427 protein-coding genes, 4 tRNA genes, 5 pseudogenes and 3 other annotated features (1 of these 439 only partly in view) are annotated in these 461,373 nt (G+C 49.8%); of the genes and pseudogenes, 350 read left to right on the top strand and 86 right to left on the bottom strand.

The window, feature by feature from the left end:
- The 4 genes from EV209_RS02720 to EV209_RS02705 form a co-directional block, all read left to right on the top strand.
- A protein-coding gene (locus tag EV209_RS02720; protein WP_130432811.1) for an asparaginase crosses the window boundary here: on the top strand, positions 1–402 show its 3' portion. The gene continues 624 nt to the left of window position 1, outside the view; 402 of the gene's 1,026 nt are visible here — the last part of the coding sequence; its start codon lies off the left edge, out of view; it ends in the stop codon at positions 400–402.
- Positions 399–1,964: a glycoside hydrolase family 43 protein gene (locus EV209_RS02715; protein ID WP_130432809.1), complete on the top strand. Its 1,566-nt coding sequence runs from the start codon at positions 399–401 to the stop codon at positions 1,962–1,964. Before EV209_RS02720 ends, EV209_RS02715 begins: the two co-directional genes overlap by 4 nt.
- Positions 1,965–2,227: 263 nt before the next feature.
- Complete coding sequence (locus tag EV209_RS02710) at positions 2,228–3,823, top strand: amidohydrolase (protein ID WP_130432807.1); 1,596 nt, start codon at positions 2,228–2,230, stop codon at positions 3,821–3,823.
- 17 nt (positions 3,824–3,840) lie between these two features.
- Complete coding sequence (locus EV209_RS02705; RefSeq protein WP_130432805.1) at positions 3,841–4,209, top strand: nuclear transport factor 2-like protein; 369 nt, start codon at positions 3,841–3,843, stop codon at positions 4,207–4,209.
- 162 nt (positions 4,210–4,371) lie between these two features.
- Here the strand turns inward: EV209_RS02705 and EV209_RS02700 are convergent, their stop codons facing one another.
- A complete protein-coding gene (locus EV209_RS02700) occupies positions 4,372–4,644 on the bottom strand; it encodes a spore coat protein (RefSeq protein WP_130432803.1) in 273 nt (90 codons plus the stop codon).
- A gap of 15 nt (positions 4,645–4,659) precedes the next feature.
- Complete coding sequence (locus tag EV209_RS02695; protein WP_130432801.1) at positions 4,660–4,845, bottom strand: hypothetical protein; 186 nt, start codon at positions 4,843–4,845, stop codon at positions 4,660–4,662.
- A gap of 144 nt (positions 4,846–4,989) precedes the next feature.
- On the opposite strand from EV209_RS02695, the gene hflX reads away from it, so the two are divergent.
- The 8 genes from hflX (at position 4,990) to EV209_RS02655 (ending at position 16,892) form a co-directional block, all read left to right on the top strand.
- Positions 4,990–6,237 carry a GTPase HflX gene (gene hflX, locus EV209_RS02690; RefSeq protein ID WP_130432799.1) on the top strand — a complete coding sequence of 416 codons (1,248 nt, stop codon included), beginning with the start codon at positions 4,990–4,992 and terminating at the stop codon, positions 6,235–6,237.
- 209 nt (positions 6,238–6,446) lie between these two features.
- The gene (locus tag EV209_RS02685) at positions 6,447–8,816 is read left to right on the top strand and encodes a ribonucleoside triphosphate reductase (RefSeq protein WP_130432797.1); all 2,370 of its coding nucleotides are present in this window, start codon (positions 6,447–6,449) and stop codon (positions 8,814–8,816) included.
- Between the two features lie 123 nt (positions 8,817–8,939).
- Positions 8,940–10,391, top strand: a complete 1,452-nt coding sequence (locus tag EV209_RS02680) for an NAD(P)/FAD-dependent oxidoreductase (RefSeq protein ID WP_130432795.1) — start codon at positions 8,940–8,942, stop codon at positions 10,389–10,391.
- A complete protein-coding gene (locus tag EV209_RS02675; protein ID WP_130432793.1) occupies positions 10,388–11,650 on the top strand; it encodes an NAD(P)/FAD-dependent oxidoreductase in 1,263 nt (420 codons plus the stop codon). Before EV209_RS02680 ends, EV209_RS02675 begins: the two co-directional genes overlap by 4 nt.
- Positions 11,650–12,015 carry a DUF1667 domain-containing protein gene (locus EV209_RS02670; protein ID WP_130432791.1) on the top strand — a complete coding sequence of 122 codons (366 nt, stop codon included), beginning with the start codon at positions 11,650–11,652 and terminating at the stop codon, positions 12,013–12,015. The genes EV209_RS02675 and EV209_RS02670 overlap by 1 nt, the downstream gene beginning before the upstream one ends.
- Before the next feature lie 3 nt (positions 12,016–12,018).
- On the top strand, positions 12,019–13,518 hold the full coding sequence (glpK, locus tag EV209_RS02665; protein ID WP_130432789.1) for a glycerol kinase GlpK: 1,500 nt from the start codon (positions 12,019–12,021) through the stop codon (positions 13,516–13,518).
- A 118-nt stretch (positions 13,519–13,636) separates the two neighbouring features.
- Positions 13,637–14,662 carry a zinc-dependent alcohol dehydrogenase family protein gene (locus EV209_RS02660; protein WP_130432787.1) on the top strand — a complete coding sequence of 342 codons (1,026 nt, stop codon included), beginning with the start codon at positions 13,637–13,639 and terminating at the stop codon, positions 14,660–14,662.
- Between the two features lie 16 nt (positions 14,663–14,678).
- Positions 14,679–16,892, top strand: a complete 2,214-nt coding sequence (locus EV209_RS02655) for an FAD-dependent oxidoreductase (protein ID WP_130432785.1) — start codon at positions 14,679–14,681, stop codon at positions 16,890–16,892.
- 75 nt (positions 16,893–16,967) lie between these two features.
- On the opposite strand, the gene EV209_RS02650 is transcribed toward EV209_RS02655, so the two are convergent.
- On the bottom strand, positions 16,968–17,234 hold the full coding sequence (locus EV209_RS02650; protein ID WP_130432783.1) for a hypothetical protein: 267 nt from the start codon (positions 17,232–17,234) through the stop codon (positions 16,968–16,970).
- Between the two features lie 26 nt (positions 17,235–17,260).
- Positions 17,261–17,881, bottom strand: a complete 621-nt coding sequence (locus tag EV209_RS02645; RefSeq protein ID WP_130432781.1) for a hypothetical protein — start codon at positions 17,879–17,881, stop codon at positions 17,261–17,263.
- A 227-nt stretch (positions 17,882–18,108) separates the two neighbouring features.
- On the opposite strand from EV209_RS02645, the gene EV209_RS02640 reads away from it, so the two are divergent.
- Positions 18,109–18,600 (top strand): dihydrofolate reductase, encoded by a 492-nt coding sequence (locus tag EV209_RS02640; protein ID WP_130432779.1) that lies wholly within the window; start codon positions 18,109–18,111, stop codon positions 18,598–18,600.
- Between the two features lie 62 nt (positions 18,601–18,662).
- Positions 18,663–19,727, top strand: a complete 1,065-nt coding sequence (locus EV209_RS02635; RefSeq protein WP_279387329.1) for a branched-chain amino acid aminotransferase — start codon at positions 18,663–18,665, stop codon at positions 19,725–19,727.
- A gap of 140 nt (positions 19,728–19,867) precedes the next feature.
- Here EV209_RS02635 and EV209_RS02630 read toward each other — a convergent pair whose 3' ends face one another.
- From EV209_RS02630 to EV209_RS02615, 4 genes are all read right to left on the bottom strand, one after another.
- Positions 19,868–20,476 carry a sugar O-acetyltransferase gene (locus tag EV209_RS02630; RefSeq protein ID WP_130432775.1) on the bottom strand — a complete coding sequence of 203 codons (609 nt, stop codon included), beginning with the start codon at positions 20,474–20,476 and terminating at the stop codon, positions 19,868–19,870.
- Positions 20,477–20,489: 13 nt separating this feature from the next.
- Entirely contained in the window at positions 20,490–22,157 is a 1,668-nt protein-coding gene (locus EV209_RS02625) for a glycoside hydrolase family 13 protein (protein ID WP_130432773.1), read from the bottom strand.
- A gap of 98 nt (positions 22,158–22,255) precedes the next feature.
- Complete coding sequence (locus tag EV209_RS02620) at positions 22,256–23,146, bottom strand: AraC family transcriptional regulator (protein ID WP_130432771.1); 891 nt, start codon at positions 23,144–23,146, stop codon at positions 22,256–22,258.
- Positions 23,143–25,086, bottom strand: a complete 1,944-nt coding sequence (locus EV209_RS02615) for an EAL domain-containing protein (protein WP_165388790.1) — start codon at positions 25,084–25,086, stop codon at positions 23,143–23,145. The genes EV209_RS02620 and EV209_RS02615 overlap by 4 nt, the downstream gene beginning before the upstream one ends.
- Before the next feature lie 242 nt (positions 25,087–25,328).
- Between EV209_RS02615 and EV209_RS02610 the strand changes: the two genes are divergently transcribed.
- Positions 25,329–25,727, top strand: a complete 399-nt coding sequence (locus EV209_RS02610) for a hypothetical protein (protein WP_165388789.1) — start codon at positions 25,329–25,331, stop codon at positions 25,725–25,727.
- A 145-nt stretch (positions 25,728–25,872) separates the two neighbouring features.
- On the opposite strand, the gene EV209_RS02605 is transcribed toward EV209_RS02610, so the two are convergent.
- The 3 genes and pseudogenes from EV209_RS02605 to EV209_RS02595 form a co-directional block, all read right to left on the bottom strand.
- Positions 25,873–25,954 (bottom strand) — tRNA-Leu (locus EV209_RS02605).
- 69 nt (positions 25,955–26,023) lie between these two features.
- A pseudogene (locus tag EV209_RS02600) lies at positions 26,024–26,611 on the bottom strand (ABC transporter substrate-binding protein); the annotation flags it as partial.
- A 51-nt stretch (positions 26,612–26,662) separates the two neighbouring features.
- Positions 26,663–28,234 carry a recombinase family protein gene (locus tag EV209_RS02595; RefSeq protein WP_130432764.1) on the bottom strand — a complete coding sequence of 524 codons (1,572 nt, stop codon included), beginning with the start codon at positions 28,232–28,234 and terminating at the stop codon, positions 26,663–26,665.
- Between the two features lie 374 nt (positions 28,235–28,608).
- On the opposite strand from EV209_RS02595, the gene EV209_RS02590 reads away from it, so the two are divergent.
- Together EV209_RS02590 and EV209_RS02585 are read left to right on the top strand one after the other, a co-directional pair.
- Entirely contained in the window at positions 28,609–30,138 is a 1,530-nt protein-coding gene (locus tag EV209_RS02590) for a DUF1538 domain-containing protein (protein ID WP_334295312.1), read from the top strand.
- Between the two features lie 23 nt (positions 30,139–30,161).
- Positions 30,162–30,848: a P-II family nitrogen regulator gene (locus EV209_RS02585; protein WP_130432760.1), complete on the top strand. Its 687-nt coding sequence runs from the start codon at positions 30,162–30,164 to the stop codon at positions 30,846–30,848.
- Here EV209_RS02585 and EV209_RS02580 read toward each other — a convergent pair.
- On the bottom strand, positions 30,802–31,323 hold the full coding sequence (locus EV209_RS02580; protein ID WP_130432758.1) for an ABC transporter substrate-binding protein: 522 nt from the start codon (positions 31,321–31,323) through the stop codon (positions 30,802–30,804). The two genes, EV209_RS02585 and EV209_RS02580, sit on opposite strands and share 47 nt — an antisense overlap.
- A gap of 147 nt (positions 31,324–31,470) precedes the next feature.
- On the opposite strand from EV209_RS02580, the gene EV209_RS02575 reads away from it, so the two are divergent.
- Both EV209_RS02575 and EV209_RS02570 read left to right on the top strand, forming a co-directional pair.
- Positions 31,471–31,842: a VOC family protein gene (locus EV209_RS02575; RefSeq protein WP_130432756.1), complete on the top strand. Its 372-nt coding sequence runs from the start codon at positions 31,471–31,473 to the stop codon at positions 31,840–31,842.
- An 11-nt stretch (positions 31,843–31,853) separates the two neighbouring features.
- The gene (locus tag EV209_RS02570; RefSeq protein WP_130432754.1) at positions 31,854–32,771 is read left to right on the top strand and encodes a magnesium transporter CorA family protein; all 918 of its coding nucleotides are present in this window, start codon (positions 31,854–31,856) and stop codon (positions 32,769–32,771) included.
- On the opposite strand, the gene EV209_RS02565 is transcribed toward EV209_RS02570, so the two are convergent.
- A complete protein-coding gene (locus EV209_RS02565) occupies positions 32,768–33,907 on the bottom strand; it encodes a metallophosphoesterase family protein (protein WP_130432752.1) in 1,140 nt (379 codons plus the stop codon). The genes EV209_RS02570 and EV209_RS02565 overlap by 4 nt on opposite strands.
- 159 nt (positions 33,908–34,066) lie before the next feature.
- Here EV209_RS02565 and EV209_RS02560 point away from each other — a divergent pair, with 159 nt between their 5' ends.
- Positions 34,067–35,011 (top strand): CehA/McbA family metallohydrolase domain-containing protein, encoded by a 945-nt coding sequence (locus EV209_RS02560; RefSeq protein ID WP_130432750.1) that lies wholly within the window; start codon positions 34,067–34,069, stop codon positions 35,009–35,011.
- A 93-nt stretch (positions 35,012–35,104) separates the two neighbouring features.
- On the opposite strand, the gene EV209_RS02555 is transcribed toward EV209_RS02560, so the two are convergent.
- From EV209_RS02555 to aroC, 3 genes are all read right to left on the bottom strand, one after another.
- Complete coding sequence (locus EV209_RS02555) at positions 35,105–35,941, bottom strand: HAD family hydrolase (RefSeq protein WP_130432748.1); 837 nt, start codon at positions 35,939–35,941, stop codon at positions 35,105–35,107.
- A gap of 145 nt (positions 35,942–36,086) precedes the next feature.
- On the bottom strand, positions 36,087–36,704 hold the full coding sequence (locus tag EV209_RS02550; RefSeq protein ID WP_130432746.1) for a DUF1836 domain-containing protein: 618 nt from the start codon (positions 36,702–36,704) through the stop codon (positions 36,087–36,089).
- Positions 36,705–36,800: 96 nt separating this feature from the next.
- Positions 36,801–37,913 (bottom strand): chorismate synthase, encoded by a 1,113-nt coding sequence (aroC, locus tag EV209_RS02545; protein WP_130432744.1) that lies wholly within the window; start codon positions 37,911–37,913, stop codon positions 36,801–36,803.
- A gap of 226 nt (positions 37,914–38,139) precedes the next feature.
- Between aroC and EV209_RS02540 the strand changes: the two genes are divergently transcribed.
- Genes EV209_RS02540 through EV209_RS02515 form a run of 6 tightly spaced genes read left to right on the top strand, consistent with a single transcriptional unit; the run spans position 38,140 to position 45,174 of the window.
- Complete coding sequence (locus tag EV209_RS02540) at positions 38,140–39,285, top strand: D-alanyl-D-alanine carboxypeptidase family protein (RefSeq protein WP_130432742.1); 1,146 nt, start codon at positions 38,140–38,142, stop codon at positions 39,283–39,285.
- A 17-nt stretch (positions 39,286–39,302) separates the two neighbouring features.
- Positions 39,303–40,397: a DUF3810 domain-containing protein gene (locus EV209_RS02535; protein ID WP_130432740.1), complete on the top strand. Its 1,095-nt coding sequence runs from the start codon at positions 39,303–39,305 to the stop codon at positions 40,395–40,397.
- A 26-nt stretch (positions 40,398–40,423) separates the two neighbouring features.
- Complete coding sequence (locus tag EV209_RS02530) at positions 40,424–42,175, top strand: ABC transporter ATP-binding protein (RefSeq protein WP_130432738.1); 1,752 nt, start codon at positions 40,424–40,426, stop codon at positions 42,173–42,175.
- Entirely contained in the window at positions 42,175–43,935 is a 1,761-nt protein-coding gene (locus EV209_RS02525) for an ABC transporter ATP-binding protein (protein WP_130432736.1), read from the top strand. Before EV209_RS02530 ends, EV209_RS02525 begins: the two co-directional genes overlap by 1 nt.
- A gap of 19 nt (positions 43,936–43,954) precedes the next feature.
- Positions 43,955–44,854: a mechanosensitive ion channel family protein gene (locus EV209_RS02520; protein WP_130434135.1), complete on the top strand. Its 900-nt coding sequence runs from the start codon at positions 43,955–43,957 to the stop codon at positions 44,852–44,854.
- Positions 44,851–45,174: a cupin domain-containing protein gene (locus EV209_RS02515; RefSeq protein ID WP_130432734.1), complete on the top strand. Its 324-nt coding sequence runs from the start codon at positions 44,851–44,853 to the stop codon at positions 45,172–45,174. Before EV209_RS02520 ends, EV209_RS02515 begins: the two co-directional genes overlap by 4 nt.
- A 118-nt stretch (positions 45,175–45,292) precedes the next feature.
- Here the strand turns inward: EV209_RS02515 and EV209_RS02510 are convergent, their stop codons facing one another.
- From EV209_RS02510 to EV209_RS02485, 6 genes are read right to left on the bottom strand one after another with little or no spacing between them, the layout of a single operon-like run.
- Positions 45,293–46,591 carry a M16 family metallopeptidase gene (locus EV209_RS02510; RefSeq protein WP_130432732.1) on the bottom strand — a complete coding sequence of 433 codons (1,299 nt, stop codon included), beginning with the start codon at positions 46,589–46,591 and terminating at the stop codon, positions 45,293–45,295.
- The gene (locus tag EV209_RS02505; protein WP_130432730.1) at positions 46,579–47,034 is read right to left on the bottom strand and encodes a pyridoxamine 5'-phosphate oxidase family protein; all 456 of its coding nucleotides are present in this window, start codon (positions 47,032–47,034) and stop codon (positions 46,579–46,581) included. The genes EV209_RS02510 and EV209_RS02505 overlap by 13 nt, the downstream gene beginning before the upstream one ends.
- A gap of 24 nt (positions 47,035–47,058) precedes the next feature.
- A complete protein-coding gene (argH, locus tag EV209_RS02500) occupies positions 47,059–48,432 on the bottom strand; it encodes an argininosuccinate lyase (RefSeq protein ID WP_130432728.1) in 1,374 nt (457 codons plus the stop codon).
- 2 nt (positions 48,433–48,434) lie between these two features.
- Positions 48,435–51,380, bottom strand: coding sequence for a YfhO family protein (locus EV209_RS02495; RefSeq protein WP_130432726.1), 2,946 nt, complete (start codon positions 51,378–51,380; stop codon positions 48,435–48,437).
- Positions 51,377–51,877, bottom strand: coding sequence for a GtrA family protein (locus tag EV209_RS02490; RefSeq protein ID WP_130432724.1), 501 nt, complete (start codon positions 51,875–51,877; stop codon positions 51,377–51,379). Before EV209_RS02490 ends, EV209_RS02495 begins: the two co-directional genes overlap by 4 nt.
- Positions 51,858–52,817: a glycosyltransferase family 2 protein gene (locus tag EV209_RS02485; RefSeq protein WP_130432722.1), complete on the bottom strand. Its 960-nt coding sequence runs from the start codon at positions 52,815–52,817 to the stop codon at positions 51,858–51,860. Before EV209_RS02485 ends, EV209_RS02490 begins: the two co-directional genes overlap by 20 nt.
- A 216-nt stretch (positions 52,818–53,033) precedes the next feature.
- On the opposite strand from EV209_RS02485, the gene EV209_RS02480 reads away from it, so the two are divergent.
- Positions 53,034–53,903: a peptidoglycan recognition protein family protein gene (locus tag EV209_RS02480; RefSeq protein WP_243647475.1), complete on the top strand. Its 870-nt coding sequence runs from the start codon at positions 53,034–53,036 to the stop codon at positions 53,901–53,903.
- 18 nt (positions 53,904–53,921) lie between these two features.
- A complete protein-coding gene (locus EV209_RS02475) occupies positions 53,922–54,503 on the top strand; it encodes an HdeD family acid-resistance protein (protein WP_130432720.1) in 582 nt (193 codons plus the stop codon).
- Between the two features lie 126 nt (positions 54,504–54,629).
- Here the strand turns inward: EV209_RS02475 and EV209_RS02470 are convergent, their stop codons facing one another.
- Together EV209_RS02470 and EV209_RS02465 are read right to left on the bottom strand one after the other, a co-directional pair.
- Complete coding sequence (locus EV209_RS02470) at positions 54,630–55,133, bottom strand: DNA-deoxyinosine glycosylase (RefSeq protein ID WP_130432718.1); 504 nt, start codon at positions 55,131–55,133, stop codon at positions 54,630–54,632.
- A gap of 1 nt (position 55,134) precedes the next feature.
- The gene (locus EV209_RS02465) at positions 55,135–56,163 is read right to left on the bottom strand and encodes a glycoside hydrolase family 88/105 protein (RefSeq protein WP_130432716.1); all 1,029 of its coding nucleotides are present in this window, start codon (positions 56,161–56,163) and stop codon (positions 55,135–55,137) included.
- A gap of 273 nt (positions 56,164–56,436) precedes the next feature.
- Between EV209_RS02465 and EV209_RS02460 the strand changes: the two genes are divergently transcribed.
- The 5 genes from EV209_RS02460 to EV209_RS02440 all read left to right on the top strand — a co-directional run bounded on the left by EV209_RS02460 (position 56,437) and on the right by EV209_RS02440 (position 61,658).
- Positions 56,437–57,831, top strand: coding sequence for an ABC transporter substrate-binding protein (locus EV209_RS02460; RefSeq protein ID WP_130432714.1), 1,395 nt, complete (start codon positions 56,437–56,439; stop codon positions 57,829–57,831).
- Between the two features lie 78 nt (positions 57,832–57,909).
- A complete protein-coding gene (locus EV209_RS02455) occupies positions 57,910–58,890 on the top strand; it encodes a carbohydrate ABC transporter permease (RefSeq protein WP_130432712.1) in 981 nt (326 codons plus the stop codon).
- Between the two features lie 2 nt (positions 58,891–58,892).
- On the top strand, positions 58,893–59,735 hold the full coding sequence (locus tag EV209_RS02450; protein ID WP_408609004.1) for a carbohydrate ABC transporter permease: 843 nt from the start codon (positions 58,893–58,895) through the stop codon (positions 59,733–59,735).
- A gap of 271 nt (positions 59,736–60,006) precedes the next feature.
- Complete coding sequence (locus tag EV209_RS02445; protein ID WP_165388788.1) at positions 60,007–61,230, top strand: M28 family metallopeptidase; 1,224 nt, start codon at positions 60,007–60,009, stop codon at positions 61,228–61,230.
- The gene (locus EV209_RS02440) at positions 61,227–61,658 is read left to right on the top strand and encodes an NUDIX hydrolase (RefSeq protein WP_130432705.1); all 432 of its coding nucleotides are present in this window, start codon (positions 61,227–61,229) and stop codon (positions 61,656–61,658) included. Before EV209_RS02445 ends, EV209_RS02440 begins: the two co-directional genes overlap by 4 nt.
- Positions 61,659–61,857: 199 nt before the next feature.
- Here the strand turns inward: EV209_RS02440 and EV209_RS02435 are convergent, their stop codons facing one another.
- Positions 61,858–63,075 carry an argininosuccinate synthase gene (locus EV209_RS02435; protein ID WP_130432703.1) on the bottom strand — a complete coding sequence of 406 codons (1,218 nt, stop codon included), beginning with the start codon at positions 63,073–63,075 and terminating at the stop codon, positions 61,858–61,860.
- 254 nt (positions 63,076–63,329) lie between these two features.
- On the opposite strand from EV209_RS02435, the gene argC reads away from it, so the two are divergent.
- The 4 genes from argC to EV209_RS02415 are packed head-to-tail and all read left to right on the top strand — an operon-like array spanning position 63,330 to position 67,688.
- Complete coding sequence (gene argC / locus EV209_RS02430) at positions 63,330–64,370, top strand: N-acetyl-gamma-glutamyl-phosphate reductase (protein WP_130432701.1); 1,041 nt, start codon at positions 63,330–63,332, stop codon at positions 64,368–64,370.
- A gap of 13 nt (positions 64,371–64,383) precedes the next feature.
- A complete protein-coding gene (argJ, locus tag EV209_RS02425) occupies positions 64,384–65,607 on the top strand; it encodes a bifunctional glutamate N-acetyltransferase/amino-acid acetyltransferase ArgJ (RefSeq protein WP_130432699.1) in 1,224 nt (407 codons plus the stop codon).
- A gap of 13 nt (positions 65,608–65,620) precedes the next feature.
- Positions 65,621–66,514, top strand: a complete 894-nt coding sequence (gene argB / locus EV209_RS02420) for an acetylglutamate kinase (RefSeq protein WP_130432697.1) — start codon at positions 65,621–65,623, stop codon at positions 66,512–66,514.
- Complete coding sequence (locus tag EV209_RS02415) at positions 66,501–67,688, top strand: aspartate aminotransferase family protein (protein ID WP_130432695.1); 1,188 nt, start codon at positions 66,501–66,503, stop codon at positions 67,686–67,688. The genes argB and EV209_RS02415 overlap by 14 nt, the downstream gene beginning before the upstream one ends.
- Before the next feature lie 223 nt (positions 67,689–67,911).
- Here EV209_RS02415 and EV209_RS02410 read toward each other — a convergent pair whose 3' ends face one another.
- Positions 67,912–68,763, bottom strand: coding sequence for an aldo/keto reductase (locus EV209_RS02410; protein ID WP_130432693.1), 852 nt, complete (start codon positions 68,761–68,763; stop codon positions 67,912–67,914).
- A 167-nt stretch (positions 68,764–68,930) separates the two neighbouring features.
- On the opposite strand from EV209_RS02410, the gene EV209_RS02405 reads away from it, so the two are divergent.
- From EV209_RS02405 to EV209_RS02360, 10 genes are all read left to right on the top strand, one after another.
- On the top strand, positions 68,931–69,362 hold the full coding sequence (locus EV209_RS02405) for a DMT family transporter (protein ID WP_330520627.1): 432 nt from the start codon (positions 68,931–68,933) through the stop codon (positions 69,360–69,362).
- 87 nt (positions 69,363–69,449) lie between these two features.
- On the top strand, positions 69,450–70,109 hold the full coding sequence (locus EV209_RS02400) for a helix-hairpin-helix domain-containing protein (protein WP_130432691.1): 660 nt from the start codon (positions 69,450–69,452) through the stop codon (positions 70,107–70,109).
- A gap of 14 nt (positions 70,110–70,123) precedes the next feature.
- Positions 70,124–70,810 (top strand): response regulator transcription factor, encoded by a 687-nt coding sequence (locus EV209_RS02395; RefSeq protein WP_130432689.1) that lies wholly within the window; start codon positions 70,124–70,126, stop codon positions 70,808–70,810.
- Positions 70,767–72,230: a sensor histidine kinase gene (locus EV209_RS02390; RefSeq protein ID WP_130432687.1), complete on the top strand. Its 1,464-nt coding sequence runs from the start codon at positions 70,767–70,769 to the stop codon at positions 72,228–72,230. Before EV209_RS02395 ends, EV209_RS02390 begins: the two co-directional genes overlap by 44 nt.
- 14 nt (positions 72,231–72,244) lie before the next feature.
- Positions 72,245–73,165, top strand: a complete 921-nt coding sequence (locus EV209_RS02385; RefSeq protein WP_165388787.1) for a GerMN domain-containing protein — start codon at positions 72,245–72,247, stop codon at positions 73,163–73,165.
- A 47-nt stretch (positions 73,166–73,212) separates the two neighbouring features.
- On the top strand, positions 73,213–75,585 hold the full coding sequence (locus EV209_RS02380) for a DNA internalization-related competence protein ComEC/Rec2 (protein WP_279387335.1): 2,373 nt from the start codon (positions 73,213–73,215) through the stop codon (positions 75,583–75,585).
- Between the two features lie 89 nt (positions 75,586–75,674).
- Positions 75,675–76,094, top strand: coding sequence for an HIT family protein (locus EV209_RS02375; RefSeq protein WP_130432681.1), 420 nt, complete (start codon positions 75,675–75,677; stop codon positions 76,092–76,094).
- An 18-nt stretch (positions 76,095–76,112) separates the two neighbouring features.
- Positions 76,113–77,108, top strand: coding sequence for a DNA polymerase III subunit delta (gene holA, locus EV209_RS02370; protein ID WP_130432679.1), 996 nt, complete (start codon positions 76,113–76,115; stop codon positions 77,106–77,108).
- Position 77,109: 1 nt separating this feature from the next.
- Positions 77,110–78,042, top strand: coding sequence for a GDSL-type esterase/lipase family protein (locus tag EV209_RS02365; protein ID WP_130432677.1), 933 nt, complete (start codon positions 77,110–77,112; stop codon positions 78,040–78,042).
- 18 nt (positions 78,043–78,060) lie between these two features.
- The gene (locus tag EV209_RS02360) at positions 78,061–78,645 is read left to right on the top strand and encodes a sugar O-acetyltransferase (RefSeq protein ID WP_130432675.1); all 585 of its coding nucleotides are present in this window, start codon (positions 78,061–78,063) and stop codon (positions 78,643–78,645) included.
- A gap of 194 nt (positions 78,646–78,839) precedes the next feature.
- On the opposite strand, the gene rpsT is transcribed toward EV209_RS02360, so the two are convergent.
- Positions 78,840–79,103: a 30S ribosomal protein S20 gene (gene rpsT, locus EV209_RS02355; protein ID WP_130432673.1), complete on the bottom strand. Its 264-nt coding sequence runs from the start codon at positions 79,101–79,103 to the stop codon at positions 78,840–78,842.
- A 206-nt stretch (positions 79,104–79,309) separates the two neighbouring features.
- On the opposite strand from rpsT, the gene gpr reads away from it, so the two are divergent.
- From gpr to EV209_RS02150, 40 genes and pseudogenes are all read left to right on the top strand, one after another.
- Complete coding sequence (gene gpr / locus EV209_RS02350; RefSeq protein ID WP_130432671.1) at positions 79,310–80,248, top strand: GPR endopeptidase; 939 nt, start codon at positions 79,310–79,312, stop codon at positions 80,246–80,248.
- 87 nt (positions 80,249–80,335) lie between these two features.
- Entirely contained in the window at positions 80,336–81,499 is a 1,164-nt protein-coding gene (locus EV209_RS02345) for a stage II sporulation protein P (RefSeq protein WP_130432669.1), read from the top strand.
- 57 nt (positions 81,500–81,556) lie between these two features.
- Entirely contained in the window at positions 81,557–83,368 is a 1,812-nt protein-coding gene (gene lepA, locus EV209_RS02340; protein ID WP_130432667.1) for a translation elongation factor 4, read from the top strand.
- Positions 83,358–84,518: a radical SAM family heme chaperone HemW gene (hemW, locus tag EV209_RS02335; RefSeq protein WP_130432665.1), complete on the top strand. Its 1,161-nt coding sequence runs from the start codon at positions 83,358–83,360 to the stop codon at positions 84,516–84,518. Before lepA ends, hemW begins: the two co-directional genes overlap by 11 nt.
- 83 nt (positions 84,519–84,601) lie before the next feature.
- The gene (locus tag EV209_RS02330) at positions 84,602–85,039 is read left to right on the top strand and encodes an AbrB/MazE/SpoVT family DNA-binding domain-containing protein (protein WP_130432663.1); all 438 of its coding nucleotides are present in this window, start codon (positions 84,602–84,604) and stop codon (positions 85,037–85,039) included.
- A gap of 10 nt (positions 85,040–85,049) precedes the next feature.
- Complete coding sequence (locus EV209_RS02325; RefSeq protein WP_130432661.1) at positions 85,050–86,012, top strand: D-2-hydroxyacid dehydrogenase; 963 nt, start codon at positions 85,050–85,052, stop codon at positions 86,010–86,012.
- Positions 86,013–86,091: 79 nt separating this feature from the next.
- Positions 86,092–86,763, top strand: a complete 672-nt coding sequence (locus EV209_RS02320; RefSeq protein ID WP_243647474.1) for a polysaccharide deacetylase family protein — start codon at positions 86,092–86,094, stop codon at positions 86,761–86,763.
- A gap of 205 nt (positions 86,764–86,968) precedes the next feature.
- Positions 86,969–88,363 carry a hydroxymethylglutaryl-CoA lyase-like TIM-barrel protein gene (locus EV209_RS02315; protein ID WP_130432659.1) on the top strand — a complete coding sequence of 465 codons (1,395 nt, stop codon included), beginning with the start codon at positions 86,969–86,971 and terminating at the stop codon, positions 88,361–88,363.
- Positions 88,364–88,499: 136 nt separating this feature from the next.
- Positions 88,500–88,964 carry a hypothetical protein gene (locus tag EV209_RS02310; protein ID WP_130432657.1) on the top strand — a complete coding sequence of 155 codons (465 nt, stop codon included), beginning with the start codon at positions 88,500–88,502 and terminating at the stop codon, positions 88,962–88,964.
- Between the two features lie 148 nt (positions 88,965–89,112).
- A complete protein-coding gene (locus tag EV209_RS02305) occupies positions 89,113–92,610 on the top strand; it encodes a PD-(D/E)XK nuclease family protein (RefSeq protein ID WP_243647516.1) in 3,498 nt (1,165 codons plus the stop codon).
- Positions 92,573–96,346 (top strand): helicase-exonuclease AddAB subunit AddA, encoded by a 3,774-nt coding sequence (gene addA, locus EV209_RS02300; protein ID WP_165388785.1) that lies wholly within the window; start codon positions 92,573–92,575, stop codon positions 96,344–96,346. Before EV209_RS02305 ends, addA begins: the two co-directional genes overlap by 38 nt.
- Positions 96,347–96,349: 3 nt before the next feature.
- Positions 96,350–97,072 (top strand): MBL fold metallo-hydrolase, encoded by a 723-nt coding sequence (locus EV209_RS02295; protein WP_130432651.1) that lies wholly within the window; start codon positions 96,350–96,352, stop codon positions 97,070–97,072.
- Between the two features lie 97 nt (positions 97,073–97,169).
- The gene (locus EV209_RS02290) at positions 97,170–97,484 is read left to right on the top strand and encodes a PadR family transcriptional regulator (RefSeq protein ID WP_130432649.1); all 315 of its coding nucleotides are present in this window, start codon (positions 97,170–97,172) and stop codon (positions 97,482–97,484) included.
- Positions 97,485–97,486: 2 nt separating this feature from the next.
- Positions 97,487–98,239 carry a DUF1700 domain-containing protein gene (locus EV209_RS02285; RefSeq protein ID WP_130432647.1) on the top strand — a complete coding sequence of 251 codons (753 nt, stop codon included), beginning with the start codon at positions 97,487–97,489 and terminating at the stop codon, positions 98,237–98,239.
- Entirely contained in the window at positions 98,236–99,015 is a 780-nt protein-coding gene (locus tag EV209_RS02280; protein WP_130432645.1) for a DUF4097 family beta strand repeat-containing protein, read from the top strand. The genes EV209_RS02285 and EV209_RS02280 overlap by 4 nt, the downstream gene beginning before the upstream one ends.
- Positions 99,016–99,041: 26 nt before the next feature.
- Positions 99,042–99,233: a PspC domain-containing protein gene (locus EV209_RS02275; RefSeq protein ID WP_130432643.1), complete on the top strand. Its 192-nt coding sequence runs from the start codon at positions 99,042–99,044 to the stop codon at positions 99,231–99,233.
- A 95-nt stretch (positions 99,234–99,328) separates the two neighbouring features.
- Complete coding sequence (locus tag EV209_RS02270; RefSeq protein WP_130432641.1) at positions 99,329–99,550, top strand: alpha/beta-type small acid-soluble spore protein; 222 nt, start codon at positions 99,329–99,331, stop codon at positions 99,548–99,550.
- Between the two features lie 243 nt (positions 99,551–99,793).
- Positions 99,794–101,860 (top strand): ABC transporter substrate-binding protein, encoded by a 2,067-nt coding sequence (locus EV209_RS02265; RefSeq protein WP_165388784.1) that lies wholly within the window; start codon positions 99,794–99,796, stop codon positions 101,858–101,860.
- A 184-nt stretch (positions 101,861–102,044) separates the two neighbouring features.
- Complete coding sequence (locus tag EV209_RS02260) at positions 102,045–103,016, top strand: ABC transporter permease (RefSeq protein WP_130432637.1); 972 nt, start codon at positions 102,045–102,047, stop codon at positions 103,014–103,016.
- A 17-nt stretch (positions 103,017–103,033) separates the two neighbouring features.
- Entirely contained in the window at positions 103,034–104,038 is a 1,005-nt protein-coding gene (locus tag EV209_RS02255) for an ABC transporter permease (RefSeq protein WP_130432635.1), read from the top strand.
- Positions 104,039–104,086: 48 nt separating this feature from the next.
- Entirely contained in the window at positions 104,087–105,208 is a 1,122-nt protein-coding gene (locus EV209_RS02250; RefSeq protein WP_130434127.1) for an ABC transporter ATP-binding protein, read from the top strand.
- Positions 105,198–106,175 carry an ABC transporter ATP-binding protein gene (locus EV209_RS02245; RefSeq protein ID WP_165388783.1) on the top strand — a complete coding sequence of 326 codons (978 nt, stop codon included), beginning with the start codon at positions 105,198–105,200 and terminating at the stop codon, positions 106,173–106,175. The genes EV209_RS02250 and EV209_RS02245 overlap by 11 nt, the downstream gene beginning before the upstream one ends.
- An 84-nt stretch (positions 106,176–106,259) precedes the next feature.
- Entirely contained in the window at positions 106,260–106,613 is a 354-nt protein-coding gene (locus tag EV209_RS02240; protein ID WP_130432631.1) for a hypothetical protein, read from the top strand.
- 572 nt (positions 106,614–107,185) lie between these two features.
- Positions 107,186–108,136 carry an AAA family ATPase gene (locus tag EV209_RS02235; protein ID WP_130432629.1) on the top strand — a complete coding sequence of 317 codons (951 nt, stop codon included), beginning with the start codon at positions 107,186–107,188 and terminating at the stop codon, positions 108,134–108,136.
- 13 nt (positions 108,137–108,149) lie between these two features.
- Positions 108,150–109,343 carry a DUF58 domain-containing protein gene (locus tag EV209_RS02230; protein ID WP_130432627.1) on the top strand — a complete coding sequence of 398 codons (1,194 nt, stop codon included), beginning with the start codon at positions 108,150–108,152 and terminating at the stop codon, positions 109,341–109,343.
- A gap of 2 nt (positions 109,344–109,345) precedes the next feature.
- Positions 109,346–111,865: a transglutaminase-like domain-containing protein gene (locus EV209_RS02225; RefSeq protein WP_165388782.1), complete on the top strand. Its 2,520-nt coding sequence runs from the start codon at positions 109,346–109,348 to the stop codon at positions 111,863–111,865.
- Between the two features lie 14 nt (positions 111,866–111,879).
- Entirely contained in the window at positions 111,880–112,908 is a 1,029-nt protein-coding gene (queA, locus tag EV209_RS02220; RefSeq protein ID WP_130432623.1) for a tRNA preQ1(34) S-adenosylmethionine ribosyltransferase-isomerase QueA, read from the top strand.
- Positions 112,909–113,407: 499 nt separating this feature from the next.
- Positions 113,408–114,238 carry a HipA domain-containing protein gene (locus tag EV209_RS02215; RefSeq protein ID WP_130432621.1) on the top strand — a complete coding sequence of 277 codons (831 nt, stop codon included), beginning with the start codon at positions 113,408–113,410 and terminating at the stop codon, positions 114,236–114,238.
- Positions 114,207–115,022 (top strand): DUF2442 domain-containing protein, encoded by an 816-nt coding sequence (locus EV209_RS02210; protein WP_130432619.1) that lies wholly within the window; start codon positions 114,207–114,209, stop codon positions 115,020–115,022. The genes EV209_RS02215 and EV209_RS02210 overlap by 32 nt, the downstream gene beginning before the upstream one ends.
- Positions 115,023–115,587: 565 nt before the next feature.
- Entirely contained in the window at positions 115,588–116,145 is a 558-nt protein-coding gene (locus EV209_RS02205; RefSeq protein ID WP_243647473.1) for an RNA polymerase sigma factor, read from the top strand.
- On the top strand, positions 116,142–116,879 hold the full coding sequence (locus tag EV209_RS02200; RefSeq protein WP_130432615.1) for a hypothetical protein: 738 nt from the start codon (positions 116,142–116,144) through the stop codon (positions 116,877–116,879). The genes EV209_RS02205 and EV209_RS02200 overlap by 4 nt, the downstream gene beginning before the upstream one ends.
- A 185-nt stretch (positions 116,880–117,064) precedes the next feature.
- Positions 117,065–117,730, top strand: a complete 666-nt coding sequence (locus EV209_RS02195; protein WP_130432613.1) for a response regulator transcription factor — start codon at positions 117,065–117,067, stop codon at positions 117,728–117,730.
- Positions 117,727–118,875, top strand: coding sequence for a sensor histidine kinase (locus EV209_RS02190; RefSeq protein WP_130432611.1), 1,149 nt, complete (start codon positions 117,727–117,729; stop codon positions 118,873–118,875). The genes EV209_RS02195 and EV209_RS02190 overlap by 4 nt, the downstream gene beginning before the upstream one ends.
- Before the next feature lie 149 nt (positions 118,876–119,024).
- A complete protein-coding gene (locus EV209_RS02185; protein ID WP_130432609.1) occupies positions 119,025–120,461 on the top strand; it encodes an ABC transporter permease in 1,437 nt (478 codons plus the stop codon).
- Positions 120,462–120,474: 13 nt separating this feature from the next.
- Positions 120,475–121,113 (top strand): ATP-binding cassette domain-containing protein, encoded by a 639-nt coding sequence (locus tag EV209_RS02180; protein ID WP_130432607.1) that lies wholly within the window; start codon positions 120,475–120,477, stop codon positions 121,111–121,113.
- The gene (locus EV209_RS02175; protein ID WP_130432605.1) at positions 121,110–121,355 is read left to right on the top strand and encodes a hypothetical protein; all 246 of its coding nucleotides are present in this window, start codon (positions 121,110–121,112) and stop codon (positions 121,353–121,355) included. The genes EV209_RS02180 and EV209_RS02175 overlap by 4 nt, the downstream gene beginning before the upstream one ends.
- A gap of 244 nt (positions 121,356–121,599) precedes the next feature.
- The gene (locus tag EV209_RS02165; protein ID WP_330520597.1) at positions 121,600–121,992 is read left to right on the top strand and encodes a TfoX/Sxy family protein; all 393 of its coding nucleotides are present in this window, start codon (positions 121,600–121,602) and stop codon (positions 121,990–121,992) included.
- 75 nt (positions 121,993–122,067) lie between these two features.
- Positions 122,068–122,790, top strand: a complete 723-nt coding sequence (locus tag EV209_RS02160) for a DUF5131 family protein (RefSeq protein WP_130432601.1) — start codon at positions 122,068–122,070, stop codon at positions 122,788–122,790.
- A 104-nt stretch (positions 122,791–122,894) separates the two neighbouring features.
- A pseudogene (locus EV209_RS16920) lies at positions 122,895–123,184 on the top strand (YdeI/OmpD-associated family protein); the annotation flags it as partial.
- A gap of 37 nt (positions 123,185–123,221) precedes the next feature.
- A complete protein-coding gene (locus EV209_RS02150) occupies positions 123,222–123,692 on the top strand; it encodes a GNAT family N-acetyltransferase (RefSeq protein ID WP_130432599.1) in 471 nt (156 codons plus the stop codon).
- A 66-nt stretch (positions 123,693–123,758) separates the two neighbouring features.
- Here EV209_RS02150 and EV209_RS02145 read toward each other — a convergent pair whose 3' ends face one another.
- Positions 123,759–124,676, bottom strand: coding sequence for an AraC family transcriptional regulator (locus EV209_RS02145; protein ID WP_130432597.1), 918 nt, complete (start codon positions 124,674–124,676; stop codon positions 123,759–123,761).
- 296 nt (positions 124,677–124,972) lie between these two features.
- On the opposite strand from EV209_RS02145, the gene EV209_RS16770 reads away from it, so the two are divergent.
- The 13 genes from EV209_RS16770 (at position 124,973) to EV209_RS02085 (ending at position 135,875) form a co-directional block, all read left to right on the top strand.
- Positions 124,973–125,101: a hypothetical protein gene (locus EV209_RS16770; protein WP_279387328.1), complete on the top strand. Its 129-nt coding sequence runs from the start codon at positions 124,973–124,975 to the stop codon at positions 125,099–125,101.
- A gap of 124 nt (positions 125,102–125,225) precedes the next feature.
- The gene (locus EV209_RS02140; RefSeq protein ID WP_130432595.1) at positions 125,226–126,455 is read left to right on the top strand and encodes a cache domain-containing protein; all 1,230 of its coding nucleotides are present in this window, start codon (positions 125,226–125,228) and stop codon (positions 126,453–126,455) included.
- Positions 126,446–126,886, top strand: a complete 441-nt coding sequence (locus tag EV209_RS02135) for a GGDEF domain-containing protein (RefSeq protein ID WP_130432593.1) — start codon at positions 126,446–126,448, stop codon at positions 126,884–126,886. The genes EV209_RS02140 and EV209_RS02135 overlap by 10 nt, the downstream gene beginning before the upstream one ends.
- A gap of 78 nt (positions 126,887–126,964) precedes the next feature.
- Positions 126,965–127,660: a VanR-ABDEGLN family response regulator transcription factor gene (gene vanR / locus EV209_RS02130; RefSeq protein WP_130432591.1), complete on the top strand. Its 696-nt coding sequence runs from the start codon at positions 126,965–126,967 to the stop codon at positions 127,658–127,660.
- Complete coding sequence (locus EV209_RS02125; protein WP_243647472.1) at positions 127,650–128,807, top strand: sensor histidine kinase; 1,158 nt, start codon at positions 127,650–127,652, stop codon at positions 128,805–128,807. The genes vanR and EV209_RS02125 overlap by 11 nt, the downstream gene beginning before the upstream one ends.
- Positions 128,808–128,954: 147 nt before the next feature.
- Positions 128,955–129,998, top strand: a complete 1,044-nt coding sequence (gene vanG, locus EV209_RS02120) for a D-alanine--D-serine ligase VanG (RefSeq protein ID WP_130434123.1) — start codon at positions 128,955–128,957, stop codon at positions 129,996–129,998.
- Positions 129,995–131,068: an acyltransferase family protein gene (locus EV209_RS02115; protein ID WP_130432589.1), complete on the top strand. Its 1,074-nt coding sequence runs from the start codon at positions 129,995–129,997 to the stop codon at positions 131,066–131,068. Before vanG ends, EV209_RS02115 begins: the two co-directional genes overlap by 4 nt.
- A complete protein-coding gene (vanT, locus tag EV209_RS02110) occupies positions 131,035–132,156 on the top strand; it encodes a serine racemase VanT catalytic subunit (protein ID WP_130432587.1) in 1,122 nt (373 codons plus the stop codon). Before EV209_RS02115 ends, vanT begins: the two co-directional genes overlap by 34 nt.
- A gap of 96 nt (positions 132,157–132,252) precedes the next feature.
- On the top strand, positions 132,253–133,716 hold the full coding sequence (locus tag EV209_RS02105; protein WP_130432585.1) for a UbiD family decarboxylase: 1,464 nt from the start codon (positions 132,253–132,255) through the stop codon (positions 133,714–133,716).
- Positions 133,717–133,727: 11 nt separating this feature from the next.
- Entirely contained in the window at positions 133,728–134,300 is a 573-nt protein-coding gene (locus EV209_RS02100) for a UbiX family flavin prenyltransferase (protein WP_130432583.1), read from the top strand.
- Positions 134,285–134,647: a prenylated flavin chaperone LpdD gene (gene lpdD / locus EV209_RS02095; RefSeq protein WP_130432581.1), complete on the top strand. Its 363-nt coding sequence runs from the start codon at positions 134,285–134,287 to the stop codon at positions 134,645–134,647. The genes EV209_RS02100 and lpdD overlap by 16 nt, the downstream gene beginning before the upstream one ends.
- 56 nt (positions 134,648–134,703) lie before the next feature.
- On the top strand, positions 134,704–135,444 hold the full coding sequence (locus EV209_RS02090; RefSeq protein WP_130432579.1) for a class I SAM-dependent methyltransferase: 741 nt from the start codon (positions 134,704–134,706) through the stop codon (positions 135,442–135,444).
- Positions 135,441–135,875 (top strand): DUF3788 domain-containing protein, encoded by a 435-nt coding sequence (locus tag EV209_RS02085; protein WP_130432577.1) that lies wholly within the window; start codon positions 135,441–135,443, stop codon positions 135,873–135,875. The genes EV209_RS02090 and EV209_RS02085 overlap by 4 nt, the downstream gene beginning before the upstream one ends.
- Positions 135,876–135,883: 8 nt before the next feature.
- Here EV209_RS02085 and EV209_RS02080 read toward each other — a convergent pair whose 3' ends face one another.
- The 3 genes from EV209_RS02080 to EV209_RS02070 form a co-directional block, all read right to left on the bottom strand.
- Positions 135,884–136,753 (bottom strand): DNA-3-methyladenine glycosylase family protein, encoded by an 870-nt coding sequence (locus EV209_RS02080; RefSeq protein WP_243647471.1) that lies wholly within the window; start codon positions 136,751–136,753, stop codon positions 135,884–135,886.
- Positions 136,753–137,346, bottom strand: coding sequence for a GNAT family N-acetyltransferase (locus EV209_RS02075; RefSeq protein WP_130432573.1), 594 nt, complete (start codon positions 137,344–137,346; stop codon positions 136,753–136,755). The genes EV209_RS02080 and EV209_RS02075 overlap by 1 nt, the downstream gene beginning before the upstream one ends.
- Before the next feature lie 102 nt (positions 137,347–137,448).
- Positions 137,449–138,009, bottom strand: a complete 561-nt coding sequence (locus EV209_RS02070; RefSeq protein WP_130432571.1) for an MntP/YtaF family protein — start codon at positions 138,007–138,009, stop codon at positions 137,449–137,451.
- A 159-nt stretch (positions 138,010–138,168) separates the two neighbouring features.
- Here EV209_RS02070 and EV209_RS02065 point away from each other — a divergent pair, with 159 nt between their 5' ends.
- The 6 genes from EV209_RS02065 (at position 138,169) to EV209_RS02030 (ending at position 148,365) form a co-directional block, all read left to right on the top strand.
- Positions 138,169–139,263 (top strand): 2-oxoacid:acceptor oxidoreductase family protein, encoded by a 1,095-nt coding sequence (locus tag EV209_RS02065; RefSeq protein ID WP_130432569.1) that lies wholly within the window; start codon positions 138,169–138,171, stop codon positions 139,261–139,263.
- Positions 139,263–141,491, top strand: coding sequence for a thiamine pyrophosphate-dependent enzyme (locus EV209_RS02060; protein WP_130432567.1), 2,229 nt, complete (start codon positions 139,263–139,265; stop codon positions 141,489–141,491). Before EV209_RS02065 ends, EV209_RS02060 begins: the two co-directional genes overlap by 1 nt.
- Before the next feature lie 178 nt (positions 141,492–141,669).
- Positions 141,670–143,568 carry a putative bifunctional diguanylate cyclase/phosphodiesterase gene (locus EV209_RS02055; protein ID WP_130432565.1) on the top strand — a complete coding sequence of 633 codons (1,899 nt, stop codon included), beginning with the start codon at positions 141,670–141,672 and terminating at the stop codon, positions 143,566–143,568.
- Positions 143,540–144,970, top strand: a complete 1,431-nt coding sequence (locus EV209_RS02050) for an MGH1-like glycoside hydrolase domain-containing protein (protein ID WP_130432563.1) — start codon at positions 143,540–143,542, stop codon at positions 144,968–144,970. The genes EV209_RS02055 and EV209_RS02050 overlap by 29 nt, the downstream gene beginning before the upstream one ends.
- Before the next feature lie 483 nt (positions 144,971–145,453).
- On the top strand, positions 145,454–145,633 hold the full coding sequence (locus tag EV209_RS02045; RefSeq protein WP_130432561.1) for a hypothetical protein: 180 nt from the start codon (positions 145,454–145,456) through the stop codon (positions 145,631–145,633).
- 1,436 nt (positions 145,634–147,069) lie between these two features.
- A complete protein-coding gene (locus EV209_RS02030; RefSeq protein ID WP_243647470.1) occupies positions 147,070–148,365 on the top strand; it encodes an MFS transporter in 1,296 nt (431 codons plus the stop codon).
- A gap of 72 nt (positions 148,366–148,437) precedes the next feature.
- On the opposite strand, the gene EV209_RS02025 is transcribed toward EV209_RS02030, so the two are convergent.
- Positions 148,438–149,301, bottom strand: a complete 864-nt coding sequence (locus EV209_RS02025; protein WP_165388781.1) for a prepilin-type N-terminal cleavage/methylation domain-containing protein — start codon at positions 149,299–149,301, stop codon at positions 148,438–148,440.
- Positions 149,302–149,627: 326 nt separating this feature from the next.
- On the opposite strand from EV209_RS02025, the gene EV209_RS02020 reads away from it, so the two are divergent.
- The 20 genes from EV209_RS02020 (at position 149,628) to EV209_RS01930 (ending at position 173,796) form a co-directional block, all read left to right on the top strand.
- The gene (locus EV209_RS02020; RefSeq protein WP_130432555.1) at positions 149,628–150,269 is read left to right on the top strand and encodes a GrpB family protein; all 642 of its coding nucleotides are present in this window, start codon (positions 149,628–149,630) and stop codon (positions 150,267–150,269) included.
- A 24-nt stretch (positions 150,270–150,293) separates the two neighbouring features.
- Complete coding sequence (locus EV209_RS02015; protein WP_130432553.1) at positions 150,294–151,163, top strand: type II secretion system protein; 870 nt, start codon at positions 150,294–150,296, stop codon at positions 151,161–151,163.
- A gap of 72 nt (positions 151,164–151,235) precedes the next feature.
- On the top strand, positions 151,236–159,737 hold the full coding sequence (locus EV209_RS02010) for a GLUG motif-containing protein (protein WP_165388780.1): 8,502 nt from the start codon (positions 151,236–151,238) through the stop codon (positions 159,735–159,737).
- Positions 159,734–160,345 carry a hypothetical protein gene (locus tag EV209_RS02005; RefSeq protein WP_130432549.1) on the top strand — a complete coding sequence of 204 codons (612 nt, stop codon included), beginning with the start codon at positions 159,734–159,736 and terminating at the stop codon, positions 160,343–160,345. Before EV209_RS02010 ends, EV209_RS02005 begins: the two co-directional genes overlap by 4 nt.
- Complete coding sequence (locus EV209_RS16205; RefSeq protein WP_165388779.1) at positions 160,345–160,662, top strand: type II secretion system protein; 318 nt, start codon at positions 160,345–160,347, stop codon at positions 160,660–160,662. The genes EV209_RS02005 and EV209_RS16205 overlap by 1 nt, the downstream gene beginning before the upstream one ends.
- Before the next feature lie 58 nt (positions 160,663–160,720).
- Positions 160,721–161,290 carry a PulJ/GspJ family protein gene (locus tag EV209_RS02000; RefSeq protein ID WP_165388778.1) on the top strand — a complete coding sequence of 190 codons (570 nt, stop codon included), beginning with the start codon at positions 160,721–160,723 and terminating at the stop codon, positions 161,288–161,290.
- Between the two features lie 143 nt (positions 161,291–161,433).
- On the top strand, positions 161,434–161,853 hold the full coding sequence (locus EV209_RS01995) for a type II secretion system protein (RefSeq protein ID WP_130432545.1): 420 nt from the start codon (positions 161,434–161,436) through the stop codon (positions 161,851–161,853).
- A 27-nt stretch (positions 161,854–161,880) separates the two neighbouring features.
- Positions 161,881–162,345 carry a hypothetical protein gene (locus tag EV209_RS01990; protein ID WP_130432543.1) on the top strand — a complete coding sequence of 155 codons (465 nt, stop codon included), beginning with the start codon at positions 161,881–161,883 and terminating at the stop codon, positions 162,343–162,345.
- A 56-nt stretch (positions 162,346–162,401) separates the two neighbouring features.
- Positions 162,402–163,175, top strand: coding sequence for a prepilin peptidase (locus EV209_RS01985; RefSeq protein WP_130432541.1), 774 nt, complete (start codon positions 162,402–162,404; stop codon positions 163,173–163,175).
- A 10-nt stretch (positions 163,176–163,185) separates the two neighbouring features.
- Positions 163,186–164,391 carry a type II secretion system F family protein gene (locus EV209_RS01980; protein ID WP_130432539.1) on the top strand — a complete coding sequence of 402 codons (1,206 nt, stop codon included), beginning with the start codon at positions 163,186–163,188 and terminating at the stop codon, positions 164,389–164,391.
- 15 nt (positions 164,392–164,406) lie between these two features.
- Positions 164,407–165,873, top strand: a complete 1,467-nt coding sequence (locus EV209_RS01975) for a pilus assembly protein PilM (protein ID WP_130432537.1) — start codon at positions 164,407–164,409, stop codon at positions 165,871–165,873.
- Positions 165,874–165,875: 2 nt separating this feature from the next.
- On the top strand, positions 165,876–166,538 hold the full coding sequence (locus tag EV209_RS01970; protein WP_130432535.1) for a hypothetical protein: 663 nt from the start codon (positions 165,876–165,878) through the stop codon (positions 166,536–166,538).
- 18 nt (positions 166,539–166,556) lie between these two features.
- The gene (locus EV209_RS01965; protein ID WP_130432533.1) at positions 166,557–168,230 is read left to right on the top strand and encodes a GspE/PulE family protein; all 1,674 of its coding nucleotides are present in this window, start codon (positions 166,557–166,559) and stop codon (positions 168,228–168,230) included.
- An 8-nt stretch (positions 168,231–168,238) separates the two neighbouring features.
- Positions 168,239–169,285 carry a type IV pilus twitching motility protein PilT gene (locus tag EV209_RS01960; RefSeq protein ID WP_130432531.1) on the top strand — a complete coding sequence of 349 codons (1,047 nt, stop codon included), beginning with the start codon at positions 168,239–168,241 and terminating at the stop codon, positions 169,283–169,285.
- Positions 169,282–169,974 carry a YjjG family noncanonical pyrimidine nucleotidase gene (locus EV209_RS01955; RefSeq protein ID WP_130432529.1) on the top strand — a complete coding sequence of 231 codons (693 nt, stop codon included), beginning with the start codon at positions 169,282–169,284 and terminating at the stop codon, positions 169,972–169,974. Before EV209_RS01960 ends, EV209_RS01955 begins: the two co-directional genes overlap by 4 nt.
- Positions 169,971–170,672, top strand: a complete 702-nt coding sequence (locus EV209_RS01950; RefSeq protein ID WP_130432527.1) for a DNA alkylation repair protein — start codon at positions 169,971–169,973, stop codon at positions 170,670–170,672. The genes EV209_RS01955 and EV209_RS01950 overlap by 4 nt, the downstream gene beginning before the upstream one ends.
- Positions 170,673–170,837: 165 nt before the next feature.
- Positions 170,838–171,152, top strand: coding sequence for a hypothetical protein (locus tag EV209_RS01945; protein WP_130432525.1), 315 nt, complete (start codon positions 170,838–170,840; stop codon positions 171,150–171,152).
- 25 nt (positions 171,153–171,177) lie between these two features.
- Complete coding sequence (locus EV209_RS01940; RefSeq protein ID WP_207220566.1) at positions 171,178–171,969, top strand: carbohydrate-binding protein; 792 nt, start codon at positions 171,178–171,180, stop codon at positions 171,967–171,969.
- Between the two features lie 16 nt (positions 171,970–171,985).
- Positions 171,986–172,861, top strand: coding sequence for an ROK family protein (locus EV209_RS01935; protein ID WP_130432523.1), 876 nt, complete (start codon positions 171,986–171,988; stop codon positions 172,859–172,861).
- Positions 172,858–173,796, top strand: coding sequence for a type I phosphomannose isomerase catalytic subunit (locus EV209_RS01930; RefSeq protein WP_130432521.1), 939 nt, complete (start codon positions 172,858–172,860; stop codon positions 173,794–173,796). Before EV209_RS01935 ends, EV209_RS01930 begins: the two co-directional genes overlap by 4 nt.
- Positions 173,797–173,820: 24 nt before the next feature.
- Here EV209_RS01930 and EV209_RS01925 read toward each other — a convergent pair whose 3' ends face one another.
- Positions 173,821–174,711: an AraC family transcriptional regulator gene (locus tag EV209_RS01925; protein WP_130432519.1), complete on the bottom strand. Its 891-nt coding sequence runs from the start codon at positions 174,709–174,711 to the stop codon at positions 173,821–173,823.
- Between the two features lie 167 nt (positions 174,712–174,878).
- Between EV209_RS01925 and EV209_RS01920 the strand changes: the two genes are divergently transcribed.
- From EV209_RS01920 to EV209_RS01910, 3 genes are read left to right on the top strand one after another with little or no spacing between them, the layout of a single operon-like run.
- Positions 174,879–176,030, top strand: a complete 1,152-nt coding sequence (locus EV209_RS01920; protein ID WP_130432517.1) for a Gfo/Idh/MocA family protein — start codon at positions 174,879–174,881, stop codon at positions 176,028–176,030.
- Between the two features lie 25 nt (positions 176,031–176,055).
- The gene (locus EV209_RS01915; RefSeq protein WP_130432515.1) at positions 176,056–177,060 is read left to right on the top strand and encodes a Gfo/Idh/MocA family protein; all 1,005 of its coding nucleotides are present in this window, start codon (positions 176,056–176,058) and stop codon (positions 177,058–177,060) included.
- Between the two features lie 14 nt (positions 177,061–177,074).
- Complete coding sequence (locus tag EV209_RS01910; protein ID WP_130432513.1) at positions 177,075–177,917, top strand: sugar phosphate isomerase/epimerase family protein; 843 nt, start codon at positions 177,075–177,077, stop codon at positions 177,915–177,917.
- 98 nt (positions 177,918–178,015) lie between these two features.
- Here the strand turns inward: EV209_RS01910 and EV209_RS01905 are convergent, their stop codons facing one another.
- Positions 178,016–178,936, bottom strand: a complete 921-nt coding sequence (locus EV209_RS01905; protein WP_130432511.1) for a recombinase family protein — start codon at positions 178,934–178,936, stop codon at positions 178,016–178,018.
- 181 nt (positions 178,937–179,117) lie between these two features.
- Between EV209_RS01905 and EV209_RS01900 the strand changes: the two genes are divergently transcribed.
- The 15 genes from EV209_RS01900 (at position 179,118) to EV209_RS01830 (ending at position 195,656) form a co-directional block, all read left to right on the top strand.
- The gene (locus EV209_RS01900; RefSeq protein ID WP_130432509.1) at positions 179,118–179,924 is read left to right on the top strand and encodes an alpha-amylase family glycosyl hydrolase; all 807 of its coding nucleotides are present in this window, start codon (positions 179,118–179,120) and stop codon (positions 179,922–179,924) included.
- Positions 179,925–179,957: 33 nt separating this feature from the next.
- On the top strand, positions 179,958–180,593 hold the full coding sequence (locus EV209_RS01895) for a CBS domain-containing protein (RefSeq protein ID WP_130432507.1): 636 nt from the start codon (positions 179,958–179,960) through the stop codon (positions 180,591–180,593).
- A 168-nt stretch (positions 180,594–180,761) separates the two neighbouring features.
- Entirely contained in the window at positions 180,762–182,045 is a 1,284-nt protein-coding gene (locus EV209_RS01890) for an aspartate aminotransferase type Ic (protein WP_130432505.1), read from the top strand.
- Positions 182,046–182,162: 117 nt separating this feature from the next.
- Positions 182,163–182,867: a LytR/AlgR family response regulator transcription factor gene (locus tag EV209_RS01885; protein WP_165388777.1), complete on the top strand. Its 705-nt coding sequence runs from the start codon at positions 182,163–182,165 to the stop codon at positions 182,865–182,867.
- 1 nt (position 182,868) lies between these two features.
- A complete protein-coding gene (locus EV209_RS01880; RefSeq protein ID WP_130432501.1) occupies positions 182,869–184,035 on the top strand; it encodes a sensor histidine kinase in 1,167 nt (388 codons plus the stop codon).
- 134 nt (positions 184,036–184,169) lie between these two features.
- On the top strand, positions 184,170–186,101 hold the full coding sequence (locus EV209_RS01875) for an ABC transporter ATP-binding protein (RefSeq protein WP_130432499.1): 1,932 nt from the start codon (positions 184,170–184,172) through the stop codon (positions 186,099–186,101).
- Positions 186,064–187,905, top strand: a complete 1,842-nt coding sequence (locus EV209_RS01870) for an ABC transporter ATP-binding protein (RefSeq protein ID WP_130432497.1) — start codon at positions 186,064–186,066, stop codon at positions 187,903–187,905. The genes EV209_RS01875 and EV209_RS01870 overlap by 38 nt, the downstream gene beginning before the upstream one ends.
- 94 nt (positions 187,906–187,999) lie before the next feature.
- Entirely contained in the window at positions 188,000–188,866 is an 867-nt protein-coding gene (locus EV209_RS01865) for an AraC family transcriptional regulator (protein ID WP_130432495.1), read from the top strand.
- Between the two features lie 61 nt (positions 188,867–188,927).
- Positions 188,928–189,536, top strand: coding sequence for a rubrerythrin (rbr, locus tag EV209_RS01860; RefSeq protein WP_130432493.1), 609 nt, complete (start codon positions 188,928–188,930; stop codon positions 189,534–189,536).
- Between the two features lie 86 nt (positions 189,537–189,622).
- On the top strand, positions 189,623–190,432 hold the full coding sequence (locus EV209_RS01855) for a Cof-type HAD-IIB family hydrolase (RefSeq protein ID WP_130432491.1): 810 nt from the start codon (positions 189,623–189,625) through the stop codon (positions 190,430–190,432).
- Positions 190,433–190,481: 49 nt separating this feature from the next.
- A complete protein-coding gene (locus EV209_RS01850) occupies positions 190,482–192,419 on the top strand; it encodes an NAD(+) synthase (protein WP_130432489.1) in 1,938 nt (645 codons plus the stop codon).
- Positions 192,416–193,798 (top strand): TldD/PmbA family protein, encoded by a 1,383-nt coding sequence (locus EV209_RS01845; RefSeq protein ID WP_330520552.1) that lies wholly within the window; start codon positions 192,416–192,418, stop codon positions 193,796–193,798. The genes EV209_RS01850 and EV209_RS01845 overlap by 4 nt, the downstream gene beginning before the upstream one ends.
- 12 nt (positions 193,799–193,810) lie before the next feature.
- Positions 193,811–195,166, top strand: coding sequence for a TldD/PmbA family protein (locus EV209_RS01840; protein ID WP_130432487.1), 1,356 nt, complete (start codon positions 193,811–193,813; stop codon positions 195,164–195,166).
- 19 nt (positions 195,167–195,185) lie between these two features.
- A complete protein-coding gene (locus EV209_RS01835) occupies positions 195,186–195,386 on the top strand; it encodes a hypothetical protein (RefSeq protein ID WP_130432485.1) in 201 nt (66 codons plus the stop codon).
- Positions 195,387–195,389: 3 nt separating this feature from the next.
- A complete protein-coding gene (locus EV209_RS01830) occupies positions 195,390–195,656 on the top strand; it encodes a hypothetical protein (RefSeq protein WP_130432483.1) in 267 nt (88 codons plus the stop codon).
- Positions 195,657–195,816: 160 nt separating this feature from the next.
- On the opposite strand, the gene EV209_RS01825 is transcribed toward EV209_RS01830, so the two are convergent.
- The 3 genes from EV209_RS01825 to EV209_RS01815 are packed head-to-tail and all read right to left on the bottom strand — an operon-like array spanning position 195,817 to position 199,098.
- Positions 195,817–197,028, bottom strand: coding sequence for an ABC transporter permease (locus EV209_RS01825; protein WP_130432481.1), 1,212 nt, complete (start codon positions 197,026–197,028; stop codon positions 195,817–195,819).
- A complete protein-coding gene (locus EV209_RS01820; protein WP_130432479.1) occupies positions 197,015–198,157 on the bottom strand; it encodes an ABC transporter permease in 1,143 nt (380 codons plus the stop codon). Before EV209_RS01820 ends, EV209_RS01825 begins: the two co-directional genes overlap by 14 nt.
- A gap of 11 nt (positions 198,158–198,168) precedes the next feature.
- Positions 198,169–199,098: an ABC transporter ATP-binding protein gene (locus tag EV209_RS01815; protein ID WP_130432477.1), complete on the bottom strand. Its 930-nt coding sequence runs from the start codon at positions 199,096–199,098 to the stop codon at positions 198,169–198,171.
- Positions 199,099–199,371: 273 nt separating this feature from the next.
- On the opposite strand from EV209_RS01815, the gene EV209_RS01810 reads away from it, so the two are divergent.
- Both EV209_RS01810 and EV209_RS01805 read left to right on the top strand, forming a co-directional pair.
- Positions 199,372–200,475, top strand: a complete 1,104-nt coding sequence (locus EV209_RS01810; protein ID WP_130432475.1) for a sensor histidine kinase — start codon at positions 199,372–199,374, stop codon at positions 200,473–200,475.
- Positions 200,472–201,143 (top strand): response regulator, encoded by a 672-nt coding sequence (locus EV209_RS01805; RefSeq protein ID WP_130432473.1) that lies wholly within the window; start codon positions 200,472–200,474, stop codon positions 201,141–201,143. Before EV209_RS01810 ends, EV209_RS01805 begins: the two co-directional genes overlap by 4 nt.
- Before the next feature lie 98 nt (positions 201,144–201,241).
- On the opposite strand, the gene EV209_RS01800 is transcribed toward EV209_RS01805, so the two are convergent.
- Positions 201,242–202,360 (bottom strand): glycoside hydrolase family 88/105 protein, encoded by a 1,119-nt coding sequence (locus tag EV209_RS01800; RefSeq protein ID WP_130432471.1) that lies wholly within the window; start codon positions 202,358–202,360, stop codon positions 201,242–201,244.
- A gap of 183 nt (positions 202,361–202,543) precedes the next feature.
- Between EV209_RS01800 and EV209_RS01795 the strand changes: the two genes are divergently transcribed.
- Genes EV209_RS01795 through EV209_RS01785 form a run of 3 tightly spaced genes read left to right on the top strand, consistent with a single transcriptional unit; the run spans position 202,544 to position 206,391 of the window.
- Positions 202,544–204,208, top strand: coding sequence for a glutamine--tRNA ligase/YqeY domain fusion protein (locus tag EV209_RS01795; protein WP_207220565.1), 1,665 nt, complete (start codon positions 202,544–202,546; stop codon positions 204,206–204,208).
- Between the two features lie 21 nt (positions 204,209–204,229).
- The gene (gene pdxR, locus EV209_RS01790; RefSeq protein ID WP_130432467.1) at positions 204,230–205,639 is read left to right on the top strand and encodes a MocR-like pyridoxine biosynthesis transcription factor PdxR; all 1,410 of its coding nucleotides are present in this window, start codon (positions 204,230–204,232) and stop codon (positions 205,637–205,639) included.
- Between the two features lie 17 nt (positions 205,640–205,656).
- Positions 205,657–206,391 (top strand): DUF6062 family protein, encoded by a 735-nt coding sequence (locus tag EV209_RS01785; protein ID WP_130432465.1) that lies wholly within the window; start codon positions 205,657–205,659, stop codon positions 206,389–206,391.
- 105 nt (positions 206,392–206,496) lie between these two features.
- Here the strand turns inward: EV209_RS01785 and EV209_RS01780 are convergent, their stop codons facing one another.
- Positions 206,497–206,844 carry a hypothetical protein gene (locus tag EV209_RS01780; protein WP_130432463.1) on the bottom strand — a complete coding sequence of 116 codons (348 nt, stop codon included), beginning with the start codon at positions 206,842–206,844 and terminating at the stop codon, positions 206,497–206,499.
- 295 nt (positions 206,845–207,139) lie between these two features.
- On the opposite strand from EV209_RS01780, the gene EV209_RS01775 reads away from it, so the two are divergent.
- The 8 genes and pseudogenes from EV209_RS01775 to EV209_RS01740 all read left to right on the top strand — a co-directional run bounded on the left by EV209_RS01775 (position 207,140) and on the right by EV209_RS01740 (position 215,873).
- The gene (locus EV209_RS01775; RefSeq protein WP_130432461.1) at positions 207,140–207,424 is read left to right on the top strand and encodes a co-chaperone GroES; all 285 of its coding nucleotides are present in this window, start codon (positions 207,140–207,142) and stop codon (positions 207,422–207,424) included.
- 28 nt (positions 207,425–207,452) lie between these two features.
- Positions 207,453–209,075, top strand: coding sequence for a chaperonin GroEL (gene groL, locus EV209_RS01770; RefSeq protein WP_130432459.1), 1,623 nt, complete (start codon positions 207,453–207,455; stop codon positions 209,073–209,075).
- Between the two features lie 185 nt (positions 209,076–209,260).
- A complete protein-coding gene (locus tag EV209_RS01765) occupies positions 209,261–209,761 on the top strand; it encodes a DUF6106 family protein (protein WP_130432457.1) in 501 nt (166 codons plus the stop codon).
- 104 nt (positions 209,762–209,865) lie between these two features.
- Positions 209,866–211,320 (top strand): IMP dehydrogenase, encoded by a 1,455-nt coding sequence (gene guaB, locus EV209_RS01760; RefSeq protein ID WP_130432455.1) that lies wholly within the window; start codon positions 209,866–209,868, stop codon positions 211,318–211,320.
- A 109-nt stretch (positions 211,321–211,429) separates the two neighbouring features.
- Positions 211,430–211,673: a binding site (T-box leader), on the top strand.
- A gap of 239 nt (positions 211,674–211,912) precedes the next feature.
- Positions 211,913–213,304, top strand: coding sequence for a TrpB-like pyridoxal phosphate-dependent enzyme (locus EV209_RS01755; RefSeq protein WP_130432453.1), 1,392 nt, complete (start codon positions 211,913–211,915; stop codon positions 213,302–213,304).
- A gap of 155 nt (positions 213,305–213,459) precedes the next feature.
- Positions 213,460–213,735 (top strand): annotated as a pseudogene (locus EV209_RS01750) (sigma-70 family RNA polymerase sigma factor); the annotation flags it as partial.
- Positions 213,736–213,818: 83 nt separating this feature from the next.
- Positions 213,819–215,168 (top strand): MATE family efflux transporter, encoded by a 1,350-nt coding sequence (locus EV209_RS01745; RefSeq protein WP_130432449.1) that lies wholly within the window; start codon positions 213,819–213,821, stop codon positions 215,166–215,168.
- A gap of 3 nt (positions 215,169–215,171) precedes the next feature.
- Positions 215,172–215,873 carry an ABC transporter ATP-binding protein gene (locus EV209_RS01740; protein WP_130432447.1) on the top strand — a complete coding sequence of 234 codons (702 nt, stop codon included), beginning with the start codon at positions 215,172–215,174 and terminating at the stop codon, positions 215,871–215,873.
- A gap of 8 nt (positions 215,874–215,881) precedes the next feature.
- Here the strand turns inward: EV209_RS01740 and EV209_RS01735 are convergent, their stop codons facing one another.
- Positions 215,882–216,991, bottom strand: a complete 1,110-nt coding sequence (locus tag EV209_RS01735) for an endonuclease/exonuclease/phosphatase family protein (protein WP_130432445.1) — start codon at positions 216,989–216,991, stop codon at positions 215,882–215,884.
- Positions 216,992–217,106: 115 nt separating this feature from the next.
- Here EV209_RS01735 and EV209_RS01730 point away from each other — a divergent pair, with 115 nt between their 5' ends.
- The 14 genes and pseudogenes from EV209_RS01730 (at position 217,107) to tsf (ending at position 231,584) form a co-directional block, all read left to right on the top strand.
- Positions 217,107–218,081 carry a recombinase family protein gene (locus EV209_RS01730; RefSeq protein WP_130432443.1) on the top strand — a complete coding sequence of 325 codons (975 nt, stop codon included), beginning with the start codon at positions 217,107–217,109 and terminating at the stop codon, positions 218,079–218,081.
- A pseudogene (locus EV209_RS01725) lies at positions 218,071–218,454 on the top strand (sigma-70 family RNA polymerase sigma factor); the annotation flags it as partial. The gene EV209_RS01730 and the pseudogene EV209_RS01725, both read left to right, overlap by 11 nt.
- Positions 218,455–218,499: 45 nt before the next feature.
- The gene (locus tag EV209_RS01720) at positions 218,500–219,105 is read left to right on the top strand and encodes an HAD family hydrolase (RefSeq protein ID WP_130432439.1); all 606 of its coding nucleotides are present in this window, start codon (positions 218,500–218,502) and stop codon (positions 219,103–219,105) included.
- 91 nt (positions 219,106–219,196) lie between these two features.
- Positions 219,197–220,711: a putative DNA modification/repair radical SAM protein gene (locus tag EV209_RS01715; protein WP_130432437.1), complete on the top strand. Its 1,515-nt coding sequence runs from the start codon at positions 219,197–219,199 to the stop codon at positions 220,709–220,711.
- A gap of 8 nt (positions 220,712–220,719) precedes the next feature.
- Positions 220,720–221,616, top strand: a complete 897-nt coding sequence (locus EV209_RS01710; protein ID WP_130432435.1) for a TIGR03915 family putative DNA repair protein — start codon at positions 220,720–220,722, stop codon at positions 221,614–221,616.
- A complete protein-coding gene (gene yfcE, locus EV209_RS01705) occupies positions 221,510–222,058 on the top strand; it encodes a phosphodiesterase (protein WP_130432433.1) in 549 nt (182 codons plus the stop codon). Before EV209_RS01710 ends, yfcE begins: the two co-directional genes overlap by 107 nt.
- A gap of 2 nt (positions 222,059–222,060) precedes the next feature.
- Entirely contained in the window at positions 222,061–222,762 is a 702-nt protein-coding gene (locus EV209_RS01700; RefSeq protein ID WP_165388776.1) for a MazG family protein, read from the top strand.
- 169 nt (positions 222,763–222,931) lie between these two features.
- Positions 222,932–224,476 (top strand): YifB family Mg chelatase-like AAA ATPase, encoded by a 1,545-nt coding sequence (locus EV209_RS01695; RefSeq protein ID WP_130432429.1) that lies wholly within the window; start codon positions 222,932–222,934, stop codon positions 224,474–224,476.
- Positions 224,473–225,558 carry a DNA-processing protein DprA gene (gene dprA / locus EV209_RS01690; protein WP_130432427.1) on the top strand — a complete coding sequence of 362 codons (1,086 nt, stop codon included), beginning with the start codon at positions 224,473–224,475 and terminating at the stop codon, positions 225,556–225,558. Before EV209_RS01695 ends, dprA begins: the two co-directional genes overlap by 4 nt.
- Before the next feature lie 36 nt (positions 225,559–225,594).
- Positions 225,595–227,664 (top strand): type I DNA topoisomerase, encoded by a 2,070-nt coding sequence (gene topA / locus EV209_RS01685; RefSeq protein WP_130432425.1) that lies wholly within the window; start codon positions 225,595–225,597, stop codon positions 227,662–227,664.
- A 124-nt stretch (positions 227,665–227,788) separates the two neighbouring features.
- Positions 227,789–228,583 (top strand): GTP-sensing pleiotropic transcriptional regulator CodY, encoded by a 795-nt coding sequence (codY, locus tag EV209_RS01680; protein ID WP_130432423.1) that lies wholly within the window; start codon positions 227,789–227,791, stop codon positions 228,581–228,583.
- Positions 228,584–228,791: 208 nt separating this feature from the next.
- Positions 228,792–229,703 carry a radical SAM protein gene (locus EV209_RS01675; protein WP_243647469.1) on the top strand — a complete coding sequence of 304 codons (912 nt, stop codon included), beginning with the start codon at positions 228,792–228,794 and terminating at the stop codon, positions 229,701–229,703.
- A gap of 168 nt (positions 229,704–229,871) precedes the next feature.
- Positions 229,872–230,630 (top strand): 30S ribosomal protein S2, encoded by a 759-nt coding sequence (gene rpsB / locus EV209_RS01670; RefSeq protein WP_130432421.1) that lies wholly within the window; start codon positions 229,872–229,874, stop codon positions 230,628–230,630.
- Positions 230,631–230,657: 27 nt separating this feature from the next.
- Positions 230,658–231,584: a translation elongation factor Ts gene (tsf, locus tag EV209_RS01665; RefSeq protein ID WP_130432419.1), complete on the top strand. Its 927-nt coding sequence runs from the start codon at positions 230,658–230,660 to the stop codon at positions 231,582–231,584.
- Between the two features lie 207 nt (positions 231,585–231,791).
- Here tsf and EV209_RS01660 read toward each other — a convergent pair whose 3' ends face one another.
- Entirely contained in the window at positions 231,792–232,385 is a 594-nt protein-coding gene (locus tag EV209_RS01660; RefSeq protein WP_130432417.1) for a cyclophilin-like fold protein, read from the bottom strand.
- A gap of 16 nt (positions 232,386–232,401) precedes the next feature.
- Positions 232,402–233,256 (bottom strand): DUF3737 family protein, encoded by an 855-nt coding sequence (locus tag EV209_RS01655; protein ID WP_130432415.1) that lies wholly within the window; start codon positions 233,254–233,256, stop codon positions 232,402–232,404.
- Positions 233,257–233,764: 508 nt separating this feature from the next.
- Between EV209_RS01655 and EV209_RS01645 the strand changes: the two genes are divergently transcribed.
- Entirely contained in the window at positions 233,765–234,643 is an 879-nt protein-coding gene (locus EV209_RS01645) for a LysR family transcriptional regulator (RefSeq protein ID WP_130432411.1), read from the top strand.
- A 36-nt stretch (positions 234,644–234,679) separates the two neighbouring features.
- Here EV209_RS01645 and EV209_RS01640 read toward each other — a convergent pair whose 3' ends face one another.
- Positions 234,680–236,041, bottom strand: coding sequence for an MATE family efflux transporter (locus tag EV209_RS01640; protein WP_130432409.1), 1,362 nt, complete (start codon positions 236,039–236,041; stop codon positions 234,680–234,682).
- Between the two features lie 174 nt (positions 236,042–236,215).
- Here EV209_RS01640 and EV209_RS01635 point away from each other — a divergent pair, with 174 nt between their 5' ends.
- The 5 genes from EV209_RS01635 (at position 236,216) to EV209_RS01615 (ending at position 240,454) form a co-directional block, all read left to right on the top strand.
- Entirely contained in the window at positions 236,216–236,899 is a 684-nt protein-coding gene (locus EV209_RS01635; RefSeq protein WP_130432407.1) for a dihydrofolate reductase family protein, read from the top strand.
- 43 nt (positions 236,900–236,942) lie between these two features.
- Positions 236,943–237,314 (top strand): DUF2500 domain-containing protein, encoded by a 372-nt coding sequence (locus EV209_RS01630; RefSeq protein WP_130432405.1) that lies wholly within the window; start codon positions 236,943–236,945, stop codon positions 237,312–237,314.
- 113 nt (positions 237,315–237,427) lie between these two features.
- Complete coding sequence (locus EV209_RS01625; protein ID WP_130432403.1) at positions 237,428–238,477, top strand: helix-turn-helix domain-containing protein; 1,050 nt, start codon at positions 237,428–237,430, stop codon at positions 238,475–238,477.
- Between the two features lie 51 nt (positions 238,478–238,528).
- Positions 238,529–239,950, top strand: a complete 1,422-nt coding sequence (locus EV209_RS01620) for an MFS transporter (RefSeq protein WP_243647468.1) — start codon at positions 238,529–238,531, stop codon at positions 239,948–239,950.
- Positions 239,951–240,058: 108 nt separating this feature from the next.
- Positions 240,059–240,454: a sporulation initiation factor Spo0A C-terminal domain-containing protein gene (locus EV209_RS01615; protein ID WP_130432399.1), complete on the top strand. Its 396-nt coding sequence runs from the start codon at positions 240,059–240,061 to the stop codon at positions 240,452–240,454.
- Between the two features lie 93 nt (positions 240,455–240,547).
- On the opposite strand, the gene EV209_RS01610 is transcribed toward EV209_RS01615, so the two are convergent.
- Together EV209_RS01610 and EV209_RS01605 are read right to left on the bottom strand one after the other, a co-directional pair.
- The gene (locus tag EV209_RS01610; protein ID WP_130432397.1) at positions 240,548–241,516 is read right to left on the bottom strand and encodes a Gfo/Idh/MocA family protein; all 969 of its coding nucleotides are present in this window, start codon (positions 241,514–241,516) and stop codon (positions 240,548–240,550) included.
- 14 nt (positions 241,517–241,530) lie between these two features.
- A complete protein-coding gene (locus EV209_RS01605) occupies positions 241,531–243,447 on the bottom strand; it encodes an ABC-F family ATP-binding cassette domain-containing protein (protein ID WP_130432395.1) in 1,917 nt (638 codons plus the stop codon).
- A gap of 191 nt (positions 243,448–243,638) precedes the next feature.
- On the opposite strand from EV209_RS01605, the gene EV209_RS01600 reads away from it, so the two are divergent.
- From EV209_RS01600 to EV209_RS01550, 11 genes are all read left to right on the top strand, one after another.
- The gene (locus EV209_RS01600) at positions 243,639–244,334 is read left to right on the top strand and encodes a redox-sensing transcriptional repressor Rex (protein WP_243647467.1); all 696 of its coding nucleotides are present in this window, start codon (positions 243,639–243,641) and stop codon (positions 244,332–244,334) included.
- 109 nt (positions 244,335–244,443) lie between these two features.
- Complete coding sequence (locus EV209_RS01595; protein ID WP_130432391.1) at positions 244,444–245,964, top strand: NAD(P)H-hydrate dehydratase; 1,521 nt, start codon at positions 244,444–244,446, stop codon at positions 245,962–245,964.
- Between the two features lie 43 nt (positions 245,965–246,007).
- Positions 246,008–247,237: an alanine racemase gene (gene alr, locus EV209_RS01590; protein WP_130432389.1), complete on the top strand. Its 1,230-nt coding sequence runs from the start codon at positions 246,008–246,010 to the stop codon at positions 247,235–247,237.
- Between the two features lie 66 nt (positions 247,238–247,303).
- On the top strand, positions 247,304–247,654 hold the full coding sequence (locus EV209_RS01585; protein ID WP_130432387.1) for a type II toxin-antitoxin system PemK/MazF family toxin: 351 nt from the start codon (positions 247,304–247,306) through the stop codon (positions 247,652–247,654).
- A gap of 133 nt (positions 247,655–247,787) precedes the next feature.
- Positions 247,788–249,128 carry a hemolysin family protein gene (locus EV209_RS01580; protein WP_130432385.1) on the top strand — a complete coding sequence of 447 codons (1,341 nt, stop codon included), beginning with the start codon at positions 247,788–247,790 and terminating at the stop codon, positions 249,126–249,128.
- A gap of 57 nt (positions 249,129–249,185) precedes the next feature.
- Positions 249,186–249,914: a YebC/PmpR family DNA-binding transcriptional regulator gene (locus tag EV209_RS01575; RefSeq protein WP_130432383.1), complete on the top strand. Its 729-nt coding sequence runs from the start codon at positions 249,186–249,188 to the stop codon at positions 249,912–249,914.
- A gap of 24 nt (positions 249,915–249,938) precedes the next feature.
- Positions 249,939–250,871 carry a hypothetical protein gene (locus EV209_RS01570; RefSeq protein WP_130432381.1) on the top strand — a complete coding sequence of 311 codons (933 nt, stop codon included), beginning with the start codon at positions 249,939–249,941 and terminating at the stop codon, positions 250,869–250,871.
- A 14-nt stretch (positions 250,872–250,885) separates the two neighbouring features.
- Complete coding sequence (locus EV209_RS01565; protein WP_207220564.1) at positions 250,886–251,257, top strand: RidA family protein; 372 nt, start codon at positions 250,886–250,888, stop codon at positions 251,255–251,257.
- Positions 251,244–251,822, top strand: a complete 579-nt coding sequence (locus tag EV209_RS01560; RefSeq protein ID WP_130432379.1) for a GNAT family N-acetyltransferase — start codon at positions 251,244–251,246, stop codon at positions 251,820–251,822. The genes EV209_RS01565 and EV209_RS01560 overlap by 14 nt, the downstream gene beginning before the upstream one ends.
- Complete coding sequence (locus EV209_RS01555; protein ID WP_130432377.1) at positions 251,794–252,789, top strand: DUF4003 family protein; 996 nt, start codon at positions 251,794–251,796, stop codon at positions 252,787–252,789. The genes EV209_RS01560 and EV209_RS01555 overlap by 29 nt, the downstream gene beginning before the upstream one ends.
- 16 nt (positions 252,790–252,805) lie before the next feature.
- Complete coding sequence (locus EV209_RS01550) at positions 252,806–253,426, top strand: NUDIX hydrolase N-terminal domain-containing protein (protein ID WP_130432375.1); 621 nt, start codon at positions 252,806–252,808, stop codon at positions 253,424–253,426.
- 332 nt (positions 253,427–253,758) lie between these two features.
- Here the strand turns inward: EV209_RS01550 and uxaC are convergent, their stop codons facing one another.
- Both uxaC and EV209_RS01540 read right to left on the bottom strand, forming a co-directional pair.
- Positions 253,759–255,165, bottom strand: coding sequence for a glucuronate isomerase (uxaC, locus tag EV209_RS01545; protein WP_130432373.1), 1,407 nt, complete (start codon positions 255,163–255,165; stop codon positions 253,759–253,761).
- Positions 255,166–255,190: 25 nt separating this feature from the next.
- The gene (locus tag EV209_RS01540) at positions 255,191–256,195 is read right to left on the bottom strand and encodes a LacI family DNA-binding transcriptional regulator (protein WP_130432371.1); all 1,005 of its coding nucleotides are present in this window, start codon (positions 256,193–256,195) and stop codon (positions 255,191–255,193) included.
- Positions 256,196–256,416: 221 nt separating this feature from the next.
- Between EV209_RS01540 and EV209_RS01535 the strand changes: the two genes are divergently transcribed.
- The 5 genes from EV209_RS01535 to EV209_RS01515 all read left to right on the top strand — a co-directional run bounded on the left by EV209_RS01535 (position 256,417) and on the right by EV209_RS01515 (position 262,528).
- Complete coding sequence (locus EV209_RS01535; RefSeq protein ID WP_130434112.1) at positions 256,417–257,898, top strand: UxaA family hydrolase; 1,482 nt, start codon at positions 256,417–256,419, stop codon at positions 257,896–257,898.
- A gap of 156 nt (positions 257,899–258,054) precedes the next feature.
- Positions 258,055–258,702: a bifunctional 2-keto-4-hydroxyglutarate aldolase/2-keto-3-deoxy-6-phosphogluconate aldolase gene (locus EV209_RS01530; RefSeq protein WP_130432369.1), complete on the top strand. Its 648-nt coding sequence runs from the start codon at positions 258,055–258,057 to the stop codon at positions 258,700–258,702.
- 38 nt (positions 258,703–258,740) lie between these two features.
- Positions 258,741–259,772 carry a sugar kinase gene (locus EV209_RS01525; protein ID WP_130432367.1) on the top strand — a complete coding sequence of 344 codons (1,032 nt, stop codon included), beginning with the start codon at positions 258,741–258,743 and terminating at the stop codon, positions 259,770–259,772.
- 101 nt (positions 259,773–259,873) lie between these two features.
- Positions 259,874–260,608, top strand: coding sequence for a DUF975 family protein (locus EV209_RS01520; RefSeq protein WP_165388775.1), 735 nt, complete (start codon positions 259,874–259,876; stop codon positions 260,606–260,608).
- 126 nt (positions 260,609–260,734) lie between these two features.
- Positions 260,735–262,528, top strand: a complete 1,794-nt coding sequence (locus EV209_RS01515; protein WP_130432363.1) for an L-fucose isomerase — start codon at positions 260,735–260,737, stop codon at positions 262,526–262,528.
- A gap of 49 nt (positions 262,529–262,577) precedes the next feature.
- Here the strand turns inward: EV209_RS01515 and EV209_RS01510 are convergent, their stop codons facing one another.
- Positions 262,578–263,903, bottom strand: a complete 1,326-nt coding sequence (locus tag EV209_RS01510; RefSeq protein WP_130432361.1) for an MATE family efflux transporter — start codon at positions 263,901–263,903, stop codon at positions 262,578–262,580.
- Positions 263,896–264,753, bottom strand: coding sequence for a GNAT family N-acetyltransferase (locus tag EV209_RS01505; protein WP_130432359.1), 858 nt, complete (start codon positions 264,751–264,753; stop codon positions 263,896–263,898). The genes EV209_RS01510 and EV209_RS01505 overlap by 8 nt, the downstream gene beginning before the upstream one ends.
- A 155-nt stretch (positions 264,754–264,908) precedes the next feature.
- On the opposite strand from EV209_RS01505, the gene EV209_RS01500 reads away from it, so the two are divergent.
- Entirely contained in the window at positions 264,909–265,391 is a 483-nt protein-coding gene (locus tag EV209_RS01500) for an MGMT family protein (protein WP_130432357.1), read from the top strand.
- A 61-nt stretch (positions 265,392–265,452) separates the two neighbouring features.
- On the opposite strand, the gene EV209_RS01495 is transcribed toward EV209_RS01500, so the two are convergent.
- Genes EV209_RS01495 through EV209_RS01485 form a run of 3 tightly spaced genes read right to left on the bottom strand, consistent with a single transcriptional unit; the run spans position 265,453 to position 267,669 of the window.
- Complete coding sequence (locus EV209_RS01495) at positions 265,453–265,734, bottom strand: GNAT family N-acetyltransferase (RefSeq protein WP_130432355.1); 282 nt, start codon at positions 265,732–265,734, stop codon at positions 265,453–265,455.
- A gap of 21 nt (positions 265,735–265,755) precedes the next feature.
- Entirely contained in the window at positions 265,756–266,457 is a 702-nt protein-coding gene (locus EV209_RS01490; protein ID WP_130432353.1) for an alpha/beta fold hydrolase, read from the bottom strand.
- 15 nt (positions 266,458–266,472) lie between these two features.
- Positions 266,473–267,669, bottom strand: a complete 1,197-nt coding sequence (locus EV209_RS01485; protein ID WP_130432351.1) for an MFS transporter — start codon at positions 267,667–267,669, stop codon at positions 266,473–266,475.
- Between the two features lie 133 nt (positions 267,670–267,802).
- Here EV209_RS01485 and EV209_RS01480 point away from each other — a divergent pair, with 133 nt between their 5' ends.
- The 6 genes from EV209_RS01480 (at position 267,803) to EV209_RS01455 (ending at position 273,277) form a co-directional block, all read left to right on the top strand.
- On the top strand, positions 267,803–269,293 hold the full coding sequence (locus EV209_RS01480; RefSeq protein ID WP_130432349.1) for an alpha-N-arabinofuranosidase: 1,491 nt from the start codon (positions 267,803–267,805) through the stop codon (positions 269,291–269,293).
- A 13-nt stretch (positions 269,294–269,306) separates the two neighbouring features.
- On the top strand, positions 269,307–269,570 hold the full coding sequence (locus tag EV209_RS01475; protein ID WP_130432347.1) for a DUF6171 family protein: 264 nt from the start codon (positions 269,307–269,309) through the stop codon (positions 269,568–269,570).
- A gap of 8 nt (positions 269,571–269,578) precedes the next feature.
- On the top strand, positions 269,579–271,138 hold the full coding sequence (cls, locus tag EV209_RS01470; protein WP_130432345.1) for a cardiolipin synthase: 1,560 nt from the start codon (positions 269,579–269,581) through the stop codon (positions 271,136–271,138).
- Positions 271,139–271,162: 24 nt separating this feature from the next.
- A complete protein-coding gene (locus tag EV209_RS01465; protein ID WP_130432343.1) occupies positions 271,163–272,212 on the top strand; it encodes an acyltransferase family protein in 1,050 nt (349 codons plus the stop codon).
- 80 nt (positions 272,213–272,292) lie between these two features.
- Entirely contained in the window at positions 272,293–272,703 is a 411-nt protein-coding gene (locus EV209_RS01460) for a VOC family protein (protein ID WP_130432341.1), read from the top strand.
- A gap of 94 nt (positions 272,704–272,797) precedes the next feature.
- Positions 272,798–273,277, top strand: a complete 480-nt coding sequence (locus EV209_RS01455) for a hypothetical protein (RefSeq protein ID WP_130432339.1) — start codon at positions 272,798–272,800, stop codon at positions 273,275–273,277.
- A gap of 284 nt (positions 273,278–273,561) precedes the next feature.
- On the opposite strand, the gene EV209_RS01450 is transcribed toward EV209_RS01455, so the two are convergent.
- The 7 genes from EV209_RS01450 to aroF all read right to left on the bottom strand — a co-directional run bounded on the left by EV209_RS01450 (position 273,562) and on the right by aroF (position 280,586).
- Positions 273,562–274,353 (bottom strand): hypothetical protein, encoded by a 792-nt coding sequence (locus EV209_RS01450; RefSeq protein ID WP_130432337.1) that lies wholly within the window; start codon positions 274,351–274,353, stop codon positions 273,562–273,564.
- Positions 274,350–274,910: an RNA polymerase sigma factor gene (locus EV209_RS01445; protein WP_130432335.1), complete on the bottom strand. Its 561-nt coding sequence runs from the start codon at positions 274,908–274,910 to the stop codon at positions 274,350–274,352. The genes EV209_RS01450 and EV209_RS01445 overlap by 4 nt, the downstream gene beginning before the upstream one ends.
- 231 nt (positions 274,911–275,141) lie before the next feature.
- Positions 275,142–276,050, bottom strand: coding sequence for a DUF3795 domain-containing protein (locus tag EV209_RS16460; protein WP_207220563.1), 909 nt, complete (start codon positions 276,048–276,050; stop codon positions 275,142–275,144).
- A 56-nt stretch (positions 276,051–276,106) separates the two neighbouring features.
- A complete protein-coding gene (locus tag EV209_RS01435) occupies positions 276,107–277,021 on the bottom strand; it encodes a helix-turn-helix transcriptional regulator (RefSeq protein ID WP_130432333.1) in 915 nt (304 codons plus the stop codon).
- Positions 277,022–277,195: 174 nt separating this feature from the next.
- Positions 277,196–278,473 carry a 3-phosphoshikimate 1-carboxyvinyltransferase gene (gene aroA, locus EV209_RS01430; protein WP_130432331.1) on the bottom strand — a complete coding sequence of 426 codons (1,278 nt, stop codon included), beginning with the start codon at positions 278,471–278,473 and terminating at the stop codon, positions 277,196–277,198.
- A gap of 8 nt (positions 278,474–278,481) precedes the next feature.
- Positions 278,482–279,573, bottom strand: coding sequence for a prephenate dehydrogenase (locus EV209_RS01425; protein WP_165388774.1), 1,092 nt, complete (start codon positions 279,571–279,573; stop codon positions 278,482–278,484).
- Positions 279,573–280,586, bottom strand: a complete 1,014-nt coding sequence (gene aroF, locus EV209_RS01420; RefSeq protein WP_130432327.1) for a 3-deoxy-7-phosphoheptulonate synthase — start codon at positions 280,584–280,586, stop codon at positions 279,573–279,575. The genes EV209_RS01425 and aroF overlap by 1 nt, the downstream gene beginning before the upstream one ends.
- Before the next feature lie 261 nt (positions 280,587–280,847).
- Here aroF and EV209_RS01415 point away from each other — a divergent pair, with 261 nt between their 5' ends.
- The 5 genes from EV209_RS01415 (at position 280,848) to EV209_RS01395 (ending at position 289,368) form a co-directional block, all read left to right on the top strand.
- Positions 280,848–282,923, top strand: coding sequence for an elongation factor G (locus EV209_RS01415; protein ID WP_130434108.1), 2,076 nt, complete (start codon positions 280,848–280,850; stop codon positions 282,921–282,923).
- 241 nt (positions 282,924–283,164) lie between these two features.
- Complete coding sequence (locus tag EV209_RS01410) at positions 283,165–284,910, top strand: DUF975 family protein (RefSeq protein ID WP_130432325.1); 1,746 nt, start codon at positions 283,165–283,167, stop codon at positions 284,908–284,910.
- A 48-nt stretch (positions 284,911–284,958) separates the two neighbouring features.
- Positions 284,959–285,170: a binding site (T-box leader), on the top strand.
- Between the two features lie 45 nt (positions 285,171–285,215).
- Positions 285,216–287,621: a leucine--tRNA ligase gene (leuS, locus tag EV209_RS01405; RefSeq protein ID WP_130432323.1), complete on the top strand. Its 2,406-nt coding sequence runs from the start codon at positions 285,216–285,218 to the stop codon at positions 287,619–287,621.
- Between the two features lie 345 nt (positions 287,622–287,966).
- A complete protein-coding gene (locus tag EV209_RS01400) occupies positions 287,967–288,818 on the top strand; it encodes a MerR family transcriptional regulator (protein ID WP_130432321.1) in 852 nt (283 codons plus the stop codon).
- A gap of 97 nt (positions 288,819–288,915) precedes the next feature.
- Complete coding sequence (locus tag EV209_RS01395; RefSeq protein WP_130432319.1) at positions 288,916–289,368, top strand: helix-turn-helix domain-containing protein; 453 nt, start codon at positions 288,916–288,918, stop codon at positions 289,366–289,368.
- A 127-nt stretch (positions 289,369–289,495) separates the two neighbouring features.
- Here the strand turns inward: EV209_RS01395 and EV209_RS01390 are convergent, their stop codons facing one another.
- Entirely contained in the window at positions 289,496–290,179 is a 684-nt protein-coding gene (locus EV209_RS01390) for a helix-turn-helix domain-containing protein (RefSeq protein WP_130432317.1), read from the bottom strand.
- 249 nt (positions 290,180–290,428) lie between these two features.
- On the opposite strand from EV209_RS01390, the gene EV209_RS01385 reads away from it, so the two are divergent.
- From EV209_RS01385 to EV209_RS01360, 6 genes are all read left to right on the top strand, one after another.
- Entirely contained in the window at positions 290,429–290,758 is a 330-nt protein-coding gene (locus EV209_RS01385; RefSeq protein ID WP_130432315.1) for a hypothetical protein, read from the top strand.
- An 86-nt stretch (positions 290,759–290,844) separates the two neighbouring features.
- Positions 290,845–291,927 (top strand): replication initiation factor domain-containing protein, encoded by a 1,083-nt coding sequence (locus EV209_RS01380; protein ID WP_130432313.1) that lies wholly within the window; start codon positions 290,845–290,847, stop codon positions 291,925–291,927.
- A gap of 4 nt (positions 291,928–291,931) precedes the next feature.
- Positions 291,932–292,111, top strand: a complete 180-nt coding sequence (locus tag EV209_RS16915) for a MerR family transcriptional regulator (protein WP_081445676.1) — start codon at positions 291,932–291,934, stop codon at positions 292,109–292,111.
- 82 nt (positions 292,112–292,193) lie between these two features.
- Positions 292,194–293,396: a site-specific integrase gene (locus tag EV209_RS01370; RefSeq protein WP_130432311.1), complete on the top strand. Its 1,203-nt coding sequence runs from the start codon at positions 292,194–292,196 to the stop codon at positions 293,394–293,396.
- A gap of 217 nt (positions 293,397–293,613) precedes the next feature.
- On the top strand, positions 293,614–294,093 hold the full coding sequence (locus EV209_RS01365; RefSeq protein ID WP_130432309.1) for a GNAT family N-acetyltransferase: 480 nt from the start codon (positions 293,614–293,616) through the stop codon (positions 294,091–294,093).
- Between the two features lie 48 nt (positions 294,094–294,141).
- The gene (locus tag EV209_RS01360; protein ID WP_130432307.1) at positions 294,142–294,606 is read left to right on the top strand and encodes a GNAT family N-acetyltransferase; all 465 of its coding nucleotides are present in this window, start codon (positions 294,142–294,144) and stop codon (positions 294,604–294,606) included.
- 91 nt (positions 294,607–294,697) lie between these two features.
- Here EV209_RS01360 and EV209_RS01355 read toward each other — a convergent pair whose 3' ends face one another.
- Positions 294,698–294,901 carry a cold-shock protein gene (locus EV209_RS01355; protein WP_130432306.1) on the bottom strand — a complete coding sequence of 68 codons (204 nt, stop codon included), beginning with the start codon at positions 294,899–294,901 and terminating at the stop codon, positions 294,698–294,700.
- A 295-nt stretch (positions 294,902–295,196) separates the two neighbouring features.
- On the opposite strand from EV209_RS01355, the gene EV209_RS01350 reads away from it, so the two are divergent.
- The 5 genes from EV209_RS01350 (at position 295,197) to EV209_RS01330 (ending at position 302,986) form a co-directional block, all read left to right on the top strand.
- Complete coding sequence (locus tag EV209_RS01350) at positions 295,197–296,600, top strand: Wadjet anti-phage system protein JetA family protein (protein WP_130432305.1); 1,404 nt, start codon at positions 295,197–295,199, stop codon at positions 296,598–296,600.
- Positions 296,597–297,292, top strand: coding sequence for a DUF4194 domain-containing protein (locus tag EV209_RS01345; RefSeq protein WP_130432304.1), 696 nt, complete (start codon positions 296,597–296,599; stop codon positions 297,290–297,292). The genes EV209_RS01350 and EV209_RS01345 overlap by 4 nt, the downstream gene beginning before the upstream one ends.
- Positions 297,273–300,650, top strand: coding sequence for an ATP-binding protein (locus tag EV209_RS01340; RefSeq protein ID WP_130432303.1), 3,378 nt, complete (start codon positions 297,273–297,275; stop codon positions 300,648–300,650). Before EV209_RS01345 ends, EV209_RS01340 begins: the two co-directional genes overlap by 20 nt.
- Complete coding sequence (locus tag EV209_RS01335; RefSeq protein WP_130432302.1) at positions 300,622–301,800, top strand: Wadjet anti-phage system protein JetD domain-containing protein; 1,179 nt, start codon at positions 300,622–300,624, stop codon at positions 301,798–301,800. Before EV209_RS01340 ends, EV209_RS01335 begins: the two co-directional genes overlap by 29 nt.
- 61 nt (positions 301,801–301,861) lie before the next feature.
- Positions 301,862–302,986, top strand: coding sequence for a glycoside hydrolase family 18 protein (locus EV209_RS01330; RefSeq protein WP_130432301.1), 1,125 nt, complete (start codon positions 301,862–301,864; stop codon positions 302,984–302,986).
- 4 nt (positions 302,987–302,990) lie between these two features.
- Here EV209_RS01330 and EV209_RS01325 read toward each other — a convergent pair whose 3' ends face one another.
- The 3 genes from EV209_RS01325 to EV209_RS01315 are packed head-to-tail and all read right to left on the bottom strand — an operon-like array spanning position 302,991 to position 305,214.
- Entirely contained in the window at positions 302,991–303,173 is a 183-nt protein-coding gene (locus EV209_RS01325; protein ID WP_130432299.1) for a DUF6472 family protein, read from the bottom strand.
- Between the two features lie 59 nt (positions 303,174–303,232).
- Entirely contained in the window at positions 303,233–304,540 is a 1,308-nt protein-coding gene (locus tag EV209_RS01320; RefSeq protein ID WP_130432297.1) for a sensor histidine kinase, read from the bottom strand.
- Complete coding sequence (locus EV209_RS01315) at positions 304,537–305,214, bottom strand: response regulator transcription factor (protein WP_130432295.1); 678 nt, start codon at positions 305,212–305,214, stop codon at positions 304,537–304,539. Before EV209_RS01315 ends, EV209_RS01320 begins: the two co-directional genes overlap by 4 nt.
- Before the next feature lie 210 nt (positions 305,215–305,424).
- Here EV209_RS01315 and EV209_RS01310 point away from each other — a divergent pair, with 210 nt between their 5' ends.
- The 27 genes from EV209_RS01310 (at position 305,425) to EV209_RS01180 (ending at position 333,841) form a co-directional block, all read left to right on the top strand.
- Complete coding sequence (locus EV209_RS01310; RefSeq protein WP_130432293.1) at positions 305,425–306,198, top strand: polyphosphate polymerase domain-containing protein; 774 nt, start codon at positions 305,425–305,427, stop codon at positions 306,196–306,198.
- Between the two features lie 19 nt (positions 306,199–306,217).
- Positions 306,218–306,880: a DUF4956 domain-containing protein gene (locus tag EV209_RS01305; RefSeq protein ID WP_408609003.1), complete on the top strand. Its 663-nt coding sequence runs from the start codon at positions 306,218–306,220 to the stop codon at positions 306,878–306,880.
- Positions 306,881–306,894: 14 nt separating this feature from the next.
- Positions 306,895–308,985, top strand: a complete 2,091-nt coding sequence (locus tag EV209_RS01300; protein ID WP_130432289.1) for a carbohydrate-binding domain-containing protein — start codon at positions 306,895–306,897, stop codon at positions 308,983–308,985.
- Positions 308,986–309,228: 243 nt separating this feature from the next.
- Positions 309,229–309,723 carry a YbaK/EbsC family protein gene (locus tag EV209_RS01295; protein ID WP_130432287.1) on the top strand — a complete coding sequence of 165 codons (495 nt, stop codon included), beginning with the start codon at positions 309,229–309,231 and terminating at the stop codon, positions 309,721–309,723.
- On the top strand, positions 309,720–311,942 hold the full coding sequence (priA, locus tag EV209_RS01290; RefSeq protein WP_408609002.1) for a replication restart helicase PriA: 2,223 nt from the start codon (positions 309,720–309,722) through the stop codon (positions 311,940–311,942). Before EV209_RS01295 ends, priA begins: the two co-directional genes overlap by 4 nt.
- Positions 311,943–311,965: 23 nt before the next feature.
- Complete coding sequence (gene def / locus EV209_RS01285; RefSeq protein WP_130432283.1) at positions 311,966–312,445, top strand: peptide deformylase; 480 nt, start codon at positions 311,966–311,968, stop codon at positions 312,443–312,445.
- On the top strand, positions 312,442–313,371 hold the full coding sequence (gene fmt, locus EV209_RS01280) for a methionyl-tRNA formyltransferase (RefSeq protein ID WP_130432281.1): 930 nt from the start codon (positions 312,442–312,444) through the stop codon (positions 313,369–313,371). The genes def and fmt overlap by 4 nt, the downstream gene beginning before the upstream one ends.
- An 11-nt stretch (positions 313,372–313,382) precedes the next feature.
- On the top strand, positions 313,383–314,108 hold the full coding sequence (locus EV209_RS01275; RefSeq protein ID WP_130432279.1) for a zinc metallopeptidase: 726 nt from the start codon (positions 313,383–313,385) through the stop codon (positions 314,106–314,108).
- The gene (gene rsmB / locus EV209_RS01270; RefSeq protein ID WP_130432277.1) at positions 314,095–315,390 is read left to right on the top strand and encodes a 16S rRNA (cytosine(967)-C(5))-methyltransferase RsmB; all 1,296 of its coding nucleotides are present in this window, start codon (positions 314,095–314,097) and stop codon (positions 315,388–315,390) included. Before EV209_RS01275 ends, rsmB begins: the two co-directional genes overlap by 14 nt.
- Positions 315,387–316,430 carry a dual-specificity RNA methyltransferase RlmN gene (rlmN, locus tag EV209_RS01265; protein ID WP_130432275.1) on the top strand — a complete coding sequence of 348 codons (1,044 nt, stop codon included), beginning with the start codon at positions 315,387–315,389 and terminating at the stop codon, positions 316,428–316,430. Before rsmB ends, rlmN begins: the two co-directional genes overlap by 4 nt.
- A 13-nt stretch (positions 316,431–316,443) precedes the next feature.
- Positions 316,444–317,169: a Stp1/IreP family PP2C-type Ser/Thr phosphatase gene (locus EV209_RS01260; protein ID WP_130432273.1), complete on the top strand. Its 726-nt coding sequence runs from the start codon at positions 316,444–316,446 to the stop codon at positions 317,167–317,169.
- An 11-nt stretch (positions 317,170–317,180) separates the two neighbouring features.
- Positions 317,181–319,529, top strand: a complete 2,349-nt coding sequence (gene pknB / locus EV209_RS01255; RefSeq protein WP_130432271.1) for a Stk1 family PASTA domain-containing Ser/Thr kinase — start codon at positions 317,181–317,183, stop codon at positions 319,527–319,529.
- Positions 319,530–319,956: 427 nt separating this feature from the next.
- On the top strand, positions 319,957–320,841 hold the full coding sequence (rsgA, locus tag EV209_RS01250; protein WP_130432269.1) for a ribosome small subunit-dependent GTPase A: 885 nt from the start codon (positions 319,957–319,959) through the stop codon (positions 320,839–320,841).
- On the top strand, positions 320,838–321,503 hold the full coding sequence (rpe, locus tag EV209_RS01245; RefSeq protein WP_130432267.1) for a ribulose-phosphate 3-epimerase: 666 nt from the start codon (positions 320,838–320,840) through the stop codon (positions 321,501–321,503). Before rsgA ends, rpe begins: the two co-directional genes overlap by 4 nt.
- Complete coding sequence (locus EV209_RS01240; protein ID WP_130432265.1) at positions 321,500–322,147, top strand: thiamine diphosphokinase; 648 nt, start codon at positions 321,500–321,502, stop codon at positions 322,145–322,147. The genes rpe and EV209_RS01240 overlap by 4 nt, the downstream gene beginning before the upstream one ends.
- A gap of 102 nt (positions 322,148–322,249) precedes the next feature.
- Positions 322,250–322,858 carry an ECF transporter S component gene (locus EV209_RS01235; RefSeq protein WP_130432263.1) on the top strand — a complete coding sequence of 203 codons (609 nt, stop codon included), beginning with the start codon at positions 322,250–322,252 and terminating at the stop codon, positions 322,856–322,858.
- 6 nt (positions 322,859–322,864) lie between these two features.
- Positions 322,865–323,488 (top strand): TatD family nuclease-associated radical SAM protein, encoded by a 624-nt coding sequence (locus tag EV209_RS01230; RefSeq protein WP_130432261.1) that lies wholly within the window; start codon positions 322,865–322,867, stop codon positions 323,486–323,488.
- A gap of 354 nt (positions 323,489–323,842) precedes the next feature.
- A complete protein-coding gene (locus EV209_RS01225; RefSeq protein WP_130432258.1) occupies positions 323,843–324,391 on the top strand; it encodes a TetR/AcrR family transcriptional regulator in 549 nt (182 codons plus the stop codon).
- An 18-nt stretch (positions 324,392–324,409) separates the two neighbouring features.
- A complete protein-coding gene (locus tag EV209_RS01220; protein WP_130432256.1) occupies positions 324,410–325,090 on the top strand; it encodes a hypothetical protein in 681 nt (226 codons plus the stop codon).
- A gap of 14 nt (positions 325,091–325,104) precedes the next feature.
- Positions 325,105–325,515 (top strand): DUF2871 domain-containing protein, encoded by a 411-nt coding sequence (locus tag EV209_RS01215; protein WP_130432254.1) that lies wholly within the window; start codon positions 325,105–325,107, stop codon positions 325,513–325,515.
- 494 nt (positions 325,516–326,009) lie between these two features.
- Positions 326,010–326,594 carry a hypothetical protein gene (locus EV209_RS01210; protein ID WP_130432252.1) on the top strand — a complete coding sequence of 195 codons (585 nt, stop codon included), beginning with the start codon at positions 326,010–326,012 and terminating at the stop codon, positions 326,592–326,594.
- Between the two features lie 320 nt (positions 326,595–326,914).
- Positions 326,915–328,168, top strand: a complete 1,254-nt coding sequence (locus EV209_RS01205) for an NAD(P)-dependent oxidoreductase (RefSeq protein ID WP_130432250.1) — start codon at positions 326,915–326,917, stop codon at positions 328,166–328,168.
- Positions 328,165–329,727 (top strand): NAD(P)/FAD-dependent oxidoreductase, encoded by a 1,563-nt coding sequence (locus tag EV209_RS01200; protein WP_130432248.1) that lies wholly within the window; start codon positions 328,165–328,167, stop codon positions 329,725–329,727. The genes EV209_RS01205 and EV209_RS01200 overlap by 4 nt, the downstream gene beginning before the upstream one ends.
- Complete coding sequence (locus tag EV209_RS01195) at positions 329,705–331,333, top strand: hypothetical protein (RefSeq protein ID WP_130432246.1); 1,629 nt, start codon at positions 329,705–329,707, stop codon at positions 331,331–331,333. The genes EV209_RS01200 and EV209_RS01195 overlap by 23 nt, the downstream gene beginning before the upstream one ends.
- Positions 331,333–331,944: a Maf family protein gene (locus tag EV209_RS01190; RefSeq protein ID WP_130434106.1), complete on the top strand. Its 612-nt coding sequence runs from the start codon at positions 331,333–331,335 to the stop codon at positions 331,942–331,944. Before EV209_RS01195 ends, EV209_RS01190 begins: the two co-directional genes overlap by 1 nt.
- Positions 331,938–332,807 carry an HAD family hydrolase gene (locus tag EV209_RS01185; RefSeq protein WP_130432244.1) on the top strand — a complete coding sequence of 290 codons (870 nt, stop codon included), beginning with the start codon at positions 331,938–331,940 and terminating at the stop codon, positions 332,805–332,807. Before EV209_RS01190 ends, EV209_RS01185 begins: the two co-directional genes overlap by 7 nt.
- A complete protein-coding gene (locus tag EV209_RS01180; protein ID WP_130432242.1) occupies positions 332,804–333,841 on the top strand; it encodes a peptidylprolyl isomerase in 1,038 nt (345 codons plus the stop codon). The genes EV209_RS01185 and EV209_RS01180 overlap by 4 nt, the downstream gene beginning before the upstream one ends.
- A 128-nt stretch (positions 333,842–333,969) precedes the next feature.
- Here EV209_RS01180 and EV209_RS01175 read toward each other — a convergent pair whose 3' ends face one another.
- Positions 333,970–334,626 (bottom strand): phosphatase PAP2 family protein, encoded by a 657-nt coding sequence (locus EV209_RS01175; protein WP_130432240.1) that lies wholly within the window; start codon positions 334,624–334,626, stop codon positions 333,970–333,972.
- Between the two features lie 139 nt (positions 334,627–334,765).
- On the opposite strand from EV209_RS01175, the gene EV209_RS01170 reads away from it, so the two are divergent.
- Complete coding sequence (locus tag EV209_RS01170) at positions 334,766–335,257, top strand: hypothetical protein (RefSeq protein ID WP_130432238.1); 492 nt, start codon at positions 334,766–334,768, stop codon at positions 335,255–335,257.
- A 165-nt stretch (positions 335,258–335,422) separates the two neighbouring features.
- On the opposite strand, the gene EV209_RS01165 is transcribed toward EV209_RS01170, so the two are convergent.
- Positions 335,423–335,496, bottom strand: a tRNA-Met gene (locus tag EV209_RS01165).
- 577 nt (positions 335,497–336,073) lie between these two features.
- Between EV209_RS01165 and EV209_RS01160 the strand changes: the two genes are divergently transcribed.
- The 12 genes from EV209_RS01160 (at position 336,074) to EV209_RS01105 (ending at position 352,049) form a co-directional block, all read left to right on the top strand.
- Positions 336,074–343,234 carry a rhamnogalacturonan lyase family protein gene (locus EV209_RS01160; protein ID WP_130432236.1) on the top strand — a complete coding sequence of 2,387 codons (7,161 nt, stop codon included), beginning with the start codon at positions 336,074–336,076 and terminating at the stop codon, positions 343,232–343,234.
- Positions 343,235–343,294: 60 nt separating this feature from the next.
- Positions 343,295–344,029: a hypothetical protein gene (locus tag EV209_RS16455; RefSeq protein WP_207220562.1), complete on the top strand. Its 735-nt coding sequence runs from the start codon at positions 343,295–343,297 to the stop codon at positions 344,027–344,029.
- Positions 344,030–344,194: 165 nt separating this feature from the next.
- Positions 344,195–344,839 (top strand): TetR/AcrR family transcriptional regulator, encoded by a 645-nt coding sequence (locus EV209_RS01150; RefSeq protein WP_130432234.1) that lies wholly within the window; start codon positions 344,195–344,197, stop codon positions 344,837–344,839.
- 163 nt (positions 344,840–345,002) lie between these two features.
- On the top strand, positions 345,003–345,953 hold the full coding sequence (locus tag EV209_RS01145) for an ATP-binding cassette domain-containing protein (protein WP_130432232.1): 951 nt from the start codon (positions 345,003–345,005) through the stop codon (positions 345,951–345,953).
- Entirely contained in the window at positions 345,943–346,716 is a 774-nt protein-coding gene (locus tag EV209_RS01140) for an ABC transporter permease (RefSeq protein WP_130432230.1), read from the top strand. The genes EV209_RS01145 and EV209_RS01140 overlap by 11 nt, the downstream gene beginning before the upstream one ends.
- Before the next feature lie 91 nt (positions 346,717–346,807).
- Positions 346,808–347,746, top strand: a complete 939-nt coding sequence (locus tag EV209_RS01135; RefSeq protein WP_130432228.1) for a diacylglycerol/lipid kinase family protein — start codon at positions 346,808–346,810, stop codon at positions 347,744–347,746.
- 26 nt (positions 347,747–347,772) lie between these two features.
- Positions 347,773–348,249 (top strand): 2-C-methyl-D-erythritol 2,4-cyclodiphosphate synthase, encoded by a 477-nt coding sequence (ispF, locus tag EV209_RS01130; RefSeq protein WP_130432226.1) that lies wholly within the window; start codon positions 347,773–347,775, stop codon positions 348,247–348,249.
- Between the two features lie 35 nt (positions 348,250–348,284).
- Positions 348,285–348,499, top strand: a binding site (T-box leader).
- Between the two features lie 109 nt (positions 348,500–348,608).
- A complete protein-coding gene (gene epsC / locus EV209_RS01125; protein WP_130432224.1) occupies positions 348,609–349,268 on the top strand; it encodes a serine O-acetyltransferase EpsC in 660 nt (219 codons plus the stop codon).
- An 11-nt stretch (positions 349,269–349,279) separates the two neighbouring features.
- Positions 349,280–350,686, top strand: coding sequence for a cysteine--tRNA ligase (gene cysS, locus EV209_RS01120; RefSeq protein ID WP_130432222.1), 1,407 nt, complete (start codon positions 349,280–349,282; stop codon positions 350,684–350,686).
- A gap of 14 nt (positions 350,687–350,700) precedes the next feature.
- Positions 350,701–351,150, top strand: a complete 450-nt coding sequence (locus tag EV209_RS01115) for a Mini-ribonuclease 3 (protein ID WP_130432220.1) — start codon at positions 350,701–350,703, stop codon at positions 351,148–351,150.
- The gene (gene rlmB, locus EV209_RS01110; protein WP_130432218.1) at positions 351,140–351,886 is read left to right on the top strand and encodes a 23S rRNA (guanosine(2251)-2'-O)-methyltransferase RlmB; all 747 of its coding nucleotides are present in this window, start codon (positions 351,140–351,142) and stop codon (positions 351,884–351,886) included. Before EV209_RS01115 ends, rlmB begins: the two co-directional genes overlap by 11 nt.
- 90 nt (positions 351,887–351,976) lie before the next feature.
- Positions 351,977–352,049: transfer RNA gene (locus tag EV209_RS01105), tRNA-Thr, on the top strand.
- Between the two features lie 99 nt (positions 352,050–352,148).
- Here the strand turns inward: EV209_RS01105 and EV209_RS01100 are convergent.
- The gene (locus EV209_RS01100) at positions 352,149–353,471 is read right to left on the bottom strand and encodes a tyrosine-type recombinase/integrase (protein ID WP_130432216.1); all 1,323 of its coding nucleotides are present in this window, start codon (positions 353,469–353,471) and stop codon (positions 352,149–352,151) included.
- Between the two features lie 200 nt (positions 353,472–353,671).
- The gene (locus tag EV209_RS01095; protein ID WP_165388773.1) at positions 353,672–354,193 is read right to left on the bottom strand and encodes a helix-turn-helix domain-containing protein; all 522 of its coding nucleotides are present in this window, start codon (positions 354,191–354,193) and stop codon (positions 353,672–353,674) included.
- A 158-nt stretch (positions 354,194–354,351) separates the two neighbouring features.
- Here EV209_RS01095 and EV209_RS01090 point away from each other — a divergent pair, with 158 nt between their 5' ends.
- From EV209_RS01090 to EV209_RS16200, 7 genes are all read left to right on the top strand, one after another.
- The gene (locus EV209_RS01090; RefSeq protein WP_130432212.1) at positions 354,352–354,543 is read left to right on the top strand and encodes a helix-turn-helix transcriptional regulator; all 192 of its coding nucleotides are present in this window, start codon (positions 354,352–354,354) and stop codon (positions 354,541–354,543) included.
- A gap of 12 nt (positions 354,544–354,555) precedes the next feature.
- Positions 354,556–354,738, top strand: coding sequence for an excisionase family DNA-binding protein (locus tag EV209_RS01085; protein ID WP_243647466.1), 183 nt, complete (start codon positions 354,556–354,558; stop codon positions 354,736–354,738).
- On the top strand, positions 354,735–355,067 hold the full coding sequence (locus EV209_RS01080) for a hypothetical protein (protein WP_130432210.1): 333 nt from the start codon (positions 354,735–354,737) through the stop codon (positions 355,065–355,067). The genes EV209_RS01085 and EV209_RS01080 overlap by 4 nt, the downstream gene beginning before the upstream one ends.
- Positions 355,012–356,397: a DNA primase family protein gene (locus tag EV209_RS01075; RefSeq protein WP_130432208.1), complete on the top strand. Its 1,386-nt coding sequence runs from the start codon at positions 355,012–355,014 to the stop codon at positions 356,395–356,397. The genes EV209_RS01080 and EV209_RS01075 overlap by 56 nt, the downstream gene beginning before the upstream one ends.
- Before the next feature lie 157 nt (positions 356,398–356,554).
- Entirely contained in the window at positions 356,555–356,782 is a 228-nt protein-coding gene (locus EV209_RS01070) for a hypothetical protein (protein ID WP_130432206.1), read from the top strand.
- Positions 356,772–357,002, top strand: coding sequence for a hypothetical protein (locus EV209_RS01065; RefSeq protein WP_130432204.1), 231 nt, complete (start codon positions 356,772–356,774; stop codon positions 357,000–357,002). The genes EV209_RS01070 and EV209_RS01065 overlap by 11 nt, the downstream gene beginning before the upstream one ends.
- A gap of 770 nt (positions 357,003–357,772) precedes the next feature.
- Positions 357,773–357,958: a hypothetical protein gene (locus tag EV209_RS16200; RefSeq protein ID WP_165388772.1), complete on the top strand. Its 186-nt coding sequence runs from the start codon at positions 357,773–357,775 to the stop codon at positions 357,956–357,958.
- A gap of 443 nt (positions 357,959–358,401) precedes the next feature.
- Here the strand turns inward: EV209_RS16200 and EV209_RS01055 are convergent, their stop codons facing one another.
- A complete protein-coding gene (locus EV209_RS01055) occupies positions 358,402–358,611 on the bottom strand; it encodes a cag pathogenicity island protein (protein ID WP_130432200.1) in 210 nt (69 codons plus the stop codon).
- 340 nt (positions 358,612–358,951) lie between these two features.
- On the opposite strand from EV209_RS01055, the gene EV209_RS01050 reads away from it, so the two are divergent.
- The 6 genes from EV209_RS01050 (at position 358,952) to EV209_RS01025 (ending at position 362,794) form a co-directional block, all read left to right on the top strand.
- Entirely contained in the window at positions 358,952–359,227 is a 276-nt protein-coding gene (locus tag EV209_RS01050) for a hypothetical protein (RefSeq protein WP_130432198.1), read from the top strand.
- Between the two features lie 109 nt (positions 359,228–359,336).
- Positions 359,337–359,555 (top strand): hypothetical protein, encoded by a 219-nt coding sequence (locus tag EV209_RS01045; RefSeq protein ID WP_130432196.1) that lies wholly within the window; start codon positions 359,337–359,339, stop codon positions 359,553–359,555.
- Positions 359,552–359,818: a hypothetical protein gene (locus EV209_RS01040; protein WP_130432194.1), complete on the top strand. Its 267-nt coding sequence runs from the start codon at positions 359,552–359,554 to the stop codon at positions 359,816–359,818. Before EV209_RS01045 ends, EV209_RS01040 begins: the two co-directional genes overlap by 4 nt.
- A gap of 91 nt (positions 359,819–359,909) precedes the next feature.
- Positions 359,910–360,689 (top strand): sigma-70 family RNA polymerase sigma factor, encoded by a 780-nt coding sequence (locus EV209_RS01035; protein ID WP_130432192.1) that lies wholly within the window; start codon positions 359,910–359,912, stop codon positions 360,687–360,689.
- Positions 360,690–361,173: 484 nt separating this feature from the next.
- A complete protein-coding gene (locus tag EV209_RS01030; protein WP_130432190.1) occupies positions 361,174–362,256 on the top strand; it encodes a hypothetical protein in 1,083 nt (360 codons plus the stop codon).
- Positions 362,225–362,794 (top strand): hypothetical protein, encoded by a 570-nt coding sequence (locus EV209_RS01025; protein WP_130432188.1) that lies wholly within the window; start codon positions 362,225–362,227, stop codon positions 362,792–362,794. Before EV209_RS01030 ends, EV209_RS01025 begins: the two co-directional genes overlap by 32 nt.
- Before the next feature lie 181 nt (positions 362,795–362,975).
- Here EV209_RS01025 and EV209_RS01020 read toward each other — a convergent pair whose 3' ends face one another.
- Positions 362,976–364,673 carry a glycoside hydrolase family 3 protein gene (locus tag EV209_RS01020; protein ID WP_165388771.1) on the bottom strand — a complete coding sequence of 566 codons (1,698 nt, stop codon included), beginning with the start codon at positions 364,671–364,673 and terminating at the stop codon, positions 362,976–362,978.
- Positions 364,674–364,833: 160 nt separating this feature from the next.
- Positions 364,834–365,310, bottom strand: coding sequence for an NUDIX hydrolase (locus tag EV209_RS01015; protein ID WP_130432184.1), 477 nt, complete (start codon positions 365,308–365,310; stop codon positions 364,834–364,836).
- A 441-nt stretch (positions 365,311–365,751) separates the two neighbouring features.
- Here EV209_RS01015 and EV209_RS01010 point away from each other — a divergent pair, with 441 nt between their 5' ends.
- From EV209_RS01010 to rhaB, 13 genes are all read left to right on the top strand, one after another.
- Positions 365,752–366,783, top strand: coding sequence for a LacI family DNA-binding transcriptional regulator (locus EV209_RS01010; protein ID WP_130432182.1), 1,032 nt, complete (start codon positions 365,752–365,754; stop codon positions 366,781–366,783).
- Positions 366,784–366,914: 131 nt separating this feature from the next.
- Positions 366,915–368,132: a cupin domain-containing protein gene (locus EV209_RS01005; protein WP_130432180.1), complete on the top strand. Its 1,218-nt coding sequence runs from the start codon at positions 366,915–366,917 to the stop codon at positions 368,130–368,132.
- A gap of 105 nt (positions 368,133–368,237) precedes the next feature.
- Positions 368,238–368,732 carry a hypothetical protein gene (locus tag EV209_RS01000; RefSeq protein WP_130432178.1) on the top strand — a complete coding sequence of 165 codons (495 nt, stop codon included), beginning with the start codon at positions 368,238–368,240 and terminating at the stop codon, positions 368,730–368,732.
- A gap of 294 nt (positions 368,733–369,026) precedes the next feature.
- Positions 369,027–369,617 carry a TetR/AcrR family transcriptional regulator gene (locus EV209_RS00995; protein WP_130432176.1) on the top strand — a complete coding sequence of 197 codons (591 nt, stop codon included), beginning with the start codon at positions 369,027–369,029 and terminating at the stop codon, positions 369,615–369,617.
- 85 nt (positions 369,618–369,702) lie between these two features.
- Positions 369,703–370,548, top strand: a complete 846-nt coding sequence (locus tag EV209_RS00990) for an ABC transporter ATP-binding protein (protein WP_130432174.1) — start codon at positions 369,703–369,705, stop codon at positions 370,546–370,548.
- Positions 370,545–371,225 (top strand): fluoroquinolone export ABC transporter permease subunit, encoded by a 681-nt coding sequence (locus EV209_RS00985; RefSeq protein WP_130432172.1) that lies wholly within the window; start codon positions 370,545–370,547, stop codon positions 371,223–371,225. Before EV209_RS00990 ends, EV209_RS00985 begins: the two co-directional genes overlap by 4 nt.
- Before the next feature lie 200 nt (positions 371,226–371,425).
- Positions 371,426–371,932, top strand: a complete 507-nt coding sequence (locus tag EV209_RS00980) for an Rv2686c family ABC transporter permease subunit (protein ID WP_243647465.1) — start codon at positions 371,426–371,428, stop codon at positions 371,930–371,932.
- Between the two features lie 202 nt (positions 371,933–372,134).
- Positions 372,135–373,328, top strand: coding sequence for a metallophosphoesterase (locus EV209_RS00975; protein WP_130432168.1), 1,194 nt, complete (start codon positions 372,135–372,137; stop codon positions 373,326–373,328).
- A gap of 21 nt (positions 373,329–373,349) precedes the next feature.
- A complete protein-coding gene (locus tag EV209_RS00970) occupies positions 373,350–374,768 on the top strand; it encodes an alanine/glycine:cation symporter family protein (RefSeq protein ID WP_243647464.1) in 1,419 nt (472 codons plus the stop codon).
- A gap of 112 nt (positions 374,769–374,880) precedes the next feature.
- A complete protein-coding gene (locus EV209_RS00965; RefSeq protein WP_130432166.1) occupies positions 374,881–375,858 on the top strand; it encodes a D-isomer specific 2-hydroxyacid dehydrogenase family protein in 978 nt (325 codons plus the stop codon).
- A 31-nt stretch (positions 375,859–375,889) separates the two neighbouring features.
- Positions 375,890–377,689, top strand: a complete 1,800-nt coding sequence (locus tag EV209_RS00960) for an aminopeptidase P family protein (protein WP_130432164.1) — start codon at positions 375,890–375,892, stop codon at positions 377,687–377,689.
- 12 nt (positions 377,690–377,701) lie between these two features.
- Positions 377,702–378,907, top strand: coding sequence for an A/G-specific adenine glycosylase (gene mutY, locus EV209_RS00955; protein ID WP_130432162.1), 1,206 nt, complete (start codon positions 377,702–377,704; stop codon positions 378,905–378,907).
- Positions 378,908–378,933: 26 nt separating this feature from the next.
- Positions 378,934–380,340, top strand: a complete 1,407-nt coding sequence (rhaB, locus tag EV209_RS00950) for a rhamnulokinase (protein WP_130432160.1) — start codon at positions 378,934–378,936, stop codon at positions 380,338–380,340.
- Between the two features lie 353 nt (positions 380,341–380,693).
- Here the strand turns inward: rhaB and EV209_RS00945 are convergent, their stop codons facing one another.
- Positions 380,694–381,614, bottom strand: coding sequence for a multicopper oxidase domain-containing protein (locus tag EV209_RS00945; RefSeq protein WP_130432158.1), 921 nt, complete (start codon positions 381,612–381,614; stop codon positions 380,694–380,696).
- A gap of 166 nt (positions 381,615–381,780) precedes the next feature.
- Between EV209_RS00945 and EV209_RS00940 the strand changes: the two genes are divergently transcribed.
- Positions 381,781–382,194 carry a GNAT family N-acetyltransferase gene (locus EV209_RS00940; RefSeq protein WP_130432156.1) on the top strand — a complete coding sequence of 138 codons (414 nt, stop codon included), beginning with the start codon at positions 381,781–381,783 and terminating at the stop codon, positions 382,192–382,194.
- A 140-nt stretch (positions 382,195–382,334) separates the two neighbouring features.
- Here EV209_RS00940 and EV209_RS00935 read toward each other — a convergent pair whose 3' ends face one another.
- Together EV209_RS00935 and EV209_RS00930 are read right to left on the bottom strand one after the other, a co-directional pair.
- On the bottom strand, positions 382,335–383,024 hold the full coding sequence (locus EV209_RS00935; RefSeq protein WP_130432154.1) for an HAD family hydrolase: 690 nt from the start codon (positions 383,022–383,024) through the stop codon (positions 382,335–382,337).
- A gap of 110 nt (positions 383,025–383,134) precedes the next feature.
- Positions 383,135–383,539 carry a GNAT family N-acetyltransferase gene (locus tag EV209_RS00930; protein ID WP_207220561.1) on the bottom strand — a complete coding sequence of 135 codons (405 nt, stop codon included), beginning with the start codon at positions 383,537–383,539 and terminating at the stop codon, positions 383,135–383,137.
- A gap of 268 nt (positions 383,540–383,807) precedes the next feature.
- On the opposite strand from EV209_RS00930, the gene EV209_RS00925 reads away from it, so the two are divergent.
- From EV209_RS00925 to EV209_RS00775, 32 genes are all read left to right on the top strand, one after another.
- Complete coding sequence (locus tag EV209_RS00925; RefSeq protein WP_130432152.1) at positions 383,808–384,731, top strand: ArsR/SmtB family transcription factor; 924 nt, start codon at positions 383,808–383,810, stop codon at positions 384,729–384,731.
- Positions 384,732–384,744: 13 nt separating this feature from the next.
- Positions 384,745–385,911, top strand: a complete 1,167-nt coding sequence (locus EV209_RS00920; RefSeq protein WP_130432150.1) for a galactokinase — start codon at positions 384,745–384,747, stop codon at positions 385,909–385,911.
- Positions 385,912–385,921: 10 nt separating this feature from the next.
- Positions 385,922–387,436 (top strand): UDP-glucose--hexose-1-phosphate uridylyltransferase, encoded by a 1,515-nt coding sequence (gene galT, locus EV209_RS00915; protein ID WP_130432148.1) that lies wholly within the window; start codon positions 385,922–385,924, stop codon positions 387,434–387,436.
- Between the two features lie 185 nt (positions 387,437–387,621).
- A complete protein-coding gene (locus EV209_RS00910) occupies positions 387,622–388,119 on the top strand; it encodes an HD domain-containing protein (RefSeq protein WP_130432146.1) in 498 nt (165 codons plus the stop codon).
- A gap of 1 nt (position 388,120) precedes the next feature.
- On the top strand, positions 388,121–388,570 hold the full coding sequence (locus EV209_RS00905) for an 8-oxo-dGTP diphosphatase (RefSeq protein WP_130432144.1): 450 nt from the start codon (positions 388,121–388,123) through the stop codon (positions 388,568–388,570).
- A gap of 623 nt (positions 388,571–389,193) precedes the next feature.
- Positions 389,194–391,272, top strand: a complete 2,079-nt coding sequence (locus tag EV209_RS00900; RefSeq protein WP_130432142.1) for a nucleoside-diphosphate sugar epimerase/dehydratase — start codon at positions 389,194–389,196, stop codon at positions 391,270–391,272.
- 56 nt (positions 391,273–391,328) lie between these two features.
- The gene (locus EV209_RS00895) at positions 391,329–392,612 is read left to right on the top strand and encodes a DegT/DnrJ/EryC1/StrS family aminotransferase (RefSeq protein ID WP_130432140.1); all 1,284 of its coding nucleotides are present in this window, start codon (positions 391,329–391,331) and stop codon (positions 392,610–392,612) included.
- Positions 392,613–392,623: 11 nt separating this feature from the next.
- On the top strand, positions 392,624–393,277 hold the full coding sequence (locus EV209_RS00890; RefSeq protein WP_130432138.1) for a sugar transferase: 654 nt from the start codon (positions 392,624–392,626) through the stop codon (positions 393,275–393,277).
- Positions 393,278–393,279: 2 nt separating this feature from the next.
- The gene (locus EV209_RS00885) at positions 393,280–393,885 is read left to right on the top strand and encodes an acetyltransferase (protein ID WP_130432136.1); all 606 of its coding nucleotides are present in this window, start codon (positions 393,280–393,282) and stop codon (positions 393,883–393,885) included.
- 8 nt (positions 393,886–393,893) lie between these two features.
- Positions 393,894–395,120, top strand: a complete 1,227-nt coding sequence (locus EV209_RS00880; protein WP_130432134.1) for a glycosyltransferase family 4 protein — start codon at positions 393,894–393,896, stop codon at positions 395,118–395,120.
- 96 nt (positions 395,121–395,216) lie between these two features.
- Complete coding sequence (locus tag EV209_RS00875) at positions 395,217–396,401, top strand: hypothetical protein (RefSeq protein ID WP_130432132.1); 1,185 nt, start codon at positions 395,217–395,219, stop codon at positions 396,399–396,401.
- Between the two features lie 16 nt (positions 396,402–396,417).
- Positions 396,418–397,191 (top strand): glycosyltransferase family 32 protein, encoded by a 774-nt coding sequence (locus EV209_RS00870; RefSeq protein ID WP_130432130.1) that lies wholly within the window; start codon positions 396,418–396,420, stop codon positions 397,189–397,191.
- Between the two features lie 5 nt (positions 397,192–397,196).
- Positions 397,197–398,222, top strand: coding sequence for an acyltransferase family protein (locus EV209_RS00865; RefSeq protein WP_130432128.1), 1,026 nt, complete (start codon positions 397,197–397,199; stop codon positions 398,220–398,222).
- 144 nt (positions 398,223–398,366) lie between these two features.
- The gene (locus EV209_RS00860; RefSeq protein WP_130432126.1) at positions 398,367–399,065 is read left to right on the top strand and encodes a polyphosphate polymerase domain-containing protein; all 699 of its coding nucleotides are present in this window, start codon (positions 398,367–398,369) and stop codon (positions 399,063–399,065) included.
- 7 nt (positions 399,066–399,072) lie between these two features.
- Positions 399,073–401,028: a CotH kinase family protein gene (locus EV209_RS00855; RefSeq protein ID WP_130432124.1), complete on the top strand. Its 1,956-nt coding sequence runs from the start codon at positions 399,073–399,075 to the stop codon at positions 401,026–401,028.
- On the top strand, positions 401,025–401,699 hold the full coding sequence (locus EV209_RS00850) for a DUF4956 domain-containing protein (RefSeq protein WP_130432122.1): 675 nt from the start codon (positions 401,025–401,027) through the stop codon (positions 401,697–401,699). The genes EV209_RS00855 and EV209_RS00850 overlap by 4 nt, the downstream gene beginning before the upstream one ends.
- A 51-nt stretch (positions 401,700–401,750) precedes the next feature.
- Positions 401,751–402,512, top strand: a complete 762-nt coding sequence (locus EV209_RS00845) for a GT-D fold domain-containing glycosyltransferase (protein ID WP_165388770.1) — start codon at positions 401,751–401,753, stop codon at positions 402,510–402,512.
- A gap of 1 nt (position 402,513) precedes the next feature.
- Positions 402,514–403,545, top strand: a complete 1,032-nt coding sequence (locus EV209_RS00840; RefSeq protein ID WP_165388769.1) for a glycosyltransferase family 2 protein — start codon at positions 402,514–402,516, stop codon at positions 403,543–403,545.
- Positions 403,546–403,552: 7 nt separating this feature from the next.
- Positions 403,553–404,572: an acyltransferase gene (locus EV209_RS00835; RefSeq protein ID WP_130432116.1), complete on the top strand. Its 1,020-nt coding sequence runs from the start codon at positions 403,553–403,555 to the stop codon at positions 404,570–404,572.
- Between the two features lie 3 nt (positions 404,573–404,575).
- Entirely contained in the window at positions 404,576–405,700 is a 1,125-nt protein-coding gene (locus EV209_RS00830; protein WP_130432114.1) for a glycosyltransferase, read from the top strand.
- A gap of 71 nt (positions 405,701–405,771) precedes the next feature.
- On the top strand, positions 405,772–406,521 hold the full coding sequence (locus tag EV209_RS00825) for a glycosyltransferase (RefSeq protein WP_165388767.1): 750 nt from the start codon (positions 405,772–405,774) through the stop codon (positions 406,519–406,521).
- Positions 406,512–407,393 carry a glycosyltransferase family 2 protein gene (locus EV209_RS00820; RefSeq protein ID WP_130432110.1) on the top strand — a complete coding sequence of 294 codons (882 nt, stop codon included), beginning with the start codon at positions 406,512–406,514 and terminating at the stop codon, positions 407,391–407,393. The genes EV209_RS00825 and EV209_RS00820 overlap by 10 nt, the downstream gene beginning before the upstream one ends.
- A 159-nt stretch (positions 407,394–407,552) precedes the next feature.
- Complete coding sequence (locus EV209_RS00815; RefSeq protein ID WP_130432108.1) at positions 407,553–408,890, top strand: glycosyltransferase; 1,338 nt, start codon at positions 407,553–407,555, stop codon at positions 408,888–408,890.
- A gap of 10 nt (positions 408,891–408,900) precedes the next feature.
- A complete protein-coding gene (locus EV209_RS00810; protein WP_130432106.1) occupies positions 408,901–410,121 on the top strand; it encodes a nucleotide sugar dehydrogenase in 1,221 nt (406 codons plus the stop codon).
- A 31-nt stretch (positions 410,122–410,152) separates the two neighbouring features.
- Positions 410,153–411,640, top strand: coding sequence for a lipopolysaccharide biosynthesis protein (locus EV209_RS00805; protein ID WP_130432104.1), 1,488 nt, complete (start codon positions 410,153–410,155; stop codon positions 411,638–411,640).
- 9 nt (positions 411,641–411,649) lie between these two features.
- On the top strand, positions 411,650–412,273 hold the full coding sequence (locus EV209_RS16765; RefSeq protein ID WP_130432102.1) for an acyltransferase: 624 nt from the start codon (positions 411,650–411,652) through the stop codon (positions 412,271–412,273).
- A complete protein-coding gene (locus EV209_RS00795; RefSeq protein WP_165388766.1) occupies positions 412,251–412,811 on the top strand; it encodes an acyltransferase in 561 nt (186 codons plus the stop codon). The genes EV209_RS16765 and EV209_RS00795 overlap by 23 nt, the downstream gene beginning before the upstream one ends.
- A gap of 9 nt (positions 412,812–412,820) precedes the next feature.
- A complete protein-coding gene (wecB, locus tag EV209_RS00790) occupies positions 412,821–413,933 on the top strand; it encodes a non-hydrolyzing UDP-N-acetylglucosamine 2-epimerase (RefSeq protein WP_130432100.1) in 1,113 nt (370 codons plus the stop codon).
- A gap of 289 nt (positions 413,934–414,222) precedes the next feature.
- Positions 414,223–414,462 (top strand): acyltransferase family protein, encoded by a 240-nt coding sequence (locus EV209_RS00785; RefSeq protein WP_130432098.1) that lies wholly within the window; start codon positions 414,223–414,225, stop codon positions 414,460–414,462.
- A gap of 2 nt (positions 414,463–414,464) precedes the next feature.
- Entirely contained in the window at positions 414,465–415,226 is a 762-nt protein-coding gene (locus EV209_RS16195) for an acyltransferase family protein (protein WP_165388765.1), read from the top strand.
- A 122-nt stretch (positions 415,227–415,348) separates the two neighbouring features.
- The gene (locus tag EV209_RS16555; RefSeq protein ID WP_243647463.1) at positions 415,349–416,107 is read left to right on the top strand and encodes a hypothetical protein; all 759 of its coding nucleotides are present in this window, start codon (positions 415,349–415,351) and stop codon (positions 416,105–416,107) included.
- A 162-nt stretch (positions 416,108–416,269) separates the two neighbouring features.
- Entirely contained in the window at positions 416,270–417,094 is an 825-nt protein-coding gene (locus EV209_RS00775) for an SseB family protein (protein WP_130432095.1), read from the top strand.
- A gap of 177 nt (positions 417,095–417,271) precedes the next feature.
- Here EV209_RS00775 and udk read toward each other — a convergent pair whose 3' ends face one another.
- The 3 genes from udk to EV209_RS00760 all read right to left on the bottom strand — a co-directional run bounded on the left by udk (position 417,272) and on the right by EV209_RS00760 (position 418,919).
- On the bottom strand, positions 417,272–417,880 hold the full coding sequence (udk, locus tag EV209_RS00770; protein ID WP_130432093.1) for a uridine kinase: 609 nt from the start codon (positions 417,878–417,880) through the stop codon (positions 417,272–417,274).
- An 88-nt stretch (positions 417,881–417,968) separates the two neighbouring features.
- Entirely contained in the window at positions 417,969–418,214 is a 246-nt protein-coding gene (locus EV209_RS00765) for an SRPBCC family protein (protein ID WP_243647462.1), read from the bottom strand.
- Between the two features lie 27 nt (positions 418,215–418,241).
- Positions 418,242–418,919, bottom strand: coding sequence for a phosphatase (locus EV209_RS00760; protein WP_130432091.1), 678 nt, complete (start codon positions 418,917–418,919; stop codon positions 418,242–418,244).
- 266 nt (positions 418,920–419,185) lie between these two features.
- Between EV209_RS00760 and EV209_RS00755 the strand changes: the two genes are divergently transcribed.
- The 20 genes from EV209_RS00755 (at position 419,186) to EV209_RS00660 (ending at position 436,453) form a co-directional block, all read left to right on the top strand.
- Positions 419,186–421,714, top strand: a complete 2,529-nt coding sequence (locus tag EV209_RS00755; protein WP_130432089.1) for a glycyl radical protein — start codon at positions 419,186–419,188, stop codon at positions 421,712–421,714.
- Positions 421,715–421,751: 37 nt separating this feature from the next.
- A complete protein-coding gene (locus EV209_RS00750) occupies positions 421,752–422,549 on the top strand; it encodes a glycyl-radical enzyme activating protein (RefSeq protein ID WP_130434091.1) in 798 nt (265 codons plus the stop codon).
- 4 nt (positions 422,550–422,553) lie between these two features.
- A complete protein-coding gene (locus EV209_RS00745; RefSeq protein ID WP_130432087.1) occupies positions 422,554–422,931 on the top strand; it encodes a BMC domain-containing protein in 378 nt (125 codons plus the stop codon).
- 3 nt (positions 422,932–422,934) lie between these two features.
- Positions 422,935–423,435 (top strand): EutP/PduV family microcompartment system protein, encoded by a 501-nt coding sequence (locus EV209_RS00740; protein ID WP_130432085.1) that lies wholly within the window; start codon positions 422,935–422,937, stop codon positions 423,433–423,435.
- Positions 423,436–423,558: 123 nt separating this feature from the next.
- Entirely contained in the window at positions 423,559–424,356 is a 798-nt protein-coding gene (locus tag EV209_RS00735; protein ID WP_130432083.1) for a class II aldolase/adducin family protein, read from the top strand.
- Positions 424,357–424,392: 36 nt separating this feature from the next.
- Positions 424,393–425,784, top strand: coding sequence for an aldehyde dehydrogenase family protein (locus tag EV209_RS00730; protein ID WP_130432081.1), 1,392 nt, complete (start codon positions 424,393–424,395; stop codon positions 425,782–425,784).
- A gap of 13 nt (positions 425,785–425,797) precedes the next feature.
- Entirely contained in the window at positions 425,798–427,003 is a 1,206-nt protein-coding gene (locus tag EV209_RS00725) for a zinc-binding dehydrogenase (protein WP_130432079.1), read from the top strand.
- Positions 427,004–427,024: 21 nt separating this feature from the next.
- Entirely contained in the window at positions 427,025–427,339 is a 315-nt protein-coding gene (locus EV209_RS00720; RefSeq protein ID WP_130432077.1) for a BMC domain-containing protein, read from the top strand.
- A gap of 24 nt (positions 427,340–427,363) precedes the next feature.
- Positions 427,364–427,639: a propanediol utilization microcompartment protein PduA gene (pduA, locus tag EV209_RS00715; RefSeq protein ID WP_130432075.1), complete on the top strand. Its 276-nt coding sequence runs from the start codon at positions 427,364–427,366 to the stop codon at positions 427,637–427,639.
- Between the two features lie 24 nt (positions 427,640–427,663).
- Positions 427,664–427,951, top strand: coding sequence for a BMC domain-containing protein (locus EV209_RS00710; RefSeq protein WP_130432073.1), 288 nt, complete (start codon positions 427,664–427,666; stop codon positions 427,949–427,951).
- Positions 427,952–428,098: 147 nt separating this feature from the next.
- Positions 428,099–428,377 (top strand): BMC domain-containing protein, encoded by a 279-nt coding sequence (locus tag EV209_RS00705; RefSeq protein ID WP_130434088.1) that lies wholly within the window; start codon positions 428,099–428,101, stop codon positions 428,375–428,377.
- A 144-nt stretch (positions 428,378–428,521) separates the two neighbouring features.
- On the top strand, positions 428,522–429,136 hold the full coding sequence (locus tag EV209_RS00700; protein WP_130434086.1) for a phosphate propanoyltransferase: 615 nt from the start codon (positions 428,522–428,524) through the stop codon (positions 429,134–429,136).
- A 26-nt stretch (positions 429,137–429,162) separates the two neighbouring features.
- Entirely contained in the window at positions 429,163–429,426 is a 264-nt protein-coding gene (locus EV209_RS00695; RefSeq protein WP_130432071.1) for a EutN/CcmL family microcompartment protein, read from the top strand.
- A gap of 6 nt (positions 429,427–429,432) precedes the next feature.
- Positions 429,433–430,776 (top strand): 4Fe-4S dicluster domain-containing protein, encoded by a 1,344-nt coding sequence (locus tag EV209_RS00690; RefSeq protein WP_130432069.1) that lies wholly within the window; start codon positions 429,433–429,435, stop codon positions 430,774–430,776.
- Positions 430,773–431,321: a BMC domain-containing protein gene (locus EV209_RS00685; RefSeq protein WP_130432067.1), complete on the top strand. Its 549-nt coding sequence runs from the start codon at positions 430,773–430,775 to the stop codon at positions 431,319–431,321. The genes EV209_RS00690 and EV209_RS00685 overlap by 4 nt, the downstream gene beginning before the upstream one ends.
- A gap of 214 nt (positions 431,322–431,535) precedes the next feature.
- The gene (locus EV209_RS00680) at positions 431,536–432,324 is read left to right on the top strand and encodes a DeoR/GlpR family DNA-binding transcription regulator (protein WP_130432065.1); all 789 of its coding nucleotides are present in this window, start codon (positions 431,536–431,538) and stop codon (positions 432,322–432,324) included.
- Positions 432,325–432,341: 17 nt separating this feature from the next.
- Entirely contained in the window at positions 432,342–433,235 is an 894-nt protein-coding gene (locus tag EV209_RS00675; protein WP_130432063.1) for a diacylglycerol/lipid kinase family protein, read from the top strand.
- Positions 433,236–433,335: 100 nt separating this feature from the next.
- A complete protein-coding gene (rpoD, locus tag EV209_RS00670; protein ID WP_130432061.1) occupies positions 433,336–434,460 on the top strand; it encodes an RNA polymerase sigma factor RpoD in 1,125 nt (374 codons plus the stop codon).
- A 75-nt stretch (positions 434,461–434,535) separates the two neighbouring features.
- Positions 434,536–435,156, top strand: a complete 621-nt coding sequence (locus tag EV209_RS00665) for an epoxyqueuosine reductase QueH (RefSeq protein WP_130432059.1) — start codon at positions 434,536–434,538, stop codon at positions 435,154–435,156.
- 106 nt (positions 435,157–435,262) lie between these two features.
- Positions 435,263–436,453 carry an acetate/propionate family kinase gene (locus tag EV209_RS00660; RefSeq protein ID WP_130432057.1) on the top strand — a complete coding sequence of 397 codons (1,191 nt, stop codon included), beginning with the start codon at positions 435,263–435,265 and terminating at the stop codon, positions 436,451–436,453.
- 63 nt (positions 436,454–436,516) lie between these two features.
- Here EV209_RS00660 and EV209_RS00655 read toward each other — a convergent pair whose 3' ends face one another.
- Positions 436,517–438,079: a sodium:solute symporter family protein gene (locus EV209_RS00655; protein ID WP_130432055.1), complete on the bottom strand. Its 1,563-nt coding sequence runs from the start codon at positions 438,077–438,079 to the stop codon at positions 436,517–436,519.
- Between the two features lie 181 nt (positions 438,080–438,260).
- Between EV209_RS00655 and EV209_RS00650 the strand changes: the two genes are divergently transcribed.
- The 9 genes from EV209_RS00650 (at position 438,261) to EV209_RS00610 (ending at position 449,668) form a co-directional block, all read left to right on the top strand.
- Positions 438,261–439,421: a M20 metallopeptidase family protein gene (locus EV209_RS00650; RefSeq protein WP_243647461.1), complete on the top strand. Its 1,161-nt coding sequence runs from the start codon at positions 438,261–438,263 to the stop codon at positions 439,419–439,421.
- 482 nt (positions 439,422–439,903) lie between these two features.
- Positions 439,904–440,506 (top strand): Holliday junction branch migration protein RuvA, encoded by a 603-nt coding sequence (gene ruvA / locus EV209_RS00645; RefSeq protein ID WP_130432051.1) that lies wholly within the window; start codon positions 439,904–439,906, stop codon positions 440,504–440,506.
- Positions 440,507–440,515: 9 nt separating this feature from the next.
- A complete protein-coding gene (gene ruvB, locus EV209_RS00640; RefSeq protein WP_130432049.1) occupies positions 440,516–441,517 on the top strand; it encodes a Holliday junction branch migration DNA helicase RuvB in 1,002 nt (333 codons plus the stop codon).
- A gap of 107 nt (positions 441,518–441,624) precedes the next feature.
- Entirely contained in the window at positions 441,625–442,167 is a 543-nt protein-coding gene (locus EV209_RS00635; RefSeq protein ID WP_130432047.1) for a cell division protein ZapA, read from the top strand.
- A gap of 34 nt (positions 442,168–442,201) precedes the next feature.
- Positions 442,202–444,400 carry a peptidase U32 family protein gene (locus EV209_RS00630; protein WP_130432045.1) on the top strand — a complete coding sequence of 733 codons (2,199 nt, stop codon included), beginning with the start codon at positions 442,202–442,204 and terminating at the stop codon, positions 444,398–444,400.
- Between the two features lie 13 nt (positions 444,401–444,413).
- On the top strand, positions 444,414–445,886 hold the full coding sequence (locus tag EV209_RS00625) for an FtsW/RodA/SpoVE family cell cycle protein (protein WP_130432043.1): 1,473 nt from the start codon (positions 444,414–444,416) through the stop codon (positions 445,884–445,886).
- Between the two features lie 4 nt (positions 445,887–445,890).
- The gene (locus EV209_RS16550; RefSeq protein WP_330520831.1) at positions 445,891–447,270 is read left to right on the top strand and encodes a peptidoglycan D,D-transpeptidase FtsI family protein; all 1,380 of its coding nucleotides are present in this window, start codon (positions 445,891–445,893) and stop codon (positions 447,268–447,270) included.
- A 16-nt stretch (positions 447,271–447,286) separates the two neighbouring features.
- Entirely contained in the window at positions 447,287–448,783 is a 1,497-nt protein-coding gene (locus EV209_RS00615) for a carboxypeptidase M32 (RefSeq protein WP_130432039.1), read from the top strand.
- A 57-nt stretch (positions 448,784–448,840) separates the two neighbouring features.
- Positions 448,841–449,668, top strand: a complete 828-nt coding sequence (locus EV209_RS00610; RefSeq protein ID WP_130432037.1) for an Mrp/NBP35 family ATP-binding protein — start codon at positions 448,841–448,843, stop codon at positions 449,666–449,668.
- 234 nt (positions 449,669–449,902) lie between these two features.
- On the opposite strand, the gene EV209_RS00605 is transcribed toward EV209_RS00610, so the two are convergent.
- The 4 genes from EV209_RS00605 to EV209_RS00585 form a co-directional block, all read right to left on the bottom strand.
- The gene (locus EV209_RS00605; RefSeq protein WP_130432035.1) at positions 449,903–450,811 is read right to left on the bottom strand and encodes a cation diffusion facilitator family transporter; all 909 of its coding nucleotides are present in this window, start codon (positions 450,809–450,811) and stop codon (positions 449,903–449,905) included.
- A 296-nt stretch (positions 450,812–451,107) separates the two neighbouring features.
- Positions 451,108–451,743, bottom strand: coding sequence for a uracil phosphoribosyltransferase (gene upp, locus EV209_RS00600; protein ID WP_130432033.1), 636 nt, complete (start codon positions 451,741–451,743; stop codon positions 451,108–451,110).
- Positions 451,744–451,745: 2 nt separating this feature from the next.
- Positions 451,746–453,098, bottom strand: coding sequence for a uracil-xanthine permease family protein (locus tag EV209_RS00595; RefSeq protein WP_130432031.1), 1,353 nt, complete (start codon positions 453,096–453,098; stop codon positions 451,746–451,748).
- A 199-nt stretch (positions 453,099–453,297) separates the two neighbouring features.
- Positions 453,298–454,143, bottom strand: a complete 846-nt coding sequence (locus EV209_RS00585; RefSeq protein ID WP_130432029.1) for a hypothetical protein — start codon at positions 454,141–454,143, stop codon at positions 453,298–453,300.
- A gap of 214 nt (positions 454,144–454,357) precedes the next feature.
- Between EV209_RS00585 and EV209_RS00580 the strand changes: the two genes are divergently transcribed.
- From EV209_RS00580 to EV209_RS00570, 3 genes are all read left to right on the top strand, one after another.
- Positions 454,358–455,404: an alcohol dehydrogenase gene (locus tag EV209_RS00580; protein ID WP_130434084.1), complete on the top strand. Its 1,047-nt coding sequence runs from the start codon at positions 454,358–454,360 to the stop codon at positions 455,402–455,404.
- Positions 455,405–455,409: 5 nt separating this feature from the next.
- Positions 455,410–455,793, top strand: a complete 384-nt coding sequence (locus EV209_RS00575; protein WP_130432027.1) for a rhodanese-like domain-containing protein — start codon at positions 455,410–455,412, stop codon at positions 455,791–455,793.
- Between the two features lie 80 nt (positions 455,794–455,873).
- Positions 455,874–455,955, top strand: a tRNA-Leu gene (locus EV209_RS00570).
- Between the two features lie 286 nt (positions 455,956–456,241).
- Here the strand turns inward: EV209_RS00570 and EV209_RS17035 are convergent.
- Positions 456,242–456,598 (bottom strand): annotated as a pseudogene (locus EV209_RS17035) (ATP-binding protein); the annotation flags it as partial.
- A gap of 336 nt (positions 456,599–456,934) precedes the next feature.
- Positions 456,935–457,822 (bottom strand): RES domain-containing protein, encoded by an 888-nt coding sequence (locus EV209_RS00560; RefSeq protein WP_130432025.1) that lies wholly within the window; start codon positions 457,820–457,822, stop codon positions 456,935–456,937.
- 318 nt (positions 457,823–458,140) lie between these two features.
- Between EV209_RS00560 and EV209_RS00555 the strand changes: the two genes are divergently transcribed.
- Entirely contained in the window at positions 458,141–458,383 is a 243-nt protein-coding gene (locus EV209_RS00555) for a hypothetical protein (RefSeq protein WP_130432023.1), read from the top strand.
- 66 nt (positions 458,384–458,449) lie between these two features.
- Here EV209_RS00555 and EV209_RS00550 read toward each other — a convergent pair whose 3' ends face one another.
- Complete coding sequence (locus EV209_RS00550) at positions 458,450–458,821, bottom strand: iron chaperone (RefSeq protein WP_130432021.1); 372 nt, start codon at positions 458,819–458,821, stop codon at positions 458,450–458,452.
- 136 nt (positions 458,822–458,957) lie between these two features.
- On the opposite strand from EV209_RS00550, the gene EV209_RS00545 reads away from it, so the two are divergent.
- Entirely contained in the window at positions 458,958–459,530 is a 573-nt protein-coding gene (locus EV209_RS00545; RefSeq protein WP_130432019.1) for an N-acetylmuramoyl-L-alanine amidase family protein, read from the top strand.
- A gap of 231 nt (positions 459,531–459,761) precedes the next feature.
- Positions 459,762–460,289, top strand: a complete 528-nt coding sequence (locus tag EV209_RS16540; protein ID WP_330520458.1) for a collagen-like domain-containing protein — start codon at positions 459,762–459,764, stop codon at positions 460,287–460,289.
- 27 nt (positions 460,290–460,316) lie between these two features.
- Here EV209_RS16540 and EV209_RS16760 read toward each other — a convergent pair.
- On the bottom strand, positions 460,317–461,373 hold a 1,057-nt coding region (locus tag EV209_RS16760; protein ID WP_207220560.1), incomplete at its 5' end, for a collagen-like domain-containing protein.

Below are 461,373 nucleotides of genomic sequence, written 5' to 3'. Positions count from 1 at the left end.
AAGCTGATTCCCGGGCTGAAACCGGAACTGCTGGCATACCTGTTTGAAAACTACAGATGCATCGTCATTGAGAGCTTTGGCGTCGGCGGGATTCCCGAGGGAATACAGCAGGAGTTCTACAGGCAGATGAAGGAATGGCATAAAAAAGGAAAGTTTGTGGTCATGGCCACTCAGGTGGTCAATGAAGGAAGCAATATGGCGGTATATGAGGTGGGACAGAAAGTAAAGAAAGATTTTGACCTGATCGAGGCTTACGATATGACCCTGGAAGCTACGGTGACGAAGCTGATGTGGCTGATGGCCCGTCCCGGAATCGGGCTGGAGGAGATCAGGAGTTCTTTTTACAGGACCATCAACCACGATATTTTATTTACCAGAGAGTGGAAGGAGGACGCAAAATGAAACTGCAGGCTTATGAGAATCCCGTTCTGAGAGGGTTTTCCGGGGACCCCAGTATTTGCCGCTCGGCTGACGGGCGGGGATATTATCTGGTGACCAGCTCCTTTGAATATTTCCCCGGAGTCCCGCTGCACTACAGTGAGGATCTGGTGCATTGGGAACTGGTGAATTATGTGCTGAAGCGTCGGGAACAGCTGGATCTCACGGATGTGCCGCCTTCAGGAGGGCTTTGGGCGCCGACCATCCGCTGCCATGAGGGGCGGTATTATATGACCACCACGAACCGTACCATGGGCGGGAATTTTTATGTGTGGACAGATGATCCCAGAGGGGACTGGTCCGATCCTGTTTTTGTGGATCTGGACGGGATAGATCCCTCGTTTACCTTTGATGGGGGACATGTCTATTATTATGGAGCCTGTCCTGCGCCGGACGGGACGCCGGGCATCAGCATGATGGAAATTGATATCGCTACCGGAAAGGCGCTGACTGATATCCGTTTTCTCTGGGCCGGTTCCGGCAACCGTTCCCCGGAAGCGCCCCATATCTACCATATCGGGGACTGGTACTACCTGACCATTGCGGAAGGAGGGACCCAGTTCGGACATATGGAGACAGCGGCGCGCAGCAGAAATATCTGGGGGCCTTATGAAGGGGCGCCCTGCAATCCCATTCTCACTAATGTGCATACCAGAAATCCTGAAATTCAGTGCACCGGCCACAGTGATTTGATACAGGATCAGAACGGGAACTGGTGGGCCGTGCATATCGGTCTGCGGATGGCGCAGAAATACCTGAGCCATATCGGACGGGAAACTTTTTTAAGCCCCGTGTCCTGGACAGAAGACGGGTGGCCTGTGATCAATGGAAGAAGATGGGTGGAAATTGAATCAGCAGGCCCTTTGCTTCCCGCCTATGAAGCAAAAGAAGAACCTGTACGGGATGATTTTGAGGGAGATCAGCTGGAGCTTTGCTGGAATTATCTGCGCAATCCTGACCTTTCCAGATACAACCTGAAAGAGCGCCCCGGCTGCCTGACCCTTAGGGGCAGCGCACTCCGCCTGGACGATATCGGTTCTCCTACTGTGGTGTGCAGGCGCCAGAAATATTTTGACTGCCATATGACTGCGAAAATGGAATTTCTACCGGAGCAGGACGGGGAAGAGGCGGGAATCGCGGTATTTTTGTCCAACGAATTTTACTATAAGATAGGGAAGCGCAGGGAGAATGGTGAGGACTTCCTGGTTCTGGAAAAAAGAGCGGAGGATTTTTATCAGCAGGTCTGCAAAATTTCTGTAGAGCATGAGAAGCCGCTGTATCTGGGAATTCAGGCGGAGCGCCTGCGCTATACTTTCCGATGGGGATATGAAGAAAGCGATGTGGCAATCGCTGGTTATGCCTCCACCAGATTCCTTTCCTGCGAAGTGGCTGGAAGATCTTTCACAGGTGCCTTTGCGGGCATGTATGCCACGGGCAATGGGAGGGATTCCGCGGCAAAAGCGGCGTTTGATTTTTTTGAGATGAAGCCGGACGAGGAATCCAGGTTTGCAGATTTAGCGACGTGAGCATGGTAGACCTCCGCAGTTTTTTAGCAGGAATGACTGGAATTTTTCTGGTGAGCTGAAAGCCGCGTTTCTGGCTGGTCAGGGATATGGGTTAGCAGAGCAGGAGCTGCCATAAATTGAAGTGACGGAAAGCTCCATGCTGGAGAATGAGATGAAAAATGTGCATTTGCTGCATACGCTGATCCCAATCGGAGATATTATGAATCTGAAGGTGGTCTGCGGAGGCGTGGAAACAGAAAACTGCTGAAAATGGAGGCTGGCATATGAAAATCTATTATAACGGAACGATTTTAACTATGGAAGACAATAAGGCTGCAGAAGCGGTCTGCGTGGACGGGGGCAGGATCGCCGCGGCAGGGGATTTGAAATATCTGCTGGAAAAGTATCCGGGCGCGGAAAAGGAAGATCTGAAAGGGCATACGATGCTGCCTGGATTCATAGACCCACACAGCCATTTTTCTGCCGCAGCCAATGCCCTGCTGCAGGTTCCGCTGGAAGACGCGCACACTGGGGAAGAGATCGGGGATAAAATCAGGGTTTTCTTAGAAAAAAATAATTTGAAAGCAGGGGATTGGGTGATGGCCCGCGGCTATGACCATAACCAGATGCGGGAGAAACGCCATTTATCCCTGGAAGAGCTGGATGAAATCTGTCCGCTTAACCCCTTGGTAATCCAGCATAAATCAGGCCATATGGGGCTTTTTAATTCCAAAGCCTTGGAGCTGCTGGGAGTTACGGCAGAGACCTCGTCCCCGGAAGGCGGCAGGATAGAGAAAAAGGACGGCAGGCTCACCGGATATATGGAAGAAAACGCTTTTTTGTACTATCTGCAGAAAACGCCGGCCCCGGGAATGAAAGCGCTGGCGTCCGCCTTCCGGCAGGTGCAGGAAAAATATGCTTCCTATGGGATTACCACAGTTCAGGAAGGGATGATGGTGGACAGGCTGCTGCCGCTGTACCAGTATTTGATCCAGAGCGAAGGATTGGAGCTGGATGTGGTGGGTTATCCGTCCCTGGAGGCGGCTCCGGATTTTATGAAGGCGTTTCCCCAGGCTCTGAAAAAATATTTCAGGCATTTCAAAATCGGAGGCTATAAGATTTTTCTGGACGGCTCTCCCCAGGGAAGGACAGCCTGGATGCAGGAGCCGTACAGACAGGTGTCGGGAGAGGACGAAAAGGATTACTGCGGATATGGCACCATGAAGGATGAGGAGGTGCTGGCCGCGGTGAAAAAAGCGGCGCGAGAAGGGCTTCAGCTGCTGGCGCACTGCAATGGAGACGCAGCCGCGGAGCAATATATCAGAGCCGTGGGAAAGGCGGAAGAAGAGGGAGAGCCTGTGAAGGAAATCCGCCCGGTCATGGTACATGCCCAGCTTCTGCGCCGGGATCAGATGGTTCGGGTGAAAAAATTCGGCATCATCCCGTCTTTTTTCGTGGCTCACGTCTATCACTGGGGCGAGGTTCATGTAAAGAATTTTGGCCTGGGGCGGGCGTCTGCCATCAGCCCGGCAGGATCAGCGCTGAAAGAAGGGATTCTGTTCACATTTCATCAGGACACGCCGGTGATTGAGCCGGACATGATGGAAACTGTCTGGTGCGCAGTACAGAGGGAAACAAAAGAAGGACGTGTGCTGGGAGCGGAAGAGAGAATTCCTGTGGAAGAAGCATTGAAAGCAGTGACCATAAATGCTGCCCGGCAGTATGGAGAGGAAGCAGAAAAAGGCAGTATCCGCCCGGGAAAACAGGCGGATCTGGTCATTCTGGACCAAAACCCGCTGGATGCAGACCCCGGGCAGCTGCGCGGAATCAGCGTGCTGGAAACAATTAAGGGAGGTAAAACCATTTACCGGAAGGAATAAGATATAGGAGGCACTCAGTGGATATCAAAGAATATTGGAAAGCTGCGCTGGCACAGGACGCTGAAAAGATGCGGGGATTTTTTCACCCGGGAGCCTGGGTGAACTGGCATAATACAAATGAACATTTTACTCTGGAAGAATTTATCCGGGCAAACTGCGAATACCCTGACAAGTGGGACGGAAAAATAGAACGAACAGAACAGTACCAGAGCCTGATCATAACAGCGGTGCATGTTTTTGCCAAAGAAAAGCCCTTATCCTTCCATGTTGTTTCTTTTTTCAGGATAGAAAATGACAAAATTATATCAATAGACGAATACTGGGGAGACGACGGCCCGGCGCCGCAATGGCGGCTGGACAAGCATATAGGGAAAGCAATCAAATAAACAATAAAGTCAAGCTTTAGCAGCTATATTTCCTTCGCCGGAAAGAAGCCCGGCCAGAGACGGAAGAAAAAACGCAGGAGCCTATAGCCGTAAGGCATGGAGGCTCCTGCGTTTTTTCTTCCGTCTCCCGCGACTTCCCAGAAGAGGTCCAAATCAATTTACTTACAGCATACTCTTATAAGAAGCAGTACTACCATTAAAAATAGCCTTTACCTGATCCACTTCCTCGCGTGTAACCTGAGCGGCAGGCTGATAATAGCCGTGCTGCTTTGCGATCTGGTAAAGTTCATACTGAGAAGTTTCACAGCTGTTTCTCATCTGGATCAGAGTCTGGCGCAGCTGGGGGTTCGCTGTCTGGCTGATCATATAGCCATAGTTGTCCAGGCTGCCATTTACCTGGGTAAGGGTATCAGCTACCATTGTTTTCTCGTCCATAGTTTTCGTTCCTCCTTAATTTAAGAACTGCATCAGTTCGGATTTGCTCTGCTTTGCTGTCTGGGCAGCCTTCTGGAAATACTGCTGCACATCAGGGCTCTGTGCCTCTTTCGCATAGCTTTCCATCTTGCAGGACACGGTATCATGCGCCATGATGAGGTGGCGAAGGGTCTGAAGCTCCATTTCGTTTAAGTTTTCCATGGTTTAACCTCCATTTATTTTTTTCAGAATTAGTTTGTGCTGCCTGAGAAAAACTATACGGAGAAACAGACTTGTTTTTTGAGCCCAGATTGGATATACTGGCAGAAGAACATAAAGGCAGATATACAAAGAGAAAGGGAAAATATGGCAGAATTATTTGAAATAGATCAGGAACAGGAACGACTGATTCTGGCAGGCGCAGCCACCGGGGATGGGGATGATACACAGGCTTCCCTGGAGGAGCTTGCGGAACTGGTGAAAACTGCCGGGGCTGAAACGGTCGCGATTGTTATACAGAACAGGGAGCGGATTCATCCAGGCACCTATCTGGGCAGCGGGAAAGTGCAGGAGATCCGGGAACTGGCGCTGGAATCAGGCGCTACAGGCGTTGTATGCGACGATGAGCTTTCTCCGGCGCAGCTGCGCAATCTGGAATACCTTTTGGATATGAAGGTGATGGACAGAACTTTGGTGATTCTGGATATTTTCGCGTCCAGAGCGCGCACCAGCGAAGGCAAAATCCAGGTGGAACTGGCGCAGCTGCGTTACCGCGCAGCCCGTCTGGTAGGGCTGAGGGCTTCTCTGTCCCGTTTGGGCGGCGGGATCGGGACCAGAGGGCCGGGGGAGAAGAAGCTGGAAATGGACCGCAGGCTCATCCACGAGCGGATCGGGCAGCTGAAACGGGAATTGGAAGCAGTGAAAAAGCACAGGGAAGTGAACAGGGCGAAGCGCAGCGAGAACCACACTTGCGTGGCTGCTATTGTGGGATATACCAATGCAGGTAAGAGCACGCTTTTAAACGCGCTTACCGGGGCGGATGTCCTGGAAGAAGATAAGCTGTTTGCCACGCTGGACCCTACCACCCGAATGCTGGAGCTGGAATCCGGAGAACAGGTTCTGCTGACGGATACTGTGGGCTTTATCCGAAAGCTGCCTCATGAGCTGATTGAGGCCTTCCGCAGCACTCTGGAGGAAGCCCGGTATGCGGATATCATCCTTCATGTGGTGGATGCCTCCAATCCCATGGCGGATGTTCAGATGCATGTGGTATATGAGACGCTGTGCCAGCTGGAGGTGACGGACAAAACCATCGTCACGGTGTTTAATAAGCAGGACAAAGCAGAAGAATCAGCATCCATGCGGGATTTTAAAGCAGATTATACCATTGGGATTTCCGCGCGTACCGGCCGGGGGCTGCCGGAGCTGAAGGCCCTGCTGGAAAAGATTCTGCGCAACAGAAAGGTATATCTGGAAAAGATATATCCTTATGATCAGGCGGGACAGATACAGCTGATCCGAAAGTATGGGCAGCTGCTGGAAGAAGAATACTGCCAGGAGGGGATCCGCATCAGGGCATATGTGCCTGCCGAATTGTACGGCCAGGTGCGGTGAGCCGCTAAAATAGGAGTAACATAATATATACCATATCTTGTTAAAAAAGAAAAACACGCACAAGATATGGTATTTTTATTGACAATAAAAAGGAACGTGGTATACTGGAACGTATAGCGGTATTCTGCAGGGCAGGTGGAGTCAGGAGAGCGCATCCGGCGCAAAGGCAGAAAATACAGGGAGAACCGCAGACGGAGGAAGGAACTTATATGATACAGGTGATCAAACGGGATGGAGAGGTAGTAGACTTTACGCTGTCAAAAATCAGCGGAGTGATTAAAAAAGCTTTCGTTGCTACAAAAAAAGGCATAAATGATGATATCCTGGATCTGCTGGCGCTGCGGGTTACAGCGGATTTTCAGGGAAAGATCACGGACGGAAAAGTGAATGTGGAGGATATCCAGGACAGTGTGGAACATGTGCTGGAACAATCCGGCTATACAGATGTGGCCAAGGCGTACATATTGTACCGTAAACAGCGGGAGAAAATCCGAAATATGAAGTCCACAATCCTGGACTATAAAGATGTGGTGAACAGCTATGTAAAGGTGGAAGACTGGCGGGTGAAGGAGAATTCCACAGTGACATATTCTGTGGGAGGCCTGATTCTCAGCAATTCCGGCGCGATCACAGCGAATTACTGGCTGTCGGAAATCTATGACGAGGAGATCGCCAACGCCCATCGCAACGCGGACATCCATATTCATGATTTGTCCATGCTCACGGGCTACTGCGCCGGCTGGTCCCTGAAACAGCTGATTCAGGAGGGGCTGGGAGGGATTCCCGGGAAGATCACATCTTCTCCGGCCAGGCATCTTTCGGTCTTGTGCAACCAGATGGTGAATTTCCTGGGCATCATGCAGAATGAATGGGCCGGAGCACAGGCGTTTTCTTCCTTTGACACCTATCTTGCGCCCTTTGTAAAAGCGGATCATCTCAGCTATCCGGAAGTGAAAAAATGCGTGGAATCTTTTATATACGGTGTGAATACGCCCAGCCGCTGGGGTACTCAGGCGCCTTTTTCCAATATCACTCTGGACTGGACTGTGCCGGAGGATCTGGCGGAGCTGCCCGCTATAGTCGGCGGCAGGGAGATGCCGTTTAAATATAAGGACTGTAAGAGAGAGATGGATATGGTGAACAAGGCGTTTATCGAGACCATGATCGAGGGGGACGCCAACGGCCGGGGATTCCAGTATCCGATTCCCACCTACTCCATCACCAGGGATTTTGACTGGTCCGATACAGAAAATAACAAGCTGCTGTTTGAGATGACGGCCAAATACGGGACGCCGTATTTTTCAAATTACATTAACAGCGATATGCAGCCTTCGGATGTGCGCAGCATGTGCTGCCGCCTGCGCCTGGACCTGCGCGAACTTCGGAAAAAGACGGGCGGTTTCTTTGGTTCCGGCGAGAGCACCGGTTCTGTGGGAGTGGTGACGATCAATATGCCCAGGATCGCCTACCTGTCCAGGACGCCGGAAGAATTTTACCAGCGCCTGGACCATATGATGGATATTTCCGCACGGTCTCTGAAGATCAAGCGTCAGGTGATTACAAAATTGCTGGAAGAAGGTCTTTACCCGTATACCAAACGCTATCTTGGCACTTTTGAGAACCATTTTTCCACTATCGGCCTGATCGGCATGAACGAGGTGGGCCTGAACGCCTGCTGGCTGGGCGGGAGCATGGCCTCCGAAAAGACCCAGCAGTTTACCAGAGAAGTGCTGACCCATATGCGGGAACGATTGTCAGATTACCAGGAATCCTATGGGGATCTCTACAATCTGGAAGCTACCCCGGCGGAGTCCACGACATACCGTCTGGCAAAACATGATAAAAAACGATATCCGCAGATCGCCACCGCAGGGAAACCTGGTGATACGCCTTACTATACAAACAGCTCCCATCTTCCTGTGGATTATACAGCCGATATTTTCGATGCCCTTGATATTCAGGACGAGCTGCAGACATTATATACTTCCGGCACGGTATTCCATGCTTTTCTGGGAGAAAAGCTGCCTGACTGGAAGGCCGCGGCCAAATTGGTAAGAACCATTGCGGAGAATTACAGGCTCCCTTATTATACCTTGTCCCCAACCTATTCCGTGTGCCGGGAGCACGGCTATCTTTCCGGCGAACATTTTGTCTGCCCCAAGTGCGGACAGAAAGCGGAGGTCTACAGCCGCATCACCGGCTACTACAGGCCGATCCAGAACTGGAATGAAGGGAAAACCCAGGAGTATGAAAACCGCAGAGAATATGATATTGCCGGTTCCAGCCTGAAAAAAGTGCACACCAGTGTGGTTACGCTGGCCGGAGATGAGATGAAGGTAGAGCCGGTGGAAACAGTAAAATATCTGTTTACCACCAAAACCTGCCCGAATTGCCGTATCGCGAAAGAAGCGCTGAAGGGCCAGGCAGTGGAAATTATCGACGCGGAAGAACACGCGGATCTGGTGGAAAAGTTTGGTGTGCGTCAGGCGCCCACTTTAGTGGTAGTCCGGGGAGACGGAGCGGAAAAGTATGTAAACGCTTCAAATATTCAGAAATATGCTGAGGATATAAAGGGATAACAGTTGTTTTTTTGTCAGATTTATGGTAAAATTATGCCATAGAGCGAAGACTGAAGAGAGGCTTTTGTGAGGGAGAAATCGCTTGCGCAAGCCTCTTTTTAAATTTTGGATGGAGGTGGAGGTATGTATGATGTGTTAGTGATCGGCGGCGGTGTGACGGGCTGTTCGATTGCGCGGGAACTTTCCAGATACAGGCTGAAAACGGCGGTGGCAGAACGGGAAGAAGATGTCTGCTCCGGCACGTCCAAGGCCAACAGCGGAATTGTGCACGCTGGGTTTGACGCAGAGCCCGGGAGCCAGAAAGCCCGGATGAATGTGCGCGGAAACAGAATGATGCCTCAACTGGCCCGGGAGCTGGATTTCGCCTTCCGGCAGAACGGTTCGCTGGTGCTTTGCTTTGACAGGAAGCAGCTGGGGCAGCTGCAGGCATTGAAAGAAAAAGGAGAAGCCAATGGAGTGGAAGGGCTGAAACTCCTGAACGGAGAGGAGGCCAGGGCGCTGGAACCCAAACTTTCAGGAGCTGTGGAAGGAGCGCTGTATGCGCCAACAGGAGGGATTGTCTGCCCCTTCGGACTGACCATCGCCATGGCGGAGAACGCTGCAGTGAATGGCGTGGAGTTTTTGTTTGAAACAGAGGTTTTGGAGATCCGAAGGATAGATGCAGGCTACCTGGTCCGTACCAATACAGGAGAGATAGAAGCCAGGGCGGTGGTCAACGCGGCGGGCGTGTATGCGGATGCGCTGAATAATATGGTGAGCGAGAGAAAATATCATATCACTGCCAGAAGAGGGCAGTACTGCCTGTTGGATAAAAAGGCGGGAACGGCAGCGGACCGAACCATATTCCAGATGCCTACAGCCATGGGAAAGGGGGTTCTGGTGACGCCAACGGTGCACGGCAATCTGATGCTGGGGCCCACGGCGGAGGATATTCCTGACAAGGAGGACATCTCCACCACATCGGAAGGGCTGGAAACCCTGCAGAGTAAGGCGGCCCTCAGTGTCCCGGACCTGCCGCGGAATATGACCATTACCTCTTTTGCGGGGCTGAGAGCCCACGAGGATGGAGACGATTTCATTTTGGGCGAGGCGGAAGACGCGCCTGGATTTTTTAACGCGCTGGGCATAGAATCTCCGGGGCTGACCAGCGCTCCTGCTATCGGGGAATACCTGGCAGGAATGGTGGCTGAAAAGCTGGGCGCGGAGAAAAAAGAAGATTTTGCCGGGCAAAGAAAAGGGATTCTGAACCCGCAGGAGCTGACGGTGGAAGAGAGAAACACGCTGATCCGGAGCAATCCTGCCTATGGCAGCATTGTCTGCCGGTGCGAGATGGTGACGGAAGGAGAAATTGTGGACGCCATCCGCCGCCCGGTGGGGGCCAGAAGCCTGGATGGCGTGAAACGCCGTACACGGGCGGGTATGGGGCGCTGCCAGGCGGGGTTCTGCACGCCGAGAACCATTGAGATCCTTCAGAGAGAACTGGGAGAGCCGGACCTGGCGGTGCGGAAAAACCGGGCAGGTTCGGAGCTTTTGACCGGAAAAGATAAAGAAGAGTTAAAGGAGGCGGGCAGATGAGAACTTGTGATATTGTGGTGATCGGCGGAGGCCCGGCCGGACTGGCGGCAGCGATTGCAGCCCGGGAAGCCGGGATTTCTGAGATCCTGGTTCTGGAACGGGACCGCTGCCTGGGCGGAATTCTGAACCAGTGCATTCACAATGGTTTTGGCCTGCATACTTTCCGGGAAGAACTGACCGGACCTGAGTATGCGGAAAGATTTATCCGCCGGGCGGAGGAACTGGAGATCCCCTGCCTCCTGGAAACCATGGTGATGGATATTACTCCAGGCAAAGTGGTGACAGCTATGAACCGGGAAGACGGGGTATTTCAGATTCAGGCCGGGGCTGTGATTCTGGCTATGGGCTGCCGGGAACGCCCGAGAGGAGCCCTGAATATTCCGGGATACCGTCCTGCGGGAATTTATTCCGCCGGGACTGCGCAGCGCCTTGTGAACATTGAAGGCTATATGCCCGGAAGAGAAGTGGTGATCCTGGGTTCCGGAGATATTGGCTTGATTATGGCCAGACGCATGACTCTGGAAGGGGCCAGGGTCCATGCGGTTGCGGAGCTGATGCCTTATTCCGGCGGCCTGAAGCGGAATATCGTGCAATGTCTGGACGATTACGGGATTCCTCTGAAGCTGTCCCACACGGTGGTGCAGATTCATGGTAAGGAACGATTGACCGGCGTAACCCTGGCTAAGGTGGGGGCCGACAGAAAACCGGTTCCCGGCACAGAGGAATTCATTCCCTGCGATACGCTGCTGCTGTCTGTGGGGCTGATTCCGGAGAATGAGCTGTCAGGTGAAATCGGCGTGGAAATGAACAGGATTACCAACGGGCCTTCCGTGAATGAAAGTCTGGAAACCAGCGCAGAAGGAGTATTTGCCTGCGGAAATGTGCTTCATGTCCATGATTTGGTGGATTATGTGAGCCAGGAAGCAGCGCTGGCCGGAAAAAATGCTGCCAGGTATGTAATGGGAGACTGGAAGGAAGGTTTGCGGATACAGCTGGAGGGAAAGGGAGGCGTCAGATATACCGTGCCGTCCGCCGTCTGCCCGGAGAATATGGAAGATAAGCTGACCGTGCGGTTCCGGGTGGGGGATGTATACCGTGACAGGCAGCTGTGCGTCTATCTGGACGGCGAGAGGATCAGCCGCGCAAAGAAGCGGGTGATGGGCCCGGGAGAGATGGAATCTGTGATCCTGAAAAAATCGGATCTGCTGGCCAGACCCGGACTGCAGAAAATTACAGTAGCTGTGGAGGAGGCGGAGTGATGGAGAAAAAAGAACTGATCTGTATCGGCTGCCCTCTGGGCTGCAGCGTTACAGTGGAGCTGGAAGGCAGCGAAATTCTGGCCGTAACAGGGAATACCTGCAGGCGGGGAGAGGATTATGCGAGAAAGGAATGCACAAACCCAACCAGGATAGTGACCTCAACGGTGCCGGTGGACGGCGGGGAGATCCCGCAGGTTTCCGTAAAAACAGCTTCTGATATTCCGAAGAATAAAATATTTGCCTGCATGGCTGAACTGAAAAAAATCAGAGTAAAGGCTCCGGTGCGCATCGGTGATGTGGTGTTGGCAAACGCCGCCGGCTCTGGAGTGGATGTGATTGCAACCAAAGATGTTCTGGGGAGGTAAGGAATGGCAAAATATGTGATTGCCCTGGATCAGGGAACTACCAGTTCCAGGTGTATTTTATTCGATAAAGCAGGAAATATCTGCAGCGAGGCGCAGAAGGAATTTGAACAGATCTATCCCCGGCCCGGCTGGGTGGAGCATGACCCCATGCAGATCTGGGCCTCCCAGTTCAGCGTGACGGCAGAAGCGATGGGCCAGATCGGAGCCACTTCCGCGGATATAGCAGCCCTTGGCATCACAAACCAGCGGGAGACGACCATTGTCTGGAACCGCCATACCGGGCAGCCGGTATACAATGCGATTGTATGGCAGTGCCGCAGGACTTCAGAGATGATCGACGAGCTGTATGCGGCAGGTTTTGGAGATGTGATCCGGGAGAAGACCGGACTGATTCCGGACGCTTATTTTTCCGCTACTAAAATCAAATGGATTCTGGACAATGTGCCGGGAGCCCGGGAACAGGCGGAAAACGGCGAACTGCTGTTTGGAACCGTGGATACCTGGCTGATCTGGAATCTGACGAAGGGCGCGGTGCACGTGACGGATTATACCAATGCGTCCAGAACTATGCTGTACGATATCCATAAGCTGCAGTGGGATCAGGAGATTCTGGACTATTTTGGCATTCCCAGACGGATGCTGCCGAAAGTGCGCCCCAGCAGCTATATTTACGGCTACACGGCCGAAGGCGTGATCGGCGGAAGCATCCCCATCGCGGGAATTGCAGGAGATCAGCAGGCTGCCCTGTTCGGCCAGTGCTGCTTTGAACCGGGAGAGGTGAAGAATACATATGGAACTGGCTGCTTTTTACTGATGAATACAGGGGAGAAGGCGGTGCGGTCAGAAAACGGGATGCTGACCACCATCGCCGCGGGAACCGGAGAAAAAGTGGAATATGCCCTGGAGGGAAGCGTTTTTGTTGCCGGAGCAGCGATTCAATGGCTGAGGGATGAGCTCAGGATGATCAAAACCGCCGCTCAGACAGAAGAATACTGCAATGCTGTTCCGAATACAGGAGGCGTCTATGTGGTGCCCGCCTTTACCGGGCTGGGGGCTCCCTGCTGGGACCAGTACGCCAGGGGTACCATCGTAGGGCTGACAAGAGGCGCGGCCAAGGAGCATCTGATCCGTGCAACTGTAGAATCTCTGGCTTATCAGGTTTCTGACCTGATTGAAGCCATGGAACAGGATTCCGGCATTCATCTGAAAACGTTGAAAGTGGACGGCGGGGCCTGCGCCAATAATTTTCTGATGCAGTTCCAGTCTGATATCCTGAATGTGGATGTGGCGCGCCCGGAATGTATTGAGACCACGGCGCTGGGAGCCGCTTATCTGGCGGGGATCGCTGTAGGATACTGGAAGGACAGAGACGATGTAAAATCCAACTGGGCGCTGTCCAGGACATTCACGCCTGATATGGAGGAGGATACCCGCAGGAAACTGCTGAAGGGCTGGAAAAAGGCCGTATCCAGGGCAAGGGACTGGGCCAGAGACGAGGAGTGACAGAGGCTGAATCAAGAGCGCGGGCCTGTATTTTCAGGCTGGCGCTCTTTTAGAAGGAAGGATCAGGGGCTGCGGCGCGGGGAAACGTATTTCCCGGCCCGGCGGAAAGGACAGAACAATGAAAAGTGCGGTATTTTATGGAAAACATGATCTGCGTGTGGAGGAAGCGCCTATGCCCCCGGTAGGGCCCCGGGACGTGCTGATTCAGGTAAAAGCATGCGGTGTGTGCGGGACCGACGTACATATTTTTGACGGGGATCAGGGGGCGGCAGAGGTAACGCCTCCTACGATTTTAGGACACGAGTTTGCCGGTATTGTGACAAAAGTTGGAGCAGAGGTAACATCCTGCCGGCCGGGGGACCGGGTCTGTATTGATCCCAACTGTTACTGCGGAGCCTGCGAGCCCTGCCGCAGCGGGGCGGTGCATTACTGCCGGAACATGATTGGCTACGGTACCACGGTGAACGGAGGATTTGCGGAATACTGTGCGGTGAATGAACGTCAGGTATATCTGCTGGGCGAAAATACCAGTTTTGAACAGGGGGCTATGGCTGAACCTGTGGCCTGCTGCCTGCACGGGCTGGATCTTTGCGGGATCAGGCCGGGGCACCAGACGGTTGTGATCGGAGGAGGCATGATCGGACTTCTGATGGTTCAGCTGGCGCGGCTGGCCGGCGCGGCCAGAGTGGCCCTGCTGGAACCGGTGGAAGGAAAAAGGGAGATGGGAAAGCGCCTGGGGGCGGATATTTGTATTGATCCGGTTCATGAGGATGTGGAAACAGCGCTGAAGAAAGCAGGATTTACCTGGATCAACACAGTGATCGAATGCGTGGGCCGCCCTTCTACCATAGAACAGGCGATTGAAATTGCGGGCAGCAAGGCTGTGGTCATGATGTTCGGCCTCACAAAGCCGGATGAAACTATTTCTGTGAAGCCTTTTGAGATTTTTCGGAAGGAGCTGGAATTGAAAGCATCCTATATCAATCCCTGTACCCAGAGGCGGGCGCTGGACCTGATCGATACAGGACGCCTGGATGTGAGGGGGATGGTCAGCGAAGTATGCGGTCTGGAACGGCTGAAGGATGTGCTGAGCAGTCCGGAACTGAGAGCAAGGGGGAAGTATATTATTTCACCGGAAAAATAATTGCGAGGAGCAGAAGATGGAGCGAATACATATCCATAAAGATTTGATTGTGGCAGGGGCCGGAGTGTCGGGGATCTGCTGTGCCGTGCAGGCGGCCCGGCTGGGGCTGCAGGTGGGCCTGATAGAAGCCTCCGGCTATCTGGGCGGCAACGCCGGCCCGGAAGTGCGGGTGAATGTAAACGGCGCGGACGGAACCAGTGAGTTCAACCTGTATTCCAGAACCGGAGGGATTCTGGATGAAATTGTAGTGGAAAATCTTTACCGGAATCCCCAGGGCAATGCCTTCCATTTTGAAGCTCTGCTGGAAGATGTGATTGACAGAGAACCAAACATACAGTTGTTCTGCGGCACAGCAGTGGAAGGTGTTGAAACAGAAGAGACAGAGGGCGGAAAAAGAATCCTGTCGGTACAGGTAGGCTGCTGGAAGGAAGAAAAACGATATTCCTTTACTGCGCCTCTCTTTGCCGACCATACAGGGGACGGCGTTTTGGGCGCGCTGGCCGGAGCGCAATACATGCGGGGCCGGGAATCGAATAGAACTTTTGGAGAACCGCTGGCCCCGGAACAGGCGGATGACTATGTGCTGCTGGGAACCCTGAATTATCATGCGTCGGATATTGGGAAACCGGTGAAATATGTTCCGCCGGACTGTGCCTGGAAGCTGGAGGAAACGGATATCCTGAAGTTCAGAGAGATCCCTGCGGATTCTTTTTACAGCAGCAGATGGTTTTATGAAATCGGCGGCGGGACAGGACCCGCTGAAAATGCCGAATTGATGAAACAGCACCGCGCGCTGGTGTACAGTATCTGGGATTATGTGAAAAACAGCGGCAGGTACCAGGCTGAAAATTATGATCTGGACTATGTTTCCTGTACCATCGGAAAACGGGAGTTCAGACGTTTTCCGGGCAATTGGATTCTCACAGAGCAGGACCTGACAGAACGGCGAATGTTTGAAGACTGTATCGGATACGGGGGCTGGTCTGTGGATCTGCATGCAATTCACGGATTTTTAGATCAGGATCTGCCGAACCGTCATTATTACCTGCCGGGGATCTATCAGATCCCTTTTCGATGCTGTGTTTCCCGGGAAGTAGAGAATCTTTTTCCCGGAGGCAGGTGCGCGTCTTTCAGCCACGTAGCCCATGGATCTGCCAGAGTGATGGGAACGCTGTGCACGATGGGGCAGGCTGTGGGAGCGGCGGCTTGGCTTAGTCTGCGGGAGAATAAAAATCCCGGAGGATTTTCAGAAACAGATATAAAGGAACTGCAGCAGCTGATCCTGGAGTCGGACGGTTGGGCGCCCGGGCTGTCACGCCGCCGGGGGCCAGAAGCGGAGGCGGTCGTGACAGCAAGCTCTGTGATGGAAGAGGAATGTATGGGAGGGCTTTGTTTCCGGCCGCTGGAGCGGGACGCCGCCCTGCTGCTTCCGGTGGAGAAGCGGATGGAGCATTTTCGTCTGCTGCTGCGGGCGAGGGAGGATACAGAGCTGAAGGTACAGTTTTTCTGCTCGGAACGCCGGGAGGGGTATGATCCGGGCATACTGCTGGATCAGCGCAGCATTGCGCTGCATAGAGGCGATGATGCGCGGTGGTATGAGATCCGTCCTGATTTTGAAGTGGAAGGACGGTTTGTGTTTGTACGGCTGACTGCAAATCCGGCCGTAGAGGCAGGGTGGAGCGAGGGGAACTGTACTCTGGCAGTTTCTTTGCTTCAAAGAGAAAACCAGGAAGAGAATGTTTGGGATGCTGTGACAGGAGAGCGTAAAGAGTTTGTTTGGGAGCCGGTGCAGCAGTGTCTGGCGTATCAGGCGCGGCAGGAAAAAAATATTTACAGGCCGGATCAGGCAGTAAACGGATACAGCCGCCCTTTTGGCACTGCCAACTGCTGGCGTTCAGCCGCTTCGGGAGGCCCCCAATGCCTGCGTTTTTGCTGGGAAAAGGAACAGGTGCTCAGCGAGGTGAAAATCCGTTTTTCTGCTGATTATAACTGCAGAATCTACACACACCTGGACAGAAACGCCTGCCGGGTCCTGCCGGAAATCACAAGAGATTATGCGGTTTTTGCTGAAACAGAAGAAGGTAGAATCTGCCTGGGCGAGGGAAAAGACAACTACAGGAGAGAAAACAGAATCTGTTTTTCTAAAACTGCCTGCAGAGAAATTGCAATTGAGCTGTATCAGACAAATGGAGCGCCATATTTCAGTGTGGATGAAGTGATTTTTTGCTGATTAGTACAATTTTAAAGGGGACGCCGCTCAATCATTAAAACAGATGATTGGGCGGCGCCCCCTGTGAATTTAATACTATTCGGAAGATTCCCTGAAAATCCGGATAATGCTGCCGACCGCGACCGCAAAGAAGAAGGCCAGCAGGATTATATCCATAATTGCGTCATTTGACGGCGTAAGAAGGCTGAACAATAGAAGAACCATTACAATAATGCTGGCGATCAGAGTCTTTACAGCAAAACTCCGCTTGTTTTCGGAAATCTTGAATATATTGCCGACTCCGGCCATGTTCAGGTCAGCCCCGTACCCATACTTTTTTTCCAGATATTTCATAAGCTTCATAAAAATCCCCCTCTCTTTGCTTCCCGCTATTCTTCCCCGATGATCAGCTCCTTTGCATATGGAAGAGTTCTGACCCAATCACAGAATGTATGCCATTCCTGGAGCTTGTGGGCCTTGCGGGCGTGATAAATGTTGATCAGCGTTTCATAATTAAAAGTACAGGTGCGCATCTGGTGATAACTGGAGGGCAGGAGTTGGATCAGGTCATACCAGTCCTCCTTGGATTTCGTTTCCAGATATCGCAGCCTGATCTTTTCCAACTGTACCACGAACTGTTCCAGAAGCAGCAGAGCGTCCGGCGTCAGATGGTCGTGGCTGAAGTCCTCCAGGGTAAAGGGCTTGCTGTGGATCTTGTGCATGGTGCTGGTGGAATTGGCTGCCGTAGCAACTTTATAAGTATCGTATTCCTTCCACCAGTACAGGGGAGCGGTAATGTCTGCGGAAACAAAAACCATGCGGAGATACTTCCGATGGTCGCTGCCTGCCCGGGCCAATCGGACTGCCAGGCCCAGATCATTCTCACCGAGAACATATTCCCCCTTTTCATTATAGTAGCTATCGCTGCGGGCCCAGCTGTTCATGGGATTGCGGGCCCCGCGGATGGCATTTTCCAGATTCATAACACTGGTGCGTTCTAATATAATCACAGAATATCCTCCTGAGTATGACTGATAATTAAGATGTTACTGCCATTATTATAACATATTTTGGAGAAAAAGAAAAGGACTTTCAGCCTTTATTGTAGTAATTTTACCTTTAGGGATACCGCTTAGCATGCATTATTCCTCATCTTTTTGAATCATGATCTAAAATTGCTTGCAGGAAAGAGAAAGTCGGGGTATGATGTTAAGAAAATACAGGAGGATGCTGAGTGATGAATATCTTGGTAGCGGCGGATGATCACTGGTCCATCGGGTACCGCGGGAACCTTTTGGTGCGGATCCCGCTGGATCATCAGCTGTTTCAAAAGGAGACCCTTGGAAAAGTTGTGGTGATGGGAAGGAAGACTCTGGACACGCTTCCGGGCGGGCAGCCGCTTGCAGGGAGGACAAACCTGATTCTATCCAGAGATCCGCAGTTTCAGGTGAAGGGGGCCGTGACAGCGCACAGCATGGAAGAAGCGCTGGCTGTGCTGAAAAAATATTCTCCGGGAGATGTGTATATAATTGGAGGGGAGGAAATTTACAGGCAGTTTCTCCCTTACTGCAGAACTGCCCATGTGACGAAGATCCATTATACCTATGAGGCGGACGCCCATTTTCCGGATTTGGATGCAGATCCGGAGTGGGAGCTGGAAGAAGAGAGTGAGGAACAGACCTATTTTGATCTGGAATATTTTTTTAAAAAGTACAGGCGAATAACTTGACAGACGAAACAAAAAGTTTGATAATGACTTTATTGCATTACTAAATCATACTGCCAGAGAGTTTGACCCGCGCAGCGGACAGGGAAAAGGAGAGAAGACAAATGGAGAAGAAAAATATTGACTGGGCTAATCTGGGTTTTACCTATATAGAAACAGATAAACGCTTCGTGGCGCATTATCAGGACGGCGCCTGGGATGACGGAGAACTGGTGGAAGACTCGAATGTGGTGATTAATGAATGTGCCGGTGTTCTGCAGTACTGTCAGGCCTGCTTTGAAGGAATGAAGGCTTACACTACGGAGGACGGAAGGATCGTGACATTCCGTCCGGACCTGAACGCACAGCGCATGGCCGATTCCGCGGCCAGGCTGGAAATGCCGGTATTCCCTGTGGAACGTTTTGTGGATGCAGTTGTGCAGACTGTGAGAGCCAATTCGGCTTATGTGCCGCCCTATGGTTCCGGGGCTACTTTATATGTGCGTCCGTATATGTTCGGCAGCAGCCCGGTGATCGGAGTAAAGCCTGCAGATGAATACCAGTTTCGTATCCTTACTACGCCGGTAGGCCCTTACTTTAAAGGCGGGGTAAAACCGCTTACTATCTGTGTCAGTGATTTTGACCGGGCGGCCCCCCATGGAACAGGGCATATTAAGGCCGGGCTGAATTACGCGATGAGCCTTCACCCGGTTATGGAAGCTCACAGAAACGGGTATGACGAGAACATGTATCTGGATGCTGCTACCAGAACGAAAGTAGAAGAGACAGGCGGGGCGAATTTCCTGTTTGTCACTGGAGACAACACAGTGGTGACGCCAAAGTCTGGCAGCATTCTTCCTTCTATCACCCGCCGCTCCCTGATGTATGTGGCAGAGCATTATCTGGGCCTGAAGGTAGAAGAGAGGGAAGTATATTTGGAGGAAGTGAATGATTTCGCGGAATGCGGTCTGTGCGGCACTGCTGCAGTGATCTCTCCGGTGGGAAAGATCGTGGATCACGGCCGGGAAATTGTATTCCCCAGCGGAATGGCGGAAATGGGGCCTGTGACCAAGAAACTGTATGAGACGCTGACCGGAATTCAGATGGGCAGGATTGAAGCGCCGGAAGGTTGGCTGAAAGTGATCGAATAATATATTGAAATAAGGCTCCCAGGAAGGGTAATTGTCCCGGGAGCCTTGTTTATTGCTGCATAAAAAACCGCATTCCCTGTACCGCAATACTCTCCGGAGGAATGTACTGCGGCGTAAGGAATCCCAATAATACAGAAAGATTAATAATCCTGCACATCAAAAACGCGGTCTTTAAAATAATATTTCCTGTCCTCTTCAGTGATCATCCGGATCACCCGGCAGGGATTTCCGGCGGCCAGGGCGTTGGCCGGAATATCTTTTGTCACAACGCTGCCGGAACCGATGACCGCATTGTTTCCGATATGAACGCCGGGATTGATGACGACATTTCCTCCCACCCAGACATTATCCCCGATTGTGACGCTGATTCCGTACTCATATCCGGAGTTTCTGGAGCCGGGATGAAGGGGATGCCCCGCGGTATAAACGGATACATTAGGAGCAAACATTACATTTGATCCGATTTTCACTTTTGCGACATCCAGTATGGTGAGATTATAGTTGGAATAAAAATTTTCACCTACTTCAATATTACTTCCGTAATCACACCGGAAAGGCGCTTCAATATAAATTTCTTTGCCGCAGGTTCCAATCAGCTCCCGGATCAGCCTGTCCCGGCGCGCATTTTCATCCGGATGCAGGCGGTTGTATTCATAGACGAGGCGTTTAGCCGCCGCACGCTCATCTGACAGTCCATCCATCCAGGCTTTATAGGGCAGTTCTGACAACATACGTTCTTTTTGCGTCATTTTTTTCCTCCGCTTATTTTAATTTGAGCACTACAGCCTGGCAGCTTTGCAGGCAAATTATTTTGCCGGAATCAGACGCCGGGAGATTGGACAGCAGCACCTGGGCTGTTTCGGAAGGAAGTTCCAGAGAAACTGCATCTTTTCTCAGATTCGCCGCAACCAGGATGCACTGTTTTTCATCCTGCCGCAGATAAGCGATAACATCTTTTTCCTTTTCAAATACTGGCTGAAAACTGCCGTAAACAAAGGTTTTGCAATAGTCGGGAGATTTTCGCAGCGCTACCAGTTTCTGATAATAGTGGAGGACAGAATCCGGATCCTCCATTTGAACGTCCAGATTCAGCTGCGGGTAATTCGGATTGGGCGCCAGCCAGGGAGTAGCTGTGGTAAAACCTGCGTTTGAGCCGCCGTTCCACTGCATGGGAGTGCGCGCATTATCACGGCTGTACCGTGCGCATCGTGCCAGAGCGTCCTCGGGAGACAGTCCCTGAGACAGCGCCAGGCTGTACTGGTCTCTGGTACTGATATCGTCATATTCTTCGATGCTGTTCCGCTGACAGTTGGTCATTCCGATTTCCTGCCCCTGGTAGAGAAAAGGCAGGCCTCTCCGAAGGATGCTCACAGTGCCCAGCAGCTTTGCGCCAAGACTGTTCTGCGCGTACTCAGGCAGATAGGTGGAGCAGCCTCTGGGTTCGTCGTGATTTTCTATAATTGTGGAATAGAAGCCTATAGGGTCCGCCTCTCTGTGCGCCTGAAACACGGCTTTTTTCCACTGTTCCACAGTCACCGGTTCAGCGTCATACCAGCCATGTTTTCCGTAGGTGAGCACATGCTGGGAGAAATCAAACATGGTTGAAAAATGGCCGTTTTCACCGATAAATTCTGCCAGTTCATCCGGCTTCATGTCAAAAACTTCTCCTACCGTAAACGCATCATATTTTTCAAAGGTTTGATGCTTCAGGTCCTCCAGATATGTGCCCACGCCATTTACGGAGCGGAGCATTTGGGCGGCGGAAGCCAGACCGTCCTCCCCGTCGGCAGGGTAATCAGGAAAATTGGTATCTTTTTTAATGTTAATAATCGCGTCAATGCGAAAACCGGAAATCCCCTTCTCCAGCCACCAGTTCACCATGGTGTAAAGCTCTTGGACTACTGTCGGGTTTGTCCAGTTCAGATCCGGCTGCTCCTTTGCAAAGAGGTGGAGATAGTAAAGATCCGTACCCGGAACCGGCTCCCAGGCGCTGCCGCCAAAGTTGGAGCGCAGATTATTGGGCGGTCCGCCGTTTTTTCCCTTCCGGAAATAAAAATAATCTGCATACTCCCCATAAGGATCCGCAAGAGCATTTTGAAACCATTGGTGCTGGTCGGAACAATGGTTGATCACCAGATCCATGACCAGATACATATTCCGCTTTTTCGTCTCTGCCAGGAGTTCGTCAAAGTCCTCCATTGTCCCGAATACTTCTGAAATTTTGTAATAGTCTGAGATATCATAGCCCTGGTCTACAAAAGGGGACTGGTAGACCGGGGAGAGCCAGATTACGTCGATCCCCAGCCATTTGAGATAATCCAGCTTACTGATAACTCCCCGCAGATCGCCGATTCCGTCTCCGTTTGTATCCATAAAACTTTTGGGGTAGATTTGATAAGCTACTTTGTCATGCCACCATTTTTTCTGCATTATAAATTCCTCCTGCCTGTATTAGCCCTCCGCGCCGTAAATACTCAGGAGGGCTTATATAATGGTATTATACAGACATGAAAAGAATAAATCTTCCTCTATTTTGACGAATCCATATCACTATTTTGACTTTTCCTGTAAGCCTGGGGAGTCATACCAGTGTACCGGCGAAAACATCTGATAAAATATCCTACATGATCAAAACCGTGCTCCATGGCGATATCAATCACACGTTTATCTGATTGAAGCAGCGCTCCTGCGGCCTGTTCCAACCGTATTTCATTCAGATAGCCTGTAAAGGTTTTGCCAAACAGCCTGCGGAAATAGCGGCAGAAATATTGTTCGTTCAGTCCAGTCAATTCAGCCATTTGCGATACGGTAAGCTTTTCTGAATAATGTTCCTGCATGTATCGGATCAATAGTTTTGCATTGGACAAAAGCTCGGGGCGCAGGGTGGATTCCGCAGCAGGAGTCAGGCAGTCATGTTCGTATAACAGAGCTAATATTTCCAGGAGGCGGGCTTTAACAATGATATGGGAAGGGAGAGAACCTTTTTCTGCACTGACGAAAGCGTCCCTGTAAAGGCGGCAGAATTCACAGTAACAGGGATGATCCGGCAGAATCAAGGGAGGAAAGCTGATCCGGCCTTCCAGAAGGGGCTCCAACAGGCCGGATTGGATATGGTCGCAGCCGCAAAATTGCAGCATATCCAGCCGGAAAACCAGAGAATTGGCCGAAGGGTTTTGGGATGCGGTCAGGGAGTGGATGGATCCGGAAGGGAACACTACAAAAGCAGGGGCGGCGATAACCTGCTCCTGCATGTTACATGAATAGTGAAAGCTTCCCTGCTCCAAAAATAAAATTTCTGTTTCTTCATGCCAGTGAAGGGGAACAGTAAAGTTTTCCGCCTGTTCCATTCTGTAGCAGGCCAGAGGAAAAAGAGAGGTTCCGTGCCGGGTTTGTTCTTTCAGAATATATTGTTCCATCATTCCCCCAGTTCTTCCCCGCAGCAGTTGACATTGCGGTAAAATTCCAACAGTTCTGTTTCCGGCATTGGCCTGGCATGGTAATACCCCTGAATTCTGTCCACCTCCAGCAGGCGAATGCGCTGCTCCTGCTTTTGTGTTTCAATCCCTTCGGCAATTACGACATATCCTGCCTGGTGCAGCATTTCAACCAGAATCCCTACAGTCTGGAAGGCATGGGGATTCCGGAAAGCCTCTGAAACGATGCTGTGGTCCAGCTTGACTGCTTCAAAAGGCAGTTCCAGCATACTTTTAAAGTTTGAATACCCAACGCCGAAGTCATCCAAATAGAATTGTATTTTTTTATTTATAAGTTTTTCAATGATTTCTTTTGCCTGTGCATAGCTGGATGTGATCATCCGTTCCGTAATTTCAATCCGCAGTTTTTCGGCAGGCACGTGATATTTATACAGTGCCTCCTCAATATGTTCGAAAAGCACGCTGCCGGAGAGCTGCTGAGCGGAGACATTAATTGAAACGGCTTTCAGGGGAAGTTCCGGATGCAGTCCAAGGAATGAACATACTTTTTCCAGAACGATCCAGGTGATATCTCCGATCAGGCCCGCCTGTTCGGCTAACGGAATAAATTCACCGGGACTGATCAGGTTTCCTTCCGGATCCCGCATGCGCACAAGAGCCTCAGCGGAACAAAAACGGCCGGTATTGCAGCAGAAAACAGGCTGATAAAATACTTCAAAATTATTTTCAGCAATATTTTTTTTCATATATTGAAATAATAAATTGCGCCGCTCCCAAAGCTGATTCCAGCTGCTGTCAAAATGGATCAGATAAGAGGGATTGTTTTTCTTGGCGCAGTCCATACCGAATTGCAGCCGTTCCATTACATCGCCGCTGCTGAATGATTCTTCTTTGCAGATAATATCGGTAATGGCGGCTGGAAGACTGCTGGAAAAACTGCCTACTGTCCAGGGTTCCGAAAACAGCAGGCGAGCCGATTCTGTGCGTGCCAGAGCGTCTTCTTCCGATTTAAATTCGTGCAGAATAGCGAATTCCACATTTCCAACATGGAAGACCTGACCCGTCGGAAAATAATTTTCCAGGCTTCTGGCCACTTTTTTCAGAAACCGGTTTCCATTTTGATAACCAAATTTCTGATTTACAGCGCCAAACTTCAGGAGATGGATTAATATAAGCTGAACAGGCCTTTTTTTATTGAGACAGTAATCCAGCTCAGTATAAAGCGTAGTTTGATTTTCCAGGAAGGTCAGGGTATTCTGCTCCACACGGCTGTTCTGAAAGCTGATGAAAATAATCAGAAAGCACAGCGCGGTGATCAGGCCATTCATCAGAAGTTCGGGGTAAACCAATTGGAATACGGTCATTATAATAATGACAGGGGGCATAATCCGTATAATTTTCTTCATCTGTGGAGGAAGCAGCCTGCGGTTGCGGAAAAAGCAGGCTAACAGCATGGTCAGTTCGATACCCAGGGCGGCATATCCTGCATAATTCGCCCATCCGTGATAATATTGGCCGTCCTGGAAATAAAACAGGCAGCCGGTAGGAATGTTGACAACGAGCAGTAGTATAATTGCAGATGTCAGGCAGCCAATGATGATAAGGGCATATTTCAGGCAATGAGTTTCGGCTGTATTTTCAAAGATCAGATAAAATAGGTAACTTGCAGTAGCGGAGCACATTAAATTTGAAGTCAGATAATAAAGTCCGCACAATATATGATTCAGCCAGTAAGGAACCTGATTATAATAATCAAGGACACAGACAGAAAGTATATTGATGAAAATGGATAACACGGCAAGTCCGAGGCATAAAGAAAACAACCTGCTTCTCAGCTGTCTGGACCGCCGGTCATCAAAATGAAACATGATCAAGATAAAAATAATGATCAATGCGGCCAGTTCGGCCAGAATAGAAAAATTCATATTGTCCTCCATGGGTGCGGAACAAAGCCAAGATAAATATATTTTACCAGACATGGTGAACAAATTCAAATCAATTTGACAAAAAAACCCTGCGGTTTTGGCCCGCAGGGTTTTACTGATCTATCTGCTCCACTTTTTCTTTCTGATGTAAATTGCCGAGGCGGCCAGGCCGGCTCCGGCAACTGCAAAGAGAGTAATCCAGAGGGGGGGCCTCCAGGTGGGTAGCGGTTTTTTCTTCAGTTTTGATAAGACCTGTATGGTGCGAAGCATTCTTGCTTCCGAAAAAAGCATCAGATGGGCTCGCTTCTGAACAGATTGGAAAAAATTTAATGCGCCCTCTGGACCGGAAGAAAGAAGCAGAAACAGAGCAAACTGAAACACTGGAGATTCTGCAGCCCTATGGTTTTGTCCGGGTGGCAGCCGATGAGGGTAAGGCGGTGGCCCCTGTCCTGAAAAGAATCCTGTCCAGGGTGAGCGAAAGAGAGTACAGCGGTCTGCTTACCCCCGCATACGTCAATGAGGTAATGCTGGCTGCGCACAGCTTTGGGAGCAGCCATGAGGGTTATATGGCAGGAGCTGCCCAAAAGAAGGATAAGCCTGTGAAGCTGTCAAAACAGCAGACGCACAAAAGCTGGAAGTGAACAACGCAATAGACGCTGTATTGAAAGCTCGGGAACTGGGACTGATCGGACAGGCTTCTGTCAATAGAGTAGGTACAGAATAAAGAACCCCCTGTGCCATCAGCACTCTGGAAATTTGCTGATGGCACAGGGGCTTTCGGAATCCTGCGGATAACAGGACTTGAACCTGCACGGGTGCTCCCACTGGAACCTAAATCCAGCGCGTCTGCCAATTCCGCCATATCCGCTGACAGCAGTATCAGCGTAGCATCCCGCCGGGAATTTGTCAAGAATTTTTAAACATGAAAGAGGCCAGATTATTTTGCGGCTTTCGCTGCAAACTCAGTAGTAACCAAATCGCCGTAGGGAAGCTTTGCATCCAGTTCGCCGGCGTCGATCAGGATTTCTTCCAGAAGCTCAAAGCTTTCCTGTTTGAAGATCAGATCGTCTTTCCAGGTATCCTGTGATTTATAGCGCTCTACAATAGTGGCGATGGTATTCACATCAGTATCATCGAACTGCGGCGCGATGACCTTGGCGATTTCTTCAGAGCTGTGGGTATTCACATAATCCATGCCTTTCTGAAGGGCATTGGTAAAACTCTGGATAATATCTTTATGGTTTTCCAGGTAGCTTTTTTTCACGCTGTAGGCCGTATAGGGAACATAGCCTGAATCCACGCCCAGGGATGCCACCACATGGCCGCTGCCTTCCTGCTCCAATTTTGTGGCGTGGGGTTCAAATTCTACGGTGTAGTCAGCGTCATTACTGGTAAAAGCTGCGGCAGTCAGGCCGAAGTCAATGTTCTGTACAATATCCAGGTCCGTGGCCGGATCAATGCCCTGCTGCTTCAGAATGTATTCAAAGACCATTTCCGGCATGCCCCCGGCGCGGCTCAGCATGATGAACTGTTTACAGTTGTTCCTGCGGCTGCCTGAATTCCTGGCTGAGGTTCCTCAGCAGCCATACTTTAAATAAATGTCAACATTTCCGTCCTGATCTACAATGATTTTTTGAACCAATATTTCAATATCCATCCGTGTTAAGGCCTTACTGGCGATGAGTTCATTCATCAAATTCCAGCCTGTTTTTAAGCCGGAATCTGTATCAGGCAAAGGAGCGGGGGCGTGGGCTGTCAGATTCTCTATGGCCTGCCCGATTTTCCGGATCCGCTCTGCTTTTTCTTTCTGGAGCCCGTCATACGTCTCTGAAATAATTTCACTCATGGCGGGATCAGAGGCAATTTCCTTTATTTTTTGCTTCACTAAAATTTTGAGCTCCTCCTTTTCCCGCTCCATATCCTGTTTCAGCTTTTGAAGGCTGTCTTGGTGAGAGAAGGCCGGGGCCGTCCAGTCAGCCGGATTAAAACTCTCCAGAACCGATTTCATATCGTCCAGTGAGATTGCCAAATACTGAATCAGAGAGTCTGTCAAAGTGCTTTCTTTTACCATATGGGCGGCAGAGCAGAATTGCTTTCCCTTTTTATTATATGTGCCGCATACATAATACTTCTGCCTGCCGGGCCGGTTAATGGCTGTCAGCCTGGCTTTGCAGTTCTGGCAGTAGAGGCAGCCGGAAAAAAGATTGACGTGGACGCGCTGGCCTCTGTAGCTGCTGTGATGGCGGCTTTCTTTCGTATCATATAATCGCTTCATGGTCTCGTCATCGAAAATCTTTGGATGATGATCGGGAAATATAAATTGCTGTTCCTCCGGAATCTTTTTATCCTTTCCGTTTATTGTGATACGCTCCCTTTTGTGTGTCCTCAGAACTCCGTTATTATAATCATTGAACAAGGTATCGCGCACCATACCAAAACTCCACCGGCAGGCAACCTGTTTATTGTATACAAGCCCAAGCGCCTCGTACCGCTCTTTCTCCAGCATGCTTGGAGTGGGAATGTTTTGTGCTGTCAGAATCTCTGCTGTTTTGCGGATTCCATTTCCCTCCAGATAAAGATCTTTTTCCAGATGGAGGATCGCGGCGGCTTCCTCATCAATCAGAATCAGCTGTTTATTGACAGGATGTCTCATATAGCCGAAGGGGGGCCGGGAGATCAGAGTCCCGTTTTCCTGCTCCATCCGCTTGATCCGTTTGACTTTTCTGCTGGTATTTTTTACGTGGCGTTCATTGTCCCAGGTTTTGATGCCGATTATATCGTCATCTGAACAAAATGAATCGTAATGATCGTCAATAAGTATGACCCGTTTTCCCATCTCCTCCATCTTTTCCAGAAAGAGGAGCACCTTCGCGTTGTGCCTTCCGATGCGGGATAAATCCTTTGCAGCAATAACCTGGATTGTGTCCAGATCAGCCATCATTCTCTGGAATTCAGGCCTGTCAAAGGAATAACCGGAAATGCCGTCGTCCTCATAAATACGGCGAACTACCATATTGTTTTCTTCTGCGAACTGCCGGATGATCTTTTTCTGATTTTCGATAGAAGAGTAATTCCGTTTATTATCATCCCTGGAGAGGCGGACGTAGCCGTCTATCATGATGGGGCTCCCGGCCGCTGCTGTGTTCATGAATTTTTCCTCCTCGCTGTGTGGGAACGGAGCACTTGAAGAAGCCCCTTTTGCAGTTCCTCTTCTCCTTCAATTATTGTGACAACCAGGTATCCCTGCCCGGCCAGCCGTTTTTTTTCATCGGAGAGATTCTGACAGTCAGAGCCTCTCTTCAGTAATAAATAGCGTACTTCCTTTTTGATAAGAACCACCTCTGCGCAGATTCTCTATATCTTATGCGAGAGACGGCATATCATAGATGTACGTTTAGTGAAAAAAATAGAAATAAAATATTCCAGCGAACTTACAAATATGATATACTAAAACCTGTGAGATAAGGATCGGTAACTTGACAACTTGATTGATCAGAAAGGGGATAAGGTGAAAGTTTGAGTATTACTAAAAAATTAAAGGAGAAATGGCAGGAGGCTGTAAGAGCCGTACTGCCGATAATTGGTATTGTGCTCCTCCTGTGTTTTGGGGCGGCGCCGATTTCACCAAGTATTCTGCTCTGTTTCCTGATGGGAGCCGTACTTCTGATAGTGGGCATGATGTTCTTTACCCTGGGAGCGGAAGTGGCGATGACGCCTATGGGGGAGCGGGTCGGGACTTCCTTAACGAAGAGTAAAAAGTTGTGGGTGGTGATATGCCTGTCTTTTTTACTCGGATTCATTATTACAATCTCGGAACCGGATTTACAGGTTCTTGCGCAGCAGGTGCCTGCAGTTCCGAACATGGTTCTGATTTTGTCTGTGGCGTGCGGAGTGGGCGTGTTTCTTGTTGTGGCCTTTCTGCGTATGCTGATTGGAATAGCGCTGCCGCCGCTGCTTCTGATCTTTTATATTTTTATTTTTGTGCTGGCATTCTTTGTACCGGAGGACTTCTTAAGCGTAGCATTTGATTCCGGCGGCGTTACAACAGGCCCCATGACGGTTCCTTTTATTATGGCCCTGGGTATTGGTATATCCTCAATCCGAAGCGACCGGCATGCTGCGGATGACAGCTTCGGACTGGTTGCACTCTGTTCCATAGGACCTATTCTGGCTGTAATGATCCTCGGTATGATCTATAATCCCCAGGAAGCTGCCTATATGCCTCCTGTCATTCCTGAAATTGAAAATTCAGCGCAGCTGTGGAGGCTGTTTGCTGTGGAGTTGCCAACCTATATGAAGGAGATCGCGGTATCCCTTCTGCCTATTTTCCTGTTTTTTCTCGTTTTTCAACTCCTGGTTTTAAAACTGTCAAAAAGGACTCTGATGAAGATAATCGTGGGTCTTGTATACACTTTTATCGGCCTGGTTCTGTTTTTGACAGGCGTTAATGTTGGTTTTATGCCGGCTGGGAATTATTTGGGCCAGGTGATCGCAGGACTTAAGTATCCCTGGATGCTAATTCCAATCGCAATGGTAATGGGTTATTTTATCGTAAAAGCTGAACCTGCCGTATACGTTCTGAATAAGCAGGTGGAGGAGATTACTGATGGAGCCATTTCAGCGAAGGCCATGGGACTGGGGCTTTCAATCGGTGTGGCAGTGTCTCTTGGTATTGCGATGATCCGTGTGCTGACCGGTATTTCCATCCTCTGGTTCCTGATACCGGGTTACTCTCTGGCGCTGGGGATTTCATTTTTCGTTCCGAAAATCTATACAGCAATTGCTTTTGACTCCGGCGGCGTTGCTTCCGGACCTATGACAGCGGCGTTTCTGCTTCCGCTGGCGCAGGGGGCGTGTGTGACTCTCGGCGGCAATATCGTGACCGATGCGTTTGGCGTAGTTGCCATGGTTGCTATGACGCCATTAATCACCATTCAGGTAATGGGGCTCTATGCCAGAATTATGAACAGCAGAAACAGCGTGAAGACGGATGTGGAGCAGCCGGTTTATGGCATTGACATGCTGGATGATGATGCCATTATTGAATTATAGGGCAGAAAGAATGCGAGGCTTTTATGAGTGAACTAAATTTAATGGTTACGATCAGCGACAGGAATCAGAGCAGGAGGTTTCTGGCGCTTTATAAAGAATATGAGGTCACCGTGGTCCTGATCTCGCTGGGACGGGGGACAGCGGCTGACGATATCTTAAACTCCTTTGGCTTAGAGGCTTCGGAAAAGGCTGTCCTATTTAGCATGGTGACGTCTAAGGAATGGAAGGAGATCAAGAGTGGTCTTGAGAAACAGATTAAGATCGATATACCCGGCACAGGCATCGCCTTTGTGGTTCCGGTGAGCAGCATCGGAGGGAAAAAGCAGCTGCAGTTTATGACAGAAGGCCGTGGCTTTGATAGAGAGGAGGAGAGTACATTGAAAGAAACGAAACATGAGCTTCTCGTGGTGATTGCCAATCAGGGATATACTGAAATGATCATGGATGCCGCCAGGGAGGCAAAGGCAATCGGAGGAACCGTAATTCATGCAAAGGGGACGGGGATGAAAAAATCCGAGCAGTTTCTCGGAGTCTCTCTTGCCGCGGAAAAAGAAATGATATTTATGGTGGTAAAGCGTGAAGATAAGAACGATATAATGCGTGCGATTATGGATAAAGCAGGTCTGGAAAGCAAGGCAAAGGCAATTACCTTCTCCCTTCCTGTTACAGAGACAGCGGGAATGCGCCTGATCGAGGAGGAAGAGGAGTAGAAAGGCAGAGATGTTTCACTGTGCTGCTGCGGCCCCCGGCGCGGCCGCCCAGGACAGTTTTGCCCTTGATATCTTCCCACTGAAAGTCAGGCTCTTCATTGCGGCTGACCAGGAAGTTCCCGGCGCGCTGGGTCAGTTGGGCGAAGTTGACGGCATAGTCTTTTTCACCCTGGGAATAGATATAGATGGATGATTCAGAACCCATAAAACCGATATCGGCGGCGCCCGTCACCAGGGCGGTCATCACTTTATCAGCTCCGAAACCTGTCACAAGGTTCAGATCGATCCCTTCCTCTTTGAAATAGCCGTTTTCAATGGCTACGTACTGGGGAGCGTAAAAAATGGAATGCGCAACTTCGTTCAGAGTGACCTTTGTAAGCTCTTCTCCATCTTTCTTTCCGCACCCGGCGAAAGCCAGCAAACAGGTGGTGAGAAGCAGGGCTGCACAGCAAAACAGTGAAATTGTTTTTTTCATTAACTCAGAAACCTCCATAGGATTTTTGCATAATACATAATATTGCAGAGGAGATAATCGGTGCATGGCTGGTAGCAGTTGCTTTCTGAAACAGGAGATGTTACACTCAGTTTAGCAGAAAAATTTGTGGGAAAGGCAGGTATGGATATGAATTTTCAATTTGCGCACTATAATTACAATGTAATGGATTTGAAGCGGTCTTTGAAATTTTACCAGGAAGCTCTGGGTTTAATTGAGGCGCGCAGGAAAGAGGCGGGGGACGGCAGCTTTATTCTGGTGTATCTGGAGGACGGAGCCACTGGTTTTCAGCTGGAGCTCACATGGCTGAGGGACTGGGGGAAGGATCGCTATGAACTGGGGGATAATGAGGTCCATTTGGCGATGGCTGTGGATAACATGGAAGAGGCGCATCAGAAACATGAGGAGATGGGCTGCATCTGCTATGAGAATCCTGGGATGGGGATCTATTTTATTCAGGACCCTGACGGATACTGGATTGAAATTGTTCCGGCGAAATAGTAGGAGGAAAAATGGCGCTGTTTTATAGATTGTCAGATGGGATGGAGCATGTGGAAAAGCCTGAAGATGCGGGGGAATCTGAAATTGCGGCGGTACTGAATGGAGAAGAATGGAAAAAGTTCCAGGGCCGGGGAAGGCTGCCGGAGGCATCCTCTGTTCCATGGTATCCAGAGATCAGAAACTGCAAGGCAGAAACGCACAGAAACTGTCTTGCGGGAACCATTGCGGCTCCGGACCGGCGGCGCCTGCTGGGCGGAAAGCACTGCGCTGTTTTTTATGTGAATCAGGATGGCATTGTGCTGGTGACAGATTCAGAAGCGGTCTGCAGTGCGGCGGAAAAAATTGCGGGGCTCCGGAAAAATCAGACGAAGGGAAGATTCTTTTTTGAACTGCTGCAGGAACTGACGCAGGATCATGGAAAATTGCTGGATCATTATGAAGAAGTACTGGGAGGTATGGAGGAATCTATTCTGAAAGAGGTGGGAAAAGATTTTCTCACTTATATGCTGCGGGTGCGGAAGGAACTGATGGTCCTGAGGCGGTATTACAGACAGATGGAAGAGATGGCCCGGGAATTGGAGGACGATGAGGGCGGGTTTTTTACGGAGGATGAGCACAGCGATTTCCATCTGCTGGGAGACCGGGCCGGCAGGCTGGAGGATCTGGCCATGCAGCAGATCGAATATTGTATTGAAGTGAGAGAGCTCTATCAGGGACAGGCCGACAGGCGGATGAATAAGACCATGCAGCTGCTGACGGTGCTGACCACCACCTTTTTTCCGCTGACTTTGATTACAGGCTGGTACGGAATGAATTTTGAACATATGCCGGAATTACATTCTCCTTTGGGGTATACGGCAGTGATCGCAGTCAGCGTACTGATTGTGGCGGCCAGCATTATTTTCTGGAAAAAGAAGAAGTTATTTTAACGGAACCGTTCTCCCAGACCGACGCTGCGCCTGGGCAGCGGAACAGGGAAAACGGAAAAGGAGCCGTCTGATTTTAAGGAGATCAGGGTTCCGCCGCGGTACTCTGAATGATGGTGGGGGCTGTAGGCCAGATAATCAATGGATCTGCCGTATGTCAGCCTGACTCCGTCGCAGGTGATGGAGAAATCATTGAGATGGTCGTGGCCGCAGAAAATCCCCCGGGTGCTTCCAAGGCTCTGAATGCTTTCCCATAGTTTCCCGTCATGTTCCGGGCAGCAGATGCTTTCCCTGCGCTTTCCAAAATGATGGGAAACGCCGGGATCGCCGGACATATAGCGGTCCCAGCCCTCCCGGTAAATAGCGGGCGGGATATGGAGAAACATCAGAGAGGGAATAGTACGTCCTTCCCGGGAACTCAGATCCCGGATCTTTTTTTCATACCAGTCAACCTGGCTGTCCCGGATTTTATCATATTCCCGGTTCAGCCCGTTCCAGATATAGGAATGGGAATCCATAAGAACCAGGGCGGTATTGAGGCTGCCGTCCGCATTCCGGACCTGTATGACCTGGTTTCCGAAACCTGATACTCCGGGAATGGGAGGGCGGTGCAGCACCCCGTCGGTGCGCCGGAAGGAGGAGTCCAGTTTCCGGTAACCGGCTGTGGTCAGGGTATCCACATCATGATTCCCATAGGTAAAAGCCCAGGGAATATGCAGCTTGCGCATCATACGGCGGACAGCGCGCATGGCCCCCAGGTTATTGGTGTTTAAAGACTGAAGCGTGGCATAAGTCAGATCTCCGGTGATGATGATGAAATCCGGCTTGGTCTGGTGCGCCAGGCGGGATACTGCCTGAACGGCCCTGCGGTCTGCCAGGTGGGTGAACCAGCTGCCTGCGATATGCAGGTCAGTGAGCTGCAGGATGCGGAAGTCCCGGTCCTTTGCAAGGGTTAGTACATAATCGCCTGTCTCTGTATCGCGCCTTACCTGACGAACCTGGTCGCTCACAGGGCGGAGCGCTTTCAGGCTGCGCAGAAGATGGCGTTTTCCGTGACGGACTTTACTGCCCAGATAAATCAGGCAGGAAGTTGCGCCGGAAGCCAGAATGGTCAGCAGGCCGGCTTTTTTCAATGTCATGGGTATTCCCTCCTTTGAGATACCTTCATTATAGAGAAGAGACGCACGGCCGTCAAGGCTTGAAAAAATAAAAGACCGGCATACTTGATTATCAGATATAACCTGCTATAATAATCAGGAATCATTCCGGCCAGCCGGAAAAATCGGGAGGACATCTTAATGAAGGACTGCGTATTTCTGAAAGCAGGAGAAAGGTTTTACAAAGCCAATCTGCACTGCCATACCACTGAATCTGACGGGAATCTGACGCCGGAAGAGACAAAGAAGGAATATAAGAACAGAGGATATTCTGTTGTGGCCTTTACGGACCACTGCAAATACAGCTGGCACAGGGAGCTGGACGACGAGGAATTTTTAGCGCTGGCGGCGTATGAATTCCAGGTGGATGAACAGCCCTGGGGGAACCGCGCCAGAACCTATCATGTAAACCTCTATGACTGCGCTCCCTGGGACAAAACGGAAGAGAAACAGAATACCTGCCTGCCCGGATGTATTTATGGAGACGTGGAGGGGCTGAACAAGTTTGTGGAGAAAATGAGGCTCCGGGGGTTTCTGGCCTGCTATAACCATCCCTACTGGTCTCTGCAGACCATGGAAGATTACCGGGGCCTGGAAGGTTTCTGGGCGATGGAGGTTTATAATTATAACTGTGATCAGGAAGGAATGTATGGCAGCCATGCCCAGGCTTATGACGAGATGCTCCGGGCCGGGCAGAAGCTGTTCTGCGTTGCTGCGGATGATAACCATGATTGCTTTTCCCTGGGGCATCCGCTCAATGATTCCTTTGGCGGTTTTATTATGATCCAGGCAGAAGAATTTTCGTATCAGGGGATCATTAAGGCCTTAAAAGAAGGATGTTTTTATTCCTCTATGGGGCCGGAAATACAGGCGCTGGAGGTAAAGGACGGAAAAATCGTGGTAAAAACATCTCCAGTGAGCAGGATCTATCTGAAACAGCAGGGCAGAGAATGCAGATGCGCGGCGGCAGCGGGAGATAAGCTAGAGGGCGCGGAGTTTCCTCTTGACGGCCGGGAAGGGTATGTGCGTGTGGAATGCAGGGATGCCCGGGGGCAGTATGCCTGGAGCAACGCATACTTCCTTTAAAAGTTTTGGATTCTGGCGGCAGAAAAACAGGGCGCTTTGGCGGGAAAATTACTTTTGCCAAAGCGCCCTGCAGTATGCGCATTTTTTGCTGATTCAGCCGATTCCCAGGTTTTCTTCAAAAGCCTTTACAAGCTGAGCCTGGTATTCATCATCAAAAGTGCCGTGAAAGAGCTTCGGAGCAGCCTCATCCAGCAGTCGCTGCCAGCTCTCCGCTTCCTTATTTGCCAGGATTGGATAAAACCTGACGCCGTTTTTCTGAGCGGCAGCATAATCGCCGGGAGCGTCGCCCACCATCAGGGTTTTTTTCGGATCATAATCCTTTTTCAGAAGTTGTCCGATGCAGAAGGCTTTGGAGCCTGCCTCCTGGGAAAGCAGCACTCTGGTATCCTCTTTCAGATGATGAAAGCTCCATTCCTCCTCTACAGCCTGGCCATTGGCAGAAGATACTGCAGTCAGATCCGCGTTCTTGCACAGCTCGTCCATGGTTTCTTTCACATGGGGATAGGGCAGCGCCTGAGGGAGCTTGCGGATGGACCGGTTTGTGCGGATGCTCCAGAGAAGGGCCAGCTCCATACAGGGGCAATCATTGCGCTGGCATTCTGCCAGAAGAGCGGGATTGGATAGTTCGGGCGCTTCATGAGTCCAGCGGACAAATTCTTCCAGCCCTTCAGCAGGGTAACCCATTTCTGCCACTTCCTGCAAAGCCATGGCCAGCGCCTTAAAACGGTTGATGCCGCGGGTAGCAGAAAACAGATTGATATCCAGCCAAAGCTGCAGAGCTTCCTCTTGGATTTCCTCCAGGCCATAAGTGGTGATCCATTCCGGTCCGAAGCAGCGCTCATGTTTGATATTCATGGTGTCCATAGCGCAGCCGTCGCTGTCGATGCAGATCAGATAATCATGCTGTTTGTCATAGTCAAAATATCCCATAAGTAATCCTCCTTTTATAATTACAATATACCCGATTTAAAGGGTACAGTCAATGGACGGGAAAAAGCAGAGAAAAAAATACACGGCCTGATGAAAAAAACATAAAAACCGGCCTGTCTGGAGACGGCCGGTTATGAAACATATTTTATTTCTTTTTCTGGTCCTTATTCGGAAAATCCGGACCGCCTTTGCGCATCTGGTCGATCAGGCGCTCAATCATCTGCTTTTTCAGGTAAACGTCAAATCCAAGCGCGCAGATAAAAGAAAAAGTCTGCAGCATCTCCTGCTCTTCCGGCAAAGCGTCCTGAAACGTTTTTCCGGCTGCCTGAAATTTGGAAAAGACATCCTTCATCAGCTGGTCCATAGCGTCTTTTTCCAGAGAAAACACTTCTGAATAGATTGTTTCCAGGTCAATGCCGTCTTTCGCCGTGAAGTAACGGTCCTCCAGAGGTTTGAGCAGAGTCTGGATATCGCTGATGGATAAAAAACCTTTATAATAATAGATAAAAAGCAGAAGAAGCATGTGCTCCCTGGAATATTTCTTTTTCTCCGGCGGCGGCAGCAAATCGTTCTTTGCATAATTGTTTATCATGGTTTTTGTCAGAATTTTGTCATCCTCATAGCGTTTTGCATGAGCCAGATGAGCGTCCATAAATGTTGTAACCTGATCCATGTACAGCGCGATGGCAGGAATGTCATCAGGTTTGATATAATCCATCTCGGAAAGGTGATGAAAGATATCACGTAATATTGTACGGTCCATGTTATCCTCTTCCAGGTGATAATCGCATTCTTTCGTGAAACAATTCTATTATATAGTATTTCATACCAGATGACAAGACATAAATCTTCACAAAATTTATTGAACCGTGTTAAAACCATAAAATTTCCTGATCCCGTCCAGGCGGGAAGTCATATTTTCGAAAAGCGCGTCGGTCAGGACAAGGGCGGCCATGGCCTCAATGACTGGGACGGCTCTGGGCACGATTACCGGGTCGTGGCGGCCTTTAATTTGAATTTCCACAGGCTCCCCGTTTTTGGAGACGGTTTTCTGGGGAGAGGAAATAGAGGGAGTAGGTTTTACGGCTGCGCGGAGCAGTATTCTGCTGCCGTCGCTGATACCGCCAAGGATTCCTCCCGAATGGTTGGTCTCTTTGGAGATTTTTCCGTCTGTGAGGCGGAATGGGTCATTGTTTATGGATCCTGAAGAAGCTGCGGCAGCAAATCCATCGCCGATTTCCACACCTTTGACTGCGCCTACGGACATCAATGCTTTTGCCAGATTGGCGTCCAGTTTTTCAAAAGCAGGCGCGCCAAGACCGGCAGGTACTCCGTCAATGCGGCATTCGATGATTCCTCCTGCGGAGTCGCATTTCGCCATCTGTTCCCGGAGAAATTCCTGAGCAGCCTCGGCTGCTGCGCTGTCTGGCATGCGAAGAGGGTTTTGCTCGATCTGAGCTTCTTCAAATCTTGAAAAGTCGATGGATACAGGACCGATGGAAACAGTGTACGCCAGAACTCTTATGCCCAGAGAAACAAGCAGTTTCCGTGCCACAGCGCCTGCGGCGACACGGCCTATGGTCTCCCTGCCGGAAGAACGTCCGCCGCCTCTGTAATCCCGGAATCCATACTTTGCATCATAACCGAAATCTGCATGCCCCGGCCTGTAATAAGAAGAAATTTCACTGTAGTCTGCAGATCTGTGGTCCTGATTGCGGACCAGCAGGGAAATGGGCGTCCCTGTGGTCAGTCCCTCAAAAATACCGGAGAGGATTTCCACTTGGTCTCCCTCCGCGCGCTGGGTGGTAAACCGGCTCTGTCCCGGACGCCTCCGGTCCAGGTCCTTTTGGATATCAGATTCCGCAAGGGGAAGCCCTGCGGGGCAGCCGTCAATCACCACGCCGATACCGGCGCCGTGAGATTCTCCCCAGGTTGTTATTTTGAAATATGTGCCGAATGTAGAACCTGCCATGAAGAGGTCCTCCTTTCATCTGTCTGATGCCATGGGTAAAAATACTCTGTTATTATAACGTTAAATTACCTGCGCTGACAAGGTTTTTTTATTTTAGTATGGGAAACCGCGTTCTCTATGCCATAATCCTTCCGGCGCGCCGCAAACGGACTTCTTTTTCATTGAAATCAGGGCAAAATCGTGATATCATGGATAAGAAGTTTTGCCTTGTAAATGAGGAGGGCATATGAGAAGAAAATCATGGAAAATCAGGGCTGTATTCTGCGCTGTGCTGGCAGCTGCCGGGCTGGCCGCCGGGCCTGCGGTTCCAACCTGGGCCGCGGTAGCTCCTGAGGTCAGCGCCCAGGGATATGTGATCCTGGACGCGGATACGGGCAGAATGATCACGGGGGAGCAGGAGAACGCCAGATTCTATCCTGCCAGCACCACAAAGGTGCTGACGGCGCTGGTGGTTCTGGAACACGCGGAAAATCTGGAGGCCCCGGTGACTTTTTCCCATACCGCAGTCACAGATCTGGCTGAGCCCAGCTCCACCATGGAACCCAGGGGGCGGGAGGGGGAGCAGATGCCGCTGGAGGATGTGCTGTACGGGCTGATTCTGAATTCCGGGAATGAATGCGCCAATGCCCTGGCGGAGTATGTGTCAGGTTCCACAGAGGCGTTTGCGGCTCTGATGAATGAACGGGCGGAACAGATCGGCGCGTCAGGCAGCAATTTTGTTAATGCCCATGGGCTTTTTGAAGCTGAGCATTACAGTACGCCTTATGATATGGGGCTGATTTTCCGGGAGGCCATGAAAAATGACACTTTCCGTAAGATTGATACTACCCGGGAATACCAGGCGGCAGCGACGAACCTGTCTCCGGAAAGAACGATGGAGATGGGGCACAGGATGGTTCACGGAGATATTGCCTGCGAAGGCGTGATCGCTGGAAAAACCGGCCTGACAGATGAAGGAGGCCGCACTCTGATTACAGAAGCAGAAAGGGGCGGAGTCCGGCTGATCGTGGTGATCATGCAGGCTGAGGAAGAAGAATTTTATAATGATACCGCTAAACTTCTGGATTATGGATATCAGCTGCTGGCGGAGGAAACCGCCGCTCAGGCGACGCAGGCACAGAGCCCGGCAAATTCTGAAACTGCCGCAGCCGGCGGAGACGGAAGTATCCCGGCATCCGGTGCGGCAGAGGAAGGAGAGACTGCCGGAGAGGAAGGGCTGCCGCCGGAGACGGGAAACGTTCCGGTGACCGCTGCAGAGAACCAGGAGGTTCTGGCGGATATCGTGATCGTTCTGACAGCCGCGTGCTGCGCGCTGCTGCTGGTAGGGACAATTTTCTGTGTTACTTATATGATCATACTGAGAAAAAGATAACAGAAGGAGACGGGCAGATGAAGCGATACAGAAAACAAATGATTGCAGCCGGAATCCTGCTGGCAGTGATACTGGCAGGAAACCTGCTGGCCAGGAAGACAGACTGGTTTGGGGAGTGGTATGCGGTTACGGTTTATCCATGGTTTGTGGAGTCTGCGGCCAGGATTTCCAACCTGGTTCCCACCTCTCTGATTGAGCTGGCCCTGTACGGCGGCGTTCTGCTTCTGGTTTTTCTTCTGGTGCGCAGCGTTGTGCGGCTGGTGAAAAGAAAGACTTCCATCGGCAGGGCGCTGGCGAACGGGGCCTGGGGGCTACTGCTGGCCGCGCTGTCGCTTTTGGCGGTGGAAACGCTGACCTGCGGCATCAATTACTACCGGGATGAATTTTCAAAGGTCAGCGACCTGACGGTGGAAGAGAGCACCGCTGAAGATCTGGAAGGGCTGTGCCGGAGGCTTTTGGCGGAAGTCAATGAAGCGGCCGCTGATTTGCAGCGGGACGCAAAGGGGTTCTGCGTGCTGGATTTTGATGCGGAGCAGGAGGCGAGGGAGGCCATGAAAAAGCTGGGAGAGCAGTTCCCGGCCCTGGACGGCTATTATCCCAGGCCCAAGAAAATCCTGACATCAGCAGCATTATCTTATCAAAAGCTGGCTGGAGTGTATTCTGCATTTACCATTGAGGCAAACTATAACCGGGATATGCCGGATTATGAAAAGCCTTCCACCATGTGCCATGAACTTTCACATCTGAGGGGATTCATGCGGGAGGATGAAGCAAATTATATTGCTTACCTGGCCTGCATGGGATCTGAAAATGCGGCGTTCCGCTATAGCGGCAGCATGATGGCCTTTGTATACGCCACCAATGCGCTGTATCCGGAAAATGAAGAAGCCTATTGGGAGATCCGGGAATCCCTTCGGGAAGAGGTAAAGGCGGAGTGGGGAGCAGCCGGGAAATGGTGGGCTCAATTTGACGGCCCTGTGGCAGAGGCTTATGATAAAGGAGCTGACACTTTCCTGAAAGCCAACGGCCAGACGGACGGTACGAAGAGCTATGGGCGTATGGTGGATCTGCTGCTGGCGGATTACAGAAAGCAGCAGAGACAGGCTGAATAAGAAAGAACAGGAGAAACGGCACTGCGATGATACGATTGGCAAGATATTTGAAATATTTTAAAAAGCAGGTTGTGATTGGGCCTGCGTTTAAACTGGGAGAGGCAGTATTTGAACTCATTGTGCCCCTGGTGATGGCACGGATTATAGATGTGGGAATCAGAAATCAGGATACGGGATATATTCTGCGCATGGGCGGTCTGATGGTGGCGCTTGGGCTGATGGGTCTTTGCTTTGCGCTGATCTGTCAGTACAGTGCGGCCAAAGCGTCCCAGGGCGTGGGCACAATGCTGCGGGACGATCTGTTCCGCCATCTCAATCAACTGTCCCATGGAGAGCTGGATAAGATAGGGACCAATTCCATGATTACCAGAGTCACCAATGATGTAAACCAGATACAGCTGGCGGTGGCTATGCTCATCCGTCTGGTGGTGCGGGCGCCGTTTCTGGTGGTAGGCGCCATTATCATGTCCATGATGCTGGATTTGAAGCTGTCACTGATTTTTCTGGCCGTGGCCCCGCTGGTGGCCCTGGTGCTCTATGCAGTCATGAGCCGGTCTATTCCCTTTTACCGTGTGCGGCAGAAACGCCTGGACAGGATTTCCCTGATTACCCGGGAAAACCTCTCCGGCGTCCGGGTAGTCCGGGCATTTGCAAAGCAGCAGAAAGAAGAAGAACGGTTTGAAGAGGCCAACCAGGAGCTGACTGACCTGGTGGTGCGGGTGGGAAAACTCAGCGCAGTGCTCAATCCCGCCACTTTCCTGATCATGAATACAGCGATTCTGTTGATTATTTATTTTGGCGGATACCGGGTGCTGGACGGTGCGATGACCCAGGGAGAGGTCTATGCCATGGTCAATTATATGACGCAGATTTCCCTTGCCCTGGTGGTTGTGGCAAATCTTGTAGTGATATTTACGAAAGCCAGCGCATCTGCGGCCAGGATCAATGAAATTTTTGATATCCGGCCAGGAATGAAAGAGGGTGAGCTGCAGCCGGGACAGATCCGCCCAGTGCCCGGAGCCCCCAGAATAGAATTTGATCATGTTTCTTTTGCTTATCCGGGAGGGGAAAAGGACAGCAGCAAGGATGCTCTTTCTGATGCTGTGTTTTCTGTCAGGCCCGGCGAGACGCTGGGAATTATCGGCGGCACCGGGTCCGGCAAGACAACTCTCGTGAACCTGATTCCCCGTTTTTATGAAGCTACAAAAGGGCAGGTGCTGGTGGATGGGATTCCGGTTCAGGATTATTCTTTCAAAGCGCTGCGCCGGCAGATCGGCATTGTGCCCCAGAAGGCAGTGCTGTTTTACGGGACCATACGGGATAACCTGCGCTGGGGGAATGAAGACGCGCCTCAGGAGGTGCTGGAGTGGGCGGCAAAGACAGCTCAGGCCCAGGATTTTATCAGGCAGCAGAACAAAGGCTATGATACGTTGGTCCTGCAGGGAGCCAAAAACTTTTCCGGAGGCCAGAAACAGCGGCTGACGATAGCCAGAGCGCTGGCTGCACAGCCGAAAATTCTGATTCTGGACGATTCTTCCAGCGCCCTGGATTACGCTACAGACGCCAGACTGCGCCAGGCGCTGAAAGACGAGTGCCGGGATATGACGGTAGTCATCGTTTCCCAGCGGACAAGTTCCATTCGCCATGCAGATCAGATTCTGGTTCTGGACGACGGAAAAATTGTGGGTAAAGGTACGCATGAAGAGCTGCTAAAGGATTGTAAGGAATACAGGGAAATTTGTGAATCTCAGGAAAGCAGCGGAGAGGAGGTCAAGTGATGGGACTGAACGACAGTAAAAGTACATCATCTGAAGTGATGGGCAGGCTTCTGTCCCTGACAAAGCCTTACCGCAGATATTGGATTATGGCAGTGGCCAGCGCCCTGATCGGAGTTGGAATGTCCCTTCTGATCCCGGTCCTGATCGGCGACGCCATCAATTATGTAGTGGGGCCGGGAGATGTGGATTTTGCGGCGATCCTTCCGGTGCTGGCCTGGATGGGCGCGGCGATTCTGGTGAGTTCGCTGTTTCAGTGGCTGATGACCTACTGCACCAACAAGCTGTCATTCTACAGCATCCGGGATCTCCGCCTGCAGGCTTTTGGAAAACTGCAGAAGGTGCCGCTAAAATATATTGACAGCAACTCTCATGGAGACCTGATCCAGGCCATGGTGGATGATGTGGACCGGATTTCGGACGGGCTGCTGCAGGGATTTACCCAGCTGTTCACCGGAGTGGTCACCATCCTGGGAACCCTTTTGTTCATGCTGAGCATTAATGTGACCATTGCTTTGGTGGTGGTGGTGCTGACTCCGCTGTCCTTCTTTGTGGCGTCTTTTATTTCCAGGAGGACCTACAGCAAATTTAAAGAGCAGTCCGCCATCCGCGGAGAACTGACGGGATTTGTGGAGGAGATGCTGGGAAATCAGAAAGTGGTGAAAACTTTCTGCTATGAGGACAGGGCTGTGGAAAAGTTCAGCGCTATGAACGAGCAGCTGAACCAGGTGGGTGTGATGGCGCAGTTTTACTCGTCCCTGACCAATCCCTGCACGCGTTTTGTAAATGGGGTGGTTTATGCGGCAGTAGGAATTATCGGCGCTGTCAGCGCAGTCCGGGGGAACCTGAATGTGGGGCAGCTTAACAGTTTTCTGATTTATGCCAACCAGTACACGAAACCATTTAATGAAATTTCCGGAGTGATCACAGAGCTGCAGGCAGCGCTGGCTGCGGCGCGCCGGGTATTTTCTGTGATCGACCAGGAGACGGAGCCTTCAGACTACGGTCTGGCGGAACAGGTGCGCTGCGACGGCACAGTTGATATAGAAAATGTTGCGTTTTCCTATGTGCCGGAAAGACCGCTGATCGAGAATCTGAATTTGAATATCCGCGCCGGAGAAAGGGTGGCGGTAGTAGGGCCCACCGGCTGTGGTAAAACTACAATTATCAATTTGCTGATGCGGTTTTATGATGTGGACCGGGGAGCCATCCGGCTGAATGGAGTGGACGTCCGGGAGATGAAGCGGAAAACCCTGCGCAGCATGTACGGAATGGTGCTGCAGGAAACCTGGCTGTTTCGCGGGACAGTCCGGGATAATATCAAATATGGCCGGGAGGACGCCACGGAAGAAGAGATGGTTGCTGCTGCAAAGGCCGCCTATGCCCATAATTTTATCAAGCGCCTTCCGGAGGGATATGAGACCATGATCACGGAGGACGGAGGAAATCTTTCCGCAGGACAGAAGCAGCTTCTGTGCATCGCCCGGGTGATGCTGACACGGCCGCCCATGCTGATCCTGGATGAAGCCACCAGTAATATTGATACGCTGACGGAGATCCGTGTACAGAAGGCTTTTGAAAAGCTGATGGAAGGGCGCACCAGCTTTGTGGTGGCCCACCGTCTGTCAACGATTCAGGAATCTGACTGTATTCTGGTCATGGATGCAGGACATATCATTGAGCAGGGTACTCATGAAGAGCTGCTGGCAAAAGGGGGCTTTTATGCGGACCTGTACCAGAGCCAGTTCGCGGTGAGCCGATAGGAGGGAGTTTGTGGATAGGATGTTTTGGCTGGCTGTTGAAGCCGGGGAAACCCAGGCCGCAGAGGAACTGAAACAGAATGTGAGCGCCTTGTGGAAAGCTGTGGAAAGCCAGCTGCCCGCTCTGGGAAAATTCGCCTGGCATGTATTCCTTGCCATTCTATTTTGGTTTGTGGGGAAACGGCTGATTGCCTGGGCTATGAAACTGCTTCAGAAATACTTTGATAAAAGAGGTACGGAAATCAGCGTCCGCAAATTCATGGAAATGCTGGTGCGCTGGGTGCTGTACGCGCTGCTGATTTTTCAGATCATCAGCCTGCTGGGAGTCAACACTGCTTCTATTATCGCGCTGCTGGGCTCCGCAGGGCTGGCAGTTGGCCTGGCGGTGCAGGGAAGTCTGGCAAATTTCGCTGGAGGCGTTCTGATTCTGGTGCTGAAGCCCTTCGCGGTGGGAGATTATATTGTGGACAAGTCAGGCGTGGAAGGAACCGTGACCATGATCGGCTTGTTTTATACGAAGCTGTCCACAGTGGACAACAAACAGGTGACGGTGCCCAACGGGGATCTGGCCAACGGTACGATCACTAATGTAGCCGCTCAGGAAAACCGGAGAATCGTGATTAAAGTGGGCATCAGCTATGGAGCGGATCTGAAAAAAGCCAAAGAAATCATGTACCAGATCATGACAGAGCGGGAAAAAGTGCTGCAGGACCAGGAAAAAATGGTAGTAGTAAATTCCCTGGACGAGAGCTGCGTCACTCTGCTGGGAAGAGTCTGGGTCAGGACAGAGGATTACTGGCCGGAATACTGGAGCATGATGGAAGAAGTGAAACTGGCCTTTGACGAGGCCGGCATTGAAATACCTTATAATCAGCTGGACGTGCATATCCGGCAGGAAAGCCGGGAGAAGGAGGAGCAATGATAACAGTAAATCAGGAGACAGAAACGAAGGATCTGGGAGGCGGCGTTACCAGGAAAGTGCTGTCCTACAGCAAAAATTTAATGGCCTGCGAGCTGAAATTCGCAAAAGGGGCGGTGGGGGCCCTCCATTCCCATCCCCATGAGCAGATCGGCTATGTGGTCAGCGGCTCCTTTGAAGTGGAGGAAGCAGGCCAGGAAAAGAAAATAGTGCGCACAGGAGATACTTATTACATGGCCCCTGATATAGAGCACGGCGTGGTCGCCCTGGAAGACTCTGTGCTGCTGGACATTTTCACCCCCGTACGGGAAGATTTTCTATAAAAGACAGAATCCAGAAAAAGCCCAGGCAGGGAGGCGGCAGAAAAAACGCAGGAGGGTATAGCCAAGAATTGGCATGGACCCTCCTGCGTTTCTTCTGCCGCCTCCCCGCGACTCTCCTTCATTGCATCCCCCAAATAATCAATTCCTCTAATTCCGCCCGCATCTTCTCCAGCCTTGCAGAACTCCCCTTCAGTGCCACCACCATATTTTCCGGCCTGATCAGCTTCTTCAGCAGCCCCTCCATGTCCGAAACAGTGACAGCTTCATAAGCTTTCCGGCGTTCAGGAATGCTCCGATAGGATTCCTGCAGGATATGGCATTCATAAGCCATACTCCAGTTCAGGTCCTCTACGTCGTCCAGCAGCATCCCCGCATTATAAGTATAAGGAGCGCGCACCCGGTCCAGTCCGTCTGTCAGCCCTGACCGGAGGCGGTTCAGCAGGCCGGAGAGCTGGCGGACAGATTCCAGGAGGTTCCGCTGAGAAACTTCATACTGGAAATACAGGCTTCCCACGTTGCAGAAGCGTTCAAAGCGGGCGTCATAACTGTAAATCAGCCCTGTTTTTTCGGAGAGTTCCTGAAACAAAAGACAGGATTCCCCGGAAAACAGCACATCATACAGAAGATCCAGCATTGCGTTGGAGCAGCCGTCAGCATCTACATCAAAGGAAACCCTGACAAAACAGTATTGGCTGTGTTTGATATGGACGGAAGGCTTTCTGGAATACATTTCCGCAGGAACTGGAGCCAGATTCAGCCTGGATTTGCCGTGAGGCAGAGAAAGTGCCTCAAGCCCTGCCAGAAGCGGAGCAAGGGAATCCTGATCTGCACAGCCGGTTACATAGAAAAAAAGATTGTCCGTTGTCAGCAGCTGTTCCTGAAAGGCGGACAAGCGCTTCAGAGTGGTCCTGTTCAGTACGGAAGGGGTTCCTGCAATGCTCTGGGCTACAGGAGACCCGGCCCATACGATTTGATTGCTGAAATATTCCAATGACCGCCGTTCATCTTCTTCCCGGATTTCTGCTTTTACTCTCCGGCGTTCCGTGTCCAAAAGCGAGGCCGGAAGGGCTAAGGGAGAGAAGACCAGCAGCATCAGGCGGATGGCTTCCTCCAGAAAGACAGGGGAGCCGGTGATTTTCAGCTGTACAAATTCACGATAGGTACATCCGGTAAAATCCAGCCCCATCCGGTCCAGACGCTGGTATAAGGTATTGTCCAGCAGATGATTCAGCTTACGGAACACCATATGTTCCCAGAAATGTGTAATTCCATTTTCTTCCGGCCTCTCATACAGAGCGCCGCCCTTGATGTACAGAGCCAGACAGAAGCTGTGCAGGCAGGGATTGGAATAAAGATAAACAGGAACGCCGCCTGCGCTCAGGCAATGTTCCTGTCCCATAAAGTCTACTTTCTGCATTTTCCGGAAATCTCCTCAATTTTAATTTTCCAGACAGCCGTACGGGAGGACGAAACAGCAAATTCATTTTCAAAGGCGTCCATATTGCCGGGACAGTAGCGTTGGCACAAAAGCTTCAGGGCGGCCCGCTTTTCCGACAGATCAGTAACCTCCTGTGCGGAACCGGCGATCATGGCAGATTCATAGGAAGTAGTGAACTGGCAGGTATGGGGGCGGACGCCGCGCACGCAGCAGATGTGTACCCGGGGATGATGGTGCAGGCAGTCGGTTTTCCTGCCTTTCATGGCGGAATGGAAGTAGAGAGCAGCTCCGTCCCTGACAGCGGAAACCGGCACGCTGTAAGGCGCGCCGTCTTCGCCGGTCATGGATATTACCGCAAAATCACAGGTGTCAGCCACTTCTTCCGCAAAGGCGCGGTCCATTTCTCTGTCTTTTCTTCTCATGACGATCCTCCTTCGGGGGATTGTTTAATCTTTCAGATATTCCAGATACTTTTCAAGAACCCGGCGCATAGCTTCCGGTCCCGGGGCCCCGTCGGTAACACGTTTTTCCACGCAGGTTTTCATACTGATCGCTTCATAAATATCTTTCTCAAATACAGAACTGGCTGCCTGAAATTCTTCCAGAGACAGATCGTCCAGGGCGCAGCCCTTTTCAATACAGGTCAGGACCAGGTTCCCGATGATTCCATGGGCATCCCGGAAAGGAACGCCCCTGTTTACCAGATAATCCGCCGCGTCAGTAGCATTTGTAAATCCTTTTTTGGCGCTGGATTCCATTACTGCCCGATTGAAGCGGGTAGTGGCGATCATTCCGGTAAACAGCTGGATGCAGCCTTTTGTGGTATCAATGGCGTCAAAGGCCATTTCTTTATCCTCCTGCATATCCTTATTATAAGCCAGAGGGATTCCCTTCATGGTGGTGAGCAGGGAGACGAGAGCGCCATAGACCCTGCCGGTTTTGCCTCTGACCAGTTCTGCGATATCAGGGTTCTTTTTCTGGGGCATGATGCTGCTGCCGGTGCTGTACGCATCATCCAACTCAACAAAACGGTATTCATTGGAATTCCAGAGGATGATTTCCTCGGAAAAACGGCTGAGGTGCATCATGACTGTGGACAGAGCGGACAGAAGCTCGATCAGATAGTCCCTGTCTGCCACAGAATCCATGCTGTTTTGGGTGGGACCGTCAAATCCCAGCAGAGCAGCAGTGTATTCCCTGTCCAGAGGATAGGTGGTGCCCGCCAGCGCCCCTGCCCCCAGAGGGCAGGTATTCATTCTGCGGGCAATATCCTGCAGGCGGCTTCTGTCCCGCCGGAACATTTCAAAATATGCTCCTATATGGTGGGCCAGGGTGATGGGCTGGGCCTTCTGCAGATGCGTGAAACCGGGCATGCAGGTGTCCAGGTTTTCTTCCATAATATGATACAGCGCCTGCAGAAGATTTTTCAGAAGGCCGTCCAGCAGCCGGATTTCCTCCCTGGCGTACAGCTTCATGTCCAGAGCCACCTGATCGTTCCTGCTTCGGCCGGTATGAAGCCTTTTTCCTGCTTCTCCGATCCGCTCTGTAAGCGTGGCTTCCACAAAGCTGTGGATATCTTCAAAGCTCTCATCTATTTCCAGCGAGCCGGATTCCAGATCATCTCTGATGCCGGTCAGGCCGCCTATGATGGCGTCCCGGTCTTCCCGGGATAGAATTCCCTGCTTTGCCAGCATAGTCACATGAGCGATACTGCCCTCAATATCCTGCCGCCAGAACCGCTGGTCAAAGGAGATAGAAGCGTTGAAGTCCTGCACCAGCTGGTCAGTTTCTTTGGTAAAACGTCCGCCCCATAGTTTCATCTTCAGATTTCTCCTTCCTGTTTATCTGTTTGGTCATCCTCATCTAATACCAGAGTTTCAATCACCACATCGCTGTCTTCCTCATCGGGAAAGAAAGGAGAGGGATTGTCTTTCTCAATGGTGTATTCCTGTTCCGGAGCAGTATCCTGCTCTTCTTCCATAGCAGTATCTGCCTCATTTTCAATCATGAAGACTGCGCCGGAATCCTCCGGCAATTCTTCCGGTACAGTTTCTGGTTCAGGGCCGGAGGAAGCCGGAAGGGGAGCGGCGCTGGTATCGCCGGCTGAATCAAGGTTTTCCTGGCTGCCTTCCTCAGTATCCTCCTCATCATGCCAGATTCTGGGATGATCCTTGCGGTAGTTATCCAGAAGCCTGCGGAGGGCATAGAGCGCGAACAGCAGAAGCAGGCTGACGCCGGTGATCACCAGGCCGATATTCAGGCCGTTCGGGTAGTAAATCAGTTCGATGGTATGGGTGCCAGGAGTGAGCGGCAGGCTGATCATCATATCAGCAAAAGTTTCCACCGGCACTTCCACGCCGTCAACCTTGGCGGTCCAGCAGTCTTTCTCATAGGGGATGCTGGTCAGCAGCATGGTATCGGTGCCTTCTGCGGTAACTTGCCCTGCCACATAGCCGTCCCGGTATTCCGTAACCTTCAGCTGATTGTCCGCCAGCTTTTCATAAGCTCTTGCATAGGCGTCTTCATTGAGCACATAAGCGGACGCGCTGACAGATGTGGCATTTTCATCTTTATTCGTAAGCGTGATCATTTCCCCGGCTTTGCAGAAACCCGCGTCCGCCAGAAAACCGCGGTCTATATCATTATAATCCTTGCTGAAGCCGTCATGGCTGACAGAAATCTTTTTTGCTGAATTCTGAGTATAAATAAATACCCTGCCGTCCACATCAGGAGTGATATAGCTGGTTTTACCCTGGCTGGTCACGTTGGAAACAGGCATAAACACATTGGAAACACCGGTGATCGCCTGAATCAATTCATTCTGGTTTTCCTGGGGAATGCTGCTGGAACCGGTCCAGAGCTCATTCAGATTCCCGGGAACCATAAAACCTACGGACAAAGGATACTGGTTTTCATACAGATAGACCGTGGCGGAATTCTTCTCCGTCAGAGAGCCTCTGGAATCCACGAATTTCAGGAAACTGTCGTCTGTATCCAGTTCTGTGTTGGAAAGAACGTAATCTACGGCAAACAGGGACCACATAAAAGGAGTGGCGCCGCTGTAGCTGTAGGAATTGGTGGAACCTTCCAGGCCAAGCTTTTTAAAGTAAGTGGTCATACCGGCCTGGGCCACGGAGGAAAACAGGGAAATGGAAGGATAGCCCATCCAGGCACCATCGTTCTTGGTGCGGCGGTCCTGTTTTGCTACGCGGAAGAAGTTGTCGCCCTGTTCGCTGTAGGCGATTTCCATCAGTTCCTCCACAGACTGGTCATACTGAAGATAGCCGCTGCGGCTAACGGTAGTCACGCTGGTTACGCTGGTGTTGACAGCAGCTTCCACTGCCACCAGGGTCATGCACAGGATGATCAGCGTGGCTTTCTGCAGGGAACCTCTCCGCCACAGATAGGCCAGAAGGCCGTATATTGCGACTAAGATGGCGCTGAGATAATAAACATGCCATTTGAAGTCATCCTGGGTGATCAGTTTTTCCGCCAGGAAAATGAAGCCCAGAGCGATCCATACCGCTCCCACAATCTGCTTCAGGCTCCGCTCCCGGATGCCCTCCAGGCCACGGTAAGCCATGAGCAGCACCAGGAAGATGTATACAAAAGACTGGCGGCAGGGCAGGGAATTGGGATAGTGGAACCCGTGCCAGATAAAGTTCAGCACATTCAGGCTGAAGCTGAGATAGAAAAACAGGATCAGCACAAAAAATACGGCCTTTTCTTTCCAACTGTACTTTTTGTTCATGATATACAGAGGGATCAGGAAAAGCACTGCCACGCCGCAATATATATTGGGCCAGTGGTCCAGTCCCAGATGCACTTCCACATTCACCATATGGCGGGCGATCATATCAAACACAGAGAAGTAGGAGGTGAAGGTGCTGGGGAAGGAAAAATTGCCGGATGCAGTGAGCTGCAGGGCACAGATCTCCGGGAGCAGCACGCAGGCCGCCAGGCCGCCGGCCAGCAGGGAATACAGGCCGAAGGACAAAAGTTTCCGCAAATAATTGGTGTGCACCAGCCGTTCTGCCTGGGTTCCGTCTTCCAGCGTAACCATCTTTCTCTGCCTGGGAGGCAGCAGCACGATTTTCGCCACGAACAGCAGTACCAGGGAAATGCAGATCATGATAGAAATATAATAGTTGGAGAGGATGGAGAGCCCCAGAGTGATGCAGTACAGAAATGGCTTGTCCTCCTCGATCAGCCTGTCAAGCCCCAGCATGATCAGCGGGAAAAGAAGAATGCAGTCCAGCCACATAATGTTCCAGCTGTAGGCTGCCAGATAACCGGACAGAGCATAGAAAATGCCAAAAAACGCTATACTGATATTTTTCGTTTTCTGGCGCCTGCTGAGATAATAAGCGAAGGTCAGGCCGCAGAGGCCGATCTTCAGAACGATCATATAGGTCATAAATTCAATGACCAGACCCTGGGGGCAGAGGATCAGCAGCCAGTTCAGGGGGCTTGCCAGATAATAGGCATACAGAGCTGTGAAATTGATGCCGCCGCCGATCTGAAAGGTGTAAAGCAGACTGGTATGGTCTGACAGCTTGGATTTAAATTCATTGAAAAAGGGGGCATACTGATGATACATATCCGTGCGCAGAAAACTTCTGTCCCCGAAAGGGAAAATTCCCCGTTCAATAAAAATCCCGATCATGATCAGGATTGGGATCAGGAACGCGCAGAGAAAGGGCGCAGCCTCCTTCCAGTTGACACGGCGAAAAGAAAACCTCCGTCCGCTCCGTTCTGTTTGTTTCATGCCTTACCTCCTGTACTTTCTTTTTTTGGTTTGAAAATTAATTTGCTGGCAAAGTAATTCATTATCATTACAAATACGTTGGACGCCAGTTTGGAGATCCCTTCGTGGAAATGGCATACATCCACGGCCACCACCATGAAACCTGTATCGAAGGCCAGAGACAGAGCACGGGCTGTGAGAAAAGGGATCAGTTCTTTATATAATGTCTGCAGAGACCAGCTGGTGCTGAGGAACACAAATACTTTGTTCACCCAGAACGCAAAAATCACTGCAGTGACCCAGGCCAGGATATTGGATACCAGCACGCTGAGATCCATAGCCCGGAAAACAAAATAGCTGACATAATTTACAATGGTGGTCAGCACACCGCAGATGATATAGGTGATGATTTCATAGGTAAGAAGCTTCTGAAAAAAGGGATATTCCAGAAGCTTTTTCGTAATTTTCCAGTTCTGTATCCAGCGGATTAACCGCAGATTACAGATTTTTTCCTTCATCTGTACGTTCCTCCTCCAGGTTAGTCTGTTTCAGAATATAAATGGGCCGGTTCTTTGTCTCCATATAAATTCTGGAGATGTATTCGCCCAGAATGCCTACAGAAAATTCAATAATTCCTCCCAGGAACAGCACGGCTGACAGCGTGGTCACATATCCGGGCACAGCGATGCCGAAAATCAGGGTCTGAATCAGCGTAATCACAATATAAACAAAGGCGATCAGGGAAATAATGAGGCCCAGAGCGGAAACCATGCGCAGAGGAGCCACCGAAAAAGAGGTGATACCGTCAATTGCATATTTAAACAATCCCCAGAAACTCCACTTTGTGGCGCCCCCGGCCCTCTCCACATTTTCATAAGGCAGCCACTTGGTTTCAAAACCAACCCACATAAATATTCCCTTTGAAAAACGCTGTACTTCTGACAGCTTCAGAATCGCCTGAACCATCCGCCGGCTCATCATACGGAAATCCACCGCCCCATATGCCATTTTGACGTCGCTCATCCGGTTGCTCAATTTATAAAACTGCCGTGAAAAAAAACTCCGTATCCGGGATTCCCCCTTACGGCTGCTGCGGCGCGCCGCCACACAGTCAAAACCTTCCTCCACACCTGCAATCATATCAGGGATCATAGCCGGAGGATGCTGGAGATCCGCGTCCATTACCACCACATAATCCGCATCCGCATGGCAGAGCCCGGCATACATGGCCGCCTCTTTGCCGAAATTCCTGGAAAAGGACAGATATTTCACCTCAGGGTGGGAGGCCGCCAGTTCCTTTATCACAGACAGGGTCTTGTCCCGGCTGCCGTCGTCCACCAAGAGATAGCGGAAGGAGTAGCCTGATATCTGCCTCACTACTTTGTCGGTTTCCTGATAGAAAATCCTCAGTACATCTTCTTCATTATAACATGGAACTACAAGATCAATCGTTTTCATTGGTTTTCCTCCAAACATCTCCTATTGTATTATAGACAGGCCAAAATGTAAATGACAAAAATCTGCCCAAAAGAAGTTTATAGGAAAAAAATCTGGGGATTCTGTGACAAACAATATAAAATGTGTTATACTCCATACATCGGCCCTTTATCCGGCCGCCGTATGGAATCAAATGGAATCCGGCCCGCCGGAGGAATGATAGAATGCAGGTGAATTATGAATCAAAAAGAAAGAGAAGAGGCTTTTCGCAAAAACGCCCCGCAGGACAAGCTGACAGAAGAACGGCGCAGGGAACTGCGCAGGCTGCGGGAGGAACGGCGAAAGCGGGAAAAGCGCCGCAGGTTTATAGGATATGGTTTGATGTTGGTAATGGCTGCCGCCGCGGTTGGCCTGGTGGTGCTGATCAGCAGTACCGTTGGTTCATTGGTGTCCAGAGGAAAAGAAAAACACCCGGATGCGGGAAGCACTGCGGAGGTGGTGACGCTGCCGGTGAATGCGTCGGCTGCCGCCTCTGTGGATGCTTCCGGAGAAGAAACACCGGCGGAGACGGAAGAGGAACCCCAAAATAAATTGACTGACGGCCCTCCATGGGCGAAGGTGGATTATCTGACTCCCAATCCGTATTCCCGGCCGGGGACTGCGCTTCCGGAAATTAAAAATATTGTGATTCACTACGTGGGGAATCCCAACACTACAGCTCAGGCGAACAGAGACTATTTTGAACAGCTGAAAAATAATACGGGCACTTCGGCCAGCTCACATTTTGTGGTGGGGCTGGAAGGGGAAGTAGTCCAGTGTGTGCCGCTGAACGAGGTGGCTTATGCGACAAAATGGAGAAACGTGGATACGATTTCCATTGAAGTATGCCACCCGGACGCGGAAGGAAAGTTTAATGAGAAAACTTATAACGGACTGATACGGCTGACCGCCTGGCTGTGCAGGCAGTACGGGCTGACAGGAAACGATCTGCTGCGCCATTTTGATGTAACACAGAAAAAGTGCCCGCTGTACTATGTGGATCATCCGGAAGCCTGGGAACAGCTGAAGCAGGATGTGAATACTTATCTGCAGTCAGGGCAGGAGTGAGGGGGGGAGGTAACGAAGATGACGGAGAATTATCAGAAATATTATATCGTTGTGTCTATTGTTTATGTGGCCCTGGGTCTGGTGCTGCTGATCTTGCCGGAAACCTCTCTGAGAATCGTAGCTTACGCTCTGGCAGGAATCCTTATTTTCTGGGGATTTCCCAGACTGTTCCGGTATTGTACTGCAAAAACAGTGGATTTTGGCAGGATGGATCTGGTGATTGGCCTGTCTGCGGTTCTTCTCGGCGCATTTATTATTTTTGCGCCGGAGTTTCTGATGAACGCGATGCCGCTGGCTCTGGGGGTATATATGCTTTTGGACGCGCTGATGAAGCTGCAGAATGCTATTGACTTGTACCGGCTGAGGAAAAATCCCTGGGCCTGGGCCCTGGGGATGGCGGGCGTATTGCTGGCCATGGGGCTTTTGCTGATCTGGGACCCTTTCTCAAAAGAGGAACCCTGGAGGGTGCGTTTGATCGGGATCTGCCTGGTGGTTCAGGGCGTCATTAATCTGTTTGTGAATATCTGGATGGGGAAGGCGGCAAAAGAGGCGGAAAAAGGGTACGGCCTTCCTGAAGTAAAGAAGAACGGAATTGATTGAGACCGGGCAAATAAAAAACTCTTCTGGAATCTGTCTGCTGTGTGCAGTCATTTTCCGGAAGAGTTTTTTTTAGGAAAGTTCCTTTTCCCTGGCATAGTTCAGGATGATTCCATCAGAATGGCTGACTCAGGGGAAGGAGTTTCCCAGTGGGTCCAGTATCGCGCGCCAGGCCCAGGCCAGCCGTTCTGCGGACCAGCCTGCATTCGCTGGGCTGGTAGAGGGGAGACGGAGGGCTTCTCTTCCTGTGACAGGGCTGCAGTAACGGTTGTATAGCCTGGAGGCGGTGGAACCATTTGTAAAAATCTGCCGGATGGGCGCGGCCTTGAGAATGCGGTTCAGGTCATTGGGCGCCACATCCCGGATAGAATTGTCGCTGGAACCTTCAATACGGCAGGAGGCGATTACATCCCATAAAGCGATATGGCGGCGCAGCAGCAATTCTTTCTTATCAGACACTGTGGATGGAAGGGCCTCCCCTAAAACGGCTGAAAGCGTCTTCCAGAAACGGTTCTGGGGATGGCCGTAGAAAAAGTTCTCTTCTCTTGATTTTACGGAAGGGAAAGACCCCAGGATCAAAATCCTGGAGGCATTATCCCAAACCGGTGGTATTTCATGGAAAACATGTTCCATATTAATTCTCAGGCTGCATCAGCAGCGCTGCCAGGAAAGCCAGCGCCAGACCCTGGCCCCACCCCTGCGTCCAGCTTCTGGGCACATTGCGGTAGCCTTCCAGATCTTTCATTACAGCTGTTCCTCCGGAAACATTCAGCACCCGTCCATCCTCGGTAATATTATCCAGCACTCCGGACAGAGCCTTCTGCACATATTTTGTATGCAGAGGGTTGCCGTTGTTAATCATGGCAGCGGCAATACCGCAGGAAGCAGAGACTTCTTCATAAGACTGCGGATCATCCAGCACGGTACGCCACAGGCCGTTTTCTGTCTGAAGCAGCTTGACGCTGGCCAGCTGGTCCCGTAGAGAACATTCAATATCCATACAGGCGGGATACAGGTACCAGTCGCTCAGCAGCTTCTTCACTCTGGACATGGTGTAGGCGCCCCAGGCATTGGCGCGGCCCCAATGGATGCCGGACATATGGCTTTTCTGGACGTTGCTGTATCCATGGAACCACAGGCCGCTGGCAGGCTCCTGAAGATATTTGATATGCCAGTAATACTGTTTTAATGCGTCGTTGATGATATCCTCGTCTTTTAGCTTCACGCCTACCCGCAGCAGAAAATAGGCGGCCATAAAAAGAGTATCCGCCCAGCACTGTTCAGGAAAATCATTTTTGGATGAAACGGTGTGCTGCAGCACACTGTCACCGAAGCGGAGCGCACGGGTGCGCAGGTAATCCACCTTCTCCATTACAATGTCCCAGTACTTTTCCTGGCCGGTCACTTCGTAGAGCGTGATCAGCATATGTCCCATGGCGCAGGCGTTTACGTTCCATCCGGGCAGCCCCAGAGCAATATATTCATCTGTCCAGCCTGCCAGCCAGTCGATATATTCCTGTTTTCCGGTGGCTTCATAGGCCTTTGTGATGCCATAGTAAGCTACGCCGCAGGGCCAGTCCCAGGTAAGATCCATGGTCATGGTTTTAGTGGATACACTGTCCAGCACATCCAGCAGATGCTGGCGGTCAAAATTAATCTTCATAGTATTTTTTTCTCCTTTTGTGTTTTATTTTCGTTTACGAACTTATAATCTATATTATAAAGTAGGAATGAGAAATCGGCAAGTGTTTCTACATGGAAAATAAAAAAATACACCATTTCGGAAAAAAATTCAAAAAAGGACTTTACAAAATATGCACAATGTAATATAATACAGGACATAAGAGTTATGTGCATAATATCCAGTGCACAATTCTGGAAATCCGGGATTAGATAAAATAATCCAAGATTTTCAAATATAAAGGAGGAGAGTTTTATGAGAAGATTCAAAAAAGCGCTGTCCGTATCTGTAGCGGCAGCAATGGCTGTATCCATGATGGCATGCGGAAGCACACCGTCCGATACCACCACCGCAGCGCCTCAGGGCGGAGACAAGACCACAGAGGCAGCCACTACAAAGAGCGGCGGCGAGGCGGAGACCACGAAGAGCGCAGCATCCGGCGATAAGATCAAGATGCGTGTTTCCTGGTGGGGCAGCCAGACCAGAACAGACAGAACCATGGAAGTTCTGAATGCTTACGGAGAGAAGAACAATATCGAATTTGATTATCAGTTCTATCAGTGGGACGATTACTGGACCACAATGTCCGGTTTCACCACCAACAACGCCCTGCCGGATATTATGCAGCAGGACTACGCGTACATAGGGCCTTACGTGGACAAGGGGCTGCTGGTTGACATGAACCAGTACAAGGATGTAATGGAACTGGATAAGGTCGATGAGAGCATCCTGAGTTCCGGCAACATTTACGGCAAGGGACTGTACGGAATGTCTCTGGGAACCAACGTTCTGTGCGTGATTTATAACAAGACTGTATATGAGCAGGCAGGCGTTGATATGCCTACCAACGACTGGACCTGGGACGAGTGGGTATCTTCCGTGAAGACCATCTATGAAAAGACCGGCGTTCATTCCGATATCCCGTTCATCTCGGATCCCAAGTGGCTGATCGAGTACATCTCCCGCAGCTTTGGCGAGACGCTGTACAACGAAGACGGAACCGGTTTCGGATTCACGGATAAGACCATCGACGCTTATAAGAAGTGTCTGGCAGATATCAAGGAAATGGTGGATTCCGGCGCGCTGGTTGACCCTGCTGTGCAGGTTACCTGGAAGGCGAACGAGGACGGCGACATTGTGAAGGGCAAATCTGCAAGCGCATGGACCTATTCCAACTTCTATGTAGATTATCAGGGCATCCTGGAAAAGAACGCTCCCGATAATGAACTGGATCTGGTTCTGATGCCTAAGATTGACGGCGCGACAGAGAAGGGCAACTATCTGAAGCCTTCCCAGTTCTTCTCTATCACCAAGGATTCCAAGTACCCTGAAGAGGCTGCCAAGGTGATCAGCTATTTCGTAACAGATGTGGATGCCAACAAGATCCTGCTGGCAGAGCGCGGCGTTCCGGTAAGCCAGTCCGTACGTGACGCCCTGAAGTCTTCCGTTGATCCGAAACAGGCATATACATTTGACTTCATCTCCAGCGTTGGCGAGTACTGCAGAGCGATTGACAATCCTGAACCGAAGGTTGCAGCAGAAGTAATCAACGCATTCAAGGACGGCTATCACTCCGTTCTGTACGGCGAGACGACTCCTGACGAGGCATGGGAAACATTTGAAAATGATGCGGCCCTGATCTTCGGTTAATGCATGAACTGATTGCGGGAAATGCGGGGGTTCGCCTCCGCATTTCTTCTGATAGGATTGGAAACTAGGAGGTATTATATGAGTGCTGAAACTAAGCCGGCGAAACAAAAGGATATCAGGATTAAGCGCCATTGGTATGATAACGAAGGACTTGCGGGATATATTTTCATCGGCCCCTGGCTGCTGGGCTTCATGCTGTTCATGCTGATTCCGATTCTGTTATCTATTTATTTCGCGTTTGCAAAGTATGATCTTTTGAGCCCCCCTGAATGGGCAGGACTTCAGAATTTCATTAATCTGTTCACAAAGGACAGGCTTTTTTATCAGGCTTTGAAGGTGACGTTCTCCTTTGCGCTGATTTCCGTGCCCCTTCGTCTGATTTTTGCGTTGTTTGTTGCTATGATCCTCAATCGCAAGAGTAAAATGATCGCATTTTACCGCGCAGCCTATTATCTGCCTTCCATCATCGGCGGCAGCGTTGCCGTATCCGTTCTGTGGCGTACAATCTGGAGCCAGGACGGCGTGATCAACGGTATTCTTGGTTTATTTGGAATTGAAAGTACGATCTCCTATATCGGAGATATTCACTGGGCATTCTGGACCATCGTGATTTTGTATGTATGGCAGTTCGGATCTTCCATGCTGATTTTCCTGTCCGGGCTGAAACAGATTCCCACCACATATTATGAAGCGGCCACCATGGACGGCGCCGGCAAAATGAGATGTTTCTTCAAGATCACGCTGCCTATGCTGAGTCCGGTCATTCTGTTCAACCTGGTGATGCAGATCATCAACGGTTTTATGGTATTCACCCAGGCGCAGATCATCACCCAGGGCGGACCGAACAACAGGACTTTGATGTATGTGCTGTACCTGTATAATTCTTCTTTTAAGTATAATAAGTTTGGATACGCTGCCGCGCAGGCGTGGATTCTGCTGGCAATCGTAGGCTTCTTTACTGCCATTATTTTCATCACGTCCAAATCCTGGGTATTCTCTGAGGCGGACGATGGGGACAAACCCAAGAAGAAAAAGAAGAAAGGGGTGAAGGCAGCATGAAAATGTCGACAAAGCATAAAATCGGTACTGCAGTCTATCATGTGATCGTATGCGGGATCGGATTGATTATGATCTATCCGATTATCTGGATGGCGTTCAGCTCCTTCAAGGAATCAGGCGATGTACTGACCACGGTGAACCAGCTGATCCCCAGCAAATTTGTATTTGAGAACTACGTAAATGGTTGGGCCGGTTTTGCCGGGACGTCTTTCAGCGTATTTTTCCGCAACTCTTTTTTCATCACGATTTTGTCCACCATTGGCGGTGTATTTTCTTCCGTTGTTGTAGCATATGGTTTCTCCCGGCTGCATTTTAAGCTGAAGGGGCTTTGGTTTGCGATCATGATGATGACCCTGATGCTGCCCGCGCAGGTGCTGATGATTCCGCAGTACATCATGTTCGGAAGTATCGGATGGACCAACTCCTTCCTGCCGGTAATTGTTCCGGAATTCTTCGGCAAACCGTTTTTCATCTTCATGTGCATGCAGTTCATTTCCGGACTGCCCCGTGAGCTGGATGAAGCGGCCAAGATCGACGGCTGTTCCCTGTTTACCATTTTTTCCAGAATTATCATGCCGCTGCTGAAGCCGGCGATGATTACCTGCGCGATCTTCGCGTTCTACTGGAAATGGGACGACTATATGGGTTCCTTGCTGTACTTGACAGAGCCCAGGCTGTATACAGTTTCCATCGCAGTGAAGCAGTTTGCCGATCCCACCTCAGTTTCCGACTGGGGCGCCATGTTCGCCATGTGTACGCTGTCCCTGCTGCCGGTAATCATCCTGTTTATCTGTCTGCAGAAGTATATTGTAGACGGTATCGCAACCTCCGGCCTGAAGGGCTGATATTAGCAGGGAAACAAATTAATAAAAAATGGATTAATGAAACTTACTGGAAAAGGAGCTGCCGCGCCAAACCACAAAGCGCGCAGCTCTTTTTCTTTTTCCTGAAAATGCAAAAATTACGAACTATCAGCTTCCAGCCTCCCCTTGCAGAATTCCCCTTATCCAGATATAATAAAACCAGCTGCAATTATTGAGACAGAAAACGAACAGGCAGGGAAAATATATGCGTCTAAAAAGAATAAACAAAATAAAAAGACTTACGGCGGCATTCATGGCCGCCATAATCTGCTATTTCGCAGCTGTTTCTGCTGCCGCGGAAGAAGACAACATTAAAAATTTCGGTAATATTGCAGCTGGAATGCTGGAAATGCTGGATCAGGATTTCCCCGGAAGAGAGACTGGAACCGCCAGCGCGGATGCCTGTGCGGACTGGCTGGAAGGGCAGATGAACAGCTTTGGCTACCGGGTGGAGCGCCAGCCGTTTACCATGCCGGACGGGGCTGCGGGACAGAACCTGATTTCCCTGAAAACAGGAAACAGTGAAAAGGAAATCCTTTTATGCGCCCACTATGATTCTGATTTTGCCACACACGGAGCGGATGATAACGGCAGCGGAGTCAGCTTGGTACTGGAAACTGCAAAACGGCTGGCGGGGAAATCCATTCCCTGCTCCGTACGGATTATTTACTGGTCCGGGGAAGAGGCCGGGATGATCGGGTCTAAGGCCTATGTGGAACAGATGACAGCGGAAGAACAGGAACGGATTCTCTGTGTGATCAATGTGGACAGCATCGCAGCGGGAGACCGGAGATATGTCCACGGAGGCATTCCTCAGGAGGACGGTTCCGTATCCGGAATCTGGCTGCAGAAGCTTGCCCTTGAAATCTCCGAAGAATATGGGTTAGGGATGACCACCCATCCGGGAATCGGCGGAATCCCAGCGGGAACCAGGGTTCAGGGGTCGGATCAGATGTTCTTTGCCTACAGGGGGATTCCCTATATTTATCTGGAGGCCAGCCTGTACAGCGATCAGGACGGAAACGACAAGCCCCACCGTGTGCAGACTGCTGATTCCCGGGTGGAGGGCGGACAGATCATGCACAGCCCCTGGGACGAATTGGAAAAAATCAGATCTCTGTTTCCGGGCAGGGCGGAGGAACATTTGGCAGCTTACAGCAGGCTGGTATACCGGCTCTGCACCGGATTGACGCCGGAGGGGCAGCTCTTGGAGGCGGTGGAAGAGACAGAAGCTGTGCCGGAAACTACTTTTTCAGCAGAGACAGCTTCAGATACTGCTGCCCAGACTGCGCCTATAACAGAAACTGGGCTTCCGCCTGTACAGACAGAAAAAGAAGAGAGGGATACGGCAACGCAGGAGGAAGGGACAGAAGAACAGAAACGGCCGATTGTTATATGGCTGGCTGCAGCTGCCGCATGTCTTGTATTTGCCGGCGGAGCTGTAGCGTGGGCGAGTCTTAAGAGGAGGAAAAGATGAAAATAGTAAAATTTTATGATGAAGCAGAGGACAGTCTTTTAAAATTTGCGGTGATCATCACAAAGCATGGCGGAAAGAACGTATTCTGCAAGCACAGGGAGAGGGAGACGCTGGAGATTCCCGGAGGGCACCGGGAACCGGGGGAAAGGATTGATGAAACCGCATCAAGAGAGCTGCGGGAAGAGACAGGGGCGCTGGAGTTTACAATCAGGCGGATATGTGTGTATTCTGTGACAGCGGCGGACAATTTTGACGGACAGGAATCTTTTGGGATGCTCTATTTTGCGGAAGTAAAATCCTTTGAGACGGAGCTGCACAGTGAAATTGAGAAGATTATTTTGACAGACGGTCTTCCGGAGCAGTGGACTTATCCGGAAATCCAGCCGGAATTAATGAAGGAGGCTGAAAGAAGGGGGTGGCTGAAATAGGGGGAGTCGCGAAGAGGCGGCAGATAAAACTCCGGCGGCTCCATGCCTTACGGTTATAGCTGCCGGAGTTTTATCTGCCGCCTCTTTGCCTGGGGATTTCCGGGCTTGGCTGGAAAAAGGTGCTGTACTTTCATGATGGATTAATTGTGCAAGCACAGCACCTTTTTTTCGTTCAAAAATATGTGAAGGGGTTTCTGTTTTATTTTTCCACTTCGGCTTTTTTCATGGCCCTAACTTTCAGGGACAGTCCGAACAGATTGATAAAGCCTTCTGCGTCGTGGTGGTCGTACAGGTCGCCGGTGGTGAAGGAGGCGATGCTTTCGTTGTATAAGGAATAAGGCGCTGTGGTGCCTTCTTTGATGATGTTGCCTTTGTAGAGCTTCATTTTGGTCTCGCCGGTCACGTATTCCTGGGACTTTTCAATGAAAGCCTGCAGGGATTCGCGCAGAGGAGTAAACCATTTTCCTTCGTATACCAGGTCGGAGAATTTTTCTCCTATAATTTTCTTGAATGCCATCATATCGCGGTCCAGAACCAGTTCTTCCAGCTGCTGATGGGCGGCCATCAGGATGGTTCCTCCGGGGGTTTCATATACTCCGCGGGATTTCATGCCGACTACGCGGTTTTCCACAATGTCTATGATGCCCACGCCGTTTTTTCCGCCCAGTTCATTGAGCTTTGTGATGATTTCGGAAACCTTCATTTTGACGCCGTTTAATGCCACGGGAACGCCTTTTTCAAAGGAAATGGAGATGTGCTCGCCTTCTTCAGGGGCTTTTTCCGGGGTCACGCCCAGGACCAGCAGGTGGTCATAGTTGGGTTTCTGAGCAGGATCTTCCAGCTCCAGGCCTTCATGGCTGATATGCCACAGGTTCCGGTCGCGGCTGTAGCTGTTGTCGGCGGAGAAGGGAAGGTCGATGCCGTGGGCTTTGCAATAGGCGATTTCTTCTTCCCGGGAGCTCATGCCCCAGGTCTCATTGCATCTCCAGGGGGCGATGATCTTCAGGTCAGGAGCCAGGGCTTTGATGCCCAGCTCGAAACGGACCTGGTCGTTGCCTTTTCCGGTTGCGCCGTGGCAGATGGCTACTGCCCCTTCTTTTCTTGCCACATCTACCAGGATTTTCGCGATCAGGGGGCGGGCCATGGAGGTTCCTAATAAATATGCATTTTCATACACTGCGTTAGCCTGTACGCAGGGAACCACGTACTCATCGCAGAATTCGTCCACCACGTTCATGACGTAGAGCTTTTCTGCTCCGGAAAGCTTTGCCCGCTCTTCCAGGCCGTCCAGTTCGTTGCCCTGTCCCACGTTGATGCAGCAGCAGACCACGTCATAGTCGTAATTTTCTTTCAGCCAGGGGATGATGGCGGTGGTGTCCAGGCCGCCGGAGTACGCAAGAATTACTTTCTCTTTCATGTTTTTTCTCCTTCTATTCTTTCCTATGAATTCAAATTATACCTGTATGTTCTTGCATTACTATACAACATCAAAAAAGGAAATGCAATAGTTTTTCAGGAAAAAATTAAAAATGTATTGCATAATATACAATAATAATGTATAATTATGAAATCCTGAAGGAGGAGTAAAACCACTTTACATTCCGGAATCTCAGGAGTATATTGTAAGAAGTACAAAAGCAGCCTGACAGGGCGGTGAAAGGGAGAGAAAGAATGATAAAAGCAGGAATTATTGGTTCCACCGGATATGCCGGCAATGAACTGGTCCGGCTGCTGCTTCAGCATCCGGAAACGGAAATTGTGTGGTACGGCTCCAGGAGCTATATAGATGAGAGGTACGCTTCTGTGTACCGGAACATGTTCCGTTTGGTGGATGCGGTTTGTTTGGATGATAATATGGAAGAACTTGCAAAGCAGGCTGATGTGATCTTTACTGCTACGCCGCAGGGTTTCTGTGCTTCCATGATGTCGGAGAAACTGCTGGAACAGGCAAAGATCATTGATCTGAGCGCGGATTTCCGGATCAAAGATGTAAAGGTTTATGAGGAATGGTATAAGATTTCCCACAAAAGCCCTGGATTTATTTCTGAGGCAGTCTACGGCCTCTGTGAAATCAACCGGGAAGATGTGAAGAAAGCCCGTCTTGTGGCGAACCCGGGATGCTATACCACCTGTTCGATACTGACCATCTATCCTCTGGTGAAAGAGGGGCTGATCGACCCGGACAGCATCATTATTGATGCGAAATCCGGGACTTCCGGAGCCGGACGCGGAGCCAAGGTGGCAAACCTGTATTGTGAAGTGAATGAGAACATAAAAGCGTATGGGGTGGCGACCCACCGGCACACGCCGGAGATCGAGGAGCAGCTGGGGTATGCCGGCGGATGTGAGGTGAAGCTGAATTTTACGCCTCATCTGGTTCCCATGAACAGGGGAATCCTGGTGACGGCGTACGCGGCCTTAAGGAAAAGCGTTTCTGAACAAGAGGTGCGCGGAGCTTATGAGAAATATTATAAGAATGAGACCTTTATCCGGCTGCTGGAAAAGGATGTCCCTCCGGAAACCAGATGGGTGGAAGGAAGCAACTATGTGGATATCAATTTTAAAATTGATTCCCGGACCGGGCGGATTATTATGATGGGAGCGATTGATAATCTGGTAAAAGGAGCCGCAGGGCAGGCAGTGCAGAATATGAACCTGATGTTTGGGCTGCCGGAGGAAACCGGCCTGAACCAGGTGCCAATGTTCCCGTAAGGAGGCGGAAAAGATGAAGCGTATTGAAGGAGGCGTGACTGCGCCGAAAGGGTTTCTGGCGGCAGGATTGAACGCCGGAATTAAAAATTCAGATAAAAAGGACATGGCGATGATTTACAGCCAGGTTCCCTGCCGGGGGGCCGGCGTATTTACCACCAATGTGGTGAAGGCTGCGCCTGTCAAGTGGGATAAACTGGCAGTGGATACTTCGGATTATGTGCAGGCAGTGGTGGTGAACAGCGGAATAGCCAATGCCTGTACCGGGGAGGAAGGGTATGGCTGCTGTGTGGCCATGGCATCCGAAGCAGGCAGACAGCTGGATCTGCCCACACAGGCGGTGCTGGTGGCATCCACCGGTGTGATCGGGAAGCAGCTTCCCATGGATAAAATTACAGCCGGGATCGGACTTCTGGCGCAGGCTCTGGGGGAAGACCGGGAGCATTCCAGACTGGCCGCGGAGGCAATTATGACCACGGATACGCGGTCTAAGGAAGTGGCCGTGGAAACGGAAATCGGCGGCAGAACAGTGACTGTGGGCGGCATGTGCAAGGGTTCCGGGATGATCCATCCCAATATGGCAACCATGCTCTGCTTTGTGACCACGGACGCGGCAATTTCCCATGAAATGCTGCAGAAGGCGCTGAGCGGCGATGTGGAAGATACATTCAATATGATTTCTGTGGATGGAGACACTTCTACCAATGACAGCGTGCTGCTGATGGCCAACGGGATGGCGGAAAATCCGGAGATTACGGCTCCCGGACCGGGCTATGAAAACTTTTGCGCAGCCCTTCATGAGGTGATGGTGGAGCTTTCCAAAAAAATTGCCGGAGACGGGGAAGGATGCACCTGCCTGTTTGAAGTGACAGTGACTGGGGCCAGGACGAAATCCGACGCCAGAATTCTGTCCAAGTCGGTGATCTGCTCCAGCCTGACGAAGGCTGCTGTTTTCGGTCATGACGCCAACTGGGGAAGAATCCTGTGCGCGCTGGGATATTCCGGCGTGGATTTTGATCCCGGCCAGGTGGATATCTGGTTTGAGAGCAGCGCCGGGAGGCTGAAGATTGTGGAAAACGGCGTGGATACAGGCTACAGTGAGGAAAAGGCTACGGAGATCCTTTCACAGGAAGAAGTCCGGGCGGTCTGCGACATGAAACAGGGAGAAGAAAGCGCCACGGCCTGGGGATGTGATTTGACCTATGACTATGTGAGAATTAACGGAGACTACAGAAGCTGACGGGAGAGGGAAAATGGATCAGAAAATCATGGAAAAGGCGGCGACCCTCATAGAGGCCCTGCCTTATATACAGCGGTTTAACCGCAAAATCGTGGTGGTAAAATACGGCGGAAGCGCCATGGCGGACGAGGAGCTGCAGCGCCATGTAATTCAGGACGTGGTGCTGCTGAAGCTGGTGGGATTCAAACCCATTATTGTCCACGGCGGCGGAAAAGCCATCAGCCGTTGGGTTGGAAAAGTGGGCAAGGAGCCCAAATTTGTGAACGGTCTGCGGGTTACGGATGAAGAAACCATGGAAATCGCAGAAATGGTGCTGAACCGGGTGAACAAGTCCCTGGTTGCCATGGCCCAGGAGCTGGGCGTGAAGGCGGTTGGGATTTCCGGCAAGGACGGCATGCTGCTGCGAGTGGGAAAAAAGCTGTCCGGCGGTGAAGATATCGGTTATGTGGGAGAAATCCAGACAGTGGACCCCAAGATTCTTTATGACCTTCTGGAGAAAGACTTTCTTCCTATTATATGCCCGGTTGGGTTTGACAGCACATACCACAGCTATAACATCAATGCGGACGATGCGGCCTGCGCGATCGCCAGAGCGGTGAAAGCGGAGAAGCTGGCGTTTCTGACTGATGTGGAAGGGGTATACCGGGACCCTGCGGATAAGAGTTCCCTGATTTCAGAACTGACGGTGGAACAGATGAAAGAACTTCTGGCCAGCGGCCAGGTAGGCGGAGGGATGCTGCCAAAGCTGCAGAACTGCCTGGACGCCATCCTCCACGGAGTGTCCAGAGTACATATCATGGACGGACGGATCGCACACTGCCTGCTGTTGGAGATCTTTACAGATAAAGGAATCGGGACCGCGATTCTGCATGATGAAGGAGAGAGGTATTTCCATGAAGAAAACTGAAATCATAGAGAAAGCAGAGGCGAACCTGCTGCATACCTATAACCGTTTTCCTGTGGTGCTGGACCGGGGGGAGGGCGTTTATCTGTATGACTGCGACGGCAAGCAGTATCTGGATTTTGCGGCCGGAATTGCGGTGTTTGCTTTGGGGTATCACAATCCTGACTTTGACAATGCGGTCAAAGCCCAGGCGGATAAACTGGTGCACACTTCCAACTTGTTCTATAATGAACCTGCCGCTGAGACGGCGGAGAAATTGAACAGGCTGACCGGCATGGACCGGGTATTTTTCACCAACAGCGGGACGGAAGCCATTGAAGGCGCGATTAAGCTGGCCAGGAAATATGCCTACAATAAAGACGGCTGCACGGACCATGAGATCATAGCCATGAACCATTCTTTTCACGGCCGAAGCATGGGGGCGCTGTCTGTAACCGGAAAAGCCGCTTATCAGGATCCGTTCAAGCCTTTGATCGGCGGGGTGAAATTTGCGGAATACAATGACCTGGACAGTGTGAAAGATCTGGTGACAGACAAGACCTGCGCCGTCATCCTGGAGACGTTCCAGGGAGAAGGCGGGATTTATCCGGCGGAAGAGGGCTTTTTAAAAGGTTTGCGCAGGATCTGTGATGAAAAGGATATTCTCCTGATATTTGATGAGATCCAGTGCGGCATGGGGCGGACGGGGAAGATGTTCTGCTATCAGCACTATGGCGTGGAGCCGGATGTGCTGACGGTGGCGAAAGCCCTGGGCAACGGCCTGCCTGTGGGGGCTTTCCTGTGTAAGGAGTTTGCGGCCGCCCTGGTTCCGGGAGACCACGGCACCACTTATGGGGGAAACCCTCTGGTGTGCGCCGCTGCCGGAAAGGTGCTGGACTTGTTTGAAGAACGGAAGCTGCCGGAACACGCAAAAGAGGTGGGAGAATACCTGTACCAGCAGTTAGAGGGACTGAAAGAGCGGCACAGCTGTATTAAAGATCACAGGGGGATGGGCCTGCTGCAGGGCCTGGAATTTGTGGAAAGCACGCCTGTGGGAGAGGTTTGCAGCAAGGCGCAGGACCAGGGCCTGATTGTGATCAGCGCTTCCGGAAATGTTCTGCGGTTTGTTCCTCCGCTGATTGTTGAAAAAGAGCATGTGGATGAGATGATCCGGAAGCTGGAAAATTGTCTGGATTGAGGCGTTTTCAGAGAAATTAAAATGGGGGAATCGCGAAGAGGCGGCAGATAAAACTCCGGTGGCTCCATGCCTTACGGCTATAGCCACCTCCGTTTTATCTGCCGCCTCTTTGCCGGGGGGATTCCCCAGCCTGGAGAAAAGTTGCCTGTCTGCGGTGTATCGCAGGTGCGGCGCAATTCCTTACGCAGCAGTGCGATCCTCCGGAGGGTTTGTTGCTGTCAACTTAAAAGGGCGCGGTGTCCGGGTCTCTTGTGGGGCCGCAGCATTCGGTGAGGCCTGCGATCAAAGACACATCTTCAGGAGAAAGTTCAAAATCAAAGACCTGTGTGTTTTCCTGAATTCTGGCTGGAGTGACGGACTTGGGAAGAGGGAGATATCCCATCTGCAGGGACCAGCGGATACAGATCTGAGCGATGGATCTGCCGTATTTCTCTGCAAGAGTTTTCATTTCGGGGACTTCAAAGATACGGCCGGTACCCATTGGACTGTATGCTTCCAGCAGCATATTGTGGCTGCGGCAGTATTTCACAACTTCGGGCTGGGTTTCTCCGGGACACAGACGGATCTGGTTGACCATGGGCGCCACTTCAGCAGTTTTAGAGATTTCTTCCAGGTGGTGAGGAAGGAAGTTACTTACTCCAATGGCACGGATGAGCCCGGCCCGGTACAGCTCTTCAAATGCTTTCCAGGTGCCTGCGTTCGTTTCCTGCCAATGTTCCCGGTATTTTATGGGATTTGGCCAGTGGATGAGATAAAGGTCCAGATAATCCAGGCCCAGATCCTTCAGCGTCTTGTCAAACCCTTTCAGCGTATTCTCATATCCGTGCATTTCATTCCAGAGCTTACTGGTGACAAAGAGCTCTTTCCGGTCTATGCCGCTGCCTGCAATCGCCTTTCCCACGCTTTCTTCATTTCCATAGGCGGCAGCAGTATCAATATGGCGGTAGCCTGCGCCCAGAGCAGCCTTTACAGCCTCATATGCAGTCTGGCCGTCAGGAGCCTGCCAAGTGCCAAAACCGATACAGGGGATCTTCACCCCATTGTTTAATTCGTAACAATCTGTCAGTGATTTCATCGAAAACCTCCTTATCTAAAAAGCAATTGTGCCGCATGATATAAAAATATGGTATCACGATAAAGGATTTCCGGTCAAGGGAGGAAAGTACAAAAATGTATAAATAACCCGGATTGTGGCAGGATAATAATTAATATTATCAAACCAAATAACAGGAGGAAATTTTTATGGTGGGATTATTGCTGGCACTGTTGTCCGGGGCTTTGATGAGCGTACAGGGTGTGTTCAATACGGAGGTGACAAAGCAGAGCAGTATCTGGGTTGCGGCCGGGTTTGTACAGATCACGGCTTTTGTCGTCTGCCTGGCGGCGTGGCTGATTACCGGCAGGGAGAGCGTGTCGTCTCTGTTTTCTGTGCATCCATGGTACATGCTGCTGGGCGGTGTGATCGGAGCCTTTATCACAATTACAGTGATTATGAGCATGAACAGCCTGGGCCCTGCAAAAGCGGCGCTGCTGATCGTCACAGCTCAGGTACTGGTGGCATATCTGATAGAATTGTTCGGTCTCTTTGGCGTGGAGAAAGCCGGATTCGAATGGCGCAAGCTGTTCGGAATGCTGCTGGCTGTGGGCGGAATCGCACTGTTTAAATGGGATTGAAAAAGAGCTTGCAAGCCCGGTCAGGTTCATGTAGAATAGTAGTATCGGGCTGAAAGGGCATTGTGCCGGCAGAAAGTGCAGGTGCATATGTGGAAAAAATATGGAAAACCGTTGATTCTGGGAGGATCTCTGATTCTGCTGGCAATTTTGTATAGCCTGGGCACTCTTCTGGGTTCCGGAGAAACAGAGGACAACGCGCCGGATTGGGAAACAGGCGGCTTTGCGCAGCGGGAGAGTTCCGAACAGAATAATGTCAGTTCTGCTGCGGGCAGTGAACCGGAGGATACTTTCTCAGGCGTTTCAGACGCGCAGATCTTTATCTATCTGTGCGGCGCAGTCAGAAATCCTGCCGTATACGGGATGGCTTCCGGTTCCCGGCTCTATGAAGCCGTGGAGCTGGCCGGCGGCCTGCGTGAAGATGCCGCTGCTGATGCCGTAAATCTGGCTCAGGTGCTGGAAGATGGCCAGAGGATCAGGATTCCGACAGAAGAGGAAGCTGCGCAGGGCATCACGGATGCGGTGATGACGGAACTTGCGGAAGGTCCGGCAGCCGACGGACTGGTGGATATAAACCGGGCGTCTCTGGCAGAGCTGATGACGCTTCCGGGGATCGGAGAGACCAGGGCGCAGGCGGTGCTGGATTACCGCGCCACCCATGGTCCCTTTCAGCGAATTGAAGATATTACGAATGTTTCCGGTATTAAGGAAGCATCTTATGAAAAGATCAAACACCTGATCAAGGTGTGACAGAGGGGAAACAGATGGCTAGGGTTTTAGTGGTAGATGACGAAAAGATGATTGTAAAAGGCATCCGCTTCAGTCTGGAGCAGGACCAGATGCAGGTGGACTGTGCGTATGACGGGGAAGAGGCCCTTGAGCTGGCCCGGAAAACGGAATATGATGTGGTGTTGCTGGATATTATGCTGCCCAAGATGGATGGATTTCAGGTGTGCCAGCAGATCAGGGAGTTTTCCAACATGCCCATCATTATGCTGACAGCCCGCGGGGATGATATGGATAAGATCCTGGGCCTGGAATACGGGGCGGATGACTATATCACGAAACCTTTCAATATCCTGGAGGTAAAAGCCAGGATCAAAGCCATCATGCGCAGAAGCCAGAAAGGACATGCCAAGGAAGAGAAGTCCGCCGTGATCGAGTCAGGAGACCTGATGCTGGACTGTGAAGGCAGGCGCTGCTTTATTGAAGGCCGTGAGATCAATCTGACGGCCAAGGAATTTGACCTTCTGGAGCTGCTGGTAAACAATCCTGGCAAGGTGTACAGCAGGGATAATCTGCTGAATATCGTCTGGGGATATGAATATCCCGGAGACGTGAGGACCGTGGACGTCCACGTGCGGCGGCTGAGAGAAAAAATTGAGAGCAGTCCCAGCGAGCCTAAATATGTTCATACGAAGTGGGGAGTGGGTTATTATTTTAAAAATTAGGACAAAGTTAAGAAAATATAAGAGCCTGCACCTCAGCCTGATTTTTCTGATTATGGTGTTCGGCATGCTTCCGCTGGTGATCTGCAAAGAAATTCTTCTGGCCTCCTATGAGGACACCCAGATCCGCCAGAGAATGAGCGAAATGCAGAGTTTGAGCCTGGGCTATATGAACCAGATCCTGTCCAGCGGCTATCTGGATGTGCCGGATAAAAACAGTGATATTGCCGGCAGGCTGGAACAGGCCGCAGAGATGTACGACGGGCGTATCCAATTGATAGACGCACAGTACAGGGTGGTTCTGGATACCCGGTCTGTGGACGAGGGAAAATACAATATATCAGAAGCTGTAATGAAGTCTTTTAAGGGGCAGCGCTACAGCTTTTATAACAGTGAGAAAAAATACATAGAATTTACTATGCCGCTGGCGGGATCTCAGAACAGCCATGTAGCTGGAGTGATGATCGTAGGCGCTTCCGTAAATAATATTGAAGTAGTGATGCTTTCTGTGCGCCACAAGGCCAATATTCTGCTGTGGCTCTGCGCTGCGGTGATGATGACAGTGGCCTTTCTGATTTCCTGGGTGATGATGCGGCCTTTTAAACGGGTGCGGGTTTCTGTTGAAAAAGCCAGAGAAGGGGAATCCGACATCGTGATAGAAAACGCCGGATATGTGGAGCTCCGCGGGATTACAGACAGTTTTCAGGCAGTGCTCGGACGGCTGAGAGCTCTGGATACTTCCAGGCAGGAGTTTGTTTCCAACGTATCCCATGAGCTGAAGACCCCGATCACCTCTATGCGGGTGCTGGCGGATTCTCTGCTGACCCAGGAAAATGTCCCGGCAGAAATTTACCGGGAGTTTATGGCAGATATATCAGAGGAAATCGACCGGGAGAGCAAGATCATCAGCGATCTTCTTGCTTTGGTTAAGCTGGACAAGGCGGCTACGGAGATGAATCTGGACCAGGTGAATATCAATGAGCTGGTGGAAGGGATCCTCAAGCGGCTCCGCCCCATTGCAGAGAAACGGAACATTGAACTGGTTCTTGAAAGTTTCCGCCCCATCACGGCCGAGGTAGATGAAGTGAAGCTGTCGCTGGCCATTACGAATCTGGTGGAGAATGCGATTAAATACAACAAAGATGACGGATGGGTTCATGTTTCCCTGAATGCGGATCATAAATACTTCTTTGTGAAGGTGGCTGATTCAGGAGTGGGAATCCCGGAGGATGCGGCACAACATATTTTCGAACGTTTTTACCGGGTGGATAAGGCCCGGTCCAGAGAAACAGGAGGGACAGGCCTTGGCCTGGCGATTACACAGAATGTAATCAACCTCCACCATGGCGCCATTAAGATGTACAGCAGGGCGGGAGAGGGCAGCACCTTTATGATGAGAATCCCTCTGTCATATATTGCATGAGAGGTATGAGAAGGATGAGAAAATGGTTATGGTGCTTCCTGTTCTGCCTGCTGTTTTTGTCAGGCTGCGGGCAGGATGGGGCTGCAGAGGAAACACTGCCGGAAGGGCAGTGCTATATCTATTATCTGGATATATCGGGGGCTTCCCTGGTGCGTCAGGCATATCAGCTTGGAGGAGAAGGCGTTGAAAATCAGCTGGCAGAAGCAGTGAACCAGATGCGGGTTTCCCGCAATGTCAGTGAATATGTCCCGGCAATACCTGATACAGTCCGCCTGCTGAGCGTACAGGTGAAAGCTGCCGATCACGCTGCTGTGCTGAATTTCAGCGGGGAGTATTCCAGAATGAAAGCGCAGGAAGAAGTGCTCTGCCGGGCTGCAATCGTGAAAACAGTGGTACAGATTCCGGGAATTGACAGGGTATCTTTCCGGGTGGAAAATCAGCCTTTGACTGGGAACGACCAGGAAGTCGTGGGAAATATGTCTGCCGACAGTTTTGTGGACAGCACCTGGAAAGATATTAAAACGACTGTGCTGAACCTGTATTTTGCAGGTGCGGATGATAAGCAGCTGGAAAAAGAAGAGAGAGAAATCCAGTATTATGGGACAATTTCCATGGAACGGCAGGTAGTGGAAGAACTGATTGCGGGACCGTCAGAGGGCAGCAGCCTTCATCCGGTCATGCCGCAGGATTTAAAAATTTTAAATGTATCTACAAAAGACAGCATATGCTATGTGAACCTGAGCAGTGAGTTTATTGAAGAAGCCCCTGACCTGACGGGGGCGGTCACTGTGTATTCCATAGTAAATTCCCTGACAGAGCTGCCGGGAATCAATAAGGTGCAGATATCAGTGGAAGGGAACTCCGGGCTGATGCTGAAGGAGGTTTCGCTGGAAAAACCTCTGGAGAGGGATTTGAGCAGAGTGAAGACTGAATAGGGGGAAAACATATAGAAAGACCATTGCTTTGGTGCGCCGCTGCATTTGTGCTTGGAGAGCTGTGTGCGCGGTATCCGCAGCAGGCCGGGTTGATTTGGCTCTGTGCGGGAGGCGCGGCAATGGCAGGAACAGGGTTGCGGGCAGCTGCCGGTGTTGTTGAAAAGAAACGCTTTTTCATCTGGACGGCTGTCTTTTTGGCTTGCGCAGGGTTCAGTTTTGTGTCAGGCTTTTTATTATTGTCGGATGCAGACAGAGTGACGGAACTGGAATCTGAACTGGAAAAGATGACACGAGGCTGCGCGGGTTTGGTTGAAGGCAGGGTTGCCGCTGTCAGGAACAGCAATGGCGGGCGCCAGCTCATCCTGGATCATTGCTTTGTCAGGATGGAAGGGAAAGATTTTGAGCTGTCCGGAGATGGGAGGATTCTGGCTGATTGCGGCTGGGATACAGCCGCGGAGCCCGGGGAGCGGGTACGGATCAGAGGAAAACTGCAGCTTCCCAGGAGCGCGAGGAATCCGGGAGAATTTGATTTCAGGGCTTATTACAGAGCCCAGCGGATTCTTTGCTTTTTGAGGGAAGGAAAGCTGGAAGGAAAATCCGGGCAAAAAAATGTGGCCAGCGCTTTTCTGCTGCATCTGCGGGAGCGGCTGTCAGGCAGCCTGAAGGAGATGGCCGGAGAGGAGGACGGGGCGCTGTTCTGCTCCATGCTCCTGGGAGATAAATCCGGGCAGGATCAGGAGGTGCGCAGCCTGTATCAGCAAAATGGGATCGCCCATATTCTGGCCATATCCGGACTGCATATTTCCCTGGCCGGGGCCGGGGTCTGGGCCTTGCTCAGGAAAGCCGGAGCAGGATACTGGAGCGCAGGGGCGTCAGGTTTTCTGTTTGTGGCCGCATACGGATGGATGACCGGGGGAAGCGTTTCGGCTGTCCGGGCTGCTTCGATGTATGGGGTCCAGCTGCTGTCCGGCTGCCTTGGGAGGACATACGATACCCAGACGGCTCTCAGTGCGGCAGCGCTGGGCATTCTGTGGCAGGAACCTCTGCAGTTGTTCCAGAGCGGTTTTCAGCTGTCCTTTCTGTCTGTGCTTTCGGCCGGAACGATCTTTTTGGCTCTGCGAAACTGGGACAGGCTGCCCGGCGGAAGAACTGGTAAGATTTTTATAGGAGTGAAAGATGCGCTGCTGCTGTCCATATCTGTACAGCTGGGGACACTGCCGGCGCTGTGCAGCCATTTTTTTATCTGGCCGCCCTATGGCCTGCTGCTGAATCTGGCTGTAATTCCGTTGATGACCGTGGTATTCCTTTCCGGGTTTGCGGGGATATTCTGGGGGCTGGTTACAAATGCAGCAGGGAGCTTTTTGCTGGGAGCCGGAAGGTGGGTGTTTGGTTTTTACCAGCGGCTCTGTCTTGCGGCGGGAGAACTGCCGGGAGCGGTTCAGGTTCCTGGAATCCCGGAACTGTGGAAGATTATTGTGTATTATGTGGTTCTTTCTTTGATCTGTTGCGCTTTGAGGACTGCCGTCAGGAAAAGCGGGCCGCAAAGATGCGGCCGGAAAATCCCGGGCGCAAGGATTGCTGTTCCGGCGGCAGTGGTTTTATTGGCCGCGGGATTGTTTTGGCTGAGGGCGGATTCTGCGTCCTGGGCGCATCTGGATATTCTGGATGTTGGGCAGGGGGACGGGCTGATGCTTTACACGGGAGAGGGAACGGTATTTATGATCGACGGGGGAAGCAGCAGCCGGAAAAATCTGGGGGAAGAGTGTCTTGTGCCCTACCTGCAGAGCCAGGGAGTCAGCCGGATCGACTGTGCGGTGGTGAGCCATGGGGATGAAGATCACATCAGCGGCCTGCGGCAGCTGATGGAAGAAGGATTTCCCATAGGAGAACTGGTGCTTCCGGACATTCTGCATCCCGATGAGAATTACCGGCAGCTGGAGGAGGCCGCGAAACGGTCCGGGGTACCTGTGCGGCTGCTGAAAGCCGGAGACTGCTGGAAGGGCGGTGAAACGGAGATCCGCTGTCTTCACCCGCCTGACAGATTCTCCTGGACGGAAACAAATTCCTATTCTACTGTGCTGAAGATCATATCAGGAGATTTCCGTATTCTGCTGACAGGGGATTTGGATCAGGCTGGGGAAGACGCGCTGCTGCGGTCCGGCGCGGATCTGTCCTGCAATGTGCTGAAAGTTGCCCATCATGGCTCCCGTTTTTCTACCAGCGTTAAATTTCTGGAACTGGCGGATCCTCAATATGCGGTGATCTCGGCAGGAGAGGGAAATTCTTACGGCCATCCTCACCGGGAACTGATCAAAAGGCTGGAGGGACGGGGAATACGGATCTTTCAGACTCTTCAGTCGGGGATGGTGAGGATTGTTCCGGGCAAAAACGCCCCGCCGGAAGGGTATCTGGGGGAGTGAAGAAATGGCAATAATCCTGATTGCATTCAGAAAGAAAAACTGTTATACTGTAAAGCAGATAAATTGATGAGAAATCAGAGGAGGATGTTATGACAGATCAAAATTGCGCATATTGTATGGAGGGAGAACTGGTCGCCAAGTTCGGCATCAAAATCTGTGAATTTGAGGAGTCCAAGCTGTACCTGTTTAAAGAACAGAGCCATCCCGGCAGAGTAATCGTGGCCCATAAAAAGCATGTCAGTGAAATGACAGCGCTGGCTCCGGAAGAGCGCGCCCGGTATTTCGAGGAGATCAATCGTGTGGCGGAAGCCCTGCACAAGGCATTCCATCCGGATAAGGTGAATTATGGGGCATATGGGGATACCGGCTGCCATCTGCATTTCCATCTGGTGCCCAAGTATAATGGACAGGCTGAGTGGGGCGGAGTGTTCGCCATGAATCCTGATCAGAAATATCTGAGCGAGGAAGAGTATGGCGAGATGATTGAAAAAATTAAAGCAGCATTATAACATAGGAGTTTTCACGGCATGCAGACATTGAACCGGGACATCCGGGATAAAAATTTTCATCATATCTATTTGCTGTACGGTGAAGAGGCATTTTTAAGGCGCAGCTACAGAAACCGGCTTCGGGATGCCATTGCCGGCGGAGATGAGATGAACTGCAGCAGTTTTGGGGGGAAGGGCGTGGATTTTGCGCAGGTTCGGGACCTGGCGGAAACCCTGCCCTTTCTGGCAGAAAGGCGGCTGATCATCCTGGAGGATACCGGGCTGTTCAAGGTTCAGGCCCAGGAATGGGCGGATTATATGGAACAGCTGCCGGAGAGCACGGTTCTTCTGTTTTCGGAACAGGAAGTGGATAAGCGGGGGAGGCTATATAAAAAAGTGGCTTCTCTTGGGTATGCGGCGGAACTGGGAAGGCAGAAGGAATCTGAGCTGCGGCGGTGGGTTCTTCAGCTTTTAGGCCGGGAAAAGCGGCAGATCACAGGTCAGGCCATGGAGCTATTTCTGCAGCGGTCAGGAGAAGATATGGAGCAGATTCGCAGCGAGCTGGATAAGCTGATCTCTTTTACAGAAGGAAAAGAGGGGATTACGGCTCAGGATGTGGAGGAAATCTGCACCCAGCAGACAGCGGGACGGATCTTCGAGATGCTGGAAGCTGTGGCCGCGGGAAGAGAACGGCAGGCGCTGGAACTGTACTACGATCTTTTGGCCTTGAAGGAGCCATCTATGCGTATTCTGTTCCTGCTGGCCCGCCAGATGAACCAGCTGCTGACAGTGAAGGATCTGATGATGGCCGGGCAGAACAGAGATGGGATCGCCTCAGCTATGAAGCTGCGTCCATTTATTGCGGGCAAATTAATAGGGCAGGCACGATCATTTGAAAAAGAAGAATTGCGCGGCTGCCTGAATCTTTGTGTGGAAACAGAAGAATCGGTAAAGAGCGGGGCGATGGCAGAAAAATTGGCGGTAGAACTGCTGATCGTCCGCATTGCAAGACGAAAAGAGATTGGAGTAAAATAGAATGGAATATGGGATGAACAGGCCGGTGCGCCGCAGGCGCGGAAGAAGAGGGTTGGAGCCGGATAATAAACTGATTCTGATATTGGTCATTGTCGTGTTGATTCTTGCAGCTGTGGCAGGCGGCCTGTATCTGAGAAACCGCTCCGGGAAAGACGGGGAAGAATCATCCAAGACTGCAGAAAACACAGAAAATTATTCCGGAAGCGGAAACGCCGGTGAATCCGCATCCGGGGAAAACCCGGGAGGCTCTGAGTCGGCGGCGCCAGAGTCAACTGCCGGGCAGGCCTTTGATCCGTCCAGGATTACATATCCGCTGTCCCAGACACCTGAGGCAGGAGACGACTATTTTAAGGATGCACTGTTTATCGGGGATTCCAGAACCATTGGATTCCAGATGCATTCGGGAATCATGGGGGCTACTTTCTACACGGATACAGGGGCTGCTGCCAAAACAGCCATGACAAAACCCTTTATTCCTCAAACAGCGCTGAAAAACAGGCCTGAGGGCGCGTCTTCTGAAACAAAGGTAACGCTTCAGGAAGCGCTGCAGGCTGATAAAAGCTTTGGCAAGGTATACATTGGGTTTGGAATCAATGAAACAGGGTATGAAGACTGGGAAGTCCTGCAGTATTATAACCAGCTGATTGACCTGATCCAGTCCACCATGCCAGAAGCCATAATATATGTCCAGAGCGTGGTAAATGTGACTGCCGAGCGTTCCGCGAAGGGCGACTATGTGAATAATGACAAGATCAACCACTTTAATGAGATATTTTTGAAAATGGCGCAGGAACAGGGCGTGTGTTTTGTGAATATCAATGAAGCCCTGACAGCTGACGGCGTGCTTCCGGCGGATGCCAGCAGTGATGGCGTACATTTCCTCAAATCTTATTATCAGAAGTGGTATCAGTATCTGAAAAAACATGCGGTCTGAGAAGAAAGAGGGGCGGCGGTGACAGAGAGAGAAAAAATGCTGGCCGGAGAATTATATGACTGCGGCGACCGGGAGCTGCTTGCCCGGTGGCACAGGGCGAAAGACCTGATCAGAGAATATAATATGACGGAATCGGAGGATCTGGAAAAGAAAGACAGGATCCTGGATGAACTTTTGGGCGGAAGAGGCAGAAATTTGTGGATTACACCGCCGTTTTACGCGGATTACGGAAACAATATCTTTTTTGGAAATCACTGCGAAGTGAATATGAACTGTACATTTCTGGATGACAATAAAATTGTGATTGGAGACCATGCGTTGATTGCGCCGAATGTGCAGATTTATACAGCGTTCCATCCCACAAACGCTGCGGACCGTTTCGGCGGAGGGGGTGGAGATGAAAGCTTTGAATTCTGCCGGACCAGGACGGCTCCGGTGATGATTGGCAGGAATGTATGGATTGGCGGAGGGGCGGTGATTCTCCCCGGCGTTACCATTGGGGATAATGTGGTGATCGGGGCCGGAAGCGTGGTGACGAAGGATATTCCTTCCGACAAAATAGCTTTTGGGAATCCCTGCCGGGTGATCCGGGATAATTGCTGAGAATATTGAAATATATGAAAAAGAATCTCGCTCGCGGGATTCCCCGCCTGCGGCGTGTCGCTTTAGCGACGTGATTCCTTACGCCGCAGTGTGATTCCCCGGAGGGTTTTGTTGCATAGGGAACGCAGTTTCCGGACAACAAAAAGCCGCACATTTCATGATGTGCGGCTTTACTCAAGCTATATAGTCAATATTTATGCCAGTGCGTTCACAGCCTTGGTCATGCGGCTGATCTTGCGGGATGCTGTATTCTTATGATATACGCCCTTGGATGCAGCCTTATCCATTGTGGAAATTGCGTTCGCCAGCGCGGTCTGTGCGGCAGCCTTATCTCCGGCAGCAACAGCAGCGTCAACCTTCTTAACAGCAGTCTTAACAGCAGACTTGATGGACTTGTTTCTTGCAGTTTTGGTAGCGATTACTAAAACTCTCTTCTTAGCAGACTTAATGTTAGCCAATGTGGTACACCTCCAAATAATATTAGTAGATTATTCAAACGCAACCGGAAGGAGAGAGCTTCCGCCTGCAAAAAAGCCTTTACATAAACGAGACACGGGCGTTCATGTAAACATACCTTGTTATCATAGTCTATTCTTTCAGCATTGTCAATACATAATACGAAGAAAATTGGGAAAAATACTGATTAAGAGAAAGGAGCGTATCCATGGAACAGCAGCAATATGAAACATATACTGACCTGGCGGTAGAAGTAAAAGAAAGCTTCCCGGGAGACGGCGGTGAGATTCCCGGCGTAGTGCTGGAGGAAGAAGTACTGCGCGACACGAAAATGAAGGTGACCAGAGTGGTGATCGAAACGAGGGAAGGTTCCCAAGCCATGCAGAAACCCATCGGCACTTACCTGACACTGGAATCTCCATATTTTTCTGATGGGGATTCTGTTCATGCAGAACGCTGCGGAAAGATTCTGGCAGAGTACGTCAGGGAGCTGCTTCCTTCAGGGTGTAAAAATGTGCTGGCTGTGGGCCTTGGCAATCAGGGGCTGACTGCAGACGCCCTTGGCCCCAGAACGATCCAGCACCTGTGGATTACCAGACATCTGGCAGAATCAGATGCAGGCACGGCGCTTTGCGGCATGGTGCCGGGGGTGATGGGCCAGACCGGCATGGAATCCGCTGAGATGATCCGCGGTGTGATCCGGGAAGTACAGCCGGACGCGCTGATTGTAATTGACGCGCTGGCAGCGCGAAGCGCCAGCAGGCTGGGAACAACGATACAGCTCAGCGATACGGGAATCCATCCGGGTTCCGGAGTGGGCAACCACCGGGACGGCATCACCCAAGGAAGCATGGGCGTGCCGGTGATTGCCGTGGGCGTGCCGACTGTGGTGGGCACAGCAACCATTGCCTGTGATACATTGGATGCTCTGACGCAGATGCTGGAGCAGAACAAATCTACCAGGCAGCTGGGGAAAAATATACGGGAATTTGCGCCTGCGGAGAAGTACCGGCTGGTGCGGGAACTTTTGGAACCCCGCTTAAGCGCTATGTTTGTCATGCCGAAGGATATGGACGTGCTTGTTGGGGAACTGTCAGAACTTCTGGCTGAAGGAATTAACCGGGCCGTGCTGGGGGCGGCGGGATAGGACAGAGAAAATGCGGCCAGGCTGTCATATTTTTATGCGCTCATTCATAATCATGTCTATACAGGTTATGGAGAGGAGAGCGGTATTGTGAAGTGGCTGAAGAAAATGGAAAAGGGCCTGGCGGTCCTTCTGCTGCAGTTCTGGCTGCCGGTTTTTGGGATCATAGCTCCGGGAAGCGCCCAAGAAGTGGAAAATCCAAAGGACCCGGCATATGAAGAATACAGGGAACTTGCTGCCATGCACCAGGAAGAAGAATTGTTCGTACAGGCCCGGGAACAGAGCCCGCCCACAATTCCGGAACCTTCTGAGACGCAGTCAGAAAGCCAGAGCGCTGCTCCGCCGGAGAGCAGTCCTGTGCCTACACAGGAAAATCCTGCCCCGCAGCCGTCAGAAACGCCAACGGATGCAGCGGCTTCAGGACTGCCTTCTATCATTTCTTCGCAGACAGGAATTAACCTGCGCATGGAGCAGGCTTTGGCCGGGTGCGGGATCAGCCTGGATAAGGCTATGGATCTGAACTATGTTCTGCCTCAGCTGTATGTAGTTCAGAGCGGCATTCCCATAGACAGTTCTGTAATCAATCCGGAAGTATTTCTGAAAAAAGATCTGAGGATAAAAGGCAGCGGCTCACAGCCTCAAATTCTGATTTATCACACCCATTCCCAGGAAGCTTTTGCAGATTCGGTTCCGGGAGATACTTCCCAGACCATTGTGGGAGTGGGGGATAAGCTGGCCTCCATTCTTCATGATACATATGGATACAACGTACTTCACCATACAGGAATATACGATATGACAGACGGGAAACTGGACCGGGACCCGGCTTACAGCAAAGCCCTTCCTGAACTGCAGAAAATACTGGCGGAATATCCATCCATAGAGCTGGTCATCGACCTGCACCGGGACGGTGTGCGGGAGGACCTGCGCCTGGTGACGGAGGTGGACGGAAAACAGACTGCCCGGCTGATGTTTTTTAACGGATTATGCCGCAATGAGAGCGGGGATATCCCCGACCTGATTCATCCCTACCGGGAACAGAACCTGGCTTTCTCCTTCCAACTGATGCTGGAAGCCCGTGCGGTAAAGGAGGATTGGCCCAGATTTATTTACGCCAGGCCCATGCGGTATAACCAGCATCTGGGGCCGGTGTCCGCGCTCATTGAAGTGGGCGCGCAGACGAATACAGTGGAAGAAGCCATGAATGCTGCGGAACCTCTGGCCAGAATTATCGACCAGGTTGTGGGAAAATAAACCCTTGTGGAAATTCCTGATTTCTGGTACAATGGCGCCAGACAAGGAGGAAGTACCATGGCAGCTGACCAGAAGAAAATTCGGAATTTTTGTATCATCGCCCACATTGACCATGGAAAGTCAACGCTGGCGGATCGAATTATAGAAAAAACAGGCACTCTTACCAGCAGAGAAATGCAGGATCAGATCCTGGACAACATGGATTTGGAGCGGGAGCGCGGCATCACCATCAAATCCCAGGCTGTCCGAGTGATCTATACGGCCAGGGACGGAGAGGAATATATTTTCAATCTGATCGACACTCCGGGACATGTGGACTTTAACTATGAGGTATCCAGGAGCCTTGCGGCCTGCGACGGAGCGGTCCTGGTGGTGGACGCCGCCCAGGGAATCGAGGCGCAGACTCTGGCGAATGTATACATGGCTCTGGATCATGATCTGGACGTTTTTCCGGTCATCAATAAAATAGACCTGCCCAGCGCTGACCCGGAGAGGGTGAAAAGTGAGATTGAAGATGTGATCGGGATTGAGGCTCAGGACGCTCCTTTGATTTCTGCCAAAAACGGAGTGAATATTGAAGAAGTGCTGGAACAGATTGTGGAGAAAATTCCATCTCCTTCAGGGGACCCGGAGGCTCCGCTGCAGGCGCTGATTTTTGATTCTGTGTATGACGCGTACCGGGGCGTGATTGTGTTCTGCCGCATAAAAGAAGGAACGGTGCGCAGGGGGACCAGGATCAGGATGATGGCCAGCGGGGCTGAATATGATACGGTGGAAGTAGGGTATTTCGGCGCGGGACAATTTATACCCTGTGACGAACTGAGCGCCGGAATGGTGGGCTATATTACAGCCAGCATTAAGAATGTAAAGGATACCCAGGTGGGCGATACGGTGACGGATGCCGGGAATCCGGCGGGGGAGGCGCTGCCAGGCTATAAGAAGGTTCAGCCCATGGTATACTGCGGCCTGTATCCGGCGGACGGTTCAAAATACGGAGACCTGCGGGATGCTCTGGAAAAGCTGCAGCTCAACGACGCGTCCCTGCAGTATGAGCCGGAGACTTCCGTAGCGCTGGGGTTTGGTTTCCGGTGCGGATTCCTGGGGCTTCTCCATCTGGAAATCATACAGGAACGTCTGGAGCGGGAATATAATCTGGATCTGGTGACCACTGCGCCTGGCGTAGTTTATTATGTGTATAAAACGGACGGCTCTATGGTGGAGCTGACTAACCCCTCTAATATGCCCGACCCTTCCGTCATTGAGTATATGGAAGAACCCTTTGTCTCTGCTGAAATCATGGTCACCACAGAGTTTATCGGGCCCATCATGGACCTCTGCCAGGAACGGCGCGGCGTATACCTGGGAATGGAATATATGGAAACCACAAGGGCGCTGCTGAAGTATGAGCTTCCCCTGAATGAGATTATCTATGATTTTTTTGACGCCCTGAAGTCCCGTTCCAAAGGCTATGCTTCCTTTGATTATGAGATGAAAGGCTATGTGAGATCTGAGCTTGTGAAACTGGATATCCTGGTGAACCGGGAAGAGGTGGATGCACTGTCCTTCATCGTATTTGCGGACAGCGCCTATGAACGGGGCAGGAAGATGTGTGAAAAGCTGAAGGAAGAAATTCCCCGCCAGCTGTTTGAAATTCCCATTCAGGCGGCAATCGGCAGCAAGATCATTGCCAGGGAGACGGTCAAGGCCCTGCGCAAAGACGTGCTTGCGAAATGTTATGGCGGCGATATCAGCCGGAAACGGAAACTGTTGGAGAAACAAAAAGAAGGCAAGAAGCGGATGCGCCAGGTGGGAAATGTGGAGATCCCGCAGAAAGCCTTTATGAGCGTACTGAAATTAGATGACAAATAAAAAAACAGATATCGGAATTTATATTCATATCCCATTTTGCATCAGAAAATGTGCTTACTGTGATTTCTTGTCAGGCCCTGCGGGAGAACAGGAAAGAACGGAATATCTGACAGCGCTTTTACAGGAAATTGCTGCCAGCGGCAGGAAAGAAGGGGGTCCGTACCGGGCGAAGACTGTGTTCTTCGGCGGAGGGACCCCCTCTGTTCTGCCGGGAGAACAGATCGGAAAGATTCTTGAATCCCTGCGCCAAGCGTTTCATGTAGCGGAAGATGCGGAGATCACCATGGAGGCCAACCCCGGGACACTGACAGCGGAGAAACTGTCCCGGTACCGGGCTGCAGGAGTCAACAGGCTCAGCCTGGGGCTTCAGTCCATGAAAAATGACGAGCTGAGGCTGCTGGGCAGAATCCATACCAGGGAAGATTTTTTTGAGAGCTTTTATCTGGCCCGGGAAGCAGGATTTGACAATATCAATGTGGACCTGATATCCGCTCTGCCGGGACAGACCTGCGGCAGCTGGGAAGAGACGCTGGAGGAAACGGCGGCTCTGAAGCCGGAACACATTTCCGCTTATAGTCTGATTGTGGAAGAGGGAACGCCTTTTTACAAAATGTACGGACCCGGAAGCAGCGGGGAACTGCTGCTGCCCGGAGAGGAAGAGGATCGGAAGATGTACCGCCGTACCGCACAGCTGCTGGGGGAAGCAGGCTACCGGCGATATGAAATTTCAAACTATGCGCTGCCGGGAAAAGAATGCCTTCATAACCTCTGCTATTGGACAGGAATTCCTTACCTGGGCTTTGGACTGGGGGCTTCTTCCTGTTTTGAGGGGCGGCGTTTTTCAAATACTGCAGACTGGGAAGCGTACCTGAAAAATTCTGAAAATCTCGCCCTGGTGAGAACAGTAACCGAAGAGCTGACGGAAAAATCCCTGATGGAAGAATTCTGCTTTCTGGGGCTGCGGCTTTCGGAAGGAATAGACAGGAAGGAGTTTGAAGAACGCTTCAAGCGGCCCTTCGGTGAAGTGTACGGAGGAGTGGAAAGACGTTTTGTGCAGATGGGATTACTGGAAGTGCGCGGAAGGCGCCTGCGTCTGACGGAACAGGGCATAGATCTGAGCAATCAGGTGATGTGTGAATTTCTCTTGTAGAAGGCTTGCATTTCCGGCCGGTCTGAGCTAATATAGTATGTAGTAAGAAAAGTAAGGAAGTAAAAACAACGGAGGAGGAAGCCATGGAAATTGCAACAGTGACCACCAAAGGGCAGGTAACAGTTCCAAAAAGGATCCGGAATTATCTGGGTCTGGATACCGGGGCGAAGATTATCTTTGTGGAAATGGATGACGGCAGCGTGCGTATGGTGAATGCGGACAGGAATCCGGGTGAACCGGGAGGCCTTTCCACACTGCAGGGCGGAGCCATGCAGGCGGCGGAGCCGGACCGCGCTGTGAAAAAGAAAAGACAGACAGAAAAGGCGGGGCCGAAAACAGCTGTAAAGACTGTGCCAAAGAGCAGCGAAGCTCAGGAAACGGAAGAACAGCTTAACATAGCGGCGGCTGCCAGAGAAGCAGCCAGGAAACAGAAAGAAAAAGAGGATCAGGAAGCTGCCCTTAAGCGTGAGGAAGAAAACCGTGCAAAAAGGCGGAGGGACCTGAACAGCTATTTGCTGTAGGGAGGCAAGTATGAGAATTCTAGTTGCGATGCCTGTAGAGGAGCGGCATAAGGCCCTTCTGAAGGAAGCAGCGCAAAAAGCTGAGTTTATTTTCTGCCCGTCTGCCCAGGTGACGGAAGAGCTGGCACAAAGCGTGGATATTATTATAGGCAATGTGAAACCGCAGAAGATCGCGGGAACGGACAGGCTGCGCTGGATGCAGCTGAACAGCGCAGGAACAGACGGCTATCTGGAACCCGGCGTCCTGCCGGAAGGAACCCTGCTCACCAATGCTACCGGAGCATACGGGCTGGCGATTTCAGAGCACATGCTGGGTATGGTGCTGGAACTGAAGAAAAAACTCTATTTGTATCACCAAAATCAGTTGGCGGAATGCTGGAAGGACGAGGGGAAGGTGACTTCTATATTCGGGTCCGTCACGCTGGTCATCGGGCTGGGAGATATTGGCAGCGAATTTGCGTCCAGAATGAAAGCTTTGGGCAGCTATGTGATCGGGATACGCCGGACAAAGGCAGAGAAGCCGGATTACGTCGATGAACTGCGGCAGATGGACGGTCTGGAAGACTGCCTGAAGCGGGCTGATGTGGTAGCGCTGAGCCTGCCCGGGACAAAAGAGACTTACCGGCTGATGGACACAAATCGTCTGGCCTGTATGAAGAAGAGCGCGGTGCTGATCAATGTTGGCCGTGGAACGGCTGTGGATACAGAGGCGCTCTGTGACGCGCTGGAGCAGGGAAGGATTGCCGGAGCAGGCCTGGATGTGACAGATCCGGAGCCTCTCCCGCCTGGACACCGCCTCTGGAAAGCTCCTAATGTGGTGATCACTCCGCATATTTCCGGGCTGTATCATTTACAGGAGACCCATGAACGGATTGTGGGGATCGCTGCGGAAAATCTGGCGGCCTTCCTGGAAGGGCGGCCCATGCGCAGCCTGGTAGACCGCAGCACCGGCTACAGGGCCGTAAAACAGTGATATAAGCGCCTGCCCCTGCATAGGCTAATGGCAGGAGATGCGGCGGCATCCCCACAGGAAAATGGAGGAGGGATGCGGCATGGAGAGGCTGAACAGGTGGCTGGCATTGAGCGCGGCGGCAGTTGTTCTGCTGACAGCGGTATTTTATTTCTGGCAGGGAAGAGAACGCCCTGCTTCTGCAGAAACAGACAGTGAAGAACTGACAGTGGCCCTGACCTTTGACGACGGCCCCCACCCGGCCTACACTTCCAGGCTTTTGGACGGCCTGAAGGAAAGAGGAGTCAAGGCCACTTTTTTTCTGATTGGCAAAAGCGCGGAAAAATATCCGGAGCTGGTACAGCGTATGGCGGAAGAAGGCCATTTAATTGGCAACCATACATACAGCCATGTGCAGCTGAGCAAATGCAGCGTTACAGGGGCCATGGAAGAGGTGGTAAAGACCAACACGCTGCTGGAGGACCTGACCGGTGAGCGCATGGAATATATCCGGCCGCCTTTTGGCTGCTGGAACAATCATTTGACAGACAGGCTGGATATGACAGAAGTCTTGTGGGATGTGGACCCGCTGGACTGGAAGGTACAGAACACCGCCACAGTGGTGAATCATATCCTGATGAACGTGAAGAACAATCAGATTATTCTTTTGCATGACGTCTATGATACATCAGTAGAAGCTGCTTTTCAGGTAATTGACGCGCTGCAGGCCAGGGGATATCGGTTTGTCACTGTGGATGAACTGCTGGTAGATTGACCGCCAGCGAACTGACTGACAGACTGGAAAAAGAAAATAATATCAATAACTGTGAATAAAACAGAAAATATTTTCGTGCATATAAAATATAAACAGGAAAACAGCGAAAATTTCGGAACAGCTTGACGCAGATGGAGAAAGAAGCTACAATAGAAGTTACTTTCGCGTTGGAAAGTTCTAATGTGATAAAACAGGAGGAACGCAAATGGCTAATGATAATCGTCCGATTATAAAGAATCAACACACCAATCTGCTGGAGCTGGAAGAACATATTTACCATTTGGTGGACGTGGAGAGCCCCAATACATACAGAAATCTGTTCCCTTATGATGAAATTCCCAAAATTGCGTTTAATAACCGGGTGGTACCCCACAATATGCCGGACAAAATCTGGATTACAGATACCACATTTCGTGACGGGCAGCAGTCCAGAGCGCCTTATACCACGGAACAGATTGTGACGATTTATGATTATCTGCACCGGCTGGGCGGTCCAAATGGAATTATCCGCCAGAGCGAATTCTTTCTGTATACAAAGAAAGACCGGGACGCTGTTTATCAATGCCTGGAGAGAGGCTATGAGTTTCCCGAGGTGACCAGCTGGATCAGAGCCAGCAACAAAGATTTTCAGCTGGTTAAAGATATCGGCCTGAAAGAAACCGGGATTCTGGTATCCTGTTCTGATTACCATATTTTTTATAAAATGAAAATGACGCGCCAGCAGGCGATGTTTCATTATTTACATGTGATACGGGAATGCCTGGAATACGGGATCAGTCCCAGGTGCCATCTGGAAGACATCACCCGCTCTGATATTTTCGGCTTTGTCATTCCTTTCTGTGTGGAGCTGATGCGCCTGCAGGACCAGTACAAGATTCCCATTAAAGTCCGGGCATGCGATACCATGGGCTATGGAGTGAACTTTTCCGGCGCTGTAAATCCCCGCTCCGTACAGGGCATTATTTATGGCCTGACCACTCATGCGGGCGTGCCTTCGGAGCAGCTGGAATGGCATGGGCACAATGACTTTTATAAAGCAGTCAGCAATTCTACAACAGCATGGCTCTATGGCTGCAGCGGCGTGAACTGTTCCCTGTTCGGCATCGGAGAACGCACTGGCAATACTCCGCTGGAAGCCATGGCTTTCGAATATGCTCAGCTCCGGGGAAGTCTGGACGGAATGGATACCACGGTGATCACGGAACTGGCGGAATATTACGAAAAAGAGCTGGGAGAGCATATTCCTGAGCGGACTCCCTTTGTAGGGAAAAATTTCAACGTGACGCGGGCGGGCATCCATGCGGACGGCCTGCTGAAAAATGAAGAGATATATAATATTTTTGATACCTCAAAATTCCTGAACCGTCCCGTGCTCGTGGCGGTTTCCAATACCTCCGGCCTGGCCGGAATCGCCCACTGGATCAACACCTATTACAGGCTTCCGGAGGAGCAGAAGCTGGACAAGAGCAACCCTCTGGTAGGAAAGGTGAAGGAATGGGTGGATCAGGAATACGAAGACGGCCGGGTGACTGTGATTTCTGACGATGAGCTGGTAGAAGTAATCCAGGAAAATTGCAGGGAACTGGGAATAGACCTGTAAAATTTGAATTGAGAGATGCCGCCTCTTTGCCGTATTTCTCTCTGACTGTCTGATTTTTCACATAATAGGTATTTTCAGCAAGCATAAGGGGGGGAAAGCCTGCATAGGATATACAAAGTGTGAAAAGGAGCGGGTTATGAGCGGGAAAACAAAAATCATGGTATTTAAAATGAAGGAGCTGATTTATACGGCAGTATTCGTGGTGCTGGGCATTCTGCTGATCCTGCTGCTGGTATGGATGTTCCTGGGGAAAGGAAAGGATAAAGACCAGCCTGCGGAAAATGCTTCCAAATACATAGCAGGTGTATATACCTCTTCCATAAAACTGGGAAACCAGACCCTGGACGTTCAGGTATCAGTAGATGCGGATCATATTAACTCTGTAGGATTTGTCAATCTGGACGAAGCAGTGTCCGCAATGTATCCACTAATGCCCACAGCACTATCCAGTCTGAATACGCAGATTGTGCAGAAACAGACACTGGAAGGCGTAACCTATTCCGACGATATGAAATACACGGCGCAGGTCCTGTTAAAAGCCATAGACGCAGCCCTGAACAAAGCCAAAGTCCAGGAAACCACCACCCTCGCCGCAGACTAAGCCCATTGCAAAAAAACAGCTTTTTGTGGTATACTGTTCATGAAAGCAATGAGCAGTGCGAAAAAGCAGCAATAAATTTTTTCGTTGTGCTTGCACAAAAGAAAAAATTTATTGCTGCTTTTTCATAGGGGGAAAGCCCGTGAGGGAGATGGAGCGAAACGGGATTGACCGTCACTGCGGAGCAGAAAGTAACGAAAGAAGTTGTGCCGGCACAAAAGAAAAAGGAGGCGGCCCCAGAACAATGTCACTGCAATTTATCACCGGAAGCTGCGGCTCCGGAAAATCCTATAAACTATACGCAGACGTGATCCGGGAATCCCTGGATCATCCCCGGCGGCATTATATCGTAATCGTGCCCGAGCAGGCCTCTTTACAGATTCAGCATACACTGGTGGATCTGCACCCGCGCCATGCGCTGATGCAGATCGAAGTGCTGAGCTTCAACCGGCTGGCCTATCGGGTCTTTGAAAAATTAAATATTGCAGCGCCCAAAATCCTGGATGATACAGGAAAATCCATGATCCTGAGAAAATCGGCAGGCCGACGAAAAAAAGATCTGGCTGTTTTTGGCAGTTCCCTGTCCCGCAGCGGTTTTATCGGAGAGCTGAAATCAGTTCTTTCAGAATTCCGCCAGTACGGGGTGGAACCGGACAAGGTGGATCTGACCGGGGCAGGAGAACTGCTCCAGGCAAAATTTCGCGATCTGTCCGTGGTTTTCCAGGCATTCCAGGAAGCCATGGAAAAAGACTACGTAACCGCGGAGGAACTGCTTCAGGTTCTGTGCAGGCACATCGACAGGGCGGAATTTCTGCGGGACAGCATTGTAGTCCTGGATGAATTCACAGGATTTACGCCAGTGCAGTATCAGCTGGTGGAAAGCCTCCTGCGCCTGGCGGCTCAGGTACGGGTGTCCGTGACTATCGATCCGGCCTTGCCGGAATCCAGCCTTTTCTACATGAGCCGGGAAATGAAGCGGAAGCTGGAGGACCTGGCGATGCGCCAGGATATTCCGGTGGATCGGGAGATCAGGCTGAGCGGTCTGCCAAAGCGCTACGAAAAAGCGCCTGAATTGTTTTATCTGGGAAGGAGCCTGGGAATGCCGGGCGCAGGATATGAAGGCAGCTGCCAGGCTGTCCGTATTTCTTCTGCTCCGGGAGCGGACGGGGAGGTGCGCTTTGCGCTGAGGGAGATCTTGCGCCTGGTGCGCAGCGAGGGGTACCGGTACAGAGAGATTGCTGTGATTGCAGGAGACTTGTCCCGGTATTCCGGGCCGATTGTCCATTATTTTGGCAGGGCGGGCCTGCCATATTTTATAGACCAGAAAAAAAGTCTTTTGGGCCACCCGCTGGTGGATATGCTGCGATGCCTGCTGGAAGCAATTCAGCAGAACTTTACTTATGATTCCATGTTTCGCCTGCTGAAAAATGTATTAATCGGGCTGGACGTGGAAGAAATCAGCCTGCTGGAAAATTATGTGCTGGAAACAGGGGTGCGGGGAGCAGGCCGCTGGCAGGAAGAATGGGCTTACAGAGGAAAACGCTTGTCCCGGGAAGAATTAGAGCAGGTAAACGCCACACGGCAGAGGGCAGTGGAACTGATTTTTCCTCTATGCAGTGCGCTGAAGGAAGAAAAAGAACAGACCGTAAGCCAGAGGCTGTTTTTGCTGCGCCGGTTTTTAGAAGAAACCGGAGCGGAACAGCGTATTGAAGCGCTGCGCCGGCAGCTGGAGGCGGAAGGAGATCTGGAGCGGGAGAAAGAATACGCGCAAAGTTACGATAAGGTGATGGAGCTGTTTGGGCAGTTTGAAACCTTGATGGGGAACGAGCGGATGACGCTGCAGGTTTTTTCCGAGATTCTGGAAGCTGGTTTTTCTGAAATTCAGGTGGGCCTGATTCCGGCTGCTCTGGACAGGCTGGTGGTAGGGGATCTGCGGCGGACCCGCCTGGGCGGAATCCGCGCCTTGTTTGTGCTGGGCTGTAATGAAGGCTGCATGCCTCCCAGGGAAATGCGGGGAGGGCTGCTTTCTGATCTGGAGCGTGAGTTTCTGAAAGAACAAGGGGTGGAGCTGGCGCCCACCGGAAGGGAGAGCAGCCTGCAGCAGCAATTTTACCTGTATCTGATGCTGGGACGGCCTTCCGAGCATCTCTTTCTGTCCTGCAGCCAGGCGGACGGAGCAGGGAGAGGCAGCATGCAGGCAGGATTTCTGAAACAACTGAAGAAAAATTTTGCGATCCCGGACAGCGTAGGGCAAGAAAACTGTTTCACAGTGCCTGCAGATGGTCTGGACGACCTGGCAGCGGGGTTTTCCGACGCCGTGCGGGGGGATGCGTCCCTCCAGTGGAAAGCGCTTTACCAGTGGTTTTCAGGGCAAAAGGAATTTGCAGAGGCTGTAGAGCAGCTGCAGAGAGCTTCCAGCTGCGTTTTCCGCCCGGAAAGCCTTCCGGCAAATGTGGTTCTGCGCCTCTATGGAGATGTGCCGGTGAGCAGCATTACCAGTCTGGAGCAGTTTGCGGGATGTCCCTACAGCCATTTTCTGCAGGCGGGCCTGAAGCTGCTGCCGAGGATGCAGTACCAGCTGGAGGCGGTGGATCTGGGCAATATATTCCATGCCTCCCTGGAAGAGTTTTTTGTAAATATGCGGAGGGCCGGATTGGACTGGAAAGAGCTGGATGAAAAGCAGCGGACATTTCTGGTGGATCAGAGCGTTTCCGCCGTTGCGGAACGGTATGGAAATACAATTCTGCGCAGCTCGGCCAGAAACGCTTACCTGGAAGGCCGCCTGAGGCGGGTGGCGGACGAAACTGTGTGGGCGCTGCAGGAGCAGTTAAAGTGCGGCAGTTTTATCCCCGGGGGCAGTGAATTAAGCTTCCGGCCGGAGGACAGGCTTCCGGGGCTGTCTTTTGTCCTGGACGGGGGAATGCGCATGGAGCTGCAGGGCAGGATAGACCGGGTGGACCTGGCTTTTGACGGAGACAGAATCTATGTGAAGATTATTGACTATAAATCAGGGATGACCGGGTTTGAGCCTGCGAGGATTTATCATGGCCTGCAGCTTCAGCTGATGGTCTATCTGCAGGCTGCGGTGGAGATGGTGAAACGGAAATATCCGGATAAAGAGGTGGTTCCTGCGGGCGTATTCTACTACCGGATTCAAGATCCCGTCATAGAGGCTACAGGGCATGAGGATGAGAAGCAGCTGCGGGAGGCGGTGCTGAAGGAGCTGCGGATGGACGGGCTGGCTAACAGCGATCCCCGGGTGCTGGATATGCTGGATCATACTCCAGGAAAAAATTCAAGAGTGATCAGCCGGCTGGAACGCAGAGAGGATGGTACGGCCTCCACCCGTTCCAGGGCTGCCGGGAGAAAACAGCTGGAGCTTCTCAGAGGATATGCGGTGGATAAAGTAAAGGAGCTTGGAAGCCATATGGCTGCAGGGGAGATCCCCGCCAGCCCCTATGAGCTGGCGGGCCGCATGCCCTGCGAGTACTGCCCCTACGGGGCGGTCTGCGGTTTTGACCGGCAGCTGGAAGGCTGCAGGCCGAGGAAGCTTCCGGCTATCGGGCTGGAAGAACTGTGGAATATTCTGGAACGGAAAGGAGGAGACAGGGATGGTGCAGTGGACCAGGGAACAACAGAAAATTATTGATCTCAGAAATCGGAATATCCTTGTGGCGGCAGCGGCGGGAAGCGGAAAAACTGCGGTGCTGGTGGAGCGCATCCTTTCTATGGTCTGTGATAAAAAGAATCCGGTGGACATTGACCGCCTGCTGGTGGTGACATTTACAAAGGCTGCTGCCGCGGAAATGCGGGAACGGATCGCTGCCGCGCTGGAACAGAAGGCAGCTGAACATCCGGAGGACAGCCGTCTGGCCCGCCAGAAGCTGCTGGCGGAACATACGGCTCAGATCACCACTATAGACAGCTTTTGTATGTACGTGCTGCGGAACCATTTTCAGGAAATCGGGCTGGATCCTTCTTTCCGCGTGGCGGATGAAGGAGAACTGGCCCTGCTGAAGGCTGATGTTCTGGAGGAATATCTGGAAGAACAGTATGAAATAGCTGCAGAGGAATTTCAGGAATTTGCGGACTGTTACAGTTCCGTAAAAGGGGACGGCGCCCTGAGCAGCCTGATCCTGGATTTCTATGAGCTGTCCCAGAGCTATCCATGGCCTCTGGAATGGATTGAGAGGTGCGGGAAAGCCTATCAGGCGGCTGACGCGGCGGGGTTAGAGCAGGAGCCCTGGATAAAATTTCTCCTGGAGAATACCAGAGAACTGCTTAGAGGATATGTTCAGGTATACGACAGGATACTGCAGATCTGCGGCGGTGAGAATGGTCCGGCGCTGTACCTGGAGAAATTTTCTCTGGAACGGGAACGGCTGAATGCACTGCTCCTGCCGGATTCTTACCAGACGCTGCAGCGCGCCATGGAAAATAAGATTTTTGAGGTAAAGCCCAGAAAAAAGAAAACAGATATTTTTGACGAGAAGCTGGCGGAAACAGTTTCTTCTCTGAGAGATTCTGTTCGAAAAGGTTATAAAGACCTGAGGGAAAAATATTTTTCACTTTCCGCCGAAGAGGTGATTGAGCAGCTTGCCGGGTGTTCGGGAGCGGTTCAGGAACTCTGCCGGCTGACCTCTGGTTTTTCGGAGCAGTACATTGCCCGGAAGCGCAGAAAAAACCTGCTGGATTTCAGCGATTTGGAACACCTGGCCCTTCAGGTGCTGGTGGATCACAGAGATGAGGGGGATTTGCCTACCCCGGCGGCTGAGGAGTACAGCCGTTATTTTGAAGAAATCATGATTGATGAATACCAGGACAGCAACCAGGTTCAGGAGGCGCTGCTGAACAGTATATCCAGAGAGCGCCGGGGCAGGCCGAATGTATTCATGGTGGGGGATGTAAAGCAAAGCATTTATAAATTCCGTCTGGCCAGGCCGGAGCTGTTTATGGAAAAATATGAAGGATACAGCGAGGAAGACAGCCTTTATCAAAAGGTGGAGCTGCGCCGCAATTTCCGGAGCCGGAAAGAGGTGCTGGAAGGGGTAAACTTTCTTTTTTACCAGATGATGCAGCCGGTGCTGGGAGGGGTGGCCTATACGGAAGAAGCGGCATTGTATCCAGGCGCGCAGTTTGAAACGCTGCCGGAAGAAAAGGGAGAAGAAGACTGCCGCGTAGAAATGCGGCTGTTGGATGCTCCCGCCAGAGAACAAGATAGAACCGGCGAAAAAGCAGAGGAACAATGGGATTCTGATCCGGAACAGGAAGGTGACATCCGGGAATGGGAAGCCAGACTTGTGGCAGAAGAAATTCTCAGATTGACGGATGAGCAGACCGGAAAGTGGATCTGGGATAAAGAAGAAGGCCGCTACAGAAGAGCACGTTACGGAGATATCGTAGTGCTTCTCAGAACTGTGTCAGGGTGGGCCGAGACCTTTGTGGATGTGCTGGGGGGAGAGGGAATCCCGGCATACGCGGAATCACAGCAGGGATTTTTTGACGCGCCGGAGGTGCAGATGGCTCTGAACCTGCTGCGCCTGATCGATAACCCCATGCAGGATATTCCACTGGCCGCAGTGCTGAAAGCGCCCTTTGTGGGCTGCAGCTCAGCGGATCTGGCAGAAATCAGCGCTTATTTCCGTTCTATGCCGGAAGATTACAGGAATGTACGGCAGGGAATGGGATTTTACGGAGCAGTCAAACTATATTCGGAGCAGGGAAAAGAGAACTTACTTTCATCAAAACTTTCCGGGTTTCTGGTATTGCTGGACAGATTCCGGGAAAAAGCGGCCTGCCTGCCTCTTCATGAACTGCTGCAGCTGGTGCTGGAAGAAACGGGCTACCAGCGGATTGTATCTGCCATGCCCATGGGAAGCAGGAGGCGGGCGAATCTGGAAATGCTGGAAGTCCGGGCAGAAAATTATGAAAAAACCAGTTACAGGGGAGTATTCCATTTCATCCGCTATGTGGAGCGGCTGCAAAAATATGAGGTTGACTATGGAGAAGCGCCGGTGCTGGAAGGCCAGGAGAATACAGTGCGTCTGATGAGCATTCATAAAAGCAAAGGCCTGGAGTTCCCGGTGGTGATTGCGGCAGGGCTGGGAAAGCAGTTCAACCAGCAGGACGCCAGGCAGCGGGTGGTGTTTCATCCGGATCTGGGCATTGGCCTGGATCTGATAGACGGGCGGCTCAGAACCCGCAGGACTACTCTGGTAAAACGGGTATTTCAGAAAAAATTGCTGACGGAAAGTCTGGGTGAGGAACTGCGGGTTTTGTATGTGGCGCTGACCAGAGCGAAAGAATATCTGATTCTGACCGGAGGGGAGAGAGATGCCGGCCATAAAATGAGGAAACGGGCTGCAGGGACAGACCGGTCGGGAATCCGGCTGTCATATCCTGAACTGGCAGGAGCCAGATGTTATTTAGACTGGCTGATTCCTGCCCTTTACAGGCACCGGGATTTTGCTCCCGTGCTGGAACGGCTGGAGCTGCCGGGAGAAGCCGGGGGAGCCCTATATGGAGATCCGTCATCCTTTGATTTGGAGATTGCAGATATGCAGGGAATCGCGGCAGAAGAGCAGAAACGCAGGGAAAAGAAGGCGGCGGATTTCAGGGAAGGAAGAGCGCCCGCAGGGCAGCAGGAGGCGGAACGTGTCAGAGAACTGGTTTTGGCTGCAGAAAGCCAGTTCGGCTGCCGGTATTCCTGGGAACAGTCCGGGAAAATTCCGGTTACAATGTCCGTTTCTGAACTGAAACGACAGGCCGTGGAACAAGAAGAAATTTTCTCTTTGATTCCGCGGATTACGGAAGGGGACAGAGGCAGCGGCCGGCGGGAAAAAGCCGCGTCTGCGGAGCACGCGGCCAGACGTGGAATAGCCTGGCATCATGTGCTGGAACTGCTGGATCTGGAGCAGGTTCGGATACATCCGGATTGGGTCAGAGAGGAATTGGAACGGCTTGTGGGCACCGGAAGCATCACAGAGGAGGAACGGAATATGGTCAGCCCGGAGCAGATTCAGAAATTTGCGGACAGCCCGCTCTGCGCAAGGATGGTCCTTGCGGCAAAACAAGGGAAGCTGCACCGGGAAGAACAGTTTGTGATCGGCGTCCCTGCTGCCCAGATCAGCCCGGAAGCCCAAACAGAGGACGGCCTTGTGATGGTGCAGGGTGTGATCGACGTGTGGCTGGAAGAAGAGGACGGGCTGGTGATCGTAGACTATAAAACAGACCGGGTTCCTTTAAAATCAGGCGAATCAATTCTGCTCAGCAGGTATCAGACGCAGCTGGATTATTATGCCCAGGCGCTTTCCATGGCCAGAGGACAGCAGGTAAAGGAAAAATACCTGTACTCCTTTTCCCTGGGAAAAGCGGTGAAAGGATGAAAGATGAAAATAACTTATATAGAACACAGTGGATTTCTGGCGGAAGGAAAAGAGCTGAACTGCCTCTTTGATTACTGGAAGGGAGATCTGCCGCAGCTGGAGAAGGAAAAGCCGCTGTACATCTTTTCCAGTCATGCTCATCATGACCACTTTAATCCGGAAATTTTCCGGATCGGGGAGGGGAACCCCTGGGTCAGGTATGTGCTGTCAAAGGACATCAGCCTGTCTCCGGGAAAACTGAAACAGTACGGGATCGGACCGGATTGGCTGGACCGGATCACCCGGGCAGGCTCCAGGCAGCATTACAGCCTGGAAGGGCTGGAAGTGGACACATTCCGGTCTACAGACGCAGTCGTGGCATATGCGGTCTGCATGGAGGGAACGTGGATTTATCATGCGGGGGACCTGAACTGGTGGACCTGGAAGGATGAGGAAACGGAGGGAGAATACAGGGATATGACAGGAAGATTTCAGGAGGAGATTTCTTTGCTTTCCGGTTATTCCTTTCAGGCGGCGATGGTCTCGCTGGACCCACGGCAGGGAGAGCGGTTTTACTGGGGAATGGATTACTTTATGAAACATGTGAATACGGAAATCGTGATCCCCATGCACTGCTGGGATGACTATTCCGTAGTGGAACGCCTGAAAAAAATGGAGTGTTCCTCTGACTACAGAGAAAAAATTCACAGTCCGGAAGAAAAAGTCATAAATGTGCTTGACAAATAATATTATACGCCATATAATATACACAGAAACAATATTATATGGCGTATAATATTATGCCAATGAATAGAAAACATGGAGACAGGAAGGAGGACGCGGCATGGTATTTCACACAGGAACAGCATTGCTGGACGCGGTGGTACTGGCAGCTGTGTCCAGGGCGGCAGATGGCTCTTATGGGTATAAGATCACGCAGGATGTGCGGCGGGCCCTGGAGGTATCGGAGTCAACACTTTATCCGGTGCTGCGCAGGCTGTTGTCAGAAGGCTGCCTGGAGACTTACGACCAGGAATACAATGGGAGGAACAGGCGGTATTACAGAGTGACGCCCAGAGGCGATGCGCAGCTGCATCTATATGCTTCAGAATGGCGGCAGTACAGTGAAAAAATATCTAGTATGTTCGCGGAGGTCTGAGTATGGACAGAATGAGTTATATGGAACGGCTGGCCTGGCTGCTGGGCGATCTGCCGGAGGAAGAGCGGAATGAGGCGCTCCGGTATTATGAGGACTATTTTGAAGAGGCCGGACCGGAACGTGAGGAGGAAGTGATTTCAGAGCTGGGAAGCCCGGAACAGGTAGCCTGCGTGATTCGGATGAACCAAAAGGAACCGGGGGACTTTGGAGAGTATACCGAACAGGGTTACCGGGACGCCAGGTTTGAGGAACGCAGAAATCAGGTAGGCCATTATACAGAGATGGAAAAGGCTGACAAAATATATCAAGAGAACGCCTCCCGCGCGGACAGCGGGGAGGGCGGCAGGACAGAGGAATCTGCAGGCGGAAGAAGCACTGGCATGACGGCTCTTCTGATCATACTGGCCGTGTTTTCTTTTCCTGTCTGGGGAGGTCTTCTGATCGGAGTAATCGGAGTGCTGATCGGCCTGGTCTGCTGTATTCTGGCCTTGGGCATCGGGCTTGTGGCCGGGACTTTTGGCTGCCTGGCAGGAGGTATCGCCGCCCTGGCGGTGGGCGCGGTCAGGACCTTTATGGCTCCAGGAGCGGGATTGCTCCTGGTAGGAAGCGGTTTTCTGGCAATGGCGTTTGGGCTGGGAGGAATCCTGCTGTGCAGGCTGGTGTTCGGCAGCCTGCTGCCTCTCTGTTTCCAGGGCATTGGGAATCTGTTCCGCTTTATATTTAGAAGAAACAGGAGAAGAGGTGCAGGAGTATGAAAAAAAGTACGAAAGTTTTTGGGATCATTGCTTTGATTTTTGCTGCTGCGGGAATCGTTCTGATGGTCACAGGCATTGCCCTTGGAGGAATAAAGCAGAGCAGGGAAGTCAGGTTTTCCGGAGAAATTGATATTGAAGAGACCTATACGGATGTAAGGAGCCTGGACTTTGATCTGGGGCTTAGCAGCGTGAAAATTGAAGAAGGAGATGCTTTCTCAATCCGCGGCAACAGGCTCCCGTCTAATTTTACCAGCAAAGTTAAGAATGGAATATGGAAGATAGATGCGGATTACTATTGGATGGATTGGATTGGAGTCGGTCCTCTGGAGGAAGAGAGCACTGTAGTCATCACTCTGCCTAAGGGAACAGTCCTGGATTCTGCGGATATCAGCGTAGGAATGGGAAAACTGGAATTGGATACACTGAATGCAGGAGAGATTGAGCTGGAAGCCGGCGCCGGAGAGGTGAAAGCAGATCGTCTGACCGGCCGTATTGTGGATCTGAGCTGTGGAATGGGAAAAATCAGTTTCGGCAGCGCTGATGTGGAGAAAAGCCTGAAAGCGGAGTGCGGAATGGGCAGTATAGAAGGCGAAATCCATGGAAAAGAAGATGATTACAGCTACAGCATTGAGTGCGGGATGGGCAGCGTGGAGCTGGGCTCCCTGAAATGGGGCGGTTTCGGGAAAGAAGAAAAGCAGAAAGTGAAGAAGGGCAGCAAAGAGCTGAAAGCGGAGTGCGGAATGGGCTCTATCAGTATTTCTTTTGATGAAAAATAAATAATCAGACGAAGGGAGAAGGAAATATGGAACCAAGAAAATTGTACAGATCTAAAAAGAACGCCATGCTGCTGGGCGTGTGCGGAGGGGTTGCAGAATATTTTAACATTGACCCCACCCTGATCAGGCTGGTCTGGGCCCTGTTCGGATGCACCGGGACCGGAATACTGGCGTACTTTGTCGCCGCAATTATTATTCCATCCAATCCAAATCAGTAATTTTGCAGAACGCAGATCTGCTGCAAGAAATGGTATAAGATGGAAAATTATTGGGAATGCTTTTTTCAGACTGAGTTCTGAAAGGAGCGGTGAGGATGCCGAAAAAGAAAAACAAACCTATAGACCTGAGGAACCTGACTCCCCAGGAGCAGCTGAAGCTGGAAATCGCGCAGGAGATCGGCGTATTCGATAAGGTGGTGGCTGGGGGGTGGAGATGTCTGTCGGCCAAGGAATCCGGCAGGATCGGGGGCCTGATGACCCGGAAGAAAAGGGAATTGCAGGAAAAGGCTCTGGATAAGGGACCTGTAGAAAAGTAGGGAAACTTCCCGGGAAGAAAACAAGAGATTTTTGTCACTTTAACCAAAAAAAGAAAAAATTTTATTAAAAACTGTCCGAAAAACCGGGCAGTTTTTATAAATTCTGGTTGTTTTTGGTAAAAAAATTGGCGTGCCGGAAAAAGGATCAAAAGAAAAAGTTTTGACATGGTGAAATTTTTGTGGTATGCTTTAAACACCGCATTGCGATAGGTAATGCACGAATTCATAATAAGGAGGAAAATTATGAAAAAAAGCATGAAAAAATTGCTGGCTTTAGGCCTTTCCGGCGCTATGGTTCTGTCCCTGGCTGCCTGTGGAAGCGACGACAAGGGCACAACAGCAGCTCCGGGTCCCAGCGGGGATGAACCCACAACAACTGCTCCCGGAGGAGACGAGAAGGTAGGCGCAGGGGATACCCTGGTTGTTGGCTCCACAGAGCTGAACGGAGTGTTCACTCCTTTCTTCTACAATTCCAACTACGACGCTAATGTTATCGGCGCTGCCATCGAGTCCATCTGTGAACTGGACGCGAACAATGAGATGGTTCCCAACCTGGGTGAGGTTACTCAGGAAGAGGTGGAAGAGGACGGCAAGACCTATGTAAACTACACCATCAAGCTGAAGGACGGCATTAAGTTCTCCGACGGTGAGCCTATGACCATTGATGACGTAATCTTTACATATAAGGTATACTGCGATCCCACTTATGACGGCATCGCTACCTTCCGCAACGCTGTAAAGATTGTTGGCATGAATGAATATTTCTATGATACGCCTGACTACGAAGGCAAGGTAAAAGAGGCCGGCGAAAAGGCTGCTGCCGACATTGAGGATGAGGCGAAGTTCAAGGCTTTCCTGAAAGAGTCCAACCTGGACGGCTGGTGGGACGGTGAACTGCCCGGTGATCTGGATGGCGAAGGAATGACTTGGGCAGATTATCTGAAGGGAGAGGGCTTTGATCCCACAGGTATTGAGAATGATGCGGACGCTATGCTGGATATGTTGGTAGACTGCGAATTCCAGAATTACCGCGATGGCTATGTGGATGCTGCTACAGCATACTTCAACCAGCAGTATCTGGATGAGTTCATCAAGGGCAATCTGGAAGATGGCGTTGATGTAAAAGATATTTCCGGAATCACCAGAGTGGATGACCTGACTTGCGTGGTTAAGGTTGAAGGCGTTGATATCAGCGCTGCCAGAAACCTGGGCCTGAATTCTGTAGTTCCTGAGCACATCTATGGTAAGGATTATGTAAAGGGCGATCTGTCCGGAGTGAAGAAACTGAACGATACTCCTATTGGTTCCGGCCCCTTCATTTTTGAGAGCTTTGAGAACAACGTAGTAACCTTTAAGAGAAATGAAAATTACTGGGGCGGCTGCCCGAAGGTGGAATACCTGAAATTCCAGGTAGTTGACGAAGAGCAGAAGAAGGATTCCGTGCTGAACGGAGAAATTGATATTACTGATCCTTCCGCTTCTAAAGAGATCGTAGAAGAGCTGGATGCTTTAGGCGCTAATTACAGTCTGGTGCCTTTTGCAGGCTATGGCTATATCGCAATCAGCGCGAAGAATGTTCCGGATCAGAAGGTTCGCGAGGGCCTGATGCATCTGATGACCCGTAATCAGGCGATCAAGACTTACTACGGCGACGTAGCTCATGTGATCGAGCGCCCGATGTGTCCTGTACTGGCTGAGTATCCTACTGATGCAGAAGAATACTGGGGCTATGATCCTGATAAGGCTGTGGAATGCTTCAAGGAAGCTGGCTATGAAACTGTAGACGGCAAGCTGATGAAGGACGGCAAGCAGCTGACCATCAATGTAGGTATCGGTTCTGCAGCAACACATCCCTCCACTCCTGTTCTGACTCAGATGAAGGAAGATATGGATAAGCTGGGCGCAGTGCTGAATATCCAGGATATGGATTTCAATCTGCTGTCTGACGCTGTGGACGGAGATTCTCTGGATATGTGGGTAATGGCATGGGGCAACTCCACCGACTGCGACCTGCGCCAGATCTTTGGCAGCGAGTATACTAAGGCAGGCGGTTCCAATAGAACCTGGGTACAGGATCCTGAAATTGACGCTCTGATGGAAGAAGTTGTAAATACTCTGGATCTGGAAAAGAGAAAAGAGCTGGTTGCTAAAGAGCTGGATATGATCATGAGCTGGGCTACCTATATGCCTGTATATCAGAGATCTGATATGCTCCTGTACAGCGACGCTGTAAACATGGACAGTATTCCTGAGACATCCACATTCTATAGCTATCTGAATGAGCTGGAAAAGGTTGAACTGAATCACTAATCTGCGGCAAAACAGGCTGACAGAGAATACCGGCGATGAGGCTGCCGCAAGGCAGCCTCATTCCGCTGATATGAAGTTTGTTTTGGCTGTACTGCTTATCAAGTATGCAGATACCTGATAAGCAGTGCAGCTAAACGCTGTAATGCCCGGCGCTGCCGGGACGAAAGAATAAGGAGGACAATGTATGAGACAGTACATTATTCGGCGTATCCTCATCAGTGTACTGGTACTGTTGGGCGTATCCTTTCTGATTTACGGGATGCTGAGAATCATGCCCAGCGATTTCGTGGATCAGCTGACTGCCGGAAATCCCAAAATTACATCCGAGCAGAAGGAAGCGCTGAAGGAAGCCTATGGCCTGAATACCGGCATTTTGGAAGGTTATGTAAACTGGCTGGGCGACGCGCTTCACGGCGACTTCGGCACATCTTTTACTTACCGTAAGCCGGTGACAGAGGTGTTATTTTCCAGTAAACTTTGGGTATCCTTTACCCTGTCTGCTATCGCGTTCGTCATTGAGCTGATCATCGCGATCCCTCTGGGTATTATCGCTGCCCGGAAGCAATACTCCAAAACGGACTATGCGATTGTGTTCTGCGCCCTTGCGGGCCTGTCGCTGCCTTCATTTTTCTTCGCTGCTGTGCTGCGGAGGGTTTTCTCCATCGGCCTGGGCTGGCTGCCTTTGTCCGGAATGGTGACGGCAAAACAGAATTTTACAGGCCTGGCTCATATTGCGGATATGGGCATGCATTTCATCCTGCCTATCGTGGTATTCGTAATTCTGGGCGTGGGAAGCTGGCTGCGTTATGTGCGTACCAATATGCTGGAAGTGCTTAACGCGGATTATGTGCGCACCGCCCGTGCAAAAGGTTTGAGTGAACACAAAGTTATTTATAAACATGCATTCCGCAACACTTTGATCCCTATTGTAACCTTTATCGGCGGCAGCATTCCGGGACTGTTTTCCGGCGCGATCATTACGGAGAGTATTTTCTCCATTGACGGCATCGGTAAGGCAGCCATTGACGCGGTGCATACCAATGATATTCCGTTTTTGATGGCCTATATGATGTTCCTGGCTGTCCTGACGATTCTGGGCACATTGATATCTGATGTTCTGTACGCTGTGGTGGATCCCCGCGTCAGATACAATTAAGGAAGGAGGTATACTACATGGCAGAGATTCAATCCATCAATGAACAGGAAGTAATTGAACACGAGAAGAGCCAGGTGGTTTATACCCCCGGGCAGCTGGTAATCAAGCGGTTTTTCCGCAACAAGCTGGCAATTTTAGGATTGGGTATTATTATCGCAGTGGTGTTATTCGCTGTGATCGGACCGATGATTTCTCCTCACGGGGAGTCAGAGATATTCTATAAAAATGATTCTACCGGAGAGATCTTCAGCGGCACAAAGGAGCCGGAAAAGCTGAAGGATATAGCTAATGTGGGCGTCTATGTTAAAGGCGAGATGGACAGCCAGTTCTGGCTGGGCACGGACGCCAACGGCATGGATACCTTTACGCGTCTGATGTACGGCTGCCGGATTTCCCTGATGTTCAGTATCGTGGTAACCATTATCGAGATGCTGCTGGGCATCACCCTTGGCGGTATCGCCGGATATTATGGCGGCAAAGTGGACATGATTATCATGCGTCTAGTAGAGATATTCTACTGTATTCCTTTTGTGCCGCTGATGCTTTTGGTTTCCACCATGATGGTGGCTTTCGGCATTCTGCCGGAGCAGAAGATTTACTGGCTGATGATGATCATGGGCTTTTTCAACTGGTCCGGCGTGGCCCGTATGGTGCGCGGGCAGGTGCTGACCATCCGTGAGATGGACTATATGCAGGCAGCGGAAGCCGGCGGAATTTCCGTACGGCGCAAGATTTTCAAGCATCTGATTCCAAACGCAATGCCGGTGATCATTGTCATGGCTAGTATGGACCTGGGCAGCTTTATTTTGACCGAGTCCACCCTGAGCTATCTGGGCGTGGGTATTTCCACACCTTTCGCGTCCCTGGGTACCATGATCCAGGCGGTTAACCAGTCGGTGATCCTCAAGAACTATCTGAACCTCTGGATCCCGCCGGGAATTATGCTGCTGCTCATTGTGCTGGCATTTAACTTTATCGGTGACGGTCTCCGTGACGCGTTCGATCCGAAGATGAAAAGGTAGGTGAGGACTGTGGCAGAGAGAAATGAAAAACAGGCCAAAAGGGCCAAAATGAAAGAAATCAAAGCGTTGAACAAAAAGATGTATAAAAAGTTCAACCAGGAGAAAAAGAGAAATAATGTTCCCGAGTCTGAATATGTGACAGAAATGCGCAATCCTCAGAACATTGTGGAATTTGATAATTTAAAGACTTATTTTTATACTGACCAGGGCACTGTAAAGGCAGTGGACGGCGTGACCTTTGAAATTCCCATGGGAAAAACTATTGGTATTGTGGGAGAATCAGGCTGCGGCAAGTCTGTGACCAGCCTCTCGCTGATGCGCCTCCTGCAGGGGCCTCAGGGGCAGATTTCCGGCGGAGAAATCCGTTACAACAGGGATGAACAGCCTGTGGACATCGCGAAGGTGCCTGTAAAACTTATGCAGAAGATCCGCGGAAACGAAATTTCCATGATTTTCCAGGAGCCCATGACCAGCCTGAATCCGGTGTTCACCATCGGAGACCAGCTCAGCGAGATTCTGAAGCTGCACAATCCGGATATGGATAAAAAGGATATGGAAGAACGGGTGATCGAGCTTTTGAGGCTGGTGGGAATTGTCCGGGACGGCATTTCGGACAGCTATCCCCATGAGCTTTCCGGCGGCATGAAACAGCGTGTGGTGATCGCCATGGCGCTGGCCTGCAATCCCCGGCTGATTATCGCGGACGAGCCGACTACTGCTCTTGATGTAACAATTCAGGCGCAGATTCTGGATTTGCTGCGCAATCTGAAGGACAAGATCAACGCTTCCATCATGCTGATTACCCATGACCTGGGAGTGGTTGCGGAGATGGCGGATTATGTGGTGGTTATGTACGCGGGCCGTGTGGTGGAACAAGGTACTGCCCAGGATATATTCCATAATCCCGCTCATCCATATACGGTAGGCCTGATGAAGTCCCGCCCGGTATTAAACGAAGAGATCGGAAGGCTGTATTCCATTCCCGGAAACGTGCCCAACCCGATCAACATGCCTTCTCACTGTTATTTTAAGAACCGCTGCGAGAAGGGAGTAGAGAAGATCTGCGGCGGAGAATATCCTCCCATGATCGATCTGTCTGAAACGCATAAGGTAGCCTGCTACCGGTGCAATGAGGCTGTACAGGAAGGAGGAGAGGCTGATGGCAACTGATAATATTCTGGAAGTCCGGAACATGGTGAAGCATTATCCTATCAAAGCCGGCGTATTCCAGCACACTGTCGGTCATGTGAAGTCTGTGGACGGCGTATCATTCAATATCGGCCGCGGTAAAACCTTCGGCCTTGTAGGAGAATCCGGCTGCGGCAAGACAACGATCGGCCGTACGCTGCTTCGCCTGACAGAACCCACTTCAGGAGAAGCGATCCTGAATGGGAAAGATATCTTTAAAATGAAAAAACGTGAGCTGAAAGAAATGCGTCCCCACGTGCAGATGATTTTCCAGGACCCTTATTCGTCTTTGGACCCCAGGATGCCTGTGGGGGAGATCATCGGCGAAGCGGTGAAGGAGCATAATATCGTCAGCAAGGCGGATTACAGGGATTATGTCCTGAATATTATGGAAGACTGCGGGCTGCGGACTTATTATATCGACCGTTATCCCCATGAGTTTTCCGGCGGGCAGAGACAGCGTATCTGTATTGCCCGCGCTCTGGCGCTGAATCCCAGCCTGATCGTGGCGGACGAGCCTGTTTCGGCTCTGGACGTTTCCATCCAGGCCCAGGTAATCAACCTGATGCGGGATCTGCAGGAAAAGAGAAACCTGTCTTACCTGTTCATTTCCCACGACTTATCAGTGGTGGAATATATTTCAGATGTGGTAGGGGTGATGTACCTGGGCAATCTGGTGGAGATGGCTCCTAAAAAAGAGCTGTTCAAGAATCCCCAGCATCCCTATACAAAGGCCCTTCTGTCCGCGGTGCCGATTCCTGACCCGGATGTGAAGATGAAGCGTATTATTCTGGAAGGAGATATTCCTTCCCCGGCAAACCCGCCTTCAGGATGCAAATTCCACACCAGATGTCCTTACGCAAAACCGATCTGCAAGGAAAAGGTTCCGGAATTTAAGGATTATGGAAATGATCATCAGATTGCATGCCATCTGATGGACGAAAAATAAACAGAACCGCAGGGACGGGGCTGCCGCTTGTTGAAAAACACTGCGGCAGCCCCGTTTCAGCAATATAGCCTACGGAGACTCACGATGCAGAAAAAAATCACAGATAAGCTGGAAGCAGCCGGCATTTGCAGCGCCATAGACATCAAAGAACTTGGAGAAGAAAAATACGCAGAAGAACTAAAAAAATTCATCTCCAGTTTCGATTTCATGCGGTTAGGCCAGGCAATATCCACCGGGAAATGGCAGACAGCCACAAACCTGGCAGCCCAAATAGAGGAAGAAGCCAAAACCCTGAAAATCAAAGGCCTCACCGAACAGCTAAAAAAAATCAGGATATGCTGCCTGAAAAAAGAAAAAGAAACAGCAAAACAAATCCTGGCAGCAATAACCATAAAAAGGACCCAAATCCGAAAAATAACCAACCCAGAGATAAACTAGTTCAATTTCCAGGAATACTGTGGTATAATGTCCACGAAGGCAATGAGCAGTGCGAAAACGTAACGCCTAAAATTTTCGTTGTGCTCGCACAAAAGAAAATTTTAGGCGTTACGTTTTCATAGGGCGAAGCCCGTGAGCGAGACGAAGCGAAGCGGAGTCGAGCGGCACTGCGGAGCAGCAATCCCAAGAAACGTAGCGCTCGCACAAAAGAAAATTTTAGGCGTTACGTTTTCATAGGGCGAAGCCCGTGAGCGAGACGAAGCGAAGCGGAGTCGAGCAGCACTGCGGAGCAGAAATCCCAAGAAACGCCGCATACGCACAAAAGAAAATCTTAGGCGTTGCGTTTTCATAGGGCAAAGCCCGTGAGCGAGACAAAGCGAAGGGGAGTCGAGCGGCACTGCGGAGCAGAAATCCCAAGAAACGCCGCAACGCACAAAAGAAAATACCAGGCGTTACGTTTTCATAGGGCGAAGCCCGTGAGCGAGACGAAGCGAAGCGGAGTCGAGCAGCACTGCGGAGCAGAAATCCCAAGAAACCCTGCAATAAAGCCAAAAACAACGGGGGGACAGGAAATGGCAAAAAAATATAACGAAACTTGCGGAAAAATCATAAAAGAAATTGAAAAAGCAGTTGTGGGGAAAAGAGAATGTATTGAGAAAGTTCTCTGCGCAATTCTTGCAGGCGGCCATATACTTCTGGAAGACATTCCCGGAGTGGGAAAAACAACCCTGGCTCTGGCCTTTTCCCGGGCAATGTCACTGAAATATAACAGAATACAGTTCACCCCGGATGTGCTGCCGGCGGACGTGACGGGATTTTCTGTCTATCAGAAAGAAACCGGGCAATTCAAATTCCACCCTGGAGCGGTGATGTGCAATCTGTTTCTGGCGGATGAAATAAACAGGACATCCCCCAAAACCCAGTCAGCGCTGCTGGAAGTGATGGAGGAAGGCAATGTGACTGTGGACGGACGCACAAGACAGCTGGACAAGCCCTTTATCGTGCTGGCCACCCAAAACCCAGTGGGCTCCGCAGGGACCCAGCTGCTTCCCGAGTCCCAGCTGGACCGTTTTATGATCCGGCTCAGCCTTGGATACCCGTCCATGGAGCAGGAAATCAGGATTATGAAGGAAAGAAAAGACGGAAATCCCTTAGAAGAAGTAATTCCTGCTGTAACAGCCGAAGGCCTGGTTCAGATGCAGCAGGAGGCTGAGCAGGTATTCCTTCATGATTTAATTTATAAGTATGTGGCAGCGCTGGTGCAGGCTACCAGAGAGCATCCGATGCTCCAGGCGGGAGCCAGCCCCAGAGGCGCGCTGTCCCTGGCCAGAATGACGGCCGCCAGGGCATACATGCAGGGCCGGGATTACTGTATTCCGGAAGATGTTCAGTTTTGCTTCTATGAGACAGTGGGGCACCGGCTCGTGCCAAACGCCAGGGCCAGAGCGGCTCATCTGACAGCCGGGCAGCTGCTGAAGCAGATTCTGGAGTCTGTTCCCGAGCCCACCGGGGAAGAAGCCTGAAAAGGGGGCGGGAATGAGAAAAAACTTCGGATATTTTTTATTGCTGCTGCCCGTCCTGGCAGCAGTACTCTTTTTATATGACGATCCTGTGGTATGGGTGTTTGCGGGAAGCGCGCTGCTTGCGCCGGTGGTTAGTCTGATTCAGCTTGTATTGACCGTACCATTTGTCAGGGCTGAGGCAGCGCTGTCCGGACAGGAAGCGGAGACAGGGCAGGAAATAAAACTGAGCCTGTATTTAGAAAATGATTCTGTATTTCCTGTAGTTTCAGGCTGGGTGCTGCTGAAAATCAGGGGTTCAGAGGGAAAAGTATTCTGTAAAAAAAAGATTCCTGTGCAGATACCGCCCAGGGGCAGCGTGCGCGCTGAAACTGTTTTTTCCTGCAGCTATTGTGGGGTGCTGAAGCTTTCCGCAGCCAGAATCTGCTGTTCTGATTTTATCCGGCTGTTTGTGTTTTCAAAACACATCAGAAAGGGAGAGGCAGAACTGGCGGTACTTCCTCCAGCTCTGCCGGTACAGATGGGAATCAGCCGGGCTGCGTCTCTGTTTCAGGGAGACGCACAGGAATATGATCCTAACAGGCCGGGAAATGATCCGGCGGAAGTATTCGATGTGCACGAGTACATGCCGGGAGACAGGCTTCAGCAAGTCCATTGGAAACTGAGCGCCAGAGGGGAAGAACTCCTGGTAAAGGATTTTTCCAGACCAGTGGACTGTCCGGTTCTTCTCCTTGCGGATATGCCGGGAAAGGGGATGTCTCCAGAGGAATTTGATGGTATTGTGCGTACTGTTATGTCCCTTTCTGCCGGGCTGACAGCAGAAAAGTGCCCTCATCAGATCTGCTGGCCTTCGGAGGTGGAGAATCAAATGGAAGAGCGGACGGTCAGGGGAGAAGAGGATACCTATGTGTGGGGGGAGCAGGTAATCCGCCAGAATTTCACATATCAGTTCCCGCCTCTTGTGAGGGCGCTGGAAAACGGCATGATCCGAAAACAGTTCCACCATATCTATCTGATCACCGGGAGGCCCGATGGCGAAGCTGTGAGAATTCTGGAATGCCTGCCCTATCCGGGCGCCAGAACAGTGCTTGAAGTATCACCCATATCTGCGCAGGGTCCCTCCCGGGAATCCGGACGGCAGGTGGAATGGCGCTGGATACAGCTTTCCAGGACAGAGGATTGTCTGAAAGAGCTGTATCTGGAGGTTTGAATATGAAAAAGACTGATATGGAGCGCGGGATCAGGTTCCGGCCTGAAGTCCGCATTCAGGAAAATAAAAGATCCGGGAGGCAGAGGCCGGCTGGCATTGCAAAATACCAGACAGAGCTGCTGGAGTTCCGCTGGCTGATCTTATACGTTTTGATGCTTTCTGCTGTTTTTGGGATTTGCATTCCGCTGAAGGTTCCGGTGCTGGGACCGGTGGTTTTTGGAGGGCTTTTTGCGGAAACCCTGGCTCTGGGAGCGGTGCTTTCTTCTTCAAAGTATAAAAAGCTGTTGACAGCGGGAATATGGGCGGCATATCTGCTGTTATTGTTGCTGCTGCGCAGAATGGCTGCAGCAGGGATTCAGGAAATTGCGGACTGTGTTTTACTGCGCTATAATTCTTACTTTAAGCGGTATGTCCCTCTGTTCCAGCCGGAAGGAGCGGGGGGATGGGAAGTATCTGTTGCCTTGCTGTTTATCATGTTTCCGGTTGCTTTTCTGATGGCTGCAGGAACTGTAAAACAAATAAAAATGCGGTACATTTTGCCTGTGCTGCTGCTGAATCCCGGCGTTCCCATGGTGTTGGGACTGATGCCGGACGTATGGTCCGGAATGGCCCTGATACCGGCTTTGCTCTGCGCCGGGACATTGCAGGGACTGGAAAAAAGAAAAAAATCAGCCGGAAAGAAAAAAAGAATCATGGTATCAAGGCCGGAAAAGCAGGTGGAGCTGCTGGTACAGAGGCGTGCTGGACTTTGGTGCGGCCTGGCCTGGGTTTGTATCGGCGTTCTGCTGGCGTCTGTTACCGCGCCCCGGCTTCAGGAAAACTTTGGGGAACAAAAGAGAAGCGCCAGGTTCTCCATTCAGGACTGGATGGCAGGGTTGGATCTGAACCGGCTGATGGCGGAAGCCGGTCCTTCCTGGCTCCCCTGGTCTCTGACTCTCACCGGCGGTATGAGCGGAGGAAAAACAGGACGGGCTGATACACTGGTCTATACCGGAGAAGAACACCTGCTGGTGCATATAAAGTCATCAAATTCTCCCATGGGTCCGCTGTACCTGAAAGGTTATGCCGGAAGCGTTTATACTGGATCGGGCTGGGAAGAGCTGCCGCGCCGGGAGGCGGAAACGCTGCCTGAGGCGTACAACGGCCGTCTGGGCCTGCTTTGCCGGGAAGCAGTGGAGCAGGGGAACGTGTTGGCTGGTGCGCTTTCTGCCTCCGGGAAAGATCCGGTTCAGGCTTACGTAACAGTGACAGGAGGAGACAGTTCTTACACCTATGTACCGGAAGGCGTGCTTCCGGAGGAGTCAGGCGGCCTGAGCCCTGTTCAGGATCTGTACTGGGAAGGCGGAAACGGCGTTCTGGAGTATTATCCAACTATTCCCATGTCTGTTGTTTTCGGCGGATCAGAGGAGACTATGGCCGCGCAGGCTGAGGCCGTAGTGAAAAAAAGCGGGAAAATATCTATGGAGGACTCTGAAGAATATGAAAGAAGAGTGATGGAGATTTATACCGCTCTGCCGGAGAAAGGCCTGGAGCAGACCAGGGAAATGATGGAGGGGCTTACTGCCGGAGATTTTCAGTCCATGCAGGAATGTATTTCCTTTGTGCGGAGAACGCTGGCCCAGGAGGCTGTGTATTCTCTCAGCCCGGGCAGGACGCCGGGAGGAGAAGATTTTGTAGAATATTTTTTGTTCACGCAGAAAAAAGGTTACTGTGTTCATTTCGCTTCTGCGGGCGTGGTGCTGTTTCGCATGTTGGGAATACCGGCCAGATTTGCGGAGGGCTATCTCACGGGAACAGCAGGAGGAACAGAAAATATTTCAGTAAAGGATTCCGACGCCCATGCCTGGGTGGAAATCTTTTGCAAAGGAATTGGCTGGATTCCAGTGGAAATGACGCCGGGTTATGCCGGACCACAGGAAAATGAAACGCTTCCCGCCGTCTTGGAAAGTACGGCGCCATCCTCTGAAGAAGAATCGCGGGGGACGGAAACGGCAAGCAGAACGCTGCCCCACTCCCTGAGCACAGAAACCAGTTCCGGGGAGATCAGTGAAGCAGGTGCAGAAGGGCATGGCAGCAATGGGAAAAGTCCCGCGGGTAACGCAGGAAAGCTGTTGGCTGCCGCAGGGGCTGCTGCCGGCGGAATTCTGCTTCTGGCAGGAGCCGTGGCGCTGCGCAGAAAAACAACAGTGGACAGGCGCAGGAAAAAGATGATGCAGAAGGACAGGCGGAAGGCAGTGCTGTACAGCTACGGCCAGATGAAAAAACTGACTGCCTGGATGGGCGCGCCGCTGACAGATAAAACAGAGGACGGGGAAGCAGTGCAGAAATATGGGTATTTGAAAGCAGGGGAATATGAAGATTATTTGGAAATGCTTCAGCAGGTCCGGTTCAGCAGCAAAGAGGCGACTGCCGGACAGGTACAGAAATCGGCTGCTCTGTATGAAAAGATCTGCCGGCAGGAACTGCGCCGGATGAACGGCTGGGAGCGATTCCTGATGAAATATTGGAAATGTTTTTGCTGAAAGAGAGGATAAAAATGGACGTAAAAGATTTTGATTATGAACTTCCCCAGGAGCTGATCGCCCAGGACCCCATTGAGAAACGGGATGCTTCCAGACTTCTGGTGCTGGATAAAAAAACAGGCGGAACCTCCCATCATATTTTTCATGAAATTGTGGACATGCTGGAGCCCGGCGACTGCCTGGTCATTAATGACACCAAAGTGATTCCGGCTCGGCTTTTCGGCGTAAAAGAAGATACAGGAGCACATGTGGAAGTCCTGCTGCTGAAACGGAAAGAAGATCATGTATGGGAAACGCTGGTCCGGCCCGGAAAAAAACTTCGTCCCGGGGCCAGACTGTCTTTTGGGGATGGAAAACTGAAGGCAGAAGTGATGGAAGTGGTGGAAGAAGGGAACCGTCTGGTTCGGTTCGAATATGAAGGTATTTTTGAAGAAATACTGGATGAACTGGGGCAGATGCCCCTGCCGCCCTATATCACCCATGAGCTGAAGGACAAAAACCGCTATCAGACAGTTTACGCGAAACACGAGGGATCTGCAGCAGCTCCTACGGCTGGTCTGCATTTTACAGAAGCGCTGCTGGATGAGATTGTAAAAAAAGGAGTTAAAATCGCCAGAGTCTGCCTGCATGTAGGCCTGGGGACCTTTCGCCCGGTGAAAGCAGAGCATGTTCAGGACCATCACATGCATTCGGAATTTTACCGGATTGAAGAAGATGCGGCAGAAATTATCAATGAAACAAAGGCCTCAGGCGGGCGCGTCATCGCCGTGGGCACCACCAGCTGCCGTACCCTGGAAGCTGCGGCTGACCCTGCTACCGGCCTGCTGAAAGCCTGCAGCGGCTGGACTGAGATTTTTATTTACCCGGGTTACCGGTTCAAATGCATCGACGCGCTGATTACTAATTTTCACCTGCCCCAGTCCACTTTGCTGATGCTGGTATCTGCTCTGGCAGGCAGGGAGCATATTCTGGAGGCATATCGGGAAGCGGTTGAGGAGAGGTACAGGTTTTTTAGTTTTGGGGATGCGATGCTGATTGTATGAAACCCGACGATATGTTATTAAAGCGGGAGGAAATTGGGAGATATTTCAGATATAATATTGTTAATTTTTTCATTTGAAAGTCACCAAATAGAACTCTGGGGAAAGATAACCGAGACCATTCTATTAGGATGAAATAGACCAAAAGATTGTTTGTGAAAATGGCCTTTAAAAAAGCATTTTTTACACTGCTTCCCGTATATTCATACAAGCTTAATAAGTAATTATTAGTAAACGGCAGCTGGGTCCTATAGGATACAGTTGCCGCATTTTAAAATTAGCCTGGGTTTTTTATAATACTAACTGTTGATCAGATATTGCTAAAGAAAAGTTATTTCAATTATCGGAAAGAACCTGCGCATTGCATTGAGTCATGTCACTCAATGCAAAAGTAGCGTCATCAAAAGCATATTGGACTGTCGCAATTAAACCAATTTCAAACACTTGACATATGACAAGTAAAACGGGTATAATATTATGAAGAAAGAAGGTAAGGTGCAGAATGCGGAAACAGATTGTTTATGAAAAACAGGATTTGACATGGTTGTCCTGGTCTAAGATACGAAATTCTTCCGGTACAGCTGGTTCTTTTTTGAAAGCATACTCGGATTTGGGTGGTGAAAAGACATATTATAAGCTCTCTAATTATGATGCAGTTAAAGGAATTGTAGGGCATGAATGCGTCAACGAAGTAATTGTCGACCGGTTTTTGACGATTCTTGGTATTGAGCATTTATCCTATCAATTGATTCACGCCGATGTCTTGGTCGATGGAAGTACCCACACAACCTGGCTGTGCGCTTCCAGAGATTTTAAGCAGCCGGGTGAGAGCAAGCTGGCGTTGGACGCTTTCTATCAGGCGGAGCGTTTGAAAGACGAGAGTCCGCTTGCGTTCTGCATACGAAACGGGTGGGCGGACTATATTTGGCAGATGCTTGCGACAGATTTCCTGATACTTAATCGGGACCGGCACGGAGCAAACATTGAGGTGCTGCGCAATTCCAGAAAAAAGACGCTGCGGCTGGCTCCGCTTTTTGATCATGGACTGTCGCTATTGTTCAATTGTCTTGATGTAAAGGATGTGGAAAAAGTTCAAGCGCTGGAGGATAAGCCGGTGCAGTGCTTTGTCGGTTCGCGCTCTGCCTGGGAGAACTTAAAACTGATTCCTGCCGGGCAGGTGCCAAAGCTTAATCCGCTTTGTGAGACGGACCGGGAGAAGCTGTTTGACGGCCTGGAAGAAACGATGCCGCAGGTATGGCGGGATAAAATATGGGAGATGCTCTGGAAGAGGTGGAAGCGCTATGAAGATTTTTGCAATCAGGGACGAACTTGATCCGCAGAGTGTGGATTTAGCTTATCTGATTTATTATGAAGGGGAAAAACGTTTTTATATTGAACTGCCGGAAGACGCTGATCCATGGGAAACGCCGCTGCTGCTGTCTTCCTTTGCCAAGCGCGGCGAACGGACCGTGAACGCTTACTGGAGCAAGCTTTGGGTACAGCAGCGCATTGTTCCCTCGGATCGGCAAAATCTCGGTCAGATACTGCGTGACAATGGACTGAGTGAGTACGACGAATACGAGCTTTTGATGCTGGGCATGGGACGCTGCGCTCAAGACGACTATTATCTTGTACCGATGGCAGAGAGTGACATGCCCATCATACTGATTGACCGTTTTCAGAAGAAGGTGGAGGATGTGGTTCCTCTTACAGACAAACACCTGCTGGTTTTCTTTCGGAACGGGGTTGTCAGAAAGTGTGATGTGCAGGAACTTCTTAAAAAGGAGGCTGCTTTTTCGCCGCTGCTTGTAAATGATGCACTGTACAACACCGTATCGGTACAAGCCGGTGGTTATGGCGTCTGCTGGGGGGATAATCTGAATCTGGCGGATGATCAGCTGTATGAAAATGGTGAGGTGGTACCGCTTTCTCTGGATGATTTTCGCAGCTTCGTCAAGAACCGGATTGTGAACACTGCGGAAGCGGCTGAACTGCTTGAGTGTTCAAGGCAAAATATTGAAGACTTAATCCGCCGCAACAAGCTTCACCCCATAAAAGCCACGCCTAAAAATAAATTGTTTCTGAAAAATGAAATCACACAGCGAAAGTGGCGTTGAGAGGCAGAGCATGAGGCGTAGGACGACTGGCACTATTTCTTATACTTATTTGCATATTTTTTGTTGTATTTTGTATAGCAGTGCAATCGTCCTCCTTCTCGGCACATCATCTACAGGTCTTTCACTACGGCCTCCAATAAGAGTCACCATTAGCAGGCTATGGCAGCTAACCTCATAAGTATCCGGAAAACAGAGTGGTGAACGAAAACTCACGTACTGTAATCCAGTAAAGGGATGGTTGCTATTCATGTCACAAAAACGTATAATTATTAAAGGAAAGCTATAGTTCGCAGTACGTCATTTTACTGGGATTAAGCGTGGCGCGTAGATGCAATGCTGATAATATAGAACCCGGCGGTGTGTTACTCAAGGGGTAGGAAATTGGGGAATATTTAAGAATTAAATCGTGTTAATGTTGTAAGGGAACCAAAAGCGGCAGCTGCATCTTATTTGATACAGTTGCCGTTTTTTTCAAGCAAAGATCAGTAAAGTTTAGAACTTAATGTAGTAATCGGCAATAAATCCGTAGTATATAAGTGAAGAGGGAAAGGAGGTGGTATGATTGATGGAAGATGAAAAGATTATTGATTTATTTTTCGAGCGTTCAGAACAGGCTATACAAGAGCTGGATATCAAGTACGGCCAATTTTGCCATAAGCTCTCGTACAACATTGTGAACAGCAGGCAGGATGCGGAGGAATGTGTCAATGATGCTTACTTAGGGGCATGGAACACAATTCCTCCAGCCAGGCCAAGCCCCTTGCTCACCTATATCTGTAAAATCGTCCGGAATATTTCATTGAAAATTTATTACAGGACAGCAGCAGCCAAACGAAACAGTACCTATACCATTGCCATGGAGGAAATAGAAGCCTGTACCACAGACCCGAAGACAGTAGAATGTGAGATCGAGGCCAAAGAATTAGCCCGTATCATTGAAAGCTTTCTTGATACTATGACCAAAGAAAACCGTGTCATTTTCATGCGGCGCTATTGGTTTGCCGATAGCTGTAGAGATATAGCCGGGTTTGTGGGACTAACTGAGAAAAATATCACCGTCCGCCTGACCCGTATCCGTCAAAAACTGATGGAGTATTTAACTGAAAGAGGGGTATATGTATGAACTCAAAAAAATTTTCCGAAGCTATGAACGAAATGGACAACAAATATATTGAAGAGATTTTCCAGTACAAAAAGAGAGCCAGGAAACCTGCTTGGATTAAATGGGGCGCCATGGCGGCCTGCTTGTGTTTGCTGGTTGGCGGCGCTGTCATGTACCAGAGTTTGAATGCCCCATCCAGACCTGGCGCCGGCCCTGGCGTACAGCCTGGCGGCAGTGTCTCAGAGACAGTAGATCCTATCATCTCGTCTCTTGCCGTTTATCCGGCATCCGAGAAGATACAGGATGTTGAAAATGCAACCATGAAAGAGGTCGACCAAACTGCGGCATATGCTATGACAGATTTAGGCTCATATCTTCCGACTCAACTGCCGGATGGATATACGTTTGGCAACGCCAGCGTATACGAAACAACAATGAAAAATGGAACAAAATACTATATGCTGCGAGTGACATATCTTAGCGGAACAATTCCGATTCCAACCTTTAACGATGTGGGGGAAGCTGCTGTTGGGAAAACAACGGGGAAAAGCTTTGCTGTTTTTGTGATGAACTATGAACCGGGAACCCATAGAGAAATCCATGATACTGCGGACATATCTGAAAGCACACTTGAGCAGAGCATGGTGGACGGGACCTTCCACATTTCCTACGGTGATATTTATGTCGGCATTACCCCTGACGGTTCGCAAACAGCCAGAGAAATGTTATCCATTATCCAATCCATCAATAAATAACGATCTGTTTAACCCTTCAAATAGGCTGTAAATAAGTTTTTCATCAAAAAAATCGCTGAGGCCGTGAAACTTCAGCGGTTTTTTGACTAAGTTATACCTTCATTCCCAGAGGACTTTTTACAGAATATATTAATTTCATACTCATTCCACATAGAGATGGTATACTAAGACAGGAGGTGATTTACATGGCAACGCTATTGATTGTAGAGGACGATTCTAAAACCAACGAAGCTATCTGTGAATATATGAAGTCAGCCGGGCATGAGGCCATCCCGGTCTATGACGGAGCGGAGGCGGTCCGGCACTTTCAGGAGAAGAAGCCTGACCTGGTGGTTCTGGACATCATGCTCCCTAAAATGACCGGACTGGCCGTGCTGCATGAGATCCGGCGCAGCAGCTCTGCCCCTGTCCTCATGCTCACTGCCATAGAGGATGAATATACCCAGATACAGAGCTTCGACGAGCAGGCGGACGATTATATTACCAAGCCCTTCTCCATGGTTTTGCTGGGAAAACGGATTACGGCGCTGCTTCGGCGAAGCGGGCAGAGCGTAGTGCAGGACACGATCACGTTCGGTGAGGTTACCGTGGACTTCTCCGGCTATACGGCAAGGGACCGGGAGGGAAAAATCGATTTGACGCCCCGGGAGATCAATTTGCTGCGCCTTTTTGTGGAGCATAAGGGACTCGTTCTGACCAGAAATCAAATTCTGGACGAGCTGTGGGGCGACGACAATCCAATCATCGACCGGACCGTGGACACTTATGTGAAAAACCTGCGCAAGAAGCTGCGCCTTGACTGTCTGGTTACGGTGAAAGGGATTGGATATAAATTTGAGGTGGGCCAATGAAACATCTGAAAATCTACCCGAAAACATTTTTCTATACCCTGGGACTGATGCTTTTTATCGTGCTGGTAGCCCACGGGCTGCTGTATTTTCTCACGCCCCAGGTACCATTAGACATATCGCCCGGCCCCGGCAGCAGTGATTTGCTGGTCACCGGCAAGTTCAATCTGACGCCCTATATATCGCAGATGATCCAAAAGGTGCTTCCAATTTCGCTTCTGTGCTGTGTTATGGTCTCTGTTCTCTGCTCCCTGCTGTTCTCCAGGCAGATCACTGTTCCCGTAAAGCAGATTTCCGCCGTGACCGAGCGGATGGCGCAGATGGATAAGGCCGCTGTATGCAAGGTACATGCCCAAGACGAAATCGGAGTATTGGCAGGCAATATCAATGGCTTATTCCAAAACCTGCTGGCCACCATTGAAACCCTTGAAATCGAAAAACAGCGCGTGCGGGAGATGGAACAGTCCAAGGTAGATTTTATGCGGGCAGCGTCCCACGAATTGAAAACCCCCCTGACCGCTTTGAACGCCACGCTGGAGAACATGATCCTGGGCATCGGGAAATATCGGGATGTTGAGGCTTATCTGCCGGAGTGCAAACAAATGACGGAGCAGCTGTCGGGCATGATCCGGGAAATTCTGGATGCGTCCAGGGCGGGCAGCCCGCAGAAGAATGAAGCGCCGGTTCAAATTGACCTGTCCGGGCTGCTGCCTGCGTTATGTGAGCCGTATCAGCAGATCGCAGAAGCCCGGGGCGTCGTTTTCCATATAGATTTGTCAGGCTGCTTCTACGCCTGTCTGCCGCCCAGGCAGTTCAGCAAAGCGGTGTCCAACATTCTTGCCAACGCCGTCGCCTGCACCGATCCGGGCAAGACGGTTTCCATCTATTTTGACGGGCCTGCTCTGGTCATTGAGAATGAATGTACACCGATTCCGGCAGACGCCCTGCAGCATCTTTTTGAGCCCTTTTACCGGCCTGATTACGCCCGGAACCGTGAGGACGGCGGAAACGGCCTGGGCCTGTACATTGTGGATATGCTCCTGGGAGCCATGGGATTGTCCTACTCCTTTCAGCCTATGGAGGAGCCGCCTGGGATGCGCTTTGTGATAAAGCGATCAAGCCCACCGGAGGATCGCACTGCGCGCTAAGGAAGATGGCTGCTGAAGCGGCTGCGCTCCGGCGCGGGAGTCCGGCAAGCCGGACTTTTTGCTTTTCCTTGCCCATTCCATATTCGTTTCATATTGCCTCCATATTGGTGTGTTATTCTTTTCCTACGAACAAAATGGAGGTGTATCATATGGGATTTGTTAAGCGGGCGTTTTTATACGTCACGAGAAAAAGAGGCAAAAGCGTCCTGTTGTTTGTTATCCTGCTGGTAATGGCGACCTTTGTACTGACCGGGCTTTCTATTTGGAAAGCGTCAGAGGCCGCGCAGCTTGACCTGCGGCAGAGCTTGGGCGGTAAGTTTGACATTCATGTGGATTGGGAAAACAGTCCGCATGTGGTCAAAGAAAACGTCAAAGAGGAAACCGGCGGGAAAACCGGAAAATCATCCACAAGTTTTATCCAGTATTCCACCGTGCAGTTGACGCCGGATAACCTGGGCGCAATCAAGGCTGTGCCAGGCGTGAAACATTGCAGCGCAAGGCAGGCGAATCTGGTTCCCTTTGCGGAGTTTTCCCTGTTTCCCGGAACCGTGGCCGCCGACGCAAAGTATAAAAGCCACACGAAGGTGTTGGGCGTCTGCAGTACGGAGGAAGACGAACTTTTCACCACCGGGACGCTGACGCTGGCGGAGGGACGGCACATTTCCGACGGCGACAGCAATGCGGCGATTATCAGTCAGGATCTGGCGGAAAAGAGCGGCCTGCAGGTTGGGGACTATATCACCACGCACAGTTACAGCTTAGAGGATCAAGCCTTTACCGGGCAGGAGATAAGGGTACAGATCATCGGGCTGTTTACCCCAAATGCAGTGGAGCAGTTTGGAGAGACCGTTACAACCTACGACAAAATTCAAAACAGGGTTTTTGTGGATCTGCAAACGTCGGTAGCAATGGACGGCGGTGAGATCAACTACGGTTTTTCCGCGATCAACGTCACCATTGACGACCCGCAGGATATGGCGCGGGTGGTGTCTGAGGTGAAGGCTCTGCCCGGCATCGACTGGACTGCTTTTACCATCCAGGCGGATAACGGAACCTATGAAAAAGCTGCCGCGCCGCTGGCTACGCTGAATGAACTTGTCATTACCCTGCTGGTAGTGATCATCGTTGTCAGCGCCGTCATTCTGGCTCTGATCCTGACCCTCTGGACAAAGACCCGCATTCATGAGACGGGCGTGTTCCTGTCCGTAGGGATTAAAAAATTTGCCATTATCGGCCAGTATTTGATCGAGGTGCTGCTGATTGCCGTGCTGGCATTTGGTTTTTCCTATTTCACCAGCAACGCCGTGGCGGGACAGATTGGCAATCACCTGCTGGAGCAGAGTATACAGACTGCGCCGGAGGATGAGGGGGATATTACTGCCGGCGCCGCCGCAGTGGATGTGGGCGCGGATCATCTGATTCAGGAACCATTGCCCGCGGAGGACGGCATCCAGGTGTCCGTGGGGCCTGATAATTTTGCCCGGCTATACCTGATTGGACTCATCATCATCATTGTGGCCGTGAGCACGTCGTCTGTCACTGTCATGCGTTTGAAGCCACGGGAAATCCTGTCGAAAATGAGCTGAAGGAGGGGATATCATGTCAATATTGGAACTCAAAAATGTTTGCTACTCCTATGAAAAAGGCAAAGTGGTTTTGGCTGATGTCAATGCGGAGCTGGAAAAGGGGAAGCTGTATGCGGTTCTCGGCCCGTCCGGGTCCGGAAAGACTACGCTGCTGGCCCTCTTGGGCGGACTTGATACGCCAACTCAGGGCAGCGTCCTGTTCGACGGTGAGAATATCAGGACAAAGGGCCTGGAGTACCACCGCAGACACCATATCTCCCTGATTTTCCAGAGCTACAACCTGATCGATTATATGACGCCCATGGAAAATGCACAGCTCACCGCCAAGCTGGATGCCGGGCCTGTCCTGGAGCGGCTGGGACTGGCCAGGGACGAGATCACCCGGAATGTGCTGAAGCTGTCCGGCGGCCAGCAGCAGCGGGTGGCCATCGCGCGGGCGCTGTCTTCCGATGCCCCGGTCATTCTGGCGGACGAGCCCACCGGGAATCTGGATGCGGATACCGCGGAGGAAATTACTGCTGTTTTGAAGGAGAGCGCCCATGCGTTGGGGAAATGCGTTGTGGTGGTGACGCACTCCGGCCAGGTGGCAAATCAGGCGGACGTGATTCTGGAGATCAAACGGGGGCAATTAAAGGAGAGGGAAATCAAATGAAGAAGATAACAATCATTTTAGCCTGTATGCTGTCCTGCGTTATCCTGTTTACCGGCTGCACCGGTCAAAAAGAAAGCGGCGATCAGGAACCGAAGGGTAACAGCGGTGCGGAAGCCGGTATAACCGGCAAGGCGGACAGCACGGATGAACCGGCCGGCTCTGATCCTTCGTCAGATGACTTTACTTATAACCTGAAAGACCCGGAGAATAACGACGGCATTGTAGTCAGGCCTAAAGAATGACAGCAGAGAAATAGGATGCAAAGCATGTCGGATTTATACAATACCAAAACAGAAATTTATTCTATAATTTTCTGGAAGGGAAAAACGGAGGTTTTTGTTATGATCGAATCAAGATGCGGTATCCTGTGCGGTGCGTGGGGATACAGGGAACAAATGGGATACAAGGCCTGCTGCGAGGAAAAGGGGCAAGAGCACTGCGGGCAGCGCGGGGAATTTCCCTGCGCCCTGCTGGGCCAGTTCGCGTATGACGAAAAGCAGGGCGACGGCGGCAGGTGTATTGAACAATGCAGATGCTGGGCGAAGGGAGGTGATTTCTTTGGCTTCAAATCTGGACTTTGTGGAATATGTCTGCGATCAGATCGGCGGCGCCGGGAGCATCGCCTATAAGAAAATGTTCGGGGAATACGGCGTTTATTGCGACGGCAAAGTGGTCGGCGTGATTTGCGACAACCAGTTTTTTGTAAAAAAAACCGAAGCGGGCTCGGCCCTGTATCCGGACTGCCAGGAGGCTGCGCCCTATACCGGCGCCAAGCCCCATTTTATCATCGACAGCGTGGATGACCGGGAAAAAATGGCGCGGTTCATCCGGGCCACCTGTGACGAGCTGCCTGCGCCAAAGCCGAAGAAGAAGAAATAAAACCAGGGGGCCGGCCCGGCGTCAAATTGGATCGGCCCTGTTTCCTATCTAAACAGAACATCAAGGAGGTTATCTATGAACTGGGAACCGTGGACAGGCTGTTATCCAATCAGCGGCGGCTGCGCAAACTGTTATTTTTATGGGCCGTATGCAAAACGCCATGGCCAGAATACGATTACGAAAACGGATAAATTTGACTGGCCCATCCGGAGAAATAAAAAGGGCGAATACAACATCAAGGGGGATAAGATCCTCGCCACCTGCTTTGCCACCGACTTTTTCCTGCCCGAGGCCGACGAGTGGCGGAAAGAGGTCTGGGCCATGATCCGGGAGCGGACGGACATTGATTTTCTGATCCTGACCAAGCGGATCGACCGGTTTCCCGTGTCCCTTCCCGCCGACTGGGGAGAGGGCTATGACAATGTGAACATCGGCTGCACGGTGGAGACCCAGGCGCTGGCGGATACCCGCCTTCCTCTGTTTTTATCCTATCCGATAAAGCGGAGGTTCATCGCCTGCGCCCCCCTTTTGGAGGCCATCGACCTCACTCCATATCTGCATGGGGTGGGCCATGTGACGGCCGGCGGCGAAACGGGGCGGGCTGCCCGTGAGTGCGATTACGAGTGGGTGTTGAACATCCGTGAGCAGTGCGTGGAGGCGGGGGTGACCTTCTGGTTCAAGAACACCGGCTCCCTTTTCCGGTATGACGGCGTCGTGGAAAAAATTAATCCTTATCAGCAGACCGGCAGGGCGAAGGAGCTTGGTATTGATATTTCAGACGGGAAACGGCTGTTTTGAATGCCTTTAGCGGATAAGGCACATTTATAGAAGAAAGAAGAATGTATCGTAAAGAAATCATAAACTTCATTGAAACAAATGTGGATGGCAAAACGCTGTTTACACTGGAAGAGCAAGGCCTTATGACCAAATGGGGCAGGGAGAAGGTAGGGGAGGCCCGAAAAAACGGACAATGGGACGCCCCAAAAATTCCGGCAGTGACAGGAGAACAGATCGTTTTTTTTCGGCGCTGCTAAAAGAGTACGAGCCCGATTATGCAAATTTTCAGGCAATGTCATCATCAGTAAAGAAAACTTACACGCGGGCATATTTTGACGCAAAGACAGACGCCGGCCGGGAAAAGAGAATCCCATGGATGGCTTACCGGTTGAATGAAAACCTAAAGCCTATGTAAGAGTTACATGTCAGTAGAAAGGAATTGAATAAAGATAATGATCAGACTTAGAAAAATGGAACAGACGGATTTGCCCGTTTTCAAGAAATGGCTGTATACGCCGCACGTTGCCAAGTGGTACCACGACCCGCTGGACTGGATTGACGAAGTCGAGGAGCAGGACGGAGCATTTTGTTGGATTCACCACTTCATTGTGGAGCATGAAGGACAGCCCATCGGCTTTTGCCAGTATTACGCCTGCGATGACAGCGATGAGCTTTGGGGAGGCTACACTGCGTTGGGCGGCTCTTACAGCATTGACTACATGATTGGGGAAGCCGGCTTCCTCCGTAAAGGCTTTGGCAAATTGGTTGTGGCGGACTTGATAGACAGGATTTCCCTCCATTCTGACGCCAAAAGAATTGTGGTGCAGCCAGAGCCGGAAAACAAGGCGTCCTGCGGTTTGCTGCTGTCCTGCGGCTTTGCGTTTGACACGGAAAAAGAGATTTATGTAAAACTTTTGCCTTGAACAGCAGGTAAGGCCAGAATGGAAATATAGGTTTGACGAATCACTAGCTCCTAATCATCTGCTTTCTTACTCAGTTGCTGATATGAGTAAAACCCATATTTCCATGCTTGCAGGGGAAGCGGTTACGCTGGTATACTTTTCTGCAGAAAAGGGCTGAATTTGAAGATGATGTCCTGGAAGCCATGTTTCAAGAAGATACTTTAATGCCTTATCAATGGCAGAAGCCCGAAGTTCCGCGAAGCTTTCGGCTTCAAACTGGCATACGGCGTATTCTCCGGCAGGTAATTCCCAAATTGTTAATCCATTTGGAACAGGCGCGTTGCTGTTTGCAGCGGCACCTGCAAAGTAAATAAATGTCCCGTCGTTTTCTTTGCTCATCATTGACGCACCTAATTCTGCGCCGTTTGGCAAAAAACAAGTAAGGCAGTTCTTTCGCCCGTGAAAATCTTCCCAAATCTGTCCCGGCCCGCTTATTCCGGTGGATTCCCCAAAGCTCGCCTGCTCAACGGAAACTTTGTTGGAGACCCCGATATATGTTTCCGGCATGTCTAGTTTTCGGCGGGTGATTTCTATAACAATGCTGTCCGTTATAAGTGGCACATTTTCGTCAATCATTGTATAGCCAAGCAATAAATCAGGCTTCATAATCCGATTAAGATGAACAGGATTATTCCGGTATTCCTCCGGCGTCATTCCGAACGCACGTTTAAATGATTTTGTAAAATGTCCGTGGCTGTTAAATCCATAATCGAGGGCAATATCCAGTATGCGCCTGCTCTTATCTTCCAGCGCTTCACATGCCCTTGCCAACCTGCGCATTTTAGTATACGCGTTTACCGGGCGTTTCACAAGGCGGGCAAACAACCGCTGAAAGTAAAAGGGCGAAAGGGCCGCAACCTTTGACAGTTCTTCGGGCGAATGGTCTTGCGCCAAATTTTCTTCGATGTAATCCAACACTTTTTGTATAGCTTCCCATGCATACATAGTAAAACCTCCAATTCTCATGATATACTAATTATACACGATAGAAAAACTGCTTGCTTGTTCATCAATGCCCTTTTCAGGTCGTTTCTCACATCAGTATGTAATTTCCATCAATGCTATGCAGAAGTTTTTCAAAATACACAGCTGCTTTAATTTTTTTGTTTTAGCGAAACTTTTCCTGCCTGAAACGAATTACTACTGAAAAGGTTTTCAGGAGGCTGAATCATCAAGATAAGTACTAGGAAAGGAGGCCTCGTGGACTTATTGTATTTTCTGCAGTTTTTGGCGGTATATTGATGATTGGATATACTGAAATCACCAGAGCGCCCTGGAATACGTTTGGGACAGCGGCGGCCGGAGTATTCATTGGATTGATTGTTCTGGCAGCAGTATATTTTCATGAGCTGAAGGCGGATATATATTAATGAAATGGCTGTCGGGGGACTTCAGAGAAAGGCGCCGGAATAGAAGCCTTGAAGTTATTGTGTTTTTGTGTTAAGTTAGATGCAGAATACAAAAAAGGCTGTATTCTCTGGAGGATAAAATTAGATGAAAATTCGCGGCTCTTTGTACCGGGTAGTGTTTACGCTGGTGGTGCTCCCCTTTTTGCTGTTTAGTGTGGTGATTATACAGATTTATTCCGGCAGGCTGGAACGTGTGATTACGGAAAGCCTCCGAGTGGTTGCAGACGCTCAGATCACTGAAATGAGCAGTTTTTGTGAGCAGCAGAAGGAGTATTTGACTCTGATGGGAACGATGGATGTGTCCAGAGAGGCAATGAAAGGCGGTCTGGGAGAAGATGGCGTCAGGTATCTGGATAACATACTGCTGTCATATGTGAACCTGACTGATAATATTAAAGAGATTGCTTTAATTGACCGGGAAAATCGTGTTGTGGCTTCCAGCGATGCGGATCACAGGGAGTTCGCGGAAAATGGCATCGGATCAGTGATAGAAGATATGGGAGACAGGCAGTTTTATATATCTGATGTCCTGAAAAACAGCCGCGGGGAGAAAACCATTGTGGAGATCGCCCGGATAGAAGAATACGGCGTACTGCTGGGATACGCTGTGGGAGAGTTGAATCTGGATTTTTACGGCGAGATGCGGGAGCGCGCAAAATTGTGGAATGAATCTACGTTTTATCTGCTGGACGGGAACGGGCAGATCATCAGCGCGGGAACATCTGACGAGGCGCGGGAAGATTTTGTTACTGAGGCGAAAGACAGGGAGGATTATAACCGGAAATACAGTGCCATAGATTTTGAGAAAAATCCACAGGGCAGTTTCCAATACCGGGTGGGAGGAACGAATTATATTACATACTATTCTGATGCAGAGTATACGGAATGGCGCATTTTACTGACAGTGAATATGGATACCTACCGGGCGGAACGTATTATTTATGTAGCGCTGGCCGGTATCCTGTCATTGTTGTGCGCGGCATTGGCCCTGTGGATCGGATGGTTTGCTTCAAAGCGAATCGTGCGTCCGGTCCAGAAGATTTCCGGCACGCTTAAGGCGATTCAGAAGAAACAGGATTATTCCCTCCGGGTGGAAGTTGAGCGGATGGATGAGCTGGGAATTTTGGCGGAGGAGATCAATGAGCTGATTAATTTTATTGAAACAGAGGATCTGTACAAAACCCAGCGGCAGAGATTTCTGCAGGAGAAAGCAGGGCAGGATGCGCTGACAAAGGTTATGAATAAAGAGAGAATCAGCCAATATTTGCAAAAACCATCAAAGACTGCCGTCAAAATGGCGGGACAATGGCTGTGATGTTTGTGGATATTGACGATTTTAAAGCCTTTAACACCCAATATGGCCATAGTGTGGGAGACCAGGTGCTGATGTTTTTTTCTTCCCTTCTGGCCAGGAAGACAGGAGGTACTGTCGGCCGTGTGGGAGGCGATGAATTCCTTGCTGTAGTGGAGGACAGGGAGGTTGTCCAGGAGCTGGACCAGCATCTGACCCGTCTGGAAGAGGAGGCCCGGAAGCGGTTTGTAATCCGGGGCAATGGTGCCCAGGTACCGGTTACCTGCTGTATCGGAGCTGTTATAGTGGATTTTTCACAGCATGGCGCCTGTCCCGCCGGACCGGAACAGGTGGTGCAGGCGGCGGACGATGCGATGTATCAGATTAAGAATCACGGCAAGAAGGGGCATCTCATTGTGGAGATAGATTCAGACGGCAATATAGTGAAATCTTAATAAAATCTTAGTGAAAACGCTACATTTCTTAAAGTTTTATGCGATAAAATAGACTCAGTTAAGAAAGGAGCGAATATTATGCCAGATAAAATCATGATCGTAGATGATGAACAGGAAATTGCGGACTTGGTAGCCCTTTATCTTGAAAATGAGAATTTTATCGTATATAAATGCTACAGCGCTGCTGCGGCTTTGGAATGTATTCAGAATGAGAAACTGGATCTGGCGCTGCTGGACGTGATGCTGCCGGGAATGAGCGGCCTCCAGCTCTGCCAGAAAATCCGGGAACAGTACTGCTATCCCGTAATCATGCTGACTGCAAAGGGAGAAGAAGTGGATAAAATAACCGGGCTGATGCTGGGGGCTGACGATTATATCACAAAACCTTTTCTGCCGTTGGAGCTGGTGGCGAGAGTGAAGGCGCAGCTGAGGCGATATAAAAGGTACAATACGGGAGCTGGTACAGAGGAGGATGTGATCGTCCACGCGGGACTGACCCTGGATATCAGAACCCATGAATGTACGCTGAATGAAAAGCCGCTGAACCTGACTCCCACTGAATTTTCCATCCTCACGATTCTTTGCCAGCAGAAAGGCAGGGTGGTCAGTTCCGAAGAGCTGTTCCATCAGATCTGGGGAGACGAATATTTCAGCAAAAGCAACAATACCATTACAGTACATATCCGCCATCTGAGAGAAAAAATGGGAGATTCATTTGAAGAGCCCAAATATATCAAGACTGTCTGGGGGTGCGGATACAAAATTGAAAATTAATGTCAAACATCTGATAAAAGCAGCCCGGGTGATTGCCGCCTGCGCGCTGGGCATCGCATTATGCTTTGGCCTCTACTATCTGTTTGATTATGTCTGGAATGGTTCGTTTCTGGACTGGTTTGATAAGTATTTTATGGTCACCCATAATCCTGACTACAGCGGACAGGGAACGAAGATTATCGTCCGGGAACCGGCCTGGTATAAGGTAAAAATCCTTTTGCTGACGGTATTGTGCGTAAATATTGTTGCCTGGCTGCTGATTGTATTTACCGCCTCTTTTGTTTCTTCGAAAGCCAGAATGAAAAAGACAATAACTGCCGCCAGCGGTATGGTGCACCGCTATATGTCAGGTGAGACCGAAGCTGCGGAGGTATTTCCAAAAGAGTATGCTGAATTGTCTGCGGAGCTGGCGGAAGTGAAGTCCACCATGCAGCGCCACGAGCAGATTATGAAAGAAGAGACAGCCAGGAAAAATGACTTGATCGCTTATCTGGCTCACGACCTGAAGACGCCCCTCACATCTGTCATCGGATATCTGAGCCTAATGGATGAAGCGCCGGACATGCCTGCGGCCCAAAAAACAAAGTACATGAAAATTACGCTGGACAAGGCCCTGCGTCTGGAAAAGCTCATCAACGAGTTTTTTGATATTACCAGATATAATCTCCAGCAGATTGATTTGGAAAAAGAACAGATTGATCTGTATTATATGCTGGTACAGATGACAGATGAATTTTACCCCCTTCTGCAGGATCATGGCAACGAGGTGGTGCTGGAGTCTGCGGAGGATTTGAAATTATGGGGAGACCCGGCTAAACTTGCCAGGGTATTTAATAATATTTTGAAAAACGCCATTGCATACAGCGAGCCGGACACCGCCATTGTGGTGCGGGCAGAAAGTGCCGGCCAGGACATAGGGATCTCATTCAGCAATGCGGGAAAAACGATTCCGGAACAGAAGCTGAACGCAATTTTTGATAAGTTCTTCCGGCTGGATGAAGCCAGGGCCACCAATACAGGAGGCGCAGGCCTGGGTCTGGCGATTGCAAAAGAAATTGTGACTCTCCACGGAGGAACGATTACGGCAGAGAGCAGAGAAGGGATCACAACCTTTCAAGTGACCCTTCCGGCGGGCCAGGTACAATGAAGATTTAAAATTCCTTAGCTGTTTCTTAGGAATTTCACAACAGAATATTAAAGCGCGGACAGCCTCTGTTTAGTAGAATATCAAACAGAGGCTGTCCATTTTCCTTTTCTGGGAAAGGGCTGCTATGAAATGAAGGGAGGAAGCAAAATAATGGGAAGGAAAATTGCAGTGCTTTTTGGAGGCAATTCAACTGAGTATGGCGTCTCTCTGCAATCCGCCGCTTCAGTGATCCAATGCATAAATACAGAACAATATGATCTGTTTCTGATCGGAATAGACAGGGAAACAGGACAATGGTACTGGTATCAGGGAGAAACGGAATGGATTTCGGAGGACTGCTGGAAGCAGAAAGGAGTGTGCCTGCCGGTATATCCATGTACAGATAAATCTCTGCATGGCCTGTGCTGTATGGAAAAGGGCAGAGTTAATATTCTATCCCTGGATGCGGCCTTTCCTGTGCTGCATGGAAAAAATGGAGAGGACGGGACTGTACAGGGGGTCCTGGAACTGGCGGGAATACCGGTGATCGGCTGCGGGCTGCTCTCTTCAGCTCTCTGCATGGACAAGGAAGCGGCCCACCGCATTGCGGCAGCTGAAGGGATCAGAACTGCCAGGTCGGTGACGCTGAAAAAAGGATACAGCCTGCAAAGAGCCATGGAAGCAGCAGGAATGCTGGGCTATCCGCTGTTTGTGAAGCCGGTGCGTTCCGGATCCTCTTTTGGGATCGCAAAGGTTTCAGAGGAAATGGGCCTGCATCAGGCGATAGAAAATGCTTTCCGCCATGATTCGGCTGTAATGCTGGAAGAGATGATCGAGGGCTTTGAAGTGGGCTGCGCGGTTCTGGGTACGGATACTCTGTTTACCGGCGCGGTTGATGAGATAGAACTGTCCGACGGTTTCTTTGATTATACGGAGAAATATACGCTGAAATCTTCCAGGATCCATGTCCCGGCGCGGATTCCGGCAAAAAAAGCAGAGGAGATCAAACGCACGGCCCTGCGGCTCTACCGCCTGCTGGGCTGCCGGTGCTTTGCGCGGGTGGACATGTTTTTAACACAATCAGGAGAGATTTACTTTAATGAGGTGAATACCATCCCCGGTTTTACCGCGCACAGCCGCTTTCCCAATATGCTGGAAGCGGCCGGGCTGTCTTTGGAAGAGAGCGTAAGCCGCCTGCTGGAAATGGAATGATGACCATGATGGAAATTCATGGACAAAAAGCCGCTTCAGATGTAGAAAATTATGGAGGAATTGATAACTTCCGTCTGGCAGCCGCGTTTCTTGTGGTTGCCATTCATACCGGTCCGTTCACCTGCTGGAGTAAACCGGCGGATTATTTATTCAGCTGCTGCCTGGGAAGGATCGCTGTCCCCTTTTTTCTGATGACAACAGGATATTTTGTCCTGGCGCCCTGTGTTTTCAGCGGGTTCCGTCAGAAAGCCCGCCTGCGCCGGTTCCTGCGGAAAAGTTTGCTGCTGTACCTGGCGGCCTCTCTTTGTTATCTTCCTGTCAGCATCTATGCTGGAAATTTTCCTTCTGGGGCGGGAGAATTCCTGAAAAATATTTTCTTTGACGGCACGTTTTACCATCTCTGGTATTTTCCGGCTGTGGCCGCAGGCAGCGTTCTGCTCCTGCTGCTTCTCCGGAAATCAATAAAAGGAGCTGTTATATATTGCGGAGCCGCTTATATAGTGGGGCTGTTGGGAGACAGTTATTACGGACTTGCAGAAAAAATCCCTGCCCTGAAAACGGTATATGAAGGAATTTTTACAGTCAGCAGCTATACGAGAAATGGAATATTCTATGCCCCTTTGTTTTTGTTTATGGGTGTTGCGGCGGCCGTGCCGGAGTTCCGCTGTTCAAAGATATGTTGCAGGGCAGGGGCGGCGATTTCTTTACTTTTGATGCTGATAGAAGGCCTGCTGACTTATTATCTGGGAATTCAGCGGCATAACAGCATGTACCTGTTCCTGGTCCCGTTTCTGTATTTTTTCTATCAGATATTGCTTGAGTCGAAACAGAAAGCGCCTGGCTGGCTGCGAAACGGGTCCATGCTGGTCTATCTCATTCATCCCATGGCGCTGATCCTGCTGCGGGGCCTGGCGAAAGCTGCGGGCCTTGCCTGGCTGTTGGTGGAAAATACGCTGATCCAGTATTTGACTGTGTGTCTGCTGTCACTGTCCGGAGCATGGATCCTGCAGATTTTTTGGGAAAAGAGGAAAATAGTATGTATGAAAAAGGAAGGGCATGGATTGAACTGAGCCGGAACAGGCTGGCACATAATGTGGAAGAAATTCAAAAGATTCTTCCTGCCCGGTGCAGGCTGATGCCTGCGCTGAAAGCAAACGCCTATGGGCATGGAGCGGTGCAGATCGGACTGCTGCTGCAGAATCTGGGCATCAGGGACTGCTGCGTGGCTTCGGCGGAAGAAGGGATTCAGCTGCGCCGCGCAGGGTTTTCCGGACAGATTCTGGTCTTGGGGTACACCCACCCGGAGCTGTTCCCGGAACTGTGCAGGAACCGGCTTACCCAGACTGTAGTAGATTTCCCGTATGCCTGCCGGCTCAGCCGGTATGGAAAACCAGTGAAGGTCCATGTGGGAATTGATACAGGAATGCGGCGATTGGGTGAACGCAGTGAAGATATAGAAAATATTTTAAAGATATGGAGTCTGGACCATTTGGAAATTACAGGGGTGTTTTCCCACCTCTGTGCGGCGGACGGGCGTACAGAAGCCGAAAAGGCATTTACCTGCAGGCAGATTCAAAGATTCTGCGGTGTAATCCAAACACTCAGAAGCAATGGAATCCATCATTTTGAGACACATCTGCAGGGAAGCTACGGTTTGCTGAATTATCCGGATCTGCAATTTGATTATGCCAGGGTGGGAATTGCTCTTTACGGGACGTTTAGCTCCCCGGAGGACCGTACGGCTGTGCAGCCGGATTTGCGGCCTGTACTGTCGCTGAAATCCAGATTAGAGTGCGTAAAGCATCTGCATCCGGGAGAGCCCGCGGGCTATGGCCTGGCATATACGGCTCCGGAGGAAATGCGGATTGCGGCTGTTTCCATTGGCTATGGGGACGGAATTCCCCGCAGCCTGTCAGGGAAAGGCGCAGTGCTGGTGAGAGGCGTAAGAGCGCCGGTGGTTGGGAGAGTGTGTATGGACCAGCTGCTAATTGATGTCTCCTGTGCGCCCGGAGCAGCGGCAGGAGACGAGGCAGTGCTGATCGGAAGCTCCGGCAGCGAAGAAATCACTGCCGCAGAGATGGCGGCGGATGCAGGCACTATTTCCAATGAAATATTGAGCCGGCTGGGAAGCCGGCCGGAAAGAGTTCTGACAGAATAGTCTTCCGGCTGAGGCTTGTGTTTATCAGAATTTATGATAAAATAGAAGAATCAGTTTTTCGGCGTGAATAAGCGCTGTCAGGAGGAGAAATGAGAGATGTCAGAAAAAATTAATGATCTGCGTTCTGCGATAAAGCGGCTGGAGGAGATGCCGGGACAGCTGACCCGGACGGATGTGGAGGTGGACCCCAGGGCAGAGCTTTCAGGCGTTTACCGCTATGTCGGCGCAGGCGGAACAGTGATGCGGCCGACAAAAGAGGGCCCGGCCATGATATTTAATCATGTGAAGGGGCATCCCGGCGCCAGAGTGATGATCGGACTGCTGGCCAGCAGGAAGAGAGTGGCAGCGCTTCTGGACTGCGCGCCGGAGGAGCTGGGCAAAAAGCTGTACAGGAGCGTGGACAAGCCGGTGCCTCCGGTGCTGACCCAGGGAGCTGCCCTTTGCCAGCAGGTGGTGCACAGGGCCGAAGATGCGGATTTTGACCTGAATAAACTGGTGCCTGCGCCCACCAATACGCCGGATGACGCAGGGCCTTATATTACATTGGGGATGTGCTATGCCACTCATCCGGATACAGGGCTTTCCGATGTGACTATCCACAGGCTCTGCATACAGGGGAAAGATGAATTGTCAATTTTCTTTACTCCGGGAGCCAGGCATATCGGCGCTATGGCAGAACGGGCAGAGGAACTGGGGCGGACGCTTCCCATTTCCATCAGCATCGGCGTGGACCCGGCGATTGAGATCGGTTCCTGCTTTGAGCCTCCTACAACGCCTTTGGGTTATGATGAGCTGGCTGTAGCCGGAGCGCTGCGGGGAGAACCGGTTGAACTGTGCCAATGTCTGACTGTAAACGAGCGGGCCATCGCCAATGCAGAATATGTGATTGAAGGTGAAATCCTGCCCGGCGTCCGGGTAAAAGAGGATCAGAACAGCCATACAGGCTATGCAATGCCGGAGTTTCCCGGCTACACCGGGCCGGCTAGCGACCAATGCCGTCTGATCAAAGTAAAAGCAGTCACCCACCGGGAAAATCCCATTATGCAGACGTGCATCGGCCCCAGTGAGGAGCATGTGTCCATGGCGGGAATCCCCACGGAAGCCAGCATATATGGGATGGTGGAAAAGGCCATGCCAGGGAGGCTGAAAAACGTGTACTGCGCTTCCGCGGGAGGCGGAAAATATATGGCTGTGCTGCAGTTTCAAAAGCTGTCCGCCAGTGATGAAGGGAGGCAGAGACAGGCGGCGCTGCTGGCATTTTCTGCTTTCAGTGAATTAAAACATATCTTTCTGGTGGACGAGGATGTGGATTGCTTTGATATGAATGATGTGCTTTGGGCCATGAATACCAGGTTCCAGGGAGATCAGGATATTATAACCATACCCGGTGTCCGCTGCCATCCTCTGGACCCGTCCAATGACCCGGTTTATTCCGCTTCAATCAGGGACAGAGGCATAGCCTGCAAGACGGTGTTTGACTGCACCGTCCCCTTTGCACTGAAAGACAGATTCCGTCGGGCGCGTTTCATGGAAACTGATCCGGAACGTTGGATGAACTGAGGAGATATGCTTTGGATAAACAGAAAATTATTGTAGGCGCCACCGGAGCCAGCGGCATGCCCATCCTGGTAAGGTGCCTGGAGCTGATCAGGCAGAATGGTAAGTATGAGTCCTGCCTGGTGATGAGCCGCAGCGCCAGGCTGACCCTGGAGCAGGAGACTGGCCTGCGCGCGGAGGAGATCTATCCTCTGGCGGATAAGGTGCTGCAGGAAGATCAGACCGGGGCGGGTCCGGCCAGCGGCACCTTTCCTACAAAAGGTATGTTAATTGTGCCCTGCAGCATGAAAACCCTGGCCGGAATTCATTCCGGCTATGGGGAGAATCTGATCCAGCGGGCAGCGGATGTGACCATGAAAGAGCAGCGCACGTTGGTGCTGGCTGTCAGGGAAACGCCTCTGAGTCCCATCCATCTGCGCAACATGCAGGAACTGTCCATGATTCCGGGCGTGCATATTGTCCCGCCGATGATGACATTTTACCATAAGCCCAAGACCATAGAGGAGATGACAGACCATATCGCGGCAAAGCTGCTGGAGCATTTCGGAATAGAGGCAGAGGGGTATCGAAGATGGCAGGGGATATGATTTTTGAAAGAGAATTGTCTTTTTCCAGGCTGACGGTCCGCCTGGAAAGGCTGGGCGGTGATTGGGCCGTTTTATTGTCCGGCGGCCACAGTCCGCATATTGGCTGCACGGTGCTTGCAGTTCCGCGCCCTTCCCTGACAGGAGACGGCAGCCTCAGCGTTACTTCTTCTGTGCTCAATGTGACGGGGCATAAGGATGAACGTCTCTGCCGTTTTCTGGCGGAGACAGTCTGCAGAAAGAAGAACGCGGTGACAGTGTGCTGCGGAGGATTTCATGAGGATGGGATCACAGAGGCGCAGATCAGAGAAGTGATAATGGCGGTGGAAGAAATCGGGGGGTCTGTATGATTTCCTCCGCCGCTGGCTGGCAGAAACGGCTAGCATGATGACAGGAGGGTTTCGGGATGAAGCAAAATAAATATGATGATGAGGCATTTTTCCAAAAATACGGGCAGATGGCCCGTTCCAGGCAGGGGCTGGAAGGCGCGGGGGAATGGTCGGAACTGCAGAAGGTCCTGCCTGATTTTGCCGGAAAGCGGGTTCTGGATCTGGGATGCGGTTATGGATGGCATTGCAGATATGCTGCTGAGAACGGAGCAGAAGAGGTGCAGGGCGTTGATCTCTCTGAAAAGATGCTGGAGGCCGCTGCAGAGAAAAACAGCTGTCAGAATGTCACTTACCTCAGGGCTGCAATGGAGGATCTGGATTTTCCGGAAAGCTCCTTTGATATTGTGCTCAGTTCGCTGGCGTTTCACTATATAAGGGATTTTAAAGGGCTGGCAGAGAAAATCAGCAGTTGGATAACGCCGGGAGGATGGTTTGTTTTTTCTGTGGAACACCCTGTTTTTACCGCATATGGGACTCAGGACTGGTTTTATGACGACCAGGGCGGGATTCTGCATTTTCTGGTAGACAACTATTATTATGAAGGAGAACGGGACGCGGTTTTTTTGGGAGAACATGTGGTGAAGTACCACAGGACCCTTACTACTTATTTAAATACATTGCTCTTAAATGGATTTGACCTGAAGAATGTTGTGGAGCCGCAGCCGCCGGAACAGATGATGCACCTTCCGGGGATGCGGGACGAGATGAGACGTCCCATGATGCTGATTGTGGCGGCGCAGAAGAGAGGTAAAAAATGAATTGGAGTGAACAGTATACAGCAGACCTGAAGCCGGATTTCAGCGCAATCAGTTCTTATGTGGAAAGCCCCTGGTGGGACGGGCTGTGCGGTTTTGTGGAAAAGACCTACGGGGTTCAGCCCGCGGTAGAATACAGCAGATGTTCCGAAGCGCCGGGGTGGAATGTGAAGTATAAAAAGAGCGGCAGGGCGCTGTGCACGCTGTACCCGGAAAAAGGCTCCTTCACCTGTCTGGTATGCGTGGGAAGGAAAGAGGCAGAGGCGGCGGAGCTGCAGATGGCGTCTTTTCACCCCAGAATCCGGGAATTGTACCAGGCCACCAGGCTGTTCAATGGTTCCCGGTGGCTGATGATCCCGGTGGACTCGGAGGAGATGATGAAGAATACCGAAGACCTGATCCTGCTCAGGATGCGTCCGCCTGTCCGGAAATAATTTTGGGACTATTTCCGGGAGGAACGGCTGCGTTCATAAAAAAACATGTACTGCTGCATCACCCCTGCGTAACCCTGATAGCGGGAGAAACACTCCCGGACCAGGGTTTCATAGAATCTGGCGGCGGGTACTTTTTTTGCAGCCCTGCAGCCGGGAGCATATTCCCGCAGCAGTATTTTTTTGATCCAGGTATCCACAGGAAAAGCGCTGATGTGGTGAAGCCCATACAGACAGATGCAGCTGGCTACTTTTTCCCCAATGCCGGAAAACTGCATCAGGTATTCCATAGCTTCCGTATGATTCAGAGTGTGCAGATACTGCAGATTCAGCTTTCCGGAACAGGCGTCCGTACAGATGCTTTTAATATATTTGGCTCTGTAACCCAGTTTCAGTTCCAGCAGATCATCCAGAGAAGCGAGATTCAGCTGCTCCGGGGAAGGAAAAGAGAAAAATCCCGCGCTTTCAGGCTGGTTCTCCTGTGCCAGCGGCGAGCCGTATCTGCGGCATAATGTTTCTATAAGGCTGCGGATCGCCGGAATGGTTTTTTGCTGGGAAATGATAAATGTGATGATCATCTCCCAGGGGTCCTGACGAAGTATGCGGATTCCGCTGCCAAAATCAGCCGCTGCAAGGAGGTAGGCGTCTTTGGGATCAATGGAATCAATGAAGGCGGTATAATCTGTATCCAGGTCAAAATAATTATTCCAGAAAGGCATATCATCATCTGGACAGAAGAAATGAAAACACTGGCCTATCTGGGCAAGCTTCAGAAATCTGCAGCCGCTGACTGCTGTGTATACGCCTGTTTCTGTGGCAGGCAGCATGCGGAAGCACTGTCCGGACGAGGCGGTCTGGGATAAATCAAAATTTTTTATCATTAGTTCTGCCATGGGATATCATTCCTTATCTTATCAAATGCGATTACCGGGGGCTGGTGTTCCGGATGGGGGCCGATATGTTTTTCCATCCAGACCATGTTATACCAGCGCCCGAATTTGTAACCGCATTGATGGAATTCCCCTACAAAGCGGTAGCCCATATGGAAATGGAACGCTGCGCTGCTTTTGGTGAGAAATTCATCCTCTGCTGGCGGATAAGCGATGCAGGCGCAGACATTCAGGATGTTCTGGGCGGAGAGAATCTTTTCCAGGGCCTGGTATAATTTTTTTCCGATGCCCATCCCTTTTTGGGATTCATCAACATAAATCGAGGTTTCCGCAGTCCAGTCATAGGCGGGCCGCTGCTGGAAAGGCCCTGCATAGGCATATCCGACGATTTCCTTTCCGCAGCAGGCGGCAATATACGGATATTTTTCCAGCGTCCGGCTGATGCGGTTTGCGAATTCCTGCACTGAGGGCGCCTCATACTCAAAGGTGACCGCGGTCTTTATAACATATGGGGCATAAATGCGAAGCAAATCTTCTGCGTCCAGGACTGAAACAGCCCGGATCTTTATGTCTGTATGATCCATGGGACGGACCTCCTGCCAGTTTTATCCTACCTTTTCCGCATTGGATATAAACAATCCGGTTCAGAAAAGTTTAGCATAAAGCGGGCGGGAGGTCTACTGTTTTCAGAACAAAATTTCAAACAGACCGAGGCCGATCATCAGTATATCTGCCAGCGGTTCGGCGTATTTCCCCACCAGGCTTGCCAGCCGGGAACGCCCCAGCAGGTTGCCCAGATACAGGAGAACCAGGCTGGCAAAAAGGGAACAGAATGCTGTGGAGATCACCGGGAGGCCGGACATGCTGGCGCCGATGCCCAGCCCCACATTGTTGACTGCCAGGGCTGCTCCCAGCAGGAGGGTTTCCCGAATCCGGAGGGAAGGGAGGGATTCTTCCTCCACTTCATCACCGTTCCGGTGTATCAATAACCGGATCAGGCCAAAGGCGCCGATAAAAATAATGATGGCCCCGCCCAGAAATCCGGCAAAACCTTCCGGGACGGCCAGCAGAATGCTCCTGCCGAAAATCATGGATACCAGTGTTCCTGAAAAACAAATCAGGCCTACCAGAAGATTGGAAAGCCAGAGAATCCGGATTTTTTTTATTCCGTAAGCCATGCCTGCTACCAGGCTGTCGGCATTTGAAGACAAAGCAAATATCAGTGAAGCCAGCAAATGTGGCTGCATAAAAACACTTCCTTTCAGCATTTCAAAGAAAAAACCACCTTAATTTATCATATTTTCCCAGCTTGTTTTGGTACCAGTTTTCTGCATAATTTTTACAGGCAGGCAGATAATAAACCTGAAAAACACTGGATTGTGTCAAATATTACCTGGAGGGAGAACATGGAAAGAAAAACAGAACTTCCCTGTGTAAATGAAGAAGGCTATTATGAAATCAGGCTGGAAAGCATCGGCGGGCTGGGCGCCAATCTGTGCGGAAAGCTTTTAGGAGAGCTGGGCGCCACTTATCTGGGGCTGAATGCCGCCAGCTTTTCCAGCTATGGATCTGAAAAAAGAGGGAGCCCGGTCAAGGCTTTTATCCGCTGGTGCCCGCCGGAACAGGAGATCAGAATCAGCAGCCCCATAGAAAGGCCTCATATACTGGGGATTTTTCACGAAGCGCTGGCGGGGAAATTTTCCATCACAGCCGGAGCGGAGGAAAGCACAAAGGTCGTGGTCAATTCCCCGGACAGTCCGGAGCAGGTGCGGGACAGGCTGAAGCTGTACGGAGGAAAAATTTACGCGGTGGATGCGCTGAAGATTGCGATGGAAAGTAAAAGCAGAATCAATATGGTAATGCTGGGCGCGATTGCAAAGGCGTCAGGTTTTATCCCGTTGGAGCAGGTTTACCGGATGGTGAAAGATACTGTGGGTAAAAAATATCCGGCTTTGCTGGAGCGGAATCTGGAAGGTGTGAAGAGGGGTTATGAAACCGCAAAAGAGGCGGATTTTCAGCCGGACGGAAAATATGAAAAGATACCGTATCAAGAGCCGCAAAATCAGTGGGGCTATGAAAACGCACCTTTGGGCGGCGTCAATCCCCGCTTCGGCAGCACGGTTTCTAATGACCTCTCCCCTTCCAGAGAAGGCTATATCCCTCTGTTCATTCAGGACAGGTGCATCAACTGCGGGCTCTGCGATTCCACATGCCCGGATATGGTATTCCAGTTCCGAAAAGGAATCTATAAAGGAAAGGAAGCCATGGTGAATACGGGGCTGGATTATTATCACTGCAAGGGATGTCTGCGCTGTGTGGATGTCTGCCCGGTTAATGCGCTGGTCCAGGGAGAGGAACGGGAGCATCCGGAAAAGGAATGGTTCGTGAGGAATAAGGATCTGATCGTGGACAAGATGGAATACGAGGATGCCGGAGCAAATCCCTGGGTGACAGGAGAATCCTATCTGGAAGAGCGGAGAATTGATGGAGGGCTGGTTTGATGGAGAAACAGAAACTGTTGTTTGAAAGCGGAAATGAGCTGGCTGCCTATGCTGCCCGGCAGATCAATTATCATGTAATGGGTTACTATCCCATTACGCCTTCCACGCAGATTGCGGAATTTCTGGATCTGATGAAGGCGGAAGGGGAGCATGACATCTCGCTGATCGCGGCGGAAGGGGAACACAGCGCGGCAGGGATCTGCTATGGAGCTTCTGCAGCAGGAGCCAGAGTATTCAATGCCACCAGCGCCAACGGCCTGCTCTATGCGCTGGAAGAATTTCCGGTGCAGTCAGGGACCAGATTTCCCATGGTTCTGAACCTGGCCTGCCGTACGGTATCCGGGCCGCTGTCCATCAAGGGTGATCACAGCGATGTGATGTACACGCTGAATACCGGCTGGATCATTTTATTTGCAGACACCCCTCAGGCAGTCTATGATATGAACCTCTGCGCCCTGAAAATTGCGGAAGGGGTGCGCCTGCCCGTAATTGTGGCCTTCGACGGATTTTTTACCAGCCATCAGAAAAAGAACTGCCAGGTATTTGAAAATGATCAGACGGTTCAGAACTTTATCGGCAGTTATGATGCGGATTATTCTGTTCTGGACTTGGAAAATCCGGTGTCCATCGGGTCCTATATGAATGAACCGGACATTCTGAACAATAAGTACCAGCTCCATCTCGCGATGGAAGCAGCGCGGGAAAAGATTCCGGCTGTTTTCAGAGAATATGGGGAGATTTCCGGCAGGGAGTATCAGCTGGCTGAAGGCTACCGTTGTGAGGAAGCCCAGGTCCTGCTGTTTTTGCTGGGATCTTCCTTCCAGACCGCTAAAATTGCAGCGGACAGGATGCGGGAAAACGGAATCCGGGCAGGGGTGGTAACGCTGCACGCGCTGAGGCCGTTTCCTGCGGAGGAATTGTACGATCTCTGCAAAGGGGCGGAGACAATACTGGTGGGGGACCGGCAGGACAGCTATGGCGCGGGCGGGGGAAATATGACCCTGGAGCTGAAGGCAGCGCTGCAGAGCAGGGGATGCTGCGCGAAAATATTAACCCGTATCTACGGCCTGGGCGGCAGGGATTTTTATGTGAAAGATGCATTGGAGATGTTTGAAGCCTGTCTGGACTCCGGTTCTAAGACCTTTGACTATATGGGAATTTATCCGGGCCAGAAAGACCTGGAGATCACCCAGTACTTTAACCCCATTACGGAGGAAGACGCAACCCCCGGATATATTCAATGTGATAGGGACGAAGAGACCGGCAGGATAAAAGTGAGCGGCGGCAGAGTCAGTGACAGCACAGCCATGCCAAAGCGGCTTGCTCCTGGCCATGGAGCATGTCCTGGCTGCGGAATTCCGGTGAATGTGAACCTGCTGCTTAAGGGAATCCAGGGAAATGTGGTGCTCCTGTTCCAGACCGGCTGCGGCATGGTCGTGACCACCTCTTATCCGAAAACTGCGTTTAAGGTTCCGTATCTTCATAATCTCTTTCAGAACGGGGCAGCAACGCTGGCAGGCGTGGCGGAGGCGTTTCACCAGAAACGAAGGCGGGGAGAAATACCTGATGAAGAAATTACCTTCGTTATGGTCAGCGGGGACGGCGGAATGGATATCGGGATGGGCTCAGCTCTTGGAACAGCCCTTCGCAATGACAAACTGATTATTTTTGAATATGACAACGGCGGCTATATGAATACTGGCTATCAGCTGTCCTACTCCACGCCCAAGGGGGCGAAAAGCTCTACCTCCCACCTGGGAAAAGAACAGTACGGAAAGACCTTTTTTCATAAAGATATGCCCATGATTATGGCAGCATCCAATATTCCTTATGTGGCTACAGTGGCGGAATCCAATCCTGCAGATTTTCTGAAAAAAGCAGCAAAGGCAGGGCAGTACGCCTCAAAATATGGGACTGCCTATATCAAAGCACTTTCAGCCTGTCCGCTGAACTGGGGCGACAAACCCAATACAGAGCGCAGAGTGATCGGCGCGGCGGTGGACAGCTGCTACTTTCCCCTGTTTGAGATTGAGAACGGCGTGACCACGCTGAACTATGATCCGGAAGCACGGAATAAAAAAATACCAGTTTCAGAGTGGTTTCGGATGATGGGGCGGACCAGACATCTGGCAGAGGAGGACTACAGGCAGGTGACGGATAGCATCCAGGAGGAAGTGGACCGGCGCTGGGCACGGCTGAAGGCCAGGGCGGACAGCGAATTATTATAAAATTGATCTGCGCTGCTGCTGAAAGGAAAGGCAATTTTCCCAATCCGCGGCAGCGCATTGTGTTTGATAATTATGCATCTTGCATTTTACTATTAAATGAGATAAAATAATTTTATATAATATATAGAAATGTGCTGTTGGCCGGAAGATGGCTTTACGGCGAATGATGAGGGCACAGATGAAGAAGATCTTGAAAGGCGGCCTGGTCAGCCTGTTTATTTTGCTGCTGCTGTTGGGGACGCTGATGATACATACAATTCTGCAGGCGCAGTCTTACGGGAAGCTGATCAATTATGTAGGAATTGTCCGGGGAGGCACACAGCGCCTGGTAAAGCTGGAGATGAACGGATGGAAATCAGATCATTTGGTGGTATATCTGGACGGAATATTGGAAGAGCTGAACGGAAAGGCCGGCCCCTATGACCTTCTGCTGCCCCGAGACCAGGACTATCAGGACAATCTGGTCAGACTGAATGAAATGTGGGGTGATCTTAAAGACTCCATCTACCAGTACCGGTCCGGACAGATAGAGGAAGAGAGACTGCTGCTGTTGAGCGAGGATTATTTTGAACAGGCCAATAATACGGTTTTTGCCGCGGACAACTATGCTGCCGGCCGTTTTCGCACGCTGCTGATTCTCTGCATCGTTATGCTTGGGATCATGCTGGCCACCTGGATCTTTATTTTTTGGGCGGCTTCAAAGAAGATGCTGCTGTTGGAAAAGACCAATAAAGCTTTGAACGAGCTGACAAGGAGGGATCCTTTGACCGGCGCTTATCAGGCGGAGGATTTTAAAAGAGAAGCCCAGAGGCTGCTGGATATGTATCCGGGGAATCAATATGCAGTTGTTTATACGGATTTTTCTGATTTTAAATATATGAATGACGTGTTTGGCTATACGTATGGGGACAGGATCCTTAAGGAGTATGGCTGTGTGCTGCTGAAAGGGCTGCAGGACCAGGAAATCTGCGGCAGAATATTTGCGGATCAGTTTGTCCTTCTTTTGCGCTATAACAGGCGGGAAGAAATCGTCAGAAGACAGCGCCAGGCGGATGATACAATCACTGAGTTTATGCGGGAATCTGACGGGAGGCAGTCCATTTCCTCCTGCTGCGGCATTTGCTGCGTGGAGGATGTGCTGGAAGATTTGAAGATTGAAGGCCTGCTGGATCGTGCAAATTTTGCCAGAAAGACAGTGAAAAATGGTTCCAACCCTAATTATGTGTTTTATAATGACAGCATCCGGAAGGGGCTTTGGGAGGAAAAAGGCATAGAGAGCAAGATGGCGGATGCATTGAAGAATCATGAGTTTGTAGTGTATTATCAGCCAAAGGTCAATCCGGAATCTGGCAGGGCAGCGGGGGCGGAAGCTCTGGTGCGGTGGAGAATGAAGGATGGTACGGTGATCCCTCCTGATAAATTCATCCCGGTTTTTGAGCAGAAATTCATGATCGGCCAGTTGGACAGATATGTCTATGAAGAAGTCTGCCGGCTTCAGCGTCAGCTGATGGAAGAAGGACTGGAAGCGGTTCCGGTTTCTGTTAACGTTTCCAGACTGCAGTTCTATGATCAGGATTTCATTTCGAAATATGTGGAGATCAGGAAAAAATATGATGTCCCCGCGGATCTGCTGGAGGTTGAATTTACTGAGTCCATTGTGTTTGATAATGAAGAGCTGCTTTTGAAAACGGTGCAGGAACTGAAACAGGCAGGTTTTTCCTGCGCAATAGACGATTTTGGGAAAGGATATTCCTCCTTGAGCCTTCTGAAAACATTGTCTGTGGACGTGCTCAAGATAGACAGCTTTTTCTTTGATAACGGAGATGATGAAGAGAGGGACATGGAGGTGGTCCATGGAATTATCGACTTAGTGCATAAATTCCAGATCCGCACGGTGGCAGAGGGTATTGAAAACATGAAGCAGGTGGAATATCTGAAGCAGATGGGCTGTGATTATATTCAGGGCTATGTGTTTTACCGGCCGATGCCGGAAGATGAATATGCGGAGCTGCTAAGAAAAGAACAGATGCAGAAGGAGGGATCAGGCTATGCCGATAGAGACAAGTGTGAACTTTGAGACCTCGGACAGGCTGGTACAGAAGCTGGTGGATACGGCGGAAAAGAAGTGCTTACAGAATCTGAAAAATTTTTCCGGGAGAACAGTGCTGATTGAAGGCGGAGGTTATGAAAAGATTTGGCTGGAAACACAGCCTATGGGCGGGGAGATGTATGCTAAGAGAAATATAGAGGCAGGGCTGAATAACCAGGTTTTGTTTATGGAATGTCAGAGGGAGGACGGGCGGATGCCTGGGAGCATCGCCCTGATCGCCGGAAAAGTGACGCCGCAGTTCAATAAATTCCAGGGCTTTTGCTTTCCCGCTCACGCCTTAAATATGTATTATCTGGCCGGAAAGGATAAGGATTATCTGGATCTTCTGTATCAAACCCTGGAGAAATTCGACGCATATCTCTGGCGCGTCAGAGACTCAGATGGGGATGGCTGTCTGGAGACCTGGTGTAAATATGATACCGGGGAGGATCACGCTATGCGATACGGCGATGCGCCGGATGCCTGGGAGGAGGAATTTCCGCCTCAGGGCTGCCAGTGGGTTCCTATCGCTTCTATTGATATTATGTCGTTTTCCTATTCTGCCCGGGAAACCCTGGCGGAGATCAGCCGCATTCTTGGAAAAGCAGAGCTGGAGCGCAGCTGGAGGAAACTGGCCGAAGCAGTGCGGGCAAAGGTGATCAGCTATCTCTGGGATGAAAAAAGAGGCGCTTGTTTTGACAGGGACAAAAATCATAAGATGATGCCCACAATGATCCACAATAACCTCAGAGCGATGTATTGGAACTGTTTTACACCCCATATGGCAAGGCGCTTTGTCCGGGAACATCTGCTGAATCCGGAAGAATTCTGGACACCCATGCCGTTACCCTCTGTGGCGGTAAATGATCCGCTGTTCCGTAATGTGACGACAAATAACTGGAGCGGCCAGGCGGAAGCGCTGACTTATCAGAGGGCCATCAGGGCGCTGGAGAATTACGGCTATGAAGCGCTGATTCCTCAGCTGGGAAGAAAGCTTTTTCATGCAATCGGTGAAAAATGTGTTTTTGTTCAGCAGTATGATCCTTTCACGGGCAAGCCTTCTGCAGTATCTTTAGAAGGGGAACAGGATGCGTATGGGCCTGCCATGCTGTCTGTTCTGGAATACGTTTCCAGAATGTTTGGCGTTCACATAGAAAGGGAGGAGATTTACTGGGGAACGGTTGGCGGAAGTGAGAGCATATATGAACAGATATGGGGAGACCGCGTATTCCGTATAGAGAACCACGGTAAGGGCACCGCCGGGTATGTGGACGGCAGAAAAGTGTTTGAGGCTCCGGCAGATATGCGGTTGGTGACGGACCTTTGCGGACGTCTTGTAAAGGCGGTGAGCCTGGTAAAGGGGAAATCCGGGGAAATTAAGGTGTACTGAGTTCTGTGAAATAAGATGTAAGAGGTTACAAAATGGAAACCGTTACGAGGGATTTTTCAGGTGCGAACCGGAAGCGCCCATAAAATCCCTGGGGGATTCGCACCGGGAGGATGTGGTAAATTCACTTTTTCAGGGGAGTATTGAAGGGATACTTTATGGAGAGATAGAATTGATTAGTGATATTGTTAAGTTTTTGGGGGAATGATATGAAAAATGTGAGCATGTTTGCTGTCACCCTTTGCGAGAAGGGTGTGGATTGAAATAGATGATACTGCTGACAAAGCCAGAAGAAATCGGTCACCCTTCGCGAGAAGGGTGTGGATTGAAATATGCTATCAGCGGTGATGCTTTTTAGCATGACAACGTCACCCTTCGCGAGAAGGATATGGATAGTAAGTGAAGGTTATTGTCGATTTTTTGAGAAAACTGAATTACGCTGGGAGAAGGACTGCAGTTTATACAAGTGTATTCGGAGGTTATCAGATGGATGAGAAACTGAAAAAAGTAAAAACTGCAAACGGTTTGGTGATGTATTTGGCTGAACACAGCATGGAAAATGCAGAATATGATCCTGAATCCCGGGAATATATTATGTCCTTGGTTCAAAAGATGGGATTGAGCAAAAGCGTTCTGAGAACTCACTACGATATAAGGAAAAAGTAAGCATGGCAAAAGTAAAATAAGCGCGTAAGCAGGTCTTGGGTATTGTTTTTACGTGATCGCAGACTTAAAACCACACAGATTATCCTTCGCGAGGAGGGTAAGAATTGATATGTCCTTATATGATAACAGTATCTGATCCGGTCCCCGTCATGCTATGAGAAAAAAATGGATTTGAATTGACTTATTTGCAAACCTATGAGCCTCAGAAGTTGCCGCCTTTTATGAGAAGAATTTAGATAGAATAAATGATTTACAGAGCCTGTAGGTAACGTAGATGGTGTTGAAAAATTTTGATGATATGGTAAGAAAGTTTAACACTTCATATAAATTAGTTATTTACCCATAAATACGAATAAACAGGAACATTAAATCATGAAAAACATTTGTCAAAGAAAATGCAAGTATTTTGCTGCTCGATATAGAATAATAGAGTTATAAAGAAGGGAGTGAAATTATGGCACAGATTAGTTAACCCGTTGATGATGGAGCGTAGGGCAGAGCAGACATCAGATGATATTGGTTTGAGTATGTAAGCGGCTGCCAATTTCTTATTAAATAGTTGCCAGAAAGCGGCGTATACCCATTGAATAATCCGCATACCCATTTTATTTCGAATGAAATATAAAGTATCTGGAGAAAAAATAGAGGACTACAAAGTAGGAAGGCTGAATGCAGCCGAGCATAAATTGATAGAGAAATAATACTGCAGATAAGGGTGACACAGTAGGATTTTGATGCATGGGAAGATTATCTGCATAGGCAGGGACAGGACAAAAAGATGCAGAAACGAATAAATTAGCGTGTAAAACAAATATGCCGGAATCTGTTGGATAGGATAGTAAAGCCAGAGCCATTGAAAGGCAACTTGGCTGGGTTTTAAAGCCGACGTGTAGATGAAAAATTTCAAGTTTTTTATGTGGTAGAGAATAAGGTAGTTTTCATTATCTTTTGCCGGGGCATCATGGTGATTAAAGGACAGGAAACTGCCCTTTTTTAACAAAGAGAAAAAATTTGTAGTGGCCTTGGTACAAGGAGGACATAGGGTGTTAAAACAAAATTCCACATATTTTATTGAAAGCTCAAATTCAATGAAAGATATATGAGACAGTTTTGTAAAACCAGTTCATTATATTGACAATGCACTGGCTTTGCTGTACTATGAGTTAACAAAACGTATGTATTTTTGATTTACAAATGCTAAAATCCCGTATTGCCGGCGAGAACTGCCGGTTCCATCTAAAGTCACCCGGCTATTGAGTATTATTGATTTTGATGCCGGGATGAATAAATAACAGTCTAAAAGGAGGAACAAAAGATGATATTGATGATTGCAGAAGCTCCGTGCAAAGGTTGAGGACATTGCATGGAGGAATGAATTCGTCCTCGGACTTTGCACCTTGATGAAAATTTATAAAAATCAAAGGAGCAAAGTTAAAATGAAAAAACATAAATTAAAAACATTTTTTGTACTATGGAGCACGCAATCTCTGTCACAGCTGGGGAGTGCAATGACCAATTTTGCATTGACCCTGTGGCTTTATCAGAAAACAGGTTCTGCTCTGCAGATGGCATTTTTATCAATCTGTTCTTACGCGCCATATGTGCTCATGAGCATCTTTGCTGGTGCGTTGAGCGATAGATGGGATAAAAAGAAAATTATGCTTTTCAGCGATACCTTCGCAGCCTGCACAACGGTAACAGTGTTGGTGCTGCTGAAAATGGACTTGCTGTGCCCTGTACATTTATATGTGCTGAATGCAGTCAGCGGTCTGATGAACACAGTTCAGCAGCCTGCCTCAGATGTGGCTATGACGCTGATCATACCCAGAGAAGAGTACCAGAGAACCAGTGGGCTGCGGTCCCTGTCTCAGTCTGTTGTGACAATTATGCATCCGGTACTGGCTACGGCTTTGTTTGCGGCAGCAGGTATGGACATTATTATTTTAGTGGATTTATCTACATTTACCCTTGCATTTTTGTCCTTGTTTTTCTTTGTGAAGATCCCGGGAGCTGCTGGGGCAAGCGCCAGAAAGGGAGAATCCGGGAAAGAACCTCTTTTAGCCGCATCAAAAGCTGGCCTTCGTTACTTAAAGAAAAACCCGTTGATTTTGAGCTTGATTTTATTTTTATCAAGTGTAAACCTGGTGGCTTCCGCATTTGATGCAACGCTGCCGGCCTATGTGCTGCCAAGACCAAAGGGCGGGGAAACAGTATTGGGAATTGTCACTTCCTGTGCGGGAATCGCTACATTAATCGGTAGTCTGATTGTCACGGCGCTTCCGAAACCGAAGAACAGGATCGGGGTGATCACCGGCACTATGCTGTTTTCGCTTACAATTGAGAATTTCCTCCTGGCATTTACCAGGATACCTGTGCTTTGGTGTCTGGGGCAGATCCTTGGCTGGCTGGTGGTCCCGATTATGAATGCGAATCTGGATGTGATTCTGAGGACTACGATTCCTTTAGAAATGCAGGGCCGGGTGTATTCCTGCCGGAACACGCTGCAGTTTTTCACAATACCCATTGGATTTTTCCTGGGAGGTGTGCTTGTAGATCAGATTTGGGAACCAGTCATGGCAGATCAGGGGAGCAGTGGATTGCTGGTTTTTTTATTTGGATCCGGCAAAGGTTCCGGGGCCGCTGTCATGATGTTTGTACTAGGAGCAGCAGGTGCGGTTATCTGCATTGTGTTTAGAAAGATTCTGAAAAAATATACATTTAATGAGCTGTAGAATATAACAATTATGTGATAAAAAGCCTTCAAGGGAAAACTTGAAGGCTTTTTATCACATAAAGGAGCATTCCTATTTCACCTTCACAAATCCATTAGCGGTCAGCCAATCCGGCAGCTGAGAAATATCTGAAATACCGCCGTTCTTAGTATTTGAGACACTGGCAATACTGATGCCAATATAATTCCCATTGGCGTCTTTTTTCGTGCTCTGATAGATGCTTCCATTATAGTACACCAGCTTGGCCTCCCATTTGGCATGACCAGTATTGCCGGTATTGGCAAAAAGGAATGACTGGGGATTTGTGATATCTATATAATACGGCCTCCAGTAGAGCTGATCTGAATCATTCTGATAAACGGTTCCCCGTTTCTGGTAGCTGTCCACCGCCAGAAGCCCGCCGTTTTTAACCATTTCCGCGATCACAGACTCTCTTCCGGGATAACGGTTTCCATTGGCATGCAGATCGGAAGCGTCCTGATTTCCGTTACGGATTGCCTGCTCCACAGCAGAAATAGAAGAAGTGGCCTCCGGATCAATCTGATACACTGGATTTTGCGTGACATCATATACCACCACAGTGTTGTCTGAATGCCTGTAGATGAGGCGGGATACTTTGCCGGTATCGATAAAGATATCGCCTACAAGGCTGCCGGGCACGTCCGCCAGCTTTTTCACCTCGTCTTTTTGATCCGCGCTGTTGATGGCTTCGCCCACCTCATTGACCGGATATTTTGCATAGAGCGCTGTTGCCACAGCCTGGGAAGAATTGACCAGCTGGCGGCAGGACAGGACGGCTTCCGCGCTTTTTGCCTTATCGATATATCTCAATAGGGCGGGAACAAGGATTGCGGCCAGAATGGCCAGAATCACCAAAACCACAATTAGTTCCACCAGTGTAAAGCCCTTTTTCTGACTTTCTTTTCTGCCGGACATATTCATTCTCCCTTCCCAATATTTCTACATCTAATATAACATATCCTGGAACTGCTGTCAAAAATGTTTTTTAGTTGTTCTAAAAAAGCCAAAGAGTTGACTTCCCTTATGGCGGAGAATATAATGAAAAATAACAGAATAATGCAAAAAAGCTTTCTTCAGAATAAGCAGGCATTTTCTAATATAGATCAGGGAATTATCAAGTATCATTTTAAATAGGATTCTCAATTTGAAGAATGAGGTGGAAGAGTTGGGGATGCTGTGATATAATTTAGCTATTGAAGAGAGCCGCCTTATTACGGTAACGGCGGAAGAGAGGATATAGAGTGAAGAAAAGAGTGTCTGAATTATCGGCAGATGAATTTAAGAAAACATTTCCAATAATTTTAAAAGAATATAATCCGGACTATAAAGATTGGTACCAGGAAGAAATACAAAGCATATTAAATACTGTGGATTCGGAATATGTGGTAAGGCTGAATCATATTGGAAGCAGCGCCGTGGAGGGTTTAACTGCAAAACCCACCATAGATATTCTAATGGAAATTGACGGCTGCTGTAATGTCACAAAGTTAACAAAACAGTTGAAATCCCTGGGATATGGTGAAGAGATTTTTCTGCGTTTCGAAGATCCTATGAAGTTATTGTTGGGCAAAGGCTATTCTGTTGATGGGGATGCGGAAAAGGTGTATCATCTGCATATCAGATATTTGGGGAATTGGGATGAATTATATTTCAGAGACTATCTGATGGCTCATCCTGATGTGGCTGCTGAATATGGAGCGCTAAAGAAAGAAATATTAAGCAATATTGAACAAGGCAGAATACAGCGCATTTCCAATGGGGCGCCGAACGGATACTCAGAATCTAAACTGCAATTTGTTAAGCAGTACTCAAAGGCAGCAAAACTGGAATTCTCCAATCGGTATCAGCCTAAGCGAGCGCTTTCAACGGTAATTAACAATTGATGACAGCACATATGCAGGTGAATAATGACAGACAAAATGAAAAACAGCAATGGCTTTACACTGGTGGAGCTGATTGTGATCCTGGTGATTCTTGCGATCCTGGCAGCTATAATGACGCCGGCTCTTCTGGGATATATTGACAGCAGCAAAGAAAAGGAGTGCGGCGTAAACAGGAAAGCTTTTTTGATGCATTGGAGTACAGAAAAGATTGCTGACCCTGAACGCCTTTTGGAAACAGTGATTGACGAGTGGAGAGACAGGATAGCCTGCCCCTCCGGCGGAATTTATTCCGCAGTCCTGGATGGAGACGGGGACTGGGGTGTCCGGTGCAGCATCCATGGGGATAGTTTTCAGGGAACAGAACAGGTGGTGAGCGGCGAAAGCCAGGTGTCAAAGCCTGTGCTGCCGTCTGTACCGGAAACAGAGCCTCCGATCATTCCGGACACAGAAGAAAATCCTCCGGAGTCCGAGACGGAAGAGGAGGGCCCGAAGCATGAAGTGGAAGCGGTGGCAGGCAGTTGGGAAGAGCTGGTGAGATATCTGACAGAGGCAGCATGGAGTAAGACAATACAGCGTGGAGATATGTATATTGATAGGAATAATTCTTTGATTATTGCGGTGACGACAGCGGAAATAACCCGGGAATATGTGAAGAATCCGGAAAACTGTACAATAATTCAGTCCAATGTCCCACCGGCAAATTTCCTGAAGATACATGATTTCAATGCTGTAACGGTATTCACAGCCGCCACACTGGAGCCGGGGAAAAATAACAAGGGTGATTTTTACTATGATGAAGCCGCGGGAAAGGCATATGTGGCGTCGCGGAATAATATAGGAGAGAAGCCGGGAGCCTCATGGGATTGGGTAGAGGTCAAGACTCCTGCGGGCTGATGCTTCCTGCTGCCGGAACAGGGAGGGAGCCTTCAGGGGCGCAGACTGGCGGATCAGGGAGAAGAATTCATGATGAAAAATAAACGTACGCGCAGCAGCGGTTTTACAACAGTGGAATTGATTGTGGTCCTGGTGATTCTGGTGATTCTGCTTTCTGCCTCAGTGGCGGGGCTTCTGAGCTGGCAGAAATATTCTGCGTTTAAAAGGAATAATGAATATGCGAAGTCGCTGTTTACGGCGGCGCAGTCTGCGCTGACTCATTACAAGGTCAGCGGGAAACTGGAAGATTTGCGGAAAACAGTATCTGTCCCGGAAAATCTGGTAGGGAATGAAATCGCCGGAGATTATTCCGGGCGTCTGTACTGCCTGGAAGTTCAGAAAGACCAGGAGAATTTGAAAGACAGCCAGCTGTACCAGCTGCTTCAGGATTATGTGTACGACAAATCCATATTTAACGCGGCGATCCGTGTGGAATTTGACCCTGCGGACGGCGTAGTGTATTCTGTGTGCTACAGCGACCGCGCCCAGTCTTTTGATGAGAGCACAAAGGACGGCAGCGGCGGCGTGATGGGGGTCGCGCTTTCCAACCGTGTGGAATCCGTGCGAAAGGATATTATCCTGGGATACTATTCTTCTGATCTGTCAGAGCGTGCTCCCGTATCCTATGGGAAACCAGCGGTGAATACGGTTCGCCTGATCAATGGAGAGACTCTGATGCTGACCTGGAAAATGAGCGGGACTTTTCAGTACAGGACAGGGGAGTTCACTTATGGAGTCAATATTTTTAATGAAGATAATAAGCTGCTGATGTCTTTTTTGCTCAATCAGGATGACGCTTCCCGTCTGCTGGCCGAGGACGCTGCGGTTAGGGGGTTGACGACCCGGGTAACGATCTACCAGGAAGATGGCGGCAGCCGGGAAATAGACTGCAGGTTTGACGGCTATGTGGACTCTGATTATCAAATCTGCCTGATATTGGATGCTATGGATCTGGAAGCGGCTGAGATATTGGGGACAGCTTCAGCGCCAGATGATTATTTGAATACATACAGCATACAGAGGTTTGGGGTGAGTCTGGATCAAAAGCTTTATGCCAAAGTTCAGGCCTCCGGCTCAGGATATAAAGCCAGTTCATGGAAAGCATCTAATCTTGAAGACGGTCAGGTGGCGGCCAGATCAGGCAGCAATTATGAAATCAGATATGCAAGACATCTATTTAACATCAGATTCCTGGAACAGCCGGGAGAAGCGAAACAGTATCTGCAGACCGCTTCTTTTGCATGGGGCGGCACGGATGGCGTGACTGAGGCGGGCCTGGTTTATGACAGGCAGGAAAAAACACAAGGCGCCGCCTTTCCGCCCATCAGCTCTCTGGAAACCGGGAGCAGTTACATTGGAAAGAAAAACTGCTCGATTGAGGCAATGGTTCTCAGGGGGGACAGCGGAGAAGAGGGCGTCGGAATTTTCCGAAGAAACCTGGGAAGCATAAACAGCCTGATTTTGCAGGACGTATCTGTCTCAGCAGAGGGTTCCGATTATGTGGGGACTTTATGCGGCGAGAATCTGGGCGGCTTGAACCAGATCACCGTTACCGGAGGAAAAATTGCGGGGAAAGATTATGTGGGAGGGATTGCCGGCAGCGATGAGAGAAGGCCTGATTCGGGGAATGTTCTGGAATATTCCGGCCTGAGTTCAGAAGCAGCGGTATCCGGTAAAAACTATGTGGGCGGGATTCTGGGCCGTACGGTAAATGCCCGTATCGAGGACTCGTATCATGCGGGAAGCATTGAAGCGGAACTGTACGGCGGAGGAATTGCCGGCTGGGGAGACGCGCTGGTTCTGGACGGCTGCGAATCCAGTGGATCGGCAGAGATGCCGGAAAGTCCGGATCAGCTGAAGGGAACCTATATCGGCGGACTGGTGGGATACCTCCGGTCAGGAAGCGTGGAGAGCTGCACTACTCTGGGCGGCTATATCTCAGGTGAAAGCTTTGTGGGAGGCATGGCCGGATATTTTGCCGGCGAAGGCGGCAGCGCTGTTTTAGGCGCTGACAGCGTGCAGAAAAATTATGCGGTGGTGCTGGCAGCGCGGTATGCGGGAGGCATTACCGGGGCGCAGGCTGTCCTTTCTTCCGAGGGCCTGGCGCTTTCAGACGGCCTGGACGCCGAACTGAAAAACTTTGAAAATTATGGGATGGTCGCAGCCACAGAAGCCTGCGCGGGAGGAATTACAGGATTCAACGCCGGGAGAATTGTGGACTGCAGTACGGATGTGGATACTACTTCTGTGGCAGCAGAAGAATTGTTCAAACAATTGGAGGGGTGGAACACCGGCTCCATGATAGGAGGAGTGGCGGGATATAATAACGGTACGGTACTGCGGACAGATGCAGGAAGCGCATCTGATAATGTGCTGGTGTCCGGAGCGGATCAGGTGGGAGGCCTGATCGGCTTTAATGATACAGAGGGAAAACTTGAAAATTGTACGCTGGAAGGCGGTTATATCCAAGGAACGCGGGGAGTGGGAGGCCTGATCGGTCTGAACTGTTCCGCTGGATTTGTTCACACCGAAATACAGGCGAAAGCAAATCTGGTGCGCGGTGAGGACTATGTAGGAGGCCTGATCGGGCTGAACCTTCTGGGTTTGAAAGAAGACGGTCAGATCCTGCTGTCCACAGATAATTTCCTGGGTACCGTGGAAGCTGCCGGGAGTTTTGCAGGTGGATTTATCGGGTATAACCTTATTGCGGCAGAGACAGAAGACTTGTATGCGATGTCCCGGCTGATTTTATCGGCGGCCGGCAGTGATGAGGCAGTGGAGGCCGGAAGGGCGGCGGCCGGCGGATTTACTTTGACTGTGGGTGGAGCTGAGAAAACGAAAAATGAGCTGAAACTTGTTTCAGGCAAGACATATGTAGGCGGTCTGATAGGTTATAATGCGGAAAACAGCAGGCTGGTCATACAGAACGTGGAAAACAGGACTGCCGTTTCCGCATCCGGCACAGTTGATTCAACAGAGCAAACCTGTCTGGGGCAGGCGGTGAATTATTCCTATGCCGGCGGCATTATCGGCATGGTTGAAAAAAATACCACAGTGGACGGCTGCAGCAATTCTGATACTGCGGTGCTGGACAGCGAAGGAACATATACAGGGGGAATCACGGAGAAAAACCTCGGGGTCATTCAGAACTGCACGGTGCGGCAGATGGGCACGCCTCAAAGCAATTATCTGGGCGGCCTGGCCGGCAGAAACGAAGGGAAAATAGCAAACTGCACCCTGGATGAAACCGTAACAGGCTCCGCAGTAACAGGGGGATTCACAGCGGAAAATTATGGAATGATTGAAAAATGTTCCGGCAGTGGCGCTGTTTATGGATATAACAGCTACATAGGCGGCCTGGCGGGATACCAGGGGGATTCCGGCAGCATTCGCGACTGCAGCGGCCTTCAGGTCCGCGTGATCGCGGGAAGCGCCGTTAAGGTGGGCGGAGTTGTCGGCTGCAGCCAAGGAGAACTGAACCGGCTGGAACTTGCTCCAGGTTCAGAGGTATATGGAGGCGACCAGGTTGGAGGTATTGCCGGAGCGCTGGATGCGCAGCCCGGGCAGACTGCCGCAGCCTCTGAGCTTTCCGGAAAAATGACGGTAACTGCCGAATATGGCGCGGCCGGAGGGCTGATTGGCTCGGTTTCGGAAACTGCCGCGGCAGAAATTACATCCTGCAGTTTCAGCGGTAGCGTCCTGTCAAAACAGAAGGACGCCGGAGGCGTTTTGCCATATTGCTATGATACTGTGGTAATCCGTGGCTGCTCGGTGGAATCCGCTCCTGCCGCTCCCAATGGATACAGCGGCGGAATCGCGGCAGTGAATCGGGGCAGGGTCTTTGAATGTACGGTTAGGAATGCGGCTTTTTCCAAAAACCTTGTCAGCGGCGGGATCACAGCGGAAAACACTGGGATTTTAAGAGACTGTGTTACAGGTGAAGGCGTATCAGTGACTGCTCAGCTCTACGCGGGAGGAGTGGCAGGACTGAACGGGGGAACAATATCCGGCTGTACGGCGGGAACAAAAAATAACAGCGTGCAAGTGGTTTCTGGCCAGGATGGCAGCTGGGCCGGCGGCGCGGCCGGACTGAACCGGAAAGAAGGCACCATTTCAGGCGGGGAGATTTATGCAGCGGTTTCGGCAGGAGCCTCCCCTGCTAATCTGGGCGGCGCTGCGGGAGCCAATCTGGGCCTGATGGAGAATTTACAATTGGTTTGTTCTGTGACAGCAGGAGCGCAGGGGCAGGAATACGGTGCAGGCGGCGCTGCCGGAACGAACAGCGGGACGATTTCCGGCTGCAGCGTTTCAGGAAACGTAACGGTCACCGGTCTGTCCGGCAATCCTGCCTGTGTGGGAGGAATCGCCGGCAGGAATGAGCTGGCTGGAGCGGTGGACGGTTGTTTCTTGGGGACGGAAAAGGACACGGAAATTACTGCCAGATATGGTTATACCGGAGGAGCCGCCGGTTTCCTGGCCGGCACGGTTCGTAATTTCCACTATGACCGGTCAGGAGTTCGGCAGGATTCCGCTTATAAAGTGGCGGTATCTGTCACCTCAGACGGCCAGGCGGGAGGGCTGGCGGGATATGTGGGCCAAAAGGGATATCTGGAACACAGTGCCAACAGCGGAAACTGGACCGTGACCTCTGCGGGAACCACGGACGGGGCTGTCGGAGGCATCGCGGGTTACAGCATCAGTGAAAAAGGAATGAAAGATTTGTCCAACTATGCTTCCGTTAAGAAAACCACAACCAACTCTGCGGGAGGGATTGTGGGCCGTATTGAAAATGCCACGTCCTCCGGCTGGGTAATTGAAAACTGCATTAATTATGGTGAAGTCTGGGCGCCGGAGCGCGCCGGCGGCATTTTGGGCCAGTGGAAATACAGGGGAGGCAAGTTCCTCAACTGCGCGAATTATGGGAAGGTGACCAGCAGCGGCAATATTGCAGGCGGAATTATCGCCATGATGTATCAGTATCAGGCCGGAGACATTTTTGAAATAGAAGGCTGCCTGAATTTCGGCGTGGTGACGGCTGGTTCCAAGTCCGGCGGAATTCTGGGGAGAAACAGCCATACCTCAGGTACAAATACCATCTGGATTACAGACTGCGTGTCAGTAGGAAATATGGGAAAAAGCTCAGAGGCAGGCGGAATCATAGGCTCTCACGAAGGAGGCGCTACTACGACTTATATCACCAGATGCCGCGTCTATGGGAAGTCCGCCTCCGGTACAATGCCCGCGGGACTGGTGGGCAGCAGGGGTTCCGGTACCGTGAAATCAGAATGCTGTTTCGTGATGCAGGGAGATAATATTTCCGATCCTACAGGTAAGGTGAATCAGGATACAGGCACATATTACTTTAAAAGCAGTTCCTGGCCGTATTCGATGGGCAACAAGCAGCTGAGGACAGAGCCGGAAGGAGACCACTACATCGCGCTGAATAAAAATAAGGACATAGTAATTTCCCATCTTTCCGCCGATCCGCTGAAGAATTCCGGGAAGGAGCTTTATGATAAAATAGATCCTGAATTACAGGCATATTATGACGAGTATTATGGGCATGATGTGATGCCGGTTCCCAGTAATGTAACCTATTCGGAAACTGGCAGTGTCTATCAGGTAAGCTGGGAAGCTCCTGACGGAAATGTGGCAGTGCAGAATTATGAAGTGCAGGCTGCTGTCTATGAGGATGAACAGATGCAGAATCTGTTTGCCCAGGAAACTGTGCGGGTTCCGGGTACGGCGCAAAGCGCTCAAATTCCCGTTCGGGAAGAGTGGATCGGTAAATATATGGTGATTGAAGTGCGCTCGGCCAGCGGAGTCTATGTGTCTGAATGGGGGCAGTGCGCGGGATGTCCGGTTCTGATTCAGGAACCGCTGCCGGTTCCCAAAATCCACCTGGAGCTGGAAAGCGGGGATCAATATTCCTGCATTCTGGAAAATGCCGGGGATTACCAGCCGGATACGGAGATTACGGTACGCTTCGGGGGGAATTCCAAAACTTTTCAGGCAGGAGAGGCAGGAGACAAAGAAAAAACCAGGGTTTCGGGAACCGGGACGGCCAGCAATATTTCTTATATTTCCTTCTATGCCTCCAGGACGGAGAATAATAGAACCAGAAAGTCCAGCACAGAAGGCTACCAGGGTCTTCCCTGCAAACTGGCTGGCCAGGCTTCTGCTGCGGGAATTGCGCTGAAAGGATTTACCGGAACGACGCTGTCTGACCTGGGATTCCGGGTCAATATTTCCAATGCGAAAGGACAGCTGTATTACAGAGCGGATGTGCTGCTTCCGGATGAGGAGCTGGGAATTTCCGTTTCTGCTGCTTCAGGAATTGCCAAGGTGTTTGCAGGAAGCAGCGCTGTTATGCAGGTTTCTGACCTGCCTCAGGATATGCTGGAGCAGATGGTGCGGGAAGGGAAGACCAGCGCAGTGGTTCAGGCCTATATCTGGTCGGATCAGGCAAATATGTGCTACTACGGGCAGATGGAACCTTTTGCCGCGGGATTAACAGCAGAAGAAGTACGGGGGTATGCAGAAATCTGGACAGACGGGAACAGGACTGCGCTGAAGCCGGGATATGTGGTGGAGAAAGCAGGAGACGGTTCCTATTCCCTGCGCTATGCGGCGATTCTGGCGGAAAGCAGCTATGGGAATCAGAGAAAGGTACAGAATGTCTCTTTGCCTGCCCGTCTGCCTGCGCCGGTGCTGGATGAGACATACGGAACAGAGGAAGGATCTTATCTCTTCCGCTGGGATCAGGAGGGAGCGGACAGTTCGGCCAGATATGACGCAGTGCTCACAGGATTTACTCTCGATGGCACAGAGGTTCAGCTGGCGGAGCTGAAAAACACAGCAGAAAGATCCATTTCTGTAGGAAACAGCGGCTGGAATTATAAAGAGGTGGTGCTGAGGGTGACCAGGAGAGGAACCTTAAATTCTGACGGCACCACGTACCGTCTGGGACTTTCCTCTGATAATGAGGAGAATCCCTATCGTTTCTACCTGCAGCTGGATTCTATCCCTCAGCCGAGGGTGGTGCACGACGGGGATCTGAACCAGCTGAATTACAACGTGACCTGGTCCCTGATCGAAGACGAACTGCAGCGCAGGGATTTGGATCATTATGAGATCCATGTAAAAGCCGGAGATGAGGATCTGATACTGGGCAAACTCAGAGGGGAAGAAGCAGAAAAGCTCCTGGAAGAGGGCAGGCATACGGCTGTACTGAAGATTTCCCTGGATGATGATGTTTTTGATTCCGGGGCGAAGGTGGAAATATCTGTGCTGGCCGTGGCAAAAGAGATCCATCAGGATACAGTGTACGTCACTTCCGCGCCGGGCGGAGCTTATAAGCTGACAATTCCTCAGAGGCTGCCGCAGCCCCAGACGGGCTGGCTTAGCTTTACGGCGTCTGATGGGACGGAACTGACTGAAGAGACCGTGCTGGCCATTGATGAATTTGAAAAGGATGGGTTCAAACTGCAGCTTGCATCAGATAATATAGAAAGAGGAACCTACGTTCTGGAGGGAGGTATTTACGACAGCCCGCTGGCGGACGGAGAGCCTTCCGGAGAGCTGTTGGAGGAGATTACACTGTCCTCCATGACAGGAAACACCCTTTCTAAGGCCCTGAGGTATTTCCGGGGGCTGAGCAGCGACTGGGCGGGAAGCTGGCTGGTGGTGCGTCTGAGGGCGTCCTCCAGCAGCCAGATTGGTTCTCACTGGTCCGATTACGCGCAGTTCCGCCTGCCAAAGATCAGAATGGCAGATCCTGATTGGGAAGCGGAAGCGTTTGAGGAAGAACTGACGGCTGAAGTCACCAGACAGGACGGCACTCCGGGAGAAGCTGAGCTGGAAATTTACAGGCAGGCGTTAATCTGGACGGCGGATGAAAAAGTGAAGGAGTACGTCGCCTGGCTCACTGCCCTGGATTATGGGGACGAAGATGGATACGAGCAGAGTGGAGGAGACTACAAGCTGACAGTGGACACAGAAACAGACAAAGTGACCGGCCCTCAGTGGAATGAAGAGGAAAAGAAGTGGGAAGACGTCCAGAAGGATTTTGAAGCGCTGGAAGATCTGAAGGACGGTACCAGAGTCTGGGAAGTTTCTTTTGAAGGCTTTGGCTATCACTTTGACGGACGTCTGGACGCCGGAGAGACCTTCACGCTGGACTGCAGCCAGGTGCGCCTCAGAAAACTGGAAGATAAAGAAGGAAATATCCGTTACCTGCTGATCCTGCCCGATATCCTGAGCTGGGGCGAGCCGGGAATGGATGCGGACGACAGCGGCATGGCCTATACCGGCAGCGCCACGCTGCAGGCCCTGACGGGAACCCAGGAAGCGTATATGTCCTCCCTGAGAAATCAGTGGCATCGCAGGATCGACGAAGATGGTAAAACAGACTGGGATTTCCGGTTGTTGGAACAGGATGCTTTGATTTTGGAAGAACTAAAAGATGAGAAGTACCAGATATGGAAAGTGAAGAAAGAAGAACTGCCGGCAAAACTGAACGGAGGTACGGAATGAAGCGGTGGCAGAATACCTTCGGAGAAGGCAGAAAAACCAGGGGAGACGCTATGGTAGTGGTACTTTGCATTTTTGCGGTGCTGCTGGCTCTGGCCGTTTCCCTGCTGCTGGCCGCCTCCACCATGACAGGGGCGGCCAGGCGGGCGGCAGTCAGTGAGCGCTGCCGTACCGCGGCAGTATCCTTCAGCAAACTGCTGGAAGAAGACATGATACAGAAAGAAGGAAGCCTTCCGATGATCCAGGCATATTTGCGGGAACAGATTCCCAGCGGGAACTGGACCTGTTATGACGAGTCCACCGGAAGCGATGTGTCCCGTTATGTGAGAAAGCTGGTGGTTTCCGACGGCAGCAAAACTCTGGGGGCTTTCATGGAAGGGTATGAGGTGACCGCGGAAATGTACTGGAAAGCAGACCGGGCGGCCTTAGAGCAGCTGATCAAAGACATGGCGGACAGCACCCATCCGGAGAACGCCTACGAGGGTATCAGTCTGATCCTGACAGTACAGGCCGCCAGGGGAAAAGAAATTTTCAGGGTGCAGACCACATACGCGCTGACCTGCAGTGATATGGACGGAGCATGGACCTGGAACCGGGAGGTGAGGGAGTGATGCGGGGAAAAAAGAAACGGCTAAACAGAGGGTCCTCACTGGTTTCTGTAATTGTCGCTTTTGCGATCCTGATGATTGCAGTTTCCATGTTCACTACTGCCATGTATACTGCCGCAACTCTGACAAATGAGGCGGAGCAGCTGCGGGCCAGAACAGACAACGCCATGGAACAGTATTACCTCAGCAGCCCGGAAGAAACTCCGCTGCTGGCAGACGGTAAAATATACTTCTCAGATCCCATGGGCAACGGGTTCTATGTGGAAGGCAACGTTTACCGGAGCAAAATTGATGATTTTATCATCTATCATTTCAAGTGAGACGGGCAGCCATAGGAAAAACCCGGTTCATGCCGCAGAAACAGGAAAGGAGGGCAGGATGAGACAGAAGAAAAAAAACAGGAAAGGTTATACACTGGTGGAACTGATTGTAGTTTTCGCACTTACCGCGGTGTTCATGACCGCAGCCGTAATGATGCTGGGAGCCGCTATGCGGGTCTTTCACCGGGTGCAGAACCTGTCCCACGCGCAGACTGTTGCAGATACATTGATGGAGCATATGGTCAGCGAACTGTCAGCTGCGGTAAACGCGCCCTATGACAGCGGGGTGCCCTGCCTGATTTCCGCTGACGCCAGCAGGATCAGCTTTGTGGAAAAACATGGGATTCCCATTCAGATTTACATCAAAGACGGATTGCTCCAGTTTGACTATCAGGAGGTAAAGGAAAACGAGGTGGTGATCAGCCAGGCGGTGGACTGGTACTATGGAGAGGAAATGTATATGAACAACCGGGTGGAGCGGCTGAAATTCACCTGGAAGCAGGAGAACCTGGTGGAAGTGGAGATGGAATTGAAAAATCAGCTGACAGGGTATGACTTCCTTTCAGTCAGGATCATAGAATGTTATAACCTGTCCCAAAACGATATTGAAACAGAGCCAGGTTCCTGACCCAGAGCGCGCTGCCCTGAGCCGTGATGAAATAAGTTGAAATTTTCAGTCAAAAACAAAATAATAGTTGATAACAAAATATAAATATTGTATAATAGTGCCATGGCAGGTCAGAGCCTGCTAAAGGACGAGGAGGATAAGATATGTTAAAGAAAGTCAGGAAAGACAAAAAGGGTTTTACACTGGTGGAACTGATCGTGGTTCTGGTAATTCTGGCAATACTGGCCGCCATTCTGGTGCCTGCGCTGCTGGGATGGATTGACAAGGCGAAGGAGAAACAGGTCGTGATTAACGGCAGAACTGTCTATATGGCAGCGCAGACTATTGCGTCTGAGAAGTATGCGTCAACAGCGATTGCAGACGGTGAACTTACATTGAATAATACAATTACCGCAGGTACCGAAGGTGAGATTGTTAGTTTAGCTGGAGTAGACGGTACCTGGAGTGCAAAAGTAACCATTGCAAAATCGAAAGTAACCAAGGTAGAGTATACCGAATCAGGGATAACAGCAACATACGATGGTAAAACCTGGACTACCCAAAAGGCGACAGCAACTCCGTAACAGCTGAAGAAAAGCTGAGGTGAAATTTTGAACAACAGAGCATCATCCGGCAGAAAGCTGGATTCTGCGTTCTGGAAAAGGCTGGCAGCAGGTCTGATGATAGCTGTATTGATCGTGGCAGCGGCGGTAGCCGCTGCCACATATTATACACGGCAAATGGAGAGCAGGCGGATGCTACGGGAGGCCAAAAATGTGCGCACCGCAGCCAGGCTGCTGAAGCTGGAATCTTACGGCGGCGGCGCAGAGCTGCTGGACGAGAGCCGTGACAGCGGTTTTTCAGAAACTGCAGAACAGGAAATCAGAAGGCTTACAGGCTGCAGGGGAGATTTTTATCTGCTGTCGTGGGACAGGTCGCACGGAGCGCCGGAAAGCCTTCTTTATGTGGAAAATGGCTATATGGTTCTTGTAAAGGAAAAGGACGGCGGGGCGGAACGCTATGCGGAGGAGCTGTCTTTCCAGATTTACAGGATCGACAAAATAAGCGGCGGCTGAGGCCTCTGTGGCCCGGGCGGTTCTGTTTGGGGTCCTGCCGCTATATTGGAGTATTGATGGAACTGGTATTACAGGTATTGATCACAGTTATTGTTTTTTTACTGGGAGCCAGCATCTATTCTTTTTTGAATGTGGTGCGTTTCCGGCTGCCCAGAAAAATGGATTTTATCCGCGGCAGAAGTATCTGCCCGGCCTGCAAAAGAGAATTGACGGGAAAGGATCTCGTCCCGGTGTTCAGCTACCTGCTGCTGCGGGGGAGATGCCGGTACTGCGGGGACAGAATTCCTGCTGACAGCCTGTTGACAGAACTGGTTGGCGGCGTGAGCGCTGCTTTGGCGGGATATATATTAGGGTGGAATATTCAGACAGCTGTAATTTGGCTGTTTTTCAGCATATTATTCGAAGTCGCGCTTTTGGACGCGCAGACCATGGAGATACCTGACGGTTTTGTGGCTGCTTTGGCGCTCATCGGCCTGGCGGGCATTTTAACAGGACCGTCTCTGCCGCTTGCAGAGAGACTGATCGGAGTATTTTCTGTCAGTGTGCCGCTTCTGCTTCTGACATTATTGATCCCAGGGGCTTTTGGCGGCGGAGATATTAAGATGATGGCGGCCTGCGGGCTGTTCCTTGGCTGGAAGCTGAGTCTGGTGGCGCTGTTTCTGGCGGTTGTGACAGGGGGATTTTATGGAATTTATCTCCTGGCGGCTGGAAAAAAAGGGAGAAAAGAGCATTTTGCTTTTGGCCCGTTTTTGTGCGCCGGGATGTTTCTGGCTTATTTTTGGGGAACCCCGCTGCTGGATTGGTATCTGGGGCTGCTCGCGTTGAACTGAGGGAGGAAAGATGGCAAAGTATAAGTATCGTGCGGTGGACGGCAGCGGAAAAGCTGTAAAGGGCGTGATGGAAGCGGGCGATGAAGCTGAATTATATACCAGGCTCCGCAGCGGCGGGCTCTATCTGAAAACTGCTTCCCCGGCGGAAAAAGAAGGGAGCAGCAGGAAAATCAAGGCTAAAGTGCTGGCAGAATTCTGCCGGTCCCTGGGCACCCTGCTGGGAGCGGGTGTTTCCCTGGTCCGCGCTCTTGCCATGGTCTCCCAGGAAGAGACGACCAAACCGGTTTACAGAAAAATCTACGAAGATGTGCTGCGCCGGGTACGGCAGGGGACTCCTCTGTCTGAGGCAATGGAGGAGCAGGGTAAGGCTTTCCCGCCCCTGCTGATCCATATGTTCCGTTCGGCTGAGGCCAGCGGCAGCCTGGATAAAGCTTCTATTCGTATGGCATCTCATTATGATAAAGAATACAGAATGCATTCAAAACTTGTCAGCGCCATGACATATCCCTGTATCTTGCTGGGGTTGATTGTTGTGGTTGTGCTGATTATTTTTACGTTTGTGATACCCCAGTTTGAGGATCTGTTTTCACAGATGGAGGAGCTTCCGGCTCTGACAAAGGGAGTCATGGCGTTTAAAGACCTGCTGGTCAACCACTGGCTGCTGATCCTGGTCGTTTTGGCGGCTGCGGTGGTTTTGTTCAGAGCTCTGCTGAGGATTCCGGCGGTTTGCCTGAAAAAAGATAAAATAAAAGTGCACCTGCCTCTGGTGGGTAAGCTGCTGAAGGTGGTGTATACGGCCCGTTTTGCCCGCACGCTGAGTTCCCTGTACTCCGCGGGTCTGCCCATCGTTCAGGCGCTCCAGGTGGGCTGCCGGACGGTGGGGAACAGTTATATTGAATCTCAGTTCGACGAGGCAGTGGCAAAAGTCCGGGGAGGAGCTACTCTTTCTGAAGCGCTGAGGGGAATCGACGGATTTATTACCAAACTTTCCTCCTCCATTCTGGTGGGAGAAGAGACGGGCAGTTTGGATTCCATGCTGGACTCCACCGCGGATACCCTGGACTATGAATCTGAAATGGCAATTAACCGTATGGTGACCTTTTTGGAGCCTGCGATGATTGTTGTGATGGCAATTTTGGTGGGCATTGTGGTGATCGCAGTAATCATGCCGATTTACGGCTCCTATGACGCCATTGAAAGTTCTGCACTTAATTAGCTAGGAGGAAGGAAAATGAAAGCTTCAATCTATCTTTCCAACGGTACGATATACGCTGTGGCAGGAGATCCCGGAAGGGGAAAGGCATCCGTGCAGTCCATGTGCTCCATGGATATCCCGGAAGGAGTCCTGATCAATGGGGTGATCACCAATGAAGAGGAATTAAGGGATTTGCTGGCAAGGTTCTGGAAAGAAAATAAGCTGCCGGTGAAAGACGTATCACTGGTAGTCAACAGCTCCAATCTGGCAACCAAAAAATTGAGTATGCCTGATTTGGGCGTACGCCGCACCCTGCAGAATGTAGTCCTGGAATTTGCGGACGGAGCCAGGCAGGCTGCGGACACAGTCTATGATTACAGGAAGCTGCGGGCAAAAGGAAAATTGCAGGAACTATTTGCAGTGGCTGCGGACAGGTCTTTTGTAGACGGATTTGTACAGCTTTTCCGCTCCATCCATGTGACCCTGTCTTCTGTGGACAGCGGGCTGAACGCTGCGCTGAAGGTTCTGGAAGCCCTGCCTGAAATGAGAGACAGTACGGGGCTGATTCAGATCATGGACGGATACAGCCTGCAGACAATACTGCTGGCAGAAGGAGAATACGTTTATTCGGCGGAGAAACGTATTTTTTCCACGCCGGGAACTGAGAGCTTCGCCATGGACGTGGTGCGCAATATCAGCTCTACTGTTCAGTTTTATCTGGCGCAGAATAAAGAGAACAGGCTGGAGCAGGTCTGGATCTGCGGAGTATCGGAAGAAGATTACAGCCAGATCAGGGAGCAGGTCAGGACGTACGGCATGGAGCAGAGGGTGGAACGCCTTTCCGTTGCCGGCGCGCTAAAGGGAAGAGCAGGAGCGGAGGCCTCTGACTTTATCTATCCGCTGGGCGGCATGCTGACAGGCGGAAAAGAGCTGAATTTGCTGAAAGCCTATCAGGATGACCCTGAGGCCAGAAAGAAGCGGGGCAGGCTGATGAAGTTGGTTCTGCCACCCGCCGTAATTCTGGGCGCGGGGATCCTGGCTTCTGCGGCGCTGTTTGCGGTCAATGTGATAAAATCAGCGCAAAACCGGGAAATTGAAGATTATGTAAATAATCCACTGAATGTGGCCAGGGTCCTGGAAGCAGATCAGCTGGAAATTGATCTGGCATACAGACAAAATGTGCTGAACGGTCTGTCGTCGGCCAGAAAGATGATAGATTCTTATCCTCTGATGGATTCCTGGGTGGAATCCAGGATTCAGGCGTGCGCTGCCGGAATCGCGCAGGTTGAGGTGCAGAGCTATGAAGCATCCACAGGGACCCTTCGGATGAAGGCGTCCACCGCATCCGTCGAGGAGATCAACACCTTTGTATACGCGCTGGAAGAAACCGGGCTTTTTGCCCGGGTGGATTATAAAGGATACACTTTTTCTGAGAAAGAGGCGACGTATTCTCTGAACATTTCCTGCCAGCTCAACAGCAGCGCAGGCAGACAGGAGGAATAGTCATGGAGATGAAGATCACAGAACGGGATAAAAAACTTCTGTCATTTCTGGCCTGCGCTGTAATTTTAGCCGGTATGGTTTTCCTGGCGGTGATGCCTCTTATCCAGAGGGGAGCAGAGCTGGATGACCGGAAGATGGAACTGGAAAATCAGCAGTGGGAAATGGAACAGAAATTATCTTTGTATGATTCGCTGAAGGCCGCTTCAGAGAGAATAAACAAGGATCTGGCAGAAGAACTTCAGGATTTTTACCCTCGTATGGGAAGTTCGGCAGTGGATAAAGAGATATCAGGCATTGTTCTGGAAGCCGGGCTGCAGGCAGTGGACATGTCCATCACGATTCCGGAAGAAGAGGCTGTATGCGTCCCTTATCCTCTTTCTGAGTATGGGGCTGAGATGGCCGGACAGGCGGAAAACGCTTCCGGAGACGGCGCAAACAGTATGATGAATATTTATAAAGCTGCAGTTTCTCTGAAGGCAGGGGGAGGCTATGAAAAGGTGCAGGCCCTTCTGGATGTGCTGAACAGGGATTATCCGGCCATCCGTGTTTCGGGCTTCAGTCTTGAAAAGCTGGAAAGCAGCCGCTCCATCGGCGGCGTTGACCTGCAGCCGGGAGATTATCTGGTTCAGCTCAATCTGGATTTATATATGAGCGCAGACCGCTGAGCAGGAAGAAGGTAGGATATGATCAGTAAAAATATTCCCATTGGCGAAGTATTAAAGGAATATGGATATATCAATGAAGAACAGCTGAGCCAGGCGCTGAGCTATCAAAAGGAAAACCGTGGGAAGAGGCTCGGGGGGATTTTGATCGAGCTGGGCTTCATCACGGAAAAACAAATGCTCACGGCTCTGGCCCAGCGCCTGAATTTGAGGCAGATCGAGCTGCAGGCTGTGAGTGTGGATGTGCAGGCTGTGGAAAAAATTCCGGAGCAGCTGGCTAAAAAATATGGTATACTGGCGCTGGAACAGACGGAGCACGGACTGATGGTGGCGCTGAATGATCCGCTGAATTTTTATGGAATCGAAGATGTGCGCCAGACAGTGGGGCAGGAGCTGGAAATCCTGCTCTGTGAAAAAGCGCCTCTGGAAAAGGCCCTGCATTTTTATTATTCCGAGGTGGCAGCCAGGGACGCGGCAAAGCGCGCCAACGTGAGCCAGGAAAATGAGGTAGAGGAGATTGAGCTGGAAGAAGGGGACGGGGATACGCCCATCATCAACCTGCTGAATATGCTGGTGCAGCGTGCCTACACTACCACGGCCAGTGATATCCATATCGAGCCATTTGAGGATAAAACCATTGTGCGCATGCGTATAGACGGCGTGATCGTGGATTATGTGACGCTGCAGAAGGGGCTGCACGCTTCGTTGATTGCCAGAATCAAAATACTGTCCAATCTGGATATTGCAGAGCGCAGAGTTCCCCAGGACGGTCATTTCCGCACCAGGGTCGGGGAAGAAATGGTCAATATCCGTGTTTCTGTAATCCCCACTGTATTTGGTGAAAAGGCGGTTCTCCGTCTGCTGGCCGGCAATGCAGTGATTGAGAATGTGGGCTCTTACGGCATGATCCCTGAGGACTATGAGAAGTTCAGGAAAATTCTGAAATCTCCCAACGGTATTATCTATATCACCGGGCCTACCGGTTCGGGTAAATCCACCACTCTGTACATGATTCTGGAAGAAATGTCCAGAAAACAGATCAATGTATCCACCATTGAAGACCCTGTGGAAAAAAACATTCCCAGGATCAACCAGATGCAGACAAATCAGATGGCAGGGCTTACTTTTGATGTGGGACTCCGGGCGCTGCTGCGCCAGGACCCGGATGTGATCATGGTGGGAGAGACCAGAGATGCAGAGACCGCGGCAATTTCCATCCGCGCCGCGATCACCGGGCATCTGGTGCTTTCCACCCTGCATACCAATAATGCTGCGGCTTCCATCGTCCGTCTGGTAGATATGGGGATGGAGCCTTATATGATCGCCAGTTCGCTGGTGGGCGTGGTAGCGCAGCGCCTGATGCGCCGCGTATGCCCGGAGTGTTCCGTGCTGGAAGCGCCTTCGCTGGAAGAACGGCTTTTCCTTGGAGACAGGGCGCCGTCTCTGGTGCGCCGCGCCAAAGGCTGCGCCCGCTGTAACCATACCGGCTACCGGGGCAGGGTGGCAGTGCATGAGATTATCTGCGTGGATGGGGAAATCAGAAAAATGATATCCGGAAGCGCCTCTGTGGAAGAGATCGCTGCTTATGCAGAAAAGGAACAGGGAATGAAACCGCTGGCTGCCCGCGGGCTGGAGCTGGTGGAAAAGGGCGAGACGACAGTGGATGAACTTGTGAAAATTGCGTACTATTCCTAGGAGGGAACATGAATATTGAACAGCTGATTCTGGATGCCAGGACAAAAAATTGTTCCGACATTCATATTTCGGAGGGAATGCCGCTGTATTACAGAATTAACGGAGCGCTGAAAGAGGACGAGCTTTTGCTGTCGGACGGAGAGATCCGCGGCGCGATCCTGGAAGCGCTGACAGAGAAGCAGAGGAAACAGCTGGAGGAAGGGAAGGATGTGGATTTTGCCATCCAGACCACCGACGGGAACCGCCAGAGAGTCAACGTGTTCCGGCAGCAGAAGAAGCTGGCGGCCACGATACGTCTTCTGAACAATAAAATACCAAGTCTGCAGGAATTGAAACTTCCCAAAATTCTGGACCAGCTGGCTGGGGAGCCAAGAGGATTGGTACTGATCACCGGCCCCACCGGTTCCGGTAAATCCACCACGCTGGCGGCAATGGTAAATCAGATCAACGAGTCCAGGGCCTGCCATATTGTGACCATTGAAGACCCCATCGAGTATGTTTTTACCAGGAAACGTTCCATCATCCACCAGAGGGAGGTGGGCGAGGATACGGAATCCTTCGCGTCCGCCCTGCGGTCCGTGCTACGGGAAGATCCGGACGTGATTCTGGTGGGGGAAATGCGGGACTACGAGACGATTTCCGCCGCTGTAACGGCTGCGGAAACAGGTCACTTGGTGCTGTCCACCCTGCATACCACAGGCGCTGCCCAGACGATTGACAGAATTATAGACGCCTGCCCCGGGGAGACTCAGAATCAGATCAGAACCCAGCTATCCGGTATTTTGAAGGGCGTGGTGACCCAGTGCCTGATTCCCACTGCGGACGGAAGAGGGAGAGTGGCGGCCACTGAAGTGCTCACCGGCACGGACGCGGCCCTGAACCTGATCCGGGAAAACAAGTGCTATCAGATGAATTCAGTCATGCAGGCCGGAAGCGCCTTTGGCATGCATACCCTGAATAAAGATCTGGTACAATGGGTGCATCAGGGCGTGATCCGCCCTCAGGATGCGTTCCTGTATTCCAACGATAAACGGGATCTGGAGCAGTATCTATGATTAAAACAGTGCTGTGGGATGTGGACGACACGCTGCTTGACTTTGAGGCAGGAGCGAGAAACGCGCTGCGGTCCGCCCTGGAGGAACAGGGAATTGCCTTTTCTGAGAAAAGATATCAAATGTACCGGGAAGCCAGCGAGGGACTGTGGAGGAAACTGGAACGGGGGGAAATCAGCAGGCCGGATATCTGGAACCTGAGATTTCCTCTGTTTTTAAAGAATTCCGGACTGCAGGCGGAGCCGGAAAGGCTGGAAGAAACATACAGAGAAAAGCTGTCCCTGCAGCATATTCCCGTGGAAGGTGCAGCAGATATTTTGAAATGGCTGGAAGCGCGTGGCTGCAGACAATATGTGGTAACTAACGGTTTTCAGGACATGCAGAATAAACGTATGAAGGATGCGGGCCTGAACAGGTATTTCCAGGGGGTGTTTGCGTCAGAGGAAATCGGATGGCCCAAACCTGCTCCCGAGTTTTTTGCGTATTGCAGTGCTGGCATTCCTGAGTTTGATAAAAGGCAGACGCTTCTTGTGGGAGATTCTCTTACTTCTGATATGAAGGGCGGGAAGCAGGCTGGTTTGAGGACCTGCTGGTATAATCCGCGGGGGAAGGAGCGGCCTTTCGAAGGATGCTGTGACTGGGAGATTCGCAGGCTGGATGATCTGAAGCAGCTTTTTTTGGAGGAAATATGACGGTAAAAGAAGTGAGGGAACGACTGCAGGAAATGGCAGACCCATCTTATAAAGAATTTAATGACCGTTTAATTCCCCGAACAGCGCCGACTTTCGGGACCAGGGTACCTGAGGTCCGGAAAACAGCCAGGATGGCGGCCAGGCACGATGCGGAGTCTTATCTTCAGGAAGCAGAGGCGCTGGCGGGGCAGGAGCTTTTTCAGGAAGAACGGATGGTTCAGGGCATGGTGATCGGCTATGCAAAAATGGAGCTGAAAACCAGGCTGGACCACTTAGATAAATTTGTGCCTGAGATCGGCAGCTGGGCAGTCTGTGACTACTGTACCAGTACCTTGAAATTCATTGGAGAGACACAGGAACCGTGCTGGGACTGGGTGATAAAATGGCTGGGTTCAGAGCGGGAATATGAGCAGCGTTTTGGTATTGTGGCGCTGATAAATTATTATGTGACGGACCGCTATATTGTTCAGATGCTCCAACTGTTCAGTCAGGTGAAATGCAGCGCTTATTATGCGAGAATGGGGCTGGCATGGGCGGTATCTGTCTGTTATGTGAAGTTTCCTGGCCAGACCCGGGCTTTTCTGGGCCAGAATCAGCTGGACGTCTGGACGCAGAATAAGGCTATACAGAAGATCCGGGAGTCTTTGAGGGTGAGCAGGGAGGCTAAGGAAGAATTGCTGCGGATGAAAAGATTATAAAAGTGTTCTCTTCTGCCTTTCCGTACCACCACAGTATGGATCTTTGTGGGATTGTTTATTAAGAAAGAAACTTATAAAAATTTTATGGGAAATGTCTACCCTACAGAATCAACATGTGATATGATAAAAACGATCATAAGGAAAGAAAAAGGGGCAGTAAAGCATATGAGAGAAATTACTGTTGTGGAAAACGTCCTGCTTTGCGCGGACGGGGCGGTGATGAAGGACGGGCCGGACTGTCTGGTGGAGAAGCTGCCGGACGGCAGAATTCAGGCGCGCTTTGAGAATCCGGCGGGAGAACAGAGAACTGTAAAATTTACCCTCACCGGGCTTACGCCTCACGTCGGTTTCCAGGTGCGGATGGAACATGCGGGAAACACGGAGACAGGACCAAGGCGGGCTAATCGGGCAGGGGTTCTTGAACTGCAGACGGACATGCCGGAAGACAGCCGGATGTTTATCATACAGGAGACAGTCTGAATTGGGAAAAAGAGGAGGAAGAAAAATGTCAGAAATGAAATTTCAGGTACTGGCCGCAGACGGCCGGGTGAAAGCGGAGAGTACGGGAGGGAATCGCGTATCTCTGGTATTTGAAGAGGCCTATGAAGAAGGGGACCAGATTGTTTTTACAACAGAACGGACCGGGATGTTCTATCAGATTCAGGTGGACGACTGCCTGGGAGAGGGTGTGGTGTATCTGACAGAATCCAGATGGGTGTTTGATATTCCCTTCGGAGAAAAGCGGGTCAGCTACTCCCCCAGAGTATTTATGGGAGAACGCCATCTGCTCACGGCGCAGCCGGCGGAACAAAGAGAGCTGGAAGGCCGCAGGAATCTGGCGCTGAACGTGCTGGATCAGCACGGGGACAGAGGATGCTTCCCCCATGCCAGCGCCAATGTGGAAACCAGGGGAGAGTCTGTATTTGCTGCCAGAAATGCCATTGACGGGGTGCTGGAAAACCTGTCTCACGGGGAATGGCCTTACGAGTCCTGGGGAATCAACCGCAGGGACGACGCAGAGATCAGGCTGGATTTCGGCAGGGAAGTAGAGATCGATGAGATTGTTCTCTGGACCAGAGCGGATTTCCCTCACGATAACTGGTGGGTGGAGGCGACTTTTGAATTTTCTGATGGAACTGAGAAGACAGTGCAGATGGAAAAGAGCATTGCGCCCCACCGTTTTCCGATGGAACCGAAAAAAATCAGCTGGATGAAAATGCGGGATATGAAGAAGGCGGAAGACCCTTCTCCGTTCCCGGCGCTGACGCAGATACAGGTATACGGAAGAGAGCTGTAATTCAGGGAGGAAAGAAATGAGAATCGGAGCGCTTGAAGGCGGCGGGACGAAGATGGTCTGCGCAGTGGGCAATGAAACGGGTAAAATTTTTGAGAGGGTTTCTATCCCCACCACTACCCCGGAGGAAACAGTGCCGAAACTTCTGGATTTTTTTCAGGGTAAGGATTTGGACGCGCTGGGGATCGCCAGCTTTGGCCCGGTGGATTTGAACCGGGATTCCGGTACATATGGCTATATCACTACCACGCCCAAGCTGGCCTGGCAGAATTTTGATTTCCGGGGGACCTTTGCCAGGGCGCTGAACATCCCAGTGGGGTTTGATACGGATGTGAACGGTTCCTGTCTGGGAGAGACGACCTGGGGAGCTGCAAAAGACGTGGATTCCAGTATCTATATCACCATCGGAACCGGCGTGGGCGTTGGGGTCATGCTGGAAGGACGGCTGCTCCATGGCATGCTGCACTGTGAGGGCGGCCATGTGATACTGAAGCGGTATCCCGGTGATGAGTTCAGGTGCAACTGCCCATTTCACGACAGCTGTCTGGAGGGACTGGCCGCAGGTCCTGCCATTGAGGCCAGATGGGGGAAGAAAGCCTATGAACTGACAGAACGGCAGGAGGTTTGGGAGATGGAAGCCTACTATATCGGCCAGGCTCTTGCAGACTTTATCGTGACCCTGTCACCAAAACGGATTGTGCTGGGCGGCGGGGTAATGCACCAGGAACACTTGCTGCCGCTGGTGCGCAGAGAGACTGCGAAGCACCTGGGAGGGTATCTGAATACCAGAGAACTTCAGGACCTGGACAGCTATATTGTGCTGCCCGCCCTCAATGACAATCAGGGCGTGATGGGCTGTCTGAAACTGGCTGTCATGGAGCTGGAACGGAAATGAGTCAGGAGCTGATTTTTCTGGAGCCGGTGTTAAAAGAGATGATCTGGGGCGGGGAGAGGCTGAAAGAATTTGGCTATGAACTTCCCGGAGCGAACACTGGAGAATGCTGGGCAATCAGCGCCCACCCCCATGGAGACTGCCGGGTGGCAGGAGGCAGATATGACGGGGCTGCTCTGTCGGGACTGTGGGCGGAGCACAGGGAACTCTTCGGAGATACGGATGGAGACAGGTTCCCGCTGCTGGTGAAGATCATAGACGCCAGCCGGGATCTGAGCATTCAGGTGCACCCGGACGACAGGTATGCGGCAGTCCATGAACAAGGTTCCCTGGGGAAAACAGAGTGCTGGTATGTGCTGGACTGTCCCGATGGGGCGGATATTGTGATCGGCCACCATGCCAAGTCCGATAAAGAGCTGCGTGAAATGATTCTTCAGGAGCGTTGGGATGATTTCCTCCGGGTCATTCCCATACAAAAGGGTGATTTTTTCCAGATAGAGCCGGGGTGCCTCCATGCCATCCGCAAGGGCACAGTGATCCTGGAGACACAGCAGAGCAGCGATATCACATACCGGGTATACGATTATGGAAGGCTGGAAAACGGAAAACCGAGACAGCTCCATGTGCGGCAGAGCCTGGAGGTAATCCGCGTTCCGTTTGATGAAAAGGACACCAGGGGCTGCCGGCGCCGTATTCCTGCAGCGGGAGGAACCCGGGAACTTCTTGTATGCTGTCCGAAGTACAGCGTGGAGCGGGTCTGCGTGGAAGGAAAGATGGCTGTGAACTGGGAAAAGCCCTTTGTCAATGTGACCCTGGTGGAGGGAGAAGGCCTTGCCGCCGGCCTGCCTGTGAAAAAAGGAACAAATTTCCTGGTTCCTGCCGGTTTCGGCAGCCTGGAACTGGAAGGGCAGATGGAGCTGATCTGTTCCTACTTATAAAAACATCTTTTGAGCTGATCTCTGTCAGAGCAGTTCTGTTCCCGGCGCGGCGATCACCTGCATTCTGCTGCCGGAGCTCTGCTGAAAAGGAGCGCCGCCCCGGTCCTGCACAGGAGAATGGCCGGTGATGCGTTTATACGCCCGGAAAAAAGCGGAATAATCCGAAAAACCTGAAGCGGAAGAGGCATCTGCGGCGCTATGGCCCGCCAGCAGCATCATCTGGGCGTGGGCAACCCTTTTATGGAGCAGGTAATCGCCGACGGTAGTGCCTGTGGCGCTGCGGAATACTTTGTTTAAATGGTGCTTGCTGATATAGAATTTCTGGGAAATTTCATCCAGGCTGATTGGCATGGCCAGATGCTCATTCAGATAGGTGAGGATGTTTCCCACAGTGCTGGAGGAAGCGGGCGCGGACAGATAATGGGAGTCGGTCCGGCACACCATCAGCAGTTTGGAGAGAAGCGCTTCTGCCAGTATGGGCAGAAGCGCGTTTTTTGTATCCTCCGGTTCATGGGAGCATTGGGCCAGGGCGTCAAAAAAAGCAGGGACCTGCTGCTCATCCAGATGTTCAAAGTAAATCAGCCGGCCGGCGTCTTCCGGGCCCGGAAAGAGGGACAGAAGAGGGGCGCGGCGCTCTGCTGAAAGACAATCCGGATGAAAATGAAAGGAATAACGCCTGTAAGGGGCTTCGCTGTTAATCCGTACCCCGTGAAAGATGTTAGGGGCCAGAAGCAGCAGGCTGTGAGGGGTGGGGTGGTAATGTCTGCCCTCCACCAGATAATCCACATCTCCGTTGATGAAATAATACAGCTCATAGAAGTTGTGGCAGTGCAGACTGTATTCCTCGTTGCTGACCTCGGTTTCCGAGTAGTCAAAACGAATCTGTTCCGCAGCGATATGCGCCCAACGTGTCATAATATCCCCTCCTGTAAGATAAAAAGTCCAATGGTTCTATTGTACTCCATGACCGCTATATTTGCAATATAATACCTATCATTTGCAATGGCAATTTTAACTGGGATCATGTAAACTAAAATCAGTAAATGTTGGGGCGGGCTTTGCCCGCTGAAAGGAGAAATAAGATGGATAAGGTAAGATTAGGCATTATCGGCGTCGGTAATATGGGCAGCGGCCACAGCCAGAATTTGGTGGAGGGCAAAGTTCCCGAAATTGAGCTGACAGCAGTAGCAGATTTAAAAGAAAACAGAAGACAGTGGGCAAAGGAAAACCTTCCGGAAACTGTGAAAATTTACGAGACAGGCGAAGAGCTGATCGAATCCGGCGCGTGCGACGCAGTTCTGGTGGCAGTGCCTCACTACGACCATCCCAAGTACGTGATGCAGGCGCTGCAGCATGGGCTTCATGTGATGTGCGAGAAGCCTGCGGGCGTATACACCAAGCAGGTGCGTGAGATGAACGAAGAGGCGAAGAAATATGATAAAGTATTCGCTATGATGTTCAATCAGAGGACAAACTGTGTTTACCGCAAGATGCATGAGCTGGTTCAGAGCGGGGAGCTGGGTGAGATCAAACGTGTGAACTGGATCATCACGGACTGGTACCGCACACAGACCTACTATAATTCCGGCGGCTGGAGAGCGACCTGGGACGGAGAGGGCGGCGGCGTGCTGCTGAACCAGTGTCCTCATAACCTGGACCTGCTGCAGTGGATCTGCGGCATGCCTTCTAAAGTGCGCGCTTTCTGCCATAACGGCAAGTGGCATGATATTGAGGTAGAAGACGATGTGACAGCATATCTGGAGTTCCCCAACGGCGCAACGGGCGTGTTTGTCACCACAACCGCCGACGCTCCCGGAACCAACCGCCTGGAGATCACGCTGGACCGCGGGAAACTGGTATGCGAAAATGACAAGGTGATGCTGTGGAAGCTGAAAACCAGCGAAAAAGAACACCGTTTTGCTTCCAAGCAGGGTTTTGAGAAGCCTGAGTGCGAAGAGATGGTGGAAGTGGAGACAGACGGGCAGAACGAGCAGCATATGGGTGTTCTGAAAGCCTTTGCAGGCAGAATCCTGCACGGTACTCCCCTGACCGCAGAGGGGTACGAAGGCATCAACGGCCTGACTCTTTCCAACGCCATGCATCTGTCAAGCTGGCTGGGACATCCGGTGGAACTTCCCATTGATGAGGATCTGTATCTGGAGAAGCTGACCGCGCTGCGCGCCACTTCCCAGAAAAAAGAAGTAGAAGAAGTAACCTTTGTACAGGGAAAATAAAATCCGACAGACGGAGGGCAGGAACATGAAGGCAGCTATTGCAGGCTGCGGCATAATCGCAGCCGTGCATGCCCGCTGCCTGGCCGGGATGAAGGACGCGGAGCTTACAGCTTTTGCGGATATCAGGCCGGAACGGGCGCAGGAATTTGCAAAGGAGTACGGCGGCAACGCCTATGCTTCCATAGATGAAATGCTGGAGAAGGAGCAGATTGATGTGCTGCACATCTGCCTGCCCCACTATCTCCATGTGCCGGTGGCGATACAGGCGCTGAATGCCGGTGTGAACGTTTTTATGGAGAAGCCCCCTGCGATCAGCAGAGAACAGCTGAAGCAGCTGCAGGCGGCGGAAGAGAGTTCCGAGGCAAAGCTGGGGATCTGTTTCCAGAACAGGTACAATCCCTGTACGCAGGCGGTTAAAGACCTGGTCCGCAGCGGAAAGCCCGGTAAAATCCTGGGAGTCCGGGGCGTAGTGACCTGGAGCCGCGGAGTGGAATACTACCAAGACAGCGGCTGGAGAGGCACACTGGATAAGGAAGGCGGCGGCGCGCTGATCAATCAGTCAGTACATACCCTGGATCTGATGGCCTATTTAGCCGGAACTCCTGTGACTGTGGAAGCTTCAGCGGGAAATCACCATCTGAAAAACGTGATTGAGGTGGAGGATATGATGGAGGCTTACATCCGTTTTGAAGGCGGAGCAGTGGGATGCTTTTATGCCACCACAGCCTACAGCAGCAATCCCAAGCCATTGATTGAGCTGGATTGTGAGAATATGACAATCCGCATGGAAGATCCTGATGCTGTGATTTACTATCCGGACGGAACAAAAGAAGAGATGAAGCTGCCGGTGGTGATGGGCTACGGCAAGAGCTACTGGGGCAGCGGCCACGATGCCTGCATCCGGGACTTTTATGGCTGCCTGAAAGAAGGAAAAGAATTCTGGCTGAACCTGCGCACTTTGGATGAAACGATCCGCCTGATGCTGGCGGTCTATGAGTCCGCCAGAGGAGCAGGGGAGACAACCGTATAATCAGGAGGAAAAACATGTTAGACAAGATTCGCATTTCCGGCTTTGCCGATGAAATTGATACCGATATCCATAAGCAGATCGCCCTGCTCAATGAACTGGGCGTGAAGTATGTGGAATTTCGCAGCGCCAATGACAAAGGCGTGGCGGATTATACCATCCAGGAAGCACAGGAGATTATGAAGCTGTTTAAGGAAAACGGCATCGCGGTTTCCGCAGTGGGTTCTCCTGTTGGAAAAATTCAGATCACAGATGATTTTGAGCCTCACTTTGAGACCTTCAAGCATGTAGTGGAGCTGGCGAAGGTTTTTGAAACAAAATATATCCGCATGTTCAGCTTTTTTATGCCCGAGGATGAAGATCCAGAAAAATACAGGGATGAAGTGATGAACCGCCTGGCCCGCTTTGTGGAATACGCGAAAGAGCAGGATGTTGTGCTGCTTCATGAGAATGAGAAGGGTATTTACGGCGACGTGGCTTCCCGCTGCCGCGAAATATTTGAAAAGCTTTACTGCCAAAATTTCAGATGTACCTATGACTTCGCTAATTTCGTTCAGTGCCGCCAGGACACCCTGGAAGCTTATGATCTGCTGAAGGATTATGTGGAATATGTGCACATCAAAGATGCCAGATGGGATGACGCGCAGGTAGTTCCCGCGGGCGAAGGAGACGGCCATGTGGCTGAAATCCTTGCGAAGCTGGACGCTGCCGGTTATGCGGGATTCCTGAGCCTGGAACCCCACCTGGCGGAATTCGCGGCGCTGAAGAGCCTGGAACAGCATGTTGACGCCAGAGAGAGCTCAGACGGCGTGTGGTCTTATACCACGGCCTTCCATGCGCTGAAGAAGATTTTAGGCTGAAAGGTAATTTCCGAATAGCGGCATCACAATTAAGATAACAAAATGAGCATGAGGACTGGATTCTGTTTACATATGAAATCCAGTCCTCATTGTTATGTTCAGCGTTTCCTCCGCTTGGCAAAACGTTCCTGGACCTGCAGGAACATTTCCTCATCTATAACCGCCGGATGGCAGTCCGGCACCACAATCCACTGCTCCTGCGGGACGGAAAGAACATATTGGCTTTTGTAATTCAGCTTCCTCTGCTTTCCCTGAACAAGAGCGCCTGTGTATACAGGATTTTTAAGAATCCTTTTCACTGTACTGGGATGCCAGTGAAAAGGGCTTTCGCCCTCTGAAACAGGCCGGTAAGCCAGACCCTGCTGTTTTTTGTACGCGGAGGGGGAAGGCGTGCGGGTTGCCTCCAGAAGATGGCAGATGGTGCCGATCCCAAAGCCATCCAGATACAGCCGGTAGATCTGGCGCACCACCGACGCGGCGGCTGGATCAGGGATCAGTTTGTGCCGGTCCGAAGGATCTTTCAGATATCCGTAGCAGGCAAAAGACCCAATAAACTGCCCGGCTTCCATCTTTTTTCGCAGAATGGAGCGGATATTTTCAGACAGATCTTCACAGTACCACTCATTGATCAGGCTGTTGATCTGCCTGGCTTTTTTATTGGCGGATAGGCTGGTATCCACTCCGTCCACCACGCCGATGAAGCGGACTCCCCATAAAGGAAACAATCCATGGAGATACTTTTCCGCTGTAGCCATATTCCTGGTGAACCGGGACTGGGTTTTACAGAGTATGATCTGGAATCTGCCGATGGAAGCGTCTTCAATCATTCTGCAGAAGGCGGGCCGGCGGTCGTCCATGCCGGAATAATCTTCATCTACATAAATTGCAAAGACTTCCAGGCCATGTTTTCGGGCATAATCCAGAAGCAGAAGCTGTTGGTTGAGGATACTTTCACTGGCGTTTCCTGGTTCCAGCCCTGCATCCTCCACTGACAGCCGGCAGTAAATGGCTGTTTTCATCACAGATACCCCGCGCAATTCATTATTATAGGATATGCAGGTAACAGCTGCGAGGTGAGGTCCGCAGGCTGACTTCCTTCTTGTATTTTCATAAAAATTTTGATATACTGAAAATATCATAAAAGCGTTTGATCCGCAGGAATCCTCTGGCGGACCAGGCATATTAAAAGGGGAAAAATCTATGCCAGAACAAAAATTACAGGAAAATCCGGAATTGATGCCGCTGCTGTACAACAGCCTGGCGGCCAGAAATGTGGCACAGCTGGCCGGAATGCTTCGGAGGACCGGAAAAGAGAGGCCGGAAGGATATGCCAACGCGGTGGGAAAAAAGCAGCCTTTGAGGTGGAGCGTGCTGAACCAGGGCGAGACCCGGGCGGCAGGCTATGACCCACAGCGCCATATCGAGTTTCTGATGCAGTTTTATACAGGGGAATATCCGGGCAGTTTTGCGGAAGGAAAAAGCGTGGATGTTGGCAGCGGCGTTCCGGCTGTCCAGGGTAGCGTATCAGAACTGTGCGGAGTGAAGAAAGCTCTGCGTGCGGGAAATACCTATGAGCTGGAGCTGGCGCTGAAGCGGGAGCTGCTTCTGTATAAAACAGCCGCGGCTATGAACGGCTCCATGGCATTTACCGGCAGAAAACAGCCTTCTGGCCTGAAGGAATGGCAGAAGGCGTGGCTCCAGGAAGAATTTGACAAGATGAAACAGGTGCGCCGCTGCAGCGGACTGTTCGGGCCGGACTGCCCGGGCAGTGTTCTGCAGACTTGGAACGGCGGGGTGCTGGGGTTCGCCAGAGGGATTCATATGCTGGCGCTGGCAAACTTTACAGATCAGCCCCAAACTGTGGGAAGCGGCTGTATGCAGCCGTTTATCAAGTACGGCAGCCTGAGGGACCTGCTGCAGGGAGCAGTGGTGCAGCCGGACCAGCCCGCTGTCCTGGGACCCTACGAGTGTTTTTGGCTGGTGCCCAGAGAGGTGTGCAGCCAATAAGCGGAATATCATTATTTCACAGGAGGAAAAACTATGTTAGTAAAAGCGATTATGGTACCTTTTGCCCAGCTGCAGTGTCTGTCCGTTGAGGATTCGCTGGAGCACGCGCTTCATGTGATCGACAGCAACCACCTGCTTTCCCTGCCGGTGGTGGATGGAAAGAAATTTATCGGCGTGCTGTCAAAACAGTTTGTCTATGAAGTGTATTTCCGGGAATACCAGGGCACGAAAGAAGAATTCCTGCAGAAGAAGGTTCAGGACATGATCCGTACTGAGGTCATGACCATCGGTGCGGACACGGCCATTGAAGACGCGGCGTCTATCTTTATCACCTCTAAAATCCGGTTTATCCCTGTAACAGACAAAAAACAGGAGCTGTTGGGTATCATCACGCATCAGGCGGTGTTCAAGGAATATCAGAAGCTGTTCGGGCACAGAGGGGATGAACTGACCATTTATACCTATAATTTCAAAGGAACGCTGGCAAAGATTACAGAAGTGATCGCCAAAAACGGCGGGGATATCCGCAATATCATCCAGCGGGATACAGATGTGATGGGGCTTCAGGAAGTATATATGCGGATTGTCTGCAAGGACTTCGGAAAGCTGGTCAAAGCTTTGAAGAAGAAGGGATTCGATGCCCGTGTAATACAGAATGAGAAGAAATAATTCGGAATCTCCGGGGGACTTGCCGGAAATTTTATTGATTTTTGTTGGTTTTGCAGTTTTTACGAAAAAAGCATTTGCAATCTCCTGGGAAATGAGATAGAATAGCACACAGTCTAACAAAAAAGCCGGATGCCGTCAGGCGTCCGGCTGCTTACAGGAGGTTATCATATGTCTGCATACCAGAACATGAGCAGAGAGGAACTGTTACAGTTACAGGAAACGCTGAACGCGCAGTATCAGGATTGGAAGGCAAAAGGGCTGAAGCTGGATATGTCCAGAGGGAAGCCGGCCGCGGATCAGCTGGATCTGGCGCTGCCGATGACCAGCGTGTTCCGGCAGGTATCTGATTTTAAGTGTGAAAGCGGGATTGACTGCCGTAATTACGGCGCTCTGACTGGTATACCGGAGGCCCGCCGCCTGATGGCGGACATGATCGGCACCACGCCGGAGCATGTAATTGTATATGGCAATTCCAGCCTGAATGTGATGTATGATACTGTCTGCCGCTCTATGGTCAGAGGCGTGATGGGAAATACCCCCTGGGGCAGGCTGGATAAGGTGAAGTTCCTCTGTCCTGTGCCCGGATATGACAGACACTTCGCGATCACTGAATTTTTCGGAATCGAAATGATCCCTGTCCCCATGACAGAGAACGGGCCCGATATGGATATGGTGGAAGATCTGGTCAGCCATGACAGCGCGGTGAAAGGAATCTGGTGCGTGCCCAAGTATTCCAACCCTCAGGGATATACCTATTCTTCCGAAACGGTAAAGCGTTTCGCGAATCTCCGTCCGGCAGCGGCCGATTTCAGGATTTACTGGGATAACGCCTATGCGATTCACGATCTCTATGAAGAAGGCGGGGATAAACTGGAAGATATTCTGGCGGCCTGCGAAGAAGCAGGGAATCCGGATATGGTGTTTGAATTCTGCTCTACCTCCAAGGTAACCTTTCCCGGTTCCGGAATTGCAGCCCTGGCCGCGTCGGCAGCCAATATTGAGGATATCACAGCCCAGCTGGCGATCCAGACCATCGGCCACGACAAGATGAACCAGCTGCGCCATGTGAAGTTCTTTGGGGATATTGATGGGATGAAGGCCCACATGCAGCGCCATGCAGAAAAAATCCGCCCGAAGTTTGAGGCTGTCTGGGAAGTCTTGGAGCGGGAGCTGGGAGGTCTGGGGATCGGTTCCTGGACAAAGCCCAGGGGAGGTTATTTTATTTCCTTTGACTCCATGGAGGGCTGCGCGAAGAAGATCATTGCAAAGGCAAAAGAGGCCGGTGTCACGATGACCGGTGCGGGAGCCACGTTCCCATATCATAAAGACCCTCAGGACAGAAACATCCGCATTGCTCCTACTTATCCTACGCAGGAAGAACTGGCGATGGCTGCAGAACTTTTCGTGCTGTGCGTAAAGCTGGTGAGCGTGGAAAAACTGCTGCAGGACTGATTGCTGTGGATTGAATGTAAAAACTGCCGTGTATTTCTTTGGGCTAAATGCCTGGGGAATGCGCGGCTTTTATCATCTTTTTGGTGTGATGTGAGGATGCGGAAAAAGGAGGAAAGGATGCAGGTATGGATTTGTGAGGACGAGCCGGCCCAGCGGGCCCTTCTGGAAGGATATGTCCGGGAATTTTTCTGCAGCGCGGGGAATACTGCTGTGCGTTCATTTTCGTCCGGAAACCAGGTGTTGTTTGAACTGGATGAGAATGTGCCTGATATTTTGCTTCTGGATATTCAGATGGATGGGATAGATGGTGTGCAGCTGGCGAAAAGGATCAGAAAAAGGGATGAAAAAACGGAAATCCTCTTTGTAACAGCGGCAGTGGACTATATTTATGAGGGATTCAATGTCAATGCGGTAAATTATCTGCTGAAGCCGGTAAAAAAAGAGCAGCTTTTTGCCTGTCTGGAGAAAGCACGGGAGCTGGCCATGCAGCAGGAAGAGCCATGGCTTTTGCAGGTGGGGCGGGAGGTCTGCCGTCTGGACCGCCGCAAGGTGCTGTATGTGGAAAGCGACGACCACTATTTGGAAATTCACTGCCAGGATAAAGTATACCGGGTAAAAATGAACATGAAGGATATGGAACAGGAACTGTCCGGCAGCCGTTTCTGCCGGATGGGCAGGAGCTACCTGCTGAACCTGGAGGCGGTGGACAGGCTGACGCCGGAGGAGGTACAGATGGTAAACGGAGACCGTTTGCCTGTGCCCAGAGGCAGGTACCGCGAAATCAGCAGCCGGTTTATCACGTATCATTTTGGGAGCGTATAGGATGGAATGGATTTGGGGCGGCCTGATGACAGCGCTGCAGTGGCTTTGCATAGAATGGTTTTTTGCGCTGGACAGAGGATGGAAAAAGAGAATATTCCTGGGCGGGCTGCTGGCTGCAGAATGGGCGTCCGCCTGCTACCTGGAAGCATGGCCGGCCGGGCTGGCCGCAGGCTGGGTTACGCTGGATTTTTTTCTGGTGTTTTACAGCGATGGTTCTTATCCCAGGATCAGGTATTGCCTGGCTGCCGGGGCGGCTCTGCTGATTTCCTGTGTAGCCGGATGGGCTGTGGGGCCGGATAAGCAGGCCGAAATAGCTTTTATTGTTTTTGCCGGATTGCTGTATTTACTTGCTGCATTTACCCGGGGACAGAAAACAGGGGTTTTGTTTGTCACAGTTTTGGGGCTGACGGCAGCCGCAGGATATTTCGCGCTGGCAGGCTTCGGCTGGCAGGCTTCTGCTGCCCTGTGTCTGGCGCTGGGGCAGGCGGAGTATATTTACAGCTCCTATTCCGCATCTTTCCGTAAGAGCACCGCAGAATTTCAGGAACAGGTGATGCTGCATCATTATGAAGAAGTGAAAGCTGTGTATTTAAATATGCGCGGATGGAGGCATGATTACCATAATCATATCCAGACTTTGAAAGCATGGCTGCAGCTGGGGCAGACAGAAGAAGCAAAAACCTACTTAAATGAACTGGAAGATGACCTGGATTCCGTGGACCAATTAGTGAAAAGCGGTAATGTGATGATGGATGCAGTGCTGAATTCCAAACTGACGCTGGCAAAGGAAAAGAATATTGCAGTGGACTGCAAGGCTGTGCTTCCGGAGCGCCTCAGCATCGGGGACACGGATCTCTGCGTGATCGCAGGCAATCTGCTGGACAATGCCATTGAAAGCTGCGGGCAGATAGCAGAAAACAGGCGTTTTATCCGAATTTACTGCGCGGTGGTCCGGCGCCAGTTTTATTTGTCGGTGGTCAACGCAGCCAAAGAAGAGCTGGATTTTAATGAAAAGAACTATATCAGCAGCAAGAGAGGAGAACATGGCCACGGAATGAAACGGGTGAAGCTGGCGGTAGACAGATACGGCGGGTATCTGAATTTGAAAAATGAGCCGGGAGTGTTCGCCAGCGAGGTTATGCTGCCTCTGGAAGAAAGCGGAGAATAAAAAGGCAGGCGGAGTAATCCGCAAACGGACTTCTTTTTCACGTTCGCGTACGCAGAATTGCTTTTTACGTACCCGGACGTTTTTTCTCTTTCAGATCTGCTATATTGTAGGCAGAACAGGAAAGGATGTGAAATATGATGGATGAAGGAGCAAAGAAGAAATATGGCATCTGGTCCAACCTTTTTATGGTGCTGAAGGATATGCGCTGCGCCGGATACCGGTATTACCTGTATCTGGCGGCGGATATTGTGCTGCAGATCCTGATTCCCTTTGTTTTGGTGCTGCTTCCGGGCCTGATAACCGGTATGCTTGTGCAGAACAGAGAGCCGGCCGAATTGCTGTTTACGGTGGCGGCATTGACCGGCGCGGTTTTCTGTATGAATCTGGCGAAGGATGTAATGCATCAGAAATATACACATGTCACGGAGATCCTGCGGGAATCTCTGTATACAGGGAAAATCTATCAGAGGCTGCTGCTGTGCGGGATGGCGGAATTGGAAGATCCCCAAATGAGGGAGGACCGTTACGAGATTTATGACGCGGTGCACGATATGGATCCCATGGGCAAGTTTCAGGGGATCCAGGCCATGTTTCAGTATGGGCAGCAGCTGCTGGTAAATGCAGGCGGTTTTCTGCTCTATGGGCTGATGGTGGCGGGAGTGAAATGGTGGCTCCTGGCCGTGCTGTTCGTCACGTCTGCCGTAAACTGCCTGCTCAGGCTGAAGGCCGCGGACTATGGTTACGACCACCTTAAGCTCTTCTGGAAAAACCAGAATAAATTCTGGTATCTGAAAAGGGAGAGCATTGATCTGGCAAAAGCAAAGGATATCCGGATGTACCGGCTGGGCGGGTGGTTTCGGCAGCTGTTTTCCCAGAATACACAGGAAGCCTCTTCCTGCTATCGGGATGTGCAGAATCATGTTTTTTATGGAGAACTGGGCATCCGGGCCAGTTCCCTGATCCGGGACGGACTGTCCTATGGGTTTCTGATTGCGGAAATGGCCGGAGGCAGGATTAGCGTGTCTGACTTTGTGATCTATGTGGGAATTGTGGCTGCTTTCGGAGTCTGGATGCAGAAGATCATCGACAGCTATGCGGAACTGAAACAGAAGAGTTATCTGGTATCTACTTACCGCGTCTATCTGGAACAGGAGACGAAGGAAGAAACAGGAACGGCTGATGTTTCGGAACCCTGCAGGAATATCAGGCTGGAGGATGTAGGATTCTCCTACGGGGACCAGAAATTGTTTGAACATTTCAGCCTGGAATTGAGAGAAAATGAAAAAGTGGCGCTGGTGGGAGAAAACGGAGCAGGGAAGACCACCCTGGTAAAATTACTGTGCGGACTTTACCATCCGGAGGAAGGAAAGATACTGGTCAACGGACAGGATTTGAAAGAAATCGACCAGGAGCATTACAGGGAACAGGTCTCCGTGCTGTTTCAGGATTCTCAGCTGTTTCCCTTTTCAGTGGCGGAGAATATCTCCTGTTCCTTTGCAGACGAGGAAGAAAGCGGACAGACAGATACCCAGATGGGCAGAATTTTTGAATGGGCTTTTCCGGAGCTGAAGGCCCGGAACAGCTGCGACAGGGAAAAAACGGAAGAATGTCTGAAACAGGTGGATCTGTGGGATAAAATAAACAGCCTGCCCAAAGGAATGGGAACATCAATGACAAAAGTTCTGGACCGGGAAGGTGTGGAATTGTCAGGGGGTCAGCTTCAGCGCCTTCTGCTTGCGCGGGCTCTTTATAAAGACGCGCCCCTGCTGATTCTGGACGAACCTACCGCTGCGCTGGATCCAATCGCAGAAAACCAGCTGTATGAAAAATACGCCGGGATGTGCAGAAATAAAATATCTGTATTCATTTCCCACAGGCTCAGCAGCACCAGATTCTGCGACCGCATTCTGTTTCTGGAAAACGGCAGAATCGCAGAAGAAGGAACGCATGAGGAGCTGATGGCCCTGAACGGGAAATACGCCAGGATGTATCAGATACAGGCTCACTATTATCAGAAGGAGGAGAGGGATGAAGAAACTGTTGGAGATTCACCGGAAGGGATATAAGCTGCTGAAAATGATCCATCAGCTGAACCATTCCGCTGTTCCGGTATTCATGCTCTGGGCTGCGGCGGAATCAGGATGGCCGTTTATCGGAATTCTGTTCGGAGCCGGGATTGTGGACGCGCTGGTGGCGGGAGAATGGGAACAAAGCTTGTGGCTGGCAGGCGGGATGCTGGGGCTTCAGCTGGCCTTTGGCGTGGTGCTGGACTGGCTGAGGAAAGAGAGCGAAGCCATCAGCATGGAAATTAACCGGCAGTGCAACGCTCATGTCTGTCTGAAATCCATATCCCTGGATTACCAGACCTTTGCAGATAAAAAGAGCCTTGAAGAATTCTCTGCGGCAGACTATAATGTAGCCAAGCACGGAGGTTTTGGCAATTTTCTGATAGAATATTCCACTTTGCTGCGAAACCTGTTTTCCGTAGGGATTTCTATGGGACTTCTGGTTGATTTTTGCCTGCATGGAGCAAAAGGCGACGGGTTAGCAGGGATTCTGCTTTCTGTACCAGGCTCTTTTCTGGCAATGTTCCTCCTGCTGACAGCAATGGCAGTATTTTACGGCAAATTTGCGGCTTACGTAAATGACCACAGCCTGGAAATTTTTCAGAAGACCATGAGCCTGTCCCAGGAAATGGGATATTTCCGGGATCAGCTGTTCTATGATGAGCAGATCGCCAAGACTCTGCGGATGTACCATATGAAAGAACTGGTATTTCAGGAATGGGAGAAGCTGAGCCTGAAAAATGAAGGCTTTCTGCGGAAACGCTGGCGATTTGAGGACCTATCTAAAATCAGCTCAGGTGCGGCCAACAGTCTGGTTTTGGTTTTTTCCTATCTGCTGGTGGCGCTGAAAGCCTTTGCCGGAGCCGTCAGCGTCGGCGGCCTGGCGAAATACGCCGGAGCGGTGCAGCAGATGAACGAAGCTATGAAAAATGTGATAGAATCCAATGATAAAATACGCCTGTATACCTCCTATCTGGCCTATTACACAAATTATCTGGAGAAGAAAAGTGTGCTGGACACCGGCTCGCTGCCCGTGGAAAAGCGGCTGGACAATCTGTATGAAATCGAATTTCACGATGTGAGCTTCCGGTATCCCGGCACAGAGGAATGGGTCCTGAGGCATGTTTCCGTAAAACTGGATATGAAGAAAAAATTTGCCGTGGTGGGACAGAACGGCGCGGGAAAGACCACTTTTATCAAACTGCTCTGCCGGTTTTATGATGTGTCGGAGGGCAGCATTACCTTAAACGGCATTGATATACGCAAGTATGATTATCAGGAATACATGAACTTATTTGCTGCGGTATTTCAGGATTTTGCGTTGTTTGCTTTTGCTGTGGGCGAAAATATAGCCTGTTCACAGGACCCGGATCAAGACAGGGTATGGAAAGCCCTGCGCTGCGCCGGCGCGGAGGAGAAGGTGAAAAGGATGTCAAAACAGCTGGATACGCCGCTGTATTTTGAGGAAGAAGGAGGGGAATCCATATCAGGAGGCGAGGCCCAGAAGCTGGCCATCGCCAGGGCTCTGTATAAGGACGCGCCTTTCGTAATCCTGGATGAACCCACCGCAGCGCTGGACCCGGTCAGCGAATATGAAATCTATTCCAGGTTTGACGACATGGTGAAAGACAAAACCAGCGTCTATATTTCCCACCGGATGAGCAGCTGCCGGTTCTGCCAGGACATTCTGGTTTTCGATCAGGGCAGCCTGGTGCAGCGCGGCAGCCATGCCCGGCTGATCGGAGAGACGGAAGGGATGTACGCCGCGCTGTGGAACGCCCAGGCGAAGTATTACCGCAGGTAGGCGCAGGCAAACCAAACCTCTCTTTATTGTGCAGGGAAAGAGAGGCGCGAGATGTAAAAAACAACTATAATGAGTGAAAAAAGGAGATGAAGGAATGGAATGGACAGAATACCTGAACAGTGCGGTAAATTATATTGAGGAAAATCTGAATGGAGAAATTGATTACGGACTGGCGGCCAGGACAGCCTGCTGTTCCACCTATCATTTCCAGAGAATGTTCGGCTATATGGCCGGAGTTCCGCTTTCAGAATATATCCGGCGCAGAAGGATGTCCTTGGCTGCCGTGGACCTGCAGAACAGCCAAGAAAAAATTGTGGATATCGCCCTGCGCTACGGCTATTCCTCACCCACTGCCTTTAACAGGGCATTTCAGAGCGTCCACGGTATTTCGCCCTCTGCGGCGAGAAAACAAGGCGCTCCGGTCAAGTCCTATCCGCCCGTCAGCTTCAAACTTATAGTGAAAGGGATGGGTGAAATGAACTATCATATTGTGGAAAAAGAGGCGTTTCGGATTGTGGGGATTTCTCAGCCGATGCGCAGCGAGATCGAAGAGAATTTTGCCGTGGTGCCTGAAATGTGGGGAAAAGCGGCCATGGATGGAACCCTGCCTAAACTGGCGGCGCTGATGGATGGTTTCCCCAAAGGGCTTTTGGGAGTCAGCGTCTGCAACGACAAAGAGGAGTGGACGTATTTCATTGCAGTGGCAAGCACGCAGCCGTCTGAGGAATTTCAGGAATACCAGGTGCCTGCATGTACCTGGGCGGTGTTTCTCCGATCAGGGAACAATCTTTCCATTCAGGAGCTGGAGCAGAGAATCGTGACAGAATGGCTTCCTGCTTCAGGATATGAATATGCCAACGCCCCGGACATAGAAGTATATCTGAATCCGGACCCGGCCAACGCCCAGTACGAAGTATGGATTCCTGTTGTGAAAAAGGAGCAGACAATTTCTGGGAAATAATTGAATAATTTCTACAAACCTCCATACACTAAGGCTGAATAAGTGAATGGAGGTTTTTTTAATGACAGCATTTGAAAACAGTGAAACAGCTAAAAATCTGATGCGCGCATTTGCAGGAGAGAGCCAGGCGCGCAACCGCTATACCATCGCGGCCTCCCAGGCAAAAGAGCAGAAACTTCCGGTGGTGCAGATGGTATTTACCTATACCGCTGACCAGGAAAAAGAGCACGCGGAAATATTTTATGATCATCTGAAGGATCTGGCAGGAGAAACAATCATTGTGGACGGCGGATATCCGGTGGATATCTATAAGGATGTGTCCAAGCTGCTCCGGGCGGCGGAACACAATGAAATGGAAGAACACGACGTGGTATATTCCAGCTTTGCCAAAATTGCCAGGGAAGAAGGCTTTAAGTCCGTGGCCGCTTCCTTTGAACAGATCGCAGGTATTGAAAAAATTCACAGTGAGCGTTTCGCGAAATTTGCGGAATGGATGGAGCAGGGTAAGCTGTTTGTATCAGATGTGGAGACAGGATGGATCTGTCTGAACTGCGGGTATGTCTATTATGGAAAAGAAGCGCCCAAAGCCTGCCCGGTGTGCCGCCATGAGCAGGGGTACTTTATCCGCCTTGAATTCTCTCCCTTTGCCGCAGGAAAATTCATTTCCTGATAGAAATTAACCGTAAAATATGGTAAAATGTCCACGTAAGCAGGGCGGCGCGCATGCTTATAAAGTAAACGGATGAGGAGCCGGAGATGAATTACAAGCTTCTGGTGCTGGATTTGGACGGCACCCTGACAAATGAAGAGAAAAAAATAACACAGGAAACTTATGAAACGCTGATGGAAGCCCAGCGAAAAGGCCTGCGCCTGGCGCTGGCTTCCGGACGCCCTACATACGGCATCATGCCGCTGGCAAAACAGCTGGAGATGGAGCGTTACGGCGGCTTTATCCTGGCGTTTAACGGCGCGAAGGTGATCGAATGCGCCAGCCAGGACATTATTTTTGAGCGCTCTCTGCCACAGGACGAGCTCTCCAAAATTTTTGAAGTCTCGGAGCGGTATCACATTCCCGCTCTGACCTATGAGGACGGCCAGATCATCACGGAGTTTCCAAAGAATCCCTATGTTCTGGAAGAATCCCGGATTAACAAGCTGCCGGTGAGGCAGGTGGTCCATTTGGAGGAAGCCGTGTACTTCCCGCCTGTAAAATTCCTGCTGGTGGGAGACGGCGGTTACCTGGCTTCTGTGGAAGGAGAGGTGCGGGAAGCGCTGGGAGAGAATTTCAGCGTATACCGTTCCGCCCCCTTTTTTCTGGAAGTCATGGCCAGGGGAATTGATAAAGCCCGGTCTCTGCAGCGGCTTCTGCGCCATCTGGGTTTGGACCAGAAGGATCTGGCGGCCTGTGGGGACGGATACAATGACATCAGCATGCTGGAATTTGCCGGCTTTTCCGCCGCCATGGAAAATGGCGTGCCAGAGGCCAAAAAAGCAGCCGATGTGATTACCCGGTCCAATGAAGAGGACGGAGTGGCCTGGTTCGTAAAAAAATATTTTGGGATATGAAGAGAACCGGCCGGCCGGACAGGCGTAATGCCGGATACAGGAGGATACCATGAAGGGAAATTATATCCGCGTGGCTGCTGCCACGCCTGAAATTGTGGTGGGAGATGTAAAACATAATCTGGAACAGGTGATCTCCGGACTGGAAGAAGCGGAAGGACAGGGTGCTCAGCTGGTTGTTTTTCCGGAACTCTGTCTGACCGGTTATACCTGTCAGGATCTGTTCTTGCAGAGCACGCTGGTGGATGAGGCGCGGGCCGCGCTGCTTTCACTGGCAGAGATCACGGAAAGTAAGGAAATTTTAGCTTTGGTGGGGCTTCCCTGGGAATACTGCGGACAGCTCTATAATGTGGCGGCCGCTGTGTGGAAAGGGCGGATTCTGGCCCTGATTCCCAAAAGCCATATTCCGAACTACAGTGAGTTTTATGAAAAAAGATATTTTTCTCCCGGGCCTGAAGCGGCTGTGCCGGTGACACTGGAGGGAGAAGGAGGCCGGGTCTGGGATACCTGGTTTGGCAGCAAGGTGCTGCTGGAAGATGAAAATATCCCTGGATTTTCAGTGGCGGCGGAAGTCTGTGAGGACCTGTGGGTCCCATGTCCCCCCAGCATCAGCCATGCTATGGCTGGGGCGACAGTGATCTGCAACCTGTCGGCCAGCAACGAAACCATCGGCAAGGCAGAATACCGCAGAGATCTGGTGTGCGGCCAGTCCGCGCGGCTGGTATGCGGCTATCTCTATGCCGGAGCAGGAGAAGGGGAGTCCACCCAGGATCTGGTTTTCGGCGGCCACAACCTGATCGCGGAAAACGGCACGCTTTTGTGCAGTTCCAAACGTTTTGAGACGGGCGTGTTTTGCTGCGATCTGGATCTGGACCGGATCAGGAGCGAACGGCGGCGGCTGATCATAACTTCTCAGGAAAAAAGAAACCTATACCGGATCATTACATTCGCTTCCGGCAAGCGTCCCGCTTCTCTTATGCGTAAAATCGAAAAAAACCCTTTTGTGCCGGATGATAAGACGGACCGCAGCAAACGCTGTGAGGAAATCCTGTCCATTCAGGCCGCGGGCCTTCGCAAACGGCTCAAACATACCGGCAGCAGCCACGCGGTGGTGGGGATTTCCGGCGGGCTGGACTCCACCCTTGCCCTGCTGGTGGCTGTTCGGGCTTTTGACGGCCTGGGGCTGCCCAGGGATGGAATTCTTTCTGTGACCATGCCCTGCTTCGGCACCACGGACCGCACTTATCAAAATGCCTGCGAACTCACCAGAAGGCTTGGGGCCACGCTGAAAGAAGTGGATATCAAAGCTTCTGTGACCCAGCATTTTGCCGACATCGGACAGGATCTTTCCACACACGATGTGACCTATGAAAACGCACAGGCCAGAGAACGGACGCAGGTGCTGATGGATCTGGCCAACCAGTGCGGGGGCCTGGTGATCGGTACCGGAGATATGTCAGAGCTGGCTCTGGGCTGGGCGACTTATAACGGAGACCATATGTCCATGTACGGGGTCAACGCATCCGTTCCCAAGACGCTGGTCCGGCATCTGGTACGGTATTATGCCGATACCTGCGGGGATAAAAGGCTTTCGGATATTCTGCTGGATATTCTGGATACGCCCGTGAGCCCTGAACTGCTGCCGCCGGAGGACGGAAAAATATCTCAAAAAACGGAAGAGCTGGTGGGGCCTTATGAACTCCATGATTTTTTCTTATATTATGTGCTGCGGTTTGGCTACCACCCGGAAAAAATTTATCACATGGCCTGCCACGCTTTTGACGGAACCTATGACAGCGGAACTATTATAAAGTGGATGAAGACCTTCTACAGAAGATTCTTCTCCCAGCAGTTTAAACGTTCCTGTCTGCCCGACGGGCCAAAAGTAGGCTCTGCGGCTCTGTCCCCAAGAGGGGATCTGCGGATGCCCAGCGATGCGTCTGCCAGGCTTTGGCTGGAAGAAATAGAAAAAATTGAGGAGGATTTATGATGATACCAAAATATGAGGCAGAACAGGTGCTCGCCAGGGCCCTGTCCTGCGGAGGGGATTTTGCTGAAATTTATGTGGAGCACACAAAAGAAAATCAGCTGTCTTATGTGAATCATCAAGTGGATAAGCTGTATGACAATATGGTTTCCGGCGCTTCAGTGCGGGTATTCGACGGCCTGCGCTGCGTCAGCGCCAGCACTTCGGACTTGTCTTTATCAGGCCTGCTGTCGTGCGCAGCACGGGCGGCGGAGGTACTGGGCCAGGGGAAAGCTCCTGTGGAAATTCACCTGAGAGAACAGATCCCGGGAGATATCCATCCCATCAGAGTTGTGCCTGCGGGCGCCCGTATTTCCGATAAGCTGGACCTGGTGCGGGAGGCCTACGAAGCTGCGAAGGCTGACAGCCAGGAGATTTCCCAGGTCTCTGCGGAATTGCTGGATTTTGACCATCGCATTTTAGTGGCTAACAGCGAGGGGCTTTTCACCCAGGACCGCCAGATCAGAACCAGGCTGGTGGTGAACGCGGTGGCCAGCGCCGGCGGAGAAAATCAGCTGGGGAGCTGCAGTCCCGGACGCAGGTCCGGGCTGGAGATGTTTGAGGAAATATCTCCCGGTCAGGTGGGCCGGAAGGCTGCGCGTCAGGCAGTGACCATGCTTCACGCAGGATATTGTCCGGCCGGCCAGATGACCGTGGCCATTGAGAACGGATTCGGCGGAGTAATTTTCCACGAGGCTTGCGGCCATTCACTGGAGGCGGAGAGTGTAGCCGCCGGGCTGTCCCAGTTCGGCGGAAAGCTGGGACAGAAGATCGCAAATGAGAAGGTCACCGCGATAGACGACGGTACCATCCCCAACGCCTGGGGCTCCATTAATATAGACGACGAGGGTACGCCGGCCCGGAAAAATGTGCTCATTGAAAACGGAATTCTGAAATCCTATCTTGTGGATAAGCTGAACGGCAGGCGCATGGGGCTGGATTCCACAGCCAGCAGCCGGAGGCAGAGCTATACCTTCCCCACAACTTCCAGAATGACCAATACATATATTGCAGAGGGGAATGACGATAATAAAGAAATTATTGCATCCATTGAGGACGGTTTATACTGCAGGGAAATGGGCGGCGGCTCAGTAAATCCTGTGACAGGGGCCTTCAATTTTGCGGTCCGGGAAGGCTACCGGATCAGAAACGGAAAAATCTGCGAGCCTCTGCGCGGCGCCAGCCTTATCGGCACAGGCAGTGAAATCCTGCAGAATATTGATATGGTGGGTAAAAATTTGGAGATGGGCCAGGGCATGTGCGGCGCTTCCAGCGGCAGTATCCCCACCAATGTGGGCCAGCCCCTGGTACGGGTATCCCGGATTACAGTAGGCGGAAGATAGGAGGCGGCAGAGATGGGACAGAAATTTTCAGAAATCAAGAAAATGTGCGCAGAAGCAGCGGCAGCGGCAGGCGTGAAAGAATACGAATTATATTATACTGCATCAGATTCCGCTGAGATCGAAATGCAGGGAGAGAGCGTGAAGCATCTGGACAGCAGCCAGAGATCCGGCCTGTGCCTGCGGGTGCTGGAAAATGGAAGATGCGGCTACGCTTCTACCCAGCTGTTTGAACAGGAACACCTGGAGGAATTATTTATCAGAGCCAAAGAGAATGCTGCGTATGGTTTAGAAGAGCCGGAAGGACACTTTTATACTCCAAAAGCCGGGCTGTCTACAGCTGAGAGGGCGCAGGAGTGGAGCAGTTCCCTTCCGGAAATGATCAGGAACGGGCAGCAGCTGCAGAAAGAGATGAAGTCCTCCGACCGGCGCATAACCGACGGGATCAGATCCAGCCTTGGTGAGGAATCCGGAAGCAGGGCAATTTTCAATACCAATGGTCTGGATGTGCAGGAATATTATCATTATGGCATCACCCTTGCCATGTCCGTGATGGAGGAAGAGGGGAAGATGGATGACGACTTTGCCTATTGCCTTGGAAACTTTGCGGACATAGACATGAAAAAACTGGCTGCAGAGGCTGTAGAAAAATGTGGGGCGAAGATGTCATCCGGGGAAGTGGTTTCCGGAAAATATCCTGTAATCATCGAAGGAGAAACCTTCGGCGCCCTGCTCCAGGCGTATTTTGAAATATTCAGCGGCGAAGCTGCCCAAAAAGGCATGACGCTGCTGGCCGGAAAAGAAGGTCAGCAGATCGCTTCTGAAATCGTGACCATCACCGATGATCCACTTTCAGGGCACAGCGTAATGCCCTGCAGCTTTGACAGCGAAGGTGTTCCCGCCCGCAAAAAGCACGTTGTGGAACACGGCAGGCTGCAGACCCTGCTCCATAACCGCGGCACGGCCTGGAAGGCCGGTACGGCGAATACAGGCAACGCAGGCCGCGCCGGCTATGCATCCAATATAAGCGTCCAGCCCTATACCTTTTATCTGGAACCAGGCGGTAAAACAGGAGAAGAGCTGTTCGCCGAAGCAGGCCAGGGAATTTATGTGACAGGAGTCACCGGGCTTCACGCTGGTGCCAACTCCGTAACAGGCGACTTCTCCATTCAGAGCGAAGGTTTTCTCATTGAAAACGGCCGCAAAGCCAGGGCAGTGAAAAACTTCACCATTGCCGGCAACTTCTTCGACCTGCTGAAAAATATCACAGACCTTGGGGATACCCTCAAACTGGGAATGCCCAGAGGAAGAACCAGATTCGGAAGCCCGGACGTGCGGGTTCAGGAGCTTTCCGTAGCCGGTAAAGACTGAAAAAAGAGGAGGGGAGAGTATGAAAAAAACAATAATCCTAATCCTCACGGCGGCCGTGATCCTATGCGGATGCGCCGGGAAAAAGGAAAAGCCAGAACCCAGAACCCTGGACGAGCCGGATAAAATCATATGGGATACCGGCGAGTCCAAAAAAGAATTTGCCAAAACAGATCAGGAGTATCAGGAAATCTATAAAACAATAAAAAACAGCTGGGATTAGAGCATGAATCCCGACGGACAGGCACTTATTGTCCAGCTGCTCTATGTCAACGAGGGTTCCTATGACTATCCCATTGTGGAATTTCAATATGAAAAGGGGGACGCCTGGTCCAGAGGAGCTGCCAATATAGAGGGCCGTTTTTATACATTCTTTTTGACAGAGGATTTTGCAGCAGTATCTGAGGACGGCCAATACCTGAACGCAGCAGTAGTGGTATCCATGGACTATGACCAGGAAACAAAAGAGTTAATGAATAAAATCACCAGATAAGCAAAAGAGCTGTGCACTAAAACAACCAGTGCACAGCTCCCCTCCACCCGGGCCCGGAAGAATCCCGGCAGAGAGGCGGAAGATAAAACGGAGGCAGCTATAGCCGTAAGGCATGGAGCTGCCTCCGTTTTATCTTCCGCCTCTTCGCGACTCCTCCCCCCTAAGCATTCAACTCCGTCTGAACCCTGCTAAACGACTTCTCCGAAGTATTTTTCACCTTATAAATCACCAGCGAGATACAGAAGAAAGCCGCCGCAAAACCAACCTGTACCAGCATATCCTTCCAAATCGGTTCCAGCGTTTCAGGACTGTAAGAAGTGAGAGCGCAGATTTTTTTCAGCGCCATGCTGTACCAATAGGTAGGCACCAGGCGGGCCACACGCAGCACGCCCTCCCCCAGCATTTCCAGTGGAACAAATACGCCGCCCAGGAAACTGCAGGCCAGAGAAAAGATATTGGCCACAGCATTCTGAGAGCTGGAAGTTTTAATAAAGCTCCCCGTGAGCATGGCAATGGAAAGGCAGACCGCAGTGAGCGCCAGGCTGTTTCCAAAGAGCAGGAGCAGGCTGCGGAAATCAATGCCGGCAAGAGAACTTCCATACAGCCCAAATCCGGTCAGTATCAGAACCAGCCAGGCGAGGAAACTGACCGCCGCGCCGAACAAAATCAGCTGGAGATTGATCTTCAGGGCGGGCAGAGGGCTGCACATATTTCTCATCCGCAGGTCGGGCCGCTGGAAAGGCATCATTATCGTGCTGACGCAGGAGATAATCAGAACCAGCAGGATATAGGGGAGAACCTGAAAATACATAGCCGCCTGTTCCGGCACCGGCTGCTGTTTTCCAAAGGACACGGTTTCCACCTGTGCTTCTGCAGAGACGGCATCACTGGTTTTTGCAGCCAGCTCTGTGAGGTTACTTTCCGGAGCTGCCAGATGAAAAGCCTGGAAGAGCCGGAGATACTGGTTGACCTGAATGTCCATATAGTAGCCGCCGGCAGAATCCGGAGTGGTGACAGTTTCTGCTTCCAGGGGAGAATCGGTAAGAAGAGATTCTGAAAAACCCTGAGGAAGGATCAGAATATAATCGCTGGCATGAAAAAATGTAGCGTCCTGCAGAGCCTTCTTGTCATCCTCCAGTTCCACCCGGTCTCCCACAGTATCCAGAAAAGCGCGGAGCCCCAGCACAGCAGGTGTTTCCCCGTCCCTGCTGATCAAAGAATATGTGGGCCTGGTTTTTTCAAAATCCGTATTATCTGCGGGCTTCATGGAAAAGGAAAGCAGAACAGCCAGCAGGGTGAACGCTGAAAAATAAATCAGCAGTGAAATAATATGACGCCGGGTGATTTTAAAACAAGCTTTAAATACTTTCATACTGCTGCCTCCTGAGAAAAATAGCTGTCAGTCCTGTCATCACAGCCGCCATCAGCAGCAGGACGAGGATGTTCAGAAAATACTGGTCATAGGTATCGTAATAGTAAAGGCAGTAAAAGGCGTCTGTGATCCGGGCGGCGGGATTGATCCAGGCGAGCACCGGCGCGTTTTTGGCAACAGTGTAATTGATCCCTGACACCATCAGGCCGGCCAGGAAACAGCAGGCCAGGGAGACAGAAACCAGCACAGCAGTTTTTGCCGCTTCCTTCATCTTTGTGCAGACAGAAACCAGCGCGCCGAAGGAAACCCCGGTGACGCAGCCTGCCAGACTGGTCAGAAGAATCAGGGCGGTCTTGCCGCCGAAATTTACGTTCAGCACCAAAATGAGGTAGGCCAGCAGCACTAAAAGGCTGAGCATGTGGGCGGTGACGCCTGCCAGCAGGTCCGCCGAAACCATCACAAAGCGGCTGACCGGCGAGAGGCAGCGCCTGGCTCCCAGGGGCGACAGATTAGCCTGCAGACAGCTGACGCTGGTTAATCCCTGAAAACTCCCGTACAGGCATACCATGGCAATAAGCGCATAAAAGTAGTTGATTTTATTGGTGGGAGGATTTTCGGCCAGAGAAATTTCTTTTGTAAAGGATTCTCTGGAAAACAGGGTTTGCAGTTTTCCGGCCTGTTCCGGGGATTCATGAATGATAGTAATAACCGCTTCCTGATCCTGCAGATACTGATCCAGAAAGGCCTTCATGATCGTCTGGTTCAACCCGTTCTTTTTAACAAATAAAGTAGGCTCCTGATTATCTGTCATAAAAAAACCATCGATTTTACCCTGGTCCAGCAGCTGTTCTGCTTCCTCGCGTGAAGCTGTGGTCTGAAGAGAAAAAAGCTGGTCTTCTCCCTGTTCTGATACAGATTCCAGCACCTGCCGGAAAGCCTGGGCTTCCTGCTCACCGCCCTCTGCTACTACGGCAGCAGGAATCGTGTGAAACTGATCTACGCTGTCCAGCGAAGTAAAAGCAAAATAGAACAGGGTTGCCATGACCAGCGGAAATACCCAGGTCCAGACCAGGGTGCTTTTATCCCGCAGTGTGCTGATCAGGCGTTTGCTGTAGATGTTCCAAAACATTGTGCACCTCCTCAATCCCGCAGCTCTCTGCCGGTGATTTCCAAAAATACGTCGTTCAGCGTGGGCGGCTCAGAGAAAACCCGCCCAAAGCCCAGATGATTTTTCCGAAGCAGATCCAGAATCTGGATCAGGCCGTGGCCCCCTGTCCTGCAGGCCGCCTTCAGCGATAAACCATTATAATCCGCCCGTTCCACATCTTCCAGCTCCCGGATATTTTCCAGTACCGCAGGAGGAAGAGTGGGAAGCTCCACAGTGACTTTTTCTCCGCCGCGGATCATGGATTTTAATTCTGCCGGCGCGCCGGTGTTCAGCTCTTTCCCATGATCCATGATCATGATACGGGAACAAAGCTGTTCTACCTCTTCCATATAATGCGATGTGTATACAATCGTAGCGCCGTCCTGATTTAATTTGCGTATGCCCTCCAAAATGCTGTTACGGCTTTGGGGGTCTACCGCTACAGTGGGTTCGTCGAAAAAGATCAGTTTCGGCTGATGGGCCACGCCGCAGGCGATATTCAGACGGCGCAGCAGCCCGCCGCTGAGCTTGCCCGGAAGAAATTTCCGGTATTCCTGAAGCCCGGCAAAATCCAGAGCCTGTTCTACCAGCTCTCTGCGGCGGCGCTTTTCTGGAACATAGAGACCGCAGAAGTAATCGATATTTTCATACACAGTCAGTTCATTGAATACGGCCACATTCTGCATAACCACACCGATTTCCTGTTTGTTCTGATAATTGGTGGGAGACATCGGCCTGCCGAAGAGACTGATTTCCCCCTTATCATAAGTCAGCAGCGACAGCATGCAGTTAATGGCAGTGGTCTTTCCGCTGCCGTTAGGCCCCAGCAGTCCGAAGATTTCCCCGTCCAGCACGTCCAGGCTGAAATGGTCCAGCGCCAGAAGATTTCCATATCGTTTCACCAGATTTTTTACCTGTATCATTTTATCCCTCCCGATATTGTTTTCTGAGATCATTATAGCGGAAAACAGCAGCGAGGAACAGTGAGCAGCGTCACAACAGGCAGTGACATTTGTCACAATCTGTTTACCGCTCGAGATTAAGCATGAAAGTTGGATGGCGGTATGGTATAATGTCATCAGACATTATACGCGCCGAAGCGCCAGCGAAGTGCGCATATCAGCACGAAGTGCGCCATATCAGCGAAGCGGATATGGTATAATGACGGAAGAAAATAATACAGGGAGGAAAATTCATTGCAGCGATTATTGGATCAGGCAGCAATCCTGCTGCTGTGCCTGGTGGGAGCATATTTTACTACCGGGCTGGGAACAGAAATTGTAGCGGCCATGCTCACAGCAGTCTGCGCGGCTATGCTGGCGACATATTTTTCCATTGACGGCAGGAAAACGGGCGGCAGGGAAAGCGTTTGGATTTCTTCCTGGATCTGCCTGGCCTATGCGGCTGCCGGAATCTTCCGGGCGGAACTGCTGCTGTTTTTGCCGGCGATGATTTATATCTGCCTGGATGAGGAAAGACCGGCGTTTAAATGGTGCTGGGCGGTTCCTGCTGCCGCAGGCCTGGCGTCGGGAGCGGCGGATGATATTTGGATCGTGCTCCTGCTGGGGAGCCTGGCGGCTCTGATGCAGTATCGAAGAGCTTCTTTTGACTCCATGCGGGGGGAATACAGGAATATGCAGGATGCAGCAAGAGAACGGTCCATGAGGCTGGAACAAAAGACCCGGGAACTCAGGGAGAAGCAGGACTACGAAGTACGGCTGGCCATGCTGTCAGAACGCAACAGGATTGCCAGAGAAATACACGATAATGTGGGCCATCTGCTGACCAGATGTATCCTGCAGGTGAAGGCTATGGAAGTGGTGCACCAGGGAGAGCCGGAGATCGGGGAGCAGCTGGAGGCGGTCAGGGATACGCTGACGGATGCCATGAACAATGTGCGGAACAGCGTTCACGACCTGCACGATGACGCCGCGGATTTAGGGATGGAGCTGCGCAGTCTGGCCCGGGAATTTACTTTTTGCCCAGTAAAACTCAGCTATGACGGAGGCAGCCCGCCCCGGGAGGTGCGGCTGTGTATTCTGGGAATTGTAAAAGAAGCTTTATCCAACATTGCCAGGCACAGCGATGCGGACAGAGCAGCAGTAACCGTGGTGGAGCATCCTGCATTTTATCAGCTTGTGATAGAAGATAATGGTTCAGTATGGGAAACAGAGAGCCCGGAGGGCATCGGCCTGGAAAACATGAGGGAAAGAGTCAGCGTTTTCCATGGGGTATTCAGAATTATCCGGGATTCGGGTTTCCGCATTTTTGTGACCATACCGAAGGAGGGGAAGAGATGAAGCTGGTGATCATTGACGATGATCTGTTCATATGCAGATCTTTGCAGACGATTCTGCAGGCTGATCCGTCCATCTGCGTGGCCGCGGTGGGGTGCAGCGGGGAAGAAGCCGAGGCGCTGTATCAGCGGCACAGGCCGGACATTTTGATTATGGATATCCAGATGCCTGGTATCGGAGGCCTTGAGGCGGGCGAGCGGATTCTGAAGCAGGATCCTGAAGCAAAAATCCTGTATCTGACCACCTTTTCCGATGATGAATATATTGTCCGGGCGCTGCGGTCAGGGGCAAAAGGATATCTGATTAAAGAAGAAGTGGAAAGCATTGCTCCTGCTCTAAAAGCAGTGATGTCCGGGCAGAGTGTTTTCGGCAGCGGAATTGTGATGAAGCTGCCGCAGCTGATGGCGGGAGCCGGAGATAAAGAGGTCCTTAAAATGGAGAGAGGACAATTTGATCTGGGGAAGAGGGAACTGGAGATCGTGGAGCTGGTGGCAGAAGGGCTGAACAACCGGGAGATTGCGGAGAAGCTCTATCTGAGCGAAGGAACGGTACGTAATTATATCAGCACAGTTTTAGAAAAACTGGGGCTGAGAGACAGAACACAGCTGGCGGTGTTTTATCTGACAGGAAATTGCGGCAGCTCTTCAGAGACTGGAAAGGGCGGAGCATAGGAATAATTTTTGCGCAGGGAGAGGCTGGAGTTCAGAAAATAGGAGTAAAAAATGGAGGGGGACTCCCTCCATTTTATTAATAAATGTTTTAAACCGTTTTATTTCAGCGCGGTGCACAAGGCTACAAGCGACAGGGATTGTCCGTAGGCCATGGGCGCGAGGATGATATTGCGGTAATGGTCCGCGTCCATTCCCATGCCGGTGCCTGCGGAAACATTCAGGACCGTGCCGTCTTCCGCCACGTTTTCGCAGACAGCGGCGATGGCTCTGTCCGCGCACTCCTGGAAGGATTCGTCCAGAATTCCCATCTTAATCCCTTTCAGGATGCCGGTGGCAATGGCTGCGGTGCCGGAAACTTCTCCGTAGCTTTCCGGGTCGGTGAGCACGGTGGGCCAAAGGCCGTTTTGCAGCTGCAGTTCCTTCAGTGCGGTTACCTGCGCTTTAAATGTGTCCACCAGGAATTTTTCCGTGCCCCTGTCCAGATCCCCGTCAAAGGATTCCAGGAAATCAATGACGCCAAAGGTGAACCAGGAATTTCCGCGGCACCAGAAGATTCCGCCGAAATTGTCGTTGCGTTCAAAGCTCCATCCGTGGTAGAACAGGCGGGACTGCTTGTCATAGAGATATTTAATATGAACCAGGAACTGATGGACCGCTTCATCGATCCAGTCCTGGCGGTGGTACTTGTGTCCCATTTTGTTCAGAAACAAAACAGTCATAAACAGAGTGTCCGCCCAGAGCTGCCCCTCATTGAGGATCACACCGTTCCGGTCGCCGATGGCGCTGGTCACATGCTGGAAGCCGTTTTCTCTGGTTTTGGGCAGGCCGCTCATCAGCCATTCCGCCCGGTCCAGGCACATCTGCTCGTATTCCGGATTGTCCATCCGGTCCAGGATGTTGCAGAGGGTCAGAAAAGGTGCTGTGGTGTTGACATTTTTAGACGGCAGGCCGATTTTAATATTGCTCTGATACCACTCGTCCAGAAACTGGTCGTAGCGGTTGTCCCCCAGGTATGCGCCCAGCTTCTGCAGCCCGTACAGTCCCACGCCCTGAGGCCAGTCCCATTCCTGAATGCCAAAATCCCGAGCGATGTCCCCTGCCTTTGTGGATTCCGTGGACGCCAGTTTGTCTTTGGAATAGTCCGCTCCTCCCAGATTCATCAGCTTATTCACCACAAGATCAATTTTCTGCATCAGCATTTCATTTGTCACTTGCATAGATACCTCCATCTTAACGCATCAGGCTGCGTATTTTTTATACTGCTATTATAAAGGAAGTCCCAGGAAAATACAAGCCTGCAGAAAACGTTTTTTGGCCTTGAAAAGGATTCTTTTTTATTGACGAATAAAAGATATGTGGTATGATAGAATAATATGAAAAGGGGAAATGGAGGAGAACCAATGGAAAAAGAGGCAGTCTCTAAAAATTTTATTGAACTGATGATAGACAAGGATCTGGAGGAGGGCGTATACGACCATGTCCAGACCAGGTTTCCCCCGGAGCCAAACGGTTATCTGCATATCGGGCACGCCAAATCCATCCTGCTGAATTACGGGCTGGCGCAGAAATATGGCGGCAAATTCAACCTGCGTTTTGACGATACCAATCCGACGAAAGAGAAAACAGAGTTTGTGGAGTCCATCAAAGAAGATATCAAATGGCTGGGAGTGAACTGGGAGGACAGGCTGTTTTTTGCTTCCGATTACTTTGAGCAGATGTATGAGTGCGCTTTAAAGCTGATCCGCAAAGGTAAAGCGTTTGTCTGCGATCTGAGCGCGGAGGAAATCAGGGAGTATCGCGGGACATTGACAGAGCCAGGGAAAGAAAGCCCATACAGAAACCGCTCGGTGGAGGAAAACCTGGAACTGTTCGAAAATATGAAAAATGGCATGTATGGGGACGGAGAAAAGGTGCTCCGCGCCAAGATTGACATGGCATCGCCTAATATCAATATGCGCGATCCAGTGATATACCGGGTTGCCCGCATGACTCACCACAATACGGGCGATAAATGGTGTATCTATCCCATGTATGATTTTGCCCATCCAATTGAAGACGCTCTGGAACATATCACCCATTCGATCTGTACCCTGGAATTTGAAGACCACAGGCCATTATACGATTGGGTGGTTCGGGAATGTGAATTTGAAAATCCGCCCAGGCAGATCGAATTTGCCAAATTGTATCTGACCAATGTGGTGACGGGCAAGCGGTATATCCGCAAGCTGGTGGAAGACGGAATTGTGGACGGGTGGGATGATCCCCGCCTGGTATCCCTGACTGCCCTGCGCCGCAGAGGTTTTACGCCGGAATCTCTCAAAATGTTCATGGAGCTCTGCGGCGTGTCTAAGGCCAATTCTTCGGTGGACTACGCGATGCTGGAGTACTGCATCCGGGAGGATCTGAAGCTGAAGCGGGCCAGGATGATGGCGGTGCTGAATCCGGTGAAGCTGATCATCGATAATTATCCGGAAGGGGAAGTGGAGTACCTGGAAGCAGATAATAATACGGAAAATCCTGAACTGGGCAGGAGGAAAATTCCTTTTGCAAAGGAACTGTATATTGAACGGGAAGATTTTATGGAGGAACCTCCCAGGAAGTATTTCCGCATGTTCCCCGGGAATGAAGTGCGTCTGATGAACGCGTATTTTGTGACTTGTACCGGATGCGTGAAAGATGAAGCCGGAAATGTGACGGAGGTACACGCAACCTATGACCCTGCCAGCCGAGGGGGCAACAGTCCCGACGGCAGGAAGGTGAAAGGAACGATCCATTGGGTTGCGGTTCCTACGGCGGTGAAGGCAGAGGTGCGGCTGTATGAGAACATTGTGGATGAAGAAAAAGGCAAGCTTAATGAGGACGGTACGCTGAATCTGAACCCTAATTCGCTTCAGGTGCTGGAAGAATGCTACCTGGAGCCTGAGCTGGCAAAGGCCATGCCTTATGACAGCTTCCAGTTTGTGCGCAATGGGTACTTCTGCGTGGACTGCAAAGATTCCTCGCCGGAACGCCAGATCTGGAACAGGATTGTATCCTTGAAAAGCAGCTTTAAGCTGCCGAAATAAAGAACAGTCGGAGGGATAGCCATGCAGGAACTGACGATTCCGCTGCAGGGCGGCAGGCCGCTGTACGAGCAGATTTATGAATATCTGAAGTCTGAAATTCAGACAGGGGCGATGAAGGCAGCTGACAGGCTGCCTTCTTCCAGACATCTGGCAGAACACCTGCAGGTGAGCCGGAGCACAGTGAACATGGCTTACGAACAGCTGGCCAGCGAAGGATATATAGAAAGCCGAAGGGGCAGCGGATATTTTGTGACGGGCCTGGAAGGGCAGCTGCGCATACCGGCGGCTCCGGCGGACAGCAGGCGAAAAACTCTGGAAGCAGAGAAAACAATGAAAGTGGATTTCTCTCCCCGGGGAATTGATGTGTCCACCTTCCCCCGGAGAACCTGGGGGCGGCTGAGCCGGGAAGTGCTGGGCGGTGAGAACAGCGAGCTGTTCGGCAACGGCATGTCCCAGGGAGAACCGGCCCTTCGCCGGGCGATCTGCGGCTACCTCCATGCTGCCAGAGGAGTAAATTGTTCAGAAGACAGAGTGGTGATCGGAGCGGGCAATGAATATCTTCTGATGCTGCTTCACCAGATTCTGGGCAGCGTGACGGTGGCCATGGAAAACCCTACCTATAAACAGGCCTGGAGGATTCTTTCAGGCATGGGCTGCCGGATGGAGCCGGTGGAAATGGACGCCTGGGGGATGCGGACAGATCTGCTGAACCGGACAGAGGCGCAGATCGTCTATGTGATGCCCTCTCACCAATATCCCACAGGCATTGTGATGCCTATCAAGCGGCGGATGGAGCTTCTGGCCTGGGCGGGCAGCGCAGAAGGGCGGTTTGTGATTGAAGACGACTATGACAGCGAATTCCGTTACAAAGGAAAGCCTATCCCGTCGCTGCAGGGTGTGGATGCAGCGGACCGGGTGATCTATTTGGGCACTTTTTCCAGAAGCATAGCCCCGGCGATCCGGGTCAGCTATATGGTCCTGCCGGAACAGCTGGCGGAGGTATACCGGGAAAAATGCGGGTTTTATGCCAGCACGGTGAGCAGGGTGGATCAGGCGATCCTGGCGCGCTTTCTCAGCGAGGGGTATTTTGAACGCCATCTGAACAAGGCCAGAGCGCTGTACCGGAACAAGCATGAAATTTTGCTGCAGTCCCTGAAACCCCTGGAAAAATGGTTCGTGCTCCGGGGAGAACACGCGGGCCTGCATTTGCTTCTGCAGGAACGCCCGGAGCTGCCCTTTGTCTCGGAACAGGAGCTGATCGGCGCCGCGGAGCAGGAGGGCGTCAGGGTTTACGGGCTTTCCGGCTATGAAATCCATAGCCATCAGCCCAGCACAGTGCTGCTGGGATATGCAAATCTCAGCCAGCAGGAAATCAGAGAGGGCGCGGAGCTTCTGGCTTGTGCCTGGGGCCGTGTGTTCAGGGGCAATTGAGAAAGAGGAGGATCTATATGAAAGAAAAATTGTATACCATACCAGTCAACGACGCCTTTGACACAGATTGTGAATGCCCAGTGTGCGCGATGAGACAGGTGCTGGAAAATAATGCAGTGGAATACACACTGGGGCCCAGCTATATGGAGGACGACGTGCGCATGGAGACTGACCGGGTTGGATTTTGCAGAGAGCACATGCGGATGCTGAACCTGCAGAAAAACCGCCTGGGCCTGGCGTTGATTATGAAAACCCACATAGACCGCACCAACCGGGAGATCAGAAAGCTGGCGGAAACCCCGTCAAAAGCCGCAAAAATGTTTAAAAAAGGGCAGCCCGGGCCGGTAGCGGAATATATCGATACACTAAACCATTCCTGCTTTATCTGCGACAGAATTGAAAACACATTTTACAGATATATCCCCACAATCGTTTTTCTGTGGAAAACAGAGCCAGAGTTCCGTAAGAAATACCAGGAATGCAAAGGCTTTTGTACAGAGCATTACGGGCTGCTGGTAAAAGAAGCGCCCAGGCATTTAAAAGAAAACGAACTGACAGAGTTCATGGAAGAAACCACCAGACTGTATCTGGATAACATGCAGCGCCTTGCCGACGATCTGGAATGGTTTGCGGACAAATTCGATTACCGTCATCAGAACGATCCCTGGAAAAATTCCAAAGACGCGATTCCAAGAGGCATTGTGAAGACCAACGGAATCCTGGAAGAAGTGCGGGAAAAAGAAAACAACTAAAAAAGAGAGAGGCGGCAGAGAAAAGTCCGGTGACTATAGCCGTAAGGCATTGAGTCTCCGGAGTTTTCTCTGCCGCCTCTTAGCGACTCCCTTTTCAGCGGACCTCTATTCCAGCTCTTCCTTCGTAACAGGTTTTTCCTCTGACGGCGCATCTTCCACAGGAGCATCCTCACATTCTGTGGGTGCGATTTCCTTCTCTTCTCCGGGAAGATCCTCCCCATCTTCAGAAACTTCAGGATGCGGTATAGAAACATAGTTTCTGTCTTCACCGGAAATTTTCTGAACTGGTTCTGCCGGCTCTGCGGAGTCCGCTGTATCTGTAAATTCCGCTTCCGCGGCAGCGTCTTCTTTCTGATGCTTTTTTGTAATCGCGATGCTGGCCGCTACTCCGGCGGCAACGGCGCTTCCGATACCCAGCAGGACTGCCAGCCAGGTTCCTGATTTTTTGGCCATATCAATAACCCCTTTCTGATTGTCGATCAGTCTTATTGTAATACGGATAAAAGAAAAAGAAAAGGGCTAAAATCAAAATAAGGAGAAAATATAAACAAAAAATAAAATTTACCGAGAAAGAAAAATCAAGAAAACAAAAGAAAAAACAAGAATTCAGCAGGTATTATAGAAAAATTAAGAGGTTATTGACTCTCTTCCCTGTTGCAATTTGGAAATAAATTGGCTAGTATATAGCATAGATTGATTAGCACTCGATTGAAATGAGTGCTAATAACAACAGAAGGAGGAATATATCATGAAGTTAGTACCATTAGGCGATAGGGTTGTCCTGAGACAGCTTGTAGCAGAAGAGACCACAAAATCCGGCATCGTTCTGCCGGGCAGCGCACAGGAGAAACCGCAGCAGGCAGAGGTTATCGCAGTAGGCCCTGGCGGAGTGGTGGATGGTAAAGAGGTTACCATGCAGGTGACAGCAGGCCAGAAGGTGATCTATTCCAAATACGCAGGAACAGAAGTGAAGCTGGACGGAACAGAATACATTATTGTGAAACAGAACGATATTCTGGCAGTAGTGGAATAATACAGGACTAATAAGGAGGACATGGAACATGGCTAAGGAAATTAAATACGGCGCTGACGCAAGGGCCGCGCTGGAAGCTGGTGTAAATAAGCTGGCGGACACAGTCCGCGTAACCTTGGGACCGAAAGGGCGCAACGTGGTTCTGGATAAATCTTTCGGGGCTCCGCTGATCACCAACGACGGCGTGACGATCGCAAAGGAGATCGAACTGGAAGATCCCTATGAGAATATGGGCGCGCAGCTGGTAAAAGAAGTTGCCACAAAGACAAATGACGTGGCAGGCGACGGCACCACAACCGCTACAGTTCTGGCCCAGGCGATGATTCATGAAGGGATCAAAAATCTGGCGGCAGGAGCGAACCCCATCGTGCTGAGGAAGGGCATGAGAAAGGCTACGGATGAGGCTGTTGCGGCGATTGAAGAGATGAGCAGCAAGGTTACCGGCAAAGAGCAGATCGCTAAGGTTGCTTCTATCTCCGCAGGGGATGATGAAGTAGGCCAGATGGTTGCGGATGCTATGGAAAAGGTGTCCAATGACGGTGTAATCACCATTGAAGAATCCAAGACCATGAAGACAGAACTGGACCTGGTAGAAGGTATGCAGTTTGACAGAGGTTATATCTCCGCATACATGGCGACCGACATGGATAAGATGGAAGCAGTTCTGGATGATCCCTATATCCTGATTACAGACAAGAAAATTAGCAATATTCAGGAAATTCTTCCTGTACTGGAACAGATTGTTCAGTCCGGCGCAAGACTGCTGATCATTGCTGAGGATATTGAGGGCGAAGCGCTGACTACCCTGATTGTGAATAAGCTGAGAGGCACTTTCTCTGTAGTGGGCGTAAAGGCACCCGGCTACGGCGACAGAAGAAAAGAGATGCTCAAGGATATCGCGATCCTGACAGGGGGCACTGTGATTTCTGAAGAACTGGGCCTGGAACTGAAAGATACCACCATGCAGCAGCTGGGCCGCGCGAAATCCGTAAAGGTTCAGAAGGAGAACACCATCATTGTGGACGGTGAAGGCGATAAGGCGGAAATCTCCGCAAGGGTGGCTCAGATCCGCAATCAGATCGAAGAGACGACTTCTGATTTTGACAGGGAAAAGCTGCAGGAGCGCCTGGCGAAGCTGGCAGGCGGCGTTGCTGTGATCCGTGTGGGCGCGGCTACAGAGACTGAGATGAAGGAAGCAAAGCTGCGCATGGAGGATGCTCTGAACGCTACCCGCGCCGCTGTGGAAGAAGGTATTATCGCAGGCGGCGGCTCCGCATATATCCATGCGTCCAAGAGAGTTGCTAAGATGGCTGCCGCCCTGGAAGGTGATGAAAAGACCGGCGCTCAGATCATCCTGAAAGCCCTGGAATCCCCTCTGTACCACATTGCTGCCAATGCAGGCCTGGAAGGCTCCGTGATCATCAATAAGGTGAAAGAGTCCGAAGTAGGCGTAGGCTTTGACGCGTACAAAGAAGAATATGTGGATATGGTTGCAGAAGGCATCCTGGATCCTGCCAAGGTGACCAGAAGCGCGCTGCAGAACGCTACCAGCGTTGCGTCCACACTTCTGACCACAGAGTCCGTTGTGGCCACCATTAAAAAGGATGAGCCCGCGATGCCCGCAGGCGGCGGAATGGGCGGAATGATGTAATAAAGAAGCAGTGATACAGCCCCATCTATAGCGGCCCGGATTTCCGGGCTGCTATGGATGGGGCTGTTGTATATGATGGAAAATTCCTATCAGGTTATAGAAAATTTATGAAAAAGGGGGTTTCAAAAAAAGGGCAGAGCAGGTATAATAAAAACAAATATTGATACAGCAGGAGGATTCTAAGTATGAATCAGGATATTTATGCAGAGTGGCTGGTGAAACGCAAGACGCCCGGTTATGTTTATCTGGAGATTCCGCTGATCGTGCTGGCATGCCTGATCGGGCTGATGCTGGCGCTGACCACATCCTGGGGAATCATCGTAACCGCTCTGGTTTTTGTGGGCAGCTATTTTCTGATGCGGACATTTAAGGTGGAATATGAGTATGTGTTTGTAACAAACGAGCTGGACATTGATAAGATTATGAACCAGAGCAAGAGGAAGCGCATGCACCGTCTGGAGATCAGCAATATGGAGCTGGTTGCGCCCTGGGACGGACACGATCTGGATACTTACAAAAACAATCAGAATTATAAAAAAGTAGATGTTTCTTCCGGCATCGCAACGAACAAGCGCTATGGGATCGCATATTCTGAATCCGGAAACAACACGCTGTTTATTTTTGAACCGAATGAACATATATTGGAAGTGATGCGCCGCTGCGCGCCCAGAAAAGTTATCCAATAAAAGTCTCAAAATCAGGGTAAAATTGTATTTGACAGGCGGACACTTTTTTGTTATAGTCTTGAATTAATAACCATATTACAGATCAGAGAAAGAGAGGATAAATCATGGGTCAGATTATTGGCGACGGTATTACCTTTGACGATGTGCTGCTGGTGCCTGCATATTCGGAAGTGATACCAAATCAGGTTAGCCTGCAGACGCACCTGACGAAAAAGATTGAACTGAATATTCCGATGATGAGCGCCGGGATGGATACGGTTACAGAGTATCAGATGGCTATCGCAATGGCCAGGCAGGGCGGTATCGGGATCATTCACAAGAATATGTCGGTGGAGGCGCAGGCAGATGAGGTGGACAAGGTAAAACGTTCAGAAAACGGAGTAATTACGGATCCGTTTTTCCTGTCCCCGGAACATACCCTTGAGGACGCTAACAATCTGATGTCGAAGTTCCGCATTTCCGGCGTGCCGATCACAGAGGGCCGGAAGCTGGTGGGCATCATCACAAACCGAGATCTGAAGTTTGAAGAGGATTTCTCCAGAAAGATCAAGGAATGCATGACTTCCGAAGGGCTTGTGACCGCCAAAGAAGGCATTACCCTGGAGGGAGCCAAGAAGATTCTTGCAAAAGCCAGGGTGGAGAAGCTTCCTATTGTAGACGATGATTTTAACCTGAAGGGCCTGATCACCATCAAGGATATTGAGAAAGCAATTAAATATCCCATGGCAGCCAAGGATTCCCAGGGCCGTCTGCTGTGCGGCGCCGCTGTAGGGATTACCAACAATATCATGACCCGCGTGGAAGCGCTGGTGAAAGCAAAGGTGGATTGCATTGTCATCGATTCCGCTCACGGCCATTCAGCTAATATTCTGAAAACAGTGCGCATGGTAAAAGACGCATATCCGGATCTGCAGGTAGTTGCCGGCAATGTTGCCACTGCCGAGGCAACGCTGGCTTTAATTGAAGCAGGAGCGGATGCGGTAAAGGTGGGAATCGGCCCCGGGTCAATCTGCACCACCCGCGTGGTGGCCGGTATCGGCGTGCCTCAGGTGACTGCGGTGATGAACTGCTATGAGGCTGCGAAACCCTATGGTATTCCGATTATCGCGGACGGCGGGATCAAGTATTCCGGAGATTTGACCAAGGCTATCGCAGCGGGCGCCAACGTCTGCATGATGGGCAGCATCTTTGCCGGCTGTGATGAAAGCCCGGGAACCTTTGAACTGTATCAGGGAAGAAAATATAAGGTATATCGCGGCATGGGCTCTATTGCTGCTATGGAAAACGGTTCTAAGGACCGCTATTTCCAGTCTGACGCCAAGAAACTTGTACCGGAAGGCGTGGAAGGCCGCGTGGCATATAAAGGCACTGTGGAAGATACGGTGTTCCAGCTGATGGGCGGCCTGCGTTCCGGTATGGGATACTGTGGAGCACAGGATATTGAGACACTGAAGGAGACCGGGAAGTTTGTGAAGATTTCCGCCGCATCCCTGAAAGAAAGCCATCCCCACGATATTCATATCACGAAGGAAGCGCCTAACTACAGCGTGGATGAATAAGCGGATTTCCTGATTTTACCAGGCGCTGCCCAGGTGAATGCACGATGAGAATTTGGAAGCATTAGAAAAAGCGGTTGACACAGAAAAAAATCTGTGCTATAAAGAAACAAATAAACCGATGAGGGAGAGTGAGTATCTCTGATTGCGCCATTACAGAGAGCTGCCGGAGGCTGAGAGGCAGTATGGAAGATGAGAGAGAATGGGCTCCTGAGGGCGAGCTGAAGATTCAGTAGGCGAGCCGGAGAGGCACTCCGTTAACAAAGCCGGCATATCATGTGTATGCCATGAGAGAGTGCGATTGCACTAAGCCGGGTGGCACCGCAGGAGCGTATTGGATTGCTCTTGTCCCTGCAGTAACTATTTCAGGGACAAGGGCGTTTTTTGTTTCATAGGAAACTGAAACTGCGTTTCCTATGAAACAAAACCCTCCGGGGGATCGCACTGCGGCGTAAAGAATCACGTCGCTAAAGCGACACGCCGCAGGCGGGGAATCCCGCGGGCGGGATTCTGATTTTCATAAGAAACTGCGTTTCCTATTTAACGAAATCCTCCGGAAAAGTCCCGGACAGAACAGAAAGGAGTTAGAGGCATTATGAACGAAACAAAACATGAAATCCCCTACAAAATTTATCTGGAAGAAAGCGAGATGCCGAAAAAGTGGTACAATGTGCGCGCTGATATGAAGAACAAGCCGGCTCCGCTGCTGAATCCGGGAACCATGGAGCCGATGGGTTATGATGATTTGAGGCCGGTTTTCTGTGACGAGCTGATCAAACAGGAGCTGGATAATGATACGGCATATATTGATATTCCTGATGAAATCCAGAACTTCTACAGGATGTACCGCCCGTCTCCTCTGGTAAGGGCATATTGCCTGGAGGAAAAATTACAGACTCCTGCGAAGATTTATTACAAATTTGAGGGAAATAACACCTCCGGCAGCCATAAGCTGAATTCCGCGATTGCCCAGGCATATTATGCGAAGCAGCAGGGGCTGAAAGGCGTGACCACAGAGACCGGAGCCGGCCAGTGGGGGACTGCGCTGTCCATGGCCTGTTCTTATTTTGATCTGGACTGCCAGGTATATATGGTGAAAGTCTCCTATGAGCAGAAGCCTTTCCGCCGTGAAGTGATGCGTGTATACGGCGCGTCAGTGACGCCTTCCCCTTCAGAGACTACGGCGGTGGGCAGGAAGATTCTGGCCGCTCATCCCGGCACAGGCGGAAGCCTTGGCTGCGCGATTTCTGAAGCTGTGGAAGCCGCTCAGTCCCAGGAAGGATACCGTTATGTGTTGGGCAGCGTGCTGAATCAGGTGCTGCTGCATCAGACAGTGATCGGTCTGGAGACAAAAACCGCCCTTGATAAATACAATATCACTCCGGATATTATTATCGGCTGCGCCGGCGGCGGTTCCAACCTGGGCGGACTGATTTCCCCGTTTATGGGGGAGAAACTGCGGGGGGAAAAGGATTACCGCTTCATCGCCGTGGAACCCGCATCCTGCCCCAGCCTGACCCGCGGGAAGTTCGTATATGATTTCTGCGATACCGGTATGGTTTGCCCCCTGGCGAAGATGTATACCCTGGGCAGCAACTTTATCCCCTCCCCCAATCATGCAGGCGGGCTCCGCTACCACGGCATGAGTTCTATCCTTTCCCAGCTGTATCACGACGGGCTGATGGAAGCGGTTTCCGTGGAACAGACCTCTGTGTTCGAGGCAGCGGAGCAGTTCGCCAGAGTAGAGGGTATTCTGCCTGCGCCGGAGAGCAGCCATGCCATCCGCGTGGCCATAGACGAAGCCCTGAAATGCAAAGAAACAGGGGAAGAAAAGACCATTGTATTCGGACTTACGGGAACCGGGTATTTTGACATGTATGCCTATGAAAAATTCCATGATGGGAAAATGACAGATTACATCCCCACCGATGAAGATTTAAAGGAAGGGTTTGAGGGTATTCCCAAATTTCCCGGAAATCTGATCTGATCCTGATGAGAAAAGAAGAGTGAGATAGCTGCCTGCGCCGGAAACGCGCGGAGGGGCTTTCCCGCTCTTCTTTTTCTGTACCCTTTTGGCCGGGAAAAGCACGCGAACTGTCCGCACAGCATAGACTGTAAAAAAACGACGCGGGAAGGCTTTCTTTGAAAACATTTCAAAAACCGTTATCGGCCACAGAGGAGAAACAATGTCTGCAGGCGTTCCGGGCAGGCAGCAAGGAGGCCCGCGATATTCTAATTGAGCGGAATATGCGCCTGGTGGCGCATGTGGTGAAAAAATATGGGTTTACAGACAGAGATATGGATGATCTGCTTTCCATCGGCACCATCGGACTGATCAAAGCTGTCAATACATTTGATATGGATAAGGGAAGCCGTCTGGCAACTTATGCCGCAAAATGTATTGATAATGCTATCCTCACAAAATGTTTTTCAGGGTACCAATTACCGCTCAATTATGCTATACTGGATGAAAAATAAACGAGAAAAGAGGAAATTCAGAGATGGTGCGGGATATGACCAGAGGAAGCATCACCAGGCATTTGGTATCATTTTCAATACCACTGGTGTTGGGAAATCTGTTCCAGCTGATGTATAATGCGGTGGATTCCATTGTGGTAGGCAAGTTTGGCGGAGAAGACGCCCTGGCGGCAGTGGGCACCGGAAACCCGGTGATGAATATTGTGATTCTGGGGATTACCGGAATCTGTATCGGCGCTTCTGTGCTGATGAGCGAATTTTTTGGCGCCAAGGATATGGAGAAGCTGAAGCGGGAAATTTCCACCACGTTATTGCTGGGCAGTGTTTTTTCTGTGCTGATCGCGGTTCTGGGCCTGTTCTTTTCCGGATGGATTTTGAAAATGATGGACGTTCCGGAAGGGATTTTCAGCATTTCTGTACTGTATCTGCGGATTATTTTTCTGGGTATGCCTTTTACATTTTTTTATAACGCCTATGCGGCGGTGATGCGCAGCGTGGGGGATTCCAAGACCCCTGTGAAATTTCTGGCTTTTGCCTCTGTTCTGAATGCCTGCCTGGACCTGCTCTTTGTGGCCGGGTTTCATATGGGTGTGCTGGGCGCCGGGCTGGCTACCGTGATTGCGGAAGGGGTATCCGCCGGGCTGTGCCTCTGGTATGTGAATAGAAATATGCCGATGCTGCGGCTGAAGCGGTCCGAACTGAAAGTGGACCGTCAGATGTTGAAATTGACGCTGCAGCATGGCTCTGTCACCGCGCTGCAGCAGTCCTGCCAGCCGATTGGCAAATTGCTGATCCAGCGCAGCATCAATTCCCTGGGAATCACTGCCATGGCGGTGTTCAATGCAGTGAGCCGGGTGGACGATTTCGCCTTTACCCCGGAGCAGAGCATCTCCAGCGGAATGATGACCTTCGTATCCCAGAACAGGGGCGCAAAGCAGGGAGAGAGGATGAAAAAGGGCCTGCCCTACGGGCTGCGGGTAGAAGCGGGATATTGGGTGCTTATCTGCACTGCGATCCTTCTTTTGAAAACACCGATCATGAACCTGTTTGTGGAGGAAAGTGAGGCCATCCGCATCGGTGTGGATTACTTGACGCTGATGGCGTTTTTCTACCTTCTTCCGGCCTTTACCAATGGGATACAGGGATTTTTCCGCGGTATGGGAAATATGACGATCACCCTGGTTTCCACGCTGATCCAGATATCCGTGCGGGTGGTTTTTGTGTATCTGCTGGTTCCCTCCATGGGAATTCCGGCAGTGGCCTGGGCAAGTCTCATCGGCTGGCTGTGCATGCTGGCAGCTGAGGTGCCCTACTATTTTGTTTATATGAAGCGTTGGGATAATAAGAACAGTCAGAACTTGAAAGGAGCATAAGGAATGGCATATGTGGAATTTAATAATGTCTGCAAGGAATACGGCAGCGGGGAGGGGCTGATTAAAGCGTTGGACCAGGCCAGCTTTACCGTGGAGGAAGGGCAGCTGGCAGTGATTCTGGGCTCCTCCGGGGCGGGCAAAACCACTGCGCTGAACATTCTGGGCGGTATGGACAGCCCTACCAGAGGAAGCGTCCTGGTGGACGGCAAGGATCTGGCAGGGTGCAATAACCGGGAGCTGACGAAATACCGCAGAAATGATATAGGATTTGTATTTCAGTTTTATAACCTGGTGCCAAATCTCACTGCACTGGAGAACGTGGAGCTGGCGGCGCAGATCTGCCAGGATTCCATGGATGCGGCAGAGGTGCTGAGAAAGGTCGGACTGGGCGAACGCATGAACAATTTCCCCGCCCAGCTCTCCGGAGGCGAGCAGCAGCGGGTGGCCATTGCAAGAGCTGTGGCCAAAAAACCCAAACTGCTGCTGTGCGACGAACCTACGGGAGCTCTGGATTACAGCACGGGAAAGCAGATTCTGCAGATTCTCCAGGATACTTGCAGAAAAGATGATATTACAGTGCTGATCATCACCCACAACTCGGCCCTTGCGCCCATGGCGGATAAGCTGATCCGGTTTAAGAGCGGCAAAGTGATCGCGGAAAAAGTCAATGACACCCCTGTACCGATTGAAGAAATCGAATGGTAAAGAAAGCTTCAGTTCTCCTTCAGCGTAAAGGTCATCACCACAGGCTGGTGGTCGGAGTAGGCAAATTCATTTTCAATCACCCGGCTGGAAGCTGTGATGTTGGCGGAGACCAGAAATCCGTCCACCGTGACTGTGTAGTCCACGCCCTTTTTATAGGGGACGTCGGCTCCCCGGCAGCTGGGCACTTCTGAAGCATTATCGGGGATGACGAAGGAAAACCCGCTGGGAAGGTCTTTGTCCGACAGCTGGTAAACCCATTCCGGAATTTCCTGTTCAGATGGGAACTGGCTGATGGTGCCGGCGATATCGTGGTTGAAATCGCCTCCGGCGATCACATAATTGCCTTTTTCATATTCTTCAGCCAGGAAGCTGCGCAGGCGTTCCATCTGCTGCTGCCGGATTGTGCCGCCTTCATCATAGGCTGACAGGTGGAGGTTGACGAGGACAAGGCTGCGGCCGTTTTCCAGCTCCAGCCGGGAGGCTGTAAAGCAACGGTCCAGATCAGTAAATTTTGTAATAAATGCAGTGCTCACAGGCAGCTGGTAGCGGGTATTGGCCCCGATCTGATAGCGGCTTAACGTGACCAGGCCGCTTTCCACGCTGCCATGGGGTTCCGTCAGCGGATACATCAGATAAGGGGTGTGGAAAGCATTGGTAAAAACAGACCCATAGCTGGTCATGGCGTTCCTGATCATATTCACCTGATCAATGGAATAGCTGCGGGTGGCTTTTTCATCCGCTTCCTGCACAAAATAAAAATCACAGTTCAGAGACTGTAAAAGCGCGATGCTTCCTTCTGTATTGCGCCTGCAGTTTTCTTCGCTCAGCGCCCGGGAATGCTTTCCCTGGGTGGGCGTCCCGTCTTTCATCTTTCCTGTATCCATGAAGAAAGTATAATCAGGCTCATAAGCGCCGAAGCCGATATTGTAGGTAGCGATGGTAAAAGTTCTGCTGCTGTCCGCTTTTTCCTGACGGTTATTCTCGGTCTCCAGCAGTGTTTCGTCTTCAATCCGGTAGTAATTGGCCTGCATATAAGCGATATATCCGCCCGCTGCCGCCAGCAGAAGGCCCAGAAGACCGCCGAAAACCCCTAAAATAATTTTCACCCATTTTTTCATTACAACCCTCCTCTTTTTGTTTAGCATATCACAATTCATACAAACAGGCAAGGGAAACGAATGGGACAAAGTACAATTTGCATAAAATACTGGGACCAACCAGCGGGAGACAAATATGTGCTTTGCAATTTATTCCAGAAAGTCCAGATTTACGGGAAAAGGGGAGAGCATTGAGAACCAGGTGACAGTCTGCCGCCAGTATATTGAAAGCAGATATGGAAAAGAAGAGGCGCAGCGCGCCCAGGTATTTGAGGATGAGGGTTTTTCCGGGGGCAGCCTGGACCGCCCGCAGTTCCGAAAGATGATAGAAATGGCAGAGAAAGGCGGGATTCAGTCTGTCGTCTGTTACCGCCTGGACCGCGTGAGCAGGAATATAGGGGATTTTGCCGGCCTGATCAGAAGGCTGGAGCAGTGGGGAATCGGCTTTGTGTCGGTACGTGAACAGTTTGACACAGGATCTCCCATGGGGCGTGCCATGATGTACATTGCTTCTGTGTTTTCCCAGCTGGAACGGGAGACCATTGCGGAGCGGATCAGGGACAACATGATGGAACTTGCCAAAACCGGCAGATGGCTGGGGGGCAGAACGGCTTATGGATACAGATCTTCCTGTATTCGCAGGGAGGAAGACGGAAGGGTGCGCCAGGCTTACTGCCTTGAGGAAGTCCCTGAAGAACTGGGCCATGTCAGGCGCCTTTTTCAGGTATTTTTGAGAAATGGTTCTCTGAAAGGTGCGGAGGAAGCGCTGGAAGGGGTGAAAACCCGCCAGGGAAAGAAGTTTACCAGATTCAGCATCCGGGAAATACTGAAAAATCCAGTATACTGCGCCGCTGACCGGGATGCCTGGGAATATTTCAGCCAAAAAGGCGCAGGGATTACCGGGGATGCCGGGCTTTACGATGGATCGGGAGGCGTGATGGCCTATAACAGGACGGAGCAGAAGAAGGGATGTTCTCACCGGGAACTGCCTGTGACAGAGTGGATTGTGGCCCCGGGCCTGCATGCTCCGGCCGTCAGCGGGAGGGAGTGGAGCCAGGTGCAGCATATTCTGGAAAGCCACAAAAAAAGCTTATGTGAGGATAGCAAATGAAATCCTGATGCTGCTGCGCTCGGAAAAAAAATATAACCGGGAGGTCAGCCTTCAGGAACCTATCGGGACGGATAAGGAAGGCAATGAGATCAGCCTGATTGACGTCATTGAGACCGGAGAGCGGGAAGTGGCGGATGTGGTGGCGCTGAAACAGGATGTGGTCCGGCTGTACGATTTGTTTCAGAGCTGCCTGAAAGAGAAAGAAAAAACAGTGGTGCAGATGCGCTATGGTTTGTTTGGAACGAAGGAATATACACAGCGGGAGATTGCTGAGAAATTAGGGATCTCCCGTTCCTATGTGAGCAGGATCGAAAAAGGAGCGCTGCAGAAGCTCCGGGAGGCGTTTGAGAAACCAGAGCAGAAGCAGCCTTGAAATTTCAGCCTGGCTTCTATATAATAGGGGCCAGGAGGACAAAAGATGATCAGGAATATTATATTTGATATCGGCAATGTGCTGGCCGGGTTTCACTACAAAAAATACCTGGATTCCCTGGGGTTGACGGAAAACCAGAGAGAGACTGTGGCTGGGGCCGTATTTGAAGGACCTTATTGGAAAGAAATGGACAGAGGAATTTGGACGGAAGAGGAGATCTGCCAGAAATGTGCGGAACTGGCGCCCCAGGAAGAAAAAGCAATACGGAAAGTATTCCGGGAGGGGATTGAACAGCTGGTAGAGGAATATCCTTTTTCAGAGGCCTGGCTGAAGCAGCTGCGGGAAAGAGGTTATCATGTCTATCTGCTGTCAAACTATGGAGAAAGAGGCTTTGCCTGGGCGCTGGAACATTTTTCCTTTATCCGCCAGGCCGAGGATATGGTAATTTCTTATCGGGAGAATCTGCTGAAACCAGACGAAGCAATTTACCGTAACATGTTGAAAAGGTTTGGGATCAGGCCTGAAGAAACGGTATTTCTTGACGATACGGAGGCGAATGTGCAGGCTGCGGAAAAGCTGGGCATTCGTGGAATACACGTGAAATCCCATGAAGAGGCTGTCCGGCTGTTAGAAGCAGCGCTGAAAAACTGAACAGCGGTCTTGAAACACATGTTCGAAAATACTTGCAAATATACCCGAATGCATGTATAATAGAATGAGAACAAGTATTCGAGGTGATAGTATGCTGATTCAGGAGAACCTGACGCTTCAGGAAAAATTAAGAATTTTGTCCGATGCCGCCAAATATGACGCGGCCTGTACCTCCAGCGGCGTAGACCGCAGGGGACAGAGCGGAATGACAGGGAATTCGTCAGCCTGCGGGCTGTGCCACAGTTTTGCGGCCGATGGGCGCTGTATTTCCCTGCTGAAGATTCTGATGACGAATGAATGTGTCTTTGACTGCAAGTATTGTTTGAACAGAGCCTCCAACGACGTGGTCCGTGCGGCCTTCTCTCCGGAGGAGATCTGTACGCTGACCATGGAATTTTACAGGCGGAATTATATAGAAGGCCTTTTTTTGAGTTCAGGGGTGATGAAATCTCCGAATCACACCATGGAGCAGATGTATCAGGCCCTGTGGAAGCTGAGGAGAGAATACCGCTTTGCCGGATATATTCATGTGAAGGCGATTCCGGGGGCGGATCCCCGTCTGATCGAGGCGGTGGGCATGCTGACGGACAGGATGAGCGTCAACCTGGAGCTGCCCACGGGAGACGGGCTGCGCAGCCTGGCCCCCCATAAGACGCGCAAGACCATACTGACTCCGATGCGGCAGATTCAAAACGGAATCCGTCAGGACCGGGAGATTCCTCTGCTACAGGAGCATACGGCTGGTTTTCTGGAAGAGGGAAAGGCGCGGGCTTCTGTTACTGGAGCGGGGATTCAGAAAGCGGCAGGAGAACAGCAGGATGAGCTGCTGTCATGGAAGAAAGAAAATGCCCAGCCTCTGTGGAGCCAGAGGAAGCCCGCAGCCAGGATGCATGTGTCTGAGATCGGGCGGCGGTTTGTTCCTGCCGGGCAGAGCACTCAGATGATCATCGGGGCTACCCCGGAGAATGATTATCAGGTGCTTTCTGTAGCCGAGGCGCTGTACCACCGTTACGAGCTGAAGCGGGTGTTCTATTCCGCCTATATTCCAATCAATGAAGATCCTCTTCTTCCTGCATTGCCGGGCGGCCCCCCTCTTCTGCGGGAGCACCGGCTTTATCAGGCGGACTGGCTGCTGAGGTATTACGGCTTTCAGGCTTCAGAACTGCTGGATGAGAGCCGCCCCAATTTCAATGTGCTGCTGGACCCGAAATGTGATTGGGCGCTGAGGCATATGGAACAGTTTCCGGTTGAAATCAACAGGGCTCCCTATGAGCTGCTGGTCCGGGTGCCGGGAATCGGCGTGCGTTCCGCAGGGCGGATTGTGCAGGCAAGGCGCAGCGCCCGGCTGGAGTTTGCGGATTTGAAAAAAATTGGCGTGGTGCTGAAGCGGGCGGTCTATTTCATTACCTGCAGCGGAAAGATGGAATATTCAGGTAAGCTCACAGAGGACACCATCACGTCCTGCCTCACCTGGGGAGACAGGAAGGCCAACTGGGAGATTTCCCACCAGGACAGTTTCCGGCAGCTCTCTTTGTTTGATGATTTCCATATGAATGTGCCGCCCAGCATGGAAGACCGCTTTTCTGTGGTCACCGGGCAGATGTGAGGTGGGGGATGAGGATCTATGTGTGCGAAGACCGGTTTGAAGGGATACTCTGCGGAATCTATGACGCCTGGGCCAGCGGCCTGGGACATGCCAACGTGCGTGTACAGGTGCGCCGGACCCAGACGCTGGAGCTGTTTGCGGAATATACGGAGGTGGAGACAGACCCTGCGAAAGCGGAAAAGGTAGCGTCATCCGTGCGCAGGAAGCTTTCAGAAGATATTTACGTCAATCTATATAAAACAGCCATGAGCTGTGCGCCGGATAAGGCTGACTGCATGTACCGGTATCTGGTGCGGGCCTTCGCCGCAGGGCCGGGCATTGTTCAGATGTACCAGGACCCGGCTGTGATGCGGGTTTTCGAGATCTGCAGAAATGTGGGAAACGAGACCCATCTGCTGCTGCAGTTCATCCGGTTCCGCCAGCTGCCGGGAAATGTTCTGTTTGCAGAAACAGAGCCAAAGAATTATCAGCTGACGCTGACGGCGCCGCATTTTGCCGACAGGCTTCCGGACGAAAACTGGATTATTTATGAGAAGAATCACGGGCAGGCTGCTGTGCATGAGGGCGGAAAAGGGTGGTTCCTGGCGCGTATGGGCGAAAAAGAGGCAGGACGGCTGCGGGACAGGGCAGGAGAAGACGGCTATGAGGATCTGTGGCAGACCTTCTTTGAAACCATTGCAATAGAAGAGCGGAAGAATCCTCTGTGCCAGCGCGGCCACCTTCCTCTGCGCTACCGGGGAACGATGACAGAGTTCCAGAGAGAAGCCTGGAATTCCCGTAGGAAAAAGGAGAGAAAAGATGAAATTGATGTTTGCATCGGACATTCACGGGTCGGAGACCTGCTGCCGGAGGATGGCGGAGATTTACAGAGAGGAACAGGCGGACAGGCTGATCCTGCTGGGTGATCTTCTGTACCACGGGGCTCGCAATGAGCTTCCGGAAGGATACCGCCCCAAAGGAGTGGCGGAGATATTAAATGGAATGAAAGAAGAATTGCTCTGCGTAAGGGGGAATTGTGATTCAGAGGTAGACCAGATGGTGCTGGAATTTCCTGTGATGGCGGATTACGCGCTGCTGGCGGAGGGAAAGCATACGTTATTTTTAACCCATGGGCATCATTGGAATACGGAGGCTCTCCCTCCTCTGAAGGCCGGGGATATTCTGGTGAACGGGCATACCCACATTCCGGCAGCAGAGCGCAGAGAAGGAATTTTATATTTGAATCCCGGCTCTGTTACAATGCCAAAAGGAGGCTTCCCCCGGAGCTATATGATCTGGGATCATGGAATGTTTGCCATAAAAGATATGGATGGTAAAATAATAATAGAATGCAGGCCGGAGGATTGACCGTGGAAAAATACAGATATGAGGATTTTCTGAGGATTGTGGCCAGGCTGAGGGCGGAAGACGGCTGTCCCTGGGACAGAGCGCAGACCCATGGGAGCCTGAAAACCTGCCTGGTGGAAGAATGCTATGAAGTGCTGGAGGGTATCCGGCTTTTGGAGGAGGACGGAGAAGGAGATAATTTGTGCGAGGAGCTGGGCGACTTGCTGCTGCAGGTGGTTCTCCATGCCCGGATTGCACAGGAAGAAGGGCTGTTTGCCATGGAGGATGTGGTGCAGGGGATCAGCGAAAAAATGATCCGCCGCCACCCTCATGTTTTTGGCGGCGACGGGCAGCTTGTGCAGGCCTGGGAAGACATTAAGGAACAGGAGAAGAACGGAAAAGAAATTCCGGCCAGAATACAGGATCAGGTGCCCAGAGCTTTTCCGGCGCTGCTCCGGGCCCAGAAAATTTTGAAGAAATACGGGTATGGGAGACAGGAGAATCCTTTTGAACAGATGGAACGAACTTTGGAGGGGCTTCGTGGGCTGTATGAGGAGGAAAAAACAGTTCCGGCCGGAAAGGAAGCCCTGGAACAGGCTGCCGGGAACATGCTCCTGGCAGCCGCGTTTCTTTGCAATGCGCTGGGAGTCCAGGCAGAATCCGCGCTGATGCAGGCGGCTGAGGCCTTTTCCGGAGATTTGCCTGCAGCAGAGTTTGACAAATAATTTTTCTTTGGTATAATATTTTTAATCATATTTTTCTGTAATATGTTCTGTCCGGAGGGCGCAGTCCTGCGCCTGTCCGGATCTCTGCGGGCATGCTTTGTCCGTATCCGGCAAATTCTCTGCCAATTCATTTACTGCGACGGTATAAAAATAATAAGGGGGGATTTTTTTGTGGGGTTATGTTTACAGCGGCGTCCTGCGTGGGATTGACGGCTGTCTGGTTCGTGTGGAAGCAGACGCCGGGCCGGGGCTGCCATATTTTGAAATGGTTGGCTTTCTGGCCTCGGAGGTGAGGGAAGCAAAGGAACGGGTGAGGGCTGCGCTGCGCAATGCAGGAATACGTCTTCCGGCAATGAGGATCACGGTGAATCTGTCGCCGGCAAATGTCCGTAAGTCAGGAAATTATTTTGACCTGCCCGTAGCAGCCGCGGTTTTATCCTCTTTAGGATTCTGCAGCCAGGAGCGTCTGAATGGCGTAATGATGGCCGGGGAACTGGGGCTGGACGGCGGAGTTCGTCCGGTGGCGGGGATTCTTCCGCTGGTATGGGCGGCTAGAAACGCCGGAGTTTGCAGGTGCGTGGTGCCGGAGGCCAATGCGGCGGAAGCAGGTTTGCTGGAGGGCATAAGGGTGACAGGGGTGAGGTCTCTGAAGGAACTGCTCTCAATGCTGGAGGGCGGCTGGCCGGCCCTCCCGGAGGATGCAGAGAAAGCTATTGTTCAGACAGAAGAGAGGCGCCCTGAGAGTCCGGATTTTTCAGATGTCAACGGGCAGCTGCTGATGCGCAGGGCAACAGAAATCGCAGCTGCCGGAATGCACAATATTTTGTACATCGGGCCCCCGGGCGCAGGGAAATCCATGACAGCCAGGAGGATTCCAGGAATACTTCCGGCGCTTTCCAGAGAGGAGAGCCTGGAGATTACAAGAATTTACAGCGCAGCAGGTCTTCTTTCAGAAAAAAGCCCTTTGATGAACAGCAGGCCGTTCCGGGCCCCCCATTATTCACTGACAAGACAGGCAATGACCGGAGGAGGCAGGATTCCGAAGCCGGGAGAAATTTCCCTGGCCCACAGGGGCGTGCTTTTTCTGGATGAATTGACCGAATTCCGTGGAGAAGTTCTGGAAGCTTTGCGGCAGCCTATGGAGGATGGAAAAGTAGTGATTTCCAGAGTTCACGACTGCTATTGTTTTCCTGCCCGCGCCATGGTTGCAGCCTCGATGAACCCCTGCCCCTGCGGGTTTTATCCGGACAGAGAAAAGTGCAGCTGCAGAGATGAGGAAGTGCGCCATTACCTGCGGCGGGTCAGCAGGCCGTTTCTGGACAGGATGGACCTCTGTCTGGAAGTGCGGAAACCGGAATTTCATGAGATGACAGCCTGGAAAAAGAATGAATCTTCCGGGGAGATCAGGAAGAGAGTGGAAAGATGCCGGCAGGTACAGAAGAGAAGGTACAAAGATGAAATAGGGATTTTGTTTAACAGCCAGCTGGATAGCAGGGAACTGGCCCGTTTTTGCAGCCTGGAGAAGGAAGAAAAGAAATTGGCAGAAAAATTGTATGAACAGATGGATTTGAGCGCCAGGGCATACGGAAAGCTGTTGAAGGTGGCCCGGACCATTGCGGATCTGGAAGGAGAAGAACGGATCCGAAGCAGGCATCTTTGCGAGGCAGTGAGCTACCGTTTGGCACAGTCTTCTGTTTGGGGAGGGAGAATATGAACGCATATTGGCATTGGCTCTGTAATATAGAAGAATGGGGAGCAGTGCGGCTCAAACTTGTTTTGAAACGGTACGGAAGCGCAGAGAAACTGTTTTATATAGAAGGGGATGAGCTGCGGGAAGCATTTTCCTGGGTCGGGCCCGCGCTGGCTGAGCGATGGGACAGGAGCAAGGCAGAGTGGGGCAGAAGAGAAGAAGAGTATGGACGGATGAAGGCAGGGGGAATCCGTCTGGTGCCTGTGATTTCCGCAGAATATCCGGACAGGCTGAAAGAAATCTATGGACGCCCTGCTGCTCTGTATGTGCTGGGAACCCTTCCGGCACAGGGAATTCCCACAGCCGCGGTGGTGGGAGCCAGAGCCTGCTCTTTATATGGAAAGCAGACGGCTTTGGAACTCAGCAAAAAACTGGCTGAAGCCGGGATACAAATTATAAGCGGAATGGCTTCAGGAATTGATTCCGCAGCACATACAGGCGCGCTGAAGGCCGGAAAAGAGACCTGGGCGGTTTTAGGGACCGGAGTGGATCTCTGCTATCCTGCAGGAAGCAGGGATATTTACGAAAAAATAAAAAATAAAGGAGGATTGATATCCGAATACTCGCCGGGAACCCGGGGAAGAGCGGAAAATTTTCCTATGAGGAACAGGATTATCAGCGGGATGGCGGACTGCATAGTGATTATAGAGGCCAGAAAGAAAAGCGGTTCACTGATTACAGCCAATTATGCGCTGGAACAGGGCCGGGAGGTCTTTGCGCTTCCCGGGAGGGTAGGAGACGTGCTGAGCGAGGGCTGCAACCGCCTGATCAGAGCGGGAGCGCCGCCAATTTTAGGGCCGGAAGATATACAGGATTTCTTTCAAATACAAAATAACAATATTTGTAAAAAAACGGAAAAGAAAAAAATTGGTCTTGAAAAGCAGGATGAAATGTTGTATAGTTGTTTGGATTCAGAACCAAAGCACTTAGAGAGAATTTTGCAGGAAACTGGTTTGCCGGCGGGGCAGGCAATGGAGACGATTTTGAGGCTGGAATTTCTGGGCCTGATTGCACAGCCGCTGAAAAACTATTATGTAAAAGCATAGCTGAGAGGCCGTGAGAAGAGGCCTGCAGGAGGAAGCATGGCAAAGTATCTGGTTATTGTGGAGTCACCTGCCAAGGTGAAAACGATTAAGAAATTTCTGGGTTCCAACTATGAGGTACTGGCGTCCAACGGGCATGTGAGAGATCTGCCCAAGAGCCGGATGGGAATAGATATAGAACATGATTTTGAACCAAAATATATTACAATAAGAGGAAAAGGCGATATTCTTGCCAAACTGCGCAAAGAGGCTAAAAAAGCGGATAAGATTTTTCTGGCAACCGACCCGGACCGGGAAGGAGAGGCTATTTCCTGGCATCTGGCCAACATTTTGAAACTGGAAGATAAGGATATCCACAGGATCAGCTTCAATGAGATCACGAAAAACGCTGTGAAAGCATCTATAAAAACGCCCAGGGCGATTGACCAGAACCTGGTGGACGCCCAGCAGGCCAGAAGAGTGCTGGACCGAATGGTGGGATACAGGATCAGCCCGCTGCTCTGGGAAAAAGTGAAAAGAGGGCTTTCTGCAGGCCGGGTACAGTCTGTGGCTCTGCGGATGATCTGCGACCGGGAAGCTGAAATCAATGCTTTTATTCCTGAGGAATACTGGTCTCTGGACGCAGTGCTCCGCGTGCCGGGAGAGAAAAAGGCCGTGACTGCCAAATATTACGGCGAGGGCGACCAGAAAATCCAGGTGCGCAGTAAAGAACAGGCAGACAGCATTCTGAAGGAGCTGGAACAGGAGACGTTCCGTGTTGCAGAGCTGAAGAGAGGGGAACGCGTGCGCAAAGCCCCGCTGCCCTTTACCACCAGTACGCTGCAGCAGGAGGCTTCAAAAGTTCTGAATTTTTCCACTCAGAAGACGATGCGCCTGGCGCAGCAGCTCTATGAAGGAATTGATATCAAAGGAAACGGCACGGTTGGTGTGATCACTTATCTCCGTACTGACTCCACACGCATTTCTGAAGAGGCGGATGCAGCTGCCAGAGCATTTATCAAGGATACTTATGGGGAGCAGTATGTTACGGATCTGCATAGTGCTGCTTCGGGAAAAAATAAAATCCAGGATGCCCATGAGGCGATCCGCCCAACGGATATCAAGCTGACTCCCACAGTGCTGAAGGAGTCCCTCAGCAGGGATCAGTTCCGTCTGTATCAGCTGATCTGGAAGCGCTTCACTGCCAGCAGGATGGAGAATGCCCGTTATGAGACGCAGCAGGCTAAAATTGACGCAGGCATACATCGTTTTACTGCAGCGGCTTCTAAGCTGATGTTTGACGGCTTTCTTTCAGTATACCAGGAGGAAGACACGCCTCAGGATAATCAGCAGGCGGTGCGGGGGCTGGAAAAGGGAGCTGTTCTGGAAAGAGAGTCTTTCGATCCTGAGCAGCATTTTACGCAGCCTCCTGCTCACTATACGGAAGCTTCGCTGGTTAAAGCCCTGGAGGAACAGGGGATCGGCAGGCCTTCCACATATGCGCCTACCATCACCACAATCCTGGCCCGCCGTTATGTGACAAAGGAAAATAAAAACCTCTATGTTACAGAGTTGGGGGAGGTAGTCAATGGTATGATGCAGAAGGCTTTCCCCACAATTGTGGACGTAACCTTCACAGCAAATCTGGAATCTCTTTTGGATAAAGTAGAGGAAGGAAAAATTGACTGGAAAACGATAGTCAGCAATTTTTATCCGGATCTGGACGAGGCGGTGATCCAGGCAGAGAAGGATCTGGAGCATGTTCAGATCGCAGATGAAGTAACAGACGAGATCTGTGAGCTGTGTGGCAGGAATATGGTGATCAAATACGGGCCCCATGGAAAATTTCTGGCCTGCCCGGGTTTCCCGGAATGTAAAAATACAAAACCCTATCTGGAGAGGACGGGGATTACCTGCCCTAAATGCGGAAAAGAAGTGGTGGTCCGCAAGACCAAAAAAGGGAGAAAATATTACGGGTGTGAAGCTGCGCCGGACTGCGACTTCATGTCCTGGCAGAAACCGTCCAACATAAAATGTGAAGTGTGTGGAAAATATATGTTGGAAAAGGGCAACCAGCTGGTTTGTTCAGACGAAAACTGCGGACACCGTCAGAATATCCCAAAAAACTGATGAATGTGCAAAAAAAACCGGAATTAACGGAAAAATCAACTTGTATTCAGTCCTTAGTTGTGTTAAAATAAAGTCGTGATAATTTAGATCGGATGCGGCAAAATATAACATAAGGAGGATGGATATGGGCGTACAATTACTGGATAAGACCAGGAAGATTAACAAACTGCTTCATAATAACAGCACAAATAAAGTTATATTTTCAGATATGTGCGAAGTGCTGGCTGAAATTATGGAGTCCAATATCCTGGTGATCAGCAAAAAAGGCAAGATTCTCGGAATCGGGATGTGCGGCGACGTGGAACCGTTGACTGAGCTGCTGCAGGATAAAGTGGGCGGTTTTGTAGACCGTATGCTGAATGAACGCCTGCTCAGCGTTTTGTCAACAAAAGAAAATGTGAATCTGGCAACCCTGGGGTTTGAGGGTGAATGTGTGGACAAATGTCAGGCAGTGGTGACTCCCATTGAGATTGCCAGCGAACGCCTGGGCACCCTGTTCCTCTACAAATCAGAGGGCGTATATAATATTGACGATATTATTCTCAGCGAATACGGCGCTGTTGTGGTAGGGCTGGAGATGCTTCGTTCCGTAAATGAGGAAAATGCTGAAGAGGCACGCCGCCAGCAGGTTGTGCGTTCTGCTGTCAGCACCCTGAGTTTTTCTGAATTGGAAGCAATTGTGCATATTTTTGATGAGCTGAAAGGCAACGAGGGTATTCTGGTTGCCAGCAAGATCGCTGACAGAGTGGGGATTACCCGGTCGGTAATCGTTAACGCTCTTCGGAAATTTGAGAGCGCGGGGGTCATTGAATCCCGTTCTTCCGGCATGAAAGGAACCTATATCAAGGTTCTGAATGATGTGGTGTTTGACGAGATCCGTAAGCTGAAAGAAACAAAGTTCAGCGAGGATTTTCAGTGACGTTTTCTCTGAAGCCTCAGATGAAAGTAACAGAGACTGCGGTCAGAAATGAGTGCCGCAGTATTTCAGGCAGAAGCATGGCCCGCGGGGCGATACCTTTTGCCGGGAATACTGCGGCATTTCCTATTCCATACGGCATATACCGTGGCGGCGGTAAATTGCTCTGAAGAGGGAACAAAAAACAAAACATTACAGCAGGAGGATCGAGATGCCGGAAAATCTACTGGATCAGAATATGAAATGCTGCATGCTGTGTCCCAGAATGTGCCGGGTGAACCGGGCTGCGGGGCAGACTGGTTTCTGTGGTATGGGAGACAAGGTTACGGCGGCCAGAGCGGCGCTGCATTACTGGGAGGAGCCCTGCCTTTCAGGAGAGGAAGGTTCGGGGACCATCTTTTTTACAGGCTGCACGCTTCGCTGTGTGTATTGTCAGAATGCAGTGATTGCCGCGGGAAAGACCGGCAGGGAAATTTCTTCTGAACAGCTGACAGAAATTTTTCTGCGGCTTCAGGGGGAAGGGGCAAATAACATTAACCTCGTGACACCCACACATTTTTTACCGCAAATTATGAAAAGTCTGATTGATGCGAAACAACTGGGACTGACTATACCAGTTGTTTATAATACCAGCGGCTACGAGAGGCCGGAAATCCTGCGGGAACTGGAGGGGCTGGTGGATGTCTGGCTGCCGGATTTTAAATATTGGGATTCCTGCACAGCCCTAAAGTATTCCTCCGCCCCTGATTATCCCGAAAGAGCCAGGGCTGCGCTGCAGGAAATGGTCCGACAGGCAGGAAAGCCGGAATTTGATCAAAGAGGCAGGATGCTGCGCGGGGTAATTGTCCGGCACTTGCTGCTTCCGGGGAAGCTGAAGGAAGCCCGGAAAATTGTGGAATATCTGTACAAAACTTATGGGGATTCTGTTTACATCAGCATGATGAACCAGTACACACCCCTGCCGCATGTGAAACCATGGAAGGAGCTGGACCGGAAAGTGACGGCCAGAGAGTATGGCGCTCTGGTGGACTATGCCTTGGACCTGGGCGTGGAGAATGGTTTTATTCAGGAGGGAGAAACAGCATCAGAAAGTTTTATTCCGGAGTTTGACTGCAGTTTATAAGGAGATACAGGTGATTTTTCAAAAAAACCTTGATTTTATTTAGCAGACATGATATAATGCTATAGGCAAAATAGTCACGCATGTGGATGGCCCGGGACGGTGCCGGCAGCAGCCGGTCCCTTGGGGTAAGAAGTGTGCGGAAGAATTCAACCAAAAAGGAGAAGAAACATGAGCGTAATTTCAATGAAGCAGTTACTGGAAGCAGGTGTTCATTTCGGGCATCAGACTAGAAGATGGAACCCTAAGATGGCTCCCTACATCTATACCGAGAGAAACGGCATCTACATCATCGACCTGCAGAAGTCTGTGGGCATGGTAGACGATGCTTACAAGGCTGTTGCAGATATCGCTGCAAATGGCGGGACTATCCTGTTTGTGGGTACAAAGAAGCAGGCTCAGGACGCGATTCAGACCGAGGCAGAGAGGTGCGGCATGTACTATGTAAACCAGAGATGGCTGGGCGGCATGCTGACCAACTTCAAGACCATCCAGAGCAGAGTTGCCCGTCTGAGAGCAATCGAGACCATGGCTGAAGACGGAACCTTTGATGTTCTGCCCAAGAAGGAAGTAATCCAGCTCAGAAAAGAGTGGGATAAACTGGAGAAGAATCTGGGCGGCATTAAGAATATGAAGAAACTGCCTGACGCAATCTTTGTTGTAGATCCCAAGAAGGAAAGAATCTGCGTACAGGAAGCACATACACTGGGTATTCCGCTGATCGGCATCGCTGACACCAACTGCGATCCTGAAGAGCTGGATTATGTGATCCCGGGCAATGATGATGCAATCAGAGCGGTAAAACTGATCGTTTCCAAGATGGCAGACGCTGTTGTAGAAGCAAATCAGGGTGAAGCAGAGGATACAGCTGAATATGCAGACGCTACTTTCGAGGAAGCAGCAGAAGTGTCAGCAGCCGCAGAAGTATAATTCATTGCATAGACGGAGGAATAAAAAATGGCAGCAATTACAGCAGGAATGGTAAAAGAGTTAAGAGAAATGACCGGCGCCGGCATGATGGACTGTAAGAAAGCTCTGGCAGCTACAGACGGCGATATGGATAAAGCAGTTGAGTTCCTGAGAGAGAAGGGCCTGGCTGCAGCGGCGAAGAAAGCCGGCAGAATCGCAGCAGAAGGCGTTGTGACCGCTCTTGTTCAGGATGACAAGAAGGCAACTATTGTTGAAGTGAACAGCGAGACAGACTTTGTAGCAAAGAACGCTACTTTCCAGGCATACGTTGGAGAAGTTGCGGAGCAGGCAATCGCTTCTTCCAATCAGGATGACATGGACGCGTTTATGGCAGAGCAGTGGGTAAAAGATCCTGCCCTGACTGTTGCAGAGAAGCTGTCCAGCGAAATCGCCGTGATCGGTGAGAAGATGACAATCAGAAGATTTGTAAATATTGATGCTGCAGACGGCTGCGTGGTATCCTATATCCATGGCGGCGGCCGTATCGGCGTTCTGCTGCATGCAGAGACTTCTGTAGTCAACGATGCAGTCAAGGACTGCCTGAAAAATGTGGCAATGCAGATCGCTGCGCTGAAGCCCATGTATCTGGACAGAGAGTCCGTACCGGAAGAGTTCATTGAGCATGAGAGAGAAATCCTGAAAGCTCAGGCTATGAATGAGAACACCGGAAAGCCCGAGAATATCATTGACAAGATGATCATCGGCCGCCTGAATAAAGAACTGAAAGAGTTCTGTCTGGTAGATCAGGCATATGTAAAAGACGGGGACATGACCGTTGGCAAGTATGTGGAATCAGTTGCCAAAGAAGCAGGCGCTTCCATTAAACTGAAAGAATTCGTTCGTTTCGAGACCGGAGAAGGCCTGGAGAAGAAAGAAGAGAACTTTGCTGAGGAAGTTGCAAAACAGATGGCATAACATTGTTTTTGTTGAGGATGTAAACAGAGTTATTTTAGGCCTGAAGCATGGAATAATCATGCTTCAGGCCTTTTGTTTCATAGGAAACTGCGTTCCCTATGAAACAAAACCCTCCGGGGGATCACACTGCGCTCTAAGGAAATATGGCCGCTGAAGCGACCGCGCTTCGGCGCAAGAGTCTGGCTCGCCGGACTCTTTATATATAAATTATTTAATTCTAAAAGTAACCGTCACTTCGCCGCTGCCAAGAGCATCTTTCAACCCGGATATATCTTCGATTTTTCCAAGCCTTGTGTAGCTCCACGAATTAGAACCGTAAAAAATGACGATTTGATTCCCGCCATATAAAACGATATCGCCTGGCTGCGTTGTAGTTTGTTCATTGCTGGCCGGCAGGCTTGCTCCGAGTAAGCCGACCTTTTCAAAACCGGAATAATCACTCATTTTAATAGAGATGGGAGCTTCACGCAGCATTTCTTCAAAAGCGTTTACAGCAGCGTTATTTTCTAAAGTTGCAGTAAAGTTGGTGTTTCCGATTTGCAGGATTATCTTTTTCACTGTATGTTCCTCCAAGGCGGAATTTTTAGCCGGCTGCGTCACAGGACTGGAGGATTCAACTGGCGGTTTGCTTTGCTTTGAATTCGTCTCAGACATAGAAATGCTTGATGCAGAATTATCAATTTCTGTTTCAGAACCCAAATGGCTGATAGAACCGCCGCTGTTTTGTCCGTTTATACACCCCGACAAAAGAAGTATTGTGATTGTGATACAGGAAAGGAGCTGCCAGAATTTAAATTTCATTTTATATTACCTTTTTTCATTGTTTGCCGCCTTCCTTTTGACCTATAATAATTTCACCCTTTGCCTCATCAATATCCATAATGATCTCACCGGCCTCCGGCACATAGATATGCCCGGACATGGGGTTTTTAATGCTGACGATGGGCGCGGTGAGTGTAGCTTCCACATCGGAACGCTCAAAGGAAAGGTCGGTGTCCACCATTTCGCAGTGAATTAATTTCAAGTTTTTGCAGTAGCAAAGTGGCTGTGTCCCTATAATTTTGCAGTTTTCAAAGGTGATGTTTTCACTGTACCATGCGAGATATTCACCCTTTACAGTGCTGTTTCTCACTGTGATATTCTTTGCGTGCCAAAAAGCGTCTTTGGTATCGAACACACAGTTTTCGAAAACTGAATCAGTGATGTACTGAAAGGAGTATTTACCTTTCATACGGACATCACGGAAGGTCAGGCGCTCTGCACGCATCATAAAATATTCGCTTTCGGCAGTGCAGTCCTCCATTTCAATTCCCCTCACCGACCAGCCAAACTCCGGGGAAATGATATCGCAGCCACGCATTTTTATATTTGCACATTCACGCAGAGCCTTAATGCCGTGAAGTTTGGTATTAATAATCTCTACATTTTTGGAATACCAAAGAGCGGCCCTGCATAGCCCGGTCATTTCCGAATGCTCAATCTTCAGCCCTGCATCGTGCCAGAATGGATAACGGAGGTTGAAAAAGCAGTGATCGACCGCCACATCTCTGCCCTCCTTAAAAGCACTTTCCCCATCGGCAGGGCCGTCAAAGGAACAATCCTTTACTAGAATATCTCGTTCCGCATAAAGGGCTCTTTCTTCATCAAAGGTTTTGTTTGTTATGGTTTTCATAAATACTTTTCCTTTCTGGGCTCTTGTTTGTTATTTGCCTTTTTCATTTGATACACAAGGTAATCCAGGCAATCAATACATTTTTGGTCCTTGTGCAGTGATGCAAGGAGGTTTTTTCTATGTAGGGCAAGCTGTTTCAATCCATTGGCTTCGTTTCCATTCTGAAGGTTTGTCATAAATCTTTCAATGGTTTCACAGTCACAGCCCGCGTCCTTCAAATTTTGAATAATGGATTCGGAAGATTCATATATGTTCATTGTTTTCCTCTATTCTATACGGGAATAATGTCCGTCGCCACTCTCTGCCCGTTCTCCGATACTGCTGCACCCTGCCAAGATTATTGTGACTAACAGGGCTGCAGGAAGGACAGAAAATATTTTTAGATAGAAATCACTTCTTAATTATATCAGCTGCAAAATACAATAGCAAATACTTATACCAAATATACTCATATGCTTGACGGGCATATGAAAAAGCGGTACAATACTGTTAAATAAGGAGATATATTATGGAATTTCGTGTGCTTCAGTATTTTTTAGCCGCTGCAAGAGAAGAAAGTATTTCCGGAGCAGCAGAATATCTGCACCTTTCACAGCCGACACTTTCCCGCCAGCTAAAGGATTTAGAGGAAGAATTAGGAAAACAGCTCTTTATCCGCGGCAACCGGAAAATAACGCTAACAGACGAAGGTATGCTTTTACGCAAGCGTGCCGAAGAAATCGTGGATTTAATGAAAAAAGCAGAGGAAGAAGTCAGTTCCTCTGATGAAACCATAGCGGGAAATATTTATATTGGCGCTGGTGAATCTGCCGGAAATCGTATTCTTGCCAAAGCAGCCTTTGAATTGAAACAGAACTACCCAGATGTCCGTTTTCATATATCAAGCGGAAATTCAGTTTTTGTTATGGAACAGTTGGATAAAGGGCTCATTGATTTCGGCGTAATATACGGTGAGGTGGACCACTTAAAATATGAATGCATAAAAGCTCCATTCAAAGACACATACGGTGTATTTATGCGTAAGGACTCGCCTCTCGCTCAAAAGGATTTTATAACGCCGGAAGACCTAATGGATCAGCCCCTGATTGTTTCCGCTCAGGAAGAACGGGATAACTGGCAGATATTATCTAAAATCACTTCAGACATATCAAGACTGAAAATAGCAGCGACCTATACCTTGTTTTTTAACGCATCTCTCTTGGCAGAAGAGGGTCTTGGTTATGCCATTAGCTTCGACGGGCTGATCAATTTGAATGAGGACAGCAATCTCTGTTTTCGCCCGATTCGTCCGTTGTTGGAAACAACGCCGCATATCATTTGGAAAAGGTATCAAATACATACAAAAACAGCTCGAAAATTTCTGGAGAAATTACTGGAACAGTTATAAAATCAGCATGTCTATGATAAAAGAAGATACCCGGGGTTAAAAATCCCGGGTAATGTTTTTCAGCCATTTATAGCTTTTGTAGTGTTTATAGACAAAGGGTATTTTTACAAATTCGTCGGTACAGATCAGGAAGTAGACCCACATGGGAGGCAGCTTTAAAATAAAAGCCGCGATGAAACCGAGGGGAACAGCATAGACCCACATGTCGATGGTATCGCAGATAAAGCCCCATCTGGAGTCGCCGCCGGAGCGGAACACACCGCAGATTACCGCTGTATTCACCGCCTGTCCCAGTATATAGTACATATTTATAAAAAGCATGGTATTTAAGTAGCTTTGAGCTGTCTGAGTTAAATCTGCCATGTTCAGGAACAGTGGTTTCAGAAGAAAAATCAATATGCCGCCCACGATACTGCTGATAAAAGTGATTCTGCAGAAACGGGAGGCATCTGCTTTTACAGTTTCTGTATGGCCGGCGCCAATGGAATTTCCAAGGAGAATAGCTCCTGCATTGGCAATGCCGAAGCAGGCTACCGTACCCAGATTGCGGGCTACTACAACTACAGCGTTGGCTGCTACTATATCGCTGCCCAGGTGTCCCATAATGACAGAGTACATGGAAAAAGCAACGCCCCATACGACTTCATTGCCAAAAGCAGGGAGAGAGTATTTCAGAAAATCTGAAAACAGAAGTTTATTGCGCTCCCAGAGTGTCTTTATACGAAAACGTATTGTTTGAAATCTTGCATTGTCGATGAGACAGATGAGCAGTTCTATCCCCCTGGAGATACTGGTTGCCAGGGCGACTCCCATAATACCCAGCTTTGGAGCTCCAAAAAGCCCGAAAATAAATACAGCATTTAATAAAATGTTCAAAACAAGTGCGGAACCATTGGCAACTGTGGCAAACACCACTCGTTCAATGGCGCGCATGGTACATAAGTACACCTGTGAAATACTCATAAATAAGTAAGAAAAACTTACCGCCCGCAGGTAAGGGATTCCTGTGGCAATAAGAGATTCCTCATTCGTAAAAATTCCCATTAAAAGAGAAGGGAAAAAGCAGGCCAGGATAAAAAAAGCTGTGGAAACCAGAATGGAAAGCCGCATTCCAATCCCCATAATACGTTCGATGGTGAGCGTGTCCCGTTTGCCCCAATACTGTGCCGCCAGCATGACAACTCCTGAGGAAATCCCCGAGTATACAAGATTTAAAATAAACATAATCTGACTGGCCAGAGAACCTGCCGCCAAGGCATCCTGACTAACAAAACCAAGCATGATAACGTCTGCGGAACTTACTGCTGTGGTAACCAGATTTTGCAGAACAATAGGGATAGCAAGGCGGGCCAAGGCCCGGTTAAAGGTGGGGCTGCCTGCCGCAAGCTTCGTTGGCATAATAAAATCCTCCATATATAAATAATGTAGGTTTATTATAAAGGACAATTTTATAAAATGCCACACAAAAATCAAAGAGGTTATGAATAGTGCTTTTTGATTTGAAATGTGATATAGTTATGGAGACACACCACTGAATATAGCAGTATTTGCGTCACATGGAGGCAGGAGATTATGAACAGACCAATCACAACATTATTTATGTTAATGTCAGTGGACGGGAAAATCAGTACAGGAGCATCAGACGAATTAGATGTGGATAAAGATTTTCCAGGGATTCCCGGCGTAAAAGAAGGATTATATCAGTATTATGAATTAGAACGAAAGACTGATTTATGGTCATTTAACACGGGCAGGGTCCAGGAAAAAATCGGAGTCAATAAAAAAGAATTTCCATCGAAATCACCAGTATCTTTTGTAATCTTAGACAACCATCATTTAACAGAACATGGAGTCCGTTATTTTTGTGCATGGTCAAAGCGGTTTGTGCTGATTACACAAAATCCGGAGCATCCGGCCTTTTCTATTACAGATGAAAATTTGCATATTATTAAACAAGATACCTTAGATCTGGAGGGTGCATTCAAAGAGTTAAATGAAGATTATAGGTGTGAGCGGATTACAATCCAATCAGGCGGCACATTAAACGGATTGTTTCTCAGAAATAAAATGATTGACTATATCGATCTTGTTGTAGCGCCCGTATTAATTGGGGGCAAGGATACTTCAACGCTTATTGACGGGGATTCTATAACATCTATTGAAGATTTAAATTTATTAGGGGTATTACAGCTGGAAAAGTGTGAAACTCTGAATGATTCGTATATTCGCTTAAGATATAAAGTTACAAAATCATAATATGATTTTATGCAATCAACTTTCAATATTATGAGGTGCTGAAATGGGAACAGGATTTGGATCAATATTTTTTATTGCATTCGTACTGGTTATTGGAATTTTTATAGTAACATTAGTGAGAGGCATAACTACTTGGAATAAAAATAATCACTCGCCGCGTTTAACTGTAACAGCAAGAATTGTGTCCAAACGAACCGACATCTCACACCATACCTATGCTAATGCGGGTGATGGCTCAGGCGCGCAAGGATATCATACGGCTACTTCTGCAATGCACTATGTAACATTTGAAGTTGAGAGCGGAGACAGAATGGAATTTTCCGTTGGAGGTTCGGAATACGGAATGCTTGCGGAAGGAGATACAGGAAATTTAACGTTTCAGGGGACTAGATATTTATCTTTTCACCGAAGTTAAATAGTGGTTATTTTTTGCACCCTGAAACATGATTCATGCTCAGTTGAAGCTTCTCCATGGTTCTGATAAGATAAAGATACGGAGATCTCTGTAATATAACGAATGGAGAAGAAATGATGCAGATTGGCGAGGTAATCAGGAAGTTTAGAAAAGAACAGAAACTGACCCAGGAAGAAATAGCCGATTTTCTGGGTGTGTCGGCGACAGCAGTTAACAAGTGGGAGAAGGGTCAAAATTTCCCGGATATTTTGCTGCTTGCCCCTCTTGCCCGGTTTTTAAAAACAGATGTGGATACGCTGCTTTCCTTTCATGGAAATCTTACGGACTTAGAGATAAAGCGTGTTTTACAGGAAATGCCGGGCGAAATAGAAAAGTGCGGATATGAGGCAGCATTTGAAAAGTATAAAAACATGGTGCGGGAATATCCGAACTGTGTGACGCTGATGTTTGCAGTTGCTCAGATGATGAATTTTTATCTGCCTTTGCAGGAAAACCTGGGAACAGAAAAATATGAAAAGCAGATCACAGCCTGGTTTGAAGCAGTTGCAGAGAGCGGTGAACCGGTTCTGGCAGGTACGGCTGTGGGGATCGTGTGCAATAAGGCCATAAGCGCGGGGGATTACGTCAAAGCGGAAGCGCTGGCGGAGAAGATCCCGCCCCTTAGCCTGGACAGAAGGATTCTGCAGGCAAATATCTGTAAGGCAAGAGGGGAATATGAAAAAGCCTGCGCTCTCTATGAGGGAATGCTGTACCAGAGCGCAGGAACGGCTGTAACCAACATTATGCAGATGATGACATTAAAATGCAGAGAAGGAAATAAGCAGGAGGCCCAGTATCTCTGCGGCATCCTGGATGATTTGGTGGATAAGCTGGAATTGAGCAGTTATCTGAAGGCGAATGCCCGTCTGGAGATGGCAGCGGATTTCAAGGACAGGGATGGGGTGCTGGAGGCTGTGGATCAAATGATCCGTGAACTTACCGAAACCAAAACCAGAGAATCCTTTCTTTATCAGAATTTGACAGCAGACCAGCCGGACGAGCGTAAAAATATGCTGAAATTGCTGGGACCTTTGCTGGAACAGGACGAATCCTTTGATTTTATCAGAAATGAACCGAAGTTCGGCCAATATCTGCAAAAAATAAAAGAGATCGCGGAAGCGTAACTTCTGAAAGATTGGGCATACTAGTTGGAGATTGTACGGTATGCTGCAATAATGAAGAAGGAGCTGATCGCAATGGGAAAAGAAAAACACCTGTCTGATTCCGTCAGGCCGTTTGGGATGCGGGATAAACTTGGTTACATGTTCGGGGACTTTGGCAATGATTTTACCTTTATTCTTTCATCCAGCTTTCTGCTGAAGTTTTATACGGATGTCATGGGCGTCTCGGCGGGCATTGTTGGAATCGCCATGATGGTTTCAAGATTTCTGGATGCGTTTACGGATGTGGCGATGGGGCGCATCTGCGATACTGGAAAAATGACTGCCGCCGGCAAGTTCAAGCCGTGGATTCTGAGGATGTGCGGGCCAGTGGCAATCGCCTCTTTTTTGATCTATCAGAGTTCGTTTGCCGGTATGAGCATGACTTTTAAGGTGGCCTGGCTCTTTATCACCTATATCCTCTGGGGATCTGTCTTTTACACATCTATCAATATCCCATATGGTTCCATGGCATCGGCTGTTTCAGCGGAGCCTGGAGACAGGCAGAGCCTTTCTACCTTCAGAAGTATAGGCGCTACTTTGGCAGGTGTTGTGATCGGGTCAGGCGTGCCGATTCTGGCATACGATACTGTAGAAGGAAGAGAAATCCTCAATGGCGGAAGGTTTACCATCATTGCCGGGATCTTTTCCCTGTTGGCGGTGGGGTGTTATTTGCTGTGTTATTTTATGACGACAGAGCGGGTAAAGCCGGAGAAAAACGGAAAATCAAATGGATTCTCCCTGGGGGGGATGCTGAAAAGCATTTTTACCAATCAGGCGCTGCTTTCCATTATTGCTATTTCTATATTGATCCTGTTGGCCCAGCTGTCCCTCCAATCCATGGCAAATTATGTGTTCCCGAATTATTATGGGGATACAAAGGCCCAGGCTGCCAGCACGATTTTGATGATGGCAGTGACCTTTTTCTGCGCGGCGATCACAAAACCTCTGGTTGTTAAATACGGGAAAAAAGAATTGAGCATTGCAGGCAGCGCCATCGCCGTTGTGGGATTCCTTCTGATCCTGTTTGTGAGGCCTTCCAATGTATGGGTATATGTGGGCTTTACCCTGCTGGTCTATCTGGGTCTGGGAATTTATACGATGGTGAGCTGGGCGCTGATTACAGATGTAATTGATTATTCGGAGCTGAAAAATGGCGTCCGGGAAGACGGGACTGTTTATGCAGTGTATTCTTTTTCCCGGAAGCTGGGACAGGCTGCCTCTTCAGGCCTTACAGGCGGGCTGCTGACTATGATCGGCTATACGGCGGCCACCGCCTTTGACCCGGAAGTAGTCAACGGGATTTATAATATAGCCGCAATTGTACCGGCGGCGGGTTTTATACTGGTGATTTTGGTATTGTGGTTTTGGTACCCTCTGGATAAAAAAACAGTAGATGCCAATGTAGCCGCGCTGAAGGAAAAGCATGGCGAATAAAATACGAATAATAATATATGCAGAAATCCTTGCGTATTTCTCCGGATTCTGGTAGAGTATAAAATATAGGAATGTATCGTGCACCTGTTCCTTGGGCGGAGGAGACTTATGGTGGTGGACGAGGGTGATGTGAAAGAGCTTCTGCGGCGACTGGGCGTAAACGCAACTTATAAAGGATATTACTATGTTTCAGCAGCTGTAATGCTGGCAGTGGAAGACGAGCAGGTTTTAGAATTTATGAGCAAAAAGGTCTATTCCGGTGTGGCTGAAATTTACCATACCAGTGTTTCGTGCGTGGAGAGAGACATCAGGACGGTAAAGAGAAGAATGCTGGAGTCTGGTAATGATAAGCTGCTGCAAAACATATTCGGATATGTTCCGGCAGGACGGATTGAAAATGGATATATGATTTCAATGCTTGCTGATTACCTTATGAAGATGAAAGCAGACGATTGGGAGTATGGATTCCAGCGGTTTTCGGGGATGACTTGCCTGATCGGGTAAAAAGGAGATGCTGCAATTTGACAGGGGCGGCCGGCCGCCGGACCTGAGACTGCAGCATCTCCTTTTTATAATTTTATCATCAGAATCTGTCTGCTATTCGTTGGGATACTTCATGCCCCACTGATCCCTGAGGCTGTCCATCAGCCGCATAATAAAAAGAGTCTCACTATGGGGCATTTCAGGGCACTCGGTTTTTCCTTCCTGAATCGCTTTGACGGCGGAAGCAACTTCATATTCATAGCCTGTAATCTGAGGCGGGCAGGGAACAGTCCTGATCAGTCTGCGGTTATGATCGTAAATATCAGCTTTCTGAAAATTATTAATATTTTCCACCACCAGGAACCCCTCGGAGCCGCTGATAACCCCCTGACGGTCTGTCAGCGCCTGGGCGGTACAGTAAAGCGTGGCTATACGGCCGTCTCTGTAGGTGAGGGTAATGCTCTCCTGGCTGTCCACCCCGGTATCAGCCATCACTACGGAAGAATCGATCCGGGAAATATCATCGCCAAAGAAAAGGGAGGCGAATGTCAGCACATAGACGCCGATATCCAGAAGCGCTCCGCCCGCCAGTTCAGGGCGGCGGATGCGTTCCACGCCGAAGATGGGATAGCCGAGATTGGCGGACAGAGCGGCGGGCGCGCCGATTTCGCCGCTTTCCAGAATCTGACGGATGACGCGGGCCATGGGCATATATCTGGGCCAGATAGCTTCTGTGCACAGCAGCCCCTTTTGTTCGGCCAGTTTCAGGACTTCCTGCGCCTGCGCGGCGTTCTGGGTAAAGGATTTCTCACAGAGCACATGTTTCCCATATTTCAGACACAGCTTCATATGGGTATAGTGATGAGAATGGGGCGTGGCAATATAAACCAGCTCAACTTCTTTGTCCTGGAGCATAGCTTCATAAGAGCCGTATGCTTTGACCGCCTGAAACTCTGCGGCAAACTGGTACGCTTTCTCCTGGGAACGGGAAGCGACAGCATACAGCTTTACATCTTTCATTTCGTTTAATGTGCGCGCCATGGTGCGGGCGATACCGCCGGCGCCCAGAATACCGATTTTCATTTCAAACCTCCTGTTTATTCCACCAGCGCTTCCCACTGCTCATACAGCCGTGACAGCTGGCTTTGCAATTCTGTTTTTTCCTGGTTCAGCTCCATGAGTTTGGCAGGATCGCTGTAGACTTCCTCTTTTGTAAGCGCATCGTCGATTTCCCCGTCCCGTTCCTCCAGGCGGAGGATCGCCTCTTCTGTGCGCCGCAGGTCGTTCTGCCGTTTGCGCAGCCGGGCCTGTTCTTCTTTCTGCTGTTTCCAGTCCGACACCCCCGACGCAGAATGGTCAGTGGGCTGGTAATTCTCAGACTGCCGGGAACCCAGGGCCGCCCGGGTGAGGATATCCTTTTTTTCCAGGTAATAATCGTAATTTCCGATGTAGTTAATAAACGTGCCTCCGGTGAGTTCCAGGATTCTGGTAGCCGTTTTATTGATGAAATAACGGTCATGGGAGACATATAGTACAGTGCCGGTATACCTGTTCAGCGCCTGTTCCAGGATTTCCTTGGACATCAGGTCCAGGTGGTTGGTAGGCTCATCCAGGATTAGGAAATTTGCTTCCGAAAGCATGAGCTTTGCAAGGGAAACCCGACCCCGCTCCCCGCCGCTGAGGTCAGAGATCCGTTTGAACACATCGTCCCCGGTGAACAGGAAAGCAGCCAGAATATTGCGGATTTCTGTATTTGTCATCTGGGGATAAGCATCTGACAATTCCTCAAACAGCGTTTTTTCCATGTGGAGCACCTGATGCTCCTGATCATAGTAGCCCACATGGACCTTGGAACCCAGGGTAAGAGAGCCGGTATCAGGGGGTACCAGGCCGTTGATAATCTTCAGGAGGGTGGTTTTTCCGGTGCCGTTGCTGCCGATCACCGCCACCCGTTCCCCGCGTTTGACCTCCGCGTCCACATCAGAAAAAAGCCGGAGGGAGCCGAAGGATTTGGACAGGCCGCGGATGGTGAGAACATCATTACCGCTGGTGACGGAAGGTTCCAGCTGTATGTGCATCACGGCGTCATCCGTCCGGGGCTTGTCCATAACCTGTATTTTGGCCAGCATTTTTTCCCGGCTTTCCGCCCGCTTAATGGATTTCTCCCGGTTGAAGGACCGAAGCTTTTCGATCACCGCTTCCTGGTGTTTGATTTCCCGCTGCTGGTTCAGATATTGCTGTTCCAGGGCGGCCATGCGCTGGGCCTTTTTTTCTGCGTAGGCGGAATAGTTTCCGGAAAATACTGCAGTCTGATGCCGGTCGATCTCAATCACCTTTGTCACTACACGGTCCAGAAAATAGCGGTCATGGGCCACCACAACCACGCTTCCGGGGTAGTTTTGCAAAAATGTTTCCAGCCAGGCGATGGAATTCAGATCCAGATGGTTGGTGGGCTCGTCCAGAAGGATCACATCCGGTTTTGACAACAGAAGCTTGCCAAGAGATACCCTGGTTTTCTGGCCTCCGGAGAGCTGGCTGACGGGGCGTTCAAAATCTGTTTCGGCAAACCCCAGCCCTTTCAGGACGCCGGTGAGTTCGCTTCTCAGCGCATATCCGTTTTGCAGCTCAAATTCGTGACTGAGCCGGGCGTACAGCTCCATCTGTTCCTCCAGTTCGCTGCCGGAAACATGTTTCATAGACTGCTCCAGGCCGCGAAGGCTGTCCTCCAGTTCCAGCAGGCCGCGCTTCACAGAGAGAAGCGCTTCATATACAGTATGGTCTGTGTCCAGGTCCTGGTGCTGGGCCAGATAGCCCAGGGAAGCGCCCCTGGCCAGAGTTACCTGTCCTGAATCCGGCGCCAGCTGCCCCACGATAATTTTCAGCAGAGTGGACTTCCCGGCTCCATTTACGCCTACGATAGCCGCCTTTTCCCGTTCTTCTATATGAAAAGAGGCATTTTCCAGAACCACTTCATCCGCAAAAGCCTTACATATCCCGTTACAAGCTAAAATCATTTTCATCACTCCTTTAAAACAGCCGGCAAATAATGCCGGTACTACCAGTCATCATACACAAAAAAAGAAAATTTGTCCAGACAATACTTCATAAACAAGGGGATACCAGGATTGACACACTTTTGACAGGCTGGTATAATGGACGAAAAGTGACGAGACCTCACAACAGACGGAAAGGGAAGGAAAAAGCAGTGGCCGAAAAATCAGAAGAAAAAGTAATATCCAAAGCAGTGATCAGGCGTCTGCCCCGGTACTACCGGTATTTGGGGGAGTTGATGGAGAGTGGAGTGGAACGTATTTCTTCTAACGAGCTGAGCATCAGGATGAAGGTGACCGCTTCCCAAATCCGCCAGGACCTGAATAATTTTGGCGGATTTGGCCAGCAGGGGTACGGGTATAATGTAAAATATCTCTATCAGGAAATCGCGCGGATTCTGGGAATCGACAGGCAGCATACCCTGATCATTATCGGCGCCGGGAATTTGGGCCAGGCAATAGCAAACTACGCGAATTTTGAGCGGCGCGGATTTATTATAAAAGCGATGTTCGATGTGGATCCCCGGCTGATCGGAAAGGATTTTCGCGGGATTCCTGTGCTTTCTATGGAGTGCCTGGATTCGTTTATCAAAGAAAACGATATCCAGATGGCTGCGCTGACAATCCCCAAGAGCCAGGCAATGCTGGTAGCGGACAATCTGGTGGCCAGCGGAATTAAGGCAATATGGAATTTTGCCCATACGGATTTGAATCTGCCTCCTGAGGTAGTGGTGGAAAATGTCCATTTATCCGAGAGCCTTATGCGGCTTTCCTATAAGCTGTGCTATCAGATGGACCATCCCGGCAGACCGAAACCGGGGAAACAGGGCGGGATGACGAACTGGGACTGATTATGCCGGTGGGCTGTGTACGGAAACAACCGGAAAACATGACATAGATGCCTGCCGGGTTAAATCCCCGGCAGGCAATTTTATCATTCACGGTACGGGGAGAGCCCCGGTGAAGGGAGAAAAGATGGAACTGCTGTGCAGCGGGAAACAGATGCAGGAAATTGACAGGTATTCTATACAGGAAATGAAAATCCCCTCTCTGGTGCTGATGGAACGGGCGGCGCTGGCAGTGCGGGACGCAGTGCTGCGGCGCTGGAAGCCGGGCGGACGGATTGTAGCGGTCTGCGGCAGCGGGAATAATGGGGCGGACGGCCTGGCTGCTGTCCGGCTGCTGTCCCAGGCCGGCTGTCCGGCGGAAGCCATTTTGGCGGGCAGTGAAGAACATGAGACCAGGGAGTGCAGGCTGCAGCGGGAGATTCTCGTCAATTTGGAGATTCCGGTGCACAGAGCGGCAGGAGACGCATATGATAAAATCAGGGGCGCGCAGATTCTGATCGACGCAGTGTTCGGCGTGGGCCTGTCCCGGAACGTGAAAGGGACCTATGCCAGGATGATTGAAGCTGTCAACCAGGCGGACGGACAGGTGGTGTCTGTGGATATTCCTTCCGGTGTTTCCGCGGATACGGGAAAAGTTCTGGGCTGCGCGGTAAATGCGGCAGAGACGGTCACCTTTGGTTTCCGGAAACTGGGCCAGATATTATATCCCGGAGCGGGCTGCTGCGGAAAACTGACTGTGGCGGAGATCGGGTTTGCGCCTGTGCCGGGAACGCTCTCTGAAGAGCTGGCATATACGTTCGTAACCGAGGATCTGGATGGGCTGCCCCAGCGGGAAGCGGACAGCAACAAGGGCAGCTTTGGGAAAACAGCAGTGTTTGCAGGCTGTAAAAACATGGCCGGAGCAGCGGCGCTGTGCGGCCTCAGCGCCTACCGGGCCGGGGCCGGTCTGGTGCGGCTGGTGACAGAAGAGGAGAACCGGATGATCCTGCAGCAGCTGGTTCCGGAGGCAGTGATGACCACCCTGGAAAGGAACCGGAAAGAGCGGATTGCTGAAGCCCTGGAATGGGCGACGGTGATTGTGCTGGGGCCGGGGCTGGGCCGGTCAGAGGAAGCCGGGGAGGAAGTCAGGCAAGTTCTGGAATATGGAATGAAGCATCCGGAAAAGCCCGTGGCGGCTGATGCCGACGCGCTGAACCTGTTGTCTGAAAATCCCCAGTGGAGAATAAAAGGCTCCGGAAACCTGATTCTGACGCCCCACCCGGGGGAACTGTCCCGGCTGCTGGGAAGAAGCGTTGAGAAATTAAAAGAAGATTTTCCCGGAGCAGTGCGGGACTGTGCGGAGAAGTATGGAGCGGTAGTGGTGGGAAAAGATTCCAGAACTGTGGTATCAGAGGCTGAAGGGCCTGTTTTTGTAAATACCTCCGGAAACAGCGCCATGGCCAAAGCCGGAAGCGGAGACGTGCTCTGCGGGGTCATTGCCGGACTGCTGGCCAGAGGTGTTCCGGCACGCAGTGCGGCGGAGTATGGCGCCTATGTCCACGGCCTGGCCGGAGATCTATGGGTGAGGGAGCACGGCTGTCAGGGAATGACGGCCATGGATCTGTCAGAGTGCCTGAGCAGGCTTTGGTTTTAGGGAATAGCAGAAAAGCAGATCTGATACGGAAAGAGGAAAAAATATGAAGCAATACAGCCGGGTTTGGGCGGAAATTGACCTGGATGCCGTGCGGAGCAATATGCAGGCAATGCAGGATAACTTAAAAGAAGGGATGAAGCTGTGCGCGGTGGTGAAGACTGACGGCTATGGCCATGGAGCGGTCCCTGTGGCGAAGGAAGTAGAGGATATGGTATGGGGATTTGCGGTGGCCACTTTCCAGGAGGCTATGAATCTGCGCCATCATGGGATTGCTAAGCCGGTCCTTATGTTAGGATATACTGAGGAAGCGCGCCTGGAGGATTTGGTCAGAGAAGAGATCCGTCCAACTGTGTTCTCCCTGCCCCTGGCCAGAAGGCTTTCCGGAGAATGGAAAAAATTCAGGGCGGATTGTTTGGAAAAAGGGGAGCCGGAACCCCAAAAGCTGAAAATTCATATTGCGGTGGACACAGGAATGGGACGTCTTGGTTTTCTCATGCAGGATGAGGAAGCCCTGAGCGCTTCTGTGGAGGAAATCCAGGAGATTTCCGGGATGGAAGGTCTGGAAACAGAAGGGATGTTCACCCACTTTGCCAGGGCGGACGAGAAAGATCCAACCTCTGCAAAGCTGCAGACCGAAAGGTTTTGCAGGATGAAAGAAGCCCTTTTGCAGGCAGGAATTTCTATTCCCATGCTGCACTGTTCCAACAGCGCAGGCATCGTCATGCTGCAGGGGGTGGGTTTTTCCATGGCCAGGGCAGGAATTACCATGTACGGCCTCTATCCTTCCGAAGAGGTGAATGAGGAGGAAATGAAATTCCGGCCGGCCTTGTCCCTGTACAGCCGGATCATCTTTGTAAAAGAGGTCCCGGCCGGCACCACAGTCAGCTATGGATGGACTTATACTACAGCGGGCAGAACTGTAATCGCTACCGTCCCGGTAGGGTACGGGGACGGGTATCCCAGAGGGCTGTCCAACAGGGGGTGGGTTCTGATCCGGGGGCGCAGGGCGCCCATTATCGGCCGGGTCTGCATGGATCAGCTGATGGTGGATGTGACGGAGGTTCCCGGCGTGCAGGAGCAGGATCTGGTAACCCTGGTGGGCAGGGACGGGAAAGAAAAAGTTTCAGTAGAAGATTTGGCTGCAATTTGCGGCAGGTTTAATTATGAATTTGTCTGTGGGCTGGGGAAACGGATTCCCAGAGTCTATCTTCGCGGCGGCGAACAGGTGGGGGCAAAGGACTACGGAACAGACGAATATACGGATTTTATCTGAATATTGAATACATCACGGAGAACGGGCAATACTACAGCTACTAAGATGTAATGGAGTGTGAGATTCGTGGTGATCAGACGAGGAGATATATTCTATGCAGACCTTCGCCCGGTAATCGGGTCGGAGCAGGGCGGAATCCGTCCGGTGCTGATTCTGCAGAATGATATTGGAAACCGGCACAGCCCGACAGTGATCTGTGCGGCAATTACCTCAAAGATGAATAAGGCAAAGCTGCCTACACATGTGGAACTGGATTCCAGAAGCTGTGAGATTGTCCGTGATTCAGTGGTGCTGCTGGAGCAGCTGCGCACAATTGACAAGCAGCGACTCCGGGAAAAGGTGTGCCACCTGGAGGGGCCGAAGCTGAGGCAGGTGGAACGAGCGCTCAGGATCAGCCTGGATATGGAAGATACATAAGAGGTATCTTGACGAACCTGTGGGAAAATGCTATATTGTTGATAGGGCCGGAGCGGGAAGCTGCTCCGGCATATTTATGAATGCAAAAAACGTATTACAATGATATGCAGAGAAAGGGAGTTATAGAGAGAAGATGGACGGGGACCATGCGATAGGCGCCATAGCAGTTTTTGCGGTATTAATTTTGGCTGAAATTGTGCTGTACGGTTTTATAAGCGCCAGAGAAGCGCTGAACGAAGGGGAATTGGAACGCAGAGCCCAGGAAGGGGAAGAAAAAGCGAAGAAGCTTCTGAATCTGCTGGGAAAATCCGAGCTGTTTCAGATTGCAGTGCATGCCGCTCTGACAAGCTGCGGACTGGCTGCCGGCGCGTATCTGCTGCGGACAGCGGTCAGTTGGGGACGGAAGCTTTGGGGCGCGCAGCCTTCCTTCTGGCAGGAAGCATTGGTGGCCTGCGGGGCTGTGGTGCTTTTGCTTCTGCTGCTGCTTCTGCTGGGATTTTATCTGCCTAAGAAACTGGCGTCCAGGAATCCTGAGAGCTGGGCTTCTGCCGTCCAGGGGCCGGCTGCCTTCCTGGCATGGTTTTTTTATCCCGCTGCGTGGGCGGTCAGAGCGCTGGGACGGGTTGTGCTGCGCCTGTTTGGAATCGATCCCGATGAAGATACCGGAAAAGTGACGGAAGAAGAGATCATGTCCATGGTAAATGAAGGGCATGAAAAAGGTGTGCTCCAGGCCAGCGAAGCGGAGATGATCACGAATATTTTTGAGCTGGACGATAAAGAGGCTTCAGATATCATGACGCACAGGACCAGTGTGAAGGCTTTGGACGGGCATATGAAGCTGGAGGAAGCAGTAAAGGTGATTCTGACAGAGAATAATTCCAGATTCCCGGTTTTTCATGAAGATATAGATGACATTATCGGCGTGCTGCACCTGAAGGATGCGGTGATCGCCATGGAAAAACAGGAAAACCGCCAGAAAGAGCTGGCAGAGGTTCCCGGACTGCTGCGGGAGGCGGATTTTATTCCTGAGACCAGAAATATCAGCAATCTGTTTAAGAGCATGCAGTCTAAGAAAACCCAGATGGTGATCGTGGTGGATGAATACGGGCAGACAGCAGGCATCATCACTATGGAGGATATCCTGGAAGAAATCGTGGGAAGCATTATGGACGAGTATGATGTGGACGAGATACATATCCGTCCCGACGGACCGGGGGCCTGGACCGCGGAGGGCAGCGCGGAGCTGGAAGAAGTGGAAGAGGCGGCTGGCGTCCGTTTTGATGAAGAAGAGATCGAAACGCTGAACGGATTTCTGGTGGCTCAGCTGGACCGGATCCCTCAGGAAGGAGAGCAGCCTGAAATTGTTTACGGAGGATATCGGTTTCAGGTGCTTCAGGTGGAAAACAATATGATTCAGACCATCAAAATTATCAGGGAGACAGAAAAAGAAGAGAATAGTCCCTTGCAAGATTGAAAAAGAGATGCTAAAATAAAACGTTGGTAAGAAAAACGCAAGAAAAGGAGCAGCAGTATGTCAGGACATTCCAAATTCGCTAATATTAAACATAAGAAAGAAAAGAACGATTCTGCAAAGGGAAAGATCTTTACCAGAATCGGCCGTGAGATTGCGGTAGCTGTAAAAGAGGGCGGAGCAGATCCGGCGAACAACAGCAAACTGAGGGATGTGATTGCAAAGGCCAAATCCAATAACATGCCCAACGATACCATTGACAGGAGCATTAAAAAAGCGGCAGGAGACGCAAATGCTGCAAATTATGAAGTGATGGTTTACGAAGGCTACGGGCCCAACGGCACAGCCATTATCGTGGAGACGCTGACGGATAATAAAAACCGCACAGCCTCCAATGTACGCAACGCATTTACAAAAGGCGGCGGAAACGTGGGAACCCCCGGATGCGTGTCTTTTATGTTTGACAAAAAAGGGCAGATTATTGTCGCCAAAGAAGACTGCGGCCTGGCGGCGGATGATCTGATGATGACAGCGCTGGACGCTGGTGCGGAAGATTTTTCCGAGGAAGAGGACAGCTATGAAATCATCACGGCGCCCGAGGATTTCAGCGCGGTGAGGGAAGCGCTGGAAAAGGAAAATATCGCTATGGCCCAGGCGGATGTGACAATGATTCCGCAGACCTGGGTGGAACTGACGGAGGAACAGGACCTGCGCAATATCAACAGGATTCTGGACCTGCTGGATGATGATGATGACGTGCAGAACGTTTATCATAACTGGGACGAATAAATTACAGATGGAGGAAGTGAAGGTATGAAAAAACAATGGAAAGAGCAGATTGCCGGAAGGGATAACCTGACGGAAAATCCGAAAAATGTGCTGCAGGGAACTGTGGCCGGGTATCCCGTGGCCGTAAGCCTGGACCCGAACAGCAGAAAGTACCGGGTGGCGGTAGCTGCCACTTCGGAATCTGATTCCATTAATCAGCGCAATGACCTGCTGGCAGAGATAAAAAGTACATATGCCAAAGTGACGGAAGCGGTATATCAGGAGAATGAATTTGTGTTCAGCGGTCCCCTGATCGGGAAATTTGCGCAGGAAATCAGAGCAGTTCTGGACAGGATGACGGCGTACCTTCCGATGCAGGGATACCGGCCCTGCTGCGGCTGCTGTGGGGAAACAGATTTTCCGCCCAGGCTGTCCAGCATTAACGGCAGATTTGCAATGCTCTGTGATACCTGTTATGAGCAGAAGACCGCTCATCTGGAACAGAATCACCAGGCGAAAAAGGCGCGCAAGGGAAATCTGGTGACAGGCCTGGTAGGCGCTTTCCTGGGCTCCCTGATCGGCTGCGTATTGTGGTTTGGGATCTACCAGCTGGGCTATATCGCCGGCATTGCAGGACTGGTGGCCGCTGTATGCGCTCTGAAGGGATATGAAATGCTGGGCGGCAAGATCGACCTGAAGGGAATGATTATATCCGTTGTCCTTGCGGTGGTAATGCTGTTTTTTGCGCACCAGCTCTGTCTGGCCAAGGAAATTTATGATGTATTCAGCACAGAATATAATATCACATTTGCGGATGCTTTCCGGTCTATTCCTGATTTCCTGGAAGATTCAGAAGTGAGCATTGCTTTCTACAGGGATCTGCTCATCGGTTATGTGCTGATGGCCGTGGCCAGCTATTCTACCATCCGCTCCATGTACCGGAATGCGTCCGGAACATATAAAACAGAACGGTATTAATGGAGGTGCCAATCATGGAAAAAATCAGCACGACCAAGGCTCCTGCGGCAATCGGCCCCTATTCCCAGGCGATCCGCATTCAGGACTTCGTATTCACTTCCGGGCAGATTCCTCTGGACCCTGCTTCCGGAACAATTGTGGGAGACACGATTGAAGAGCAGGCGGAACAGGTGATGAAAAATCTGGGCGCTGTGCTCGCAGAATCCTGCCTCAGCTATGAAAATGCTGTAAAGACTACCTGCTTCCTGGCCAATATGGAAGACTTTGCCGCTTTTAATGAAGTATACGCAAAATATTTTACCGGCTGCCCCGCCCGCTCCTGCGTGGCAGTGAAAGAGCTGCCCAAGGGGGCTCTGGTAGAGGTGGAAGTCATTGCGGCCCGCTGAATATACCCTGCGGCGGTCCCGAGAAGAAGATATTCCTGCGATCCTGCGCCTGTATCATCAGGCGCAGGATTATTTTAAACAGGAGGGGATCGATCAGTGGCAGGACGGGTATCCGGAAGAGTTTGTGGTCCGGGATGATGTGATAAAGGGGTACAGCCATGTGCTGGAAACAGAAGGAAGGATCGTGGGGACGGCGATCCTAACCTGTGACGGCGAACCGGACTATGATGTGATTGAGGGCGGAAGCTGGAGCAGTGCGGAACCGTTTGCCGCAATCCACAGGGTGGCTGTGGACAACGAATGCAAGGGCTGCGGGCTGGCCGGAAGGATTTTTCAAGGTCTGGAGGAGCAAGCTGCCGGAAAAAGAGTGGCCTGGGTCAGAATAGATACTCATGAGGACAACAGATCCATGCAGCGCTTTCTGGAAAAGCAGGGCTATGGCCGCAGAGGTGTGATCCATCTGCGCCGGGACGGAGCGCCGAGAATCGCTTTTGAAAAGCATCTGCAGTTCCAGAAAAGCGGCGGAGAGGAGCAAGATGAAGGAATCATTGCAGAAACGCTGTGAAATGTTTATCCGAAACAGACTGGCAGTGAAAAAACAGTTTAGGTGGGAGAGCGCTTATATGTATCCCTTAAGCGCGATAATTTTCACGGAAAAAGGGCAGGAAGCAGATTTGGATAAAATGCTGCGGTGCAGAGAAATGCTCCGGGATAAGGCAAGCGCTTTTTCTAATTTTCGCGGTACAGTGCGGCTTGCGGTAATTTCTTTGCTGGCAGCCTGCGAAAGCCCGCAGCAGAAACTGGAAAACGGCCTGAAAATTTATGAGCTTCTCAGAAGAGAATTTTTTTCTTCTGAATATCTGGCTGTAACGGCTTTGCTGATTGCCGAACATTCGGAACCAGAGAGTTTTGAAGCGGCCGTGAAAAAAACCAGGCGCGCATATGAGCTGATGAAAGAAGATCACCGTTTTTTGACTTCCAGAGAGGACTGCGCTTTTGCGGCGCTTCTGGCGATGTCGGAAAAAGGCGCAGAACGCGGAGTAAAAGAAGCTGAAAAATGCTTTGAAATCCTGAAACCCAGCTTCTTTTCCGGCAACGCAGTGCAGTCCCTGAGCCATGTGCTGGCGTTGGGGGAAGAGCTGCCGGAGAGCAAATGCCGCAGGACCGTGGAGCTGTTCGAGGCCCTGAAAGAAAGAGGGCTTCGTTACGGAACCAGCTATGAGCTGCCGGCTCTCGGCGCGTTAGGGCTGCTGGAGACAGACCAGAGGGCGCTGGTATCAGAAATTGAAGAAGCAGACCTGTATCTGCAGGATCAGAAAGGCTTCGGCGCTTTCGGAGTGGGATCCAAACAGAGGCTGATGTACGCAGGGATGTTAGTATCAGGAGAATACGCAGAAGAGGGCGGAGCATCACTGCGGACAGCCGCCATCAACAGCGCCCTTTCTCTAATCGCCGCCCAGCAGGCAGCAGTGTGCGCAGCGACGGCCAGCGCCTGTGCAGCAGCGGCAGCTTCTTCAAATTCATCCTCATAAAATGCGGGTGGTGCAAATGGATAAAAATGAAAAATGGCTTCAGTGGGCCGTAGAACTGCAGAGCATCGCCCAGGCAGGCCTTACTTATGGCAGAGACAAATTTGACCTGGAACGTTATCAGCGCCTCAGAGAAATATCAGCTGAAATGATCGCCCACAAAACAGAAATATCCCCGGAAAAAGTCCGGGATCTGTTCTGCGGCGAAACCGGCTACCAAACGCCGAAGCTTGACACAAGAGCCGCAGTATTCCAGGAAGACAAAATTCTGCTGGTCAGAGAGAACGACGGAAGATGGGCCTTGCCCGGCGGATGGGTGGACGTGAACGTCTCTGTAAAAGAAAACACCGTAAAAGAAGTGAAAGAAGAGTCGGGTCTGGACGTTTCAGCCGACGGAATTATCGCCGTACAGGACCGCTCCAAACACAATCTGCCCTTATATGCATACGGCGTCTGCAAGATATTTGTCCTGTGTTCCCTGATCGGCGGCGAATTTACAGAAAACATAGAGACAACCGAAAGCAGATATTTCAGCGAAGAAGAACTGCCTCCCCTGGCAGAAGAAAAAAACACACCAGACCAGGTCAGAATGTGCTTTCAGGCATCCCGCACAAAAGACTGGAAAGTCCTATTTGACTGAGCATCCCCCAGCCTAATTCCCTGAGGAGCCCCAGCCAGAAAAAACTGCGGCAGAGAGGCGGAAGAAAAAACGGAGGAGGCTATTTGCCGTAAGGCATCGAGCCTCCGGAGTTTTCTCTTCCGCCTCTTAGCGACTCTCCAGCCACGTTTCCCATAATATGAAAAAGAATCCCGCTCGCGGGAATCTCCGCCTGCGGCGTGTCGCTTTAGCGACGTGATTCCTTACGCCGCAGTGCGATCCCCCGGAGGGTTTTGTTGCATAGGGAACGCAGTTTCCTATGCAATAAAAAAACAGAGGGCCAGGAAAATTTCCTGCCCTCTGCCTCTCCTATATCACAGCTCAAACCCGAAATACCGAACAGCATTATTGTAGCAAATGCCCTCCACAATATTCGTCAGAGCAACCTTATCATTAGGATATTCGCCGTTTTCCACCCAGCCGCCGATCAGTTCGCACATGATTCTTCTGAAGTACTCATGACGCGTATAGGACAGGAAGCTTCTTGAGTCTGTGAGCATACCGATGAAGTTGCCCAGCAGGCCAAGATTTGCCAGAGAAATCATCTGTTCTGTCATTCCCGTCTTGTGGTCATTAAACCACCATGCGGAACCCTGCTGAATCTTGCCCACCATGGAGGCATCCTGGAAACAGCCGATGATGGTGCCGATGGAAGCATTGTCGTTGGGGTTCAGGGAATAGAGGATGGTCTTGGGCATCTTATCCTTCGCGTTCATGGCGTTGAGCAGGTCGGCCATCTGTGAGGAAGGCGCGTAGTTGTTGATGCAGTCGAACCCGGTGTCCGCTCCCAGCTTTTCGAATTTAAAAGTGTTATTATCGCGCTTGCAGCCGTAATGCAGCTGCATAGCCCAGCCCAGATCAAAATACTGCTCGCTGACATACAGCATGAAGGCAGTCTTGAATTTCAGCTCTTCCTCTTTTGTTACAGCCTGTCCGGAAAGCCTCTTGGCCATAATGGCTTCGATTTCCTCTTCAGAAGCAGGCACATACATCACATATTCCAGCGCGTGGTCGGAAACCTTGCAGCCCATGCTCTGGAAGAAATCCATACGGGCGCGCAGGGCAGCCTTCAGGGAAGCAAAGCTGTTGACTTCAATACCGCTTACCTCAGACAGTTTAGCAAGATAATCAGCATAATCAGGCTTTTCAATATTCATCGCCTTGTCAGGCCTCCACGCCGGAAGCACCTGGACGTCAAAGGTTTCATCCTCTGCGATCTTCTTATGCCACTCCAGAGAGTCAACAGGGTCGTCGGTGGTGCAGATCAGCGTTACATTGGACTGGCGGATCAGGTTGCGCACGCTCATGGAATCTTCCTGCAGTTTGGCATTGCAGAGATTCCATACTTCTTCAGCAGTTTCACCGCTCAGATATCCTGTGTAACCGAAATAGCGCTGCAGCTCCAGATGGCTCCAGTGATACAGCGGATTGCCGATAGCCTTTTCCAGGGTTTCCGCCCATTTCTGGAACTTCTCTCTGTCAGGAGCATCCCCGGTGATATAGTATTCATCCACGCCGTTGGAACGCATCTGGCGCCATTTGTAATGGTCCCCGCCCAGCCAAACCTGTGTGATGTTCTCGAATTTCCTGTCTTCCGCGATTTCTTTTGGATTGATATGGCAGTGATAATCCAGAACCGGCATCTTGGCGGCAATATCATGATAAAGAGCCTGCGCAGTCTCGGTGGATAACAGAAAATCCTTGTCCATAAACTGTTTCATAATGAAAATCCTCCTGTTTTGAAATTTAAAAATCTGTTGTGTATCGTTTAATTAACTCTGCGGAAATTGTGATCCAGTTGGGCACATTTTTTCCGCCGTTAAAAACGCTCATGAGAGTACTGATGGTAGTGGTGCACAGCGCTTCGATCTTGGTGTCCACAGAAGTGAGCTCCGGTTCTGAAGCCCGGGAGAGCAGGGAATTGTTGTACCCGATGATGCTCAGGTCTTCCGGGACTTTCAGCCCTGCGGAAGCGGCAAATTTCAGCGCGCCTACCGCCAGCGTGTCATCTGAAGTCATGACTGCGTCAAATTTCAGGCCCTGCCTGTAAAGGTCGGACAGCAGATCTCTGGAATAGGCTATGTCTTTTGGGCATTGATAAATCATATTTTCCAGATTGCCTAACCCTGCGTCCATGCTGGCATTCTGGTATCCCCGGCGCTTGTTGTTCCCGCTGTAGGAGACGCTGGTATAGAGATACAGAATACGGCGGCGGCCGCTTCTGATCAGTTTTGTGACGGCCTGGTATACGGCGGTATAATCATCACAGAGGATGCTGTATATATTTTTCCCTTCCAGACGGCCGTTAACCAGCATCACAGGCACCTGTCTGGCGGCGTTCAGGATGTATTCGTTATCTTCCCGGGTGGATTCAATAAATTTGGAACCAGCCATGATCACGCCGTCCACGCGCTTGGAGAGCAGTAATTCCAGGTATTTTTTCTTGTTCTCCAGATTATAGCCGGTGCAGCACAGGATTGCGTCGTATTCATTGGCGCGCAGCTCCCGTTCCAGATAGGAAATGGCGTTGGCCAGATAGAGGTCAGAAGCATCGGAACACATGATGCCGATGGTTTTCATCGTATTCAGGCCCAGTCCCCGGGCAAAAACATTAGGGGTATAACCCAATTCTTCCATAACGGCCAGAACCTTCTTGCGGGTCCGGTCGCTGACGTTCGGGTTGCCGTTGATTACCCTTGAAACAGTGGCGATGGAAACGCCCGCCTGCTTGGATACATCATAGATATTCATGTCCCACCTCATCTGTTCGCTCAAGTGAAATCAGGATTTTCCGCAGCTTCACGCCTGTATCTGCCTGTAAGCGCTTACATCCTCAGTTCTATTATATCTGATTCTGAAAAAAAGGCAAGTGCTTTCAAAAGTTTTTATTGACTTTTTTCTGAAAGGCGGCTAAGATGAATGTAAGCACTTACATTCCGGCGCGGAAGCGCTTTACCATCATGGAGGAGATTATGCAGGACTTTATCAGGATTCATGAAAATGATAATGTGGCGGTTGCTTTGAAGCCTATAGAAAAAGGAAGGGAGCTGGATGTGGACGGCATCGCCGTGACGGCGGCTGAGAATATCCCTCAGGGGCATAAGTTTGCACTGAAGCCCATTGCCGCGGGCAAAGAAGTGATTAAATATGGATTCCGCATCGGTTACGCCAAAAAAAATATTGAGGAAGGCGCATGGGTGCATGTGCACAATGTGAAAACCGGGCTGGGAGACCTGTTAGAATATACATACGATCCTAAAGGCGCTGAGCCGGAGCCTGCAGAACACGTTTATTTTCAGGGATTCAGAAGAGAAAAAGGCAGAGTGGGCGTGCGCAATGAAATCTGGATCATCCCAACAGTGGGATGCGTGAATTCGATTGCCAAGGCGCTGGAAAGACAGGCGCAGAAGTATGTGGGCGGAACCGTGGAGGAAGTGGTCGCATTTCCCCACCCCTACGGATGCTCTCAGATGGGGGAGGACCAGGAGAACACCAGAAAGCTGCTGGCTGCCCTGGTCAACCATCCCAATGCCGGCGGCGTGCTGGTGCTGGGGCTGGGCTGTGAGAACAGCAACATCGGCGTGCTGAAGGAATATATAGGAGATTACGATGAGAAGCGGGTGAAGTTCCTGCAGTGCCAGGATGTGGAAGATGAGATGGGCGCCGGCATGGAGCTGCTGGAAGAGCTGGCGGATTATGCGTCAGAATTTTCCAGGGAATCCTGCGATGCGTCGGAACTGGTTATCGGCATGAAATGCGGCGGCTCCGACGGACTTTCCGGGATAACGGCAAACCCCACGGTGGGAGCCTTTTCGGATATGCTGATTGCAAGAGGAGGGACAACCATCCTGACGGAGGTGCCGGAGATGTTCGGCGCGGAAACGCTGCTGATGGAGCGCTGCGCTGACCAGGAACTTTTTGACAAGACAGTAGCCCTGATCAACAATTTTAAAAATTATTTCAAACGTCATGACCAGACTATCTATGAGAACCCGTCGCCCGGGAATAAAAATGGCGGGATCACCACTCTTGAGGACAAATCCCTGGGCTGCACTCAGAAGTCCGGCAGCGCACTGGTGCGGGGCGTGCTGGAGTACGGAAGCCCTGTGGTGAATAGAGGGCTCAACCTGCTGAGCGCTCCGGGCAATGATCTGGTGGCCTCCACCGCGCTGGCGATTTCCGGCGCGCAGATCGTGCTGTTCACGACCGGAAGGGGGACGCCTTTCGCTTCCCCTGTCCCAACAGTGAAAATTTCCAGCAACAGCAGGCTGGCGGGACAGAAGGAAAACTGGATTGATTTTAACGCCGGTCGCATGGTGGAGGATAAGACCAAAGCGGAAATGGCCCAGGCCCTGTTTGATTTTGTTCTGGAAGTGGCTTCCGGCAGGAAGGTGAAGTCAGAACAGGCGGGCTTTCATGATATGGCAATCTTCAAGCAGGGGGTTACTCTGTAAAAAATCGTAACAGCCCAGCATGTCTGAACAGCTGCAGAAGATCTGCAGGCTGCTGTAAAATTATTGCGGCAGAACATTGACATTTCTCAGCGGAACCATTACAATAAAAACAGAGTATGACCAGCCATCAGCTGGATAAGAAAGAAGGAGAGAAAAATGAAAAAAGAACAGGTTATCACAAAAATGAAAGAAGACTGCCTGGTTGCCGTTGTCCGCGCGGAGAGCAAGGAGCAGGGTGAAAAGGTGATTGACGCCATCATCGCAGGCGGCATTAATTTCATTGAGATCACTATGACCGTACCCGGCGCAGTGGATATTATCAAGGCAATGTGCGACAAGTACAGAAGCAACCCCGATGTTGTGATCGGCGCGGGCACTGTTCTGGATCCTGAAACAGCAAGAGCAGTTATTCTGGCCGGCGCACAGTATGTGGTTAGCCCTGGACTGAATCCCGAGACTGTGAAGCTCTGCAACCGCTACAGAGTTCCTATGCTGCCGGGCGTAATGACTCCCACAGAGGCGATCACCGCTCTGGAACTGGGCTGCGACATCATTAAGGTATTCCCTGGCAACATCGTTGGACCGGCTGCGATCAGCTCCTTCAGAGGCCCCCTGCCCCAGGGCGAGTTCATGCCCTCCGGCGGCGTAGACGTGGACAATGTGGACAAGTGGCTGAAGGCCGGCGCATGCGCGGTAGGAACAGGCTCCAACCTGACTGCCGGCGCTAAGAAGGGCGATTATGCAGCAGTAACTGCAAAGGCGCAGGAATTTGTGGCGGCAGTTGCGGCGGCACGCAATAAATAATTTATACTAATTTTATTCATGCAAGGAGAGAAAATATCATGGCAAGAGTAATTACTATGGGTGAGATCATGCTGAGACTGTCCACCCCTGGCAATGAGAAGTTTATTCAGGCTGACGAGTTTGATGTAAATTACGGCGGCGGCGAGGCAAACGTAGCGGTGTCTCTGGCAAATTACGGACACGATGCGGCGTTCGTGACCAAGGTTCCCAAGAACCCCATCGGTGAGTGCGCGGTGGCTGCACTGAGAAAATACGGCGTGGATACAAAGCATATCGCGAAGGGCGGAGAACGTCTGGGCATTTACTTCCTGGAGACAGGCGCGTCCATGAGAGCGTCCAACGTAGTGTACGACAGAGCAAATTCTTCCATCGCAACTGCTGTTGCCGAGGATTTTGATTTTGACGCTATTTTTGAAGGCGCTGACTGGTTCCACTTTACAGGCATCACTCCTGCCGTATCCGACGCGGCTGCAGTGCTGACCGAGGCTGCCTGCAAAGCTGCCAAGGCGCACGGCGTTACGGTTTCTGTGGACCTGAACTTCCGTAAGAAACTGTGGTCTTCCGAAAAGGCTCAGAAGGTGATGTCCAACCTGATGCAGTATGTGGACGTATGCATCGGCAATGAAGAGGACGCGGAGAAGGTTCTGGGCTTCAAGCCCGGCAACACTGACGTGACTTCCGGCAATCTGGAGCTGCAGGGTTATGTGGACATTTTCCAGCAGATGGTGGAGAAATTCAACTTCAAGTATGTGATTTCCTCCCTGCGCGAGTCCTATTCCGCATCCCACAACGGCTGGTCTGCATGTATTTACTCCCGCGATGATAAGGAATTCTATCATTCCAGAAAATATGATATCAGCCCCATCGTGGACCGCGTAGGCGGCGGCGACTCCTTTGCGGGCGGCGTGATCTGCGGCTTCCTGGACGGCAAGAACTGGAAAGACGCTCTGGAATACGGCGTGGCGGCCTCTGCTCTGAAGCATACCATTCCCGGGGACTTCAACCTGGTTAACAGAGCGGATGTTGACGGCCTGGTGGGCGGCGACGGTTCCGGACGCGTACAGAGATAATAATTGAATAAGTTTATATGCAGAACGGCTATTGTTATATCACAATAGCCGTTTTGTACAATTTAGAAAACAATAAAATAATGATAATATGGGGGATGAATATGTGGAACAGAGCAGAACTAAAATCCAGGGCTAAAACAGTATTATACAAGAATTATTGGAGCTGCGTTCTGGTTAATCTGGTTATGATGCTGCTGATCAACGGCCTTAACGTCAAAAGCCGGATTGAGGTGAGAAACGAAAACCATCATAATGTATTCAATATTGATGTAGAAGATATGACTTCAGATCCCGTGAAATTCCTTTACATTTTTGTCATAATAGCATTTGGCATGCTGTTTGTGTCGGGTATTGTTTCCCTGATCCTGCGCATTTTTGTCTGGAATATTTTTGAGGTAGGGGGCAAGGGATTTTTTGTTAAGAATCAGGTAAGCCAGCCGCGGGCGGGAGAGCTGCTGTCCGGGTTTCGGAATGGAAATTATGGCAGGGTAGTGGGCACGCTGCTGCTTAGAGATCTCTATATTGTTCTCTGGTCTTTTCTGTTCATGATACCTGGCATCATAAAATCTTATCAGTACAGAATGGTCCCCTATTTGCTGGCGTTTCATCCTGAGATGTCCCGCCAGGAAGTTTTTGCGGCCAGCCGGGATATGATGTTCGGAAATAAGTGGGATGTATTTGTGCTGGATCTGTCTTTCTTTGGGTGGGTAGTCCTCAATATATTTACTATGGGAATTCTAGGCATATTTTTTCTCAACCCTTACCGGGAGGCGACGGACGCGGAGCTGTACACCCGCCTGTGGAACGGGAACAGAGAGGGAGGATATCAGAGCTGAATATCGTTCTATTATTTGCCACAAAAACACAAGATCTGTCGGGAAATTGGTGCTAAACTGTCCGTAGAAGGCAAAGTGGCCCGGAGCCTGTGAGCGCTCCGAACAGACAAACAGGAGGAATAAGATATGGCAGCAAGCAGATTGATCGGGGATTATCCGGTAATCGGAATCCGCCCTACCATTGACGGGCGCAGAGGCGCGCTCCAGGTAAGGGAATCCCTGGAAGAACAGACAATGAATATGGCAAAATCCGCAGCGAAATTATTTACTGATAACCTGAAGTATTCCAATGGAGAACCGGTGAAAGTGGTGATTGCAGATACCACCATCGGCAGAGTGGCGGAGAGCGCAGCCTGCGCGTCAAAGTTCCAGAAGGAAGGGGTCAGCATCACGCTGACTGTGACTCCCTGCTGGTGCTATGGAGCGGAAACAATGGATATGGACCCCATGACCATCAAAGGCGTTTGGGGATTTAACGGAACGGAGCGCCCCGGCGCGGTATATCTGGCCAGCGTACTGGCTACCCATGCGCAGAAGGGTCTTCCGGCTTTCGGAATTTACGGCCATGATGTGCAGGAAGCGGACGATACCAGCATCCCCGCGGATGTGGAAGAAAAACTGCTGAGATTCGGAAGAGCGGCTGTAGCGGCGGCTTCCATGAGAGGCAAGAGCTATCTGCAGATCGGTTCCATCTGTATGGGAATCGGCGGTTCCATTATCGATCCCGCATTTATCGAAGAATATCTGGGAATGCGCGTGGAATCTGTGGATGAGGTAGAGATCATCCGCCGCATGACAGAAGGGATTTATGATCACGCAGAATTTGAAAGAGCTCTGGCCTGGACGAAGGAAAAATGTAAAGAAGGCTTTGACAAGAACCCCGAATTTATTCAGAAGTCCAGAGAAGAAAAGGATGCAGACTGGGAGTTTGTGGTAAAGATGATGGTCATTATCAAAGACCTGATGAACGGCAATCCCTCTTTGCCCGAAGGCTGTGAGGAAGAAAAAGTCGGCCATAATGCATTGGCCGCAGGATTCCAGGGTCAGAGACAGTGGACGGATTTCTATCCCAACTGCGACTTTGCGGAAGCGATGCTGAACACTTCCTTTGACTGGAACGGGGCCAGAGAGCCTTACGTGCTGGCCACGGAGAATGATGTGCTCAACGGCCTGGGCATGATGTTCATGAAGCTGCTCACCAACCGGGCGCAGATCTTCGCGGATGTCCGCACCTACTGGAGCGGCGAAGCTGTGAAGCGCGCCACCGGCTATGAGATCGAAGGAAAGGCAAAGGAAGCAAATGGGTTCATCCATCTGATCAATTCCGGCGCAGCCTGCCTGGACGCCTGCGGCGAAGCTAAGGATGAAAACGGAAATGGCGTGATGAAGCCCTGGTATGATGTGACCGAAGAAGATCAGGAAGCTATTTTGAACGCTACTACCTGGAACCCTGCTGACAGAGGATATTTCCGCGGAGGCGGTTACTCCTCCAGATTCCTCACCACCGCTGAAATGCCGGCTACCATGATCCGACTGAATCTGGTGAAGGGCCTGGGACCTGTGCTGCAGATCGCGGAAGGCTGGACCATCAACCTGCCGGAAGAGGTTTCCGATAAACTCTGGAAGAGAACTGACTATACATGGCCCTGCACCTGGTTTGCACCCAGATGCACAGGCACAGGCGCTTTCCGGGATGCTTATGAAGTGATGAATCACTGGGGAGCGAATCACGGCGCGATTTCCTATGGACATATCGGAGCGGATCTGATCACCATGTGCTCCATGCTGCGCATCCCTGTATGCATGCATAACGTGCCGGAAGAAAAAATCTTCCGCCCTGCTGCCTGGAATGCGTTCGGAATGGATGCGGAAGGAGCGGATTTCCGCGCCTGCCAGACATATGGACCGCTGTACAAATAATTTGTAAGATACGCCGGCTTCCGGGGAATAAATTTTCCGGAAGCCGTTTTTATTTCCAGGACACCCATAGCCTGCAATTCATATAAAGTGATACACACAATGTTAATACTTCTGCAAGAGGCACAGCCAGCCATACACCGGCTGTTCCAATGAAATTCGGTAAGATCATCAGACCTGGCATGATGAATCCAAATGTCCTTAAAAACGAAATCAATGCAGATATTTTCCCATTGGACAGCGCTGTGAAAATTGCTGATGAAAATATATTGAAGCCTGAGAAAAGAAAGCTAAATGCAAATATCAGAAACCCCCTTTTTGTAATTTCGTATACTTCTTCATTCCTTCCTGTAAACAGCTGCACCAAATTATTGGCGCCCAGCAAAGACAGGGCAAAAATGAGCAGTGAACTTATGAGAATGAAGGAGACACATATTTTATATATTTTTTTTAATCTGTAACAGTTCTTTGCTCCAAAGTTAAAACTGATAACAGGAGCTACGCCCAGTGAGAAACCAATAAATAATGTGGTGAGCAGGAATTGCGTATATATCATAATAGTAATTGAAGCGACGCCGTTTATGCCTGACAACTTCATCATCGTAAGATTGAAGAAAAAAGTAGTGACGGCTGTTGAAATCTGGCTTACCATTTCCGATGAACCGTTCAGGCAGCTTTCACAAAGCATTTTAAAATCTATAACTGGTTTCACAAAAGTTAATGTGCCTGTTTTTTTGCTGAAAATGATAAGGCCGGCAGCGGCAGGTATCATATATCCTATCCCGGTACCTAATCCTGCGCCTGTAATTCCCATATCAAGCGGAACCATAAAGATATAATCAAACACAATATTCATTACGCCAGCCAATACTGAGAATATTAATCCTAAAGCAGGCTTTCCTGCAGTCACAAACAAATTTTGAAATAGTACCTGCAGCATGCTTGCCGGTGCGAACAATAAAATAATTTTCAAATAGTCTTTGCAATATGGATACAAAACATCATCTGCCCCTAGAGCATATATGATTGTATCAATAAAAACTGTCCCCAAAACAGAAATGATTACTCCCAGAAGCAGAGTAAATAGAAATAGAAATGAAAAATCCTGTTTTGCCCTTTCAGATTCTCCGGACCCCATTTTTCTGGCAACAATCGCACTGCCGCCAGTTGCTGCCATTGTGCTCAAGCCCACAATGAGATTAATAACAGGACATACAATATTAATTGCGGATAAAGCATTAGTATTGACAAAACGTGATACAAAAACAATATCAATAATCGTATAAAATCCCATAAACAACATCATGATAATTGTGGGCAAGGCAAATTTCAGCAGAGAACCAATTTTAAAATCTTTTGCCAGTGGATTTTTATTCATTGATATTACCTCCCGTTTTTGGAGAAAAAATGAATTTCTGTGTGGGATAACCAAACTCCACTAATAATTCTGCTTCAGAAAATCCCAACTCCTTGTAGAATTTTCGATACCCTGTATCTGCTTTATCGCCTTCACGAAAGGTTGTGATTGAGATATCCTTATCAGTTAAAAGTTCGTTCATCACCTTGTTTAAAAATAAGTTTGCTATTCCGCACTGGCGATATAAAGGGTGTACACCAAAGAAATCAATACTCCCTGAATGGTAGTTGATAGACATGACTGCCAGGGCAATTTTGTTTTTTTCTAAAATTAATGCCCTTTGCTCAGCAATACTTTTCTTCAGTTCTCTTAAGTAATCAGCTGAGTTTAAATTAGGAAAGCCATCTATTACCAAATCAACTAACGACAGCCATGCGGGAATATCTGTTAGCTTTGCGAATCTGATCTCAGCCTGCATTTCCTGTTGTAATAATTCTTCTGTAACTGTATGTTCCAAATCAAATCTAAGCTGTAATGGATAAAATACCTCGCACAATCTGTATTCATTAGGTGTTTTCTTATACATCTGTTTAAAAATATTTGTAAAAGCCTGCTGGCTTTGATAACCGGCAATGAGAGAAATCTCCAGAATGGATTTATCAGAAAAAACAAGAAGCTTAGCTGACTCCGTTAGCTGTCTTCTCTGGACATAGTTATGTATGGACAATCCCACAGTTTCAACAAATATTCTATGCAGATGATATTTTGAATAACCAACTGCTGTCGCTATAGTGGATAAGCTTATTTTTTCCGAGAGATTATTTTCTATGTAATCAATCGCAGTCTTGATAATTTCAACTTTATTGACCATTACAGCACCTCCTTTCCAGTTTAGATTATAATAAATTGATTTACGGAAGTTTTAATATATGTTGCGGACTTAAGATCTAAAAAATAAAATTATTGAAACCGTCTCATTGCATGGCGTATGGAAATAGGTTATGCTGTAGCCAGGAGGTGCTGGATATGGCAAACGAGGATAAAAAAGATTTTAACGCAATGCTGCACAAGGATACCGGAATGCCCAAAATACAAATTGTGACAGATGAGGCGTCAATCCGTAAATATGGCGGGGAGAAAATGTTCTTTGCGCCGCCGCTGGCGTATGATCAAGTGATGAAAAGGGTTCCTTATGGGAAACTGGTGACGGTGGGAGAGATCAGAGCTTATTTTGCCCGAAAGAACGACGCGGATTTTACAGACCCCATCACTGCGGGGATATTTGTTTCCATTGCCGCCTGGGCCAGCTATCAGAGAAAAAATGATGAAACTCCCTATTGGAGAGTGCTGAAGGCGGAGGGGGAGCTGAACCCGAAGTATCCTGGCGGGACAGCGGCACAGAAAGAAAAACTGGAAGCGGAAGGTCATGCTGTGGTTTCCCGGGGGAGAAAAAATATCCGGTTTTATGTCCGGGATTATGAAAAGGCCCTGTTTGAACTGGATAGTTGATGAAAAATTCCGGCGCGCTGTATGGAATTCTGCAGCGCTGCCGGAATTTTTGATTATTACATCACAGTAAAATATCATTGTAGCCAGGATTTTTTTCAAACCATTTCACGGCGTAGGAACAGGTGGGACAGGCTTTACGGCCATCCGACCGGAGCAGCTCGGCGGTTTTTTGGACCAGCTGTCCTGCGATTCCCTTGCCCCTGAGAGAATCATCTACAAAAGTGTGGTTGATGCTGACCGTGCCGTCCGGCTGCTCAGGGAATGTGATTTCCGCTAAAAGCCTGCCTTCAGAGGAATACAGCACGATCCTGTTGCGTTCAATCTGAAATGTTTGATTTTCCATACTTTACTCCTTTCCTGTTTTCTATTTTCCATCATTTTCAGAGGTTTCATTCAGAAAACCTGCCACAGCCCGGTTAAATTCCCGGCTGTTTTTTGCCGCGATAAAATGGTCTCCCCTGAGGATACAGAGCCGGCTGTTTGGCAGGGAATCTGCGATGAGTCTGGTGTGGGTTTCCCGAATCATATCTTTATCCCCTGCAATCACCAGTACGGGCGCGGTTAGCACAGAAAGCTGCACTCCGCTCAAATGAGGCTGTGTGACCATCAGGTTCATCATCTCATAATTCGCCAATGCCTGGGGAGAGATGTGCCGGAACAGCCGGGTACAGGCCCAGCCCAGCAGGATCGGCAGCTGGATGTGCAGCTTAACGCCGCGGGGATTCAGATTACCGCCGTTCAGGATCAGCTTTTCCACCCGTTCGGGAAAATTGAGGGCGAACAGCAGCGCGATATTGGCCCCATCGCTGAAGCCCAGAAGGTGAGCGCGGGAAATCTGTTTTTGGTCCATGAATTCTTTCAGGTCAGCGGCGAACTGAGTCAGTGAAAAGGGGGCTGTTCCCCGGGGACTCTGTCCATGACCTCTGGTATCCAGAGCGATTACCCGGTAATATTTCGAAAAGTACAGAGCCTGTTCCCGGAAATAGGTGTGGTCTTCTCCGTTTCCGTGGAGCAGGATCAGGGGGAAACCGGCCCCGGATTCACTGCAGTAAAGAGAAATATCCATAAATATATCTTCCTTTCAGCTGAGGTGTGGGCTCCTGATCAGCCTGAAAATTCCGATGGCAATCAGAAGCGGAAAGAGGATGGAGAACAGCAGGCCCGGCGTCATTGACCCGGTAGAAGAAGCCAGGAAACCAGCGGCGGCGGGACCTGCGGCGCAGCCGATATCTCCCGCCAGAGCCAGCAGCGCGAACATAGCGGTTCCCCCAGCCGGACAGTGCCTGGCGGCCAGACTGAAGGTGCCTGGCCAAAAGATGCCCACAGAAAAGCCGCAGAGGGCGCATCCGGCCAGAGCCAGTATGGGCCATGGCGACAGCGCGGCCAGAAGATAACCTCCGGCACAGAGAGCGCAGCTGAGCAGAATAAAACGGCCGAGTCTCAGCTGACTGCCTTTCTTCCCGTAGTACAGCCTGGACAGCCCCATGAACAGAGCGAACATACAGGGCCCCATCAAATCTCCCAGAGTTTTGCTGATTCCCAGACTGGATTCCGCGAAGTAGGAAGCCCACTGGGACATGGCCTGCTCCGCTGCTCCGGAACAGATCATCAGAAGAAAGAACAAAGGGATCAACTTGAGAGAAAACAGGGATTTAAGCCCCGCAGGGGCGGACTCATTGGCTTCCTCCAAAGTGCGCAGAGGCACCTTCCGGAAGACCAGGGCGTTGCAGAAGGGGACCGCGGCCCAAAGAAGAGGCAGCCACATCCAGGCGGCTGTGGTAAAAGCCTGGAAAAACAGGGTGGATATCAGAACCACGAACATATGCCCCCAGCAGTAAAAGGAATGAAGCATGCTCATGGCGGCTTCTTTCTCCTCTCCCGGCAGCGCTTCCACGATAGGACTGATCAGAACTTCGATCAGGCCGCCGCCTAAGGCATAGAGAAATACCGAAAACAGGAGTCCCGGGAAGGCGCTGTGAAAAACAGTCTGAGACAGCCCGGGGAGTATCCCAAGACAGACCAGCCCGGCTCCGCAGAAGATATGAGCAGCCACAATTAACGGCCGGTATCCCAGCCGGGACGCGTATTTGGCCGCCAGAAAATCCACCAGCATCTGTACCGTAAAGTTAAACCCCACCAGCAGACCCAGCTGCGCCGCGCCGATGTCATACTGCTTCTGAAAAATGAGGAATAGAAGAGGAGCAAGATTGTTAACAATTGCCTGTGTGATATACCCGGTATAGCTGGCATACAGCGTATGTTTCCATGTAAATTTCATCAGTAAAAAATTCCTCCATGTCCGCGCGCCGCAAGAAAAAAGATTGACAGTTTTCTGAAAGTGCGATACGCTTTATCGTAAAGAAGAGTGTAACATAAATAATAAATTTTTCAATATAAAAAGGAGCGGAATCGTGAAAAAATTATATGTGAACCCAGATGAAAAACTTGGACGGATCAGTCCGGAAATCCAGGGGCATTTTTCAGAGCACCTGGGACGTTGCATTTATGAGGGGATATTTGTGGGAGAGGATTCAGAAATCCCCAATATCAACGGCCTGAGGACCGATGTGGTGGAAGCGCTGAGGGCGATCCGCGTGCCGGTGCTCCGCTGGCCGGGCGGCTGCTTTGCGGACGAGTATCACTGGATGGACGGAATCGGGGAGAAATCCGGCAGAAAAAAGATGATCAATACACATTGGGGCGGTGTGGTGGAGGACAACAGTTTCGGGACCCATGAATTCATGGAGCTCTGCCGGCAGCTGGGGTGCAAGCCTTATATCAACGGCAACCTGGGCAGCGGAACCGTGCGGGAGATGAGCGAATGGGTGGAATACATGACATTTGAAGGGACTTCGCCCATGGCGGACCTGCGCAGGAAAAACGGCCGGGAAGAACCCTGGCAGGTAGATTATTTCGGCGTAGGCAACGAAAACTGGGGCTGCGGCGGCAACATGCTGCCGGAATACTATGCCAATGAATACCGCAGATACCAGACTTATGTGAGGGATTATTCTGAAGAACACCGGATTTACCGGATTGCCTGCGGGCCGAATGGGGATGATTATGAGTGGACAGACACTTTGATGAAAATGGCTGGGAAATTTATGGACGGCCTCTCCCTGCATTATTATACTTATCCCTATGAATGGGAAAACAAGACGGCGGCCACAGGATTTGATCTGGCGGAATATTATCAGACGCTGAAGAAAACACTGTACATGGAAGAGCTGGTGACCAGGCACTCAGAAATCATGGACAGGTATGATCCGGAGAAGAGAGTGGGGCTGATTGTGGATGAATGGGGCGCCTGGCATCAGGTGGAGCCGGGTACGAATCCGGGATTCCTGTACCAGCAGAACACCATGCGGGACGCCATGATTGCGGCAGTAACCCTGAATATTTTCAATAAGCACTGCAGCCGGGTGAAGATGGCCAACATCGCCCAGATGGTCAATGTGCTGCAGGCCGTGCTTCTCACAGAAGGGGAGCGCATGGTAAAAACGCCTACCTATCATGTTTTTGATTTATATAAGGCTCATCAGGGCGGACAGCTGGTGCGCAGCTATGTGGAAAATGAAACCATTGGGACGGATACGGCGCAGGTGCCGCAGCTTCATGAGTCCGTCTCCATGGATGAGGACGGAAGACTTCAGGTGACGATTGCGAACCTTTCCGCGGATCAGGGACAGGAAATCCTGCTCTGCCCGGCCGGACGAAAAGTTTCGGCGGCGGAGGGAAGAATTCTCAGGGGAAATACAGGTGATTACAATACATTTGAGCGGCCGGATGCGGTGAAAACAGAAGCGTATACAGAAGCTGCCGCAGGGGAAAAGGGCGTGCGTTTTGCACTGCCTGCCTGCAGCGTGGTGCATCTGACCGTGTCTCTGGAAGAAAACGGCTGAGCGCCCTGCATCAATGGAAAAGAACAGATTTTGCAGGAGATGCCTGCTGAAAGAAGCCTCGCCGGAAGATTATCAGAAATATGTGGAGAGGTTCATAAAAGGAGCAGATCCCTCTGCCCGGGCGGAGGAAGACATCTATCAGGAAAGGCTGAAAGCCTGCCTCGGCTGTGAAAAACTTTCCGCGGGGACTTGCCTGGCCTGCGGCTGTTACGTGGAACTGAGAGCCCTGGCGAGAAGCAGCCGCTGCCCGCGAAAGCCTTCCCGGTGGAAAAGATAAGGAGTACCATGGAAAAAGACAAGATGCTCAGGCAAGGAAAGAAAAAATTATTCGGATTGGTGTTCGGACGGTCAGCGGTGATTATCCTGCTCCTTATTCTGCAGGTAGTGATACTGGCTGGGGTGCTGCTGTATTTCAGCGAATACATCGGTTACTATTACTGGCTTTCGATTATAGTAAGCGTAGTGGTAATTATTTATGTGATGAACCGTCCCGACAATCCTGCTTTTACGCTGTCCTGGATCATTCCGATTCTCGTGATCCCGGTATTCGGCGCCCTGTTGTATGTGTTTCTGCATCTGCAGATCGGCACCAGGATCATCTATGACCGGCACAGAAAACTGATCGGGAAGACCAGGCTGTATCTGCAGCAGCAGCCTGAGGTGCTGGAAGCTCTGGAGAAAGAGGATGTATATGAAGCGGCTTTGGCGCGTTATATGGCGAAATGCGGAGGATATCCTGTATACCGGAATTCCAGCGTCAAATATTTTTCCTGCGGGGAGGAGAAATTTGCGGAAATGATTCCCCGTCTGGAAAAGGCGAAGAAGTTCATTTTTCTGGAATACTTCATTATCGAAGAGGGCGTGATGCTCAATACCGTGCTGGATATTCTGGAACGAAAAGTAAAAGAAGGGGTGGACGTGCGGTTCATGTACGACGGTATGTGTTCCATTGCCCTGGTGCCCTGGAACTTTCCAAAAGAGCTGGAACGAAGGGGAATTACATGCCGCGTGTTCTCGCCGGTGCGTCCGGCGCTGTCCACCAGCCAGAATAACAGAGACCACCGGAAGGTGCTGGTGGTGGACGGGGAGGTTGCTTTTACAGGAGGCATTAATCTGGCTGATGAATATATCAATCTCAAGGAGCGCTTCGGATACTGGAAAGATGTGGCGGTGATGGTGGAAGGAGAAGCTGTCACCGCGTTCACCATGATGTTCCTGCAGATGTGGGGAATTGAGAAGATGGAAGACGAGCTGTACCGGGATTTTTGTACCCCCCAGTCACCGGCAGCAGAAAGCCCCGGCTATGTGATGCCCTATGGGGACAGTCCTCTGGACCGGGAAACCGTGGGAGAGCAGGTGTACATGGACATGCTCTATCATGCCACGCGCTATGTGCATATCATGACTCCCTATCTGATTTTGGATGCGGAGATGACAAATGCTCTGACCCATGCGGCGCGCAGCGGCAAAGAAGTGATCATCATCATGCCGGGGATCCCGGATAAACCCTATGCCTTTATTCTGGCGAAAACCTATTATCCGGAGCTTTTGCGGGCCGGCGTAAAGATTTACGAATACACGCCTGGTTTTGTTCACGCCAAGGTCTTTGTTTCGGATGACTGCAGGGCGGTGGTAGGAACCATCAATCTGGATTTCCGCAGCCTGTATCTTCATTTTGAATGCGCGGCCTATATGTACCAGGTGGAGGCGGTCCGGGATATAGAAGCTGATTTTCAGGAGACTCTGGCGAAATGTCATCAGGTGACTGTGGAAGACTGCCGAAAACTGCCGGTCATGAAAAAGATATTTGGCAGGTGTCTCAGAATTTTAGCGCCGCTGATGTGACGGATATAAAAATCAGAGGGGAGAATGACTGCATTGAAGACAGGTATATCGGGCGAAAACCGCCGGGTTTTTTACATGGATTTTATCCGGGCCCTGGCTATGCTGCTGATTGTAACCTACCATTTTAATATAGAAGCTATGAGCCGGGTTCAGGATTTTTCCTGCCGGCCTGTGCTGTTTTTGAACTATCATCAGGTGAACGGTGGCACGCTGGGAGTATCGCTGTTTTTTATATTATCCGGAGCTGCGCTGATGCTTTCCGCCAGAAAAGAACAGACAATGGCCCGTTATCTGAAAAAACGGTTTCTGGCGATTTTTCCGTCTTACTGGCTGGTATGGCTGGCCGGGACGCTGGCAACTCTTTTGCTGATGCGCAGCCATTATGAAGGCATTCCTCTGTGGACGCTTCTGCTGACAGCCATCGGAATGGACGGTTATTTATATGAGCTGGTTCCGAATTTTTATCTGACAGGAGAATGGTTTATCGGTTGTATCCTTCTGCTGTATCTTCTGTTTCCCTGGCTGAAAAAAGCAGTGGACAAAGCCCCGGCCTTCACTGCGGCAGCTGCATTGGCAGTCTGGGCGCTTCTGCTGGCGTTCCGGCCCTTTGCCCTGCAGACAGACCATGTATTTTTGATGCGGGTTCCGGAGTTTATGCTGGGGATGTATCTGATCCGATATATGCCGGAGATCAACTGGAAAGCCGGGGCCTGCGGGCTTGCCGCGGCATTGGCGCTGATGTTCCTGCCGGATTTCTGGGGTGAGGCAGAGGTGGTGAGGTCCGCGCTGATGGGCGCCGGCTGGTATCTGTTTTTAGGCTGGGCGGGAACGCTGGTCAGCAGCTTTCGGATATCCGGAGTATTTGCCTGGCTGTCCAGGTACAGCTACGAATGGTTCCTGCTTCACCATATGTTTTATACCTTTTTATTCACGTTGCTGGTAGGAAAAACCTTTGGCCAGGGAAGTTTCATCCTTCTGTTTCTGATGTCCCTGCTGGTATTTGCAGTGGGTGGGATTGTGCTGAAGGCCGTTACAGCAGCGGTTGTAAAAATATTTAGAAAACGGCCTGCGTGACAGGAAATAAATTACATAAGCTGGACAAAAAATTATTATATGCTATGCTGTATTTAGAATGATTAAGAGGAGGGATAACGATGATTACAGGAATCGGACATGTGGCTTTTGACGTAGAGGATATGGAAAAGGCGCTGGATTTTTACTGCGGGAAGCTGGGCTTTCAGGACGCCTTTGAAACCAGGGACCCTGAAACCGGAAAGCCCTGGATCCGGTATATCCAGGTGACGAAGGGACAGTTCATAGAGTTGTTCTATGACCGGGAAGGAGAGAACAGGCAGGGCTCCTACAGCCATCTCTGCCTGCTGACAGACGACATCTGGTCTGCAGAAGCTCTGATGAAGGAGAAAGGGCTTCCCTTGGATACCCCTGCGAAAAAAGGCAGCGACGGAAACTGGCAGTGCTGGACGCATGATCCGGACGGAAACAGGATTGAGTTCATGCAGATTATGCCGGACTCTAAACAGGGAAAGCTGGACGCCCAGCTGTAACCCGCTGTTTTTCCGGCAGCTTCTTCCAGGGCCTGGTTCTGGAAAAGTCAGGAAGTAAAAAGTGGTAACCAGTCAATTAAAAAGGGGACAGAGTATGAAACAAATGAAAAAATATTTAGCAGCAGGTCTTTTTGCGGTATTGGTGATTTTACAGGCTGTCAGCCTGTATCAGCTGAACAGTTTAAAAAGAGACAACAGAGAGCTGCAGGAAAAAGCTGCTGTGGCAGAAAGCAGATATCAGGAATTGGAACAAATGCAGACAGAGCTGCAGGATCTGGCCACAGAAATCAAGCTGGCAGAACGGAATCAGTCTGCGCAGGACACTTGGGTGGAGCCAGAAAAACGTGTTTTGCGGATCGACGGCAGATTGTATTATGGAACCGCGGAGACAGGCCCCATGGGAGACAGCGGGGTGGTCAGGGGAATGATTCTTTCTTCCGTAGGAGAAAATGAAATTCCTGAAAAGGACGCCTGCTCAAACTTTGGGTGTATTGGCAATGCATTTACCGATGCTTCGGGGGAAATGGTCATGGTAGCGATTGGGGAGGAATGGTTTATATTTAGGACGAAATGATTGATTGGAGGAGTCGCGGAGAGGCGGCAGAGAAGGCTCCGGAGGTTCGATGCCTGACGGCTATAACCTCCAGAGTCTTTTCTGCCGCCTCTTTGCCGGAGGGATCTCCTGGCCTAGGTGGAGGGCAGCGGGGGAATCAAAGTCCGCTGCCGGAGTATTTTCCCCTGCATTGTTTGTATTCGTCTGCCACAACAGCCGCCGTTTTTCCAGCCTCTGCGCTGCATAAACTGCGCAAATACTGGGGAAACCGCCACGGCCTGGCGCCGGAAAAGAAACGTACCATATTATCCAAAGGTGTCAATCAGCCCTTTAAGATATTCAGCAAGGTCGATGTGATCTTCCTCAGCAAAGCCGCTGACGGAAATGCTATAAAGAATTCCATTGTCAACAAAATACGCGCTTGCATATCCAATCGTTTCGTAAACGGCAAACTTCGCATGAATCCCGTTTACTTCACTCACATATTCGGAAAGGATTGCATCTTTCTCCCGCAATTCCGGGTTATTGATTTCTGTAATTTGCTCATAAGGTTTCTTTGTTCCAATAGACATATATACGAACATATCTATATAACCGGACATGGCAGCCCCGGTATCATGCCTGCTGCGCAGTGTGATAGAAGTAATGGGCCGTTCACCCTTGGTATAGGAACCTTGAATATCAACACCATCACCAAGTACCATACTTTCAAGCCGGTCGCTAATCAGTAAATCTATATCAAGGTAGTCCTCCACTCCGGCATAACTTGCTTTATAGATTTGATAAGGCGGCTGCGATAATTCTTTCAATGCGTCCGAAGAAACTGTTTGTATATTAAGTTCTGCGGTTATTTGATAGGAAGGCAATACTGTGTCGCGGTTGGTAATATACACCTGGTATAGATATGCCGCTGCTGCAACGGCAGTGCAGGAGAGTATTATAATCACAGCAGCAATCAATGCAGTTTTAATCTTACCTTTCCCCCTAAACGGATAAATGACAGCTGGGGGGTTCATGACAAGTTCTTCCGGTGCAGCCTCTTCAATATATTTTTCGTCCACTTGCCCGAGAATATTTAAAATCTTCTCCTGTTTCATAGCTCAAACCCTTCTTTCTCCAATAATTGTTTTAGCTTATTTCTTGCGCGGGACAAGGTCATTTTCACATTGCTTTCGCTGATTGAAAAATCATTTGCAATCTCTTTGATTGGACTAAAATACCAATAACGGCGCATGAAGATTTTTCGTGTTTCCGCAGGCAGAGCAGTAAGAAAACGGTTTATGCAATCCACAAGCACCATATCGTCAATGATATGATTGGTGTTATCTGCTGCGGAAACACACTCCGCAAGTTCATCAATTACAAGCGGCATTTGGCCGCCGCCGCGTTTTTCCCTTCTATAATATTTGTATCTGTCCAGTGCAAAATTACGTGTGATTTTTCCGAGAAATGTGGACAGTTTGTCTGGCCGTTGCGGCGGGATAATATCCCAGGCCTTTAAGTAGGTATCATTGACACACTCCTCGCTGTCCTCATTGTTGCGCAAGATGTTGTACGCAATATAATGACAATACCTGCCATACTTGTATGCGGTTTCTGATATGGCGTTTTTCGCGCGCGCCCAGTACAAATCAACAATCTGTTGGTCATCCATCTCTATCCTCCTTTCGCCTGTGGTAAGGATTCCTTTCATCCTAATACACGACACAGCCTGCGGCTGCGTCACATGTATTCCGGAAAAATTTTGAATTGGAAGGAGACGGCAGAGAAGACTACGGAGGTTCGATGCCTGACGGCTATAACCTCCGTAGTCTTCTCTACCGCCTCTTTGTCGGGCCTCCTGTTTGGGGAGGTGGAGCAGCAGACAGGTATGTTGGGGATTACGTTACAATCCACGGTTAATAAATTGGATGAGTTCTTCTTCGCTGTGAAATAAATCATAATCGCCGGTAAGCTGCCCGCTGTAATGATAGAGAACCCCGTGCTCCTCGTTATTTTTCAGAGCGCAGATCAAAGGATTCAACCCGTTTTTGAATATATAGTCTGAAAAAGTCTTGACGCGCAGTTTATTTAACATTGGGCTGTTACATGGAAAATCGCCGCATTCCCAACAGCCGTGCAAATTTTTTGATTTACAGCAATTGTAGTTTTTACAGTTCCCTCTGTCCTGACAACTATCTTTTGTGCAGCCATCACAATTTTTATTCTCACTGCAAACGCAGCATGCCAGACCGCAAAAAGCGATCCCTTTGTCTGCATCAAAAGCTTTTATGATCGGCCTTTCATAATATCCCAACTGAGGACGGAATGAAGATGATGGGACGAAACCATATTTTTCTAATAAAGGTATTCTTTCAGGAACGTTGGAAGCTTTGATTTTTAGGCTTCCAATTTCAAAATCCCTGATGAAATGCAGGACAGCAAGTTTTATGAATTCTTCTATATATTGTTCTTTGTCATAAGCCTCTGCAATATCAATTCTCAAAACTCCATATTTTCCGCCGAATATCTCAATAGTGCCAATTGGGATATCTGGTGTTTTAGAAATTATAGAAAATCTGACGTACTTGTGTTCCTGATATTCCTTAAGCCAAAAATTAATGCAGGCTTCCATTTCTTCAATGGTTGTGTAATAAAAATCACTGGTACAACTGTCTGCATTCATTTTTAATACAGCCTTTTTATCAGAATAACATGCTAACAGAGATCGGGCGTCCTCTAATTTGACTAACCGAAGGGTAAAAGATGTGGTTTCATAAACCGGACACTCTTCATAAACATTGTGGATTGACATACGAGCACCTCCTGCTTTTTCATTTATTGTATCAGAAGAACAACGACAACATTATGTCATAGTTTCTGATACAAAGAAATTACTTTTTGGGCGCAGGAGATCAGCCTCTCTTTAATGTGCTGGGGAAACAGAACTTCGACATTATCTCCAAATGACAACAGAGTGCCAAGCCATAGCTGTTCATTCTCAACAACAGACAATTCCATAAGCACAGTATTGCTGTCAAGATATTTGAGTACCTTTCCATTGAGATATTCATAAGATTTTGTGATGAAATCAGGATTACATTTCACAATTACTTTAGTGTGTGTTACCATATTATTTTTATCGTGGTTCGCAAGTATCGTTTGAGGGGAACCATGTTCTTTTGAAAAAGCATCTTCTGTAATTTCCAGATCTTCCATCCTAAGAAGTTTGTATGTTAAGTAATCATCTTTAACAATAGAATAAGCCAGTAAATACCAAGCATACCACCTGTAAATCACAGCAACCGGTTCCACCAGATGAATCCGTCTCTCATTCCGGCTGTTGCTATAAGAAAATCTGACTGCCTTTCTATGGAATGCAGCGAATTGAAGAAGCGGCAGAAATTTGCTGTTTCCCTCCTGCAAAACAGAAAAATCAAGTATCATACCCGCATTATTTTCATCAATCAGCGAAATGATCTTTTCATACAGATTTGAAATATCCGGATTATTGGTAGCAGAAGAGAGCCCATGCAAAGCAGTAAGAATATAAGAATAATCCTTTTGAGAAATAATCTGATTATTTAAAGTAAATCTTTTTGTCAATTCATAGCCGCCATTCATTCCAGTAATTGCAGCAACAGGAATGCCGGCAGAGCATAACGAATCAATATCCCTTTGAATCGTGCGGACAGACACCTCAAAATGCTTCGCCAAACTTCTTGCCGAGGTCCTCCCATGATTCATTAAAAATACAGTAATCCCATACAAACGATCGACTTTCATAACATTACTCCCATACCCGGAGAAGAAATCCCCCCATCAACCAGCAGAAGCCAGAGAGAACCTCAGCAGAGAGGAGGAAGACAAAACGGAGGAGGCTATTTGCCGTAAGGCATCGAGCCTCCGGAGTTTTCTCTTCCTCCTCTCCGCGACTCCCCTTCGCGCCGCCATCTCATTTCATCTCCGCAGCCCCTCTAAATCCTCAAAAAACCCAGGATAAGAAATCCCCACGCATTCCGCTCCCCGGATCTCCACTCCCCCTTCGGCGAACAATCCCGCCACGGCAAAAGTCATAGCGATCCTGTGATCCATTTGGCTGTCGATTTCCGCATCATGCAGAGGCCTGCCGCCGCGGATAATCATTCCATCCTCGGTTTCCGTCACATCCGCGCCCATTGCCCGCAGATTTTCCGTCATAATCGCGATCCGGTTGGATTCCTTCACCTTCAGTTCCGCGGCGTCCCGGATCACGGTTTCGCCTTCTGCGAAGCAGGCCAGAAGAGCAGCCACAGGCAGCTCATCAATCATAGCTGGGATGATATCTCCCTCCAACGTAATCCCATGGAGAGCGCTTTGCTCCACAAACAGGTCCGCGGCAGGCTCGCCGCCTGTCTCCCGGAGATTTTCCAGGCGGATTTTTCCCCCCATGGCCTGACAGGCCCGGATCAGACCGTCCCGGGTGGGATTGATACCTACATTGCGGATTAAAATGCCGGAGCCCTGAGCCAATAACCCGGCGGCGATAAAATAAGCCGCGGAAGAGATATCCCCCGGCACCTCAATTTTACAGGCATGGAGCTCCTTTGCAGGAGCGATGAAAGCGGTGGACCCGCAGGATGCAGCCTGAGCCCCAAACCCCTTGAGCATAAGCTCCGTATGGTTTCTGGAAAGACTGGGTTCCGTCACTGCGGTGGGAGAATCCGCATACAGCCCTGCCAGCAAAATTGCTGATTTTACCTGGGCGGAGGCGACTTTGGAATGATAATGGATTCCCCGGAGGGAAGAGCCCCGGATCAGCAGCGGCGCGCAGCCGTTGTCCCGCTGGCTCAGAATTTTGGCGCCCATGGCGGAAAGCGGCTCCATGATGCGTTTCATGGGACGGCGCCGGATGGATTCGTCTCCGGTGAGCACCGTATCAAAAGGCTGCCCTGCCAGGATGCCGGAAATCAGGCGGGTGGTGGTCCCGGAATTGCCGCAGTCCAGGATTTCCGAAGGGGCTGTAAGGCCGCGGAGCCCTTTGCCGTGGACCAGAACCCGGTCAGAGGTATTTTCAATTTCAATCCCCAGCTTCCGGAAGCAGGAGATGGTGGAGAGGCAGTCGGCGCCCTGAAGAAAATGGGTCACTTCTGTAGTGCCCTGAGCGATCGCGCCGAACATGACGCTCCGGTGGGAAATAGATTTATCGCCCGGAATCTGCAGGCTGCCCTGCAGGCGGGCGGCGGGATGAATTTTCATAGATCCTCCTAACGTACGGTGATATGATAATGGCAGCTGTCCAGGGTTTCCGCTGCTCTGGAAGCAGAATCTTCATCATAAAAAACGATTTTGAGCGCCCCCTGTTCAAATTCCCTGTTATGCACAATGCCGATATTCTTGATGCTGATTTGATGGACGGACAGGATGGTGGCAATGGTGGCGATGGCGCCGGCTTCATCCACGATATCGCAGTAAACCGCGTATTCCTTTTTCAGAGGCCCGGCGGAACGGTCGCTGATGGAACTGCGGTATTCCCCGGATTCTTCAAAGAGACGGAACAGTCCGGCTGCGTCGCTGTTTTCCAGCTCATGATAAATCCCTTCCATGTCAGCGATATAGTCCCGCAGTATTTTCATGATATTTTCTCTGTTTTCCATGCAGATCTGCTGCCACATTTCCGGGGAAGAAGAAGCGATTCTTGTGATATCCTTAAAACCTCCGGCAGCCACGGTTTTCATGGTCTGGCGGGAGGAATCGGAACGGGCGACCAGGTTCACCAGCCCGGCGGCGATCAGGTGGGGGAGATGGCTGACTGCCGCCACCACGCTGTCGTGCTCCTCCGGGTCCAGCACCAGAGGGATTCCATGGAGATCCAGCACCAGAGCGGTGAGTTTCTTCAGATCCGCCGGGGAGGACTGGGGTGTGGGGGTCAGCACGTAATAAGCATTTTCCACAAGGTGATCCGTGGCGTTTTCATACCCGGTCTGTTCGGAGCCGGCCATGGGATGGCCGCCGATAAAGCAGTGGGAAAGCCCCTGGGCCAGAACTGCATGGTGGACGTTTGATTTTGTACTTCCCACGTCGGTGAGGATGCAGCCTGGCTTCACCACATCTTTCAGCTTCGCCAGGTATCCTGGGATGCAGGAAACAGGGGTGCAGAGAAAGATAAAATCACATCCTGCCAGTTCTTTTGGGGAAGTGACGATCTCATCCAGGACTCCGTCCGCCCGGGCTGCTTCCAGTTTGCCGGCAGTGCGGGAGCAGGCCAGCATTTTCCAGTCAGGGTGGACTTTTTTCAGGCCCTTGGCGATGGAGCCGCCGATCAGGCCGAAGCCGATAAAACCAATGATTTCAGACATCAGAATTTCCTTCCTTCCAGCTGCGCGTAGGGGCGGAGCCTGCCGCAGAGAGTTTCAAATTGTTCAAATGTCAGGGACTGGGGGCCGTCGGACAGGGCGCAGGCAGGATCAGGATGAACTTCAATCATCAGCCCGTCGGCGCCGGCAGCCACGGCTGCCTTTGCCAGCGGTTCCACGTAGGCCCGGACGCCGGTGGCATGGCTGGGGTCCACGATCACCGGCAGATGGCTCTTGGAACGCAGTACCGGAACAGCGCTGAGGTCCAGCGTGTTTCTGGTGGCGGTTTCATAAGTGCGGATTCCCCGTTCACAGAGCACCACGTCAGGATTGCCCTGGGCCAGGATATACTCCGCCGCGTTGAGCCATTCGTCGATGGTGGCGGCCAGCCCGCGTTTCAGCAAGACGGGAAGCCCCGCTTTTCCGGCTTCCTTCAGCAGCTCAAAATTCTGCATGTTCCTGGCGCCGATCTGGAGAATATCCACGTATTTTACCGCGGATTCTATGGCTTTCAGGCTGGTGACCTCGCAGACCACTGAAAGGCCTGTGGCTTCTCTGGCCTCTTTCATGTAGCGCAGCCCTTCTTCTTCCAGACCCTGGAAGGAGTAGGGGGAGGTGCGGGGTTTATATGCGCCTCCCCGGAGAACGGTTGCCCCGGCTTTTTTTACCGCAAAGGCGGTGTCCAGAAGCTGCTTTTCATTTTCAATGGCGCAGGGGCCTGCCATGACAGTCAGTGTATCAGGGCCGATCAGCGCGTTTCCTGCCTGAACAGAAGAGGGCTGCGGGTGAAATTTCTTATTGGAAAGCTTGTAGGTTTCCGTGACAGGGACCACTTTGTCCACGCCGGAGGCGATTTCCAGGTTCGAAGCGGAGAGCCGCGTTTTATCACCGATGACACCTATAATGGTGACTTCCTGGCCCTCTGAAAGATGGGTCTGCAGGCCGCATCCCTCCACGGTTTGCATCACGTTCTGGATTTCCTGGCGGCTGGCGCCGGGCTTCATTACAATAATCATATCTATTTCCTCATTCCTTCTGTATTTCAATGATGTCGAATCAGCATTAGTTTAGCTTAATTTTCCCTAATTGTCAACACTATATTGCTTTAAACTGTAACGGTTTAAAGTGCAAAACAAAAGAGACAGAAACAATTTAGAAAAAACTTGTTAAATTTGCATGATAGACTTGAAATTTTTGAAAAAATTTAGTAGAATATATCTATAATTGATCCAGGCACTTTGGGATGACAAAAAACGAGAGTATTGGAGGAATGAATGATGAACGTGTATGAAAGCGACAAGATCCGCAACGTAGTGATTCTGGGCCATGGCGGCTCCGGCAAGACCACCCTGGTAGAAGCCATGGCATATGTCACCGGCGCAGTAAAGCGTCAGGGCAGAGTGACGGACGGAAATACAATCAGCGATTATGACAAAGAAGAACAGAAACGCCAATTCTCTATTTCCACCAGCCTGGTCCCGGTGGAATATGACGATATCAAAGTGAACCTGCTGGATACCCCCGGATATTATGATTTTGTCGGAGAGGTGGAGGAGGCGCTGAACGTGGCCGACGCCGCGATTATCGTGGTGAACGGAAAATCCGGCGTGGAAGTGGGAACGGAGAAGGCCTGGGAGCTGTGTGAGAAATACAACCTGCCCAGAATGATCTTTGTGACAGGCATGGACGACGATAATGCCAGCTTCCGCCAGGTGAACGTGACCCTGAATGAGAAATTCGGCCGCAAGATTGCGCCTTTCCATGTGCCGATCCGTGAGGATGGCAAATTTGTGGGTTTTGTTAATGTGGTGAAAATGGAAGGACGCCGTTTTACAGAAGGCAGCGATTATGTGGAGGGCGAAATCCCGGATTATCTGGATAAGCATCTGAGCATGAGCCGCGAATCCCTAATCGAGGCAGTGGCGGAGACCAGTGAAGAATTCATGGAACGATATTTTGCCGGAGAAGAATTTACCTATGACGAGATTTCCAGCGCCCTCCGGGAGCATGTGATCGACGGCTCCGTGGTGCCCGTTCTCTGCGGTACCGGCCTGAACGCCCAGGGCATGAACGCGCTGCTGCTGGCGATTCAGAAATATTTCCCCTCCCCGAAGCAATGCAAGATCAACGCCAATGATCTCAGCAACGGCGAACTGCTGCGTCTGGATTATGACTGCACAAAGCATGTGAGCGCCAAAGTGTTTAAGACGATTGTGGACCCCTTTATCGGCAAATATTCCCTGATTAAAATGGTGACAGGGGTGCTGAAGCCTGATACAGCGATTTATAATGTGAATAAGGAAGAAGAGGAAAAAGCGGCCAGGCTGTATGTGCTTCGGGGAAAGGAAGCCATTGAGGTTCCGGAGCTGCATGCCGGCGATATCGGCGCGCTGACCAAGATGAACACGCTGACCACCGGGGACACTGTTGCGCTCAAGGGAGCCACAGTGGTCTATGAGGCGCCGAAGGTGTCCGTACCTTTTACATATAAGGCTTATACCGCGAAAAACAAAGGCGACGAAGACAAGATTGCCGGCGCTCTGGCGAAGCTGATGGACGAGGATTTGACGCTGAAGGCAGTGAACGATGCGGAAAATCATCAGACTCTGCTGTACGGGATCGGCGACCAGCAGCTGGAAGTTGTGGTCTGCAAGCTGATGAACCGCTATAAGGTGGAAATCGAACTGACAAAGCCCAAATTCGCTTTCCGCGAAACCCTGCGCAAGAAGGTATCCGTACAGGGCAAGCATAAGAAGCAGTCTGGCGGCCACGGGCAGTACGGCGATGTAGTGATGGAATTTGAGCCCTCCGGCGATCTGGAGAAGGCTTATGTATTTGAAGAGAGAGTGGTGGGCGGCGCTGTTCCCCGCAACTATTTCCCCGCTGTGGAAAAGGGGGTTCAGGAATGCGTTGTGAAGGGGCCGCTGGCCGGTTACCCGGTGGTGGGCCTGAAGGCCACTCTGGTGGACGGCTCCTATCATCCTGTGGACTCTTCGGAAATGGCTTTCAAGATGGCCACGATCCTGGCCTTCAAGAAAGGCTTTATGGAGGCCGGGCCGGTTCTGCTGGAACCCATCAACACCCTGCAGGTGACAGTGCCGAACCAGTATGCCGGCGATATCATGGGCGATCTGAATAAGCGCCGCGGCCGCGTTCTGGGCATGGATCACATTCCTGGGGGAAAGCAGGTCATCACTGCGGATGTTCCCGCGTCAGAGCTGTACGGCTACTCCACAGACCTGCGTTCCATGACCGGCGGCATTGGGGATTTCTCCTATGAATTTGCCCGTTACGAGCAGGCTCCGGGAGATGTGCAGGCCAAGGAAGTGGCGGAGAGAAATAAAGAAAACTAAATAGATGTGGCTTGAGGGGCTGCTTGTACCCTCTGCTGGAAATGTCTGTAGAGAGGGCGCTGGTTCATGTTGTGAGGATCAGCGCCCTTTAAATAGGCTGATAATGGATCTGATACTGCTCAGTTGTTTTGGAATTAAAGAGCCAGAAGGACGCCCGGTTGAATAAAGCGCAGAGAATAGTGCTTCCTTTTTAAGGTCTTTTATGATACAATAACCGAAAATACAGGGGGAAACTCTGAAAGTGGAGGAAACAAGAGCGATGTGGTTCAGAAAAGACCTGAAAAAAGATGCTCGTGCAATGCTGAAACACAACTATTGGCGCATGGTGGCGCTGTGTTTACTGGTTGCCCTGTTTGCAGGAGAGGCCAATCAGATGCTTTCCCTGGTTCGGGCCTATGTGGGAGCGCGGCCGGAGATTGAGGCGGAACAGGAGGCGGGAACCGGCCTGCACCAGAAAACGAATTCAGAAGTTGTAGTGGATATTTTAAAGCAGCTGGGGTATGAAGAATATCAGAGCGCCGGAGTCAGCGCCACTCAGGGCGTGCTGGCCGGGATTGTCAATGGGATAGGCCAGGCAGGCTCTTTCCTGTTTGGAATCTTAAATGTGATCAACCAGTTTTTGTTTCACGATTCTGTGGCGGCCATATTCATCATACTGCTGGGATTGCTGATCCGCTTTATTTACTGGTGCTTTGTGGGGAATGTGCTGGTGGTGGGTAAAAACCGCTTTTTTATGGAGACTGTCACCTATGAGCACGCTCCGGTGCCCAGAATGCTGTTTATTTACCGGGTGAACCGGGCGTTTAAAGTGGCTGCGGCAATGTTTATGCGGGGATTTTTCCTGCTGCTTTGGATGCTCACCATTGTAGGCGGACCCATCAAGTACTATACCTATTACATGATCCCCTATATTGTGGCGGAGAACCCGGATATTGACTGGAAGTCCGCCATGGCGCTGTCCAAGAGGATGACCAGCGGACATAAATGGCGGATGTTCCTGCTGGATCTGTCCTTTATCGGGTGGGATATTCTCAATGCCTTTACTTTCGGTCTGCTGGATCTGTTCTATATCGTGCCTTATAAAAACTCAGTAAGGGCCCAGCTGTATCAGCGGCAGCGGGAACAGGTGATCCGTGAGAAATGCCCCTGTTGGGAAATGCTGGACGACAGGTATTTGTTTGAAGAGCCTGCTGTGATCCCGGAGGAAATTCCTTCAGAAAAAATCGACCCTGAACTGCGCATGCTGGAATACCCGGTGCAGCTGTTCAAAATCCCTGAAGAAAAGCGCAGGGAATGGATGGAAGCCCATTATGACAGGCCATACAGCCTGCGTTCTATAATTCTGCTTTTCTTCACTTTTTCTATAGTGGGATGGCTGTGGGAAGTGGGTCTTCATATGGTTCAGGCGGGTGAGTTTGTGAACCGGGGGACCATGTTCGGCCCATGGCTGCCCATTTATGGTTCGGGCGGATGCCTGGTGATTCTGCTTCTGCGCCGGTATGCGAAACACCCGCTGGTGACTTTTGGCCTGACGGTATTGCTGTGCGGAGTGGTGGAATATGGCACGGGATGGTATCTTGAAGTGACAAAAGGCGTGAAATGGTGGGATTATACCGGATATTTTCTGAACCTCCACGGCAGGATCTGCGCGGAAGGGCTGCTGGTGTTCGGAATCGGAGGCTGCGCCGCGATCTATGTGATCGGCCCGGCGCTGGATGAAAAGTTCAAAAAAATTCCCAAAAAAGTGCAGACAGCCCTGTGCGTTATTTTGATAGCTCTGTTCTGCAGCGATATTGTTTATTCTCACTTCCACCCCAATACCGGAAATGGGATCACACAGCCAGCGGCGGAAAAAGAGATGCAGAGTGCAGCGGCCGGAGCAACGATAGCCGGTTCCGCAGGAGGCGGCCTCATGATTCCGGGGGTCCGGGTGGATTTTGGGGAAGTGTCCGGTCCTGAAAAGACGGAATTGCAAGTTTGGGGTTGACAAAACAACTTGATGTGTTAAAATAGTCGCATATCAGCCGAAAAGGTGTGAACAACGCTGAAGGGGAATAGTAAGCCGCAGAATGTATCAGAGAGCTGCCGTTTGGTGTGAGGCAGTACAGGAAACAGCTGAATCTGGCCCCGGAGTTCCTTTCCTGAAATAACAGTAGGGAGAGGCGGTTTTCCCGTTATCGAAACATGAGTGCACGCATTGCTGCGTGAAATAGAGTGGTACCGCGAACAACCCCTTTCGTCTCTATAATAACAGAGACGAAAGGGGTTTTATAGTACAGAGAGGTGGATGAAATGATTAAAAACTATTCTCCGAAGGAGATCGAGAAAAAGTGGCAGCAGGTCTGGCAGGAGGAAGAAGCGTTTGCCGCCACGGACGATTATTCCAAACCAAAGTATTACGCGCTGGTGGAATTCCCCTATCCTTCCGGACAGGGGCTGCATGTAGGCCATCCCAGGCCCTATACGGCGCTGGATATCGTTGCAAGAAAACGGAGGATGCAGGGCTATAATGTGCTGTACCCCATGGGCTGGGACGCTTTTGGCCTGCCTACGGAAAATTACGCCATTAAAAACCATATCCATCCGAAGATTGTTACAGAAAACAACGTAAAGCATTTTAAGGAGCAGCTCCAGTCCCTGGGATATTCCTTTGACTGGGACAGGGAAATCAATACCACGGACCCCAACTATTATCACTGGACCCAGTGGATTTTCCTGAAACTGTTCAACGCAGGGCTGGCTTATAAATCGGAGATGCCCATCAACTGGTGCACCTCCTGCAAAGTGGGCCTGGCCAATGAAGAAGTGGTAAACGGAGTGTGCGAGCGCTGCGGCGCGCCGGTGGTCCGCAAGGTCAAGAGCCAATGGATGCTGAAGATCACAGAATATGCGGATAAACTGATCGACGGCCTGGAAGGCCTGGATTATATTGAGAAAGTCAAGGTTTCCCAGAAGAACTGGATTGGCCGTTCCCAGGGCGCGGAAGTGGACTTCTCGCTGAAAGATAAGCCGGAGAAGCTGCGCATCTACACCACCCGGCCGGATACGCTGTTCGGCGTCACGTATATGGTGCTGTCCCCGGAACATCCCTATATTGACAAGTATCAGGATGAAATACAGAACTGGGAAGAGATTGCGGCATACCGGGAACAGGCGGCCAGAAAATCCGATTTTGAAAGGGCTGAGCTGGCAAAAGAAAAGACCGGCGTGGAGATCAAAGGCCTGCGGGGGATCAATCCTGTAAACGGGCAGGAAATCCCGATCTGGATTTCCGACTATGTGCTGATGAGCTATGGCACGGGCGCCATCATGGCAGTACCCGCCCATGATGAAAGAGACTGGGAGTTTGCGAAGAAATTCGGTCTGCCGATTGTGGAGGTGGTGGCAGGAGGGGATGTGCAGAACGCTGCCTTCACCGATGTGGCCACAGGGAAGCTGGTGAACTCCGGATTCCTGGACGGCATGGAAGTGGCTGACGCAAAGAAGGCGATTCTCCAGTGGCTGGAGGAAAAGAAAGTCGGCACGCCCAAGAAGAATTACAAGCTGCGGGACTGGGTGTTTTCCAGACAGCGCTATTGGGGCGAGCCCATCCCGGTGGTACAGTGTGACAAATGCGGTTATGTGCCTTTGCCGGAAGGCCAGCTTCCTCTGGAGCTGCCGGAGGTGGAGAGCTATATGCCCACAGATAACGGAGAATCTCCGCTGGCGGCCATGACGGACTGGGTGAATACCACTTGCCCCTGCTGCGGAGGGCCTGCGAAGAGAGAGACAGATACCATGCCCCAGTGGGCCGGATCTTCCTGGTATTATCTGCGGTATACGGATCCCCACAATGAGGAAGCCCTGGCGTCGAAAGAGGCCATGAAATACTGGCTCCCGGTGGACTGGTATAACGGAGGCATGGAGCATACCACTCTGCATCTGCTGTATTCCCGTTTCTGGCATAAGTTCCTGTACGATCAGGGCGTGGTTCCCTGCCCGGAACCATATCAGAAGCGCACCTCTCATGGAATGATCCTGGGAGAAAACGGGGAGAAGATGAGCAAATCCAGAGGAAATGTGGTTAACCCTGATGATATTGTAGAAGAATTCGGGGCCGATACCCTCCGCACTTATGAGATGTTCATCGGCGCGTTTGAACTCAGCGCGTCCTGGTCGCAGGAAGGCGTAAAAGGCTGCCGCCGGTTCCTGGACCGGGTATGGAAGCTTCAGGATATGGTAACAGATGGAGAAGGGTATTCTAAAGAGATGGAGACCAGGATGCATCAGACCATCAAGAAAGTTTCCTCGGATTTTGAAGCCCTGAAATATAATACGGCAATTGCGGCTATGATGGCGCTGATCAATGAATTTTACCACGTGGGGCGTGTGACCAAAGGGGAACTGAGGACGTTCCTGATCCTGCTGAACCCGGTGGCTCCCCACATCACAGAAGAGATGTGGCAGGATATGGGCTTTGAAGGAAGGCTGTACCAGGCCTCCTGGCCGGAGTATGACGAAGCCAAGACGGTGGAGTCTGTGGTGGAAATCGCCGTTCAGATTAACGGAAAGACCCGGGCTGTGGTGAAACTGCCAAAGGATATCGGCAAAGAGGAAGCCATTGCAGCCGGAAAAGAAGCGGTGGCGGAGCGCCTGACCGGGAATATCGTAAAGGAAATCTATGTGCCCGGAAGAATTATTAATATTGTGCAGAAATAATTTGAGAGAAAATCTCACAACAGAATAAAGTGCTTGGAAATATTGAAAAGTTCGCTTAAAATCAAGGTTTGCAGACATTTTTCTTCAAAGAAAAGGTATCGTAGAATACCGCAAAATATCGTAACAGATTTTTAGAATGGAGTAAATTTGGAGTAAAGATTGAAAGAAAATGGAGTAAATATTTCAAAGATGTAATGAGAAATGGCGTAGGTAGTGGAAACATTATTTGCGTCATTTCTCATTTGTAAAATTAAGGGCGGTTTTATTGAATTTGTGATAAAATAGAAAAAACATCTTGACTCTCTAGTAACGTAACGGTTTACGCTGAAAGGGAAAGGAGGACTTATGAAAACAGTTAAAGAAGTATCAGAATTGACTGGAATTAGCATAAGAACATTACGATATTATGATGAAATTGATTTGTTAAAACCTGCTAAAGTAACAGAAGCAGGATACCGTTTATATGATGAAAGCTCATTGAAAAAATTACGTCAGATTATGTTTTTTCGAGAACTGGAAGTTCCATTGTCAGAAATAAAAGCAATTATGAAGAATTCTGAAAGTGATAATCGTAAGATTCTTGAAACACAGAAAATGATGCTAGAAATGAAACGGAATCGTTTGAATGGTATTATCGAATTGATTTCTGATGTGTTGAAAGGAGAGGACAAGATGAGTTTTGAAACATTTAATAAAGATGATATTCAAAAAATAATACAACATTCTTTAAAAATTATGAGTGAAGAAGACAAGAAAATAATTATCGAGCATTATGGAGATATTGAGAAGTTTAAAGAATCTGTTGCGGAAGGCTTTAAAGATGAAAAGGCATGTGAGCATTTAATTAAGATATATGGAAGTAAAGAAAAAGCAGTAGAAGCAAGTCTGAAGTCAACAGGAACTAGAGAAGAAGTTACAGAGCAAAAAAATGAGATGGACTTGATTTATAAACAGTTTGCTTGTGCAATGGAAAGTTCAGATGAAGATATGTCAATGAAAGCAGTAAAAAGATTGGGGGAAAGTTGTAAAAATCTTTTTAAAATGGATAATGCAAGAGTATTATTATTAGAAATGGCTAAAGATTATTTGAATCATTCTCAGTTGGAAGAAGACACAGATAAACAGTACGGAAAAGGTGTTACAAAATACATTGGTTCAGCGATATATCGGTATTATGGTGTAGAAAACTTAGAATAAACAGATGTTACCAAAATGGAAACAAAGGAAATACATACTGGTACTTTTATTTTGGGTTCTATCGTTATATGATGTGAATGAAAGAGAGGTATGGAGTATGGCATTAAATGATAACATCAAAAAATTCAGAGAAGAAAAAAATCTCACTCAGCAACAACTTGCAGATAAGTTATATGTTTCAAGGCAGACAGTTTGTCGTTGGGAAAATGGTTCAAGATGTCCGGATTTGATTACGGCAAAAAAACTGGCATTAGAACTAGATGTAAGTATGGACGAACTTATATCAGATGAAGATGTAAATGATATGCAAGTAAATTATGGAATATGGAAATCTGAAAGAATAAAAGAGAAAAAGCATTTACAGACACTTCAAAAAAAGATATTAGACTTTATACAAATTGTGGGAGCTGTATTTTTAGCAATCACGATTTTGTTACGAGTGCAATTAGATATGAGAGTACCTGTATGGTGTACAATCATTTGCTTTATTATTGTAGCGGTAGCATTTCTTTGTAATTTCATAGTTTCTAAAAAGTTGAGAGAAATGTAGTGAGGTCAAGGAACAAGGCGAAGCCGATACGCCGTAGGGCAGTCCTTGACAGAACGGACACAGCCAACAGTACCATGATACAGCAGAGGACTTGAAAGGTCAGAAACCTTGCAAGTCCTCTTGTCTGTTACTGGGCGTTATGCTTTAAGTAAAGTGCTTCTTTTACCAGTTCCTTTTCAAATGCCTTGATGTGATCGTCCTGTATTCCGTTGTCGATATAAAAGCAGTCGTTAGCCTGTGAGTAGGACAGCATGGTAATTTTCGGCTCATAAGTCTTTCTATCAATTCCATAATAATAGACGGTGGCAGTTGAAAGTTCCACGCTGATACTGTCAAAATCTCTTGTGAAAACGCTGTGCTTGTCTGCATGGAAAAAATCAGACGGACATTCGTAGAACTCGGAACTATCTTCTCTTAAAAATAATGGCAGTATGTGTACTTCGTTTCCGCTTCGGTTGACAAGAACATAAAAGCGTGGAATGAGGGCGGAATACTGTGTTTTCATTGCGATATACATATCATCTAAATCATCAAGAAGATACTCGGAGCAGGAGTTGTTGTAAAAGACGTATTGCAGGGCAGTATTATTTCTTTGATTATTTTCCATAGGCACATTTTCCCCGTAAAGCCAACGCAAATCTACGTCTAAGGAGTCAGCAATCAGTTCCAGTTTATCTGCTTTCGGATTGTACTGTCCCGAAAGATAGGAACTGAACGCTCCTTTGCTGATACCAGTATCTTTGACTATATCTACCTGTTTTTTATTTTTTGCTTTCATGGCAAATTTAATCCGTTCTGCGATTGTATTCATCTGAAAACCCTCTCTTTCCATATCCTGTTATAACTTTTCATATCTTATCGTCTAAGGACACTATACCACAAGTTCAGAAAAAAGAAAACAAAAAGTTCACAAAAAACTAAACTTTATATTGCAAAACGAATATGTCTGTGCTAATATACAATTAAGTTCAGAAATAACTGAACTAAAAACGACGTCGTAATAAGAGAATGAAAATATGAGAAACTGTCCTATCGGTTCAACGGGGAGAAAGGAATGTGTATGCAGATTATATTGACAAAAGAACAGGTAAAAGAAGCCTTTGGAGAACTTCGTTTCATGGGTGCGGATAACTGTTACCGTTATGATAAAGACAGTAAGAAGAAAACAGAGGAAGTGGAAGCCTTAAAACTTCATCTTGGAAGCATGAAACTTGGGAACAGCGTGGATATTCGCTTGGAAGCAACGGAACATCCAAAGATTGAGCCTTATGCTGTGGTGGAACTGGAAGAACCAGTATATGCCCCTTATGTGCAGAGAGGAAACTTCCCTGTATTAGTGGAGAAGATTACCTGTAAGGGTATCCGCCCTGTTCCAAACAAAAATATGTAGGCGGTCAAAGTTCCTGCCCTCGTTCTGACGTACCAAACGGCAGGTTGAGGGCAGGGCAATGGCAACGCCATTGCAGATAAGGAGGTTTGATAAACTTGGAAGAAAGAAGCGGAAGTTTTCTTCCAGAACTCCCCTACACTAACAGGGGAGTAATACGACAGAAAGAAGAATTAAGTGCCTTGATAGACTGGTGTCAGATAACCGTTAAGGAAGTTCCGTTAGAAGCAGTTATAGAAGATGTACTGAGAATACCTTTGGAACTTATGACCGTAACGGGCTATGAAAAGGGGATTGCAGGACATGAGGTTGTGGCAATCTTCGATAATATCAAGGTGCTAAAGCCGACAGGAAACGCACAGTATCAAGGCTTTCAGATTTTGATGAGTGGGAAAGGCTGTCGCAACTATGAGAATTTTTTACAACTCAATGAGGAAACATGGTTTGATTTCTTAAACAGAGTTTGTCAGTATCACATCAATTTTCCTCGGATTGATTTGGCGATAGACGACAGAAAACCGTATTTGAGTATTCCTGATTTGATTGTACGGACAAAAGAGGGATTGCTTTCTTCAAAGTTACGGGAGATAGATTTTCACGACTCGGGAGAATTGAAAGAGGAAGTGTTTCAGAGTAAAGGTGGAAGTCTTTATCTCGGCAGTTCAGCCAGTAATTTGAGATTGGTATTTTATGAAAAGGGATATGAACAGAATAAAAAGTATGGAACAGAATTAGATGAAAATTGGAATAGATATGAGTTGAGATTTCGGCAGGAAATGGCGGTAAGTGTAGTACAGGAATTATTGAGATATAGAGATGTGGCAGGACTGGCAATGGAAGTGTTGAACAGCAAAATACGATTTTTAGAAAAGCCGACAGACAGCATGACAACACGAAAAAGGCTTTATCCAACCTATCAAGCGTGGGCGGAACTGATGAAAGATATAGGCAAGGTGAAACTTACCATGCAACCACAGAAGAAAAGTCTGCAAAAGGTATGGGAGTGGCTGGAAAAGTATGTTGCCCCGTCTTTGAAGCTGTTTGCAGAGGTTGGGAAGATAGAGCAGAGAGATTATATCGGTAATCTCGTAGCAAATGGAGAAATGAATATCACACAGAAGCAGTTGTATGATGATTACATAAAAGCAAGAAAATTAGAGGAAAGGGGGTAATCGTATCGAGAAAGCATTACTAAATATAAATGAATTTTGTGAGTATATGGGGATTGGGAAAACAAAGGCAAGAGAACTGTTGAACAATCCGAAAAATAGATTTACAGTACGCATTGGTAATCGGTTGTATGCAAATAAGAAATTACTTGATGAATGGCTGGAATATCAATGTAAAAGGGCTTGAAAAGAAAATGGGGTGTGGATATAATGAAAATTGAAATATTTACTTTACCATATTTCTTTCAGTAGAAGAAAGGAAAGTTGGTATGGGTAAAGATTTAAAGGGCAAAGAACTCGGTAAGGGAATTTCACAGAGAGCAGACGGACGCTATATTGCAAGATTTACAAGCAAAACAGGAAAACGTAAAACGCTTTATGATTTCAAACTGAATGAATTGAAACGGAAGTTGCGAGAAGCGGTTTATGAAGATGAACATGGTTTGAATGGCAATGGCGAAAGTATCACTTTAAACGCATGGTATGTAACGTGGACGGAGTTGTATAAGAAGAAAACAGTTAAAATGACTACGATATATAAAAACCATAGTTACTATAACGCAAGAGTGAAGAACTCTATCGGAAAGATGTATTTGCAGGACATTAAAACATATCACGTTCAGAAGTTTTTGAATGACTTGATAGATAGTGGTCTTGCACATGGAACGGTATCAAATATCAGATTTATGTTAAGCGATATGTTTGATAAAGCGGTATTGAGTGAATACATTAGAAAAAATCCCTGTATCGGTGTGGAAATGCCAAAAGAAGTGAAAAAAGAAAGACGTGTATTAACAAGAGAAGAACAGGAGAAATTCTTTGCATTTGCTTCTTCTTATATACACATCAATGTTCTGAAATTTGCTGTGACAACAGGTTGTCGAATTGGAGAAGTGCTTGGACTAAAATGGGAAGATTGTGATTTTGAAAAAAGAGAAATTATAATCAATAAGACAATCCATTATTCAAAGGCTTCTAGTCCTGTTGAGGGTTCAAAGTTTTTCTATACGACCGCAAAAACTATATCCAGTAATCGTGTAATTCCTATGACAGATGAAGTGTATGAGATTTTGCAAAATCAGAAGATAAAGCAGACAGAACAGAAGATGTGGAAACGCTCGATATGGAAACAGCACAAAGAATTTCAAAATTTGGTATTTACCTGTTCAGACGGTTCGCCAGTTTACTATTATAACGTCAATAGTGCAATCAAAGACTATGTAGCGAAAATCAATGTAATAGAGATTGAACTGGCAAAGGAAGAAAAGAGAGAGCCGAAGATATTTGAACTGTTTACCTGTCACACTCTGCGACATACATACGCTACAAGGTGCTATGAAAATGGAGTAGACCAACAGGTAGTGCAGAAACTCTTAGGTCACTCCTCATTGGCAATGACAACCGACTTATACACGCACGTTTCAAAAGAAAAGAAAAAAGAAGAAGTAGCCGAACTGAAAATATTGGCTTAAAATTGGAGTAAAAATGGAGTAAATTAGAAGAGAGATAGCGAAAAACAGCGTAAAATCAACATTTTCAAGTAGATATAAATATTGTACAAAAATAACAGGAGAGAAAATCTAACAAATCAATACTGCGGTAAGAAATTTTGAGTATCTGACCGCATTAGAAAATGGCGCGGGCAGTAAAAAATGGTCTGCGCCATTTTTTCAATAGTTAGGAGCGCTTATGGAATATTTAATCCGGGCGATGAAAAGAGAAGAATTTCCATTGCTGAATGATTTTTTGTATGAAGCAATTTTCATTCCCAAAGGCGCAGAACCGCCGCCAAAGTCCATCACTAATTTGCCGGAACTGCAAGTATATGTTGCCGGTTTTGGGAATTCAGAGCGTGACAGAGCTTTTGCCGCGGTGGTAGATGAACAAATTGTGGGCGCTGCATGGGTTCGCATGATAAATGATTACGGTCACATAGATGATAATACGCCGTCTCTTGCAATATCCTTGTACAAAGAATACAGAGGCTTAGGGATAGGAACCGCATTATTAAAAACCCTTCTCCGGAATCTGAAATCAACTGGATATTCAAAAGTGTCTTTATCTGTTCAAAAAGATAATTACGCAGTAAAAATATATGAGAAGGCCGGATTTGCTATTTTTCATGAGAATGAAGAAGAATATATTATGGTAGCTGACCTGACGTTATGATGCTTTCTGAGGGAAATAATAAAATAGAAGAATAAAGGCAGGCACAGTATGGGGTTAACATATAAAAAGGCAACTCTTGAGGACATAGAAGTATTGACAACTACAAGGGTGGAAGTGCTGAGGGCGGCAAACAAACTGCCTCGTGACGCGGATATGAGTGAGGTAGAGAAGCAATCCTATATTTATTATCAAAAGGCGCTTGAAAACGGGACGCACATTGCTTATTTAGTCTTTGATGAAAAACATTTTGCCGGGGCTGGCGGCGTCAGTTTTTATCAGGTCATGCCGACGTATCATAATCCCAGTGGAAACCGTGCGTATATAATGAATATGTATACGGCTCCCCAATACAGAAGGAGAGGAGTCGCCTATAAAACCCTGGATCTGCTTGTCAAAGATATTAAGGACAGGGGAATTACATATATTTCTTTAGAAGCCACTGACATGGGGCGGCTTCTGTATGAAAAATATGGTTTTGTAAAAATGGTTGATGAAATGAAATTACCAGAGTGATTTCGTATACCAAAAAAGCTGTTTGGGGGAGGAGATATACTCCGCCGCCAAACAGCTTTTTTTTCTTCATTCTGTTATGTGTCTCAGCAAATTAAGCCAGAGTTACGTTAACAGCCTGCAGGCCCTTGTTTCCTTCAGCGATGTCAAAAACAACTTCCTGACCGTCTTCCAGAGACTTGAAACCATCGGAAGCGATGCCGGAGAAATGTACGAATACATCCTCGCCTGTTGCAGCATTGGTGATGAAACCAAAGCCTTTCTGAGAGTTGAACCACTTTACTGTACCTTTATTCATGAAAGATACCTCCTGTTTTTTATTTTTTGTATATTTACGGTAAAACTAAAAATCACATATTTTTGTAACCCATTATCAAAGATAGAGATAATGATTTACAAAAATATGTGAAATCTAAATCTTATCTAAAATACTTTGATAGTATAGCATGTGATACATGTTTTGTCAATAGCAAAAAAATAATTTTTTTCAATGCCGCTTGAGTTTATCAGGAATATTAGGTATAATTTGTAACAGGAATATATTCGGCAATTTTTGACATGGAAATACGGCTGGCACAAGCTAGGGGAGACTTATGAAGCGTAAACAGGAGATCCCAGAGAGCTTCTGGAGATTATTCCGGTCCGGCAACCGGGAAATCTATATCGAAGCGCTGCTGAGAATTAATGAAGAATATCAATATAATAATTATTTCCTGAGCTGGGAAGTCTGCATCCAGGTGCTCAGCAATTATTTCAGCGGGCGGCGCATTGCCATGCTCCGGGAAGAAGAGGCGGACTGGGAGGATTCCCTGGAACCTCCGTCCACCCAGGTCCTGAAATGGCTGGTAAAAAACGGATGGCTGAAAAAGCTGGAGGACTATGCCCAGGGGATCACCAACGTGGTGATCCCGGAATACGCAGCAGTGATGATAGAAGCTTTTGAAAAGCTGGAACAGGAACAGGGGCAGGATGCGGATGTGTATATCCAGAGCATTTATGCAATTTTGTTTTCCTACCGGAATGACAGCCGCAGGGATATCAGCCTGCTGCAGTCCGCGGTGGTGAACACCCGGGAACTGAACCGGGCGCTGCAGAATATGCTGCACAATATGGACCGCTTTTTCGCCAGCCTGCTGGACCAGGATTCTTATGGCGATTTGCTCAAGGAGCATTTGAATGTCTATGTGGAAGAGGTTGTGCGGAAAAAATACCATATTTTGAAAACTTCTGATAATTTTTATCTGTATAAAATGGAAATCAGGAAATGGCTGAAGGAAATTGAGGACGAGGAAAACCGGAGGCTGCTGCTTCTGGAAGACGGGCCGGACGGCGAGGAAAAAGACCATCAGTTTCTGGCAGGACGACTGGTGCTGGATAAAACAGAAGAGATCAGCCGGGGATTCCGGGATATCGAGAGACGGATCTTCTTTATGGACCAGGAGCACACAAAATATGTGCGGGCCACAGTGACCAGGCTGAATTATCTGCTCAATGAGGACCGGGATATGCTGGGGCTGATGGTGCAGCTGCTGAACCGGATTGCAGAAGGAGACGAGACAGAGCAGAGGATCAGGCAGACGGCCCTGAGGATGAACCTGTCTGATATTCAGGTGCTTTCCGGGGAGTCCCTGTATAAAAGAAGAAAGCCCAGGGCTGACTTTGCCGGTTCTCTGAAACCGGATGAAGAGGTGCGGGAACTGGAACGGAGAGAAGTCCTCAGGCTGAATAAGATACAGAACCGTTACAGCAGAAGAGAGATTCAGGAGTTTGTCCTGAGCAGGATGGAGAATGGCTGTTACAGAGTGGATCAGGATACCGTACAGGATGAGGAAGCTTTTGAAAAACTGATTCTGGCTTATGACGACGCCATGCGCAGGGACAGCCCTTTTACGGTACCGGAAGAGGAAGAAGGCAGGATCAGACAGAATGGTTATGTCTATCCGAAACTGACTTTTGTAAAGCGCGCCGTTCGGAGAAAGGTTGAGGAAGATTTATGATTGAATATTACAGCCGGCTGATGCAGGAAGAACGGGAAGACTTGAGACGGGCGGTGCAGCTCTTGTACCGGCAGACTTTTGTCCTGGAACGGAAGTACGACAGGAGATCTTCCAGGATGACCTTTAACAGAGATTACAGGATCTGCAGCCAGCACCTGGAATTTTTACAGGATTATTTTGAGATTATGGGCGTATCACTGCGGGAAAATGTGCAGGACGGGATCATTTATCTCCAGGGAGAGAGTCTGGTCGGTGATAAGATGACAAGAACAGCAACGCTGTATCTGCTGATTTTGAAGGTGATCTATGACGAACAAATGGCGTCGGTATCTAATTCCAGCCAGGTGTTCACCACTCTGGGGGATATGAATGAAAAGCTGGGGGGATTCGGTCTCATCGAACGGCAGCTGCCCTGGTCGGATGTACGCCGGTCCATCGCTTTCCTGAAGCGGTTCCAGCTGGTGGAGCCATTGGATGTGATGGAAGAAATGGACAGCCGGACCCGTCTGCTGATCTACCCTTCTATTCACCTGGTCCTTTTGGGGGATGATGTGCGGGCGCTGCTGGACAGTTTCAGAGCACAGCAGCCCGATCCCGGGCAGAAGGAGATGGAATTAGAAAGAGAATCCAGCATACAGGAAACAGAGACGGAAGAGGAAGGAATAGAAGATCATGGAGCAGCAGAGATTTAAAGCACTGTCCAGGCTGTGCCTGAACAACTGGCATTACATAGACCGGAAGATCCTGAGCTTCCGGGAGGGGATTAACTTTTTTACCGGGCATTCCGGGAGCGGGAAATCCACCGTGATCGATGCCCTGCAGATTCTGCTCTATGCGGATTCCGACGGGCGCGGCTTCTTTAACAAGGCTGCCGCGGATGATTCGGACCGCAGTTTGATCGAATATCTCAGGGGTATGGTGAATATCGGCGAGGACAATGAATACGAGTATGTGAGAAACCGTAATTTTTCCACCACCATCGTAATGGAGCTGCGCCGCACGGACACAGGCAGCTGCCAGTCCATCGGCGTGGCCTTTGATGTGGATACAGCGTCCAATTCCGTGAACAGCCGGCTGTTTTTTGAGCATGACGGCCCTCTTCTGGAAAACGCTTACCGGAAAAACGGCCGGGCCATGACCACGGAAGAAATCCGCGAAGAGCTGCAGCATGGTTTCGAGAAGAATCAATATTTTTTGGGGCCCAGCAATGAGCGGTTCCGCAGAGTTCTTTACGATGAATATCTGGGCGGGCTGAATGAGAAGCGCTTCCCCCAGCTGTTCCGCCGGGCCATCCCTTTTCGCATGAAAATCCGGTTGGAAGAATTTGTAAAAGAATACATCTGCATGGAAGAAGATATCCGGATAGAGGACATGCAGGAAAGTGTCATGCAGTACGGCAGGATGCGCAGAAAAATCGGAGATACCTGTGGGGAGATCAGGGAACTGGAAAAGATCGGAGAGGCCTACGGCCAGGCGATGGCCAGAAAGGCGCAGAAAGAAGAGGCCGGTTATTTCCGGCAGTATATGGACCTGGCGGGACAGCGGGAGCGGGTATCCGGGCTGCAGGACAAAATAGAAGCCTGCGGAAAGGATCTGGAGGCGGCCGGGGACAGGAAGAAAACTTTAGAGCAGAAGATTTCTGACCTGGAAGCCCGGAGGAGGGAGCTGGACAGGCAGATCGCGGCTTCCGGCTATGAAGAGCTGCAGGCGCAGCTGGCAGGCGTCAACGAAATGGTGGAGAGGCTGAGCGCCAGCCGGGGAAAGTGGCAGCAGACGGCGGCGGCCCTGGGTCAATGGGAAGAACAGGATGTGACCCCTAATCCGGTGCTTTGGGATATCGGCAGGTTCCGCAGAGAGGCCATTCAGCCGGAGGAACTGGACAGGCTTCAGAAAGGGATCGTGGAGCTTCAGAAGGATGCCGCCGCCCTGAAAAAGGAGCTGGATTCCGATGTGCGCCAACTGTCCAGACAAGTTTTAGAGATTGAGAAGGAGGCCGCCAGCCTCAGACAGGGAGGAAAAGCCTACCCAAAAGAGCTGGAGGAAGCCAGACAGCTGATCCGTCGGCGGCTGCAGGCCCAAACCGGAAGGCCGGTACAGGTGGAAATCCTGGCGGATCTGCTGGAAATCCCGGACGATACCTGGCGCAACGCCGTGGAAGGCTACATGGGCAGCAATAAGCTTCTGCTGATCGTAGAGCCGGCCTATGTCCGCCAGGCCATGGCGGTATACGAAGAACTGGACCAGAACAAATATTATTCCGCCGCCGTGCTGGATACAGAAAAGGTAATGGCCAGGGAGCACCGGGTGAAGAAGGGCGCGCTGGCGGAGGAGGTGGACTGCCGCCAGCCCCATGTCCGGGCTTATCTGGACTTCCTGATGGGGAATGTGATAAAATGTGCCGATGTGGACGAATTGAGGGAGCAGGCTGTGGGAATTACCAGCGGCTGCCTGCTGTACCAGGGATATAAGCTGCAGCGGATCAATCCAAAGCAGTACACCAGGTTCGCTTACATTGGGAAGGAAGGCCGCCGCCGCAGAATCCGGCAGATGGAAAAGGAAAAGCGGCTTCTGGAAGAAAAACTGGAACCTCTGAAGAAACAGCAGGAGGAGTGCGCGCAGGTTTTAGCTCTGGAAGGCCTTTCCAGGCCGGCGGAAGAATATCTGGGCTGGGCAGAGGATATCCGGCGGCTGCCGGAGAAGCAGAAGGAGCAGAAAAAGCTGCTGAAAAAGCTGGAAGAGCTGCAGCGGCAGGATGTATCGGCCTGGGAACAGGAACGGGATGCGGCAGAGGAAAAATGTAGCAGATACAAAGAAGAACGGGACGAACTGATGCGTCTTTCTGCCGGAATCGAGAATCGTGCCGGCCTGTTCCGGCAGCAGCATCTGGAACTGAGCGGGCAGCTGGCGGAACAGGAGCGGCTGTTTACAAGAAGGCCGGAGCTGGAAGAGAAGGTACAGGCATACCTGAAGGAGAAGAAGCAGCGGGGCAGCCTGCAGTACGACAGCCTGCGGCAGTATTTCCAGGGAAAAGAAACCCAGGCAGCGGGAGAGCTGGAGAACGCCTGGTCAGGCCTGCGCGGCCTTCGGTTTGAGTACCTCAGGCAGCATCCAAACCGCAGCTTTGACCCGGAGAGCTCGGAAAATCAGGATTATGACCAGCTGCTGGAACGGCTGCGGTATACAGACCTGGAAACCTTATATCAGAAGGCTGATGAACAGGCCAGGGAAGCGGTGGAGCTGTTTAAGCAGGATTTTGTGTACAAGATCCGCAGCGCCATCAAAGAAGCCATGGAGCGGAAGCGGCAGCTGAATCAGATCATTGACAGGCTGGATTTCGGAAAAGACAAGTACAGGTTCAAGTTCGGAAAGAACAAAGGGCCGGACGGGAAGTATTTCGACATGTTTATGGCCGAGGATCTGGAGATTAATCCCGCCAGCCTGCGGCCTTCGGTGGACCACCAGATGAACCTGTTTGCAATGACCCATGAAAATCACTATGGAGAGCTGATCCAGGAACTGATCAGCTGCTTTATACCGCCGGACAACGCTACTGCCGAAGAATTGGAGGAAGCGAAGCGGAATATGGTAAAATATGCGGATTACCGGACTTATCTTTCTTTTGACATGGAGCAGATCATAGAAGGAGAGGAGACTGTGAAAATCCCGCTGAGCAAGATGCTTAAGAAAAATTCCGGCGGAGAAGGGCAGAACCCCCTTTATGTGGCCCTTTTGGCCAGTTTCGCCCAGGCTTACCATATCGACCTTTCCGCCAGGCGCAGAAGAGACCCTTCCATCCGGCTGGTGGTGCTGGATGAAGCCTTTTCCAAAATGGATGCGGAAAAGGTGGCCAGCTGCATGAAGCTGATCCGCGGATTTGGGTTCCAGGCCATCATCAGCGCCACTAACGACAAAATCCAGAATTATCTGGAAAGCGTGGACAAAACCTTTGTATTCGCCAACCCCAATAAGAAACACATATCCATTCAGGAGTTTGAAAAAGAGGAGTTTGGAGAGCTGATCAATGAAAATGATATCATGGATGCTCAATAAGGTGGATACCCCTGCCGGGCGGAAAGGCCGTCTGTCGGGGGAAAAGCACTGGAAGGTAGAGCAGAAGGATCTGAATGCTGTGGGAGGCCGTTCCGCATTTGTGGCCCAGGCCGAAGCGCTGGAAGCCGAAGGACTGATCCGGGTAAAGTGGTACGACGTGGATCATACCGATGCGGAGATCGTTCATTTTCGTCTGGAAAATCTTTCCGAACTGTACCGCAGGGCGGGGAAAACGCCGCCCTGGGAAAAAATTGCTGTTCTGAGGAATGAGCTGGAAAAACGGCGGGGAAGCAGGAAAAAGAGCTGGATTGCCGCCTGGGAAAATCACTTGATGGAACAGCTGGATCGGGGGACAATACCTGCTGTATTGGAAAGAGAAGAATTTCTGTGCTGTGCGGACGCGCTGGACGGGCTGGAAGAACCGGAATATAAGCGGCTGTTCAGCGCAAGATGTTTGCGGGACTCCAAAGCCTTTGAGCGGGATTGGCAAAGAGAGATCCTGACGGCAGCCAGAAGGCACAGCGCGCTGATCGAAGACGCCATGAGCGATACGGAAGCTCTGGAGCAGATTGGAATTCTGGAATACGGCCAGCAGCTGTATTTGAAGGGAAGGATTTTATTTGAGCTGAATGGAGAACAGATCAGCACGGAAAAGTTTTTCTGCGGCGTGACTTTAAACAGCATGACGCTGAAACTGGGAAAACCGCTGCCTCAGCAGATTCCGCAGGTGATCAGCATAGAAAATCAGGCTAACTTTGAAGCTGCGGAATACAGGGAAGATACGCTGTATATCTTTTCCCACGGCTATTTTTCACCCAGAGAAGCGGAATTTTTGCGAAAGCTGCTGAGGTGCCTGGGCCCGGAAACTTCCTATTACCATTGGGGAGACCTGGATTATGGCGGAGTCCGCATTTTTCAATACATCCGCACCAAAATTTTTCCCGGGCTGCAGCCCCTTTATATGGACAGGGATCTGCTGGCCAGGAGCAGAAACCTGGGCTATGGCGGGCCGCTGTCAGATTCCGTGCTGAAGAAACTGGATCATTTTCAGGAACCTGTTCTGCAGGAACTGATTGAAGAGATGAAAAGCAGCGGATGGGGAGTGGAGCAGGAGTGTTTCCTCACCCCGGAATTGAATATAATAAGATGAAAACCTTTGACCGGCGCCGGGACAGAACTTCACTGCTCCCGGCGCTGTAAGGCAGGTATGAATGATTTATGTAGTCAGGGCCGGAGATACGGTCTATTCTATTGCCAGGGAGACCGGCGTGGAGCCGGCGCAGATCCAGTATGACAACCAGCTGTACGGACAATCCCACCTGGTGCCCGGCCAGGCGCTGCTCATCCGGGGGCCGGGAGAAAGCTCGGAATACAGCGGCCTGTATGTGACGGGATATGTATACCCTTTTGTCCAGCGGGATATTCTTCTGGAATCCCTCTCTTATCTGGATGAACTGCTGATTTTTTCCTATGGATTCACGCCGCAGGGCGATCTGATCCCTCCCAGGGTCAGCGATCTGCCCCTGATCGAACTGGCCTGGTCCGCGGGAGTCCGCCCCATGCTGGTGCTCACGCCTTTCGGCGCGGACGGAAGGTTCAATAATTACCTGGTGAACCGGGTTGTGGAAGATGTGGATGTACAGGAAAACCTGATCCGCCAGCTGGAAGATACCGTGAGAGTCATGGGATACGCCGGCGTGGATGTGGATTTTGAATATATTCTGCCGGAAGACCGGGCAGGATATGCTGCCTTTGTGGAAAACCTCCGGGAAGTAATGAATGAAAATGGCTGGCAGGTATCTGTAGCGCTGGCCCCCAAGACTTCGGCGGATCAGGCGGGCCTGCTGTACGAAGGCATGGACTACCGGCTGCTGGGGCAGGCCGCGGATCATGTGTTTCTGATGACTTATGAATGGGGGTATACCTACGGGCCGCCTATGGCGGTGGCGCCGTTAAACATGGTGCGCCGGGTGGTGGAATACGCCCTGACGGAGATTCCGGCGGAAAAAATCCTGATGGGAATCCCAAACTATGGTTATGACTGGCCTTTGCCCTATGTGAGGGGAACAACTGCGGCCACAGTGATCGGGAATGTGGAAGCCGTGAGAATCGCCGCTGAAAACGGGGCGGTAATACAATTTGATGAAATTGCCCAAAGCCCTTTTTTTACCTACCGGAAAGACGGGATTCTCCATGAAGTGTGGTTTGAAGACGTGCGCAGTTTAGAAGCGAAACTGCAGCTGGCGCAGGAAAAGGGTCTGATGGGGGTGGGATACTGGAACCTGATGCGCCCCTTCCGGGCGAACTGGCTGCTGTTCGCCGGATCGGACGCATAGCGGTTCACATCTGTTTCCTTACCACTTTGTATTCGTCATCCATGCGGAAATAGGGGCAGCCTTCAAAGCTGCCCCGTACGAACCGGGCCATTTCATCCTCGTCCAGGTTCACAAGACAGGTGTAGCATTCATAATCTTCGTCATACACATAGTTGACGCAGTAACCACAGCTGGAATGTCCGGCCATTGGGCTCCTCCTTTATTGAGTACCAATACATAGATGTAAATATTTTAACATAGTCTTATTTATGGCGCCAGCTTTATTTCCACATAAAAAGCGGTGCCCTTTTCTTTGCTGCTTTCCGCCCAGATTTTTCCTCTGTGATGTTCCACAATGCTCCGGGCGATGGAAAGGCCCAGCCCGTAGCCGCCCATTTCCCTGGAACGTGCCTGGTCCACCCGGTAGAACCGTTCGAACAGATGGGAGAGTTCCTCCGCGGGAATGGATTCTCCGGAATTTCTGACGCACAGGCGCGCTTTGTCCTGAGAGGCGGAAAGGCTCAGCAGGATGAAACCTTCCGAATCAGTATATTTACAGGCATTGTCCAGCAAAATCATGACCAGCTGCTTGAGCTGCGGCTCATTGCCCAGAACGCACAGCCCTGGGGCGATTTCTTCTTTCAGTTCCAGACGATGCTCAAAGGCCACGGACTCAAAGGGGAGAAGGCAGTTCCAGACCAGGTCGCTGAGAGAGATTCTGGATTTGGGGATTTCGGCCGCAGAAGCATCGGATTTTGCCAGGAACAGCATATCTTCCACCAGCTCTTTCATTCTCTGGCTTTCTTCCTGGATATACCGGATCCACTTCTCCTGGCTCGCGATGGTAGAGCCGGGGTGGGAAAGCAAGATTCTGGAATTGGCCAGAATAACTGTTATGGGAGTTTTCAGCTCATGAGAAGCGTCCGCTACAAACTGCCTTTGCTGCTGCCAGGCTCGTTCCACCGGCTTCACGGCCACCCGGGAGAGCAGCAGGCTGATGAGGAAAAATCCCGCCAGGCCGCCGCAGCCCACCAGCACGGAATTCAGCAGCAGGCGCTGCATAGCGGAATGGCTGCTGCTCAGATCTGCAAAAGCGATGAGCCGGGCGCCGCTGTCCCGGAGTTTGTCGTCGATCAGATATTGCAGGTCCAGACCGGACAGTTTGCCCTCTGGTTTGTCTGCGGACAGCGCGGCGGTCACCGCGGCCTGGGCAGTTTCATCGCTGACCTCCATAAAACTGGAATATATTTCTGCAACCAGGCCGTTCTGGTCAACTTCCGCGCAAAAAGCGGGAAGGAATATTTTTTTTCTCATGCCCTCCGGTCCCGGTTCTTCCGGTTCTGTGAACGCTCCGCCCTGGAATCCGCCGTTTGCTCCCGAACCGGAATCCTCTTTCAGATGGGGAAAAGACTCCAGCTTGTCTGACAGAATCAGCGCCTGGCGCAGGGTATCCTGCACCTCCCGCTGCTGGTTGCGGTAAGTGGAGAGCAGCAGAACGCCGAACACGATGCACAGCACCAGTAAAACCAGAGACATATTGATCAGAATAAATTTCCTGCGCAGTTTCCGGATCATGGTTCAGACACCTCCAGCCGGTAGCCCACTTTCCGAACCGTGCTGATTTCCACGGAAGAGCCCAGGAAAAACAGCTTTTTACGAAGGAAGGAAATATAGGCCTCCACATTATTGTCCGCCGCTTCGGAATCGCAGCCCCAGATTTTGGTGAGAAGAAGCTCTTTGGACAGCACCATGCGGGGGTTGCAGAAAAACAGTTTCAACACTTCATATTCTTTATATCCCAGATGGACAGATTTCCCTCTGCAGGAAAGGCTGTGGGTGGAGAGTTCCAGGGACAGGTCGGCAAATGTCATTTCATCCAGAACCACGTCTCCCTGCCGCCGGGACAGAGCGCGTATCCTGGCCAGCAGCTCATCGGGCACAAAAGGCTTTGTCATATAGTCGTCCGCGCCGCAGTCCAGGCCCGTTACCTTATCTACAGTTTCGTCCCGGGCCGTCAGAAGCAGCACGGGAGTTTTGATATGTGCCTGGCGCAGCAGCCGGACGATTTGAAAACCGTTTTTTCCCGGAAGCATGACATCCAGCACGATCACGTCATACTGTCCGGTGAGAGCACAGTTCAGCCCGTCCTCTCCGTCATAAACCATGTCCACCTGATACCCCTGCTCCTCCATAATCTGACCCAGCGCTTCCGCCAGACGGATCTCGTCTTCTACAATTAATATCTGCATTGTTTCACCTTCCCTGGGAATTTCCTCAAACAGTTCTTGTTTCAGTATAAACAAACCTGAGCGGCTATGCAAGCTTTCTCCGCAAAAGAAAGAAACCTCCTGCAGGCTCTGTGTCAATTTTATGGCAGAAGCCTGAAATTAGTCTGAAACCGGTTTTTCAGGTTAATTTCAGAAACGGGAATTATGATAGCAGGCGGAAGGAGGGATTCCATGAAAAGCTATCAGGAAATATTCCGGCGATATGAGAAAAAATATCTGATGGAAGAAGCGGTTTGCCGGGAACTGTTAAAACGCCTGCAAAACAAAATGGAAGGGGACAGATTCGGAAACTACAGAATAGAAAACCTGTATTTTGATACGGACCAGTATGAAATCATCAGAAAGTCTTTGGAAAAGCCGGTATATAAGGAAAAACTGCGGCTGCGCAGCTATGGGACACCAGGAGCGGAGAGCCAGGTATTTCTGGAATTAAAGAAAAAATACAAAAGCGTGGTATATAAAAGAAGAATCAGCATGACACAGAAAGAGGCTATGGCGCTGATAGAGGATGGAAAACCGCCAATGCTGGAAGGTTTTGTCTCAAAGCAGATTATGAAAGAAATTCAGTGGTTCCTGGAAAAGTATCATCCGGAACTGAAAGTATTTATCGGATATGAACGGCAGGCCTTTTCTGGGATAGAAGACCCAAACTTCCGCCTGACCATAGACAGGCAGATCCGGTACCGCACGGAACAGCTGGATTTGTCGGCGGGAGGGTCTGGAAAAGAAATCCTGCCGTCGGGTTTGTGCCTGATGGAAGTGAAGATTCCGGGCGCCATACCCCTGTGGATGGTGCGGCTGCTGGAAGAGCTGGAGATCAGACAGGTATCTTTCTCTAAGTACGGAACCTGCTATCAGAAATTCTTGAAAAATCAGAAGAAAGAAATAAAAAAAACAGCGGCAGCTTCGCCGCGGGTAAAAAACGGAGGAAAGAACTGTGCTTGATCTGGTATTTAACAGCGTGATGGATACAGCCGCCGCGGGGAGCGCGTCTCCCTGGGCGATGATTTTATGCACCGTGTTTTCATTGCTTTTGGGGATTTGCGGGGCGGGCATTTATATGTATAAAAACACATACAGGAAAAATTTTGTGGTGACATTGGCGCTGCTTCCTGCTATGGTACAAGTGGTGATCATGCTTGTAAATGGAAACCTTGGGGCCGGCGTGGCAGTGGTGGGGGCGTTCAGCCTGATCCGGTTCCGGTCAGTGCCGGGAAGCGCAAAAGAAATCAGCTCCATTTTCTTTGCCATGGCCATCGGCCTTGCCACAGGAATGGGCTATCTGGGATTTGCCGTGATGTTCCTGGCGCTGATCGGCGCGGCGATGGTCCTGCTGCAGGCCCTGCCCTTTGGAAACGGCAGCGGGATGGCCCGGGAACTGAAAATAATGATTCCGGAAGACCTGGATTATGAAGGGCTGTTTGACGACATTTTTGATTTTTACCTGACGGAAAATGAGCTGGAGAGGGTGAAAACTTCCAATATGGGAAGCCTTTATGAGCTGCAGTACCGGGTGGAATTGAAAAAGGGCATTTCTGTAAAACAGATGATGGATGAAATCCGCGTCCGAAATGGAAATCTGAATGTATCCTGTTCCAAAACAGATTTGAACAGGGAAGAACTGTAAGGAGACTGGTGGAGATGAAGAGATTGGATCTATATGGAAGGAGGGCGGCTGCAGCGCTGTGCGCGGCCCTTCTGCTGGCGGCCGGCTGCGGAGATCAGGAGGCAGACGGAAGCGCCGGAACAGACAAGACGGCGGAGACTGCGGGAAAAACGCAGACAGCGGCAGAGAGCCAGCCAGAGACATCTGATTCAGCCGGCAGCGGCGATGCGGAATTGAATACCGCCCTGGAACTGGCCGGGAAATATTCGGAAGAGGATTTTGCGGAGAACTGGGATGGTTCCGTAACGGCGGAGATCCGGCTGGAGGGAGATACCGCTTCTGTAGAGGGGGGAGCGGTTACCGTAAAAGACGGGATTGTCACCATTACGGGAGCAGGGAATTACCGGGTCGCCGGGACGCTGGAAGATGGCCAGCTGCGGGTGGAAGCAGGAAAAGAGGATCTGGTCCGGGTGATTCTGGACGGCGCGGAGATTTCCGGTAGCGCAAATGCGGCAATTTACGCAAAACAGGCTGATAAAACTGTGGTGATTCTTCAGGAGGGGACTGAAAACATCCTGAAGGGAGCCGAGATTTACCAATATGAAGAGGAAGACAGCGAAGAACCTGAGGCCGCGCTTTTTGCCAAGGACGATCTGACCATTACGGGAAAGGGCTCCCTGACTGTGGAGAGCGGGGGAGAAAAAGGAATATCCACAAAAGATGACCTGACCATTACCGGCGGCAGCATTCAGGTGAACGCCCGGAAGGAAGGGATTAAGGGAAGGGATTCTATCTCTGTTTCCGGAGGAGATCTGACTGTGGCCTCCGGAGAAGACGGGCTGAAGGCCAACTACGACCAGGATGCGGAGCAGGGGTGGATCGTGATCGACGGCGGGAATCTGAAGATCACAGCGTCAGGCGACGGAATCCAGGCGGAAAGCGGGCTGCGGGTGAACGGCGGAAACCTGGAGATCACTGCAGCCGGAGATCTGGAAGAAGATTCTTCCAGCAGCAAAGGGCTGAAATCAGGGACAGGGCTGTATCTGGCAGGAGGGACGTTCCAGATGGACTGTACAGATGATGCAATTCATACAAACGGAGCCGCGTTGATTGAAGGAGGAACCTATGCCCTGAAAACAGGGGATGACGGCGTCCATGCGGACGGAAATCTGGAGATCACAGGAGGCGTTATCGAGATCACGGACAGCTATGAAGGCCTGGAAGGCGCTAATGTCCGAATCAGCGGAGGGGAAATTTCCCTGAAATCCTCTGACGACGGAATCAATGCGGCGGGAGGGGACAGCAGCGGCAGCGGAGGCCGCCCGGGGCTGGACCGGTTTAAAGGGGGGACAGATCATGAAATCAGGATCACCGGAGGCAGCATATATGTGGATGCGGACGGAGACGGGCTGGACAGCAACGGCGATATCGTGATGACGGGAGGGCAGGTTTTCATTGACGGGCCCGAGAGCGATGGAGACGGAGCGCTGGATTTTGACGGCAGCTTTCAGATCAGCGGCGGGTTGCTGGCTGCTTCCGGGTCTTCCGGAATGCTGCAGGCTCCGGACAGCAGTTCCCTCCAGAATAGCATTGTGATATATTACAACAGCATAAAAGCGGCGGGGACAGAGACGGCCCTTCGCACTGCAAGTGGAGAAGAAGTGATTTCCTTTACCAGTGGAAAACAGAGCAGGAGCATTGTGCTCAGCGCTCCGGGGCTGGAAGAGGGAAATGTTTATGATTTGTATATCGACGAAGAAAAATGTTGTGAAATCACTGCAGAGTCTGGGGTGACAGCAGTTTCTGAGGATGGTTCTGCAGTGCAGACAGGCGGAATGGGGGGATTCGGCGGACGCGGCCAGGGAGGCAGAGGCGGATTTCCTCAAAATGGAGAGGTTCCGGAAGGGATGAGCCTGCCGGAAGGCATGGAACCGCCGGAGGATATGAGTATGCCGGATGGAATGGAGCCGCCGGAGGACATGAGCCTGCCGGAAGGCATGACTAAGCCGGCGGGGATGGAGCGCCCCGAAGGAACAGGACGTCCGGAGGGCGGGGGATTCCCCGGCAGGGACGGCGGTCAGAAAGGAGACCAGGAGACTGGAGGGGATAGCGGAGATACACTGTAAGCAGGCGCTGAGACTATTATGCTTAGATTATAACCGGGAAAAACCGGACCGGCAGCGGATGCCCGGCGTCAGAATAATTTCTGGCGTCAGGACAGCCGCTGCTTTTTCATTGCATAGGAACGTTCCCTATGCAACAAACCCCTCCGGGGGGATTCCTTTTCATATTTTGACAATTCCACCCGAACCGTGGTATGATAAAGTTGTTTTAAATAAGTGTTCTGGATGAAATGGAGAGTGAAAAAGATGTCTTTGGAACGGGCGAAACAATATCTGGCTCAGAAAGGCCTGGAAAGCCGGGTGATGGAGTTTGAGGCGTCCAGCGCCACGGTGGAGCTGGCGGCGGCAGCGCTGGGGTGCAGTCCGGCCAGGATTGCAAAGACGCTGTCCTTTGCGGGAAAGACTGGGCCGGTTTTGATTGTGACGGCCGGAGATGCCAAAATCGAGAATCATAAATATAAAGAAACCTTTGGCTGCAAGGCGAAGATGCTCAGACCGGAGGAAGCTGAGAGACTGATCGGTCATGCGGTGGGTGGGGTTTGCCCCTTTGGCGTGCCTGAGGATGTGGAAGTGTACCTGGATCAGTCCCTGAAGCGGTTTGATGTGGTCTATCCTGCCTGCGGAAGCAGCAACAGCGCGGTGAGGCTGACGGTTTCCGAGCTGGAAGAGGCTTCCGGGAGCCGGGAATGGGTGGATGTCTGCCAGGGATGGCAGGATGATACGGAGAGGGGAGCGGGCTGATGCCTGAATTTGCCAATGTGATTGTGGATATTTCCCATGAACGGCTGGACAGGACGTTCCAGTACCGGATCCCGGAGCGGCTGAAGGACCGGCTGCAGCCCGGGAGCCGGGTCAGAATTCCTTTTGGCGGCGGGAACAGAATGATTGAAGGTTATGTAACCGAGCTGACGGACCGGGCGGAATACGAACCCGGCAGGATGAAAGAGATCGGGGAAATCGCAGGCGGCGGCCTGGCGGTGGAGTCAGAGCTGATCGCTCTGGCAGGGTGGATAAAAGAACACTATGGTTCCACCATGATCCAGGCCCTGAAAACAGTTATGCCTGTTAAGGACAGGGTGAAGGAAAAAGAAGAGAGATGGGTGCGGCTGTGCCTGAACCAGGAAGAGCTGGGTGCTGCCAGGTCTTTGTGCATAAAAAAACACCAGACGGCCAGACTGCGCCTGCTGGAAGCCCTGAAAGAAAATCCCAGGCTGCCCTGGGCGGAAGTGGCCGGACGGCTGAAGCTGACGATGGCTGCGCTCAGGCCCATGGAGGAAGCGGGGCAAATAAGGATCGAAGGGCGGCAGTCTTACCGGAACCCGGCAGCCGGCACGGGGCTGGAAACCCCGCCGGTGAGGCTTAACGAGGCTCAGCAGTTCATCGTGAACCAACTGACCGGTGAGATTGGAAGGAAGGACCGGAGGCCGGCGCTGATCTTTGGCGTGACAGGAAGCGGTAAAACAGAAGTCTATATGGAGCTGATTTCCAGGACGATATCAGCCGGAAGACAGGCCATTGTTCTGATTCCGGAGATCGCCCTCACCTTTCAGACGGTACAGCGGTTCTGCGGAAGATTTGGAGACAGGGTTTCTTTTGTGAATTCCCGGATGAGCGCCGGGGAGAGATACGACCAGTTTGAAAGAGCCAGAAAAGGAGAGCTGGATGTGATGGTTGGCCCCAGGTCAGCCCTCTTTACGCCCTTTGGCCGCCTGGGGTTGATCATCATCGACGAGGAGCATGAGCATACCTATAAGAGTGAAAATATGCCCAGATATCATGCCAGAGAAACTGCCATCGCCCGGGCGGAACTCTGCGGGGGGCTGGTGGTTCTGGGCTCCGCCACCCCGTCGGTGGAAAGCTATTACCAGGCGCTGGCAGGCAGATTCCGGCTGTTCCGCCTGAAAAAAAGAGCCTCTGCAGACAGTGTTCTGCCTCAGGTGTCAGTGGTGGATCTGAGGAAAGAGCTGGAAGCAGGGAATCAGTCTGTTTTTAGTAGGGAGCTCCGGAAGAAAATGGAATCCTGCCTGGGAAATGGGCAGCAGATGATGCTGTTTCTGAACAGAAGGGGTTACGCTGGTTTTGTATCCTGCCGTTCCTGCGGGAAGCCGATGAAATGCCCTCACTGCGATGTGTCCCTTACTGCGCACAGAAACGGCAGGCTGGTCTGCCACTATTGCGGCTACTCCGTCCCGCTGCCGAAAGCCTGCCCTTCCTGCGGATCTCCTTATATCGCAGGGTTTGGTCTGGGAACTCAGAAGGTGGAGGCTTTGGTGGGCCGGGAATTTCCCGGCGCACGGGTGCTCAGGATGGATTATGACACAACAGCGGGAAAAGGAGGCCATCAGGCAATTCTGGAGGCCTTCGGAAGAGGAGAGGCGGATATCCTCATCGGCACGCAGATGATTGTGAAAGGCCACGATTTCCCCGGGGTGACGCTGGTGGGAATACTGGCCGCGGATCTCTCCCTGCATGCCGGGGATTACCGTTCCTCTGAGGTGACTTTTCAGCTGCTGACACAGGCTGCGGGAAGAGCCGGACGGCGGGGCATTCCGGGAGAAGTGGTGATTCAGACCTATATGCCGGAGCACTATGCGGTTCAGGCAGCGGCGGCCCAGGATTATGAAGAGTTCTATCATCGGGAGATTTTGTACAGGAACCTGTTGAAATACCCTCCCGCAGGCTGCCTGATGGCGCTGCAGATCTCTTCTGCGTCAGAAGAAGCGGCGGAAGAAGCGGCCCGCGGCCTGGCGAATGCAATTTCTGACAGCTGCGGGACAGAAGGACAGGTGACGGGACCCGCGGACGCGCCGGTTTTGAAAGTAAGAGATATTTATCGGAAACTGGTCTATGCAAAAGCGGCAAAATATAGTACACTGATAGCTGCGAAGGACCGGGCGGAAGCGTATATGAAAGATTTTCCCGGCGCTTCGAAAGTGCAGCTGCAGTTTGACTTCAGCTGAGGATGAGATAAGGAGAATGAAAAATGGCAATCAGAAAAATAAGAATCATGGGGGATCCTGTTTTGACGAAAACCTGTAAAGAGGTCAAAGAAGTGACGCCCAGGATCAAAATGCTGGTAGAGGATATGTTTGATACGATGTATGCTGCGGACGGCGCCGGACTGGCGGCTCCTCAGGTAGGGGTGCTGAAGCGGATTGTTGTAATCGATACGGACGGAGAACACCCCTATGTGCTGATCAATCCGGAAATCCTGGAGACTTCCGGTGAGCAGACCGGGGGAGAAGGATGCCTGAGCCTGCCCGGAAAGGCGGGAATCGTAACCCGCCCCAATTATGCAAAGGTGAAGGCATACGACCTGGACATGAAGGAATTTGTGCTGGAGGGCGAAGAACTGCTTGCGAGAGCGATCTGCCACGAGTGCGACCATCTGGAGGGGCGCATGTATGTGGATAAGGTAGAAGGCGATCTATACAGCACAGTCGCGGAGGATGAGGAATCATGAGAATCGTTTTTATGGGAACGCCGGACTTTTCCGTACCGGCCCTGGAAACGCTGATCGCCAGCGAGCATCAGGTGGTAGGCGTGGTGACCCAGCCGGATAAACCCAGGGGAAGAGGAAACAATGTTCAGATGACACCGGTGAAAAAAGCCGCTGTGATGGCCAAGATCCCGGTTTTTCAGCCTGTCAGGCTCAGAGATCCGGGGGCGCTGGACCAGATCGCAGCATGGAAGCCGGATGCTATCGTGGTGGTGGCTTTCGGACAGATCCTGCGAAAAGAGGTGCTGGAACTGCCCAAGTACGGCTGCTTTAATATCCACGCCTCTTTGCTGCCGAAATTCCGCGGCGCGGCTCCCATCCAGCAGGTGATTCTGGAGGGGGAGAAAAAAACCGGCGTTACCATCCAGCAGATGGATGAAGGCATAGATACGGGAGATATCCTGGCACAGGCGGAAATTGTCATCGATCCCTGCGAGACCGGCGGAAGCCTGCATGATAAGCTGGCTGTTTTGGGCGGTCCGCTGCTTCTCCAGGTATTAAGAAAGGCGGAGCAGGGCATCCTAAGGCATGTGGCTCAGAATGAGGCAGAATCTTCCTACTATGGTATGCTTCATAAAAAAATGGGGCTTATCGACTGGAAAAAATCCGCTGCCGAGATCGAGCGTATGGTCAGAGGGCTGAATCCCTGGCCCAGCGCTTTTACCTTCCGGGGAGGAAAATCCCTGAAAATCTGGAAAGCGGCAGTGGTCCCGGGAGAAGAAGGGAAGAGCTGCGGCACAGTGCTCCAGGCAGGAAAGGAGTCCTTTACTGTTCAGACAGGTGAGGGAGCTCTGGAAGTGCTGCAGGTGCAGATGGAGGGCAAACGCCGCATGAGCGCGGGCGAGTTTCTGAGAGGATTCCCCATGTCTGCAGGGGAACAATTAGGCTGAGGAGTGAGAATATGATTACAGCATATTACTATTCACCATTTTACATGTTTTGGGACCCGACTTATTGGCTGATCATTGCGGGGGCGGTGCTGTCTCTGCTGGCTTCGGCCAGGGTGAACAGCGTGTTCCGCAAGTATTCCGGCGTCCGGTCCAGAACCGGGATGACGGGAGCGGAGGCTGCCCGCCGGATTTTGATGTCCCAGGGGATCACGGATGTGCGGATCGAAAGAGTCAACGGAAAACTGACCGACCACTATGATTCCAAAAATAAAGTGCTCCGCCTTTCTGACAGCGTCTATGATTCGGCTTCTGTGGCGGCAGTGGGTGTGGCCGCCCATGAATGCGGCCATGCGGTGCAGCACCAGAGGGCCTATGTCCCCCTGACCCTGCGCAGCGCTCTGGTGCCTGTAGCTAATTTCGGGTCCATGCTCAGCTGGCCGCTGATTATTGCAGGTATTCTTCTGAGCTGGAACCAGACGCTGATCATGATCGGCATCATCCTGTTTTCCGCAGTGGTTCTGTTTCAGCTGGTGACGCTGCCGGTGGAATTCAACGCTTCCGGAAGAGCAGCGGCTCTTTTGGCGGATAACGGGATTTTATACCAGGAAGAAGTGAAGGATGTGAAGCGGGTGTTGGGAGCGGCGGCCCTGACCTATGTTGCGGGCGCGGCAGCAGGAATCCTGCAGCTTCTCCGGCTGCTGATCCTGTTCGGAGGTCGGAACCGTGACGGCAGATAACAGCGTGAACGTCAGAGCGGTGGCGGCGGACGCCGTACTGGAAATACTGGAGCGCGGCGCCTACAGCCACCTGCTTTTGCGTCAGGTTTTGGCAAAGTACGGATACCTTTCCCGGCAGGACAGAGCATTTTTGACCCGCCTGGTGCAGGGGACTGTGGAGCGGGCCATTGAGCTGGACTGGATGATCGGACAGTATTCCAGCGTCCCTGTGAAGAAGCTGAAGCCCTTTATCCGCAGTCTGCTGCGGATTTCCGTTTATCAGCTGAAATATATGAGAGTTCCGGCTTCCGCGGTCTGCAACGAAGCGGTGAAACTTGCAAAAAAAAGACATTTTGCCGGCCTGACAGGATTTGTAAACGGCGTGCTGAGAAAAATATCAGCAGAGCTGCCCAATCTGCCGGAGCAGGAGGACTGGTCTCTGCGCTATTCCATGCCCCCATGGCTGCTGGAACAGTGGAGAAAACAATATCCGACAGAAATATTGCAGAAAATGTTAGAAGGCTTTTATGAAAAAAGCGCCAGAGGGCTGTGCGTCCGCTGCAATCTGAGCCTGGCTTCCCCTGAGGAGGTGAAGGCGTTACTGGAGCAGGAGGGCGTAAAGGCGGAGGCAGATACCGAGCTGCCCCAGGTTCTCTGGCTGCAGAATATGGGAAATATCGAAAAGCTGTCTGCTTTTAGCAGAGGCTGGTTTGTGGTGCAGGATAAAAGCTCTGTGCTGGCTGGCCTGGCCGCCGCGCCAAAACCCGGCAGCTTCTGCGTGGATGTATGCGCGGCCCCCGGCGGAAAGACGTTGCACCTGGCGGATCAGATGAGGGGAAGCGGTCTGGTGGAGAGCCGGGATGTATCGGAGGAGAAATGCGCGCTGATACGGGAAAATGTGCTGCGCTGCGGATTTGAAAACGTACATATCAGCTGCTGGGACGCCAGGGAATTTGACGGCAGCCTGGCGGGACAGGCAGATGTGCTGCTTGCGGACCTGCCTTGCTCAGGCCTTGGAATTTTAGGCGGAAAGCCGGACATCAAGTACCGGATGAATGAAGAAAAACAGGAGAGCCTGGTTCTTCTGCAGAGAGAGATCCTGGAAACGATTTGGCAGTATGTAAAGCCCGGCGGGAGGATGATCTACAGCACCTGCACCATCAACAGGCAGGAGAATGAGGAACAGGCAGCCTGGATCTGCGGCCGGTTCCCCTTCCGCCTGGTAAGAGACAGGCAGTATCTGCCGGGCGTGGACGGCTGCGACGGGTTTTACATTGCGGAGCTGGAAAGAGAGGAAATATGACGGAACTGACAGACATCAAGTCCTGTACCCTTGGGGAGCTGGAAGAGGCAGTGCTGGAGATGGGAGAAAAGAAATTCCGGGCCGGGCAGCTCTACCAGTGGATGCACCAGAAGCTGGCGGCGGATTATGACAGCATGACCAACTTGTCCGCAGCCTTCCGGCAGCAGCTGAAAAGCAGGTGCCGGCTGACCGTGCTGAAACCGGTACAGGTGCTGGCTTCCAAAATTGACGGGACCAGAAAATACTTGTTCCAGCTAGAGGACGGAAATGTGATTGAGAGCGTGCTGATGCGCTATCATCACGGGAATTCTGTGTGCGTTTCTTCCCAGGCGGGCTGCAGGATGGGATGCCGGTTCTGTGCCTCCACTCTGGACGGGCTGGCCAGGAATCTGCGGGCTTCGGAGATTTTGGAGCAAGTTTACCGGATTCAGGCGGATACGGGAGAGAGGGTTTCCAATGTGGTGATCATGGGTTCCGGAGAGCCCCTGGACAACTATGAGAATGTAGTCCGGTTCATGCGCCTGCTGTCATCGCCTGAGGGGCTGAATATCAGCCAGAGGAATATCACGCTGTCCACCTGCGGGCTGGTTCCTCAAATACAGCGGCTGGCAGGGGAAGGGCTGGCGGTTACGCTGGCGCTGTCACTCCATGCTTCCAACGACGAGGTGAGAAAGACGCTGATGCCAATTGCCAACCGTTACCCGCTGAAAGAAGTGCTGGCTGCCTGCAAATTTTATTTTGAAAAAACAGGGCGCAGGCTGACCTTTGAATACAGCCTGGTGAACGGCGTGAACGACAGGAGGCAGGATGCGGACGAGCTGTCCGGGCTCCTGAAGGGATTCCAGGGGCATGTAAACCTGATCCCCGTGAATCCCATAAAAGAGCGGGATTTTAAGCAGTCAGAGCGGCAAAATATCGAGAATTTCAAAAAAAACCTTGAAAAAAACGGAATTAATGTTACTATAAGAAGAGAAATGGGCCGGGACATCAATGGTGCCTGCGGCCAGTTAAGAAAGCATTATATGGAGCAGGAGACATAAAGGAGCAGAACTTATGATAGCCTGTACAAGGACTGATACCGGCGTGATGCGGCGGGTCAATGAGGACTTTGCCTATTGTTCCACGCTGCCGGTGGGTAAGCTGCCCAATCTGCTTGTCGTAGCGGACGGGATGGGCGGGCACCAGGCCGGTGATTTTGCATCCCAGTATGCAGTGGAGACATTTGTGGAGGCAGTTGCATCCGGCTCTTCTGCAGTCCCCTTCGGCGTGATACGGGACGCTGTGGTCAGGGCGAATTCTCAGGTCCTGAAGCGATCCCTGGAGGATATGGCGCTGCGGGGAATGGGTACGACCCTGGTGGCTGCCACGGTGATTGAGGATATTTTATATGTGGCGAATATCGGGGACAGCCGCCTTTATGTGATCAATGAAGGGATACGCCAGATTACAAGAGACCATTCTTATGTGGAAGAGGCGGTGGCCCGGGGAGAGATCAAAAGAGGGTCTCCGGAATATGAGAGTCAGAAGAAATTTATCACCAGAGTGATCGGTGTGGATTCAAAAGCAGTGCCGGATTTTTTTGAAGTGGAAGTGCAGCCGGGAGATATCCTGCTGCTGTGCACGGACGGATTGACTAATATGGTATCCGATGAACAAATCAGGAGAATCGTCAACGGCCCTCTGGAGCTGGAAGAGAAAGCCCAGGCGCTGGTAGACGCGGCCAATCAAAACGGCGGCAGGGATAATATCACAGTCATCCTTGCGTCAGCAGGAATATAAGAGGTGAACACATGTTGCAGATCGGAATGTTTCTAGGAGACAGATACGAAATACTGGAAAAAATCGGGACAGGAGGAATGGCGGACGTCTATAAGGCGCGCTGCCATAAGCTGAACCGTCTTGTGGCGGTCAAGGTTCTGAAGCCTGAATACTGCCGGGACAAAAGCTTTGTGTCCAGATTCCGGGTGGAAGCCCAGGCGGCGGCCGGACTGACCCATCCCAATATTGTGAATGTCTATGATGTGGGGGATGAGGGCGATATGCACTATATCGTCATGGAGCTGGTGGAAGGCATTACTCTGAAGGAATATATCGCTAAGAAAGGAAAGCTGGACATCCGGGAATCCATCGGGATCACCATTCAGGTGGCTCAGGGGATGAACGCGGCGCATCAGCAGCATATCATCCACCGGGATATCAAGCCTCAGAACATTATAATTTCCAAAGACGGAAAAGTGAAAGTGACTGATTTTGGCATTGCTCATGCGGCCTCCGGAGACACCATCAATTCCTCTTCCGGAACCATGGGTTCCGTTCACTATACTTCGCCGGAGCAGGCAAGGGGAGGGTACTGTGATGAGCGCAGCGACATTTATTCCCTGGGTATCGCGCTCTATGAGATGCTGACAGGCCAGGTGCCTTTTGACGGGGACAACACTGTGGCGGTGGCCCTGGCGCACATCCAGAATGAAATGGTGCCCCCCAGGCAGCTCAACCCTACTATTCCGGTGAGCCTGGAAAAAATCATCCTGAAATGCACGCAGAAGAAGCCGGAGCGCCGGTATACCACTGCGGTGGAGCTGATCGCTGATCTGAGGAAGGCTCTGATGATGCCGGATCAGGATTTTGTAAAAGCGGCTCCCAAGGAAGATATGAGCAATACGCAGATGATCGGCGTAGGAACGCTTTCTGCTATCCGGGAAGGGGAGCAGGAGGATGCTGATTCTTCTGGGCAGGCATTTGCTTCTGAAGGCGGGCAGCAGACGGGAAGCGCAGAGGGCGAAGTGCCTGACGGCTACGAGGATGCAGAGGATTACGACGACGACCAGATGGAATATGACGATGAAGAAGAGTATGATGACGGCAGGTATGACGAAGATTTTGATGATGACGAAGATCTGAAGGACAGCCGTTTTGACAAGGTCATCCTGGGAGCGGGAATTACGGTGGCAGTGGTTATTGTAGTTTTGGCGCTGTATGTGATCGCCCGGGCGTTTAATATATTCCCGGGAGGCGGGGGAAAAGAAACGGAAACCTCCGCAACAGAATCAGCTATCGAAGGAACCACGCTGGCGTCCACCCAGACCAGAATGCCCAATCTGATCGGCGCGTCCGTCAATGATGTGGACAGCATCATGGCGTCCAGCTTCCTGAAGGCCAGCTATCAGTATGAGTACAGTGATGAATATGAAAAGAATTACGTCTGCCGCCAGCAGTATGAGGAAGGCGAGATCCTGGATAAACAGACTACGGTGACCGTATGGATCAGCAAAGGCAAGGAAGAGTCTAAAATGCCTGATGTGGTGGGCAAGACCGAAGAACAGGCCATGGCGGAGCTGAGAAGCCTGAATCTCAACCTGAACATTAAGCAGGAGACAGAATACAGCGCAGACCAGGAGGCGGGCCGGGTGACCAGAACCAACCCCTCCAAGGATCAGGATCTGAAGACAGGGGATACAGTGACCGTGTATATCAGCCTGGGCGAAGAAGCCGAAGAGGTGGAAGTGCCCGATCTGTTTAAGCTGACTCAGGCGGAAGCGGCCAGCAGGCTGGCGGAGAGAAAGCTCTCCCTGGGCGAGGTAAAAGAGGATTACAGCCCCAACGTAGAGGCCGGCCATGTGATCAGCCAGGATATTGTATCCGGCACAAAGGTGGAAGCCGGCACCAGAGTGGGCATCGTCATCAGCAAGGGGAAACAGACTGAGATGGTGAGGATTCCCAGTGTGGTGAACAGCACGGAGGCTGAGGCCAAGAAAACGCTGGAAGACGCCAAACTGAAAGTGAACGTGACTACGGAACACAACGACTCTGTGGATGCCGGCCGGGTGATCAGCCAGAGCCCTTCGGCGGATACTGAGGTGGAAGAGGGAACCGTGGTGACTATTGTGATTAGTTTGGGTAAGGAAGTGGTGTATCATGAGATACCTGATATGAGGACGATGGTTGAGGGTTACATCAGAGGGAATATGACGGCGCTGAATCTGATTCCTGTATTCGAATATGGAACGGACAGCTCTGTAGAAGAAGGACAGTGTTATGCTCAGGATGTCCCGCCTGGAACAAAATTACCGGAGGGAAGTGTAGTGAAGTTTTATATTAACAGACCTCCCAGCACCAATAGCGGAGATAACGCCGGATAACGAATCAAATGACCAGGGCCGCACATAGGTCCTGTGGAAGACAGCGGGTGTATGGACTGCGGGAATCTGATGGAGCGATGAACATTCCCGCGTCTCAGACGCCCGCTTTGTTTCATAGGAAGTCTGTCCTATGAAACAAAGCCCTCCGGGGATGTGCACTGCGTGCTGAGGAAATATGGCCGCCAAAACGACCGCGCTCCGGCGCGAGAGTCCGGAGAGCCGGACTCTTTGTTTATTGCATAGGAAACTGCGTTCCCTATGCAACAAAACCCTCCGGGGGATCGCACTGCGGCGTAAGGAATTACGTCGCTAAAGCGACACGCCGCAGGCGGAGAATCCCGCGAGCGGGATTCTTTTTCAGCAGTAAAATAAAAGGAGCGGGGCGCAGTAGCCCCAGCCAGATCACAGAGGAGTTAGCACAGAAAATATGCAGGGAAAGATCATAAAAGGAATCGGCGGATTCTATTATGTGAATACGGGAGAAGGCGAAATTTATGAATGCCGGGCCAGGGGCATTTTCCGCAAAGAGGGGAAAAAGCCTCTGGTAGGGGACGACGTGAAGATTGAAGTGCTGGATGAACAGGAGAAAACCGGGAACCTGGTGGAAATTCTGCCCAGGAAAAACCGGCTGATCCGTCCGGCAGTGGCGAATGTGGACCAGGCTCTGGTGCTGTTCGCCGCGGCGGACCCGAAACCCAACCTGAATCTGCTGGACCGGTTCCTGATCCTGATGGAACAGCAGCAGGTGCCGGTGACGATCTGCTTCAACAAAGCAGACCTGCTGGAAGGCGGGGAACTGGATTTGCTGAAGCAGGGATACGAAGCAGGGGATTACCCCGTGCATATCCTCAGCGTCCGCCAGCAGCAGGGAATGGAAGAGATCAGAAGCCTGCTGACGGGAAAAACCACGGTGATGGCAGGCCCTTCCGGAGTGGGCAAATCCTCTCTGCTCAATGAGGTGAAGCCGGACGCCCGTATGGAAACCGGGGAGGTCAGCCAGAAAATTAAACGCGGCCGCCACACTACCCGTCATTCTGAATTCTTCCAGATCGGCCCGGACAGCTATTTGATGGACACGCCGGGGTTCAGCTCCATCTATCTGGAAGACATTGATCCAGGAGAACTGCAGGACTATTTTCCGGAGTTCAGGCCTTTGGCCGGGCAGTGCCGGTTCACCGGCTGCGCCCATGTGGGGGAGCGGGACTGCGGGGTGAAAACAGCCCTGGAAGAAGGAAAGATTTCCAGGACGCGGTATGAGAATTATGTGCTTTTATATCAGGAATTGAAAGAGAAAAGGAGATATCCGAAATGATAAAATTGTCACCTTCCATTTTGACGTCGGATTTTGCAAATCTGGGGGCTCAGCTCAGAGAAATTGAAGAAGCAGGGGCGCAGATGCTCCATCTGGATGTGATGGACGGCAGCTTTGTACCCAGCATTTCCATCGGTCTGCCGGTGATCCGTTCCATCCGCAGGGTTTCCGGCCTGATGTTCGACGTGCATCTGATGATCCTGGAGCCGGAACGCTACGTGGAGGAATTCAGGGAGGCGGGTGCAGACCTGATTACCGTCCATGCAGAAGCATGCACCGATTTAAAGAAAACTATAGAAAAAATCCATGCCTGTGGGGCAAAAGCCGGAGTTTCCGTAAAGCCCGCCACGCCTGTAGAAGATATTTTTCCTATTTTGGACCAGGTGGAACTGGTCTTGGTGATGACCGTGGAACCGGGATTCGGCGGGCAGGCTTATCTGGAATCCTGTACGGAGAAGATCCGCGTTCTGCGCCGGGAAATCCTTCGCCGGGGGCTGTATGTGGATATTGAAGTGGACGGAGGAATCAAGAAAGATACCACTCTTCCGGTGGTCCTGGAGGCGGGAGCCAATGTGATCGTGGGAGGAACCGCTATTGTGAACGGGAATATACGGGAGAATACAGAAGGTTTTCTGGAAGTGTTCCGGAGGTTTGAACCGTGAAGACATTGATCATTTCAGGCGGCGCTGTGTGCGACGCCTTTTTGGAGGATTATTGCAGGCAGAATTCATTTGACTGTGTGATTGCGGCTGATCACGGCGCCGAGGCGGCCAAACGGCTGGGAATCCCGCTGAATTATCTGGTGGGGGATTTTGATTCCGCGGACAGGGCGGTGGTGGACAGCTATAAGTCCTGTCCGGGCCTGGCAGTGGAACAGCACCGGCCGGAAAAAGATGAGACAGACACAGAACTGGCGATGACTATGGCTCTGCGCCTGGGATCAGAGGATATCACTCTGGCCGGAGGAACGGGCACCAGGCTGGACCATGTGCTGGGGAACCTGTACAACCTGCTGCTGCCGCTGCAGGCCGGAGTTCCCTGCCGGATGGTGGACAGCCATAACAAAATTTTTCTGCTGGACCAAACCGCAGAGCTGGTAAAAGAGGAAGCCTTTGGAAAATACGTCTCCTTCCTTCCTCTCACCGAGACCGTGGAAGGAGTGACGCTCACCGGTTTTAAATACCCCCTGAACAATTATTTGATGAAAAAGGGCCAGAATATCGGAATCAGCAATGAATTCCAGGAGGACCGGGCCACAGTGGCTTTTCGCAGCGGGATTTTGATCTGCGTCCAGTCCCGGGACTGATCTGAATTAAAATTGGTATGTGATAAAAAACAAAAATTGGATATTTTTATATGACCACCTCTGTGCTATGATAATGCAAACAAAAAGAGGAGGGACATAAAAATGAGTTCAGGTTCCAAAGTAAATGTAAACCCTAATATTGTAAGGCTGGTACAGGCGGCGCTGCTGGCGGCTATCGCTTATATCTGTTTCGTGTATCTGAAGATTGTGATTCCCATGGGCCCGGGAAAGCTGACGATCCATTTCGGCAACTGCTTTGTCACATTGGCCGCGCTGCTGCTGGGAGGCGTGTATGGAGGCCTTGCGGGAGCAGTGGGCCTGACGCTGGCAGATCTTTTGGGCGGGTATGTGGATTCCGCGCTGCCCACCTTTGTGCTGAAGCTGGGGATCGGTCTTGTCACCGCGCTGGTAGCCCATACGATATTCAGGATGTGTGATAACAAATCCAGCCGGCAGATTTGGGGGATCAGCGCAGCAGCCTCCGCGGCCGGACTGATTTTCAACGTGATCGCTGACCCGCTGGTTCGTTTTTTCTATAAAGCATACTTTTTAAAGCTGGACCTGACGCTGGCGGACGCGCTGATGAAAATCGATATTCTGGGAACAGCCATCAATGCAGTCGTTTCCCTGATTCTGTCCGTGCTGCTCTATAACGCGCTGCTGCCCACGCTGAAAAAAGGCGGGCTGTATGTGCCGGTAGGAAGGTTCTGAAAAAATATGGATCAAATCGTATACCAATATCATCAAAATCTCTATATCAACCTCACCAACAGATGCCCCTGCGCCTGTGTGTTCTGCGAGCGGCAGTATTTTGACGGGCTGGGAAGCGCGGATTCCCTCTGGCTGAAAGAAGAGCCGTCGGTGGAACAGGTGATGAAGGCGCTGGGCGCCTACGATCTGTCAGATTATAAAGAGCTGGTGTTCTGCGGTTTCGGAGAGCCTGCGGAGCGCTTCATGGACCTGACAGAGATCGCAAAGAAAGTAAAGAAATATTCCGCCATCCCCATCAGAATGAATACCATCGGGCTGGCGGACCTGATCTGGGACCGCCCCTGCGCGCCGCTCTTAAAGGACGCTGTGGACCGGGTATCCATCAGCCTGAACACCCCTGACCCCAAACGCTTTCAGGAACTGACCAGGAGCAGGTTCGGGGAAAAATCCTGGTTCTCCCTGGTACATTTTGCGAAAGAATGCGCGCAGAACGGCCTGGAAGTGCGGCTGACCACCGTAGCCACCACCCTCACCGAAGAAGAGGAAGAGCAGTGCAGACGGCTGGCAGAATCTATTGGCGCGGAGTATTTGATACGGCCTTATGAAGAGCCGGGGGTACGGCCGGAGTGAGGTTCCGGTTATTTGAAAGTATAATACCTTTTCAAGTAATATTCTTTTGCAATAAAGATTTTTGACAAGAGTATAGTAAAACAACTGAAAATACAGGGACCAGCCTGCGACAAAACGCCGCCATTGGAATCAATGGGCGGCGTTTTGTTGGTGTAAGTGAGCTACGGCCTAAAGATAAGCCAGCTCCGCGTGCTTCTGAACATTTTGTTCAAAAGCGGCAGGTTTAAATTCTTCGGGGATGGTTCTTGTATGTATTATTTATGAACGTGTTCAAAAATGATTGACAAAGCACTGTCCAGCGCATATAATATAAATGAACTTGTTCATTATAAAAATCGGGAAGGGAGGGGTGTAATGAGAAAAAAAGATGATACTCTGCGCGCTACGCTGCTAAGTTTGGCACGAACCGTTGCAGACACAGAGGGCATAGAGGCTGTCAATATCCGTTCCATTGCCAACAAAGCCGGTATTGCAAGTGGAACCGTCTACAATTACTTTTCAAATAAGGACGAGATTCTACTTGCCCTGACAGAAGAATATTGGAAACAGATCTTGCTTGAAATGAAAACGAAAATTACTGCTGATTCCTTTTGCAGTCAACTGCAAGATATATTCTCTTTTCTTAAGGAGCGAATAGACCAATCCGCCGGAAAGCTCATGAATAGTCTTGGGAATGTAGAAGCGGCAGGCCAGGTTCGCATGACATCCATGCAAACGGAACTGGAGGATGCTTTAATACAGTGTATGGAGCAAGACGCTGCGGTTCGTAAAGACATTTGGAATGAAACATTTACCAAAAAACAATTCGCGCGCTTTATTATGATGAACATGGTGATGTTATTAAAAGCATGCGAGCCTGATATTACTTTTTTTATCATGATGATTAAACGAACCATTTATTAAATAAAAGGAGGGATTTTTATGCCACAGGCAATTGCCGAAACCATTTTTGATATCTTATATCTTAGCTTTGCGCTGATCGCAGGGCTGACTATGCTGGTAAAGGGAAAGAATCCGTTGGTTAAAAAGGCCGGTCTCATGGCCGCGCTGCTCGGCGCAGGAGATTCTTTCCATCTTGTTCCCCGTTGCTATGCACTTTGGACAACCGGCATGGAAGCCAATGCAGCGGCGCTGGGTATTGGAAAATTCATTACTTCCGTCACCATGACAATCTTTTATCTTATTCTCTACTACATTTGGCGTGACCGCTATCAAATTAAGGGCAGGAAAAGCCTTACGGCGGCAATGTGGGTATTGTCCGTACTGCGTATCGCTTTTTGCCTGCTTCCGCAGAACCAGTGGCTCGCGTACCGGCAGCCCCTTATGTTCGGAGTGCTGCGCAATATACCTTTCGCCGTCATGGGAATTATCATCATTGTCATTTTTGCACAGGAGGCCAAAAAGGCGAACGACCATGTATTCCGGTTCATGCCTCTGGCTGTCGCTCTTTCGTTTGGATTTTATCTGCCGGTTGTTTTGTTCAGCGGGACAGCCCCGGCTGTCGGCGCACTTATGATTCCGAAAACAATAGCCTACGTTTGGATTGTCTTAATGGGATGGAAGTTATTTAGGCAATCGCAGGTACAAGAAAAAGAACATTGAAGGGAGAAATCATAATGACCAAACGATACGTGAATATAGCTGTGGTTTATGCGGTCATCGCCATGATATTTGGCGTATTCTATAGAGAATTTACCAAGTTCAGCCACTTCACCGGACAGACAAATCTATCCGTCATACATACACATTACTTCCTGTTGGGAATGTTCTTTTTTCTCATACTAATGCTGGCCGAAAAAGCCTTTTCCTTTTCCGACCAGAAGACTGGTAAGCTCCTGATCGCTTACCAACTTGGCCTGAATATCACTGGCCTTGGCTTTCTTATGAGAGGGCTGACGCAGGTATGGGATACAGAGCTGAGCAAAGGGCTGGACGCTTCTATTTCCGGGATCGCGGGGATTGGTCACATACTGATGGGCATCTGTATTGTTCTTTTGCTGCTCAAAATAAAAAAGCGGGCAGTTTAGGGAGATCATATGCAAAACATAATGCCCGCATAATAGGGATCACAGATAAGAAAGTCCCTCTTTATCGATTCTTTGACCGAAAGAGTTACCTAATCATGGCTTATATGATTACCGGCGGTTTGTTGCTGAGGAGCGCACAGATTTTACCGCCAACTATAATAGGCATCTTATATTGTGGAATAAGAACCTCATTAATAGAGACAGGCATTCTATTTCTGCAAAAATATATTGCTGCTATTATCAACAGGAGGAATTAACAAGAAAACACCCAGCAGAGAGAGGGCAGAGAAAACGGAGGTGGTTATAGCCGTCAGGCATGGAACTTCCGGAGTTTCCTCTGCCCTCTTCCGCGATTCCCCGTATTTAGAAAAAAATCAAACATGCAGGACATTGCAAGAAAACATATTGATCATAGTAGATGAAAAGAGTATAATTATAGTAAAAATAATGTGTGCGGCTGAAAGTATATATTTGTAAATAGCGGGGGGATTGAGATGAAAGAAAAAAAGATGTATTATATTTTTGCAGCCATAGTGTCTCTAATAGTCCTGTGCGGTATCATCTGGTCAATGATCACAGTGCTCAACCAACGCTACAATACATCCATCGAAAAAATGATCGGGCAAATAGGCTACACAACCTGGCAGGAAATCCAGCTGGATACCAGCGGAACAAAGGCGAACTGCTGGTATCTGGTTTCTGACGGCAGGGAAATCACGATCATAAATTACGCCCGGCCCAGCTGGACCTCCGGGGTAATGAGCGAATATGTCCTGTTGAAAGATCTCAGAGACAGCGGAAAAACAGTCTCACCGGAAACACCGCCAATCCCATTGTATTATGAGACAGAAAACAGGGAATCCCGCCGAGCATTTCTGTACTTCCTTCCGGGAGAGCGCAATATCCGGCAGGATATGGAAGTCCCAGAAGGAGCGGAAGTTACCTGGCAGACAGGAGAAGCCGGGACGCTGGTATCCATATCCTATGCCTATGACGACAGATCAGCAGATATGGGCAAAAGTTTCGGAAATAAAATATTGGACCAATACCCTGAAATGTCCAGCGTATTTCAAGAATGAACAGGAGACTGCAGCCTGGTAAAATCACAGGCATTTGCATCACTGCAGCCAGAAAACACCCAGCAGAGAGAGGGCGGAGAAAACGGAGGAGGTTATAGCCGTGAGGCATGGAACCTCCGGAGTTTCCTCCGCCCTCTCCCCGAGACTCCCCGTATATAGCGAAACAAATTTTCAAAAAGTAACATGTGACATCCTCCTCACCCCAAACATATACCAAATGTGAACCTTTTCTGAACATTTCCCCCGTAACTTGAAATATCAGATCAAATGCGGTATACTGATAAAATAATATTAACGAAACAAATCAAGGGGGAAAGGGCATGGCATTTAACGTAATCCAGGAAGCAAAGCGCTGCCTGAACTGCAAAAAACCGCGTTGTATGGAGGGGTGCCCCATTCACACTCCGGTACCGAAAATGATCCAGTCATTTCTGGAGGGGGATATTACCAGAGCCGGAGAGATGGTATTCCGCAACAATCCGCTGTCAGTAGTGTGTTCCCTGATCTGCAATCATGAAAACCAGTGTGAAGGCCATTGCGTTCTGAACGCAAAAGGAAGCCCTGTGCATATCAGCAATATTGAAAACTATATTTCTGATAATTATTTTGACAAAATGAGGTTCCGCCAGGGAGAGAAAAAGGGCATGAAAGCCGCCGTGATCGGTTCCGGGCCGGCGGGACTGACCATTGCGATGATTCTGGCGCAGAGGGGATACGATATCACCATATTTGAATCCAAGGATAAGATCGGAGGCGTGCTGCGCTACGGAATACCGGAATTCCGGCTGCCCAAGAGCCTGTTGGACAAATATTATCACCACCTGGTATCTCTGGGAATCAAAGTCCGGCCCAACACGGCCATTGGCAAAGTTATCAGCGTGGAGGACCTGTTCCGGGACGGATACAAGGCGGTTTCCATCGGGACAGGCGTCTGGTGGCCCAATACGCTGCATATCAAGGGAGAAACTCTGGGGCATGTGCACTACGCCATTCACTATCTGGTGAATCCTGACGTGTATGAGCTGGGAGACCGGGTGATCATTATCGGCGCGGGCAACGCGGCGATGGATGTGGCGCGCACGGCGATCAGGCACGGTTCCCGGTATGTGACTGTTTTCTCCAGGACAGAGACCTTTGCGGCCAGCAAAATTGAGGCGGAATATGCCATGATCGACGGCGTGGAATTTGAGTACAATATGGCCCCGGTGGAGATCACGGATGAAGGCGTATATTTCCAGGAAGTGCGCTGCGACGAGCACGAGCAGATTGTAGAAAGAATCGGGGGCAGAAGACTGTACCCGGCTGACTCTGTAATTATTTCCGTGAGCCAGGGGCCATCCCGGCTGATCCTGCAGCAGACCAGCGGCCTGCATACGAACCAGCGGGGGCTGGTGATCACGGATAACAGCGGCGTAACAGACCGTCCCGGAGTATTTGCCTCCGGAGATGTGGTCCGGGGAGCCAAAACAGTGGTGGAAGCGGTGGCCTATTCCAAGATGGTGGCTGACGCTATGGATGAATATATGCAGGGTCTGACAGAAGAAGAGACTGGTGATGAGGAGAACGACAAATGAATCGAGCAGTAATTATAGGGGCCGGCCCAGCCGGCCTGACTGCTGCGCTGGAACTGCTGCGCAGCGGAAAACAATATGAAGTGATTATACTGGAGGAGAGCGGTGAAATCGGCGGTATCTCCCGGACGGTGCAGTATCGGGGAAAACGGATGGATATCGGCGGGCACCGGTTCTTTTCGAAGGATGAGCGGGTGATGAACTGGTGGCGGGAAATGATGCCGCTGCAGGGCGCCCTGCCAAAGGATGACAAAATCCTGGGAAGGGAATCCCGGATTGTACCGGGAGGGCCTGATCCGGAGAAAACAGACCGGGTGATGCTGCTGCGCAACCGGGTCTCCCGGATTTACTACAAAAAGCATTTCTTTGACTATCCTGTTTCCCTGAAATGGGACACCCTGAAAAATATGGGATTCCTGACGACCCTGCGCGCGGGATTCAGCTATTTTGGAAGCATGCTGCATAAGCGGGAGGAGACTTCCCTGGAGAATTTTTATGTAAACCGTTTCGGCAAAGTGCTGTACTCCATGTTCTTTGAAGGATATACTGAAAAGCTGTGGGGAAGGCATCCCAGTGAAATATCAGCGGATTGGGGTTCCCAGCGGGTGAAGGGGCTTTCTGTCAAGGCAGTACTGAAGGACATGCTCTCTAAAATGCGCCCTGGCGGAAAAAAAGAGAAAGAAGTGGAAACTTCTCTGATTGAAGAATTTTATTATCCTAAGTTCGGCCCCGGCCAGCTGTGGGAGACTGCAGCTGCGGAAGTGAAGCGCCTTGGGGGCCAGATCTGGATGCACTGCAGCGTGCAGAAGATTCATTCTGAAGGAGACCGCATCACAGCAGTTACTTACCTGAGAGAGGGAAAGGAAGAACGGCTGGAAGGAGATGTGTTTCTCTCATCCATGCCGGTGAAGGACCTGGTAGCGGGAATGGAACAGGTGCCCGCGGCCCAGGCGGAAATCGCAGAGGGGCTGCCGTACCGGGATTTTGTGACCGTGGGCCTGCTGGTGGACAGGCTGAACCTGAAAAACGAAACTAAGATAAAAACCCTGGGAAACATCGTGCCGGACTGCTGGATTTATGTACAGGACGTGGGCGTCAAACTGGGCAGGATACAGATTTTCAACAACTGGTCTCCTTATATGCTGCCTGATCCGGAGCGTCAGGTGTGGATCGGCCTGGAATATTTCTGCCACGAAGGTGATGAATACTGGAAGATGGATCAGCAGAAATGGGTGGAATTTGCCTCTGAGGAGCTGGTTAAAATGGGGGTTCTGGAGAGCGCCGCCCTGGTGGAAGACGCCCATATGGAGCGGGTGAAAAAAGCGTATCCCGCATACTTTGACACCTATGACAGAATGCCCGAGCTGATTTCCTGGCTGAGCGGGTTTAACAATCTGTATTGTATCGGACGCAACGGCCAGCACCGTTATAATAACATGGACCATTCCATGGCCACTTCTTTTGAGGCTGTAAAAAATATTCTGGAAGGACGGAAGGACAAGTCCAATATCTGGAATGTGAATACGGAGAAGTCATATCATGAAGAAAAAGATCAGCAATAAGATTTTAGAGCTGGGCGTTTCAGGTCTGGCCGCTGTCCTGCTGGGAGCGGCTGCCTGCGCCCTGGCGGCATATTATATCCTGTTTTTGTCCGGAGGTTTTATTACCTCAGATACAGTGGATACTCTGCTGTGGGGGCAGGCCTCCTGGGACAGCGGAAAACTGTTCAATCCTGATTTTGGCTATGCGGCGCTTCTGCCCTTTGGCGGGAACCTGCTGATGTGGCCGTTAATCGGGATTTTTGGCGTTACGGTCCAGGCCCAGGTAGCGGGGATGTTTCTGTTCTTCCTGCTGTTTCTGGCCGCCGCGCTGTTTTTTGCCCGGCAAATGGGCTGGAGCACAGGCTGGAGCGCTGGTTTTGCAGGCATTCTTCTGATGGTACTGTCTTCCAGCGCGAAGCTGCGGGAAATCTACTGGGAGCATATCCTTTATTATAGTTTGGGAACATTGTTCGCACTGGTGGGCCTGGGGCTTTTTGCCCGATGGATGGACAAGAGCGAAAATGGTTCCCAAAAAGGAAAACTGCTGACGCTGGGGCTGCTGTTTTTATGGTGCCTGCTGACGGGCACGGACCAGATGGAAATTCTGACGCTGTTTCTGGTCCCTTTTTTGGGCGCTGTGCTGGGAGAACGTTTTTTTGATATTCGGGGAAATCTGTCCAAAGCGGGACAGGAGAACACCTGGAAAGCGGCGGCTGTAATCATGGCTGGAATTGCCGGAGGCGTCCTTCTGGGATTTGTTTTAAAGGGAGATATGGTGGCCGGCTACCAGAATGGATATTCCGGTTTTTCGGCAGTGAACAAGTGGCTGGAAAATGCCATGAAATTTCCGGAACATTGGTTTACCCTGCTGGGCATTGAAATAAAGGGTGGTGTAACTCTGGCCTCCCCGGGCGGTATCATGATTCTTCTGCGTCTTTTGGGCGCAGTGACGCTGATCGCCGCGCCGGCGGCAGCAGCAATCTGTTATCGGAAAATCGAAGACAGGAAGCTGCGGATTCTGATTTTGTTTCACTGGATGATGACTGCCCTTTTGATGGTGGGATATATCGCCGGCAAGCTGTCTGCGTCAAATTGGCGGCTGAGCCCGCTGGTTGCCAGCTCTGTGATTTTGTCTGTGGCATTTGGCAGGTGGCTTTCCCAGAGAGCAACGGGAAAACGCCTGGCCCTGCTGGCCCTGGCTCCGCTGGTTCTGATGACTATGCTCAGCGCGTCGGATATTCTGGGCATCAATGTTCAGGAAAAAAAGGAACAGGGGCTGTATCAGCTGTCGGCGGAGCTGGAAGAACAGGGGCTGGATTATGGCTTTGCAACCTTCTGGAACGCCAACGGCCTGACCGTAGTATCGGACAGCCGTATCAAGGCCAGGGGCGTGGATCTGACGGAGGATGGGCTGAAGCCGATCACTTACCAGTCCAACCTGCAGTGGTTTGAAGATCAGCCGGGACAGGAAGAATATTTTTTCCTTTTGGAGAAGAAGGAATATGAATCCCTGGAAAAAGACCATCCCCTTCTGACCGCCAGCCATGAGAAAATTACCCTGTCCCAGGGTTACGTGGCCCTGGTCTATGAAGAAAACATTTTGAGGCTTATAACAGAGGGAAAATGATGGAAAAAAAGAAAATGAAGCTGGTGCTGGCTTCTGCTTCACCCCGCAGGAAAGAGCTGCTGGAACGGCTGGGCCTGGATTTTTCCGTTCAGGTAAGCAAGGTGGATGAGAAAATCACCTGCAGCTCTCCTGCGGAGGCGGTGAAAGAGCTGGCGGTACAGAAAGCGGAAGCTGTGGCGGAGGAGCTATGCCGCCGGACGGAAGAAGAGGTGCTGGTGATCGGAGCGGATACAGTAGTGGTTCTGGAAGAAAAAATCCTGGGAAAACCCGGCGGCTTTGAGGGAGCCTGCCGCATGCTGCGGGAACTGTCCGGAAGGGCGCATCAGGTCTGCACCGGCGTGGCTCTGGTGAGGGCCAATGAGGGAAAAATACAGGAAACCAGGTGCTTTTCAGAGACTACCGAGGTTCATGTGGCCATGTTATCTGAAAAGGAGATCCAGTCTTATGCCGCTACAGGCGAGCCGTTGGATAAGGCCGGGGCATATGGGATACAGGGCCGCTTCGCGCCTTATATTTCCGGGATTTCCGGGGATTATTATAATGTAGTGGGGCTGCCTCTGCATGCCCTTTATCAGGAACTGAAAAAAACAGGAGGGATTCTGGAATGGTGAAGCTGATCGCTTCAGATATTGACGGAACGCTGGTGGAGGACGGCAGCGACGGAATCGACCCGGGTATTTTTGAGGTGATCCTCAGGCTGAAAGACCACGGGATACAGTTTGCGGCCGCCAGCGGGCGGCAGCATCCCAGCATTTCAAAGCTGTTTGCTCCGGTGCTGGACCGCATTTTTCTGATCTCAGAAAACGGGGCGTATATCGGGTGCAGAGGGAGAGAACTTTATTCCACCCTGATTGATCCGGAGATCATTCATGAACTGATCCGGCAGGTGCGGGAGATTCCCGGCTGCGAGATCATGCTGGGGGGAAAGGATTACGAATATGTGGAGACGGAGGACCCGGGGCTGCTGGACCTGCTCATCAACGGATACCACAATGAAATCAGGCAGGTGCCGGATCTGCTGCAGGTAGAGGATGATTTTATAAAACTCTCCATTTATTATGACGGAGACGTGATGCAGGCGGCGGGTTTTATGAAGGAGAGGTGGAAGGACAGGCTGAAAGTGGCGGAAGCAGGGGCCGTCTGGCTGGATTTCATGAACCTGTCAGTGAGCAAGGGCGAAGCGCTGAAAGTAATACAGGATTCTCTGGAAATCAGTCCGGAAGAGACTATGGTTTTTGGAGATCAGATCAATGATATCGAGATGCTGGGCCGAGCGAAGTACAGCTTTGCTGTGGCCAATGCCCGGCCGGAAACCCAGGCGGCGGCCAGGTATATCTGTGATTCCAATCGAAACGGCGGCGTCCTGAAAGTTCTTACCGCACTGGCAGACCTGCTGGACAGCCTGAAGGTCCAGGGCAGGGAAGGGACAGCGGAGGACCTGGAAGAAGCGGTCAGGAAGGTGATCATTCAATGAAATGGTTCAGGAGTGCAGCGGCGGCCCTGATGTGCCTATGCATAGCTTTAAGCTTGTGCGGATGCGGAGTCCGCATGGCAGTGGAATGGAAGCCGGGCCGGGAAGCCCTTTTTACAGTCAGTGGAAATGAATTTCCAATGCCGGAGGCAAAAATCCTGCTGATGGAATATCAGTACGGGATGGAAAAGGAGTATTCCCAGTCCGGCGCCTCTGAGTTCTGGAAGCAGAAAACCCAGTCCGGAGAAACCTTTGAAGAATATCTGAAAAACCAATATGTTCTGGATGAACTGATTTTTCTGAAGACGCTGAACCTGCTCTGGGAAGAAAAAAAGCCCGCAGAATTTTCCCCGGAGGCAGAAAAGGCTGCAGCCGATGCTGGAAAAGCGTATTACCTGCAGATGACCGGACCTGAAAAAGAGATGTCAGGCGCTTCTGAAGAGGATGCTGTCAATTTGATGAGACAGTACAGAAAGGCTGAATTGATGCAGGAAGCGCTCACAGCCCACATGAATCAGGAGGTCAGCCAGGAGGAAGCCCGGGTGATCAGCATTTCCCACATCCTCCTCCGGGCTGACCCGGGAGACCAGGCGGGGCGGGAGATTGCCCGGGGAGTTGCGGAACGGCTCTTAGAGCAGATCCGTGGCGGAGAAGATTTCGACAGCCTGGCGGCGCAGTATAACCAGGACAGCAGGACGAGATATGTCATCGCCAGAGGGGAGACAGAAGAGGCCTTTGAAAAAATGGCTTTCAGTCTGGAAAGCGGGGAAGTAGGCGAAGCGGTGGAAACGGAAAATGGATTTGAAATCATCAAAGTGCTGAACAGCTATGAAGAAGCGCTGACTGCTTCCAACCGTGAAAAAATCCGGGAAGCCAGAGTGAGGTCAGCCTGGCAGGAAGAATGCAGGGAATACCTGAAGGACAAATCGGTGGCAGTGAATACATCTTCCTGGGAAAATGCACAATTGCAGGAATCCCAGGAACGGTCAGAGAAGCGGTTCTTTGAGGTTTACAGGACTTATTTTCCGGAATCCTGAGAAAACATTTTTACCCGGCCAAATTACTTATTAACCTGATAAAAGCGCAGGGAGTGCGCTCTGTAAAGAACGGCAGCAGTAATCCCCTCAGTTTCTGGAAATGTCTCCAAAACTGAGGGGATTTTACGTCAGCCAGATTTTGATATAGTTTTCTTGCGAAGTTTTCCCGGAAGGAAATAGATCAGGAGCCAGAACATTGCAGCCAGAACCAGGGCGGCGATCCCGTCCAGAACAGAATGCTGTTTCAGGAAAACCGTGGCCAGGCAGATCAGAATGACAATGACCAGCAGACCATACTGAATCCATGGGCGGCGTTTCAAAGCAGGGCTTCTGAATACGGCGATCTGCGCTGCCACGGCGTTATAAACGTGAATGCTGGGAAAAACATTAGTGGGGGTATCCGCCGCCCAGATCAGAGAAAGAAATCCGGTAAAGATGTTTTTATCCGCGTCAATCTGCGGCCTCAAAGCCTGCCCATTTGGATAAAAGGTGCTGATGAGCAAAAAGACAGTCATTCCGCCTGCCAGCAGCAGCAGATATTTCCAGCATTCTTCCTTATCAGTAAAATAGAGATACAGGAATACCCCGGGGAACAGGGGAAACCATAATACATAGGGGATAATGAAATATTCATTAAAGGGAATCAGGTCGTCCAGAGGGGAGTAGATCATATGATATTCTGGAAATTGGAAAATTTCCAGAATGCCCCACCATATCAGGTAGACAGCCATAAATATTGCCATGGAAAGAAATAAATGGGATTTCACCCAGTTTTTCAGCTTCAAAAGGTACCTCCTGTCAGATCAGATTTTCCGCATTATTATAACATGGAAGGGAGAATATGACAAGGACAGGCTGGACAGTATTTGACATTGATATCATCTGGATTTATAATCAGATTATAATAATAGGGGGTAAAATAGTATGGGAGGAGAAAAAGGATTAAAAGCAATGCAGCTTCTGGCAGCAGGTTTAGCCGCGATTTGTTTCGGCATGGGGGTTTGTTTAGCTATACAGACTTTTAAATTGAATCACTTCCTGGGGCGTGAATCAGCAGGGATTCAAAGTGAGTACGATAACTGGAGAACTTGTATTCAGAATGCTGCTGCAGCCTATGAGAGAGAGGAAACCGGGTTGGCACAAGAATATCTTGGAAAGGCGGAAGTATATCAGTGGGGGCTGCTGCATCATAAAGGAGTATTAGAGGAATTTGGAAAGGATGTAAACCGCTGCAGGGAATTCTATGATGTATCGACGTATTTGAGCGGATATATGAAACGTATGGCCAGCGAAGGATTTACAGAAGAAAGAGCTGAGATAATGCAGGGAATAGATGCGTGGATCCGAAATACAGAGGAGGTTTCAAACCTGGTTTTCCAGGAGCTTGAAGAGCGGTTTCCGCATTATACAGAATGAGTTTTGTTGGAAGGATAGAGAAAAAAAGGGCAGGCTGATTGGTGGCCTGTCTTTTTGGTTTCACGAATCGTGTGCCTATGAAATATGTTCCTTGTGCCTCCATCATATGCTTAATAAAACAAAAACCCCGAAAACCCAACTGCCAGGCTTTCGGGGCAAACATAATAGCGGAAGGGAGATTTGAACTCTCGACACCACGGGTATGAACCGTGTGCTCTAGCCAACTGAGCTATTCCGCCATATTTTGCTGTCTTTGTCAAGACTGCTTCGCTAGTATACCTTAAAAATAAAAACTTGTCAATACCTTTTTTAAGATTTTTTTGTCAGATTATGCCTCTCGTTTTGTGGACGGTATGCCGGAGCGAAATGAACAATAATGCGCGGATTTTTTAGAAGCAGGTAAAGATATGCGGCAGAGCAATATGACATATTACGACAAAAATAATTTAACATAGTGTAATATTTACCGGTAAAAAACTGCATGTAAAAATTAGCATAGAAATAAAAACCTTATGAAAAGTAAAATAATACATCAAACAGTAAAAAAATCCAAAAAGTCCTTTACAAAAAATGCACAATAGATTATAATACTGCCTATATGAATTGTGCAGTATTCTTTTTGAATAAAAGCACGGAACGGATTTTTTACATGAAATAGTAGAAAAACACATGAAATATTTTTCTTTCATATGTGTTTATACACAGATATGCTTCAGCCTGGAAAATGGCGTTTTTCAGGCCGCGGGAAATCTTTTGTTCAGGAATTTACAGTACATGCTGTGAATTTATAGATCATCATAAGGAGGGAATTGCTCGATGAGAAAGAGAGCGAAAGCGAGAGGGTTGAAAAGAACAGCCTCAGCAGCTGTAGCTGTCGCGCTGAGTGCGTCCATGGTTTTGGGCAATCTGCAGAGCGTTTCTGCATTAGCAGAGACCCAGGCAGAAGCGCCGGAGCAGTCCGCTGAAGAAAGTACAGCGGATCATGACGGACAGACAACGGCAGAGGCTGGGACAGAGAGTACTGAAAAAGACAACAGCACGACGGAGAGTTCCGCCGGTGAAACAGAGGGACAGGCTTTAGCTGTTCCGGAGAAAACACCGTCAGCGGATTCCACCACATTGTCCGGAGACCGCCAGGGCGAGATCCGGTTCGGGACCAATGGAGACGTGGATAAAGCAGATGTCTACTCAGAGGAAAAAGGAATAGGTTTCAGCGATGTTTCCTATCCGGAACCTGCAAAGGGGTGGTCCGGTAATGTATACAGCCCCAGAGCGGAAGAAATCAAACCCGGATCAGAGTATGTGACAGACTCTGCGGATTATCTGCAGATCAGCAGCAAGGTGTGGGCTGAAAAAGGAAAAACACCGGATAATAAAGATTTTTCACTTACATATGAAAACACATCCACTCTGGATGTAAAATTGGAAAACGGAGACTATCAGGTGACGGTCAGCCTGGTAAACCCCACAGGGGCAGATTACTCCGCCTATCTGGAGGCGGAAGATATTACAAAACTCACCGGCGTGTCCGTACCTGCAGGACAGAGCAAGGAAGTGGAATTCCGCGCCTGTTTGGTGGACGGAGTCCTGAATCTGAAGTTTCTGGCAGAGAGCACGTCCCTGTCAGAAGAGGATGCGGCGCTGAAATCAGTGTATGTGAGCAGTGTGAAACTGGAAAAAGCCGCGCAGAAACCAGCGGCGGAAAAGCCCACGATTTTCCTGGCTTCCGATTCCACAGTACAGACTTATGAGAAAAAATATGAACCGCAGACAGGCTGGGGCGAGACCCTTTGCAAGTTCTTCGGCGAATTCGTACAGGACTCTTCCTGTGACGACTGCAACTACAGCCAGTCCCATACTTATGAGACAGCCAATGTGGTGATTGAGAACCGGGCCATCGGCGGCCGCAGCTCCAGATCTTTCATTCAGGAAGGCAAGCTGGATGATTTGCTGGAAGATATTAAACCCGGGGATTATGTGCTGCTGCAGTGGGGGCATAATGATTCAACCGGAACCCGCCCGGAGCGCTACGTGGCTCCTGAAGATTTTGGAAAATGGATCCAGTACTATATAGACGGGGCGGCCCAGAGGGGAGCGACTCCTGTGCTGGTAACACCGGTAGCCCGCTACAGCTATAAGACAAACGGCGACGGGACACTGGACAGTTTCCAGGAAAACTTCAAAGCATATGGGGATATCATGCGCAAGATTGCGGCAGAACAGAATATCCCTCTGGTGGACCTGAGCAAGGCATCCATCGAGCTGTGCAATGAATTCGGCATTTCCGGTGCGGAATCCCTGTTCCTCCATGTGACCGCAGGAGATTATCCTGAGAGTGTTTATGCCGGCGGGTATACAGATGATACGCATCTCCAGTATTTTGGAGCGTATAAGTTCTCCCAGTGCGTGGCCAGGGGGATCCAGGAGATGGATCTGAGCAGCTTCTCCGCAGACAGACAGGCTGCGTTAAGTAAGCTGCAGGGCTATGTGGACCTGAACCTTTCTGCTACAGAACCGGAGGCGGTGACGGGGCTTCAGGTGATCACAGCCGGTTCCACCAGCGTTTCCCTGAAGTGGGACAGTGCGGCAGGGGCAGAAAGATATTATGTGTACCGTGCAGAGCTGGCTGATGGACAGACAGTTGATTCCGTAGATTTCAGCCAGGCAGAAAAGTATTCGGTCAGCGCAAATCCTCGTTTCCAGGATAATAAATGCAACGGTGGAAAAACCTATGTCTATGCGGTGCGCGGATATAATGATAAGGGCCTTGGGCCGATATCTGAGAAGGTGAGCGTAACTACAAAATCAGCAAAGTACAAATATGATTTCGGGCTGGATTCATCCCCTGTAATGGACGGATGGACAAAGGTCACCAGGAAATCCCTGTACAGTAAAGAAAGTGGTTTTGGCTGGAAGGACAGCGCCAGTGTTCCCGAAAAGGACCGCTACCGCAGCGGCAACGGCAATCCGGCTTCCAGCGCCATGGCGGATGACTTTACTCTCGGAGCGGGAGAATTCCTGGTAGACCTCCCCAACGGCCAGTATGAAGTCACCATGTACGCCGGCGATCTGTTGTCCGGGACATCCACCACAAAATCCGAATATACCATTGAGGGTAAGAGCGCGGGAGCAATTTCTGTGAAGCTGGATCTTGGTTCAGTTTCTTCCACAGTGGAAATTACAGACGGCCAGATGAATCTGGTGATTGGAGGAGCAAACGGATATCTGAACGGCCTGGAGATCACCCCTGTGCTGCTGGCGCCCCAGGGCTTCAGCTATTCAGAAAAGAGCATTTCCGGTGATACGGCCTCCTTCCTGATCGGCTGGAACAAAGATCTGGATCCTGCCGACACGGTAGCCTGGAACGTATACCGCAAGAGCTGGGCGGATGCGGACTTCACTCTTGTAAAGAGCTTTACCGCAGAGGAATATGCTGTCAGCGATCTGGACTGCCGTTCCATGACTGCACCTGCCGGAGGCGTGTATGAGTATTATATGACTGCGGTGACTGCAGGGGGAACTGAATCCGTTAGAAGCAATGTGATCGAGATCGTCATGCTGGATACGGAAATGGAACTTCCCGGCATCCCTCAGAATGTGAAATGCGTGAAAGCGGAGAACGGCAATGTCCAGCTGACCTGGGACGCAGTGGATACCGCGTTCCGCTATGAGATTTACCGTTCCGACCGTGCGGAAGGACAAAAAGGATTTAAGGAATATGTTAAGGTAGGGGACAGCGGAACAAACGGATGGACCGATACGGATCCGGAAGCCACTGTGAATATGCACTGGTATTATAAGGTGCTGGCTGTCAATGCAGGCGGATCAGGAGAGCTTTCCGAGGCCTGCCAGACTCCGGTAACAGAGGGAGCACTGGTAGCGGCTCCGGCGGAAGTTTTGGCCGACCGCGCGCTGGTTGCCATCAATCTGGCAGGAGATAATGGCGGAGAAACCGTGGTAACAGCCACTGACAAAGACGGAAATGCCTATACCAGCGGCGTATACCTGAGCTGGAGAAGTTTTGAAGGAGAAGGAGCCACGACTTATACGGTATACCGCAACGGCCAGGCTATCGCAGAAAATATATCTGTAACGAACCTGGTGGATGAAGCGGGAACAGCGGATGACATGTATAAAGTGGTAGGCTCTACCGACTCTGCAAGAGGTTTGAAAGCTCCAGACACCCAGGTTTGGAGGAATAAATATCTGGAGCTGGAGCTGTATCAGCCTGCCAACCAGACCATGCCTGACGGAACTACCTGCAGCTATACCGCCAATGATATGTCCGTGGGCGACCTGGACGGAGACGGCCAGCTGGAACTGTTTGTGAAGTGGTATCCTACCAATGCGCAGGATAATTCCAAAGAAGGTTATACAGGAACTACATTTATTGACGCTTATGATGTGAATTTTTCTACAGGAGCGGTTTCTCTGAAATGGCGCCTGAACATGGGCGTAAACCTGAGGTCCGGCGCTCACTATACCCAGTTCCTGGTATGGGATTTCGACGGGGACGGCAAGGCGGAGCTGGCAGTAAAAACAGCTGACGGCACGACCATGTACACCAGCGCCGACGGAACGGACCAGACGCTGACTTATTCCAGCCATGTGGGAGCGGTAAAGGATACAGAGCTGCCTACGGATACGCTGGGTGGCGAAGCGAAGCATGATTACCGTGACGTGCACAATAACCCTGGCCGACCCGGCTATGTGCTGGCGGGGCCTGAGTATTTCACCATGTACAACTGTGACGACGGTTCTGAAATCGATACAGTGGATTATGACCCCGGACGGGGAACAGTGAGCAGCTGGGGAGATAACTATGGCGGCCGTGTGGACCGTTTCCTGGCCTGTGTGGCCTATTTGAACGGGCGCACTCCCAGCGCGGTATTCTGCCGCGGCTACTATACCAGAACCTGCCTGACGGCTTATAACCTGGTGGATACAGACGGAGACGGTGTGGGCGACCAGATTCAGGTGGGAAGTAAGTTTGACTCCGACAAGGCCGGAAAACAGTACGCCGGCCAGGGCAACCACAACCTGGCAGTAGCGGACGTGGACAATGACGGAAGAGACGAAATCATTTACGGTTCTCTGACCCTGGAGCATGACCTGACGGTAAAATATACCACAGGTTTGAAGCACGGAGACGCGATGCATGTTTCCGACTGGGTTCCCTGGAACCCGGGCCTGGAAGTGATGCAGGTTCATGAAGATATTGTAAAGTATGACGTGGAAATCCATGATGCAGAAACAGGAGAAATCCTGATGGGCTATGCCGTGGGCAAAGACACCGGACGAGGCGTAGCGGGAGATATTGACCCCACCGCGCCGGGAGCAGAATTCTGGGCCATCGCGCCTCCATCCTATGTGGGCTCCGAGCCTTCCTGGAATTCCAGAAACGGCGGCGTTTACAGCACTGCATCCACACTGAGTAATCTGGTGACATTGTCAGAAAAGGTATCTCCGGCGTCCAACTTCACCATTTACTGGGACGGCGACCTGCTCTGCGAGATGCTGGATCATGAATACATTCAGAAGACTGAGACGCCGGTATCTGTAGTGATCTCAAAATGGGATTACGAAAATAACAAAGAAGTAGACTTGCTGAATTCCAAAGCGATTTTCAGCAGCAATGGAACAAAAGGAAATCCCGGCCTGGCAGCGGATATCCTGGGCGACTGGAGAGATGAGATCATCTGCCGCAGCAGCGCGGATGACAGCAGGATCCGAATTTACTCCACAACCATCCAGACAGATTATGTAGTGCCCTGCGCCCTGGAAAACCGGGCTTACCGTGAAGCAGTGGCATGGCAGAACGTAGGCTATAACCAGCCCGCCCATACAGATTACCTGGTATCAGAAGGCCTGGTGACAGCCCAGCTGACCGCAGAACATGGCAAATCCACACCCAATTCCGTAAGCTTCTCCTTCACACCTGCCAATGACGGCGTCAACGGGCATGAGGTGACCGGATATGAAGTATACCGGGCGGGAGCGGACGGCATTTATACGAAAATCGGTACAGTAGACGCTGGCAACGGTGATCAGGAAGCTGTAGAATATCGTTTTGACTTTGGTTCCCAGAAGACGCAGGAAGGCTGGACCAAGATCAACGCGGAGAGCGAAAGCTTTGAAACCAGCGGAACCTACGGATTTACAGAAGCATCTCTGAAGCTGTCTCCGGCAGACAAGAAATACAGCGCGGATACCGGAGAGCTGAAAGACATGTATAATGACTGCGTGCTGTTTTTCGTTAGCGCCGGAGACGAGACTCCTGCGGAATTTGCAGTAAAAGTTCCCAACGGCACTTATACCGTAACAGTTCATACCATGAACGGATCCGGAAGCCAGTACAATCAGTTTGCAGTGGAAGGAACGGCATTGGAGGATATCCGCCTCGGAAACTCAGTGAAAAATACTGAAACCGCTCTTACCGCAGAGGTAGAGGTGACTGACGGCGTTCTGAATATCACGAATACCAGCAGTAAAACTGCCCAGAATGGTTTCCTTTATTTCAGCGGCCTGGAAATCAGCCGTAAGGCAGATCCGGCGCCCACAGCTTATTCCTATACGGATACCGGACTGGAAGCAGGAACATATTCCTATAAAGTAGCGGCAGTTGTGGACGGTAAGACTTCTTATATGTCCAGACCAGTTACTTTGTCCACAGCAGAAGAGATTACAGAAAAACCGGAATTCACAGTGCCTGAATTTGCAAGAGGCATTGCTGTGGAAAAAGTCCTTGAAACATTAGGAGATACCGTAAAGGTTGAAAACGGACAGAAAGAGGTTGACGTTACCTGGGATCTGTCTAAAGCAGACCTCAACCAGGTTGGGACTTATGATATCACCGCCTATGTGGCAGGTTACGGGCCGGTGGCTCTGAAGCTGACTGTAATCGAAAACTATGTGGAAAGCTTTACGCCTGTTAAAAAGGTGCAGGTGACAATCGGAACTGCTGTAGAGGAGATCCAGAAGCTGCTGCCAACAGAGGTTGAAGTGCTTTATGCCAATAAGACTTCTGAAAAGAAAACAGTAGTTTGGGATCTGACGCAGGTGGAGATTGAGGCTCCTGCCGTTTACACAGTAAAGGGTACGGTAGAAGGCCTTGCGGAACAGCCTGAAATGCAGGTGGAAATCCTGAAAGATTATGTAAAAGAAGTAGGCGTCATCAATCCTGTGGCAGTAGAACAGGGAGAAGATTATGCCGCGAAACTGCCGGCCCAGGTGACTGTGAATACAGCTCTGGAAACAGGGGTAAAAACAGCAGTGAAATGGGATGTGGAAAACTCCCCGGTGGACCTGGATAAAGCAGGAACCTATACGGTAAACGGAATTCTGGAAGAGTACGGAGATTATCCGGTTCAGATTACAGTACGAGTGGACTACAAGTCAGTTTATAAGTTCGACTTTGGTATTGACAGCAAGCGGGTGGCAGACGGATGGACCGGCATTACTGTCAACAAGAAGGGCGGAACTAATACAGCCGATAAGCTGGGCGTTACCTATACCAAAGAAAAGGGTTATGGTTTCCTGGACGGCAGCGCCAAGATTCAGGGACGGACTGAGGAATACACCTTTGGCGACGGCACAGTGCCCAAGCTGGTATACACAGACTTTGCACTGACAGACGGCCAGACCTTTGTGGCAGATGTGCCCAATGGAAAATATCAGGTGGAAATGATAGGCGGCACGAATACCGGTTCCAGTACAGTGAAAGGTACTTTGAACGGAACAGTTGAGGTCAGCATAAGGAATTCCAAGAATGAATATACAGTCGGAATCTACGAAGTGACAGTAACCGATGGAAAAATCAGCTTTGAGACCACCGGTTCCAACAGCCGCCTGTGCTCTATGGTGATCCGCACCATGGGACAGGAAGAAGTGGATACAGCTGCTCTGGAGGCAGCGATAGCAAGAGCAGAGGCTCTGAATCCGGAAGAGTGGACGGCGGAAAGCTATGCTCTGGTGTAGAAGGCTCTGGAAAAAGCAAAGGGCCTGCTGGAAAACGGAAGCCAGGATGAAGTAACGCAGATGGCTCAAGAACTGAATGACCTGATCGACGCGCTGGCGCCTGCTGAGACCGAACCGGAGAGCAGCACAGAGGAAACAGAGCCCAGTGAATCCGAGAGCAGTACGGACGTGACAGAGCCCAGTGAATCCGAGAGCAGCACAGATGTGACAGAGCCCAGTGAATCCGAGAGCAGCACGGACGCCACAGAACCCAGTGAAACTGAGAGCGGCACGGACGCGACAGAACCCAGTGAAACGGAGAGCAGCACGGACGCGACAGAACCCAGTGAAACGGAGAGCAGCACGGACGCAACGGAGCCCAATGAAACGGAGAGCAGTTCAGATGCCACAGAGCCCAGCGAATCCGAGAGCAGCTCGGATGCCACAGAACCCGGCGAATCCGAAAGCAGCAGTTCAGATGCCGAAATAAAAATCGACACCGCAGGGCTGGAGAAAGCAATCGGAAGAGCAGAAGCGCTGAAAGCATCAGATTATACATCTGAGAGCTATGCAAAGATGAAAGCTGCTTTAGAAGCAGCGAAGAAGGCGATGACAGCCAAGACGCAGAAAGAGGTGGACGCTGCCACGAAAGCTTTGAATGAAGCGATAGAGGCGCTGGTTTCTTCAACACCGGGTACAGGAGATGCCACGGGCGCCAGATGGTTTGTCCTTGTGACGGTGATTGCGCTGATGGCGGTAATCGGCTCAGCAGCAGCCATGGAGATCGCGGCGAGAAAAAGAAAAAAGAATAATTGATCTTTGATATTGCTGTAAAAAGCGGTGAACGCCGGCCAGAGTTTTTTCTGGCCGGCGTTTGTGATGAGGAACCACAGGACCTTCTGAATGCAAAAAAACATTGACAAATTCCATGCAGTGCCTTATGCTTCATACATACGGAATGAATGTATACTGGAGGCAGATATGGCAAGAAACAAATATCCAGAGGTGACTGTAGAGAAAATATTGGAAGTATCTCAAAGGCTGTTTCTCGAAAAAGGATATGACAACACGACGATACAAGATATTGTGGATGAATTGGGCGGCCTGACGAAAGGAGCAATTTATCATCATTTCAAATCAAAAGATGAAATTATGGACGCCTTAGGGGAAAAGATGTTTCGCGATAATAACCCATTTGAGGCGGTAAAAAAGCGTACAGATTTAACAGGATTACAAAAAATGAAAATGGCAATTATATTAAATCAATCCGATAAAGCCCAGGTGGAGATCACAAGGCAGGCTGTGCCGCTTCTGAAAAACCCCCATGTCCTGGCAAGGATGATCGAAACCAACCGCCGCTTGTTATGCCCCTATTGGCAGGAACTCATTGAGGAAGGGCAAAAAGACGGCTCTATTCATACTGAGTATGCAAAAGAGCTGTCAGAGCTGTTAGTCCTGCTGGACATATGGATGATCCCTTCTGTTTTCCCGGCTTCTCCTCAAGAAATAGAGCGGAGGCTGGCATTTATATTTGAAATGTTTTCAAAAATGGGGCTGCCGATGTATGATCAGGAGCTGAGAGATATGCTTCTGTCACTGCCTTATTTTTCAGAGTTGAATAATTAAAATCCGGACGCACGCCGCAATGGGATATATAGTTGTAAAGCGGCATTGCGCTGGGTCAGAGTAAGCAGACTTCTCATGAATAAGAATATTAACAATGGAGTAAGCCTGCTTCTATTATCCCATGATACATTCATTCAGTACGTATATAAAAAGGAGAAATAATATGTTAAAACAAAATATGTCAATTTGCGTATCATCCCTAAAGAAAAGCTATGGGAATAAAAAAGTGCTGAGCCAGGTGAATTTTTCCGTGCCGGGAAAAACCGTGTATGCTCTTTTGGGTTCTAATGGCGCGGGGAAAACAACGACCATCCGGATCCTGACCGGTCAGATCAAGGCAGATGGGGGAGAAGTTCTGATTGAAGGACACGATGTGTTAAAATCGCCTGAAAAAGTGCGTGAGGTAATCAGTCTGACCGGCCAGTTTTCTGCTGTGGACGACGCTCTGACGGGAAAAGAAAATCTGGTGATTATGGGCAGGCTGCGCCATTTGGCCGAACCGGAAAAGAGAGCCCTGGAACTGCTGAATTATTTTGAATTGTCTGGCGCGGCCAATCAGGCCGTTTCCACCTATTCAGGCGGGATGAAACGAAAACTGGACATTGCCATGAGCCTGGTAGGGAATCCCAAATTGATTTTCCTGGATGAACCGACAACTGGGCTGGATCCCCAGAGCAGGCACAGTATGTGGGAATTGATCAGAGAATTAAAACGTTCCGGGGTCACAATTTTTTTGACTACCCAGTATCTGGAAGAGGCCGAACAGCTGGCGGATATTATCGCAATACTGGACCGGGGAGAAATTATCGCTGAGGGTACGGCGGAGGAGCTGAAAGCCTATCTTCTTGACGGGGCTGTAAAATTCATATTTGAAGATGCAGAAAGTCTGGAAAATGCAAAGCAGATTCTGAAACATTATAAGACCGCTTCTGTTTCAGAAGAGCATCAGCTTACTGTTTATACAGATGGAAAAGCGGATACACTGGCGCTGATTTTTCACGGGCTTTATGAAAATCAGGTCAAAATCCGGGAGTTTTCACAGCTGGCGCCAGATTTAGAAGACGTATTTTTAACCATGATTTCTGAAAGAGAGGGTAAGTTCAATGAGAAATGATTCTAAACGTTATAATGATACAGTAACGATCGCAAAACGCTGTATATTGCTTTCTAAAAGAAACCCGGATACCTTTCTGACAAGCGTGATGCTTCCGGCCCTGATGATGCTGCTGTTTGTTTTTTTGTTTGGGAATTTAATCCATGTAGGCGGTACTTCCTATGTAAATTACATCGTTCCAGGCATTTTGCTTCAGTGTATCGGCCAGTGCTCTACTACCACAGCTATTTTAATGAACAGAGACGTGACCAGCGGAATCATCAACAGATTCAGCACCCTGCCCATTCGCAGAGTTTCTATATTAAACGGGCATGTTTTGGAGGCCGCCGTACGGAGTCTTTTAACCTCAGCAGTGGTCTTGATTACAGCAATGCTGGTAGGATTCCGGCCCGCCGCCAGCCTGACAGGCTGGTGTGTCGTTTTTATTTTACTGATTGCAGTTATTTTAGCATTGTCCTGGCTGTCTGTGATCGTAGGGGTGGCGGCGAACAGCGCGGAGGGGGCCAGCTCTCTGTCCGCCCTGGCAGTTATTTTGCCTTATTTAAGTTCCGGGTTTGTACCAACAGAAACTATGCCAAAAGTATTGGGAATATTCGCTGAATACCAGCCTATGACGCCGATTATTGACACAATGAGAAATGCGCTGTTGGGCAATCCGATAGACACAGGTACATTTCTTATCGCTATGATTTGGTGTATTGGGTTAGTGGCGGCGTTCTATTTTATTTCTTTGGCCTTATTCAGGAAAAGGCTCAGCAGATGATTGAGAGAAAAGAAAAAAACAAGTGTTCCATAATGATTTTTGATAAAAAATGTGTTAAAATAAGATAAATACAAAAGCAGAGGTGGCCGAGATGCTGGAATTTATCGTGAATCCCAATTCCCGGTGCGGCCGGGGAAGAAAAATATGGAACCAGGTGGAACAGAAACTGAAGGAACAGGGCGTGGAATATGGTCTGCATATGACGTCTGCCCCAGGCGATGCGGAAGGCTTTGCCAGGCAGCTGACCGGCTGCAGAGGGGAAGAAGGCCGGAAACCGTGTATCATTGCGGTTCTGGGAGGGGATGGGACGCTGAACGAGGTGATCCAGGGACTGACATTGAAACAGCCTGTGACAATAGGCTATATTCAGTGCGGTTCCGGCAATGATTTTGCCAGAGGGATGAAGCTGGAGAGCAATCCCATGAAAATGCTGGAACGGATTCTGCACCCGAAGCATTACAGGGTTGTGGATTATGGGATAGCCGCCACAGGGCTGTATCCGGCGGCTTACAGGCGGTTTGCCGTCAGCGCCGGAATCGGCTGGGACGCGGCGATCTGCCATAATCTGCTGGATTCCGCGGCCAAGCGTTTTCTGAATAAAGTACATATGGGGAAGCTGGCATATTTTGTGATCGGCCTGAAGCAATGGGCTCTGGCGAAACCGGCCCAGGGGACACTGGTGCTGGACGGCGCCAGAAAAATCAAATTGAAGAATATGCTCTTTTTATCCGCCCATAATTTGAAATATGAAGGCGGGGGATTCATGTTCGGGCCCAAGGCGGACCCGGAAGACGGGCTGCTGGAACTGTGCGTGATGGAGAATATGAGCAAACTGAAGATGGTGCCGGCGGTGCTGTCCGCCAAGTTCGGCCGCCACGGTATCTTCCGCGGCGTACATTTTTACAGATGCAGAGAAGCACGCGTTCATATGGACCGTCCTCTGGCTGTCCACGCAGATGGGGAGTCCTGCGGGCATCAGCAGGATTTTGCGGTGACTTGCCAGAAGAAGAAATTGAGATTCATTGTATAGAGCAGAAGTATGAAAGGGGAGAAACCATGAGAATCGGAATGGGATATGATGTGCATAAATTGACAGAAGGCCGGGACCTGGTCCTGGGGGGAGTAAAGATCCCTTATGAAAGAGGGCTTCTGGGGCATTCAGATGCGGATGTGCTTCTTCACGCGGTGATGGACGCGCTTTTAGGAGCGGCGGCGCTGGGGGATATCGGAAAGCATTTTCCGGATACGGAACCTGCCTATGCGGGGATTTCCAGCCTGAGACTGCTGGCCCATGTGGGGAAGCTATTGGAGGAGAGCGGATATGCGGTGGGGAATATTGATGCCACTGTAATCGCGCAGAAGCCTAAGCTGGCGCCTTATCGGGAGCAGATGGAAGAAAATATAGCGGAAACCCTGGGGATCAGAAAAGACCAGGTATGTGTAAAAGCCACCACAGAGGAGGGAATGGGATTTACCGGGCGCGGGGAAGGGATGGCGGCCCAGGCGATTGCGCTGCTTCAAGAAAAGACTTGACAAAACGTGGTATTTTGCATAGACTATATGGTAAGCAAAAAGCGAAGAACGGAAAGAGTATCATATCAGAGCGCCTCAGAGAGGATCTGTCACCGGCTGAGAGCAGAACCGGCAGCGGGTATGAGAAGTGCGTCCGGGAGCTGACCAGGTGAAAGCAGGAGTAGCCTGGTACGGTAGAAGCAGCCGTTATCTGTGTAAAGAGGGCATATGCCCTGAATTAAGAGTGGAACCGCGGTCCTTCGCCTCTTTGGGGTGGAGGGCTTTCTGTTTTTTCATAGGAAACTGCGTTCCCTGTGAAACAAAACCCTCCGGGGGATTGCACTGCGGCGGAGCTGCGCCGCTGGGAGGAGAGATGAGGAATGGGATTGATCCGCTATATTAAAAAAGAAGCGGCTGTCATACGGGAACGGGATCCGGCGATTAAGAGCACTATGGAGGTGATCCTGTATCCCAGTTTTAAGGCGATTCTGGCCTACAGGCTGGCCCATCGCTGGTATTTAAAAAAGCATTATTTCTGGGCGCGGTGGCTGTCCCAGAAGATGGTGCGCAAAACGGGGATTGAAATTCATCCCGGCGCAGAAATCGGCGAAGGATTGTTTATCGATCATGGCAGCGGTGTGATTATCGGAGAAACAGCTGTGATCGGAGATAATGTGACGCTGTTCCAGGGAGTGACTCTGGGAGGCACGGGAAAAGAGAAAGGGAAACGGCACCCCACGGTGGAAGACAACGTGATGATCAGCGCAGGGGCAAAAGTGCTGGGGTCTTTTACCATCGGCTCCAATTCCAAGATCGGGGCCGGATCAGTGGTGCTCAAGCCGGTTCCGCCTAATTCCACAGTGGTGGGAGTTCCGGGCAGAATCGTAAAACGGGATAATGTAAAAATCCCCCGCAGTGAGATGGACCAGGTACACCTGCCGGACCCTGTTCTGGACAGCATTAACCAGCTTCAAATAGAAAATGAGATGCTCAAGCGCCAGGTGGAAGAACTGAGAAAAGCAATCGAAAAAGAATGGTGATGGAGGAAAACATGAAGATCTATAATACACTGAGCAAGAGAAAGGAAGAATTTGTACCGCTGGTACCCGGAAAGGTCAGCATGTATGTGTGCGGCCCCACGGTCTATAATTTTATCCACATCGGCAACGCCCGCCCCATGATCGTGTTCGATACAGTCAGGCGCTATCTGGAATACAAGGGCTTTGAAGTGAATTACGTTTCCAATTTTACGGATGTGGATGACAAAATCATTGCAAAATCCATTGAAGAGGGAATTGAGGCGGACGCGGTAGCAAAGCGTTATATTGCAGAATGTAAGAAGGATATGGCGGATATGAATGTGCTGCCTGCCACCACCCATCCTCTGGCAACAGAGGAGATCGGCGGGATGCTGAAAATGATCGCCGTGCTCATCGATAAGGGATACGCTTATAATAAGAACGGCACAGTATACTACCGTACCCGGCGCTTTGCGGATTACGGAAAGCTGTCCCATAAAAACCTGGATGACTTGCAGTCGGGAAACCGCACCCTGCTGGTGACAGGCAGCGAGGAAAAAGAGGATCCGTTGGATTTTGTTCTGTGGAAGCCTAAGAAAGACGGCGAGCCCTATTGGGAGTCCCCCTGGAGCCAGGGGAGGCCCGGCTGGCATATTGAATGTTCCGTGATGTCAAAACATTATCTGGGGGATTCCATTGACATCCACGCCGGAGGCGAAGACCTGATCTTCCCTCACCATGAAAATGAAATTGCCCAGAGCGAGGCGGCCAATGGCAAACCCTTTGCCACATATTGGATGCACAATGCTTTTCTGAATATTGACAACCGGAAGATGAGTAAATCTCTGGGTAACTTTTTTACGGTGCGTGAAATTTCAGAGAAGTACGACCTGCAGGTCCTGCGGTTCTTTATGCTCAGCGCCCACTACAGAAGCCCGCTGAATTTCAGCGCGGCGCTGATGGAATCCGCCAAGAACGGCCTGGACCGGATTGTTACAGCTGCAGAGCGGCTCAGGAAACTGGAAGAGACGGCACAGGGAGAGGCAGAGACTTGTTCGGAGCAGGAGAATCTGCATGAAGCAGAAAGCTTCCGCAAAAAATTTGAAGCTGCGATGGACGACGATTTTAATACTGCGGACGCAATTTCAGCAGTTTTTGAGCTGGTGAAATATGCCAACAGCAATGCAGATGAAAACAGCACCAGAGCATATGTAAGGGAAGTAAGAAAAACCTTACAAAATCTCTGCGATGTGCTGGGCCTGATAACAGAGAAGCAGGAAGAATTGCTGGACGAGGAAGTAGAAGCCCTGATCGCAGAGCGGCAGATGGCCCGCAAGCAAAAGAATTTTGCCAGGGCGGATGAGATCAGAGCCCAGCTTCTGGAACAGGGAATCCAGCTGGAAGACACAAGACAGGGCGTAACCTGGAAGCGTGTCTGAAGCAGGGTGAAAATATGAGAGCAGATGAGATACGGGCAGCCCTGGGGCTGCCCGGGATGGAAGCGGGAGAATATTCCCCATTGGCCCTGGCATACCTGGGCGACTGTGTTTATGAACTGTCTGTGCGCATAATGGTGATGAGCCAGGGTAACAGGCAGGTGAATAAATTGAATGCAGCGGGGAGCGGTTGGGCGAAAGCGCCTACACAGGCTAAAATGATACAGCTTCTGATGGACGGGCTGTCGGAAGAAGAACAGCAGGTTTACAGGCGGGGCCGCAACGCCAAATCAGCGACTCCCGCAAAGCATGCCACCCTCTCGGAATACAGCAAAGCCACCGGGTTTGAAGCATTGCTGGGCTGGCTTTATTTAAATGGCAGGGAAGAACGTATCCTGGAACTGCTGCAGAAGGGAATCTCAGCAGTCCGGAGTGAAGAAGGACGAGGAAAATTTCATGAGCTATGAAGAAACCACAATTGAAGGCAGGAACGCTGTGCTGGAGGCATTCCGCGCGGGAAAAACCATAGACAAGCTTTTCGTGCAGGACGGCTGCCAGGACGGGCCGGTGAGGACGATCGTCCGGGAAGCAAGAAAAGGCGACACACTGATTCAGTACGTTGCCAAAGAGCGTCTGAACCAGATGTCTGAGACAGGAAACCATCAGGGCGTGATCGCTTTTGCGGCAGCCTATTCCTATGCAGAGGTGGAAGATATTCTGGACGCGGCCAGGGAAAAAGGAGAACCTCCTTTTATTTTCATCCTGGATGGAATTGAAGACCCTCATAATCTGGGGGCAATCATCAGAACCGCCAATCTGGCGGGGGCCCATGGAGTGATAATTCCTAAGAGGCGGGCTGTGGGTCTCACCTCCACTGTCGCCAGAACATCCGCAGGGGCGCTCCATTATACGCCGGTAGCCCATGTGACGAATCTGGCCGTGACGATGGAAGAACTGAAAAAAGAAGGCCTCTGGTTCGTATGCGCGGATATGGTGGGAGAATCCATGTACCGACTGAACCTCACCGGGCCCATCGGGCTGGTCATCGGAAACGAAGGCAGCGGCGTCAGCAGGCTGGTTAAAGAGAAATGCGATATGGCTGCATCCATCCCCATGAACGGCAATATTGACTCTCTGAACGCCTCCGTAGCAGCCGGCGTGCTGGCTTATGAGATCGTCCGCCAGCGCCTGAATATAAAATGAAAAATAAACGCATAATTTGTAAAAAACTGCTTGACAAGTCCTATGTGATATGGTAAATTAGAGAGCGTTGAGGCGCTGAGCGCCCAACATGCTGACGTGGCACAGGCGGTAGCGCACTTCATTGGTAATGAAGAGGTCGGCGGTTCGAATCCGCTCGTCAGCTTAGTGAAAAACCCTTATAGAATCAGGGTTTTCGCCTATTACAAGGCATAGAAAAAGCACCTGCAAAAGGGTGCTTTTTTCGTGTTTGGTCAACATTTGGTCAACAATTCTTTTTAATCAGCAGGTTTTCCAGTGTTTCCGCTGCCACCTCATCCATCTTCTTGAGACTATGGGCGTAAATATTCATTGTGGTGGATGCCTGGGAGTGTCCTAACCGGCCGGAGACTGTACGCACGTCCACATTCTGACTAATCAGCATTGTGGCTGAGGTGTGCCGCAGTCCATGAAGGGGAATGACCGGCAGCGGCGTCTCTCCTGCAGGCAGAGCGGCATTATACCGGCGGATGATCTTCTGAAAGGCGTGGTATGGCGTGCTGGGGTGCATCTGCTTCCCGTCCCACTGGATAAATAGAAAGTTCTGGTCAAATTCCTCTTTCCGGCGCTTCCCTTCCCAGGCAGTCCCCAGGGAGAGGGCAAGCCGCATCTGCTCTTTTCTCCACGCTCTCAGCATATCCACCAGGAAGGACGGCACGGAGATTTCCCGGCGGGAAGTCCGGTTCTTCGGTCTTTTTGTGATGACCTGGCTGCCGCCGGAATAGCTTGTGCTTTTATTGATGGAGACGGACTGCCTATCAAGGTCTATGTCCCGCCATTGCAGGGCGATCAGCTCCCCACGCCGGCATCCCAGGAACAGAGCCATATAGAAGAACAGCTTTAATTGCTGGGGGATGGGCTGTAGCTCCACATATTCACCCACGTGATAGGGCTTGCCGGTGTCGTCTGTCCGGTCATGGGCTTTCCTGGGGCAGACCATAGGTTTGTCAAGAATGGCCAGGAAACGCTCTGTTTCCTCTAAGGTGAAGTATTTTATATCCTCTGTATTCCGGGCCTGCCTGGGCGGTTCTGTGCGCTCACAGGGGTTCTCTGTGCATACATTCCATTTCATGGCGGTGCTGTATATGCTGCTGATAACTGCATGGCAGCGCTTGACCGTGGCAGCCGAAAGCGTCCCCGTGCTCTTATTCCCCCTCTGCTTCTCCAGCAGCTTCCTGTATAGGCTATTCAGCGTCCGGGGCTGTATCTTGGACAGCTTCATGGGGCCTATTGTTGGAAGGATATGCCTTTCCAGCAGGTCACTGTAAGAATTGAATGTACCTGGCGCCAGGTGTCCGGCGGCGTGCTCTTTCAGCCAGATTTCTGCAAATTCCCGGAAGCTGATCTTTTCCCCGTCCAGGTATTTCCCGTTTTTCACCTTCTGCTCAAACTCTATCACGAACAGATCAAGGGCTTTCTGGTTCTGCTTCTCTGTTTTGTTTGGATCGGGGGTGAAGGTGGCGCTCTCAAAGAGCTGCCGGCCGCCGCTGTCCCGTCCCTTTAGTACCCGCACGCGGTAGGTATTCCCGCGTTTGGTGATGTTTGCCATGTGGATTCCTCCTTTCTGGGGTTTTGCTCATTTTTGAGCAAAAGTCTTTTCGGTAGTCAATATCTTTGGCATCCGAAATAGAAGGCGTACAAATTTGTACACTGTTAGAAGGCGCTCAAATTTGTGCGGCTTCAACGGGGTGAAGATTCAGCTGGTTAGGGAAATATTCCCCTGTCCACAGTCGAAACTTCGACGGCTATTCACTTAAAAGGTAATTCATCCATATTTATCATGAATCCTCCTTGTGCGTCACTTGAATCTATTTTACGATTGCTTTCTCTTAATAATTTTTCTATACATGCTTGAAATATATCATCGTCAATCATTTTAGTATGCAATAAATCCTGATATTTGCGGAGATCCTCAAGATAGCGTCTGAACACGAATGATTTGAAATGAATGACATTGCCTGTATAATCATCCGGCAGATCAAACGGCAAAACCTCGCTGATTTCAAATAACAATTCCAACACATCTGAATAGGTTTCTATGTTTTTGTGACTATTCTTCTCATCACTCAATCCACACAGCCAGTCTATAGAAACTCCACACTTTTCCGCAATGCCCTTCACGATTTCTAATGATGGGCTTTTTGCCCCGTTCTCATAAGCTGAGAGCGTGGCAGAAGTGCAGCCGACAATTTCGGCAAATTGCTTTTGAGTCAAATTCAAAGACGTTCTTAATTCCTTTATCCTTTTTGCTAAAATAGCGAAATCTCCCATAAGTGCACCATCCTTTCTATTCATGCTTGTATCTTACATCATATCTTATCATAATTCAATTAAAAAGTAAATAATCAATAAAAATAGATTTGATAAAAATAATACTTGATTTATTTAAAGAGTTGGTATAGTATATAAAATAAAGGAGGTGAAAGTGAATGAGAATCAACGGAGCAAAGCTGGTGTATGAGCTGGCAAAAAAGGAAATGACACAGAAACAGGTTGCGGAAATCTGTGGTGTATCCCGGGTAACGATCAACAACGTGCGTAACGGTTTGAAGTGTTCAGAAGAGCTTGCCGGTAAGCTTGCAAAGGCGCTAGGCGTGGAAGTCACAGACATTTTGGAGTAAGGAGGAAAGGACATGGAAGTGATTCCGAGAATGATAACGATCAGGCAGGCAGCGGCAGAAACCGGATTATCCTATGATTATATCCGCAAACTGTGCCTACAGCAGAAAATTGTATTTGTGAGGGCGGGAAGCAAATACCTGGTGAACATGGGGAAATTGATTGACTTCCTGAACGGAGAGCAGGTGACGGCATGACCTTAAAAGAATCCTTTCGGGATTCGATCAATCGGGAAACGGTGGTTGATGAAGCGTTTTGCATGAAATTGTATGGGTTTTCTCTATACGATCCACAGTATTTTGAAGAAGTGAAATTTATCTGTGAAGCGTTGTATGATCTCCTCTTTGAAAAATATGAGGGGTGGTGCCAGAAGTATGATGATAAAACCCGTCAAACAATGCTGGAGGTGGGCGCATGGTATAGAAAACGACTTGAAGAAGAACAGGAAAGAAAGAAGGTGATGAGCAGGAATGGACAAAGCAGAAGAGAACGGAATAGATTTGCGGGATTTCCTGAAGATTGGTAAGAATGGGCCGTATGAAATCCTGGATAACAAAATTGCGGAGTACATAACCACTCAAGCGCTCAAGATGTTCGTATTAAACGGACAGCCGTACCTGTACCGGCACGGAGTGTACCGGCGGGATGAGGAAGGGAAAATCCTGAAGGGCTATATTAAAGCCCTGATTGATGATGATTTAATCACAATAAGCCGGATCAACCGGGTGTATAACTTGATTATGGCGGATCACCATTTAACCAAAGAGAATGAGGAGGTGAACTGCTATCCGTGCCACTGGGTCAATTTTAAAAATGGGATGTATGACCCTGTTTTACAGAGAATGACCCCGCACAAGCCGGAGTATTTCTCAATAAATCAGATTCCACACGCTTTTGAAGAAAATGCGGAATACGCCGGGACGGTAGCCGATCAGTTCTTTCGAGGGATCATTCCAGACGATCAGGACCGGGAAATGTTCTTCCAGTATGCGGGCTACTGCATGACAACAGACACCCGGCTACAGAAATTCATGATGCTGTTAGGCCTGCCGGGTTCGGGGAAGTCCACAGCTATAAACATGCTGACGGATGCCGTAGGCGAGAAAAACATAAGCAGCCTTACCCTACAGGATTTAAACGAGCGGTTCAACTCAGCGGTGTTGCTGGGGAAGCTGTTGAATGCCTGCGCAGACCTGCCGAAAAAGGCGCTTGAGCAGGTGGACGCTATTAAGCGGATCACCGGAGAAGATCTGGTAAAGGGCGAGTACAAGGGGGGAAGGATATTTTCTTTCCGCAGCAATGCAAAGCTGATCTTCTCAGCTAATGCGATGCCGCACAGCCTTGATGAGAAGTCGGAAGCATTTTACCGCCGGATGCTGGCAATAGAGATCATGAAGAAAGGCCCATACATTCCAGACCTGAAAAAGGGGTTGAAGTACAGCATGCCGGGTTTTATCCGGGAATGTATGGCGGCGCTGCACAGAATGTATGAAAAGGGCGGAGAGATAGACAGCCCGAACAGCAAAGTTCTGGTGCATGAGTTCCACAGGGATTCCGACAACGTGACAGCTTTTATTGACGATTGTTTAGAGAGGGATTCTAAAGGGCGGATTGAGAGAGCGGCGCTTTATAGAATGTATATGACTTACTGCATGGATGAAGAGGTATTGTGCTTAGGAAAGAAGGGCTTCTATGCGAACCTCAGAGGAAAAGGGATAACAGAAAGTCCTTTCCAGGGTGTAAGATGTTTCAAGGGAATTGCACCAAAAGAGACGGATTTTACACCTTTAGGAGCAAAACAAACACCGTTTTTGCACCTGGAAAATGCCCAGTCAGATGGGAAAAATGCTGTTTAGGTGCAAAAGGTGCAACTTTTTTTAATATCATTAATGTGAGGGTTAAATATATCGAGATACGATATGTGTGTATGTATATAAGAGCGGTATAGTTTTGCTTTTGCACCTTTTACACCTCACTACCACCACTTGATTAAGAGAAAAAGGAGGAACAAAAATGAATTATGTACAGCTCATGCCGTGCAACGCTGATATGTACGCCGTGTTTAGGGAAGAGGACGGTTCAATATTTAGACTCAAGGTGGTTCTGTTCGCGCTGTCTGACGACGGATGTGTTTACGCCCTCACCTTTTCCAGTGATGAAGGCATTGATAATACCATAGTAAACATGTGTAGTAATTTTGTCAGATATGAAATGGAAGGGGGAGTAATTCGTGAGAGCTGAATACGTAAAAATGCTCCAGGAGCTGCTTGAGCTGCCGGAAGCACCGCAGGTAAACCTGAAGAATATGTCTGAAAATGCCATTGTCCTGATGATGGCATGCGAACGCCTGGATCGGATCGCAGATAGTCTTGAGAAGTTGTCCGGGTGTGTGAGGACAGGCCCCGGCGTCCAGTACATCAAAGCTGATGTGACCGGCGCTATTGAAACCTACAACCAATAATAAAAAGCCCTCTGTATGCTGCAACATTCAGAGGGAACCATAGCCGGAGCCGTCCACCCTTACATAATAGCACGGTTCCGGCTAAGAGGTCAAGAGAAAACAAAACGAAACGAATAAGAGAAGCGAGGTGAAAATCATGAGTAATCCGAATTATGGTTTCCGGTTCATTGATGATGGGATAGCAGAGCCTAAAAAGAAACGGGTTGAAACACAATCAAAGATATTTCAGGCCAGTAAGTTAAAGAAAAATAAGAAACGGCGTTTCAAGTAAGGCACCGGAATTTCGGCCCCATATCCCCCGGGGGAGTTGTACAAAAATAGAAACAATTCCGGACACCGACGCCCCACCTCTAAACACCTAAAATCTTAGAAATGAGAATTTTGCGTGGAAAGGCTTGATGTTAAGATTTGTCAAGGTAAATGCTAATATATGCTAAGGTTTCGGAGGCCTAAAAAAAAATGAAGCCCTGGCTGAGAAATGCTTACTAAATTTTTAGTAAGCTCTGCTGATGGAGGTAAAACATGGAAGAAAGAGAACTGAGACTATTTGAGATCATGGATGAGGAGGGCTGTGACATGGATACGGCGGAGCTTCTGCTGATGGATGAGGAGGAATCCTGGGATGATGAAGATTAGGGTATCTTATGAAAGGCCGGAGGAGCTGGAAGCCGTTAGGCGGCTCCTGGCCCCGATGATTAAATCCTGTAAGGTGTCAGGGAACCGGGAAGGACGATACCGGAAGGCGTACATAGAAGGGAGGGAAAGCATTCGTGCCGATCATACCGAACAGCGAACGAAGCCGGGAGGAGCTGCGGGAAATGGGAAGGAAGGGCGGGATCGCTTCGGGGAAAGCCAGAAGAAAATATAAAGCTTTGAAGTGGATGCTTTCTATTGTGGTGGATGAAGCGGCGAAAGAAGCTAGAGAGAAGCCCGGGGGAAGCAGGAGAGGAAAATAAGGGTTTCAACCCGGCTGCTCGAGTGATATACTTATGCTGAATAGAGTAGTACCCCGGCCGTTATATTTCGGCAGCCGGAAGCCTTAAGCAGGGCGCGGGAATAGCTAAGGTCATGAAATGTGGCCGTAGCCGTTCCAGCGCCTTTTAATGTCCCGCAGGCCGACCATAAGACGCTTGGAGCGCTCCGTATCTATTGGAACGTTCGTTTTCTTATCTGAACGCTCCGGGCCCTGGTCTCTTGTCCCTGGTACGCATCACCACCATGCTTCGTCGTTTTGTGAATTGAGTCGCTGCCGCTGCCGCGACGGGACTTATTCCACAGAATGCTTCATTACCTGCAGCGGCAGCCCGACTTTGGCTCACTTTTGAGCAAAAGTGGAAATATTAAGCCATATGATAAAATGGCTATACGGGGCTTCTGGTGCGTCTGGGCGGGTGTTGCGTTAGTCCTGGGTGGGTGACTCTAAAGCATCTCGTTCTATTTTTTCATTGGCCGCAGTTGTGAAGAATTTCGCCATACTCACGCCAGCGTTTTCAGCGGCGATTTTATATTTGTCTTTTTCACCCTTTTTTACACGAAAACGTATTTCCTCAAGATTCTCTTTCATGTATTGCATGGTGTACTCTTTACTTTTTTCATTGTATTTGCTCATTGGATATCTCCTTTCCAGTAGAGGGGTGCTTTAGAGTAAAGACACCTCTTGCATTATAGCCATAGTATAACACAAATATCCATAGAGCGCTATAGATAAAATACACAAAATTAGTGCGCTAAGTTTGGGCAATATGTCCATTGAAATCCATAGTGCGCTATGCTATACTATAGTTACAAGGTCAAGGAACTCAGCGAAGGTGGACGGAAGTACCGAAAGGGAAAACAAGAGTACCACATAACACCGGGTAGCAGGATAAGGGAGATTGGGAAGCCGCAGAAGCCGCTAGATGCTTAAAGCCTGCCGGGGCTGATGATTCCAGGCCAGGAAAGGAGAAGCCATGACAGATAGAATGATACTGAACAGAGTGAAGAAGCTCAAAGAGCTGGAGGAGCAGAAAAAGGAGATTGAGAGCCAGATTGACGCTCTGAAAGCTGATATTCAGCAGGATATGGAGGAGAAGGGGCTGGAAGAACAGAAGGCCGGTGACTTCCTGGTGAGATTCACGAGGGTACTTTCAAACCGATTCGATAGCCGGGCGTTCAGGGAAGAGCATTCCAGACTGTACAGCCAGTACTTGAAGCAGACGGAAAGCCGCCGGTTCTCCATCGTATAACAAAAAGCCCTCACCAGAGCAGCAACTCTGATAAGGGCCACAACAGCCGGAGCCGCTGCCTATACACAATTACATATTAGCACGGCTCTGGCGGAAAGGTCAAGAGGAAATGGACATACAGAAAGAAATTAAGATTGCAGGATATCAGCCCTTTGCACTTCCAGAGGCAGGAGGACAGCTCCTTTTCTCCGCTGTTACAGAATTATACCACCTGGACCGTCCCGGCAGCGCTATGTTTGCCGCATCAATGTTTTATAATCTGGGACGTGTGCAGGGCATTAGAGAAGAACGCGCGAGAAGGAAGCAGAGAGGGGATAGACGGGGATGAAAAGAACCGAGATAAGACAGCAGATCACAGAGAGCGCGGGGAAGATCAAGAATAACATTATCTTGAACGAGATTCTTCAGATATCGGAGCTGATGCGCCGGACAATGGATGAGAAGGAATATATGGAGGTTTCGGAACCGGAATGGGATAAGCGCGTGCTGATCCGGGCAGTGCTGAACATGGATGACCCGCGGCGCATTCGGAACCTGAGGGCCATAGCTGACGGCATGGAGAGACAAAGCAGAGGCATTTGTAAAACCTAACAAAACCTGACTTTTGTGAATGCTATCCGGACATCGTTACGCGCGCATAGCGAACGCTACCAAAACAAACGAATAGAAAGGACAGTGGAACATGACCAATGAAGCGCTGGCGGCTCAGGTGCAGGCCGGAACGAATGTCCGGGAAGCTCTGGCGGCCCTGTATGAGCAGAACCGCGGTATGATCTGGAAAGTATGCCGGAAGTACAGCTATGGCCTGGAAATGGACGATCTGATGCAGCAGGCCTATATAGGGCTGCACAAGGCTGCCTTTGGATACGTCCCGGATGCCGGGGCCGGATTTATAAGTTATGCCGTGACAGTGATAGAACGCGAGCTTTCCAGGTATCGGAACACCTGCGGCCAGGCGATCAGGATACCGGCAGCAGAGCAGCGGCTGTATTATGAGCATGAGCAGCTGTCCCGGTATATGGAAGCCTCCTACGGCAGGAAGCCCACAGAAGGGGAATACAGCCGTTATTTGGGCGTCAGCGTGGAAAAGGTCAGGAAGATGGAGAAGCAGGCCTATGACGGCTATGTGGTGTCCCTGGACGCTCCTGCAGGCACAGGAGAGGAGGAAGGGGCCAGCCTGGGGGAATTGCAGGCCAGCGCGGAAAACGGGATAGAGGAGGCGCTTGAGCGGTATGCCAGTGAGGAGCTGGCTGCCTGGCTGTGGTCAGCCGTGAATGAGCTGCCGGATGAGCTTCAGAACGTGGTGAGGCTGAGGTCAGAAGGAATTGCGCTGGCGCAGATCGGGGCCATGCTGGGGGTATCCATGCAGCGGGTGCGTGAGATGTACCTGCGGGGGCTTCGCCTGCTGAGAGGAAAGAGAGCAGTAAAAGGATTGGGCCGGGACTGGCTGGGGTGTGCTTAAAATTTGGTCAACATTTGGTCAACAAATTTAGAAAATGTTGACCAAAACGACAAAAAGACAAAGAACAGATGAATCAAAAAACCGCTTAAAATAAGGGATTCCTGCACTTTATAAAAGGCTGAAAAACCGGAAAAATCACATTGGTAATGAAGAGGTCGGCGGTTCGAATCCGCTCGTCAGCTTGGAGAAAACCCTTGATTTTTCAAGGGTTTTTGTTGTATTGAAACAGAAAAATGTATCGGTATCGAAGTTCCTTTCTAACTTAATTCGAAATTTTAAAATACAATTCCTAAATTCCTATCGTAAAAGTGTCAGTTTAATCAGGTAGTTCCATGAAGGTGAAACGATTAATACAGAAGTTGTAAAAATGTCGAAAAGAAGTTGTTGAAAAAGTATTACTAATGGATTACATTATAAATTAGATGCTTAAACGGCGCTGCTTTATCTGGATACAGAAAGGAATGCACAGGGCAGGGGGTATTTTATGAATGGAAAAGATTCCTATAATATTATGAAGCATATTCATTTTGTTGGGCAATTTTGCTCGGATGATGAGGAATTTACAGAACAGTGTATTCATACATTGAAAAGTTTTTTTGCCGGCATTTTTTGTGAGCAGGGCTCTTATCCGGAGGAATGCTATAAAGAGGAATTTTTGCCGGTTCAAAAAGAGCTTGAGAAGATTACATATAACATAAGGCTGGAACCACATAACCAGGCATATGTCAGCCTGGACAAAGATACTGTAAATCTTTCTCTTTACACACAGTTCATATTTTGGGAGCTTGCATCATTCAGAAATATTGCTAATAAATTGAGCAAGAGAGATGTGATGCGGCCGGATGAGATCGCACAGAGTATTCTTGCAGAGTGTAATAGCGATGAACCGGGGAAAGAGCTGAAAAAGCTGCTGGATAAGTGGATTAAATATGAATGTGAAGTCAGAGAAGGGGGAATTCGCCTGTCTTGGGTCCCGCCCTTTGAATTATTTGGATCAGACAACTATAATTATGCAAAGAATGGGCTGAAATTGATTTTTCATCATGAAATGTCTCATTGGCATCTGAGCAGGATCAAGGATACAGAGAAGCAAAGACTTTTTGGCCATGCAGAGGAGGAATTAAGGGAATATCTGGAGAAAGAGAAGGGTGATCCTAGAATGGCCGCTTTAAAAAAGCTTCTTGCCAGGAAGAAAGGAGTCATTAAAAGCTGGGTGGAGGAAATCGCTGCAGACTATCTTTCCTGTATGGCGGTACTGAAAGGCTGCTCAAAGGCCGGGGAAATGAAGCAAGTATTTATCGCCTGCGGCCTGTATTTTGCCTTACTGAAGGCAGAAGAATATAGAATTCATCCAGATAAGTTCTGGATGAATACACATCCGCCTGCGATGATACGAGAAGATATATCCATGAGAATGATCGCTAAAACTTATCAATATTCCATAGAGGAATTTTTTGTATTTATGGGTTCTGCCTGGATTCTGATCAGTATGTACTTTACCATAGCGTTCACAAAATTGACAGGAGGCAAGACAGATGTTGGAATACTTAAAAATGACGGGCTATAAGGCTGATGTTGTAGAGAAGCTATCATCTGTGCTGGGAACCAGCAAACAGGATTCTCTGAGGATATTCAGTCTTCTGCTGTCAGATAGTCTTCCGTTTAGGGGAAGGAACTTAATTGAGAGCCATGAGAGCGGGGACGCTCAGAATCTTCTGGCCGATTCCGGGCTGTACTATATTAATATCAAAATATCTGCATTAAACCTGCTGGCATTGCTGCTGGATATCGCGGTAACAAAAGGAGCTTTCGCTGCCGGACTGCAGATTGCCGGTACGGATATGCGTGGAATTGTGAAGCTGTCGCCGGAAAAAGGCGAAACCTGCGTTGTGAGGGAGAGCTTGTGCGCCAGAGAGCAGACTGTCAGCCTGGATCTGTTTAAAGCTAATGGGGGAGAATGCGTCAATAATGATCTGCCCTGCCATTTTCGCAAAGAGAGCGTTTGTAAGTGCCAGAACAGTGATATAGAAAAGATATTGACCAGACTGGAAGAGCTAAATGTTTATGAGAGGCAGGAAAATGGCACATACAGGCTGAATATGTAATTTACAGTATTTGCCGGATCGGCAAGCCCTTTGGATAAACCACCTGCGGCAGGAAGAAACCTAAGCAGAGAGGCGGCAGAAAAAACGCAGGAAGCTATAGCCGTAAGGCATCGAGCTTCCGTAGTTTTCTCTGCCGCCTCTCTGCGGCATCCACGCTGCTGGCACAGCGCAGGGGTTCTAGTTATTCCCCAAAAATCGTATCAGCAAAAGCTTCCGCGCTCTCCACGGAAGAACTGTAAGTGCAGACAACGGTTTTATATTCCGGCTGTACAGTAAACGGATAAGGAGAGTTAGTCATAACAATGATCGGCTTATCTGTCTTCTGGTGCAGCTCCTGCACAAAGTTGTTGCCGCTTTCCGGGCTGCGGCGGTCAAAATAATTGGTGATAATGATCACGTCCGCTTCATGAATTCTCTCATAAACACGTTTTCTGTCCTCCGGAGAGTACTTCATGGTAGTTTCCACCGCGTACACATTGTCAGAGTGTTCCAGAAGCTTCATCCAGGGCATTGCAGGATGGCAGGTCTGGGTATTGGTGCGCTCATGCAGAGGATTTACCTGATAGATGAACATCACCTTCTTGTCCTTGGAAACAGGCAGGACATTGTTTTCGTCTCTGATTACATTGATTGCATTCTTAGCGGCTTTCACAGCAATTTCTGCAACCTTAGCGTCGTTGATTCCTTCGCTGGCCTTTTTGGGATCTTTGATCTGAGGCTGCTCAAAGAAACCATAGTCATATTTTACGCTGAGCGTTCTTGTGACAGCGTCGTTTACCCGGTCCTCAGACAGACGGCCTTCGCGGACTGCTTGAATTACGCCGGGGATTACATCATTAATCAGACCGCCTTCATCGCGCAGAAGCACCAGGTCGCAGCCGGCGTCGATGGCGCGGACGCATGCTTCCGGCACGTCAAATTTCTGGATAATGCCGCCCATGGTGATTTCATCTGTGGTTACAACGCCTTCAAATCCCAGTTCACCTTTCAGCAGATCGGTGAGGATCGGCTTGGACAGGGTGGCGGGCAGGCCGGAGGGGTCCAGAGCAGGATAAGCAGTATGAGCCGTCATAATGGCAGGCAGGCCTTCCTTGATCAGCGCCCTGTAAGGCTCCAGGTGGCGCATTAGCTCTTCTCTGGACTCGTCGATCACCGGAAGGCCGTGATGGGCGTCCGCTGCGGAAGGGCCGCGGCCGGGGAAATGCTTTCCGGTTGCGATGATCCCGGCGTCTTTAAACCCGCGCAGAGCTTCCTTTGCATATGTAATGACTTCTTCCGGATCTTCACCGTAGCTTCTTGTTCCGATCTCAGGATTCCTGGGATTGGTATTGACGTCCAGAACAGGAGAGTGAATCCAGTCAAATCCCAGGGGAGCCAGCTGGCGGCCCACCGACCAGGCCACATCATGTGCCATTTCAGGATCATTGCTGTGCGCCAGGCCCATGCAGCTGGGGAAATATTTAATCCCGCCGCGGTAATAGTCCGCGCTCACATCACCCTCAAAGTCGAAGGTAAAATGCAGCGGGATTCCCAGATCGCTGTCCAGGGCCGCCTGCTTAATGGTGTTGACATATTCGCAGAATTCTTCATTCGTAAAATGCGGTACAGGGATATCCGGCAGGAAATCCTTCATGGTGCCGGAAAAAGGCCTCAGCAGCCGATGGGCGTAGTCCGTATTCGTTCCGTTGGGGTCGTGTTTTACAGTGCGGATTCTCCACATCAGGCCTGCCCGGATTCCTGCGGGATAATATTTCTTTACCCGGTTGATGATTTCCGGCGTGATGAGGGAACCTACATACCCGATCACGAAACACTGACCTACTTTTTGTTCCAGAGTCATTTTGGACACCAGGTCCTGAACAAATTTTTTCTTATCCATAACTTCCTCCTTGCTATATGGCATGAATTTATATTCACTGCACTGATTTTAGCAGAAAAAACAAAGTAAAAACAGGCCAAACTCCCAAGAAGACAAATAATTTACACACAATAGCAAAATTATGTACCGGGGGTTGGCCTGTCTGAAATTGCTTTTTTCGTTATTCCCATTCTGACCGGAGCGTAAATTCTTCTGGAAGACGGGATACATTTTCTTTGATAAAAGCAGGGTATAAATATTCATCTTGTAATTGGCTAAATGCCAGCCAATGAAACTCGTGGAAGTGGTTATCTTCATATAAAATAAATTTACTGCCTTTGGAAAGAATGTCTGTTTCTGAAATATCGATCAGAAAGTAAACGCATATTTCGTGAAACGTCTCCTGGGAAACGTCCTCTGTAAAAAAGCTCTGATTCATCCAGAGAGGGCGGAGGATTTCCGCATCAATCTGCAGTTCTTCCCGAAGTTCTCGCAGGACAGCGGACTCTGCTGTTTCGCCGAACTGCACTCTGCCGCCGGGTAAATAATAATAGGGAGAACGCTCATCATGCATGGCAAGAATTTTATCCTCGTGAATGATTACGGCGCACGCCCTGTAATTAAACTTTCCTGATTCAGTTCTAAATGCAATATCCATAGAAAACCTCCTCCTTTATAAGTAAGAATAGAAATTGATTATAGCATACGCAGCACCGGCATACAATCTTTATTTAACTTGTTTTCTTGATTTATATATGCTATAATAGATTCATATTGTTTCGGAGTACATTTGCAGAACCCCCTTTGAGCGATCAGGGGTTTTTCGTTACATAGGAAACTGCGTTCCCTATGTAACAAAACCCTCCGGGGGATGCGCACTACGCGCTAAGGAAATATGGCCGCTGAAACGGCCGCGCTCCGGCGCGAGAGTCCGGTGTGCCGGACTCTTTATTATTGCATAGGAAACTGCGTTCCCTATGTAACAAAACCCTCCGGGGGATGCGCACTACGCGCTAAGGAAATATGGCCGCTGAAGCGATCGCGCTCCGGCGCGAGAGTCCGGCGAGCCGGACTCTTTATTATGGTGAAGGAGGAAATTATGGCTGGAATGCGGGAAGTGGCCAGAGTCGCGGGAGTTTCTCTGTCTACAGTTTCTATTGTTTTAAGCGAAAGCGATAAATATGTCAGCCCTGAAATTCGTGAAAAAGTGCTGGAAGCGGCGAGAAAAACCGGATATGTATTGAAACCCAGAAAAAGGGCGGAAAAGACTATCGCCGTGATCCTGCCGTCCATTTCCAGCACATTTTTTTCCAACCTGCTGCGGGGAATAGAAGAAGCGCTGTCCGGACAGGGATACGCGCTGATGGTTTGTGATTCAGAATTTCAATATGAAAAAGAAAAGCAGTTTATAGGAATGATCAAAAAACAGGAACTGTGCGGCGTGATCATAGACTCCAGTTGTCCGGAGAACCAGGAAGAGGCATATGCGGCATTTCTGAAGGAAAAATATGGGGATTCAGGAATTCCTGTGGTATTTCTGGAACGCCGGTCAAAGGAAGAATCTTTTGGTTCGGTTTTTGTGGACCACTACGGCAACGCTTATCAGGCGGTGAGCCATTTGATCAGCCAGGGTCACCGGGACATAGCCCATATCGGAGGAATCCCGGGAAATATTGCTTCCAGGGAGAGGACAAGAGGATATTATGATGCGCTGCTGGGCCAGGGTGTGGAGCCGGATGCAGACCTGGCTGATGCAGGAGATTTCAGCCCAAACAGCGGATATCTTGCTATGAAGCGGCTTTTGCAGCACGGAAAAAGTTTTACTGCGGTGTTTGCCGCCAATGACCAGATGGCCATAGGAGCCATGAAGGCGGTTCTTTCTGCTGGGAAGAGAATTCCGGAGGATGTGGCTGTAATCGGAATTGACAATCTGAGCGTGTCCACTATGGTATCTCCGGCGCTGTCCACAATTAATGTTCCTACCTTTCAGATGGGGAAGGAGGCTGTGCGGCTTCTGTTGGAGATGAGGGAGGGGGTAGCTGCCGCGCAGATTCAGATTCCCTGCGGGCTCATCGTCAGGAAGTCCACAGATCCCGCCGCGGGCAGTGAATGGGAGCTGCTGGGCTGGTAAAAAATTATCCGCATTCAATAAGGCATGTTTTAATGAAAGAGATTCCCGTTCTGTTGACAAACGTTCGCTGTGGCATTATAATAAGCGCAACACATAAAAAACGTTCGCTATAGGAAGGAAAGGTAAAACAGATGGAGAAAAAAATGCTGGCGGAACGGGCTTTAACAGAAGGAAAAGGAATTCTGCGGCTGGCGCCTGCCTGGGTGGCCAGGTCTTTCTGCAGGCCGGGCAGGAGGCTGAAGCTGCACCCGGATGATTATTTTGTGCTGGGAACCAGGGGAGGAATCGACGAACGGTGGTTCGCATCCACAACCTGGGCGGAGAATGGGCCGGGAACCCCTGAGGACGAGGGAATGAGTTATGTCGTGGCGGGAGAGGACGGAAAAGACCGTGTTCTTCTGAAAGAAGTGGTGGATCTGCTGGGCGCTGAGGTGATCGGAGAAGCTCTGTGGAATAAGTACCACGGCTGGGCCATGTTTTCCAAGTTTTTTGACAACGCGGGGCCTCTTCCCCATCACATCCACCACCGGGACGTCCACGCGGCCAGAGTGGGAGCAGCCGGAAAGCCGGAGATGTACTTCTTCCCCTCTCAGCTGAACAATCACGGCGGGGAATTTCCTTTTACGTTCTTCGGATTTAATCCTGAAACCTCAAAAGAGGAAGTTCTGGCATCCCTGCGCGCTTTCCCCAAAGGGGATAACCATATCCTGGAGCTGTCCAGGGCGTATAAACTGCAGCCGGATACGGGGTGGGATGTGCCTCCGGGAGTGATGCACGCGCCGGGCAGCCTATGCACCTATGAGCCGCAGTTCGCCTCGGATGTTTACGCCATGTACCAGTCTGTCCTGATGAACGGCCAGGTGGTGGGGGAAGACCTGCTCTGGAAAAACGCGCCGGAAGAAGAGTTGGGCAATTATGAGTATCTGCTGGATGTGATCGACTGGGACCAGAATGTGGACCCTGACTTCCACCGGAAACATTTTATGCGCCCTCTGCCGGTAAAACCGCTGGAAGAGATGCTGGCGGAAGGGTACATAGAAGAATGGATCTGTTACCGCTGCGCCCAGGTCTGTGCGAAGCGGCTGACTGTGCTGCCGGGCAGGACTGTTACGATTAGAGACAGCGCTGCTTACGGGCTGATCTGTATTGAGGGCCACGGCCGGCTGGGCGAATGGGAGCTGGAATCCCCTGCGCTGATCCGCTACGGTGCGCTGACCCATGATGAATATTTTGTGACGGAAAAAGCTGCCAGAGGAGGTGTTGTGGTTTCCAACCCTTCCGCAACAGAACCGATCGTGATGCTGAAGCATTTTTCTGAAAATCCGGATCTGGTGATAAAATCAGAATAAGTTGTTTGACATTTTTGTAAGGTAATATTAAAATGAAATAAGTAAGCTGTGAGTTTCTTCACTTTTAGAGAATCAGCCGGTTTTTAGATAAATGAGGGGCCTTGCATGAAAAAAATCCATTGGAAAAAATATGCAGTGATTGTTCTGGCCTGTGTCTGTGCCGCATTTGCCATTGTCATATATGCGCAAAATTACAAACTAAAGAATTTAGAGTTCAAAATGGAAAGTTCTGTACAAAACAGCTATCAGAACTGCAGGAATTCGCTTCGGAATGTAATTCAATTTACCCTGGATTATGAGGACGGTCAGTGCGACGCCCGTGTAAGTCTCAGAGCTGCGGATATTTATGACACATTATTAGGACAGAACCTCAGCTCTTTACAGGATCTTGGATCAGACAGAGAAAGTGACGCAGACATGGGGCTACGGGGGCTTCTTGCAGTTGTGAGAAAACATCTGGGAATGCTGGAGGATTCGCCTGACTCGGAAAAAAAACTGAGGGAAATTGATCAGTGGCTGGCGGAACATGAAGATGTATTTGCATTCCCGATGGAGGAATGCGAGGAATTGTTTTTGAAGGAGCTGGAAGGACGGTATTGAGGAAATACTATTTCAGGAACAAGGAATCAGGTATGAAAAAGAATCCCGCTGGCGGGATTCTCCGCCTGCGGCGTGTCGCTTTAGCGACGTAATTCCTTACGCCGCAGTGCGATCCCCCGGAGGGTTTTGTTGCATAGGGAACGCAGTTTCCTATGCAAAAATAAAGAGTCCGGCCCGCCGGACTCTTTATTTAGATGAAAATCGGACGTGAATTTCCGGAAATCTATTGACAGAGTGCTGTAACTTAAATATAATGACTATACAGGCAAAACCAGTCAAACAGGAGGTTTTATAGTGCCAAAAAGCTATTCAGATCAGGAACGGGAATATATTAGGAAGCGATTGAAGGAAGAAGCAGCAAAATGTCTTGCCCAATACGGCGTTCGCCGCACCACTGTGGATGAAATCGTGAAGCGGGTCAATATTCCCAAAGGAACGTTTTATCTTTTTTATAAATCAAAGGAATTGCTTTTGTTTGAGGTTATTCAGGAACAGCATGAAATCGTCAGCCGTGAGCTGTATCAGGCCATTTCCGGAATTGCCGGTACAGAGTTTTCAGCAGAAAAATTAACGGACGTCATTTTCCGGTTCTATAAAATGACAGAGAAAATGCTGGTTCTCAGGCTGCTTGACTTAGGCGAAGTGGAATTGCTTGTGCGTAAGCTGCCCCGGGAGACAGTAGAGGAACATTTGCAGGATGATACGGATATGATTGAAAAGATGTTCTCCGTCCTCCCTGTAAAAAAAGAAGTAGATATCAAGGTAATCAGTGCTGCGTTTCATGCAATCTATTATGCAACGCTGCACAAAGCGGAAATTGGTGAAGAACAGTATGATGAGGCGCTGCGCGCTTTGATTTATGGGATTGTATCTCAGGTGGTTTAAAAAGTCCGGCAGCCAGCCGGACTAAAAATAAGCTGTTAATTGACTATTATAAACAGATTGGTCATATAGTATAAAGGAGGAACATATGATACAAATCAGCAATCTTTCATTCAGCTATACCAAACAGCCTTTTATTTCTGATATGAGTTTTTCTGTTTCGGCAGGTGAAATCTTTGGATTTTTAGGGCCGTCCGGGGCGGGCAAAAGCACGCTGCAAAAAGTGCTGACAGGGATGCTGACCACATATCAAGGCTCGGCTATGGTAAACGGCATTGAGTGTAAAAAACGCACAAAGCGTTTTTATGAAGATATAGGAGTGGATTTTGAATTTTCAACCTTGTATGAGAAATTGACTGCTAAGGAAAATCTGCAGTTTTTTTCATCACTGTATGAAAAAAAGCCGCGTTCAATTGAGGAGCTTTTAGAGCTGGTAGGACTGGAGCATGACGCGGATAAGCGTGTATGTGAATATTCAAAAGGAATGCAAGCACGTTTGAATTTTATAAAAGCATTGCTGCACGACCCTCTTTTGCTCTGTCTTGATGAACCCACAAGCGGACTTGACCCCACGAACAGACGTATCATGAAAGATATGATTTTAGCGGAAAAGGCGAAAGGGAAAACAATTCTTCTGACCACACATAATATGCAGGATGCAGCTGAGCTCTGCGACAGAGTAGCGTTTATTGCCAATGGTAAAATATGTGCTCTGGACAGCCCGCATAATCTGATTATGTCAAGAGGCGCGGCAACCGTAACTTATACATGGGCCGAAAATGAGGAACATAGAGCGAGCTGCCCTCTTGAATGCTTATCCGCTGATGAACAATTAAAAAAGCTGATTGCGGAAAACCGTCTGCTATCCATCCACAGCAGCGAGCCAACCCTAAACGACATTTTTATGGATATTACAGGGAGAACACTATTATGAGATCAGGAAGTTTATTTTTATGGGATATACGCTTTCAGAGAAAATATGGATTTTACTTTTTGTATGCTGTTTTTACAGGAATTTATGTGATTGCTCTTTTGGCCATTCCAGAAAGCTGGAAGGAAAAAACCGCAGCTATTCTGATTTTCTCAGATCCGGCGGCAATGGGCCTGTTTTTTATGGGAGCGATTGTGCTCTTGGAAAAAAGCCAGCATACGCCCTGCGCATTTGCAGTCTCTCCAGTCCGCCCGATGGAATACATCATTGCTAAAGTAAGTTCATTGTCTGTTATTTCACTTGTTGTTGCTGCGATACTGGCGTTAACTGCAAGTGTAAATAATCTACATATTGTACTGTTTGGTACGGTTATATCCAGCGCAATATTTACGCTTTTAGGCATTATGGCTGCAACGAAAATAACCAGCCTGAACCAGTTTATTTTATGGACTGTACCCATAGAGATTGTTTGTTTTGTCCCTGCAATATTGCACCTATTTAAAATCACCCCGGATTGGCTTCGGTATTATCCTGTCAATGTTTGTATGGAAATGGTTGCAGGATATGCTCCGTCCTCAATTGGGCTTTTAACTGTAGCAGTATTTATGGCAGTTCTGTTAGTACTTTCAAAATATAGTGTTTTGAAAATGTGGGGCAGTACGGGAGGTGTGAAGATATGAGAGCGGTTCGGTTAAGTTTTTTTCAAATGCTGGCATATATGAAGCGGGACATGATGTTATTTGCCGCCTGTCTCGTGCCAATTCTTGCAGGGCTACTGTTCCGGTTTGCCATACCTGCTGCAGAGGCTGCTTTAACGGACTGGTTTCAAATATCGGCAATTATCTCTCCCTGCTATGCGCTGATTGACATATTCTTTGCTATGCTGACGCCTGTTGTGTTTTGCTTTGTTCCGGCAATGATTTCACTGGAAGAAGCCGATGAAAAGACAGCGGCGTATCTGTTCGTTACGCCTTTAGGAAAAAAAGGCTATCTATCTGCCCGGTTTGGCGTACCTGCTGTCGCTGCATTTCTTATAACCGTTATCCTGCTGCCTGTTTTTAAGCTGACAGCTCTTTCCCCTGCTGCCATTCTGCTATTTGCAGCAGGCGGAACCCAGCAGGGGATGATCGTGGCGCTGTTAATTTTAACGCTTTCGTCAAACAAGCTGGAGGGTATGGCGGTAACAAAGCTGTCCACGCTGATGATTCTTGGCGCGGTTATTCCGTTTTTTATCAAAGATAATTTACAATATGCCCTGCTTCTTTTTCCTTCTTTTTGGATAGGGAAGGCAGCTTGCGAGAATATATTGATTTATATGATACCTGCATTTGCTTTATCAGCCATATGGATTTACTTTTTGCTAAAACGTTACTTGCGTAAAATGTAAACTTAAAGAAATAATTAATAAAATTATAAACTTCAATTTCATACAGATCAATTATAATGCTCCTATATCAGTTTCAAGTTTACTGACAGAAAAAATGTGCTATAATGTGTGTAGCTATTTTTGTAAGTTTCTGGAGGAAGCGGGGAATATTGTATTCAGCCCCTGCCGCCGGTACATATGATAATAGATAAGGAGAAAGATAATGGCCCTGTTGATTGTAATCCCTCTGTATATACTTCTCAACGCTTATGTTCTCTGGCGCTGCATGGCCTGGCTGAGGTCCATGACCAGAGATTTTTCCACCAGAGTATTTCCCGCCATATTTATTACAGTTTATGTAATTTTAGCCGGCTCCATGCTGATCGCGTTTTTCCTCCCTTCAGGAACGCCGCTGAAGCGATTTACAAAGCTGCTGAGCAATTACTGGCTGGGCTGCCAGATGTACATGCTGATGGCGATTTTCATCGCTGATGTTCTGCGGCTGGCGCTGAAGCGCACCCGTGTGCTGAAAGAAGAATTTTTCAGCTCCAGAAAAACGCTGAATATTACCGGAACCGTGCTGATGGCAGCTTTGATTATCGTTACTGTCCTGGGCACGCAGCACGTAAAAAACATTAAAGAAACTACTTATGAGGTATCCATAGATAAAACCTGCGATCTGGGAAAAAATCTGAAAATCGCGCTGGTGGCTGACTGGCATCTGGGCTACAACATCGGCGAGGGGCAGATGCGGAGGATGGTGGAGAAAATCAACGCGGCGGACGTGGATCTGGTCTGTGTGGCAGGAGATATGTTTGACAATGAATATGAGGCGGTTCCCGATCCGGAGAGGATTATCCAGGTTCTAAAAAGCATCCGCAGCACATATGGTGTTTATGCATGCTGGGGAAACCATGATGTGGCGGAATCCATCCTGGGGGGATTTACTGTATCGAAAAAAGAACGGAAAATGAGCGATCCCAGAATGGAAGAATTCCTGGAGAAGGCCGGAATTCATCTGCTGCAGGATGAGGTGGTCTGCGTGAACAATTCTCTTTATCTGGCCGGGCGTCTGGATTATGCAAAGCCCGGACGGAAGGCGGAAGTGCGCAAGACTCCCCAGGAACTGACGGAAGGACTGGACCTTTCCAAACCGGTGATTGTGATCGACCACGAACCCAGAGAACTGCAGGAGCTGGCAGACGCAGGGGTGGATATGGACCTTTCCGGCCATACCCATGACGGGCAGATGTTTCCCGGAAATCTGACCATTGATCTGTTCTGGGAAAATGCCTGCGGTTATCTGAAAAAGGATAACATGCATTCTGTGGTGACCTCCGGAATTGGGCTGTGGGGACCGAACATGAGGATCGGTACGGACAGTGAGGTGGTTTTTATTAACGTGTCCTTCCGGTAAAAATAAAACCGGGGAGGGACTATGGAGAATTATCTGGCAGTGTTTGAGGCGGTCTGTGAGAGAATCCGGGAGATTCTCTGGGGGCCGCCTATGTTATTTGTGTTTCTGGCAGCTGGCGTTTATTTTACGGTCCGCACAGGCTTTTTTCAGCTCACGGGGCTGAAAACCTGGCTTGGCCAAACGCTGCTGGCTTTTGTAAAACACAAAGAAGTGCGTAAAACAGGAGAAAATCATGCGATTTCCCAGTTCCAGTCTTTGTGCACCGCGCTGGCGGCCACAGGAGGAACCGGAAATATTGCTGGCGTAGCTACCGCCATTGTTGCCGGGGGGCCGGGCGCTGTGTTCTGGATGTGGATTTCGGCTTTCCTGGGGATGATGACAAACTTTGCGGAAAAAACTCTGGGAATACGCTACAGATATAAGGATAAATCCGGCAGCTGGGTGGGCGGGGCGATGATCTACATAGAAAAGGGCCTGCACTGCAGATGGCTGGCCGTACTGTTTTCCGCTTTCTGCGTCCTGGCGTCTTTTGGGATAGGCAACATGGCGCAGGCGAACTCTATGGCTGAAGCTCTTTACGCAGGGATGGGGGTTCCGCAGCTGGCGACAGGACTTGTGACGGGAGTCCTTGTCTGTGTGGTGATTGTAGGAGGGATTAAACGGATTGCAGGAATTACAGATAAACTGGTGCCGGGCATGACGGTATGCTACCTTCTCGGCGCGCTGGCTGTGATCGCTTTTCATTTTCAGGCGCTGCCGGAGGCTGTGGGCGCGATTTTCCGGGAAGCCTTTTCCTGGAAAGCGGGCCTTGGCGGAGCGGCGGGCTACGGCATGCGCCGGGCTATGCAGGTGGGGATTTCCAGAGGCGTATTTTCCAATGAGGCGGGCCTGGGCAGCTCGGTGATGGTCCACGCTACCTCAGATGTGAAGGAACCTGCCGTACAGGGGATGTGGGGAATCTGCGAAGTGTTTCTGGACACCATTGTAGTCTGTACGATTACTGCGTTGACAATTCTCTGCTCCGGCGTGTATAATCAAACCATCTACTTAAATGCTATGGCATCCGGCACTCTGGATGCGCTGGCAAATGGGGCGGCCCTCACGGGCCAGGCGTTTTCCTCCGTGTTCGGCGGGGCAGGAAGTATTTTTATTGCGGTTGCCATGACCATGTTCGGTTTTTCCACGCTGCTGGGCTGGTCCTTTTACGGGGAACGGGCGGTGGCTTATCTTTTTGGTGAGAAAGCGGTGGGAGTGTACCAGATCGTATTCTGCTGTTTTATTGTGTTGGGATGCGTATCCAGGCTGGAACTGGTCTGGCTGGTGTCCGACATATTCAACGGCTTTATGGCAATACCGAACCTGCTGGCGCTGGGCGTGCTGGGCGGGCAGGCTGTGGCGGAGCTGCGGGGCTGTCTGATGAGACTGGAAGGAAGTGACTAGATAGGAGCGGCGGGATAGGAAACTTTTCTCCCTGTGGTTGTCTATAATCTGGAAGTGATCGATAGAATAATAATACAAAATAAACCCAAAGAAGAAAGAAGGCCTGACCATCATGAAAATGCTTGCCTACAGCGTGCGAGAAGACGAGCGCGCGTTTTTCAAAGCATTCGGAGAAAAATATCATATAGAAGTGGAGATGTCTTCAGATCCGCCCACTGAAGAAAACGCGGGAAAAATACCCTGCGACTGTGTCAGCATCATCACCACCCCGGTGACAGCAAAAGTCATCGAAGCCTGGCATGCCTGCGGGGTTCGGTGCATTTCCACCAGGACCATCGGCTACGAGCACATTGACCTGAAAAAAGCCGGAGAACTGAACATCCCGGTGACCAATGCCCCTTATACGCCGAACACTGTGGCGGACTACGCGATCATGATGATCCTGATGCTGCTGCGGAAAATGAAACCCATCCTGAACCGCTATATCGGACAGGATTTCGGCCTGGAAGAAATCAGGGGCAGAGAACTCCAGCAGCTGACAGTAGGCGTGGTGGGGACCGGTAAAATCGGCGCCGCCGTACTGCGGCATCTTTCCGGATTCGGCTGCAGGCTGATCGCCTCCGATCTGTATCCCAGAGAAGAGCTGAAACAGATCGCGGAATATGTCACGCTGGAAGACTTGTTTGCCCGGAGCGACGTCATCACTTTTCACGCTCCCGCCACGGAGGAATCCTTCCATATGGTGAACCGGGAGAGCCTGGCGCAGATGAAAGACGGCGTGGTGCTGGTGAATACAGCCAGAGGTTCCCTGATCGACACGGATGCTTTGATCGAAGCTCTGGAGACAGGCAAAGTGGGAGCTGCCGGCCTGGACGTGGTGGAAAATGAGCAGGCGATCTATTATAATGATTACAAATACCGGCCGGTATGCCATCACCAGATGTCCATCCTGAGCGCTATGCCAAACGTGCTGATGACGCCCCATACCGCGTTTTTTACAGACCAGGCTGTGAGTGATATGGTGGAGCATTCCATCGCCGCCTGCGCGGCTGAGCTCACAGGAAAACCCGACCCATACCGGGTATCATAACATACAGATCATCAAACAGGAGGTTAAGAGAATGAATACAATACCAGAAAGACTGCAGGCCCTGAGGGACCTGATGAAAGAGAGCGGCGTGGACGTGTACCTGATTCCCACATCCGATTTCCACGAATCCGAATATGTGGGAGACCACTTTAAAGCCAGGCGCTATATGACCGGCTTTACCGGTTCCGCCGGAGTGGCAGTTGTAACCATGACAGAAGCAGGGCTCTGGACGGACGGACGTTATTTTATCCAGGCGGCCGCCCAGCTGGAAGGAAGCGGCGTAACGCTTTACCGCATGGGAGAGGAAGGGGTGCCCACGGTGGAGGAGTTCATCCAGGATCAGCTGCCGGAAGGCGGCTGTCTGGGATTTGACGGCCGTGTGGTGAACAGAAACCTGGGTCTGAAGCTGGAGAAGGCGGTAAACAGCCATGGCGGAAAACTGTCTGTGGCAGAGGACCTGGTGGGCAGAATATGGACAGACCGTCCTTCCCTTCCTGCCGAACCAGTATTTATTCTGGAAGAGCGTTACAGCGGAAAATCCATGGAAGATAAAGTGGATGAGGTGCGCAAAGCCATGGAAGAGGAAGGCGCGCAGGCCCATATCCTCACCTCCTTGGACGATATCGCCTGGCTGCTGAACATCAGGGGTGGAGATATTCCTAACTTTCCCATCGTGCTTTCCTATGTGGTGCTGACGCCTGAAAAGCTGTTCCTTTTCATCAATCCGGCAACCCTGTCTGAAAAAGTCCGGGCCTATCTGGAAGGCAATGATGTCACGCTGATGCCTTATGACGGGATTTACGGTTTTGTCAAAGACCTGAAAGCAAAAAAGGTGCTGCTGGACGGAGCAAAAGTAAACACAGCTATCTGCAGCAGCCTGCCGGAGGGAACGGAAATCATCAGCAAGCCCAATCCTACGCTGCTGATGAAAGCAATAAAAAATCCTGTGGAACTGGAAAACCTTCGCCGGGCGCATATCAAGGACGGCGTGGCTATGGTGAAATTCCTGTATTGGCTGAAATCCAATATCGGCAAAAAAGAGATTACGGAGATCAGCGCATCCGACTATCTGGAAGCCTGCAGAAGGGAGCAGGAGGGGAACCTGGGCCTGAGTTTCAATACCATCAGCGCTTATAATGCCAATGCCGCCATGATGCACTACAGCGCTACCCCTGAGTCCAACTCAGTGCTGAAGCCGGAAGGCTTCCTGCTGGTGGATTCAGGCGGGCATTACTATGAAGGCTCCACAGACATTACCAGAACCATTGTGCTGGGGCCGGTTCCCCAGGAGTGGAAGCTGCATTTTACCACAGTGCTGCGTTCCATGCTGACCCTGGCCAACGCCAGATTCCTGTATGGCTGCTGCGGCATGAATCTGGATATCCTGAGCCGGGGGCCCCTGTGGGAAATGGGGCTGGATTATAAATGCGGCACAGGCCATGGGATCGGATACCTGTTAAATGTCCATGAATCGCCCAACGGCTTCCGCTGGAAAATCGTGCCGGAGCGCAATGACAGCGCGCCGCTGGAGGAAGGCATGGTGACCACAGACGAGCCTGGCGTATACATTGAAGGCAGCCATGGAATCCGTACGGAAAATGAGCTGGTCTGCAGGAAGGCGGAGAAGAATGAGTATGGCCAGTTCATGGAATTTGAAAACATCACATATTGCCCCATTGACTTGGATGCGGTAGATGTGCAGTACCTGTCGGACAGAGAACTGAAGATGCTCAATGATTATCACGCAATGGTATACGAAAAGCTCCAAGGCCGCCTGAACGAGGAAGAACGAGCCTGGCTGAAAGAAAATACCAGGCCTCTGTCCAGATAATCCGGAGGTAAAATGAAGGAAGAAGGATGTACAGAAAATCTATATGGCGGGCTGCAGGTCTATGAGGACGCAGCCCGTCCTTTTTCCCGGGAGGAACGGCTGAGGAAAATAGCAGGACCGCTGCTTCACTGGTTCCGCGCCTCCGCCAGGGTTCTGCCCTGGCGGACCGACCCCACGCCCTATCATGTCTGGGTATCGGAAATCATGCTGCAGCAGACCAGGGTGGAGGCGGTAAAGCCCTACTATTCCAGGTTCATGGAACGTCTGCCCGGAATTCGGGAGCTGGCGGAAGCGCAGGAAGAGGAGCTGCTGAAGCTGTGGGAAGGGCTGGGATACTACTCCAGAGTGCGGAACATGAAAAAAGCGGCGGAACAAGTGTTGGAAAACTGGGGTGGAGAGCTGCCCGGATCTGCCGCGGGCCTGCAGAAGCTGCCCGGCATCGGCAGCTATACGGCGGGAGCCATCGCTTCCATTGCCTTTGGACTTCCGGAACCGGCGGTGGACGGAAATGTGCTGCGGGTAATTTCCAGAATTACAGCCAGCCGGGCGGATATCGGCGAAGCCTCCACCAAAAAAGCCATGGAGCAGGAGCTGCGGCCAGTTCTGGAGAACTGCGGCCAGCCTGGGGACCTGAATCAGGCGCTGATGGAACTGGGAGCAACCGTATGCCTGCCTAACGGCGCGCCCTGCTGTGATTCCTGCCCGGTTTCCGGCCTGTGTTTGGCAAAGAGGCAGAACCTGACAGAAGAGATTCCTGTGAAAGCGCCTAAGAAACCTAGAAAGATTGAAGAAAAAACCATATTTCTGGTGGAATGGGACGGGGCGGTACTGGTGCAGAAACGACCGGAAAAGGGACTGCTGGCCAGTTTGTATGAGTTTCCCTGGAAAGCCGGAAAAATGACTGACAAAGACACAAAAGAGCAGTGGCAGGCCATTCTGGGAGTTCCGGTGAGCGTCAATCCGCTGGGGGAGGCAAAGCATATTTTTACCCATATAGAATGGCGGATGACCGGTTACGCGGTGGTTCCGGAATCTGCGGACCATATCAGGCCGGAACTTGGCGAAGTTCTGCCTGAGGCTCCTTTCTGGGCTTCTGAATCAGAGGTCAGGGAACGGTATTCCGTGCCCAGCGCGCTGCGGACTTACGCCAAATGGATCGGGAAAGTGAAAAAAGATAAACCCAGATCTTGCTATTCTGCAGGAAAGCAGTTATTATAAATGTATCATATAAGACGGAGGATGTAATGATGAAGTACTATTTAGCAGTTGATATCGGTGCGTCCAGCGGCCGCCATATCCTTGGGCACATGGAAGACGGCAAAATTGTGCTGGAAGAAGTGTACCGTTTTGTCAATGGAAATGTGATGAAGGACGGCCACCTCTGCTGGGAGCATGACCGGCTGTTTGAAGAGATTGTAAACGGGCTGAAGGCCTGTAAGGAACTGGGAAAGATCCCTGTGACTATGGGAATCGACACCTGGGGCGTGGACTACGTGCTGCTGGATGAAAAGGATCAGGTCATCGGCGATTTCTACGCCTACCGTGACAGCCGCACAGAAGGCATGGACGATGTGGTTTTTGGGAAAATTTCCGAAGAGGAGCTGTACAGCCGCACCGGCATCCAGAAGGCGCTGATCAACACCATCTATCAGCTCACTGCCTTACAGGAACAGCACCCCGAATATCTGGAGCAGGCCAGGTCTTTCCTGATGGTTCCTGAATATTTCAATTTCCTGCTGACAGGAGTCAAGAAAAACGAATACACCAACGCGACCACAGGCCAGCTGGTGAACGCAAAGACCTGCGGCTGGGACAGAGAGCTGATGGAGCGGCTGGGCATCCCTTCCGGCATCTTCGGAGAACTCTGTATGCCGGGCACAAAGGTGGGGAATCTGCGGCCTGAAATCCGGGAACAGGTGGGATTTGACCTGGAAGTGATGCTGCCTGCCACCCATGATACGGGTTCCGCGGTGCTGGCAGTTCCGGCAAATGACGACGATTTTGTATTCTTAAGTTCCGGCACCTGGTCCCTGATGGGAATTGAAAGAAAAGAGGCGGACTGTTCTGAGGCTGCCAGGAAATTTAACTTTACCAATGAAGGCGGCTATGACCACCGTTTCCGTTTCCTGAAAAACATTATGGGACTGTGGATGCTCCAGAGCGTCCGCCGGGAACTGAACCAGGGAGAGCATCAGTATGGATTCCCGGAACTGATCGCCCTGGCAAAAGAAGCGGACGGTTTTCCTTCCATGGTGGATGTGAACGACCAGACCTTCCTGGCCCCGAAGAGCATGACCCAGGCCGTGAAGGATTACTGCGCAAGGACCGGGCAGCAGGTGCCCGCCACTACAGGGGAACTTTTGGTGGTGATTTACAACAGCCTGGCAAAATGTTATGCGGATACGATTTCTGAGATTGAGGAACTGACCGGCCGCACCTTTACACGCCTTCATATCGTCGGCGGCGGCTGCCAGGACGGCTATCTGAACCAGAAGACGAAAGAATATACCGGCAAAGAGGTTTATGCCGGGCCGGTGGAAGGAACCGCGCTGGGCAATCTGATGGTGCAGATGCTGAAGGACGGGGTGTTTGAGAAGCTGGAAGACGCCAGGAATTGTGTGGCGGCATCTTTTGACGCTAAGAAGGTCTGAGCGGAGGAGCCGCTTTTGCCCGGGCATTGCTTGAGAAGCTTGAGGAAAAGGAGAAAGGCTGTGACAAAGAAGAGATTTTGCAGTTGCTGAAACTTAAAAATCATGAGGAAGCATCAGAAAAGGATATGTATTTTGACGCGAAAGGGCATTTTTGCGGCTTGACCGAGGAAGAAAAAAAGAAGAGGCCCTGTTGCAGGAATACTTTAAGATAATTCGATCGGCTGCGTCAGGAAGCGAACAGGAAACATAAAAAGCCGCCCTGCATCGGGAGCTGCTGGGGACTTAGAGGCCTCCCTTCATTTACAGTCCTTACAGCGCTGCCGATGATAGGGCTGCAAATGAGGGAGCGAGCTTTAGTATTCCGGCACGTTAGGATTCATATCCGTATAGTTCACCGTGGTAAACATTCCGCCCAGCGTGGGGACGCCATTGTTGGTCACGTGGTGCGGCATATGGCAGTGCATGGGCCATACGCCCGGATTGTTGGCCACGAATTCCACGTCCCAGGTTTCACCCGAGGCCACAAGAATTGTATTTTTGCAGATCTGAGCTGCCGGCTGGATGGGAAAGCCGTCCGCGCCGGTTACCCGGAACTGGTGCCCGTGGAGATGGATGGGGTGGTGGTGCATCTGGATATTCCCGAAACGTATTTTCACCTTATCGCCGCAGTCCACCTGCAGAGGCAGTGTCTGGGGATAGCTTTTTCCGTTGATGGTAAAGAAATTGAACATCGGCTTTACAAAGTTAAGCGGATATGTGCCCGGCGTGAGATCTCCCCAGGGCAGCGCGTTGACCGCCCATTCCTGAAGAATGCAAAGATAATCTTTATCAGGAGTATCACACGTCCTGCATGGATTTTCTACGATGAGCCCGCCGAACAGGCCCGCGTTATCCTGGATGGGAACCTCTACATGGGAATGATACATGTAAGTGCCGGGAGGATTGCAGATCGTAAAGGAGTAATCAAAATATTCTCCCGGATAAATATAGGGAGAAGGCTCCAGAGGAGGCACCCCGTCCATGAGGTTGGGCACCTCCAGGCCGTGCCAGTGGACGCTGGTGCGGTGGGGCAGATGATTGATGACCCGTATGGTCACTTTATCTCCGGGAAAAACATGAATCGTAGGGCCGGGAGTGGAACCGTTATAGCCCCAAGCTTTGATGACAATTCCGTCCACAAGCTCCCACAAAATTTCCTCTGCTGTCAGCTCAAAGAATTTTCTTCCTTTTACAATAGTATATGGCAAGTCCTTGATTCCTGGTGTGATTACCATAAAAAAGTCCTTTTTCTTATTTGTAACAATCTATTACAGTTTTTTGAAAATATGTATATGCTTCAGAAGATTATCCTGCCTGACATGCAGCGTAATACTTTTACATAATGAAGATTTTATTGACTTAGGAAAGTGTTTAGAAAATTAAATATTAGAGGTAAAGCACATGGAATATAAAGAAAATGCGTTGCACTATGAGGACTATTGTAAGCTAAGGGAAAGTGTTGAGTGGCTGCCTTATTTAAAAGAGCAGGCACAAAAAGCTCTTGACAATAGTATATACACGGTAACAGCAGTTGATGATAATCACACTATCGGAATGGGGAGATTGATAGGTGATGGAGTGTACTATTTGATAGCCGATATTGTGGTACACCCGGATTATCAGAAACAGGGTGTCGGCAATAAAATTGTCAATATGATAATTGAATATGTTGAAAATGCTACACCAATCGGCGGACGTTCCAGTATACAGTTGATTGCAGTAAAAGGAAAAGAAGCATTTTATGAAAAAATGGGATTTAAAATAATTCCACATGAATTTTGTGGTTCTGGTATGCGGAAAGTCATTCATAAGTAAAATGTGATTGATTGAGACTATGAAATAAAGTTTCACACACTCTATATATAAAGCAAGGGCAGAAAGCCTGAAATTCAAGCCTTATGCCCTTCGTTATCATAGAAGATTCTTAATTACAGACTTTTTTTAATAGTCTCTTTTTATACAAGCATCATGATCTCTTTTAATGATTTGATTTCATAATCCTGTCCATAGCACTTTCTGGCACTGCTTCTGTTGATCAACACTGATTTTACCCTCGCATTTTTTGCACATTTTATATCTTTCTCTTCATCACCTACAAATAAAATCTCATCCAAACGAATTAGCATTTGTTCAGCCAATACAAATATCCCTGTTGGATTTGGCTTACGAAAACCGATATCAATAGATGTGAACGGAAAATCAATATATTTTAATAATCCTTTTATATCTTCTAACACATATTTATTATCCATTCCATAAGCAACATCGGATAATGTGCATACCTTTTTGGCCTTCTCCTTTAATTCCCTTAAAACGTCTTCTGCCTCAGGATATTCACTTACTTCATTCCGAAAAAAAGAATAAAATACATGTTTGGCCTTATTAATGTCTGGAATTGTACACGTAATCTTACTTAATATATCAATAAAAATGTCATCTGATTTGACCTCGTATTCTCTTGGATAAGTCCGTGTATTGTACATGGTTAATGCTTGAATTGCGTTCTTATAATCTGCTTCCGTAAAAGTCAACCTGCATTCCTTCACCATATTTTCAAAAGCAGGCCTGTATAGAACAGACCAATTTAATGGTTTATTATATTTGATTAATGTTTCCCCAATATCAAAGATTACTGCTTTTATCATGTTATTCTTCGCTCCATAGTTTGAAAAATGTTTATATATTTTTCATGGCAGCATGAAATAAGAAGGAACTGCGCACTAAAAAATCTTAGTGCGGCAGTTCCGCCTGTTTTTTACCGCATATAGCATATCATGCCGTTAGCAGAAATCGGTTTCATGCAAAAGCTCTGATAAAAATGGTTGTCCACCGGATCTTCCATATCCGTGACCACCAGGAATGAGCGAACGTTCTGATACCGTTCCCACGCTGTCCGGAAAAGACGGCTCCCGATACCCTGCTTCTGATGGGAACGCTCTACGATCAGATCCTGTACCATCAGGATATGTTCTCCGTCCCCAACACATCTGACAAATCCCACCAGTCGGCTGCCTTCAAAGGCACCGAACAGCCAGAGCGATTGGTCAAAAGCTCTTTTCAGAGCCCCGTCGTCGTTCAGATAGGCGTTCCAGCCCTCCTGGCGGTAAATTTCTTTTATTTCTTCCAGCATTTCACTGGTAAATTCCTGATATTGAATCATCATATTTATCCTTTCTATTTGAGATTTAAATGATAGATTCACTGCTCCGCAATTTCATATTCATACCTCCGATCCGGCCGATGGCCGCGCCCTCATTTTCATAAGGATAAATGATCTGCCTGGCCCCGTGGTATGACCATTATAAGGTTGGCTGCCGGATAAAGCAAGAAAAACTGAAAAGTGCTTTACAACCAGTGAAATCTGTGTTATGTTTAAATCAGTAAAAATGTTATAAAACAAAAATATTGTTGAAATAAGGAGGTGAGCGATGGAACAGGCATTGGATCTGAATCTGGACGATGCCAGGCAGATGGCCGCCGTGGGCAAGGCGCTGTCCTCAGAGGTGCGCATCAGGATGCTGCGGCTTCTCTGCCGTGGGCCGGGCAATGTGAACGAACTGGCGGAACAGCTGGAGCTGCCCCAGTCTTCCGCGGCCATGCATGTGAAGGTGTTGGAAGAGGCGGGGCTGATCCGCACGGAGCTGCTGCCGGGAACCAGAGGTTCTATGAAACTTTGCACGCTTTCCGCGGGCAGCCTGCAGATGAAGATGGAGACCAGAGAAACCGGGCCCTGCAGGCAGGAAGAAATCTCCATGCCGGTGGGACATTTTGTGGATTATTCCGTAGAGCCCACCTGCGGGCTGGTGGGAGTCAGAGGCCCTATTGGCGAGGAGGACGAACCCAGATGCTTTTTTGAACCGGAGCGGGTGGACGCGCAGCTGATCTGGCTGGGCGGCGGTTATCTGGAATACCGCTTTCCCAACCGGCGTCTGGAAGATGCACAGGTAAAGGCGCTGGAAATCTCCGCCGAAGTGTGCAGCGAAGACCATGAATACAACCTGGATTGGCCTTCGGACATCACGATGTGGGTCAACGGGCTGGAGGTGGGAACCTGGACCTGCCCCAGCGATTACGGCGGCAGGAGGGGACGGCTGAATCCGGACTGGTGGCCGGATAAGAATACGCAGTACGGGAAGCTGAAGACCTGGAGGATCACAGAAAAGGGCTGCTATGTGGACGGCAGGAAAACCACTTCCCGGGGGATCGGCCAGTTTCAGCTGGAGAACGCGCCCTATATAACAGTCCGCCTGGGAATCCGGGAGGACGCAAAACACCAGGGCGGCCTGAATCTGTTCGGCGAAAGCTTCGGAGACCACAGGCAGAACATTGTAATGAAAATAATATATGAATAAAGGAGAAGGAAAAATGAAAGAACGTTTACTCGAAAAGTTTGCGGAAGTGTATGGGGAAAGCCAGGGTGCGGAATATTTCTTTGCGCCCGGCCGGGTGAACCTGATCGGGGAACATACCGATTATAACGGAGGGCATGTATTTCCCTGCGCGCTGACCATCGGGACCTATGCCCTGGCCAGAAAAAACAGCACAGGCATGATGAATTTCTATTCCGAAAACTTCCCCCAGAGGGGCGTGGTTTCCGTACCGGCTGAAAACTTTGTCTATGAAAGCGGGGACGGCTGGACCAATTATCCCAAGGGAGTGATGTGGGTATTCGAACAGAAAGGTTATCATATTACCAGCGGCCTGGATATCCTGTACTTCGGAAATATCCCCAACGGATCAGGACTTTCCTCCTCCGCTTCCATCGAGGTGGTTACGGCTGTCATCCTGAAGGAGATTTTTGGGTTTGACGTGGATATGGTGCAGGTGAGCCTGTTCACACAGATGGCGGAAAACCAGTTCAACGGCGTGAACTGCGGAATCATGGACCAGTTTTCCATCGCCATGGGTAAAAAAGACCATGCCATTTTCCTGGATACCGCGGACCTCTCTTATACATATGCGCCCCTGAAGCTGGAAAACGCCAAGATCGTGATTGCCTGCAGCAATAAGAAGCGGGGCCTTGCGGATTCCAAATACAACGAGCGCCGCTGCCAGTGCGAAAAAGCCCTGGCGGAACTGAAAACAGTGGTGAACATCAACAATCTGGGGGATCTGACAGAAGAACAGTTTGAGGAAGTAAAAGATACCATTTCCGATCCCGTGAACCGCCAGAGGGCAAAACATGCGGTATACGAGAATCAGCGCACCATCCGCGCGGTGGAGGCCCTCAAGGCCAACGATATCGCGCTGTTCGGCAAGCTGATGAACGAATCCCACGTTTCCCTGCGGGATGATTACGAGGTGACGGGAATTGAGCTGGATACTCTGGTAGAGGCCGCCTGGGAACAGCCTGGCGTGATCGGGTCCAGAATGACCGGAGCAGGCTTTGGCGGATGCACCGTGAGCATTGTGGAAGACAGCGCAGTGGAAGCCTTTACGGAAGAAGTGGGCAAAAAGTACCTGGAAAAAATCGGCTATGCCGCTGATTTCTACGTGGTGAGCATCGGCGACGGCGCAAGAAAGCTGGATTGAGGAGGGGAATATGGTAAGCACTTGGATCAGACAGCTGGTTCGCTACGGCCTGGAAACAGGTCTGACCGCGCCAGAGGACGAAATTTATACGACAAACAGACTGCTGGACGCCCTGGGTCTGGAAAATTATGAAATACCGGAAGAAGAGGTAAGACTTGCGGAAGGGCCGGTGCGCCCTCTGGAAGAAATCCTGAAAGCTCTGCTGGACGACGCTGTGAGCCGCGGCGTTCTGGAAGACAGCGTGGTGTACCGGGACCTGTTTGACACCAGGCTTATGGACTGCCTGATGCCCAGGCCCGCCCAGGTGATCGGAAAATTCTGGAAGGACTATGAAACATCCCCGGAGACAGCTACCGACGCATATTACAAATTCAGCCAGGATTCCGACTACATCCGCCGTTACCGCGTCTGCCGCGACCAGAAATGGGTAACGCCCACGGAATACGGAGATCTGGATATCACCATCAACCTGTCCAAACCGGAAAAAGATCCCAAAGCCATCGCCGCCGCAAAACTGGCCAAACAGAGCGGCTACCCGAAATGCCTGCTGTGCAGGGAAAACGAAGGGTATGCGGGGAGAGTCAACCATCCCGCCAGAGAAAACCACCGGATCATCCCAATCACTGTCAACGGACAGCAGTGGGGCTTCCAGTATTCCCCTTATGTTTACTATAACGAGCACTGCATCGTGTTCAACGGGCAGCATATCCCCATGAAAATCGACAGGGCTGCTTTCTGCAAGCTGTTTGATTTTGTCAGGCAGTTCCCCCACTATTTCCTGGGTTCCAACGCGGACCTGCCTATTGTGGGAGGCTCCATCCTGACCCATGACCATTTCCAGGGAGGCCACTATACCTTCGCCATGGCAAAAGCGCCTGTGGAGACCCCGGTGCAGTTCACAGGCTTTGAAGATGTGGAAGCAGGTATCGTAAAATGGCCCATGTCCGTCCTGCGCACCAGATGCAGGGACGAAAAACGCCTCATTGATCTGGGAGAGAAAATCCTGAACGTCTGGAGAGGTTATACGGACGAAGATGCCTTTGTGCTGGCAGAGACCGACGGGGAGCCCCACAACACCATTACGCCTATTGCCCGGAAAAACGGGGAACTGTATGAGCTGGATCTGGTGCTGCGGAATAATATCACCACAGAAGAGCACCCCATGGGAGTTTATCACCCTCATGCTAAGCTGCACCATATTAAGAAAGAGAATATCGGCCTGATCGAAGTGATGGGCCTGGCGGTGCTGCCTGCGCGGCTGAAAACCGAGATGGAAGAGCTGCAGGAGGCCATTCTGGCAGGGCGCGACCTGCGGGCTTCAGAGGCTACGGCCAAGCATGCGGACTGGGCGGAAGGATTCCTGAGACAGCGCGGCCCGGTGAATGAAGAGAACCTGCCTGAAATCATCCGGGAGGAGATCGGTAAAGTCTTCGCGGAAGTGCTGGAAGACGCGGGCGTTTATAAGCGCACGCCGGAAGGGAAGGATGGGTTCCTGCGGTTTGTGGAGGCAGTGAACCGGAAGTAAAAAGAACAGCGCTGAGGAGAGACGGCTTTTGGGATGCTTCCCCGAGGCCGTCTTTCATTTTGAATAGTAAGATTACATAAATTGCTTTACAAAATACGACAGAATAAATTATAATTGATATAGTGCAGGAAAATGCAGTATATTGATAACAGCAGCAGCGCAAAAACAAAACGGGAGGGAAGATAATGAATATAATAGATAATTTGTTGGACCGAATGATAGAATTTGACCAGGGCGCGGCCAAACGCATTCAGCATTTTATTAAAGTGCATGCATACGCAAAAATGATCGGAGAACGGGAGGGAATGTCCGGAGAAGAGCTGGAAACCCTGGAGGCAGCCGCATTGGTCCACGATATCGGAATTAAACCTGCCCTGGAGAAATTCGGAAGCCATGCAGGCCCGCTGCAGGAAAAAGAGGGGGCGCCTCTGGCAAAAGAGCTGCTGCATGAGACGGGATTTTCATTCGAGCAGGCTGAGCGGGTCAGCTTCCTGGTAGGGCATCACCATACCTACAGCCAGATAGACGGGATGGATTATCAGATATTGGTGGAAGCGGATTTTCTGGTAAACATTTATGAAAGCCAGTATTCTTCTGAAGCAATAAAAAATACATACCATAATATTTTCAAAACAGAGTATGGAAAATGGCTGTTTGTGCAAATGTTTGGAGCACAGGACTAAAATGGGAAGGTGCGAAAACGTTACCCTCACCAATATGTGCATGATCCGTCGGGGGGATCAGGTCCTGGTTCAGCAGCGTACAGATCCAGTCTGGCCCGGGATCTGTTTTCCCGGAGGCCATGTGGAAAAGAACGAGCCGGTGGCGCTTTCTGTGATCCGGGAGGTGAGAGAAGAAACCGGTCTGACGATAAAGAAACCGCGCCTCTGCGGCATTAAAGAGTTTTATTTAGAAAAAGGAGGCGGGCGCTATCTGGTATTTCTGTTTCTGGCGGATGCGTTCACCGGAGAACTGCGGAGCTCTTCAGAAGGAGAGGTATTCTGGATTCCCCGCAGCGAGCTGGAAAGCCAAAACCTGGCGGAAGATTTTGCCTGTATGCTGAAAGTATTTGAGCAGAATGAAATTTCAGAATGCTGCTGGTTTGAAGCTGACAGCGATTGGGTATATATTTAAAAAGAATAATATTTTGTTGCGCTAATTCAAAATATTTCTGAAAAAATAATATTTCCTGAAATATTTGACATTATCATGAAAAAGTATATATATTAATTGCCTGCATGGTAAAAGTGTTACATTGACCATGCTATGAGGGAAAACAGAAATAATCAAAGTCTGAATTTAATATTTTGAGTTTACATTAAAACGGTTTGGATAAATTTTATAACTTGAAGAAAAAAAATCAAGCAGGTTAAATTAGCGATTTAATTTCCGACTTGCAATCATCCTGAAACGTGATATAATTTTATAGGATATGCCAAAGAAGGATATCTGGATAAATAAATACCTTATATATAGATAGAAGAAACAGAGGCTAACATAGGAAATCCCGCAGGATAATATTTTAAAGAGTTGAAAAATAGGAAAATTCAGCAATTACCATCAGTCTGGAAGCAGGCCTGTATTGCAGACCGGGATTGCAGAAGAAAAGAGCGTGGAAACCGGCATGTCGCAGGGGCGCAGCCGGCGGAAGGGTGATGACAGCGTACAGACTGAGAATTCGGATGAATGAAGCCGGAGTGGCGAAGCCTGCGCAACGGGTCATTACTGAAGTGATACAATCGGAGGAGAGTTTGAGTATGCAAAGGGAGAAAAAAGGACTGAATAAACGGAAAAGGATGGAACACTGGCAGATCGTCGCGCTGTATCTGCTGCTGTATGACATCATCACCATCAACCTGTCATACCTGCTGGTGCTGTGGGTCCGCTTTGACTGTGTGTTTTCACGGATTCCCCGGGAAGTCCTGCTCTCCTATGTGAAGTTTGTCCCGATCTACACCGTTTTCAGCGCTCTGGTATTCTGGAGAATGCGGCTCTACAACAGTATCTGGAGATTCGCAGGGTACAGTGAGCTGCTGCGAGTTACTCTTGCCACTGCCATTACAGGTCTGTTTCATACCGTTTTCATCACAGTGCTCTTCGGCAGAATGCCGGTATCTTATTACCTGTTCGGCATGATGCTTCAGTTCATATTCACCATTGGCATCCGTTTTTCCTATCGTTTCATACTTCTGGAAAGAGGAAGAAGAGAAAAAAACACTCAGGTAAAAGATAAAGTGATGCTGATTGGCGCCGGGGCCGCAGGCCAGCTGATCCTGAAGGATCTGCTTCGGGCCAAAGAAAGCCAGAGCCAGGTCTGCTGCATTATTGATGATAATCCCAATAAGTGGGGCCGGTTTATCGAAGGCGTTCCTGTAGTGGGCGGCAGAAACGATATCCTGTTAAACGTGGAAAAATATAATATTAACCTGATACTGATCGCCATACCCAGTGCAACCGCAGAAGAAAAACGGGATATTCTGGATATCTGCAAAGAGACCAGCTGCCGGTTAAAGATTCTGCCCGGAGTATATCAGCTGGTGAGCGGAGAGGTGTCCCTCTCCAAGATGAAAGATGTGGCGGTGGAGGATTTGCTTGGACGGGAACCCATCAAAGTAAATCTGGATGAAATCTTTGCTTACATAAAAGGAAAAACCATTCTGGTAACAGGCGGAGGGGGATCCATCGGCAGCGAGCTGTGCCGTCAGATCGCAGGCCATGAGCCGGAACATCTGATTATTTTTGATATTTATGAAAATAACGCATATGAAATTGAGCAGGAGCTTCGGAGAAAGTATCCTGATTTAAAGCTTTCCGTACTGATCGGTTCTGTCCGGGACAGCCGCAGAGTGAACTGGATATTTGAGACCTATAAGCCGCATATCGTATACCATGCGGCGGCCCACAAACATGTGCCGCTGATGGAGAACAGCCCGAACGAGGCGATTAAAAACAATGTGATCGGAACCTATAAAACCGCCTACGCAGCCCTCCAAAACGGGAGCGAACGCTTTGTGCTGATCAGCACAGACAAGGCGGTGAATCCGACCAACATCATGGGAGCCAGCAAGAGGCTGTGCGAGATGGTGATTCAGAGCATGGATGCGGTCAGCAAAAGCGGCAGGACAGACCTGTTGCCACCCCTCAAAGGCCATACTTGTACGGGAGGAGCCAACCGGCTGTTTGCCGAGGACCCGGAAGACGCGCTGGTAAAAATCCCTGATTTCATGCAGAAAAAAGCAGGGTCAGGGACGGAATTTGTGGCCGTACGTTTTGGAAATGTGCTGGGCAGCAACGGGTCTGTTATCCCGCTGTTCAAAAAGCAGATCGAAGAGGGAGGGCCGGTCACTGTAACTCATCCCGACATCATCCGGTATTTCATGACCATTCCTGAAGCGGTCAGCCTGGTTCTGCAGGCCGGAACTAAGGCCCGGGGCGGGGAAATCTTTGTGCTGGATATGGGAGCGCCGGTGAAGATCGACGCTTTGGCCAGAAACCTGATCAGATTGTCCGGGTATAAGCCGGATGTGGATGTTAAAATTGAATATACTGGGCTGCGCCCCGGTGAAAAGCTCTACGAAGAGAAGCTGATGGCGGAAGAGGGAATGCAGAAGACTGAGAATGAACTGATTCATATCGGGAAACCCATTCCTTTTGATGTGGAAGAGTTTTTAGGGCAGCTGGAAATGCTGGCGGAGGCCTGCTATGGGAATAGCTCTGAGATTAAGACGATTGTGGCGTCTGTTGTGACTACTTATCATAGTTCTGAAGATGATTTGGCGGAGAGGCGGGGGATGTTTGCGGAATTATTTAGAGAGGCCGCAGCAACAGTGGAATAGATGTATTAAAAAAGGCATGCGTAGGTATATAGGCGCAGTAAAAAGGGGAACGAAAGATGTTTAATTCTGACAAGAATTTTAGAAGATTTGAAAATAAAATTTGGCTGTCTTCGCCCACCATGCACGGTGATGAACTGAAATATGTCACTGAGGCTTATGAAACAAATTGGATGTCGACGGTAGGAGAGAATATTAATGAAGTAGAGAGATTGATTGCTGGAAAGGTAGGTGTCCGTTATGCAGTCGCATTATCGGCAGGAACGGCGTCTCTCCACCTTGCCGTGAAGCTTGCCGGCGAAGTCATGTATGGTCAGCATGAAATTGGAAAAGGAGCGCTGAGACAACAGAGAATTTTCTGTTCCGATGTTACGTTCGGCGCTACGGTGAACCCTGTTGTTTATGAGGGAGGTATTCCCGTTTTTATTGACTCAGAGCGTGACACATGGAATATGGATCCGGTGGCCTTGGATAAAGCGTTTGAAGTATATCCGGAGGTCAAGGTAATTGTAGTAGCGCACCTGTACGGCACACCGGGAAAGATTGATGAAATCAGGTCGATAGCAACCGCTCACGGAGCTGTCATCGTAGAGGACGCTGCAGAATCCCTGGGCGCTACCTATAAAGGAAAACAAACTGGAAGCTTCAGTAATTACGGCTGTATCAGCTTCAATGGAAACAAGATCATCACGGGTTCCTCAGGCGGAATGTTCTTGACCGACTCCAAGGCAGATGCCGAAAAGGTGCGCAAGTGGTCAACCCAGAGCCGGGAAGCTGCTCCGTGGTATCAGCATGAGGAACTGGGCTACAACTACCGTATGAGCAATGTAATTGCCGGTGTTGTGCGCGGACAGATTCCGTATCTGGAGGAGCATGTTGCACAGAAGAAAGCAATCTATATGCGCTACAAGGAAGGCTTGAAAGATTTGCCGGTGCAGATGAATCCTTATGATGAGAAGAACAGTGAACCCAACTTTTGGCTGAGCTGTATGACTATTGATAAGGATGCCATGTGCAGGCAGGTTCGCGGAGAACAGGAATCGCTCTATATCAGTGAACCTGGCAAGAGCTGCCCGACGGAAATACTGGAAGCGTTGGCGAAGTACAATGCGGAAGGTCGTCCGATTTGGAAGCCTATGCATGTTCAGCCGATCTTCCGCATGAATCCATTTATCACAAGAGAAGGTAATGGCAGGAGAAAAACCACGGCGCATCTTGACGGCGGCTGCGTGGATGTAGGTATGGATATTTTCCAGAGAGGTTTGTGTTTGCCGAGTGATAACAAAATGACTGCTGCGGAGCAGAATCAGGTTATTGGGATTATTCGGAGTTGTTTCATGTAAAGGGTATGGATATGGAACATAAAAAAGGATTCTATGAAAAGTATATAAAGCGTCCGCAGGATTTTCTGTGCGCATTGCTTGCATGTATCGTTTTATGTCCTGTCATGCTGGTGCTTGCGATTCTGGTAAAGATTAAGATTGGTTCGCCTGTTCTGTTTACTCAGGTAAGACCAGGATTACATGGAGAGATATTCAAGTTGTACAAGTTCCGAACAATGACCAATGAGAGAGATGAAGATGGAGAATTGCTGCCGGATGAACAGCGTCTTACACCTTTTGGCAAACTGCTTCGTTCTACGTCGCTGGATGAACTGCCGGAACTTGGGGCCATCTTGTCCGGACGGATGGCGGTATGCGGACCCCGGCCGCTCTTGGTAAAATATCTTCCTCTTTACAACGAGCATCAGGCAAGACGGCATGAAGTAAGACCAGGATTTACCGGGCTTGCACAGGTGAATGGAAGAAACTCCATTAGCTGGGAAGAAAAATTTGATTTGGATGTGGAGTATGTAGATCACATTACATTCCTCGAAGATTGGAAGATCATTTTCAGAACCATCTGGACTGTATTGAAACGAGAAGGTATTAATTCGGAAACCTCCGAAACCATGGAGGAATTCATAGGAACAGATACACCTGAAACAAAAGATAATGCGAGGGTATAGAGATGAGACTATTAGCCATTATCGGTGCAAGTGGTCATGGAAAGGTAATTGCAGATATTGCAAGAAAAATTGGCTATAGTGAAATTGTTTTTTTCGATGATGATGAAAGCATCCGTGAATGTGGAGGTTATCCGGTCATAGGAAAATGTACAGAAACCGGACAAATAGATGCTGATGTAATTGTTGGAATTGGCAATTCGGGAGTCAGGAAGCGGATACAGGAATCCATTCCGGATGGAAAACTGGTTACACTCATTCATCCTGATGCAGTTATTGCAGAAGATACAATGATAGGTGAAGGAACGGTAGTCATGGCTGGTGCAGTAATTAATCCGGGAGCAAGGATTGGAAGAGGCTGCATCATCAACACCTGCTCGTCTGTGGATCATGATTGCAAAGTAGGAAATTATGTTCATATAGCAGTGGGCAGTCATTTATGTGGAACTGTCTCTGTGGGTAATGGAACCTGGATTGGTGCTGGAGCAACCATTATTAATAATGTTTCAATCTGTCCGGATTGTATGATTGGTGCAGGAGCAGTAGTTATAAAAAATATTGTTGAGCAGGGAACATATATAGGTTGTCCTGTCAGTAAAATGCAAGGTTGAGGTTAAAAGTGTCAGATAAGAAAAAAGTTATGATAATTGCGCATTTCTGTGACTATGGACAGGAAAATTCAAACAACAGATTTAATTATTTGGCAAGCTTTTTAGCGGATCATGGCTTTGAAGTAGAACTTGTGACTTCATCCTTTTCGCATAGAGACAAGATGCAGCGGATAGAAGAGAAGAATGAAAGGCGAACATACAGGACGACACTGATTTTTGAGCCATCTTATCACAAAAACATCTCGCTCAAAAGGCTTTTTATCAGCCATCATAAAATAGCACAGAATTTGCGAAAATATCTAAGGCAATGTGATTGTCCAGATATATTGTATTGTGCGATTCCCTCAATTAATTTGTCTGAGGTTGCTTCAGAGTATGCAGCAAAACACAATATTCCGTTTGTGATTGATGTTCAGGATCTTTGGCCTGAGGCGTACAGATTGATCCTGAAAAATGAGAGCCTGTATCGTCTGGCAACAGGAATGATGAAAAGGAGAATAGAAAGAGTGTATGGTTCAGCGGATCAGATTGTTGCTGTTTCCCAGACCTATGCTCAAAGAGCTAAATCTGTGAATACGAAATGTGACAATCCTATTGTGGTCTATCTCGGAACAGAACGCTTTTTTTATGATAATGATGTGAGCAATTATGCTTCAAAGTATACTAAACCGGATGATGAATTTTGGGTTGGTTATTGCGGTACGCTTGGCCACAGCTATGACTTGACAATTGTAATAGAAGCGATGAAGCTGCTTGCAGATCGTGGGGCTCGCAATATTCGCCTCATGGTAATTGGAAGCGGCCCTCTGGAAGAAAAGTATAAGCAAAAAGCGGCTGAAATGGGGATTGCCTACACTTTTACCGGAAAATTACCGTATGGACAAATGTGTAAGCAGCTGAGCCAATGCGATATTGCTGTGAATCCGATCGCTAAAGGAGCGGCACAAAGTATTATAAATAAACATGCAGACTATGCGATTGCTGGACTTCCAGTTATAAATACTCAAGAATGTGAAGAATACAGGAACCTTTTGAAGTATTATAATTGTGGCATCAATTGCGATGCAGGTTCTGTTGAGCAGGTTGCAAAAGCAATTGATTCTTTTGTAAATGACAAGAAGCTGACTGTTGTAATGAGCCAAAATGCACGAAAGATGGGGGCGGAGAAATTTGAAAGAAGCAAAACTTACGGAGAAATACTTAAGGGAGTTCAGGAAATATTAGGATTAAAATAAAAATATGGTAAGAATGCATGAAAATGTGTTGAAGGAAATTTTGATAATATCATTTCTTGCCAACAATGACTGAAGGGAATAGATGGTAAATATTAAATGGTAATAGATACTAGAAATGCTAAAGTTGTTAAACTTTTAATATGGGGAACTCTACTTAGTTTTGGTATAACATGGTCTTATTCAAGTAATTATTATATATACGTTTTTATATCCCTGATTGCAACAGTATTTTCATTTGGTATTTTCTTTAGACGTTTTTCGGAAATTGAAATTAATTGCAGAAGAATATGTACGTTATTACTTATAATTTCATTTGTAACCGGGGTTATATTTAGGTTTAATCTTAAAAGTATGATAATGATAAATACATCTTTACTTTTCCCATTTGCTTTTTCTACATTAAATGTAGATGTAACCGATATAAAAAAAGGTAGTATTGCTGCGAGTTTACTTTCTCTGGTTATAGTATTTACTCAGATTCAAACAGGATTTTTGGGAAAAATAAATTCAAATACTTTTTCTTTTTTAGCATTTATGGGATTGTCAATTTCTTTTATCTGGTTTGAAATATCAGAGATAAAAATATTGCCGACACTATTTTTAACGGTTAGCTTTTTTATGCTATTGCAGACAGGCAGCAGGAACGCTGCTATAGTAATTGTTATTTGTCTTATCTTATTAATTATCCCTAGAAGAATTATATTGAAAAAAATAGTGTATCGTATAATCTATTTAGTTTCACTTGGGTACACTGTATTTGCTTTACATTTTATGGAATGGGGGCTATCTAACCCTACTATAAGTAATCTCTTGAATAATTATACTCAAAGCTTTTCCACAAAGGCCTGGGCGATGGAGGGACGTGCAGATTTCCTTGCAGAGATAAGTCAAAAAATTGCTGAATTAGATCTTTTTACAAAGGTATTTGGTGAAGGCGTATGCCAGCACTTGGGGCATAACTTGTTTTATCAATGTGTATTTTCTTGGGGATATTTTGGAACCATTCTCATTTATATTTTATTGATTTTGGTATTTGAAATGGGATATGAAGAAGCTAAAGATGGTAATAAAATTGTATTTGGGTGCGATATCATTTTAATAGGGCATATTATAATCAACGGCGCGGATGTTTATCTATTTGGACCAGAATCATGTAGTTTTTTACCATTGATAATTATGGGGTTAATAGTACAACAGTATATGTATCACCACTTTTATGTTAACAATGGGGGAGTGATAATGAAAACTAAAGGCAGGATTTTAAAGAAAAAAAGTCTGTAATGGATGGAGGAATATTGTGATACCCAAAATTATACACTATTGTTGGTTTGGCAGAAACCCAAAACCTGAGTTGGCGGAAAAGTGCATAGAAAGTTGGCATAGGATTTGTCCAGATTATAAGATAGTTGAATGGAATGAAGAGACGTTTGATATCAACTCAAATATGTATGTAAAACAAGCATATGAGGCAGGAAAATATGCGTTTGTTACTGATTATGTACGGTTGTTTGCCATCTATACAGTTGGTGGAATATACATGGATACAGATGTAATGATATTGAAGAATCTGGATCAATTTTTGAACCACGCTGCATTCTCGGGATTTGAAAGTAAGACGAAGATTCCAACCGGTATAATAGCTTCAGAAGCAGGACAGCCATTAATCGGTGAACTTTTGCATTATTATAACGATGCCAGATTTGCGAAAGAAGATGGCTCTTATAATATGACTACAAATGTAGAAATAATTACTGGGTTATTGACTTCACGAGGATTCAAACCTAATGGAGAATTTCAGGTTATTTCGGGCGTTGCTTTTTATCCACAAAATATATTTTGTCCGGATCACAAGAAATTAAATGATAAGGATTATATGAGAGATACAGTAACAATTCATTACTTTGCTGGTTCCTGGAAAAGTGAAGCAGCCAAGAAAAGAGAAGCTTCTTTATGGTGGAAAATGATAGCAAAACCAGCGATGCTTGTTTCCAAATTATTTAAAGCTTTGTTTGGAGATAAATGGGTAAGAATGAAAGATAAACTTCGAGACATATTGTTTCAATCGAGGTGAAAGATATGGAAAAAGATGTTGGGCTTGATTACATCAGAATAATAGCAATGTTCTTGATTTTTACATGCCATTTTTTTCAAATAATTGGATTTTATTCAGCGGCTTTCTGGCTAAATAATGGCGTTCAGATATTTCTTGTATTAAGTGCCTATCTAATGAGCAGAAAAACATTTTCAAGCGTTTCCTCTGCAATGGAATTTTATAAAAAAAGATTGCTGCGGATTATGCTTCCCATGTGGATATATCTTTTGTTTATTGTGTTAGCGCTATTTGCTATAAGATATCCGGTTTCTTTTAAAGCGGTAGCTGTTTATTTAATAGGAGGCGCTGGTTTTAGCACGGAAGGGGTATTGGGATTAGGTCATTTTTGGTACATTTCTGTTCTTTTAATTTGCTATCTGTTAGTACCCATACTGGACTGGTTACTTAAGAAAACAGTTGAATTGTTTTTAATTAAAAAGGCTATATTTATTCTGATTTTGTGTTTTACGCTATTAAGCTTTTTCTTAATTGTTGGATATCCAGCATATGGGATAAATATAAGCTTGTTCTGTATCGCATATGTGTTTTTTAGATATACTGATGAAAAAGTGGACTGGTATAATGGAGCGATTAAGAAATTATGGCTCCCCACAAGTATTTTGATTGCAATGAGAATACTTCTTGAGAAGATAAATATATCAGAAATGAGTATCTATGGGCTATATGATGCAGTATTTGTTAATCTTTCAAGATGTTTATTGGGTATGTTAGTATTCAGTTTGCTGTATAAGGGATTAAAGAAAATGGGCGAAAGACACATTATAAATTTTTTATCTGATTTGTCTTATGAGGTATATTTAACTCATCAGTTTATTTTGCTTGCAGTGTACAAATATATTCCTGGTGTTAGTTCTGGCGGAGGATATCTTTTAATGATATTAGTTTCTTTAATTCTAATCTTGATAAACTCGGCTGCAGTTAAATGGCTTAGTGATAATTTGATGAAAATGGTATATAATGTGCAGCTACGAAGGAATAAAGACAGATAACATTCATTAGGATTAAAAAAATAGTATCAGAGACAGTGCATGTATGGATTTATTTTTCTATATATGGAAATTTTTTATTAAAACATGGATAAAGATAACCCTGTGAAGTTACTTCGAAATTTGGATTAAGAGGATAAAAAATAAATGAGCATTAGACAAGAAGGTTTTAGACATGAAAATAAGTTTATTATTAGCAGAGCGCAAAAAATTTCTATTGAAAGTGCTATCCAGGGGGTTTTGCAAAAAGATAGACATTTGCTTGGTGATTCATATAATATAAGAAGCCTTTATTTTGATGATTATGAGCATACATGTTTTTATGAGAATGTTAATGGTACTGATCCTCGCGAAAAGTTCAGAATTCGTATATATAATGGTAAAAGCGAATTTATCCGACTGGAATTAAAAAGAAAACAAAATCTAATGACTCAAAAACTGCAGTGCAGAATGACGAAAGAACAAGTGGACACCGTAATTTGTGGAAAGCCATTGCAGAATTTTAGTACATTACCTCCTTTGTTAAAAAAATTCGAATTACAAAGACAATGTCGATTATTGCATCCGGATGTAATAACTGAATATGACAGAATTCCGTATACTTATAGTTTAGGAAATGTTAGAATTACATTTGATATGAATATTTCTGGTTCCATGGAATTCAGCAATTTTTTTTCAAGTAAAATGGCTAAGAGGCCTATTTTAATGCCGGATATGCTAATACTAGAAGTGAAGTACGATGAATTTTTGCCCGATTACATAGAAGAATTAATTTATACTGATACCGGGCAAAGAACAACTTTTTCTAAATTTTATTTATGTAAGTATTTTTTGAGCAGAGGATGAATCATATATGAAACAAAACAAGATAAATCCAAATATTTTTTTGTATATTCTAATTCTTGCTTTTCTTGTATTCTTTGTCGCCGTTACGTGCTTTATTCATATTCAATCATATGAAGATAAGGCAGCGATTAAGCTGAAAATTTTGATTAATCCTGCAGAAGATTCTAAAACAGTAAATGGATGGTATAATGAGAAAGATGGCAGATATTATTTTTTTCTCCCGGCAGAAACAACAAGCTTCGAAATTTTGGAAACAGAATCAAACTCGTTTCGAATTGTTGGGCTGGAAGATAAGCAGAGAGTTAGTGTGAATGATATTGAACTGAATTTTTCATATACAGCATCTATAAATCACAAAAAAGAAAATCTGAAAGAAATTGATGTTATTTTTATGCAATCAAGGAATATCCCCGCTTTATTCATTGAAACTGATAGCGGTAAAATGGACTACATAAATCAAAAGAAAGGAAATTCTGAAAAAGGAGCTATTAGTGTTCTATCATCTAACCCAGAGGAGCTATTTAATGGAAAAATAGAAAAACTAAGTGGGAGAGGAAATACTTCTTGGACAGGCTGTATAAAAAAAGGATATAAATTTTCACTATCAAACCCAACTAATTTGCTTGGATTGAAAAAATCGTGTGAGTGGGTATTAATTGCAAATGCCAGAAGTAATTATTTATCTAACTATATTTCTTTTTGGCTTGAAAAAGAAATTGGAAGGCAGAACACAACGGATTCGGCTTTTGTAGATTTGTATTTTAACGGAGAATATGCAGGAAATTATCTTTTGTGTGAAAAGATTTCTGTTGGAGAAAATGGTATTAATATAAAAGATCTTGAAAGAGTTAATGAGCTGACTAATCCTGGACAGAAAGCAAATAAATTGGAGCAGTTCATTAATAAATCTGAGACATTGAAAGCAGTTCTCTGGAAAAATGAACCGGAGGATATCACGGGGGGCTATCTTTTAGAGAGGGATGTGGCAGAATATTATGCAGAAGAAAAAAGTGGTTTTATCTTATCATCAGGAGATCATTATGTTATAAAATCACCTCAAAATGCAAGTATTGGTGAGGCTGAGTATATTAAAAACTATATGGAAGAGTTCTATCAGGCCGTGAGCAGTGAAAGCGGTTATAATAACAAAGGAAAATATTATACTGATTATATTGATATTGATAGTTTTGCGTTAAAGTATGTTTTGGAAGAGTTCCTTGCTTTTAATGATGCAGGAAGATCAAGTGCATATTATTTTAAAGATGCTAATGATATTTTAAAAGCGGGTCCAGGATGGGATTATGAAGGAGCTTTTCTTGGAAATTCTCAGCAGATTACAAAACTTAATGGGACAGCATTCAGTACAGATTTGTATGAAAAATTACTGCAACATGAAGATTTTGATAACCTTGTGAAGAAGTATTACGCTACCCGTTTGAAGCCTTCTGTTGAGACATTATTAGATGATCGTCTGACTGAATTTCAAAATAGAATTAATGCCTCTGCTGCTATGGATATGATCCGGTGGACTAGAGAAAGCTTTGCTGATAGCTGTCAAGATATCAGGAATTGGATCAATGAAAGAGTAAATTTTCTGGATGACCAGTGGTTGTCAGAGGATAAATATGTAACAGTTAAAGTTTTAAGCGAATGGGAGAATAATGTATACATCTATATTCAGCCGGGTGGAAAAATTTCAGAAGAGATGCTCCCAGAATATACCAGAGAGGGGTACTCTTTTGTAGGCTGGACCGACGCTAATGGAGAAATTTATGATTTTAATACGCCAATATTTGAAAACCTTACTCTGTATGCGATGTGGTCGTCAGTTGGACATTCAAAAATTAAACTGTTGCTGCAATATGGGGAGCGATTAGCTCCAGAAATATGTTTTGGCTTGTTATTTTTCATTGTAACTATTATGTATATGATCAAAGTAAGACAGGGAGGAAATAAAAAATGAATTTTGGAGACATTTTTAAAACAACGTTTCTGGATGGATATCAAGCATCCGACATTACTACCACATATGTGGTGTTTACATTAGCAATTACATGTATTATTTCATTGTATGTATTTATGATTTATAGGTTAACTTCAAAGAAGGTATTTTATTCTCTGAATTTTAACATCTCTCTCGTAGCAACTTCGTTGATTACAGCAACTATTATTTTTACAATTCAATCCAGTATTGTTATTTCATTAGGTATGGTTGGCGCATTGTCTATTGTACGCTTCAGAACAGCAATTAAAGATCCTATGGATTTGGTATATCTTTTTTGGGCAATTGCAATCGGTATTATATGTGGGGCAGGTTTAGCACAGTTTGCGGTGTTGCTTTCAATCTTGCTGACAGTAGTTATTGTCCTGCTTTCACGAATCAAGGATTTTGCGCACCCTCAGATTTTGGTGATTAATGCTGATACATTTGATGTTGAAAATACAATACTGGATTTTATAAAATCCAACCTTAAAAAATATAAGATTAAATCAAGAACTGTAAATCAAAATTCTTATAATATAGTAATTGAATGCTCTGTACATGAGGCGAACTCTATTGTGACTGATTTATATAAAATAGAGGGAGTTTATTCGGTGTCATTAGTTTCTCATGATGGCGAAGTAACATATTAAAAACATAAAATTGCAAGAGACTATGCTTTAATGACTCATCAGGAGGAGTCTATGAACTATCGAAAAAGAATAAAAATATGGTTTTCTGTTTTAAAATCTTTCATTTTATCTTTTTCTGGCATCGATGGATTTTTTTTGAATGCAGAGGAAACTATTAATGAAATTTTAAAAAGAAGATGCCTGATTCGCTTCGGGGATGGTGAATTTGGAATCTACCGCCAAAAAGATATCCATTACCAGAGGTGGTCTCCCGAGCTTCAGGAAGTTTTCGAAAAGATAAAGAATGAATACGAAGCGGATAACAAACACTGTTTATATCTGCTTGCGGTGCCAAAAAAGTTTTTGAGTGTTAACGGGTTTAAGCTCATGAAAAAGCGGGTCTATGTATCAAGTTGGGCTGAATCCAGATATGACTTTAAAAAGAGTTTTCGTCATGATATTCCATATGGTGATTCGTTTCTCTTCCAGAGCAACAATAAGAAAATCTATTCGCAAATTTGGAAAAACGAGGCATGCCCCAGCAATGTGATATTTATTCATAACTCTTGGGCATATGCAAAGTATTTTGCAAGTACATACAATAAAAATGTAACGTTTATCCAGTGCCCTTCTAAGAATGCGTTTGAGGAACTAAATGAGTTGGAAGCGCGCGTAATAAAGGCAGTAGAAGAGAATCACTGGACACCGGAAGATGTTATGCTGACGATTTCAGCTGGGCCTGCAGGAAAGGTGTTGGTTTATCGTTTGTCTAAGCGCGGATATTGGTGTATTGATGCCGGACATTGCTGGGATGATCCGCTGGAAGGGATTTAAAATGAAACGAGTTAGTGTTATTATTCCTGTATTTAATTCCGAAAAGTTTCTGGAGGAAACGCTGGACTCCGTTGCAGCACAGACATATCCGGAATTAGAAGTGATTTTAATTGATGATGGTTCTGTTGACCGGTCTGCTCAAATCTGCAGGGCGCGGACAGAGCAGGATAATCGCTTTCATTATTACAGAGTGGAGAATGGCGGTCCCAGTGCTGCCAGAAATATTGGCATAACGTATGCAACAGGAGAATATATCGGATTCTGTGATTCCGACGATTTGATCGATCCGAATATGTATCAGACAATGGTTGCATATATGGAGCAGCAGACCGCGGATATCGTTTTCTGTGATATCTACAGTGAGAGAGATCAGCGGAAATTTGGATTTCCCTGGCCGGATAGGACTATATTTCAATTGGAAGAGATTGGGCAGATATTGGTTGCTGCTTTAGTGGGAAACACAACGGATAATGATGCAAATGTCCCTTTGTGGGGAAGTGTTGTAAGATGTTTGTTTAAAGCGGATAAGATTAAAGATCATGCTGTCCGTTTTCCAGAGGATATTCACTTTGCGGAGGATTTGGTATTTACACTCCGGTATCTGGAAAAAGCTGGGAAGGCGGTCATATGTGACAAGGGTTTCTATTATTATCAATGTAATACCGAGTCTATTATGAATTCCTTTTTTGTGTATAAGAAAGGGATGTTTGAAGAGCGGAAAAGGCTGATTAATTACCTTTCTGAGATTATTCAAAAGTTTTCTGGTAGAGAAGAACTGGTAAGGCGGCTTACAGTTACTTCCAGGTGCTATTTTCGTGAATGCGTTGGAAATGCTTGCCGGGCGGCAGAAGGCAGAACAGAAAAGGACAAAAAAAACGAGCTGAAAGATATCCTGAATGATGATGGGGTAATTTCTGCCTTTGCAAATTTTGACGCGCTGGATAGGAAGGTGAAGGCGATCTCACTGTTGATAAAATACAGACAGGCATTTGCGATTCGAGCCTACTATTTATACAGATTTCATAAGAGGTGAAAGCAAAATGAGAGACCAGAAGCGAGTGATTGGATATGATTATCTTCGTGTAATCGCGATTTTTATGGTTGTAGTCATTCATGGTAATGTTGCATTTATAGCTGGTAATAATGAATCATCCAATATTATTGCTATGTGGATTGACGCATTTTGCCTTGTGTCTGTACCATGCTTTTTGATGATTTCTGGTGCGCTGTTGCTGGAGTCCGAGAGTTCGTTTCCGTTGAAGAATATGAGGAAGCGATTTACAAAACAGGGTATACCGTTTTTGGTGTGGAGTTTTATATACGTTTTTTTCAGAATCATTCTGAAAAAGATTCCCTTAAATAGTTTCGCATTTACCTCTCTTCTGTATGAGCCGGCCTACTACCAGTTCTGGTTTATGTACACCTTGCTGGCCATTTATTTACTTTTGCCGGTTTTAACAACCCTTGTACATCATATAAGCCGAAGAGTTTATCAGTACGTACTTGGCGTGTGGCTGCTTTTTTCTGTATTACAACCTATGCTGGAACATTTCTTTCCTTCGTTTAGATTATCCAGTCATGTTGATTTGGTCATGTGTGAGGGCTATTTAGGATATTTTCTTTTGGGATATTATTTGAAAAAATATGGTTCAGAAATTACAAAGAGAAATGCAATCCGGCTGTTTGTTTGCGGCTGTGCTATCACAGGCATTCTTGTGTGGAGTGAGTATGCCTTTTCGGGAATTAATTTTCAGGGTTATTTTTACAAAAATTATCTAACACCGGGTGTTGTATTAGCCTCAATTGGAGCATTTGCGTTTTTTCAAAACAGAACCTTTCGCCATGGTTACCTGATAACATGTTTATCTAATATTTCAATAGGCGTTTTCTATATTCATATGCTGGTGATGACGGCATTTGAGTATGCGGGATTCTCAGGGGCTAACAGTCTTTTCATTTGCGAGGTAAAATGTGCTGCTGTGTATGGGATATCTGTGGTGGTCTCTTTCTGCATCTCCAAGATTCCGGGGGTGAGGAAGATACTTTTGGGTATAAATTAACAAATGAAAGGAATTCGGAAGATGAAAGTCTTACAAATCGGGCTGTCCAGTATTATGGGTGGAATCGAAAGTTTTTCACTCAATTATTTTACAAAACTCAGTGAGTATGGAGTTCTGTTTGATTATGCGGATATCTATGGCGCGGGAATTGCCGGAGATGACAGAATAAAATCACTAGGCGGAAAAATTTTGACGCTGCCAAATTATAAAAGGAATCCGCTGCGTTTTATATCTCGGCTGACAAAGCTTTTGAAAGAAGAGCAGTACGATGCAGTGCATATCAATATTCAGACAGCAGCCAATATTCTGACAGTTTTAGCCGCAAACAGAGCTGGGATTATACCAGTTGTTCATGCGCATACTGTAAACGCCGTAGGTGCTTTTCGCTCTGTTCTTCACAGGATGAACGTTCATAAATTGAGAAAGATACCATGCATCCGTCTTGCCTGCAGTCAAGAAGCTGGAGAGTGGCTGTGGAGCGCACCGGATTTTCGGATTATACCCAATGCAGTTGATCTAAAACAATTTGCATTTTCTGCGGAAAACAGAAAACGGATAAGATCACAATTGTCTATTGAGGAAGATACCGTTCTTTTGGGATATGTCGGTCGCCTTGAGCCTGTAAAAAACCCGCTGTTTGCGGTACACATGTTTGAGCAGTATGTGAAAATGTATCCGAATGTGAAGATCAAGCTGATTATTGTGGGAGAAGGGAGCTTAACCCCTCAAATTAGGAATGAGATCCTGGAAAAAGGAATGGAAGATTCTGTAATTATGACAGGCATGCAGAAAAACGTAAGCCAATATCTTTCTGCAATGGATCTTTTTATTATGCCCAGTTTGCATGAGGCATTAAGCCTGGCGGCAGTTGAGGCTCAAGCTAATGGCTTGTGCTGCCTGTTTGCAGATACAATCTCTGCAGACTTAAATATTCTTGAAACAGCAGAATTTTTGCCTCTTGATAATGTGGAGCGCTGGGCAGAATACATTCATGCTTTAGCGGAAAAGCCTCGCTGCGGAAGAATTGCAGCTACAGAGATTGTAGAAAAAACACAGTTTAACATTAACCTATCCGCAGTAACGCTGTTGGATGTGTATCACGAAGCAATGCGCATAAATGGAAGGTAAGTATGAAAATTGAACATTTGATATCCACGATGCACCAAGCGGACGCAGCTTTTCTACAGGAGATAAAGTGTGTGGAAGATGTTCTTGTTGTGAATCAGACTAATATTGAACGGACAGACGAACAGGTAACATCTGATGGAAAGCGGCTGCGCATGATTTCAACAGAGGAACGGGGGCTTTCTAATAGCAGAAACATGCTTCTGAAAAATGCAGCAGGAGATATTGCCATTTTGGGTGATGATGATCTGATCTATCTGGATGGATATCTTGATAAAATCCAGAAGGCTTATCAGGAACATCCTGATGCTGATATTATTGCGTTTTCTTTTACAGAAAGTCTGACACAGAATACCCGCCGGCAGTTTAAAACTGCCAGAAAGCTGAACATTTTCACAATCAGTAAGGTTGCTTCTGTGGAACTGACGTTCCGAACTAAGCCGATCTCGGATGCTGATATATTTTTCTGTCCATTGCTGGGATTGGGCGCGAAATATGGTGCCTGTGAGGAGAATGCCTTTTTGGCGGATGCGCTTCGTGCAGGACTGACAATTTGGTACGTTCCGGAAACAATTTGTTATTTACGTCCGGATCCTCCTGGGCGGATGAAATGGCAGCAGGGATTTAATGAGGATTACTTTGTAAAGCGAGGGGCATGTTTTTACAGGATTTACCGGAAAGCATTTGCTTTGTTTTCTATTGCGTTTATTTTGCTGAAAAAGCGATCTATTTTCCGTGATGTGCCTATTGTAAGTGCCTGGAAATGGATGTGTGAAGGAAGGAAGCTGTATCAGAAGGACGAGGAGGAACAAGAATGTTCTTGAGCATTATTACGCCATCATACAACCGGGCATATACACTGGAGCGGCTGTATGCATCCTTAGTGGCACAAATAAATCAAGATTTTGAGTGGATTATTGTAAACGATGGATCAACGGACAACACGGAAGAGCTGATTCGAACACTTCAGCAGGAAAATATGATTTCGATACGTTACTTTTATCAGGAAAACGGTGGAAAGCAGCGGGCACATAATAAGGGAATCCAGGAGGCTTTGGGCGAACTGAGCGTATGCGTAGATTCAGATGATGCATTGAGTCCTGATGCCGTTGATAATGCAAAACAGATCTGGTCGAATTGTGACAAACAGAATCATATCGGTATCTTGGCAAAGCGGGGGGATTTTGAAAAACATGAACCGATTTGTGCTGATTGGCCAGATGCGCTTGAGGAATGCACGATGATGGGCCTTCAGGAAAAGTATGGTTTTACAGGCGATACCGTACTTTTTTTTAAAACATCCTTGATGAAAGAACACCCCTTTGCAGAGTTTGATGGGGAAAAGTTTGTTCCTGAGGACAGTCTATATGCGGATTTGGATGCTTATGGACCAATGCGATTATCTAAGGACGTGCTCTATTATTGCGAATATCTTCCGGATGGCTTGACATCCAACTACCGCCGATTGCTTCTGAATAACCCAATGGGCACTTCTTTTTGTTATTACCGCAGGATGCTGCGCAGCGGGGATTTACCGAATCGGATAAAAAACGCAATTATATCGCAAGCATTTTTAATGCAATCAGGACGAAAAGCAGAGTATCCGCGCAATGGTCACGCAATTGAAATGATGCTTGGCTGGTTGTGTGCGCCGCTGTATCGTAAGCTGAAGAAGATGGATGAGGGAGAAAAGTGATAATCCCCCCAATAATTTATTATTGCTGTTTGAACGTAGTCCGAATACAGCATATACAAAAATACATAGTAAACTAGATTTACTGGTGAGAAATTGTATGAGGTGATAAAATCATATATTACTTTTTAGAGGAAAGAAAGAGGTAGCGTTTAAAATACAATGAAGAAAATACTGATTCTGTCTTATTACTACAAACATAAAAATGCAATGGCCTCAGTCAGGGCTATTAAATTGGCAAAGTATTTTGCACGAAAATGCTGCGATGTGACGGTATTGACATCTAGCCAGCAGGATACCTGGACTAAAAATTATCTGACGCCGTGCCCGGATCCTCAGATAACTGAAATTTACGCTCCAGAAGTAAAAAGATGGACCAAAATCAAGGGTTATCTGGACCATCGCAGAAGATCAGGACAAGCCCGGCTTACCAATCAGGCAAACGCGATGCCTAAACAGGTAAGTGCAGTTCAGAATGCTAAGCCTAGCCTAAAAGCGCGGCTGAAAGGCTATCTTGGCTGGCAGTTTTATTTCAACATTGCGAAGCAGGAAGATATCTGCATGTTTATGGGATTAAAGAAGACTTTCCTGGAAAAGAAACTGCCCCAGTTTGATACCGTGATTGCTACGTATCCCACCTATGGAGCTTTCCTAATGGGTATATGGCTGAGAAAAAACGGATACTGCAAGCAGTTGATTGCTGATTTTCGGGATCCTTTGTATAACCCTGGATTTAGGAATAGAAAGCAGGAAGCTGACTATGATTTGAAATGTCTTAAAAATATCCTGAATGCTGCCGATCGGGTTGTCTGTGTTTCTAAGGGAATTGCAGATGGTATCCGTCAAGCGGATCCTAGTTGCGATAAACCTATTGATATCATAACCAATGGTTTTGATCCGGATGATGCTGCTCAGAGCGGTATCCATGTAGATTTCGATAAGACAAAGCTGAATTTTGTATATACTGGAACTCTGTATCACGGAAAACGCTGCGTTGATATGCTGGCTGGCGTTTTGAAAGAATTAATCATGGAAGAAAAGATTCCTGCAGATGGATTTACGTTTGAGTATGCAGGTCCCGACTTTCCGGAGTTGATCACACAGCTTAAGGCATATGGTTTAGAGAATGCGGCAGTTGATCACGGTTTTGTTTCAAGAGAGGAATCTATTGCCATGCAGAAGGAGGCTGACGCGCTGCTTCTTCTGACCTGGAATGAAAAAGCATATCAAGGGGTTGTTCCCGGAAAGCTATTTGAATATATGGCGATCAGAAATGTTCCGATCATCGCGCTTGTAACTGGTGATGTTGTGAACAGTGAGGTTGCTCAGCTAATCAATGCATCGAAGGCGGGCTGTGCCTGTGAAGCAGCTGCGACTGAGGACCTTTCTCTGCTGAAAGAATATGTGCTTGGGTTATTTAATCGCGAGGCGCACTGTGATAGTGATGTGGATAAATTCAGCTATGAAGCAATTAGCATTGAGTATTTAAAACGAATGTGAGGTAAGTAAAATGATTAATGTAATTGGTTTGGGCTATATTGGCCTTCCTACGGCTCTTATGATGGCGTCTCACGGAGTGGAGGTTATCGGTACAGATTACAATAAGGAACTTGTTGACACACTGAGGGCTGGATATACGACCTTCAAAGAGGACGGCATTGATGAACTGTTTCAGGCCGCTTTAAATGCAGGTATTAAGTTCAGTACAGAGTATCAGGTGACGGATACTTACATTGTCTCTGTTCCGACACCCTATGACAAGTTCAGCAAAAAAGTAGATGCCTGCTATGTTATTTCGGCGGTCAAAAGCGTTATGGCTGTTTGCCCTAAGGGCGCAACTGTCGTGATTGAGTCTACCATTTCTCCGGGAACCATCGACAAGTATGTCCGTCCTGTGATTGAAGCAAACGGTTTTACGATTGGTGAGGATATCCATCTGGTCCATGCCCCTGAGAGAATCATTCCCGGAAACATGGTCTATGAGCTGCTGCATAATAACCGGACGATTGGGGCGGATAACAAAGAAATTGGAGAAAAGGTGAAAGCATTGTACGCATCTTTCTGTCAGGGAGAAATCGTTGTAACAGATATTCGTACTGCGGAAATGACGAAAGTCGTTGAAAACACCTTCCGTGCAGTAAATATCGCTTTTGCAAATGAATTGGCAAAAATATGCCGTCACGACAATATGGATGTATATGAAATCATCCGTATTTGCAATATGCACCCCAGAGTCAATATTCTGCAGCCCGGTCCTGGTGTTGGCGGACACTGCATCAGTGTGGATCCCTGGTTTCTGGTTGGTGACTATCCCTCTCTGGCAAAGGTGATTGACGAGTCTATGAGAACCAATGACGGTATGCCTGATTTCGTTTTGAACCGCATTTACGAAATTATGAAGGAAAAGGGTCTGAAGGAGATCGGACGAGTTGGCCTGTATGGTTTGACTTATAAGGAAAATGTGGATGATATGAGGGAATCTCCCACACTCCAACTGCTGGAGAGCCAGGAACGCCATCTGGCTACCGGTTTAAAGGTTTACGATCCGCTTATTACGAAGGATGTTGTGGCAAATCAGTTCCATGATCTGGACACATTTCTGGATGCCGTTGATATGGTGGTTATTATGGTTGCCCATAGCGAAATCAGGGAGCATATGGTCGAGTTGAAAAATAAGGTTGTGCTGGATACACGCAATATCTGCAATTTAGACGGAGTCTTTAAACTGTAAAATCAGATTCCCTGGGTAGAATGGAGAAGACATGAAGCTATTCGGTAGAAAATCATCAGTTGGCGGTGACGCAATATATTTGACAGTTTCGAGAGTTGCAGTATCATTAATTGGATTGGCTACATCAATGCTTCTGGCGAGATTTAGAACGCTGGAGGAATTTGGTACTTATTCTCAGATCATAATGGTGACAGACCTTGTTTCAACTATTTTAATGTTAGGCCTGCCGAATAGCATAAACTATTTCCTGGCAAAAGCTGAAACAGAAGAGGAAAAGAAGAGGTTTATGTCCATTTATATGACCTTAAGTACCATTTTGATGGCAGCAATTGCGCTGTGCCTTTTTTGTGCAGTTCCGATGATTATCCGCTACTTTAATAATCCGGCAATTACAGCATTCGCGTATGTTTTTGCGATTTATCCATGGTCCTCCCTGATGATTAACAGCTTGGGAAATACATGTGTCGTCTACGGCAAGGCTAACCGGTTGATTATATTTAACGTTTTTTATGCTATTTCGACATTGTTGGTTCTGCTGTTTACGAAGGCGGTAGGGATGTCTTTCCAGCAGTACATGGCGTTGTATATGGCAGTGATGATGGGCTTTGCTTTATTTGCTTTAGGCTGGATTAATAAGCTGGTGGGAGCTATCAGGCCCTTGCTTTCAAAAAGAATAATAAAAGAGGTCTTTGCATTTTCTGTTCCAATGGGACTTGCTTCGGTTGTTGGCACACTGAATGCGGAGCTGGATAAGCTCGTGATTGGAAAATTTTTTACAACAGAAGAATATGCGATCTTTGCTAATGCTGCGAAAGAACTGCCTGTGACGATCCTGGCCACCTCTTTGACTGCGGTTCTGCTGCCGAAATTTGTTAGGTTGCTTGGCCGCGGAAAGAATGAGAAGGCAGTTGAGATGTGGGGCTATGCCGCGAATCTTTCGTTCTGTTTTATGTCTCTCATTGTCGGCGGTTTTATCGTATTTGCACCTGATATAATGTCCCTGTTTTATTCCGAGAAATATGTGACTTCCGGTGGTGTCATGGTTTTCAGAATCTATGCGGTGATTTTGTTATTCAGGGCAATTTACTGGGGGATTATTCTAAATGCCACTGGAAAAACAAAATTTGTTTTTTATAGTTCTCTGCTTACCCTGACTTTGAACTTTGCAGGTAATATCGCTTTCTGCTTTGTCATTGGTTTTATTGGCCCGGCTGTTTCCAGTCTTGTGGTCACATCAATTATGGCAGTAGTTCAGCTTGGTTTTTCCAGCCGGATCATTCATGTTCCTTTTTCCAGGATTATGCCATGGAAAAAAATCGGGATGTATATTGCAGAGACAGCTCTGCTGGGGGGTGTTTTCTCAGCGGTCCGGTATGGAGTTTTCTCTGGAATAAGCCGTCAGATTTCAATTGTGACTTCTATCGGACTGGGAATTATTTGGATGATCCTTTATGTATGGATCAACAAAAAGGATTTGCTGACCAATTGGAGGCAGCTTAACAGTGTCACATATGAATGAGGTAAAGCGATGAAGGATTTACGAAAATACAGTATTAAGCAATACATGCGGGCAGGATTTAGTTTTTTGAAAAAAATCGGAGCTCAATGTATCGGATATATCTTTTATGATCACCAGTATCTAAAGGGCAAAGAATTCAGCAGCTATAAATATACGAATGGATGGCGCTGGGTAATGGAGAATTTTTTTATTCAGAAGATTATTGGATACCAAAGACATATTCCTTTCCCTGTTTCATTTCGTTCTCAATTCATGAATTGGGAAAATTTTATATTCGATATCGATGATCTGGAAAATTTCCAAAAAGGCGGATGTTATTTCCAGGCAGCATCTGATGCTTATATTCGAATTGGAAAAGGGACTTTTATAGCGGCCAATGTCGGTATAATAACTGCTAATCATGATGTACAGGATTTGAAAAAACATATGCCTGGAAAAGATGTAAATATCGGACAGAATTGCTGGATTGGAATGAATTCCACAATTTTACCGGGGGTTACGTTAGGTGATGGGACAGTTGTGGGCGCCGGAAGCGTTGTAACAAAGAGTTTTCCCAATGGCCATTGCGTTGTCGCGGGCAATCCAGCGAAGATTATAAAGGAGATTTTGTATGATAAAACGGCTTATATGTAAACTAACGAGTCTGGGGGGGGGAGTTACTCCAATAAAAAACATGGGTGAAAACTGCGTAATAATGCCGGACTGTGTTTTCGGGCACCCTGACAATATATTCCTGGGCGACAATGTTTACATTGGAGAAGGAACAAAGATCTATGCACAGGGAAAAGTGACTATCAAAAGTGGGACGATTCTTGCTGACACAGTGGACATACGAACTGCAAATCATTACTACGATGGTATAGAACTGAATATGCTTCCCTTTGATGAAAAGGTATTAGTATCTTCTGTCTCGATTGAAGAGAATGTATGGATTGCATCACATGTTCTCATTCTACCGGGTATTACAATAGGTGAAGGAGCCATAGTCGCTGCGGGTGCTGTAGTTACTAAAGATGTTCCAGCCTTTGCTGTTGTCGGGGGAAACCCGGCTAGAGTCATTAAATATCGCGATGAAAAAAGATATGATGAATTGAAACGACAAAACAAAATTTTCATGAAAGAGTATCAGACAATGGAACGTAAAATAATTAAAGAAAAAGAGATTGGGTGAGGGATGAACATGAAAAAAGTGATGCTGGTTTTTGGTACGCGGCCCGAAGCAATAAAAATGTGTCCGCTGGTGAATGAACTGAAGGGGCGAAAAACCATTGAGACAATCGTATGCGTGACCGGTCAGCACCGACAGATGCTGGATCAGGTTTTGGAGGCGTTTCATGTTGTTCCGGATTATGATTTGTCGATCATGAAGGACAAGCAGACGTTGTTCGATGTTACGGTCAATATTCTGGAGCGTATCAAGGATATCCTGGAAAAGGTGAAGCCTGATGTTGTTCTTGTGCATGGAGATACCTCCACGACTTTTGTGACGGCTCTTGCTTGTTTCTATCTGCAGATTCCGGTTGGTCATGTTGAAGCTGGGCTTCGCACATACAATATTTATTCTCCTTACCCGGAAGAATTTAACCGTCAGGCAGTCGGAATTATTAGCCAATTCAATTTTGCACCCACCGAGCTCTCAAGAAATAATCTTCTCAGGGAAGGCAAGAGGCCTGAGACGATCTATGTCACAGGCAACACCGCAATTGATGCGCTGAAGACCACGGTCTGCTCGGAGTACACGCACCCTGAGTTAGAGTGGGCTGCAGGGAGTCGCCTGATCCTGATTACAGCACATCGTCGTGAAAATCTTGGTGAACCGATGAAGAACATGTTTCGGGCAATTCGCCGTGTCATGGACGAGCAGCCAGATGTCAAAGCTATTTATCCGATCCATATGAATCCTGTAGTTCGCGAGACCGCGAATTCTATTCTGGGTGATGATGAACGAATCCATATTATTGAGCCGTTGGATGTGCTGGATTTCCATAATTTCCAGGCGCGCAGCCATCTGATTCTCACGGATTCCGGCGGAATCCAGGAAGAAGCCCCCAGTCTTGGAAAGCCTGTTCTAGTCATGCGCGACACGACAGAACGCCCTGAGGGTATCGCCGCGGGTACTTTGAAGTTGGTGGGTACAGAGGAAGAGGTTATTTACCGGAATTTTACCGAATTGCTGACTGACGAGGGTGCCTACCAGGCTATGGCGCACGCGGCAAATCCGTATGGAGACGGCCGAGCTTGTGAGAGAATTGCAGATATTCTCGAAGCACATTTAACTAAACAGCAGGACTGATGCTGAACACGATAGCGAAGCCTTTTAGCAAATTTTTTATTCTGGCGCGGTGTTTGAAAGAATTATCCCATTCTTATATCTTTATTGAAACAGGAAAAACGCGTGTATTCATAAAGTATTAATGAATTGCTCTACGCTCTTTCCGATTGTATTTAGCTCTTATAGCATATAAGAATCTTAGGATCTTCCTGTGTGCGATTTGTATCTGTCTATCTGCTGGCATAGAGATTTTTCGACGGTTTTATTGTAGCTATGTAAAAGAAATCTCCTTGAGAGAGGAATATTTTAAATGAGCAGTAATCAACGTAAACCATTTATAGATATGGCAAAAGGAATTGGAATTATTTTGGTTATATTTGGTCATGCAATGACTGGTGAAAACATTATCGTATCGTGGCAATGCACATTTTTTATGCCTATGTTTTTTATATGCAGTGGTTTGTGCTATACTAAGCCAAAGGCATTGTTAGAAAATGTAAGGAAAACATTAATCCCTTATTATATGGGGGGGGGATTGGCCTCTGCATAGAAATGAGCTTGCTTTTAACAAAAGATGGGTTGGATATCGCACAAATTGTACAGAGAATATTTAGTTTCTTGATTGGGACAAGTATGTGGAACTATCCACTGTGGTTTTTAGTCGCATTCTTTGTCTGTAAATGTGTATTTGACTGGATAATGATGATATCTTTTGAGAGAAAATCGAGTACATATATTCAAAGTATGGCTGCACTATTATGTTTTGCTGTTGGACTGTGTCTGGCAAATTTGCGAAGGAAATATGGATTCTTTTACCCCTTTCGGGCAGATATTGGCATTACATTGGTCCCTTTTATGCTGATTGGATATTATTCAAAGCAAATTGTCGACCACATGGCATGTCTTCCTATTTTGAAACAGATGGCCTCAGTGTGCGTATTACTGGCAATCAACGTTGCTTCGTTTTGTCATAACACTCTTGTTTCGGTCAACAGTAGTGACTATGGAAATCCAGTATTCTTTCTCATAGGTGCAGTAAGTGGGAGCTATTTTGTAATTCTTCTTTGTCAGATAATTTGCAGGATACCTGCATTAGAAAAGGTTCTGTCTTGGTATGGGAGAAATTCGTTAACGATTATGTGCAGTCATGCGATTGTTTTAATGTTCCTGGCAAAGTTATTTCTGATGGTTAAGCGTTTTATTGACATTTCTAATGGTTTATTGGATTCAGCTAAATTTGTATGTTGTGTCCTTGCAATGATTCCTTTATGTTTGCTGCTAAGTGCTGTAAAGGTGCGGTACGGCGCACACTAAAAGAGTATTATACTTTTCTGTAGACAAAAAAATTACGATTGGAGAAGCTATGGATGGTAACTTACTCCATATAGATTGAAACAAAAACCATCCCATCACCAGACCCTAAAGGAAGCAAACCCATGTCTGAATTAAACAAACTCACATCCCATACCAAACAAGGAATCATGCAGGAACTTCTGGAAGCAGTATCCGAATCCTATCAGGATCTCACCCCGGAAGGAGACCACCCCTCTCTCCAGGAAATATCCGATCAGTTTGACCTGAACCCATTAAAGGTACGCAAGCTCCTGATCACAGCAGGAGTTTACGAATCCGCTGTATCAGATAAGGTGAACCGCCTGTTTCAGTCAGGAAAATCCATACAGGAGCTAATGGATGAGACCGGACTTTCCAGAGCGTCAATTCATTCCTACCTTCCATATGTCAAAGCGGCATATAAGGGAGCGGAAACCAGTGAGACAGCAGAGAGAATCAGGAAGTACCGGGAGAGAAAACGGAGGCTGAAAGCATTAAAAGAAGATATGACTGAAGAAAACCTGTGGAATTCAGTGGTAGCCTTTCAGAGCTATCCATTTCGTACTTTGTCAGGGCTTCCATTTAAATATACGTTAAAGGCAGGACGCAGCGGCCGGCTGACAAAGGAATTGTGGATCGACCGGCGGGAAAACAGCAAGAGCCTGGCATGGAGCAGTGTGATGCTGGCCTTTCGGAACGCGCAGGAGATCCGCGGGGAGCTGGAGAGGCCAAAGGCTCTTGGGGATATCAGGGGAATTTCTTATATCTATCCGATTTTCTGGAGATTCGGCATAATCAGAGTGCCGGAGAAAAATGCCATACAGATGGAGATTCAGCAGCGCAGGACCAGAAAAATAGAATGATAGATAAATCAGCCTGATCGCGGTTCTGCCGGACAGGAAGCCGCAGAATTCCCGCATGCCTTCAAATTTTCCTGCTTCCCCTCCCTCAAATTCTATGCTATAATACAAAAAGCACAAACATAAGAGTCCGGGGCTTTTGCCGGGCGCAGAGGGAGATTTGGAATGTCAGCACAGAATAAACAGAACATATTTACCGTAAAGCGGATTAAAAACCTGGAGCAGTTTTTTGTACCCTTTTCACCGTTCACACGTATGCCTTACGTGGAATGCGACAAGGATACGTTTGACGATCAGGTACATCTTTTTGACAGCGAGGAAACGGTAAAAGCGTTTGTAAAAGAACAGATAGAAGAGCTGCAGACGCCCATGCAGACTGTCCGGGTGGAAAAAGCGCAGATTCCCGGCTTTTGGATGAGCCTGTATACCCAGGGCGTGAACGCGGTGATGATCCATGAAGGGGAGAGCGGCCCGGTGAGAGTGGAACTGGAAGAGATTCATGAAAAGCCGGATATTGAAAAACTCAATGCGGGCAAGCTTCCGCTGGTAAATCCCCAGCTTCAGCTGACAGCCGTGTATTTTATGCAGGAACTCCGCAAGAGGAATCCTGCGGATGCGGATGAGCTGACCAGAAAGCGGCTGCAGGAGATGGAAGAAGAGATGATGGTGAACCTGGAGCGGAGCCGCTATATCATTGCAGTGGAGACCACAGGGGACGAGGGTGAAACTGATCCCAAGAAGCTGGCGCAAAATGTTAGGATTCCCTGCCTGAAAGGCAAAAACGGTGAAGTATACCAGCCTCTGTTCACAGATATGGGGGAATTCCGGAAGTTCTACAATGGTAAGAAAGAAAAAATGCGTCTTGGCGCGGTTCCTTTTGCGAAGCTGAATGAGTTCCTGAACCAGGAGGCGGTAGGTTTTTTGCTGAATCCTTCCACGCTGCAGCTGGTTCTTGCGCGGGAAAAGCTGGAACAGATGACGAATGCCTGACGGAACTTTTTTATCAAGGAAGCTGAGAAAGCCGCAGCTAATCCAATTTGAAAGAAAAATATAAAAATATAAATGACGCCCGGGAAATGCCGATGCTTCAACAGAAGCGGTATTTCCCGGGCGTGTTTTTTCAGACACAATGCGGAACAACATTGTTTGCGCAGCTCCTGCAGGGGGCTACCTGTCTTCCAGCCACTTCTCAATTTTGCTTTTCATCACTTCAAAAGCCACCTCATTCATCCCGCTGTTGATCACCAGATCAGCCAGGGAACGGGTGGGCTCCACATAAAGGTAGTGCATGGGCTTGACGGTAGACAGATACTGGTCCACAATCCCTTCCAGATCCCGGCCTCTTTCTTTCACGTCCCGGATGACCCGGCGGAGGATGCGCTCGTCCGCGTCTGCCTCCACAAAAATTTTAACATCCAGCATATCTCTCAACAGGGGATCGGACAGTACCAGAATTCCTTCCACCAGAATAATTTCCCTGGGTTCTATGTGGATGGTGCGTCTGCTGCGGTTATGCGTGCTGAAATCGTAAACCGGAGAGTCGATGGGGTTTCCGGCTTTTAATTCCCGGAGATCCCGGACCAGCCGGTCTGTTTCCAGCGCGTCCGGGTGGTCATAATTGACTTTTTTTCTTTCTTCAGGAGGCACGCTGTCCTGGGAGCGGTAGTAATTATCGTGATAGAGCACGGCGATCCGGCTGCCAAATGCGGCCTTGAGCCTGTTGGTAAAGGTGGATTTGCCGGAACCTGTGCCTCCGGCGATGCCAATGATCTTCATTTGTAAAATCCTCCGTCATAACTTTTCGGTAAAGAGCTGAAATTTGATGCAGCCACACGCAGATTCGGCCATAGACCCCGCCACGGCCTCAGCGGGAAGCCTGCAAATCCTTCAGTTCCTGCAGCAATTCCAAATCTTCTTTCTGTACCTTCAGATTAGCAGTCATGCTGCGCCCGTCGGGAAGGGTGATGGTCATTTCCAGTACAGAGCCCTCCTGGAGTCCGTTGGCGGCTGCGGCCTGAAGGAAGGGAGGGAATTTCGGATGCCTTTTCTTAAACTGTTCCCAGCCGTTTTTCAGCTTCATCATTTTTATCGGATTCATTGTTCTGCTCATTTCATTTCTCCAGTCATAAAATTTCCGTTATAAAATATCCCGAACCAGCTCCGCCGGAAAAGCTGTTTCCTCAAGCAGCCTGCGGCACCATGTGAAATCCCCTACATGCTTAGCACCGTGGCTGTCGCTGCCCAGGATAATGGGGACATTGTGGCGGGCGCAGGCTTCCAGTAAAAGTATGTCATAGCGGCGGGAATCGCCGCGATAACCGTGAGGGGACAAGGAAGAATTATTTAGTTCCGGCAGAACTCCGGCTTTTTTTGCCGCCATCACGAGGACGTCATAATCCAGAGGGTATTTTTCGTCGTCAGGGTGTCCGATAATGCGCACATGAGGGGCTGCCATGGCCCGGATCAGAGCAGTGGTATTCTGCTCCGCAGTGCCGGAACGGAAGCACTGGGGATGCAGGCTGATGACAGCATAGTCCAGGGTGCGCAGGATATCTTCAGGGAGATCAACTTTGCCTGAGAAGTCCAGTACATTGAGCTCGGCTCCAAAACAAAGCCGCACGCCGTAACGTTCCCTGGCGCTGTAGCGTAGGTTTCTGAAATAGGATATGGAAGCCGCTCCCGGCATAGCCGGAGCGTGGTCGGAAATCCCCAGAATCTGGATTCCTTTTGCCGCGGCGGCCCGGGCCAGCCGGTCGATGGTATCCCTGGTGCCGTGCCCGCTGGCAATGGTGTGTGTATGATAATCTGTATACATAAAAGACGCCTCTTTTCAAAAATCCGGGAAAATGGATCTGATATTATGAAATACTATAAAACAGATTGAACGTGGTGTCAAGAAGAGGCGCTTTCTGCCAGCTTTAATGCAATTCAGTATTACAAAAAGAATTTATAAAAAATGTGTAATGATGTGGTTTTATGTGGCTTTTGCGAAAAATCAACCTGGATTATTCTGTGGGATGTATTGACATTGTGAGTAAAATCAGGTATAATATCTTCATCAAAATAAGGAGAGGTGTCTACATGGAAAGATATCAGATTTATGATGTCCCCAAGCCTGCCAGGATTTCGCGGCTGATCGAGGCCATGTACGCGAAGATGCCGGAGGTGGAGGCTTCCCGCGCGGTGCTGATTACAGAATCTTACCGCGAAACAGAGGGACAGCCCATCATGGACCGCAGGTCCAAGGCGTTCGTACATATTCTGGACAACATCCCCATGGTCATCCGGCCAGATGAGCTGATTGTGGGAAGCCCCACTGTCGCGCCCAGAGGCTGCCAGACGTTCCCGGAATTTTCCTGGGAGTGGCTGAACGCGGAACTGGATACCCTGGAGACCAGGGCGGCCGATCCCTTCTATATTTCAGAAGAGACGAAGGCGAAGCTTCGGGAAGTGAACCCCTACTGGAAGGGCAGAACCACCAGCGAACTGGCCACATCTCTGATGGCGCCGGAGACTCTGCTGGCCATCAAGCACAATATATTTACTACCGGAAACTATTATTATAATGGAATCGGGCATATCAACGTGCAGTATGACAAGGTGCTGGCAGTTGGTTTTGAAGGGATTATTGAGGAAGTAAAAGAAGCCAGGGCGAAGTGCGGCTTCGGCGATGCGGATTATGACAGAAGGACTCATTTTTATGATGCTGTGATCCGCAGCTGCGAAGCAGTGATCCGCTATGCAGGCCGTTATGCGGATCTGGCGGAGAAGGAAGCGGCGGCCTGTTCCGACCCGGCGCGCAGAGCCGAACTGGAACAGATTGCGAAGAACTGCCGCCGTGTACCCGCCAGGGGAGCCACCAGCTTCTTCGAAGCCTGCCAGAGCATGTGGTTCGTGCAGTATCTGCTGCAGCTGGAGTCCAGCGGCCATTCCATATCCCCGGGACGTTTTGACCAGTGGATGTACCCTTATTATAAAGCGGATCTGGAGAACGGACGGATTACGCCTGAATTTGCCCAGGAACTGATCGACTGCATCTGGGTGAAGCTCAACGACCTGAACAAGGTGAGAGACGCCGCTTCCGCGGAAGGTTTTGCGGGATACGGACTGTTCCAGAACCTGATCGCGGGAGGCCAGGATGAGAACGGAGAGGACGCGACAAATGATCTTTCCTTCATGTGCCTGCAGGCTTCCATGCACGTGCAGCTGCCCCAGCCTTCCCTGTCCGTCCGTGTCTGGAACGGCACGCCCCATGAATTTCTGGTAAAGGCTGCGGAACTGACCAGGACCGGCGTAGGCCTTCCTGCCTATTATAATGACGAAGTGATTATTCCTGCGCTGATGAGCCGGGGCGCTTCTTTGCAGGAGTCCAGGAATTATTCCATCATCGGGTGCGTGGAGCCCCAGGTTCCGGGCAGGACAGACGGCTGGCATGACGCTGCGTTCTTCAACATGTGCCGCCCCTTGGAGATGGTATTCTTCAATGGTATGGAAAACGGCGAGCAGGTGGGGCCGCGCACCGGGGAAGTGGAGAATATGACTTCCTTCCAGCAGGTGTGGGACGCTTACAAGGCGCAGATGGAATATTTCATCAGCCTGCTGGTCAATTCGGATAACGCCATTGACAGGGCGCATTCCCTTCTGTGTCCGCTGCCCTGGGAATCCTGTATGGTGGAGGACTGCATCGGCAGAGGCCTGGCTGTGGAGGAAGGCGGAGCGGTTTATAACTTTACCGGACCCCAGGGTTTTGGAATCGCCAACATGACAGACGCGCTTTACGCCATCAAGAAGCTGGTTTTCGATGAGAAAAAGGTTACTATGGCAGAGATGAAAAAAGCCATGCTGATGAATTTTGGCAAGAGCATTACGCCGGAATTTGCAGAACAGGTGACTGTGAATATTGTAAAAGAGATGCAGGCCAAGGGACAGCCGGTGAACAGCGGCCAGATCGCTCAGATTCTTGCGGCAGTGATCGGGGCAGGTATCCCGGAGAAAGACAAGAAACGTTTTGAGGAGATTCTGGAGCTGATCGACGGAGTGGACAAGTACGGCAACGACCTTCCGGAAGTGGATGAGTTTGCGAGAGAAGTGGCCTATCTCTATACCCGCCCTATGCAGAACTACAGGAATCCCCGGGGCGGCCAGTATCAGGCGGGCCTGTACCCGGTGTCCGCGAACGTGCCCCTGGGGGCCCAGACAGGAGCCACTCCCGACGGACGGCTGGCGGGGCAGCCTATTGCGGACGGCGTGGGGCCAGCGTCAGGAAGAGACGTCCATGGACCTACGGCGACGGCGAATTCCGTGGCGAAGCTGGATCACATCATTGCTTCCAACGGCACCCTGTTCAATCAGAAATTCCATCCCAGCGCCCTCAGCGGCAGAAGGGGGCTGGATAACTTTGTGAACTTGATCCGCAGTTTCTTCGACCAGAAAGGCATGCACATGCAGTTCAATGTGGTGAGCCGGGAAACTTTGATCGACGCCCAGCAGCACCCTGAGAATTATAAACATCTTGTGGTGCGCGTGGCCGGTTACAGCGCGCTGTTCACCACCCTGTCCAGATCGCTGCAGGATGACATCATTAACAGAACCACCCAGCAGGGCTATTGACCCGGCGGGAATGAGGAGGAACCCCTTGAACGAGCAAATGGAAAAGGATTTACAGACAAGGGGGAGGATCTTCGATATCCAGCGGTATTCCATCCATGACGGGAACGGCATCCGAACCATCGTGTTCCTGAAAGGCTGCGTGCTGCGGTGCCGCTGGTGCTGCAATCCGGAGTCCCAGCGCTATGAAATCGAGACCATGACAGTGCAGGGCAAGCCGAAGACCATCGGTCAGGACGTGACGGTGGCGGAGGTGATGGAAACCGTGGAAAAGGACCGGCCCTATTACCGGCGGACCGGCGGCGGCCTGACCCTTTCCGGCGGCGAGAGCCTGTGCCAGCCGGATTTCGCGCTGGCGCTTCTGCGGACCGCCAAGCTGCGGGGGCTTACCACCGCGCTGGAGAGCATGGGCTGCGCCAAATATGAAGTGATTGCGAAGATTTTACCCTGGCTGGACCAGTATCTGCTGGACATCAAGCATATGAATCCCGCCAAGCATAAAGAATTTACCGGAAGCTCCAACGAGCTGATGCTGGAAAACGCGAAAAAGATCGCGGACAGCGGGCTGACGGAGCTGTCCATCCGGGTTCCGGTGATCCCCACCTTTAATGATACGCCGGAAGAGATCAGGGCCATTGCGCGGTATACCGCGGCCCTGAAGAATGTAAAACGCCTGCATCTTCTGCCTTACCATCGTTTGGGGCAGGACAAATATGAGGGACTGGGGAGAGAATATTCCATGAAAGAGATCCTGCCGCCGGGAAACGAACAGATGGAACGGCTGCTGGATGCGGCCAGATCGGCCGCCGGAGGCGTGGAATGCCAGATAGGAGGATGAGCGAATGGATTTTCAGGATATGACCGCCACCGGTGACAAGATGCGGATCGTACAGGAGCTGGTGCCGGGCAAACAGATCACCCTGGCCCATATTATCGCAGCGCCGGACGGAATTCTGTATCAGAAGCTGGGGCTGGACCCTTCCGTCGATTACAGCAAATCCGCCATCGGCATCATCACCATGAGCCCGGCGGAGACGGCGATCATCGGCGCGGATATCGCGGTAAAGGCTGCCGGCGTGGACCTCAGCTTTGTGGACCGGTTCAGCGGCACGCTGATTTTCACCGGCACGGTATCCGAAGTGGACGCCGCGGTGCGCGCCGTCTGTGCATACGCTCAGGAGACCCTTCACTTTACAGTCTGTGAAGTGACAAGGACATAAGCCATGAAAAAGATTGTACTCATGGGCAGGAGCGAAGCAGGCAAGACCACGCTGACCCAGGCGCTAAAAGGCGAGAAGATCCGCTATCATAAAACCCAGTATGTGAACTACTTTGATGTGATCATTGATACGCCCGGAGAATACGCCCAGACCAAAAACCTGGGATACGCTCTGGCGCTGTATTCCTATGAGGCGGACGTGGTGGGGCTTTTGATGTCCGCCACGGAACCCTACTCCCTGTATCCCCCCAACATCACCTGCATGGTGAACCGGGAGGTGGTGGGGATTGTGACAAAGATCGACGATCCCGGCGCTGATGTGGAGCGGGCTGACCGGTGGCTTAGGCTCACCGGCTGCAAAAAGATTTTCCATGTGAATTCCAAAACAGGAGAGGGCGTGGCTGAGATTCTGGATTATCTGCGGGAAGAAGGGGATGAAATGCCCTGGGAAGCCGAGAAAACTCAGGAAGCCACACAAGAAACAACATCAAACAACAAAAACTAGCGGAAAATTTCCGAAAAACACTCTAGAAACAACAGAAAGCCATTGACTTTCTGATGGTATTGCACTATAATAAAAACAGTCATGTGACATCCATTATTTCACATCTAATCAGGAGGATCAGTAATGAACGAGTACGAAATCAAAAAAGAGATTTGTGACATCGGCAAAAGAATTTACAACAAAGGCATGGTTGCGGCTAACGACGGCAATATTTCCGTAAAGCTGAACGACCACGAATTCCTGTGCACCCCCACCGGCGTGAGCAAGGGCTTCATGACGCCTGAGTACATCTGCAAGGTGGACGAGAACGGAAAGGTGCTGCAGGCAAACGGCAGCTTCCGCCCTTCTTCCGAGATTAAGATGCATATGAGAGTATACAGAGAGCGTCCCGATGTAAATGCTGTGGTACATGCTCATCCCATGTACGCTACCAGCTTTGCCATCGCAGGCATTCCGCTGACACAGCCTATCATGCCGGAAGCGGTGATCGCTCTGGGCTGCGTGCCCATCGCTGAGTACGGCACACCTTCCACAGAAGAAATTCCGGATGCAGTTTCCAAATATGTACAGCATTTCGATTCCGTTCTGCTGGCAAACCACGGCGCGCTGACCTTCTCCGACAGCCTGCTGAACGCATACTTCAAGATGGAATCCACTGAGTTCTACGCGCAGCTGCTGTACCAGGCAAAGCTTCTGGGCGGCCCCAAGGAGCTGTCTGAAGAGCAGGTTCAGAGACTGTACGAGATCCGCAGACAGTTCGGCCTGAAGGGCAAGCATCCCGCTGATCTCTGCCCCAACACCAAGGCCGGCAAGCCCAGCTGCCACAACTGCGGCGGAAACTGCAGCCATGCAGGAGCTTCTGAAAATGCTGATCTGGTCGCTTCCATCACAAAGAAGGTTATGGAGCAGCTGGGACTGTAATTGTCCCCCGGAAAGCAGAAGCGAGGAGGCATTGAAATGGCTGTAAACGAACAGCTGGTTCAGGACATTGTAAAAGAAGTGATGGCTAAAATGCAGCTTTCAGGAAATACTTCCGCAAAGCAGACGGGTATCTTCACTGATATGAATGAAGCCATCGCGGCGGCGAAGAAAGCGCAGGCTGTGCTGAAACGCATGTCCATGGATCAGAGAGAAAAGATTATCTCCAACATCCGTAAAAAAACAATGGAAAATGCCGAGACTCTGGCCCGCATGGGCGTGGAAGAGACCGGCATGGGCAATGTGCCCCATAAAATTTTAAAGCATCAGCTGCTGGCGGAGAAGACTCCCGGTACGGAGGATATCACTACCACAGCCTGGTCCGGGGACAGAGGCCTGACCCTGATTGAGATGGGCCCCTTCGGCGTGATCGGCGCCATTACCCCCTGCACCAACCCCAGCGAAACCATCCTGTGCAACAGCATCGGCATGATTGCCGGCGGCAACACGGTGGTGTTCAATCCCCATCCCGCGGCGATTAAGACCTCTAATTTTGCGGTATCCCTGGTAAATGAGGCTTCCGTAGAAGCAGGCGGCCCGGAAAATATCGCGGTATCCCTGGTGAAGCCCACTTTGGATTCCAGCAATATCATGATGAAACATAAGGATATTCCCCTGATCGCAGCTACCGGCGGGCCGGGCGTTGTGACAGCAGTGCTCTCCTCCGGAAAGAGAGGCATCGGCGCCGGCGCCGGCAATCCTCCCGCACTGGTGGACGAGACGGCGGATATCCGCAAAGCCGCTCAGGACATTGTGAACGGCTGTACATTTGACAACAACCTTCCCTGCATCGCGGAAAAAGAGATCGTGGCAGTGGACAGCGTGGCCGATGAGCTGATGTATTATATGACAACAGAACAGGGCTGCTATCTGGCTTCCAAAGAGGAGCAGGACAAACTGACGGCCACCGTGCTGACGGCCAAAGGCCTGAACCGCAAATGCGTGGGCCGGGACGCCAGGACGCTGCTGGGGATGATCGGCGTAAATGTTTCTTCCAACATCCGTTGTATCGTGTTTGAAGGAGCCAAGGAACATCCGCTGATTTCCGAGGAACTGATGATGCCCATTCTGGGCGTGGTGAGAGCAAAGGATTTTGACGACGCTGTGGAGCAGGCCGTATGGCTGGAACACGGCAACCGCCATTCCGCCCACATCCATTCCAAGAATATCGACCACATCACAAAATATGCAAAGGCAATCGACACCGCGATCCTGGTGAAGAACGCGCCGTCTTATGCGGCGCTGGGCTTTGGCGGAGAAGGCTTCTGTACCTTCACCATCGCCAGCCGTACCGGAGAGGGCCTGACCAGCGCCAGCACCTTCACCAAGAGAAGACGCTGCGTGATGTCAGACAGCCTGTGCATCCGGTAATGGAGGAAAGACAATGGATATGAACAATGTAAATATTGAAGAGATCGTAAAGCAGGTTCTGGCCGGAATGACCGGAGACAAGGCTGCGGCTCCTCAGGCGTCCGGGAACACAGCGGTGCCCAAGACAGCCCGCGTGGCCATGCTGACAGCCCTGGAGCATTACGATATTAAAGAGTATCCCATCCCGGAAGTAGGGGACGGGGACATTCTGGTAAAAGTAGAAGGCTGCGGCGTCTGCGGCACCGACGCCCATGAATTCAAGCGCGACCCGTTCAGCCTGATTCCCGTAGTGCTGGGCCATGAAGGCACCGGCGAGATCGTGAAGATGGGCAAGGATGTAAAAGCAGACAGCGCCGGCAAACCGCTGAAGGTTGGCGATAAGGTGGTTTCCTGTATGATTTTCAAGGATAATCCGGATATCACCATGTTTGACCTGAACAAGCAGAATGTGGGAGGCGCTGATGTTTACGGCCTTCTGCCGGATGACGACATCCACCTGAACGGATGGTTTTCCGATTACATCCTGATCCGCAAAGGTTCCACGATTTTCAACGTCAGTGATCTGGACCTGTATTCCAGAATCCTGATCGAGCCCTGCGCGGTTCTGATTCACGCAGTGGAGCGGGCCAAGACTACGGGCATTCTCCGGTTCAACAGCCGAGTGGCGGTACAGGGCTGCGGCCCCATCGGCCTGATCTGTATCGCGGTGCTTAGGACTATGGGCATCGAGAATATCACCGCAGTGGACGGCGAACAGAAACGGCTGGATTTTGCCAGGATGATGGGCGCGACTCAGACAGTGAACTTTAAGGAACATAAAGGGATTGAAGCGCTGGCAGGCGCTGTGGAGGCCAGCTTCGGCGGCCATCTGGCTGATTTTGCATTCCAGTGCACCGGTTCTCCGGTGGCCCACGCCAATATCTACAAATTTATCCGCAACGGCGGCGGACTTTGCGAGCTGGGCTTTTTTATCAACGGCGGCGACGCTACGATCAACCCTCATTTTGATATCTGCTCCAAGGAAATCACCACAGTGGGTTCCTGGGTATATACCCTGAGAGATTATGCCACGACCTTCGATTTCCTGAAGAGGGCGAAGGGGATCGGCCTTCCCATGGATAAGCTGATCACCCATACCTTCCCGCTGGACCAGATCAATGAGGCGCACAAGACCAATCTGGCAATGGAAGGCCTGAAGATTGCCATCATCAACCAGTAATCACGGCGAGGAGATTGTGCAATGGCAGAAGCAGTAGGCTTTTTGGAAGTATTTGGGCTGGTGGCTGCGTTTGCTGCGGGCGACGCAGGATGCAAAGCGGCCAATGTGCGGATGGAACCCTTCGACCGGAATAAGCCGGCCAACGCGGATTCCCTTCCGGTGCCCCTTCTGGTAACTGTAAAATTCCGGGGAAGCGTGTCCGACGTGCGCGCGGCTCTGGACGCGGGAGCCGAGGCGGCCAGGAAAATATCCGGCATCGTAGCAGTTCATGAAATTGCAAGCCCCACAGAGGACACAGAAAAAATGCTCCGTCTGAACGGCTTGGATAAAAACTAAAAACATTTTATGGAGGATAATATTATGTCACAGCAGGCATTGGGAATGGTAGAAACAAGAGGTCTGACAGCAGCAATCGAGGCTGCCGATGCAATGATTAAGTCCGCAGAGGTGACTCTGGTGGGTACAGAAAAGATCGGTTCCGGTCTGGTAACTGTTATGGTCCGCGGAGATGTGGGAGCTGTGAAGGCTGCGACAGAAGCAGGCTCCGCAGCAGCCAGCAGACTGGGCGAGCTGGTAGCGGTTCATGTGATTCCCCGCCCCCACAACGATGTGGAGAAGATCCTGCCTACCATCTAATAAACGTGAATGGAGCGAAGCGCAATGGGTAATGCGTATGGTTTTATAGAGATCAGCGGTGTGACCGCGGCGATTGACGCGCTGGATCTGATGTGCAAGACAGCCCAGGTGGAGCTTGTGACCTGGGAGCGGAAGCTGGGCGGCCGTCTGGTAACACTGGTGGTACAGGGTGATGTCTCGTCTGTTACCCAGGCGGTGGAAACCGCGGTGGAAAAAGCCATCAAAAAGCCGGTGGCCTATACGGTCATTGCCAGCCCTCACGAGGAAACTGTCAAAATGGTGCAGCTCAGCGCCAGCCGGTTGAAGAAATAGGCGGTGATACCAATGGAAGAAAAAGAGATAAAGGCTCCGGCGAAAGCGCCGAGGTCAAGAGTATCCAAAGCAAAAGCAACAGCTGAAAATACAGCTGCTGAAGTTAAAAATAACGAACTTAAGGTCACTCAGAAGGAGGAGAAAATTATGGCACAGGAAGCATTGGGAATGGTGGAAACCAGAGGTCTGGTAGCAGCGATTGAAGCAGCAGATTCCATGCTGAAAGCAGCAAATGTAACTCTGATCGGCACAGAGAAGATCGGTTCCGGTCTGGTAAGCGTAATGGTCCGCGGCGACGTGGGCGCTGTAAAGGCTGCCGTGGAAGCAGGCGCTTCTAACGCGAGCAGACTGGGCGAGCTGGTAGCGACTCATGTAATTCCTCGTCCTCATAACGATGTGGAGAAGATTCTGCCTGAACTGAAATAATGAAAAAGATCAGCTTAGCGGAGGCGTCCCGACGGGGCGCTTCCGGGCCCTGAGCCCTAAAAGGCCTCAGGCGCGGCGTGGGAATCTTAAGAAAAGCGGGTGAAACGAGTGGAAGACAATCAGAATATCGCATTGATTACCAGGATGGTCCTGGAAGCCATCGAGTCTCAGAAAAAGCAGAGCGACGGCTATGTAGTTCCGATCGGCGTTTCCGCCAGGCATGTTCATCTGACCCAGGAACATGTGGAGCAGTTATTCGGAAAGGGTTATCAATTAACAAAGAAAAAAGAGCTGATGGGCGGGCAGTTTGCCTCCAACGAGACAGTGACTATTGTCGGCCTGAAGCTTCGCGCAATAGAGAATGTACGGGTGCTGGGCCCTGTGAGAAAACAGTCCCAGGTGGAAATTTCCGCCACAGACGCCATTAAACTGGGCGTGAAAGCGCCGATCCGGGAGTCTGGCAAGCTGGCAGGCAGCGCGCCTGTGGCAGTGGTGGGCCCCAGAGGCGTGGTGTATCTGGAGGAGGGCTGCATCATCGCCCAGCGCCATATCCACATGTCTCCTGCAGACGCACTGGCGGCAGGGGTGCACGACGGAGACATTGTATCCGTGAAAGCGGATAATGAGCGCGGAACAATCTTCAATCATGTAAAAATCCGCGTGGATGATAGTTTCACCCTGGAGATGCATATCGATACAGACGAGGCCAATGCGGCGAAGATCGCCACTGGCCAGACGGTGAGCATTCTCCGGAACTGAAGTACCGGCGGCTGGAGGAAGGATAAATGATAATTGGAAAAGTGACGGGGAGCGTTGTCTCCACCAGAAAGAATGACAATTTGATCGGCAATAAATTTATGATTGTGGAACCTGTCCCCAGTTTTCATAACGGTACGCGGATTGTGGCAATCGACAATATCGGCGCAGGCATCGGCGAGTATGTGCTGATCGCCCAGGGCAGCGCGGCCAGGATCGGCTGCGGCGTTCCCGACGCGCCGGTGGACGCCGCGATTGTGGGAATTATTGATGACGGAACAGGACTGGAGTAAGCGGCTATGGAAATGAAAGAATTGAGTGCAATCCTGCAGCAGCACGGTATCTGCGGCGCGGGCGGCGCGGGTTTTCCCACTTATGCCAAGCTGGACTCCAGGGTGAAGACAATTATCATGAACTGCGCGGAGTGCGAGCCGCTGCTGAAGCTGCACCGCCAGCTGCTCAGAGAGAAAACTGCGGAGATTCTTCACGCTTTCCATGTGCTGGAGGAGGCTGTGGGCGCAGAGGAATCTATTGTGGCGGTGAAACGTTCCTATGCCAAAACAGTGGCAGCGGTGGAATCCGAGATCGGGGCCTATCCTGATATGCGGCTGAAGCTTCTGCGGGAGGTATATCCGGCGGGAGACGAAGTGGTTCTGATTTATGAGTCCACCGGCAAGGTGGTTCAGCCCGGAGGTCTGCCCATCGATATCGGAGTGGCTGTATTCAATGTGGAAACAGTTTATAACCTGGCCCAGGCCCTGAAACAGGATGTTCCTGTGACAGATAAGCTGGTCAGCGTGGTAGCTGAGGTGAACCATCCTGTGACAGTCCGGGTGCCGCTGGGAGTTACTGTCGGCGACGTGGTGCAGCTGGCAGGCGGGGCGACCTGCAAAGATCCTGCCTATATCATGGGCGGGCCGATGATGGGAAATCTGGTATCAGAAAATGATCTGATCACCAAAACTTCCAACGCCATCATTGTGCTGCCGTCAGACCACTATGTGATACAGCGGAAAAAAGGGAATACAAAAATTGAGCTGATGCGGGCCGCGGCTTCCTGCTGCCAGTGCCAGATGTGTACAGATCTCTGCCCAAGATATCTGCTGGGCCATCCCAGCCATCCGCATCTGTTCATGCGGGCGGCCACCTGTAAGGACGTTCAGGACCCGGGGATTTTCCTGGATACCCTGTATTGTTCTTCCTGCGGCCTTTGCTCCATGTATTCCTGCCCCCAGGGACTGGCTCCCGCGGCGCTGCTGACAGAATATAAGAGCGGCCTGAGGGCTGCGGGAATCCGTCCGGAGAAGAGGGAAGCCGGAGCGGTGACAGAACACCGGCAGCTGCGAAGGGTTCCGGTGGAGAGGCTGATGAAGAGGATGTGCCTGACCCACTATAACGTGCCTGCTCCGCTGAAAAATGAGCCGGTGCATGCGGATCATGTGAAGCTCCTGATGCGGCAGCATATCGGCGCGCCTGCCTGTCCTGTGGTAAAAGCAGGGGATATGGTGGAAGCCGGGCAGATGGTGGCGGAGCCGGGGAAAGGACTGAGCCTTCCGGTTCATGCTTCTATTTCGGGAAGTGTGACTGATGTGACGGATTCCTACATAATAATAAATGCGAATCAGAAAGGACGTGCACAATGAGTAGAGCGATCGGCATGGTAGAATATAAGACGGTTTCGGCTGGCGTGGAAGCGGCCGACGCCATGGCGAAAACTGCAGATATCGATATTGTAGAGGCTTCTGTTGTATGTCCTGGTAAATATATTGTATTGATTACGGGAGACCTGAGCGCGGTGAAAGCCAGCGTGGACCGGGCCAGAGTGCAGTATGAGCGTTTCCTGATTGACAGTTTTGTGTTGGGCAACCCTCACGAAAGCATTCTTCCGGCAATTTATGGGGCCACCCATATCGGCGAGCTGAACGCCCTGGGAATTATGGAAACGTATTCTGCTCCTTCCATCATTGTGGCTGCGGATGTGGCGGCGAAAACAGCGATTGTTGATCTGATCGAAGTCCGTGTGGCCCGTGGAATGTGCGGAAAGTCCTATGTGATGCTCACCGGGGAAATCGCGGCGGTGGACGCGGCGATCCAGGCAGCCAAGCAGACCATTGAAGAGAGCGGGATGTATCTGGATTCCTCAGTGATCGCCCATCCTGATAAAAAAATCTGCAATAAAATTGTTTGATCTGAGGGGCCGCCCCAGTCAGCAGACGTCTCTGTCGGCCTGTTCCGGTGTTAGGGAACAGGTGGAAAGCGGCGGCGCGCTGTCTGGGGCTGTTTTTTCATTTCATAGGAAACCGCGCTCCCTATGAAACAAAATCCTCCGGGAGGATGCGCACTACGACAGAGTTTTGACAAAACAGGAATTATATGCTAGGATAGCTGAAAAGGAGAGTACCATGCTTGCAATAGAGAGAAGAAATATGATTCTGGAATCCCTGCAGAGGGACGGGCGTGTGGTAGTCAGCGAACTGAGCCAGCACTATGGCGTTTCCGAAGAAACCATACGCCGGGATCTGGACAGGCTGGAAAAGGACGGATTTGCGATAAAGACCTACGGCGGTGCGGTGATCAATGAAAATAATAATGTTGACCTGCCCTTCACGATCAGGAAAAACGCCAATATTGCCGCAAAACAAAAAATAGCCGAGCTGTTGGCGGAACAAATTCACGACGGGGATCATATTATGTTGGATGCCAGCTCTACTGCGGTCTTTGTGGCGAGAAGCATTAAAAATAAAAAAAATATTACGCTGATCACAAATTCAGTGGAGATCCTGGTGGAACTGGCGGATGTGGTGGGCTGGCGGATTTTTTCCACCGGCGGTTCACTGCGGGAAGGTTCTCTGGCTTTGGTGGGCCCTCAGGCGGAGCGGATGCTGGCGTCCTTCCATGTGGATATGGCTGTGATATCCTGCAAGGGGATTGATGAAATCAGAGGATTTTCAGAATCCAACGAAATGCACGCCCAGACAAAGAAGTGCATGCTGGAGTCGGCTTTCCAAAAGGTGCTGGCCATAGACAGCACAAAATTCGATAAAATATCTTTTACACAGATCGGCAGCCTCAAAGACCTGACGGCGGTGGTCACAGATAAAGAACCAGAAGAGCGGTGGAAACAGATTTTCACTGCGGCCGGGGTCAGCTGCAGGTATCCGGAAGGGGTTGTGGAGAAAGAGGAGGAGTAACAGAGAAAGAGGTGCTTATGGGGAAGAAAATGCTGATGATTGTGAACCCGCATTCCGGAAAGGCTCAGATTAAGAACCAGCTGCTGGGCATCCTGGATACGTTCTGCAAGGTGGGGTATGAAGTGACGGTCCAGGTCACCCAGTATCCGGGCCAGGCCAGCGAAATTACCGCGGATCAGGCGGAGGCCTATGATATGGTGGTATTGAGCGGCGGGGACGGCACGCTGAACGAAGTGCTGTGCGGCCTGATGAAATGCCAAAAAAGGCCTGTACTTGGCTATATCCCTTCCGGGTCCACAAATGATTTTGCTTCTACCCTGAAGCTGCCTAAAAACATGCAGGAAGCTGCCAGGATTGTGGCGGGAGGCCGGGAGTTTCTTTGTGATATCGGTAAATTTGGCATGCAGCATTTTGTCTATGTGGCGGCCTTCGGCGCCTTTACAGAAGTTTCTTATACCACTCCACAGCAGACGAAAAATGTTCTGGGGCATCCGGCATATATTCTGGAGGGGGCAAAGCGGCTGGATTCCATTAAGCCCCATCACATGAAAGTGATTTCCGGGGAGCTGGTGATAGAAGACGATTTTCTGTACGGGATGGTGAGCAACGCCACCTCAGTGGCGGGATTTAAAGGGCTGACAGGGGATAACGTCCAGCTGGATGACGGCCTTTTCGAGGTGACCCTGGTGAAGGACCCTCAAAACCCTTTGGAAATGCCTGCGCTGCTCACGGCTCTGACCATGCGGAAGCTGGATTCCCCATATTTTTATCATTTCCAGACCGGCCATCTGAAAGTAGAAGCGGAGAAGCCTGTGAAATGGGTGCTGGACGGAGAATTCGGCGGAAATCTGAAAGATGTGGAAATAGAAAATATCCCCGGCGCTTTCCAGATTATGGTAGGAGAAAAATAGCTAAAAATGTCGGAACTACTTTACATTTGACGAAGAATATGATAATATTATAGTCTGTGCAGGTACATGTCGGATGATGGCAAAGAAAGGATGACGTTCAGTGGAGAAGGAAACATTAAAGGAAAGTCTTGGTAAATTAGTCGAAATCGGCGTTAGCAAGAACCGGACACTGGATTTGAATGACATCAATGATTTCTTTGTGGGCGTGTCATTGACTCCGGAAGAATGGGAGTATGTCTATCAGTATCTTGAGGACAAGAAAATAGATGTTCTCCGCGTGCTGGGGGACGAGATGACACCTGACGAGAGCATGCTGCTGGATAAAGAGATTCTGGATTTTGCAGATGAGGAAGAGGAAGAAGAGATTGACCTGGATGCCATTGATTTGCTGGAAGGCATCGGCACGGAAGACCCTGTGCGGATGTACCTGAAGGAGATCGGCACGGTCCCGCTGTTATCAGCAGAAGAAGAACTTCGTCTTGCAAAACTGAAATCCGAAGGGGATGTGGCAGCAAAGGACCGTCTGATCGAAGCGAACCTCCGGCTGGTGGTCAGCATTGCAAAGCGCTACACAGGGCGCGGCATGAGCTTTCTGGATTTGGTTCAGGAAGGAAATCTCGGGCTGATCAAGGGAGTTGAGAAATTCGATTATACAAAAGGTTATAAGCTGAGCACCTATGCAACCTGGTGGATCAGGCAGTCTGTCACCAGAGCGCTGGCGGATCAGGCCAGAACGATCCGTGTTCCGGTGCATATGGTGGAGACGATTAACAAGATGTCAAAGATGCAGCGAAAGCTGACGCTGGAGCTGGGATATGAGCCTTCGGTAGGGGAACTGGCGGAGGCGCTTGAGATGAGCGAAGACAAGGTGATGGAGATCATGCAGATCGCCAGGGAGCCCGCTTCGCTGGAGACGCCTATCGGTGAGGAAGACGATTCCAATCTGGGAGACTTTGTGGCGGATAACAATGCGGTAACGCCGGAAGGCAATGTGGAATCCGTAATGCTGAGGGAGCACATTGATACGCTGCTGCAGGATCTGAAGGACCGGGAGAAGCAGGTGATCGTGCTTCGGTTCGGGCTGGAGGACGGCCATCCCCGTACGCTGGAAGAGGTGGGCAGGGAGTTCAATGTCACCCGGGAACGGATCAGGCAGATTGAGGCCAAGGCGCTGCGCAAGCTGAGGAATCCCGTCCGCAGCAAGAGAATCAGAGATTTTTTATAATCCCGTACATAACATGAGGAGGGCTGCAGGAGCAGTCCTCCCGTTTTGTCTGGAAGTTCAGGAAAGTGAGGGCGCATGGAACAGAAAATCAATTACCAGAAAAAGATGGAACAGGAATTGGACATGCTGGCGGCAGAGGGAAAGATTCCCAGGCTGCTGCTGCATAGCTGCTGCGCGCCCTGCAGCAGCTATGTGCTGGAATATCTGTCCTCATATTTTGATATCACCATATTTTATTACAATCCCAATATCACAGAGGAAGAGGAGTACCGCAAACGGGCGGCGGAGCAGCAGCGGCTGATCCGTGAAATGCCCCTGGCCCGTCCGGCCGGTTTCCTGGAAGGAAATTATGAGCCGGAGGCGTTTTACGCGATGGCAAAGGGGCTGGAGGAGATCCCGGAAGGCGGGGCCCGGTGTTTCGGCTGCTACAGGCTGCGTCTGGAAGCTGCGGCACAGGCGGCCTCCGCAGGAGGCTTCGACTATTTTACCACAACCCTGTCAATCAGCCCTATGAAGAACGCTGCCAGGCTGAATGAAATTGGAAAAGAGCTGGCAGAAATTTACGGCACGCCCTACCTCTTCTCTGATTTTAAAAAGCGCGGAGGATACCAGCGGTCCATTCAGCTTTCCGCGGAATACGGGCTTTACCGGCAGAATTATTGTGGATGTGAGTTTTCTAAAAACAGGATTGTATGAGTTTTTGTGCAAAATGTTCAAATAAAGACTTTACAGAGATTGGAAATCAGAGTAAAATAAAATCAAAGCGGGGTTTGTCCCCCGGAGAGACACAGGAGGTATAATAATGAAAGTTTTAGTGATTAACTGCGGTAGTTCTTCTTTGAAGTATCAGCTGATTGACTCAGAGACAGAGGAAGTTCTGGCAAAAGGTTTGTGTGAGCGTATCGGGATCGACGGCCGTCTGACCCATAAGCCGGAAGGCAAGGATAAAGTGGTAATTGACGCAGCGATGCCCACCCATACAGCAGCTGTCAGCCTGGTGCTCAAGGAGCTGACAGACAAGGAGAACGGCGTGATTTCTTCCCTGGATGAGATCGGCGCAGTGGGGCACCGCGTAGTGCATGGGGGAGAAAAATTTGCCTGTTCCACACTTCTGACAGACGAGGTGCTGAAAGCCATTGAGGAATGCAACGACCTGGCGCCTCTTCATAACCCCGCAAACCTGATCGGCATTAATGCCTGCAAAGAGCTGATGCCCGGCGTGCCTATGGTAGGCGTATTCGACACTGCTTTCCACCAGACAATGCCCAAAAAGGCTTATCTCTACGGTCTGCCTTATGAATATTATACAAAATATGGCGTGAGACGCTACGGTTTCCATGGGACCAGCCACAGCTTTGTATCCAAGAGAGCCATTGAGCTGCTGGGCGGCAAAGCAGAGGGTACCAGGATTGTAGTCTGCCATCTGGGCAACGGCGCGTCCGTATGCGCGGTGAAGGACGGCAAATCCATCGATACCTCCATGGGCCTGACTCCTCTGGAAGGCCTTGTGATGGGAACCAGAAGCGGAGATATTGATCCCGCGATCATTGAATTTATCGCTCAGAAGGAAAATCTGACCCTGTCTGAGGTGATGAATGTGTTGAATAAGAAGTCCGGCGTGGAAGGGCTGTCCGGCATCGGCAGCGATTTCCGCGATCTGGAAAACGCGGCAAATGAAGGAAATGAGCAGGCCAGAACCACACAGGAAGTATTTTCCTACCGCGTAGCGAAATATGTGGGCGCATACGCTGCCGCAATGGGCGGAGTGGACGCTGTCGTGTTTACGGCCGGCATCGGTGAAAACGATTCCGTGATCCGCAAGCTGGTAGGGGAGCACCTTGCTTTCCTGGGTATTAAGATTGATGATGAAAAGAATAACTGCCGCGGCGTAGAGAGAATTATCTCCACGGATGATTCAAAAGCGCTGGCAATTCTGATTCCCACCAATGAAGAACTGGCAATCGCCAGAGAGACAGTTGCGCTGGTAAAATAAATTGTAAAGATATTTAAGAGGCACAGGATTTTAGTTCCTGTGCCTCTTTACAGTAAGTGAAAGTTACTTTTTGGCAGGACTTTCCGGTTCCTCTGCCAGAGCTACGGACTGAGGGACCTCAGTCAACTTATTGTAGCAGGAGAAGGCGCTTTCCACAATTTCCCGGTCCGGCGCTTTTGTAAAAAGGCTGATGATTGGAACCAGAACCAGACCGGTGAGCATGGCAAAGGCCCCTGCGTTGATGGGGGACTGCAAAAATGCAGGAAAAGCATTCCTGAAGAGCATGTTTGCAATCATCAGCCCCGAACCGTAGAGAAAGCTGAACCAGACAGAAACTCTGGATATCCGCTTCCAGTACAGGCCGTAGAGAAAAGGAGCCAGGAACGATCCGGCCAGCGCGCCCCAGGAGATTCCCATCAGCTGGGCGATAAAAGTGATATTGGCCTTATATTGAATGATGGCCAGCACGGCGGAAATTGCGATAAAGCAGACAATCAGCAGGCGGATCATCAGGATCTGTTTTTTTTCGTCCATCTTTTTCATCACAGTCTCTTTCAGAAAATCCAGAGTGAGGGTGGAACTGGAGGCCATAACCAGAGAAGAAAGTGTGGACATGGAGGCGGACAGCACCAGAATGACCACCAGGCCGATGAGGATTTCCGGAAGGCCGGAAAGCATGGCCGGAATGACAGCGTCGTATCCTTCGGCTCCAATATCGATCTGCCCGGCATAAAGCCTGCCGAAGCCGCCCAGAAAATAGCACCCGCCGGAAACGATCAGGGCAAATACTGTGGAAATCACGGTGCCTTTATGGATCGAGCGTTCGCTTTTGATCGCATAAAATTTCTGCACCATCTGAGGGAGGCCCCAGGTGCCCAGGGAGGTGAGCAGAACTACGCCCAGCAGACCTATGGGGTCCGGACCGAAGAAGGAGGCAAACACTCCCGGCTGGGCGGAAACCGCTGTATCCTCCACCTGCGCCAGCTGGTTCAGTGCTTCCATAAATCCGCCGTTGCTGCCCAGGACAGCCGCAATCACAATTACAATGCCAAAGAGCATGATGATTCCCTGTATAAAATCATTGATCGCAGTGGCCATGTATCCCCCTGCAACCACGTATATTCCAGTGAGGACAGCCATGACCAGAATGCAGACAGTATAATCAATGTGGAAGGCCATCCCAAACAGGCGGGAAAGTCCGTTATACAGAGAGGCAGTATAGGGGATCAAAAAAACAAATACAATGGCAGAAGCCGTGATTTTCAGAGCTTTGCTGTCGAAACGGCTGCCAAAGAACTCCGGCATAGTGGCGCTCTCCAGATGCTGAGTCATGATCCTGGTACGCCGTCCCAGAATCACCCAGGCCAGAAGGGAGCCGATCAGCGCGTTGCCCAGGCCGATCCAGGTGGAAGCAACGCCGAATTTCCAGCCAAACTGCCCGGCGTAACCCACAAAAATAACAGCGGAAAAATAGGATGTTCCATAGGCAAACGCAGTCAGCCAGGGCCCCACGGACCTGCCGCCGAGAACAAAGCCGGAAACATCTGCGGTATGCCTGCGGCAGTACAGGCCGATCCCTGTCATAGCTGCAAAAAATACAACCAGCATTAAGAGTTTCAGAAACATGATAAAAGTACCCCCTTGGTGTAGTTTAACAAATTAAAGCATTAATGCGTTTAACTGATAGAGTAAATGTACCTGATTCCAAGGGATTTGTCAATCATATTTATTGACCGATCGGAAAAAAAGTGGTACGATGTGACAAAATCAGCAGAAGGATGGGCGGAGCATGGATATTTATAGCTGTATGAAACAGGAACAGGAGTATTTGATTCAGTGGAGGAGAGAATTCCATCAGGACCCGGAACTGAGCGGCCGGGAGTACAGGACTGCCGGAAAAATTAAGGCGGAACTGGAACGGCTGGGAATTGAGTCCTGCAGGATAGGAGAAACAGGCGTTTTAGGAGTGATCTGCGGAGAAGGAAAAGGAGAAAGAAAAGTTGCGCTGCGGGCGGACACGGACGCTCTGCCGGTGGAGGAAAAAGAGGGCCGCGCCTATGGTTCGAATAATCCGGGAGTCATGCACGCCTGCGGCCATGACGGGCATACCGCCTGCCTGCTGGGAGCGGCAAAGGTGCTTCAGGAGAACCGCAGAGAGTTCGGCGGCCAGGTTCTGCTGCTGTTCCAGCCAGGAGAAGAAACGGGTCTGGGAGCAGAGGATTTTCTGCGCTCCGGTGTGCTGGACGGGACAAAAAGGATATTCGGACTCCATATGGCCCCGGAGCTGCGGGCGGGAACCATTGGGATTAAGGAAGGGCTGAATAATGCTGCAGTAGATCAGTTCTGCGCGGATATCACAGGAAAAGCTGCTCATGTATCAGTCCCGCAAATGGGGGCTGACGCCCTTTATATGGCTTGCCAGGCTGTGGTGGCTCTGCAGGGGATCGTGACAAGGCGTACATCCCCAACGGATCCGGTTATCATCGGAGTGGGAAAAATGACGGCAGGCAGCACATATAATGCAGTAGCTTCAGGAGCGCGGCTGGAAGGGACTGTCCGCACCATATCCCAGGAAAGCCGCAGAAGCGTGAAGAAAATGACAGATGAAACGATTAAGCGGACTGCAGAGCTTTATGGAGGAAGGGCGGAAGTAACCTGGACAGAAATTGCCCCCCCTCTGATCTGCCATGCCAAAGCCTGTGAAGAAGCCCGAACAGCAGCAAATCAAATCTTTGGAGAAAAGAACGTGATTGCGGACCGGCCGCTGTCCCTGGGGGGAGATAATTTTGCGGAATACTTGTTCAGGCTACCCGGTGCATATGCCTACCTGGGTTCCGGAAATCCCGCGAAACCGGACACCACAAACTCCCTCCATCACGAAGCGTTCGACCTGGACGAAGCCGTTCTGGCGCCGGGAGCCGCATTCCTGGCAGCCTGCGCTCTGAACACCCTGAAATGCCCGGAATAGAACAAGCATACGATTACCTTGCCAAAATCTGGGGTGTATGGTATAATGTCGTCAGACATTATACGCGCCGGAGCGCCAGCGAAATGCGCATACCAGCACAAAGTGCGCCATATCAGCGAAGCAGATATGGTATAATGTCGTCAGACATTATACGCGCCGGAGCGCCAGCGAAGTGCGCATACCAGCACGAAGTGCACCATATCAGCGAAGCGGATATGGTATAATGTCGTCAGACATTATACGCGCCGGAGCGCCAGCGAAATGCGCATACCAGCACAAAGTGCGCCATATCAGCGAAGCAGATATGGTATAATGTCGTCAGACATTATACGCGCCGGAGCGCCAGCGAAGTGCGCATACCAGCACGAAGTGCACCATATCAGCGAAGCAGATATGATATAATGTTCACGAAAACAATGAGCAGTGCAAAAACGTAACGCCTGAAATTCACGTTGAACCCGCACAAACAAAAAGGAAAAACAATGATCGGATATATCAAAGGAGAACTGACGGAAGTCCTGCAAGACTCCGTTCTGATAGAGAATCAGGGGACCGGCTGGCAGATTTATGTGCCTGGAGCGCTGTTTCAGTCGCTGCCGCCCATAGGAAGCAAAATCAAGCTGTATACATACCTGCAGGTAAAAGAAGACGGTGTATCACTGTTCGGCTTCTATACCAGAGATGACCTGGAAATATTCAAAATGCTGATCAGCGTCAGCGGGATCGGCCCAAAAGGAGCGCTGGGCGTGCTGTCAGTGATGACGCCGGACGACCTGCGTTTCGCAGTGCTCTCAGACGATGCGAAAGCAATATCCAAAGCGCCGGGAATCGGGCATAAAACAGCCCAGAAAGTGATTCTCGAGTTAAAAGACAAACTGAAGCTGGAAGACGCATTTGAAAAGAAGCTGTCCCATCAGACCGCAGCGGCAGCGTCCACGGATGCAGTTCAGGAAGCGGTCCTGGCCCTGACAGCTCTGGGATACGCCAATTCAGAAGCGCTGCGGGCTGTCCGCCAGGTGGACGGCGGAGCAGAAATGGATGTGGAGAGCCTGCTGAAGGCCGCATTAAAACAAATGAGCTTTTAAGGACGGGTTATGGAAAACAGACGTATTATTACCACAGAATATGTGGAAGAGGATCAGAAAATAGAAGGCGGCCTGCGGCCAAAACTGTTTTCAGAATATATCGGCCAGCAAAAGGTGAAAAGCAACCTGAAGGTCTATATTGAAGCAGCGAAAAACAGAGGGGAAGCATTGGACCACGTGCTTCTGTACGGCCCGCCCGGCCTGGGAAAGACCACGCTGGCGGGGATTATCGCCAATGAGATGGGCACAAACCTGAAGATCACCTCCGGCCCGGCGATTGAAAAGCCGGGAGAAATGGCGGCCATACTGAATAACCTGCAGTCGGGAGATGTTTTATTTGTGGACGAAATCCACCGCCTAAACCGTCAGGTGGAAGAGGTTTTATATCCGGCCATGGAGGATTTTGCCATTGATATTGTAATAGGCAAAGGCGCAGCGGCCCGTTCCATTCGTCTGGACCTGCCTCAGTTTACCTTGGTGGGAGCCACTACCAGGGCCGGGCTTCTTACTGCGCCTCTGCGGGACCGGTTTGGCGTGGTAAACCATCTGGAATTTTACAATACGAAAGACCTTACCACAATTCTGATGCGCTCCGCGGAAGTTCTGGGCGTGGAGCTGGAAGCGGAGGGGGCGTTGGAAATGGCCAGACGTTCCAGGGGAACGCCCCGCCTGGCTAACCGGCTGCTGAAACGGGTCAGGGATTTTGCTCAGGTGAAATATGAGGGTGTGATTACAAAAGACGTGGCGGAGTTTGCTCTGGATCTTCTGGAAGTCGACCGCCTGGGCCTGGACAACGGGGACCGGAAGATCCTGGAAACTATTGTTAATAAATTTTCCGGCGGGCCGGTAGGCCTGGAAACCCTGGCCGCAGCGCTGGGAGAGGATGTGGGAACCCTGGAAGAGGTTTATGAACCCTACCTGATCCAGAACGGTCTCCTGCAGCGTACGCCCAGGGGCCGTATTGCTACGGAAAACGCCTATCACCACCTGGGACTGGAAATTCATAATTAAACCTTGTGGTTTATGCTGCTTTCGTTTATAATGATATCATGTTATCTCCGATAACATGATCCCTTTTGGGAAAATAGGATGCCCGGCGGGGGCAGGGAGAAACGGATATGGAGACGAAGAATTATACGGAAGTTCTGATTGACGGGAAAATATATACGATGGGCGGCTATGAGGAAGAAGGATACCTGCAGCGGGTAGCCTCCTACCTGAACGCCAGGATCGGAGAACTGAAGCAGCAGAACGGTTTTATGCGCCTTCCTGCAGATCTGCGGACCATTCAGATCTATCTGAATCTGGCAGACGATTACTTTAAAGCCAGAAAGGTGGCGGAGGACGCCAGCAGAAAGCTGAATGAACAGGAAAGAGAGCTGTACCAGATCAAGCACGATCTTGTGACTGCCCAGATGAAGCTGGAACAGCTCCAGCGAGCGGCGGAGCAATCCTCTGCCGTGGCTGCGGAACAGACAGAGTATCTGCAGGACCGGCAGGAACAGCAAACAGCAGCCAGGACAGAAAACAGGCAGCAGAAACAGTCCCGTAACCATTCCAGGCGTCAGGGAGGGCAGTACAATAATAATATGCAGAAGAAGCAGTATATGCCTTCCGCTGATGGAAAAGAACCAGAAAAAAATAACGAAGGGGGCCGCTGACCGCAGCCCCTGCTTCTGTTTTGTGAGGTAAGGTATGAGAAAACTGGAATTGCTGGCTCCGGCTGGCTCCTACGAAAGTCTGGTGGCGGCGGTAAATGCGGGCGCGGACGCTGTATATATCGGCGGCAGCAGGTTCGGGGCCCGGGCTTACGCGGATAATCCGGAAGAAGACATGCTTCTGAGCGCCATAGACTACGCACATCTGCATGGCAGGAAAATCTATCTGACAGTGAATACACTGATGAAAGAAACAGAGCTGTGTGAAGAGCTCGTTTCTTATCTGACGCCCTATGCGGTTCACGGGCTGGACGCAGTGATTGTGCAGGATCTGGGAGCGCTGAAGATGATAACGCAGGCCTTTCCGGGCCTGGACCTGCACGCCAGCACCCAGATGACCGTCACGGGGCCGGAGGAAGCCCGTCTTCTGATGAAAATGGGAGTGAGCAGAATTGTAACAGCCAGAGAACTGTCTTTGCAGGAGATCCGCAGGCTGTATGATGCTACAGGAGCTGAAATTGAAAGCTTTGTGCACGGCGCGCTGTGTTACTGCTATTCTGGACAGTGCCTGTTCAGCAGCCTTGTGGGAGGCCGGAGCGGAAACCGGGGACGGTGCGCCCAGCCCTGCAGGTTACCTTATCAGACGAAAGGGAGCAGCAGAGAGCAGCCCTATCTGCTCAGCATGAAGGATCTGAACACGCTGGAACTGCTGCCGGAAATTGCTGAAGCCGGCGTTTATTCCCTGAAAATTGAAGGGCGGATGAAACGGCCGGAATACACGGCGGGAGTGGTGCGGATCTATAGAAAATATCTGGATCTTCTGGAAGAAAAAGGTCCGGAAGGATATTTTGTGGATGAGAGGGACCAGCAGGAGCTGTTTCGTTTGTTTCACCGCCGGGGGTATACTGAAGGGTATTACAGGCATCATAATGGAAGAGAGATGATATCCCTGGAAGAGCCGGACAACCGGGAGAGCCAGGAAGCGCTCTATTCTTCTCTCCGCAAAGAATATCTGGACCGGCCGCTGCGGGAACCGGTGTGCGGCAGAGCAGTTCTGGAAGCAGGGAAGCCTGCCAGGCTGGAAATACAAAACGGCACAATATCCCGGGTCTCAGAAGGAGCGGAGGTACAGGCGGCGCAGAAACAACCGCTATCCCAGGAAGTTGTGCGGAGGCAGCTGGAAAAAACAGGGAATGAGGTTTTTTACTGGAAGAATCTGGAGGTCTGTCTGAAGGGAAACTGCTTTTTGCCCATGGGAAAGCTCAATGAGCTGCGAAGAATTGCTTTTGAAGAGCTGGAAAAAGCTATTTTAGAAAAAGCCAGAAGAGATCTGAGGGGTGATACGGCGGCAAAACAGTCCGGATTGCCTGGAATGCCGGATGTCCAGGTCCGGCGGAGAGAAGAATGGGAGCTGTTTCAGGAGCGGCCTGATCTCGCCTGGTCAGCTTCCGCTGAGACAGAAGAACAGCTGGCTGCTGCGCTGGAAAGCCAGCTGATTTCCAGGATTTATCTGGATTCCATGATCTGCGGGCCGGATCGTATCGGAGAGCTGGCAGGCGCTGTACATGCCGCAGGCAAGTCCTGCTGGCTGCTGACGCCGCAGATATACCGACCTGAGGCTGAAACTTATTTTCAAAAATATCGGGAAGAATATAGAAACGCAGGATTTGACGGAGTTCTGGCCGCCTGCGCGGAGGCCGGGGAAGCGATGAGGGGGCTGCGGATTGCGGATGATTTCATGGCGGACCACATGATATACAGCTGGAACAGTCTGTCCAGAGAGGTGCTCCGGGAGTGGGGATATCAGAAGGATACGGCTCCTGCAGAGCTGACTTCCAGAGAACTGAAGCAGCGGGGCATGAAAGGCAGCGAGATGATCTTGTATGGCAGACTGCCCATGATGGTGACGGCAGGCTGCATCCAGAAAACAGTAAAAGGGTGCGCCGGACATGAGGGGACGCTCTGGCTGAAGGACAGGATGCAAAAGAATTTTCCTGTTAAAAGCCATTGCAGGTATTGTTATAATACGATTTACAATACAGCGCCGCTATGGCTGCTGGACCAGGCGGAAGAGGCCGGGAAACTGGGATGCGAAAGCTTTCGTCTGATATTCACCACAGAGGGCAGGGAAGAGACGTCATTGATATTGGAGCAGGCGCAGACGGCTGCGGCCGGAGGCAGGCCGGTTCCGGAAGGAGAATTCACCCGCGGGCATTGGAAGCGCGGCGTGGAATAATTAAGGTGATAATGTGGCAACAATATTTACTGTAGTAACAAAATATATCATGCTGTTCCTGATGGCCCTTTACGCCTGGGACAGCCTGACAGTGATCCATCTGAAGACTCAAAGCCAGCTCAGCTGGAAGTACCATAAGATGCTGGCGCTGACGCTGATGTTTCATCTGACTGCGTATGCGACCATTTTTATCAATACGAAAAATACCGGCGTACTGGTATTTTACGGCCTGCAGCTGCTGTTTTTTGTTTTGTACCATGTGGTGTACCGGCGGCTTTATCCCCGGTCCAGCCGCCTTTTCCTGAACCATACCACCATGCTGCTGGCTGTAGGGTTTGCAGTGCTCACCAGGCTTTCTGACGCGGACCAGCTTCTGGATATAACCACCGCGCTGGGAAACAGGGCGGTAAAGCAGTTTGTGCTGGTCTGCGGAGCTGCTGCGGTGACGCTGTTTGTGCCAAAATTCATTGAAAAACTGAGGATTAAAAAGCGGACGGCGGAAATCCTGGGCGTGGGAGGCCTGCTGATGCTGGTTTTGGTGGCGCTGCTAGGCAAAACCACCTATGGCGCGAATCTGTCCTTTGACTTCAAAGTGTTTACCCTGCAGCCCTCGGAATTTGTGAAGCTGACTTTTGTTATCCTAACAGCCATGCTGCTTCAGGTAAAAACAGATTTTAAGCGAGTCTGTTTCGCCACTGCTGTGGCGGGGAGCCATGTGATTATCCTGGTAGTTTCCAACGACCTGGGAAGCGCCCTGATTTATTTTCTGACTTATCTCGTGATCCTGTATGTGGCTACGCACCAGCCGCTGTACCTTTTCGCCGGGCTGGGCTGCGGCTCTGCCGCTGCGGTAGCCGCCTATTTTCTGTTTTCCCATGTGCGGGTCAGGGTAGCGGCCTGGCAGGATCCATGGTCGCTGATTGACAAGGACGGCGGATACCAGATCACCCAGGGACTGTTTGCCATTGGTTCCGGCGGCTGGCTGGGTTCCGGCCTGTACCAGGGAATGCCGACGAAAATTCCGGTGGTCAGCAAAGATTATATATTTGCGGCGATTTCGGAAGAGTTCGGCGGACTGTTCGGCGTATGCCTGATCCTGGTATGCCTGAGCCTGATCCTGTACATTTTCAGAATGGCAACCAAGGTAGGGGAATCATTTTACAAACTGATCGCAGTGGGCTTTGCAGCGCTGTACGGCATACAGGTCCTGCTGACGGTGGGAGGCGTGACAAAATGGATTCCCCTTACCGGCGTAACGCTGCCATTTGTCAGTTACGGAGGCAGTTCGATACTCAGTACCTTTTTGATGATTGCAGTGCTGCAGGGAATTTATATCCTGAAGCGGAATGAGGATGAGGAAATTGAAAGAAAACGAAAAGAGAGGAAACTCCGGGGGAACAGGGCCGCGGCAGGAACAGCGGGGAGCGGCAGAAGCAGAAAGACAGGAGAAAAAGCAGGCCAGAAAGAAACAAAACAGAGAAATTAAAGTGATGGCTGTCACCTTTGGACTGATTTTTGCCGGACTGATGTGTTATTATGGATATTTCTTGTCTGTTCAGGCGGATCAGGTGATCAACAATCCCTATAACACCAGGATTGCCGCAATGGCGGGCAAAGTGATCCGGGGCGACATCACGGATAAGAACGGGAACCTCCTGGCGACCTCCCAGGTGCAGGAGGATGATTCTGTGCTGCGGGTCTACCCTTACGGCAGGACCTTCGCCCAGGCAGTGGGATATCATTCCAAAGGCGGTTCCGGCATAGAAGCTGCCATGAATTTTGAATTATTATCCTCTCACAGCGGAATCCTAAAAGGGCTGGTCAATGACGTTACCCATCAGAAAGGGCAGGGGGATACAGTGGTGACCACATTGGACGCCCGGATCCAACAGGCTGCCTATGATGCGCTGGGAGATTATTCCGGGGCGGTTGTGGCTATGGAGCCGGGAACAGGAAAGATTCTGGCCATGGTTTCAAAGCCGGATTATGACCCGAACCAGATCAATGAGATCTGGGACAGGCTGGTGGGAGAGGGCAGCACAGAAACCTGTCTGCTCAACCGGGTGACCCAGGGTCTGTATCCGCCGGGCTCCACGTTTAAAATTCTAACAGCTTTAGAGTATATCCGGGAGCATCCGGATGACTGGGAAGATTATACCTATGAATGCGACGGCGCTTTTGAATATGGAGACTATACCATCCGGTGTTCTGAAAATGCGGTGCACGGCCATATGACGGTGCGCAGCGCCCTGGCAAAAAGCTGCAACGGGGCTTTTGCCAATATGGCGGAGAGCCTGGATAAAGATGCCATGCGCAGCCTGTGCGATGCGGTGGGCTATAACAGCAGGCTGGATATGGCTCTTCCCCAAAGCGCTACCAGTTTTCCGATTGACCAGAATACCGATACCTGGCAGATGCTTCAGTCTGTCATCGGCCAGGGAAAGACACAGACCACGCCGCTGGTCAATGCGCTGATGGCGGCTTCCGTAGCCAATGGCGGGACGATTATGAAGCCGTACCTGATCGACCGGGTGGAGGGCGCCAACGGAAAGATCCAGGAGAAAAATATGCCCCAGTCCCTGAGCAAAGTGATGACGCCTGAGGAAGCGGAGCTGATGACAGAGCTGATGGTGGGAGTCATTAACGAAGGCACCGGATCGGTCGGCGGCTCCGACCAGTATCAGGTAGCGGGCAAGACCGGTTCCGCCCAATATGACAGCAGCGAGAATACCCATGCTCTTTTTGTGGGATTTGCACCTGCAGATAATCCGAAAATTGTGGTCAGCGTAATTGTGGAGCAGGGAGGTTCCGGGGGCCGGGTAGCGGCCCCCATAGCCAAGGCCGTGATGGACGCGGCCCTGCTGCAGTAAAATAAGGAGGTAGAACATGAATCAGAATTATGAAAAGCTGGAGGAACAGCTGAAGCGCGCGCAGGCGCTGCAGGCTGCTTCCACCATATTCAGCTGGGACAACGAAACCCTGGCGCCGGAAGGAGCCGTAGAAAAAACATCCGTCTATATGGGCCAGCTGTCCATGGAGTATATGAAGGTGATGACCTCACCGGAAATCAAAGAGGCGGCAAAAGCACTGGAAGGCGGAGAGGGCCTGACAGAGGTCCAGCAGGCGATAGCCGAAAAAGTGCGCAAGGATATCCACGACATGGATGTGATTCCGCCGGAAGAGTACCAGGCATATTCGGAACTGACGGCCAAAGCAGGGACAGTATGGGCAAAAGCGAAAAAGCAGAATGACTACAGCCTGTTTGCCCCGGTTTTAAAAGACCTGATCAGTTATCAGAGAAAATTTGCAGGATACCGGGCAAAAGACGGGCAGAGGCTTTACGATGTGCTGCTGGAGGATTACGAAGAAGGCTTTACAATGAAGGAACTGGACCGCTTTTTTGACCGGATGCGCAAGGAGATTGTGCCTCTGCTCAAGGAAGTCAGGAAAAAGCTGGACATGATAGACAGTTCTGCAGTGTTCCAGGAATATGATATTGAAAAGCAAAAGGAATTCAGCAGATTTCTGGCGGAATACCTGGGATTTGACTTTACAAAAGGCGTACTGGGGGAGAGCGAGCATCCTTTTACCGACAGTCTCCACAATGAAGATGTGCGGATTACGAACCACTATTACCCAGATAATCTGGAAAGCGCCATCTTCTCTGTGATCCATGAGACGGGACATGCGCTGTATGAAGGGGGCAACTCTGACGAGGTGACAATGACTCCCGTGCAGGGCGGCGCATCCTGCGGTATGCATGAGTCCCAGTCCAGGATGTTTGAGAATGTCATCGGACGGAGCAGGGCATTCTGGGAGCCGATTTACGGAAAACTTCAGGAAACCTTTCCGGAACAGCTGGAGAACCTTCCCCTTGAGGATTTTATCAGGATCATCAATCGCGTGCATCCGGACCTGATCCGTACAGAGGCGGACGAACTGACTTACTGTCTTCACATTATGGTCAGATATGAGATGGAAAAGAAAATGATAGAAGAATGTTCTGTGGAAGACCTTCCTGAGATGTGGAACAGCTTGTATGAAGAATATCTGGGAATCCGCCCGGAGACGGATACAGAAGGGATTCTGCAGGATGTGCACTGGTCCTTCGGCGGGTTCGGGTATTTTCCTTCTTATGCTTTGGGAAATGCGTTTGCTTCTCAGATCTATGCCCAGATGGAAAAAGATCTGGAGGTGGAACAGCTGCTGAAAGAAGGAAATCTGAAACCGATCCGGGAATATCTGAAAGAGCATATCCATCAGTACGGGGCGTCCCGCAAGACCCGCAGGCTGCTGAAGGATCTGACCGGGGAAGAGTTTAATCCCGATTATTATGTGGACTATTTGAAAAACAAATATACAGCTCTTTATGAACTGAATTAAAAATACTGGTAATATCGCCGGCCGGGTATCCGGCCGGAGTGTGAGGAGGAAAGTGAAATGAGTGAAACATGCAGCCATAACTGCAGCAGCTGCGGAAGCGACTGTAAGGAGCGCACAGCCCCGCAGAACATGAAGGAGGCCCTGCATCCCCAGGCAGAAGTCCGCAAGGTGATTGCGGTAGTCAGCGGAAAAGGGGGAGTGGGAAAATCTCTTGTAACATCCATGATGGCAGTGGCTATGAGACGAAAAGGGTATGAAACCGCAGTGCTGGACGCGGATATCACAGGACCGTCCATTCCAAAAACCTTTGGAATCCATGGCCGGGCGATGGGCAGTGAGGAAGGTATTATTCCGGCGAAAACCAGAACGGGAATTCAGATGATGTCCGTCAACCTGCTGCTGGGGGATGAAACTGACCCTGTGATCTGGAGAGGTCCCATTATAGCCAATACAGTGAAGCAGTTCTGGTCAGAAGTGATCTGGAACAATGTGGATTATATGTTTGTGGATATGCCGCCCGGAACGGGAGATGTGCCTTTGACGGTGTTCCAGTCCCTGCCGGTGGCCGGAATACTTGTGGTGGCCTCCCCTCAGGAGCTGGTGTCCATGATTGTGGAAAAAGCGGTGAAGATGGCGGAAATGATGAATGTGCCGGTGCTGGGCCTGGTGGAGAACATGTCTTATTTTGAATGTCCGGACTGCCACAAGCGCCATGCTATTTTTGGAGAAAGCCATATGGATGAAATCGCAGCGCGCTACGGGATTGCCAATGTAGCAAAGCTTCCCATTGATCCGGAACTGGCAAAACTCTGTGATGAAGGCAGAATTGAAGAATATTCTGGTTCCTGGCTGGAGGATATGGCCGGGATGGTCCAGGGGCTGTAATAAAGCATAAGCGACACGCCGCAGGCGGGGAATCCCGCGAGCGGGATTCTTATTCCATAGGAAACTGCTTTCCCTATGCAACAAAACCCTCCGGGGGATGCGCACTACGCGTTAAGGAAATATGGCCGTGAAAGCGGCCCCGCTTCGGCGCGAGAGTCCGGCTCGCCGGACTCTTTATTCTATGCGGGCCGGGCGCTCTTTATGAAGTGCCTGGCCTTTTCATATCGCCTCCTTTTATATATCATTCGCAGGATTCACATGAACCATGATGTGTTTCACGTCAGGGAATTGACGTTCTACATTGGAATGCACCTGTTCAGCGACTTCATGAGCTTCTCTCAAACATTTACTCCCATCCACCTGAATCTCTAAATCTACATAGATTTTATTCCCGAACATTCTGGAGCGGAGCATATCCACGCAAATCACGCCGTTCTGAGCGGATACATACTCTCTCAGTCTTTTTTCATAATCTTCTCCGCAGGAAGTATCCAGCAGTTTCACAATCGCATCTTTCAAAATATCATAGGACACTTTTAAAATAAACAAACAGATCACTACACTTGCCACAGAGTCCATTACCGGAAATCCCATCATAGCGCCAGCTACGCCGATTAAAGACCCGATGGAGGAAAAAGCGTCTGACCGGTGATGCCATGCGTCGGCCATAAAAGCGCTGGAGTTGATCAGCTTTGCATAATAGCGGGTATACCAGAACATGGCTTCTTTTCCGGTGATTGACACAAGTGCTGCACAAAGCGCAATTGCGCCCGGGATGACGGCGCTTTCATTGCTTTGGATCAATATATTTTCAAGCCCAGACTTACCGATACCCAAGCCCGTAGCCATTAAAACAATGCCCAGGATCAGGGAAGCAACACATTCCAGGCGTTCATGGCCATAGGGGTGTGCAGAATCTGATTCTTTTTTAGAAAGTTTTACACCGATCCATGCAATGAGCGTGGTGAGCACATCTGAAAAAGAGTGAATGGAATCTGAAATCATGGCATGGGAATTGCCGGCGATTCCGGCGAAAAACTTAAATCCGGACAGTATTACATTGCCGAATACACTGACCAAAGACAGCTTTCGGATGACGAGGGCTTCGTTCACATCTGATCGTTTTGCCGTTAATCGGGTCATAGAAGAATCCTCCTGAGAAAGAGTTCTTATAAAAAAGTACCCGTGGAACATACAGTTGTCCCACAGATGCATGCAATGCAAAGCGTGTTTATACATAATATTCAATTTGTCAATAGAAGGTTCTTGGAAATATGGCCGCTGAAGCAGCAGAGTTTCTGCGTGAGAGTCCGGTGAGGGGGATTCTTTTTCAAGATAAACAGAAAATAACAGAAGAATTTTGGAAATGACAGCACAGCAATGCGTTTCTTGTAAAAAAGCAGGCCGGGAAAAATAAATCATTTCCCCGGCCTGCGCCATTATTTCGTACCAAAGATTCTGTCCCCTGCATCCCCAAGCCCAGGGCAGATATATGCGTTTTCATTCAGTTGCCGATCCACATGACCGCAGTAGATCTGTATGTCAGAATGCGCTTTTGACAGGCGCTCCAGGCCTTCCGGAGCGGCAATAATGGACATAAATTTAATTGTCTTTCCTCCGTGCTGTTTGATAAAATCTACAGCAGCCACCGCTGAGCCGCCGGTAGCCAGCATGGGATCAGTCACTACGATGGTGCGCAGATCGATGGGATCCGGCAATTTACAATAATACTCATGAGGCTCATGTGTCTCAGGATCGCGGAACAGGCCGATATGTCCCACCTTGGCGCTGGGTGTCAGAGCCAGGATCCCGCTGACCATGCCCAGGCCGGCCCGGAGAATCGGGACGACAGCCAGCTTTTTTCCGGCAATCATGGGCGTCATGCAGGTTTCCAGGGGGGTTGTGATCTCCACGTCTTCCAGAGGAAGATCGCGGAGCGCTTCATAGCCCATGAGCATGGCGATTTCCTCTGTCAGCCGGCGGAATTCATTTGTACCGGTATGGATATCCCGAAGCATGGAGATTTTATGCTGGACCAGCGGATGATTGATTACAGTGACATTTTCAGGGTACATTTTTATTTTCTCCTTCCGTTTTGTTCGGGGGCAGCGTCATTTCTGTCCGGCAGAATCATATTCATGATAACGCCTACGATTACGGCGATAAACAGTCCGGAGAGATTCAGTGACACAGGTCCCAGCTGCAGCTGAATGCCGCCCATGTTGCTGATTCCCAGGCCGAGAACCAGGATGAGACCCACAATGGTCAGGTTCCGGCTGTGGGTGAAGTCCAGATTGGCTTCTGCCAGAGAGCGGATTCCCACTGCTGCGATCATGCCGAACAGCATGATTTCTACGCCGCCTTTAACCGGATCCGGAATGGTCTGAAGAATAGCGCCGAATTTACCCACAAAGCCCAGGATAATAGCAATTACCGCGGTGAGGCGCAGCAGAAGCGGATTATAGTTTTTCGTAGTTGCCAGAACGCCGGTATTCTCAGAATATGTTGTATTGGGAGGCCCTCCCAGCAGGCCGGCCAGACAGGTTGCCAGGCCGTCGCCCAACAGAGTGCGGTGCAGGCCTGGATCTTTCAGAAAATCCTTGCCGACCACGGCGCCGTTGGTTGTGATGTCACCGATATGTTCCATAAATGTAACCAGCGCGATAGGGGCGATGGATAAAATGACGCCCAGATCAAACTTCGGCAGGCTCATAAAGGTGACGCCGTTGGAATCCTGTGTTACAAAAGGAATATTCACCCAGGCGGCATCCGCAATAGGCTGGAAATTCATCTGGAATACGCCGCAGGCATTGAGAATGACACAGAGAAGATAACCTGCCGCGATGCCGATGAGAATGGGAACCAATTTGAAGAATCCCTTGGCAAACATAGAACAAATAATCACAACCGCCAGAGTGAATGCCGCGATGCCCAGATTCAAAGCCAACTCTCCGGTCATTCCGCCGGAAAAAGAAATCTGCCCGGAGGCGTCGCCAATGGCAGTGCCCGCCAGATTGATCCCGATTACCACGATCACAGGCCCGGTCACCACCGGAGGGAAGAAGCGGCGGATTTTTTCGGCTCCTACCAGCTTTGCGATCAGCGCAAAAAGCAGGTACAGCAGGCCGGCAAAAATGATTCCTCCCTGAGCCAGAGGGATTCTGGAAGGATCCACCAGCATGGAACCGTCGGCCGAAGGAATGGTGCGGATCACAGCGCTGAGAGCTGTCAGAAAAGCAAAGGATGAGCCCAAAAATACGGGCACCTTGAATTTCGTACAAACATGAAATACAAGAGTGCCCAGACCGGCGGATACCAGTGCCAGAGATGGATTCATACCTGTGAGCAGCGGCACCAGAATGGTGGCGCCGAACATGGCGAATAAGTGCTGAACGCTCAGCAGATAGTCGCGAGGTTTTAGGTCTTTCATATCGTCCTCCTTAAAATTTTCTGAATATGATTGTACCAGAAGTTTATGAAAAATTCAATTTTATTTTCTGATTTTTTTATAGAAATTTGTTATTAAAATGAAACATCTAAACCATCAAAAAAATCATCATAAGTGCAGTTGTATATTTTCTTTAATTCAATTAAAACGCTGATTTTAATATTTAAACGCCCATCGCTGATTAAGGGATTTTTTTGGACATCACGATCACACTGCCGGATAGCTGTTCCACTTTATGAAATCCATATTTTTCATAAACCCAGTACGGATTGAAGCCTTCGCTCCATTCATATATCCCGATCCCTTCAATCACTTTGCGATGGAATAAGCCATATATTTTTTCCAGATGACACATTAATTCATCAATCATTTCGGCTCTTGGAATTCCGTAACCCACTTCATAACAGCCGACAGATAAACAGTCCTCATCATTTCCAATAGTTCCTGTCATAAAACCGTATTTCTGTAAAATTTCTCTTGGCAGCACTTCCAATAATCCAATCACTTTTCCATTATATTGCGCAAAAATACCTGCAGTTTCTTCTGTTTTCCAGACTTCTGAAAACACCTGGGATTTCAGTCCAATACATTCTCTATGATACCGTTCAGGAGGATTTCCAAAAGGATAATTGCACAAACACATGGACATTTCTGTGAGGCAGTTTTCTCGCGTAATAGGCAGGAATTGAATTTCACCTGAATAAAGCTTAGTTCTGAACTGCTCTTTCTCCAGACCCTTCCCAATGCTTTTTTCTTCCTCTGGTTCTTCAAAATCCTTTTCGATATTAAGCGCATCATAAATCCGGCTTCTGTTTAAAGGAACCGTATCAATTTTTTTATTGCAATAATATACATCTATAAAACAATTTTCATCGATTCTACGGCCGATACTCATTTCCTGCGGGCGGAGATGATACGGGATGATATTTATCTGAACGTCCGTCCCTTCCAGCCAATGTTTTAATTTTCCAATCATTGCGCCAGTGGACTCACAAATGGGTGAATAGATCACATCAACTGTTCTCATAAGCGGCTCCTTCTTTAGAATCATTTTTATTTGTATTGTACCATATGCAGACAAATTTTTATATTCTTTTTTTGATCGGAAACCATTCTTGCCTAAGGTTGCCGGTTGATGTATAATTTAAATAAATCCAGTGACTTACGGCCTAAAAGCCGGATTGCTTATAAAACTGGCGCCTTCAGGCGGAACGGATATTTTGTGGAAGAGAGGATATAATATGCTTGCCTGTACTTATATCGAAAAGGGAAAATTTCAGCTGGTGGAGAAACCGAAGCCTGTTCTGCAAAATGACAGAGATGCGATCGTCCGGGTCACGCTGGGGAGCATCTGCACCAGCGACCTGCACATTAAGCATGGGAGCGTGCCGAAAGCTGTTCCGGGGATTACAGTGGGGCACGAGATGGTTGGAGTGGTGGAAGCGGTGGGGGCTGCTGTGGCCTCTGTGAAGCCCGGAGACCGGGTGACAGTGAACGTAGAGACATTCTGCGGCCAGTGCTTTTTCTGCAAAAATGGCTGGGTCAATAATTGTACGGACGAAAATGGAGGCTGGGCTTTGGGCTGCCGTATCGACGGCGGACAGGCTGAGTATGTCCGGGTGCCTTATGCGGACCAGGGGCTCAACAAGATTCCAGATTCAGTCACCGATGAACAGGCGCTGTTCGTAGGAGATGTGCTGGCGACAGGCTATTGGGCGGCACAGATTTCCGAAATCAGGAACAGTGATACAGTGCTGGTGATCGGAGCAGGGCCCACTGGTATCTGCACGCTGCAGTGCGTGAGACTGATGGAGCCGAAGCGGATTATTGTCTGTGACAAGGATGAACAGAGGCTCCAATTTGTCCGGAAAAATTATCCGGAAGTCCTGACCGTTGGTCCTGAAAATGTCCTGGAATTTGTAAAAGAACACAGCTGCCACAATGGAGCGGACGCAGTGCTGGAAGTGGCCGGAGGAAAGGACACTTTTAAAATGGCATGGGAATGCGCGCGCCCCAATGCGGTTGTAACTGTTGTTGCGCTCTATGAAGAAGCGCAGGCGCTTCCTCTTCCTGAGATGTACGGAAAGAATCTGATTTTTAAAACCGGAGGCGTGGACGGCTGCAGATGTGATGAAATCCTCAGACTGATCGAGTCTGGAAAAATTGATACCACACCTTTGATCACCCATACTTACCCGCTGCGCCAGATTGAAGAGGCCTATCGTATTTTTGAAAATAAGCTGGACGGTGTGATCAAAATTGCAATTACTGCGGATGAGGGAGAGTGATTCAGATGAAGCGTTTATTATGTGGTTTTATGGCGGTTTTATTATTATGCAGCGGATGCGGAGGAAATACTGTGAAACAGAGCGGATATCAGCAAATCACGCAGGAAAAGGCGAAACAGATGATGGAACAGCAGGATGTGGTTATTCTGGACGTCCGGGAGAAGGACGAATATGACAGCGGCCACATTCCGGGAGCCGTGCTGCTGCCGGTGGGAACCATTGATGAAACCAGCGCTGCTACCGTGATTCCGGAAAAGGATTCGGTTGTACTGGTATACTGCCGCAGCGGAAACCGCAGCAAAGCTGCGTCAAAGGCTTTGGCCGAACTGGGCTATACAGAAATATATGAATTTGGTGGGATCAATACCTGGCCTTATGAGACAGAATAAACAGGCTGTATTGAAAAAATAAAAAATTATGCTTGCGTTCGGCCGGAAAATATGCTAAAATAACTACCGTTGTTTGAGGAGCCGATGTGGCGGAATTGGCAGACGCACTTGACTCAAAATCAAGCGGGTAACACCGTGCCGGTTCGAGTCCGGCCATCGGCATCATAATAAGTCAATACAAAATATGTTCAGCAAACAAGCCTGCATTTGCAGGCTTGTTTGTTGTCTAAAAAATTAAATTTGAGAAAATGGGTGTTTCCCGCTGAGGACTGATCTAAATACTCATATAATTGAAAAATACTCTTCATCGGGTGACAAGTTAAATAAACCTACGGAGAATCGCACTGCGGCGTAAGGAATTACGTCGCTGGTGCGAAACGCCTCAGGCGGGGAAGCATGCCAGTGATATTCTTTCTCACAAAAGAAATCAAAACAAGGTTTTCAAAGAAAACCTTATCCATGACCGTTCCCAAGTCCGTAAGGCCGGCGTTCTTCGGGTCAAGGATATACAGGACAGCATTAGTACGCAATATGGCTTCAATGATAGTCAAGATAGAATACGTCTGACCGCCACCAGTTCCTCACAGATAAGGGCATGGGGGAGAGCGTCATACTCCCAGACAAGATTTTTCATCAACCGCAAGCCCCAGTTTTCTGCCTGTACTTCCGCTATGGAAATGCGGTTTGCTATCATGTCATAGAGCAGGGTATATTCCACGCAGCCGTCATACAATAGCTTGTCGGTCAGCTCACAATACAGACCGCTTTCCAGCTTATCTTCCAACTGCAAGAGTAGGTCTTGATCCCTTTTGACTTACTGGATTGCAGGTCAGTGAAAGAGCTGTTTCCCTGTGTTGTCACTACTTCATACCAGCCATTATCTAAAATAATACGTGCCAACTTTTAGCGGTGTATGAGCTGTTTGTAATAGCCATAGCAGAAGAGGTAATACAGAAAAGCGACCAGTACACAGATACCAGTCGCTACAATAGACTTGCCGCTGGCTCTGATACGCTTTCTTTTATATTTGTAAAATACTATAAATTTTCCTTACTTGGCATGAAAAAAGCAATCAGTCATATAGACTAACTGCTTGTGGTATTTAATATGAAGTTATAGAAAAACTGGAATTTAACTGTCATTAACCGTTTAAAATAATTTTTAGCAAATCTGTATAATCAAAATCATTTACATTGGTTTTGATTTTATAGTCAATTAGCTTAACCTTAGAAATTCCTCCACTATACAAAACAATATTAAAATCGGAACACTCTATACCCACAGTTTCCATAGGAAGATAACATGAACTATACCTTATGCCATCAGGAGTATCTTCTGAAAGAATATTGCATAATTGATTTGTGAGATTGTAATATTTATCAAGTTGATTTAATACTCCAAATTTCATAGGGAGTTCTAATGCACTATTTTCAATTACCTCATTTATGTCCGCTAAATCATCTAATGCTAATAAACCATAATGAGAATCTAAATAAGAAAATAACTCTTCATTTCTTGAACTACGCGATGGTGCTATCAAAAAAGCATTTAAAATCATTCCAGCCAAGTTTTGAAGCATGTTGTTTGTATGATATGCCAGATAACCTCCAACTTCGATATTCGCTGTGGCTTCATAAATTCCCAATGCATATTTATCATCTTTTTTTATATGAGCTTCTAATAAACAAATTGTTTCTGTGCTTCCTAAATATAGTGCCTCCTGTCCTTTAATATTTGCTCTATTTTGTGGTTTATGTGGCGGTGCTTTCCATTGATTTGGATTTGAAAAATCGGTATTATCTTCATAACATCTAATACGGTATAACTTAGTTCCTCTGGGGATAATACTTTTACCAAAATCATATTTCAATCCAAATTTATATAATGTAACATAATTAGCAATTACTTCAAGAAAGTTAGAAGCTTCCAATAGTAGGCTATATTTTGTTTTTTCAATCTCATCATTGCATCCACTATTTAAACTATTAAGGTATTTAACATATGCTTCTTTCAGATTTACTTGTGCCATCAACAAACATTCTCCCTTGCAAATTCTAATTTATAGGGATATTATACAGCTATTCAATACTATTAGCAAATCAAATCAGCAGTTACTTATTTTTTACTTTGTGACAGCTGGTTATTATGATTTTGTGGGGTTCCTGCTGGCGTGGTATTTGCTACTGTGCCTGCAATAAGATTGACAAGTTCCACCTCTGTGTTGTAGTCAAATTCCTTTATGGAAAAATCAAAAACATGGCTGGTTAGTGATTAAGCATCTGCTTATTGCTTCGAGTTTTAATAAAATTGGCAGGGAACATGCAGAGGTTTTTGAAAGGAGGATAATGTGCAAAAAGCTAAGGGATTTGCAGGGGTAAATAAACTATATACAAAAACTTTTTTCAACGGCGGTGAAATATGGATAGAACATTTGGATGGAATTTATGAATATACAAACCTCGCTATTGAAAAGTTTCAAAATGATTATAAGCAGCTTAAAAGACCTTCAATGTCTTCACTGATTGCGATAAATCATGACGAAACAGCCTTTGATGCTGGGCTGATGAATGTTATTGTAGAAACATCTTAATGTGAATCTCTTTATTCAGCAAAAGTCTATTATGAATGGACTTGTGCTATAAAACGGATGTCCTTTCTATTTTCTCCAAAAAGTCGTGCATTCCGCTTTATCCATACAATTAAAGCGGATTATTTGTTCCAGCAGAGTATAATTTACTGGTTCATCCCACCTGATTCGAAAAAGCATTTTGCTCTGGCCGTACCCGGCTTTTGCAATTTTTTCTTGAAATTGTGCCATTCCCGCCTGCTCCGGAGAAACAGACAGATGATTGCGGGATGCACTGAAGCCTATAATAAATGTGCCGTGATCCGTGAACATGGGCTGATTCCATGCAATTCTTGGTTCCAGATTTGAAAAATGGCTGCTGACCCAATCTAATACCTCTTCCGTGCGAACCCGCTGCCGTTCGTCGGTAAGCTGTTTTATATACGCTGAAAAATCATTCATTCCGAACCTCCTCTGATTTAATTCCTGCTGGGAATAGTGTGCGCCGGTTTTTAAATTTTATTTCCATGGGGCTGATAAGGCACTACCGGAAACCTGATGGAATAAGATAAAGTAAAATCGATCAGGAGGCGGAGTTTTGGCAATTCGGATTTTTATTGATCAGGGCCATAATCCAAGCGGGCCAAATACTGGAGCGGAAGGAAACGGCCTGCGGGAACAGGACGTCACCTATAATGTAGGGATCTATCTGGCAAGCCTGCTCAACGATGATTACAGGTTTGTTGCGCGTGTTTCAAGAACCTCCCCGGATGCAGTACTTGGAACCAGCAATGCCACCAGCCTGCAGGCCCGCGTCAATATGGCTAATACCTGGCCGGCAGACTATTTTATCAGCATCCACTGCAATTCCAATACAAATCCTGCCATCAACGGCAGCGAAGTCTATGTTTACAGAGAGAATTCACAATCCTACTGGCTGGCTCAGCATATTCTGGAAGGCATTGTGGAGCGCGTGGGCACCAGGGACAACGGCGTGCGTCTGAATCCTTCCCTTTATGTTCTGCGCAGGACTGCCATGCCGGCTGTGCTGGTGGAACTGGGATATTTGAGCAATGCTTCTGACGCGCAAAAATTGCGGGACGATCAGAGGGGATTTGCCTGGGGAATTTACAATGGCCTGCTAAGCTATTTCGGCTTTGCACCGGTATAAAATCACCGGTATATTTCCATGGATCGTCTCACCCGGAATAGCCGGAACAGAAAAGGCCTGCGGTTTTTCATCGCGGGCCTTTACAGCATCTGCCTGCAATCAATAGAGCTGCAGGTGCGGCAATGCGCTTCGTGTTTTATGACTGTAACAGGAGCACAGCTTGCCTTCTGTTGTCATAAAATGAAACAGAGGCAAAAGATTTGCCAGTAATAAGAACAGGAGTTGATGTTGATGTTTGATTGTTATAATGGAGAATACGGAAACTGCTGCGGGTGCGGAGGAAGAAAGTGCAGCTGCTGCGCCCCGCCTCCCTGCCCGCCTCCGGCGCCTCCCTGTCAGGGAGGAATTACCGGCCCCACCGGCCCCACCGGCCCTACTGGCCCTACCGGTCCTGCAGGCCCGACTGGCGCTCAGGGTCCTGCAGGTGCTGCCGGAGTCACTGGTATGAGAGGTCCCACGGGGCCGGCCGGACCATCAGGTCCTACTGGCCCCACCGGTTCTCAGGGAGTGCCTGGGGAGAGAGGCCCCACCGGTCCTGCAGGACCGGCTGGCGCTCAGGGTCCTGCAGGTGCTGCCGGAGTCACTGGTATGAGAGGTCCCACCGGCCCTGCGGGCCCCACTGGTCCTGTAGGCCCGACTGGTCCTTCCGGACCCCAGGGGGTCCAGGGAATCCAGGGAATGCAAGGGGAACAGGGGATTCGCGGTGTTGCAGGCCCCACAGGAGCCACCGCTTCAATTATTCATCCGCTCCCCCATTAAAAACTGAAATTGTTGATTCCCCGGGGCTTACTGAGGAACAGGATAGGAAACATTATATTCGAGCCAGTTGACCCATACAGAAGTCCGGGCGCCGTTTTTTGATACAAACGTGTGTACCTCACATAAGGCCCAGAGACTGGTAGCCGGATTCTGCTGGCGAATTTTCATCCAGTGTTCTTCCTGAGAATCACTGTACAGAACATCATCCAGTGAAACGCGGGAAGTAATCTGAGTGTTATCAAGTTTCTGAACTTCAATGGTCCCAAGTCCATAAATGCTTGTTCTGCGTATATCGCACAGCACAGGAACTGTGGTATCCTTTGGGCGAATCGTAATTTTTACTGCAGATGTGGATATATTCTGCACAGAGAGAATCAGGTTTTCCAACGGAATATCAATAAAGCTGTTCAACTTAGATAAGTCAGAATGATAAGTGATTGGGGATACATATAGGTTGGGACTGGTTAAATTCTGACTGCCACTTTGAAAGCTGATCTTGTAGCTGGTTGGAGTATTCTCCGCTACTGCAATATCAGGGGCGGGACCGGTCTGGCCTGCTATACCCTGAGGCCCGGTGGGCCCGGTAGGTCCGGTGGGGCCTGCAGGTCCAGTGACGCCCCTTTCGCCTTGCAGGCCGGTAGGCCCAGTGGCCCCATCGGCTCCAGTGTCGCCTTTATCACCCTGGGGCCCGGTAGGTCCGGTGGGGCCGTCGGCTCCAGTGCCGCCCTTTTCCCCCTGCAAACCGGTGGGCCCGGTGGGCCCAGTGGGACCATCAGCCCCAGTGACGCCCCTTTCGCCTTGCAGACCGGTAGGTCCAGTGGCCCCATCGGCGCCAGTGTCGCCTTTATCACCCTGGGGCCCGGTAGGTCCGGTGGGGCCGTCGGCTCCAGTGCCGCCCTTTTCCCCCTGCAGACCGGTAGGCCCGGTGGGCCCAGTGGGACCATCAGCCCCAGTGACGCCCCTTTCGCCTTGCAGGCCGGTAGGCCCAGTGGCCCCATCGGCGCCAGTGTCGCCTTTATCACCCTGGGGCCCGGTAGGTCCGGTGGGGCCGTCGGCTCCAGTGCCGCCCTTTTCCCCCTGCCTG

Origin of the sequence: Cuneatibacter caecimuris (genome assembly GCF_004216775.1) — a bacterium.
Taxonomy (GTDB): domain Bacteria; phylum Bacillota; class Clostridia; order Lachnospirales; family Lachnospiraceae; genus Cuneatibacter; species Cuneatibacter caecimuris.
The sequence above is the reverse complement of the archived record's forward strand: the minus strand, read 5'-3'. Positions and strand labels throughout refer to the sequence as shown.

What these genes read in the sequence shown, in the direction of transcription:
- EV209_RS02715 (WP_130432809.1), top strand. Translation starts at nt 399, where the DNA reads ATGAAACTGCAGGCTTATGAGAATCCCGTTCTGAGAGGGTTTTCCGGG.
- EV209_RS02710 (WP_130432807.1), top strand. Translation starts at nt 2,228, where the DNA reads ATGAAAATCTATTATAACGGAACGATTTTAACTATGGAAGACAATAAG.
- EV209_RS02700 (WP_130432803.1), bottom strand. Translation starts at nt 4,644, where the DNA reads ATGGACGAGAAAACAATGGTAGCTGATACCCTTACCCAGGTAAATGGC.
- EV209_RS02695 (WP_130432801.1), bottom strand. Translation starts at nt 4,845, where the DNA reads ATGGAAAACTTAAACGAAATGGAGCTTCAGACCCTTCGCCACCTCATC.
- hflX (WP_130432799.1), top strand. Translation starts at nt 4,990, where the DNA reads ATGGCAGAATTATTTGAAATAGATCAGGAACAGGAACGACTGATTCTG.
- EV209_RS02685 (WP_130432797.1), top strand. Translation starts at nt 6,447, where the DNA reads ATGATACAGGTGATCAAACGGGATGGAGAGGTAGTAGACTTTACGCTG.
- EV209_RS02680 (WP_130432795.1), top strand. Translation starts at nt 8,940, where the DNA reads ATGTATGATGTGTTAGTGATCGGCGGCGGTGTGACGGGCTGTTCGATT.
- EV209_RS02675 (WP_130432793.1), top strand. Translation starts at nt 10,388, where the DNA reads ATGAGAACTTGTGATATTGTGGTGATCGGCGGAGGCCCGGCCGGACTG.
- EV209_RS02670 (WP_130432791.1), top strand. Translation starts at nt 11,650, where the DNA reads ATGGAGAAAAAAGAACTGATCTGTATCGGCTGCCCTCTGGGCTGCAGC.
- glpK (WP_130432789.1), top strand. Translation starts at nt 12,019, where the DNA reads ATGGCAAAATATGTGATTGCCCTGGATCAGGGAACTACCAGTTCCAGG.
- EV209_RS02660 (WP_130432787.1), top strand. Translation starts at nt 13,637, where the DNA reads ATGAAAAGTGCGGTATTTTATGGAAAACATGATCTGCGTGTGGAGGAA.
- EV209_RS02655 (WP_130432785.1), top strand. Translation starts at nt 14,679, where the DNA reads ATGGAGCGAATACATATCCATAAAGATTTGATTGTGGCAGGGGCCGGA.
- EV209_RS02650 (WP_130432783.1), bottom strand. Translation starts at nt 17,234, where the DNA reads ATGAAGCTTATGAAATATCTGGAAAAAAAGTATGGGTACGGGGCTGAC.
- EV209_RS02640 (WP_130432779.1), top strand. Translation starts at nt 18,109, where the DNA reads ATGAATATCTTGGTAGCGGCGGATGATCACTGGTCCATCGGGTACCGC.
- EV209_RS02630 (WP_130432775.1), bottom strand. Translation starts at nt 20,476, where the DNA reads ATGACGCAAAAAGAACGTATGTTGTCAGAACTGCCCTATAAAGCCTGG.
- EV209_RS02625 (WP_130432773.1), bottom strand. Translation starts at nt 22,157, where the DNA reads ATGCAGAAAAAATGGTGGCATGACAAAGTAGCTTATCAAATCTACCCC.
- EV209_RS02620 (WP_130432771.1), bottom strand. Translation starts at nt 23,146, where the DNA reads ATGATGGAACAATATATTCTGAAAGAACAAACCCGGCACGGAACCTCT.
- EV209_RS02615 (WP_165388790.1), bottom strand. Translation starts at nt 25,086, where the DNA reads ATGAATTTTTCTATTCTGGCCGAACTGGCCGCATTGATCATTATTTTT.
- EV209_RS02595 (WP_130432764.1), bottom strand. Translation starts at nt 28,234, where the DNA reads ATGAACACAGCAGCGGCCGGGAGCCCCATCATGATAGACGGCTACGTC.
- EV209_RS02585 (WP_130432760.1), top strand. Translation starts at nt 30,162, where the DNA reads ATGAGTGAACTAAATTTAATGGTTACGATCAGCGACAGGAATCAGAGC.
- EV209_RS02580 (WP_130432758.1), bottom strand. Translation starts at nt 31,323, where the DNA reads ATGAAAAAAACAATTTCACTGTTTTGCTGTGCAGCCCTGCTTCTCACC.
- EV209_RS02575 (WP_130432756.1), top strand. Translation starts at nt 31,471, where the DNA reads ATGAATTTTCAATTTGCGCACTATAATTACAATGTAATGGATTTGAAG.
- EV209_RS02570 (WP_130432754.1), top strand. Translation starts at nt 31,854, where the DNA reads ATGGCGCTGTTTTATAGATTGTCAGATGGGATGGAGCATGTGGAAAAG.
- EV209_RS02565 (WP_130432752.1), bottom strand. Translation starts at nt 33,907, where the DNA reads ATGACATTGAAAAAAGCCGGCCTGCTGACCATTCTGGCTTCCGGCGCA.
- EV209_RS02560 (WP_130432750.1), top strand. Translation starts at nt 34,067, where the DNA reads ATGAAGGACTGCGTATTTCTGAAAGCAGGAGAAAGGTTTTACAAAGCC.
- EV209_RS02555 (WP_130432748.1), bottom strand. Translation starts at nt 35,941, where the DNA reads ATGGGATATTTTGACTATGACAAACAGCATGATTATCTGATCTGCATC.
- EV209_RS02550 (WP_130432746.1), bottom strand. Translation starts at nt 36,704, where the DNA reads ATGGACCGTACAATATTACGTGATATCTTTCATCACCTTTCCGAGATG.
- aroC (WP_130432744.1), bottom strand. Translation starts at nt 37,913, where the DNA reads ATGGCAGGTTCTACATTCGGCACATATTTCAAAATAACAACCTGGGGA.
- EV209_RS02540 (WP_130432742.1), top strand. Translation starts at nt 38,140, where the DNA reads ATGAGAAGAAAATCATGGAAAATCAGGGCTGTATTCTGCGCTGTGCTG.
- EV209_RS02535 (WP_130432740.1), top strand. Translation starts at nt 39,303, where the DNA reads ATGAAGCGATACAGAAAACAAATGATTGCAGCCGGAATCCTGCTGGCA.
- EV209_RS02530 (WP_130432738.1), top strand. Translation starts at nt 40,424, where the DNA reads ATGATACGATTGGCAAGATATTTGAAATATTTTAAAAAGCAGGTTGTG.
- EV209_RS02525 (WP_130432736.1), top strand. Translation starts at nt 42,175, where the DNA reads ATGGGACTGAACGACAGTAAAAGTACATCATCTGAAGTGATGGGCAGG.
- EV209_RS02520 (WP_130434135.1), top strand. Translation starts at nt 43,955, where the DNA reads ATGTTTTGGCTGGCTGTTGAAGCCGGGGAAACCCAGGCCGCAGAGGAA.
- EV209_RS02515 (WP_130432734.1), top strand. Translation starts at nt 44,851, where the DNA reads ATGATAACAGTAAATCAGGAGACAGAAACGAAGGATCTGGGAGGCGGC.
- EV209_RS02510 (WP_130432732.1), bottom strand. Translation starts at nt 46,591, where the DNA reads ATGCAGAAAGTAGACTTTATGGGACAGGAACATTGCCTGAGCGCAGGC.
- EV209_RS02505 (WP_130432730.1), bottom strand. Translation starts at nt 47,034, where the DNA reads ATGAGAAGAAAAGACAGAGAAATGGACCGCGCCTTTGCGGAAGAAGTG.
- argH (WP_130432728.1), bottom strand. Translation starts at nt 48,432, where the DNA reads ATGAAACTATGGGGCGGACGTTTTACCAAAGAAACTGACCAGCTGGTG.
- EV209_RS02495 (WP_130432726.1), bottom strand. Translation starts at nt 51,380, where the DNA reads ATGAAACAAACAGAACGGAGCGGACGGAGGTTTTCTTTTCGCCGTGTC.
- EV209_RS02490 (WP_130432724.1), bottom strand. Translation starts at nt 51,877, where the DNA reads ATGAAGGAAAAAATCTGTAATCTGCGGTTAATCCGCTGGATACAGAAC.
- EV209_RS02485 (WP_130432722.1), bottom strand. Translation starts at nt 52,817, where the DNA reads ATGAAAACGATTGATCTTGTAGTTCCATGTTATAATGAAGAAGATGTA.
- EV209_RS02480 (WP_243647475.1), top strand. Translation starts at nt 53,034, where the DNA reads ATGAATCAAAAAGAAAGAGAAGAGGCTTTTCGCAAAAACGCCCCGCAG.
- EV209_RS02475 (WP_130432720.1), top strand. Translation starts at nt 53,922, where the DNA reads ATGACGGAGAATTATCAGAAATATTATATCGTTGTGTCTATTGTTTAT.
- EV209_RS02470 (WP_130432718.1), bottom strand. Translation starts at nt 55,133, where the DNA reads ATGGAACATGTTTTCCATGAAATACCACCGGTTTGGGATAATGCCTCC.
- EV209_RS02465 (WP_130432716.1), bottom strand. Translation starts at nt 56,163, where the DNA reads ATGAAGATTAATTTTGACCGCCAGCATCTGCTGGATGTGCTGGACAGT.
- EV209_RS02460 (WP_130432714.1), top strand. Translation starts at nt 56,437, where the DNA reads ATGAGAAGATTCAAAAAAGCGCTGTCCGTATCTGTAGCGGCAGCAATG.
- EV209_RS02455 (WP_130432712.1), top strand. Translation starts at nt 57,910, where the DNA reads ATGAGTGCTGAAACTAAGCCGGCGAAACAAAAGGATATCAGGATTAAG.
- EV209_RS02450 (WP_408609004.1), top strand. Translation starts at nt 58,893, where the DNA reads ATGTCGACAAAGCATAAAATCGGTACTGCAGTCTATCATGTGATCGTA.
- EV209_RS02445 (WP_165388788.1), top strand. Translation starts at nt 60,007, where the DNA reads ATGGCCGCCATAATCTGCTATTTCGCAGCTGTTTCTGCTGCCGCGGAA.
- EV209_RS02440 (WP_130432705.1), top strand. Translation starts at nt 61,227, where the DNA reads ATGAAAATAGTAAAATTTTATGATGAAGCAGAGGACAGTCTTTTAAAA.
- EV209_RS02435 (WP_130432703.1), bottom strand. Translation starts at nt 63,075, where the DNA reads ATGAAAGAGAAAGTAATTCTTGCGTACTCCGGCGGCCTGGACACCACC.
- argC (WP_130432701.1), top strand. Translation starts at nt 63,330, where the DNA reads ATGATAAAAGCAGGAATTATTGGTTCCACCGGATATGCCGGCAATGAA.
- argJ (WP_130432699.1), top strand. Translation starts at nt 64,384, where the DNA reads ATGAAGCGTATTGAAGGAGGCGTGACTGCGCCGAAAGGGTTTCTGGCG.
- argB (WP_130432697.1), top strand. Translation starts at nt 65,621, where the DNA reads ATGGATCAGAAAATCATGGAAAAGGCGGCGACCCTCATAGAGGCCCTG.
- EV209_RS02415 (WP_130432695.1), top strand. Translation starts at nt 66,501, where the DNA reads ATGAAGAAAACTGAAATCATAGAGAAAGCAGAGGCGAACCTGCTGCAT.
- EV209_RS02410 (WP_130432693.1), bottom strand. Translation starts at nt 68,763, where the DNA reads ATGAAATCACTGACAGATTGTTACGAATTAAACAATGGGGTGAAGATC.
- EV209_RS02405 (WP_330520627.1), top strand. Translation starts at nt 68,931, where the DNA reads ATGGTGGGATTATTGCTGGCACTGTTGTCCGGGGCTTTGATGAGCGTA.
- EV209_RS02400 (WP_130432691.1), top strand. Translation starts at nt 69,450, where the DNA reads ATGTGGAAAAAATATGGAAAACCGTTGATTCTGGGAGGATCTCTGATT.
- EV209_RS02395 (WP_130432689.1), top strand. Translation starts at nt 70,124, where the DNA reads ATGGCTAGGGTTTTAGTGGTAGATGACGAAAAGATGATTGTAAAAGGC.
- EV209_RS02390 (WP_130432687.1), top strand. Translation starts at nt 70,767, where the DNA reads ATGTTCATACGAAGTGGGGAGTGGGTTATTATTTTAAAAATTAGGACA.
- EV209_RS02385 (WP_165388787.1), top strand. Translation starts at nt 72,245, where the DNA reads ATGAGAAAATGGTTATGGTGCTTCCTGTTCTGCCTGCTGTTTTTGTCA.
- EV209_RS02375 (WP_130432681.1), top strand. Translation starts at nt 75,675, where the DNA reads ATGACAGATCAAAATTGCGCATATTGTATGGAGGGAGAACTGGTCGCC.
- holA (WP_130432679.1), top strand. Translation starts at nt 76,113, where the DNA reads ATGCAGACATTGAACCGGGACATCCGGGATAAAAATTTTCATCATATC.
- EV209_RS02365 (WP_130432677.1), top strand. Translation starts at nt 77,110, where the DNA reads ATGGAATATGGGATGAACAGGCCGGTGCGCCGCAGGCGCGGAAGAAGA.
- gpr (WP_130432671.1), top strand. Translation starts at nt 79,310, where the DNA reads ATGGAACAGCAGCAATATGAAACATATACTGACCTGGCGGTAGAAGTA.
- lepA (WP_130432667.1), top strand. Translation starts at nt 81,557, where the DNA reads ATGGCAGCTGACCAGAAGAAAATTCGGAATTTTTGTATCATCGCCCAC.
- hemW (WP_130432665.1), top strand. Translation starts at nt 83,358, where the DNA reads ATGACAAATAAAAAAACAGATATCGGAATTTATATTCATATCCCATTT.
- EV209_RS02330 (WP_130432663.1), top strand. Translation starts at nt 84,602, where the DNA reads ATGGAAATTGCAACAGTGACCACCAAAGGGCAGGTAACAGTTCCAAAA.
- EV209_RS02325 (WP_130432661.1), top strand. Translation starts at nt 85,050, where the DNA reads ATGAGAATTCTAGTTGCGATGCCTGTAGAGGAGCGGCATAAGGCCCTT.
- EV209_RS02320 (WP_243647474.1), top strand. Translation starts at nt 86,092, where the DNA reads ATGGAGAGGCTGAACAGGTGGCTGGCATTGAGCGCGGCGGCAGTTGTT.
- EV209_RS02315 (WP_130432659.1), top strand. Translation starts at nt 86,969, where the DNA reads ATGGCTAATGATAATCGTCCGATTATAAAGAATCAACACACCAATCTG.
- EV209_RS02310 (WP_130432657.1), top strand. Translation starts at nt 88,500, where the DNA reads ATGAGCGGGAAAACAAAAATCATGGTATTTAAAATGAAGGAGCTGATT.
- EV209_RS02305 (WP_243647516.1), top strand. Translation starts at nt 89,113, where the DNA reads ATGGAGCGAAACGGGATTGACCGTCACTGCGGAGCAGAAAGTAACGAA.
- addA (WP_165388785.1), top strand. Translation starts at nt 92,573, where the DNA reads ATGGTGCAGTGGACCAGGGAACAACAGAAAATTATTGATCTCAGAAAT.
- EV209_RS02295 (WP_130432651.1), top strand. Translation starts at nt 96,350, where the DNA reads ATGAAAATAACTTATATAGAACACAGTGGATTTCTGGCGGAAGGAAAA.
- EV209_RS02290 (WP_130432649.1), top strand. Translation starts at nt 97,170, where the DNA reads ATGGTATTTCACACAGGAACAGCATTGCTGGACGCGGTGGTACTGGCA.
- EV209_RS02285 (WP_130432647.1), top strand. Translation starts at nt 97,487, where the DNA reads ATGGACAGAATGAGTTATATGGAACGGCTGGCCTGGCTGCTGGGCGAT.
- EV209_RS02280 (WP_130432645.1), top strand. Translation starts at nt 98,236, where the DNA reads ATGAAAAAAAGTACGAAAGTTTTTGGGATCATTGCTTTGATTTTTGCT.
- EV209_RS02275 (WP_130432643.1), top strand. Translation starts at nt 99,042, where the DNA reads ATGGAACCAAGAAAATTGTACAGATCTAAAAAGAACGCCATGCTGCTG.
- EV209_RS02270 (WP_130432641.1), top strand. Translation starts at nt 99,329, where the DNA reads ATGCCGAAAAAGAAAAACAAACCTATAGACCTGAGGAACCTGACTCCC.
- EV209_RS02265 (WP_165388784.1), top strand. Translation starts at nt 99,794, where the DNA reads ATGAAAAAAAGCATGAAAAAATTGCTGGCTTTAGGCCTTTCCGGCGCT.
- EV209_RS02260 (WP_130432637.1), top strand. Translation starts at nt 102,045, where the DNA reads ATGAGACAGTACATTATTCGGCGTATCCTCATCAGTGTACTGGTACTG.
- EV209_RS02255 (WP_130432635.1), top strand. Translation starts at nt 103,034, where the DNA reads ATGGCAGAGATTCAATCCATCAATGAACAGGAAGTAATTGAACACGAG.
- EV209_RS02250 (WP_130434127.1), top strand. Translation starts at nt 104,087, where the DNA reads ATGAAAGAAATCAAAGCGTTGAACAAAAAGATGTATAAAAAGTTCAAC.
- EV209_RS02245 (WP_165388783.1), top strand. Translation starts at nt 105,198, where the DNA reads ATGGCAACTGATAATATTCTGGAAGTCCGGAACATGGTGAAGCATTAT.
- EV209_RS02240 (WP_130432631.1), top strand. Translation starts at nt 106,260, where the DNA reads ATGCAGAAAAAAATCACAGATAAGCTGGAAGCAGCCGGCATTTGCAGC.
- EV209_RS02235 (WP_130432629.1), top strand. Translation starts at nt 107,186, where the DNA reads ATGGCAAAAAAATATAACGAAACTTGCGGAAAAATCATAAAAGAAATT.
- EV209_RS02230 (WP_130432627.1), top strand. Translation starts at nt 108,150, where the DNA reads ATGAGAAAAAACTTCGGATATTTTTTATTGCTGCTGCCCGTCCTGGCA.
- EV209_RS02225 (WP_165388782.1), top strand. Translation starts at nt 109,346, where the DNA reads ATGAAAAAGACTGATATGGAGCGCGGGATCAGGTTCCGGCCTGAAGTC.
- queA (WP_130432623.1), top strand. Translation starts at nt 111,880, where the DNA reads ATGGACGTAAAAGATTTTGATTATGAACTTCCCCAGGAGCTGATCGCC.
- EV209_RS02215 (WP_130432621.1), top strand. Translation starts at nt 113,408, where the DNA reads ATGCGGAAACAGATTGTTTATGAAAAACAGGATTTGACATGGTTGTCC.
- EV209_RS02210 (WP_130432619.1), top strand. Translation starts at nt 114,207, where the DNA reads ATGAAGATTTTTGCAATCAGGGACGAACTTGATCCGCAGAGTGTGGAT.
- EV209_RS02205 (WP_243647473.1), top strand. Translation starts at nt 115,588, where the DNA reads ATGGAAGATGAAAAGATTATTGATTTATTTTTCGAGCGTTCAGAACAG.
- EV209_RS02200 (WP_130432615.1), top strand. Translation starts at nt 116,142, where the DNA reads ATGAACTCAAAAAAATTTTCCGAAGCTATGAACGAAATGGACAACAAA.
- EV209_RS02195 (WP_130432613.1), top strand. Translation starts at nt 117,065, where the DNA reads ATGGCAACGCTATTGATTGTAGAGGACGATTCTAAAACCAACGAAGCT.
- EV209_RS02190 (WP_130432611.1), top strand. Translation starts at nt 117,727, where the DNA reads ATGAAACATCTGAAAATCTACCCGAAAACATTTTTCTATACCCTGGGA.
- EV209_RS02185 (WP_130432609.1), top strand. Translation starts at nt 119,025, where the DNA reads ATGGGATTTGTTAAGCGGGCGTTTTTATACGTCACGAGAAAAAGAGGC.
- EV209_RS02180 (WP_130432607.1), top strand. Translation starts at nt 120,475, where the DNA reads ATGTCAATATTGGAACTCAAAAATGTTTGCTACTCCTATGAAAAAGGC.
- EV209_RS02175 (WP_130432605.1), top strand. Translation starts at nt 121,110, where the DNA reads ATGAAGAAGATAACAATCATTTTAGCCTGTATGCTGTCCTGCGTTATC.
- EV209_RS02165 (WP_330520597.1), top strand. Translation starts at nt 121,600, where the DNA reads ATGACGAAAAGCAGGGCGACGGCGGCAGGTGTATTGAACAATGCAGAT.
- EV209_RS02160 (WP_130432601.1), top strand. Translation starts at nt 122,068, where the DNA reads ATGAACTGGGAACCGTGGACAGGCTGTTATCCAATCAGCGGCGGCTGC.
- EV209_RS02150 (WP_130432599.1), top strand. Translation starts at nt 123,222, where the DNA reads ATGATCAGACTTAGAAAAATGGAACAGACGGATTTGCCCGTTTTCAAG.
- EV209_RS02145 (WP_130432597.1), bottom strand. Translation starts at nt 124,676, where the DNA reads ATGTATGCATGGGAAGCTATACAAAAAGTGTTGGATTACATCGAAGAA.
- EV209_RS16770 (WP_279387328.1), top strand. Translation starts at nt 124,973, where the DNA reads ATGATTGGATATACTGAAATCACCAGAGCGCCCTGGAATACGTTTGGG.
- EV209_RS02140 (WP_130432595.1), top strand. Translation starts at nt 125,226, where the DNA reads ATGAAAATTCGCGGCTCTTTGTACCGGGTAGTGTTTACGCTGGTGGTG.
- EV209_RS02135 (WP_130432593.1), top strand. Translation starts at nt 126,446, where the DNA reads ATGGCTGTGATGTTTGTGGATATTGACGATTTTAAAGCCTTTAACACC.
- vanR (WP_130432591.1), top strand. Translation starts at nt 126,965, where the DNA reads ATGCCAGATAAAATCATGATCGTAGATGATGAACAGGAAATTGCGGAC.
- EV209_RS02115 (WP_130432589.1), top strand. Translation starts at nt 129,995, where the DNA reads ATGATGACCATGATGGAAATTCATGGACAAAAAGCCGCTTCAGATGTA.
- vanT (WP_130432587.1), top strand. Translation starts at nt 131,035, where the DNA reads ATGTATGAAAAAGGAAGGGCATGGATTGAACTGAGCCGGAACAGGCTG.
- EV209_RS02105 (WP_130432585.1), top strand. Translation starts at nt 132,253, where the DNA reads ATGTCAGAAAAAATTAATGATCTGCGTTCTGCGATAAAGCGGCTGGAG.
- lpdD (WP_130432581.1), top strand. Translation starts at nt 134,285, where the DNA reads ATGGCAGGGGATATGATTTTTGAAAGAGAATTGTCTTTTTCCAGGCTG.
- EV209_RS02090 (WP_130432579.1), top strand. Translation starts at nt 134,704, where the DNA reads ATGAAGCAAAATAAATATGATGATGAGGCATTTTTCCAAAAATACGGG.
- EV209_RS02085 (WP_130432577.1), top strand. Translation starts at nt 135,441, where the DNA reads ATGAATTGGAGTGAACAGTATACAGCAGACCTGAAGCCGGATTTCAGC.
- EV209_RS02080 (WP_243647471.1), bottom strand. Translation starts at nt 136,753, where the DNA reads ATGATAAAAAATTTTGATTTATCCCAGACCGCCTCGTCCGGACAGTGC.
- EV209_RS02075 (WP_130432573.1), bottom strand. Translation starts at nt 137,346, where the DNA reads ATGGATCATACAGACATAAAGATCCGGGCTGTTTCAGTCCTGGACGCA.
- EV209_RS02070 (WP_130432571.1), bottom strand. Translation starts at nt 138,009, where the DNA reads ATGCAGCCACATTTGCTGGCTTCACTGATATTTGCTTTGTCTTCAAAT.
- EV209_RS02065 (WP_130432569.1), top strand. Translation starts at nt 138,169, where the DNA reads ATGGAAAGAAAAACAGAACTTCCCTGTGTAAATGAAGAAGGCTATTAT.
- EV209_RS02060 (WP_130432567.1), top strand. Translation starts at nt 139,263, where the DNA reads ATGGAGAAACAGAAACTGTTGTTTGAAAGCGGAAATGAGCTGGCTGCC.
- EV209_RS02055 (WP_130432565.1), top strand. Translation starts at nt 141,670, where the DNA reads ATGAAGAAGATCTTGAAAGGCGGCCTGGTCAGCCTGTTTATTTTGCTG.
- EV209_RS02050 (WP_130432563.1), top strand. Translation starts at nt 143,540, where the DNA reads ATGCCGATAGAGACAAGTGTGAACTTTGAGACCTCGGACAGGCTGGTA.
- EV209_RS02045 (WP_130432561.1), top strand. Translation starts at nt 145,454, where the DNA reads ATGGATGAGAAACTGAAAAAAGTAAAAACTGCAAACGGTTTGGTGATG.
- EV209_RS02030 (WP_243647470.1), top strand. Translation starts at nt 147,070, where the DNA reads ATGAAAAAACATAAATTAAAAACATTTTTTGTACTATGGAGCACGCAA.
- EV209_RS02025 (WP_165388781.1), bottom strand. Translation starts at nt 149,301, where the DNA reads ATGTCCGGCAGAAAAGAAAGTCAGAAAAAGGGCTTTACACTGGTGGAA.
- EV209_RS02015 (WP_130432553.1), top strand. Translation starts at nt 150,294, where the DNA reads ATGACAGACAAAATGAAAAACAGCAATGGCTTTACACTGGTGGAGCTG.
- EV209_RS02010 (WP_165388780.1), top strand. Translation starts at nt 151,236, where the DNA reads ATGAAAAATAAACGTACGCGCAGCAGCGGTTTTACAACAGTGGAATTG.
- EV209_RS02005 (WP_130432549.1), top strand. Translation starts at nt 159,734, where the DNA reads ATGAAGCGGTGGCAGAATACCTTCGGAGAAGGCAGAAAAACCAGGGGA.
- EV209_RS16205 (WP_165388779.1), top strand. Translation starts at nt 160,345, where the DNA reads ATGCGGGGAAAAAAGAAACGGCTAAACAGAGGGTCCTCACTGGTTTCT.
- EV209_RS02000 (WP_165388778.1), top strand. Translation starts at nt 160,721, where the DNA reads ATGAGACAGAAGAAAAAAAACAGGAAAGGTTATACACTGGTGGAACTG.
- EV209_RS01995 (WP_130432545.1), top strand. Translation starts at nt 161,434, where the DNA reads ATGTTAAAGAAAGTCAGGAAAGACAAAAAGGGTTTTACACTGGTGGAA.
- EV209_RS01985 (WP_130432541.1), top strand. Translation starts at nt 162,402, where the DNA reads ATGGAACTGGTATTACAGGTATTGATCACAGTTATTGTTTTTTTACTG.
- EV209_RS01980 (WP_130432539.1), top strand. Translation starts at nt 163,186, where the DNA reads ATGGCAAAGTATAAGTATCGTGCGGTGGACGGCAGCGGAAAAGCTGTA.
- EV209_RS01975 (WP_130432537.1), top strand. Translation starts at nt 164,407, where the DNA reads ATGAAAGCTTCAATCTATCTTTCCAACGGTACGATATACGCTGTGGCA.
- EV209_RS01970 (WP_130432535.1), top strand. Translation starts at nt 165,876, where the DNA reads ATGGAGATGAAGATCACAGAACGGGATAAAAAACTTCTGTCATTTCTG.
- EV209_RS01965 (WP_130432533.1), top strand. Translation starts at nt 166,557, where the DNA reads ATGATCAGTAAAAATATTCCCATTGGCGAAGTATTAAAGGAATATGGA.
- EV209_RS01960 (WP_130432531.1), top strand. Translation starts at nt 168,239, where the DNA reads ATGAATATTGAACAGCTGATTCTGGATGCCAGGACAAAAAATTGTTCC.
- EV209_RS01955 (WP_130432529.1), top strand. Translation starts at nt 169,282, where the DNA reads ATGATTAAAACAGTGCTGTGGGATGTGGACGACACGCTGCTTGACTTT.
- EV209_RS01950 (WP_130432527.1), top strand. Translation starts at nt 169,971, where the DNA reads ATGACGGTAAAAGAAGTGAGGGAACGACTGCAGGAAATGGCAGACCCA.
- EV209_RS01945 (WP_130432525.1), top strand. Translation starts at nt 170,838, where the DNA reads ATGAGAGAAATTACTGTTGTGGAAAACGTCCTGCTTTGCGCGGACGGG.
- EV209_RS01940 (WP_207220566.1), top strand. Translation starts at nt 171,178, where the DNA reads ATGTCAGAAATGAAATTTCAGGTACTGGCCGCAGACGGCCGGGTGAAA.
- EV209_RS01935 (WP_130432523.1), top strand. Translation starts at nt 171,986, where the DNA reads ATGAGAATCGGAGCGCTTGAAGGCGGCGGGACGAAGATGGTCTGCGCA.
- EV209_RS01930 (WP_130432521.1), top strand. Translation starts at nt 172,858, where the DNA reads ATGAGTCAGGAGCTGATTTTTCTGGAGCCGGTGTTAAAAGAGATGATC.
- EV209_RS01925 (WP_130432519.1), bottom strand. Translation starts at nt 174,711, where the DNA reads ATGACACGTTGGGCGCATATCGCTGCGGAACAGATTCGTTTTGACTAC.
- EV209_RS01920 (WP_130432517.1), top strand. Translation starts at nt 174,879, where the DNA reads ATGGATAAGGTAAGATTAGGCATTATCGGCGTCGGTAATATGGGCAGC.
- EV209_RS01915 (WP_130432515.1), top strand. Translation starts at nt 176,056, where the DNA reads ATGAAGGCAGCTATTGCAGGCTGCGGCATAATCGCAGCCGTGCATGCC.
- EV209_RS01910 (WP_130432513.1), top strand. Translation starts at nt 177,075, where the DNA reads ATGTTAGACAAGATTCGCATTTCCGGCTTTGCCGATGAAATTGATACC.
- EV209_RS01905 (WP_130432511.1), bottom strand. Translation starts at nt 178,936, where the DNA reads ATGAAAACAGCCATTTACTGCCGGCTGTCAGTGGAGGATGCAGGGCTG.
- EV209_RS01900 (WP_130432509.1), top strand. Translation starts at nt 179,118, where the DNA reads ATGCCAGAACAAAAATTACAGGAAAATCCGGAATTGATGCCGCTGCTG.
- EV209_RS01895 (WP_130432507.1), top strand. Translation starts at nt 179,958, where the DNA reads ATGTTAGTAAAAGCGATTATGGTACCTTTTGCCCAGCTGCAGTGTCTG.
- EV209_RS01890 (WP_130432505.1), top strand. Translation starts at nt 180,762, where the DNA reads ATGTCTGCATACCAGAACATGAGCAGAGAGGAACTGTTACAGTTACAG.
- EV209_RS01885 (WP_165388777.1), top strand. Translation starts at nt 182,163, where the DNA reads ATGCAGGTATGGATTTGTGAGGACGAGCCGGCCCAGCGGGCCCTTCTG.
- EV209_RS01880 (WP_130432501.1), top strand. Translation starts at nt 182,869, where the DNA reads ATGGAATGGATTTGGGGCGGCCTGATGACAGCGCTGCAGTGGCTTTGC.
- EV209_RS01875 (WP_130432499.1), top strand. Translation starts at nt 184,170, where the DNA reads ATGATGGATGAAGGAGCAAAGAAGAAATATGGCATCTGGTCCAACCTT.
- EV209_RS01870 (WP_130432497.1), top strand. Translation starts at nt 186,064, where the DNA reads ATGAAGAAACTGTTGGAGATTCACCGGAAGGGATATAAGCTGCTGAAA.
- EV209_RS01865 (WP_130432495.1), top strand. Translation starts at nt 188,000, where the DNA reads ATGGAATGGACAGAATACCTGAACAGTGCGGTAAATTATATTGAGGAA.
- rbr (WP_130432493.1), top strand. Translation starts at nt 188,928, where the DNA reads ATGACAGCATTTGAAAACAGTGAAACAGCTAAAAATCTGATGCGCGCA.
- EV209_RS01855 (WP_130432491.1), top strand. Translation starts at nt 189,623, where the DNA reads ATGAATTACAAGCTTCTGGTGCTGGATTTGGACGGCACCCTGACAAAT.
- EV209_RS01850 (WP_130432489.1), top strand. Translation starts at nt 190,482, where the DNA reads ATGAAGGGAAATTATATCCGCGTGGCTGCTGCCACGCCTGAAATTGTG.
- EV209_RS01845 (WP_330520552.1), top strand. Translation starts at nt 192,416, where the DNA reads ATGATGATACCAAAATATGAGGCAGAACAGGTGCTCGCCAGGGCCCTG.
- EV209_RS01840 (WP_130432487.1), top strand. Translation starts at nt 193,811, where the DNA reads ATGGGACAGAAATTTTCAGAAATCAAGAAAATGTGCGCAGAAGCAGCG.
- EV209_RS01835 (WP_130432485.1), top strand. Translation starts at nt 195,186, where the DNA reads ATGAAAAAAACAATAATCCTAATCCTCACGGCGGCCGTGATCCTATGC.
- EV209_RS01830 (WP_130432483.1), top strand. Translation starts at nt 195,390, where the DNA reads ATGAATCCCGACGGACAGGCACTTATTGTCCAGCTGCTCTATGTCAAC.
- EV209_RS01825 (WP_130432481.1), bottom strand. Translation starts at nt 197,028, where the DNA reads ATGAAAGTATTTAAAGCTTGTTTTAAAATCACCCGGCGTCATATTATT.
- EV209_RS01820 (WP_130432479.1), bottom strand. Translation starts at nt 198,157, where the DNA reads ATGTTTTGGAACATCTACAGCAAACGCCTGATCAGCACACTGCGGGAT.
- EV209_RS01815 (WP_130432477.1), bottom strand. Translation starts at nt 199,098, where the DNA reads ATGATACAGGTAAAAAATCTGGTGAAACGATATGGAAATCTTCTGGCG.
- EV209_RS01805 (WP_130432473.1), top strand. Translation starts at nt 200,472, where the DNA reads ATGAAGCTGGTGATCATTGACGATGATCTGTTCATATGCAGATCTTTG.
- EV209_RS01800 (WP_130432471.1), bottom strand. Translation starts at nt 202,360, where the DNA reads ATGCAAGTGACAAATGAAATGCTGATGCAGAAAATTGATCTTGTGGTG.
- EV209_RS01795 (WP_207220565.1), top strand. Translation starts at nt 202,544, where the DNA reads ATGGAAAAAGAGGCAGTCTCTAAAAATTTTATTGAACTGATGATAGAC.
- pdxR (WP_130432467.1), top strand. Translation starts at nt 204,230, where the DNA reads ATGCAGGAACTGACGATTCCGCTGCAGGGCGGCAGGCCGCTGTACGAG.
- EV209_RS01785 (WP_130432465.1), top strand. Translation starts at nt 205,657, where the DNA reads ATGAAAGAAAAATTGTATACCATACCAGTCAACGACGCCTTTGACACA.
- EV209_RS01780 (WP_130432463.1), bottom strand. Translation starts at nt 206,844, where the DNA reads ATGGCCAAAAAATCAGGAACCTGGCTGGCAGTCCTGCTGGGTATCGGA.
- EV209_RS01775 (WP_130432461.1), top strand. Translation starts at nt 207,140, where the DNA reads ATGAAGTTAGTACCATTAGGCGATAGGGTTGTCCTGAGACAGCTTGTA.
- groL (WP_130432459.1), top strand. Translation starts at nt 207,453, where the DNA reads ATGGCTAAGGAAATTAAATACGGCGCTGACGCAAGGGCCGCGCTGGAA.
- EV209_RS01765 (WP_130432457.1), top strand. Translation starts at nt 209,261, where the DNA reads ATGAATCAGGATATTTATGCAGAGTGGCTGGTGAAACGCAAGACGCCC.
- guaB (WP_130432455.1), top strand. Translation starts at nt 209,866, where the DNA reads ATGGGTCAGATTATTGGCGACGGTATTACCTTTGACGATGTGCTGCTG.
- EV209_RS01755 (WP_130432453.1), top strand. Translation starts at nt 211,913, where the DNA reads ATGAACGAAACAAAACATGAAATCCCCTACAAAATTTATCTGGAAGAA.
- EV209_RS01745 (WP_130432449.1), top strand. Translation starts at nt 213,819, where the DNA reads ATGGTGCGGGATATGACCAGAGGAAGCATCACCAGGCATTTGGTATCA.
- EV209_RS01740 (WP_130432447.1), top strand. Translation starts at nt 215,172, where the DNA reads ATGGCATATGTGGAATTTAATAATGTCTGCAAGGAATACGGCAGCGGG.
- EV209_RS01735 (WP_130432445.1), bottom strand. Translation starts at nt 216,991, where the DNA reads ATGAAAAAATGGGTGAAAATTATTTTAGGGGTTTTCGGCGGTCTTCTG.
- EV209_RS01730 (WP_130432443.1), top strand. Translation starts at nt 217,107, where the DNA reads ATGTGCTTTGCAATTTATTCCAGAAAGTCCAGATTTACGGGAAAAGGG.
- EV209_RS01720 (WP_130432439.1), top strand. Translation starts at nt 218,500, where the DNA reads ATGATCAGGAATATTATATTTGATATCGGCAATGTGCTGGCCGGGTTT.
- EV209_RS01715 (WP_130432437.1), top strand. Translation starts at nt 219,197, where the DNA reads ATGCTGATTCAGGAGAACCTGACGCTTCAGGAAAAATTAAGAATTTTG.
- EV209_RS01710 (WP_130432435.1), top strand. Translation starts at nt 220,720, where the DNA reads ATGAGGATCTATGTGTGCGAAGACCGGTTTGAAGGGATACTCTGCGGA.
- yfcE (WP_130432433.1), top strand. Translation starts at nt 221,510, where the DNA reads ATGAAATTGATGTTTGCATCGGACATTCACGGGTCGGAGACCTGCTGC.
- dprA (WP_130432427.1), top strand. Translation starts at nt 224,473, where the DNA reads ATGAACGCATATTGGCATTGGCTCTGTAATATAGAAGAATGGGGAGCA.
- topA (WP_130432425.1), top strand. Translation starts at nt 225,595, where the DNA reads ATGGCAAAGTATCTGGTTATTGTGGAGTCACCTGCCAAGGTGAAAACG.
- codY (WP_130432423.1), top strand. Translation starts at nt 227,789, where the DNA reads ATGGGCGTACAATTACTGGATAAGACCAGGAAGATTAACAAACTGCTT.
- EV209_RS01675 (WP_243647469.1), top strand. Translation starts at nt 228,792, where the DNA reads ATGCCGGAAAATCTACTGGATCAGAATATGAAATGCTGCATGCTGTGT.
- rpsB (WP_130432421.1), top strand. Translation starts at nt 229,872, where the DNA reads ATGAGCGTAATTTCAATGAAGCAGTTACTGGAAGCAGGTGTTCATTTC.
- tsf (WP_130432419.1), top strand. Translation starts at nt 230,658, where the DNA reads ATGGCAGCAATTACAGCAGGAATGGTAAAAGAGTTAAGAGAAATGACC.
- EV209_RS01660 (WP_130432417.1), bottom strand. Translation starts at nt 232,385, where the DNA reads ATGAAATTTAAATTCTGGCAGCTCCTTTCCTGTATCACAATCACAATA.
- EV209_RS01655 (WP_130432415.1), bottom strand. Translation starts at nt 233,256, where the DNA reads ATGAAAACCATAACAAACAAAACCTTTGATGAAGAAAGAGCCCTTTAT.
- EV209_RS01645 (WP_130432411.1), top strand. Translation starts at nt 233,765, where the DNA reads ATGGAATTTCGTGTGCTTCAGTATTTTTTAGCCGCTGCAAGAGAAGAA.
- EV209_RS01640 (WP_130432409.1), bottom strand. Translation starts at nt 236,041, where the DNA reads ATGCCAACGAAGCTTGCGGCAGGCAGCCCCACCTTTAACCGGGCCTTG.
- EV209_RS01635 (WP_130432407.1), top strand. Translation starts at nt 236,216, where the DNA reads ATGAACAGACCAATCACAACATTATTTATGTTAATGTCAGTGGACGGG.
- EV209_RS01630 (WP_130432405.1), top strand. Translation starts at nt 236,943, where the DNA reads ATGGGAACAGGATTTGGATCAATATTTTTTATTGCATTCGTACTGGTT.
- EV209_RS01625 (WP_130432403.1), top strand. Translation starts at nt 237,428, where the DNA reads ATGATGCAGATTGGCGAGGTAATCAGGAAGTTTAGAAAAGAACAGAAA.
- EV209_RS01620 (WP_243647468.1), top strand. Translation starts at nt 238,529, where the DNA reads ATGAAGAAGGAGCTGATCGCAATGGGAAAAGAAAAACACCTGTCTGAT.
- EV209_RS01615 (WP_130432399.1), top strand. Translation starts at nt 240,059, where the DNA reads ATGGTGGTGGACGAGGGTGATGTGAAAGAGCTTCTGCGGCGACTGGGC.
- EV209_RS01610 (WP_130432397.1), bottom strand. Translation starts at nt 241,516, where the DNA reads ATGAAAATCGGTATTCTGGGCGCCGGCGGTATCGCCCGCACCATGGCG.
- EV209_RS01605 (WP_130432395.1), bottom strand. Translation starts at nt 243,447, where the DNA reads ATGATTTTAGCTTGTAACGGGATATGTAAGGCTTTTGCGGATGAAGTG.
- alr (WP_130432389.1), top strand. Translation starts at nt 246,008, where the DNA reads ATGAAGCAATACAGCCGGGTTTGGGCGGAAATTGACCTGGATGCCGTG.
- EV209_RS01580 (WP_130432385.1), top strand. Translation starts at nt 247,788, where the DNA reads ATGGACGGGGACCATGCGATAGGCGCCATAGCAGTTTTTGCGGTATTA.
- EV209_RS01575 (WP_130432383.1), top strand. Translation starts at nt 249,186, where the DNA reads ATGTCAGGACATTCCAAATTCGCTAATATTAAACATAAGAAAGAAAAG.
- EV209_RS01570 (WP_130432381.1), top strand. Translation starts at nt 249,939, where the DNA reads ATGAAAAAACAATGGAAAGAGCAGATTGCCGGAAGGGATAACCTGACG.
- EV209_RS01565 (WP_207220564.1), top strand. Translation starts at nt 250,886, where the DNA reads ATGGAAAAAATCAGCACGACCAAGGCTCCTGCGGCAATCGGCCCCTAT.
- EV209_RS01555 (WP_130432377.1), top strand. Translation starts at nt 251,794, where the DNA reads ATGAAGGAATCATTGCAGAAACGCTGTGAAATGTTTATCCGAAACAGA.
- EV209_RS01550 (WP_130432375.1), top strand. Translation starts at nt 252,806, where the DNA reads ATGGATAAAAATGAAAAATGGCTTCAGTGGGCCGTAGAACTGCAGAGC.
- uxaC (WP_130432373.1), bottom strand. Translation starts at nt 255,165, where the DNA reads ATGAAACAGTTTATGGACAAGGATTTTCTGTTATCCACCGAGACTGCG.
- EV209_RS01540 (WP_130432371.1), bottom strand. Translation starts at nt 256,195, where the DNA reads ATGAATATCTATGATGTATCCAAGCAGGCGGGCGTTTCCATCGCCACT.
- EV209_RS01535 (WP_130434112.1), top strand. Translation starts at nt 256,417, where the DNA reads ATGCAGGACTTTATCAGGATTCATGAAAATGATAATGTGGCGGTTGCT.
- EV209_RS01530 (WP_130432369.1), top strand. Translation starts at nt 258,055, where the DNA reads ATGAAAAAAGAACAGGTTATCACAAAAATGAAAGAAGACTGCCTGGTT.
- EV209_RS01525 (WP_130432367.1), top strand. Translation starts at nt 258,741, where the DNA reads ATGGCAAGAGTAATTACTATGGGTGAGATCATGCTGAGACTGTCCACC.
- EV209_RS01520 (WP_165388775.1), top strand. Translation starts at nt 259,874, where the DNA reads ATGTGGAACAGAGCAGAACTAAAATCCAGGGCTAAAACAGTATTATAC.
- EV209_RS01515 (WP_130432363.1), top strand. Translation starts at nt 260,735, where the DNA reads ATGGCAGCAAGCAGATTGATCGGGGATTATCCGGTAATCGGAATCCGC.
- EV209_RS01510 (WP_130432361.1), bottom strand. Translation starts at nt 263,903, where the DNA reads ATGAATAAAAATCCACTGGCAAAAGATTTTAAAATTGGTTCTCTGCTG.
- EV209_RS01505 (WP_130432359.1), bottom strand. Translation starts at nt 264,753, where the DNA reads ATGGTCAATAAAGTTGAAATTATCAAGACTGCGATTGATTACATAGAA.
- EV209_RS01500 (WP_130432357.1), top strand. Translation starts at nt 264,909, where the DNA reads ATGGCAAACGAGGATAAAAAAGATTTTAACGCAATGCTGCACAAGGAT.
- EV209_RS01495 (WP_130432355.1), bottom strand. Translation starts at nt 265,734, where the DNA reads ATGGAAAATCAAACATTTCAGATTGAACGCAACAGGATCGTGCTGTAT.
- EV209_RS01490 (WP_130432353.1), bottom strand. Translation starts at nt 266,457, where the DNA reads ATGGATATTTCTCTTTACTGCAGTGAATCCGGGGCCGGTTTCCCCCTG.
- EV209_RS01485 (WP_130432351.1), bottom strand. Translation starts at nt 267,669, where the DNA reads ATGAAATTTACATGGAAACATACGCTGTATGCCAGCTATACCGGGTAT.
- EV209_RS01475 (WP_130432347.1), top strand. Translation starts at nt 269,307, where the DNA reads ATGGAAAAGAACAGATTTTGCAGGAGATGCCTGCTGAAAGAAGCCTCG.
- cls (WP_130432345.1), top strand. Translation starts at nt 269,579, where the DNA reads ATGGAAAAAGACAAGATGCTCAGGCAAGGAAAGAAAAAATTATTCGGA.
- EV209_RS01465 (WP_130432343.1), top strand. Translation starts at nt 271,163, where the DNA reads ATGACTGCATTGAAGACAGGTATATCGGGCGAAAACCGCCGGGTTTTT.
- EV209_RS01460 (WP_130432341.1), top strand. Translation starts at nt 272,293, where the DNA reads ATGATTACAGGAATCGGACATGTGGCTTTTGACGTAGAGGATATGGAA.
- EV209_RS01455 (WP_130432339.1), top strand. Translation starts at nt 272,798, where the DNA reads ATGAAACAAATGAAAAAATATTTAGCAGCAGGTCTTTTTGCGGTATTG.
- EV209_RS01450 (WP_130432337.1), bottom strand. Translation starts at nt 274,353, where the DNA reads ATGAAACAGGAGAAGATTTTAAATATTCTCGGGCAAGTGGACGAAAAA.
- EV209_RS01445 (WP_130432335.1), bottom strand. Translation starts at nt 274,910, where the DNA reads ATGGATGACCAACAGATTGTTGATTTGTACTGGGCGCGCGCGAAAAAC.
- EV209_RS16460 (WP_207220563.1), bottom strand. Translation starts at nt 276,050, where the DNA reads ATGTCAATCCACAATGTTTATGAAGAGTGTCCGGTTTATGAAACCACA.
- EV209_RS01435 (WP_130432333.1), bottom strand. Translation starts at nt 277,021, where the DNA reads ATGAAAGTCGATCGTTTGTATGGGATTACTGTATTTTTAATGAATCAT.
- aroA (WP_130432331.1), bottom strand. Translation starts at nt 278,473, where the DNA reads ATGAAAATTCATCCCGCCGCCCGCCTGCAGGGCAGCCTGCAGATTCCG.
- EV209_RS01425 (WP_165388774.1), bottom strand. Translation starts at nt 279,573, where the DNA reads ATGTCTGAAATCATTGGTTTTATCGGCTTCGGCCTGATCGGCGGCTCC.
- aroF (WP_130432327.1), bottom strand. Translation starts at nt 280,586, where the DNA reads ATGATTATTGTAATGAAGCCCGGCGCCAGCCGCCAGGAAATCCAGAAC.
- EV209_RS01415 (WP_130434108.1), top strand. Translation starts at nt 280,848, where the DNA reads ATGAACGTGTATGAAAGCGACAAGATCCGCAACGTAGTGATTCTGGGC.
- leuS (WP_130432323.1), top strand. Translation starts at nt 285,216, where the DNA reads ATGATTAAAAACTATTCTCCGAAGGAGATCGAGAAAAAGTGGCAGCAG.
- EV209_RS01400 (WP_130432321.1), top strand. Translation starts at nt 287,967, where the DNA reads ATGAAAACAGTTAAAGAAGTATCAGAATTGACTGGAATTAGCATAAGA.
- EV209_RS01395 (WP_130432319.1), top strand. Translation starts at nt 288,916, where the DNA reads ATGGCATTAAATGATAACATCAAAAAATTCAGAGAAGAAAAAAATCTC.
- EV209_RS01390 (WP_130432317.1), bottom strand. Translation starts at nt 290,179, where the DNA reads ATGAATACAATCGCAGAACGGATTAAATTTGCCATGAAAGCAAAAAAT.
- EV209_RS01385 (WP_130432315.1), top strand. Translation starts at nt 290,429, where the DNA reads ATGCAGATTATATTGACAAAAGAACAGGTAAAAGAAGCCTTTGGAGAA.
- EV209_RS01370 (WP_130432311.1), top strand. Translation starts at nt 292,194, where the DNA reads ATGGGTAAAGATTTAAAGGGCAAAGAACTCGGTAAGGGAATTTCACAG.
- EV209_RS01365 (WP_130432309.1), top strand. Translation starts at nt 293,614, where the DNA reads ATGGAATATTTAATCCGGGCGATGAAAAGAGAAGAATTTCCATTGCTG.
- EV209_RS01360 (WP_130432307.1), top strand. Translation starts at nt 294,142, where the DNA reads ATGGGGTTAACATATAAAAAGGCAACTCTTGAGGACATAGAAGTATTG.
- EV209_RS01355 (WP_130432306.1), bottom strand. Translation starts at nt 294,901, where the DNA reads ATGAATAAAGGTACAGTAAAGTGGTTCAACTCTCAGAAAGGCTTTGGT.
- EV209_RS01350 (WP_130432305.1), top strand. Translation starts at nt 295,197, where the DNA reads ATGAAGCGTAAACAGGAGATCCCAGAGAGCTTCTGGAGATTATTCCGG.
- EV209_RS01345 (WP_130432304.1), top strand. Translation starts at nt 296,597, where the DNA reads ATGATTGAATATTACAGCCGGCTGATGCAGGAAGAACGGGAAGACTTG.
- EV209_RS01340 (WP_130432303.1), top strand. Translation starts at nt 297,273, where the DNA reads ATGGAGCAGCAGAGATTTAAAGCACTGTCCAGGCTGTGCCTGAACAAC.
- EV209_RS01335 (WP_130432302.1), top strand. Translation starts at nt 300,622, where the DNA reads ATGAAAATGATATCATGGATGCTCAATAAGGTGGATACCCCTGCCGGG.
- EV209_RS01330 (WP_130432301.1), top strand. Translation starts at nt 301,862, where the DNA reads ATGATTTATGTAGTCAGGGCCGGAGATACGGTCTATTCTATTGCCAGG.
- EV209_RS01325 (WP_130432299.1), bottom strand. Translation starts at nt 303,173, where the DNA reads ATGGCCGGACATTCCAGCTGTGGTTACTGCGTCAACTATGTGTATGAC.
- EV209_RS01320 (WP_130432297.1), bottom strand. Translation starts at nt 304,540, where the DNA reads ATGATCCGGAAACTGCGCAGGAAATTTATTCTGATCAATATGTCTCTG.
- EV209_RS01315 (WP_130432295.1), bottom strand. Translation starts at nt 305,214, where the DNA reads ATGCAGATATTAATTGTAGAAGACGAGATCCGTCTGGCGGAAGCGCTG.
- EV209_RS01310 (WP_130432293.1), top strand. Translation starts at nt 305,425, where the DNA reads ATGAAAAGCTATCAGGAAATATTCCGGCGATATGAGAAAAAATATCTG.
- EV209_RS01305 (WP_408609003.1), top strand. Translation starts at nt 306,218, where the DNA reads ATGGATACAGCCGCCGCGGGGAGCGCGTCTCCCTGGGCGATGATTTTA.
- EV209_RS01300 (WP_130432289.1), top strand. Translation starts at nt 306,895, where the DNA reads ATGAAGAGATTGGATCTATATGGAAGGAGGGCGGCTGCAGCGCTGTGC.
- EV209_RS01295 (WP_130432287.1), top strand. Translation starts at nt 309,229, where the DNA reads ATGTCTTTGGAACGGGCGAAACAATATCTGGCTCAGAAAGGCCTGGAA.
- def (WP_130432283.1), top strand. Translation starts at nt 311,966, where the DNA reads ATGGCAATCAGAAAAATAAGAATCATGGGGGATCCTGTTTTGACGAAA.
- fmt (WP_130432281.1), top strand. Translation starts at nt 312,442, where the DNA reads ATGAGAATCGTTTTTATGGGAACGCCGGACTTTTCCGTACCGGCCCTG.
- EV209_RS01275 (WP_130432279.1), top strand. Translation starts at nt 313,383, where the DNA reads ATGATTACAGCATATTACTATTCACCATTTTACATGTTTTGGGACCCG.
- rlmN (WP_130432275.1), top strand. Translation starts at nt 315,387, where the DNA reads ATGACGGAACTGACAGACATCAAGTCCTGTACCCTTGGGGAGCTGGAA.
- EV209_RS01260 (WP_130432273.1), top strand. Translation starts at nt 316,444, where the DNA reads ATGATAGCCTGTACAAGGACTGATACCGGCGTGATGCGGCGGGTCAAT.
- pknB (WP_130432271.1), top strand. Translation starts at nt 317,181, where the DNA reads ATGTTGCAGATCGGAATGTTTCTAGGAGACAGATACGAAATACTGGAA.
- rsgA (WP_130432269.1), top strand. Translation starts at nt 319,957, where the DNA reads ATGCAGGGAAAGATCATAAAAGGAATCGGCGGATTCTATTATGTGAAT.
- rpe (WP_130432267.1), top strand. Translation starts at nt 320,838, where the DNA reads ATGATAAAATTGTCACCTTCCATTTTGACGTCGGATTTTGCAAATCTG.
- EV209_RS01235 (WP_130432263.1), top strand. Translation starts at nt 322,250, where the DNA reads ATGAGTTCAGGTTCCAAAGTAAATGTAAACCCTAATATTGTAAGGCTG.
- EV209_RS01230 (WP_130432261.1), top strand. Translation starts at nt 322,865, where the DNA reads ATGGATCAAATCGTATACCAATATCATCAAAATCTCTATATCAACCTC.
- EV209_RS01225 (WP_130432258.1), top strand. Translation starts at nt 323,843, where the DNA reads ATGAGAAAAAAAGATGATACTCTGCGCGCTACGCTGCTAAGTTTGGCA.
- EV209_RS01220 (WP_130432256.1), top strand. Translation starts at nt 324,410, where the DNA reads ATGCCACAGGCAATTGCCGAAACCATTTTTGATATCTTATATCTTAGC.
- EV209_RS01215 (WP_130432254.1), top strand. Translation starts at nt 325,105, where the DNA reads ATGACCAAACGATACGTGAATATAGCTGTGGTTTATGCGGTCATCGCC.
- EV209_RS01210 (WP_130432252.1), top strand. Translation starts at nt 326,010, where the DNA reads ATGAAAGAAAAAAAGATGTATTATATTTTTGCAGCCATAGTGTCTCTA.
- EV209_RS01205 (WP_130432250.1), top strand. Translation starts at nt 326,915, where the DNA reads ATGGCATTTAACGTAATCCAGGAAGCAAAGCGCTGCCTGAACTGCAAA.
- EV209_RS01200 (WP_130432248.1), top strand. Translation starts at nt 328,165, where the DNA reads ATGAATCGAGCAGTAATTATAGGGGCCGGCCCAGCCGGCCTGACTGCT.
- EV209_RS01195 (WP_130432246.1), top strand. Translation starts at nt 329,705, where the DNA reads ATGAAGAAAAAGATCAGCAATAAGATTTTAGAGCTGGGCGTTTCAGGT.
- EV209_RS01190 (WP_130434106.1), top strand. Translation starts at nt 331,333, where the DNA reads ATGGAAAAAAAGAAAATGAAGCTGGTGCTGGCTTCTGCTTCACCCCGC.
- EV209_RS01185 (WP_130432244.1), top strand. Translation starts at nt 331,938, where the DNA reads ATGGTGAAGCTGATCGCTTCAGATATTGACGGAACGCTGGTGGAGGAC.
- EV209_RS01180 (WP_130432242.1), top strand. Translation starts at nt 332,804, where the DNA reads ATGAAATGGTTCAGGAGTGCAGCGGCGGCCCTGATGTGCCTATGCATA.
- EV209_RS01170 (WP_130432238.1), top strand. Translation starts at nt 334,766, where the DNA reads ATGGGAGGAGAAAAAGGATTAAAAGCAATGCAGCTTCTGGCAGCAGGT.
- EV209_RS01160 (WP_130432236.1), top strand. Translation starts at nt 336,074, where the DNA reads ATGAGAAAGAGAGCGAAAGCGAGAGGGTTGAAAAGAACAGCCTCAGCA.
- EV209_RS16455 (WP_207220562.1), top strand. Translation starts at nt 343,295, where the DNA reads ATGGCTCAAGAACTGAATGACCTGATCGACGCGCTGGCGCCTGCTGAG.
- EV209_RS01150 (WP_130432234.1), top strand. Translation starts at nt 344,195, where the DNA reads ATGGCAAGAAACAAATATCCAGAGGTGACTGTAGAGAAAATATTGGAA.
- EV209_RS01145 (WP_130432232.1), top strand. Translation starts at nt 345,003, where the DNA reads ATGTTAAAACAAAATATGTCAATTTGCGTATCATCCCTAAAGAAAAGC.
- EV209_RS01140 (WP_130432230.1), top strand. Translation starts at nt 345,943, where the DNA reads ATGAGAAATGATTCTAAACGTTATAATGATACAGTAACGATCGCAAAA.
- EV209_RS01135 (WP_130432228.1), top strand. Translation starts at nt 346,808, where the DNA reads ATGCTGGAATTTATCGTGAATCCCAATTCCCGGTGCGGCCGGGGAAGA.
- ispF (WP_130432226.1), top strand. Translation starts at nt 347,773, where the DNA reads ATGAGAATCGGAATGGGATATGATGTGCATAAATTGACAGAAGGCCGG.
- epsC (WP_130432224.1), top strand. Translation starts at nt 348,609, where the DNA reads ATGGGATTGATCCGCTATATTAAAAAAGAAGCGGCTGTCATACGGGAA.
- cysS (WP_130432222.1), top strand. Translation starts at nt 349,280, where the DNA reads ATGAAGATCTATAATACACTGAGCAAGAGAAAGGAAGAATTTGTACCG.
- EV209_RS01115 (WP_130432220.1), top strand. Translation starts at nt 350,701, where the DNA reads ATGAGAGCAGATGAGATACGGGCAGCCCTGGGGCTGCCCGGGATGGAA.
- rlmB (WP_130432218.1), top strand. Translation starts at nt 351,140, where the DNA reads ATGAGCTATGAAGAAACCACAATTGAAGGCAGGAACGCTGTGCTGGAG.
- EV209_RS01100 (WP_130432216.1), bottom strand. Translation starts at nt 353,471, where the DNA reads ATGGCAAACATCACCAAACGCGGGAATACCTACCGCGTGCGGGTACTA.
- EV209_RS01095 (WP_165388773.1), bottom strand. Translation starts at nt 354,193, where the DNA reads ATGGGAGATTTCGCTATTTTAGCAAAAAGGATAAAGGAATTAAGAACG.
- EV209_RS01090 (WP_130432212.1), top strand. Translation starts at nt 354,352, where the DNA reads ATGAGAATCAACGGAGCAAAGCTGGTGTATGAGCTGGCAAAAAAGGAA.
- EV209_RS01085 (WP_243647466.1), top strand. Translation starts at nt 354,556, where the DNA reads ATGGAAGTGATTCCGAGAATGATAACGATCAGGCAGGCAGCGGCAGAA.
- EV209_RS01080 (WP_130432210.1), top strand. Translation starts at nt 354,735, where the DNA reads ATGACCTTAAAAGAATCCTTTCGGGATTCGATCAATCGGGAAACGGTG.
- EV209_RS01075 (WP_130432208.1), top strand. Translation starts at nt 355,012, where the DNA reads ATGGACAAAGCAGAAGAGAACGGAATAGATTTGCGGGATTTCCTGAAG.
- EV209_RS01070 (WP_130432206.1), top strand. Translation starts at nt 356,555, where the DNA reads ATGAATTATGTACAGCTCATGCCGTGCAACGCTGATATGTACGCCGTG.
- EV209_RS01055 (WP_130432200.1), bottom strand. Translation starts at nt 358,611, where the DNA reads ATGAGCAAATACAATGAAAAAAGTAAAGAGTACACCATGCAATACATG.
- EV209_RS01050 (WP_130432198.1), top strand. Translation starts at nt 358,952, where the DNA reads ATGACAGATAGAATGATACTGAACAGAGTGAAGAAGCTCAAAGAGCTG.
- EV209_RS01045 (WP_130432196.1), top strand. Translation starts at nt 359,337, where the DNA reads ATGGACATACAGAAAGAAATTAAGATTGCAGGATATCAGCCCTTTGCA.
- EV209_RS01040 (WP_130432194.1), top strand. Translation starts at nt 359,552, where the DNA reads ATGAAAAGAACCGAGATAAGACAGCAGATCACAGAGAGCGCGGGGAAG.
- EV209_RS01035 (WP_130432192.1), top strand. Translation starts at nt 359,910, where the DNA reads ATGACCAATGAAGCGCTGGCGGCTCAGGTGCAGGCCGGAACGAATGTC.
- EV209_RS01030 (WP_130432190.1), top strand. Translation starts at nt 361,174, where the DNA reads ATGAATGGAAAAGATTCCTATAATATTATGAAGCATATTCATTTTGTT.
- EV209_RS01025 (WP_130432188.1), top strand. Translation starts at nt 362,225, where the DNA reads ATGTTGGAATACTTAAAAATGACGGGCTATAAGGCTGATGTTGTAGAG.
- EV209_RS01020 (WP_165388771.1), bottom strand. Translation starts at nt 364,673, where the DNA reads ATGGATAAGAAAAAATTTGTTCAGGACCTGGTGTCCAAAATGACTCTG.
- EV209_RS01015 (WP_130432184.1), bottom strand. Translation starts at nt 365,310, where the DNA reads ATGGATATTGCATTTAGAACTGAATCAGGAAAGTTTAATTACAGGGCG.
- EV209_RS01010 (WP_130432182.1), top strand. Translation starts at nt 365,752, where the DNA reads ATGGCTGGAATGCGGGAAGTGGCCAGAGTCGCGGGAGTTTCTCTGTCT.
- EV209_RS01005 (WP_130432180.1), top strand. Translation starts at nt 366,915, where the DNA reads ATGGAGAAAAAAATGCTGGCGGAACGGGCTTTAACAGAAGGAAAAGGA.
- EV209_RS01000 (WP_130432178.1), top strand. Translation starts at nt 368,238, where the DNA reads ATGAAAAAAATCCATTGGAAAAAATATGCAGTGATTGTTCTGGCCTGT.
- EV209_RS00990 (WP_130432174.1), top strand. Translation starts at nt 369,703, where the DNA reads ATGATACAAATCAGCAATCTTTCATTCAGCTATACCAAACAGCCTTTT.
- EV209_RS00985 (WP_130432172.1), top strand. Translation starts at nt 370,545, where the DNA reads ATGAGATCAGGAAGTTTATTTTTATGGGATATACGCTTTCAGAGAAAA.
- EV209_RS00980 (WP_243647465.1), top strand. Translation starts at nt 371,426, where the DNA reads ATGCTGACGCCTGTTGTGTTTTGCTTTGTTCCGGCAATGATTTCACTG.
- EV209_RS00975 (WP_130432168.1), top strand. Translation starts at nt 372,135, where the DNA reads ATGGCCCTGTTGATTGTAATCCCTCTGTATATACTTCTCAACGCTTAT.
- EV209_RS00970 (WP_243647464.1), top strand. Translation starts at nt 373,350, where the DNA reads ATGGAGAATTATCTGGCAGTGTTTGAGGCGGTCTGTGAGAGAATCCGG.
- EV209_RS00965 (WP_130432166.1), top strand. Translation starts at nt 374,881, where the DNA reads ATGAAAATGCTTGCCTACAGCGTGCGAGAAGACGAGCGCGCGTTTTTC.
- EV209_RS00960 (WP_130432164.1), top strand. Translation starts at nt 375,890, where the DNA reads ATGAATACAATACCAGAAAGACTGCAGGCCCTGAGGGACCTGATGAAA.
- mutY (WP_130432162.1), top strand. Translation starts at nt 377,702, where the DNA reads ATGAAGGAAGAAGGATGTACAGAAAATCTATATGGCGGGCTGCAGGTC.
- rhaB (WP_130432160.1), top strand. Translation starts at nt 378,934, where the DNA reads ATGATGAAGTACTATTTAGCAGTTGATATCGGTGCGTCCAGCGGCCGC.
- EV209_RS00945 (WP_130432158.1), bottom strand. Translation starts at nt 381,614, where the DNA reads ATGGTAATCACACCAGGAATCAAGGACTTGCCATATACTATTGTAAAA.
- EV209_RS00940 (WP_130432156.1), top strand. Translation starts at nt 381,781, where the DNA reads ATGGAATATAAAGAAAATGCGTTGCACTATGAGGACTATTGTAAGCTA.
- EV209_RS00935 (WP_130432154.1), bottom strand. Translation starts at nt 383,024, where the DNA reads ATGATAAAAGCAGTAATCTTTGATATTGGGGAAACATTAATCAAATAT.
- EV209_RS00930 (WP_207220561.1), bottom strand. Translation starts at nt 383,539, where the DNA reads ATGATTCAATATCAGGAATTTACCAGTGAAATGCTGGAAGAAATAAAA.
- EV209_RS00925 (WP_130432152.1), top strand. Translation starts at nt 383,808, where the DNA reads ATGGAACAGGCATTGGATCTGAATCTGGACGATGCCAGGCAGATGGCC.
- EV209_RS00920 (WP_130432150.1), top strand. Translation starts at nt 384,745, where the DNA reads ATGAAAGAACGTTTACTCGAAAAGTTTGCGGAAGTGTATGGGGAAAGC.
- galT (WP_130432148.1), top strand. Translation starts at nt 385,922, where the DNA reads ATGGTAAGCACTTGGATCAGACAGCTGGTTCGCTACGGCCTGGAAACA.
- EV209_RS00910 (WP_130432146.1), top strand. Translation starts at nt 387,622, where the DNA reads ATGAATATAATAGATAATTTGTTGGACCGAATGATAGAATTTGACCAG.
- EV209_RS00905 (WP_130432144.1), top strand. Translation starts at nt 388,121, where the DNA reads ATGGGAAGGTGCGAAAACGTTACCCTCACCAATATGTGCATGATCCGT.
- EV209_RS00900 (WP_130432142.1), top strand. Translation starts at nt 389,194, where the DNA reads ATGCAAAGGGAGAAAAAAGGACTGAATAAACGGAAAAGGATGGAACAC.
- EV209_RS00895 (WP_130432140.1), top strand. Translation starts at nt 391,329, where the DNA reads ATGTTTAATTCTGACAAGAATTTTAGAAGATTTGAAAATAAAATTTGG.
- EV209_RS00890 (WP_130432138.1), top strand. Translation starts at nt 392,624, where the DNA reads ATGGAACATAAAAAAGGATTCTATGAAAAGTATATAAAGCGTCCGCAG.
- EV209_RS00885 (WP_130432136.1), top strand. Translation starts at nt 393,280, where the DNA reads ATGAGACTATTAGCCATTATCGGTGCAAGTGGTCATGGAAAGGTAATT.
- EV209_RS00875 (WP_130432132.1), top strand. Translation starts at nt 395,217, where the DNA reads ATGGTAATAGATACTAGAAATGCTAAAGTTGTTAAACTTTTAATATGG.
- EV209_RS00865 (WP_130432128.1), top strand. Translation starts at nt 397,197, where the DNA reads ATGGAAAAAGATGTTGGGCTTGATTACATCAGAATAATAGCAATGTTC.
- EV209_RS00860 (WP_130432126.1), top strand. Translation starts at nt 398,367, where the DNA reads ATGAGCATTAGACAAGAAGGTTTTAGACATGAAAATAAGTTTATTATT.
- EV209_RS00855 (WP_130432124.1), top strand. Translation starts at nt 399,073, where the DNA reads ATGAAACAAAACAAGATAAATCCAAATATTTTTTTGTATATTCTAATT.
- EV209_RS00850 (WP_130432122.1), top strand. Translation starts at nt 401,025, where the DNA reads ATGAATTTTGGAGACATTTTTAAAACAACGTTTCTGGATGGATATCAA.
- EV209_RS00845 (WP_165388770.1), top strand. Translation starts at nt 401,751, where the DNA reads ATGAACTATCGAAAAAGAATAAAAATATGGTTTTCTGTTTTAAAATCT.
- EV209_RS00840 (WP_165388769.1), top strand. Translation starts at nt 402,514, where the DNA reads ATGAAACGAGTTAGTGTTATTATTCCTGTATTTAATTCCGAAAAGTTT.
- EV209_RS00835 (WP_130432116.1), top strand. Translation starts at nt 403,553, where the DNA reads ATGAGAGACCAGAAGCGAGTGATTGGATATGATTATCTTCGTGTAATC.
- EV209_RS00830 (WP_130432114.1), top strand. Translation starts at nt 404,576, where the DNA reads ATGAAAGGAATTCGGAAGATGAAAGTCTTACAAATCGGGCTGTCCAGT.
- EV209_RS00820 (WP_130432110.1), top strand. Translation starts at nt 406,512, where the DNA reads ATGTTCTTGAGCATTATTACGCCATCATACAACCGGGCATATACACTG.
- EV209_RS00815 (WP_130432108.1), top strand. Translation starts at nt 407,553, where the DNA reads ATGAAGAAAATACTGATTCTGTCTTATTACTACAAACATAAAAATGCA.
- EV209_RS00810 (WP_130432106.1), top strand. Translation starts at nt 408,901, where the DNA reads ATGATTAATGTAATTGGTTTGGGCTATATTGGCCTTCCTACGGCTCTT.
- EV209_RS00805 (WP_130432104.1), top strand. Translation starts at nt 410,153, where the DNA reads ATGAAGCTATTCGGTAGAAAATCATCAGTTGGCGGTGACGCAATATAT.
- EV209_RS16765 (WP_130432102.1), top strand. Translation starts at nt 411,650, where the DNA reads ATGAAGGATTTACGAAAATACAGTATTAAGCAATACATGCGGGCAGGA.
- EV209_RS00795 (WP_165388766.1), top strand. Translation starts at nt 412,251, where the DNA reads ATGATAAAACGGCTTATATGTAAACTAACGAGTCTGGGGGGGGGAGTT.
- wecB (WP_130432100.1), top strand. Translation starts at nt 412,821, where the DNA reads ATGAAAAAAGTGATGCTGGTTTTTGGTACGCGGCCCGAAGCAATAAAA.
- EV209_RS00785 (WP_130432098.1), top strand. Translation starts at nt 414,223, where the DNA reads ATGAGCAGTAATCAACGTAAACCATTTATAGATATGGCAAAAGGAATT.
- EV209_RS16195 (WP_165388765.1), top strand. Translation starts at nt 414,465, where the DNA reads ATGAGCTTGCTTTTAACAAAAGATGGGTTGGATATCGCACAAATTGTA.
- EV209_RS16555 (WP_243647463.1), top strand. Translation starts at nt 415,349, where the DNA reads ATGTCTGAATTAAACAAACTCACATCCCATACCAAACAAGGAATCATG.
- EV209_RS00775 (WP_130432095.1), top strand. Translation starts at nt 416,270, where the DNA reads ATGTCAGCACAGAATAAACAGAACATATTTACCGTAAAGCGGATTAAA.
- udk (WP_130432093.1), bottom strand. Translation starts at nt 417,880, where the DNA reads ATGAAGATCATTGGCATCGCCGGAGGCACAGGTTCCGGCAAATCCACC.
- EV209_RS00765 (WP_243647462.1), bottom strand. Translation starts at nt 418,214, where the DNA reads ATGAGCAGAACAATGAATCCGATAAAAATGATGAAGCTGAAAAACGGC.
- EV209_RS00760 (WP_130432091.1), bottom strand. Translation starts at nt 418,919, where the DNA reads ATGTATACAGATTATCATACACACACCATTGCCAGCGGGCACGGCACC.
- EV209_RS00755 (WP_130432089.1), top strand. Translation starts at nt 419,186, where the DNA reads ATGGAAAGATATCAGATTTATGATGTCCCCAAGCCTGCCAGGATTTCG.
- EV209_RS00750 (WP_130434091.1), top strand. Translation starts at nt 421,752, where the DNA reads ATGGAAAAGGATTTACAGACAAGGGGGAGGATCTTCGATATCCAGCGG.
- EV209_RS00745 (WP_130432087.1), top strand. Translation starts at nt 422,554, where the DNA reads ATGGATTTTCAGGATATGACCGCCACCGGTGACAAGATGCGGATCGTA.
- EV209_RS00740 (WP_130432085.1), top strand. Translation starts at nt 422,935, where the DNA reads ATGAAAAAGATTGTACTCATGGGCAGGAGCGAAGCAGGCAAGACCACG.
- EV209_RS00735 (WP_130432083.1), top strand. Translation starts at nt 423,559, where the DNA reads ATGAACGAGTACGAAATCAAAAAAGAGATTTGTGACATCGGCAAAAGA.
- EV209_RS00730 (WP_130432081.1), top strand. Translation starts at nt 424,393, where the DNA reads ATGGCTGTAAACGAACAGCTGGTTCAGGACATTGTAAAAGAAGTGATG.
- EV209_RS00725 (WP_130432079.1), top strand. Translation starts at nt 425,798, where the DNA reads ATGGATATGAACAATGTAAATATTGAAGAGATCGTAAAGCAGGTTCTG.
- EV209_RS00720 (WP_130432077.1), top strand. Translation starts at nt 427,025, where the DNA reads ATGGCAGAAGCAGTAGGCTTTTTGGAAGTATTTGGGCTGGTGGCTGCG.
- pduA (WP_130432075.1), top strand. Translation starts at nt 427,364, where the DNA reads ATGTCACAGCAGGCATTGGGAATGGTAGAAACAAGAGGTCTGACAGCA.
- EV209_RS00710 (WP_130432073.1), top strand. Translation starts at nt 427,664, where the DNA reads ATGGGTAATGCGTATGGTTTTATAGAGATCAGCGGTGTGACCGCGGCG.
- EV209_RS00705 (WP_130434088.1), top strand. Translation starts at nt 428,099, where the DNA reads ATGGCACAGGAAGCATTGGGAATGGTGGAAACCAGAGGTCTGGTAGCA.
- EV209_RS00700 (WP_130434086.1), top strand. Translation starts at nt 428,522, where the DNA reads ATGGTCCTGGAAGCCATCGAGTCTCAGAAAAAGCAGAGCGACGGCTAT.
- EV209_RS00695 (WP_130432071.1), top strand. Translation starts at nt 429,163, where the DNA reads ATGATAATTGGAAAAGTGACGGGGAGCGTTGTCTCCACCAGAAAGAAT.
- EV209_RS00690 (WP_130432069.1), top strand. Translation starts at nt 429,433, where the DNA reads ATGGAAATGAAAGAATTGAGTGCAATCCTGCAGCAGCACGGTATCTGC.
- EV209_RS00685 (WP_130432067.1), top strand. Translation starts at nt 430,773, where the DNA reads ATGAGTAGAGCGATCGGCATGGTAGAATATAAGACGGTTTCGGCTGGC.
- EV209_RS00680 (WP_130432065.1), top strand. Translation starts at nt 431,536, where the DNA reads ATGCTTGCAATAGAGAGAAGAAATATGATTCTGGAATCCCTGCAGAGG.
- EV209_RS00675 (WP_130432063.1), top strand. Translation starts at nt 432,342, where the DNA reads ATGGGGAAGAAAATGCTGATGATTGTGAACCCGCATTCCGGAAAGGCT.
- EV209_RS00665 (WP_130432059.1), top strand. Translation starts at nt 434,536, where the DNA reads ATGGAACAGAAAATCAATTACCAGAAAAAGATGGAACAGGAATTGGAC.
- EV209_RS00660 (WP_130432057.1), top strand. Translation starts at nt 435,263, where the DNA reads ATGAAAGTTTTAGTGATTAACTGCGGTAGTTCTTCTTTGAAGTATCAG.
- EV209_RS00655 (WP_130432055.1), bottom strand. Translation starts at nt 438,079, where the DNA reads ATGTTTCTGAAACTCTTAATGCTGGTTGTATTTTTTGCAGCTATGACA.
- EV209_RS00650 (WP_243647461.1), top strand. Translation starts at nt 438,261, where the DNA reads ATGAAACAGGAACAGGAGTATTTGATTCAGTGGAGGAGAGAATTCCAT.
- ruvA (WP_130432051.1), top strand. Translation starts at nt 439,904, where the DNA reads ATGATCGGATATATCAAAGGAGAACTGACGGAAGTCCTGCAAGACTCC.
- ruvB (WP_130432049.1), top strand. Translation starts at nt 440,516, where the DNA reads ATGGAAAACAGACGTATTATTACCACAGAATATGTGGAAGAGGATCAG.
- EV209_RS00635 (WP_130432047.1), top strand. Translation starts at nt 441,625, where the DNA reads ATGGAGACGAAGAATTATACGGAAGTTCTGATTGACGGGAAAATATAT.
- EV209_RS00630 (WP_130432045.1), top strand. Translation starts at nt 442,202, where the DNA reads ATGAGAAAACTGGAATTGCTGGCTCCGGCTGGCTCCTACGAAAGTCTG.
- EV209_RS16550 (WP_330520831.1), top strand. Translation starts at nt 445,891, where the DNA reads ATGGCTGTCACCTTTGGACTGATTTTTGCCGGACTGATGTGTTATTAT.
- EV209_RS00615 (WP_130432039.1), top strand. Translation starts at nt 447,287, where the DNA reads ATGAATCAGAATTATGAAAAGCTGGAGGAACAGCTGAAGCGCGCGCAG.
- EV209_RS00610 (WP_130432037.1), top strand. Translation starts at nt 448,841, where the DNA reads ATGAGTGAAACATGCAGCCATAACTGCAGCAGCTGCGGAAGCGACTGT.
- EV209_RS00605 (WP_130432035.1), bottom strand. Translation starts at nt 450,811, where the DNA reads ATGACCCGATTAACGGCAAAACGATCAGATGTGAACGAAGCCCTCGTC.
- upp (WP_130432033.1), bottom strand. Translation starts at nt 451,743, where the DNA reads ATGTACCCTGAAAATGTCACTGTAATCAATCATCCGCTGGTCCAGCAT.
- EV209_RS00595 (WP_130432031.1), bottom strand. Translation starts at nt 453,098, where the DNA reads ATGAAAGACCTAAAACCTCGCGACTATCTGCTGAGCGTTCAGCACTTA.
- EV209_RS00585 (WP_130432029.1), bottom strand. Translation starts at nt 454,143, where the DNA reads ATGAGAACAGTTGATGTGATCTATTCACCCATTTGTGAGTCCACTGGC.
- EV209_RS00580 (WP_130434084.1), top strand. Translation starts at nt 454,358, where the DNA reads ATGCTTGCCTGTACTTATATCGAAAAGGGAAAATTTCAGCTGGTGGAG.
- EV209_RS00575 (WP_130432027.1), top strand. Translation starts at nt 455,410, where the DNA reads ATGAAGCGTTTATTATGTGGTTTTATGGCGGTTTTATTATTATGCAGC.
- EV209_RS00560 (WP_130432025.1), bottom strand. Translation starts at nt 457,822, where the DNA reads ATGGCACAAGTAAATCTGAAAGAAGCATATGTTAAATACCTTAATAGT.
- EV209_RS00550 (WP_130432021.1), bottom strand. Translation starts at nt 458,821, where the DNA reads ATGAATGATTTTTCAGCGTATATAAAACAGCTTACCGACGAACGGCAG.
- EV209_RS16540 (WP_330520458.1), top strand. Translation starts at nt 459,762, where the DNA reads ATGTTTGATTGTTATAATGGAGAATACGGAAACTGCTGCGGGTGCGGA.